The 461,373-nt window shown below is 31.3% G+C and carries 391 protein-coding genes, 7 tRNA genes, 1 pseudogene and 1 riboswitch (2 of these 400 cut by a window edge); of the genes and pseudogenes, 336 read left to right on the top strand and 63 right to left on the bottom strand.

What is annotated here, in order from left to right; genetic code table 11:
- The 47 genes from rpoC to HYG85_RS08340 form a co-directional block, all read left to right on the top strand.
- Nucleotides 1–1,373: the 3' portion of a DNA-directed RNA polymerase subunit beta' gene (rpoC, locus tag HYG85_RS08570; RefSeq protein WP_212693113.1), read on the top strand. Its footprint begins 2,188 nt before the window's first position; 1,373 of the gene's 3,561 nt are visible here — the last part of the coding sequence; its start codon lies off the left edge, out of view; the stop codon is at nt 1,371–1,373.
- Nucleotides 1,374–1,516: 143 nt separating this feature from the next.
- Nucleotides 1,517–1,756 (top strand): ribosomal L7Ae/L30e/S12e/Gadd45 family protein, encoded by a 240-nt coding sequence (locus HYG85_RS08565; protein ID WP_330619256.1) that lies wholly within the window; start codon nt 1,517–1,519, stop codon nt 1,754–1,756.
- A 41-nt stretch (nt 1,757–1,797) separates the two neighbouring features.
- Nucleotides 1,798–2,211 carry a 30S ribosomal protein S12 gene (gene rpsL, locus HYG85_RS08560; protein ID WP_113672545.1) on the top strand — a complete coding sequence of 138 codons (414 nt, stop codon included), beginning with the start codon at nt 1,798–1,800 and terminating at the stop codon, nt 2,209–2,211.
- A gap of 211 nt (nt 2,212–2,422) precedes the next feature.
- Nucleotides 2,423–2,893 carry a 30S ribosomal protein S7 gene (gene rpsG, locus HYG85_RS08555; protein WP_193774455.1) on the top strand — a complete coding sequence of 157 codons (471 nt, stop codon included), beginning with the start codon at nt 2,423–2,425 and terminating at the stop codon, nt 2,891–2,893.
- Between the two features lie 186 nt (nt 2,894–3,079).
- Nucleotides 3,080–5,167 carry an elongation factor G gene (gene fusA, locus HYG85_RS08550; RefSeq protein ID WP_212693112.1) on the top strand — a complete coding sequence of 696 codons (2,088 nt, stop codon included), beginning with the start codon at nt 3,080–3,082 and terminating at the stop codon, nt 5,165–5,167.
- A 156-nt stretch (nt 5,168–5,323) separates the two neighbouring features.
- Nucleotides 5,324–6,514, top strand: coding sequence for an elongation factor Tu (gene tuf / locus HYG85_RS08545; protein WP_212693111.1), 1,191 nt, complete (start codon nt 5,324–5,326; stop codon nt 6,512–6,514).
- 479 nt (nt 6,515–6,993) lie between these two features.
- Nucleotides 6,994–7,938 (top strand): AraC family transcriptional regulator, encoded by a 945-nt coding sequence (locus tag HYG85_RS08540; RefSeq protein WP_212693110.1) that lies wholly within the window; start codon nt 6,994–6,996, stop codon nt 7,936–7,938.
- Nucleotides 7,939–8,337: 399 nt separating this feature from the next.
- Entirely contained in the window at nt 8,338–8,649 is a 312-nt protein-coding gene (rpsJ, locus tag HYG85_RS08535) for a 30S ribosomal protein S10 (RefSeq protein ID WP_113672540.1), read from the top strand.
- A 109-nt stretch (nt 8,650–8,758) separates the two neighbouring features.
- On the top strand, nt 8,759–9,388 hold the full coding sequence (gene rplC, locus HYG85_RS08530; RefSeq protein WP_212693109.1) for a 50S ribosomal protein L3: 630 nt from the start codon (nt 8,759–8,761) through the stop codon (nt 9,386–9,388).
- A 26-nt stretch (nt 9,389–9,414) separates the two neighbouring features.
- Entirely contained in the window at nt 9,415–10,035 is a 621-nt protein-coding gene (gene rplD / locus HYG85_RS08525) for a 50S ribosomal protein L4 (RefSeq protein ID WP_113672538.1), read from the top strand.
- Nucleotides 10,035–10,334, top strand: a complete 300-nt coding sequence (gene rplW, locus HYG85_RS08520) for a 50S ribosomal protein L23 (RefSeq protein WP_113672537.1) — start codon at nt 10,035–10,037, stop codon at nt 10,332–10,334. The genes rplD and rplW overlap by 1 nt, the downstream gene beginning before the upstream one ends.
- A gap of 96 nt (nt 10,335–10,430) precedes the next feature.
- Nucleotides 10,431–11,267, top strand: coding sequence for a 50S ribosomal protein L2 (rplB, locus tag HYG85_RS08515; RefSeq protein ID WP_113672536.1), 837 nt, complete (start codon nt 10,431–10,433; stop codon nt 11,265–11,267).
- Between the two features lie 26 nt (nt 11,268–11,293).
- Nucleotides 11,294–11,575, top strand: a complete 282-nt coding sequence (gene rpsS, locus HYG85_RS08510) for a 30S ribosomal protein S19 (protein WP_113672535.1) — start codon at nt 11,294–11,296, stop codon at nt 11,573–11,575.
- A 36-nt stretch (nt 11,576–11,611) separates the two neighbouring features.
- The gene (gene rplV, locus HYG85_RS08505; protein ID WP_113672534.1) at nt 11,612–11,998 is read left to right on the top strand and encodes a 50S ribosomal protein L22; all 387 of its coding nucleotides are present in this window, start codon (nt 11,612–11,614) and stop codon (nt 11,996–11,998) included.
- Between the two features lie 15 nt (nt 11,999–12,013).
- Nucleotides 12,014–12,673 (top strand): 30S ribosomal protein S3, encoded by a 660-nt coding sequence (gene rpsC / locus HYG85_RS08500; protein ID WP_113672533.1) that lies wholly within the window; start codon nt 12,014–12,016, stop codon nt 12,671–12,673.
- Complete coding sequence (gene rplP, locus HYG85_RS08495; protein ID WP_113672532.1) at nt 12,673–13,113, top strand: 50S ribosomal protein L16; 441 nt, start codon at nt 12,673–12,675, stop codon at nt 13,111–13,113. The genes rpsC and rplP overlap by 1 nt, the downstream gene beginning before the upstream one ends.
- Nucleotides 13,100–13,309: a 50S ribosomal protein L29 gene (rpmC, locus tag HYG85_RS08490; protein ID WP_113672531.1), complete on the top strand. Its 210-nt coding sequence runs from the start codon at nt 13,100–13,102 to the stop codon at nt 13,307–13,309. Before rplP ends, rpmC begins: the two co-directional genes overlap by 14 nt.
- A gap of 20 nt (nt 13,310–13,329) precedes the next feature.
- Nucleotides 13,330–13,587: a 30S ribosomal protein S17 gene (gene rpsQ, locus HYG85_RS08485; protein WP_113672530.1), complete on the top strand. Its 258-nt coding sequence runs from the start codon at nt 13,330–13,332 to the stop codon at nt 13,585–13,587.
- A gap of 31 nt (nt 13,588–13,618) precedes the next feature.
- Nucleotides 13,619–13,987: a 50S ribosomal protein L14 gene (gene rplN / locus HYG85_RS08480; RefSeq protein ID WP_113672529.1), complete on the top strand. Its 369-nt coding sequence runs from the start codon at nt 13,619–13,621 to the stop codon at nt 13,985–13,987.
- A gap of 13 nt (nt 13,988–14,000) precedes the next feature.
- On the top strand, nt 14,001–14,336 hold the full coding sequence (rplX, locus tag HYG85_RS08475) for a 50S ribosomal protein L24 (RefSeq protein ID WP_113672528.1): 336 nt from the start codon (nt 14,001–14,003) through the stop codon (nt 14,334–14,336).
- Nucleotides 14,337–14,359: 23 nt separating this feature from the next.
- On the top strand, nt 14,360–14,899 hold the full coding sequence (gene rplE / locus HYG85_RS08470; protein ID WP_113672527.1) for a 50S ribosomal protein L5: 540 nt from the start codon (nt 14,360–14,362) through the stop codon (nt 14,897–14,899).
- 19 nt (nt 14,900–14,918) lie between these two features.
- Nucleotides 14,919–15,104 (top strand): type Z 30S ribosomal protein S14, encoded by a 186-nt coding sequence (locus HYG85_RS08465; RefSeq protein WP_113672526.1) that lies wholly within the window; start codon nt 14,919–14,921, stop codon nt 15,102–15,104.
- A gap of 30 nt (nt 15,105–15,134) precedes the next feature.
- The gene (gene rpsH / locus HYG85_RS08460) at nt 15,135–15,536 is read left to right on the top strand and encodes a 30S ribosomal protein S8 (RefSeq protein WP_212693108.1); all 402 of its coding nucleotides are present in this window, start codon (nt 15,135–15,137) and stop codon (nt 15,534–15,536) included.
- Nucleotides 15,537–15,632: 96 nt separating this feature from the next.
- Nucleotides 15,633–16,166 carry a 50S ribosomal protein L6 gene (rplF, locus tag HYG85_RS08455; RefSeq protein ID WP_113672524.1) on the top strand — a complete coding sequence of 178 codons (534 nt, stop codon included), beginning with the start codon at nt 15,633–15,635 and terminating at the stop codon, nt 16,164–16,166.
- A 24-nt stretch (nt 16,167–16,190) separates the two neighbouring features.
- Nucleotides 16,191–16,559 carry a 50S ribosomal protein L18 gene (rplR, locus tag HYG85_RS08450; RefSeq protein WP_113672523.1) on the top strand — a complete coding sequence of 123 codons (369 nt, stop codon included), beginning with the start codon at nt 16,191–16,193 and terminating at the stop codon, nt 16,557–16,559.
- 16 nt (nt 16,560–16,575) lie between these two features.
- Nucleotides 16,576–17,085: a 30S ribosomal protein S5 gene (rpsE, locus tag HYG85_RS08445; protein WP_113672522.1), complete on the top strand. Its 510-nt coding sequence runs from the start codon at nt 16,576–16,578 to the stop codon at nt 17,083–17,085.
- A gap of 12 nt (nt 17,086–17,097) precedes the next feature.
- A complete protein-coding gene (rpmD, locus tag HYG85_RS08440) occupies nt 17,098–17,280 on the top strand; it encodes a 50S ribosomal protein L30 (RefSeq protein WP_113672521.1) in 183 nt (60 codons plus the stop codon).
- Nucleotides 17,281–17,312: 32 nt separating this feature from the next.
- Complete coding sequence (rplO, locus tag HYG85_RS08435) at nt 17,313–17,753, top strand: 50S ribosomal protein L15 (RefSeq protein WP_113672520.1); 441 nt, start codon at nt 17,313–17,315, stop codon at nt 17,751–17,753.
- Entirely contained in the window at nt 17,754–19,025 is a 1,272-nt protein-coding gene (gene secY, locus HYG85_RS08430) for a preprotein translocase subunit SecY (protein WP_212693107.1), read from the top strand.
- A 98-nt stretch (nt 19,026–19,123) separates the two neighbouring features.
- The gene (locus HYG85_RS08425; RefSeq protein WP_212693106.1) at nt 19,124–19,768 is read left to right on the top strand and encodes an adenylate kinase; all 645 of its coding nucleotides are present in this window, start codon (nt 19,124–19,126) and stop codon (nt 19,766–19,768) included.
- A gap of 4 nt (nt 19,769–19,772) precedes the next feature.
- On the top strand, nt 19,773–20,522 hold the full coding sequence (gene map, locus HYG85_RS08420; RefSeq protein ID WP_212693105.1) for a type I methionyl aminopeptidase: 750 nt from the start codon (nt 19,773–19,775) through the stop codon (nt 20,520–20,522).
- Between the two features lie 17 nt (nt 20,523–20,539).
- Nucleotides 20,540–20,815 carry a KOW domain-containing RNA-binding protein gene (locus HYG85_RS08415; RefSeq protein WP_212693104.1) on the top strand — a complete coding sequence of 92 codons (276 nt, stop codon included), beginning with the start codon at nt 20,540–20,542 and terminating at the stop codon, nt 20,813–20,815.
- 21 nt (nt 20,816–20,836) lie between these two features.
- The gene (infA, locus tag HYG85_RS08410; RefSeq protein ID WP_113672515.1) at nt 20,837–21,055 is read left to right on the top strand and encodes a translation initiation factor IF-1; all 219 of its coding nucleotides are present in this window, start codon (nt 20,837–20,839) and stop codon (nt 21,053–21,055) included.
- Between the two features lie 178 nt (nt 21,056–21,233).
- Nucleotides 21,234–21,347, top strand: coding sequence for a 50S ribosomal protein L36 (gene rpmJ / locus HYG85_RS08405; RefSeq protein ID WP_113672514.1), 114 nt, complete (start codon nt 21,234–21,236; stop codon nt 21,345–21,347).
- 516 nt (nt 21,348–21,863) lie between these two features.
- Nucleotides 21,864–22,232 (top strand): 30S ribosomal protein S13, encoded by a 369-nt coding sequence (gene rpsM, locus HYG85_RS08400; protein ID WP_113672513.1) that lies wholly within the window; start codon nt 21,864–21,866, stop codon nt 22,230–22,232.
- 21 nt (nt 22,233–22,253) lie between these two features.
- On the top strand, nt 22,254–22,649 hold the full coding sequence (gene rpsK / locus HYG85_RS08395; RefSeq protein WP_113672512.1) for a 30S ribosomal protein S11: 396 nt from the start codon (nt 22,254–22,256) through the stop codon (nt 22,647–22,649).
- A gap of 28 nt (nt 22,650–22,677) precedes the next feature.
- Nucleotides 22,678–23,304: a 30S ribosomal protein S4 gene (rpsD, locus tag HYG85_RS08390; RefSeq protein ID WP_113672511.1), complete on the top strand. Its 627-nt coding sequence runs from the start codon at nt 22,678–22,680 to the stop codon at nt 23,302–23,304.
- 204 nt (nt 23,305–23,508) lie between these two features.
- On the top strand, nt 23,509–24,468 hold the full coding sequence (locus HYG85_RS08385; RefSeq protein ID WP_113672510.1) for a DNA-directed RNA polymerase subunit alpha: 960 nt from the start codon (nt 23,509–23,511) through the stop codon (nt 24,466–24,468).
- A gap of 54 nt (nt 24,469–24,522) precedes the next feature.
- Complete coding sequence (locus HYG85_RS08380) at nt 24,523–25,059, top strand: bL17 family ribosomal protein (RefSeq protein WP_212693103.1); 537 nt, start codon at nt 24,523–24,525, stop codon at nt 25,057–25,059.
- Between the two features lie 361 nt (nt 25,060–25,420).
- Nucleotides 25,421–26,272, top strand: a complete 852-nt coding sequence (locus HYG85_RS08375; protein WP_212693102.1) for an energy-coupling factor transporter ATPase — start codon at nt 25,421–25,423, stop codon at nt 26,270–26,272.
- A complete protein-coding gene (locus tag HYG85_RS08370) occupies nt 26,257–27,117 on the top strand; it encodes an energy-coupling factor transporter ATPase (RefSeq protein ID WP_212693101.1) in 861 nt (286 codons plus the stop codon). Before HYG85_RS08375 ends, HYG85_RS08370 begins: the two co-directional genes overlap by 16 nt.
- Complete coding sequence (locus HYG85_RS08365; RefSeq protein ID WP_113672506.1) at nt 27,114–27,905, top strand: energy-coupling factor transporter transmembrane component T family protein; 792 nt, start codon at nt 27,114–27,116, stop codon at nt 27,903–27,905. The genes HYG85_RS08370 and HYG85_RS08365 overlap by 4 nt, the downstream gene beginning before the upstream one ends.
- A 47-nt stretch (nt 27,906–27,952) precedes the next feature.
- Complete coding sequence (truA, locus tag HYG85_RS08360; RefSeq protein ID WP_212693100.1) at nt 27,953–28,690, top strand: tRNA pseudouridine(38-40) synthase TruA; 738 nt, start codon at nt 27,953–27,955, stop codon at nt 28,688–28,690.
- Nucleotides 28,691–28,712: 22 nt separating this feature from the next.
- Nucleotides 28,713–29,858, top strand: coding sequence for a YibE/F family protein (locus tag HYG85_RS08355; RefSeq protein WP_212693099.1), 1,146 nt, complete (start codon nt 28,713–28,715; stop codon nt 29,856–29,858).
- A 222-nt stretch (nt 29,859–30,080) separates the two neighbouring features.
- Nucleotides 30,081–30,515: a 50S ribosomal protein L13 gene (gene rplM / locus HYG85_RS08350; RefSeq protein ID WP_113672503.1), complete on the top strand. Its 435-nt coding sequence runs from the start codon at nt 30,081–30,083 to the stop codon at nt 30,513–30,515.
- A 27-nt stretch (nt 30,516–30,542) separates the two neighbouring features.
- On the top strand, nt 30,543–30,935 hold the full coding sequence (gene rpsI, locus HYG85_RS08345) for a 30S ribosomal protein S9 (RefSeq protein ID WP_113672502.1): 393 nt from the start codon (nt 30,543–30,545) through the stop codon (nt 30,933–30,935).
- A gap of 218 nt (nt 30,936–31,153) precedes the next feature.
- Complete coding sequence (locus HYG85_RS08340) at nt 31,154–34,075, top strand: hypothetical protein (RefSeq protein WP_212693098.1); 2,922 nt, start codon at nt 31,154–31,156, stop codon at nt 34,073–34,075.
- Between the two features lie 100 nt (nt 34,076–34,175).
- On the opposite strand, the gene HYG85_RS08335 is transcribed toward HYG85_RS08340, so the two are convergent.
- Entirely contained in the window at nt 34,176–34,730 is a 555-nt protein-coding gene (locus tag HYG85_RS08335) for a cupin domain-containing protein (RefSeq protein ID WP_212693097.1), read from the bottom strand.
- Between the two features lie 232 nt (nt 34,731–34,962).
- Between HYG85_RS08335 and HYG85_RS08330 the strand changes: the two genes are divergently transcribed.
- The 4 genes from HYG85_RS08330 (at nt 34,963) to HYG85_RS08315 (ending at nt 40,927) form a co-directional block, all read left to right on the top strand.
- Entirely contained in the window at nt 34,963–36,561 is a 1,599-nt protein-coding gene (locus HYG85_RS08330; RefSeq protein WP_212693096.1) for a hypothetical protein, read from the top strand.
- Between the two features lie 339 nt (nt 36,562–36,900).
- Entirely contained in the window at nt 36,901–38,058 is a 1,158-nt protein-coding gene (locus HYG85_RS08325; protein WP_212693095.1) for an ROK family protein, read from the top strand.
- A 107-nt stretch (nt 38,059–38,165) separates the two neighbouring features.
- Nucleotides 38,166–39,104: an ROK family protein gene (locus HYG85_RS08320; RefSeq protein WP_212693094.1), complete on the top strand. Its 939-nt coding sequence runs from the start codon at nt 38,166–38,168 to the stop codon at nt 39,102–39,104.
- Between the two features lie 71 nt (nt 39,105–39,175).
- The gene (locus tag HYG85_RS08315) at nt 39,176–40,927 is read left to right on the top strand and encodes a class I mannose-6-phosphate isomerase (RefSeq protein ID WP_212693093.1); all 1,752 of its coding nucleotides are present in this window, start codon (nt 39,176–39,178) and stop codon (nt 40,925–40,927) included.
- A gap of 144 nt (nt 40,928–41,071) precedes the next feature.
- Here HYG85_RS08315 and HYG85_RS08310 read toward each other — a convergent pair whose 3' ends face one another.
- Together HYG85_RS08310 and HYG85_RS08305 are read right to left on the bottom strand one after the other, a co-directional pair.
- The gene (locus tag HYG85_RS08310) at nt 41,072–42,787 is read right to left on the bottom strand and encodes a sensor histidine kinase (RefSeq protein ID WP_212693092.1); all 1,716 of its coding nucleotides are present in this window, start codon (nt 42,785–42,787) and stop codon (nt 41,072–41,074) included.
- A gap of 15 nt (nt 42,788–42,802) precedes the next feature.
- Nucleotides 42,803–44,335 (bottom strand): response regulator transcription factor, encoded by a 1,533-nt coding sequence (locus tag HYG85_RS08305; RefSeq protein WP_212693091.1) that lies wholly within the window; start codon nt 44,333–44,335, stop codon nt 42,803–42,805.
- A gap of 260 nt (nt 44,336–44,595) precedes the next feature.
- Between HYG85_RS08305 and HYG85_RS08300 the strand changes: the two genes are divergently transcribed.
- From HYG85_RS08300 to HYG85_RS08205, 20 genes are all read left to right on the top strand, one after another.
- On the top strand, nt 44,596–46,293 hold the full coding sequence (locus tag HYG85_RS08300) for a type 2 periplasmic-binding domain-containing protein (RefSeq protein ID WP_212693090.1): 1,698 nt from the start codon (nt 44,596–44,598) through the stop codon (nt 46,291–46,293).
- Between the two features lie 93 nt (nt 46,294–46,386).
- Nucleotides 46,387–47,298, top strand: a complete 912-nt coding sequence (locus HYG85_RS08295) for an ABC transporter permease (protein WP_212693089.1) — start codon at nt 46,387–46,389, stop codon at nt 47,296–47,298.
- Nucleotides 47,299–47,310: 12 nt separating this feature from the next.
- Nucleotides 47,311–48,204 carry a carbohydrate ABC transporter permease gene (locus HYG85_RS08290; protein WP_212693088.1) on the top strand — a complete coding sequence of 298 codons (894 nt, stop codon included), beginning with the start codon at nt 47,311–47,313 and terminating at the stop codon, nt 48,202–48,204.
- A gap of 173 nt (nt 48,205–48,377) precedes the next feature.
- Entirely contained in the window at nt 48,378–50,009 is a 1,632-nt protein-coding gene (locus tag HYG85_RS08285; RefSeq protein WP_212693087.1) for a glycoside hydrolase family 13 protein, read from the top strand.
- Between the two features lie 536 nt (nt 50,010–50,545).
- Nucleotides 50,546–51,826, top strand: a complete 1,281-nt coding sequence (locus tag HYG85_RS08280) for an L-cysteine desulfidase family protein (RefSeq protein ID WP_113672488.1) — start codon at nt 50,546–50,548, stop codon at nt 51,824–51,826.
- Between the two features lie 94 nt (nt 51,827–51,920).
- On the top strand, nt 51,921–53,030 hold the full coding sequence (locus HYG85_RS08275) for an ABC transporter substrate-binding protein (RefSeq protein WP_113672487.1): 1,110 nt from the start codon (nt 51,921–51,923) through the stop codon (nt 53,028–53,030).
- Between the two features lie 67 nt (nt 53,031–53,097).
- On the top strand, nt 53,098–53,973 hold the full coding sequence (locus HYG85_RS08270; protein ID WP_212693086.1) for a branched-chain amino acid ABC transporter permease: 876 nt from the start codon (nt 53,098–53,100) through the stop codon (nt 53,971–53,973).
- 3 nt (nt 53,974–53,976) lie between these two features.
- Nucleotides 53,977–55,032: a branched-chain amino acid ABC transporter permease gene (locus HYG85_RS08265; protein ID WP_113672485.1), complete on the top strand. Its 1,056-nt coding sequence runs from the start codon at nt 53,977–53,979 to the stop codon at nt 55,030–55,032.
- A 1-nt stretch (nt 55,033) separates the two neighbouring features.
- Complete coding sequence (locus tag HYG85_RS08260; protein WP_113672484.1) at nt 55,034–55,795, top strand: ABC transporter ATP-binding protein; 762 nt, start codon at nt 55,034–55,036, stop codon at nt 55,793–55,795.
- Between the two features lie 2 nt (nt 55,796–55,797).
- Nucleotides 55,798–56,505: an ABC transporter ATP-binding protein gene (locus tag HYG85_RS08255; RefSeq protein WP_113672483.1), complete on the top strand. Its 708-nt coding sequence runs from the start codon at nt 55,798–55,800 to the stop codon at nt 56,503–56,505.
- Nucleotides 56,506–56,554: 49 nt separating this feature from the next.
- On the top strand, nt 56,555–57,025 hold the full coding sequence (locus tag HYG85_RS08250; protein WP_193774453.1) for an L-2-amino-thiazoline-4-carboxylic acid hydrolase: 471 nt from the start codon (nt 56,555–56,557) through the stop codon (nt 57,023–57,025).
- Nucleotides 57,026–57,039: 14 nt separating this feature from the next.
- Entirely contained in the window at nt 57,040–58,023 is a 984-nt protein-coding gene (gene dhaK, locus HYG85_RS08245; protein ID WP_212693085.1) for a dihydroxyacetone kinase subunit DhaK, read from the top strand.
- A gap of 8 nt (nt 58,024–58,031) precedes the next feature.
- The gene (dhaL, locus tag HYG85_RS08240) at nt 58,032–58,670 is read left to right on the top strand and encodes a dihydroxyacetone kinase subunit DhaL (RefSeq protein ID WP_113672480.1); all 639 of its coding nucleotides are present in this window, start codon (nt 58,032–58,034) and stop codon (nt 58,668–58,670) included.
- A gap of 192 nt (nt 58,671–58,862) precedes the next feature.
- A complete protein-coding gene (locus tag HYG85_RS08235) occupies nt 58,863–60,581 on the top strand; it encodes a sigma 54-interacting transcriptional regulator (RefSeq protein ID WP_212693084.1) in 1,719 nt (572 codons plus the stop codon).
- Between the two features lie 652 nt (nt 60,582–61,233).
- Nucleotides 61,234–63,399: a methyl-accepting chemotaxis protein gene (locus HYG85_RS08230; RefSeq protein ID WP_212693083.1), complete on the top strand. Its 2,166-nt coding sequence runs from the start codon at nt 61,234–61,236 to the stop codon at nt 63,397–63,399.
- Between the two features lie 204 nt (nt 63,400–63,603).
- A complete protein-coding gene (locus HYG85_RS08225) occupies nt 63,604–67,065 on the top strand; it encodes a DNA polymerase III subunit alpha (protein WP_212693723.1) in 3,462 nt (1,153 codons plus the stop codon).
- Between the two features lie 58 nt (nt 67,066–67,123).
- Nucleotides 67,124–68,101 (top strand): 6-phosphofructokinase, encoded by a 978-nt coding sequence (gene pfkA / locus HYG85_RS08220; RefSeq protein WP_113672477.1) that lies wholly within the window; start codon nt 67,124–67,126, stop codon nt 68,099–68,101.
- 192 nt (nt 68,102–68,293) lie between these two features.
- Nucleotides 68,294–68,641: a hypothetical protein gene (locus HYG85_RS08215; RefSeq protein WP_113672476.1), complete on the top strand. Its 348-nt coding sequence runs from the start codon at nt 68,294–68,296 to the stop codon at nt 68,639–68,641.
- 172 nt (nt 68,642–68,813) lie between these two features.
- Nucleotides 68,814–69,392, top strand: coding sequence for a hypothetical protein (locus HYG85_RS08210; protein ID WP_212693082.1), 579 nt, complete (start codon nt 68,814–68,816; stop codon nt 69,390–69,392).
- 388 nt (nt 69,393–69,780) lie between these two features.
- Complete coding sequence (locus HYG85_RS08205) at nt 69,781–70,827, top strand: glycoside hydrolase family 15 protein (protein ID WP_212693081.1); 1,047 nt, start codon at nt 69,781–69,783, stop codon at nt 70,825–70,827.
- 20 nt (nt 70,828–70,847) lie between these two features.
- On the opposite strand, the gene HYG85_RS08200 is transcribed toward HYG85_RS08205, so the two are convergent.
- Entirely contained in the window at nt 70,848–71,735 is an 888-nt protein-coding gene (locus HYG85_RS08200) for an AraC family transcriptional regulator (protein ID WP_113672473.1), read from the bottom strand.
- A gap of 503 nt (nt 71,736–72,238) precedes the next feature.
- Here HYG85_RS08200 and HYG85_RS08195 point away from each other — a divergent pair.
- The 12 genes from HYG85_RS08195 to HYG85_RS08140 all read left to right on the top strand — a co-directional run bounded on the left by HYG85_RS08195 (nt 72,239) and on the right by HYG85_RS08140 (nt 89,820).
- Nucleotides 72,239–73,840: an ABC transporter substrate-binding protein gene (locus HYG85_RS08195; protein ID WP_212693080.1), complete on the top strand. Its 1,602-nt coding sequence runs from the start codon at nt 72,239–72,241 to the stop codon at nt 73,838–73,840.
- 193 nt (nt 73,841–74,033) lie between these two features.
- Nucleotides 74,034–77,018: an extracellular solute-binding protein gene (locus HYG85_RS08190; RefSeq protein ID WP_212693079.1), complete on the top strand. Its 2,985-nt coding sequence runs from the start codon at nt 74,034–74,036 to the stop codon at nt 77,016–77,018.
- On the top strand, nt 77,008–77,934 hold the full coding sequence (locus HYG85_RS08185) for a carbohydrate ABC transporter permease (RefSeq protein WP_113672469.1): 927 nt from the start codon (nt 77,008–77,010) through the stop codon (nt 77,932–77,934). The genes HYG85_RS08190 and HYG85_RS08185 overlap by 11 nt, the downstream gene beginning before the upstream one ends.
- Before the next feature lie 27 nt (nt 77,935–77,961).
- Complete coding sequence (locus HYG85_RS08180; RefSeq protein ID WP_212693078.1) at nt 77,962–78,837, top strand: carbohydrate ABC transporter permease; 876 nt, start codon at nt 77,962–77,964, stop codon at nt 78,835–78,837.
- On the top strand, nt 78,834–80,849 hold the full coding sequence (locus tag HYG85_RS08175) for a YIP1 family protein (RefSeq protein ID WP_212693077.1): 2,016 nt from the start codon (nt 78,834–78,836) through the stop codon (nt 80,847–80,849). Before HYG85_RS08180 ends, HYG85_RS08175 begins: the two co-directional genes overlap by 4 nt.
- On the top strand, nt 80,846–83,113 hold the full coding sequence (locus HYG85_RS08170) for a DUF5696 domain-containing protein (protein ID WP_212693076.1): 2,268 nt from the start codon (nt 80,846–80,848) through the stop codon (nt 83,111–83,113). The genes HYG85_RS08175 and HYG85_RS08170 overlap by 4 nt, the downstream gene beginning before the upstream one ends.
- On the top strand, nt 83,110–84,006 hold the full coding sequence (locus HYG85_RS08165; protein WP_212693075.1) for a carbohydrate ABC transporter permease: 897 nt from the start codon (nt 83,110–83,112) through the stop codon (nt 84,004–84,006). Before HYG85_RS08170 ends, HYG85_RS08165 begins: the two co-directional genes overlap by 4 nt.
- Complete coding sequence (locus HYG85_RS08160) at nt 84,006–84,959, top strand: carbohydrate ABC transporter permease (protein WP_212693074.1); 954 nt, start codon at nt 84,006–84,008, stop codon at nt 84,957–84,959. The genes HYG85_RS08165 and HYG85_RS08160 overlap by 1 nt, the downstream gene beginning before the upstream one ends.
- 543 nt (nt 84,960–85,502) lie before the next feature.
- Nucleotides 85,503–86,501, top strand: coding sequence for a LacI family DNA-binding transcriptional regulator (locus tag HYG85_RS08155; protein ID WP_212693073.1), 999 nt, complete (start codon nt 85,503–85,505; stop codon nt 86,499–86,501).
- A 92-nt stretch (nt 86,502–86,593) separates the two neighbouring features.
- Nucleotides 86,594–87,676 (top strand): Gfo/Idh/MocA family protein, encoded by a 1,083-nt coding sequence (locus HYG85_RS08150; protein ID WP_330619252.1) that lies wholly within the window; start codon nt 86,594–86,596, stop codon nt 87,674–87,676.
- A gap of 35 nt (nt 87,677–87,711) precedes the next feature.
- Entirely contained in the window at nt 87,712–88,677 is a 966-nt protein-coding gene (locus HYG85_RS08145; protein ID WP_113672461.1) for a sugar phosphate isomerase/epimerase family protein, read from the top strand.
- A 123-nt stretch (nt 88,678–88,800) separates the two neighbouring features.
- Nucleotides 88,801–89,820 (top strand): Gfo/Idh/MocA family protein, encoded by a 1,020-nt coding sequence (locus HYG85_RS08140; protein ID WP_244971299.1) that lies wholly within the window; start codon nt 88,801–88,803, stop codon nt 89,818–89,820.
- A gap of 187 nt (nt 89,821–90,007) precedes the next feature.
- Here HYG85_RS08140 and HYG85_RS08135 read toward each other — a convergent pair whose 3' ends face one another.
- From HYG85_RS08135 to HYG85_RS08125, 3 genes are read right to left on the bottom strand one after another with little or no spacing between them, the layout of a single operon-like run.
- Nucleotides 90,008–90,772: a hypothetical protein gene (locus HYG85_RS08135; RefSeq protein WP_212693070.1), complete on the bottom strand. Its 765-nt coding sequence runs from the start codon at nt 90,770–90,772 to the stop codon at nt 90,008–90,010.
- Nucleotides 90,772–91,461 (bottom strand): ABC transporter ATP-binding protein, encoded by a 690-nt coding sequence (locus HYG85_RS08130; protein WP_113672458.1) that lies wholly within the window; start codon nt 91,459–91,461, stop codon nt 90,772–90,774. The genes HYG85_RS08135 and HYG85_RS08130 overlap by 1 nt, the downstream gene beginning before the upstream one ends.
- Nucleotides 91,462–91,821, bottom strand: a complete 360-nt coding sequence (locus HYG85_RS08125) for a GntR family transcriptional regulator (RefSeq protein ID WP_113672457.1) — start codon at nt 91,819–91,821, stop codon at nt 91,462–91,464.
- A 359-nt stretch (nt 91,822–92,180) separates the two neighbouring features.
- On the opposite strand from HYG85_RS08125, the gene HYG85_RS08120 reads away from it, so the two are divergent.
- A complete protein-coding gene (locus tag HYG85_RS08120) occupies nt 92,181–92,813 on the top strand; it encodes a CBS domain-containing protein (protein WP_113672456.1) in 633 nt (210 codons plus the stop codon).
- Nucleotides 92,814–92,880: 67 nt separating this feature from the next.
- On the opposite strand, the gene HYG85_RS08115 is transcribed toward HYG85_RS08120, so the two are convergent.
- Nucleotides 92,881–94,074, bottom strand: a complete 1,194-nt coding sequence (locus HYG85_RS08115) for an FprA family A-type flavoprotein (RefSeq protein ID WP_212693069.1) — start codon at nt 94,072–94,074, stop codon at nt 92,881–92,883.
- A gap of 379 nt (nt 94,075–94,453) precedes the next feature.
- Here HYG85_RS08115 and HYG85_RS08110 point away from each other — a divergent pair, with 379 nt between their 5' ends.
- The 5 genes from HYG85_RS08110 to HYG85_RS08090 all read left to right on the top strand — a co-directional run bounded on the left by HYG85_RS08110 (nt 94,454) and on the right by HYG85_RS08090 (nt 98,540).
- Complete coding sequence (locus HYG85_RS08110) at nt 94,454–95,836, top strand: TrkH family potassium uptake protein (RefSeq protein WP_113672454.1); 1,383 nt, start codon at nt 94,454–94,456, stop codon at nt 95,834–95,836.
- Between the two features lie 55 nt (nt 95,837–95,891).
- Nucleotides 95,892–96,554, top strand: a complete 663-nt coding sequence (locus HYG85_RS08105; RefSeq protein ID WP_113672453.1) for a potassium channel family protein — start codon at nt 95,892–95,894, stop codon at nt 96,552–96,554.
- Nucleotides 96,555–96,565: 11 nt separating this feature from the next.
- The gene (locus HYG85_RS08100) at nt 96,566–97,351 is read left to right on the top strand and encodes a TrmH family RNA methyltransferase (RefSeq protein ID WP_212693068.1); all 786 of its coding nucleotides are present in this window, start codon (nt 96,566–96,568) and stop codon (nt 97,349–97,351) included.
- 135 nt (nt 97,352–97,486) lie between these two features.
- Nucleotides 97,487–98,092 carry a DUF3793 family protein gene (locus HYG85_RS08095; protein WP_212693067.1) on the top strand — a complete coding sequence of 202 codons (606 nt, stop codon included), beginning with the start codon at nt 97,487–97,489 and terminating at the stop codon, nt 98,090–98,092.
- 16 nt (nt 98,093–98,108) lie between these two features.
- Complete coding sequence (locus tag HYG85_RS08090; RefSeq protein ID WP_212693066.1) at nt 98,109–98,540, top strand: flavodoxin; 432 nt, start codon at nt 98,109–98,111, stop codon at nt 98,538–98,540.
- Between the two features lie 292 nt (nt 98,541–98,832).
- Here the strand turns inward: HYG85_RS08090 and HYG85_RS08085 are convergent, their stop codons facing one another.
- Entirely contained in the window at nt 98,833–99,759 is a 927-nt protein-coding gene (locus HYG85_RS08085; protein ID WP_212693065.1) for a tetratricopeptide repeat protein, read from the bottom strand.
- A 472-nt stretch (nt 99,760–100,231) separates the two neighbouring features.
- On the opposite strand from HYG85_RS08085, the gene HYG85_RS08080 reads away from it, so the two are divergent.
- The 9 genes from HYG85_RS08080 to HYG85_RS08040 all read left to right on the top strand — a co-directional run bounded on the left by HYG85_RS08080 (nt 100,232) and on the right by HYG85_RS08040 (nt 109,511).
- On the top strand, nt 100,232–100,666 hold the full coding sequence (locus HYG85_RS08080; RefSeq protein ID WP_212693064.1) for an NfeD family protein: 435 nt from the start codon (nt 100,232–100,234) through the stop codon (nt 100,664–100,666).
- Between the two features lie 32 nt (nt 100,667–100,698).
- On the top strand, nt 100,699–101,628 hold the full coding sequence (locus HYG85_RS08075; protein ID WP_212693063.1) for an SPFH domain-containing protein: 930 nt from the start codon (nt 100,699–100,701) through the stop codon (nt 101,626–101,628).
- 152 nt (nt 101,629–101,780) lie between these two features.
- On the top strand, nt 101,781–103,616 hold the full coding sequence (locus tag HYG85_RS08070; RefSeq protein WP_212693062.1) for an LTA synthase family protein: 1,836 nt from the start codon (nt 101,781–101,783) through the stop codon (nt 103,614–103,616).
- 126 nt (nt 103,617–103,742) lie between these two features.
- Nucleotides 103,743–104,879: an MGDG synthase family glycosyltransferase gene (locus tag HYG85_RS08065; RefSeq protein ID WP_212693061.1), complete on the top strand. Its 1,137-nt coding sequence runs from the start codon at nt 103,743–103,745 to the stop codon at nt 104,877–104,879.
- The gene (locus HYG85_RS08060; protein ID WP_212693060.1) at nt 104,869–105,993 is read left to right on the top strand and encodes an MGDG synthase family glycosyltransferase; all 1,125 of its coding nucleotides are present in this window, start codon (nt 104,869–104,871) and stop codon (nt 105,991–105,993) included. Before HYG85_RS08065 ends, HYG85_RS08060 begins: the two co-directional genes overlap by 11 nt.
- A gap of 37 nt (nt 105,994–106,030) precedes the next feature.
- The gene (locus HYG85_RS08055) at nt 106,031–106,732 is read left to right on the top strand and encodes a polysaccharide deacetylase family protein (RefSeq protein WP_212693059.1); all 702 of its coding nucleotides are present in this window, start codon (nt 106,031–106,033) and stop codon (nt 106,730–106,732) included.
- A 32-nt stretch (nt 106,733–106,764) separates the two neighbouring features.
- On the top strand, nt 106,765–107,289 hold the full coding sequence (locus tag HYG85_RS08050) for a YkoP family protein (RefSeq protein WP_212693058.1): 525 nt from the start codon (nt 106,765–106,767) through the stop codon (nt 107,287–107,289).
- Nucleotides 107,290–107,291: 2 nt separating this feature from the next.
- Nucleotides 107,292–108,317: a lysylphosphatidylglycerol synthase transmembrane domain-containing protein gene (locus tag HYG85_RS08045; protein WP_212693057.1), complete on the top strand. Its 1,026-nt coding sequence runs from the start codon at nt 107,292–107,294 to the stop codon at nt 108,315–108,317.
- 12 nt (nt 108,318–108,329) lie between these two features.
- Nucleotides 108,330–109,511 carry a patatin-like phospholipase family protein gene (locus tag HYG85_RS08040; RefSeq protein ID WP_212693056.1) on the top strand — a complete coding sequence of 394 codons (1,182 nt, stop codon included), beginning with the start codon at nt 108,330–108,332 and terminating at the stop codon, nt 109,509–109,511.
- On the opposite strand, the gene HYG85_RS08035 is transcribed toward HYG85_RS08040, so the two are convergent.
- On the bottom strand, nt 109,506–111,329 hold the full coding sequence (locus HYG85_RS08035; protein ID WP_212693055.1) for a sensor domain-containing diguanylate cyclase/phosphohydrolase: 1,824 nt from the start codon (nt 111,327–111,329) through the stop codon (nt 109,506–109,508). The genes HYG85_RS08040 and HYG85_RS08035 overlap by 6 nt on opposite strands.
- A 303-nt stretch (nt 111,330–111,632) precedes the next feature.
- Between HYG85_RS08035 and HYG85_RS08030 the strand changes: the two genes are divergently transcribed.
- Complete coding sequence (locus tag HYG85_RS08030) at nt 111,633–113,750, top strand: RNA degradosome polyphosphate kinase (protein ID WP_212693054.1); 2,118 nt, start codon at nt 111,633–111,635, stop codon at nt 113,748–113,750.
- Between the two features lie 274 nt (nt 113,751–114,024).
- Here the strand turns inward: HYG85_RS08030 and HYG85_RS08025 are convergent, their stop codons facing one another.
- Nucleotides 114,025–115,590, bottom strand: coding sequence for a putative ABC exporter domain-containing protein (locus HYG85_RS08025; protein ID WP_212693053.1), 1,566 nt, complete (start codon nt 115,588–115,590; stop codon nt 114,025–114,027).
- A gap of 2 nt (nt 115,591–115,592) precedes the next feature.
- Entirely contained in the window at nt 115,593–116,288 is a 696-nt protein-coding gene (locus tag HYG85_RS08020) for an ABC transporter ATP-binding protein (protein ID WP_212693052.1), read from the bottom strand.
- A 338-nt stretch (nt 116,289–116,626) separates the two neighbouring features.
- Here HYG85_RS08020 and HYG85_RS08015 point away from each other — a divergent pair, with 338 nt between their 5' ends.
- Together HYG85_RS08015 and HYG85_RS08010 are read left to right on the top strand one after the other, a co-directional pair.
- Entirely contained in the window at nt 116,627–118,003 is a 1,377-nt protein-coding gene (locus tag HYG85_RS08015) for an MATE family efflux transporter (RefSeq protein ID WP_212693051.1), read from the top strand.
- 14 nt (nt 118,004–118,017) lie between these two features.
- Nucleotides 118,018–118,617: a TetR/AcrR family transcriptional regulator gene (locus HYG85_RS08010; protein WP_212693050.1), complete on the top strand. Its 600-nt coding sequence runs from the start codon at nt 118,018–118,020 to the stop codon at nt 118,615–118,617.
- Between the two features lie 191 nt (nt 118,618–118,808).
- Here HYG85_RS08010 and HYG85_RS08005 read toward each other — a convergent pair whose 3' ends face one another.
- Entirely contained in the window at nt 118,809–119,654 is an 846-nt protein-coding gene (locus tag HYG85_RS08005) for a hypothetical protein (protein ID WP_212693049.1), read from the bottom strand.
- Nucleotides 119,655–120,077: 423 nt separating this feature from the next.
- Between HYG85_RS08005 and HYG85_RS08000 the strand changes: the two genes are divergently transcribed.
- The 10 genes from HYG85_RS08000 to HYG85_RS07955 all read left to right on the top strand — a co-directional run bounded on the left by HYG85_RS08000 (nt 120,078) and on the right by HYG85_RS07955 (nt 127,606).
- Complete coding sequence (locus tag HYG85_RS08000) at nt 120,078–120,260, top strand: ribbon-helix-helix protein, CopG family (RefSeq protein ID WP_212693048.1); 183 nt, start codon at nt 120,078–120,080, stop codon at nt 120,258–120,260.
- Nucleotides 120,261–120,397: 137 nt separating this feature from the next.
- Nucleotides 120,398–120,679, top strand: a complete 282-nt coding sequence (locus HYG85_RS07995; protein WP_212693047.1) for a DUF6809 family protein — start codon at nt 120,398–120,400, stop codon at nt 120,677–120,679.
- Between the two features lie 234 nt (nt 120,680–120,913).
- Nucleotides 120,914–121,849: an ornithine carbamoyltransferase gene (gene argF, locus HYG85_RS07990; protein ID WP_212693046.1), complete on the top strand. Its 936-nt coding sequence runs from the start codon at nt 120,914–120,916 to the stop codon at nt 121,847–121,849.
- 452 nt (nt 121,850–122,301) lie between these two features.
- The gene (locus HYG85_RS07985) at nt 122,302–123,282 is read left to right on the top strand and encodes a biotin--[acetyl-CoA-carboxylase] ligase (protein WP_212693045.1); all 981 of its coding nucleotides are present in this window, start codon (nt 122,302–122,304) and stop codon (nt 123,280–123,282) included.
- Nucleotides 123,283–123,310: 28 nt separating this feature from the next.
- A complete protein-coding gene (locus HYG85_RS07980) occupies nt 123,311–123,637 on the top strand; it encodes a DUF6145 family protein (RefSeq protein ID WP_113672428.1) in 327 nt (108 codons plus the stop codon).
- 32 nt (nt 123,638–123,669) lie between these two features.
- Nucleotides 123,670–123,975 carry a Dabb family protein gene (locus HYG85_RS07975; RefSeq protein WP_212693044.1) on the top strand — a complete coding sequence of 102 codons (306 nt, stop codon included), beginning with the start codon at nt 123,670–123,672 and terminating at the stop codon, nt 123,973–123,975.
- Nucleotides 123,976–124,160: 185 nt separating this feature from the next.
- Nucleotides 124,161–124,748 (top strand): ECF transporter S component, encoded by a 588-nt coding sequence (locus HYG85_RS07970; protein ID WP_212693043.1) that lies wholly within the window; start codon nt 124,161–124,163, stop codon nt 124,746–124,748.
- A 91-nt stretch (nt 124,749–124,839) separates the two neighbouring features.
- A complete protein-coding gene (locus HYG85_RS07965) occupies nt 124,840–125,610 on the top strand; it encodes a type III pantothenate kinase (protein ID WP_212693042.1) in 771 nt (256 codons plus the stop codon).
- An 8-nt stretch (nt 125,611–125,618) separates the two neighbouring features.
- Nucleotides 125,619–126,590, top strand: a complete 972-nt coding sequence (gene dusB, locus HYG85_RS07960) for a tRNA dihydrouridine synthase DusB (RefSeq protein WP_212693041.1) — start codon at nt 125,619–125,621, stop codon at nt 126,588–126,590.
- A 71-nt stretch (nt 126,591–126,661) separates the two neighbouring features.
- Nucleotides 126,662–127,606, top strand: coding sequence for a hypothetical protein (locus tag HYG85_RS07955; protein ID WP_212693040.1), 945 nt, complete (start codon nt 126,662–126,664; stop codon nt 127,604–127,606).
- Between the two features lie 281 nt (nt 127,607–127,887).
- Here the strand turns inward: HYG85_RS07955 and HYG85_RS07950 are convergent, their stop codons facing one another.
- Complete coding sequence (locus HYG85_RS07950; RefSeq protein WP_212690122.1) at nt 127,888–129,297, bottom strand: ISNCY family transposase; 1,410 nt, start codon at nt 129,295–129,297, stop codon at nt 127,888–127,890.
- Nucleotides 129,298–129,731: 434 nt separating this feature from the next.
- Here HYG85_RS07950 and greA point away from each other — a divergent pair, with 434 nt between their 5' ends.
- The 16 genes from greA (at nt 129,732) to HYG85_RS07870 (ending at nt 162,685) form a co-directional block, all read left to right on the top strand.
- Nucleotides 129,732–130,208, top strand: a complete 477-nt coding sequence (gene greA, locus HYG85_RS07945) for a transcription elongation factor GreA (RefSeq protein WP_212693039.1) — start codon at nt 129,732–129,734, stop codon at nt 130,206–130,208.
- A 73-nt stretch (nt 130,209–130,281) separates the two neighbouring features.
- Entirely contained in the window at nt 130,282–131,778 is a 1,497-nt protein-coding gene (lysS, locus tag HYG85_RS07940) for a lysine--tRNA ligase (RefSeq protein WP_212693038.1), read from the top strand.
- Between the two features lie 388 nt (nt 131,779–132,166).
- Complete coding sequence (locus HYG85_RS07935; RefSeq protein WP_212693037.1) at nt 132,167–133,411, top strand: putative glycoside hydrolase; 1,245 nt, start codon at nt 132,167–132,169, stop codon at nt 133,409–133,411.
- A gap of 41 nt (nt 133,412–133,452) precedes the next feature.
- Entirely contained in the window at nt 133,453–133,830 is a 378-nt protein-coding gene (locus HYG85_RS07930) for a hypothetical protein (RefSeq protein WP_212693036.1), read from the top strand.
- Between the two features lie 32 nt (nt 133,831–133,862).
- The gene (locus tag HYG85_RS07925) at nt 133,863–134,804 is read left to right on the top strand and encodes a hypothetical protein (RefSeq protein ID WP_212693035.1); all 942 of its coding nucleotides are present in this window, start codon (nt 133,863–133,865) and stop codon (nt 134,802–134,804) included.
- A 350-nt stretch (nt 134,805–135,154) separates the two neighbouring features.
- Nucleotides 135,155–136,021, top strand: coding sequence for a diadenylate cyclase CdaA (gene cdaA / locus HYG85_RS07920; protein WP_242986410.1), 867 nt, complete (start codon nt 135,155–135,157; stop codon nt 136,019–136,021).
- Complete coding sequence (locus tag HYG85_RS07915) at nt 136,014–137,321, top strand: CdaR family protein (RefSeq protein WP_212693034.1); 1,308 nt, start codon at nt 136,014–136,016, stop codon at nt 137,319–137,321. Before cdaA ends, HYG85_RS07915 begins: the two co-directional genes overlap by 8 nt.
- Nucleotides 137,322–137,675: 354 nt before the next feature.
- Nucleotides 137,676–139,028 carry a phosphoglucosamine mutase gene (gene glmM, locus HYG85_RS07910; protein ID WP_212693033.1) on the top strand — a complete coding sequence of 451 codons (1,353 nt, stop codon included), beginning with the start codon at nt 137,676–137,678 and terminating at the stop codon, nt 139,026–139,028.
- Nucleotides 139,029–139,040: 12 nt separating this feature from the next.
- The gene (gene glmS, locus HYG85_RS07905; protein WP_212693032.1) at nt 139,041–140,873 is read left to right on the top strand and encodes a glutamine--fructose-6-phosphate transaminase (isomerizing); all 1,833 of its coding nucleotides are present in this window, start codon (nt 139,041–139,043) and stop codon (nt 140,871–140,873) included.
- Nucleotides 140,874–141,474: 601 nt separating this feature from the next.
- Nucleotides 141,475–143,769: a sensor histidine kinase gene (locus HYG85_RS07900; protein ID WP_212693031.1), complete on the top strand. Its 2,295-nt coding sequence runs from the start codon at nt 141,475–141,477 to the stop codon at nt 143,767–143,769.
- Nucleotides 143,766–144,410, top strand: coding sequence for a hypothetical protein (locus tag HYG85_RS07895; protein WP_212693030.1), 645 nt, complete (start codon nt 143,766–143,768; stop codon nt 144,408–144,410). Before HYG85_RS07900 ends, HYG85_RS07895 begins: the two co-directional genes overlap by 4 nt.
- A gap of 4 nt (nt 144,411–144,414) precedes the next feature.
- Nucleotides 144,415–145,026 carry an HNH endonuclease gene (locus HYG85_RS07890; RefSeq protein WP_212693029.1) on the top strand — a complete coding sequence of 204 codons (612 nt, stop codon included), beginning with the start codon at nt 144,415–144,417 and terminating at the stop codon, nt 145,024–145,026.
- A complete protein-coding gene (locus tag HYG85_RS07885) occupies nt 145,023–146,588 on the top strand; it encodes an Eco57I restriction-modification methylase domain-containing protein (protein WP_212693028.1) in 1,566 nt (521 codons plus the stop codon). Before HYG85_RS07890 ends, HYG85_RS07885 begins: the two co-directional genes overlap by 4 nt.
- 546 nt (nt 146,589–147,134) lie before the next feature.
- Complete coding sequence (locus tag HYG85_RS07880) at nt 147,135–155,021, top strand: non-ribosomal peptide synthetase (protein ID WP_212693027.1); 7,887 nt, start codon at nt 147,135–147,137, stop codon at nt 155,019–155,021.
- Between the two features lie 92 nt (nt 155,022–155,113).
- Nucleotides 155,114–160,702 carry a non-ribosomal peptide synthetase gene (locus HYG85_RS07875; RefSeq protein ID WP_212693026.1) on the top strand — a complete coding sequence of 1,863 codons (5,589 nt, stop codon included), beginning with the start codon at nt 155,114–155,116 and terminating at the stop codon, nt 160,700–160,702.
- A 366-nt stretch (nt 160,703–161,068) separates the two neighbouring features.
- Entirely contained in the window at nt 161,069–162,685 is a 1,617-nt protein-coding gene (locus HYG85_RS07870) for a hypothetical protein (protein WP_212693025.1), read from the top strand.
- Between the two features lie 100 nt (nt 162,686–162,785).
- Here the strand turns inward: HYG85_RS07870 and HYG85_RS07865 are convergent, their stop codons facing one another.
- Entirely contained in the window at nt 162,786–163,214 is a 429-nt protein-coding gene (locus tag HYG85_RS07865) for a hypothetical protein (protein WP_212693024.1), read from the bottom strand.
- A gap of 337 nt (nt 163,215–163,551) precedes the next feature.
- Between HYG85_RS07865 and HYG85_RS07860 the strand changes: the two genes are divergently transcribed.
- The 7 genes from HYG85_RS07860 (at nt 163,552) to HYG85_RS07830 (ending at nt 169,277) form a co-directional block, all read left to right on the top strand.
- Nucleotides 163,552–164,538: a hypothetical protein gene (locus tag HYG85_RS07860; RefSeq protein ID WP_212693023.1), complete on the top strand. Its 987-nt coding sequence runs from the start codon at nt 163,552–163,554 to the stop codon at nt 164,536–164,538.
- Nucleotides 164,459–165,679 carry a hypothetical protein gene (locus tag HYG85_RS07855; RefSeq protein ID WP_212693022.1) on the top strand — a complete coding sequence of 407 codons (1,221 nt, stop codon included), beginning with the start codon at nt 164,459–164,461 and terminating at the stop codon, nt 165,677–165,679. Before HYG85_RS07860 ends, HYG85_RS07855 begins: the two co-directional genes overlap by 80 nt.
- Nucleotides 165,680–165,688: 9 nt before the next feature.
- A complete protein-coding gene (locus HYG85_RS07850; RefSeq protein WP_212693021.1) occupies nt 165,689–166,069 on the top strand; it encodes a hypothetical protein in 381 nt (126 codons plus the stop codon).
- 100 nt (nt 166,070–166,169) lie between these two features.
- Nucleotides 166,170–166,442, top strand: a complete 273-nt coding sequence (locus HYG85_RS07845) for a hypothetical protein (protein WP_212693020.1) — start codon at nt 166,170–166,172, stop codon at nt 166,440–166,442.
- A 7-nt stretch (nt 166,443–166,449) separates the two neighbouring features.
- Complete coding sequence (locus tag HYG85_RS07840; protein WP_212693019.1) at nt 166,450–166,698, top strand: hypothetical protein; 249 nt, start codon at nt 166,450–166,452, stop codon at nt 166,696–166,698.
- Nucleotides 166,699–167,008: 310 nt separating this feature from the next.
- On the top strand, nt 167,009–167,488 hold the full coding sequence (locus HYG85_RS07835) for a helix-turn-helix domain-containing protein (protein ID WP_193774444.1): 480 nt from the start codon (nt 167,009–167,011) through the stop codon (nt 167,486–167,488).
- Nucleotides 167,489–167,693: 205 nt separating this feature from the next.
- A complete protein-coding gene (locus HYG85_RS07830; RefSeq protein WP_212693018.1) occupies nt 167,694–169,277 on the top strand; it encodes an MFS transporter in 1,584 nt (527 codons plus the stop codon).
- Nucleotides 169,278–169,471: 194 nt separating this feature from the next.
- Here the strand turns inward: HYG85_RS07830 and HYG85_RS07825 are convergent, their stop codons facing one another.
- Nucleotides 169,472–170,872 carry an MATE family efflux transporter gene (locus HYG85_RS07825; protein WP_212693017.1) on the bottom strand — a complete coding sequence of 467 codons (1,401 nt, stop codon included), beginning with the start codon at nt 170,870–170,872 and terminating at the stop codon, nt 169,472–169,474.
- Nucleotides 170,873–171,312: 440 nt separating this feature from the next.
- Between HYG85_RS07825 and HYG85_RS07820 the strand changes: the two genes are divergently transcribed.
- From HYG85_RS07820 to HYG85_RS07805, 4 genes are all read left to right on the top strand, one after another.
- Nucleotides 171,313–172,632: an erythromycin esterase family protein gene (locus HYG85_RS07820; protein ID WP_212693016.1), complete on the top strand. Its 1,320-nt coding sequence runs from the start codon at nt 171,313–171,315 to the stop codon at nt 172,630–172,632.
- A gap of 214 nt (nt 172,633–172,846) precedes the next feature.
- Nucleotides 172,847–174,049, top strand: a complete 1,203-nt coding sequence (locus HYG85_RS07815) for a hypothetical protein (RefSeq protein ID WP_212693015.1) — start codon at nt 172,847–172,849, stop codon at nt 174,047–174,049.
- Nucleotides 174,050–174,067: 18 nt separating this feature from the next.
- On the top strand, nt 174,068–174,517 hold the full coding sequence (locus HYG85_RS07810; RefSeq protein ID WP_212693014.1) for a hypothetical protein: 450 nt from the start codon (nt 174,068–174,070) through the stop codon (nt 174,515–174,517).
- 173 nt (nt 174,518–174,690) lie between these two features.
- Nucleotides 174,691–175,173: a hypothetical protein gene (locus HYG85_RS07805; RefSeq protein ID WP_212693013.1), complete on the top strand. Its 483-nt coding sequence runs from the start codon at nt 174,691–174,693 to the stop codon at nt 175,171–175,173.
- Nucleotides 175,174–175,281: 108 nt separating this feature from the next.
- On the opposite strand, the gene HYG85_RS07800 is transcribed toward HYG85_RS07805, so the two are convergent.
- The gene (locus tag HYG85_RS07800) at nt 175,282–175,977 is read right to left on the bottom strand and encodes a response regulator transcription factor (protein WP_212693012.1); all 696 of its coding nucleotides are present in this window, start codon (nt 175,975–175,977) and stop codon (nt 175,282–175,284) included.
- Nucleotides 175,978–176,243: 266 nt separating this feature from the next.
- Here HYG85_RS07800 and HYG85_RS07795 point away from each other — a divergent pair, with 266 nt between their 5' ends.
- The 9 genes from HYG85_RS07795 (at nt 176,244) to HYG85_RS07755 (ending at nt 190,178) form a co-directional block, all read left to right on the top strand.
- The gene (locus tag HYG85_RS07795) at nt 176,244–177,908 is read left to right on the top strand and encodes an ATP-binding protein (protein WP_212693011.1); all 1,665 of its coding nucleotides are present in this window, start codon (nt 176,244–176,246) and stop codon (nt 177,906–177,908) included.
- A 217-nt stretch (nt 177,909–178,125) separates the two neighbouring features.
- Nucleotides 178,126–181,458, top strand: coding sequence for an Ig-like domain-containing protein (locus HYG85_RS07790; RefSeq protein ID WP_212693010.1), 3,333 nt, complete (start codon nt 178,126–178,128; stop codon nt 181,456–181,458).
- Between the two features lie 195 nt (nt 181,459–181,653).
- Nucleotides 181,654–182,664 carry a LacI family DNA-binding transcriptional regulator gene (locus HYG85_RS07785; protein ID WP_212693009.1) on the top strand — a complete coding sequence of 337 codons (1,011 nt, stop codon included), beginning with the start codon at nt 181,654–181,656 and terminating at the stop codon, nt 182,662–182,664.
- A 136-nt stretch (nt 182,665–182,800) separates the two neighbouring features.
- Nucleotides 182,801–184,144: a glycosyltransferase family 4 protein gene (locus HYG85_RS07780; RefSeq protein ID WP_212693008.1), complete on the top strand. Its 1,344-nt coding sequence runs from the start codon at nt 182,801–182,803 to the stop codon at nt 184,142–184,144.
- A 127-nt stretch (nt 184,145–184,271) separates the two neighbouring features.
- Nucleotides 184,272–185,597, top strand: coding sequence for an extracellular solute-binding protein (locus HYG85_RS07775; RefSeq protein WP_212693007.1), 1,326 nt, complete (start codon nt 184,272–184,274; stop codon nt 185,595–185,597).
- Between the two features lie 29 nt (nt 185,598–185,626).
- The gene (locus HYG85_RS07770; protein ID WP_212693006.1) at nt 185,627–186,535 is read left to right on the top strand and encodes a carbohydrate ABC transporter permease; all 909 of its coding nucleotides are present in this window, start codon (nt 185,627–185,629) and stop codon (nt 186,533–186,535) included.
- A gap of 1 nt (nt 186,536) precedes the next feature.
- Entirely contained in the window at nt 186,537–187,358 is an 822-nt protein-coding gene (locus tag HYG85_RS07765) for a carbohydrate ABC transporter permease (RefSeq protein ID WP_212693005.1), read from the top strand.
- A gap of 26 nt (nt 187,359–187,384) precedes the next feature.
- Complete coding sequence (locus HYG85_RS07760) at nt 187,385–189,046, top strand: alpha-amylase family glycosyl hydrolase (RefSeq protein WP_212693004.1); 1,662 nt, start codon at nt 187,385–187,387, stop codon at nt 189,044–189,046.
- A 64-nt stretch (nt 189,047–189,110) separates the two neighbouring features.
- The gene (locus HYG85_RS07755) at nt 189,111–190,178 is read left to right on the top strand and encodes a glycoside hydrolase family 130 protein (protein WP_212693003.1); all 1,068 of its coding nucleotides are present in this window, start codon (nt 189,111–189,113) and stop codon (nt 190,176–190,178) included.
- On the opposite strand, the gene HYG85_RS24755 is transcribed toward HYG85_RS07755, so the two are convergent.
- From HYG85_RS24755 to HYG85_RS07745, 3 genes are all read right to left on the bottom strand, one after another.
- Entirely contained in the window at nt 190,117–190,317 is a 201-nt protein-coding gene (locus HYG85_RS24755; protein ID WP_408647987.1) for a TIGR03943 family putative permease subunit, read from the bottom strand. The genes HYG85_RS07755 and HYG85_RS24755 overlap by 62 nt on opposite strands.
- Nucleotides 190,318–190,400: 83 nt before the next feature.
- On the bottom strand, nt 190,401–190,565 hold the full coding sequence (locus HYG85_RS07750; protein WP_212693002.1) for a hypothetical protein: 165 nt from the start codon (nt 190,563–190,565) through the stop codon (nt 190,401–190,403).
- A 126-nt stretch (nt 190,566–190,691) separates the two neighbouring features.
- Nucleotides 190,692–190,982: a hypothetical protein gene (locus HYG85_RS07745; RefSeq protein ID WP_113672389.1), complete on the bottom strand. Its 291-nt coding sequence runs from the start codon at nt 190,980–190,982 to the stop codon at nt 190,692–190,694.
- Between the two features lie 138 nt (nt 190,983–191,120).
- Here HYG85_RS07745 and HYG85_RS07740 point away from each other — a divergent pair, with 138 nt between their 5' ends.
- On the top strand, nt 191,121–191,354 hold the full coding sequence (locus HYG85_RS07740) for a helix-turn-helix domain-containing protein (protein ID WP_212693001.1): 234 nt from the start codon (nt 191,121–191,123) through the stop codon (nt 191,352–191,354).
- A 62-nt stretch (nt 191,355–191,416) separates the two neighbouring features.
- Nucleotides 191,417–191,866 (top strand): GNAT family N-acetyltransferase, encoded by a 450-nt coding sequence (locus HYG85_RS07735; protein ID WP_212693000.1) that lies wholly within the window; start codon nt 191,417–191,419, stop codon nt 191,864–191,866.
- Here the strand turns inward: HYG85_RS07735 and HYG85_RS07730 are convergent, their stop codons facing one another.
- Nucleotides 191,867–192,427, bottom strand: coding sequence for a hypothetical protein (locus HYG85_RS07730; protein ID WP_212692999.1), 561 nt, complete (start codon nt 192,425–192,427; stop codon nt 191,867–191,869). It lies immediately after the preceding gene.
- A gap of 286 nt (nt 192,428–192,713) precedes the next feature.
- On the opposite strand from HYG85_RS07730, the gene HYG85_RS07725 reads away from it, so the two are divergent.
- Both HYG85_RS07725 and HYG85_RS07720 read left to right on the top strand, forming a co-directional pair.
- A complete protein-coding gene (locus HYG85_RS07725) occupies nt 192,714–193,193 on the top strand; it encodes a DUF6530 family protein (RefSeq protein WP_212692998.1) in 480 nt (159 codons plus the stop codon).
- 83 nt (nt 193,194–193,276) lie between these two features.
- A complete protein-coding gene (locus HYG85_RS07720) occupies nt 193,277–193,717 on the top strand; it encodes a GNAT family N-acetyltransferase (RefSeq protein WP_212692997.1) in 441 nt (146 codons plus the stop codon).
- Between the two features lie 211 nt (nt 193,718–193,928).
- Here the strand turns inward: HYG85_RS07720 and HYG85_RS07715 are convergent, their stop codons facing one another.
- Entirely contained in the window at nt 193,929–194,660 is a 732-nt protein-coding gene (locus tag HYG85_RS07715; RefSeq protein WP_212692996.1) for a leucine-rich repeat domain-containing protein, read from the bottom strand.
- A gap of 408 nt (nt 194,661–195,068) precedes the next feature.
- On the opposite strand from HYG85_RS07715, the gene HYG85_RS07710 reads away from it, so the two are divergent.
- The 6 genes from HYG85_RS07710 (at nt 195,069) to HYG85_RS07685 (ending at nt 198,485) form a co-directional block, all read left to right on the top strand.
- Complete coding sequence (locus HYG85_RS07710) at nt 195,069–196,040, top strand: hypothetical protein (RefSeq protein ID WP_212692995.1); 972 nt, start codon at nt 195,069–195,071, stop codon at nt 196,038–196,040.
- A 22-nt stretch (nt 196,041–196,062) separates the two neighbouring features.
- Nucleotides 196,063–196,356 carry a hypothetical protein gene (locus HYG85_RS07705; protein WP_212692994.1) on the top strand — a complete coding sequence of 98 codons (294 nt, stop codon included), beginning with the start codon at nt 196,063–196,065 and terminating at the stop codon, nt 196,354–196,356.
- A 193-nt stretch (nt 196,357–196,549) separates the two neighbouring features.
- Nucleotides 196,550–196,744, top strand: coding sequence for a hypothetical protein (locus HYG85_RS07700; RefSeq protein WP_212692993.1), 195 nt, complete (start codon nt 196,550–196,552; stop codon nt 196,742–196,744).
- Nucleotides 196,745–196,836: 92 nt separating this feature from the next.
- Nucleotides 196,837–197,241, top strand: coding sequence for an Imm7 family immunity protein (locus HYG85_RS07695; RefSeq protein WP_212692992.1), 405 nt, complete (start codon nt 196,837–196,839; stop codon nt 197,239–197,241).
- A 138-nt stretch (nt 197,242–197,379) separates the two neighbouring features.
- On the top strand, nt 197,380–197,853 hold the full coding sequence (locus HYG85_RS07690) for a hypothetical protein (protein WP_212692991.1): 474 nt from the start codon (nt 197,380–197,382) through the stop codon (nt 197,851–197,853).
- 23 nt (nt 197,854–197,876) lie between these two features.
- Nucleotides 197,877–198,485, top strand: a complete 609-nt coding sequence (locus tag HYG85_RS07685; RefSeq protein ID WP_212692990.1) for a hypothetical protein — start codon at nt 197,877–197,879, stop codon at nt 198,483–198,485.
- A 76-nt stretch (nt 198,486–198,561) separates the two neighbouring features.
- On the opposite strand, the gene HYG85_RS07680 is transcribed toward HYG85_RS07685, so the two are convergent.
- From HYG85_RS07680 to HYG85_RS07655, 6 genes are all read right to left on the bottom strand, one after another.
- A complete protein-coding gene (locus HYG85_RS07680; RefSeq protein WP_212692989.1) occupies nt 198,562–200,538 on the bottom strand; it encodes an ABC transporter permease in 1,977 nt (658 codons plus the stop codon).
- Entirely contained in the window at nt 200,528–201,295 is a 768-nt protein-coding gene (locus HYG85_RS07675; RefSeq protein WP_212692988.1) for an ABC transporter ATP-binding protein, read from the bottom strand. The genes HYG85_RS07680 and HYG85_RS07675 overlap by 11 nt, the downstream gene beginning before the upstream one ends.
- 154 nt (nt 201,296–201,449) lie before the next feature.
- A complete protein-coding gene (locus tag HYG85_RS07670; protein WP_212692987.1) occupies nt 201,450–202,463 on the bottom strand; it encodes a sensor histidine kinase in 1,014 nt (337 codons plus the stop codon).
- Complete coding sequence (locus HYG85_RS07665) at nt 202,460–203,125, bottom strand: response regulator transcription factor (RefSeq protein ID WP_212692986.1); 666 nt, start codon at nt 203,123–203,125, stop codon at nt 202,460–202,462. The genes HYG85_RS07670 and HYG85_RS07665 overlap by 4 nt, the downstream gene beginning before the upstream one ends.
- A 224-nt stretch (nt 203,126–203,349) precedes the next feature.
- Complete coding sequence (locus HYG85_RS07660; RefSeq protein ID WP_212692985.1) at nt 203,350–203,748, bottom strand: hypothetical protein; 399 nt, start codon at nt 203,746–203,748, stop codon at nt 203,350–203,352.
- A 21-nt stretch (nt 203,749–203,769) separates the two neighbouring features.
- Nucleotides 203,770–204,507 carry a TraX family protein gene (locus tag HYG85_RS07655; protein WP_244971298.1) on the bottom strand — a complete coding sequence of 246 codons (738 nt, stop codon included), beginning with the start codon at nt 204,505–204,507 and terminating at the stop codon, nt 203,770–203,772.
- Nucleotides 204,508–204,841: 334 nt separating this feature from the next.
- Between HYG85_RS07655 and HYG85_RS07650 the strand changes: the two genes are divergently transcribed.
- Both HYG85_RS07650 and HYG85_RS07645 read left to right on the top strand, forming a co-directional pair.
- The gene (locus HYG85_RS07650; RefSeq protein ID WP_212692983.1) at nt 204,842–205,321 is read left to right on the top strand and encodes a permease; all 480 of its coding nucleotides are present in this window, start codon (nt 204,842–204,844) and stop codon (nt 205,319–205,321) included.
- Between the two features lie 2 nt (nt 205,322–205,323).
- Nucleotides 205,324–205,854, top strand: a complete 531-nt coding sequence (locus HYG85_RS07645; protein ID WP_113672374.1) for a permease — start codon at nt 205,324–205,326, stop codon at nt 205,852–205,854.
- 9 nt (nt 205,855–205,863) lie between these two features.
- Here the strand turns inward: HYG85_RS07645 and HYG85_RS07640 are convergent, their stop codons facing one another.
- The gene (locus tag HYG85_RS07640; protein ID WP_212692982.1) at nt 205,864–207,240 is read right to left on the bottom strand and encodes a hypothetical protein; all 1,377 of its coding nucleotides are present in this window, start codon (nt 207,238–207,240) and stop codon (nt 205,864–205,866) included.
- A gap of 562 nt (nt 207,241–207,802) precedes the next feature.
- On the opposite strand from HYG85_RS07640, the gene HYG85_RS07635 reads away from it, so the two are divergent.
- The 12 genes from HYG85_RS07635 (at nt 207,803) to HYG85_RS07580 (ending at nt 228,937) form a co-directional block, all read left to right on the top strand.
- Nucleotides 207,803–208,570 (top strand): alpha/beta fold hydrolase, encoded by a 768-nt coding sequence (locus HYG85_RS07635; protein WP_212692981.1) that lies wholly within the window; start codon nt 207,803–207,805, stop codon nt 208,568–208,570.
- A gap of 329 nt (nt 208,571–208,899) precedes the next feature.
- Nucleotides 208,900–211,899 carry a hypothetical protein gene (locus HYG85_RS07630; protein ID WP_212692980.1) on the top strand — a complete coding sequence of 1,000 codons (3,000 nt, stop codon included), beginning with the start codon at nt 208,900–208,902 and terminating at the stop codon, nt 211,897–211,899.
- Nucleotides 211,900–211,946: 47 nt separating this feature from the next.
- Nucleotides 211,947–212,441, top strand: coding sequence for a GNAT family N-acetyltransferase (locus tag HYG85_RS07625; RefSeq protein ID WP_212692979.1), 495 nt, complete (start codon nt 211,947–211,949; stop codon nt 212,439–212,441).
- Between the two features lie 411 nt (nt 212,442–212,852).
- On the top strand, nt 212,853–213,509 hold the full coding sequence (locus tag HYG85_RS07620; protein WP_212692978.1) for a hypothetical protein: 657 nt from the start codon (nt 212,853–212,855) through the stop codon (nt 213,507–213,509).
- Between the two features lie 118 nt (nt 213,510–213,627).
- A riboswitch (glycine riboswitch) is annotated at nt 213,628–213,721 on the top strand.
- A 156-nt stretch (nt 213,722–213,877) separates the two neighbouring features.
- On the top strand, nt 213,878–215,236 hold the full coding sequence (locus tag HYG85_RS07615; protein ID WP_212692976.1) for an alanine/glycine:cation symporter family protein: 1,359 nt from the start codon (nt 213,878–213,880) through the stop codon (nt 215,234–215,236).
- A gap of 364 nt (nt 215,237–215,600) precedes the next feature.
- Nucleotides 215,601–218,213, top strand: coding sequence for a glycosyl hydrolase family 18 protein (locus HYG85_RS24575; RefSeq protein ID WP_212692975.1), 2,613 nt, complete (start codon nt 215,601–215,603; stop codon nt 218,211–218,213).
- Between the two features lie 154 nt (nt 218,214–218,367).
- Complete coding sequence (locus tag HYG85_RS07605; protein ID WP_212692974.1) at nt 218,368–220,164, top strand: sensor histidine kinase; 1,797 nt, start codon at nt 218,368–218,370, stop codon at nt 220,162–220,164.
- Nucleotides 220,157–221,731: a response regulator gene (locus HYG85_RS07600; protein WP_212692973.1), complete on the top strand. Its 1,575-nt coding sequence runs from the start codon at nt 220,157–220,159 to the stop codon at nt 221,729–221,731. The genes HYG85_RS07605 and HYG85_RS07600 overlap by 8 nt, the downstream gene beginning before the upstream one ends.
- A gap of 216 nt (nt 221,732–221,947) precedes the next feature.
- Entirely contained in the window at nt 221,948–223,273 is a 1,326-nt protein-coding gene (locus tag HYG85_RS07595; protein ID WP_212692972.1) for an ABC transporter substrate-binding protein, read from the top strand.
- A gap of 140 nt (nt 223,274–223,413) precedes the next feature.
- Complete coding sequence (locus HYG85_RS07590) at nt 223,414–224,286, top strand: carbohydrate ABC transporter permease (protein ID WP_113672364.1); 873 nt, start codon at nt 223,414–223,416, stop codon at nt 224,284–224,286.
- A gap of 5 nt (nt 224,287–224,291) precedes the next feature.
- Entirely contained in the window at nt 224,292–225,140 is an 849-nt protein-coding gene (locus HYG85_RS07585; RefSeq protein WP_212692971.1) for a carbohydrate ABC transporter permease, read from the top strand.
- A 38-nt stretch (nt 225,141–225,178) separates the two neighbouring features.
- Complete coding sequence (locus tag HYG85_RS07580) at nt 225,179–228,937, top strand: endo-alpha-N-acetylgalactosaminidase family protein (protein WP_212692970.1); 3,759 nt, start codon at nt 225,179–225,181, stop codon at nt 228,935–228,937.
- A gap of 49 nt (nt 228,938–228,986) precedes the next feature.
- On the opposite strand, the gene HYG85_RS07575 is transcribed toward HYG85_RS07580, so the two are convergent.
- Both HYG85_RS07575 and HYG85_RS07570 read right to left on the bottom strand, forming a co-directional pair.
- Complete coding sequence (locus HYG85_RS07575) at nt 228,987–230,096, bottom strand: slipin family protein (protein WP_212692969.1); 1,110 nt, start codon at nt 230,094–230,096, stop codon at nt 228,987–228,989.
- A gap of 514 nt (nt 230,097–230,610) precedes the next feature.
- Entirely contained in the window at nt 230,611–231,846 is a 1,236-nt protein-coding gene (locus HYG85_RS07570; protein ID WP_212693722.1) for an RtcB family protein, read from the bottom strand.
- A gap of 192 nt (nt 231,847–232,038) precedes the next feature.
- Between HYG85_RS07570 and HYG85_RS07565 the strand changes: the two genes are divergently transcribed.
- The gene (locus tag HYG85_RS07565; RefSeq protein WP_212692968.1) at nt 232,039–233,292 is read left to right on the top strand and encodes a helix-turn-helix transcriptional regulator; all 1,254 of its coding nucleotides are present in this window, start codon (nt 232,039–232,041) and stop codon (nt 233,290–233,292) included.
- 3 nt (nt 233,293–233,295) lie between these two features.
- Entirely contained in the window at nt 233,296–234,273 is a 978-nt protein-coding gene (locus tag HYG85_RS07560) for a WYL domain-containing protein (protein WP_212692967.1), read from the top strand.
- A gap of 43 nt (nt 234,274–234,316) precedes the next feature.
- Here the strand turns inward: HYG85_RS07560 and HYG85_RS07555 are convergent, their stop codons facing one another.
- Together HYG85_RS07555 and HYG85_RS07550 are read right to left on the bottom strand one after the other, a co-directional pair.
- Complete coding sequence (locus HYG85_RS07555; protein WP_212692966.1) at nt 234,317–234,625, bottom strand: type II toxin-antitoxin system RelE/ParE family toxin; 309 nt, start codon at nt 234,623–234,625, stop codon at nt 234,317–234,319.
- Nucleotides 234,619–234,798, bottom strand: a complete 180-nt coding sequence (locus tag HYG85_RS07550) for a hypothetical protein (RefSeq protein ID WP_113672357.1) — start codon at nt 234,796–234,798, stop codon at nt 234,619–234,621. Before HYG85_RS07550 ends, HYG85_RS07555 begins: the two co-directional genes overlap by 7 nt.
- A 192-nt stretch (nt 234,799–234,990) precedes the next feature.
- On the opposite strand from HYG85_RS07550, the gene HYG85_RS07545 reads away from it, so the two are divergent.
- From HYG85_RS07545 to HYG85_RS07515, 7 genes are all read left to right on the top strand, one after another.
- Nucleotides 234,991–236,511: a helix-turn-helix domain-containing protein gene (locus tag HYG85_RS07545; protein WP_212692965.1), complete on the top strand. Its 1,521-nt coding sequence runs from the start codon at nt 234,991–234,993 to the stop codon at nt 236,509–236,511.
- A gap of 372 nt (nt 236,512–236,883) precedes the next feature.
- Entirely contained in the window at nt 236,884–237,951 is a 1,068-nt protein-coding gene (locus HYG85_RS07540) for a LytTR family transcriptional regulator DNA-binding domain-containing protein (protein WP_212692964.1), read from the top strand.
- A gap of 166 nt (nt 237,952–238,117) precedes the next feature.
- Nucleotides 238,118–238,963: an ABC transporter ATP-binding protein gene (locus tag HYG85_RS07535; protein WP_212692963.1), complete on the top strand. Its 846-nt coding sequence runs from the start codon at nt 238,118–238,120 to the stop codon at nt 238,961–238,963.
- Nucleotides 238,963–239,679: an ABC transporter permease gene (locus HYG85_RS07530; RefSeq protein WP_212692962.1), complete on the top strand. Its 717-nt coding sequence runs from the start codon at nt 238,963–238,965 to the stop codon at nt 239,677–239,679. The genes HYG85_RS07535 and HYG85_RS07530 overlap by 1 nt, the downstream gene beginning before the upstream one ends.
- Before the next feature lie 65 nt (nt 239,680–239,744).
- Nucleotides 239,745–240,974 (top strand): NAD(P)/FAD-dependent oxidoreductase, encoded by a 1,230-nt coding sequence (locus HYG85_RS07525; protein WP_212692961.1) that lies wholly within the window; start codon nt 239,745–239,747, stop codon nt 240,972–240,974.
- A gap of 531 nt (nt 240,975–241,505) precedes the next feature.
- A complete protein-coding gene (locus HYG85_RS07520; RefSeq protein WP_212692960.1) occupies nt 241,506–241,691 on the top strand; it encodes a hypothetical protein in 186 nt (61 codons plus the stop codon).
- A 50-nt stretch (nt 241,692–241,741) separates the two neighbouring features.
- Nucleotides 241,742–242,236, top strand: coding sequence for a hypothetical protein (locus HYG85_RS07515; RefSeq protein ID WP_212692959.1), 495 nt, complete (start codon nt 241,742–241,744; stop codon nt 242,234–242,236).
- A gap of 14 nt (nt 242,237–242,250) precedes the next feature.
- On the opposite strand, the gene HYG85_RS07510 is transcribed toward HYG85_RS07515, so the two are convergent.
- The 3 genes from HYG85_RS07510 to HYG85_RS07500 form a co-directional block, all read right to left on the bottom strand.
- The gene (locus tag HYG85_RS07510; RefSeq protein ID WP_212692958.1) at nt 242,251–243,372 is read right to left on the bottom strand and encodes a uroporphyrinogen decarboxylase family protein; all 1,122 of its coding nucleotides are present in this window, start codon (nt 243,370–243,372) and stop codon (nt 242,251–242,253) included.
- A gap of 125 nt (nt 243,373–243,497) precedes the next feature.
- A complete protein-coding gene (locus HYG85_RS07505) occupies nt 243,498–244,331 on the bottom strand; it encodes an AraC family transcriptional regulator (RefSeq protein ID WP_212692957.1) in 834 nt (277 codons plus the stop codon).
- Between the two features lie 21 nt (nt 244,332–244,352).
- Nucleotides 244,353–245,180: an AraC family transcriptional regulator gene (locus tag HYG85_RS07500; RefSeq protein WP_212692956.1), complete on the bottom strand. Its 828-nt coding sequence runs from the start codon at nt 245,178–245,180 to the stop codon at nt 244,353–244,355.
- Between the two features lie 179 nt (nt 245,181–245,359).
- Here HYG85_RS07500 and HYG85_RS07495 point away from each other — a divergent pair, with 179 nt between their 5' ends.
- From HYG85_RS07495 to HYG85_RS07315, 37 genes are all read left to right on the top strand, one after another.
- Nucleotides 245,360–246,391, top strand: coding sequence for a uroporphyrinogen decarboxylase family protein (locus HYG85_RS07495; RefSeq protein WP_212692955.1), 1,032 nt, complete (start codon nt 245,360–245,362; stop codon nt 246,389–246,391).
- Nucleotides 246,392–246,596: 205 nt separating this feature from the next.
- On the top strand, nt 246,597–248,411 hold the full coding sequence (locus HYG85_RS07490; RefSeq protein ID WP_212692954.1) for a heme NO-binding domain-containing protein: 1,815 nt from the start codon (nt 246,597–246,599) through the stop codon (nt 248,409–248,411).
- Between the two features lie 194 nt (nt 248,412–248,605).
- Complete coding sequence (locus HYG85_RS07485; protein ID WP_212692953.1) at nt 248,606–251,404, top strand: hypothetical protein; 2,799 nt, start codon at nt 248,606–248,608, stop codon at nt 251,402–251,404.
- A 268-nt stretch (nt 251,405–251,672) separates the two neighbouring features.
- Nucleotides 251,673–256,580: an Ig-like domain-containing alpha-2-macroglobulin family protein gene (locus HYG85_RS07480; RefSeq protein WP_212692952.1), complete on the top strand. Its 4,908-nt coding sequence runs from the start codon at nt 251,673–251,675 to the stop codon at nt 256,578–256,580.
- A gap of 59 nt (nt 256,581–256,639) precedes the next feature.
- Nucleotides 256,640–257,581 (top strand): AmmeMemoRadiSam system protein B, encoded by a 942-nt coding sequence (gene amrB / locus HYG85_RS07475; RefSeq protein ID WP_212692951.1) that lies wholly within the window; start codon nt 256,640–256,642, stop codon nt 257,579–257,581.
- Nucleotides 257,582–257,760: 179 nt separating this feature from the next.
- The gene (tnpA, locus tag HYG85_RS07470) at nt 257,761–258,228 is read left to right on the top strand and encodes an IS200/IS605 family transposase (RefSeq protein WP_212691167.1); all 468 of its coding nucleotides are present in this window, start codon (nt 257,761–257,763) and stop codon (nt 258,226–258,228) included.
- Between the two features lie 263 nt (nt 258,229–258,491).
- Nucleotides 258,492–259,256: an ABC transporter ATP-binding protein gene (locus HYG85_RS07465; protein ID WP_212692950.1), complete on the top strand. Its 765-nt coding sequence runs from the start codon at nt 258,492–258,494 to the stop codon at nt 259,254–259,256.
- Nucleotides 259,243–261,132, top strand: coding sequence for an ABC transporter permease (locus HYG85_RS07460; RefSeq protein WP_212692949.1), 1,890 nt, complete (start codon nt 259,243–259,245; stop codon nt 261,130–261,132). Before HYG85_RS07465 ends, HYG85_RS07460 begins: the two co-directional genes overlap by 14 nt.
- A 292-nt stretch (nt 261,133–261,424) precedes the next feature.
- Nucleotides 261,425–262,138, top strand: coding sequence for a lysophospholipid acyltransferase family protein (locus HYG85_RS07455; protein ID WP_212692948.1), 714 nt, complete (start codon nt 261,425–261,427; stop codon nt 262,136–262,138).
- 145 nt (nt 262,139–262,283) lie between these two features.
- Nucleotides 262,284–263,648 (top strand): aldehyde dehydrogenase, encoded by a 1,365-nt coding sequence (locus tag HYG85_RS07450; RefSeq protein WP_330619245.1) that lies wholly within the window; start codon nt 262,284–262,286, stop codon nt 263,646–263,648.
- A gap of 111 nt (nt 263,649–263,759) precedes the next feature.
- Nucleotides 263,760–264,353, top strand: coding sequence for a TetR/AcrR family transcriptional regulator (locus tag HYG85_RS07445; RefSeq protein WP_212692946.1), 594 nt, complete (start codon nt 263,760–263,762; stop codon nt 264,351–264,353).
- 9 nt (nt 264,354–264,362) lie between these two features.
- Entirely contained in the window at nt 264,363–265,067 is a 705-nt protein-coding gene (locus HYG85_RS07440; protein ID WP_212692945.1) for an alpha/beta fold hydrolase, read from the top strand.
- Nucleotides 265,068–265,165: 98 nt separating this feature from the next.
- Nucleotides 265,166–266,200 (top strand): LacI family DNA-binding transcriptional regulator, encoded by a 1,035-nt coding sequence (locus HYG85_RS07435; RefSeq protein WP_113672336.1) that lies wholly within the window; start codon nt 265,166–265,168, stop codon nt 266,198–266,200.
- Between the two features lie 48 nt (nt 266,201–266,248).
- Complete coding sequence (rbsK, locus tag HYG85_RS07430) at nt 266,249–267,181, top strand: ribokinase (RefSeq protein ID WP_212692944.1); 933 nt, start codon at nt 266,249–266,251, stop codon at nt 267,179–267,181.
- A 16-nt stretch (nt 267,182–267,197) separates the two neighbouring features.
- A complete protein-coding gene (gene rbsD, locus HYG85_RS07425; RefSeq protein ID WP_212692943.1) occupies nt 267,198–267,596 on the top strand; it encodes a D-ribose pyranase in 399 nt (132 codons plus the stop codon).
- Between the two features lie 60 nt (nt 267,597–267,656).
- Nucleotides 267,657–269,165: a sugar ABC transporter ATP-binding protein gene (locus HYG85_RS07420; RefSeq protein ID WP_212692942.1), complete on the top strand. Its 1,509-nt coding sequence runs from the start codon at nt 267,657–267,659 to the stop codon at nt 269,163–269,165.
- Between the two features lies 1 nt (nt 269,166).
- Nucleotides 269,167–270,126, top strand: coding sequence for an ABC transporter permease (locus HYG85_RS07415; RefSeq protein ID WP_330619243.1), 960 nt, complete (start codon nt 269,167–269,169; stop codon nt 270,124–270,126).
- 24 nt (nt 270,127–270,150) lie between these two features.
- Nucleotides 270,151–271,122 (top strand): substrate-binding domain-containing protein, encoded by a 972-nt coding sequence (locus tag HYG85_RS07410; protein WP_113672332.1) that lies wholly within the window; start codon nt 270,151–270,153, stop codon nt 271,120–271,122.
- Nucleotides 271,123–271,182: 60 nt separating this feature from the next.
- The gene (gene deoC / locus HYG85_RS07405) at nt 271,183–271,830 is read left to right on the top strand and encodes a deoxyribose-phosphate aldolase (protein WP_212692941.1); all 648 of its coding nucleotides are present in this window, start codon (nt 271,183–271,185) and stop codon (nt 271,828–271,830) included.
- 201 nt (nt 271,831–272,031) lie between these two features.
- Nucleotides 272,032–273,822 carry a sensor histidine kinase gene (locus tag HYG85_RS07400; protein WP_212692940.1) on the top strand — a complete coding sequence of 597 codons (1,791 nt, stop codon included), beginning with the start codon at nt 272,032–272,034 and terminating at the stop codon, nt 273,820–273,822.
- Between the two features lie 15 nt (nt 273,823–273,837).
- Entirely contained in the window at nt 273,838–274,656 is an 819-nt protein-coding gene (locus tag HYG85_RS07395) for a response regulator transcription factor (RefSeq protein ID WP_113672329.1), read from the top strand.
- A gap of 216 nt (nt 274,657–274,872) precedes the next feature.
- Nucleotides 274,873–276,207, top strand: coding sequence for an ABC transporter substrate-binding protein (locus HYG85_RS07390; protein ID WP_212692939.1), 1,335 nt, complete (start codon nt 274,873–274,875; stop codon nt 276,205–276,207).
- A 240-nt stretch (nt 276,208–276,447) separates the two neighbouring features.
- On the top strand, nt 276,448–277,323 hold the full coding sequence (locus HYG85_RS07385; protein WP_212692938.1) for a carbohydrate ABC transporter permease: 876 nt from the start codon (nt 276,448–276,450) through the stop codon (nt 277,321–277,323).
- A gap of 34 nt (nt 277,324–277,357) precedes the next feature.
- On the top strand, nt 277,358–278,215 hold the full coding sequence (locus HYG85_RS07380; protein WP_244971296.1) for a carbohydrate ABC transporter permease: 858 nt from the start codon (nt 277,358–277,360) through the stop codon (nt 278,213–278,215).
- A 68-nt stretch (nt 278,216–278,283) separates the two neighbouring features.
- Nucleotides 278,284–279,702, top strand: coding sequence for a phosphoglucomutase/phosphomannomutase family protein (locus HYG85_RS07375; protein ID WP_212692937.1), 1,419 nt, complete (start codon nt 278,284–278,286; stop codon nt 279,700–279,702).
- A gap of 23 nt (nt 279,703–279,725) precedes the next feature.
- Nucleotides 279,726–281,336, top strand: coding sequence for a glycoside hydrolase family 3 protein (locus tag HYG85_RS07370; RefSeq protein ID WP_212692936.1), 1,611 nt, complete (start codon nt 279,726–279,728; stop codon nt 281,334–281,336).
- Nucleotides 281,337–281,386: 50 nt separating this feature from the next.
- Nucleotides 281,387–283,999, top strand: coding sequence for a GH36-type glycosyl hydrolase domain-containing protein (locus HYG85_RS07365; protein ID WP_212692935.1), 2,613 nt, complete (start codon nt 281,387–281,389; stop codon nt 283,997–283,999).
- Between the two features lie 213 nt (nt 284,000–284,212).
- Nucleotides 284,213–285,640, top strand: a complete 1,428-nt coding sequence (locus HYG85_RS07360) for a hypothetical protein (protein ID WP_212692934.1) — start codon at nt 284,213–284,215, stop codon at nt 285,638–285,640.
- A gap of 16 nt (nt 285,641–285,656) precedes the next feature.
- Nucleotides 285,657–286,310: a hypothetical protein gene (locus tag HYG85_RS07355; RefSeq protein WP_212692933.1), complete on the top strand. Its 654-nt coding sequence runs from the start codon at nt 285,657–285,659 to the stop codon at nt 286,308–286,310.
- 65 nt (nt 286,311–286,375) lie between these two features.
- Nucleotides 286,376–286,795: a hypothetical protein gene (locus tag HYG85_RS07350; protein ID WP_212692932.1), complete on the top strand. Its 420-nt coding sequence runs from the start codon at nt 286,376–286,378 to the stop codon at nt 286,793–286,795.
- Nucleotides 286,796–286,876: 81 nt separating this feature from the next.
- Complete coding sequence (locus HYG85_RS07345) at nt 286,877–287,251, top strand: ribosomal maturation YjgA family protein (protein WP_212692931.1); 375 nt, start codon at nt 286,877–286,879, stop codon at nt 287,249–287,251.
- 63 nt (nt 287,252–287,314) lie between these two features.
- Nucleotides 287,315–287,878, top strand: a complete 564-nt coding sequence (locus HYG85_RS07340) for a hypothetical protein (RefSeq protein ID WP_212692930.1) — start codon at nt 287,315–287,317, stop codon at nt 287,876–287,878.
- A 142-nt stretch (nt 287,879–288,020) separates the two neighbouring features.
- The gene (locus tag HYG85_RS07335; RefSeq protein ID WP_212692929.1) at nt 288,021–288,434 is read left to right on the top strand and encodes a hypothetical protein; all 414 of its coding nucleotides are present in this window, start codon (nt 288,021–288,023) and stop codon (nt 288,432–288,434) included.
- Between the two features lie 313 nt (nt 288,435–288,747).
- Nucleotides 288,748–289,122: a ribosomal maturation YjgA family protein gene (locus HYG85_RS07330; protein ID WP_212692928.1), complete on the top strand. Its 375-nt coding sequence runs from the start codon at nt 288,748–288,750 to the stop codon at nt 289,120–289,122.
- Between the two features lie 62 nt (nt 289,123–289,184).
- Complete coding sequence (locus HYG85_RS07325) at nt 289,185–289,355, top strand: hypothetical protein (RefSeq protein WP_212692927.1); 171 nt, start codon at nt 289,185–289,187, stop codon at nt 289,353–289,355.
- Nucleotides 289,356–289,855: 500 nt separating this feature from the next.
- Nucleotides 289,856–290,071 carry a hypothetical protein gene (locus HYG85_RS07320; RefSeq protein ID WP_212692926.1) on the top strand — a complete coding sequence of 72 codons (216 nt, stop codon included), beginning with the start codon at nt 289,856–289,858 and terminating at the stop codon, nt 290,069–290,071.
- Entirely contained in the window at nt 290,061–290,255 is a 195-nt protein-coding gene (locus HYG85_RS07315) for a helix-turn-helix transcriptional regulator (protein ID WP_212692925.1), read from the top strand. The genes HYG85_RS07320 and HYG85_RS07315 overlap by 11 nt, the downstream gene beginning before the upstream one ends.
- Nucleotides 290,256–290,754: 499 nt before the next feature.
- Here the strand turns inward: HYG85_RS07315 and HYG85_RS07310 are convergent, their stop codons facing one another.
- Together HYG85_RS07310 and HYG85_RS07305 are read right to left on the bottom strand one after the other, a co-directional pair.
- Nucleotides 290,755–291,537 carry a class I SAM-dependent methyltransferase gene (locus tag HYG85_RS07310; protein WP_212692924.1) on the bottom strand — a complete coding sequence of 261 codons (783 nt, stop codon included), beginning with the start codon at nt 291,535–291,537 and terminating at the stop codon, nt 290,755–290,757.
- Between the two features lie 410 nt (nt 291,538–291,947).
- Entirely contained in the window at nt 291,948–293,324 is a 1,377-nt protein-coding gene (locus HYG85_RS07305; protein WP_212692923.1) for a reverse transcriptase domain-containing protein, read from the bottom strand.
- A 233-nt stretch (nt 293,325–293,557) separates the two neighbouring features.
- Here HYG85_RS07305 and HYG85_RS07300 point away from each other — a divergent pair, with 233 nt between their 5' ends.
- Nucleotides 293,558–294,172 carry a hypothetical protein gene (locus HYG85_RS07300; RefSeq protein ID WP_212692922.1) on the top strand — a complete coding sequence of 205 codons (615 nt, stop codon included), beginning with the start codon at nt 293,558–293,560 and terminating at the stop codon, nt 294,170–294,172.
- Between the two features lie 2 nt (nt 294,173–294,174).
- Nucleotides 294,175–294,759 carry an SLATT domain-containing protein gene (locus tag HYG85_RS07295; RefSeq protein WP_212692921.1) on the top strand — a complete coding sequence of 195 codons (585 nt, stop codon included), beginning with the start codon at nt 294,175–294,177 and terminating at the stop codon, nt 294,757–294,759.
- 617 nt (nt 294,760–295,376) lie between these two features.
- On the opposite strand, the gene HYG85_RS07290 is transcribed toward HYG85_RS07295, so the two are convergent.
- The gene (locus HYG85_RS07290; RefSeq protein ID WP_212692920.1) at nt 295,377–296,522 is read right to left on the bottom strand and encodes an ROK family transcriptional regulator; all 1,146 of its coding nucleotides are present in this window, start codon (nt 296,520–296,522) and stop codon (nt 295,377–295,379) included.
- A gap of 257 nt (nt 296,523–296,779) precedes the next feature.
- Between HYG85_RS07290 and HYG85_RS07285 the strand changes: the two genes are divergently transcribed.
- The 13 genes from HYG85_RS07285 (at nt 296,780) to HYG85_RS07225 (ending at nt 314,111) form a co-directional block, all read left to right on the top strand.
- Nucleotides 296,780–297,571, top strand: coding sequence for a hypothetical protein (locus tag HYG85_RS07285; RefSeq protein WP_212692919.1), 792 nt, complete (start codon nt 296,780–296,782; stop codon nt 297,569–297,571).
- On the top strand, nt 297,559–299,043 hold the full coding sequence (locus tag HYG85_RS07280) for a sodium:solute symporter family protein (protein ID WP_212692918.1): 1,485 nt from the start codon (nt 297,559–297,561) through the stop codon (nt 299,041–299,043). The genes HYG85_RS07285 and HYG85_RS07280 overlap by 13 nt, the downstream gene beginning before the upstream one ends.
- 69 nt (nt 299,044–299,112) lie before the next feature.
- Nucleotides 299,113–300,339 (top strand): AGE family epimerase/isomerase, encoded by a 1,227-nt coding sequence (locus HYG85_RS07275; protein WP_212692917.1) that lies wholly within the window; start codon nt 299,113–299,115, stop codon nt 300,337–300,339.
- 2 nt (nt 300,340–300,341) lie between these two features.
- Nucleotides 300,342–301,598 (top strand): neutral/alkaline non-lysosomal ceramidase N-terminal domain-containing protein, encoded by a 1,257-nt coding sequence (locus HYG85_RS07270; protein ID WP_212692916.1) that lies wholly within the window; start codon nt 300,342–300,344, stop codon nt 301,596–301,598.
- 3 nt (nt 301,599–301,601) lie between these two features.
- Complete coding sequence (locus tag HYG85_RS07265) at nt 301,602–302,354, top strand: sugar isomerase domain-containing protein (protein WP_212692915.1); 753 nt, start codon at nt 301,602–301,604, stop codon at nt 302,352–302,354.
- A complete protein-coding gene (nagA, locus tag HYG85_RS07260) occupies nt 302,355–303,539 on the top strand; it encodes an N-acetylglucosamine-6-phosphate deacetylase (RefSeq protein WP_212692914.1) in 1,185 nt (394 codons plus the stop codon).
- 14 nt (nt 303,540–303,553) lie between these two features.
- Nucleotides 303,554–304,306 carry a 6-phosphogluconolactonase gene (locus HYG85_RS07255; RefSeq protein WP_212692913.1) on the top strand — a complete coding sequence of 251 codons (753 nt, stop codon included), beginning with the start codon at nt 303,554–303,556 and terminating at the stop codon, nt 304,304–304,306.
- Between the two features lie 351 nt (nt 304,307–304,657).
- On the top strand, nt 304,658–304,849 hold the full coding sequence (locus HYG85_RS07250; RefSeq protein WP_193774429.1) for an elgicin/penisin family lantibiotic: 192 nt from the start codon (nt 304,658–304,660) through the stop codon (nt 304,847–304,849).
- An 83-nt stretch (nt 304,850–304,932) separates the two neighbouring features.
- Nucleotides 304,933–308,076 (top strand): lantibiotic dehydratase, encoded by a 3,144-nt coding sequence (locus HYG85_RS07245; RefSeq protein ID WP_212692912.1) that lies wholly within the window; start codon nt 304,933–304,935, stop codon nt 308,074–308,076.
- Nucleotides 308,077–308,081: 5 nt separating this feature from the next.
- On the top strand, nt 308,082–309,944 hold the full coding sequence (locus HYG85_RS07240) for an ABC transporter ATP-binding protein (protein ID WP_212692911.1): 1,863 nt from the start codon (nt 308,082–308,084) through the stop codon (nt 309,942–309,944).
- The gene (locus HYG85_RS07235; protein ID WP_212692910.1) at nt 309,919–311,256 is read left to right on the top strand and encodes a lanthionine synthetase C family protein; all 1,338 of its coding nucleotides are present in this window, start codon (nt 309,919–309,921) and stop codon (nt 311,254–311,256) included. The genes HYG85_RS07240 and HYG85_RS07235 overlap by 26 nt, the downstream gene beginning before the upstream one ends.
- Nucleotides 311,257–311,389: 133 nt before the next feature.
- Nucleotides 311,390–312,865: an alkaline phosphatase gene (locus HYG85_RS07230; protein WP_212692909.1), complete on the top strand. Its 1,476-nt coding sequence runs from the start codon at nt 311,390–311,392 to the stop codon at nt 312,863–312,865.
- 115 nt (nt 312,866–312,980) lie between these two features.
- Nucleotides 312,981–314,111, top strand: coding sequence for a YibE/F family protein (locus tag HYG85_RS07225; protein WP_212692908.1), 1,131 nt, complete (start codon nt 312,981–312,983; stop codon nt 314,109–314,111).
- Between the two features lie 50 nt (nt 314,112–314,161).
- Here HYG85_RS07225 and HYG85_RS07220 read toward each other — a convergent pair whose 3' ends face one another.
- Entirely contained in the window at nt 314,162–315,949 is a 1,788-nt protein-coding gene (locus HYG85_RS07220) for an aminopeptidase P family protein (protein WP_244971295.1), read from the bottom strand.
- Nucleotides 315,950–316,180: 231 nt separating this feature from the next.
- On the opposite strand from HYG85_RS07220, the gene HYG85_RS07215 reads away from it, so the two are divergent.
- Nucleotides 316,181–316,474: a hypothetical protein gene (locus HYG85_RS07215; protein ID WP_212692907.1), complete on the top strand. Its 294-nt coding sequence runs from the start codon at nt 316,181–316,183 to the stop codon at nt 316,472–316,474.
- Between the two features lie 72 nt (nt 316,475–316,546).
- Here the strand turns inward: HYG85_RS07215 and hcp are convergent, their stop codons facing one another.
- Nucleotides 316,547–318,193 carry a hydroxylamine reductase gene (gene hcp, locus HYG85_RS07210; RefSeq protein WP_212692906.1) on the bottom strand — a complete coding sequence of 549 codons (1,647 nt, stop codon included), beginning with the start codon at nt 318,191–318,193 and terminating at the stop codon, nt 316,547–316,549.
- A 251-nt stretch (nt 318,194–318,444) separates the two neighbouring features.
- On the opposite strand from hcp, the gene HYG85_RS07205 reads away from it, so the two are divergent.
- From HYG85_RS07205 to HYG85_RS07185, 5 genes are all read left to right on the top strand, one after another.
- Nucleotides 318,445–319,107 carry an SGNH/GDSL hydrolase family protein gene (locus HYG85_RS07205; protein ID WP_212692905.1) on the top strand — a complete coding sequence of 221 codons (663 nt, stop codon included), beginning with the start codon at nt 318,445–318,447 and terminating at the stop codon, nt 319,105–319,107.
- Nucleotides 319,108–319,170: 63 nt separating this feature from the next.
- Nucleotides 319,171–321,258 carry a sigma-54 interaction domain-containing protein gene (locus tag HYG85_RS07200; protein ID WP_212693718.1) on the top strand — a complete coding sequence of 696 codons (2,088 nt, stop codon included), beginning with the start codon at nt 319,171–319,173 and terminating at the stop codon, nt 321,256–321,258.
- Nucleotides 321,259–321,631: 373 nt separating this feature from the next.
- Nucleotides 321,632–322,807 (top strand): MalY/PatB family protein, encoded by a 1,176-nt coding sequence (locus HYG85_RS07195; RefSeq protein ID WP_212692904.1) that lies wholly within the window; start codon nt 321,632–321,634, stop codon nt 322,805–322,807.
- A gap of 94 nt (nt 322,808–322,901) precedes the next feature.
- Entirely contained in the window at nt 322,902–324,134 is a 1,233-nt protein-coding gene (locus HYG85_RS07190) for a dicarboxylate/amino acid:cation symporter (protein WP_113672296.1), read from the top strand.
- 146 nt (nt 324,135–324,280) lie between these two features.
- Nucleotides 324,281–324,649 carry a RidA family protein gene (locus HYG85_RS07185; RefSeq protein ID WP_212692903.1) on the top strand — a complete coding sequence of 123 codons (369 nt, stop codon included), beginning with the start codon at nt 324,281–324,283 and terminating at the stop codon, nt 324,647–324,649.
- 1 nt (nt 324,650) lies between these two features.
- Here HYG85_RS07185 and rpoN read toward each other — a convergent pair whose 3' ends face one another.
- Nucleotides 324,651–326,018 (bottom strand): RNA polymerase factor sigma-54, encoded by a 1,368-nt coding sequence (rpoN, locus tag HYG85_RS07180; protein ID WP_212692902.1) that lies wholly within the window; start codon nt 326,016–326,018, stop codon nt 324,651–324,653.
- Nucleotides 326,019–326,159: 141 nt separating this feature from the next.
- Between rpoN and HYG85_RS07175 the strand changes: the two genes are divergently transcribed.
- From HYG85_RS07175 to HYG85_RS07160, 4 genes are all read left to right on the top strand, one after another.
- Nucleotides 326,160–327,431 (top strand): L-cysteine desulfidase family protein, encoded by a 1,272-nt coding sequence (locus tag HYG85_RS07175; protein ID WP_212692901.1) that lies wholly within the window; start codon nt 326,160–326,162, stop codon nt 327,429–327,431.
- Between the two features lie 90 nt (nt 327,432–327,521).
- Complete coding sequence (locus HYG85_RS07170) at nt 327,522–328,838, top strand: L-cysteine desulfidase family protein (protein WP_212692900.1); 1,317 nt, start codon at nt 327,522–327,524, stop codon at nt 328,836–328,838.
- A 19-nt stretch (nt 328,839–328,857) separates the two neighbouring features.
- Nucleotides 328,858–329,346, top strand: coding sequence for a GNAT family N-acetyltransferase (locus tag HYG85_RS07165; protein ID WP_212692899.1), 489 nt, complete (start codon nt 328,858–328,860; stop codon nt 329,344–329,346).
- A gap of 565 nt (nt 329,347–329,911) precedes the next feature.
- Entirely contained in the window at nt 329,912–331,702 is a 1,791-nt protein-coding gene (locus HYG85_RS07160; RefSeq protein ID WP_212692898.1) for an L-fucose isomerase, read from the top strand.
- On the opposite strand, the gene HYG85_RS07155 is transcribed toward HYG85_RS07160, so the two are convergent.
- Complete coding sequence (locus HYG85_RS07155; protein ID WP_212692897.1) at nt 331,703–332,548, bottom strand: helix-turn-helix transcriptional regulator; 846 nt, start codon at nt 332,546–332,548, stop codon at nt 331,703–331,705.
- 177 nt (nt 332,549–332,725) lie between these two features.
- On the opposite strand from HYG85_RS07155, the gene HYG85_RS07150 reads away from it, so the two are divergent.
- The 14 genes and pseudogenes from HYG85_RS07150 (at nt 332,726) to HYG85_RS07085 (ending at nt 347,912) form a co-directional block, all read left to right on the top strand.
- Entirely contained in the window at nt 332,726–333,844 is a 1,119-nt protein-coding gene (locus HYG85_RS07150; RefSeq protein ID WP_212692896.1) for a uroporphyrinogen decarboxylase/cobalamine-independent methonine synthase family protein, read from the top strand.
- A 405-nt stretch (nt 333,845–334,249) separates the two neighbouring features.
- Nucleotides 334,250–335,752: a group II intron reverse transcriptase/maturase gene (gene ltrA, locus HYG85_RS07145; protein ID WP_244971266.1), complete on the top strand. Its 1,503-nt coding sequence runs from the start codon at nt 334,250–334,252 to the stop codon at nt 335,750–335,752.
- A gap of 267 nt (nt 335,753–336,019) precedes the next feature.
- Nucleotides 336,020–336,553 (top strand): RNA polymerase sigma factor, encoded by a 534-nt coding sequence (locus tag HYG85_RS07140; RefSeq protein WP_212692895.1) that lies wholly within the window; start codon nt 336,020–336,022, stop codon nt 336,551–336,553.
- Entirely contained in the window at nt 336,543–337,307 is a 765-nt protein-coding gene (locus tag HYG85_RS07135; protein WP_212692894.1) for a hypothetical protein, read from the top strand. Before HYG85_RS07140 ends, HYG85_RS07135 begins: the two co-directional genes overlap by 11 nt.
- 11 nt (nt 337,308–337,318) lie before the next feature.
- Nucleotides 337,319–338,221, top strand: a complete 903-nt coding sequence (locus HYG85_RS07130; RefSeq protein WP_212692893.1) for an ABC transporter ATP-binding protein — start codon at nt 337,319–337,321, stop codon at nt 338,219–338,221.
- A complete protein-coding gene (locus tag HYG85_RS07125) occupies nt 338,221–339,477 on the top strand; it encodes an ABC transporter permease (protein WP_212692892.1) in 1,257 nt (418 codons plus the stop codon). The genes HYG85_RS07130 and HYG85_RS07125 overlap by 1 nt, the downstream gene beginning before the upstream one ends.
- Before the next feature lie 145 nt (nt 339,478–339,622).
- Nucleotides 339,623–340,100, top strand: a pseudogene (gene msrA, locus HYG85_RS07120) (peptide-methionine (S)-S-oxide reductase MsrA).
- 218 nt (nt 340,101–340,318) lie between these two features.
- Nucleotides 340,319–341,758, top strand: a complete 1,440-nt coding sequence (locus tag HYG85_RS07115) for a hypothetical protein (protein ID WP_212692891.1) — start codon at nt 340,319–340,321, stop codon at nt 341,756–341,758.
- An 18-nt stretch (nt 341,759–341,776) separates the two neighbouring features.
- Complete coding sequence (locus HYG85_RS07110) at nt 341,777–342,955, top strand: glycoside hydrolase family 88 protein (protein WP_212692890.1); 1,179 nt, start codon at nt 341,777–341,779, stop codon at nt 342,953–342,955.
- Between the two features lie 111 nt (nt 342,956–343,066).
- Nucleotides 343,067–343,894, top strand: coding sequence for an AraC family transcriptional regulator (locus HYG85_RS07105; protein WP_212692889.1), 828 nt, complete (start codon nt 343,067–343,069; stop codon nt 343,892–343,894).
- A 223-nt stretch (nt 343,895–344,117) separates the two neighbouring features.
- Nucleotides 344,118–345,083 (top strand): ABC transporter substrate-binding protein, encoded by a 966-nt coding sequence (locus HYG85_RS07100; RefSeq protein WP_212692888.1) that lies wholly within the window; start codon nt 344,118–344,120, stop codon nt 345,081–345,083.
- A gap of 110 nt (nt 345,084–345,193) precedes the next feature.
- Nucleotides 345,194–346,045 (top strand): ABC transporter permease, encoded by an 852-nt coding sequence (locus tag HYG85_RS07095; RefSeq protein WP_212692887.1) that lies wholly within the window; start codon nt 345,194–345,196, stop codon nt 346,043–346,045.
- 5 nt (nt 346,046–346,050) lie between these two features.
- Nucleotides 346,051–347,223 (top strand): quaternary amine ABC transporter ATP-binding protein, encoded by a 1,173-nt coding sequence (locus HYG85_RS07090; RefSeq protein ID WP_212692886.1) that lies wholly within the window; start codon nt 346,051–346,053, stop codon nt 347,221–347,223.
- Between the two features lie 65 nt (nt 347,224–347,288).
- Nucleotides 347,289–347,912 carry a TrkA C-terminal domain-containing protein gene (locus HYG85_RS07085; RefSeq protein WP_212692885.1) on the top strand — a complete coding sequence of 208 codons (624 nt, stop codon included), beginning with the start codon at nt 347,289–347,291 and terminating at the stop codon, nt 347,910–347,912.
- A 116-nt stretch (nt 347,913–348,028) separates the two neighbouring features.
- Here the strand turns inward: HYG85_RS07085 and HYG85_RS07080 are convergent, their stop codons facing one another.
- The gene (locus tag HYG85_RS07080) at nt 348,029–350,137 is read right to left on the bottom strand and encodes a DUF5703 domain-containing protein (RefSeq protein ID WP_212692884.1); all 2,109 of its coding nucleotides are present in this window, start codon (nt 350,135–350,137) and stop codon (nt 348,029–348,031) included.
- 208 nt (nt 350,138–350,345) lie between these two features.
- On the opposite strand from HYG85_RS07080, the gene HYG85_RS07075 reads away from it, so the two are divergent.
- Nucleotides 350,346–353,942 carry a carbohydrate-binding protein gene (locus HYG85_RS07075; protein WP_212692883.1) on the top strand — a complete coding sequence of 1,199 codons (3,597 nt, stop codon included), beginning with the start codon at nt 350,346–350,348 and terminating at the stop codon, nt 353,940–353,942.
- Nucleotides 353,943–354,516: 574 nt separating this feature from the next.
- On the opposite strand, the gene HYG85_RS07070 is transcribed toward HYG85_RS07075, so the two are convergent.
- Nucleotides 354,517–355,845: an IS4 family transposase gene (locus tag HYG85_RS07070; protein WP_212691219.1), complete on the bottom strand. Its 1,329-nt coding sequence runs from the start codon at nt 355,843–355,845 to the stop codon at nt 354,517–354,519.
- Between the two features lie 746 nt (nt 355,846–356,591).
- On the opposite strand from HYG85_RS07070, the gene HYG85_RS07065 reads away from it, so the two are divergent.
- From HYG85_RS07065 to HYG85_RS06995, 15 genes are all read left to right on the top strand, one after another.
- Nucleotides 356,592–358,133, top strand: a complete 1,542-nt coding sequence (locus HYG85_RS07065) for a response regulator transcription factor (RefSeq protein WP_212692882.1) — start codon at nt 356,592–356,594, stop codon at nt 358,131–358,133.
- Nucleotides 358,134–358,148: 15 nt separating this feature from the next.
- A complete protein-coding gene (locus tag HYG85_RS07060) occupies nt 358,149–359,951 on the top strand; it encodes a sensor histidine kinase (RefSeq protein WP_212692881.1) in 1,803 nt (600 codons plus the stop codon).
- A gap of 253 nt (nt 359,952–360,204) precedes the next feature.
- Nucleotides 360,205–361,128, top strand: a complete 924-nt coding sequence (locus HYG85_RS07055) for an ABC transporter permease (RefSeq protein ID WP_212692880.1) — start codon at nt 360,205–360,207, stop codon at nt 361,126–361,128.
- A gap of 28 nt (nt 361,129–361,156) precedes the next feature.
- Nucleotides 361,157–362,056 (top strand): carbohydrate ABC transporter permease, encoded by a 900-nt coding sequence (locus tag HYG85_RS07050; protein WP_212692879.1) that lies wholly within the window; start codon nt 361,157–361,159, stop codon nt 362,054–362,056.
- Nucleotides 362,057–362,136: 80 nt separating this feature from the next.
- Entirely contained in the window at nt 362,137–363,699 is a 1,563-nt protein-coding gene (locus tag HYG85_RS07045; RefSeq protein ID WP_212692878.1) for an ABC transporter substrate-binding protein, read from the top strand.
- A 158-nt stretch (nt 363,700–363,857) separates the two neighbouring features.
- Nucleotides 363,858–366,107, top strand: coding sequence for a heparinase II/III family protein (locus HYG85_RS07040; RefSeq protein ID WP_212692877.1), 2,250 nt, complete (start codon nt 363,858–363,860; stop codon nt 366,105–366,107).
- 39 nt (nt 366,108–366,146) lie between these two features.
- On the top strand, nt 366,147–369,179 hold the full coding sequence (locus HYG85_RS07035; RefSeq protein ID WP_212692876.1) for a glycosyl hydrolase 2 galactose-binding domain-containing protein: 3,033 nt from the start codon (nt 366,147–366,149) through the stop codon (nt 369,177–369,179).
- Between the two features lie 447 nt (nt 369,180–369,626).
- Complete coding sequence (locus HYG85_RS07030; RefSeq protein ID WP_212692875.1) at nt 369,627–370,634, top strand: LacI family DNA-binding transcriptional regulator; 1,008 nt, start codon at nt 369,627–369,629, stop codon at nt 370,632–370,634.
- 63 nt (nt 370,635–370,697) lie between these two features.
- A complete protein-coding gene (locus HYG85_RS07025; RefSeq protein ID WP_212692874.1) occupies nt 370,698–372,368 on the top strand; it encodes a ribulokinase in 1,671 nt (556 codons plus the stop codon).
- Between the two features lie 153 nt (nt 372,369–372,521).
- Nucleotides 372,522–374,243, top strand: a complete 1,722-nt coding sequence (locus HYG85_RS07020; RefSeq protein WP_330619238.1) for an ATP-dependent metallopeptidase FtsH/Yme1/Tma family protein — start codon at nt 372,522–372,524, stop codon at nt 374,241–374,243.
- A gap of 197 nt (nt 374,244–374,440) precedes the next feature.
- Nucleotides 374,441–375,529 (top strand): AraC family transcriptional regulator, encoded by a 1,089-nt coding sequence (locus HYG85_RS07015; RefSeq protein ID WP_212692872.1) that lies wholly within the window; start codon nt 374,441–374,443, stop codon nt 375,527–375,529.
- Nucleotides 375,530–375,621: 92 nt separating this feature from the next.
- Nucleotides 375,622–376,278 carry a Pr6Pr family membrane protein gene (locus tag HYG85_RS07010; RefSeq protein ID WP_212692871.1) on the top strand — a complete coding sequence of 219 codons (657 nt, stop codon included), beginning with the start codon at nt 375,622–375,624 and terminating at the stop codon, nt 376,276–376,278.
- A 369-nt stretch (nt 376,279–376,647) separates the two neighbouring features.
- Entirely contained in the window at nt 376,648–376,989 is a 342-nt protein-coding gene (locus HYG85_RS07005) for a PadR family transcriptional regulator (RefSeq protein ID WP_212692870.1), read from the top strand.
- A complete protein-coding gene (locus HYG85_RS07000) occupies nt 376,976–377,602 on the top strand; it encodes a DUF2812 domain-containing protein (RefSeq protein WP_212692869.1) in 627 nt (208 codons plus the stop codon). The genes HYG85_RS07005 and HYG85_RS07000 overlap by 14 nt, the downstream gene beginning before the upstream one ends.
- 105 nt (nt 377,603–377,707) lie before the next feature.
- Nucleotides 377,708–380,053, top strand: coding sequence for an S-layer homology domain-containing protein (locus tag HYG85_RS06995; protein WP_212692868.1), 2,346 nt, complete (start codon nt 377,708–377,710; stop codon nt 380,051–380,053).
- A 78-nt stretch (nt 380,054–380,131) separates the two neighbouring features.
- Here HYG85_RS06995 and HYG85_RS06990 read toward each other — a convergent pair whose 3' ends face one another.
- Nucleotides 380,132–381,034: an AraC family transcriptional regulator gene (locus HYG85_RS06990; protein WP_212692867.1), complete on the bottom strand. Its 903-nt coding sequence runs from the start codon at nt 381,032–381,034 to the stop codon at nt 380,132–380,134.
- A 216-nt stretch (nt 381,035–381,250) separates the two neighbouring features.
- Here HYG85_RS06990 and HYG85_RS06985 point away from each other — a divergent pair, with 216 nt between their 5' ends.
- From HYG85_RS06985 to HYG85_RS06975, 3 genes are all read left to right on the top strand, one after another.
- A complete protein-coding gene (locus tag HYG85_RS06985) occupies nt 381,251–382,999 on the top strand; it encodes a glycoside hydrolase family 35 protein (protein ID WP_212692866.1) in 1,749 nt (582 codons plus the stop codon).
- 425 nt (nt 383,000–383,424) lie between these two features.
- Nucleotides 383,425–383,973, top strand: a complete 549-nt coding sequence (locus tag HYG85_RS06980; RefSeq protein WP_212692865.1) for an RNA polymerase sigma factor — start codon at nt 383,425–383,427, stop codon at nt 383,971–383,973.
- Nucleotides 383,933–384,652: a hypothetical protein gene (locus HYG85_RS06975; protein ID WP_212692864.1), complete on the top strand. Its 720-nt coding sequence runs from the start codon at nt 383,933–383,935 to the stop codon at nt 384,650–384,652. The genes HYG85_RS06980 and HYG85_RS06975 overlap by 41 nt, the downstream gene beginning before the upstream one ends.
- A gap of 46 nt (nt 384,653–384,698) precedes the next feature.
- Here the strand turns inward: HYG85_RS06975 and HYG85_RS06970 are convergent, their stop codons facing one another.
- The 3 genes from HYG85_RS06970 to HYG85_RS06960 form a co-directional block, all read right to left on the bottom strand.
- Entirely contained in the window at nt 384,699–385,157 is a 459-nt protein-coding gene (locus tag HYG85_RS06970; RefSeq protein WP_212692863.1) for a hypothetical protein, read from the bottom strand.
- Nucleotides 385,158–385,616: 459 nt separating this feature from the next.
- On the bottom strand, nt 385,617–387,134 hold the full coding sequence (locus HYG85_RS06965) for a glycoside-pentoside-hexuronide (GPH):cation symporter (protein WP_212692862.1): 1,518 nt from the start codon (nt 387,132–387,134) through the stop codon (nt 385,617–385,619).
- A 366-nt stretch (nt 387,135–387,500) separates the two neighbouring features.
- The gene (locus HYG85_RS06960; RefSeq protein WP_212692861.1) at nt 387,501–388,694 is read right to left on the bottom strand and encodes a CapA family protein; all 1,194 of its coding nucleotides are present in this window, start codon (nt 388,692–388,694) and stop codon (nt 387,501–387,503) included.
- A 366-nt stretch (nt 388,695–389,060) separates the two neighbouring features.
- On the opposite strand from HYG85_RS06960, the gene HYG85_RS06955 reads away from it, so the two are divergent.
- From HYG85_RS06955 to HYG85_RS06855, 21 genes are all read left to right on the top strand, one after another.
- Nucleotides 389,061–392,243: a collagenase gene (locus HYG85_RS06955; protein WP_212692860.1), complete on the top strand. Its 3,183-nt coding sequence runs from the start codon at nt 389,061–389,063 to the stop codon at nt 392,241–392,243.
- 152 nt (nt 392,244–392,395) lie between these two features.
- A complete protein-coding gene (tlp, locus tag HYG85_RS06950; RefSeq protein WP_212692859.1) occupies nt 392,396–392,623 on the top strand; it encodes a small acid-soluble spore protein Tlp in 228 nt (75 codons plus the stop codon).
- 152 nt (nt 392,624–392,775) lie between these two features.
- The gene (locus tag HYG85_RS06945) at nt 392,776–393,549 is read left to right on the top strand and encodes a DeoR/GlpR family DNA-binding transcription regulator (protein ID WP_113672254.1); all 774 of its coding nucleotides are present in this window, start codon (nt 392,776–392,778) and stop codon (nt 393,547–393,549) included.
- Nucleotides 393,550–393,753: 204 nt separating this feature from the next.
- Nucleotides 393,754–394,539: a class II aldolase/adducin family protein gene (locus HYG85_RS06940; protein WP_212692858.1), complete on the top strand. Its 786-nt coding sequence runs from the start codon at nt 393,754–393,756 to the stop codon at nt 394,537–394,539.
- 25 nt (nt 394,540–394,564) lie between these two features.
- Nucleotides 394,565–396,229, top strand: a complete 1,665-nt coding sequence (locus HYG85_RS06935; protein ID WP_212692857.1) for a propanediol/glycerol family dehydratase large subunit — start codon at nt 394,565–394,567, stop codon at nt 396,227–396,229.
- A 13-nt stretch (nt 396,230–396,242) separates the two neighbouring features.
- Nucleotides 396,243–396,890, top strand: a complete 648-nt coding sequence (locus tag HYG85_RS06930; protein WP_244971294.1) for a propanediol/glycerol family dehydratase medium subunit — start codon at nt 396,243–396,245, stop codon at nt 396,888–396,890.
- 22 nt (nt 396,891–396,912) lie between these two features.
- Nucleotides 396,913–397,314, top strand: a complete 402-nt coding sequence (locus HYG85_RS06925; protein ID WP_212692855.1) for a diol dehydratase small subunit — start codon at nt 396,913–396,915, stop codon at nt 397,312–397,314.
- A 166-nt stretch (nt 397,315–397,480) separates the two neighbouring features.
- Nucleotides 397,481–399,304, top strand: coding sequence for a diol dehydratase reactivase subunit alpha (locus HYG85_RS06920; RefSeq protein ID WP_212692854.1), 1,824 nt, complete (start codon nt 397,481–397,483; stop codon nt 399,302–399,304).
- Between the two features lie 110 nt (nt 399,305–399,414).
- Entirely contained in the window at nt 399,415–399,747 is a 333-nt protein-coding gene (locus HYG85_RS06915) for a glycerol dehydratase reactivase beta/small subunit family protein (protein WP_212692853.1), read from the top strand.
- Nucleotides 399,748–399,786: 39 nt separating this feature from the next.
- A complete protein-coding gene (locus HYG85_RS06910) occupies nt 399,787–400,758 on the top strand; it encodes a cob(I)yrinic acid a,c-diamide adenosyltransferase (RefSeq protein ID WP_212692852.1) in 972 nt (323 codons plus the stop codon).
- Nucleotides 400,759–400,800: 42 nt separating this feature from the next.
- Nucleotides 400,801–402,207: an aldehyde dehydrogenase family protein gene (locus tag HYG85_RS06905; RefSeq protein ID WP_276515026.1), complete on the top strand. Its 1,407-nt coding sequence runs from the start codon at nt 400,801–400,803 to the stop codon at nt 402,205–402,207.
- Between the two features lie 28 nt (nt 402,208–402,235).
- Complete coding sequence (locus HYG85_RS06900) at nt 402,236–403,447, top strand: zinc-dependent alcohol dehydrogenase (RefSeq protein ID WP_212692851.1); 1,212 nt, start codon at nt 402,236–402,238, stop codon at nt 403,445–403,447.
- Between the two features lie 33 nt (nt 403,448–403,480).
- Entirely contained in the window at nt 403,481–403,792 is a 312-nt protein-coding gene (locus HYG85_RS06895; protein ID WP_113672247.1) for a BMC domain-containing protein, read from the top strand.
- A gap of 68 nt (nt 403,793–403,860) precedes the next feature.
- Nucleotides 403,861–404,139: a BMC domain-containing protein gene (locus tag HYG85_RS06890; RefSeq protein WP_113672246.1), complete on the top strand. Its 279-nt coding sequence runs from the start codon at nt 403,861–403,863 to the stop codon at nt 404,137–404,139.
- Nucleotides 404,140–404,290: 151 nt separating this feature from the next.
- Nucleotides 404,291–404,590: a BMC domain-containing protein gene (locus HYG85_RS06885; RefSeq protein WP_330619236.1), complete on the top strand. Its 300-nt coding sequence runs from the start codon at nt 404,291–404,293 to the stop codon at nt 404,588–404,590.
- A 223-nt stretch (nt 404,591–404,813) separates the two neighbouring features.
- Nucleotides 404,814–405,092: a BMC domain-containing protein gene (locus HYG85_RS06880; protein ID WP_113674441.1), complete on the top strand. Its 279-nt coding sequence runs from the start codon at nt 404,814–404,816 to the stop codon at nt 405,090–405,092.
- Nucleotides 405,093–405,192: 100 nt separating this feature from the next.
- Nucleotides 405,193–405,822: a phosphate propanoyltransferase gene (gene pduL, locus HYG85_RS06875; protein WP_113672244.1), complete on the top strand. Its 630-nt coding sequence runs from the start codon at nt 405,193–405,195 to the stop codon at nt 405,820–405,822.
- A 237-nt stretch (nt 405,823–406,059) separates the two neighbouring features.
- Nucleotides 406,060–406,329 (top strand): EutN/CcmL family microcompartment protein, encoded by a 270-nt coding sequence (locus HYG85_RS06870; RefSeq protein WP_113672243.1) that lies wholly within the window; start codon nt 406,060–406,062, stop codon nt 406,327–406,329.
- A gap of 10 nt (nt 406,330–406,339) precedes the next feature.
- Nucleotides 406,340–406,888, top strand: coding sequence for a BMC domain-containing protein (locus tag HYG85_RS06865; RefSeq protein ID WP_212692850.1), 549 nt, complete (start codon nt 406,340–406,342; stop codon nt 406,886–406,888).
- 648 nt (nt 406,889–407,536) lie between these two features.
- A complete protein-coding gene (locus HYG85_RS06860) occupies nt 407,537–408,421 on the top strand; it encodes a hypothetical protein (protein WP_212692849.1) in 885 nt (294 codons plus the stop codon).
- 186 nt (nt 408,422–408,607) lie between these two features.
- Nucleotides 408,608–409,921, top strand: a complete 1,314-nt coding sequence (locus HYG85_RS06855; RefSeq protein ID WP_212691541.1) for an IS4 family transposase — start codon at nt 408,608–408,610, stop codon at nt 409,919–409,921.
- A gap of 219 nt (nt 409,922–410,140) precedes the next feature.
- Here HYG85_RS06855 and HYG85_RS06850 read toward each other — a convergent pair whose 3' ends face one another.
- Nucleotides 410,141–410,788 carry a M23 family metallopeptidase gene (locus HYG85_RS06850; RefSeq protein ID WP_212692848.1) on the bottom strand — a complete coding sequence of 216 codons (648 nt, stop codon included), beginning with the start codon at nt 410,786–410,788 and terminating at the stop codon, nt 410,141–410,143.
- A 706-nt stretch (nt 410,789–411,494) separates the two neighbouring features.
- Here HYG85_RS06850 and HYG85_RS06845 point away from each other — a divergent pair.
- Both HYG85_RS06845 and glnA read left to right on the top strand, forming a co-directional pair.
- On the top strand, nt 411,495–411,857 hold the full coding sequence (locus HYG85_RS06845; protein WP_212692847.1) for a hypothetical protein: 363 nt from the start codon (nt 411,495–411,497) through the stop codon (nt 411,855–411,857).
- Between the two features lie 349 nt (nt 411,858–412,206).
- Nucleotides 412,207–413,637, top strand: coding sequence for a type I glutamate--ammonia ligase (gene glnA, locus HYG85_RS06840; protein WP_212692846.1), 1,431 nt, complete (start codon nt 412,207–412,209; stop codon nt 413,635–413,637).
- A 138-nt stretch (nt 413,638–413,775) separates the two neighbouring features.
- Here glnA and HYG85_RS24750 read toward each other — a convergent pair whose 3' ends face one another.
- Nucleotides 413,776–414,255: a PspC domain-containing protein gene (locus tag HYG85_RS24750; RefSeq protein ID WP_212692845.1), complete on the bottom strand. Its 480-nt coding sequence runs from the start codon at nt 414,253–414,255 to the stop codon at nt 413,776–413,778.
- Nucleotides 414,256–414,491: 236 nt separating this feature from the next.
- Here HYG85_RS24750 and HYG85_RS06830 point away from each other — a divergent pair, with 236 nt between their 5' ends.
- A complete protein-coding gene (locus HYG85_RS06830) occupies nt 414,492–415,199 on the top strand; it encodes a PrsW family glutamic-type intramembrane protease (protein ID WP_212692844.1) in 708 nt (235 codons plus the stop codon).
- Nucleotides 415,200–415,234: 35 nt separating this feature from the next.
- On the opposite strand, the gene HYG85_RS06825 is transcribed toward HYG85_RS06830, so the two are convergent.
- Entirely contained in the window at nt 415,235–416,281 is a 1,047-nt protein-coding gene (locus tag HYG85_RS06825; protein ID WP_212692843.1) for an aldose epimerase family protein, read from the bottom strand.
- Nucleotides 416,282–416,494: 213 nt separating this feature from the next.
- Here HYG85_RS06825 and HYG85_RS06820 point away from each other — a divergent pair, with 213 nt between their 5' ends.
- Together HYG85_RS06820 and HYG85_RS06815 are read left to right on the top strand one after the other, a co-directional pair.
- A complete protein-coding gene (locus HYG85_RS06820; protein ID WP_212692842.1) occupies nt 416,495–417,253 on the top strand; it encodes a peptidylprolyl isomerase in 759 nt (252 codons plus the stop codon).
- Between the two features lie 71 nt (nt 417,254–417,324).
- Nucleotides 417,325–418,518 (top strand): ROK family protein, encoded by a 1,194-nt coding sequence (locus HYG85_RS06815; RefSeq protein ID WP_113672235.1) that lies wholly within the window; start codon nt 417,325–417,327, stop codon nt 418,516–418,518.
- A 94-nt stretch (nt 418,519–418,612) separates the two neighbouring features.
- Here the strand turns inward: HYG85_RS06815 and HYG85_RS06810 are convergent, their stop codons facing one another.
- Nucleotides 418,613–418,927 carry a DUF202 domain-containing protein gene (locus HYG85_RS06810; protein ID WP_113672234.1) on the bottom strand — a complete coding sequence of 105 codons (315 nt, stop codon included), beginning with the start codon at nt 418,925–418,927 and terminating at the stop codon, nt 418,613–418,615.
- A gap of 776 nt (nt 418,928–419,703) precedes the next feature.
- Here HYG85_RS06810 and yfcE point away from each other — a divergent pair.
- Nucleotides 419,704–420,249, top strand: coding sequence for a phosphodiesterase (gene yfcE / locus HYG85_RS06805; RefSeq protein WP_212692841.1), 546 nt, complete (start codon nt 419,704–419,706; stop codon nt 420,247–420,249).
- Nucleotides 420,250–420,370: 121 nt separating this feature from the next.
- Here yfcE and HYG85_RS06800 read toward each other — a convergent pair whose 3' ends face one another.
- Complete coding sequence (locus HYG85_RS06800; protein ID WP_212692840.1) at nt 420,371–421,204, bottom strand: DUF1189 domain-containing protein; 834 nt, start codon at nt 421,202–421,204, stop codon at nt 420,371–420,373.
- Nucleotides 421,205–421,480: 276 nt separating this feature from the next.
- Here HYG85_RS06800 and HYG85_RS06795 point away from each other — a divergent pair, with 276 nt between their 5' ends.
- The 18 genes from HYG85_RS06795 to HYG85_RS06710 all read left to right on the top strand — a co-directional run bounded on the left by HYG85_RS06795 (nt 421,481) and on the right by HYG85_RS06710 (nt 434,101).
- A complete protein-coding gene (locus HYG85_RS06795) occupies nt 421,481–422,641 on the top strand; it encodes a THUMP domain-containing class I SAM-dependent RNA methyltransferase (RefSeq protein WP_113672231.1) in 1,161 nt (386 codons plus the stop codon).
- A gap of 35 nt (nt 422,642–422,676) precedes the next feature.
- Entirely contained in the window at nt 422,677–424,461 is a 1,785-nt protein-coding gene (locus HYG85_RS06790) for a lectin like domain-containing protein (RefSeq protein ID WP_244971328.1), read from the top strand.
- Between the two features lie 44 nt (nt 424,462–424,505).
- Nucleotides 424,506–425,495 (top strand): DHH family phosphoesterase, encoded by a 990-nt coding sequence (locus tag HYG85_RS06785; protein ID WP_212692838.1) that lies wholly within the window; start codon nt 424,506–424,508, stop codon nt 425,493–425,495.
- Nucleotides 425,496–425,581: 86 nt separating this feature from the next.
- A complete protein-coding gene (locus tag HYG85_RS06780) occupies nt 425,582–426,505 on the top strand; it encodes an alpha/beta hydrolase (protein WP_212692837.1) in 924 nt (307 codons plus the stop codon).
- A 515-nt stretch (nt 426,506–427,020) separates the two neighbouring features.
- Complete coding sequence (locus HYG85_RS06775) at nt 427,021–427,395, top strand: NusG domain II-containing protein (protein ID WP_212692836.1); 375 nt, start codon at nt 427,021–427,023, stop codon at nt 427,393–427,395.
- On the top strand, nt 427,379–427,912 hold the full coding sequence (locus tag HYG85_RS06770) for a Gx transporter family protein (protein ID WP_212692835.1): 534 nt from the start codon (nt 427,379–427,381) through the stop codon (nt 427,910–427,912). Before HYG85_RS06775 ends, HYG85_RS06770 begins: the two co-directional genes overlap by 17 nt.
- A gap of 315 nt (nt 427,913–428,227) precedes the next feature.
- Nucleotides 428,228–430,603 (top strand): N-acetylmuramoyl-L-alanine amidase, encoded by a 2,376-nt coding sequence (locus HYG85_RS06765; RefSeq protein ID WP_212692834.1) that lies wholly within the window; start codon nt 428,228–428,230, stop codon nt 430,601–430,603.
- Nucleotides 430,604–430,757: 154 nt separating this feature from the next.
- Entirely contained in the window at nt 430,758–431,252 is a 495-nt protein-coding gene (locus tag HYG85_RS06760; RefSeq protein ID WP_212692833.1) for a GerMN domain-containing protein, read from the top strand.
- Complete coding sequence (gene rph, locus HYG85_RS06755) at nt 431,239–431,958, top strand: ribonuclease PH (protein WP_212692832.1); 720 nt, start codon at nt 431,239–431,241, stop codon at nt 431,956–431,958. The genes HYG85_RS06760 and rph overlap by 14 nt, the downstream gene beginning before the upstream one ends.
- Before the next feature lie 208 nt (nt 431,959–432,166).
- Complete coding sequence (locus tag HYG85_RS06750; protein ID WP_212692831.1) at nt 432,167–432,775, top strand: XTP/dITP diphosphatase; 609 nt, start codon at nt 432,167–432,169, stop codon at nt 432,773–432,775.
- Nucleotides 432,776–432,824: 49 nt separating this feature from the next.
- Nucleotides 432,825–433,322, top strand: coding sequence for a metallophosphoesterase family protein (locus HYG85_RS06745; protein ID WP_113672221.1), 498 nt, complete (start codon nt 432,825–432,827; stop codon nt 433,320–433,322).
- Between the two features lie 66 nt (nt 433,323–433,388).
- A tRNA-Pro gene (locus HYG85_RS06740) sits at nt 433,389–433,463 on the top strand.
- Between the two features lie 8 nt (nt 433,464–433,471).
- Nucleotides 433,472–433,542: transfer RNA gene (locus tag HYG85_RS06735), tRNA-Gly, on the top strand.
- A gap of 43 nt (nt 433,543–433,585) precedes the next feature.
- Nucleotides 433,586–433,659: transfer RNA gene (locus HYG85_RS06730), tRNA-Arg, on the top strand.
- A gap of 33 nt (nt 433,660–433,692) precedes the next feature.
- Nucleotides 433,693–433,766, top strand: a tRNA-His gene (locus tag HYG85_RS06725).
- Between the two features lie 12 nt (nt 433,767–433,778).
- Nucleotides 433,779–433,850 (top strand) — tRNA-Gln (locus tag HYG85_RS06720).
- A gap of 4 nt (nt 433,851–433,854) precedes the next feature.
- Nucleotides 433,855–433,928, top strand: a tRNA-Lys gene (locus tag HYG85_RS06715).
- A 91-nt stretch (nt 433,929–434,019) separates the two neighbouring features.
- Nucleotides 434,020–434,101, top strand: a tRNA-Leu gene (locus HYG85_RS06710).
- 117 nt (nt 434,102–434,218) lie between these two features.
- Here the strand turns inward: HYG85_RS06710 and HYG85_RS06705 are convergent.
- Nucleotides 434,219–434,692, bottom strand: coding sequence for a CYTH domain-containing protein (locus HYG85_RS06705; RefSeq protein ID WP_212692830.1), 474 nt, complete (start codon nt 434,690–434,692; stop codon nt 434,219–434,221).
- A 90-nt stretch (nt 434,693–434,782) separates the two neighbouring features.
- Nucleotides 434,783–435,199 (bottom strand): DUF3899 domain-containing protein, encoded by a 417-nt coding sequence (locus tag HYG85_RS06700; protein WP_212692829.1) that lies wholly within the window; start codon nt 435,197–435,199, stop codon nt 434,783–434,785.
- A 425-nt stretch (nt 435,200–435,624) separates the two neighbouring features.
- Between HYG85_RS06700 and HYG85_RS06695 the strand changes: the two genes are divergently transcribed.
- The 5 genes from HYG85_RS06695 to HYG85_RS06675 all read left to right on the top strand — a co-directional run bounded on the left by HYG85_RS06695 (nt 435,625) and on the right by HYG85_RS06675 (nt 442,100).
- Nucleotides 435,625–437,604 (top strand): peptide ABC transporter substrate-binding protein, encoded by a 1,980-nt coding sequence (locus HYG85_RS06695; protein ID WP_212692828.1) that lies wholly within the window; start codon nt 435,625–435,627, stop codon nt 437,602–437,604.
- Nucleotides 437,605–437,714: 110 nt separating this feature from the next.
- Nucleotides 437,715–438,677 (top strand): ABC transporter permease, encoded by a 963-nt coding sequence (locus HYG85_RS06690; RefSeq protein WP_212692827.1) that lies wholly within the window; start codon nt 437,715–437,717, stop codon nt 438,675–438,677.
- A 1-nt stretch (nt 438,678) separates the two neighbouring features.
- Nucleotides 438,679–440,109: an ABC transporter permease gene (locus HYG85_RS06685; protein WP_212692826.1), complete on the top strand. Its 1,431-nt coding sequence runs from the start codon at nt 438,679–438,681 to the stop codon at nt 440,107–440,109.
- Between the two features lie 14 nt (nt 440,110–440,123).
- Nucleotides 440,124–441,161, top strand: coding sequence for an ABC transporter ATP-binding protein (locus tag HYG85_RS06680; RefSeq protein WP_212692825.1), 1,038 nt, complete (start codon nt 440,124–440,126; stop codon nt 441,159–441,161).
- Complete coding sequence (locus HYG85_RS06675) at nt 441,162–442,100, top strand: ABC transporter ATP-binding protein (protein WP_113672214.1); 939 nt, start codon at nt 441,162–441,164, stop codon at nt 442,098–442,100.
- A gap of 157 nt (nt 442,101–442,257) precedes the next feature.
- Here HYG85_RS06675 and HYG85_RS06670 read toward each other — a convergent pair whose 3' ends face one another.
- The gene (locus HYG85_RS06670) at nt 442,258–442,659 is read right to left on the bottom strand and encodes a hypothetical protein (RefSeq protein ID WP_113672213.1); all 402 of its coding nucleotides are present in this window, start codon (nt 442,657–442,659) and stop codon (nt 442,258–442,260) included.
- A gap of 207 nt (nt 442,660–442,866) precedes the next feature.
- Between HYG85_RS06670 and HYG85_RS06665 the strand changes: the two genes are divergently transcribed.
- From HYG85_RS06665 to yihA, 6 genes are all read left to right on the top strand, one after another.
- Complete coding sequence (locus HYG85_RS06665) at nt 442,867–443,061, top strand: alpha/beta-type small acid-soluble spore protein (protein WP_113672212.1); 195 nt, start codon at nt 442,867–442,869, stop codon at nt 443,059–443,061.
- 376 nt (nt 443,062–443,437) lie between these two features.
- Nucleotides 443,438–444,724 (top strand): trigger factor, encoded by a 1,287-nt coding sequence (gene tig / locus HYG85_RS06660; RefSeq protein WP_212692824.1) that lies wholly within the window; start codon nt 443,438–443,440, stop codon nt 444,722–444,724.
- A 49-nt stretch (nt 444,725–444,773) separates the two neighbouring features.
- Nucleotides 444,774–445,355 carry an ATP-dependent Clp endopeptidase proteolytic subunit ClpP gene (gene clpP / locus HYG85_RS06655; RefSeq protein WP_113672210.1) on the top strand — a complete coding sequence of 194 codons (582 nt, stop codon included), beginning with the start codon at nt 444,774–444,776 and terminating at the stop codon, nt 445,353–445,355.
- An 18-nt stretch (nt 445,356–445,373) separates the two neighbouring features.
- The gene (clpX, locus tag HYG85_RS06650) at nt 445,374–446,678 is read left to right on the top strand and encodes an ATP-dependent Clp protease ATP-binding subunit ClpX (RefSeq protein ID WP_212692823.1); all 1,305 of its coding nucleotides are present in this window, start codon (nt 445,374–445,376) and stop codon (nt 446,676–446,678) included.
- Between the two features lie 104 nt (nt 446,679–446,782).
- Entirely contained in the window at nt 446,783–449,107 is a 2,325-nt protein-coding gene (gene lon, locus HYG85_RS06645) for an endopeptidase La (RefSeq protein ID WP_212692822.1), read from the top strand.
- 16 nt (nt 449,108–449,123) lie between these two features.
- The gene (gene yihA, locus HYG85_RS06640; protein ID WP_113672207.1) at nt 449,124–449,717 is read left to right on the top strand and encodes a ribosome biogenesis GTP-binding protein YihA/YsxC; all 594 of its coding nucleotides are present in this window, start codon (nt 449,124–449,126) and stop codon (nt 449,715–449,717) included.
- 174 nt (nt 449,718–449,891) lie between these two features.
- Here yihA and HYG85_RS06635 read toward each other — a convergent pair whose 3' ends face one another.
- The 5 genes from HYG85_RS06635 to HYG85_RS06615 form a co-directional block, all read right to left on the bottom strand.
- Entirely contained in the window at nt 449,892–450,419 is a 528-nt protein-coding gene (locus HYG85_RS06635; protein WP_113672206.1) for a DUF4364 family protein, read from the bottom strand.
- Nucleotides 450,420–450,578: 159 nt separating this feature from the next.
- Nucleotides 450,579–451,520 carry a TIGR01212 family radical SAM protein gene (locus tag HYG85_RS06630; protein ID WP_244971293.1) on the bottom strand — a complete coding sequence of 314 codons (942 nt, stop codon included), beginning with the start codon at nt 451,518–451,520 and terminating at the stop codon, nt 450,579–450,581.
- Nucleotides 451,489–451,941 (bottom strand): hypothetical protein, encoded by a 453-nt coding sequence (locus HYG85_RS06625; protein ID WP_113672205.1) that lies wholly within the window; start codon nt 451,939–451,941, stop codon nt 451,489–451,491. The genes HYG85_RS06630 and HYG85_RS06625 overlap by 32 nt, the downstream gene beginning before the upstream one ends.
- 183 nt (nt 451,942–452,124) lie before the next feature.
- Nucleotides 452,125–452,772, bottom strand: coding sequence for an SdpI family protein (locus tag HYG85_RS06620; protein WP_212692821.1), 648 nt, complete (start codon nt 452,770–452,772; stop codon nt 452,125–452,127).
- Nucleotides 452,759–453,037, bottom strand: coding sequence for an autorepressor SdpR family transcription factor (locus HYG85_RS06615; RefSeq protein WP_212692820.1), 279 nt, complete (start codon nt 453,035–453,037; stop codon nt 452,759–452,761). The genes HYG85_RS06620 and HYG85_RS06615 overlap by 14 nt, the downstream gene beginning before the upstream one ends.
- Nucleotides 453,038–453,330: 293 nt before the next feature.
- Between HYG85_RS06615 and glpK the strand changes: the two genes are divergently transcribed.
- Nucleotides 453,331–454,824 (top strand): glycerol kinase GlpK, encoded by a 1,494-nt coding sequence (gene glpK / locus HYG85_RS06610; RefSeq protein WP_212692819.1) that lies wholly within the window; start codon nt 453,331–453,333, stop codon nt 454,822–454,824.
- 428 nt (nt 454,825–455,252) lie between these two features.
- Here glpK and HYG85_RS06605 read toward each other — a convergent pair whose 3' ends face one another.
- Nucleotides 455,253–456,326 (bottom strand): HD-GYP domain-containing protein, encoded by a 1,074-nt coding sequence (locus HYG85_RS06605; RefSeq protein WP_212692818.1) that lies wholly within the window; start codon nt 456,324–456,326, stop codon nt 455,253–455,255.
- A gap of 205 nt (nt 456,327–456,531) precedes the next feature.
- Between HYG85_RS06605 and HYG85_RS06600 the strand changes: the two genes are divergently transcribed.
- From HYG85_RS06600 to HYG85_RS06585, 4 genes are all read left to right on the top strand, one after another.
- Complete coding sequence (locus HYG85_RS06600) at nt 456,532–456,801, top strand: hypothetical protein (RefSeq protein WP_212692817.1); 270 nt, start codon at nt 456,532–456,534, stop codon at nt 456,799–456,801.
- Between the two features lie 266 nt (nt 456,802–457,067).
- Nucleotides 457,068–458,720 carry a SulP family inorganic anion transporter gene (locus HYG85_RS06595; RefSeq protein ID WP_212692816.1) on the top strand — a complete coding sequence of 551 codons (1,653 nt, stop codon included), beginning with the start codon at nt 457,068–457,070 and terminating at the stop codon, nt 458,718–458,720.
- A 141-nt stretch (nt 458,721–458,861) separates the two neighbouring features.
- Nucleotides 458,862–460,037 carry a class I SAM-dependent methyltransferase gene (locus HYG85_RS06590; RefSeq protein WP_212692815.1) on the top strand — a complete coding sequence of 392 codons (1,176 nt, stop codon included), beginning with the start codon at nt 458,862–458,864 and terminating at the stop codon, nt 460,035–460,037.
- Between the two features lie 313 nt (nt 460,038–460,350).
- Nucleotides 460,351–461,373, top strand: partial view of a methyl-accepting chemotaxis protein gene (locus HYG85_RS06585; protein ID WP_212692814.1) — the start only. It continues 1,092 nt past the right edge of the window; 1,023 of the gene's 2,115 nt are visible here — the first part of the coding sequence; it begins with the start codon at nt 460,351–460,353; the stop codon falls past the right edge of the window.

Here is a 461,373-nt window from a genome sequence, read left to right as displayed (position 1 = left end):
GACTTATGGCGGATACATCTGGTAAGACTATCGAATTACCAATCAAATCTAACTTCCGTGAAGGACTAGACGTTCTTGAATACTTTATTTCCGCTCACGGTGCTAGAAAAGGACTTGCTGATACTGCGCTTCGTACTGCCGATTCAGGATATTTAACAAGAAGACTTGTAGATGTTTCTCAAGACTTAATCATTAGAGAACATGATTGCTGTGATAAAGACAATGCTCCAGGTATGTGGATAACAGCATTCAAAGATGGTAATGAAGTAATTGAAAGTCTACAAGAAAGAATCACTGGCAGATGGTCTGTTGATGAAATAAAACATCCAGAAACTGGTGAGATTATAGTTGAACAAGATACTCTTATTACACCATTAAAAGCAAAAGCTGTTGTGGATGCAGGTATTGATAAAGTTCATATAAGAACTGTTCTTACTTGTAGATCAGAAATAGGAGTTTGTGCAAAATGCTATGGTTCTAATATGGCAACTGGATTACCTGTTCAAGTAGGGGAGTCTGTTGGTATTATTGCAGCACAATCAATCGGAGAACCAGGTACACAGCTTACAATGCGTACTTTCCATACAGGTGGTATTGCTGGAGACGATATAACACAAGGTCTTCCTCGTGTAGAGGAACTCTTTGAGGCTAGAAAACCAAAAGGATTAGCTATAATTGCTGAATTTGGTGGATTAGCTAGAATAAATGATACACGTAAAAAACGTGAAGTAGTAATCACAAACGAAGAAACTGGCGAAAGCAAAGCTTATCTAATACCATATGGTTCAAGAATCAAGGTAATGGATGGGGATGTAATTGAAGCCGGTGACGAGTTGACAGAAGGTAGTGTTAACCCACATGATATCTTGAAAATCAAAGGTAGCAGAAGTGTTCAAGACTACATGCTTCAAGAAGTTCAGCGTGTTTATAGACTTCAAGGTGTGGAAATTAACGATAAGCATATAGAGGTTATTGTTAGACAGATGTTAAAGAAAATAAGAATAGAAAATAGTGGTGATAGTGATTTCTTACCAGGAAGCCTAGTTGATAGGTTAGAGTTTGAAAAGATCAATGAAGAACTTGCTAGCAATGGTTTGGAATCAGCAGAAGGAACTCAAGTTATGCTCGGTATAACAAAAGCATCCTTGGCAACTAATTCATTCTTGTCAGCAGCATCTTTCCAAGAGACTACAAAAGTCTTGACAGAAGCTGCAATAAAAGGTAAATCAGATCCTCTAATCGGATTAAAAGAAAACGTAATCATCGGTAAACTTATTCCAGCTGGTACAGGTATGGAACGATACCGAAATGTTGGAATTGAAAAATACGTTGAAGATGAACCATTAATTGACGACGTTCTCTTTGAAGAATAGAGATAAAAATGCAAAAAACACCCTGGATTTTTATAAAATCTAGGGTGTTTTATTAAAATCCTTGACATTTATAAAAAATAGTGTTAAAATTCAGCAGTGTGCATTGTAATAATTTTTTTTAGTGACCGAAAGGGATGATCTATGTGCACCGATTAAAAACTAATTCCAAAGTAATTGGGATGAAACAGACTCTCAAAGCTCTTGAAAATGAAGAAGTAGAAGTACTTTATGTTGCAAAAGATGCACAGGATGAAGTAACTACCAGACACATTGAATTAGCAGCGAGTCAACAAATCCCTGTAGTTTATATTGATACTATGGAGGAATTAGGTTCAGTTTGCGATGTAGAAGTTAAAACAGCAACCGCAGCACTAATTAAATAAGATGTTAGGGCATCTTAAAGAAATTACAGGAGGTGAAATAGATGCCTACTATTAACCAATTAGTAAGAAAAGGTAGAGCAGTATCAACTAAGAAATCAACAGCACCTGCTCTTCAAAAAGGCTATAACTCTTTACACAAGAGAACTACTGATGTATCATCACCACAAAAAAGAGGTGTTTGTACTGCAGTAAAAACAGCCACTCCAAAAAAACCAAACTCAGCTCTTCGTAAGATTGCAAGGGTTCGTTTAACTAATGGTATCGAAGTAACAGGCTATATTCCTGGTGAGGGACATAACCTACAAGAACATAGCGTTGTTCTACTAAGAGGTGGAAGGGTAAAAGACTTACCTGGTACACGTTATCATATTGTTAGAGGTACACTTGACACAGCTGGTGTAGCTGACCGTAAACAATCACGTTCAAAATACGGAGCTAAGAGACCAAAAAAATAATTCTTTAGTAGTGTTTACTAGAATTAAATAATTAGTGAATATCATATGAAGCCTGACTTCAGTAATTTGCTAATTAGTGCTAGGTAAAATTGGAATATTACCTGTAGGTTGCAGGATTATATATATATTACGATATACCGAGCACGTAACATGAATATCAATTATATTCATGAGTACCGAAGAATTAATTATTATTAAGGAGGGAAGAGCCGTGCCACGTAAAGGACATATCCAAAAAAGAGAAGTATTAGCTGATCCAATGTACAGTGATAAAGTGGTAACTAAACTTATCAATAACATTATGTTAGATGGTAAAAAAGGAGCTGCGCAAAAAATTGTATATGGAGCATTTGAAAAGGTAGCTGAAAAAACTGGAAAAGATGCAGTAGAAGTTTTTAAAGAAGCTATGAATAACATTATGCCTGTTCTTGAAGTTAAAGCTAGACGTGTTGGTGGATCTACTTACCAAGTTCCTATGGAAGTTAGACCAGAGAGAAGACAAGCCTTAGGACTTCGTTGGTTAACTATTTATACACGTAAGCGTGGAGAAAGAACTATGGTAGATCGTTTAGCTGCTGAGATAATGGACGCAGCAAACAATACTGGTGCTTCAGTTAAGAAGAGAGAAGATACTCATAAAATGGCAGAAGCAAACAAAGCATTTGCACACTACAGATTCTAATAGTAGTTGCAACCATATACATTACTCAAACATTATTTTTGAAGTTAATGTATATAATTTCACAAAATTACTAATAATGCATATGATAATGTGTTGTTAAACAAATATATGCGGAAGCTTATGTTTCCGCATAATAATCAATAAATTGTAGCTAAGTAACTTTAGATTACCAAAGGAGGAATAACTTTGGCTGGAAGACAATTCCCACTAGAAAGAACTAGAAACATTGGGATTATGGCTCATATTGATGCAGGTAAAACAACACTAACAGAACGTATCTTATTCTATACAGGAAGAACTCACAAGATTGGGGAAACTCATGAAGGTGCAGCTCAAATGGACTGGATGGAGCAAGAACAGGAAAGAGGAATAACAATTACTTCCGCAGCTACAACTTGTCAATGGCTGAATCATAGGATTAACATTATTGATACACCGGGGCACGTTGACTTTACAGTAGAAGTAGAACGTTCTCTTCGTGTTTTAGATGGTTCTGTAGGTGTATTTTGTGCAAAAGGTGGAGTAGAGCCACAATCTGAGACTGTTTGGCGTCAAGCAGATAAATATAGAGTACCTAGAATGGCATTTGTTAATAAGATGGACATTATGGGTGCAGACTTTTATAATGCAGTAGATATGATGAGAGATAGACTTGGTGCTAATGCAGTACCAATTCAATTACCAATCGGAGCAGAAGATGACTTTGTAGGTCTTATAGATTTAATGAAAATGAAAGCATTTATTTATAAAGATGACCTTGGTCAAGATATCTCCGAAGAAGACATCCCAGCAGATTTAGCAGATCAAGCAGAAGAATATAGAGAAGCTATGGTTGAAGCGATCGCTGAAACAGATGAAGAATTAATGGAAAAATATCTTGAAGGAGAAGAGCTTACAGAAAAAGAATTGAAGAAAGCTCTAAGAAAAGCAGTAATAAACGTTGAGATTATTCCTGTTTTATGTGGTACAGCATATAGAAACAAAGGTGCACAAAAATTATTGGATGCAGTTGTTGAATATATGCCAGCTCCTATAGATGTACCTGCTATTCAAGGTATCGACCCAGATACAGAAGAAGAAGTAGAAAGACCATCTTCAGACGAAGAGCCTTTCTCAGCATTAGCATTTAAGATAATGGCAGACCCATTTGTTGGTAAATTAGCATTCTTTAGAGTTTATTCAGGAACAACTAATTCAGGTTCTTATGTATATAACTCAACTAAGAATAAGAAAGAACGTATGGGACGTATTCTTCAAATGCATGCTAACAAGAGAGAAGAAATTGATAAAGTTTACTCAGGAGATATCGCAGCAGCAGTTGGATTAAAAGTTACTTCAACTGGAGATACTTTATGTGATGATAAACATCCTGTAATACTTGAATCAATGATATTCCCTGAGCCAGTTATCCACGTTGCTATAGAGCCTAAAACTAAAGCTGGTCAAGAAAAAATGGGTATTGCCCTTGCAAAACTTGCAGAAGAAGATCCAACATTCAAAACACGTACTGATCACGATACAGGACAAACAATTATTTCTGGTATGGGTGAACTTCACCTTGAAATCATTGTTGACCGTCTACTTAGAGAATTCAAAGTAGAAGCTAACGTAGGTCAACCACAAGTTGCATACAAAGAGACTATTACTAAAGAAGTTGAAGTAGAAGGTAAATTTGTACGTCAATCAGGTGGACGTGGACAATACGGACATTGTAAAGTTAGATTCTCACCAATGGACGTTAATAGCGAAGAAACTTACGAATTTGTTAATTCTATAGTTGGTGGTTCTATTCCAAAAGAATATATCCCAGCAGTAGATAATGGAATTCAAGAGGCAATGAGTAGTGGTTTATTAGCAGGATATCCTGTACTTGGTATTAAAGCGGTTTGTTATGATGGATCATATCATGATGTTGACTCATCTGAGATGGCTTTCAAAATTGCTGGATCAATGGCATTCAAAGAAGCTATGAAAAAAGGTGGAGCAACTCTTTGTGAACCAATCATGAGAGTTGACGTTTCAGTACCAGAAGATTACATGGGTGATGTTATTGGTGACATCAACTCACGTAGAGGACGTATTGAAGGTATGGAACCACGTAATGGTGTTCAACAAATCCACGGATTTGTACCATTATCAGAAATGTTTGGTTATGCAACTGACTTACGTTCAAAAACTCAAGGTAGAGGAACTTATGTAATGCAATTTGATCATTTTGAGCCACTACCAAAATCAATTCAAGAAAAGATTATTGCAGGTAGAGCAACTAATTAATTGTTGTTTTATACAATAATAATATTGTAATATTAAATAACAATAAAAAACTTGCAAAATTTATTTTAATAAAATATAATTGAAAAAGAGACCAATTCAGAAATGAATGGACAAATTAGGGGATTTGCCCTAGATATAAAAGGAGGAAGATTTTAAATGGCTAAAGCTAAATATGAAAGAACCAAACCACACGTTAATATTGGTACTATTGGACACGTTGACCATGGTAAAACAACATTAACAGCTGCAATTACAAAAACTTTACACGAAAGATTAGGAACTGGAGAAGCAGTTGCTTTTGATAATATCGATAAGGCTCCAGAAGAAAGAGAACGTGGTATTACTATCTCAACAGCACACGTTGAGTATGAAACAGAAGGAAGACACTACGCACACGTAGACTGCCCAGGACATGCTGACTACGTTAAGAACATGATCACTGGTGCTGCTCAAATGGACGGTGCTATCTTAGTTGTTTCAGCTGCAGATGGTCCAATGCCTCAAACTCGTGAGCATATCCTTTTATCAGGCCAAGTTGGTGTTCAATACATCGTTGTATTCATGAACAAATGTGATATGGTTGATGATGAAGAATTATTAGAATTAGTTGAAATGGAAATCAGAGAATTATTATCTGAATATGATTTCCCAGGTGATGATATTCCTATCGTTATGGGTTCTGCTTTAAAAGCATTAGAAGATCCATCATCAGAGTGGGGAGACAAAATCTTAGACTTAATGAAAGAAGTAGATGCTTATATTCCATCTCCAGAAAGAGATATTGACAAGCCTTTCTTAATGCCTATAGAGGACGTATTCTCAATCACTGGTCGTGGTACTGTTGCAACTGGTAGAGTTGAGCGTGGAGTACTTCACGTATCTGACGAAATTGAAATCGTTGGAATCGGAGAATCAAGAAAAGTTGTTTGTACAGGAGTAGAAATGTTCCGTAAATTATTAGACGAAGCTCAAGCTGGTGATAACATCGGTGCATTACTTCGTGGTGTTCAAAGAACAGAAATTGAAAGAGGTCAAGTATTAGCTAAGCCTGGTTCAATTACTCCTCATACTAAGTTCAAAGCTCAAGTATATGTTCTTAAAAAAGAAGAGGGTGGACGTCATACTCCATTTTTCTCAAACTATAGACCACAGTTCTATTTCAGAACTACTGATATCACTGGTGTAATCAACCTTCCAGAAGGTGTAGAAATGTGTATGCCTGGTGACAACGTAGAAATGGAAATCGAACTTATTGCTCCAATCGCTATGGAAAAAGGTTTACGTTTCGCTATCCGTGAGGGTGGAAGAACTGTAGGTGCTGGATCAGTAGCAGAAATTATTGAATAATATAAGTTGATTATTTAATATAGGGAAAGCAGTGCTTGAATGCACTGCTTTTTTGTTTTGGAAAATTACCTATCTTTAGGGGTATTTTTTGGTGTATATTGAGAAGTTTATTTGTAGGGTATTTTGACTTCAGTAGAGGGGGTATTAGTAATAGGTTTAACTTGCCTTACCCTGAGAAGCGGTCGGTCTGCGTTAAACCTATTACTAATACCCCTATGTTTTGGGCTAGTGGTTACAGGACATGGGGACGTTTTGGTTGTCATATTAATGGGTATGACATAGGAATATAATTTGTGCGATTTATTAGAAAGTAATTGTTATTTATGATAAGGATATACTAAGAGTATTATGTGAAAAGATTTGTAATAATATATCTATGATCTAGTAAAAAATATTGAGAATAGGGCATTTATCATCAAGAAAGAGTTATGGAGGGATGATATAATATAATCAATAAATCTAAGGAGGAGAGATAAATAATGTATGAGTATAAGGAAATGCAAGGAGTTATTGATTATATTGAAGAGCATTTGGATGAGGATATGTGTGTTGATATGTTGGCGGAGATGGGGATGTTGTCGAAGTTCTATTTTCAGAGATTGTTTTATAAGCTGGTTGGTGTTACAGTAATGGAGTATGTTAGGTTGAGAAGAGTGGCTAGGGCTTCGGAGGATATCAAAGATGGTAGAAAGATTACGGATATCGCTTTTGAGAATGGTTTTAATAGTTTGGAGACTTTTACGAGGGCATTCAAATCGGTGTATAGCATGACGCCTAGCGAATATAAGAAGAAGGAGATACCCCTTGCTCATTTTTATAAGCCTGATTTATCTCTGAAATATAGAGCTGTGGATATAGGAGTTCCTTTGGTAGCTTCAGGTGTGGTGATAGAATTTGGTGTTAAGGAAATAAAGGAAGATGTTAAATTAGTGGGGATTGTTGAAGAATGTGAAATGGGGGTAGCAGGACAGGATACTCCTGGGGTAGCTTGGAATAAGTATGTTGAGGTAAAGAGTCAAATACCTGATCAAAGTGATGTGAAGGTGGAGTGTGGAATATCTTTTCCATCTGAGAAACAAGGGAAATTTAATTATTTGGCATCAGTACAGGTTGATAGATTTGATAGTAATGATGATAGGTTACATCAATATGTTGTACCAAAGGGTTTGTATGTAGTATGTACTTTTTCGGCTGAGAATTTCTTTGAATTGACTAATGCTGCTTTGGATAAAGCTATGGCTTATCTTCTACAGACGTGGTTGCCTAATAGTGATTATGATATGATAAGTGATTTTGCTGTAGAGTATTATGATTATAGGTGTTTGAAAGATCATCCTATACCACAGCAGGTACAGAGTGCTCCAGTTGACATTATTAAGAATCCGCCTGAAATGGATATAATGGTAATGGTGAAAAGAAAATAATATGAGTTTGTGAAAAGACAGTGCCTACGGGTACTGTTTTTTGGTAAAAATAATAATATATTCCTATAAAACTGACTCTTTTTTACATTTATGTAGTTGTTTACAAAAAGAAAGAAAAAACATAAAAAAATATTGAAAAACCCTTGCATTATGGTGCTTCTTAGTGTATACTAATAAATGCTGTGACAAAGATAGCTTAGAAGTGTGAGGTTGCCGCATAAGCGGGTAATTCACATGGAGCGAATGTCATGTTCAAGAAACTGGCGGCAAGGTCACTGTACAATATAAAGTCAAAGCGATGTAGGCTTGATTTGAGGTGTGTAGGATATATGATACACACGGAGCGATGTACAGTCACCACTTGTCGTACTAGAGTACGAAAAGGAGGCGACTTTTTTTATGGCAAGTCAAAAAATGAGAATTAGCTTAAAAGCATACGATCATCAATTAATCGATCAATCTTCAAAGAAAATTATTGAAACAGCTAAGAAAACTGGTGCTAAGGTGAGCGGACCAATTCCACTACCTACTAAGAAAGAAGTAGTAACTATTCTTAGAGCTGTACACAAGTACAAAGATTCCAGAGAACAATTCGAACAAAGAACTCATAAAAGATTAATTGACATTCTTATGCCAACAGCTAAGACAGTAGATGCTTTAATGAGACTTGAACTACCTGCAGGGGTAGATATCAAAGTAGATGTTAAATAATTATACGATAGTATAATATCCCTTAGAGGTTTATATATAGACTATAAACCATCTAGGATGATTACACTTATGTGTAATCCGCTGTAGATTATTAGGAGGTGCAAAGGAAATGAAAAAAGCTATTATAGCAAAAAAAGTTGGTATGACTCAAATATTTGAAGAAAGTGGAGAGTTAGTACCTGTAACAGTATTAGAAGCTGGACCATGTGTGGTAACTCAAGTAAAAACACTTGAAAACGATGGTTACAAATCTGTACAAGTTGGATTTGGTGAGAGAAAAGAAAAACACACTAATAAGCCAATGAAAGGTCATTTTGACAAAGCAGGCGTTAGCTTCAAAAAGCATATAAAAGAGTTTAGACTTGATAATGCAGAGGAATTTGAAGTAGGAAACGAAATCAAAGCTGATACATTCGAAATTGGTGACAAAGTTGATGTATCTGGTGTATCAAAAGGTAAAGGATTCCAAGGATCAATTAAGAGACATAACCAATCAAGAGGACCAATGGGTCACGGTTCTAAGTCTCATAGAGTATCTGGATCTATGGGTGGTGCTTCTTCACCTTCAAGAGTATTCAAAGGTAAAAAATTACCTGGACATATGGGTAGTGAGAATGTAACTGTTCAAAACTTAGAAGTAGTAAGAGTAGATGTTGAAAACAATTTACTTTTAATAAAAGGTGCTGTACCAGGACCTAAAAAATCAATAGTAACAATAGTAAATAGCGTAAAAGCTTAGTTAATACGTAGGAAGGAGGAACGATCATGGCAAAAGTTTCTGTTTACAACATGGAAGGTAAACAAGTTGAAGAAATAGAACTTAATGACAATATATTTGGTGTAGAAATAAATGAACACTTAATGCATATGTCAGTTGTAGGACAGCTTGCAAATAAACGCCAAGGCACACAAAGTGCAAAAACTCGTTCAGAAGTAAGAGGTGGCGGAGCTAAGCCTTGGAGACAAAAAGGAACAGGTAGAGCGAGACAAGGATCAATTCGTGCACCACATTGGACAGGTGGTGGAGTTGTATTTGCTCCAAAGCCAAGAGATTATTCAATCAAATTAAACAAAAAAGAAAAAAGAGCGGCATTAAAATCAGCATTAACTGCAAAAGTAAATGATAATAAACTTATTGTTGTTGATGAATTAAAACTTGATGAAGTCAAAACTAAAAAGATGAGTGAAGTTTTAGCTAACTTAAAAGTACAAAAAGCATTAGTAGTTTTAAATGATAATGACAAAAATGTTGTATTATCAACTCGTAATATCAGAGGTGTAAAAACAGCATTAACTAATACAATTAATGTATACGACATTCTAAAATATGATACTTTTGTGGTAACTAAAGATGCGGTTGCTACAATTCAGGAGGTGTATGCATAATGGCTGATTTAAAATATTATGACATAATATTAAAACCTGTTGTTACTGAAAAAAGTATGGAAGTTATGGCTGACAGAAAATACACTTTCTTAGTTCATCCAGAAGCAACAAAAACTCAAGTAAAAGAAGCAGTAGAAAAAATGTTCGAAGGAACAAAAGTTGAAAAAGTCAATACTATGAATAATATTGGTAAAGTAAAAAGAAGAGGTATGACTTTTGGTAAAACTGCTAAGACAAAGAAGGCTATTGTTAAGTTAACAGAAGGTAGCAAAGAAATAGATTTCTTTGAAGGTATGTAATAAACAATATAATTAAAGTATAAACGACTAGTAGTAGATAGTTAGAAGATACACACGGTAGCGTGTGTCAATATACTTTTGAAAGGAGTGCAATTCATGGGTATTAAAAAATATAACCCTTATACACCTTCCAGAAGACATATGACAGGATCTACTTTTGAGGAGATTACTAAAAAAACTCCTGAGAAATCATTAGTAGTAAGTCTAAAAAAACATTCTGGACGTAATAATCAAGGTAAGATTACAGTAAGACACCGTGGTGGCGGGTCTAAGATTAAATATAGAATGATAGATTTCAAAAGAAATAAAGATGGTGTTCCAGGTAAAGTAGTAGCTATTGAATATGATCCAAACCGTTCAGCAAATATTGCATTAGTACAATATGTGGATGGAGAAAAAAGATATATTCTTTCACCAAACGGCTTAAAAGTGGGACACAAAGTAATGAGTGGATCAGAAGCTGAAATCAGAGTTGGTAATGCATTACAACTTAAAGATATTCCAGTAGGTTCTAGCATTCACAATATCGAGTTAAAACCAGGTAAAGGTGGACAATTAGTTCGTTCAGCTGGTAATGTAGCTCAACTTATGGCAAAAGAAGGTAAATTTGCAACACTTAGATTACCATCTGGAGAAATGAGATTAGTTCCAATCCTTTGTAAAGCTACAATAGGTCAAGTTGGAAATATCGATCATGAACTTATTACAGTTGGTAAAGCTGGACGTAAACGTCATATGGGTATCCGCCCTACAGTTCGTGGTTCTGTTATGAACCCTAATGACCATCCACATGGTGGTGGAGAAGGTAGAGCACCAGTTGGTCGTCCAAGTCCAATGACACCTTGGGGTAAACCAGCACTTGGTTACAAAACAAGAAAGAAAAATAAGCATTCTAATAAATATATCATAAGAAAACGTTCAAGTAATAAATAATAACCACTAAAAGGAGGTTTGAATTAATGGCTCGTTCACTTAAAAAAGGACCTTTCGCAGATGAGCACTTACTAAAAAAAGTAAGAGTATTAAATGAAAAAGGCGATAAACAAGTTATTAAAACATGGTCAAGACGTTCCACTATTTTCCCTGAAATGCTAGGTCATACTATTGCAGTTCATGATGGAAGAAGACATGTACCTGTTTATATAAGCGAAGATATGGTAGGACATAAATTAGGAGAATTCGTGCTAACAAGAACTTATAGAGGCCACGGAAAAGACGAAAAGAAATCAAAAGTACGTTAATTCGGTAAATGCAGTATGGAAGGAGGCTAATTTATAATGGCTAAAGGGCATAGAAGTCAGATAAAAAGAGAAAGAAATGCTAACAAAGATACTAGACCTAAAGCAAAGGTATCCTATGCTAGAGTTTCACCAACAAAAGCTAAAATTGTACTTGATACAATTAAAGGAAAAGATGTAGGTGCAGCCGTAGGTATATTAAATTACACACCTAGAAACGGTGCTAGAATCATAGAGAAAGTTTTAAAATCAGCTATAGCTAATGCTGAGAATAATAATGGATTAGATCCAGCTAACTTATACATTGAAGAAGCTTTTGCTAACAAAGGACCTACAATGAAAAGAATAAGACCAAGAGCACAAGGTAGAGCGTATAGAATAGAGAAGAAATCTAGTCATATCACAATCATTCTTAACGAAAGATAGATAAGGAGGGAAAGAATGGGACAAAAAGTCAACCCACATGGATTAAGAGTCGGAATTATTAAAGACTGGGATGCAAAGTGGTACGCAGAAAAGGATTTTGCAGACCTTTTAATAGAAGACAACAAATTAAGAACATATATTAAAAAAAGATTGTATTCAGCTGGTGTATCTAGAATAGAAATTGAAAGAGCATCAGAAAGAGTTAAAATTAACATTCACACAGCTAAACCTGGTATTGTTATTGGTAAAGGCGGTTCATCAATTGAAAAATTAAGAACTGAGTTACAAAAAATGACTGCTAGTAAAGTAATCGTGAATATCGTTGAAGTAAAAAGACCAGAAAAAAATGCTCAATTAGTTGCTGAAAACATTGCACTTCAACTTGAAAACCGTGTATCTTTCCGTAGAGCTATGAAACAATCAATGGGAAGAACAATGAAGGCAGGAGCAAAAGGTATTAAAGCTATCTGTTCAGGACGTTTAGGTGGAGCAGAAATGGCTCGTACAGAATCATATAATGAGGGAACAATTCCTCTACAGACACTTCGTGCAGATATAGATTATGGATTTGCTGAAGCAAATACTATATATGGAAAAATCGGTGTAAAAATATATATTTATAATGGCGAAGTTCTTCCTGGTCAAGTTACTAAGAGAGAAGGGAGAGGGAAGTAATGTTAATTCCAAAGAGAGTTAAACGCCGTAAACAATTTCGTGGTAACATGAAAGGTAAAGCGTTAAGAGGAAACAAAATCAATTACGGTGAATATGGTATTGTTGCATTAGAGCCTTGCTGGATAAAATCCAATCAGATAGAAGCTGCCCGTGTTGCTATGACTCGTTACATCAAACGTGGTGGTAAAGTTTGGATTAAAATTTTCCCTGATAAACCAGTTACAGCAAAACCTGCTGAAACAAGAATGGGTAAAGGAAAAGGATCACCTGAGTACTGGGTAGCAGTAGTAAAGCCAGGCCGTGTAATGTTTGAAATTGCTGGAGTAGAAGAAGAAGTAGCTAGAGAAGCATTAAGACTTGCTATGCACAAGTTGCCATGTAAATGTAAAGTTTATTCTCGTGCAGAGCTAGAAGGCGGTGATAATTGTGAAGTCAACTAAATACATTGAAGATTTAAGAAATAAATCTGCTGCAGAACTTAATGAAGATTTAGTTACTGCAAAAAAAGAATTATTTAACCTAAGATTTCAAAATGCGACTAACCAATTAGATAATACAGGTAGAATTAAAGAGGTTAGAAAAAATATAGCTAGAATTCAAACAATTATAACTGAGCAATTAAAGGTTGCTAAGTAACCTTGGAAGGAGGAATTCAAGTGGCTGAAAGAAATCTACGTAAAGTTCGTATAGGTAGAGTAGTTAGTGATAAAATGGATAAAACAGTTGTTGTAGCTGTTGAAAATAATGTAAAGCATCCATTATACGGAAAAGTTGTAAAAAGAACTTACAAATTAAAAGCCCATGATGAAAAAAATGAGTGTGGCATTGGCGATAGAGTACGTGTTATGGAAACAAGACCATTATCAAAAGATAAAAGATGGAGATTAGTAGAAATAGTAGAAAAAGCAAAATAAGCTTTGTATTTGCTGAAAGGAGGTTCATCTAATGATCCAACAAGAATCCAGACTTAAAGTTGCAGATAATACAGGTGCTAAAGAAATCCTTTGCATCAGAGTATTAGGCGGATCAACTAGGAGATATGCAAACATTGGAGATGTTATAGTTGCTACTGTTAAAGATGCAACACCAGGTGGCGTTGTAAAAAAAGGTGAAGTAGTAAAAGCTGTAGTAGTTAGAACTAAAAAAGGTGCACGTCGTAAAGACGGTTCTTATATCAAATTTGACCAAAACGCAGCGGTTATAATCAAAGATGATAAGACACCAAAAGGAACTCGTATTTTTGGACCTGTTGCTAGAGAGTTAAGAGAGAAAAAATACATGAAAATCCTATCATTAGCACCAGAAGTATTATAGGGAGGTGTAATAAGTGTATAAAACAAGACTTAAATCAGGTGATACTGTTAAAGTTATTTCTGGAAAAGACAAAGGTAAAGAAGGAAAGATTTTAACTGTAGATAGAAAAAATGGAAAAGTAATTGTTGAAGGCGTTAACATGGTTACAAAACATACAAAACCAAGCGCTGCTAATCAACAAGGTGGAATCGTTCACCAAGAATCAGCATTAAACGCTTCAAAAGTAATGTATGTTCATAAAGGAAAACCTACAAGATTAGGTGTTAAAGTAGTAAAAGAAGACAGAAATGGACGTACTAAGAATGTTAGATATAGAATAGCTAAATCAACAGGTGAAGTTATAGATTAATAGTAGAGAGGAGGCTAACTAGCTTGAGTAGAATAAAAGAGGTTTACAATAATGAAATTGTAGATGCTATGATGAAGAAATTTAACTATAAAAATAAAATGGCTGTACCAAAAATTGAAAAAATAGTTATTAATATGGGCGTCGGAGAAGCTAAAGAGAATCGTAAGATTCTAGATTCTGCTGTTAGTGATTTAACAATAATCGCTGGACAAAAGCCTATAATAACAAAAGCAAAGAAATCTGTTGCAGCTTTCAAAGTTAGAGAAGGTATGCCAATAGGATGTAAAGTTACACTTAGAGGTAGCAGAATGTATGATTTTGCTGATCGTCTAATTAACTTAGCCCTACCAAGAGTTAGAGACTTTAGAGGTGTTAATCCTAACGCATTTGATGGTAGAGGTAACTACGCTTTAGGTATTAAAGAGCAATTAATCTTTCCTGAGATCGAATATGATAAAGTTGATAAAGTTAGAGGTATGGATATTATCTTCGTTACTACAGCTAAGACTGATGAAGAAGCTCGTGAATTATTAACATTATTCGGAATGCCTTTTAAAAAATAATAAGGAGGGAATCGATTAAATGGCAAAAACATCAATGAAAATTAAACAACAACTTAAGCCAAAGTTTTCATCAAGAGCTTATAACCGTTGTAGAATATGTGGAAGACCTCACGGATATTTAAGAAAATATGGAATATGTAGAATCTGTTTCCGTGAATTAGCGTATAAAGGACAAATCCCAGGTGTTAAAAAAGCTAGTTGGTAAGATTTAGTAATAGGAAGGAGGCCACAAATTATGACAATGAGCGATCCAATTGCAGATATGTTAACAAGAATCCGTAACGGAAATACTGCTAAACATGATTTTGTAGATGTACCTGCTTCAAAAATGAAGCAAGCTGTTGCTGACATTTTGGTAAATGAAGGGTACGTTAAAGGATATAAATTAATAGAAGATGGTTTAATCAAAACTATCCGTGTAGAAATGAAATATGGTAAAGATAAAAATGAAAAGGTAATAGCTGGAATCAAGAAAATATCTAAACCTGGACTTAGAGTATATGCAGGTAAAGATGAATTACCAAAAGTATTAGGTGGACTTGGAACTGCTATCATCTCAACTAATAAAGGTATCATAACTGATAAAGAAGCTAGAAAACAAAATGTTGGTGGAGAAGTAATTGCTTTTATATGGTAATTACTACTCTCTTTAAAGAATTAGACATAAAAAATAAAATATAATGGATGAAGCTTTGCAATATCGCAAAGGTATTTAATCCGAGGAGGTGCAAGCATGTCACGTATTGGTAGATTACCTGTAGAAATCCCAGCAGGAGTAGAAGTTAATGTAACAGAAAGTAACTTTATAACTGTTAAAGGAGCAAAAGGTACTTTAGAGCAACAATTACCAAAAGAAATGTTAATTTCTAAAGAGGAAAACCAAGTGGTAGTAAATAGACCAAATGATTTAAAGAAAATGAAATCATTACATGGTTTAACTAGAACTCTTGTAGCGAACATGATTGAAGGAGTAACTAAAGGTTACGAAAAGAAATTAGAAATCAATGGTGTTGGATATAGAGCACAAAAGCAAGGCAAAAAATTAGTATTATCTTTAGGATATTCACATCCAGTAGAAATGGAAGATCCAGAAGGTCTTGAAGCAGTTGTAGAAGGACAAAATGTTATTATCGTAAAAGGAATTGACAAAGCAAGAGTAGGTCAATACGCAGCGGAAATAAGATTTAAGAGACCACCTGAGCCATACAAAGGCAAAGGAATTAAGTACGCTGATGAAATAATCAGACGTAAAGAAACTGGTAAATAGTAAAAAAGTAAAGGGGTGAAATCCATGATAAAGAAAACATCACGAACTAAAGTACGTGTTAAGAAGCATAGAAGAATACGTAATAATATAATTGGTACTTCTGAAAGACCTCGTTTAGTGGTTTTTAGAAGTGACAAACATATGTATGCGCAAGTTATCGATGACCTAAGTGGTCATACTTTAGCAGCTGCTTCTACAGTTGAAAAAGACATTAAAAGTGGTTTAGAAAAAACTAATAATGTTGCTGCAGCGGTTCTTGTTGGAGAAACTGTTGCTAAAAGAGCTGTAGAAAAAGGTGTTACAGAAGTAATTTTCGATAGAGGCGGATACATTTATCAAGGTAAAGTAAAAGCATTGGCAGACTCAGCTAGAGAAGCTGGGTTAAAATTCTAAGTAAGGAGGTAGAAGCATGAAGCGTACAATGATTGATGCTAGTAAGCTAGATCTAAAAGAAAAAGTAGTATCAATAAGACGTGTTACTAAGGTAGTAAAGGGAGGACGTAACTTCCGTTTTGCAGCTTTAGTAGTAGTCGGAGATGAGAATGGGCATGTAGGCGCAGGTGTAGGTAAAGCAACTGAAATTCCTGATGCTATTCGTAAAGGTATCGACGACGCTAAAAAAAGACTTATTGAAGTTCCTATAGATGAAAATGGTAGTATTCCACATGATTACATCGGTAAATTCGGAAGTGCTTCCGTTTTAATGAAAAGAGCACCAGAAGGAACAGGTGTTATAGCTGGTGGTCCTGCTCGTGCCGTACTTGAACTTGCAGGAATCAAAAATATCAGAACAAAATCATTAGGTTCAAATAACAAGAATAATGTAGTAACAGCTACTGTTGCAGGGCTTGATGGACTTAAAACTCCTGAAGAAGTAGCAAAACTTCGTGGAAAATCAATTGAAGAGCTTTTAGGATAGGAGGGAACCAAGATGGCAGATAAATTAAAAATTACTTTAGTTAAATCCACAATTGGAGCCATTCCTAAACATAGAAAAACAGTAGAAGCTTTAGGACTAACAAAACTTCATAAAACTGTTGAACAAAAAGATAATAAAGCAATTAGAGGTATGGTCCATTCTATACAACATTTAGTAAAAGTAGAAGAAATTTAATCGGGTTAAAATAAGCAAGGAGGTGTAACAGCATGAATTTGACAGAATTAAAACCAGCAAAAGGATCAAGAAAATCTAATTATAGAAAAGGAAGAGGACATGCTTCTGGAAATGGTAAAACTGCAGGAAGAGGACAAAACGGACAAAAGTCTCGTTCCGGTGGTGGCGTAAGACCTGGATTTGAAGGGGGCCAAATGCCATTATATAGAAGACTTCCAAAAAGAGGTTTTACTTGTAGAAATTCAAAAGAAATCGTTGGAATTAATGTTGATGTCTTAAATAGATTCGAAGCAGGTGCTACAGTATCTGTTGAAACTCTAATAGAACAAGGCGTTGTTAAAAATCCTAGAGATGGTGTTAAGATTTTAGGAAACGGCGATTTAACTAAGAAGCTTACAGTAAAAGCTAATGCATTTAGTAAATCAGCAGTAGAAAAAATCGAAGCCGCTGGCGGGAAAGCAGAGGTGGTTTAGATGTTTAGAACACTTCGTGATGCATTTAAAATACCTGATTTAAGAAAAAAGATAATTTACACAATGTTAATGTTTTTTGCTATACGTATAGGAGCACATATCAGAATACCATTAATTAATCCTGCAGTTGTTCAAAATATGTTCGGTAATGCAGATGAGGCTGGATTACTTGGTATGTTTGATGCATTCTCAGGTGGTGCGTTCAAGGATATGACATTGTTTGCTATGGGTATTACTCCATACATTACATCCTCCATCATTATGAACCTTCTAACAATTGCTATTCCAAAACTTGAGGAAATGCAAAAAGAAGGAGAAGAAGGACGTAAGAAAATTGCTAAAATCACTAGATACGGTACTATAGTATTAGCACTACTACAATCAGTTGCAATCTCAATTGGTCTTGGTAGAAGCTTATTCTATGATTATAATATATTCTCAGTAATTATTGCTGTAACCGCAATGACTGCTGGTACTGCATTCTTAATGTGGGTTGGAGAGCAAATAACAGTAAAAGGTGTTGGAAATGGTATTTCTTTAATTATCTTTATAAACATAATATCAAGATTACCATTTGGAACAAAGAAATTATACGAACTTGCTACAGCAGGTAACAAATTAATTCCTGTAATTGTCTTATTAATCATATATGTATTAATGGTTACATTTGTAGTATTAATACAATTAGGCGAAAGAAGAATTCCAGTACAATACGCCAAGAGAATGCAGGGAAGAAAAGTATATGGTGGTCAATCTACACATATTCCATTAAAAGTAAATATGGCAGGAGTAATCCCAGTTATCTTTGCTTCATCCTTATTACAGTTCCCAGGAACAATAACTCAGTTCTTTGGTGAGCCAAGTGGATGGTGGGGTTCTGTTATTAACTTCTTGAAGATTACTAATATATCAGGAGCACTTATTTACTTTGTATTCATTTTATTCTTTGCATATTTCTATACTTCAATCATATTCAATCCAATTGAAGTTGCAAATAATATGAAGAAGAATGGTGGATTTGTTCCAGGTATTAGACCAGGAAAACCTACTGTAGACTATTTATCAAATGTTCTTAATAAAATTGTATTAATTGGAGCTTTAGCACTAGCACTTATTGCTTTACTTCCAGTTATACTTTCAAATATATTTGACATGAATGTTACATTTGGTGGTACTTCACTTATTATCGTTGTAGGTGTTGCCCTTGAGACAATTAAACAAATTGAATCCCAAATGGTTATGAGACACTATAAAGGATTTTTAAATGCATAATACAAGATTAAGAATGAAGCCAGAAATCATATTCTATCTTCATTCTAAATCTTAAATTGCTATAATCCTAATACAAGATATACTTTGGAGGTTATAAAATGAGATTAATTATGTTAGGTGCGCCTGGTGCCGGTAAAGGAACACAGGCAAAAAGGGTAGCAGCGAAATATAATATCCCGCACATTTCAACAGGTGATATATTTAGAGATAATATAAAAAACAAGACTGATCTTGGAATAAAAGCCAAGGAATATATGGATAAAGGTTTATTAGTTCCAGATGAGTTGGTTGTAGATATAGTTGCTGATAGACTATTACAAGAGGATTGTAAAGAAGGATTTATCTTAGATGGTTTTCCAAGAACAATACCTCAAGCTGAGAGTTTAGACAAAGCACTTATGTCTATGGAAACAAAAATTAATTATGCAATTAATATTCATGTACCTGATGAAAATATTGTAAGAAGAATGTCTGGTAGAAGGGCATGTCTAAATTGCGGTGCAACTTATCATATAAAGTATAATCCACCAAAAAAGGAAGATATTTGTGATAACTGTACAAGAGAACTGATACTTAGAGATGATGATAAAGAAGAGACAGTACTCAAGAGATTAGAAATTTATCACAAACAAACTAGTCCGTTAATAGAATATTATGGAGAAAAAGATATCTTGATAACTGTTGATGGAACAGTTGACATTGATGATGTCACTAAGAGTATTGTTGAGATATTAGGAGCGTAAAGTTATGTCAATAACAATTAAAACCAACGAAGAAATAGCAATCATGAGAGAAGCAGGCAAAATAGTTGCTGATACTCATGAATTACTAGAATCAATGATAAAACCAGGAATATCTACATTTGACCTGGATAAGGCAGCAGAAGAATTCATTAGAAGTAAAAACGCCATTCCATCTTTTAAAGATTACAATGGATATCCAGCTAATATCTGTGCTTCAATTAATGAAGAAGTTGTGCATGGTATTCCTAGCACTAAAAGAATTTTAAAAGAAGGCGATATAATAAGTATTGATATTGGTGCTTACTATAACGGATTTCATGGCGATGCTGCTAGAACACATGGTGTTGGTGAGATAAGTGAAGAAGCAAGAAACCTGATTGATGTTACGAAGCAATGCTTTTTTGAAGGATTGAAAGTCATCAAGGAAGGTAATCATTTACACCAGATTTCATCTGCTATACAAAACTATGTTGAAGAAAGAGGCTATTCAGTTGTAAGAGACTTAGTTGGACATGGTGTTGGACGTAAACTACATGAAGAACCTCAAGTTCCAAATTATAAAATAATTGGTAGAGGTCCTAAGCTTCTAAAGAATATGGTAATTGCAGTAGAACCGATGATTAATATTGGAAGGTATGAAGTTAGATGGTTAGATGATGATTGGACTGTTGTAACAATGGATGGATCATTATCCGCTCACTACGAGAACACCATCTGCATAACTGAAGATGGTTATGAACTTCTTACCATTTAAGGCTGAGGTGTTATACTATGAACGAATTACAATATGGTCAAGTAGTAAAATCGAAGGCCGGTAGAGATAAAGACAAAATATTTGTCATAATAAATATAGAAGGCGAATATGCTTATTTAGCAGACGGTAATTTAAGACGAATTGAAAAGCCTAAGCAGAAGAAACTAAAGCATATACAACCGACAAATCATGTAATACATGAGATAAAAGAGAAGTTAATTCGAGATAAAAAAGTAACAAATGTAGAAGTAAGAAGAAATTTAGCTGTTTACAAAGTTAACGACCAAAGTTAAATGGTGGAGGAGGTTGATATAATGTCAAAGAAGGATGTAATAGAAGTAGAAGGAACAGTATTAGAGAAATTACCTAATGCTATGTTTCAAGTTGAGCTTGAGAATGGACATAAAATCTTAGCTCATATCAGTGGTAAATTAAGGATGAACTATATAAGAATCTTGCCTGGTGACAAAGTAACGGTTGAACTTTCTCCATATGATTTAACTAAGGGAAGAATTATTTGGAGAGACAAATAATAAAGGTATTTATATAAATATCCTGAGTAACTTTAGTAATAAGCAAAAGAACAATTGAACTTGTTTGATATAAGTTGAATAAAACCTATAATAAGGTCAACAATTTAACAGAACACAGCTATCTTAAACTTTGAAATGTACCCAAACAAAACTCAATTGTTTAGGAAGGAGCAAAAAGATGAAAGTAAGAGCGTCCGTAAAACCTATGTGTGAAAAATGCAAGATAATTAAAAGAAAAGGTCGAGTTCGCGTTATCTGTGAGAACCCAAAACACAAACAAAAACAAGGTTGATCAGTATAATTAAACCAGATTTTCTTTATTGAGATTCTAAAAACGGTGATACGTTTATGGAATAGAAAGTGACTACGTCACTAAAAGATTTGAAATTATAAAATTATACATCTTGGTTAAAGTATGACAGTAATGTATAATATATATAACTTTTGTTAAAAATCTAAAAAAGTATTGCATATAATATTAAGATAGTATATAATTACTAATTGTGATATTATGCACAAAATTAGGGTTGAAAATATAAAATACCCTAATGATTAATTATGAATTACATTTTTGAGATTGTCATAATGATAATTTTAAAAAGTAAGATATAAGCGGCTGAGTAATGACTCACCAGGATGTGTTGTTCTAGTAAGTTATTGCACAAAATTAAAAAAATGACAATTAAATGATTCTCACTAAATCATTTAATATTGTGAAGCAAATATGTTGGGATAATATTATCTAATATTTCACCGCATTAGATTATTATTCATTCCTTATCTTAAAAAACGGAGGTGTGAAGTACACATGGCTCGTATTGCTGGTGTTGATTTACCAAGAGAAAAGCGTGTAGAAATTGGTCTAACATATATTTATGGTATTGGTAGAGCAAGCTCTAATCGTATATTAAAAGAAGCAGGTATTAATCCGGATACAAGAGTAAGAGACTTGACAGACGACGAATCAGCTAAGATTCGTGAGATTATAGATAATTCTCAGTTGGTTGAAGGGGATCTTAGAAGAGAAAGAGCATTAAACATCAAACGTTTAATGGAAATAGGATGTTATCGTGGTATTCGTCATAGAAGAGGTCTTCCTGTTAGAGGACAAAAGACTAAAACGAATGCTAGAACAAGAAAAGGACCAAAAAGAACAGTAGCTAATAAGAAAAAATAACCCATAAGGGAGGTTTGATTAATGGCAAAGAAAGTGTCCAAAAGAGGGACCAAAAAGCGTGTGAAAAAGCATATCGAACGTGGACAAGCGCATATCAAATCAACATTTAATAATACAATTGTTACGTTAACAGATACTCAAGGAAATGCAATTTCATGGGCAAGTGCTGGAGGACTTGGATTTAGAGGTTCAAGAAAATCTACACCATATGCTGCTCAAATGGCAGCTGACACTGCTGCAAAAGCAGCAATGATACATGGTTTAAAAATAGTTGAAGTAATGGTTAAAGGACCAGGTTCAGGAAGAGAAGCTGCTATTAGAGCACTTCAAGCTGCTGGACTTGAGGTTACAAGTATAAAAGACGTGACACCAGTACCACATAATGGTTGTCGTCCACCAAAACGTAGAAGAGTATAATTCAATCGGCTAGGAGGTGTAATAAAAAATGGCAAGATATAGAGGTGCAGTATGCAGACTTTGCCGTAGAGAAGGTGAAAAACTATTCTTAAAAGGTGAAAGATGTTATACAGGAAAATGTGCTATAGATCGTAGACCTTATGCTCCAGGAGATCACGGTAAAAGACGTACTAAGATTTCTGAGTATGGTGTACAGTTAAGACAAAAACAGAAAGCAAAAAGAATCTATGGTGTTTTAGAAACACAATTTAGAAATTACTTTGCAGATGCTGATAAAAGAAAAGGTATTACAGGTGAAAACTTACTTATAATCCTTGAAACTAGATTAGATAATGTTGTATATAGAGCTGGTCTTGGTCGTTCAAGAACTGAAGCAAGACAAGTGGTTAGACATAATCATATTACAGTAAATGGTAAAAAAGTTAACATCCCATCATACCAAGTTAAACCAGGAGATGTTATCGAAGTTAAAGAAAAATCATTAAGCATCCAAAGATTTAAGGATATTGTAGAAACTACAAGTTCAAGAATTGTCCCAGAATGGATAGATGCTGATATAGAAAACAAGACAGTGAAAGTTGTTTCTGTTCCAACTAGAGAACAAATCGATACTAATATCGAAGAAACACTAATTGTCGAGTTATATTCAAAGTAATAATATATAGGTATATAGAATCTATATTAGTAATTTATTTAACTTATAAGTCAAGTAAAATGTGTGCACAAAAATTGACTTGATGTTTACTACCCTCAGAGCATGGACATAGCGCTCCTTGCGCTTCAAGTCTACATAGGAAAAAGGTATTTATAAAAAACTATAGATCCTATGGTAAAATAAAGGAAAAAGGAGGGTCATTGAATGTTTGATTTTGAAAAACCAAAAATAGATATCGTTGAAATAACTGAGGATAACAGATATGGTCGTTTTGTTATAGAACCTTTAGAAAGAGGTTACGGAACTACTTTAGGTAATTCACTTCGTAGAATTATGTTATCATCACTACCTGGTGCTTCTATAAGTAGCGTTAAGATTGAAGGGGTATTGCATGAATTTTCCTCAATACCAGGTGTTAAAGAAGATGTTACTGAAGTTATTATGAATCTTAAGCACTTAGCTATTAAAAATAATAGTGATAGTCCAGAGCCAAAAGTGGCATATATAGAGTTTGAAGGTGAAGGTGTCGTAACAGCTGCGGATATTCAAGCTGATCCTGATATCGAAGTCATAAACCCTGATTTACCAATTGCTACACTTAGCGGTGGAGCTGACAGTAAATTATTCATGGAACTAACTATTACAAAAGGTAGAGGTTACATTAGTGCTGACAAAAACAAATCAGAAGATCAACCTATAGGTGTTATTCCAGTTGACTCTATATATACACCAGTAGAGAGAGTTAACCTTATAGTAGAAAATACTCGTGTTGGTCAAATTACTGATTATGATAAATTAACTTTAGAAGTTTGGACAAACGGAACATTATCTCCTGATGAATCTGTTAGTTTAGCAGCTAAAGTACTTAGCGAACATCTTAATCTTTTTATCGACCTATCAGAGAACGCTAAGAATGCTGAAGTAATGGTTGAAAAAGAAGATGATGAAAAAGAGAAAGTTCTAGAAATGAGTATTGATGAATTAGAACTATCTGTACGTTCATACAACTGCTTGAAGAGAGCAGGTATCAATACTGTTGAAGAACTTACCAATAGAACATCTGAAGATATGATGAAAGTACGTAATCTTGGTCGTAAATCTTTAGAAGAAGTATTGGCGAAATTAAAAGAATTAGGATTATCTCTGAAACCTAGTGATGAGTAATACTAATTAAGTCTTATAGATTATAACATCTGGAAAAAAGGAGGTTAAGCAGAAATGGCAGGATATAGAAAGCTTGGCAGAACTTCTTCACAAAGAAAAGCATTACTAAGAAACCAAGTAACTAATTTGATCTATCATGGACAAATTAAAACTACAGTTAGTAAAGCAAAAGAAGTTCGTAAAATTGCTGAAAAGTTAATAGCATTATCCGTAAAGGAAAAAGATAATTATGAAACAGTAACTGTAACTCAAAAAGTACCTAAGAAAACTGCTGATGGAAAAAGAGTGAAGACAGTAGTAGATGGTAAAAAAGTTACTGAATTTGAAAATATCGAAAAAACTATTAAAAAAGATAGCGCTACTAGATTACATGCACGTAGACAAATGCTTAAGGTTTTATACCCAGTAAAAGAAGTGCCTGTAAAGAATGCTGGTAAAAAAGCAAATACTAAACAAGTTAACTTAGTAGATAAGTTATTTGATGAGATTGCTCCAAAGTATTCTGATAGAAATGGTGGATATACAAGAATTATTAAAATAGGACCTCGTAGAGGTGACGGTGCAGAAGAAGTAATTATTGAATTAGTGTAATTTTGCATTAGTAATAATATAGGGATTAAGGCATATATGCACTTAATCCCTTATTTGCAATTAAATATAAATTAATGAATTATATTGAGTTTTAAGGTACGGTAATATATACTATTATAAGTATTCAATTTCTATATTATTATATATCAACAATACTGAGTATTAATTGAGATATATAAGTTGAATTAATAATTGCTATAGAGCCAGTATTTAGTTCTATACAATTTATAAGATAAGGGAAGTATATTGAATTTTTTAATATAGGTAGATAGTTATTGAGGTTCAATATATAGAGGAAATTAATGTTTATAATAGTCTATATTACTTGACAATGATAATATAGCAACAGGTGGTGTGATAAATGGAAATGATCAAATCTAAAGGTTTGGTATATGAATATCATACCCATAATGATATGGGTGAAATAGAAGAATTAAACAGAGCTCTTGACCATGTGGATATAAATATCAATAAAGGAGAATTCATAGCCATATTAGGGCATAATGGTTCTGGGAAATCTACTATGGCTAAGCATTTAAATGCACTTTTAACCCCTTCAGAGGGTACTCTATGGGTAAAAGGTATGGATACAAAAAAAGAAGACGATATATGGAATATAAGGCAGACAGCAGGAATGGTGTTTCAGAACCCTGATAATCAGATAATTGCTACTGTAGTAGAAGAGGATGTTGCCTTTGGACCAGAAAATCTAGGAATAGAGCCAGAGGAAATAAGAAAAAGAGTAGATAATGCATTAGATACTGTAGGCATGCAAGCATATAGTACCCATTCACCTAATAAACTATCAGGTGGACAAAAGCAGAGAATAGCTATTGCAGGAGTTTTAGCTATGAAACCTGAATGTATTATATTAGATGAACCTACAGCAATGTTAGACCCTTCTGGACGTAAAGAGGTAATTGAAACGGTTCAGGAATTAAACAAACGTGAAAATATAACAATTATTCTTATTACACATTACATGGAAGAGGCTATAGAAGCAGATAGAGTATATGTAATGGATGAAGGTAAGATAGCATTACAAGGAACTCCAGATGAAGTTTTTACACAGGTAGAGCAGATGAAGACATTGGGACTTGATGTTCCACAAGTAACAGAACTGACTTATATGCTCAAAAAAAATAATATTAATATACCGGCAAATATACTTAATGTAAAGGAAATGGTTGATGCACTATGTCAATTAAAATAGATAACTTAACATATGTTTATAGTCAGAATACACCTTTTGAAAAAAAAGCTATTGATAATGTATCTCTAGAAATAAAAGATGGCGAATTTGTAGGTCTTATCGGACATACAGGTTCTGGTAAATCTACATTAATTCAACATTTCAATGGATTATTAAAACCTGCTAGTGGAAATGTATATGTTAATAATATAGATATACATAGTAAAGAAAAGCCTTTGCGAGAAATAAGACAAAAAGTAGGACTAGTATTCCAATATCCAGAACATCAATTATTTGAAATGAGTGTATATAAAGATGTGGCTTTTGGACCTACTAACATGAGGCTAGAACAAGATGAAATTGATAAAAGAGTTAAAGAAGCAATAGGTATTGTAGGATTAGGAGAAGAAACCTATGAGAAATCACCTTTTGAATTATCAGGTGGTCAAAAAAGAAGAGTGGCCATAGCTGGTGTTCTAGCCATGAAACCAGATGTACTAATTCTAGATGAACCAACTGCAGGTCTTGACCCTAGAGGTAGAGATGAGATACTTGATGAAATATCCAAGTTACATGAAGAACTAGGTATAACAGTCATCCTAGTTTCACATAGTATGGAAGATGTAGGAAAATACGTAGAACGTATTATCGTAATGGATGAAGGCAAAGTAAGATATGATGATATACCAAAAAAAGTATTTAATCATATTGAAGAATTGGAAAAAATGGGACTTGGTGTTCCACAAGTAACCTACTTGATGCAAGAACTTAAGAACAAAGGGTTTCTTGTAACCAATGAAGTAACTACAATACAAGAAGCATATGATGAGATTATGAATGCTATTAGTAAGGATGTGAAAATATGATTCGAGACATAACCATTGGTCAATACTATCCTGCTAATTCATATATACACAAATTAGACCCAAGAATGAAATTATTAGGAACTCTTGCTTTCATTATTTCCTTATTCATTGCTAATAATGTTTGGGGATATATTGTGGCATTTGTATATCTAGGAGCAGTGATAATAATATCAAAAGTACCTCTAAGATTTATGCTAAAAGGGTTAAAAGCAATATTCATAATAATTATTTTGACAGTTGTATTGAATTTGTTTTTTACTCCTGGAGAAGAAAAGCTTTTTAATATAGGAAGTGTTGTAGTATATAAGGAAGGACTGTATTTTGCAGCTTTAATGGCAATTAGACTTATATTTCTAATAATCGGTTCTTCAATACTTACCCTTACTACTTCACCAATACAGCTTACAGATGGTATAGAGTACTCATTGAATCCACTAAAAAAAATAAAGGTACCAGCTCATGAAATAGCTATGATGATGACTATAGCATTAAGGTTCATACCTATCCTACTAGAAGAGACTGATAAAATAATGAAGGCTCAGATGGCTAGAGGAGCTGATTTTGAATCAGGTGGTATTGTAAAGAGAGCTAAAAGCCTTATTCCCTTGCTTGTACCATTGTTCATATCTGCGTTTAGAAGAGCAGATGACCTAGCATTAGCCATGGAAGCTAGATGTTATAGGGGTGGAGAAGGACGAACAAGGATGAAACAATTAAAGTATACCAAATACGATTTAGTTGCATTTATTGTATTGGTAGTTTATATTACCATACTTATCATTCTTTAATTAGTAGGGTAATTATATTAAATGTATATTTTGAAGGGTGAAAATAAATGGGCAATATTATGCTAGTAGTAGCTTACGACGGAACAAAATATTGTGGATGGCAGGTTCAAAAAAATGCAATCACCATTGAACAAAAGATTTATGAAGCTTGTCAGAAATTGTTTTCCCGGGAAATAAAAATAGTCGGTGCAAGCAGAACCGACACAGGTGTTCATGCATTAGGTCAAATTGTTGTATTAAAAGTAGAAACATCAATACCTATAAATAAAATACCTTATGCAATAAATGCTTATTTACCCGAGGATATAGTAATAAGAGATGCAAAATTGGTTACTAGTAGTTTCCATCCAAGATATAATGCAAAAAATAAAACATATGAGTATAAAATATACAACTCTAGATTTCCATTGCCCCAATATAATAGGTATGCTCATTTTTATCATAAATCTTTAGATATAGATAAGATGAAAAAAGCAGCCAGGTATTTTATAGGTGAACATGATTTCAAAGCTTTTTGTTCAACGGGAAGTAGCGTTAAAACTACTGTGAGAGAAATCTATAAATGTGAGGTTACCGTTGAGGATAAAATGATTGTCATCAGTATTAATGGAAATGGCTTTTTATACAATATGGTTAGAATTATTGCAGGAACATTAATAGATGTAGGAAGAGGAAAGATTGAGCCCGATTATATTATAGATATTATAGACTCAAAAGATAGAAGTAAAGCAGGGGCTACTGCTCCAGCAAAAGGATTAACTCTAATAAAGATTAACTATGATTAGATCATGAAAGGAGGAAGTTACTGTGAAACAAAAATTATTATTTGTAATAGCAACGATACTCTGTTTTGGATTATTTACAAGTAGTGTACGAGCAACTGACTCAACCGAGGAATATGATGAGGAAGTATATAAAGAAGAAGTAATACCCGGTAAAGTTATTGCAATTATAAAAGATGAATATGAAACCTTAGAGACATCAGGCGGAGATTACATACAAAAAGTACAAGTATTGAAGGTAAAACTTACTAAAGGTAAAGAAAAAGGTAAGTTAATAGAAGTATACAATACTGTAGACGGCATAATGGCTAATAGTTTTGATGCAAAAGTTGGAGACGAGCTGTATGTTGGTATTGAACGTGATGAAGAAGGAAATATACTGCAAGGTCATATAACCAATGTTAAGAGGGACAAGTATCTAATTTATCTAGTTATAGCATTTATATTATTGACCATTATCGTGGGTGGAATAAAAGGTGTTAAGACACTATTTACATTAGGTATTACTATTATAGGTGTTTATTATATGCTGAGAGGTATAATAAACGGTCAGAATCCAGTTGTTACATCTATAATGGTATCTATTGTAGTAACGATTATAACTATGTTTATTATTGGTGGGTTTAATAAAAAAGCTATAGCGGCTATAGCAGGAACCTTATCAGGTGTCATAATAGCAGGAACAATATCACTTGTAATTGGATATTATGCTAATTTATCTGGACTTGAGACATCAGAGTCACAGATGCTCTTGTACTCTACAGAATCAATGCATCTTGATTTTAAAGGAATATTGTTTGCTAGTATTCTACTAGGTACATTAGGTGCGGTAATGGATGTTTGTATGTCCATATCTTCATCAATAAAAGAGTTAAAAGATAACAATCCTTTAATGACAGTGGGACAACTATTCAAATCAGGCATGAATATAGGTAAAGACGTAATGGGTACTATGTCTAATACCCTTATTTTAGCTTATGCAGGTACATCAATGTGTTTAATGTTGTTATTTATGGTAAATGACATGACCTTAGTAGATATCGTTAATATGGAATTAATCTCCACAGAAATAGTTAGAGCTTTAGCTGGTACAATAGGCCTTATAATATCTATACCGATAACAGCAATAGTAGCAGCGCTTATGGCTAAAGGGGATTATAATAAAGTGTAAACCCAATAAAAATGATGTTTTATCCACAATTTCCAATATTAACATATACGAATTGTGGATAAATATAAAAAAACACATAAAAATGTGGATAATTTCTTCAAAGTACTTGACACACTAGGTTGGATGTACTATAATATTGAATCGTGAGATTGTAAATTAAAATCCATTAGCCCCGGATTTTGATAATACATGAGAAATGGAACTGAATAAGGAGGGAACTCGATGAAAACCTTTATGCCAAAAGCAGAAGCAGTTGAGAGAAAATGGTATATAGTAGATGCTGAAGGTCAAACTTTAGGACGTTTATCATCTGAAATAGCAAGAGTACTTATTGGAAAAAACAAGCCTATCTATACACCACATGTTGATACTGGTGATAACGTAGTAGTTATCAATGCAGATAAAGTTGTTTTAACAGGGAAGAAATTAGACCAAAAATTATACAGATATCATACTGGACATCCAGGTGGTTTAAAAGAAATAAAATACAAAGATATGATGAAAAATAAACCTGAAGAAGTAGTTATGCATGCAGTAAAAGGTATGCTTCCAAAGAACAAACTTGGAAGAAAAATGCTTAAAAAACTACGTGTATACAGAGGTTCAGAACATAAACATGAAGCTCAAAAACCAGAAGTATTAGAAATCAAAAACTAATGATTCGTACTGAAAGGAGGAATACAAGTGGCACAATTAAAATATTATGGCACAGGTCGTAGAAAGCATAGTGTTGCTAGAGTATATTTAGTACCTGGAACAGGTAAAATTACAATTAATAAAAGAGATATAGATAATTACTGTGGACTTGAAACTTTAAAAGTTACAGTACGCCAACCATTAGAATTAACTCATACAACAGATAAATTTGATGTTATCGTTAATGTTCATGGTGGTGGATTCACTGGACAAGCTGGTGCTATCCGTCACGGAATCTCAAGAGCTTTATTAAAAGCTGATGATGAATTCCGTCCAGCACTTAAAAAAGCAGGTTTCTTAACAAGAGACCCAAGAATGAAAGAAAGAAAGAAATATGGATTAAAGGCTGCAAGACGTGCACCTCAATTTTCCAAGAGATAATATTTCAAAACTTACAATCCCTCAAACACTTGTGTTTGGGGGATTTTTAAGTAATTGAAAACAAGTATTATTAATTTTAATTTCAGTAAATCTAATTTAGATGGTATGATAGACAAATATGATAAAATAGAGTAATATTAATATTGTGGGTATCGGGAAAAGATAAATCTGATATACTAATTTTTCATAAAAATAGTAATTTCAAGGGGTATATATCTATGAAAAGATTGTTGATGATAATATTGTCGATTTCATTCCTAGTTGGTTGTTCTACTGCAACTACGAATAATTCTGATAATATAGCCAAAAAAGATAATGAGTTTGCTGAAGACTTATCTGTAGGAAATACTAATATAAATAATATGGAAAATATAGAATTGAAACAAGAATATAGTAAAACTATAGATGCAAAAACGATATCAACTTATAGCGAAGGTGAAAGTGATGGATATTCTTTTATAGATAAAGAAAATGAAATATATTTAATTGATGGTTATGAAGTAATAACTAAAAGCGAAAGTGTTATTGCAACGTCTAATGTTAAGTTTAGAAAAAAACCTGATATCAATGCAAAAAGCATAAAACATTCATTATATGATGAAGAGCATGGAACAGTTGATTTTTTTATAAAGGATACTTGTCTCAATGTAATTGGACATACAAAAGATAAATTCCAAGTAAATGGAAAGGAAAATTATTGGTATTATATTTCTGAAAGAGGACCATATGATGAGACATATGAAGGATGGGCATTTGGTGAATATTTAGAACCAATTCAAAAATATGAAGGAATCTATGTTAGAACCGAATTAGAGCAAGTACCTATACGATGCTCTTTAGATAAAACAAGTGGTGAAATTGGACAGTTAGAAAAAAATAAGGAATATAAAATAATAGATATTATAAAAGATGATGAGGGTGACGTCTGGTATCATATTACTATAAATGATGAACAAGAAGGATGGGTAAATAAGCAAGGATGTGCGCTTATTATTTATGACGATAATGGATTTAAAGATGTGATTGATGATCCGATCTATAGATTTATGAATGATTGGATTTACTTTTCAAGTGAAAATTCAATCTATAGAAAAGCTTGTGGAAGGATGGAATACGAAGTTATATACCATACTGTAAGTTCTGAAAAATCTATTGACTATAAAGTTATTAATGAATGGTTTATTCTAGCATTTCCAATCATAAATAATAATAATAATATAATATTATGCAATAAAAATACTAGGAAAAACACTGTAATAGCAGATGATGCAACCTCCATAAAAATAACTGATACTCATTTAAACTACATATGTAATTACGATTATGATTCAGTGAACATTTCAATAGAGATAAATGACTTAATAAATGGACAAATGATGGAACAATATCCGTTTAAAGAAGCATCAATATTTTTATATGATGATTGGGCTATATATGACAATAATATTATGTATAAAAACACATTAGAATATTGCGATGAATTTTATTATTATAGATATCCTGAATATATAGAGCCTAATATTTACATTGATTCTGGATATTTTGTAAATAGCTTTATGAATTTAAAGAAAATTGGTGAAGAAAAGGAAATAATAAGTAGTATAAAAGATGATGTCTATCAATATGACTATTCAGATAAGTTAATTGCTTATGTAGATGAAGACCAGCGATATGTATATGTTATTTGCAGAGAAGATGGTCATAAAAAACGTATTACAGACTTTAAGGTAAGTGAAGTAAGAGTTTTTAATGGCGATGAAATATATTATAAAGTACCAGAATCTGATATTTTATATTGCTATAAAAAATCTAAGCACAGCCAAGTGATGGATAAGTGTGTAAAAACATATGAAATTATTGGAGATTATATATATTTTGTAGATACTACTGATAGATTTTATAGAATGAAATTTGGTAGCAATAAAGTAGTATTGCTATCAGAAACACAAGTAGGTCAAATAATTGAACTTAATAATGAGATATATTACTATTTAAAATATGATAGATATAATGTCATATATAAAATAACAAATGATATTTCAGAAGGTGAATACATACGCCTCATTAGTGAAATGGACTTTATGTTTAGTGGAAAAGGAAATATTTATTATCATAATTCAAAAACTTTCACCAACCTTTTATCAATAAAACCAATTACAGGACAATTACCAGGAAAAGTGATTCATGATGATGAAAGATGTGGGATATTTACCTCTTATACAGGATGGGATGAAAGAGTATATGTTTATAACAAGGATAATAATAACATTACTCCCATATTCGATAATATTCATTATACTGGACCAAAAGTTTGTGGTAACTGGGTTTATGGAATAGAATGTTCAGATATGTCTTTATATAGAAGTAATATGGAAACTAAAGAAAAACAAAAAATTTGTAATAATGTACCCAATGATTTTATTTTTCATGTAGTGGATAATAAAAGGATGATTACTCTTATAGATGATACCAATAAATTAAAAACATATAATATTTTTACTAAAGAAGAACAATTAATTTCTATTGATTGTGCTGAAATACTATGGGAATACAATAATGAATTCTATTATATGACTATAGATAACAGATTGATGAAAGTTAGTTTGAATGATATAAATATAAAGGAACAATTGGCTGATAATGTAAAATTAGGTCAAATGTATAATGTGGAAAACACATCACCTTTTTGTATGTTGGTTGACTTAGAAGCTGAGAATTTAAATGATTATATATTATATATAAATACAAATGATGAGTTGATAAAACTTGACATAATTAATGGTAATAAAATTAAGATTGCAGATAATTGTTATGAAATACTTCAAGATATTAGTTACCATTTTAATTATGAACATATCTATTATATTGATAAAGAAATGTGTCTACATAGAAGTAGTGAAAATGTAAACGAGAAAATATCAACAAAAAGCATAATCCCTTCAAAAGATAGATATGAAGTATTTGATAAATATATTGTGTATATGATGCCTACTAGTAAAGAAAATTGTGTAGAGTATATTAAGTATGATGCAGTAACTGGGGAAAGTGAATTTCTTGGCAAGACTACTCGGCTAGTAACATCAATTGTGGTTAAAGATAATGAACTGTATTATAATTATCATCATGGAGGTTCTTGGTAAAAATAAAGGTCATATAGTTAAAATATCCTAATATAAAGTCCCTCCAACATTTAGGTTTGAGGGACTTAACTAATTTTTGGATATTTTTAAGAGGATATACCTAACTATGATTTTCGTCAGCTTCTGCATCTTCCTTAGTTTCATGAACCGTACCGAATGGATGCTCAGGTGGTGCATAGATAGCATATAACTTAAGAGGTTCATCGCCAGTGTTGATTACATTGTGCCATTTACCCGCAGGTATCATAATGGCATAATCATCATAAACTCTTTTTTGAAAATCCAATTTATCTTTACTGTCTCCCATTCTAACAAGTCCTTCACCTTGTTCAATACGTATGAATTGATCCCCGTCTGGGTGAACTTCTAAACCTATATCATCCCCAACATCAATACTCATCAAAGTTACTTGTAAGTTGTCGCCTGTCCATAAAGCTGTACGATAAGTTTCATTTTGTCTAGTAGCCTCTTCAATATCAACTACATATGGTTCTGGTCCATAATCTCTCAACTCGATAAATCCTAATTCTGAAGCATATATTGGACTATCATCCCAATAAGGATATGGATACTTATCATAAAACATATCATATGGATCGTAGATTGGTATATCAACACAGTAAGGACATGGATATTCTTTATAATAATGATACATAGTACTTATCCTTTTACATAGATTTAATATATAATATGCCTTAATAAGGTAGAAGGTACTTCAATATGCTGAAAATCATAACCACATAAAATAAAAATGACTACATTTGTAATAATTTTGTTGTTTTTTCCAATTACATCATTTATACTAGAAATACAGTAAAAAATTTTAAATCAAATTAACAAGATAAGCCAGTAATAAAATTTCTGGTGCAACGTAATAGGAGGAAAATATGAAAAAAATATCATGCTTATTATTAATATTTAATTTAATGCTAGTTCTAATTGGTTGTTCAGCAAAAGAACAAGTGAAATCAGAGGAAGAAACCCTTCAGGTATCACAACAATCTTCAAAAGATGAAAATAAAGATAATGTAGAACAGACTGATAAAAAACAAGATATTAATGATAAAGAAGAAGCAAGTAAAAAAGAAAACAATAATGAAAAAGAGAAAGACCAAAATATAACAAAAGAGAATGATACAGATACATCAAATGAATCAACAGAATCAACAAAAAATGATGAAAAATCAATACAGAAACAAGTAGATGAAAAGCTTAAGGATTTTGATGCTATAAAAAAATATTTACTAGATGATGAAACCTTCGGTTTGGCTTATTGTGAAATGCAAGGTGAGAATTTTAATTATGATAATTATGTTTTACATCATATAGATTTTACTGGTGACAATGAACTTGACACCATTATAGTTACGTATACTGATGAAGATGATTATAGAACAGTTGTTTTTGTTACTTTGGAAAATAACGAGTACAAGTATTTTTTAACTGATCTAAGAGCTACTAAAGACAGTAAATTCTCCTATGAGGATGGGTTCGTAATAGAAGAACAAAATGGATATAGTAAACTCGCTGTCAATTTTTCAATTGAAGATATAAATTTTATCAAAGTAACTTATGGTGGCTTTAGTAATGAGATAATAGAATCAAATTATGATCTTAACCCTGACATGAAATACAAAGTGATAAATACAGTAAATAAAATAGATGGTTACAAAAAATATGACACTGATTACATAAAATACTTTTATGATGAAACGGGGAAAGAGCATTTGGTAGCACATACTAGATATCATTACGATTTTGATGAAGAAAATAATGAGCATAAATCTACAGAAGAAATAATCGCAGATAACGATTTATCAAAGATTATGGCAGATAATTTTATTGTAGGCAATGATGCTTCACTAAAAACTTTTGAAAAGGTCATTGAAGAAGCAGGTGATATAAAAGGTTCTATAGACTACTATATAGAAAATAGACAGAAATTCGAGAGGAGTGCTAGAGTCAATTACATTAATGATACAATTCACTATATAAGCAGATTTACTGAAAATTACGATATTATGGCAGATGATGAAACTATATCTGATGAAAAAATTGTAAAGGTTAGTTTATGGGGTGATAATCCTGTACCAGCTAACGCTGAAAGTATATTTAAGATTATAAAATGTTTTTGCATAGAAGATGGTGAAAACATGGATTATAATTTTACCTTGCAAAATGGATATTATAAGATAATATGTGTAGATGATAGTTATAGTAATAAATTAAGAATGCTGAGATTTGATAAAGCCATATTAGATGGAGAAGATGTAGGTTATATATCAAGGCAAGATGAATATGTGGATATTATATTTGACACTAAAGAAAATGTTTTTGCAAAAGCTGATAATATTGTATATCCTACTATATTAATTAAGAACTTTTCACAGTTGAATGAATTGAAACATAAGAGTATTTGGAAAGCGAATGTAGTGATTATACCTGAAGAGGTTATTTTTCTTGAATATGCTGATGAAGACATTTAATGAAAAAAATGTTGATCTATATATGTCAAATAAACCTTTGAATGTTTTAATTTTATACTAAACAAATAAATTATATTTACCAAATGAACCTCAAATTATAGCAAATTAGAGGTTCATTTTAATATTCGAATTAATTAATGTCTTTAAGATATAAATAGAAACTGGTCATAATGAGAAGAGGTTTTTATTCACTAATTAAATTATAGATACTTAGTAAATAATATTTAAAAAGTTATTGACTCATATAGAAATCAATATTATAATATGATTATTAAAAGAAAATACAAAGGATTAATGTATAAAGAAATTTATACTAATTATATTATAAGGAGCTATTATATGGCTGGTTTAAATCATAAAGATATGAATAGTAATAATAAATACGTCCTCTTGAAAGACATAATAACAAAAGGTCCTATTTCAAGAATAGAACTTAGTAAGACAACTGGATTAAGTAAAATGACAGTTACTGCAATTGTAAATGAATATATTAAAAAAAATATAATATGGGAATGTAGTGAAGCAAAATCTACTGGAGGTAGAAAACGAACTAATCTAGATGTCTCCAATGATTCATTGTTGACAATGGGTATCTACATAGGTCGTGATTTTTTACAAGTTGGTATTATTAATCTAAAAGGGCAGATATTACAGACAGAAAATATATCTCTGAAAGAAATTAAGAGTAATGAAATGTTGATAGATAGTATTTTCATGTTAAGTGATAAGCTCATTCAAAGTCGATACAAAGATAACATATGGGGAATTGGTGTATCCTGTGCAGGACCTTTATTGGTAAGTGATGGTATTATCCTGAATCCTCCTGATTTCAATAATGTTCATGAATTGAATATAGTTGAAATTCTAAAGGATAGATACAATCTTCCAGTATATCTGCAGAATGATATGTGCGTAGCTGCACTAGCTGAAGTATATTTTGGTGAAAATCGTGAAATTGATAACTTTATCTATATTGGAATCTCTTCTGGTATAGGGGGAGGTGTAATAATTAATAAAAAATTATTTACCGGTTCCTCTGGATTAGCAGGTATCATTGGACACAGTATTGTAGAAATGAATGGAATTCCTTGTGAATGTGGACAAAGAGGTTGTCTTGAAAAATATAGTAGTACTAGGGCTGTGACTAAATGGGTCAAAGAACAAGGAGGTGGAGACTTATCTTGGATTGAGTTATTAAATAAAGCCGCTAAAGAGGATAAGATTTGTTTGAAAGCTATAGAGAGAATGGCTGATTATCTAGGAGTCGCAATCTGTAATATGCAAAGTGCCTATGATACAGACTGCTTTATTATTGGTGGTGACTTGAATTCATATCAAGACATGGTTATAGACAGATTAAAGGATAAAATGCAGGAATCATCCTTTTTTAATGAGAGAAAGAATAAGGTACAATTAAAACCTTCAACTTTCATGGCAAGTGCTTCTTTTATTGGTACAGTAGCTTTGGTTATGGAAAATAATCTAACCAATTATTAATACACACCTATAAAAAGCAAGAAAGATGATATGTGTTGATATAAAAAGGTACGTATTACATTTAATGATGATGGACATAAATATAACTAACTGAAAGGCTGATATAGATGAAAATAGGAATAGATTTGGGTGGAACAACCATGTCAGCAGGCATTGTAGATGAGAAAAACATAATCATTGATAGAAATCAAACCGATACAAATAGCTCAGATTCCCCAGAAAAAGTTATACAGAGAATGGCAAATCTAGTAAATGAACTGATTGAAAAAACTGATATCAAAAATATTACTCATATAGGGATAGGATGTCCAGGAATGTTGGATAGACAGAATGGTATAGTACTATATTCCAATAATATTGGATGGGAAAATATACATCTTATTGATGCTATGAAAAAATACTTTCATATACCAGTATACCTGGAAAATGATGCAAATTGTGCTGCTTTAGGAGAATATATAGCTGGAGCAGGAAAAAAATATTCATCTATGGTAATGGTCACTTTGGGTACTGGAATTGGTGGAGGAATAATTATTGACGATACATTATATCGTGGTAAAAATGGTAACTCAAGTATTTTAGGGCATTTAATGTTGGTTGATAATGGTGAATTATGTACTTGTGGACGAAAAGGGTGCTGGGAAGCATATGGTTCTGTTAGTGCTTTGATTCGTATGGCTAATGAAAAGGCTGACGAATACCCTGATTCTGAATTAGAAAAGCAAAGGAAATCCTCTGGCAGATTAGATGGTAGGAATATATTTGACGTAATACATAATGGTGACAAAGCTGCTAATGAAGTTCTTGTTAAGTATATAAGTAATGTTGCTCAAGGAATCGTTGACATTGTCAACATATTAGATCCAGAAGGAATTGTCATAGGAGGAGGTATCAGTAAGCAAGGAGAATTTATACTAGAACCTATCCGAAAAATCGTTAAGGAGAATATATATTGTAAATCAATGGAATTACCTAAAATCACTGCATCAGGATTGGGAAATAATGCAGGAATTATTGGAGCGGCTTGTTTAGACCAATTTGTATAGATAAAGCTGATTTTATAAAAAAGAAGACTAACTGTTGCTTAGCATACAAGGAAGATAATATGGAGGTAAAAATGTACAAATCAAATTATGACAAAAGACCAGTAGTCCAGGTTAAGGGATATGAAGACGAAATTTTTACTGGCTACGAAGAAATATCCCAGGAAATATTAAGAAAAATTTCTACTGATGGAAAAAGCAAGACGGTTGTAACTATTGAATGTTATCCTGGTGTGAACAAAGAAGAAGTATTAACAGCTTTTATAAAGAAACTAAATCCAGAGTTATTAATTGATGCTGATGATTATAGTTTTGATGGAAATACAATCACTAATATGATTCAGCGTGAACTAACAGATGATAGGGTTTTCGGAGTTCTAAGCTGTAGAACCATGGACGAGTTTTTTGATGAAACACTAGTTGATAAAGCGAGGCAAAAGATAGAAAGAATCAAAACAGGGGTTGTACTTGTATACGGTACAGGAGCTTCTATAATAGATACAGGAGATATCTTAGTATATGCTGATCTGGCAAGATGGGAAATACAATTACGCTATCGTAGAAAAGAAATAGCCAATTGGAAGATGGATAATTACGACGAGGATTTATTAAAGAAATATAAAAGAGGATTCTTCGTAGAGTGGAGAGTGGCAGATAGATTAAAGAAAAAACTGTATAAGGATGTAGATTATATACTAGATACAAATAAATCCAACTCTCCTAAAATGATAACTAAAAAGGCATTTACAGCAGGTTTGGAAGAAACTGTTAATGGTCCTTTTAGAGTTGTTCCATACTTTGACAAAGGGGTATGGGGTGGACAATGGATGAAAGAAGTTTGCGACTTAGATAAGAGTTCTGAAAACTTTGCATGGTGTTTTGACTGTGTACCAGAAGAGAATAGCCTGTACTTAAAATATGGCGATACAATTGTTGAGACACCTTCAATCAATGTTGTATTTTTCTATCCACATCAATTATTAGGAGAAAAAGTTCATTCAAGATTTGGTACAGAATTTCCTATAAGAGTTGATATGCTTGATACAATGGGAGGACAGAATCTGAGCCTTCAAGTACATCCATTAACTGAATACATACAAGAAAAGTTTGGTATGCACTATACTCAGGATGAGAGTTACTATATGCTTGATGCCAAGGAAAATGCCAATGTATATCTAGGAGTACAGAAAAATGTGGACAAGGAAGCGCTCATTAATGACCTAAAAGAAGCTGAAAAAGGCAATATAACATTCCCTGATGAAAAATATGTAAATAAATTTGGTGCCAAAAAACATGATCATTTCTTAATACCAGCAGGAACAATTCATTGCTCAGGTAATGATTGTATGGTCTTGGAGATTAGTGCTACTCCTTATATATTTACATTCAAATTATGGGACTGGGAAAGATTGGGACTTGATGGAAAACCTCGTCCAGTGCATATTAATCATGGAGAACAAGTAATTCAGTGGGACAGAGATACTGATTGGGTTAAAAACAATCTTATTAACAGAGTTGAGCCAGTTGATGAGGGTAATGGATGGAGACAAGAACGTACAGGACTTCACGAAAGAGAATTCATTGAAACCAGGAGATATTGGTTTAGTGAAAAAGTATCACTTAATACTGAAGGTGGAGTGAATGTATTGAATCTAGTAGAAGGAAGAGAAGCTATAGTAGAAAGTCCTGAAAATAGATTCCAGCCATTCGTTGTACATTATGCTGAAACATTCATAGTTCCTGCTAGTGTTGGTGCTTATACCATAAAACCATATGGAGAAAGTGAAGGTAAGGAATTAGGAATAATGAAAATATATGTAAGATAAATAGTAGCTTCAAAAGATGATGTTAAATTAATATAAAAATAAGTAAAATGTCCTTATCCTTTTATAATAAGTCAATCAACTAAATTTAAAGGAGGCATTTTACTTATAATAAATTTGTTATTGTTAAAACATTCAACGATTATATTAACACGATATATTTTTAGGAATAGTAAGGCATACTATTGTTCCTTTTCCAAGTTTACTCTCATAAGATAAACCATATTCTTTACCGTAATAAAGCTGAACACGGTGATGAACATTCTGAATACCATATCCTTTTGTTTTTGTAGTTAAGATTGATTCTAGAACATGAGTGGTAATACCACAACCATTATCTGTAATAGTAAACACTAGATTATTGTTGGATTGCTTACCAATAATGGTTAATAAACCACGTCCTACACTTTCTTTGTGATCTATCCCATGGACAATGGCATTTTCTACAAGGGGCTGTAAAAGTAAATTTAACATGGTATAGTTAAGAATATCATCATCAATATCATAAGACACATCAAATGTATAACTATGCATCATCAATTGAATTTGGATATAGCTTGTCACGTTTTTAAATTCGTCTTTTACTAGAGTTGTATTTTTACCTTTATTTAATGTAGTACGATAAAAAGATGAAAGAAATTGAGCCATATGGCTTATATCTTCATGACCTGCCAATATTGCTTTACTATTAATAAGAGAGAGACTATTATAGAAAAAGTGAGGACTGATCTGTGCCTGCAAGGCTTTCATTTCATATTCTTGCTGAAGAATTTTACTTTTGTATACTTCATCAATCATATATTTTATGCGATTTACCATATATCCAAAACGTTGAATCAAAATACCGATTTCATCAGTTGACTTTTGAGTGACAGTTACGGATAAATTACCGGATTCAATTTGCTCCATGTTGTCTGTAAGCTCTTCTAATGGACGTACTATTACTTTTGAAAGTGAATAACTAGCAAATAGCAAGAAAAGTATACATGTAATGATGATGAAGAATATGGTAATAGTTATTTGACTTGCAGCAGCAGAAACAGTACTAATAGGTCGATATAGATAAACAGTCCAATTAGAAGTTGGTAGATATTTGACCTCAAAGACGTAATCTTTATCTAAGTTGCCTTCATTTAATTTTGATAATAATTGATAGTGAGACATACTATAAACAGCTTCTTTATCAGAAAAATTTTCATATTCATAAACTGGGTTACCATCATCATCTATAATAATAATACCATAGGAATTATCAAAAAGAGTGGATAAGGGAGCAAAAGTTTCGGGATAGTTAATATTCATTTTAATAATGTTAGTATACTGTCTAGTAGAATTTAATAGCTGACATACTAGATCTAATCGATGCTTATCAGAAGAAACAATAAAGTGAGGTACAGTTGTATCTAATATAGGATTAAACCAATTTGAATCTTCAATATCTGATAAAGGACGTAATATATTTCCATGAGGATTAATATTATTATTGCTATAGACGGTAATTGCTTCTATTTCATTATGAAGAGAACGTACAGTTGAAAATAAGGGATCAATAACTTCTTTATAAGCTAAATACATCTCAAAATTATTGTTGTAGTTAGAATTAAGTGCAATTGTTAAATTATTGTCCCATATAATATAACTCATGACGTCAAAATAAGATGTTGTCATATGCTCTAAAGAATTATGTGCTTGACTTAGAGATTCTACCAATACTTCCTTTTCACGATTAATTAGTAAATTACGAATTTGGAGATAAGAAAAACTACCAAGCATAATAATGGGTACTAGGCTAACGACTAAACAGGTCAGAGTAATTTTATTTCTGAATTTAAGATTTTTAAACCATATTACAAATTTATACATTTTTTCCTCCATAGTTTATATGTGTTTTTGCCGATATTTTTCGGGAGTTACACCAAAGTTTTCTTGAAAGCTCTTACAAAAATATGAAACATTGGAATATCCTACTGTTTTGCAGATATCGGTTATTTTTATATTTGTATTTATGAGTAGCTCTTTAGCTTTATCCATTCTTAGATTTTTAATGTACCTATTAATACCATAGCCTATTTCTTGAATAAATAAGGTGCTCAAATATCTTGGGGTTAGAAAAACCTTATCAGCCAAAACATTAAGATTTAAGTTTTCACCATAATGTGTATGAATATATTGCTTTACAAGATGAATAGCATGTTTCGGAGATAGCTGTTCCGTTTCAAACTTCTCAATGACTTTATCTAAAATATCATATAAAAATTCTTGAATTTCTTCAAAACTGTGACTGGAATAAATGTTTGTTATATTTTTAGTGAATTCTCTTTCTTCGTATTCAGGAAGTTCTTTATAAAGTATCTGTAACAAATTAGAACAAAGAAAACGGATATATATGTGTGACAAAGACTGCTTATTTCGGTATTTTTGGAACATTGTATCTATATCTTGTTTAAGACTGTAGATATCTTTTAATTGTATATCTTTTTGTATGGCTTGAAGCAAATAATTATCTTGCTCACTATTATGTTCGTTATTGATAAAAGAAGTCTCTATAGAATAAACATAAGTATGGGAAAAAAAGAAGCGATTTTCCAAATAACCTTCTGCTTCCTCATAAGCTTTTGAGATATCATTGGGCTGGGTGAATTCATTACTAATCGAAATGAAACACTTTCTTTTATATATAGTAGAAATATAATTTTGTATTTTAATCGCTAATTCTCTATAGTATATGTGTGGCTTATTCTTGCTCTTGAATAAAAGGAGACTTTGAAAAGGGTTCAAATTAATAAAATCAAAGTGCATATCAATAATTCTATGTATTTTATCGTTATAAGAATGAAAATCTTCACTCTGTAAATTATCAAATAATGGTTCATCAAATTCTAGAAGAAATAACCTAGAATAATCCATTAGATATGAAAGATTAATAGTGGGATATTCTTTTTTTAGAGTTTCCAAACATGTTTTATTAATTAAACGGTATAAAATATGATTTTTTAGGTAAAGATCATGTTTTTTTTTGTCAGCTATTTCTTTTTGTAATTGTTCTGTTCTTTGCAGAACCAATGACATGGTTTTTTGAAATTCACAAGGGTTTATAGGTTTCAAAATATAATCAACAGCTCTTAACGATAATGCCTTTTTGATATATTCAAAATCGTCATGTCCGCTAAAAAAAATAATCTGGATATTAGGGAGAAGTTCCTTTGCGCTAGAAGCTAATTTTATACCATCCATAAAAGGCATTTTAACATCAGTGAATAGAATATCAGAAGGACAATCTTTTAATTTTGCTAATGCTTCTTTTCCGTTAGATGCTTCTAGAATATTCAAATCAAAATTATATCTATCTAAAAGAAATCGGATGACTTGACGTTCATCACTTTCGTCATCAACAATTAATATACGATACATAATGAACCTCCTTCATAATTTGCTATAAATTATAGCATTTATAATATGGTTTTGCAATGTGTGGTACGGTATAGCTAAATGTTCAAGAAAAAGTGTTATAAATCAGGATTTTCTTGCGTTTACTCAATATGATGAGGGTGTTATACTAAAAACAACTTAAATTAACCGGCCGCTGATTAAGTTTGAGATGAATTCAAATAATGAAGATTAAAATTAAAAAATAATATGAAATCGATTATTCAAATAATTGGGAGGTAATTATGAATAATAATTCTATTGTAAAACGGATCACAGTTTTAATGTTAATAAGCATAATGAGCTTTTCGTTAGTAGCATGTAATGATAAAGATTCTTCAAAAGTTAAAGAAAGTACTCAAATAGTAGAAAATGCTCATGGTAAGTATACTGAAGAAATTACTTATACTTTAGGACGTCTAACAGTACAAAACTCTAAATTACCTGAAGGTGATACATATGAGAATAATGCATATACCCGCTTTGTAAAAGAAAAGCTGAATGCAGTATGTGTAGATGCATTTGAAGCAAATGGCGAAGATTATGATAGACAGGTATCTTTAGCAATTAGCTCAGGAGATTTACCTGATATGATGCGTGTGGGAGATAAAAATATATTGGATGAATTAGTTGAAAATGATTTGATAGCTGATTTAACAGAAGTTTATGATAATTATGGAAGCGATTATCTAAAATCTATATATGATTCTTATGATGGTAGAGCTTTAGATACTGCAATGTATGATGGCAAACTAATGGCTTTACCAGGAACCAATGTTGATAGTGCGCCTTCAGAGGTATGGATTAGACAAGATTGGCTAGATAAACTAGATATCATAATAGATGAAGATGGAAATGGATGTATTACAATAGAAGAATTAGAGATGGTAGCCAAAACATTTAGAGAAAAAGACCCAGGGAATAGTGGTAATCCAGTAGGTATTCCTTTAGCTTATTGGTTGAATTCAAATGATTATGGCGGTTCTAATCACTGCATGACAGGTATCGCTAATGCTTTTGGAGCTTACCCGAAATTATGGCTTCAAGATGAAGGTGGAAATATTTATTATGGTTCTACTACCAAGGAAACAAAAGAAGCTTTGGGTGTAGTAAAAAAATGGTATCAAGAAGGAATTCTTGATCCTCAATTCGGTACGAGAACATGGGATGATATTACTGCTCTTCTCATAAACGGACAAAGTGGAATTGTTTTCGGTGCTTGGCATATTCCTGACTGGTTACTTAATAATATAAGAGCTATGGATAATAATGCTGTATTTTCTGCCTACGTGATTGAAGATGAAAATGGTAAGGCTAATGTATTCCATAATAATGCATCTAATGGCTTTATTGTCGTAAGAAAGGGGTATGAATATCCTGAATTAGCAATTAAGATTGCTAATATATTCTATGATGAATTTGCAAACAGCAAGACTCTCGCAACAGATGCTCCTGAGGTAGCGAAATATCACGTAGATGCAGTTGATGGTGCTGCTAGACCATTTAATATTGAGATTAATAAATATACATCATTACTTGATGATTACTCCGATATTAGAAGAGGTGTTAATGGTGAAATTCCAGTCGAGGAAGCACGTACTGTAGAATCGAGAGTTATTATTGGGAACGTAACTAAATATTTAAAGGATTACGAAAACTCCAATGTAACTGATTGGGCAAAATATCATTCTCGAATGAAAGGTGTTGCTCTAATTGAAAAGTTAACAAATGAAGGAACCTTCAATTGGGTTAACCCAGTATTTTGGGGAACAACAGACACAATGAAAACTAATTGGGCGAATCTAGAAAAATTAGAAGAAGAAATGTTTATTAAAATTATAATTGGAGCTGCACCATTAGATGATTTTGATACCTTTGTAAATGATTGGAACAAACAAGGTGGTGCTCAAATTATTAAAGAAATTCAAGAAACATTAAAGTAAAAATAAACAAGAAAAAGGGGACTGTTTAAGCAGTCCCTTATATTTCATAAAAGATGAATTGATTTAATTGATCTTGGATAAAAGGAGGTCTCTATGAAGACATTAATTAAAAATGTTAAAATAGCAAAATCAGGAGCCATGTATCATACAATGATGATTCCTGGTATAATTTTTTTGCTGATTTTTAGTTATATACCCATGTTTGGAATTATTATGGCATTTCAGGATTATGTTCCTGCAAAGGGGATTTTCTGTTCTAATTTTGTTGGGTTAAAACATTTTATGTATATGATATCTTTACCTGATATTGCTCAGATAGTTAAAAATACTTTGATTATTGCAGTTGGGAAAATTCTTATAGGAACTTTTATGGCAATTGCTTTTTCAATTTTACTTAATGAAATTAGCAAGAAGTTCTTAAAGAAAACAGTTCAAACCATTGTTTATATGCCTCATTTTTTATCTTGGGTTGTGCTGGCAGCTGTTGTTGTAAATATGTTTAATCTTGATGGGACTATTAATCAAATATTAGTTTCATTTGGACTTGATAAAATTAATTTTATGGGAAGTAATAGGTGGTTTAGACCATTAATTGTTGGTACAGATGTTTGGAAAGAGTTCGGTTATAACTCTGTTGTATATTTAGCAGCGATTACAGCTATTGATCCAGGGCTTCACGAAGCAGCTGCTATAGATGGTGCAAGCTGGTGGAGAAGGGTTATAAATATTACCATACCTGGAATGTTACCTATTATTTTACTAATGGCTGCAATGAGTCTTACTAGTATTTTAAGTGCTGGTTTTGACCAAATCTATAATCTGTATACACCAATGGTATATGAGACAGGAGATGTTTTGGATACCTATGTCTACCGTATTGGTCTAGTAGGACGTCAGTATAGCTTTGCTACTGCGGTTGGATTATTTAAATCTGTTATTGGTATGATTCTAATGCTAACTGCTAATGGATTAGCTAAGAAGTATACTGATAGGAAGATATTTTAGGAGGTAAAATTGATGATACAAAATAGAAGTATTAAGGCTCGAATGAGAACTTTACTAATATATTTTATTGTTATTAGTTTGGCATTATTATGTTTGCTTCCATTATGGAATATTGTTGCGATCTCTTTTAGCAGTAGTGCAGCTGTTTCAGCAAATAGGGTAGGTTTAATACCTGTACAATTTACAACCGCTGCATATCAAAAAATTATGGACGATGTCCAGTTTTGGAGATCTTTTGGTATATCTGTAATTCGAGTTATAATTGCATTAGGTTTGAACATATTGTTAATAGTTTTAATGGCATACCCGCTTTCTAAAACAAAAAGGGAGTTTCGTGGAAGAAATATCTATATAGGTTTATTAATCTTTGCTATGCTTTTTAATGGTGGGATGATTCCTACCTATTTAGTAGTAAAAAAACTGGGACTTTTAAATTCCATATGGTCTTTGATCCTTCCTGGTGCAGTACCTATTTTTAGTGTAATTTTGGTTATGAATTTTTTTATTGGTATTCCAAAATCATTAGAGGAAGCAGCAATCATTGATGGAGCAAAACCACTTCAGGTATTATTTAGAGTATATATTCCTTGTGCAGTTCCATCCATTGCAACAGTTGCTTTGTTTAGTATTGTGGGATCATGGAATGATTTTTACAGTGGATTGATTTACATAACAAAAATAAAGAATTATCCACTTATGACCTATATTCAATCTTTAAGCGTTAGTATTGAAGAATTGTTAAGAGCTGGAAAGAGTGCAACTGCATTGAGTAACGTTATGGAAGTATCCAACCAGAATTTAAATGCAGCCAAAATTGTAGTAGCTGTAATACCATTATTGATGATTTATCCTATATTACAAAGATATCTAATTACGGGAATTGTCATGGGTTCAGTAAAGGAGTAAGGTAAAGAATTAATGTATCTTTAAGGATAGGCTTGGAGCTAGGGAAGGTCTTAAGATGAAAAAAAGATATATAAGATAATTAGTACGTTTACTGTAAGACTTATGAATATATTGACAATAGGTATTTAGAAATGTAAAATAAATTATCATATACAATAGAAAGGATGGGAAAAATGCAAAACAATAACCAGCAGCCATGGTGGAAAAACTCAGTAGTATATCAAATATATCCTCGCAGTTTTCAGGATAGTAATGGTGATGGAATAGGAGATCTACAAGGAATTATCGACAGATTAGACTATTTGGAAGAGCTTGGGATTGACGCTATTTGGCTGTCACCAGTTTGTAAATCGCCTCAAGATGATAATGGCTATGATATTTCCGATTATATGGACATAGACCCGATGTTTGGAAGTATAAAAGACATGGAGAATCTTATTGCTAGAGCTAATGAGCATAATATAAAGATAATATTGGATTTGGTGTTAAACCACTCTTCTGACGAGCATTCATGGTTTGTGGAAGCAAAGAAGAGTAAAGATAATAGATACCATGACTATTATGTATGGAGAGATGGAGTAAAAGGAGAGCTTCCAAATGATATGAAAGCTTGTTTTGGAGGTTCTTGTTGGGAATGGGTTGAAGATTTAGGTCAATATTATTTTCATCTATTCTCTGTAAAACAACCTGACTTGAATTGGGATAATCCAAAAGTTAGAGAAGAAATCTATAATATGATCAATTGGTGGATGGACAAAGGAGTAGGAGGGTTCCGTTTAGATGTTATTGATCAGATAGCAAAAGAACCTGATCTCAAGATTACTAATAATGGACCTAAACTACATGACTATATTAGGGAAATGAGTAGAGAAACTTTCCAAAAAGGTGATCTCATCACAGTAGGAGAAGCATGGGGATCAACACCTTCTCTTGCGAAATTATATAGTAATCCAGACAATAGTGAATTCTCTATGGTTTTCCAATTTGAACATATTGGTTTAGACCAAGAAGAAGGCAAAGAAAAATGGGATTTAGCCCCTCTAGACTTTATAAAATTGAAAAAAGTTTTATCTAAATGGCAGGTTGCATTACATGGTTATGGATGGAATAGTTTATTCTGGAATAATCATGACTTACCAAGAATTGTATCCCGTTGGGGAAATGATAAAGAGTATAGAGTAGAATCCGCTAAGATGCTGGCAACAGTTCTTCATTGTATGCAGGGAACACCTTACATATATCAAGGTGAAGAGTTAGGTATGACCAATGTTAAGTATCAGGTTGACGAATATCGTGATATAGAAACCTTGAATATATACGAAGAACGTACTCAAAAAGGTTATGCAAAAGAAGAAATAATGAAATCAATCTATGCTAAGGGTAGAGATAATGCTAGAACACCAATGCAATGGGATAGTACAGATAACGCAGGTTTTACAAAAGGGGAACCTTGGTTGAAAGTAAATCCTAATTATACTGAGATCAATGCAGAACTAGCATTAAAAGATGATAACTCAATATTTAATTATTATAAAAAATTGATTGCACTTCGTAAACAATATCCTGTAATTATTGATGGTAAGTTTGAATTACTTCTAGAAGAAGACCCTAATATCTTCGCTTATACAAGAACACTTGAAGATACTGAATTATTGGTTATTTGTAATTTTTACGGTGAAACTATTGGATGTACGATTCCTGAACAATACAAAAAAGACAAGGAATTAATACTTTGTAACTATAAACAATCAGTTAGTGAAGAAGTATTACAACCATATGAAGCAAGAATTTATCTAATGAAATAAGGTTATAAGCAATATATGTGCTACTACTAGACATATTTGGTTTATCGCTAAACGTATTTTTTCGTAAAAGGTATAAAAAACGTATTAGAGATAATCTGTTATATATGGTGGCTTATTGGATATGCCATCATAATTCTTATGCTAGCTTCATACTCATTTATTAAGAAAATGAAGAATATCTAGAATATATATTAAGCATCATCAGATTTAATCTGGTGGTGTTTTTTAGTGCTCTAATATATCTAGCATCAGTTGGTTTAATACTTATAAAGAAATATCTTACTAGTCATAATCCCATATCTAAATGTGTCTTATAAACGTATCAAAATGATACAATGATATTTAAAGAATATCTCTGTGCATAAATGCCAAAAGTTGGATATCACTTAAAATATAAATAAAATGCATAAAAATATTAAAAAAATCATAAAATTTATGTTGACAAATGTCAAATAAGTGTGTATTATAAGTACATGAAACAAAAACGAGACTATAGTATCAAAATGATACACAAAGGATTGGAGGGTGCAAGATAGGTGAATTTAGATAAAGTAATATATGAAGGCTATATCGATATCCTAAAACAGGAACTTGTTCCAGCGTTAGGATGTACAGAGCCAATTGCTATAGCTTATGCAGCAGCTAAATCACGAGAAGTACTTGGGAATTTCCCAGATAAAGTTATTATAAAATGTAGTGGTAATATAATAAAAAACGCAAAATCTGTTATAGTTCCTAATACTGGTAACTTGAAAGGTATCAAAGCAAGTGTCTATGCAGGACTTATAGTAGGAGATTCCAGTAAAGAAATGCAGTTATTAAATAATCTAACAGATTCGGACATAGAAAAGATAAAAGATTTAATGAATACAGATATGTGCGAAATCGAAATGATTAAGAACGATGCTAACCTACACATTATTGTAGAAGCCAAGTTCAAAGATGAATACTCATTGGTGGAGATTGTACATACACACGTGAATATCACTAAGATCGAGAAAAATGGAGAAGTATTATTTGAAAAGTCATTTACCAAGGAGAATTTCAACGAATCATTATCAGATAGAAATATTTTGAATGTAAAAGATATCTATGAATTCGCTAATTCAGTGAATCTAGAAGATGTAAAAGAATTTTTGGATAATCAAGTTGAGTATAATCTAGCAATAGCTAATGAAGGACTAAAAAGTAATTATGGTATCAATCTAGGAAATATGCTTATGGAATGTTTTGGAGACAACATAATTACTAAAGTCAGAGCATATGCAGCTGCTGGATCAGAAGCTAGAATGAGTGGATGCAGTTTACCAGTTGTAACCAATTCTGGTAGTGGAAATCAAGGAATGGCAACATCTTTACCTGTTATCATCTATGCACAGGAAAAAGGATATGACAAAGAAAAAATGTACAGGGCGTTAGTATTAGCCAATCTAATTACAATTCATCAAAAAACCAATTTAGGAAGACTCTCAGCATATTGTGGAGCAGTGAATGCAGCTTGTGGTAGTGGAGCTGGTTTGACTTATCTAGAAGATGGAAGCTTAGAACAAATCGAAAAAACAATAACTAACACTCTAGCAAATGTTTCTGGTATTGTATGCGATGGAGCAAAAGCATCATGTGCAGCAAAGATTGCATCTAGTCTGGATGCAGCGATAATGGCTCATTTCCTTGCCATGAAAGGCAATGCTTATGAGGCTGAAACAGGGATTGTAAAAGAAACAGTGGAAAACACTATTTCTGCTATGGGTAGACTTGGGCGTGAAGGTATGAAAGAAACAGACGTGGAAATCCTCAAAATAATGCTTAATAAATAATACCTTGGTGTTTACCCAGTCTGATTTTCATATGAATATATGAAAAGAGGAAGTACTTAAGTAACTTTATAAATAATAAAAGGAGGAAATATTTATGAAATTAAAAGTATCTGTTTTATTAGTTATAATTCTTATTATGGGTTTATTTACAGGTTGTAAAGGTTCAGACAAGGTTAAGATTGCAGTTGTTGGTCCATTAACTGGTGACTTTGCAGAATATGGTACAGGATTTAAGAACGCAGTACAACTTCAAGTTGATGAATGGAACAAAAAAGGTGGAGTTCTTGGAAAAGAAGTTGAATTAGTTGTATACGATGACAAAAACAATGGTGAAGAAGCTGCTACAATTGCAGAAAAAATAGTTTCTGACAAATCTATAAAAGCAGTTGTTGGTCATTTTGCGAGTGGTGTATGTATGGCTGCATCTCCTAAATATCAAGAAGCAGGTATTGTAGAGATATCGCCATCAGCGTCACATCCTGATTATACAAAAGAAGGAGAATTCATCTTTAGAAATAATACTGTCATCAACGTTGAGGCAAAACAAGCAGTTGATTTAGCAGTTGAAACTATAGGTAAAAAGAAAGTGGGAATCTTGGCAGTTAAGACAGACTGGGGTATAAAAACTGCAGAAATCACAAAATCTCTTGTAGAAGAAGCAGGAGGAGAAGTAGTTGACTATCAAGAAGTTGTTGATGGAACAATTGATTATAGTCCTAACATCTCTAAATTAAATGATGCTGGTGCAGAAGTAATAATCGTAGCTGCAATGTATAATGCTCTTGCTCCATTCGCATCTCAATACAAAGCTATTAATCCTGATATTGAATTCGTAGGCTTCTCTAATGCTTATAGTCAGCAATTGATTGACCTTGCAAAAGAAAGTGCTGAAAATATTCACTTCCCAACTATTTTCTTCCACGGAAGTACTGACGAGACTGTTTCCAATTTTGTTAATTCTTACAAAGACAAATATGGTTCAATGCCAAGTAGTTTAACAGCTCAAGCATATGACAGTGCAGGAATGATCTTAACATCAATCGAAAGTGCTGGAAAAGCAGACAGAAAAGCTATAAAAGAAGAATTAGCTAAGATTAATTACCCAGGTGTTACTGGAGAAACAAAATTTGATTCTATCGGTGATGCAATGAAAGTATTTACTAAAGTTAAAGTTGAAGATGGTAAATTTGTAGAAGTTAAATAATTATAGATAATATCATGATTTATGGAAATGATTGATTTAAGCTTCATAGAAACAAGGAGGTGTAAACTTGATATTACAAGAATTGGCCAATGGGTTAACTTTAGGTATGGTTTATGCATTAATTGCAGTAGGATATTCTTTGGTATTTGGTATTTTGAGACTTGTAAACTTTTCACACGGTTCAGTTTATGCATTTGGAGCACATATTACCATGGTTTTTGTAGGGTATAGATTTGGAATTATACCAGCTTTATTAATAAGTATTGTAGCAACAGGATTATTAGGGATAACTATTGATAAAGTAGCATTAGCTCCACTTCGTGCCAAAAAATCAAAGGGTATTGCAGCACTAATTACAACAATCGGTATTTCTTATATAATACAGAACCTGTTGATGACTATATTTGGTAGCCAAACAAAGTTTTTCCCGAAACTATTTGATTATGGAACTATAAACATATTTGGAGTTAAGATTGGTACTACTCAAATATTCATTTTCTTAGTATCCGTTATATTGCTTGGATTACTGACTTACATTATCAAGGGTACAAAAATAGGTCTAGGAATGAGAGCGGTAGAACAAAATCAAAAAGCTGCTAGTTTAATGGGAATAAACGTAAACTTTATAGTAACATTTACATTTTTCCTTGGTGGTGCTTCAGCTGCCATAGCTGGAACATTGATTAGTGGTTATTATCAAATGGTTTACCCTGGTATGGGATATCTTGCAGGATTGAAAGCATTCTCTGCCGCGGTATTAGGTGGTATTGGAATATTGCATGGTTCTATTTTAGGTGGTTTGGTAATAGGAGTTTCAGAAAGTTTTGCTGCAACATATATAGGTGGTGGCTATAGAGATGCCACAGCTTTTATAATACTAATTATTGTACTGCTAATTAAGCCAACAGGTTTATTTGGCAAGAAAGGTATTACAAAGGTGTAGATTATGGGAAAAATAAAATTTTATGAAAAACTCACAAATTATATGGTAGATCTAAAAGAATTTACTGATCGCAATAAAAAGATAGTTTATCCAATTATTGCTGTATTATTAGCGGTGCTTCCTTTTATAATCAGTTCTCAGTATATTCTTAGAATAGTAATAATGATAGGAGTATATAGTATTTTATCATTATCGCTGGGTCTGGTTACAGGTTATACAGGACAGATTTCATTAGGACATGCATCATTTTATGCTATTGGTGCTTATGCATCAGCTTTACTTAGTGTCAACTATGGTCTTAACTTCTTTATAACTGCTCCTATAGCTGCTTTATTGGCTGCAGTATGTGGACTTCTGTTGGGACTACCTACATTCAGACTGTCAGGAACATATTTGGCTATTACCACATTAGGATTCATGGAAGTTGTAAGAATGGTATTGCTGAACTGGCAAAGTGTAACAAATGGACCATTGGGTGTTACAAGAATACCTAAACCATCATTTTTTGGAATAGAATTATCTACTTCAAATGGAGGTTTGTATTATTTAATCCTTGTGTTTGTCATAATAACAACATTTTGTATAGTTGGTATCGTTCGTTCTAGAATGGGTCGAGCATTAATGGCTATAAGAGAAGATGAAATGGCTGCTACAATGATGGGAATAAAAACAACCTATTATAAAGCTATCGCTTTTGTACTATCATCATTTTTCTCAGGTCTTGCAGGAGCGTTTTATGCTCACATGATAAGGTATATAGACCCTAATACATTCACTTTTGATACTTCCATCATGATACTAAGTATAGTTATTCTAGGTGGTATGGGTACTATTGGCGGAATGTTCTTAGGCTCAATGTTGTTGGTTACATTCCCAGAAGTACTTCGATTCTTACAAGAATATAGATTTGTAATGTATGGTGTCATTCTAGTACTTATGATGAGATTCCGTCCACAAGGTATCCTTGGAGGACAGAGAAAGACTAAGTATAAGCTTCCCAAAGGGGTTGTACTTGACATACCTAAAAAAGTTATTTCTACAGGGAAGGGTGGTATGTGATATGGCACTCATGGAAGTGAAAAATATATCTAAACATTTTGGTGGTTTGATAGCTGTTAATAAAGTTAATTTTGAAGTAAATAAAGGTGAGATAATTAGTATAATCGGACCTAATGGTGCCGGCAAAACTACACTTTTCAATTTGCTTACAGGAGTTAATCAGTTGACAGAAGGAGAAATCATATTTGAAGGCAAACCTATCCATAACAAAAAACCTCAAGAAATAGTCAAGGCTGGATTAGCAAGAACATTTCAGAATATCAGATTGTTTGGAGATATGAGGGTTATTGAAAATGTTTTGATAGGAATGCATATAAACACAAAATACAGTTTTCTGGATCTACTTTTCAGAACAAAAAAATATAGAGAAGTAGAAAAAGAAAAACATCAAAAAGCAATAGAAATCTTGGATTCAATCGGATTAAAAGATAAGGTGCACCATTATGCCAGTAATCTGCCTTATGGTGAACAGAGAAAACTGGAGATAGCAAGAGCTATATCCACTAATGCTAAAATACTGCTTCTAGATGAGCCGGCAGCAGGTATGAATCCTCAGGAATCAGAAGAATTGTTGAATTTTATCAAGAGTCTAAGAGATAAAGGTTACACCATAATACTAATCGAACATGATATGAATGTTGTTATGAATATCTCTGATAGAATCTATGTTATTGATTATGGTAAAAAGATTGCTGAAGGTCTGCCAGCTGATATAGCTAATAATAAACGCGTTATAGAGGCATATCTGGGAAGGAGTGAATAACAGTGCTGGAAGTAAAAGGTATAAATACACATTATGGTAATATTCACGCTTTAAAAGGTATTGACCTTGAAGTTAAACAAGGAGAGATTGTAACTCTCATAGGAAGTAATGGAGCTGGTAAAAGTACAACAATGGCCACAATAACTGGCTTGCTAAAAGCTACTTCTGGAGAGGTTTGGTTCAAGGGAGAAAACATTACTAATATAGCACCATCTGAAATAGTTAAAAAAGGAATTAGTCTTTCTCCCGAAGGACGTGAGGTTTTTCCAGCATTATCAGTAGAAGAAAATTTGAAACTAGGAGCATTCACTCGTACTAACAAAAAAGAGATAAATGATTCCTATGATAGAGTATATGACCTGTTTCCAAGACTTCTTGAAAGAAAGAAACAGATAGCTGGAACATTGTCAGGTGGAGAACAACAGATGTTAGCAATCGGAAGAGCACTGATGTCCATGCCCCAACTTCTAATACTGGATGAGCCTTCACTTGGACTGGCACCTAATTTGGTACTAATGATATTTGATCTAATAGAATCAATAAATAAACAAGGTGTTACAGTTTTACTAGTTGAGCAAAATGCTAATATGGCATTATCAATTGCTGATAGAGGTTATGTCTTAGAAACAGGAAAAGTTACTATGACAGACGATGCACAGATTCTATGTAACAATGAAGCAGTACGAAAAGCATATCTTGGTAGCGTTTAAAATTTAATAATATATCAAAAATCTAAAAAGAAAAATGGAGGAATTAAAAATGAGTGAAAAAAAATATACACAACAGGAATTAACAGATGCATTTAGAAGTGCTATTGAGGACAGAGCAAAATGGTTTTATCTTTTATCAAAATATACAGATGAAGGATTTGATAAAATAGCTGAAAAGGCAATAACTGAATTTGGAATCGCTAAGGGTGAAGCTATAGGCGAATGTAAGACTCCTGCTGATTTTGCAAAAGCTATTTTGACAGGACACCCAAGAGAAGCTTTCGCAATGGAACCAGTTAAGATTGATGAAGAAGAGAGTATTATCAAGTTCCATCATTGTGCACTTGTTGAAGCTTGGAAAAAGCTTGGATGTTCAAAAGAAGAAGTAGCACATTTATGTGACCTTGCATGTTATGGTGATTATGGTATGGTAGGAGTTTTCCCAGAGTTGAATCTTGAATTTAAACAACTACTTTCTAGATGTGAAGATTGCTGTGAAATGGTAATTACTAAAAAATAGGAGGCTAGGTGCTGATGAAAAAGATTATAAACAATCCTGACGAAGTCGTAAGTGAAATGCTTCAAGGTTTGGTAAAAGCTAATCCTCAGCTTCAATATTCCAAAGATTTGGAAGTAGTATCTAAGATAGATAAAGAAAACAAAGTAGGTCTTGTATCAGGTGGCGGAAGTGGACATGAACCTGCACATGCAGGTTATGTAGGAAAAGGAATGCTTGATGCTGCTGTAGCTGGAAATGTTTTTGCATCTCCATCACCAGACAGGATATTAAAAGGAATACAAGAAGCAGATACAGGTGAAGGTGTTTTACTTATAATCAAAAACTACTCAGGAGATATTATGAATTTCTCTATGGCAAAAGATTTGGCTGAGATGGAAGACATAAAAGTTGAGATGGTTGTAGTAAAAGATGATGTTGCAGTAAAAGACAGTACTTATTCAACTGGGCGCAGAGGTATTGCAGGTACAGTATTCGTTCATAAGCTTGCTGGAGCCAAAGCGGCAGCAGGTGGAAGCCTTGATGAAGTGAAAAAAGTTGCAGAGAAGACTATTGCTAATATACGTAGTATGGGTATGGCTATGACTTCATGTATCCTTCCTGGTGTAGGTGTACCTGGATTCTCATTAGGTGATAATGAAATAGAGATTGGTATGGGAATACATGGTGAACCTGGAGTTGAAAGAACAACTGTGAAAACTGCTGCTGAGCTTGCTGAAATTCTATGTAATAGGATTCTTGAAGATTATGATTATAGTGACAGTGAAGTTGCTGTGATGGTTAACGGTCTTGGAGCTACACCTTTAATGGAACTATATATCCTTAATAACGAAGTTGAAAAAATCCTATCCGAGAAAAATATAAAGATACACAAAGCTTTAGTAGGTAATTATATGACAGCACTTGAGATGTCAGGTTGCTCAATAACATTATTAAAACTTGACGACGAATTAATGAATTTGCTGGACGCTCCTTGTGATACCCCAGCTTTGAAAGTTTAGGTGATAATATGAATATTAAAATAACTTCTAAAGAATATGTTGAATATATTGAGTTGGTAACCAAAAAAATAGAAGAAAACAAAGACTATATAACTAAGCTTGATTCCATAACAGGTGACGGAGACCATTGGGTTAATATTAACATGGGTTTTCAGAAGCTGGTTGAGAATAAGGAATTATTATTATCATTAAAGCTTGGTGATATGTTCAAAAAAATCGGCATGTTGATTATGAGTACTGTTGGAGGTTCATCAGGAGTTTTATATGGTAGTGCGTTTATAGGTGCTGCAAAAACTATTGGTGATAAAGAAGAAATGGACATCAATCTATTATGTGATGTTTTAGAAGCTGAACTTAATGCAATCATGGAGAGAGGTAATGCAAAACCAAACTTCAAGACTATGATTGACAGTATGTATCCAGCAGTTAACGCATTGAAAGATGCTCTTGATAAGAAACTAGACGATTATGATGCTTTACAGGCAATGAAGCAGGGTGCTATTGATGGAATGAATAGTACAAAAGATATGGAAGCGGTTAGAGGACGTGCTTGCTACCAGCCTAACAAAGGGGTTGGACATCTGGATCCAGGAGCTGTTACCATGTGTTATCAGCTTGAAGTATTAGTTGACTATTTGTGTAAATAAGTAGTATAATGTTACTAAAATATAGCAAATTATGGTTTATTATAGGGTAGTTTCTACCCTATTTTTTCCTTATAAGAAACTCCATTTTTTAAGAATATAAAATGAACTTTTAATATGTATAAAGAAAACTTAACTAATGGACAAATTGCTTTGCTGAATGAGGCGTAGCCTCTTTTCTTAGGAGGTATTTTTATGTATCTTGTTGAATTAAAAGAAATAGCTTCCAAATTTGCTGAAACTATATCTAAGATTCTTAATATCGATGTAATTATCATTGATGATAAATATAATATGATTGGTAATACGTTCTATTATACCGATGAACCAACACCTATAAGTAGATATTCTATGTTAGGTGAGGTTATGCATACTGGTAAAGTAGTTGCAGTTAGCGATAAATCTACTTATAAACATTGTAAGAACTGTCCGGATTTGAAGAAGTGTGCTATATCTGGTCTTGTCAGTGTACCTATTTTCTTTGAAAATAAAGTAGTCGGTGCCATTGCATTGTTGGTACCTGTTAATAAGACTAGTCCTGTTTTTGAAAATCTGCAAAACTCTATAGAATTTCTTGAAAGAATGTCGGACCTGCTTAGTTCAAAACTTTATAGTACAGATAACTATAATAAACTTAATGTTATAAAAAAAGAGCGGGAAATCATCATTAATATGATAGAAGATGCCTTGGTTCTTATCAATAACAAAAAAGAGGTTGTTCATTATAACCAACAATTTGAAAAATATTTCAAGATAGAAAAAGACATCACAGGTGATAACATTGAACAAATAATTGATCATCAACTAATTCATGAGATGATGATGTTCAGAGAAGATTTCTCATACAAAGTATTTTCCTATGATAAAGGAAACAACAGTTTTTATGGATTTATATCCAGTAGGAATATCATAATTAATGGTATTGATCATGGAATGCTTTTAACATTTAAGAGTATTGGAAAAGTATATAACGCTCTCAATGAAATAATGGATAATAAAGTTAACATATCATTTGATACCCTATTAGGTAATGATCCTGTTTTTGTAGATCAAATCAATAAGGCAAAACAGTTGTCTGTAACATCTGAAAATATATTGATATGTGGTAAACCAGGCTTAGGTAAATCTGTTTTATCAAGGGCTATCCATAATTTTTCTGATAGGTCTAATCAGTATTTTTTATATGTGGATTGTGAAAACATCCCTTATGAACTTTTGGAACATGAGATTTTTGGCAGTGAGAACGAAACTACAGTTCTTAACCCGAGTATAGGTAAGCTTAGAATGGCACATAAAGGTACTATATTCTTTAAAAATATCTCTGAAATGCCTTTGTATCTACAAAAAAGATTAGTTGAAGTAATAAAGACCAAGCAAATAAAATTAGGAACATACAAAGGATTTAACCTAGATATCAGAATGATTTTTGATACAAGTCATGATTTGGATTCACTTGTAAAACAAGGAAGTTTTGATGAAGAACTTTATTATAGGATTTCAAAAAATACTATAACTATACCATCACTTGAAGAACGTAAAGGTGATATAAAAATCATAGTTGATAATACTTTGCATAAACTTAAAAACAAGTATATGAAGACAAATCTACTGATACAAGAAGAAGTATTGGATATGATGTATAATTATAGTTGGCCCAATAATGTTCGTGAAATCGAAAAGGTAATGGAGAGAATCATTTGTAACAGTGATTCTGATGTAATAACACCAGAAGATGTGAAACACTTGAATTTTGCAAGCGGAAGCAATAAAGAAATAATGAATGTAGAAGATATGGAAAAAGAACTAATTATAAAAATGATGAAAAAATATAAATCCAAAAACCAAGTAGCAGAAGCTATGGGTATAGGAAGAGCAACACTATATAGAAAACTGAAAAAATATGAGCTTAATTAATTTTTATAACTAAAGATAAAATGGGCTGTTTCATAATATATTACAAGCGTAAGCTGAATGAATGTATTATGAGATAGTCCTTTTTTGTATTATAAGAAAAGTTTCTACTGAAGATGTGACGTAGTCGCTATTTTGCATAAAAAAATACGATAGTACTAAGGGGAACTATCGCAAAATACTGTTTATTAAACTACTAAAGTATTGTATTATTATACAATAAAAATAACTGTTTGTCAAATTTTGTTGTAGATAATATAATTATGACAATTTATGCAGTAAAAAGTATATTAATAAATTATTATAATAATAAAAATGTCATATTATAGTGTAGGTATTGTAATTTATGATAGTAGGACTAAGGACTTAAATTATATTTCTGTTATAAATATAAATTTTTATAAATTTAACTTATTAGTCAAAAAAATAAATTATTTATAGTAAATATTACTATAACTACTTAATGATTATCCAATTTCTATAGCAGTTGTTAATTAATATTTGAATATAAATTATACAATATGTTACAAAAATAGATGAAATATACTTAAAAATAACAATATAATTGCATTATATAGTATATGATAGTATAATATTCATAGATGAAAAATATGGAAATTTAACAAATGACAAACTAGATGGGATGGGTGATTTTGTGAAACTTAAGAGAAATAATAAAATAAAATTCTCTAAAAAAGCTAAACGGACTAAGGCGGTAACTAATAAATCTATCAATAAGAAAATTAAAAATAAAAAAGTAAAGAAAAAAGAAAAAGTGAAAAGCATTAAAAACTATAATAAGGCAATAAAAGAACGTTTTCCATTGAAGTTGAAGTTAACCATTTCACATACTCTTGCAGCAATACTACCTATATTGATAATATCATTGTTCTTATTAAATATAGTCAAATCTACAATGACTGAACAAGTAGAGAACAATAATACAAAATTAATGAATAGCATAAATGAAAATATCAATATGAAATTAAAGGAAATAGAGAACACCTCAATGGTTATCATGAGTGATGATTCTCTTGTAAAAACAGTATCAAAAAGTAAAGATGACTATGAAAATCTGTTTGATATGTTAAAAGAAAGAGATTCATTAATCAATGAAAAACTATTCTCTATACAATATTCAAATACGAGCATTCAAAACATTATAATTGTAAAAAAAGATGAAACAATAGAATGTAGAGCTACTCATGGAAAGATCTCAGAAGGTTTCTTTGATAGCGACATTTATAAAACGGTTAGTGAAGCCAGAGGCAGAGCGGTATGGCTAAGCAATGTCTACGATAATCCGGAAAGCATTTATCTAATGAGGAAATTGACTAGGATATCAACTGCACATGAAATTGGTGTATTGATAATTGAAGTAAAGAAATCATATCTAACAGAAGTCTTTGAAAATCTTGAGGATAAGACAGATGAATTCATAATTGATGAGAACGGAGTTATTGTATATAATGCTGATCCAGAAAGATTAAAGCAACAATTAGAAATATACGGGGAAATTGAGAGTAGGATTGAAGAAGAAGATGATGCAGAAATAGTTACAGGTAATATTACAATAGAAGGTCAAATGACTTCCTTTGTAAGATGTAGCAACAATTGGTTTTATGTTGAACAAATATCTAAAAAAGATTTCTTAGGAGTAATAGATAGAATCAAGACTAATATCTTATTATTAGGTTTGGTGATTAGTGTTATAGCTATTATACTATCCAGCATAGTATCACTCAACATTAGCTATCCTATCAAATACATCAGAAATAAAATGAAATTAGTAGAAGATGGTGACCTTACAGCAGTATCTAACATAAAAGGTAAATACGATATGGGGCAGTTATCTCATAGTTATAACATGATGCTGCAAAGTACTAAGAACCTCATAAACAACAATAGAGATCTGACCAAGGTAGTATCCGATAATTCTAATCAGGTTGCAGAAATAGCAAGACATTCTGCTGCTGGTTCAAGAGAAGTTACTATTGCTGTTGAATCTGTTTCACAAGGTGCAATGGAACAAGCAAGAGACGCAGAAAATGCAGCAAATGTTGTTAAGAAGTTTATTGACAAATTCAATGAAACAGAAGATTACTTCAACAAAGTTGTTGAGGCTACAGAGGATACAAAAGAAATAAGTGTACAAGCTACAGATATAATCAAAGAGTTGAATGATAGTACGGTAGATGCAACAGAGTTATCCAACAACTTTAAAAAAGATATTTTAAGCTTAGTTGATAAATTCAAAGAGATACTAAAGATAATTGGACTCATAGATGGAATCAGTGAACAATCCAATCTGCTTGCACTTAATGCAGCTATTGAAGCAGCAAGGGCAGGAGAAGCAGGAAAAGGATTTGCAGTTGTTGCTGATGAAGTTAGAAAGCTTGCTGTACAATCAAAAGATGCTGCAAAAGATATATCATTGATAGTAGGTAAAGTACATACAGCTACTAGCGAAACAGCAAAAATGATAGAAGAAGGCGGAAATATTTTTGTAAGACAGCAGGAAGCAGTTAATAAAACAGATGATGCATTTGGTATTATCGTCAAGAATATGGATCAAATAAAGAATAAAGTTGATCAAGTATTTGAAATGTTAGCAGGTTTTGATGAAATTCAAGATGAGGCAATAACTTCCATAACTAGTATAGCATCTATAGCTCAGGAGTCGGCAGCAGCCATAGAAGAAGTATTAGCTACTGGAGAAGAGCAAACATCTTCAGCAGAACAGCTAGTTAATATGTCAGGTGAATTGGCTAAGGTTATTGAAGAAATGAATAATAGTCTAGATGAATTCAAGATAGATTAGCAAATATGGAGCCTATGGCTCCTTTTTTGTATCATAATATTGTCCCTTTCCACATTATATGATAAAATTAGTAAACAAGAAATATTTATGAATATTATACATATGAGACTAACAAGACTATTGATTGTAGATTAACCATGAACATAGATTATTAATGTATTTAGAGTAGTTAGGGCGTGATTTTATATGGCTGTACAAGATAAAATGAATTTTACACATCTCCATGTCCATACAGAGTATAGCTTACTGGACGGTTCTAGTAAGATACAAGAACTTGTAGCTAGAACAAAAGAATTAGGTATGGATAGTATAGCTATAACGGACCATGGTGTAATGTATGGTGTTATAGATTTTTACAGAGCTGCCAAAAATGAAGGCATCAAGCCCATTATTGGTTGTGAAGTATATGTAGCTGCTAGAAAAAGAACAGATAAAGACTCTCATCTTGATTCTACTTTTTATCATCTTGTTCTACTAGCGGAAAACCAAACAGGATACAAGAATCTGATGAAGCTGGTATCAAAAGCTTTTGTAGAGGGCTTTTATTATAAACCAAGAATAGACCTTGAAATACTTGAAAAGTATAGTGAAGGAATAATAGGAACAAGTGCCTGCCTAGGTGGACATGTGCAGTCAGCTATATTGAATGTGTCTTATGATAAAGCTAAAGAGGTAGCACTAAGATATAATGAGATACTAGGAGAAGGAAATTTTTACTTGGAATTGCAGGACCATGGGTACAAAGAGCAAAAACAAGTTAACCAAGAACTGATTAGACTTAGTAAAGAAACAGGAATACCTCTTATTGCCAGTAATGATGTTCATTACACCTTCAAAGAAGATAGTAAAGCACATGATATATTATTATGTATCCAAACCAACAAAAAAGTTAATGACGAAGATAGAATGAGATACAAAGGCGGACAATTCTATTTGAAGTCTCCAGAAGAAATGTATGAGCTCTTTCCTTATGCCAAGGAAGCTCTTCAAAATACATATGAGATAGCAAAAAGATGTAATGTGGAATTTGAATTCGGCAACACCAAATTACCAAAATTTGATGTACCAACAGATTACGATGCAAAATCCTATCTAAGAAAACTTTGTCAAGACGGTCTCATAGCAAGATATAAAGAACCTACCAAGGAATTACAGGAAAGGCTGGATTATGAACTTTCAGTAATTGAACAAATGGGTTACGTTGATTATTTCTTGATAGTATGGGATTTCATAAGATATGCAAAAGATAATGGAATCATGGTAGGACCTGGTAGAGGATCAGCAGCTGGAAGTATAGTATCATACAGTTTAAGAATTACAGACATCGATCCTATCAAGTATAATCTTATTTTTGAAAGATTCCTCAATCCAGAACGTGTCAGCATGCCTGATATTGATATTGACTTTTGTTATGAAAGAAGGCAAGAGGTAATTGATTATGTTGTAGAAAAATATGGAGAAGAGAAAGTAGCTCAGATTATTACATTTGGTACAATGGCAGCTAGAGCGGTTATAAGAGATGTAGGTAGAGCACTTGACCTTCCATATGCACAAGTTGATAAAGTAGCTAAGATGATTCCATCAGAACTGGGAATCAATATTAAGAGAGCGCTAAAAATCAATAGTGAACTAAGTGATCTATATGAAGAAGATGAAGAAACCAAATACTTGATTGATATGTCTATGAGATTAGAAGGGTTGCCAAGACATAGTTCAACACATGCAGCTGGTGTAGTTATATGTCAAGAACCTGTTATGGAATACGTGCCTCTTAATGCTAATGATGGTGCTATTACAACCCAATTCACTATGACAACTCTAGAAGAATTAGGACTTCTAAAAATGGATTTCTTGGGACTCAGGACATTAACAGTAATCCAGAATGCCTTTAAACAGATAGCTTACAGAGGAATTGATATAACTGTAGAAGATATAGATTATAATGACAAAGAAGTCTATGAACTTATAGGTTCAGGAAAAACAGAAGGTATCTTCCAATTGGAAAGTGCCGGAATGAAAAGCTTTATGAAAGAGCTAAGACCTGAGAGTCTAGAAGATATTATAGCTGGAATCTCTCTATATAGACCAGGTCCAATGGATTTTATACCAAAATACATAAAAGGTAAACATAATCCTGAAAAAATAGAATATACTTGTGCTGAGCTTGAACCTATCTTACAGCCTACATATGGTTGTATAGTATATCAAGAACAAGTTATGCAGATTGTTAGAGACTTAGCAGGATATACATTAGGCAGAAGTGACTTGGTTCGTAGAGCTATGTCTAAGAAAAAAGCCAAAGTCATGGAAAAAGAACGACAGAACTTTATCTATGGTAATGAAAAAGAAAATGTAAAAGGCTGTATCAATAACGGTATTCCTGAAAAAGTTGCAAATACAATTTATGATGAAATGATTGACTTTGCAAAATACGCCTTTAATAAATCCCATGCAGCAGCTTACGCAGTAGTAGCTTATCAAACAGCATGGTTAAAAAAATATTATCCTGTTGAATTTATGGCGGCATTACTAACCTCTGTTATGTATAATTCAGCCAAAGTATCTGAATATATTGGAACCTGCAGGAATATGGGAATCCAGTTGCTTCCACCAGATGTTAATGAAGGATATGCAGACTTCTCAGTATCAGATGGCAAAATCAGATATGGACTTGCAGCCATTAAGAATGTGGGGAAATCTGCTATAAAATCTCTAGTAGCTGAAAGAAAAGAAAATGGTGACTACATTAGTATAACTAATTTCTGCGAAAGATTAGCAGGCAATGATCTCAACAAAAGGATGATTGAGAGTTCAATAAAAGCTGGTGCCTTTGATTCATTAAAAGGAACAAGGAAACAATATATGCATTCATATAAAGCAATAATGGATGGCATAATCCAAACTAAGAAGAGAAGCATTGAAGGTCAAATCAATCTATTCGATTTTGCTACAGATGAAGAAACAGGTAAGAATCAATTCGAAGAGCAATTACCTGATGTCGGAGAGTTTCCAGAAGAAGCATTACTAGCTAATGAAAAAGAAGTATTGGGAATATATCTTAGTGGTCATCCATTAGAAAAATACAAAGAAGAAATCAATAGCTTGACCAATGTACGCAGTAGTGATTTTGTTTATTCAGAAGATGAAGAAGTAATCAGCAAGTTATATGATGGACAAGAAGTAGTCATCGGTGGTATGATTACAGCCAAGACAGTAAAATCAACAAGAAATAATAAAATGATGGCATTCATAACTCTAGAAGATCTTTATGGAATGGTTGAAATCATAATATTCCCTAATGATTATGAGAAGAATAAGAACATAATAAATGAAGATGCCAAGATATTTGTAAAAGGTAGAGTAAGTATAGTTGATGAACAAGACTCAAAGATTATACTTCAAAGGATAATACCTTTTGAAAATATAAAAAACAATCTATATATCAAGGTGAAAGATTTTAACACCTACAAAGAATTATACGATCAGATTGTTAAACCTATATCTGAATACAAAGGTGAAGATAAAGTAATTATATATCTAGAGAAAGAAAAAACTATTAAAAAATTACAAAATAACTATAATGTGAATATAAATAACGAATTATTGACAAAATTAAAATTGATTTTAGGACAAGAATGTGTTAAGGTAAAGAGAATATTAAATTAGAAAACTAATAAAAAAATTAAATTAAAACTTTAAATACATGTGACATGGAGGTAAATATATGGCTAAACAAATTAACACAATTGGAGTACTTACTAGTGGTGGAGATGCACCAGGAATGAATGCAACAATAAGAGCCGTTGTAAGGACTGCACTATCAAAAGGTAAAAAAGTTGTAGGTATAAAAAGAGGTTATAATGGATTAATTTCTGGAGATATCCACGAAATGGGTTCAAAAGATGTATCAGACATCATTCAAAGAGGTGGAACAATACTTCATACAGCACGTTGTCTTGAATTTATCAAACCTGAAGGACAAAAACGTGGAGCAGAGATGTGTAAAGTATTCGGTATTGATGGATTAGTAGTCATTGGTGGAGACGGTTCCTTCAAAGGAGCTGAAAAACTAGCAGGACTTGGAATCAATACTATCGGTGTACCAGGAACAATTGACTTGGATATCGCATGTACAGATTATACAATTGGTTTTGATACAGCTGTTAACACAGCTATGGAAGCAATAGACAAAGTAAGAGACACATCTACTTCCCATGAAAGATGTTCAGTTGTTGAAGTTATGGGTAGAGATGCTGGATATATTGCATTATGGTGTGGAATCACTAATGGTGCAGAAGCAGTATTATTACCAGAAAAGAAAAACATGTCCCAAGAAGAATTAATCAGAATGATAATAGAAAACAGAAACAAAGGTAAGAGACATAACTTAATCATTAACGCTGAAGGATCTTCCGAAGACTCAGTTAAATTAGCTAAAAAAATCGAAGAAGTAACAGGAATATCTACAAGAGCAACTATCCTAGGTCACCTACAAAGAGGAGGAAGTCCTAGCGCTGTAGACAGAATGCATGCATCAATGATGGGTTCAATAGCAGTTGACTTACTCTGTGAAGGCAAAAGCAACAGAGTAGTAGCTTACAAAGAAGGTCAATACCTAGATTACGATATCAACGAAGCATTAGCAATGCAAAAATCAATCAGCGAAAAAAGATATGATTTAAGTAAGATTCTATCAATATAATATATAGAAACATCAGAGCGGAGAAATTATTTCTTCGCTTTTTAAATTGGATTAATGGATACCATCTGATACAATGACATTGGGTAAATATGAACCAAGTATTTTAACTTAGATATGAAATGGGAATGGTAATATCTACAGAACAGAACGAACATGATTACATTTTTTTAGAAAAGATAGGTGATTATTGGTATGCATCAAAATGATATTAAACGAATGAGAATGGAAATAGCTAGAACAATTAAAGAAGTATTTGGGAACAGGATTAAAAGTCTAGAAATATATGATATTGTAGAAGTACCTTCACACTGGGCTTTTAAAATCAAATTTATAGTATATGACTACTTTGTTGTTCTTTTCAATTATGAACTTGATATAATTGGATTTTCTATAGAACTTGGTTCTGGAAAATATGTCAGTTTATCACAGGAAAAACATTGTTATTCTAATACTGATATGGCTACTTTCATTAATGAAATCAAAGAAGAGTTGGAGCTGCGTATTCCAGATAAATACCTAATTGCTCGTGGTTGGATGTAATTAAAAGATTACAAATATATGACTCTAAACTATTAAAACTTGAAGTTTAATACATTTTTTGTGCAGAATAAAATATATCTATCATTACTTATAAGTAGCTCTTATAGTAGCAGACATATTATAGAGATCGCTTCGTTAATATATTATATTAAGAAAGGATATTTTAAATATCATGAATAGTATTAGAGTTAAGAAGGTATGTTTTTTTATAAATATATTTATAATTTTGGTGCTCATATTCGGTTATCATAATCAATATTCAAGAGCAAATAAAATATTTATATTTTCTGAGACCGCTAATAGTAATACATTTACTGCTGTAGGAATGAGTATAAGTAATATTTATGGAAATCTTGAGAGAAATGTTTTTAAAGACAATGCATCTGAGAGCGATGTTAATGAAGCGTTACTAGTTATACAAAGGGATATAAAACAGATTGAAGTATTATCAAGAAGCTTCGTACGTTCTGGTGTTGAAAAATATGAAAATGATTCCACTATACTTGGTAGATTATCATTAGGTTTATCAAATTATTTTCAAGATATTAATAGAATTGTAAGCTATAGTACAGAAAAAAAAGAGCAATTATTGTTAAATCTTAATGACTTGCAAAATAAGATAAAAGAATTAAATGCAAACAACGAATACTCTACTGAAGAAAGATTACATATCTTCATTACCTATATTAAGGAATATAATGGATGGGAAAAGAGACTTAGAAGCGAAATTTTTGAGATGATGTTTTATTGATGTAAATGCTATATGAAGCATTTGGATAAGTAATAGCTATGAGATTTAATTAAAGATTATTGTAAGAGATAATGATAGAATAAGTTGTTTGGAGTGTATCCAAACAGCTTATTATTATGGATAAATATAGTAATCTTAGCTACTTTAAGTCACTCAGCCACCAGCATAATTATCAATACAAAGGTGGCAATAACAGGAAACCGATATCGTAATAGTACAAATAATATCACTCACATCCATTTTATATAGATAAGTATATATGTATAATAATAAATACATCATTACAATACAAATGTAACATAACAAAACATCCAATTTGACATGATTTTATGATAAAATGTTATACAGAAGATAAATAAACATTGCCCTGATAGTGAGGAGAAACATTATGAATCTGATACAAAAAAGTGTTGAAGTAATAAAAAATAATCAACTTAATTCTGGAATCATTATTGGCAGTCACAAAGCCGGCGCATATAATTGCTGTTTTTTAAAAGACAATAGTTTCAGTGTATATGCCCTGGAGCTTATGGGAGAATATACTGTAGCAGAAAAATACTATGATTGGTCCAGTAAAAAAATAATAGAATTACAATATAAAATCATCAATGCCATAAAAAGGCAGAATAACAATGAAAAACTGTTGAACAGCGATTACTTACATTCTATCTATAATGCCAATGGAATAGAGGATGAACAAAGATCCAACTTTCAACTTGACGGTTATGGAGTATGGCTATGGGGGATATGCCAACATATAAAAAGAACTAATCAGAATAAAGATATTTATATTAAGAGCATCAAGCTTATCGCAGGATACTTACAATGCTTCTGGCAATCACCATGTTTCGGTTGCTGGGAAGAAAAGGATGACAGGATTCACACATCTACACTTGCATGTATATATGGTGGATTGTACGAAGCAAATAGTATCATTACTGAAATAGATTATGAAGAGATTGCAAAAGAAATAAAGTCTTATATTCTGAAAAATTGCGTTATAGATGGTAGACTTTCAAAATATGCCTTCTATGATGATATGGATTCAAGTCTAATATTTTTAGCATTACCATTTCAGGTTTTTGAACTAACTGATGATATAATGATTAAAACTGTAGAAGAGATAGAAAAAAATTTATTAGAAGACGGTGGACTGCATCGTTACACAACGGATTCATATTACGGTGGAGGAAGATGGATAAACCTCACATGTTGGTTAGCTTGGTATTATAGAAAAACAGGAAATATCAATAAAGGGGATAGATTACTGGAATGGGTAGAAAAATGCAGTAATAGTAATGGAGAGTTTCCTGAACAAGTAATTGATAAGGTACTTAACTTTGATTATATAGAAAGATGGAGAGAGCTCTTTGGAGACATAGTTTGTCCATCACTCTGGTCACATGCAATGTATATAATTGCAAAAGTTGATTAAAATTCAGCTTTGCATTTACACTAAACTCTATATTTTGAAGGGGGAACACCCACATATTTTTTAAATAACCTGCTAAAATAGTAAGGGTCTTCAACACCAACCAGATACCCGATTTCCGATACTTTTAGAGAAGTTGAAGCAATTAATTCCTTTGCTTTATTTATTCTGATAATATTCAAATAGTTGAGTATGGAATATCCTGTAATCTTCTGGAATGCTCTATTGAGATAATCATAATTAAGTTCAAACATTTCTTCAATATCACTACTCGTCATCTTTTTCTGATACTCATTATTAATATAATCAATGATATTTTGTACAGTATGATAAACCCTAGGTAAGGGTTTTTCTTGTTCATTGATGATTGTCGTTAGATATTCTCGGCATACTTTAATTAGTATCTCATGTAATTTACAAGAAGTATATATTTTATAATCTTCCATTTTTTTATAATAATCAGTAATACCGTCTTTGATAGTATGGAATAAATTCATTAAAAGCAACTTATTGGAGATATTGAATTGCTTACAAAAAAAAGAAATCGACTCTGTTGGAATATCTTCAGATAAAGGATTGCTTTCTAAGGTAAGGCGACGTTTAAGAATCATGTCATCAATATGCTTTTTATTGGTTGTTGTCAAATCAGAATGCTTGAAATGGATATAATAATAACTGCAAGTAGCTTTTTTATAACCTTTATGTAATTTATTAGGTTCTAACAGGAAAAAGTCACCTTTCCCAAGTATGTATTTTTTGGAGTTCTCCTCAATATACATGGTTCCGCTTTCCATTATGTATAAAACATATTCATTGAGTTGTCGGGCAAAATGACTCCAAGGTTCAACATAGTTCACGTACCCAATATAACGAACTCTAGGAATTATATCTAAATTAATTTGGAATTGCAAATTATCACATCCTATTATTTACATCAACCTATAGTTGAATTGATTGACAAGATAACACAATTCTAAAAATAAAGAGTTAAACAATATATAGACTCAGTATAATTAGAAGTATCAGTAGTTATTATATACTAGATTAAAATAACTTTCAATAAATTGGATATTTTTAGTATTTTAGTTATATTAGATGTAAGTCTGTAATAATGTTTTTATCTGATTCAGTTTTTACAAACAAAAAAAATCTATATTATCGGTTTTACACAAAAAAAGTCGGGATTATACATTCATAATTATTCATAATAGAGATATAATTTGAAGTGTAGTGCAAACGGTTTCGCATAAATGAACAATAGCATAATTATTATAAACCTCTCACTATATAATTTCTATAAAAGCATTCAAAGAATTATACTATCCAACTAATGAAAAAATATATTGAACTAATGATTATTAAAGAAAATTATTCAATATAGTAAGCTATTAAAAATAATAGGGAGGAATTATTAATGAAAAAAGTTATTAGTATTCTATTAGCATTAACAATGTTAGTATCTATCACTGGCTGTACAGGGAAGAAAGAGGAAGTAGACAAAAAAACAAATGGCGAAATTAGTTCAGATGATACTACAAACCAAGAAGATGAGACCTCAGAAGATATATCATCAAAGTATGAAGGACTAGTAAATATTGATGAAGACAGCAATGGAGTTCTTGATTGGCAGGAAAAAGAGATTGACCTTGTATTCGCAATGAAATTCTACGGTACAGAAGATGATCAAAATACTATGTTTTTGAATATAAAAAAATTCATGGAAAAATATCCAAATATAAAAGTAACCAGAGATGCACAGTTCAAGGAACAAATTGATGATTTTGAAGAATTGGAAATACTGACAGCAAGATCAGTTGAAGGAACACTGCCTGATATATTCTACTCACCAATGTCCGCAGAAGTATATGATAGAGAATTAGTTCTTGATTTAACACCATATGTTGAATCTGACAAAGAAGCTGATATGATATCAGAAAATGCAAAAGAATTCATGAAATCCTATGATGGCAAGATTATATATGGTCTGCCTTTTCAATCTGTTGGTAGAATTCCAGTACTTAACCTAAAACTACTAAGAGAAAATAACATCACAATCCCAGGTTATGACTGGACGTACGAAGACTACGAAAAACTACGTGAGGAAGTTGCCAAGCTAACACCTAACAATCCAATATTCCCAGGAATAATAGATTTCTCTGAGATTGGTCCTCATTACTTTGACAGTATCCCAAACGGATGGAAAGGTTACAATGCTGAGACAGGAAAGTTTGATTTCGCTAGCAGTAAAAGGTTCGGAGAATGGTTTGAACTAGTAGCAAAAGAAGGAAAAGAAGGATTACACTTCTATGATTTGACAGAAGAAGAAAGAACAGCAAAATGTGGAAACTTTGGATGGCCATGGGGTGATGGTTTTGAAGCAGTAGGTAATGTATGGCTATATGCTCTTCATGGAGATGTAAATACTCTAATAAAAGAAAGAGAATTAGAGATTGACATCTATCCAATGCCAAAAGCTCCAGAAGGTGGAACAACCTCAATACAGGCTTATTACGATACATTAAGTCTATCAAGAAATTTGGAAGATGATCCAGTAAAAGCAGAAGCTGCATTCCAACTGTTGAAATGGCTTAGTTATGGAGAAGAAGGATTAAAAGCAAAATGGGCATTAATAGATGAATATACTGGGTTGCCAGAAGATGCACCACTTAGGGCAGAAGATAAACTAATGGATTTTATACAAGGATGGCCAGTGACTACCAATCCAGAAGTGCTCAAGTATCATCCACTTGTTAAAGGCTTCCCAGAAGATAGTCAGTTAGCTATTTATAATTTTGAAGCATTCAAAGATGAAGATTTCCAACAGATATTATCTAATCCAGTACCTTATCCAAGAAACATACCTGCTGTAGCAAGAGCTTACGCACAGCTTAATATCTGGGATATTAAAAATCAGATCAAGGATCAAGGTGTAAGATATAGTGATATCGCCGAAGAGTGGGATGAATTAATGAATACATACCTTGATGATTACCTTAGAGAATATAAGAATAAGTAATTGAATCAACTTTCCTAATACTAAAACAAGTACCATACTTGATTTAAGATGGAAAAGTTGAATATTGATTAAAATAATACTGAGGGGCTGTCTTATAATACATTTTAACGTCAATATCAAGGAAAATAGACTAGGTTTAGATTCAAAAATGTATTACACAGTCCCTTCAGTAAACTGTTAGGTGAGAAAAACTATGAAAAAATGGATATTATTGGTTTGTAGTATTTTAGTGGTAACAGGTATTATTACCTTGAATATGCAGAAAGATGGACCAGCTTGTGACGTTCTAGCATCTATTGATTACACAAAAAGTATTGAAGCTGTTGAAGAATATACCAATACTTATACAGGTGAGACTAATTATTACAACATAATCAATGAATGGACCAAGAATAAAATAACTGAATCAGATGAGAGATTTATTATTGACAGTGAGAATACTGAAGGTGGTATTCTATATGATAATAACTTTGGTTACAAGTCTAATGTAAGATACTTGCATCCTGGGGATGACATCACTTTTCAAATAGAAACCGAGAAGGAAAGTCTTTATGAAATCTGGTTGGATTATTATATCATGGACAAAACATATCTAAGACCAGAGATTCAAGTAACTATCAATGATGAAGAACAATTCAATGAAGCTAACAAAATAGAATTACCTATGAATTGGCAGGTAGGTAAGTTAAATGATGAAGAAAAATTTGATCGATATGGTGACGAGTTGATGCCGAAATCAGTTAAGAAGATGATATGGGAAAATAAACCTTTACAAGACCCTAATCATTTTTTTATACAGCCTTTGAAATTCAGATTCAATAAAGGTGTTAATAAGGTAAAACTAACAGTAAATGAGGGATATCTCTTAATAGGTAAAATAAGCATAAAGAATACTCATGAGACTATACCTACATATGAACAATATCTAAAAAAGATTAAAGAAGAAAAACAATCCATACAAAAGATGGTCGTTATTGAGGCTGAAGACATATTCATGAAAAGTCGACAGAGCATTAGAACCAAGTATGTACGAAATCCTAGTATAACACCCTATGCTTATAAAAACAGAGTGCTTAATGTACTTGATGGATACTCATTTGGAGATAGTGGTGATAAGGTAATCTATAAATTCAATATAACAGAAACAGGTTATTATAACGTGGCTGTAAAATATTCTCAAGATACCAATAACGGGTTATCAACCCATAGAAGAATCACCATCGATGATAAAGTTCCATTTAGTGAGCTATCTTATTATGATTTCAGCTATTCCAGTGGTTGGAAAAATGAAACTCTTGCTGATGAAAAAGGAATACCATTTGATATTTTTCTTGAAAAAGGTGAGCACACTTTAGAATTATCTATTGATAACACCAAGGTAAGAGATATCTACCATGAATTAATGAATACACTTGATAGTATTGAAGCTGTTGCAAAAGATATCAAGAAACTAACAGGCGGATTAGTGGATAAAGAAAGAAAATGGAAGATAAATAAATATATGCCTGGTATAAGAACCTATCTACATGGTATATATAACAAGATAAAAATTCAAAAAGCAGCCTTAATCGAATATACAGGTAATAGTGATTTGCCTATCATATCTGAAATAGATATTGCAATGAATCTAATAAAGGATTTCATTGTAGACCCAGAGGATTTACCCCATTATATGTCTAAATTCAATGATGGTGAGTCATCTGCTTATGGACGAATCAATGCTGTATTACCTACATTAGTATACAATCCAATGCATCTTGATAAGATATATATTTATAATGATGAACAATTACCAAGTGCAGAATCAGGATTTATTACTAATACAAAAGAGAATACAAAATCATTCGTTTACTCATTCTTAGATCCAAAATATAACCAATCTGACAAGGTTGATGACAGAACTATAGAAATATGGGTAAACAAATCCAGACTATATGTTGAAATCATGCAAAGGATGATTGATGAGAAGTTCACACCAGAAACAGGAATAAAGGTTAACCTATCCTTACTGCCAGATGAAAACAAAATCATATTATCTAATGCGGCAGAGAACACACCAGACGCTGCCATAGGAATATCACATTCCAAGCCTTTTGAATTTGCACTTCGTGGTATAGTGGAGAATCTTAGAGATTACGAAGGCTTCTATGACCTAGCAGAAGAATTTGATAAATGTGCTTTTATACCTTTTATATATGATAAAGGTGTTTATGCCATACCAGAGACTCAAGATGTCAAACTGTTATTTTATCGTAAAGACATATTGGACTTCTTAGGAGTTAAACCACCAAAGACATGGCAAGATGTTACAGGGCTTGTACCTATACTGAAAAAATATGATATGAATTTCTATACACCACTTGGTTCAGATTCTTCATATAAGGGATTAGATACAACAACCCCATTTATATATGAATTCGGCGGAAGGCTTTATGATGATACGGGAAGCAAAACAATAATCAATGATAAAAAGTCATATGAGGCTTTTGAATTTATGACTGATTTGTTTACAGTATATAACGTACCTATAACAACATCCAACTTTTTTCAGAAGTTCCGTAATGGCAAAACTCCTGTTGGGATAGGTGATGCCAATACATACATTCAGCTGAAATATGCCGCACCAGAATTATCTGGACAATGGGGTATATTACCAATACCAGGTGTGAAAAATGCAGAAGGTGTCATTGAACGTTGGGACCCTACATATGGAACTTCAAGCATTGTGTTCAAAAACAGTACAAAGAAACAATTGAGCTGGAAATTCATAAAATGGTGGTCAAGTGCTGATATACAAAGAGATTTCTCCTATGCCATTCAATCTACATTAGGAGATAAATTCTTATATATGACTGCGAATATAGAAGGGTTCAAAAAAAGTGCATGGCCTTCTGACTCCAAGAAAGTGATACTTGAACAATGGAAATGGATTCAAACAACAGGTAAGGTGCCTGGAGATTATATGCTGGAAAGAGAGTTAAGCAATGCATGGAACAAAGTAGTCTTTGATGGAGAAAATCCGAGAATTGCATTAGATGAAGCTGTAGCAACAATAAATCGGGAACTAGAGAGAAAACTGAAGGAATTTGGATATATTGTAGATGGAAAGCTTGTCAAAGAATATGTTGTACCAGATATACATAATGTAGAGAAGTGGGTGAGACAGAATGAAGAGTAATAATAAGGAATTGATGTCTTTTAAGAAGAGATTAGGAAATGTAAAAGAGTCACCTTATATTTTTATATTACCATATGCAGTGTTATTCATTATGCTGATTGTATTACCCGTATTGGTTGCGATAGGATTATCTTTTACTTATTTTAATACAATAGAGATACCAAAATTCATAGGGTTCAAGAACTATGTAGACCTGTTGACTGGCGATTCTGTATTTCTTCAGCATGGAGTATCCAATACAATAATGTATTCCTTGATTGTTGGACCTGTAGGTTATATGCTAGCTTTTTTCTTGGCATGGATGCTTTCCCAAGTACCTCATAGGGTAAGAACGATCTATACGGTTATCATCTATTCACCATCCATAACAGGTCCTATAATGATGTCCGTTGTATGGAAAGTCATCTTCAGTGGTGACCAAACAGGTTATCTCAACTATTGGTTGATGAGATTGCAGATAATAAATGAGCCAGTGCAATGGCTCCAGTCTCCTGAACATCTTATGCCCATAATGATCTTTATAGGATTATGGGGAAGCATGGGAGTAGGATTCCTTGCAATGTTAGCAGGTCTTTTGAATATTGATAAGACTTTATATGAAGCGGCTTATATTGATGGTATTCGTAATAGATGGCAGGAAGTATTCTATATCACAATACCTTCCATGAAACCACAAATGCTATTTGGTGCTGTTATGGCGATTATTGGTACATTCAATGCATCTGGACTGGCGGCAACATTAAGCGGAGGAACACCACCCCCTCAATATGCAGGCTGGATGATTGTTGACCATGCCAATGATTTTGGGTTTATCCGTTATGAGATGGGATATGCATCCGCTATAACTGTAGTACTATTGTTAATCGTTATTATCTTCAACAAAATCAGTTACAAACTGTTTGGAGAAGATAAATAGAACTAAAATAAACTGTGAGGTGAAAAAATGGCGAATATAGGAATGAAATTCAATCCCCAAAAGTTCCATCGTAATCAAATACGTTTTCATATAATCTTAATTATATTATCAATCTTTATGGCGTTGCCTATTGTATTTATTATTAATAATGCTTTTAAACCTTTTACAGAACTATTTGCATACCCACCTAGATTCTTTGTAAAAAAGCCGACTCTGGAGAATTTCAGGCTACTATTTAATTTTTCTGCTGAATCAGGTATACCAGCATCAAGATACCTATTCAATAGTATCATTGTGACAGTAAGTGTTATTCTATTAACACTTTTGATTAGTTCCTGTGCAGCATTTGCGTTGTCGAAATTAGAGTTCAAAGGAAAGGTGACATTCAATAAAATCAATACTTTGGCTCTAATGTTTGTGCCTGTAGCAGTAGCTATACCAAGATTCTTGATTATCGTCAACATAGGAATATTCAATACATACTTGGCACATATCATACCATTATTAGCTATGCCCATAGGTATCTTTTTATTGAAACAGTTCATAGACCAGCTGCCAGATGAATTATTGGAAGCAGCTAAGATTGATGGAGCAGGGAAATGGAAGATATACTTTCGAATAGTTCTTCCTCTAATCAAACCGCCTCTTGTAACAGTGGCAATTCTGACTTTTCAAGCCAGTTGGGCTAACGTAGAGGGGTCCAATATTTTTGTTGATCGTGAAGCATTGAGAACATTACCATTTTATATGAACACCTTAGTATCCGGGTCGGGAAATATTGTAGCAGGAGCAGGAATGTCAGCTGTCGCGGCACTCATAATGTTCGTACCTAACCTGGTACTATTTATAATTCTACAGAATAAGGTCATGGATTCCATGGCACATACGGGGATAAAAAATTGAGAAATCTTAAAAATATATTTTTAATGTTAATAATGGTAATGTTCTTCAATGTTCTAACAGTAAATGCTGAAGCTCCATATAATACGTATACCAGTGATAAGGACGGTTACATAAACAGAACACAAACAGCGTATACACCAATGAATAAAATTACTACAATCAATAATGAAAAACTGAAAACGCCTGAACATGTATTTGTTGATAAAGAGGATTATATCTATATAACAGACAGCGGACACAACAAAATCTTTATTCTTAATAAAGATTATAAGTTCTACAAAGAATTGGCAAGTGATAAATTTGGAGCTGTAAAAAGTACATTTGTAACAGAAGATAAGATATATGTAGTAGACAGTTACAATAGCACAATATTTGTATTTGATAAAAATAGCCTAGAATTACTACAGGAAATAGGAGAACCTGATTCACCTATATTCAAGGAAGGATACAAATTCAGACCTACCAATATAGCAGTAGATATTAGAGGCAATATATATGTTAGAAGTACAGGTTCCATTCATGGTTTGATGATGTTAAATCGTGAAGGGGAATTCTTAACTTTTTTTGGTGCCAATCCACTTAAGGTACCTATAGTTGATAAGATAAGGTCATATTTCTTGACTGAAAAGCAAGAAGAGAAATTGGAAAAAGTATTTCCGGATGTACCAACCAATCTTGCTATTGATGGAAAAGGATTCATCTATACTGTTACTTCCTCAATAAAATCTAATCCGGTAAAAAAATTCAATATATCAGGTACCAATTATTTTCCTAATGACATGGTAGGTATCTATTCGATGGAGAGTGTTTGGGTTGGACAGTATAACAATGTTTTCACTGTAAGTTCAGAAGGATGGGTATTCGAATACGATTCAACAGGAAACCTGTTATTCTTATACGGTGGAAAAGATTTTAGTTCCAGTCGTCTAGGATTGCTTAATCGCCCAATAAGTATTGCCACCAACTCTATGGATGATGTAATAATCATTGACCAAGGTACAAAACTTATTCAGACCTATAGAGCTACAGAATTCACTAATGCAGTCCATAAAGCAATGCTTGAATATCAAGAGGGTAATTATGAAGAGAGCGAGGATTTATGGTCATATACTCTCAAATATAATTCAATATTCGATAATGCTCATGTTGGACTTGGTGATGCATACCTTCGAAATGATAGATATGAATTGGCTTATGATGAATATTATGATGCTAGATACAACAGCGGAATCTCAAAAGCATTCTGGGAAATTCGTCAAGTTTGGCTTGAAAACAATCTAAACATAGTATTAATAATATTACTGATTCTTTTGGTAATCAGATTTATATTAAAACTGCTGAATAAAAAAACAAACTTTTCTACTAAGATCAGTAAAAAAGCGGGTATTGTAAAAAAAGTCAAGATTATTGATGATATGGCTTTTGTATTTGAATTCCTTAAACATCCCTTAGATGGATTCTATAAAATAAAGATGGAAAAGAGAGTTTCAAAAGTATCCTCAACAATAATCTATCTATTAGTTATTGCAAGCTATATTGCCCACAAAAAATGGACCAATGTATTATTTGTATCTGACGGAAGATATTTTATTGGATATAAACTGTTCGTTATCATTTTTGTAGCTGTGTTATGGATTGTTTCTAATTATTTGATTTGCAGTATTAATGATGGAGAGGGAAGTATCAGCAATGTCTATAATGCCACTGCTTATGCTTTAACCCCAATCATCGTAATAATGCCTTTTGTAATAGCAATCAGTAATGTATTGACCCTTGAACAGGCAGTATTCTATAGGCTTCCTATTGATTTGATAATCATATGGGTACTATTCTTGATGTTTTTCATGATAAAGGATATACATAACTTTGAAGTAGGAGAAACCTGTTTAGTTATTTTGAGAAGTATATTCACTATGCTGATTATCGCACTATTTTTATTCGTACTTTATTCATTAGGAAACCAAATTTATAGTTTCCTACATGAAATCATAAGAGAGGTGATTACTCGATGAAAAACAAAAAGATAAAACACATCTTTGCTTATTTGGTTATAGGAGTACTTCTACTATTAGCAGTAAAAAAATGTTTCGAGAAAGCACCTGACAGGATCAGCATGGAAACATATAATTATACTGACGTCATAGTGAATGATGAAGAAGTCATGAAACAGGTAGATGAATATGATTCTACTATACCTGATACTTTCAAGAGAGTTGCCGAGAATGATCAACTAGAGTTATTTCTAGATAAAGAAAGTATAGCTATAGCAGTGAGAAACAAGGTAAATGGTTATACATGGTATTCATATGATGTTGACATGAACATGGAAGAAAAAAAATTAAGTAAAGAAATGACTAATTATATGAAATCAGGTATATCCGTCATAACTTATGATAAATTCACACCTGGTAGGAGAACCGTTCTTGATGAGGACGTAAATAAAACATACCAAAAAAGAGAAAACGGATTCACAGTAACCATTGATTTTATACAGCCAAAGATTAAGTTTGATTTCATCGTTGAGATTAAGGGTGGAGATTTGATAACTTCAATTCCTAGAGAAAGTATAGAGGAATATAACGATAAGCTGTGGACACCTGGCAATGATGATGTATCTATAAATGAAATAGTAGTATATCCTTTCCTAGGTTCAACTACAGAAAAAGAGGATGGCTATATAGTTATACCAGATGGTTCAGGTGCTATCATCAGATTAGACGAAACACCTAAGTATGCAACAGGATATGTAGCACCTGTATACGGAAAAGATTTGGGTTATGCTAATACACTTAGTTTCGGTTCAGAATCATTTTCAGTCAAACCTCTAGAAAGTGTTGTATTGCCCATATATGGCATAATTCATGATGAAAATGATACTGGTGTTCTGGTTATCGCAGAAAGTGGAGCAAGTTATGCGACCTATAATTATGTATCAAAGAATGTATCAACTAAGTATTATCAATCCTATTTCACATATAACTATAGAACAACTTATTCTCAGTTCCAAAGCAGAATTGATGAAGAACAGCATGTTCTAGGCTTTCAGGAAGAACCTAATAAATTTGACTTAGTACAACGTTATGTTTTCCTTAATGGAGATAAGGCAGATTATGTCGGTGTAGCAAAAGAATATAGGGATTTCCTGACAAAACAATATGGATTTACTAAGAAAGAGAAGAACAAAAAAGATAAAATCCCTCTAAAAATTGATTTCATCAACAACGAAGTAGAGATGGGGACATTCAATCTAGAAAATGTAAAAGCCACCTCCTATAATCAAGCCAAAGATATAGTCAAATCTTTCATTGATAAAGGAGACACTAATCTGAATGTTACCTTCAAGACCTACTTACTTGATAAACAAGCATACAGATTCCAAGTATTCAAAGAATTAGGAGGAAAAAAAGATTTTAAATCAGTACTTAACTATTTCAAAGACAATGATGTGAAATTCAACTATTACATGAACTATGCCAGAACCAATCATAAAAAGACTAAATTTACCGCCAGTAAAATGAGCAGACAAGACCTTAGTGTGAGAAATGATAAATCACAAGTATACAACTACCTTAACGATCCAAAATACTTTATGGATTTTGCAAAAAGTGATATGAATAATCTAAGAAAATATCATATTGATTCCTTAGCATTTGATGGTTTTACTGGAAGCTTGTTTACACATTATGATAAAGGAACCATCGGTTATAGTAATGAAGGTATGAAATATATAAAAAACCTGATGACCTATTTTAATGACAATAACATAGAAACCAATATATATAGAGGGGATGCTTATCTTTACCCATACATGACAGATTATTATGAAACACCTATATGTTCATCTAATCTCATGTTCATAGATAGAACAATACCTTTGGTATCCCTTGTGGCAAGCGGAAATATGGATATGTACTCACCCTACATGAATTTCTCATCCAACGATGATGAAGCTATTCTAAAGTTAATAGAGTATGGTGTATATCCAGCTTTCATACTAACAGGTGAGCCTACATATAGCATCAAATACTCTAATTCATCCAATGTATACGTATCACAGAACAAGTATCTTGAAGAGAGAATAGATAACTATTATGACAAAGTTAATGATGCACTAAATCATGTCATAGGAAGTGAACTGATTAATCATACGTATATTGATGATAATGTTGTTATGACAGAATACGCAAATGGTAAAAAAATCATTATCAACTATAATGACTCAGATTATATCTATAAGGATATAACCATTAAGGGAAAAGGATTCGTGGTCATATGAAAAGAGAAAAAAAGATTATTGGAAAAAGAAAATTGAATATGCGTCAAAAGCGGGGCTTGACAGGGCTTTGCTTCATAAGTCCATGGATTGTAGGTTTTCTTGCTTTTGTTGCATATCCCTTATATAAAACCATTTTCATGAGCTTTAATAATGTCTATTATGGTAACAAGACAGGTTGGGAATACGAATGGATAGGCTTAGAAAATTTCAGGCGTATACTTCTAGAGGATATTGATTTTGTCATAGAGGCTCAAGACTTTTTCTTGACCACATTACTGTATGTACCAGTCATCATAGCCTTATCAATTATTATTGCTATGCTTCTTAATCAAAAAGTAAAAGGAACTGCTTTCTTCAGATTATTGTTCTTCTTACCAATCATCATCTTGAACGGTGAGTTGATGAAAAACATGAGCGAATATGGTGGAATGTCAATAAATCTCAACGAAATGATAGTGGACGGTATTTCAATGATTGTCCCTAACAAAAGCATTACTATGGGTATCATACTGATCTTCAATATGATAATACAATTACTCTGGTACAGCGCTGTACCTATTCTCATTTTTCTTGCAGCCCTCCAGAAGATTGATAGGAGCGTATATGAAGCATCAGCCATTGACGGGGCATCCTCATGGAGTACATTCTGGAAGATTACTTTACCTAACATCTATCCACTTGTTAGTGTAGTTGTCATCTTCATTGTTGTATTCCTCGCCAACTTTGAAACCAATCCTATCAATAAAATAATAATGGAATCAAAATATGATGGTTCCAGAAGAGAAGGTTATGCATCAGCACTATCCATATTATACTCATTCCTTCAAGTAATTTTGATAAGTATTCTATACTTTATCACCAAAAGCAGAAAAAACAGCAAGGAGGTATCTTAATGTATAACAAAATAGAAGCTAACTATAATAAAACAAAAAAATTCCTATTCGGTATGAAAAACAATGACGGCTTCATCTACAAACTATGCGTATATTTCATACTTATAGTATTCGGCTTTGTATTTCTATACCCCCTTATATACATGCTATCAATAAGCTTGATGTCCAATCTTGATTTAGTTGATAACACAGTTAAATGGATACCCTCAAAACTATATACCTTCAATTACAAAATGACCTGGAAAGCACTTAATCTACCTTACTCCTACTTAACAACAACTATGCTAGCAGGACTATCAATGCTATGTGTAGCCGTTTCCTCAGGCATAGTCGGATACGGTCTAGCAAGGTTCAATTTCAAAGGTAAGAAGCTAGTACTAGTATTGATGCTATTTACATTCATCGTACCCAAAACTCTATTCTTCATACCTAGATTCCAGATATATTCGGCACTTGGACTAAAAGGCAATCTTGGAGCCATATTAGTTCCAGCATTGACTGGACAGGGAGAGCAGGCAGCCCTCTTCATACTGATTTTTTATCAGTTCTTCAAAATGATACCAAAATCCTTAGAAGAAGCAGCCTTCATCGATGGAGCAGGACCATTCAGAACCTTCATAAAAATAGCAGTCCCCATGGCAGGTCCAGCACTAATAATCGTATGCGTATACAGTTTCTCACTATACTGGAACGAAACATTCTTAACATCTCTCTATCTTGATGGTAAGATAAAAACAGTACCTATGCTACTAGGTAACTTACAAAATAATTTCGGGCAAGTAGTCTCACAGAGCGTTAAAGGAGACTTCAGCAGAAACCCAAACCTAAACTTCACAGAAGCCAAAATATTCGCAGGAACCATCCTATCAATAATCCCCCTTGCAGCCTTTTACCTAATTATACAAAGATGGTTCGTAGAAAGCATCGACAAAACCGGCATCACAGGAGAATGATGTCTATACAAAACATCATACATATTATTATCTCAACTTTCCCACCTTTAATTTAATACAAGTAAATTAAGGGTTATAGGTTTGGTTTACAGAATAAAAAGATAGAAGAAACACCTATATTTTTATTCTGTAAAGCCTTTTAATTAGCTTACCTGTATAATATATTGAAGTGGGAAAGTTGAGTTAATATCTTCCACTCAATTAAGAGTGCCCAAATACACTAAAAACCATATATAGTGATAATAACGACCTTTTACGGCTTGTTGTCATACCCTATAAACAGATAAAAACAACAAACGTAATGAGAGTTATTATCACTATATATGGTTCTACTCATAACCGTTGTCTTTTTTTCAACACTCTCTATTCATAATATTCCAATTAAACATATAATAATTTTTTTTATAACAAAATACATATTGACATTTGTAGCGAATTGTTGTAAATTAAATGTAACGGATTACATAAGACTTTACATAAGCTTACAACATATAAAACACATAATATATGTAAACAATTACAATGATTATTAGGAGGTTAGATATGCCAACTATACAAGAGGTGGCTAAAAAAGCAGGAGTATCTGTGGCTACAGTTTCTAGAGTATTGAATGATAATGGACCAGTCTCATCCAATACCAGAAAAAAAGTTCAAGGAGTAATTGACGAACTCAACTACCAACCTAATCTATTAGGAAGAAACCTAAGAAGATCAGAGACTAGAATGATATTAGTATTACTACAAAACATTTCCAACCCATTTTATTCCAAGATAGTAAAAGGGATGGAAGATACAGCTCATGAAAACGGATATAATGTATTGATCTGTAACACTAATACAGATATAGATCTGGAAAGCATATATTTGGATTTCCTTAAAAACAAGCTGGTAGATGGAGTCATCTTCACTTGTACTGCCATGGTTACCGAAGAATTCAATAAATTAGCTAAATACTATCCTGTTGTATTATGTAATGAATATAATAAGGACATAAAAGCTCCTATTGTAACTATTGATAATGAAATTGCAGGTTATGAAGCAACATCCCATCTTATAAAGTTGGGACACAAAAAGATTGGAATGATATCCGTTAATAATGTAGGCTCATCATATGATAGAATGAAAGGCTATATGAGAGCTATTGAAGAAGCAGGTTTAGAAGTTAATGAAGATTACATTGTTTATCATACATTTTCATATAAAGGTGGAATGAGAGGAATCAAACAACTATTTGAATTAGATGAGCCACCTACAGCTGTATTTTGTATATCAGACTTAATAGCAGTGGGAGCCATCAAAGAATTGAAGAGCAAGGGACTCAGAGTTCCTAATGATGTAGCTATTGTAGGATTTGACAACAATAGTATTGCACCTATGTATGATCCATCCATCACAACTATTGCTCAGCCTAGATATGATATTGGTAAAAAAACAATGGAAATCATGTTACAAAGGATTAAAGGTAATGAAAATAATAATCATATAGTAAAACTAGAGCATGATCTTATTATTCGAGAATCAACTTTACCATCAGTTGATTAATAAGTCTATGAAGATAATACAACACTAACCATGCTATAAAAATAATATTAATATAAAATATATTACAAACAATTTAATTAGGAGGAATAATGATGAGTGACAAATTAAAAGCAGGAATCATAGGGTGTGGAGGTATAGCTAATGGAAAGCATATGCCAAGTATCAAAAAAGTAGATCAAATTGAAATGGTTGCTTTTTGTGACATTATTGAAGAAAGAGCAGTAGAAGCAAGCAAAAAATTTGGAACTGAAAATGCAAAACACTATACAGACTATAAGAAAATGTTATCAGATAATAATTTAGACGTTGTATATGTTTGTACTCCTAATAGAGAACATAGTTTCATTACAATCGATGCTCTTGAAGCAGGATGTCATGTTATGTGTGAAAAACCAATGGCTAAGACAGTAAAAGAAGCAGAAGAAATGTTGGAAGCTGCTAAGAGAACAGGTAAAAAATTAACAATAGGTTATCAAAATAGATTTAGAGCAGATTCACAGTACCTAAAGAAATCTTGTGAAAGAGGAGATCTTGGAGATGTGTATTTCGCTAAAGCTCACGCTATAAGAAGAAGGGCAGTACCAACCTGGGGAGTATTCCTTAACGAAGAAGAACAAGGTGGAGGACCATTGATTGATATTGGAACACATGCTCTAGACTTAACATTATGGTGCATGGACAACTACAAGCCAAAAAGAGTTGTAGGTACTACATATAAGAAATTAGGAGACCAAAAAGATACAGGTAATGCTTGGGGAGACTGGAAACAAGATGAATTCACAGTAGAAGATTCTGCTTTTGGATTTGTTACTATGGAAAATGGTGCAACCATAATATTAGAATCAAGCTGGGCATTGAATACTCTTGAGACAGGCGAAGCTAAGACAACTCTTTGTGGAACAAAAGCAGGAGCTGACATGAAAGACGGACTTAGAATCAATGGAGCTGATCTTGGTAAATTATATGTGAAAAAACCAGGACTTAGCGCTGATGGAGTTGATTTCTATGAAGGTGACAGCAATAATCCAGCTGAAGTGGAAGCACAAAGTTTTGTTGACTGTATAATCAATGATACAGAACCAGTAGTAAAACCGGAGCAAGCTTTAGTAGTTACTAAGATATTAGAAGCAATCTATAAATCAGCAGAATTAGGAAAAGAAATTGTATTAGATTAATGATAATTATATAGATACGAAAGGAGTACATAAATATGAAATTAGGAGTTTTTACACCATTACTAAACAACCAGCCTCTAGATGAAGCACTTAGTTATTTAAACAAATTAGGTGTGACTATGGTAGAGATCGGAGCAGGAGGATATCCAGGAACATCACATGCTAATCCTGATATATTGCTTAATGACGATGCGAAATTAGAAGAATTCAAGAATACTATCAAAAAATATAATATGGAAATAAGTGCACTCAGCTGTCACGGAAATCCAGTACACCCTAATAAAGAAATAGCTGCCAAATTCCACGATGATTTTGAAAAGACTATATTATTAGCTGAAAAACTTGGACTAAAACAAATTAATACTTTCTCAGGTTGTCCAGGTGGTTCAAAAGAAGATAAGACACCTAACTGGGTAACATGTCCTTGGCCAGAAGATTTTACAGAAGTTCTAGACTATCAATGGAATGAAGTATTGATACCATACTGGAAGAAGGCTGTAGCTTTCGCTAAAGAGCATGGTGTCACTATGATAGCACTTGAAATGCACCCAGGATTCTGTGTATACAATCCATACACATTATTAAAACTTCGTAATGCAGTTGGAGAAGAGATTGGAGCTAACTTTGACCCTAGTCATCTATTCTGGCAAGGAATCAATCCAGTAGCGGCAATCAGGGAATTAAAAGATTGTATCTTCCATTTCCATGCAAAGGATACTAAGATAGATGCAATCAATTGTGGTGTAAATGGTGTTCTTGATACAAGACACTATTCAGATGAAATCAATCGTTCTTGGATTTTTAGATCAGTTGGATATGGTACTGATTATGCTACATGGAAAGATATAATCAGCGCACTTAGAATGGTTGGATATGACTATGCAATTAGTATAGAGCATGAAGATTCATTAATGTCAGTAAATGAAGGTTTGACAAAAGCTGTAACATTCTTAAAAGAAGTCATGACTTTTGAAAGCACAGGTGGTATGTGGTGGGCATAATTTCATAATTATGTTTCATTAACATGTAGCACTTGATTAATATGATAAAATAGTTTATAGTGTGATAAAAAGCAACAAAAAATTCAATAAAATAATTTATATTAATGATGGAGATGAATGATAATGTTTAGAGTTGGGATTGTAGGATGTGGAAATATTTTTCCAATGCATGCATATCCTGTTAGTGAACTTAGCTGTACAGAACTAGTTGCAGTATGTGACAACAAAGAAGATAGAGCTAAGGAAAAAGCGCAGGAATTAGGTTGTAAATATTATACAGACTATAAAGAAATGATTGATAAAGAAAATTTAGATGTTGTACATATTTGTACACCACACTATATGCATCCATTAATTGCTATCTATGCAGCAGAAAAGAAGGTAAGTGTATTAACTGAAAAACCAATGTCAATTAAACTAGAAGACGCTGAGAAGATGATTAATGCTGCAGAAGATAATAATGTAACTCTTGGTGTAATCTTCCAAAATAGATATAATAAAGGCTCACAGCTTGTTAAAAAGACTTTGGAATCAGGTGAATTAGGTAAGATAATCACTGGAAAACTATCTGTTACTTGGGATAGATCAGATGAATATTATAGTAACAGTGATTGGAAAGGAACTTGGGACAAAGAAGGTGGCGGAGTTATTATTGACCAAGCTATTCACACTATGGATTTGATGCGTTGGTTCATAGACAGCGAAATTGAATATGTAGATGCCAATATAAGCAATAGAGCTCACGAGATTATTGAAGTTGAAGATTCAGCTGAAGGTGTTATAAAATATAAGAATGGTGTACATACAGGATTTTACGCTATTAATTATTATGGTTATGACGCACCTGTGGAGATAGAGATTTACTGTGAAAATGGTATTGCAAGCATGGTGGCAGATAAGGCAACTATTAAATTCAATGATGGTAGAACTTTAATAGCAGATCAAGACCCTAATGAAGTATTCAATTATGGTAATGTAAAAAGCTATTGGGGCGTAAGCCACGTAAAACAGATCAAGAATTACTATGATAGTCTTGCTAATGGTACTAAACCAGAGATAACAGGTGAGGAAGCATATAAGACTCAGAAAATGATTTGTGCAATCTATGATGGTGGAAAAGAGCAAAAAAGAATAATGTTTTAATTCAAAACAGACAACGGTTGTATATTGAAACCATATATAGTGATAATACACTCTCGTTATTATCACTTTATATGGTTTTCTCTACATTAACCACTCTTAAGCCTGTTAAAAAAATGTGAGTTAGTCTATAAAATCTATTATTAAGTATTAAGATGATAAAATTCTTTCAACAAAATCATTTTGGTTATTATAAATCTACACCTTTGGATAATAATGTAGATGATGATACATACATTATTACACTTACTACTGAACTATATATCAATGAGGTAGTGGTATAATTCATTGTCATGTTTTTCCCTACAGTTATACCATTATCAACATTTCCAACTATTTTATATTGTACATAAGTAATTATTGTTTGTAGAATCAAGAAGAATATAAAACTGAAAAATCCTCCTAGTTTAACATTGGATAATAATGTTTTTCTTATTGTTATAGCTAGATAAATAGTTAAGATAAAAGCAAACCAGCCAATAACAAATGATACAATACCTAGTACAATTTCACCTGGTGAAGGTAAAGCTGAGAAACTCTCGAAGAAATCCATTATCATTCGTGCATTGCTACCTGGATCATTCAAATATTTATTATATACTATATTATAATTAAGTGCCATAAATCCAATATACATAGCTAGTCCGATAGTAGCTTCCAACATACTAATTAATAATTTAGAACCAATTATCTGATAGGAATTGGTTGGAGTCAAAAACAACATATATCCGGGCTTTTTATATAGATCCGATGAGTACATATTGATACTGTCTATAAGTAAGAATATCAGACCTCCAAAACCAAGTAAAAATATTAAGATTACAGTGAATACAAGGGCTATTCCGCCTTTATAAATAGTAAAAAGTATTGCTAATTCAATTAAACCGAACATAACTAAGGCTATAACAATTAATTTTGCTTTCTTAAGTGCTTCATATTTCATTAATCTAAGCATTATGCGTATACCTCCTTATAAAGATCTACAATAGATTTACCTCTTTCTTCTCTAACGGTTTCAGCATCTCCCATGAGTACTAATTCACCATTTTTGATGAAGATAACTTGGTCTAATATTTTTTCCATTTCATCAACTAGATGACTGGAAACAATAATTGTATTATCATCATTAGCACATTTAACTATGGTATTCAATATTTTTTCCCTAGCAACTAGATCAATACCATTCAGTGGTTCATCCAACATAATCAATTTAGAATCTCTTGAAAGAGTTACAGCAATTTTCATCTTTGAAGCCATTCCAGAAGATAAGGAAGATACTTTCATATCCATTTCAAGATCCATATAAGCAATTAATTCCTTGTATCTTTCCATATTGAAGTCTTTATAGAAATCCTTATAAAATTCACCTACAGTTTTAATTTTCATATATGGATATATAAAATTCTCAGTAGACATATAAGCAGTCAATTCCTTGGATTTTACACCTACATTATTTCCTTCAACCATTATTTCGCCAGAAGATGGATTCAACAAACCTGCTACCATTTTCATGAATGTAGTTTTACCACTACCGTTAGGACCTAAAAAACCATATATTTTACCTTGCTCTACAGTTAATGAAATGTTTTTAACTGCTTTCTTTGACAGATAACCTTTTGATAGATTCTTAATTTCAAGTAACATCTATTTTTCCTCGCTTTCTTTTTTGATTATTGATATTAGCATTTCGTTGGTATAACCCAGCTCTGTCATACCTTTCACGAAATCATTAATAAGATCTTTTGCCATATCATCTCGTATTTGTTCTATTTTGGATTCTGATTCTGTAACAAAAGTTCCTAAACCTCTCTTGGTAAAAGTAATTTCTTCCCTTTCCATCTCTTTATATATTCTTCCAGAAGTATTAGGATTGATGCTATATTTTATTGCTAACTCTCTTGTTGAGGGGAGTTTTTCTCCAGGTGATAGTTTCCCAGTAATAATGTCTTTTTTCAGCTCATTAATTATTTGCATATATATAGGAATACTATTATTAAAATTCACTTATCCACCTCCATAAAAAAACTTCATGTAATAACTAGTGCACTAGGTACATAGTACACTATTAAATTATATTTGTCAACACTTTATTTTTTATTTCTTAGTAACATATACATATACTATTTTGCAGTAGCCAAGTCAGAACAAAATACTTTTTCTGACCTACTTACAAAAAAATTGACATAATAATATTATTCTTTTTTAATAAAGAAAAAAAGAAATATATCTTATAAAAAAAGGTTTATAATAGATAACAAAGAATACTATAGTATATAGAAAAAAATATTTGCTTTGGGTTCTATATAATATTTTAATAGCTAATATAAACATTAGTCTAGCTATTAATAAAAAGAGGTGATCATATGAATATCGGTACAATTATTAAAAAAGCAGAAGAGCTGAATACTATCTCAATTGATGATACTTTAGGAAAAGGACTTAAGATAATTGAAGAGAATGACCTGCTTTCTCTACCTGTAGTAGAAGGAAAAAAATTCATAGGTATACTATCAAGACAGTATGTATATGAAACTTATTTTAAGGAAGACGGTGGAGATAAGAAGGAATTCCTAGAAAGAAAAGTAAAAGAATTTATGAAAACAAAAGTTCCATCCGTTGATGATCTTAAGATGTTGGTTGAAGAAGCTGCAGCTATGTTTTTTGCTAATAATAAATTAAGATTTATACCTGTTGTTAATGAAGATGAAGAATTATTAGGAATAATAACTAAAAAAGCTATATTGGAAAGGTTTAGATTCATATACGGTATGAATGAACCTAGACTAGTTATTTACATATATGACTTTAAAGGAAAACTTGCTAAGATAACTGATATCATTGCAAAAGCTGGGGGCAATATTAGAAATATCGTTCAAGCTGATACAGAAGTCTTAGGTTTACAAGAAATAACACTAAGGGTGAAAGCTAACGATATACGTAAGGTTGTTAAAAGTTTGAACAGCCATGGATTCGAGGTAAGAGAATTCAGAGAATAACTGAATAGATAATAATTTAACAAATGATAATAGGGGACTGTATAAGATACAGTCCCCTTAATACTTTCTAACCTATAACAGCTTCACCGAATTTTTTACCAAATTCATAAGCATCATTTAATTGCTCATCAGAAGGATTGAATTTTATTTTTAGACCTTCTACAGGCATTTTGAAACGAAGTTGTTTGAAACGACCTTCTATATTGGAAACAGCTTCACCGCTCCAGCCGTATGAACCAAATGCTCCAGCTAATTTTCCTTTATGGATTATTGGATTAAGGGAAGTAAGGATATCCCATATTGGTGGTAAAGCATCTGATACAATTGTAGGAGAACCAAGTAATAATCCATTTGCAAGATTGATTTCATTCATGACTTCATCTTTTTTGGTCTCTACAAGGTCATATACTAATACATCAAGACCATCTACAGTCTTAACACCTTCCGCAACTTTTTCTGCAATTTTCTCTGTATATCCATAAGCTGATACATAAGCTATGACAACACTTGGTTTTTCTCTTTTTTCTTCAGTTGCCCAAGTTTTATATAGTTCCAGATATTTATCAAGGTCTTTCCTAAGGATTGGACCATGACCTGGACATATGATATCAATATCTATATTACTTATTTTCTTAAGAGCTTGTAGTACATAAGGTTTGAAAGGACCTATGATAACATCAAAATAATATTTGTAACTGTCTATGAAGTCCCCTTCTATTTTATCGTTGAATAATTTTTCATCACAGTAATGACATCCAAAAGAGTCACAGGTAATCAAAGTTTTTTCTTCTTTTATATAAGAATACATCGTATCTGGCCAGTGAAGAAATGGTGCCATGATAAATTCTACAGTCCTGTCGCCTAATTCAAGAGTAGAGCCCTCTTTTGTAATAATTGATTTGAAAGATTTGTTAGTAATCTCTTTCAAGAATTTTATAGCCATTGCTGTTCCTACTATAGTAACATCAGGATTCATATCCAAAATCTTAGCAATAGAACCCACATGGTCTGGTTCAGTATGATTAACGACAATATAATCTATTTCATCTATTGATGAAACTTCATTGAGCCTTTCTAAGAATTCATCAAAAAACTTCACTTTCACAGTTTCAAATAAGGCTGTTTTTTCGGAGCCTTTTACCAAATATGAATTATATGTAGTACCATACTCTGTATACATTACTACGTCAAATAAACGTATATCATAATCAAGTGCTCCAACCCAGTAAATTCCCTTGTTTATTTCTTTAGCTTTATTCATAAATAATCTCCTTTCATCTACGGAAGACGAGACATAGTCTCTTATCATATAGTATTTTTATTTTTGCAGAAGTTATACTTTTATTTTATAAGTTTAATAAAGTTACTTTTATGTTTACTAATAGTTAGTTGATAATTAATATTACTTAGTAGTAGATTAACACAGCTTCGTATCAAAGTCAATATGAGTTAAACATTAATATAAATATTTGATATAATTATTTTTTTGCGTATAATACTTAAAAAAATACAATAAAAGTATAATTAATCATGGTAATAGCTCAAAAATTATCTTTGTGCATAATGAATATTATGTTATAATGAATTAATTAAGAACGCTTTACGTGTCTTATCTTAATAACATAGCGGAGGATAAACTAATGAATGAGAAGGGAATAAGTAAATTTAGAATTGATTTAAAACCTACACAAATACTTGTACTCGGGTTTTTATTTCTAATAATAGTCGGCGCAATATTATTGAATCTACCTATAGCTACTAATGATGGGAATAGCATTGGATTTATAGATGCTCTATTTACATCAACTTCTGCTGTATGCGTAACAGGACTGGTTGTTGTCAATACTTTGGAATATTGGAGTATGTTTGGTAAAATTGTCATTATAATATTAATTCAAATCGGTGGACTTGGATTTATGACTTTTGCTACTACGTTCTTTATAATAATGGGAAGAAAGATTAGGCTGAAAGAGAGACTTATCATACAAGAAGCATTAAACCAATATTCACTATCTGGTATGGTAAGGCTGACTAAGAATGTATTATTAGGTACTCTATTAATAGAAGGAATCGGAGCTGTACTATTATCAATAAGATTTGTTCCCAAGGATGGGGCATATGGTATATTTAAAGCTATCTTCCATTCTATATCAGCATTTTGTAATGCAGGTTTTGATATTGTAGGTGATAGTAGTTTAAGTCCTTTTATTGGTGATATTATAATCAATATAACCATAATGTTACTAATAATATTAGGTGGACTTGGATTCACTGTATGGATTGACATACTTAGAGTTCTAAAACAGAAATTCGAGAATAAATGGAACTTAAAAAGTACATTTAGAAAATTTACATTACACACTAAGATAGTATTGGTTTTAACATTTTCATTAATAGTAATAGGATTTGTATTTTTCTTCATATTAGAAACAACTAATCCTGACACTCTAGGTAATCTATCAATGAAAAATAAAATACTAGGTTCACTGTTCCAAGCAGTTACACCAAGAACAGCTGGATTCAACACTATGCCACTAGCAGATATGACTCATGGTTCCAAATTCATGACTATCATATTAATGTTTATAGGTGGTTCACCAGCAGGTACTGCAGGTGGTGTAAAAACAGTAACAATGGGTGTTATAATATTGACAGTCATATCAGGTATAAGAGGAAAAGAGAGAACAGAGGCTTTTGAGAGAACTATACCTGAAGATATAATAAAAAGAGCATTAGCTGTAATTACTATAGGTATAACTGTTGTTATTACAGTAACTATGATATTATCTGTAACTGAAACAGGAAGCTTTATGGACATATTGTTTGAATCTGTATCAGCTTTTGCAACAGTTGGATTGACACTAGGATTAACAGGAAGTTTGACAACTATTGGAAAGATTGTTATCTGTATTACTATGTTCATTGGTAGACTTGGACCACTTACAATGGCAGTAGCTCTTTCAATGAGAGCTAGATCAAAAGCTAGTATGAAAAAACCAGATGAAAAAGTAATGGTTGGATAAATAATTATATAGATGTTTAAGCTTGGTATATATATTGAAAGGAAGGTAAATATTAATGGCTAAGAAAAGGGATTTTGTAGTATTTGGATTAGGGAAATTTGGACAAAGTGTTGCACAGACACTTAGTATGAATGGTTGCGATGTTCTGGCAATTGATAAAAATGAAGAAATTATTCAAGATATAGCATCTACAGTAACACACGCTGTACAGGCGGATGTTACAGACCAAGATGCATTAAGTGCTTTGGGAGTAAGAAATTTTGATGCAGCCATAATTGCTATATCAAATGATATGCAGTCAAGTATTATGGCAACAATATTAGTAAAAGAATTAGGAGTTCCATATGTACTTGCAAAAGCACAAAATGAAATTCATAAGAAAGTTCTTGAAAAAGTAGGAGCAGACAAAGTTGTTTTCCCAGAAAGAGAAATAGGTGTTAGAATAGCTAATAATCTAATCTCAGAAAACTTTGTTGATTATATTGAGTTATCAGAAGACTATAGTATAGTTGAGGTTTCCATATTAGACGAATGGATAGGTAAGAGCTTGAAAGAGTTAGATATGAGAGCAAAATATGGTATGAATGTTATGGCTATCAGACAGGGCGCTAATATCAGTATTACACCAGGTCCGGATGTAACACTAAAAGATGGTGATGTATTAGTTGTAATTGGAAGTAATAAAGACCTCAAGAAGATAAATATAATAAAACATTAGGAATGAAATATATGATTACTAGTATGCAGAATACTAAAGTGAAAAAGATAATACAGTTACTTAATAAGTCCAAAACAAGGAAAAAAGAAGGTTTATTCATTGTTGAAGGCAAAAAAATAATTAGTGAAATAGATAAGAGCCGTATTAGTGAAATTTTTGTTACTGAAACATACTATGAGAACCAACGTACTTATGTAGATGGATTAATTCAAGAAAATATTAGAATCGAGATAGTCAGTGATTCTATAATGAAACATATATCTGGATCAGTTACACCTCAAGGTATACTTGGCATTATTAAGATAGTTCCTATGGAACTAAATATTTTAATGGATAAAAAGCCTCTGATAATAATATTAGAGAATATACAAGATCCAGGCAATCTTGGAACTATTATTAGGACAGCTGATGCAGTTGGAGCAAGTGGTATAATAATATCAAAAGGTTCTGTGGATGTTTATAACCCAAAGGTTGTTAGAGCAACCATGGGTTCAATATTCAGAGTTCCTATCATATCAGAAAGTAATTTGAGAGAAGATATCAATATACTTAGAGAAAAAGGTATTGAGATTCTAGCGTCTCATTTACAAGGGAGTAGTAATATATATGACTGCGATTTAACACATGGTGTGGGTATATTGATTGGTAATGAAGGGAATGGACTGTCAAAAGACATAACCGAACTTGCTCATAAAAATATCAAGATTCCAATGATAGGAAGGTCTGAATCCTTGAATGCAGGAGTGGCTACCAGCATAATAGCATATGAAGTATTGAGACAAAGAAAATACATGTAGATAGCAGTTACCATAGATTTTAATATAGTTAGAAAAAGAAGTTGTAAAGAATTTAAAATATCTCTTCACAACTTCTTATTTTTATGTTATCATGTTATTGATAATGAATGTCATTATCATGATGGAGGTGTTTTTATGAGAACTTGTAAAAATAACAAAGAATGTATACTTAATCATGTGTGCAACGATTATGAAAAGAGATTATTGAAAACCATAAGTCCAGTAATAAAAGGAATAAAGCCAGCTGAAATAATAAGCCTACCGAAAAGTGAAGAAAATGTTAGGGGCAAATTGAAACTATTAACTACCATGTATAACAATTGCAGTAAAATAAAAGGTGAAATCATTAATTACTCTAGTAAGAGCATAAAAATCTTTATTTACAATGAATATGCTCTACAAAAAATATTGCATAAAAAGAATATTAGAAATTTTTTAGCAACGTGTGGGTATAGTCCTAGTTATTCCTTAGAAGATTGCTTAGAAAAACTGTTCAGTAGAATAAGCATGGGTAAGATACCTGATGAAATAGGAATATTTTTAGGTTATCCATTAAAAGATGTAATGGGATTCATGGGAGTCGTTAATTTGCCATTGACAAAAGTTAATTATTGGAGGATTTATGGTGATGCCAATATATCAGATAGACTATATGATAATATTCAAAAAGTAAAACATCATACAGAAAAATTACTGGTACATAAAACACCTCAACAAGTTTTTGAATTACTAATAAGTTAATATGGAGGTAAATAAAATGGATAAAGCATTAATTATTTATTGGAGTGGTACAGGAAATACAGAGGCAATGGCTAATGGTATTGCAAAAGGTATAGAAGCAGAGGGAAAAGAAGTACAAATCGTTTCTGTTGATGCGGCTAACAAGGATATGGTGAAAGAAGCAACACATATAGCTCTTGGATGCTCAGCTATGGGAGCAGAGGTATTGGAAGAAGATGAAATGGAACCTTTTGTTGAAAGTATAGAAGATATTGATTGGTCAAATAAAAAATTAGCCCTATTCGGTTCTTATGACTGGGGAGACGGGGAATGGATGAGAAACTGGCAGGAAAGAATGGAATCATGTGGTGCTACTTTAGTCAAGGATGGTCTTGCAGTTAATCTAGAACCTGAGGGAGAAGAATTAGAGAAGTGTATAGATTTAGGTAAAGCGCTTGTAACTGCTTAATTCTATATAGTATAAAAGGAGCAATTATTGCATTAATAGATGTAATAATTGCTCCTTTTTTAAATTTTGAATGAAAATGTAAACAGTTAAAATTGAATCAACGAGCGTAGGTAGTATAGGGGAATATGAAGCAGTGAGCCATGGACGGCGAACTCAGCAATTCACCTGACAGCCCTACTGGACTGTCAGAAATAATAATGGACTCGATGTCCATTATTATTTATCAAACATGGACGTTTAATTTGCTGACGGAATATCCCCCTATACTACCTCTGCGACTGTTAGCCTATATTTAGCTATATTTCTCCAATTTTCTCTCAACATCCTCACGTGTAACAGTGTTAAGAGCATTAATATTACAAGAAGCAGTTTTCTTGTAATATTTCCTTGCTTCTTCTATATCATTTTTCTTTTCAAAAATCAATCCCATATAATAGTTGCTATCAGCCATATTAGGATTAATCTCTAATGCAGATTTTAGATTTTTGATTGCTTCACCGTAATCATTCAATTCATAATATATCTGTCCAAGATTATCAAGTGCAGGAGCATGGGTAGCATTCAACATCAAAGCTTTTTTACTGTTTTCAATAGCTTTGTCATAATCTTTCTTAAGCAAATACAAGTATCCTAGAGTAGTATAATCCTGAGCATATACATATGAATTAGTTTTTATTACATATTCGTCAGTTAGCTCGTTTTCTTCATCTAGTGATTCTTCTAATTCTTTTGGTTCATCGTCTGTGTCAGTTGCTTTTTCAAAATCTTTGAATACTTTTTCATACATATTTATAGCTTCATCAATATTGCCTAGTTTCCAATGACATATGGCAATATTACATTTTATAATTTTGTCTGCAAGAAACTGAGGTTTTAGGCTTAGAGCCTTTTTAAAAATTTCAATTGCCTCATTGATATTATCTTTTTTTAGAAGGACTAGTCCATAAGAAGTTATGATACTAATATTATTGGTATGTAGTTTATATGCCAACCTATAATATTTATATGCCTTATCATCATTCTTGAAGGCTGATTGAACCAATATTCCTATAAAACCTATTGAAGTTCCTAAGAACAGAACAATTGTTAAAAGTATAAAACCTGCATAAAAGAGTAATAATGTACTTAATGACATATGTTTTATAACCATAACAAAGATGTAACAAACTATAAAATAAACTATTGCAACAAATTTCCATTTCTTTCCTAAAAATTCCATGTTTTTTCATCTCCTATACATAGCTATTTATAAATGATACTACATTAATATAAGGTTTTCAATATGAATAATAGTAATTTTTTTAACTTTTCATTGGAAAAAACGGTATCTCCTGTTTAATGTGAAGTAAAAAGTTATTTGATTATCATTACTATGTAAAAATAAATAAATATAAACAAAAACATAATTATAAATTAAACAATTTTTAATTAAATATTAATCTATATATATTAAAATTATCATTATCATATAAATTAACCTCAAAATTTATCAAAAAGTTAAGTTTTAACTTATAAAAACTATATCTATGATAATAATTTAATCAAGTAGTAGCACAAAAATAATAAAGTTGCATTATGTAAGTTTTTTTTGTAAAATATAATAAGGTAGAATCATAATAAATAGCATAAATATATTAACATAAGATTATGATATAACATATCAACTCTTTATTAAAAGGAGGAAGTAAGATATGCCAGAACCATATTTAATTTGGCTTGGAGTATTAATCATATGTATAATACTTGAAGCGGCTACTCTCGGATTAACAACAATCTGGTTTGCATTTGGAGCTTTGGCTTCGCTATTAGTATCTTTATTTGGAGCAGGAATTATTATTCAAGTAGTAGTTTTTATAATTGTTTCCTTGTGCTTATTGTATTTTACAAGACCAATAGCATTGAAAGTACTCAAAATTGGTCATGCGAAAACAAACTATGAATCAATAATAGGCAAAGTGGGAATAGTTATAGAAGATATTGATAACCTTTCTGCAAAAGGTCAAGTAAAAGTTGACGGACAAATATGGAGCTGCCGTTCTTTACATGGTAGTTCAATAGAAAAAGGTATGAAAGTAAAAGTCGCCGAAGTAAAAGGTGTAAAATTGATTGTTGAAAAAGTAAAATAACATTTTGTATAAATTATGAGGAGGAATACAATATGGAATATGTAGGAATTGGAATTATTGCTATCGTAGTTATTTTAATAATAACTAGTATCAAGGTGGTACCACAAGCACATGCTTATGTAATTGAAAGACTTGGTGCATTCCAGACGTCTTGGTCAGTGGGATTACATATCAAAATACCACTAATCGATAAAGTAGCAAGAAGAGTATCATTAAAAGAACAAGTTTTAGACTTTCCACCACAACCAGTTATTACCAAAGATAACGTTACTATGAGAATAGATACAGTCGTATACTACCAAATAACTGATCCAAAGGCTTATGCATATGGAATAGTTAATCCATTATCAGCAATTGAAAACTTGACAGCAACTACACTAAGAAATATAATTGGTGATCTGGAACTTGATGAAACATTAACATCTAGAGAGCTTATCAATACAAAAATGAGAAGTATTCTTGACGAAGCAACAGACCCATGGGGAATAAAAGTCAATCGTGTTGAACTTAAAAATATTATACCACCTGCTGAGATTCAAGATGCTATGGAGCGTCAGATGAAAGCAGAAAGAGGTAGAAGAGAAGCGATCCTTAGAGCTGAAGGTGAGAAAAAATCAGCTATCCTAGTGGCAGAAGGTAAAAAAGAATCAGCAATACTAGAAGCAGAAGCACAAAAAGCAGCAGCTATCCTTAGAGCTGAAGCTAAGAAAGAAGCAGCTATAAGAGAAGCAGAAGGTGAAGCTGAAGCTATCTTAAAAGTTCAAACAGCTACTGCAGAAGGTATTAAGAAGATTAATGAATCCAAGCCTTCAAGCCAAGTAATATCTATTAAGAGCCTAGAAGCTTTTGCTAAAGCAGCTGATGGAAAAGCAACTAAGATAATTATTCCATCAGAGATACAAGGTTTAGCAGGGTTAGCTAAATCAGTTGTGGAAATCGCAAAAGATGATAAAGTTGACTAAGATATATACTATTTAACTTAGTGGATGCATTGAATTATGCCAATTTGATAAAAGTTAAATAATATAATGGGCTAGCTTATTAGATGTTCTATATTATAGTTAGCCCATTAAATGTATAATTTTAGTGTGTCAAATAAGGGAGAAATATTGAAATGAAAGAATTAAAAAAAGTATCGTATAAAGATTTTATTATGTTAGCTATACTGTTAGCTAAAATTACATGTTTTTATTTATTAATAGGATTTACAAAATCAAGTATTATCATAGGAAGCATAACATTTTTATTTTTTGTAGTAATTTTTGTATCATATTTATTTAGCAATAGTAAGCACTGTAATAGATCATTTTTAATTGTATATTCTTTGCTTACATTATTAATGTTTGCAGATTGTTTGTATTACAGCTATTTCAATCAATTACCATCAGTTAATCAAGTAGCACAGATGAATAATCTGATTGTTGTTGATGAAAGTATCAAATTTACTACACCACCTATAAGTATTCTATTATTCATTGATATACCTATATACTATATTTACTTCAAGAAGAAGAGAGCACAGATAACAGGTGATGATACTATAAAATTCAAACCTTACAAGAAAGTATTAACATCACTATTATTAGGTTTGTTATTATTGATGTCATGGAATCCGATGAATGCAGATGCTATAAAAGCAGTTAGTAATACTGAATTTTTGACATATCATATAAATGATATCTACACAAAAGTATTTGGCTACAAAGATAATCAAATCAAGTCAAATGAAAACGTTGAAAAAGTGATTGATGAACTACAGAACAATAGACCTTTAGATAAAAAATATCTTGGGGTAGCAAAAGATAAGAACTTAATTGTTATTCAAGTTGAATCATTACAGGATTTCCCTATCAATGCTTATTATGAAGGGCAGGAGCTTACACCTAACCTTAACAAACTGATTAAAGGGGATTCATTATACTTTGAAAATTACTATCAGAATATTGGAAGAGGAAATACATCAGATGCAGAGTTTTCAACTCAGAATTCTATCTATCCAGTAATTGATGGAGAATGCTATAGATTATACCAGGATAATACATTTTATGGTTTGCCTTGGATCATGAGAGAAAATGGTTACAGTACAAAAGTATTTCATGGCTATGAAGGAAGTTTCTGGAATAGAGAAGCTGCATATCCAAATCAAGGATTTGAGGATTATGTAAGTCTTGAGGATATGGAACTTGATGAAAAGATTGGATTTGGTTTATCAGATGTGAGTATGTTTGAACAAGCAACAGAACGTATAGAGAAAATGGAAAAACCATTCTATTCTTTCTTGATAACATTATCATGTCACCATCCTTATATACTTCCTGACAAATACAATACTATACAGTTGAATTCAGAAGATGAAGGCACAGTATTCGGTAACTATCTACAAGGAGTACATTATTCAGATATGGCTATTGGTAAATTTATCGAAATATTAAAAGAAAAAGGATTGTATGACGATACAATCATAGCTATATATGGTGACCATCATGGACTTAACTGTAAGGATGCAAGCAACTACGAATGTATGACTAGATATTTAGGTAAAGAATATGACTATAATGAGATGCTTAATATACCTTTAATAATTAATATACCAGGTTCTGGTATTAATGAGACCATATCTACTGTAGGAGGGCAGGTTGATTTCTTACCTACCATAACTAACCTACTGGGAGTACCTATAAAAAATAAATACATACTAGGACAAGATTTGGTCAATGCTAAAAAAGGATATGTTGCATCCGTGACATATATGTTAAGAGGATCTTTTATAACAGATGATGTTATATTTGAAATGTCAAGAGAATCACTATTCAGTACTAGTACAGCAAAAGATTTAGAGACGAATGAGGTAATTGAGGATAACACTTATTTAGAAGATTACTATAATAGAGCATTACAATTATTAGATACATCCAAGTATATACTTGAAAATAATCTAATAACAAGATAATAATGATTTGCAAGATATGTAAAATGGTCTTGATAGTAAAAAACTTATAAGCATCTAAATTATAAGTAAAAAGCGGATCTAATTATTAGACGGACTTTTAGCTTTAATTAATTTAGGGGGATAATTATGAAAAAAACAATAGTAATAGTATCAGCATCAACAGGTTATGGACATAATCAGGTAGCTGGTGCATTAAAATTAGAGTTTGAAGAAAAAGGATATAAGGCTGTTATTGTAGAGCCGTTAAAGGAAGTAAGTAAATCATTGGATATGTTAGTATCAGATGGTTACAAGATACTTGCGACTTTAATGCCTAAAATGTATGGAACAATATACAAGATCAGCAATAATGAAACTATGAACAAACCTGTTGCTAAGATATTCATAAAAGCATTAACAGATAAAATTGAAGAAATAGTTAATTTTGAAAATGCGAGTATGATAATAAGTACACACCCTTTATTGGTAGATGTAATCTCTTCACTAAAAGGTGATGGTATTATCGATATACCATTTTTATCCATAGTAACTGATTTTCTTCCACATCAAAGCTATATAAGTGATAATGTAGATGCTTATCTAGTAGGCAGCAGTTATACTAAAAACGGTATAGTAGCTAGAGGAATATCTCCAGATAAAGTTTATTGCTACGGTATACCTATCAAGAGAATCTTTAGAGAAGATGTTGTTACAGAAAAAAAAGAGGACATATTTACTATCCTATTGATGGGTGGAAGTATGGGAGTAAGTTCTATCAAGAAGGCACTCAAGAATCTGCTTAATATCGAGGATAAGCTTAAGATTATTGTTGTCTGTGGTAATAACGACACCCTAAAAAATTCTATTGATGAAAAATATAGTGAGTATATTCCTAATAAGTATATAGAGATACTTGGATTCACTGATAAGATACCTGAACTTATGGAGTTGTCAGATGTAATTATAACCAAGCCAGGTGGTCTTACAGTAACAGAGGCTCTTACTAAGAATATACCAATGATAATACCTTATTTCATTCCAGGACAGGAAGAAGAGAACGCAGAGGTTCTTGTTAATGCTGGAGCAGCGATAAAGGTAGATAGTGTGAAGGAATTAGACGAAGTCGTAGGAGTTTTAATGAATGACCCTAGTAAGATAAAATGGCTGAAACAAAATATGAAAGAGATGTCAAAGGATCATTCCATAGAAAAAACCATTAACCTATGCCTTGAATTAATGGAAGAATATAAACCCTTTACGGAGATAATAAAAGATGCAAACTAAGTGTGATATTCTAATCCTTACTGCTGATTTTGGAAGTGGACATAAATCTGTTTCAAATGCAATAAAAAGTTATATAAATGATGTAGATAGTAATGTGAATATTGAAATCGTTGATATGTACAAGATTATCAGACCGAAACTATATAAGTACATCTATAAATTTTTTGGGATATTGATCAAGTACGGTACACCTATCTATAACTTTGATTATTACAAAAAAAATAATAACGATAAATTTGGTAAGTTGCACTCTTGCTATAAATCTAGTTCAAGAAGATTAGCTAGATATCTGGAAGATGTGCAACCTTCCATTATTATATCAACTTTTCCTACATGTTCTGCTTATGTGACAAAACATAAGAAAGACAATAACGTTAGCATACCATTGATAACATGCATAACTGATATCGTAAAAGGTTCAGAATGGCTTCATAAAGGAAATGATATGTATTTGGTTGCTACAGATACTGTGAATAAGAGTATAGTTAAAAGAGGTATAAGCAAGGATTCTGTGATAACAACAGGAATTCCTATTAGAAGAGAGTTCTTAGAGGATAAAAATCTGCCAGAACTTAGACAAGAATACAATGTATCCCAGAAGGATTTTGTAGTGCTGATGATGGGCGGAGGATTAGGACTTATACCCAAAGAAGTATCATTCTATGAATGGATAGCTGCCAATAAGCGAATAAAACTATATATCATCACTGGTAATAACAAAGACCTATATAACAAAATAAGCAAGTATAATGAATATAGTAACATAAATATCCTGAAATACACTGATAAAGTAGCTGATATAATGGCTGTAACTGACTTGTTGATAACCAAACCAGGAGGCATTACTTTATTTGAAGCAATAGCAAGTAATCTGCCCTTCATCATTTATAAACCTGTTTTGGGACAAGAACTAGAGAATTGCCGTTATATAGAGGAAAAAGAATTAGGATATGTTGTTCAAAGTGAAAAAGAACTAATAGATAAGATTAGTCTAGTCATGAAACACGAAGATATTAGAAGTAAAATGATAAAGAGTATAAAAGAAGAGCAAAAGAACATTGACATGAAGTCTCTGGCAGATAATATTATGTCTGTTTATAATCTGAACAAGTAGAGATTAACCATCATTCAGTAAGGTAAGGTGATTTACTATGATAGCATTATACATTTTATTGGTATTATTGCTTGTATTCATGTTTTACATGGTTATACCTAATTACATTGCAAGAAATAAATCAAAAGAAGTAATAAAAACTATTAATAAGAGTAATGGAAAAACTATAGCATTGACATTTGATGATGGACCAGACCCACTGTATACAAACAGATTACTAGATATACTTAAACAGAATAATATAAAAGCAACGTTTTTCTTAGTAGCTGATAAAGCAGACCAAAATAAAGATATAGTAAAACGAATGGTAGAAGAAGGTCATGGAATAGGGATGCATACTCTATATCATAAATCAGCTTGGTTGAGTTTGCCACATGAAACAATTAATGAATTTAAAAAAGGCTTAGCCATATTTGATAGACTTGGACTAGATATTACATATTACAGACCTCCATGGGGAACATTTAATGCATTGACTTTAAAAAATGCATTAAAGAATAATTTGAAAATAATACTATGGACTGTGGAAGCTTTTGACTGGAGAAAAAACAATTCTTCGTCTAATATAGAAAGAATCCTACTAAGTAGGATAAAAGATAAGGATATCATTGTTCTACATGATAGTGGAGGTGCCAAAGGTGCTCCAAATAACACCCTTGGTGCATTAGAATCTACCATACCAAAATTGTTGAATTCAGGATTTGATTTCATAACAATTGATGAAATGATTAAAGGTTAAGTTGGTTATAATAAACTATATAGGAGAACGCTATGAAAAAATTATTGAAAAAGTTTTTTACTTTCATGAATAAAAGATATATAAAAACCCATAATCTGATTTTTATACCTGGTTCAAAATATAACTATGTCTATATTGATATATTAGAATATAAAGGGAAAGATGTAAGTTTATCTGATGGTACAGTCATCAAAAAAGGTGATACAGTAGCTGAGATCCACATTAATAATGATACTATCAAAGAGGTTCCAGTTACAAAAGTCATAAGAGTATTTCAATCGGAAGTAGTAGCTATGGCGAATGTACTAAAAAATAATGAAGATTATAAAAACGTAAAGGCAGTATTTGGAAGAACTGTATTATATCCTCTAACTAAGAGATTAGGTTTTGATGTGTTTGAAATGAAAAGAGGCTATATGAAAAAATTTATCAAAATATGGGATAATCTAATAAGAGTTTTATTTTCTTCAAAGGAAAAGGAAAATGGAAAATTCAGAGAACCAAGAGAAGTATGGATGTCTAGAGAGGCTATCATTAAGAATCTGGGAGAAAAATAATTATGAAGAAAAAGATAATAGGGATTATTATAGTAGTTGTTTTTACTGTAATAACAGTATATTTACTAGCAAATAGTAAAGAAATTGCTGAGTTTCCTGAACTAGTAAAAAGGTTAGAAATAAAATTTTTGTATATAGCAATATCATTGATGCTACTATATTTAGTAATTAATTCAACAATAATCTATATAATAGGCAAAGAAATAAGTAGAGAAATAACATTTATGAAATCAGTATATCTATCATTTGTGGGACAATACTATAGTCTGATTACACCATTTGCAGCTGGTGGACAACCTGCTCAAATAATAGCCATGAAGACTAGATATAATATCCCTATTTCTGTGGGTACAACAATTACAGTTAAGAAATTTTTGATATTTCAAGTTGTAGTTTCACTATATGCAATTAGTATGTTTTTTACTAAGATTCATTTCATAATGAATAAGTACAGCGGTCTAATAGTTTTTATAGTTATAGGTCTTAGTATCAACCTTATTGGTGGAGTACTAATTATTTTATTATCCTATTCTAAGACTGTAGTTGTTAAGATACTTGATTTTGTTATATTGATCGCAAAAAAACTTCATCTAGGGAAACGTATCAAGAGAGATTCAATAATTGAACACATTGATGACTATGTAAAGAATATAGAAGAGATAAAGAATAATAAGAAAACCATGCTTACCTTGATAGTTATGACTTTCATACAATTGACTATATATTTTTCCATAACCTATTTTATATATCTATCATTAGGATCAACAGGTGCTAATTATATTGATATATTGGGTATACAAACTATTGTATATGTAGTAGTCAGTTTTATACCAACTCCAGGTGGAGCTGGTGCATCAGAAGGAAGTTTTTATTTGCTGTTCAAAGTATTTTTCTCAAGAGACGTGTTATTATACGCTATGGCACTTTGGAGGATTATTACTTATTACGGAAATATGATTTTCAGTGGTTTGATTCTGCTGTTGGTTAGAATATTTGGATACTTCAAGAAGAAAAAGAAATATGCTTAGAGGGTGAATATTATGGACCTAAGAATAGACATGAGTAAAGAATACGGAGTCGTACTTGAAGGTGGAGGAGCCAAAGGTGCTTATCAGATTGGTGTCTTAAGAGCTCTCAAAGAATTAGATGTCAATATAAAAGCGGTTGTAGGTACATCTGTAGGAGCTCTCAATGGTGTGTTAGTGGCACAAGATAACCTGGACAAAGCAGTTGAGCTTTGGCAGAATATCAGATACTCTCAAGTTATAAATGTTGAAGATGATATTCTGGAAAGAATAACAAAACTAGATTTCAAGGACTTGGATTTCAAGAAAATATTTAATAAAATCATCCAAGTAATAATGGATAGGGGAGTTGATGTAACTCCTTTGAAAAAAATGATTGCAGAAGTGGTTGACGAAGAAAAAGTCAGGAATTCAGATATAGAATTTGGTTTAGTCACCATTTCTTTATCAGATAGAAAACCACTGGAATTATTTATAGAAGATATTGAAGAAGGAAGATTAAACGATTTTCTGTTAGCAAGTTCATACTTACCTGTATTCAAAAATGAAAAACTCCATGGTACAAGATATCTTGACGGAGGTTTCTATAATAATTCGCCAATGAGTATGCTGGTGGATAAAGGATACAAAAATCTCATCGTCATCAAGATAAAAGGAATAGGATTTGATAAAAAATCAAACATGGAAGATATTAATGTCTTTGAGATAGCTCCGTCCGAGAATCTAGGGGGGATATTGGAATTTGATACCAACAAAGCGAATTATAATCTTAATCTTGGTTATTATGACGCTATAAGAAGGGTTAAAGGATTAAGAGGAAGGCATTACTATATAGATACGGACAAAGAAGAAGAATACTTCATAAGCACGCTTATACAAATGGACAATGAGAATAAAGCTAAGTATTGCAAAGTTAATAATCTAAAGAACAAATCAGTAAACCGTGCAATTCTAGAAGATGTAATACCTAGATTAGCCAAGAAATTAGGTATTAGGGAAAAATGGGATTACTGTGATTTTATCATAGAATTACTTGAGTATTTTGGTAAAAAATTAAAGGTTGAAAGATTCAGGATATATACTTTTGAACAGTTCTTCACATTGATAAAGAACAGACTGAGAAGAACAAGATTAGAGATAGAAGAGGATGAAAGAATGTTTAAAAACTTATTAGAGGAGTTAGCTCTAATATCATGAGTCTAACTCCTCTTCAATGATTTCAATGAATTTATCAACTATAAAAGGATCGAATTGTTTTCCTGCACATCGTTTTAATTCTTCTACAGCAGCTTTTCTGGAGATTGCATCTTTATAAGGCTTATTGGTAATCATGGCTGTGTAACTTTCAACGATGGAGAATATACGGCATTCCAAAGGTATGCTGTTGCCCTTGATATTAAGGGGATATCCCTCACCATTCCACCACTCATGATGCTTTAATATTAAATCAGCGATATGAAAAAGGTTAGGTATTGATAATGATATCTTATATCCCACTTCGCTATGTCTTTTGATGATATTCAATTCCTCTGCTGTCAAAGGTTCTGTTTTATATAAAATATTGTTAGGTATACTCACTTGACCTAGGTCATGGAAGTTAACAAATAATTTGAGATTGTCAAGGTTATGTTCTGGATAATTTACGGCTTTGGCAAGTTTTACAACGTTATCCAGTAGGAACTGCTTGGTATCTTCATTCTTATATTCCTTGCTGGATAAAGATTTTATTAGTCCTTGGACAATATTATTTCTGTTTTTTATCCCCTGTAACAATTTTTCATGATACATATTATTGTCAGCTGCAATAAATATGGTTTCCATATCTGTATCAACTGTTTCCCTTAGACTATAACCAATTGAAAAACTAAGAGGTAATTTAGGATTGGACAAGTTATAGCTCTCTAATCGTTCAAGCAAAGTTGTTTTGTATTTTTCAAGCAAGGATTTACTGCAATTAGGAAAGAATATAGCAAATTCATCTCCTCCAATTCTACAGGCTTCTTCATAGCTGCTAAGAGGGGATTGAATTATATTTGCCGACTCTTTTATTATAGTATCACCGAATGAATGACCAAGGGTATCATTAACTAGTTTTAGACTGTTGAGGTCACATATAACCAAACCCATGGGTAAGAACGCAGGATCATTGTAATATTCTAATTTATTCTCAAAATAAGCTCTATTGAATAGACCTGTCAAAGGGTCATAAATGTTAAGATACTCCAGTTTATTTTCTATGGATATTTTTTCGGATATATCTCTGGCAAGGCACATCACATGGTCGTCAATATCTGGATAGAGTCTAATGATGAAATAATAATTGTTCTCATTAATAAGGATATTTGTTTTAAAAGAACTAGGATTCTTAGTTTGTAAAACTTTATCTGAAGTGGCTTTTATTTGTTTAGCAGTATCAATAGGAAATACTTCAAATATATTTTGATTGATTACTTTATGAGGATCGATATTGATTTCTTTGGTCAATCCACAATTAAAGTATGTAACATCACCTTTTTTATTAAGCCTTATTAATACATCGGGAGTATTATTGACAAGTATATCGTATTTGAGTTTTGAAACTTCTAATTCTTGTTGGAGATTTTTGACATGGGTTATATTTTTGAGAGTTATCATTAAGTAATTATTATCAGAAAGAGTTTTTAGTTTTACATTATATGTAGAGATTTTGTTATTAGAATATGTAAAATGATAATCACAATCATCAATTTTCTTGATAGAAGTTATGTTCTTATGTTGAAACAGCAATGACACATCTTTGATATTATAATCTTCCTTATGCAAGTTGAGTGCCCGCATAGCTTCCTTATTCATGAACAGCAGATAATTTGAGCTATTTACAATTAGAACTCCGTAATCTATTTGCTGAATCGTTTCTACTAACAGAGGATTATCAAAAAAACTGTCCTCAGATTTCTTATAGGGTTTTTCCCTATTCAATTTTTGGGTGTGAGATAATATAAAAGATATAAATTCATTTATATTTGCGGTATTCATAATAAAGTCCCCTTAAGATATATATTATAGATAAAATATTTTTTAACCCATAAAAAATATTATAAATTCATTATATCATATAATAAAGAAAAATAAATATAAATTACAGAACTTACAAAGGAAAATAATATGGTATAATGAATAACAAATAATATCCAATAACAATAAAATATAATAGATAAGTTCAATCTATATAGATATTTAATTAATCAATTGGAGATAATATCTGTATTGATGTATAAATATTTATTTCGTGAGAAGGTATAATTATTAAATATATATTTTGAAAGGGATGTAAGTAGTATGGTAGAAAATACATTTGATAATCCTTTATATTTTGAAAATAGAGAACTAAGTTGGTTGGAATTCAACCAAAGAGTACTGGATGAGGCTAAAAACTCAGATAATCCACTATTTGAGAGGTTAAAGTTCATGTCTATAGTCAGTTCTAATCTAGATGAGTTCATAATGGTTAGATTGGCTTCTTTGAAGGAGCAATTGAATGTGGGAATCAATAAACCTGATATAGCTGGGCTTACACAAAAACAACAGATCAAAAAGATTTCTTTAAGGACACATAAATTGGTTGATGAGCAATACAGTCATTATAAAAGATCTATTGTTCCTCTATTGAAAACAAAAGGTATAAATCTTATACATACAAAAGATTTAAACGAAAAACAGAAGAACTATCTTGAAGAATATTTCACAGAGGTTATATATCCAGTACTTACACCCCTGGCAGTTGATTCCAGCAGACCGTTTCCATTGATTCTTAATAAGAGTTTAAATTTGGCTATTTTAATAAAAAGAAATGCAGAAGAGGTATTTGCTACTGTTCAGGTACCGGCTGTGTTGTCAAGATTCATAGAAATACCTAATAATGGTAATAAGCATACTGATTTCATTCTATTAGAAGATGTAATGAAATTATTTATGCAGCGATTGTTTGTAGGGTTTAAGGTAATATGCACTTATCCCTATAGAATAACAAGAAATGCTGACTTGACTATAGACGAAGAGGATACACAAGATTTATTGATAGAAATCGAAAAATCAGTAAAGAAAAGAAAATGGGGAGAAGCCATAAGATTAGAAGTAGCTTATGACATGGATGAAAGACTGGTCAATATCTTGAAGGAATCCCTATCAATCAATAATAAGGATATATATTATATTAATGGTCCATTAGACCTGACATTCTTAATGAAATTATATGATTTGAAAGGATTCGACCATCTAAAATATGATAGGTATAATCCAAGTACTCCTTTGGATTTATTGGGAGAAGAAGATATATTTCAGGTCATAAGAAAAAGAGATGTATTTCTACATCACCCCTATGAATCTTTTACACCAGTAGTTTCGTTGGTTAAAAGAGCTGCTAGAGATGATAAGGTATTGGCGATAAAACAAACTCTTTATAGAGTAAGTGGAGAGTCTCCAATAATTAAAGCATTAGCTGAAGCGGCAGAATCTGGTAAGCAGGTAACTGTATTGGTTGAGTTGAAAGCTAGGTTTGATGAAGAGAATAATATTCAATGGGCGAGAAGATTAGAAAAATCAGGATGCCATGTTATATATGGATTGGTTGGTTTGAAGACTCATTGTAAGATTACTCTTATTGTAAGGATGGAAGAGGATGGAATAAGAAGATATGTACATCTTGGTACAGGTAATTACAATGATATCACTGCTAAGTTATATACAGACATGGGAATACTGACCTGTAATGAAAAGATAGGTGCGGATACTTCTGCTGTTTTTAATACACTTTCTGGATATTCTGAACCTCCAAAGCTTAATAAATTGACTATGGCACCTATTGGGCTTAGGAAAAAATTTATGATGCTTATTGAAAGGGAAGAGAGTAATGCTATATTAGGTAAAAAGGCTAAGATTATAGTTAAGATGAATTCTATATGTGACCCAGGTATCATGAAAGCTCTATACAAAGCTTCTTCTGCTGGAGTAGAGATTGAATTGATAGTCAGGGGGATTTGTGGAATTATTCCTTGTATAGAGGGTGTTAGTGATAATATTACTGTTAGAAGTATAGTTGGTAGATATTTGGAGCATAGCAGAATATTTTATTTTTATAATGATAAGGACGAAGAAATTTATTTATCCAGTGCGGATTGGATGCCTAGGAATCTTAATAGAAGAGTGGAATTGATGTTTCCTATAGAGGATCAGAGGATCAAGCAGAGGATTATTGATATTCTTAAGATTATGTTGAAGGATAATGTTAAGGCTAAGACCAAGAATAGAGAGGGAGAATATCTTAAGATTAATAAGAAGGGTAAGAAGGTTATTAATTCACAGGAGTATTTTTCAAGGTTTGCGCAGAATATTATGAAAGAGTATACTGTGGAGAAGGAGCATGATATATTTATTCCTATAAAGAAGAATCATAAATAAATTTAAAGAAATAAGTGTTGTAGTTGTTGGACAACGGTAATAAGAGAAGAACATATATATTGATAATCACTCCCGTTACATTTGTTGCTTTATCTGGTTGGAAGGAAGGGCAACAAGCTGTAAAAGTCGTTTTTATCAATATATATGTTTCTTTCGTCTTTTGGCGCTCTTGGGTTATCTAATGTAGCTATTTGCGTTGGGTTCAATATATGACCGTTGTCTATAACTCACTTAATACTTTGCAGACAGTAAAAAAGGACTTATACGTCCTTTTTTAGAGTTCGGAGATTTCAAATATTTTTCTGCCTGATAGGAGAAGAAGGAAGGATAAAGTTATGTTGTAGGCTATCATTATTAGGTAATTGAAGTATGTTGCATATGGGCTTCCTTTTAGGACTATGAATTCAATGATAGACCCTCCTGCTATACCTGGTACAATGAAGACTAGGACTATTAGTATTTTCATAATTAATCTAAATACTTTACTATGTGCTGAGCCAAATAGTCTTCGGGCTAGGACGTCATTATAAACGAATAATGCACCGAATGTAGTGTAGGTTATGGCACTTAGTAATATAGTTATTATGTCGGCTTTGAACATGAATCCTGATATTGCGAATAATATTAGTCCGTCTACAAAGTTTTTAAGATGGTTGGCTAGTGTTCCAAAGAATATTTTTTCTATTGAACCTGCGGGTATTAAATATATATAGTGCATTTTCATTTCTTCCATCCATTTACCTTGCATAGAGTAGATTAATAGCATATATACGCTGAAGTATAGGACGGTCCTTAAGCTTGAATGTTCCATAAAAAACTTGGAGGCGATACCAAAAGCAACTATTCCTAGGGTTTCTTTGCTGATAAAGAAGAAACCACTTTTTCTATATTCCATCATATGTTTGTAAAAGATTGCTTTTGCTCCTCCAGAACCAAAGTTACCTTTTACTTTTTTTACTTTGTCGGTTTTGATTTCTCTGACTGATTTACCTGATCTCTTAGCTGCTAGTTGTTTTTCTTTTCTTAGAGTGGCGCCAAGAACATCTTCGTAATAATCTGTATTAAGATTATATAGCAATAGCATTAGTATCACTATGGTTATTACTATGAAGATAAGGTTCATATAGAAGGTACCATCTAGTTCTTTCGTTGAATAGGATAATACTATTTTGAACCAACCTACTACAGGGATTGAGTTGAAGACCTTACTTTCAAACACATTATTAGCAGCAGTCAACAAGTCTTTTACATTGACTAAAGTTATCGTAAACCATGAGATGAAAGCAATATAAATACCGTTGATTATTCGTTTGGCTAATACTCTATAGCTGCCTTTTTTGGAAGTGATGGAATAGAGTATCAGTGATATCAATGACATACAAAAGAATAAAACTGCAACAGATACAATTAATACGATGATACCTACATTGGATATTGGATAATGATTTTTCAAGTTAGGTATTTGGAATACCAAGAAAAATATTATCAATAGGGTTGTAAACATTTCCTTTATAAATCCGTATATCAAGACTTTTTTTCTGGAAATTGGAGCAGTAAATACGAAATTCACATCTGATTGCCTGAAAAAGCTATTTCCTTTTTCTATACCTTGGTTAAGTTGAAAATATGTTATTATCAGAACACTTCCAGCAGCAATCAGTTCAAAGGAGATTTTTGGGATTGTTGAAGTATTCTCTGCAGGCATTATAAAGCTAATAACAAAAAATCCTCCTATAACGAGTATCAGAAATATATAAAATATCAAGTATGAAGGCTTTCTTACTATTTCTTTTACTCTATTTACAAAACTTCTTTTCATGATATAAAATAATGGTTTCATAATTATGCCTCCGTAACATCAAAGAATATTTCTTCAAGAGTTTCATTATTAGCAGCTATCTCTTTTCGTGTTCTTGATAGAACGATTTGTCCATTTTTCATGATTAATGCCTTGTCCCATACTTCTTCCACACTATCAATGATATGTGTACTGATTAATACACTTCGATTCATTTTTTTAAGTTTTAAGAAAGTTTCTTTTAATTCTTTTATGGCTTTTGGGTCGAGACCAATCATAGGTTCGTCGAACAGGATGACTTTGGGGTCTAATAGTAGGGAACAGCAGATACTAACTTTTTGTTTCATTCCTTTTGATAAACTAGCACCTAATTTATCTTTTTTATCCCATAAATCAAAAGTCATTAGTAGTTCTTTTGCCTTTTCTTCGTAATCTTTCAATTTGTATGCTGTAGCAATAAATTTGATGTGCTCATATATGGTCAACATGTCATATACAGCAGGGGCTTCTGGTACATATCCAAAAACTCTTTTTGCTTCTACAGTTTTATTATTCATGTTATTGATTGTTATATCTCCTTTATATCTGAGAAGACCTGCAATAGATTTGATAGTCGTACTTTTACCAGCACCATTAGGTCCTAATAATACTGCTATCTCACCATCATTTACACTAAAACTGATGTCATCTACAGCTTTAACTTTATCAAATTGTTTAGTTAAATTTTTTACCTCTAACATTATAATTCACCTCTTATATTTTTTCTTTATACTTTTGCCGACACCTATAAAAATTAAGGATAATATTAAAATTCTATCTCCAATTCATACATTTATTCAACTATTCAAAAGTAGTGATAGTTGAAATACCCTAAAAGCTTATTAATAAATAGCTAATTCTACAACTGTATATATGTAATATAAACAGAATACACACTTATTAAAGAAAAGTCAAGAGAAAAAATAAAAATTTTACTTGACTTTTAATGAACATGTTCATATAATAATATTATAAGTTAAATGAACAGGTTCATAATAAAATTTAACATACATTTTAGATTGAAAGGACAGATGAAATTATGGAGCAATTAGATGATAGAAGTAAATTGTTAGGGCAGGAGAAAGTATCAAAAGTAATTACAAAATTAGCTATACCAGCCATAATTGGTATGTTGGTAAATGCAGTATATAATTTTGTTGATACAATGTTTGTAAGTTGGATAGGAACCAATGCAATGTCAGCGGCTCAAGTAGGTTTTCCTGTATTTATGGTTTTAGTAGCATTTGGGCAATTGTTTGGTATTGGAGGTTCTTCATATACTTCACGATTATTAGGAGAAAATAATAAAAAAGAAGCAAGTAAAACTATTACGGTTGTTTATATAACAACCATAATAACAGGAGTTATTCTAGGGATATGTGGTCTAGTGTTCTTAGAGCCTTTGGTTAATATGTTCGGAGCCAATAGCGATAATATTAGTTATACTTTGGCTTACACATCAATTTTATTTATTGGTGCACCTTTTATTCTTGGAAATATGGCACTCAACAATCTATTAAGGGCAGAGGGTAGTGCGATAATTTCAATGTTTGGTCTTATGCTTGGAGCCATACTTAATATTATATTAGATCCAATATTTATATTTGCATTTGATATGGGTATTGCAGGTGCTGCTTTGGCAACAATAATTGCTCAAGCAATCACAACTGTATTTTTACTTAGCTATTATATAAGGAAGAAAAGTTTGATACCAATGAAGTTAAGTATGTTTAAACCCTCTAAAAAGATATATAATCAAATATTAACGATTGGTTTACCTACATTGATAAGACAGTTACTTGCTAGTTTTTCCATAGGTTTAATGAATAAAGCTGCAACTGGATATGGTACAGAAGCAGTAGCTGCTATAGGTATTGTGTCAAAAGTATTTATGCTAGGGTTCTATGCTTTACTAGGATATACACAAGGATTTTTACCTGTAGCTGGATATAATTATGGAGCTAAAAAGTATCAAAGGGTATTGGATTCAACGAAAGTAAGCACGAAAGTAAGTACAATATATTGTATAATTGTTTTTGCAGTATTCATGATTTTTGCTGAGCCTATTGTAATGATTTTTAGACCAGAAGCTGAAGTTGCTAGGATAGCTGTTAAAGGATTAAGGATTTGGTCCATTTCGTTACCACTATTAGGGTATTCAATGGTTATCAATATGTTATTCCAAGCTATTGGTAAAGCAAAAGAAGCAGCTATTTTATCTATTTCAAGGCAGGGAATCATGTTGATACCATTAATTCTCATATTACCTTCATTATTTAGTTTGAATGGAGTTTTACTTGCACAACCTGTGGCTGATGTACTAACCTTTATTTTAACAGGAATTCTTGGTATAATTGTTAATAAAGAAATATATCAATTACGAGATGGAAGCAATGGGCTGCCTAATGTAGCTTGAAGGGGATGGAATCAGTGCCAAAAATAATTAAAGATCTAAGAGAGAAAATAATTAAAACTGCAATTACAATTTTTAATGAGCAAGGGTTTGATGCTATAGATATAAGAAAAATAGCTAAGGAGTGTAATGTTGCAGTAGGAACGCTTTATAATTATTTTCCTAACAAGAAAGAAGTTGTGTATGAAGTTTTTAACGAACTCTGGTATGAGTCAATGAATAAATTGGAAGCGTTGATTGATTCATCTGAGGGGAATGAGGATTTATTTGTTGATTATATATTGAGTTTATATAAGGAAATGGAAAAGAAAAAAGGAATAGGATTGTATTTATTCAGGATGGAGATAATTGAATCCAAGGATGAAAAGGTGGAGGATGGTAATTTTCTAGCTCATTCCAAGTTTCATGAGAGGCATGCTAAGCAGATAGGAAAATTGTTGATAAAAAGCTATGGGCTTGGTGATGCTGGGGATAATAATAGGGAGTTGGATAACTTGATAAATACGGTGGCTACTTTGATTATAACTAATAAAGGTGCAGATGTTGAATATGTTATGTTTATCAGGGATATGGTTAGTAGTTATGTAAGGGATTATAGGGATAGGTTGTGTAAATAGGTTGAGTCACCTTGCTGTTCAGAGTAAAGGGGTTTAGCCGTTCATGGTACAATGGCAATAAGTTAAGAATTCACATAGAGTTTCTACATAGTTAGTTATGTAGAACTCTATTTTTTATACATTTTTTTAGATGATAGTTAAGAATACTTGACAATCAGCCAAAGTTTGTGGAAAAGCTTCTAAAATGTAAACTATATATTATTATCTTTAATATCAACAGATAAAAATTTATACTCACCATCTACTAACTTTATTACAAAAGTTACCTTATATGAAATAATTGGATTTTCCTGTATCTCATTAGTTAAGATACATTTACATGTTACTATTTCATCATCAACAAGAACTTCTTCAATTGTTATAGCGTAATGAAACGATCCTGTAAACGATTCATAAGTATATATTTGGCTGTTTTCATCATATTCTTTTATTTGTGAGTGGTCTATTTTTGTATTAAACTTGCTTAATATATATTCGTCAACAATTTCTGATGGTACAGTAAGTATCCATTTGTCTTTATTAAAATACTGATGAAGTTCTGACCTTACAGTCCAAAATAAACTATCAACTATATAAGTATCATCAACTACAGTTAGTCCCGCAAAATGTGAGGATTTTATCCTTTTTTCTGATATAAGCTTATCAACTAATTCGACAGGAATGATATAATTATCTGATTCTGAATCATAATAGTCCTCAAACAACTTCCAATATTCAAAAGGCTCTATTGGATATGTACCTGCACTCCTTATGTATTGAAAAGCTCTTTCATAGTCTATTAAATCATCCTGATTTAAAGACATATCAAAATCAAAAACAAGAAAATAACTTGTTACAATTTCTTTAAGAAGAGTATTATCTATTTCATGTATATTATCCTTTATTACAGGATATAAAGAATCTGATTCTTGTTCTGAATTGCTAGTTAAAAGATTATCTGCTTTTTTATTTTTATCAGCTTTATCTTGTATTTGAGTAAATTTCATACAACCCGAAAGGCATAAGATAATTAATAATGGTAAAAGCAATTTTTTCATAAATTAATCACTCCTATAAATAAACTTTTAAAATTTTAAAAAATAGGCTACTGTAGTTAGCCTCTAATATAGAATAACATAACAAGATAATTTTTCAATATATTTTAGAATTATTAGATATCTATGGTTATTAATAATGTAGAAAATTATAATATTTAGCAAAATTAATATTAAAACTTACCTATTGGTTATCAGTAAAATTAGTTTAATATATGTCAAAAAGCTTAAATTAATGATATTGTACTATGGCACACTTACTATCTTACTACTAAGTATAAGTTAAAATATCAGAAAGATACTAATTAATAGTCTGATGAGTTATTAACTTAACGCATCAATTCTAATATTTTTATGATAAATACTTGACTTTTTGTTGTAACAAATATACAATATTATTGTGCTAACAAAAAGTGAGGTGAAATAATGGCATCCAAGAAAATGGGTCGACCGCTTTCTGATAATCCTAAGAATATAAGACTACAGTTAAGAGTGGATAAAGAAACTATGGATATGCTTGATGAATGTGCCAAAGAGCTTAATAGTAACCGCTCTGATGTAGTTCGTAAGGGTATTAAGAAAGTTGCTGATGACCTCAAGGCAAAATAAAAGAAGCAGTGCCAAAACTCTAAAATGAACACTGCTTCTAACTTGCCTCCACAATAAACAGAGGTAAATATATTATACATCTGTTTGTTGTGGAATTCAATGTAATCTATGATATTTATAATATTAAGGAGGCATATATGGAATCAATAATAGAACAACTATTTAATGGAGAAATTGATTCGTATGAAAATTTCTGTCAAACAGATGAGTACATAAAAGCTACCTCAGAAGTTATTAAAGTAGAAGGTGAATTTCAAGATCTAATAAACCAAGAGCAAAGAGAAGTTTACGAAAGATTACTGGACATAAAATCTGAAAGTTCTGTAATTGAATCTAAAATTCATTTTGTTTATGGTTTCAAGATAGGATTCAAGTTAGCTTTTGAATTATATGGTGAAAATCAAAACAACCAAATATAAGTGGTAACTTACTATATTGCTATGAAAAAAAACTGCCAGTTTTGAAAGTAGATATAGCAAGGACTGATTTTAACGACTACATAGATGAATGTATGAAAGAGCCTGAATTCATTTTAGATAAGCTTAACCGACTGCAATAATGTAGTCGGTTTTTTAATACTTGACAAAATGGATTAATATTTATAGAATAATAATTAATAAATATGAATAAATATACATAAAGGAGAGATGGCTATGACAGTTAACCTAAAAGGAAAAAGCTTATTAACTTTGAAGGATTTTAACAAAGTTGAAATTGAATATTTATTAAATCTAGCAGGAGATTTGAAGCAAAAGAAGAGAATGGGTATTATTGGAGAAGGTTTAAAAGGGAAAAATATAGCTTTAATATTCGAAAAGCCTTCTACAAGAACAAGATGTGCTTTTACTGTAGCTTGTACAGATGAAGGAGGGCATCCTGAGTATCTAGGTAAGAACGATATACAATTAGGTTATAAAGAATCTGTTGAAGATACTGCAAGAGTGTTAGGAAGATTATTTGATGGAATAGAGTTCAGAGGTTTTTCACAAGAACATGTAGAAAAATTAGCCAAGTACAGCGGTGTTCCAGTATGGAATGGATTGACTGATGATTACCATCCAACTCAGATATTAGCCGATTTATTGACTATAAAAGAGAAATTTGGAAAGCTGGAAGGACTTAATTTTGTCTATGTAGGTGATGGACGTAACAATATGGCTAACAGTCTAATGATTGGATGCAGCAAGATGGGAATGAATTTCACATTAATCGCTCCTAAACAGTTATGGCCTGTAGACCAGTTAATAGATGAATGCAAAGCCTTTGCAAAAGAATCAGGAAGTATAATAAACATATCAGACGATACCGAGGAAGTAGCACAAGCAGATATAATATATACAGACGTATGGTGCTCAATGGGCGAAGAGACCAAAGCCGCCGAAAGAATCAAATTATTAAAACCATATCAAGTAAATAAAGAATTGCTAACTAAAACCAATAAAAACGACACAATATGCATGCATTGCCTACCAGCAGTAAAAGGCAACGAAATAACAGAAGAAGTATTCGAACAGTACTCACAAGTAATATTTGACGAAGCTGAAAATAGAATGCACACTATAAAAGCTGTGATGGTCGGAACAATATAGGTATTAATAAGACAGTGGTATATTCACTGTCTTTTTCTTAATGCTTTTACAATTGTAAATAAAATCTACAATAACCAATAGTTATACTAATCAGAAGAAAAAATGTTTTGTGATTATACATACGGAAATTTCAAAGCAAAATAGTATATGTATATGTGGAGTAGTGAGGCAGGACGCCGAACCCAGCATTTAATCTGACAGCCCTACTGGACTGTCAGGAATGATAATGGACTCGATGTCCATTATTATTCGTTGAGCTCAGGACGAGCAAGTTGCTGGCGTAACATATACATATACTATTTTGCAAAAGCCAAGTCCGAACAAAACATTTTTTCTGACTTACCTGCAATTTAATTCTAACATTAAACGAAACTTAAAAATTCATTACAATTGACACTATTTATTTCATTCTGATATAATACATAAAAAAGAATGTAAGTAGGGAATACACTATGAAAGAGAAAATAATACAATTACTGAATGAAGCTGATGACTACATTTCAGGTGAAGAAATAAGCAAACAACTAGGGGTCTCCAGAACGGCTATATGGAAAGTTATTAATCGTTTAAAAGAAGAAGGTTATGAAATCGAATCCGTTACGAGAAAAGGCTATAGACTTCTATCATCTCCTGATATATTGAACAGCGAAGAATTACATTATAATCTTAATACAGAAATTATCGGTAATAAAATAATTAATTTTGATAAACTGGACTCTACCAATCAACAAGCTAAAAAATTAGCCTTAGAAGGTGCAAGCAACGGAACGGTCGTTATTGCTGAAGAACAAACAGCAGGTAAGGGTAGAAGAGGTAAGATGTGGGTTTCTCCACCTGGTACAGGCATATGGATGTCTGCTATATTAAGACCTAGTGTGATGCCAGAGAATGCTTCAATGTTGACGTTGGTAGCAGGACTAGCAGTATGCAAGGCTGTAAGAGAGATAACCAACTTAGAAGCGTCAATCAAATGGCCTAATGACATTGTTGTGAACGGTAAAAAAATATGCGGATTACTAACAGAAATGAACTCGGAAATAGACTTTATCAATTTTGTGGTAGTAGGAATAGGAATAAATGTGAATATAGAAAAATTCCCACCAGAATTAGATAATATTGCAACTTCATTGATGATAGAAGGAAATCAATCCTATCAAAGAAAAAAACTTGTTAAAAGGACTCTAGAGATTTTTGAAGACTACTATAAAAAATACCTTGCAACAGAAGACTTAACTAAAATCATTGAGGAATATAATGAACATTGTATAAATATAGGCAGAAAAGTAAGAGTTACAGGAAGAAAACAGGATATAACTGGTAATGTGAAATGTGTCACCAATAAAGGTGAACTCATAGTAACAGACCAGCAAGGAGAAGATATAGTAGTAACTTCAGGAGAAGTTTCTGTAAGAGGAATATATGGATACGTATAGAATATGATAATGAAAGGATTTGATATATATGTTTGATGAAAGAGTAATATTATGTGTTTCCAATGCTTATAATAAAAAGTATTATTTGAACGAAGACTTTGAACAGCTTCCACAACAGATAAAGGATGAACTTAAAATCTTATCTGTTTTATATACAGAAGATGTTGGTGGAATTCTGACTATAGGATTTGAAGAAAGTGGTGACTTGTTCTTAGAAGTAGAAGCCAATGAGAATGATTTATTATTTGATGAAATCGGCAGTGGTCTTAAGATCAAGCAAATGCAAACTGACAAGCAGGAATTATGGGAATCCTTAGAAATGTTTTTCAGAGTATTTTATCTAGGAGAAGAATAAAATTAAATAATATAGAAGAGGAGAAAACAATTATGATCCGTCACGTGGTAATGTTCAAATATCAAGAAGAAGCAGAAGGCAATGATAAGAAATATAATCTAAACAAGACAAAAGAGTTGTTAGAAAAATTACAAGGTAAAGTAGAAGAAATAAAATATCTTCATGTAGGATTGAACGATGATGAAGCTGATAATAGTAATTATGATTTGGTTCTTACTGTAGATGTAGAATCAATATCAGACCTTAATGCATATCAGATCAATCCAGACCATGCTTTAGTAGGTAAGTTCATCAAAAAAGTTGCAATGGCTAGAGCTTGTGTTGATTATAGAGTATAGATTGATGAATTTTTGTGGATTAATATAGTTGTTATTTGATGAAATTATGTTATAATATGACTGGTATTTTTCATTAGACTATACATCAAACTAAGTGTAATTATCAAGTTATAGATAGACTATGAGAAAACTAAATATAAAGAATGTCTTGTATCCTTAGGGAATGAGAACAGGAGGTTGGAACAATGAAAAAAAGAGTAAGTACTAGGAAACTTGTATTAGCTTCGGTAATGGTGGCTATAACTATTATTCTAGCATATACACCACTTGGATTGATTCCTTTACCACCAATTAACCCAACGATATTACATATACCTACAATAATAATAGCTATTGTTGAAGGACCTATCATGGGTGTTGTAGTCGGTTTGGGATTCGGTGTAGCGACTTTGATTAAAGCATTTACTATGCCAGCATCACCATTAGACCCATTATTCATGAATCCACTTATTTCAGTATTGCCAAGAATATTGATAGGGATTACAACTTATTATTCATATGCATTGATTAAACACCTGCTAGGTAAAACTAAAAAATCAGAATCAATAGCTGTTGGTTTTGGTGCTGTAATTGGTAGTTTTACTAACACTATAGGTGTACTTGGTATGATATTCATAGTATACTCTGACTTTATAAAAGACAAATTGGGCGTAGAGGCAAAAACGTTAATATACTCTGTTGCTACTACAAGCGGTGTAGGAGAAGCTGTTCTAGCCGCCGCAGTATCCATAGGAGTAGTTTATTCCCTCAAAAAGGCTTTTTATAGAAAATAAATATTCTAATAGTGGTGATAGCCTATCTAAGGTGATTACCACTATTATTTAATCAAAAAAATAGTAATAGATTATTAAAGGAAGTGATTGAATGTTATTAGTTATAGATATTGGCAATACTAACATAGTGTTAGGAGCTTATGAAGAAGATAAACTAGTGGCAAATTGGAGAATGACAACAAAAACACCTAGAACATCAGATGAATATGGGCTATTCATGTATAATTTATTTTTACATAAGGGAATAGATGTGAATGAAGTAAAAGATGTAATCATTGCTTCTGTAGTTCCTAATATCATGTATTCACTGGTTAATGGTATAATAAAATATTTTAAAACTACTCCTATAATAGTTGGACCTGGGGTAAAAACAGGTATCAATATAAGAACAGACAATCCAAAAGAAGTTGGAGCAGATAGAATTGTCAATATAGTAAGTGCTTATTATACTTATGGAGGACCTGCCATAGTTATTGATTTTGGAACTGCAACTACTTACGATATAGTTACGGAAGATGGAATATTCAATGCAGCCATAACATCACCAGGGCTTAAGATAAGCGCTAATGCTCTATGGCAAAAGGCAGCTAAACTACCAGAAATAGAGATCAAGAAACCTAAGACTATCCTTGCAAAGAATACCATCACTAGTATGCAGGCAGGATTGGTTTATGGTTATATAGGACAAGTTGAATATATTGTCAAGAAGGTAAAAGAAGAGATGAACTTACCTGATATGAAAGTAGTTGCAACAGGCGGACTTGCCAAAGTCATCTACAAAGAAACAAATGCTATAGACGTATATGACCCAATGTTAACATTGAAGGGACTTAAAATAATACACGATAAAAATAAAAACTGAGTGATGCTATGAAAATGAAAATTGGAAATATAGAGCTTGAGAACAATGTAATATTAGCACCTATGGCAGGTGTAACCGACTTACCATACAGACTATTATGCAAAGAACAAGGATGCGGATTGGTATACACAGAAATGGTAAGCGCAAAAGCTATATACTATAATAATAAGAATACAAAACTATTAATGCAGATAGATGAAAGAGAGCGACCAGTAGCAGTACAGCTTTTTGGATCAGAACCAGACCTTATGGCTGAAATGGCAAAAAGAATTACTGAAGAAAATCCTCTTATAGACATAATTGATATTAATATGGGATGTCCAGTGCCAAAAATAGTTAATAATAATGAAGGTTCAGCGCTCATGAAAAATCCTAAGTTAATTGGAGAAATAGTGAAGAAGGTTTCTACAGCCATAGATAAACCATTGACAATCAAGATTAGAAAAGGTTTTGATGAAAGTAATATCAATGCTGTTGAAGTAGCTAAGATAGCTGAAGAAAACGGAGCTGCTGCTATTGGAGTACATGGAAGAACCAGAGAACAATATTATAGTGGAAAAGCTGATTGGGATATAATAAGACAAGTTAAAGATGCAGTAACAATACCGGTATTAGGCAATGGAGATGTTTTTGCACCAGAAGATGCTAAGAGGTTATTAGAAGAAACTGGTTGTGACGGTATACTTATTGGAAGAGGAGCACAAGGTAACCCTTGGATATTCAGTAGGATAATCCATTACCTAGAAACCGGAGAGGTACTACCTAATCCTACGTTAGATGAAATTATAGATACCATCAACAGGCACTTAGAAATGCTGTCAGAATATAAAGGCAGCTACACAGCTGTTAGGGAAATGAGAAAGCATATTTCCTGGTATACAAAAGGATTACCTGGTTCTGCCCATATAAGAAGAGAAATCAATAGTACCCAATCTATGGAGGAACTAAAAGAAAAAATAGAAGAAATTAAATTTATCTGATTGAAAAAAACATGTATAAAAACCCCATTATGTTAATAAGTTATACTAAAACATAATTTGAAGTGAGTTATATGTATAAAAAATATGCAATCATAAGTTGTAACAAAGAAACTGGAGACATTAATTTTCGTAACCCATTCATTAGATTCTTTCCCAAGAAAATGGTAAGGAATTATATAATAAAAAAGTTGCCACTTAATATAACAGAAATTGATTATTTGGGTAATTTGGGACTAGACATAAAATTACCTATTACAGAAGAGGAATTGATTGAAGAAGAGTACACAAAAGCAATCATTGATGAATTCAACAGAAGGCATTTAATCTATAATATCAATACCTTAGTCATATCAAAAGAGCTTAAGGACTATAGAGATTACTTTGAATCAATTGTAGGTAGTGAAAAAGCTGTTCAGTTTTTGTACATTGATAAAGTAATAAAAAAAATAATAAATTTGAGTAATAAAGAATTAAAAGATATGAATTTTGTTATAATAGATGGAGATAATAGTAAAACAAGATTTATTATTGATAATATATATCAAGGTATCAATTCATTGACTATAGTAACTTCAAAGCCAGAGATATTTGAAGAAAGAGTTGATGAAATATATGATGAAACAGGTCTAGCTGTTGGGATAACCAATTATAATGTGAATCAAGAAATATCAAGTGATATAGTTATTAATTGCAATGGTGACAAGAATAAGATATTCTACTCCTTTGATGAAGGTTCATATATCATTGATTTTGTATCAGATGATGACAAGGTCAAAGATATATTAATAAAAAGAAATGATATCAATGTAATAACAGGTGTTGATATATATGTTGATGATCATTTGATGAGCAAGGAATTGCTGCATGGTATTTTACTTAACCAGAACAGATTGTTAAGAAGCATGTTCTTGTATGGCTATAAAACAAATATGTTTGAAAGACTGGATAAGATCAAGAGCAAATATCATGTGAGAATTGGCAATATATATCAGAGGGGGGAAGAATTGCAGTCTTAGGCTTATCAGAACTATTTTTATATGTCAAGCATTTTTGAAAATGTCCCGAAATTTTCAAAATATAAGCACCGATTTTTAGGTGCTTTAATAACTTCCGCATTTATTCCACGGTTCTATTTACAACGAGCCTCTAATGGCATGTTTTGATGCATCAGAGGCATCCCCTAACCTGTTTTGTGGCATAGCAAGTAAAGCATGGGATGCCTTGTAAAGAAAGCATAACATGCCATTTTCTCATTATAAATAGACTTTCGCGGCATAAAAGCTATTTTTATGGAATTTTATTTAGCAATGGTCAAAGCTTGGGAGTACATTGCAGACTCAAAGGATTGTTCATAATAGTGTTTTTGCTTTTTAACAAACTTTGTAAAAGTACTCTTTTTCCACGGATGAGACATTGGTGGAATATATCTTTTGCGAGGTTTTTCAGTGCTTTGGGGGTAATGGAAATTTCTTGATGTATATTCATGTTCTGGTATCTCGTCTAGAGTGTATACTTTTTCTCCTATGCTTGTAAATAGTTGTCCATCAAAAGATTTAATAACTAGAGCCAGTGTACCTTTATGGTAATAAACAGGGTAGCCATTAGAATCTATAGGTTTATAATACTTTTTGTTTAATCTGATACAGTGACCATTATCAATCTTACGATTTACAAGAACTGCAAGAGTAAGATTAATTTTTTCATTATCGGGTTGTTTTTCAAAAACAGATTTGATATTATTAAGAGGCAGAGCAAATTTAGCATTATATTTTTGTATGTAGGAGTCCAAAAATATATTTGCTTGTTCTATGGTTGTTGCGCCTGCTAATCTTAATTCGATTGGTAGGCGTGATTGTAATGTTTGGAACATTCGTTCTACGCGACCTTTGGCTTGTGGATTGCTGGTTGTTCTGATTTCGACCCCTAACTGTTTACAAGCATAACCAAACTGAGTAAAAGTATCCTTTTCAAGAGAAGGAGATTTTTTTTGCCTATATTCAAAGACAGTACGTCTATCAGTATAAAACATATAGGGAATACCATGATTATTTAAAATCTGATGAAAAACATTATAGTAGCCTTTCAACGTTTCTTGTCTATCAAAATATGCTCCAACAACAGTTCCTGTAGCATCATCAACAGCAATATGTAGATGAGTTTTTTTATCCCCAAACCAAAAGTGTACAGAAGCATCCATTTGAATCATCTCACCTAAAAAAGCACAGCGTGGTCTACGAGGATGAGCATCTTCAAGAGCAACTATGTTTTCTGTAATTTTAGCAACCTCTTTCTTTGATTTAGTAGCATTTCTTTGTTTTTTCAACTTAAGACGCATTCTCTTTTTAGTAACACGTCTAGCTTTAGGTGAAAGCATCCCTTCAGACATAAGAATGTTTTGTACAGTACTTACAGAAACCTTGATTTTTTCATGCTCTTCTAGCAACTCACAATAATGAGTGAAGTTTGTGTTATAATATTTTGTTCGATAAAGATTTAAGATATTTTCTTTGATATTGTCTTCTATTGTATGTGATGGTTTACGACCACGATTACCATGGATAAAGAAAATCTTTCCTTGATCTAAATAACCTTTGATTAAACGATTTATATTTCGTCTAGTACAGCCTAGTTTCAGAGCTGCATTGTCCTTGTTCCCTTTAGTTTCAACTAATCTTTTAATAATTTCATATTTATATTGTTCTGTCATGTTTAAGTCTACCTTTCTAATGATAATCACCTCTGCCTATAAAATACATGAGGTTTTATTATATACCATAATTAAAAAAAATAGGACATAATCAATTGTGGTACACTAAGACATTATCATAAATCAATCATACTTAGGCTTATCAGAACTATTTTTATATTGACAACTTGTTATTATTAAGTTATAATACCTTGAATATGAATAATATAACATTACAAAAATTATAAATACGGTATTGGGGAGTCATTAGGATTGTATGTTGTATTAATAATTTGATATATAACGTTTAATTAATTAATTTATTAACATATATTAATTAAATGTTTTATCTTGATAAACAAGGTAATCATATTGAACTAGACATATAAAGATAGTTCGTATATTACTAGTTTTTATTATTATATAAAATATATTAAGAGGAAGGGTGTAGCAAGATGCCTGACAAAAAAGTAATACTAACATATAATGGATTAAGGGAATTAGAAGATGAATTACAGAATCTGAAAGTTGTAAGAAGAAAAGATGTAGCAGAAAAGATAAAAGAAGCTAGAGCACAAGGCGATTTATCTGAAAATGCAGAATACGATGCGGCAAAAGAAGAACAAGGCGAAATTGAATCTAGAATAGTAGAACTTGAAAAAATACTTAAAAATGCTGAAGTAATCGACGAAGAAGAAATATCATTAGATACCATTAGTGTAGGTTGTAAAGTGAAGATATATGACCTAGAATTTGAAGAAGAAATTGATTATGCAATCGTAGGTTCAACAGAAGCAGATCCATTAAATTATAAAATATCTAATGAATCACCAGTCGGAAGTGCCTTAATCGGTTCTAAGATAGATGATTTAGTAGAAGCTGAAACTCCTAATGGAGTTGTAAAACTAAAAGTGTTAGACATTCATAGATAAAATATAAACATGGATATAATAAAAATCATATAAACAAAAGAGTAATAATAATATACAAGAGGAGGACTTGTAAGTGTCAGATAACAATAGTAACAACCAAGGCAAAGAACAGGACCTTAATGAACTCCTACAAATTAGAAGAGATAAACTAGCTGGGTTACAAGAAAAAGGAAAAAATCCTTTTGAACTCACTAAATTTAGTGTGGATTGTCATAGTAATGAAATTATCGATGGTTTTGAGGAGTTAGAAGGCAAAGAAGTTACAATTGCAGGTAGAATCATGACTAAACGTGTTATGGGAAAAGCTTCTTTCTGTCACATAGCTGATAGAAATGGACAAATTCAATCATACGTTAGAAAAGATGCAATTGGTGAAGAAGAATATGCCGAATTCAAACATTATGACTTAGGTGATATTGTTGGTATAAAAGGTGAAGTATTCAGAACTCAAAAAGGTGAAATATCAATAAAAGCTCATGAGGTAACTTTACTATCTAAGAGTTTACAGATTTTACCAGAGAAATATCATGGATTAAAGGACACTGATACAAGATATCGTCAAAGATATCTAGATTTAATCGTTAATCCAGAAGTAAAGGATACTTTCATAGCTAGATCCAAGATCATAAAAGAAATCAGGAACGTACTTGATAATAGAGGATACTTAGAAGTAGAAACACCAGTACTCAATACAATATCTGGTGGAGCATCTGCAAGACCTTTCATAACACATCATAATGCTCTTGATATGGAATTATACATGAGAATCGCTCTTGAATTACCTTTGAAGAGATTGATTGTAGGTGGATTCGAAAGAGTATATGAAATAGGTAGAGTATTTAGAAATGAAGGATTGTCAGTAAGACATAACCCTGAATTTACATTACTTGAATTATATGAAGCATATACAGACTATCATGGTATGATGGATTTAACCGAAGAACTTATTCGTACAGTAGCTAATAGAGTATTAGGAACTACTACTGTTACATATGATGAGGTAGAAATCGATCTTGGTAAACCATTTGCAAGACTATCAATGTTAGATGCAGTTAAACAATATGCTAATGTTGATTTTGATGAAATAGAAACAGATGAACAAGCAAAAGAATTAGCTAAAAAGCATCATATAGAATTTGAAAAACACCATAAAAAAGGTGATATCCTCAATCTTTTCTTTGAGGAATATGTTGAAGAACATCTTGTTCAACCAACATTCATAATTGATCACCCAGTAGAAATCTCACCTCTTGCTAAGAGAAAGCCTGAGAAACCAGATTATACTGAGAGATTCGAATTATTTATCACAAAAAGAGAATTCGCTAATGCCTTCTCTGAGTTGAATGATCCAATCGATCAAAGACAAAGATTCGAGAGACAAGAAGAACTTCGTGCAGCTGGAGATGAAGAAGCCAGCATGATCGACGAAGACTTCCTTACTGCATTAGAATATGGAATGCCTCCAACAGGAGGACTTGGAATAGGTATTGACAGATTGGTTATGTTATTGACTGATTCATATTCAATCAGAGACGTACTATTATTCCCAACAATGAAACCAAAAGAGTAGATATATTAAAAAAAACCTCTATTATGAGGTTTTTTTATTGTCCTATAATATACATGATTAGTTTACATACCTAATCATGTTATGGTATACTGTATAAGTTATTTACATAGGCTTTGTATTAATAATATGGTGATAGAAGTTATAAATTACGTATTGCTTATAAGAATCAGAAGAATAAAATCATTTTTTATATCAATATTTGGAATAAGTTAGCAATAAATATGATTAAGAAATCTAATGAGTGTTATAATATAAATAAAGTAATTTATCTAATAAAAAAGTGTCGAAAATAACTTTTTTATGTGCTATAATCTAAATAATACTATATTCATGACTGAGATATTTAACTGAGGAAAATAAAAATCAATTGAAAAGAGGGAATGAATGAATGGCTTATCGTAAGAGACAACGTAATACAAGAAAATATTGGTTCTTGATTTTATTAATAGTGTTGATAATTTGTGCTCCATTTGTATATAAATACTTAACTAATAAAGATGGTGATGGAAATAACTTTATCAGTAGTATTATTAAACCAGATGAACCAACAGTAGAAACACTGGAAGTTGGATTCAACGATTATCTAGAAAGTCCTGGTGTCAGCTATAATTTGTATAGTGAAGCTCCAAAAGTTAAGGGGCTATATGTAAACGCATCTGCAGTTAGCAGTAAGGAAAGATTCAATACCTTAATAGATATAGCTAATACTACAGAGGTAAATGCGTTTGTTATAGATGTTAAAAATGATTCAGGTAGAATTACGTTTGATATGGATAATCCACAATCAGATGAAATTAATGCAGAAGTAAAATATATGAGAGACATTAATGTTGTCATGGATAGACTATATGAAAATGATATCTATCCAATAGCACGTATTGTAGCATTTAAAGACCCTTGGTCATCAAAAAAAATAACTGACCTTGCTATTAAGAATAAAGACGGTAGTCTTTGGATGTATGATAAAGTATCATGGCTTAATCCTTATAATAAAGATACTTGGGATTATGTCCTTAATGTTGCTAAAAAAGCCGCAGAAGTTGGATTCAAAGAAATTCAATTCGACTATATAAGATTTGAAGCTACAAGAAGTTTGAATAACGCAGATTTTGGTGAGGATGCTGAAAACAAAACAAGAATGGAAGTTATTTCAGAGTTTGTTGAATACGCCATGAAAGAATTAGAACCATATAATGTCAAAGTATCAGCTGATGTATTTGGTACTATTATTACAAGTAAAGTAGATGCAAAAGCTATAGGACAGGATTACTTAGCTATGGCAGAAAAATTAGATGTAATCTGCCCAATGGTATATCCTTCACACTATGGAAAAGGTTTCTTTGGAATACCTAGAGATAAACATTCAGACTTATATCCATATGAGACAATACTAGGTTCAATGACAGCATCAAATGAAAAATATAAAGAATTAAATGGCAAGAAAGCAGCTATAGTAAGACCTTGGCTTCAAGCATTTACAGCATCTTATCTAAGAAAACCAAATTATAAGTCCTATGGTCCAGAAGAAATACGTGCTCAGATACAAGGAACATATGATGCAGGTCTTGAGGAATGGATTTTATGGCATGCTGGTTCAAAATATAATAAAGATGCATTATTAAAAGCGCAATAATGCTTCATGACAGCTACTTTATTGAAACGGGGTGAGTACTTGTGAATAAAGAGAAAGTAAAGATTATGACTAATCTTGCTATATATGAAAAAAATGTAGGAAAAGAAGACTTCACTGTAAATGGACATTTTAAGTCAAATTATATATCCTACAATAACTTTAAAACACGATTAGGCGTTGCCATAGCAATGTGTATTATATTCGGCGGGGACTTGATGAGAAGAGTTACTAGAGATCTCAATAGTTTAGGAGATATAAATTATATTAGTATAGGTATTAAGTATCTTGTAATATTAGTTGTTGTACTAGCAATTTATACAATCATTTCAACAATCATTTATAGAAAAAGATATAAAAGCGCTGAAATAAGGATTGCAAAATATAAAAAACTACTTAGTAAGCTGGATGCTTATAAGTAGTGTAGATTTTATTCAAGGAGGAAATTTTAGTTATGACTAAGCTTTATGAGATAAGGGAAGTGCTCATAACACTGTACAAGAGATATGAAAGATTTATAGTGCCTATAACTAAGTTTTTAGTGGCATTAATGGTATTTGTTAAATTAAATGGGTTTTTGAATTTTGCCAAGGTACTTAATAATCCGGTAGTGAATATATTACTAGCGGCAGTAGCTAGTTTTATACCTGGCAATTGGTTAGTACTCTTAATGATATTTATAATTAGTACTCATTTATTCTATGTTTCAATTGAAGCTTTAGCAATAATATTCGTAATGATGATAATAATATACTTGATGTATATTAGGATATTCCCTAAAATGGGTTATTTCATAGTAGCAGTTCCATTGCTATTTTCACTGGGAATACCATATGTAGTACCTATTTTTGCAGGATTATTTGTTGGTCCAATAGCAATCGTACCTGTTTGCATTGGTGTTGGTGTCTACTTTTTTTCAGGCCACATGCCAACTATTTTATCAATAAAAGCAGCAGATTTAACAGATTTACCAGATTCACTTATGAGTATGTATAAAACAATTACAGATTCACTACTTAACGACAAAGCTATGATGTTAACAATTATAATATTTATTGCAGTTATCTTAATTACATATTTTGTAAGCCGTTTAGAAATAGATTATGTATGGTACATTGCCATTGTCGCAGGTAGTATCACTAACTTGTTAGGATTTATTATTGGAAATATTATATTAAAAACAGATATCAGTATAATAGGAGTTATTTTAGGTTCTATACTATCAATAGTATTTGTTGCCGCATGTCAATTCCTGAAAGTATGTTTACACTATACAAGAGCTGAGAAAGTACAGTTTGAAGATGATGATTATATCTATTATGTGAAAGCAATACCTAAGATCAAGATTGGAAAACAGATTAAGAAAGTAAAGCGTATAAATAATATAACAAAATAATATGAAATCTATTGATTAATAATGAATTAACATGACGAAGTGGTCTTATGACTCTTCGTTTTTTTCTAAAATTATAACATTTACAGAAAATCAAGTTATGGAATATATTTTTGTAAAAATTTTATAAAAATCTATTTTTATAAAGTATAAATAATGATATAATAAGTTACATATAAGTTAATCTTTTGTAACTAGAAGGGGTATCAATTATATACGCCCATTGACCTTATAATATTAAAATAATTTAATGAATTTGTTTATTAATAAAAGTATAATAATAAGGTATAGGTTAATATTGGTAGAATGAATAGTCTAAGATTGATAGAAGTATGGTTAAAGAGGGTGTAATATTGGAAGATTTGAATAACTTTTGGCAGAATTTAAAAATGATACGATTCGATTTACCTATAATAGGCGTAAAAGATGTAATTGAAATAGCTTTGATTGCATTTGTCATATATCAACTTTTAAAATGGGTTAGAGGTACTAGAGCCTGGACACTTTTTAAAGGTTTATTAATAATATCTATTATTGCATTCATATCAATGATACTGGAACTTAACACTATAACTTTTATATTTGTCAAAACCATTAATACTGGAATCATAGCCTTGCTGATCGTATTTCAACCAGAACTTAGAAGTGCATTGGAACAGCTTGGCCGAAGAAATTTTTTCTCTACTATCTTAATATTTGAAGAACAGAAAGACAAAAAAGAGAAGATTTCAATAAAAGCAATAGAAGAAATTGTAACGGCAACAGAAGAAATGGCAAAATTCAAAACAGGAGCATTAATAGTCGTAGAGAGAGAAGTAAAACTTGGTGAATATGAACGAACTGGAATACCGTTGAATGCAACAATAACAAGTCAATTGCTTATAAATATATTTGAACACAATACTCCACTTCATGATGGAGCAATTATAATAAGAAATAATAAGATAGTTGCCGCAACCTGCTATTTACCACTATCAGATAATATGAGCCTCAGTAAAGAGTTAGGGACAAGGCATAGAGCAGCAGTTGGTATAACTGAAGTTTCTGACTGTATAGTTATCATAGTTTCAGAAGAAACAGGAAATGTATCGATGGCATTAGGTGGTAATATAATTAGAAATGTAGATAGTGATTATTTGAAAAATAAATTAGTCTATCAAAAGAAGACAGCTGACATAAAGAAATTTAAAATTTGGAAAGGTAGACAAAGAAATGGGTAATGTATTTACAAGAAACGTAGGATGGAAAATTGCATCAATTGTAATAGCCTTCTTTGTTTGGTTTGCTATTATAAGGGTAGAAGATCCATATATAACCAAGGATTTTAAACACATACCTGTAAAAGTTCTTAATGAAGAGGTAATCACGTCCAAAAACCAATATATCAATTTTATAGAAGGTCAATATGTTGATGTTACCCTAGGAGGGAAACGTACAATAATTGAACGTTTCAATAAAGATGATATAATAGCTACCGTTGATATGCAATACTTATCATTTACTGATTCATTAGTTATTGATATAAAGCCTATTGAAGGAATTACAGTTGTTAAGAAAAGTCCTAACGATATGAGAATATCAAGAGAAAATGTTAAATCAGAAAGTAGAAAGATAACCTATGAATTTGAGGGTAATCCTAAGGAATCATATATTCATCTAGATCCTATCATTACTCCAAATACTGTTGAAATAGAAGGGCCAGAATCTAAGATGGCTCAAGTACACGAAGTTAGAGTAACCCTTGGTATTGATGGTGCCACTAATGACGTTACATCCGTTGGTAAAATAAGATTATTGGACAAAGAAGGTAACGAAGTCAGTGACATAGATAAGAGTATAGAAGAAGTTAGTTACCAAGTTCCTATCAGGAAATTGAAAGAAGTCAGTGTTCTTGTTAAGACCACAGGTAGTTTGCCTTCTGGATACAAATTGACTGGAAGTGAAGTTATTCCTAAGAAGGTAACTCTTATTGGAACAGAATCGGCTATTGATAAAATTAGTAATCTAGTATTGGAAGTACCACTTAATAATGTTACTTCTGATGTTGACAAAGAAATTAGCCTAGCTACAGTATTACCAGTTGGAGTATCAAGATATCAAAACACCAACATGGTTACGGTTAAATTGAATGTAGACAAAGTTCAAGAAAAAGAGGTAACGATATTAACTCATGATATAAGTATAGAAAGATTACCAGAGAATCTGAATATATCTATAGTTAATACAGAAGATATTAAGGTAACATTTCGAGGAATACTAGAAGACTTGAGTAGAATTACAGTATACAGTCTCAATCCTACGATAAATCTTAATAACTTGGAGGAAGGGCGACATGAAGTCACTCTTAATCTTACATACCCAAGAAGTGTTGAACTTGTTACTGAAATTCCAAAAGTCGTAATAGAATTAACTAAACAAGATCAAGGTGATGTGACTGAAAATATACAGGATAATGCAGGTGACATAGGAGAAGATACTGAAAGCAATGAACCTGTAGATGATACACCAGTTAACAATTAAATATTTATATATGGGGCTGTCTAATAATACATTTTTATGGCTATAAGCTTATTAAGATGTATTATTGGACAGTCCCTTTTCTATGGATGGAGGAAAGTTTTTATATAGAGCCAAGTAACAAAAATAATGATTATTACATATTACTATAATATATACCACTTTATAAAGTGGTATATACCAGACCCAAAACAAAAAGCTATTTATTGCATAATTTATTGAAGGCAAATATAGGTAGTGATATAATTGTAAAAGTGTAAAAGGTAAAATACTACTAATATTTTCCTAATTAAATTTTGTAATCAGATGAACTAATGAATAGATAAAAACATATATAATATGAAAGGAAATATAATAATGGGTAAATTATTCGGAACCGACGGTGTGAGAGGAATTGCAAACAAAGAACTTACTATAGAGATGGCGTACAAATTAGGGCAGGCAGGAGCTTACGTACTTACCAAAGAGAAAAAACATAAGCCAACTATATTAATAGGAAGAGATACACGTATATCAGGAGAAATGCTAGAAGCAGCGCTTATCTCAGGTATATGTTCAGTTGGAGCCAACGCAGTAAGTATAGGCGTAGTACCTACACCAGCGGTAGCATATTTAACAAGATTATATAATGCAGATGCAGGAGTAGTCATATCCGCTTCTCATAATCCTGTAGAGTACAATGGAATAAAATTCTTCAATAGTAAAGGATACAAATTATCAGATGCGCTAGAAGATGAAATAGAAGATATCATGCTGAATAACAGTGAAAAATTAGAACTTCCTACAGGAACTAAGATAGGAAGAGTAAAGCATAAGAGAGAAAGCATAACAGACTACATCGATTATGCTAAGAGTGTAATAGACATTGACTTAGAAGGAATCAAGATAGTTATTGATTGTGCTAATGGTGCATCATATGTATCTGCACCAGAAACACTAAGACAACTAGGCGCAGAAGTATTCATCATTCATAATGAGCCTGATGGAACTAACATAAACAAGAAATGTGGTTCAACTCATATGGAAGACTTACAACATTTTGTAAAACAAGTAGGTGCTGATATAGGTCTTGCATTTGATGGTGATGCTGACAGATGTCTTGCAGTAGACGAACTAGGAAATATGGTAGATGGTGATAGAATTATGGCTATCTGTGGTCTATACATGAAAGACAAAGGATTATTGAAAAAAGATACCGTTGTTGCAACTGTAATGAGTAACCTAGGATTATTTATTATGGGAAAAGAAAAGAACATACATATAGAGCAAACACAAGTTGGCGATAGATACGTATTAGAAAAGATGATAGAACAAGGCTACAATCTAGGTGGAGAACAGTCAGGACATATCATATTCTTAGAAGAAAATACAACAGGTGACGGACTTCTAACAGCTATTCATCTATTAGAAGCACTCAAGCACTCAGATAAAAAATTATCCGAATTAGCTAATGTCATGGAAGTATTACCACAAGTACTAGTAAATGCAAAAGTAAGCAATGGTAATAAATACAGTTATTTAGAAGATGAAGTAATAAAAAGTGAAATAGAGAAACTAGAAGCAAAATTTGATGGTGAAGGAAGAGTATTGATAAGACCTTCTGGTACTGAACCATTAGTTAGAGTAATGATTGAAGGAAAAGACAAAGAGGTATTAGCTGATGAAGCAGAAGCATTAGCTAGCTTAATAGAGCGTAGACTCAATAAATAGGAGGTATATATTTTGTGCGGAATAGTTGGTTATATTGGAGATAAAGAAGCTGCCCCCATCCTGATTGATGGGTTGAAAAGCTTAGAATATAGAGGATACGACTCAGCAGGTGTATCCATTTACGATCATAAAATTAAATGTGTCAAGACAAAAGGAAGATTAATCAATCTGGAAGAGAGATTGAACAATAACATGTTACATGGTAACTTAGGTATAGGTCATACCCGTTGGGCTACTCATGGTGAACCTTCAGACATTAATTCACATCCACATATGAATAGCACCAATACTATATCATTGGTTCATAACGGGATTATAGAAAATTACATGACAATAAAAGAAAAACTAGAATCAAAAGGACAAAAGTTTGTATCAGAAACAGATACTGAAGTAGCAGTACAGTTGATAGATTATTATTATAGCAAAAACCATAATCTTTTAGATGCTGTTCTAAAAGCTATGGATAAGATAGAAGGTTCTTATGCATTTGGTGTCATCTGCAATGACGAACCAGATAAAATAATTGCAGTCAGAAAAGATAGTCCTTTGATTATTGGAATAGGTAAAGGTGAGAACTATATAGCATCTGATATTCCTGCCATTCTAGAACATACAAGAGACGTATATTTGTTAGAAGACAAGGAAATCGCTATTGTAACTAAAGATAATGTGAAGATAATAGATACAGATAAAAACGAAGTAACAAGAGAGATATACAATGTCACATGGGATTTAAAAGCCGCTAGAAAAGAAGGCTTTGACCATTTCATGTTAAAAGAGATATTTGAACAGCCAAGAGTAGTAAAAGACACTTTGACTCCAAGACTACCTCTTGACGTTAATGATATAGTCCTAGATGACATCAACATGTCAAAAGAGGTTCTTGAGAAAATTAACAAGATCTATATAGTTGCCTGTGGAACAGCTTCCTATACAGGCTTAGTAGGAAAATATCTAATTGAAAGAGTAGCTAGAATACCAGTAGTAGCAGAAGTAGCATCAGAATTTCGTTATAGAGAACCAATACTGGATGAAAACACCTTGATGATCGTTGTTTCACAATCAGGCGAAACAGCTGATACACTTGCGGCGCTTAGACTTGCTAAGAAAGCAGGGGCATATGTTATTGGTATAGTTAATGCAGTTGGTTCAACAATATCTAGGGATGCTGACGATGTATTATATACCCTCGCAGGACCAGAAATCGCTGTAGCATCTACAAAAGCATATTCAGCTCAGTTATGTGCCATGTATCTACTATCAATCAAGATAGCTATGGAACTTGGAAAGATATCTAAAGATGAATTCCTAGAGTTAAGAGAAGAGTTATATGCGCTACCTGATAAAGTGGGTAAGGTATTAGAACAGGCAGATAAAATCAAAGAATTAGCTAATAAATATATTAATTCCAAGAACGTATTCTACATTGGTAGAGGTCTTGATTATGCTGTGTCAATGGAAGGTGCATTGAAGTTAAAAGAGATAGCTTACCTTCATGCAGAGCCTTATGCTGCTGGCGAGTTGAAGCATGGTCCAATCGCACTTATAGAGAATAATTCATTACTAGTTGGACTAACAGGTCATGAAGAGCTTTTTGAAAAGACAGTAAGTAATATAAAAGAAGTAAAAGCCAGAGGAGCTAAGGTATTAGCAATTGCGCTAGAAGGCAATGACGAGATTGGTAAGATTGCAGATGATGTAATATATGTTCCAAGAACCCATTGGATGTTTACATCACTACTTGAAAATATTCCACAACAGATATTTGCTTATTATATTTCTGTGGGGCTTGGGCATGATGTTGATAAGCCTAGGAATTTGGCTAAGAGTGTTACGGTGGAGTAGGAATTGGAAAGAGGTTATTGTTAATTAGTGTTGTGGCTAAATAAAAAAATTTCTTGTAATAAAAAAGGTTGTTTTATATTGGAATTAATATGGTATAATAAATCATATTAATTCCTTTTTGATTCTTAATAATATTAATACATAAAAATCGTAGTAAAATGATGTAATGACAAAAATAAAAAATATTTTTCTAATACAAAGAATAAAAAATAGCTTTAAAAAAGAAAGAGATAATATGAGTTTAAATCTTATAAAATGCCACCAATAGAAGTTTAAAGGTAGCCATGTTATAGAGAAGATTTGTTTGAAATAAAAATCAAAGTCTATACTAGTTATTCTGAAAATTAAGGGATGAGATAGTACTGTATAATTGTAAATAAATAATAGAATATCCGGTAGATTTTTATGGAAAAATGTTATATAAAGGTTATTGCTATATAGATATAGATTGTTTATGAATAAATTAAATATGAAGATATTAAAATTTTATTGGAGGTAGTTGATTTAAAAAATAAATTTCTATGTGTTTCACTGTTGGGATAATAGGTAAGCATATGTTATAATATATATAATTCTTTAATAGGAAATGAGTGATGGTCGGATGGCAAAAATTCCATTTAATGTTAGTGCAAGAACAGCACGTTTGATAGGAAGAGAAAATGTATCAAATTTAGGTGGTGCTTTAACAGAATTAATAAAGAACACATATGATGCAGATGCAAGTGTATGTATTCTATACTATGAGAAGACAACCAATTCATTAGTAATAGCAGATAATGGAATTGGTATGACAGAAAAGATAGTTATAGATAATTGGATGACCATAGGTAATTCGACTAAAACAACTAACTTTAAAACAATATCAGGTCGTATTAAAACTGGAGAAAAAGGGATTGGTAGATTTGCTTTAGATAGAATCTCAAGTAACTGCATTATGCATACTATAAGTGAAGATTCAAATTTTCAATGGACTTTAAATTGGGATGATTTTGGAGAAAATGCATTAATTACTGAAACTTATGCAGAGCTAAATTCATCTAATGAGAGTCTTTGTTCATTTTTGAAATTTGTAAAAAATTCGAATGTTATAAAATTAGTAAATAGAGAGTTGAAAAATACTGGTACATGTTTTAGATTAACTGGTTTAAGAGACGAGTGGAATTCTGGGATAATAGTTCATATTAGAAATACTTTGTCAAAACTATTACCACCAGATAATAGAAACGGATTTAAACTATATTTTTTTGAAGAATCATCTACAATGAAAGAATCTATAATTAAATCTGCTTTCTTGGACACATACGACTATAAAATAAATTTTGAACTATATAATAATAATCAATGTACAGTAACAATCAATAGAAATGAATTTGACTTTGGTAATAAATTTGAGAAGATAATGAATGATGCTTTTTTTACTAATGAGGATAGAAATTATTTTAAAGGAAAGCCAATTATTATTAATACTAATCTTAAAAAGCTTTTGCCAGGGGCGGATAATATAGATAACTTAGGTGAAATTAGTGGTGATATATATTTCTATAAATTAAGGTATCAAGAAAAATATGCAGATAGATATTTCTATAAAGAATTTACATCAAGAAAAGCTAATTTTAAAGAAATTAGTGGTATAAAAATATATAGGGATAACTTTATTGTTAGACCATATGGGTTTTATGATACTTCTGGTTATGATTGGTTAAATTTATCAACTCGTAAGGCAGAATCTCCGGCTGCAATATCTCATAAAAGTGGTTCTTGGCGAGTTCAAGCAAATCAGATGTGTGGGCAGGTATTTATTTCAAGATTGAATCGTGCTTTACCAGATAAGTCTAGTCGTGAAGGAATAGTAGAAACTTCAGAGTTTATATTGTTTAGAGAATTTATTACAAAAATTATTAGTTACTTTGAATATGATAGACAATATGTTATAAGAAAACTTGACACATACCAAAAGAAAGTTGCCGAAGGGGAAAAAGCACTTGAATTAGCAAAATTAGCTTTAGAAAAATTAGAACGAAAAGATGCAAATAATGATACTCGGAATAATGAAAAAAATAATGAGTATAACAATAATTATAGTGAGCAAAAAGATGAAAAGGAAACCTATAATAATTTCAAAAAAGCTATTGAGTATCAGGAAGAACGTATTGAGAGTTTAGAAACTGAGATGGGTTTACTAAGAACACTGGCTACAACTGGGGTGGTAGTTAATACTTATATTCATGAAATAAAAGCATTAACTACAAAAATGAATATGGGAATTAAAGAAGCTTACGAATTACTTCAAGAGGATAATAATCAAGATGGTGCAATAAAAGAACTAAAAAAATTAAGAAAGCTAAGGAAAGACTTTACATCTTGGTTTAAGGTTACTTTAGATTCTGTAAAGAAGGATAAAAGAAAAAGGAAGAAGATAAATCTTTACGAACTGATTGAGAATACAATTCTTATGTGGAGAGATGCTCAAAAAGATATTATTGAATATAAAGTAATAAAACAAGCAGAAGTTACACTAAGGTGTTTTGCATTTGACTTTGAAAGCATAATAAATAATTTGGTAACAAATAGTTTCTCTGCATTTAAAATTGCGGGGATTCAAGCTCCCAAAATAAAAATAAGTTTAGGGTATAATAGTGAGTATAACTACATAAAATATGAAGATAACGGACCTGGATTAAGTGAAGCATTCAAGGAAAATCCTGATGAAATATTAGAACAAAATGTTACTGATAGACGTAATGGTAATAATGAGTTAATTGGGACTGGAATGGGTCTGTGGATTGTAAAGAATATTATACAAGAATATAATGGATATATTGACTTATCAAGTAATTCTACTCTAAAAGAAGGATTTCAAATTATCTTATACTTTAAAGGAGGTCAGAAAAATTGAGTTTATTAATTGGATATTTAGATGATGAATACGATTATGAAAGTAATATAAAAAGAAACTTAAAGAAGCATGATATTGAATTAGTAACGTTAAAAGATATTGATGATGTACAAGCAGTAAGTGATTTAGTTAATGTAATAATGGATAGGGGGTTGCAATGTCTCTTTGTAGACTATGATTTATTAAAATTAAAATCAAAAATCTATGGTACTCATGTTATAAAAGATATTAATGATATTATTCCTTCATTTCCTTGTTTTTTATTGACTCATTATGCAGAAAGTGGTATTTCTGAAAAAGTTGTACCGTCAACATTTATACAGGATAAGGAGATTTTTCAAGAAGATTATGATTCAGAGGAGTTTGTTGCATTTATTGATAAAATAAAAAATAGTATAGAGTGTTTTACTAAAAGATTAGAAATTGATTTAGAGGATTATAAAAAATTATTTGTTAAAAGAAAAAAAGAAGATCTAATTGCAGATGAAGAATTAAAATTTCATACGCTTTATAAAGTGTTAAAGGCCTATCAATATGTTGATGAGTTACCAGATTATTTTTTATATAAAGAAACTGAAAAAAAATTAGATTCAATGCTTGAGTTATTAGATGATTTAAAGAATTCTTTGGATAAAAGGTGATAATATGAGAGTACATGGAGATAAAATTTTAAGGAGGAGGGCAAAATACAGAAAAAAGAAAAGGTATACATCTTACAAGAAAGAATTAGTCGAAGATTTTCAAAATATGTGCGGTTATTGTGGTAAAGATTTTAATTACATGAGATGTGAACATCAAATTGACCATTTAATTCCTGTAGATGCATGTAAGAAATTTAAGCAAGAAAATATGATAAGTGAATATAGTAATTTGGTTTATTCATGTAGAGTATGTAACAGAAACAAATGGAATGATTGGCCACTTGATAATATAAATGACATTCATGATGGCCAAAAAGGTTACATTGATCCTGCAACAGAAGAATATGATACTCATTTAAAAAGGAATAGCAATGGTGAAATAATTCCTTTAACCAGTTTAGGGAACTATATGTATGATATATTTAAATTTGAATATAGATTAACTTCATTAATTTGGAAAGCTACATGTATTAAAAAGGAGATAGAGATTTTAAAAAAGAAAATTGATAAATTAGAAGGCGAGGAACGGACAGAATATCTAGAAAAATTCTATCTTTTTCAGACACAATTTGATAATATGACTAATATTTTAAAAGAAAAAAGGGAATTAATATGAATAATAAAGATACAGGATCTTTTTATACTCCTAGAAAACTTATGGAGTTTATGACCACATACATAGATGATAAAATTAATCATAATAAAGCTTTAGAACCTTCAGCTGGAGATGGTATTTTCCTAGATTATTTATCGTCAAGTTTTATGAAGACAGATGTAATTGAATTATATAAAGATAAAATTGATTATCTATTAGACTTGAATTTACAAAATATTGAATGTCATCATAGTGATTATTTAGATTATAAACAAAATGCACCATATGATTTAATTATTGGTAATCCACCTTATATTAATAAGAAGAGTATCCCAAAATCACAAAATGAAAAGGGAATTAAACTTGCAAAAAAATGGGGATTAACAGAAAAGATATGTAAAAATATGTGGGTTTATTTTATACTTAAATCTGTAGAATTAGTAAAAAAAGATGGTAGTATTTTTTTTGTTTTACCTTATGAATTTTTACAAGTAAATTATGCTATGCCTTTAAGAAATTGGCTAGAAGAGCATTTTAAATATATTAATATTATTATTTTTAATGAAAAAGCTTTTAATGATATAGATCAGGAAATCTGTTTGGTATTATTATCTAATACCAATAAATTTAGGAATAAAGGAATAGAACCTTATATTTCTTTGGAAATTTATAATAAAATTTCAACAAATGAAATACCTGTACATCAAGGCATTATTGAACGTAATAAACCTATTAATAAATGGTCTAATTCAATATTAAATGACAATGAACTTGATTTTTTAAAAGATGTTTGCCAAAGGTTTTCAAAAGGAAGTGAACTATTTACTTCTAAACCTGGAATCGTAACTGGAGCAAATAGTTATTTCTTATTGACGAAAGAGGAAGTTTATAAATATGGATTTTATAAGAATAAAAGAAAAATTATTTCTAAAAGTTCTGAAGTAAGTAATAAATTAATATTTAGTTTAGAAGATCACATAGATATTATTAATAATAATAAAAAAGCTTATGTTTTAAACTTATCAAAAACAAAGCGTAAAGAATTTTCATATAAAATGAATAAATATATAAAAAGTGGACAACAAAATAAAGTCAATAATAGATATAAGTGTTCATTGAGAAAAAGATGGTACGATATAAGATTAGGAGAAATAGGTGAATTGATTTTTTTTAAAAGGTATCATTTATATCCAAGAATGATTATTAATGAAGCAAATTGTTATACTACAGATATAGGTTATAACATATTCGGTAAAGAAGGAATTGATTTAAGGAAATTGGCATTTTGCTTTTATAATTCATTAACGATGACTATGTGTGAATATAATGGTAGATTTTATGGTGGAGGTGTGTGTGAATTAACACCATCAGAATTTAGAAATTTACCTTTTCCACAGGGAGATGTAAGTATAGAAGATATTAAATATTTGGATTATTTAATAAGAAAAGGAAGGTCAATTGAAGAAATAACAGAATTTGTTGATTCTAAAATTTTAACTTCCATTTTAAGTGAAGAAGAAAGACGATACCTTATAAATATAAAAAGTAAATTGTTAGAAAGAAGATTAAAGAATATAACTTAATAGCTGATTTTATTTTCTAATTACCTAATTTACTCAATCATCAGTTAATGAAGTTTGTGTAATTTTTTTTCTAGCTAAGATATTATGTGAGTTTAAGCAAACAATAAAATTAACATCTAAAGAAGTTGATATGATAATTCATATTGACTTTTTTTTAATGCAACAAAACTAATTCACTTATTAAATAGATTACTTGAAATTATAAACAACTTATTTAGTTTAACGTTAAATTAATATGTATATCCTTAAAACAGCTATTAAATATTAAGAATAAACATAAATATTGGTTTAATTATCAAAATAGATAAACTATATAGAAAGTACAAAATAATTATAATAAAGTAAATTATTATAAAATATTTAGGCATTTTTCCACATGTATTATTGATATATATTACATATTATGATAATATGTTGTAGTTGCAACTAATAATGCAATCTTTACAACAAATACAACAATTTATAAAAGCTAATCTGTTACTAAAATGAGTGATTACAATATCTACCTGGATATTTAAGATCTCCAATAAAAAAAGGGGGAAAACTATGCCTAAAAATCAAAGTACAGATGTTTTAAAAGAAGAAAATCTATATCCACTTACATCATATCAAAGAGATATTTGGATTCAACAATGCTTGTATCCAAATAGACAGTTATATAATATTGGAGCCTATTTTGTTATAGAAGGAAGCGTAGAATATGAGATATTTCAAAAAGCTATTAATATCCTAATCGAAGAAAATGACGCTTTACGTATAAATATAATAAAAAAAGACGGTCAATATTATCAGAAAATTCATCCTCAATTAAATTATCATGTTGATTTCCATGACTTTTCAAAAGAAAATAATCCTATAAAAGAATGTTTGGAATGGATTGAAAATGAAACCATCAAACCATTTGACTTATATAATAATTTTCTATTCAAATATAGTCTTATAAAGGTAAATGAAAATTTATTTTACTGGTATATGCTGAAACACCATGTAATTACAGATGGATGGGGATGTTCTCTTGCAATGGGTAAGATGGTTAACATATATAATCGTCTTATAAACGAAGATGATACTAAGGAAGAAATATTAGTACAAAGAATAGGTGAACAGAAAAGCAATTCGTATGTCAACTTTATCATGGATAACATAAATTATATGGAATCTGATACATATAAGAAAAATGCTGATTTTTGGAATGATTATTACAAAGAAGTACCAGAACTTCTTATGAAGAGAAATGCTGCAAAAATGCAGGGAACAATTACAAGTGCTAGAAAAACACTAATAGTAAAATGGGATATCTATGAAAAGATTATGAAATATACTAAGGAAAAGGGTTGTTCAACATTCCATTACATGCTAGGTATTTTATATTTATGTTTCAGCAAGATATATGACAAAAATGAGTTCATTGTAGGAGTACCTATTCTTAATAGAAAAAATGCGGTACAAAAAAATACCTTAGGGCTTTTTGTTAATTTAATACCTCTAAGGATTAATTGTGATGAAAGCGAGAGCTTTGATATTGTTTTAAATAAAATAAAATTAGAACTATTACGGTGTTACAGGCATAAAAAATTTCCTTTAGGAGAAATTCTGAAATTGGCAAAAAAAGATTCAGAAACCAAGGGAAACATATTTGACGTCACCTTATCCTTTGAAAAGTTTGATTTTGATAAACGATTTGCAGGACATAGAACAGTCACTTGTCCTCTAGTAAATAAGAGTGAAGAAAATGCATTAGCTATATTTATAAGAGAGTATGCTGATGGACAAGATGTAGAAATAGATTTTGACTATAGATTTGATGTATTTGATAAAAACTTCCCTATAGAAAAAGTTATGTCATACTTTAAGGTCTTATTAGAAGATGTAGTGAACAATACTTGTGATGCAATAGCTCACTATGAAATATTGAATGATGAAGAAAAGAAAAAAATACTATATGATTTTAATGATACAAAAACTGATTATTCAAGACAAAAAACAATGCATGAACTTTTTGAAGAACAAGTAGAAAAAACACCTAATAATCTAGCGGCTGTTTTTGAAGGAAAAGATATAACATATAGAGAGTTAAATGAAAGAGCGAACCAATTAGCAGTCTTTCTAAAAGAAAAGGGAGTAGAGGCAGGCACGCCAGTAGCCATAATTGTAGAACGTTCCATGGAAATGATTGTAGGAGTAATGGGAATACTTAAGTCCGGTGGAGCCTATGTGCCTATAGACCCTAATTTCCCACTAACAAGAATAGGGACAATAATTAAAAATAGTAATATCTCTTGTATAGTAACACAATGTGAGCAAATAGAGTTAATACAAGAGTTACAAAAAGAAAATGATGATATACAAAATGTAATCTGTATTGATACCCAAGAAGATATAAATTTCAATGATGATAAGATTGTAACAGCTAGTGTACTTATTGGTCTTCCAACAAAAAACTTAGGTAAAATGAGTACTCCACAGGATATAGCTTACATAATATATACTTCTGGTTCAACAGGAACACCAAAAGGAGTAGTTGAAAAACATCAACCAGCAATAAATTTGATTGAATGGGTAAACAACAAATTCAGTATAAATGAAAAAGATCAAATATTATTTATTACTTCTTTATGTTTTGACCTATCAGTATATGATATATTTGGAATTCTAGCGTCAGGAGGTTCCATAAGAATTGCATCTGGGGATGAAGTTAAGGACGCACAGAAATTACTTGATATCATCCTAGAAGAACCAATTACTTTCTGGGATTCTGCTCCAGCGGCATTACAACAGCTTGTACCATTAATCAGTGAAGATAAGGAACTTGTTAAGAACGGCAGATTTAGATTGATTTTCCAAAGCGGTGACTGGATTCCTGTAACTCTTCCAGACATAATGAGAAAAGTGTTCCCAGGCGTTGATGTAATCAGCCTTGGTGGAGCAACAGAAGCGACAATATGGTCAAACTACTATGAAATAGAAAAAGTTGACCCTGATTGGATAAGCATACCTTATGGAAAGCCTATTCAGAATGCTAAATATTATATATTGGATTCCAATTTGAACTCTTGTCCAATGGGAGTAGCAGGAGATTTGTATATCGGAGGGGAATGCCTTGCAACAGGATATGCAAATGACATAAAACAAACAAATGAAAGATTCATACCAAATCCTTTTGTACAAGAAAGTAATGAAAAAATGTACAAGACAGGGGATTTAGCTAGATGGATGCATGATGGTAATATGGAGTTCTTAGGCAGGAAAGACCATCAAGTCAAAATAAGAGGCTATAGAATAGAAATAGGAGAAATAGAATATCAATTACTTCAGCATGAGTCGATTAAGGAGACTTTGGTTCTTGCCAAAAGGGACGAAAGTAAAAGTGATAGTAAAAACAAATATCTATGTGCATATATAGTAGCAGATAAAGAGATGACTGTAGCAGAATTGAGACAATATCTATCAGATTTGTTACCAGCCTATATGATTCCTTCTTATTTCATACAGATTGATGGAATGCCATTAACAAGTAACGGAAAGATAGACAGAAAGGCTCTTCCATTACCAGGAGAAAGCATAAATACAGGAGAGGTCTATAAAGAACCTACAAATGAAACCCAAGAGAAGTTAGTATCCATATGGAGAAACGTTTTAGGAATAAATAAGATAGGAATAAATGACAATTTCTTTAATATTGGAGGAGATTCATTAAACGCTGTAAGAATCATATCAGAAATACAAAAAGAGTTGAATGTTGAAATAACACTACGAGATATGTTTGATTACAGTAATATAAAAACATTAGCGAAACAAATCCAGCAAAAAAACAAAACAGAATATATAGCATTAACTGCTACAGAAGAAAAAGATTATTATGAACTGTCCTCTGCACAAAAAAGATTATTTGTCATAAAACAATTCAAGGATAACAGCATGAATTATAACATGCCTTCTGTAACTATCATTGAAGGAAAACTTGATATAGAAAAATTTGAAAATGTGTTTAAACAGCTGATAAAAAGGCACGAAGCACTAAGAACTTCATTTGAGATTATAGATGGAATTCCTATGCAGAAGATTCACGAAGAAATTGATTTCAAGATGGAGTTTATTGAAAAAGATGAAGAAGAGCTTGAAAATATAATTAAAGAGTTCTTAAGACCATTTGTGTTGAATAAGCCTCCACTTCTAAGGGTTACTCTAGTGAAATTAAAAGAAGAGAGATATGCTATGCTTCTTGACATTCATCATATAGTGTCAGATGGAGTTACAATGGAAATTATCCTAAAAGAAATAGGAGAACTATACAAAGGTGAAAAATTAGATGAGCTTACATTACAATATAAAGATTTTTCAGAATGGCAAAATAAGTTTTTAACAACAGATCTTGCGAAAAAGCAAGAAGAATATTGGTTAAAAGAATTGGCAGGGGAGATACCAGTACTTAATATGCCAACAGATTATCAAAGACCATCTGAACAAAGCTTTGAAGGAGATAAAATAAACTTCAGATTAGATAAGAAAGTGACAGCACAATTAAAAGAAATAGCAGCTAAAACAGGCTCAACATTGTACATGACAATCGTTGCTGCATATAATGTACTGCTGTCAAAATACACAGGACAAGAGGATATAATTATAGGTTCACCTGTAGTAGGCAGAACTCATGAGTCATTCCAAAATATAGTTGGAATGTTCGTTAATACCATAGCACTACGAAATTTCCCTAAGCCAGATAAGGATTTCATAGCATTCTTAACAGAAGTAAAACAGAAATTCTTAGAAGCATATGAAAACCAAGATTACCAATTTGAAGAGTTAGTAGTTCGCCTTGATCTAGAAAAAGATTTTAGTAGAAATCCTTTGTTTGATACTATGGTAGCTTGGCAGAATGTAGATATACGTGATGCTGATATATCTGGTCTAAGTTTTGTTCCATATGATTTTAACTCTAAGATAGCAAAGTTTGATTTAACGCTACTTGTGTACGAGAGTAAAGAAGGATTGGAATGTACTTTTGAATATTGTACCAAGTTATATAAAAAGGAAACTATAGAAAAGTTCGCAGCAAGTTTTGGTAGAATATTAACACAGATAGTTGAAGATTCTACAACTTCAATTAAGCAAATAGATATTATTGATGAATCTGAAAAGAAAAAGGTTCTATATGATTTCAACGATACAAAAGCTGATTATTCAAGACATAAGACAATGCATCAACTATTTGAAGAACAAGTAGAAAAAACACCTTATAATCTAGCGGCTGTTTTTGAAGGAAAAGAAATAACATATAGAGAGTTAAATGAAAGAGCCAACCAATTAGCAGTTTTTCTTAAGAAAAAAGGAGTAGAAGCAGGTATACCAGTAGCGATAATCGTAGAGCGTTCCATGGAAATGATTATAGGAGTAATGGGAATACTTAAGTCTGGTGGAGCTTATGTGCCTATAGACCCTAATTTCCCACTAACAAGAATAGGGACAATAATTAAAAATAGCAATATCTCTTGTATAGTAACACAATGTGAGCAAATAGAGTTAATAAAAGAGTTACAAAAAGAAAATGATGAAATACAAAATGTAATCTGTATTGATACCCAAGAAGATGTGAATTTTGAAGATGATAAGATTGTTACACCTAGCGAACTTATAGGTCTTCCAACAGAGAACTTAGGTAGAATGAGTACTCCACAGGATATAGCTTACATAATATATACTTCTGGTTCAACAGGAACACCAAAAGGAGTAGTTGAAAAACATCAACCAGCAATAAATTTGATTGAATGGGTAAACAATAAATTCAGTATAAATGAAAAAGATCAAATATTATTTATTACCTCTTTATGTTTTGACTTATCAGTATACGATATATTTGGAATTCTAGCGTCAGGAGGTTCCATAAGGATTGCATCCAAGAACGAAGTTAAGGATGCACAAAAATTGCTTGATATCATCCTAGAAGAACCAATTACTTTCTGGGATTCTGCTCCAGCAGCATTACAACAGCTTGTACCATTAATCAGTGAAGATAAGGAACTTGTTAAGAACTACAGATTTAGGTTGATTTTCCAGAGCGGAGACTGGATTCCTGTAACTCTTCCAGACATAATGAGAAAAGCATTTCCGGGAGTTGATGTAATCAGTCTTGGTGGAGCAACAGAAGCGACAATATGGTCTAATTATTATGAAATAGAAAAAGTTGACCCTGATTGGATAAGCATACCTTATGGAAAGCCTATTCAAAATGCTAAATATTATATATTGGATTCCAATTTGAACCCTTGTCCAATGGGAGTAGCAGGAGATTTGTATATCGGAGGGGAATGCCTTGCAACAGGATATGCAAATGACCTAAAACAAACAAATGAAAGATTCATACCAAATCCTTTTGTACAAGAAAGTAATGAAAAAATGTACAAGACAGGGGACATAGCTAGATGGATGCACGATGGTAACATGGAGTTTTTAGGACGAAAAGACCAACAAGTGAAAATAAGAGGCTATAGGATAGAAATAGGAGAAATAGAATATCAATTACTTCAACATAGTTCCATAAAAGAAGTATATGTCATGGCAAGAGATGGTGAAGGTAAAAATAAATATCTATGTGCATATATAGTGGCAGAAAAGGATTTGACTGTAGCTAAGCTAAGAAAATATTTAGGAGATTTATTACCAGCATATATGATTCCTTCATATTTTATACAGATTCCTAAGATGCCAATAACAAGTAATGGAAAGTTGGACAGAAAAGCACTTCCTATGCCAGATGGAAGTATTAATATTGGTAACACTTATGAAGAACCTAATAATGAAATCCAAGAAAAGTTATCTACTATATGGAGTGAGGTTTTAGGCATAAGCAAGATAGGAATTGGTGATAACTTCTTTGATCTTGGAGGAGATTCTATAAAAGCCATACAGATAGTATCTCGTATGAACACAATAAACCTGAAAATAGAAATAAAAGATTTACTCAAAAATCCTACGATAAAAGAATTATCTAGAAAGGTGAGAGTATCTGATAGACAAATAGAACAAGGAGCTGTTACAGGGCAAGTACCTTTAACACCAATACAAAAATGGTTTTTGCAGCAGAATACAGAAGAGATAAATCATTTTAATCAAGCTGTCATGTTGTATAAAAAAGATGGCTTCCAATCAGATGTTGTCAAAAAAGTATTTAAGAAGATAACTGAACATCATGATGCTTTGAGAATGAGATATTGTAGTGATGATAATGAAATATCACAGTATTGTAAGCCTATAGAAGATGCTGAGATAACTATCATGGAAAAAGATCTCAGATATAATCTAAACTATGAACAAGTGATAAAAGAAGAAGCTGATAGAATACATAGGAGTTTAGATTTGAATGAAGGACCACTCTTTGGATTGGCAATTTTTAAAACATATAAAGGAGATTATCTGCTAATTGTTATCCACCATATGGTAGTAGATGGAATATCATGGAGGATACTATTGGAAGATTTAGCTCTAGGATATGAACAAGTATTATCCAATAAAGAAATACAGTTCACTAGAAAAACAGATTCGTATAAGGAATGGGCAAATAAGCTTCAAGTCTATGCAAATAGCAATAAGGCGTTAAAAGAAATTAGTTATTGGCAGACAATAGAAGATGCACCTGTTGAATCTTTACCTAAAGATAGAATCATAGATAAAAATATGGCAGCTGATAGTAAAACAGTTCATGCATCCATATCAGAAGCTAAAACAGAACAGTTACTTAAGGATGTAAACAAAGCATATAACACTGAAATAAACGATATTTTGATAACTGCTTTATGCTTAACTGTGAAAAACTGGACAGACAAAGATAATGTACTTATTCAGTTGGAAGGTCACGGACGAGAAGAAATCATAGAAGATATAGATATCACAAGAACAGTAGGATGGTTCACATCAATGTACCCTGTAATATTTGATATGGCAAAATCAGAAGACATATCCTATCAAATAAAAAATATAAAAGAGACTTTGAGGAATGTACCTAATAAAGGAGTAGGATATGGAATACTAAAATACTTAACTGAGTCCAAATTGCATAAAGAAATCCAGTTCACTAAAAAAGCAGAAATATGCTTCAACTATTTAGGACAGTTTGATATTCAAGATGAAACACAAGTATTCAGTATTTCATCCTTATCAACAGGACAAGCTATAAGCCATAAACTAGAAAAGGAACATGCCATTGAGATAAATGGAAAAGTGTCAGAAGGTAAGTTGATGTTAGATATCAGCTATAATCAAAAGGAATACAATGAAGATACTATCAAAACTTTTGCAGATAATTATATAAAAAATCTAGAAGATATATTAGTCCATTGCCTAGATAAAGATACTGTAGAATTAACTCCAAGTGATTTTGGTGATGATGATACACTTTCTATTGAAGAGCTTGAGAATATAAATAGTTTGTTCGATTGATTAAGTTGGAATGAATGAGGTACGTTAAAGGGGCTGTGTATTATCCCACAGTCCCTCTTGAATATTTTATGGAAAGAAAGGAGATGTATTAATTGAGAAAAAATAGTAAGATTCAAAAGATATATTCATTGACTCCAATGCAGGAGGGTATGCTGTTTCATGCTATGAATGGAACAAGTTCAAGTGTGTATTTTGAACAAATACTCTTTCATCTGGAGGGTCAACTTGATATAGAGATATTGCAAGAAAGCTTTAATATATTACTTGAAAGATATGAAATTCTAAGAACAGCTATTGTATACGATAAGATTGATAAGCCAAAACAGGTTGTACTAGCAAAAAGAGCTTCAGATATATTATTTAAGGATATATCAGATTTAGATGAAAAAGATAGAGTAGATTATATAGAGGAATTTAAAAAAGATGATATCAAAAGAGGTTTTGACTTAACAAAAGATACCCTCATAAGGATGTCTGTAATAAAAAAAGATGGCAATTCTTACGGATTGGTGCTAAGCTTTCATCATATTATAATGGATGGTTGGTGTCTAGCAATTGTCATCAAGGAATTATTTGAAATATATGTAGCCTTAAAAGAAAAACAGGAATTGGATAATAAAGAGATTCATCCATATAGTGACTATATACAATGGTTCTATAAACAAAACAAAGAGGATGCCATTGAATATTGGGACAAGTATCTTGAAGGTATTGAAACAGAATCTATAGTTCCTAATTTTACAAGTAATGTTACTGAAGAGAAATATGTACTAAAAGAACATATATTCGAAATAGAAGAAGGAATAACAGAGAAATTAAGACTTATTGCAAAAGACAATAAGGTAACAGAAAATACTGTTTTCCAGTCTTTGTGGGGAGTCATGCTTCAAAAGTATAATAATACCAATGATATTGTATTTGGTTCTGTAGTATCTGGCAGACCGCCTGAAATAACTGGAATAGAAGAAATGGTAGGACTTTTTGTAAACACAATTCCAGTTCGAATAAACTGTGATCAAGAAATGAACTTCCAAGAATTAATCAGGAAAATCCATGAAGAAGCGACCTCTTCAACTAGATACCATTACGTTCCAATATCAGAGATACAATCTAACTCATATTTGGGGAATAACCTCATTAACCATTTAGTTGGTTTTGAAAATTATCCTTTACAAGATGATATCAATGGTTTCTTTGGTAGAGATGATTTATTAGGATTCAGGATTAATGATATTGATATATATGAACAGATTAATTATGACTTTAATATAATTGTAGTTCCAGGAAACAAAATGAAAATTCGTCTCAGTTACAATGAGGCTGTTTATTCAAAAGAAGCTGTAATTAATATAGAAAAACATATGAATCAAGTTATGAATGAAGTCACTGGAAATCCTAGAATTAAAATAAAAGACATAAAGATTATAACAGAAGAGGAAAAGCAAAAAGTATTATATGACTTTAACGACACAAAAAGATTATATCCCTTGGATAAAGCAATCCATGATTTATTTATGGAACAAGCTAAAAAAACTCCAGATAGAACTGCTGTTGTATGTGAAGGAATTGAATATACATATCGAGAGTTAGATCAAAAGTCAAATAGATTGGCTAATTATATTAGAGAAAAAGAGGATAGAGCTTCTGATTTTCTAATAGGTATTTTAATGGATAGCAGTGAAAAAATGCTTATTGCAATACTAGGTATATTAAAAGCTGGTGGCGCCTACGTTCCAATTGACCCAGAGTATCCAGAGGAAAGAATAAAATATATAATCAACGATGCTAAAATAGAGATGATGCTATCTACTACAGACCATATAAGAGTATTGAACAGACTTCAATGGGAGTGTAAAACATTCAGCACATATCTATGTTTAGACGAAGAAAATGTTTATGAAGCCGACGAGAAGGAAAAGAATCAATTGATGAATACACTTCTTTGGCAGCAGGTTGCAGATGATGCAGTTGATGACATTGAAGCTGGTGGATGGAAAAATAGTTACACCGGTGAAGACTTATCAAAAGAAGAAATGGATGAGTACTCAAGTAACATTTTTAAAAAGCTTAAGCCTTATCTTCATAAAGATGTAAAAGTACTGGAGATAGGTTGTGCATCAGGTCTAAGTATGTATAGAATTGCTCCCTTAGTAAGTATGTATTATGGTACAGACCTCTCGAATAGTATTATAGAGAAAAACAAGAAAAAGGTAGAAAAAGAACAGATTACAAATATTAAGTTAGCTTGTCTCCAAGCAGGTGAAATAGATAAGCTTGATGACAACAACTTTGATATAGTGATTATAAACAGCGTAATTCAATGTTTTCATGGACATAACTACCTAAGAAAAGTTATAAATAAGGTGGTGGACAAGCTAGGAGAAAAGGGTCTTCTATTTATTGGTGATGTAATGGACCAAGATTCAAAAGAAGAACTGATAAAATCACTAATGGACTTTAAGAACAATCATTCTGAGTCAAATTATAGAACAAAAACAGATTTTTCCAACGAACTGTTTGTTTCAAGAAGCTTTTTTGAAGATATAGTCACAGATATTAAGGGTATAAAAAGTGTGAAATTCACTGATAAGATAGGTGCAATCCAGAATGAATTAACTAAATATAGATATGATGCCTTGTTTGAGATTGATAAAAAAGAAGAAAGGGAGCAGGAGATTCCAAAACATAGATATCAATTAAGTAGCACTATCCTAGAAAAATATAGTGAACAGTATACTGAATCTAAAGCAAAAGCTAATGATTTAGCATATGTAATTTACACATCAGGTTCAACTGGTCAACCAAAAGGTGTAATGATAGAGCATAGCTCTCTAGTCAATTTATGTTTTTGGCATAATGAAAACTTTGGAGTAAATGCTAATGATAGAAGTACGAAATACGCAGGAGTAGGCTTTGACGCTTCTGTATGGGAAATATTCCCTTATCTTATAGCTGGTGCAACAATATACATAATTGAAAATGACATGAAATTGGATATCAAAAAGATAGAAGAATTCTATAATGATAATGATATTACTATAAGCTTTTTACCAACCCAAATCTGTGAGCAATTCGTGGAAGAATGTAATTTCAAAAGTCTAAGAAAAATTCTGGCTGGGGGAGATAAATTAAAGAAATATTACCCTAAAGGATATGATTTAATCAACAACTATGGACCTACAGAAAATACCGTAGTTACAACAAGTTTTGCAGTAAATGAAGAATATAAAAATATCCCCATAGGAAAAACTGTATCAAATACAGAAATATATATTCTGGATAAAGATAAAAATCTACAGCCAGTAGGGATACCAGGGGAACTATGTATTTCAGGACGAGGATTAGCAAGAGGATATGTCAATAATCTATCCCTAACACAAGAGAAATTTATAAAAAATCCATTTACAGATGGGGAAAGAATGTACAAATCTGGTGATTTGGCAAGATGGTTACCAGATGGAAATATAGAGTTCTTAGGAAGAATAGATAGTCAAGTGAAGATTAGAGGGTTCAGAATAGAATTAGGTGAGATAGAGAATCAGATTTTAAAATATGAAAATGTAAAAGAAGTAGTATCAGCAGTAAAGGAATCGGGAAAAGAAGATAAAAGCATTTATGCATATATAGTCTCTGATAAAAAATTACAAATTCAAGATTTGAAGGAGTTTCTATCAAAAACATTGCCGGCTTATATGATACCAGCTTATTTTGTACAACTTGAAAATATGCCACTAAATGCCAATGGGAAAATAGATAAAAAAGCTCTGTTAAAATTATCTGACAAGGTAAATGAAGATACAATTTTGGAAGAAGCTCGTAATGAATTGGAAGAAGAACTTGTTAAGATATGGAAAGAAATATTAGGGATAAGCAGTATTGGAATTAATGAAGACTTTTTTGAACTAGGAGGAGACTCATTAAAAGCAATAAGATTAGTGTTGAAATGTGAACAGATAGGACTTAGCCTAAAAATAAATGATTTATTTAGATATCCAAGCATCAAAAAAATATCAGAGCATTTAGGTATTGTTGATAAGGAAGACACTCTAATTAATTCTACCCATGAAGCTTCAAAAGCGATAACATGTAAATTTGAAGTTGAAAATAAATTCATTAAGTATGAAGTTGAAGGAAAAGAGTATTATGTTTTATTCTTGGATGATAAAGTATCAATAGAATTGAAAGAGGTTACTAGATTTATAAAAGAGAAATTCCATATAAGTATATATCCACATTTTATTAAATCTATACCTAAAATACAATTAGCTGAAAAAACTTCCATGCAAATGGATACAATACAGTTTTCAGAAAATCTTACTCTAATGAATGGACTTTTAAAAGATACAAGTGAAGAACTAATGGGGAATGTAGAAAAGGAAGAACTTAATTTCAGTAATTCTGTAATTAAACAGGATGTAGTAAGGAAGTACGGAATCTGTCCTTGTCAAAAGTTTCATTTGAAATATAATGAGAAGTCAGGAACTATATTGAAAATTGAACGTTACTTAGATATTGAACTTCTACAAGAAGCAATGCTGTATTTAATATCAAAACAAGGATTATTGAGAAGTATATTAGTACAAGAGGAACAGGAATATTACTGGCAGGAACATAATGTTCCAGATAGGATTAAAGTTCCTTATATAGATTTATCAGAGTATAATCTGAAGTTCAAGGAAGAATTCCTTAAAATTAACATAAGACAATATTTCACCAGAGGATATGAAAAAGAAAATTCACTTTTATATAAGATGTTATTAGTAAAAGAAAATCTAAAAGAATACCTTTTAGTACTGCCTTTTTCACATGTTATATTTGATGCTATGAGTAGTGAGATTCTATCAAGAAAACTATTAGAATACTATGATGCTCTTGAAAAAGGCGAGGAAATATCAGATGAAGAAGTTGAAAGTTATGAAAGCTATGTGGAACAAATAAAAAATGTGGGACATTGGATTACAGAAGACGATGTAATAGATATTTTTGAGTTAGATGAATTTGAAAAATATACATCAAGAATGAAGTGTTCATCTTTAGAACATAATGAAGCAAGAGTAACAGCTTTTAATTATGATATAAGTTTAAAAGAGATAGAAACAACTAATTACTCAATTGAGCCATCAAAAATGTCATTGGATCTTATAAGTAATGTGTGTCAAAAATATTTTGGAGTTCCTAAAGTTCCAATGTATATGATTGGTTATGGAAGAAAGTATGAAGACAAAACATATTTCAATACCATTGGAGAATTTATAGATTTAGTTCCAATATTAGTAACTAATGATAGAAAATCAATGGAACAAGCTCAAGATAAATTAAATAAATCATCCAAATATGGAATCAATTTTTTTAATTTATTATATGGAAATGAAATATCACAGGATTATAAAAAGATACAGCACCTTATGCAAAAGCATAATCTGGAAGATTCCATAATTTATAATTTTCAAGGTAAGTTTGAGAAAGATGAAGATCAATTTATTAACGAATTAGTGCTAGAAAATAACAATAACAAGATGCTTGGATTTGTTCCTAGGATGCAGTTTAATGCAAAATGTTATAAGGATATGCTTAGGATAACAGTATTTTCAAGTTCACCTAGTGAGGAAGAGAAGATTAAGGAATTACTTAATACAGAATTAGAACATATTCTAGAAAGTAGAATTAGGGAGATATCTTAGATCCAAATAATATAATGAATTATTGAGATTAAGCCTGAAAGGGGAGATAAATATACTTTCAGGCTTTTTTTAATATAAAATTTATAGTCAGTAAATTAATATTATATAATATTTAACTTAAATGGATATATTTTTAGAATATTCTATACTGAAAAATTGTATATATGATATAATAAATAAGATAAATAATTATTTAGGCTAAAACAAATCATATGCTCAATTATAATAAACATCATTAGAAAACAATACTCTTCTCTAGAATCCACTAAATAAATTCCATATTTTTTATAATTACATATTATTTACTAATTACAATAGGGACTCCATGTACAAATAAATTGTTTTTTTATGAGAGGAGAGAAGAGTATGAGAAAATATATTAGTATCCTTGGAGTGATAATAATATTTATGACGGTATGTGTAGGCTGTCAAAACAACCAATCAGTTACTGAAACTTCACAAGAAATTGAGTATTCTCTGGAGAAATTTGATAGAGACGAAATATGCAATAGACGCTTAAATATGTATTATGGTGTTTCGGATAAGGTTGGAATAGGTATTTCCAAATCTTTGTATACTGAAGAATTAGCTGAGGAAATAGAAAAAACATTAAATGAAGATATAAAAATTATAGAAGACAAATTTCTTGAACTTTCCAGTGAGGGAATTGATGTCTATATAATTGATACCCCCTTAGTTAACAAAGGTTATTCTGATTACACAGGTGGTAATAGAATTTATTGTACAGTTGATGATATAAGAAACAAAAATTATCAAACTTCTTTAGTCAGAGCATCATATAATCTAACAGAACCTGCATTGATTCATGGATTAACAGAGTATATTTTTGGTGAAACAACAGACACGGATAGATTATGCAGTTATTATAATGAGATAGACGACATATCCATACTTGGTTTATCTGGTTCTAGGTTCTATGATCTTTGGAATAGTAAAGATGAAATTGAAATAGCAGTGGATACAGCATCTGCTCTTGTGTCTTATATAGATCAATCTTATAGCAAAGAAGTTATAATGACTAGATTTTACGATTCAAGTATAAAAACAGAGTGGTTAAAATCTATAGGTGTAAACAAATCATATGAGAATAAAAATGAAATTAAGCAAGGCTATTACACTTATACTAGTAATAAGGAATATCCTTTGATTATTAAATCGCCAGAAGTAACTTACTATATGGTGCCTATGGAGTATTTGGAAAATGCATCAGACATTGAGTTATTTCTATGCAAAGATAAGAAAGGAAGGGAATGTATCTATCAATACTTGGAAGAGAATGTACCTAATTACTTAAAAGATATTAACAAAGATAAAGATTTGGAATATCTTTTTACTCAGAGTAAGGATGCATTTTCACAAGTTTTACCAGATGGTAAAATAATTTTGACTATTCCTCCATTCCATCTTCATGAATATGCACATACCATTGCTTTAACATCATCTCATGATACGAAACAATGGATGCGAGAAGGTATAGCGGAATATCTTAGATACATTATTTCTCCTAATGACTATGAGATGGAATTAATGATTTCTGATATGGAAGAATTGAATTTAATAGAATCACCTGACCTAAAAGAGATGTGGAAAGATATTTGGAAATATTATAAGATATATGGAGGGAATAATAAATTAGATATTGATAATAGAAAACTATATGTAGATGCTCTTGCTTATGGTTCTTTTGATAGTGAAATAGTTTTTGAACGTAGTAGTTTTAGACCTATATCCCAGATGTATAATATTGCTGACCAGGTAGATTCATTAGGAAATGAACTTAATTATAAGCAAGCTTGTTCTTTCACTTCTTATTTAATTGAAGAATATTCTCTTAAAAGTTATTTTGACTGTTATTACATTCATGATGATACAGATAAAAGTTTTATGGAAGCCTTCGGTGTGTCATATGAGGAAGCTAAAAATGATTGGCTTGCTTACTTAGAACGTAATCCTAAGGATTAGACCAATATTTAATAGAAGTCTTAACAGGAGATAGTTAAATTAGTATTAGATAATAAAAATATCCTAATGGTTGATTGCCGTTAGGATATTTTCATATATATCAGTAGGTTTCCAATGAAAAATCATTATTTATCAATATTTCTTCGAGGGTTTTAATGATATCATGATTGATTTTATAATACTGATTTTCAAAGTAGGTAGTAGAATTTTTACTATTACTCATGTCATTAGAGTAAAAATACATACTATACTTTTTAATAGAACCGTCATATAAATCCATACGCAAATTATATAAGACTTTATCAACATCCAGGGTAAATATTAATAAAGAATATTTTCCCAATGATTTCTTGAGTTTTATAAAATCATCATTGTTAAGTGTTAAAGGATCTTGACCTTTTTCAGCTTCATTTACGATTACGATTCTATCAATATTAGAATAGTTGAGGTATTTAATAGGTTTTATCAAATAAATTATTATGATGATAAATAGTATAAATATGAGTAAATAAGTGCTTTTTTTAAACATGTATATTCTCCAATTTACAATTCTTATTATGTAACTCTTTTAAGAAACTACATAGATTTAGTATTAACACAATATGAATTATTTAACTATACAATTTTAACAATATAAAAGGATATTTTTTGTGGAATATTACTATTCATTGCATTTTATCCCATGAAACGTGCTTTTCGTCAGGATTTGTTGAAAAATGATATTAATTTGTTGTATTATCTTTCATATATAAATTGCTTATTTGAATTATATGTATTTAATAAAAATATTTTTTGATAAGTTAACTAATGTAATTACATAATCACTGGAAAAGAATTAGGTTTCTGATAAAATAAGGATGAGGAATATGAATAATATTACAATACGAACTACTGATTTAAAAAGTAAGACCTCTTCAATATCATATGTTTGCAGTAAGATACAAGATATACAAGATGATTTCATGAATGTTACAGGTAATATTGATTATGATGTAAAATGTAGGCAATCTGTCAGTGGAATGATTAATACGTGTTTAAAACAATTTAATGATATTATTTATAACATGGATTCATATATAAAGCTAATGAATGATTCAGCCGATTCTTATAATAATATAGAAAATGTGCTGCTTTCATTAGCTTGTCAATTAGAAGATGAACATCACATACCAATGATAGAACCACAATCATTGACGGATGAGAGAAATTTACGTACAAGTCAAATGTGCGATAATTCAGGAGGGTCTTCAAGCATAGCCTTCAAATACGAAGATGAAGACATTATTGCTTTAAAAAAGGGTATGCAAGATATTTTTAAAGACAATGATTATGTTAATGATATTAATTTTGAAAACATATTTGGGGAAATAGATAGTGATATAGATTATGATTTTGAAGAGAATGTTGAATATTTTTTACGTAATTGCGAAGCTTATCTATATTCTAATAGAATAAATATGGAAACAACTTATAAATCATTACCTGATGAGTACAAGCTTATGGTGTTAATGCATTGGGTAGAATTAATGAAAACTGATACCCATATTGATGTATCTAACGTTTTACCAGATGAATATTTTGAGAATGTACCTTCATTGCCTTTTACTGATAGAAAACTTGATAATATAACGTCAGAGAATAAATATGAAAGCGAAGATGCATATAACTATTTTAAGAAATATTATTATCCTATACAAGCTTTATATCAATTCCAAAAAGGTGATTTTGAGCAGTTAAAAAGAACAGCTTTTATGGAATGGGCAAGATTGGCGTATGGTTCCATCCGTATTCACTCATCCAGAACAATTAGGGTTTTTTATAACATTTGTAGTAAGTCTTCCGTTTTCATCTAAAAATAGAGAACTTATGAAACTTATGATAAAGCAGACTTATGATGAATGGAAAGCTGAATATGATAATGCTGATGCTGGTGATAAAGGATTTATGATTGGTCAGTTGATTGGTGAAGCCATTACCTTTGCTGTAGAAGCAGGTGGGTTTGTAAAAGGAATTAAGGGCTTAACTCAATTTGTTAAAAATGGTGGATTTAGAAAGGCAGTTAAACAAGTTGTTAAAATGGGTAGCAGTGTTAAGAAACTGTTGAAAATGAAACCTGCTGAGTTTATAAAATCCGTCAAGAAAATATTTAAAAGAAAAGACCATTATGAAGTGCTATTAAATAATGATGAATTGGTTAAAGTTCCTTATGATGATTTAACTGTTATGCAGAAAAGTAAGTTTGATGGCTTTGTTGATTCACATATGCAGAATGATGTAGTGCCTGATAGGGTTTATGGTGAAGATGGTATTGGGATTGTAAGTGGTGAGGGCACTATTAATGGCAAGCTTAATAAAAAAACTTTAAGTAACTATGATAGTTATATGAATGATGATTTAATATCCACTCTAGATGATATCGGATTAAGCATTGATGAATTTAATGAGCTACGTATGGTATCTGCAGATAAGTTAACCTCATCACAGAGAAGAACAATAAAATCGATTCGTGATGCAATATCTACACCTACTAATGATACAATTATGCAAAAAGTTATTCCGCAGAGGGATATAAATGCATATCTTAATGGCGATTATACACAGGTAGGTGGTTATATTACAAAAGCTCAAGATGTTAAGCAATTAAATAATTATGACGATATATTTCAATCATTAAGACTTGATTATGAAGGGACTCAGTTTAAGCCTGTATCAGATGATAGTATAGGAATAATCAGATTTAAAACACCAGAAGCATCAAAGATTGAAATACCCTATGGAAAATCAATGGATGGTGTAATTACTGATGAATTTCCATTTACAGGTAATGGATTTACAGCAGCAACTAATGGACAAGTAATTCCTGAATATAAGTGTCAAAAATATCTTGATATATATGATGGAGCAGAATTATATAGCATGGCTAAAGATGGAACAGAAAGCTTATTAGGAATATATGATAGTAATTTAGGTAGATTTATTAAAATTGGGAAATAGGTGATTAATATGAGAAATGGATTGTATGGTTCATACAAAGGAAAATTATATGAAGCAAGAGTTAAAGATAGTAAAACTTATATTTTGTGTTCGTACAATAAAGAAGATATAATAAATGGCTTTTCTTTATATAAAGATATAGTTTATGTTAAAACTGTCTCAAAAGATGATGTTGAATACATATATAGAATAACAACATTTGCAGAATATAATTATATAAAAGTACAAGTTATAAAAGAAACTAATGATAAAATACTAATTAGTAAGATGGATGGAGATTGTAATTTACTTTTAAAAATTGGAATGGAAAAAGTTGATAAAGGTATTTATCAAAAATGGGTTTCAAAAGATTCAGTTTCAAAGATATACGAAGAAAAAGAACTATTATAAAGGTTAATAAATATTAAAACTAAGTCCTTATATGAATAAGAGTATTATCTTGTTTCAAAGCATGGATATACGGATTATATCAAGAGAGTAGATTATTGGTATGCAATTAAATAAAACTGAAAATATGGCATTTGGAATTAGTAAAATATTGAAAAAGAAATTTGGTGATAGAATTAGTCCTACACAAATTTATGATGTAGTAGATGATAACTCACATAGAGCTTTTAAAATGAAATTCATAGCATATGACTATTTTGTTATACTTTTTAATTATGAGATTGATATAATTGGGTGCTTAATTGAACAAGGAAAAGAAAATTATATTCCATTGGTTAAAGGTAAAAACTGTTATTCAAACTTAGAATTAGAATAAAAATATATTGATGATTGGAAAATCCAATTACAAGTGGACTAATCTAAAAGAGTTTAATATTGGTAATGATATAAAAAAAGGCGATTACATATACCTGAAAGTAGTAAGAAGCGGTTCAAGAATTACTGTATATGTGAATGATAAATATATTGGAGAGATAACAGACAGTTCATATACTAATGGCGGAGGTATGGGATTCTGTTCATGGAATGCCAAATGTAACTATTATAATCTATATGCATATCCAAACAATTAATTCAGCTATCAATTAATATTTTAAAATATGTTGTTTCATTCCCTTATTTTATGGAGTAAGATTTTTATATCTTGCTCTATTTTTATACTATCAAATACATAATATATTTATTTCCTTATTAAAAAGGTAATACATTAACAAAGGAAAATCTTTTCACGCCAAAACCATAGACAAACCCATACGCAATTTGTATAATTAACTTAGTATAAAAGATAATCACTATCCAATATTACGATACGAATATTTTAATATTGGATTAGGTTAATTAAAAGTATAAAGAATAAGGCAAATGTGGGAAAGGAACAAAAAAATGAAAAAAGGAAATATCTATCGAGAAGCAAGAGAAAAATTCAATGACAACAATCCATGTCCTCTCAACAGAGAAGAAGCAGCTGATAGATTACATGTCAGCGCTGCAACCCTAGGAAGATATGAAACAGGTGAAAATGCACCAAGTCCGGAAATCGTATACGCAATGAGTAAAGTATATGAGAATCCAGTACTAAGACGCAAACATTGTTCTGAATGTTGTCTCATTGGTAAAGAGGATCATCCATACTCAGCTCCAAAAACACTATTTGAATCTGGTTATGGATTAATAAATGCCAATAGGGTACTGGAATCATTCAAAAATGAACTATTTGAAGTTTTGGCTGATGGAATAGTTGATAAGAACGAGATTATCAGACTAAGACAGATAATACCTCAGATCAAAAATATTCAAAAATTACTTAGCGATATAGAAATAGAAATAGAGAAACGTTCACTAAGATATGATATAGACGAGTAAAAGACAATTAAATATGGTAAATTATATGAATGCTACATTAATCTAATATATATATCAAATATGAGTCAGTTTATTAGATGAATGTAACATTTTTGTTATTGAGACTTTTTCTATGTGATTCTATAATAATAGTATAAACGATATTAATATCACAATAAAATATTTTATGTGTATTTATACTATAAAGCTTTAGGAGGCATACATCATGAAACATACAATAATAGGAGTAGTCTTAGGAGCTATAATCAGCTTTCTGCTTGGAATATTAATACTACCAGTTATGAGCTTAAAATTTGTAGGGGCAATATTATTAATTATAGTTTTTGCTGCAATAATCACAGTAGTTGGTTACATTGGAGTATATGATAAAAAGAGCAGTAAATTACCAGTTATAATAGGTTCAGCAATTTTCTTGCTTTCAGTTGGATACCTAATAATTGGTGGAATCGCATCTTCAGCAATATTTAACGCTGGTACAAAACAGAAAATGTTAGATGTTGAAGAAGTTGTATTTGACGAAACAGTCCCTAACGTAGATATGGAAAACCTCATAATATGGGACGAATCAGATGCAATAAGGTTTGGTGAAAAGTTAATTACAGAAAAAGATCCTTCACTTGGCTCAATGTACTCAATATCAGAAGAATACGGGACACTTTCTGTAATAGAGGGTAAACCATTTTGGTTATTCCCACTTGAACACTCAAGCTTTTTTAAATACATCAAGAACAAATCAATACCAGGTTATATTAAGGTAAATGCAACAACAGGTAAGGCAGAATTTGTTGATACAGAATTCAGTGTTGCACCATCAGCATTTTTTAGCAATGATCTTAAGAGGGTAGTATATTCAAAATACAAAAATTACGGTCTGACTGATTATTCATTCGAGGAAGACACAGAAGGAAATCCAAAATGGGTTATAACAGCTTACACACATAAAACTGGATTTTCTACTAAAGATGTCAAAGGTGTAGTAATAGTGGACCCAGTAACAAAAGATGTTGAATTTTATAAAAAAGGTGAGCAACCTGAATGGGTAGATAGAGTTACTTCAGCTAAGATATTCTATGAACAACTGACTTATTGGGGGAAATATATCAACGGTTGGTGGAATCCTTCAGATACAGGAAAACTGAAGAATACAGAAAGTATTGGATATGTTTTCAAAGATGGCAATGTATATTTCTATACAGGAATTACGTCTTATGGAGGAGATGAAGCCACAACGGGATTCTTAATATATAATCCTCGAACTAGTGAAGCAAACTATAATAGAATATCAGGGTCAACAGAACAAAAAGCAATGGGCTTGATGGAAGAATTGGTTCAAAATGCTGGTTATACAGCGAAATATCCATATTTGATTAACATCAATGGCGAACCAACATATCTATCAACACTAAAAGGGAATAGTGGAAATGTAGTCGGATATGCATTATGCTCAGTGAAAAATTATAGAGCAGTCGCATGGGGTAAGACACTCAGAGAAGCCCAGACAGAATACAATAGAATATTGATTACAGAGGGGAACAATACTAATGCACTAAGTGATCAATTTGATTCATTTGACCATAGTTCTGGAATAGTTTCAAGGGTTGGAGTATTCAAAGAAGGATATTTCCTAATTAAGATAGAAGGAAATGATACTCTATTCGTTGTATCAGCTGACCAATATCCATTGGTAGCACTTACTGAAAAAGGTGACCAAGTAGTTATAACTTATATCCAGACAGAAGAAACAAACAAGATTGATGCTATAGAATTCAAGAACAGTTCAATAAAATAATTAATGAAGATAGGGCTATAAATAACATTAATAAAGAGAGGCAATTATGTATAATATTGATATGCTATTCAATGATACCATCTACCTTACGATTCATGTAATTGGTTTTCTCTTAGTAACGAAGGGTTAAAAAAATAGATAACCACTTAGTTTTATTACTAAGCTGGTTATCTATTTTATTCATTAAATATATCTTAAGCCGCTATACTGACTTTGTCATTGGTAGTATCTTTTACCATATTTCTGATCCATTTGAAGGACCTGAATCTCTTAACCATAAAAATACCCTTGATGATTTCTTCAATAGCTGTAAAACCAACAACAACATGAACTGGTAGATGCAGTATGGAAGCAGCTATAAAAGCTAGAGGTATACCAATAAACCAAAGAGTAATCCCTTGCAGAATAGAACCATAAGTAGCATCTCCGCCACCTCTTAAAATACCCACTATCATAACCATATTGAAGACTTTTATTGTCATGATGGCTGAATATACATAGAGTATGTAAGTGGAAGATAGCTTCACTTCATCAGAAACATTGAAGAATGAAACTATAGGTTTCGCTAATCCAAATAGTACTATTCCAAGAATAAGTGCTATCAATATAGATATTTTAGCAATTTTTTTAGAAGATTCTTTTGCTACATCTTCTCTATTAGCACCAATCTCATTACCAACAACAACTACAGCTGCATAAGAAAGACCGAATGCAAATATCATGAATAAGTTCATTATAGTAGAGCATATCTGCATTGAAGCTGTTGCACGTTTTCCTATATGAGAATAGATAGCCATATAAGTCACATTACCAAAACCCCAGCATGCTTCGTTTAGAACTATTGGCAAAGTAACATTAGTTAATGTAGCAGATAACTTACTAGATAAACCTTTTAGGTCACTTAATCTAATATTTAATATTCTATCCTTAAAATAAACAACAAATAGGATAAGACTACATTCACATATTCTTGCAATAAGAGTAGCTATGGCAGCCCCTTGAGTTTTAAGTTCAGGCATTCCAAAATTACCAAAAATAAGAGCATAGTTAAGCACACCATTGACAGTAAGCCCTAATAAGCTGGCAAACATAGGTAACTTAGTATTTCCTATACTTCTAAGTGCGGAAGCAAAAACAAAGGATATACCAGTGAAAACATAGCTGATAACAGTTATAGTAAGATATTGACTACCAACTGTAACAACAGATGCATCATTATTAAATAATGCTATAATTTTACCTGGAACCATAAGACCAAGAATTAAAAATATTGATATTACCATTAAGCTTATAATCAGTGATTTACTTAGAACCTTTTTAATGTTCTTTTTATCATTATTACCCCATAATTGTGCAATCAGGACTCCACCGCCACCAGCGATTCCTAGAATGAATAAGGTGAACAGAAAATAATATTGGTTAGCTATACCTACAGAAGCTAACTCAGTTTCACCTACTTTTCCTATCATCATAGTATCAAGCATGTTAAGTGAAGATGTTATCAAGCTTTGTAGTACTATGGGTAGAGTAAGTACAAATAGATTCTTATAAAAACTTTTATCTTTTTTATAGTCTTTAATTATATTTATTGACATATAAAGACTCCTTTCATTATGTATATTAGCGGCTATAAAATTCCCCAAAAAAAAAGAACTGCCACTTTGGAGTTTTTTTGAAGTGGAGGTTCAACACTTTGATATATAAGTATATCCAGGTATTTAATTGAGTATAGTCTTATAAATTCCTGTATAATTATAAGGTATATAGACATAATTTGTCAATAATAAATTTTTAGTTAATTATTTGATTTTATTATTGTAAAAGCTTAATATCTAATTTATAATATGCTATAATTACTCAATGTAATACACTAAAGAAATGAAATATAGATTACAAAAATGTAAGGTTGATATTGTATATGTAAGTTATTCCAATGGAATATGAACTTTTTTTTATATATAATGTACTAAGAAATTGATTAGTAATAAAGATTTCTAATGGATAAATGGATTTGTATGATAGGAGGAATATAAATATGTTAAAAAAGGGAATGAGTGTACTATTAACAATAGTAATCACTCTTAGTATAGCGGCATGTGGTAAAGTTGAAACAACTGAAGAATGGTATGATAAGAATGTAGATGAAATTAAATCTCTTGATTCAGAAGATTACAGTGATTTGGAGTTCTTGAGACCTCTGTTAAAAGATAAAAGGGTAGTTTCCCTAGGAGAAAATTTTCATAGTGTGGGAGATTACAGAACAATAAAAACCAGATTAATAAAATATTTACATGAAGAACTTGGATATGATGCAATAGGATTTGAATCAGGACTAGGCGAATGTGAAATGGTTATGAACAGTAAAAATCTAACAGCAAAACAAATGATGGAATATAGTATCTTACCAGTATGGCATTCACAAGAAACCCTAGATTTATTTAATTACATAAAAGAACAGAAAGAAACTGACAGTCCTCTTGATCTATTTGGTTTTGATATGCAATTCACTAGTATGTATTTCGTTGAGTATATGGCACAGTGGTTAGAGAAGGTTGATGAAAAGGTAGCAGAAGATTATTATAATATGGAAGTAGAATTTTTCCAGAGTTATTATACACTAATTAATAAGTATGGTTTTGATACAGGACATAGAGAAAAATATCAAAAGATTATTGATAAATACACATCAGATTATGATAAAGTGATTGAGTACATAAAAGACAATAGAAGTACATTAGAAGCTATATATCGCAAAAATGATATGTTGGTAGATAGCGCACTTCGTACCCTTGAAAACAGAATGAATATTGTTAGAATGAGTATGGTAGATAATGTTGAAGGATACGAAATAAGAGATGTCATAATGGCAGATAACGTAAAGTGGTATATGAAAGCTAATCCAGATAAAAAAATTATCTTATGGGCGCATAATGACCATATTGCAAAAAATACATCACAGATGCTTGCATTGGAGAATGATGAATGGGTTAATAGTTTTGTGAGTATGGGAGAACTATTAAGTAAAGAGTTAGGAAACGATATGTATGTAATAGGATTCTACATGCAAGGAGGTAAGGCATCAGCTATAACAACACAAGAGCCTTTTAATATACCATCAGTCCCAAAGGACAGCTTAGAAGAAATAATAAGTAGAAGTGGATACAAAACCTCTTTTGTTGATCTATCCCAGCATAAGAATAAAAATAAGTTCAATAAATGGATGTTCACTAATCAATATGCAAGCGAGGACGGTTTGACTGCAGAGATTATAAGGTCTAATGTATCACAATTTATACCGAAACAACAATATGATGGAATAATCCTGTTAGATCAGGTATCACCACCAAAGAAATAAATGAAAATAATAGATTCTCATAACGATTCTATGAGATAAAATTTACATATATAAGATAATATATTGAATAAAGTATTGAGCAAGATCTGGTGTATTAAAACTGGATCTTGTTTTATTTTATGCATTTCATCCCATAAATCATACCGTTCGTCAGATTTCATTGACATTTAATTCTGAAAAAACTATAATAATAGGTAAAAAAAGGGGCTTGATTATGGCATATACAAAATATAACTTGTATGATTTATCTAGTAAAAGCGGCGATATAGAAAATATAGCTTCTAGAATAAATAAAATACTAAATAATTTTACAACTATTAAAAGTTCTATTGATGCAGATATATTGTATAGAGATAATATACATAGTGAACTAAATAATTTGCAGGGGAGTACGAAAGAACTGGTAGATAATACTTATGGAATAAATAAAGTGCTACAAAATGCTATAGATGAATATAGCAGTTGTGAAAAGCAATTAAATAATCTGTTGAATACATTATCAGATACTAGTGGCAAAGATAAAAATCCATTTGCTGATAATAATGATGCAGTTGCTTCTAATCCTAACAAAAAATGGGATAAGGAATTGTTTAAGAAATATAATAGCAGTATAACTCATTTGGTTGATATTTGTAACAAAAATAATAGTTGTACTAATATCAAGAAAGATAGTAAATATACTAATGATAATATTGAATGTTTTAAAGATAGTAGTACAGTTAGTATAGAAGAAACTATTGAAAGAGAAGCTATACTTAATACTAGAAAAAGAATCGATGAAATTTTATTAGAATATAAGTCAAATCTTAAATCTATGTGGGATAGACCAGGTATTAGTCATACATTACTAGAAGGTTCTTATGGTCAAATATATTATAATATACTAGTAAATCAAAGAGAGGGTTTAAGATGTTTAGAATTAACTCTTGATATGGCTGATTTTATCTACGCAGGTGCAACATCGTATGGAACAGCATTAGAAGCTACAGGAGGAAATATATATTTTGCGGTACCTCTTAGTTTTGTAATTTATGCTGCTAGTACTAATGAAAATATGCCTGGTGAAAAGCCAAGTAATATTGATGACGCATTTGGTTGGACAGATGCAAGGAAAAAAGGAATTTATGCAACTACTAGAAAACTAGAATATATATTAAAGTCAGATTATAGGTACTTTATGGATTTGTATGGATATAAGAAAGTAATGATTAAGGAATTGGAGTATATAAAAAAACAGATAATAAATGATGATTATGAGATATATGAAAATGATAAAGATAATAAACATTATAAAGATATTCAAATTAAATACCTTGATAAATTAATAAATATGAATAAAAATGAAAAAATATATAAAAAGAAATTAGAAAATGATTTGAAGATCATAGAGCAATATGTTGAGAGTGGAAGATTATAAATATAAGGAGAAAAATTAATGAATAAATTTAAAAAGTATTTTATAGTTTATATACTATTAATATTATCTATAGTAATATCAGGCTGTGGTAATAAAAAAGACAATAAATATGATGAATTTATGAATGGTTTTTATGATGATTATTTTCAAATAGTCGAAAAGTTAGATGAAGCTAATCCTAAAGATGTTGTAAAGTTGATGGTATGTGAAGATATATTAGAAAAATTGAGTAGTCTAAAAGAATTATTAGATGGTATAAAAGACGAAGTTCCAGAAGATAAAGAAAATAATTATAAAAAGCTAAGTGAATGGTATGAAGAATTAGTAATATTGAGCGATAAAAAATATGAAGATTGGTGGGGAGTTACAGTAGAGGAAAGGATAACAGTACATAATATTTTGCTCGATACTTCTATAAGACTTTCTAAATGGAATGACAAGGATAGTGGTGTAATATGGGATAAATAACTAAAATTATGATGATTTTCTTAAAGAAATGCAAAGATAAAATTTTTATATAATAATACTATATAAAACGAGTACAATAAAGATTGAGAATTTAATCAATAAAATTATAAGGATAAGAATGGATCAATAAAAAAATGACTATCACATTGGAAAGACAAGGAGAATAGAATAATATGGGACAAATAACTAAAAAAAATACTTATAAATACATACTAACATATATAACAACTATGGTAGTTATATATATACTTAATATCTTAAACATAAAAATTATTAAACAACTTCCACTTGAGTGCAATAGAGAAAAGATTATGATGTTATCAGCAATAATATGGTTTATCATAATATCAATAATTTATATACTATCATACGTAATATTAAACAAAATTACAAACTACAGAAATAATCCATTTTTATATTTTCTGCCATATTTCGTTATCAATATATTATTAGCAATACTATATTATGCTTGCATCAAGTTACTAATCGACAATTATATAACATATTATATTGATAACTGGTTTTGCTGGACAAACGTTGTTGCAAATTTCATACCATCTGCATATGGTATGAATGTATTATTATATCAAACAATAGTCTATAATATATGGATATTACTACTAGCATCTATAGCTAAAATTATCAAAACCAAGTAATTCAAAAAAATATTAATGTGCTGTATTTCATTTATATATAGAAGAATATAGATATAATAAAAATAACCTATCATCATAAAAAGATGATAGGTTAAGTTATAAATAAAGTCATTCTGCTATAAATTTATATCCCAATTTCTTAATAGTTTCAATATATTTATCATCAGAATTATCTTCCAATTTCTTCCTTAACTTACTAACATGGACCATAACAGTTCTTGTATCACCGATACTATCGCTTTCCCATACATGTTCATATATCTGGGAACAGCTGAGAACATTATTTGAGTTATTGACCATAAATAGGAGAATATTAAATTCTATTGGTGACAAATAAATCTTAGCATTATTTTTAAATACTATATGATTATTTATATCAATTGTTAAATTATTAATATGTATTACATTATTTTTAGGTTTATTAATAAATTTATTATAATTCATTCTTCTTAGATTAGCCTTAATACGAGCTAAAAGTTCATTTAGATTAAAAGGCTTTCTAATATAATCATCCCCACCTATATCGAGAGCTTTAAGTATATAATCTTCATCATCAATACAGCTAATGAAAATGATGGGACAGTATATATTCTGTCTTATCTGTTCACACAATTTAGTTCCTTCATAATCTGGAAGTACGATATCAAGTATAATCAAATCAAATTTACTGTTTTTCACTTTTTCTAAAGCAGCAGTGCTGCTGTTGGCAGTATCTACAATGTATCCATTATTTCTTAGGTAGATACATATAATTTCTAATATATCCTCGTCATCATCAACAACAAGTATTCTAGAATCATTCATTGAATCACCCAATTACTATTTATTTGCTACAACAATTAATTTATAATCTACATGAAATTATAAGAATATTAAATAATAAGTATCAATGCTATGTAATTTAATATGTAAAATATCAGTATAAAATAAAATATGAAACAAAAACATAAAGTAAAATTTTAATTTGATGAAATATATTTACATATATGTTATTATTTAGTATATCTAAATTTACTTAATATTTCAACTTAAATATTTCATTTCAAGGATTACCGAAGGAGCTTTAAGCAATGAGGAAATTAAAAATTGTAATCGTTCTAGCATTGATATCAATAATACTATCCATAGCTACATTTAACCAACCTAAAAAACATGAAGATATATTTATTAATAGCAACAACATAGAAGGCAAACAAAACCTAAGAAAAGATATATTTACCCAAAAAGAGTTGGAGTGGATAGAATATAATAAGAACAAAATATTTAAAGTAGGATTAGCCATAGATTATGCTCCCATAGAATATATTGACAAAAAGGGCAATCCAAAGGGGTTAGGTACTGAAATACTTCGAAAAGTAAATGAGATTACAGGTCTTAAGTTCAGATTATACGACAACATAGAAAATGAGACCTGGGATGATATGTTAAACAACATATATAGTGGAAAAATAGATATACTATCAACTGTGTCCAATACAGAAAAGAGAAGTAAGGGAATTCTATTTTCAAAACCATACATAGAAACAACACTTGTTATCTTAGGTCACAAAGATAATCTAATAGTATGTAACGATCTGAAAGCACTTACTGATAAAAAGCTCGTATGTATGAAAGGTTATTTTTTAGCCGATGACTTATTACTAGATAATCCTGATACAAACATTACATTAGTAAAAAATACAGAAGAAGCTATAAAATATGTAAATAATAAAAAAGCCGATTATACAATCTGTGAAATTCCTCTATATACATATTATAAAGAAAAAGATATCTATAGAAACATAAGAATCATCGGAGAAATCAAGGAAAAAAATCCAATAATGGTGGGTGTAAGAAAAGGATTAGAGCCTTTAGTAGATATAGTGAATAAAACTATAGAGAATATAAATCAAAATGAGATATATGAAAAAGCTCTAGTAATTCCTAATGAAAGTAACAGTGAAAAAAAACTAATTATAATTATTATCATCCTTGTAATCATATTATCGGTAGTAATAAAATATCTACACGATACATTTAAGAAATTGGTAAAAGCCAAAAAAGAAACCGAGAAAGCAAATAAAGAAATAACTAGATTCATGACTAACATATCCCATGACTTAAGAACTCCAATAACAGTTATATTAGGATATACACAAGCTATAATTGATGGACATGTAAAAGATTCAAAAGATAAAGATAAATATATTGAAAGAATCTATCAGAGAACAAAATATCTTAATGAACTTATTGAAGATTTCTTTCTAGTTGCAAGGTTAGAAGACAATAAAATTACTATATTCAAAGAACCTGTAGACATTAATAAACTAATAACGAGTATAGTATTGGAAATGGAATTAAGTTTTAATAATAAAGATATAGATTTAGTTCTGGAATTAGATGAAAATATAACTGAACCTATAGAGATAGATAAATTAAAGATGTATAGAGCAATCGAAAATCTTATTAATAATGCTATAAAATATACTAATCAAAATGGAACAATAAAAATAAAAACAAAGCTATGTGATAACAGCCAAGTAGAGATATCAATCCAAGACAATGGAATAGGAATAAAAGAAGAGGATATACCATACCTCTTTGATAGATATTTCAAAGGTAAGAATAGAGGTAAAAATAAAGAATCATTTGGACTTGGGTTATATATAACCAAAGAAGTCATTAATAAACATGATGGGCGTATTTGGGTTGAAAGTAAATTAAATGAAGGAAGCGTATTTTATATATTAATCTAGGAATGGGGATATCCCATTTGTAGATTATTTTTTTGTCTTAATAAAGGCAAGATAATTGTTTTGGTTGACATAACTTGTGGAATCTTTAAGATTATTTTAGATAGAATAGGCTGTAATCGTGGTAAAATATAGGAACAAAATGTATTATTATAAAACATTTTGTAACAAAAGCAAATATAGATTTAGCAAGATATGTTTAATGAGAGGAGTTTTATTTATGAGTAGTAATAAAAAATTACTTACTTTGATATTAATGGCAGCAATGGTGTTAATAGCATTACCGAATAGAGTATTTGCAGAAGAAGTATCAGTCATAGTTCAGTCAAAAGGTAATGATCTAAAGGTAACTACAAACAAGGAGGATGATTCATTAATTGAGTCAGGAGATTTCATATTATATAAGGGAATTACAACAGTAAAAGAATTAAAGGAACATCTTATCAAAGACCCCAATGCCAATTGGTGTGTTAAGAATGAGGGTACTGATGTTTTAACAGATGAGGACGTTCTTAGCTATAAACAAGTAGTAGATGATAAATATTATTATAGACTAATGGTCTATGTTGATGGCGGAGATTATAACAATTATTTGATTAAAGTAGAAGAACCAATATCCCTAGAACTTGAATCTGAAAAATGTGATGGTAATAATTACTTAGATGTAAATAAGTTTTTAGATATGAAAAAAGGTGAATACTATTATGCAATTAAATCAGAATCTATTTGGGGTAGGGAAATTACGCCTATAACGTCAGTAAAAGAATTAAAAGATATGATTAAGAAAAAAGATGAAAGAGCTGTGTGGGCTTTTAAGAATAAGAATAACCAAGAAAAACAAGATGATGATTTATTGCAAAATAATGATATAGTTTCTGTAACCGGAACAAAAGATCAAGAGAGGGATTACATTGTAGAATTAACCCAAAAGAATCTCATATATTCTATAGTATATGATATTAATTATGATACAAAGAAGATAATTTCAGATACTAAAAAAATAACAGAAAAAACTACTGTAGAACAATTTAGATCAGGCATAATTAGTGTAGATGGTTGTACTTATGATATATGGCGTAATGATATTAAATTGACTAATGATGAATATTTAGCTGATGGTGATATCTTAAAAGCAGAAGGTGAATTACCTCATCCTATATTTAAGGATTTAGAAGATGTTAATGAGGAATACACTATAACTGTCTTAGATGTCAACACAATCAGTTTCAATACTAATGGTGGAACAGGTACAGCACCACAAAGTATCTCGGTAATTGATGGAGAAAGTTCAACAACCTTACCAGATGGTACAACAATCACTGCACCATCAGGAATGATATTTTCAGGTTGGAACACTCAAGAAGATGGAAAGGGCATAGATTATTCAGCAGGTGATATAATTAATACAGTAACAGATGATATCTCATTATATGCAAAATGGGTATCAGATACAGTGCCACCATCAATAATAAGCTTAAGTCCAACAACTGGAGCAGATAACATGGGACTTGATGATAATCTACAAATCACTTTTGATGAAAATGTAGTAGCAGGAGCAGGAGATATCAAAATATACAAGAAATGTAATGATAGCTGCATCGAATCTATAGATGTAACGAGTGAACAAATATCAGGTACTGGAACAAAAACAATAACAATAAATCCTAATACAACCCTTAAGGGAGGAACACAGTATTACATAAAAATAGATGGTACATGCTTCAAAGACGAAAACAATAATAATTATCCAGGAATAGCAGATAAGGAAACTTGGAAATTTACAACAGCTGGTGAAATTGACATAACCCCACCAGCCATAAGCAGCACAATCCCATCAAATGGTGCCAATAACATATCATTAAACAATAACCTAGAGATCACTTTTGATGAAAAAGTGACAGTAGGTACAGGAAACATCAAAATATATAAATCTAAAGATGACAGCCTATTAGAATCAATAGATGTAACAGGGAAAAAGGTAACAGGCAATGGAACCAATAAAATAAATATAGCAATAGATTCAACTTATGGTGAAGGAACAGAATATTATATACTAATAGATGGAACATGCTTTGCAGATGAGAATTCAAATACATATGCTGGAATAAGTGACAAATCAAGTTGGAAATTTACTACTATAAAAAATTCACATCCAGGTGGTGGAGATACTTCACCAAGCGGAGACACTTCCACTGGAGATAGTTCTAGTAATAGTGATACATCAACATCAACAACAAAACCAACTAACAAAGGTATTATAGTCATCGTTAATGGTCAAAAACAGACAGCAGGAACAGAAAAAATAAAAGTTGAGAATGGACAAAAAAGTGTTGATCTTATAGTAGATGGAGATATGGTTGATAAAAAAATACAACAAGTTATCAAAGAACAAAAGAAACTAAAACCAGAACAACAAAAAGAAATTGATAATATTGTAGAAGTACCAGTCTCAACCCAAAATGCAGATTCAATAAGTACCACATTAACAGGAGACATAATTAAAAAAATGGAGCAGGATGAATTCAAGCTTTCAATCAATACAGAAGACGTAGACTATATAATTCCTGCAAAAGAAGTATCTGTAGAAGAAGTAGCAGATACATTAGGAGTATCTGAAGAAAATCTAGGAAAAATTGAAATAGAAGTTAAAATTCAAAAAATGGACAAGACTATCAGTAAGCAAATTACTGAACATGCAAAAGAAAACAATCAAGAGATAGTTTTCCCACCAGTTGAGTTCAAAGTCATTGCAAAATCAGTATCAACAAAAGATAAAAAAGAAATCACAATCTCTAGATTCAATCAATATGTAGAAAGAATAATGGAAATACCAAAAGGGATTGATCCAAGCAAAATTACAACTGGAATAGTATACAATGAAGATGGAACATTTTCACATATACCAACAATAGTATTCAGTAAGGGTGGTAAATACTATGCAAAATTACAATCACTTACAAACTCAAGTTATTCAGTTATATGGAATGAAATTACTGTTGCATCAGTAGAGAATCATTGGTCTAAAAATCAGGTTAACGATATGGCATCTAGACTAATAATTAAAGATCCAGAGAATTTCCAACCAGATGCAGAAATCACAAGAGGCGAATTTGCTGAATATATAACAAAAGCACTTGGATTATACAGGACAAATGTAGCCAAAGATAATTTATTTAAAGATGTAGATTCAACAAATGAACTAGCAGATGCTATAACAACAGCCGTTGAGTATGATATTATAAAAGGTTATCCTGATGGTACATTCAGACCGGATGCCAAGATCACAAGGGAAGAAGCCATGACTATGTATGCTACAGCAATGGATATTGTTGGACTAAAAGAAATAGATAGTAATAGAATAGAAAAATACAAAGATAATCAAGAAGTATCCCAATGGGCTTATGAATCAGTCAACAAAACATTAAGCGCTGGTGTGTTCAATAGCAGAACACAAAATAATGATACTATTGCACCACAAGAACCATTTACATATGCAGAAGCGGCTACAGCTATTAGGAATTTATTGGTTAAGAGTGAATTAATTAATAAATAGTAATTAATAAATAATATTAATATATATCACAAGAGTAGGGTAATTTAAGACCTTTTTGGTAAAAGTATATAATACCAAAAAGGTCTATTTTATACTTTGATTGAAAAAGCTTATTAAAAATATCCTTGACAGATAATCAATTACATATTAATATATAAAATATAGATGACAACGAAAGACAAAAGGGGTTTTTTCATGAAAATGTTATCAATGAAAGATATTGCGAACCTAAGTGGTGTATCTCTTAAAACAGTGTCGAGAGTATTAAATAATAGCGATAACGTAAAAGATAGTACTAGGCAAAAAGTTATGAAGATAGTAGAAGAACACGGCTATCAAAAAAATATAATAGCCAAAAGCTTGAAAGAAAGAAAAACCAATACTATCATCGTACTTATAGATAGACATAAAGGTGACTACTGGGGTATATGGCATACAATCATGCTTAATACCATTATGAAAAAAGGTAAAAAACTTGGATATAAAGTTATAATATCACCATCAAGTGCAATGAATTCCTTAAAAGAAGATACAGACGGTTTTCCTCTTATTACAAGTGGATTGGCTGATGGAGCAATTATATTTGACAATGTAAGAAAAGATGTAAGAATAGCTTTTCTAAATAAACATAACATTCCATATGTAGTTGTAGGAAGGAATGTAGATAATAACCAAAGTAAATGGGTAGATCTGGATAACAAGAGTGCAGGTTATGTGGGTGGTGAATATCTAATAGAAAGAGATTACCATTCAATATGCTTTTTACTTGGAGAAGAAGAATACATTGTTAATCAAGAACGAGCTAAAGGTTTTAAAGAAGCTGCTTTAAAATACAACATAAAAGATGTTAATACCGTATATGGAATAAACACTATGAAAAAAGCCTATGAGGTAGTTAATAAGCAGCTCAATGAAAATAAAAAATACAGAGCTTATTATGTTTCAGGAGATGAAAGAGCTCTTGGAGTATACAGGGCTATATTAGAAAAAGGATATAAAATACCAGATGATATAGCTGTACTTGGAATAGATAATATCCCTATATGTGATTATCTGTATCCTAGTTTATCTTCCATCAATCAACCAGTTAACGAGTTTTGTGAACATATATTGAATATGTTGATAAAACAAATAAATGGTGAAGAAATACTAACTTCCAATAAGATAGTTTTACCATATGAATTAATTATAAGAGAATCAACCTAAAAGATTTAAAAAATATGTTATTTTAAAACTAATCCATAGTAACATATTTTTTTATAAGAAAATGACAACGTATGACATTAATTAAATTTATTAATCAAACAAAATATTCAATTTAGATAAGAGAGGAAAAATAGACATGAAATTTGGGCTGTTACATTTCAGAACGGGAGAAACAGATGGAGTTTCCCTTGAAATGGATAAATGGAGACTAATACTAGAAAAATTAGGGCATGAAGTAATATATATAGCTGGAAGCGGTAAAAAAGATGATGAAGGCTTAAGAATAATAGATTACTTACATTATAAAAACCCTATTAACAATAAAATAGTAGACATAGTATATAAAGGAATCAATCATAAAGAGACAGAACAAGATATTAAGAATCTAATAAATGATTATGCTGATGATATAAGAAACAGCTTAGTTAAGTTAATAAAAGAAGAACAATTGGACTACTTGGTTCCAAATAATGTTTTATCACTTGGATGGAATCTATCAGCAGGTATTGGTGTTGCAAAAGCCATAAGAGAAACAGGAGTAAAAGTTATAGCTCATCATCATGATTTCCATTGGGAAAGAGAATTATACTCTAATCCAAAATACGAATTTGTAAAAGATATATTACAACAATATTTCCCTTACCAATCAGAAAATATCAAACACGTTGTAATAAATAGCATTGCAAAAAGACAATTAAAACAAAGATACAATATTGACTCAACTATAGTGCCTAATGTATTCAATTATAATGGTACAAGTTGGAATAACGATTCATATAATCAAGATATGAAAAAAAATGTTGGCATTACTGATAACCAAATTGTATTTTTACAAGCTACCAGAGTAGTAGAACGCAAAGGAATAGAACTAGCAATAGATGTAATAGCTAAGATTAATGAGTATAAAAGCAGATTAATAGGTAAAACACTATTAAATAGAAAAGTAATTAATGAAGATACAGAATTCGTTATGGTACTAGCAGGTTTGAATGAAAGTAAACAATACTATGACAAGCTTATACAAAAAGCAGAAAATCAAAAAGTTAAAATCATTGATATTAATGATAGAGTTGACCATGTAAGAAATACGAAAGATGGTAAGAAAACTTATTCACTATGGGATGCATATGTAATATCTGATTTTATAACTTATCCAAGTATATTAGAAGGTTTTGGAAATCAGTTTTTAGAAGCAGTATATGCCAGAAAACCACTACTAGTATATGAATATCCAGTATTTGATGAGTATCTGAAAACTTTTGATTTTGACTACGTATCACTTTCCAATGACTATCAACTAACAGAAAATGGATTAGTTTCAGTATCAGATGAAATAATTGAAAAGTGTGCAGATGAAACGATAGAAATACTCACAGATGAATGTTTATATAAACAACAAGTGGACAAGAATTATGAAACATGCAAAGAACATTTTTCATATGAGACCTTAGAGCTCATACTATGTAATATTATTAAGTGAATTGACTTTACGTTTATAATGACTCTAATCAAAGATATGGAAGGATAATTCCTTTTACATATAATAGAGATTGATTCTCTATAAAAAACCAAAAATAAAATTCAACTAAAATATGGGAGGTAAAAACATGAAAAAATTATTATCTATTTTACTTGTAACAGTACTTACACTTGGTGTATTTACAGGGTGTGGAAACAAAGAAGAAAAAACAGTTGATACAAATGATAAAGTATCAGAAGAGACAACTAATGAACCAATAGAATTAAGATATCAAATAGTATGGGATATAAACTCAGGAAGAGGAAAAAATATTCAATCAGTTGTAGATATGTTTAATGAAAGTAATGAAAATATAAAGGTGTCATTAATAACAGGTGACTCTGACGAAAAAAAATTAATAACTAGTTTATTAAGTGATGATACAGCAGAATTAATTCAACTTAGCGTTAAGAGTGTTAAAACAATAGGAAAAGAAGGTTTACTAAGAGATTTGACAGAGTATAAAAATGATTATAGCGAACTCTTCTATGATGAACTATTAAATTTCTTCCAATATGAAGATAAGCTATTCGCTGCTCCATGGATTGGACATACAATTGAATTAGTATATAACAAAGATTTATTTGAAGCAGCAGGTTTAACACAAGCTCCAAGTACTTGGGATGAAGTACTTGAATACAGCAAAATCATTGAAGAAAAAACAGATGCAAAAGGCTTAGGAATTGCAGGTATGCAAAATAATGATGCCATCTGGATGTCAACTCCGATAATAAAATCTTATGGTGGAGAATTCATAACTGAAGAAGATGGAAAACAAGTTATGGCTATAAACAATGACGAAGGAATAAAAGGATTAGAAATATATCAGCAAATAGCTAAAAACTATGATGGTGCCGCTGAAAAAAATGGTGGAAACGTAATGGAAGATTTCAGAAATCAAAAAATAGCTATGGAATTCCAAGGACCTTGGGGTGTAACAGATATATGGAAAAACAATAATCCATTTGAAGTAAATGCAGCATTGATACCAGCAGGACCAGCAGGAAGATTCGTTGATGGTGGACCTTATGGAATAGCAATACCAGCATCTACATCAGACGAGAAAGCAGGAGCAGCAATCCAGTTCATTAATTACTTACAATCAACAGAAGCACAAGCTAAGATAATGGAAGGCGAATATGATGAGAAAACAGATAACTACTATCCATATCGTGTTCCTATGAGAAAAGACATGAAAGACTCAGAGTATTTCGTGGAACATCCTGAATTACTAGTATTTATTGAAGGATTAGAGCATGTAATAGATTCATTCCCATCACCAGAATTCAATCAAATAGCTAATGAAGTAATAACAGTTGAACTTAACAAGTTAGCTTCTGGTGAAACTACTCCTGATCAAGCAGCAAAAACAATGGAAGAAAAAGGTAACGAAATATTAAAAAACATACAATAGACTAAAAGCTTGAAAGGAAGAGAAGGTAAATGAAATTAAAAGCAAAACATAAGAGCGCAGGGTGGGGGTATATCCTTCTCTTTCCTGCCTTGCTTATAATGATACTATTTAATTTTTATCCAGTAATATGGTCCTTTTTAGTAAGTTTCAATAAAGTAAAGACCATAGAAATAAAAAATGCAGGATTATTTGATATACCTGGTATTTTCAATGGAATCAATAATTATATTAGTGTATTGAAAAATGACCTATTTGTAAAATCACTATTTAATACAGGTTATTTTGCCATTATATTTATTCCATTAACACTAATATTTTCATTATTACTTGCACAATTTCTCAACAAGAAATTAAAAGGTGTCAACTTTTTTAGAACGGTTCTTTTCATACCATATATAATATCTGTAATAAGTTCCAGTTTAATATTTTTAGCTTTGTTCAATACTGAAGCAGGATTTGTTAATGCTGTTATAAGTATGTTCGGAGGAGAAGGACCCAATTGGTTATCCAATAAGTGGCTGGCAATGCCTGTAATAGCTATTATGAGCATTTGGAGAAGAGTTGGGTATTTCATGTTGATGTATCTGGCAGGACTTCAAAACATACCAAAATCTTTATATGAGGCGGCAGAAATCGATGGAGCCACATCTTTCCAAAGGTTCAGATATGTCATAGTACCACTGCTAACCAAGATAACACTTGTTATATTGATACTATTGCTTAGAGATGTATTGACAGTATTCCAAGAAGTCTATGTTATGACAGGTGGTGGACCTGGTAACTCAACTGTTACAGTTCCTTTCTTGATATATAATGAAGCATTTAACTATTTACGATATGGTAGTGCAGCAGCAATGAGTTATATTCTATTCATTATAGCTGTAATAATAGCTTTTGTTCAGAATAAAATTGTTAAGAGAAATGGAGGAACGGAATAATATGAAAAAAATAAAAAAATATCTAGACCCTATTATTATGGTTGTATTATTAATAATATTTATTATTCCACTATATTGGTTGATTATTGGAAGTCTAAAGACTAATATGGAATTCAATCAGATTCCTCCAACATTTTGGCCTGAAAAATTTGAATTCAGCAATTATGCCCTAGCATGGAAACAGCTGGGATTCAAGACAGCTTTTCTAAACAGTGTATATGTAACAGTAATCTGTACTGTGCTAAATGTTTTTATCGGTACTCTAGCAGGATATGTTCTGTCTAAGAAAAAGATATTCGGAAGAAAAACAATACTTGCTTTAATAGTAGGGACGTTGATTGTTCCTCCAGCAGTATTATTACTACCCCTATATTTCATCATTACAAAAATGGGCATGTATGATAGTTTAACAGGGTTGATTATACCCTTTGCAGCTAATGCTTACACCATATATTTTATGAAGCAGTATATAGATGATATACCAAATGAACTTATAGAAGCCGCACGTATTGATGGTATAGGCGAAATGGGATTGATAACCAAGATAGTATTTCCATTGATAACTCCAGCTCTTGTTACAGTTAGTTTAATTAATTTTGTAGGAAACTGGAATTCATTCACTATGCCTTTGGTTTTACTTAGAAGTGATACGAAATTTACCCTTCCACTTAAACAGGCTTTACTATCCAATGCAACAGACGTAAATCAATGGCCGTTAATTCTTGCGGCAACAGTTTTATCAATAATACCAGTTCTTATAGTATTTATAGGAACACAAAAATTCTTTGTAAAAGGAATTATGGAAGGTGCAGTCAAAGGCTAGAATTTAATAAAATAGTGAGGTTGAACATGAATAATATAAGAGCTAGAATAAAAAAACTATATAGAGAAGATTACGAATTAGTATATGAAGAAGTTGCGAGACTAATAGAAGAAGAAAAAATAGCAGGTGACAAAAAATTTGTAGATGAAAAAGATATCATGCTGATAACATATGGTGATTCCATAAAAAAAGAGGGCGAAGCTCCATTAACTACTTTATTGCAATTTGTATCTGATGAAGCTACAGATACAGTTTCAGCCATTCATTTATTACCTATGTTTCCTTTTACATCAGATGACGGATTTTCCGTTGTAGATTACTATGAGATCAATAAGGAATTAGGTGATTGGTCTGATATAAATAAGTTGGCAGTAAAATTTGATTTAATGTTTGATGCAGTAATCAATCATATTTCACAATCCTCAGAGTGGTTCAAGAAATTCTTAGCTTGTGAAGAGAAATATAAAAATTATTTTATTGATGCAGACCCATCCTTGGACTATTCTTCAGTAACCAGACCAAGAGCCTTGCCATTACTTACACCTTTTGAAACAAGAGAAGGTAAAAAATATTTATGGACAACATTTAGCGAAGACCAGATAGACCTTAATTATAAAAGCAAAGACCTATTACTTGAAATTCTAAGAATACTAATATGTTACGCCAAAAGAGGAGCAAGATATATTAGACTGGATGCCATTGGTTTTGCTTGGAAGAAGCTGGGTACAACATGTATGCATTTAGAAGAAACACATGAACTAATAAAACTATTCAGAGATGTTATTGATGAATGTGTTCCAGGAACAATGATTATTACAGAAACAAACGTACCACATGTTGATAATATAAGTTATTTTGGAAATGGTTATGATGAAGCATCTATGGTATATCAATTTCCATTACCACCACTTACATTATTCTCATTTATCACTTCAGACGCAACGAAACTGATAAATTGGTTAAGTACAGTTGAAAATGTAAGTAATAAAACTACCTATTTCAATTTCTTAGCATCTCATGATGGAATAGGAATGAGACCTGTAGAAGACATCCTCAATGATGAAGAAAAACAATTGATGGTTGATAATACTATAAAAAAAGGTGGACGTATCGGCTATAAAGCTAACGGAGATGGAACAAAAAGTCCATATGAACTAAATATCAATTATAGGGATGCAATAATAAATAAAGACGAAGATGATGAAACAAAAGTAAATAAGTTCTTAGCATCACAAGCAATACTTCTATCAATAGCAGGTATGCCTGGGATATATATACACTCTTTACTAGGATCAGGAAATTGGACAGAGGGAATGGAACAATCTGGTATCAATAGAAGAATAAATAGGGAGCAACTTGATTATAATACAATAATTGATAACTTGAAAACTGACTATGTAAAATGTAATATATTTGACGGGTACAAAAAACTAATCAAAACAAGAAAAAATAATTCTGCTTTTCATCCTTTAGCAAAACAAGAGGTTGTGAAGAAGGATAAACGATTATTCAACATAATAAGATATAATGAAGAGACAAAAGAAAAAATAGAAGTAATTATTAATGTAAGCAACGAAACTATTTGCATAGACCTAGATAATGAAGGAATTGATATACTTACTGGTAATAAAATATCAAAGAGCTGTCAAGTAAAACCATATGAGGTTTTATGGATTAAGGTACAATAAGATTAATTAACCGTATACATTAATATTTATGCCTAACTCACAGTAAAAGGAGTGTAATTTAAGCTTGAAACTTAGAAGAGACCCTAATAACCCAATTTTAGAACGAGATACTATAGTAGGTTATGATACTCTATTCAATCCTGGGATATGTGATGTTGATGATAAAGTATATCTAATTGCGAGAGCAGCCAGAGATGATAGAAGATTAGCTGCCAAGACAGATAGAGCATATATCTATACTAATCAGATAAGTGACCACATCATTTTTGTTAGTGAAGATAATGGTAAAACATTTGAATTTACTGGGCGTAAAATGACTGGAAGTTCATCAACGTGGATTGATGGGTATACTGATGAAATATCTGTTCCTACATATTTTGGTCCATTTGGTACAGAAGATTTGCGTTTATGCAAAATAGGTAATAAATATGTTGGTGTGGTTCACGTTATGACCCATACCCCATATACAGGAGATCACAAAGCAGGCGGTAGAGTAGGCTTGGTTATTACTGAAGATTTTAGACATTATAAGAGATACTTGATTGGTCCTTTACGTGAAGAAGGAGACCGAGATGGATGGATTATGGAACATAACGGAAAAATAGCTTATTTTTCAAGAATTAAACCTGATGCCGCAGGTAACAGAAAAATAGAATATCCTTCAATCCAAGTTGTTCATTTTGACAGTCTTCAAGATTTGATAACTGCATCTCCAAGTTTTTGGCACGATTATCTAGAAAATGTGGATAAGTATACTATCATATCTCCAACATACGAATGGGAGGGACAACAAATCGGTGGCGGTCCAATCCTAGAACATAAAGAGGGATATATAATGTTCTATCATGGTGTACAGAAAGGTAAAATGTATAGCACTGGTGCAGCATTACTGGACAAGGAAACACTAAAATGTATTAAGAAAACGAAAGAACCCATTTTATATCCAGAAGAATGGTATGAAACTGGAGAATACGGTGGAGATTCTAAAAATGTTACATTCGTCAATGGTGCAAGATATGTCAAGGATAATCAGATAGAGATTTATTATGGTGCAGCAGATTCCCATATAGCTAAAGCTTATGTGGATGATGTTGATGAATTTGTAAAAAATATGCCTGTATTTTCATTATAATAATAAAAAACTGGTAAATGACATAAAAACATATTGGAACCATATCTGTAGCACAGCAGACCATTAAAAGTCGTGCTGGTACGAACTCATTATCTTTAAATTCTTTATTATCCTTGAAAACTAATCCTATAACTTCTATCTTAGTTCTTTGTATGTATTAAAAATTAAAAGACTCTCTCAATACTTAGAGAGTGCCTTTTAATTTTATCTGTCAGTAATTCATTAGTTATTATGAGATAACTTTGATCGCTTTGTATATTTCTTTTCTGTAGAACCTATATGTTCACCATCCACAATTCCAATATCATCCCCATCTTTTGGAAATATTTTTCTTATTTCACTGTTAGATTTATCGCGGGTTTTCAAAAGATTTTTATTATTGTTCATACGTATACCTCCGCTTTACACATATTTATATAATCATTCATATTTTATCCAGATCAGTTAAATATATATTGGAAAGTATAGTTAAAACATTTAAAAGGAAAAAAAGTGTACTATAATAAAAGTCATTCAAATTATTTTTAAATCTTTCAATAGATCAACACAATCATAAAATCCATACTTATAAATATCACAAAAAAGTATACTATTAATACAGTTATTAAGACTTAAATAATCATCAATAATTGCTTTATCTTCTTCATCCATTCTATCAACTAAATCTGAAAAAGCTTTATCGTACTTATGTCTATCTAATGTCTGTTGTTTTATTTCAGCATTAGTAGATAAGCTTTGTTTGAGTTTATCATCTATAATTTCAAGTAGTAATTCATTAATATGTTTTGAGTAGTTATCTAGCATAATTATACCTCCAAATAATTTATCATAATTATTTTTATTTATACATATAATACTTATAAAATTATTTTAAGACATTTTGTCTTAAAAGTCAATAAGCCAAAATGTCTTAGTATAAAATGTTTTTGAGGTGATGAATTAATGTACGATAGAATTAAGAATTTGAGAGAAGATAATGATTATACTCAAAAACAAATTGCTGAAATATTGAACTGTACACAAACAGGTTACGGAAAATATGAATTAGGTCAAAGAGATATACCAACCCATATATTAATTAAGCTTGCTATACATTATGGTACAAGTATTGATTATCTATTAGGTATAACAGATGAAAAAACGCCATACCTTCGTTCTAAACATATACGTAGTTAAAGATAAATATTGAATCTATAATAATAGATATCTATTAAGACAAAGAATAGAAAGGAGAGCACATGAACAATCAATATTTAATAGACTTTGCAGATTACAAAGATATAGATGAATGGATGAACATGGTTGATATAGTAAAAGACGATTTTCCAGGCTTGGATATGGATGACTATAGAAAAGGTATGGAAAAAACTATAGAACGGAAAACAGGAATACTAGCTAGACATGATGATAAAATAGTAGGGTTGCTTATAATAAGCAGGAAAAATTCAGAAATTTGTTTTTTAGCGGTACATCCAGACTATAGGAAAAAAGGTATAGCATCAAAACTATTACAGTTTTCCTTTAAAGAATTCAAACCAAAAACGGATATAAAAGTTACTACATATAGAGAAGGCGATCCAAAAGGAACAGCCCCTCGTAAATTATATAAAAGATTAGGATTTATAGAAGATGAATTACTGATAGAATTTGATTATCCTACTCAGAGGTTTATAAAACCATCTATGTAATTATTTAAAATCTAAAATTTTATTGATATTAGTTTCTCTTAATATAGGTTCAGACTCAGGTGATAATGTATAGATATCTATAGTATAGAATTTATCATTCTCAGTCACATCATATCCTAGATTAGGAGAAATAGTATCAAGTTTAAATTCATTAACTTTATCTTTTAAGACATCATAGATTTTATGTGTTTCATTTAGAATCATAGATTGTTCTTCACTTGAACTAGTATTTACAGGCTCAATTTCTATGCTGAATTCATCCCATAATAATATTGAATAACTATTTTCTGTAGAAGATGACTGTCCTTCTTTTATTAGAGTCCAAAACTTCCTTTTGTCATTGGATAATAAAAGATAATTAAAATTACCATCATAATCATATACTTTAATTATTTTTTCTTTGCTATTAGACGTTTGATTTACAGTCTTATAAGTTTCAAACGTAGTTATGTTATATCCATTTTTAACAAGGATAATGTAAAATGACAAAGGTTTAGCCAAAAAATATATACTGATTAGTATAATTATGATAATGGATATTTTTTTAACATTTCTATTCAAAATAATCACCATAAGCCTTTCTATTACAAAAATCTTATTAACTCTATAATTTTACTTTTTTCCTTTCATAATAATAGATACAAGTAAAATCTACCTAATAAATATTTTAACACATATATTAGTTAACTAACATAATATTTCATTATTTTAAAGGTTGTAATATTAATATAAGCCTTTTTATTCTCTAATGATAACCTTGACAAATCTAATAGAATAATATACCATTAAATTGGATTTAGTAATTTACTAAATTACTAAATTACTAATTGTTAAAGGGGGTCATAATATGAAAATACCTACAAAATTAAAACATAAACCTGTAATAGTTTCTGAAAACTATGAAAATGTTGATGGTAGATACGCCTATGATACTGATGCTAAGGGGCTTTCATTAGGACTGGCACAGTGGAATGATAGAGGAAATGTGGAGATATCAGCTAAAGTTTGGAGACATACAGGTGAAAAATGGTCAAGACAATCTGAAGAATTACCACTACATCGTGTGCTAGACTTATCAATTCTTATTTGCAGAACCATGGGACATTTCAAAGAAGCGTATCGCTATGATGATCTATACAATCAAGATAAACCTATTATTGACAGAGTAGGATTACAAGGTGATGCAATGAACGTAGAAGTATGTATAGATAATGAAAAAATAAATGAAGATATTAAACTTTTTAATCAAATTCTAAGTGATGATGGGGAACTCATAGCTGAAAGATTAAAAGTATTATCAGGTATGTTAAAGGAATTAGGTTATTAGTTATATAGTAATATTTATTCTTCATTTATGAGGTAAGAAAATAAACTAATATAATAATTAAAAATAGAAATATGGAGGGTATTATGAATATACTATTTAAAGAAATAAATAACGATAATTGGGAAGAGTGCTTTAATTTAAAGGTTTTTAAGGAGCAAGAAGAATTTGTAGCACCTAATTCATACTCATTGTTAGAAGCTCATTATGGAAAAAATTTATTTCCATTAGCAATATATGATGACGATATAATGGTTGGGTTTATCATGTATGAGATTGATGAAGAAGATGATAACAGTATGGCTATGTGCAGATTAATGATTGACCAAAAACATCAGAAAAAAGGATATGGAAGAGCATCAGTACTAAAACTTCTGGATTTTATAAGAGAAAAATATGGCAAGATGCCTTTCTACACTAGCTTTGAACCAGAAAATAAAGTAGCTGAAAAACTATATGAAAGTGTAGGATTCAAGAAAACAGGTGAAGTTCTATACGAAGAACTTGTTGCTAAGATTGATTTATAAGTAGTTCTTAGATACTTCCTATATAGCTTACATATTTTTTAGAGATCAAAATTTAATTATATTTAATTTTATGCTCTATAGTTTGTATTTTACAAGCTATAGAGCATATATTTTAGTGTAATTCATACATGAATTATGATTCAAATATGTGTACCTACATGTTTAGAGATTGTAATAAATATTGTTTAGATATACTTTATCAATTATATATTTATTGAATAATATTTTCAATGTTAGTGTACTTCATCTCTAAGTTCTTTAGTTTCTTCAAATATTCTATTGGTATAGGGTCTTTAATGTTTTGATTCTCAGAAAGAATCAGCTCTTCTAAATTACTTAGATTGCTAATACTATTTATATAATGTATGTCATTTCCACCTATAAAAAGTGATTTTAGTGTCTTTAAATTTTCAATACCATCTATAGAGGATAAATCATTTAAGTTTAAATCCAATAATGTGAGATTAGGTAAATTTGTTAATTCACAAATATTGTATATATTATTATCAGATAACACTAAATCTTCTAAGGTAATAATGTTTGATATATTTTGTATATCACTAATATTATTTCCCGATAAATCAAGTATACGTAATTTAGGTAAATTCAATTTAGGAATATTATCTATTTTGTTATTGCTTAGATCTAGTGAATCTATGTTCAAATTGTTAATATACTTAATTTCCTTGATTTGATTATTGGATAAACAAAGATGGTTTATGTTTTTAAGATTTTGTACGCCATCTAAGTTTTTAATATTACAATTTGATAAATCTAACGTGGCAACATCATATAAATTTGCTCTATTTAGCTTACCGATATTTTGTTTTAATGCTTCTCTTAAGTTAGAATCTTCTATTGAAATTTCAGCATACCAATAATAGGAGAAAAAAGCAATTAATAATATTAAGGGTAAGATAATGGCTGTTAATTTTTTTTTCATAAAAAACCTCCTCGAATTCATGTTTCATCATATTTATAGTATATCAATATCTTATATTCATCATTGTTTTACATAATTAATTCATAATTCATGTTTTAAAATTGTATATTATTTGAATATTTTATCTTAGTTCTTAAATTATATACCAAATAAATGTTAGATTCAATATCATAAAAAATTCTACTGCGAATTCTAATCCTTATTTACTAACAACTCAAGAAAAAACATACTAGAAATATGTCTTGGAATTATGCATTTTATCCCATGAATCATGTCGTTCGTCAGGATTTGTAGAAATATAATTTTTAATTATGTATTATTAAATTAATCTTTTTGTGTATATGTTTAACTTTTTTATATGAATGTTATTAAAGGTAATTTATTTATGCAGGTCAAAGGAGGTGAAACATGTCAAAAATATCTTCAGATATTAGAGAACTAGAAGAGCAAGTAGACAAGTTAAAAGGCTCGGCAGAAAGAGTAAATAATATTTATAGTCAATTTAACTCATTAAAAAATAGTATTGACAATGTAATTCGTCAAAGACATAATATTAATTATCAACTAGATACAGCTAGCAAAGGAATTAAGTCTTTAGGGGAAAGACTGGATGAATCGGGAATATATATCAATAGTGCTATAAACAGTTATCTATACGCCGAACGAAGATTGGAAAGTCTTGTGGAACAATCTAACAACATATTTGACGAGCCTACAAGAAAAGTTTACATAGAAGATTCTAAACGCGTATTTTCCAAATCAAGCTATATGACTGAAAATATACCTTATCATGATATGATGGATATCATTAAGCAAATTGATGAACAGATGGAAATATCAAATAATCAATTAAATGAGTGGTCTAGTGCCAAGTACATAGCTGATGCAAAAATCAAAGAACTATTTAAAAAGCTAAAAGAATTAGATACAGGAGAAATTACCGTAGAAGTAGCAGAAGGCGGTTATGAAGAAACTGGTGTATGGGAGCATTACAAGAAATATATTAAGAAGAATGAACTCTTGTACAAAGAAAAAGCAGGAAAAAATATAACCCCCTACGATATCTATGAATTTACTAGATTATCAGCTATGGCGGATTTGATTGATATATATGGAGATAATGATTCCATAACTAAGAATGAACACTTAATACAATCAAAAATATCAAAAAGTTTAGGAGTAAATGTACAAATACAAGAAAACAATGATATACTATTTACAGATAAAAATGTAGTATGGAAATATGTTGGACAAGACACATATGAGGCCAACCGTAGTTTAGTACATGGTGGTTATGGTGCTAGAAGTGTAGAGGCATTAAAAAAACAAGGAGCACATGAATCAGAAAATTCTTGGTGGAAATATTATCTTGATAAATAAAAAAAGTAAGTAGGTGCAGAAAATGAATAAAGTATATAAATCATGGTTGAATGAAAGTTTAAAGATTTCTCAATTAATTAATGGGGAAAAAATAGTATTTACCTGCCCAAATTGTAATAGTCATGAAGTAGACTATCAATATATTGGAGATTCAAAAACAGGAATTGGGTATCTATTGTTTTGGTGTAATAAATGTTTGAAAGGAATACATATTTCAAGAGTTATAATTCCACCTAAAGCAAAATTTATCAGTTTCGACATATCTGATGAAGAATTACTGAGAAAGGTTCCTAATTTTGAACAGGTATTACCATAAGACCTATTTCTTTTATATTTAATTAATACAATGTGTAACCGGAGAGATATCTGTTGGACCTATGGTTTTGGAGAAGGAGAATCATTGGATATAAATAATCAATTATTAAAAGTGAAGGGTCAAAATCACATAAGTGTTTCGGTTCTATAAGATAAAAAAATATGGGTTTATTGAAATTTCTAGTGATGATTATATGGTCAGATATACTCGTGAAAATATAGAAATACAACTTGAACTTAATAGGCTTAATCCAAATGATAAGCCGTATTTTGAAACTTTTACATTATATGATTTTAAAAGAGGTTTGAGTAAGATAACACAAATTAAATTAGTTGTTGCTTTAGATTTAGCAACAAAAGATATTGAGTATCATAATGAACAAAGTTAAATCGATAAAGCCTTCAATCTTATTATTATAATGTTGGATAAGAATTTATAAATAAAAATGGAATTATAAGTAAACTAAATGAGGTGATACTTATGTATGAATTTCACGGTTGGGCTGTAATAAGAGAAACTCCACAAGTTATAGACGAAGAAAATGTCGATGATATAGCTAAGATGATTGAAGAGTATATAGATAATCTTAACTGGGAAAGTGGGATTTTAAAAATATTTGCAGTAAATGGTGAATATCAATTTATAGTATCGGGTGTAAGTAATCATAAAACCCAAGAATCAGAAGAATTATTAGGAGTGTATAAATATATTGCCAAGATAGCCCCAGGTTCATATGGTCTATTATACGTTAAAGATGATGAAGACACAAAGGGGTTAGATAATGAATTTATTGTATATACTTTAGTTCGAGGTAATCTATCTATACAAAAAGATACGTTTATATCTCCATTTATTCCTATAGTAGAAGATGAATGTACTGATTAAAACCTGTTAGAATTTTAGATAACCTACATAAATGATAACTGATTAGTATTAGTTTGACTATGATTAGGATAATGTTTTATGTAGGAGTATCAACACCTTTTTGGACATGATTAATAAAAAAAGATGAGTGAGGTAAATATGGATTTAATACTTGATATATTAATGAAGAAAGAAGATTTTAAAAAGCTTAATATAGTAGAATTATTTAATGAATGGGGTGGTAAGAAGATACCTCATGAACCCAGAAAATTTGAGTTCAACTCAAAATTGGTTTTTCATTTAAATACGGATATGGATTATTACAAAAACATTATCAAACAAGATATTGATGTTGAAGGATTAGTATCTATAACATTAGAAGATAATACACTTTCGGAGTTAGAAACTATGGTAAATCAGAGGAAAGAACTTGTATTAGAAAGTGATTTAGTACTGTTTTTAAGTAAACTGTATGATTCTCTTGAACTTTTTTATATCGTAAAATTGGTGGATGAAGAAAGAATAGATAAAAAGTATATAATCAATGATACTAAGAAAGCTATAGATGTTTTTCTGAAAAGTCTTGATTGGAGTTCGCCTCTAGGTGTCATGATTACAAAGAATACCCTATAAGGAAAGCGTAATGAGGTAAATTTATGTTACAAAAAATACTAAGCTATTTAAATAAAAAAAGTAAAGACTATAATTACTGCTGTGATATATTAGGTAATTACATTTATAATATTCAATCAGATGTTATTACAAGATTAAAAAAAGTGAATGATAAATATGTTTTAATGACAAGTGAAAGAGGAAAAGATACAATAAAATTTATGTCCAACGACCAAGATGAAGCATTGCTTATGACTCTTTTACTTCTTGAAAAAACCAGATATTCTAACAAGAGAAGTGAATTATCATGTAATGATATTAATGATGTTATGGTTATTATGGAACATGCAAAAAATAGCTTTGAATTTGCTTCACCAGAATTAAATGTTTGCAAAGATAATAATTTTTCTGTTGTAAATATCGATAATAATTATCTCGTTATATTTAAAGCTGACAACAAAAAATACATAGTATTTAACACTCAATCAGATGAATTATGGGCATATCAAGTAGCATTTAATTATAGCCTAGAACTTGATAATTACTACTACATTAATAAGGAATTAGTGGAGAATCATATAATAACAGATGAATTAGGAAAAGAATATTTATATAGATTCCTAGAACTCAATAAATACGAAATTCTAAGCTAAAATAAACTACCTATATGATAACCAGACTAATATTAATTACTCTGTATCATATAGGTTCTTTATTATCAATAATATTTTAGATTATTCTATTACCCTTAATAACATTCTTACTCCCAATATAAGTTGCCATAAAATAAGCACCATACACAATCACAAGAAATATTGCAGCCATTAAAATATTAGCTAATATATTTACTTTACCATAAGCAACTATAAGTTGATTTACTGCTATAAGTCCAACAACTGAATGAACAATAGCCAGTGATAAAGGAAGTAAAAAATAAATTAATATCTGAGTAAATAAAGTATGATTCAACATTCTCTCATCTGCTCCTAATTTCTTAAGAAGCTCATATCTTTCTTTGTTATCACTAGATTGTGACAATTGCTGAATGGATAGTATTGCAGCACATGTTACTAAAAATACAAAACCTAAGTAGATTGCAAGAAAAGCAGAGACGGTCTTACCAGTTATAACTTCCGTATATAGTTCATCTTTAGTAAAATGCAAATACCTTTTTGATGATTTATCAAATTCTGCCATAAAAGATTTTTGTGCATTTACATTTTTGAAGTCAGCATTCAATATAGCCTCACTTTTTTTCATATCTTTAATATATTTATCATTTATAATCATTACAGGTGAAGGAAACATACTATCCCTAGTATACAACTGAAGCTTGATTATATTTTTGTATGGATAGAATTTGTTGTTGTTTAAAGTAATTGCTTTGTTGTTTTCTATAACTAAATTAAAATTATCATTCAAAGTTTCCCACAAGTTAATTATTGCATACTCATTCTCAGATAATGATAACTCTTTACCACCTTGTATTCTGGCACTTCTATTATAATCACTTAGGCAAATAAACTTAATTGGATTCCTTAAAAAGTACATAGAAGAATCTAATTTTTCATCTATCACAATATCTTTATAATGTAATTGTGGTATGTTATAAAAGAATATTTGATTAGTTACAGATGTATAATTAGAAAAATGTGTATGTTCTTCTAAAACTTTACTTATGTCAGTTAATCCTTCATCCCCATAACCATAATCATAGAAAGAAATATCATAAGGTGTTTTATCTGAGATATCTCTTGAAAAAGCTTTTGACATACTTACACCGGATGAAAGGGTACCAATAGTAAGTAGTAGAGCAATACATACTATGGTCATAGATACCACATTAGTATTTATCATACTGGCTATTTGGCGAACTACAAACACATTCAGATTCTTAAGATACACTTTTTTGAATTTGATAATTATTTTTATCAATAAACCAGATATTGATAGAAAAAATAAAAGTGTACCAATTGTACCAAATACCAATGAACCATAGAACGCAGGTGAAATATCAGCAATACCATTTGTCAATATTAAGTAATAAGCAATAGCAAGTGAGATTAGGGACAATATAAATAAAAAAATTGATACTGTTTTATTTCTGACTTTCATTTCTTGGTTCTTTTTATTACCGTATAATAGATCAAGCAGTTTGCATTTAGATATTGTAAAAGTATTGAATAATGTAACTACAAGAAATATTATTGAAAAAAATAATATACTCTTAAGTGCAGCGGTAGGGGAGAAAACAAATTTGAAAGAAGTCATATTTACCTCGAACAACTTAGCGGTAAAAACAGACATAATCTGTGAACCAAAAATTCCAACTACCAGTCCAACAAAAAGACCAACGATAGCTAATACCATTGTTTCTAATATAAGTATTATTGATATTTGATGTTTTTCCATTCCTAGAGTCAAGTAGACTCCAAGTTCTTTCTTACGTCTTTTGATAAGAAAGCCATTAGCATATACAATTAAAAAGCCTAATACTATAGATACAAAAACAGATACATAATTAAGTATTTCTTTAAGAAATTTCATAGCGTTATGTTCTCTTTGAGTCAATTCCATAATTTCTTTTTGAGCATCAATAGCATTAAACATATAAAATACGCATACACCAAAAACTAAGGTCAAGAAATAGATACCATAGTCTTTTATACTCTTTGAAGCATTTTTATAAGAAAGTTTAATATACATCGGTATTATCACCTCCGAGAAGAGATATAACCTCAATAATTCTATCAAAAAATTCTTTTCTTGTATCATTGCCTTTTATGAGTTCATTGAATAGTTTACCATCCTTAATGAATAGGATTCTATTACAATAGCTTGCTGCAAATGCATCATGTGTAACCATGAGAATAGTTGCATTAAGTTCTGAATTCAATTTATCAAAACTCTCTAACAGCATTTTTGAAGATTTACTGTCAAGGGCTCCTGTAGGTTCATCTGCTAGAATCATAGAAGGATTCGTTATAATTGCTCTAGCACTGGCTACTCTTTGCTTTTGACCACCAGATAATTGATAAGGATATTTGTTTAGTATATCTGTAATATTCAACTTATGTGAGATATCTTTTATCATTCCATCAATCTTTTTGGAATCTACTTTTAGTATAGTAAGTGCAATAGCTATATTTTCATATGCTGTAAGTGTATCAAGCAGATTGAAGTCTTGGAATATGAATCCTAGATTTTCACGTCTGAATCTAGACAATTGCTTTGATCTTAGTGTAGTAATATCTTTATCTTCAATTAATATCTTGCCTGAAGTTACCATATCAATAGTTGATATACAATTGAGTAATGTAGTCTTACCACTACCAGATGCCCCCATTATTCCGATATATTCACCTTCTTGTACATCAAAGCTTATATTATTTATAGCCCTAGTAACATTGCCCTTGTTACCATAGTATTTTTCTATATTTTTAACCTGCAAAATTGTTTTCATCAGAAAACCTCCTATTAAAATATAAAATATAACCAATTTGTCATACACTATATTTTTGATAAGTAAAATATATCATCTATCTATAATTATTACCTTAGATTACACTTACATGAATCTTACAATTATGTCACAAAACTAAAAAGGAGTCATAGACCTATGACTCAAATAGAATTGTTTTATCTTTTGGAAATATTATTTTAACTGTAGTTCCTATATCAAGCTGAGAGGAGATAGCGAATCCAAGACCCATCTTAGTACATAGATTTTTACATAGATATAGACCTATACCTGTTGATTTTGCATATTTTCTTCCATTCTCGCCTGTGAACCCTTTATCAAATACTTTTTGGATATCTTTTTCCGGTATGCCTATCCCATTATCCGATAATAATAATTCAAGATTATTATTGTTTTCAATAGCAGAGAATGTAATGATTAGATTGTCCTTTTTGTATTTTATACTATTGGATAATACTTGTCCCAGAATGAAATCAAGCCATTTAGTATCACAAAATACAATTTTATCTAGATTCTCCAACTTCATATCTGCTTTACATCTGATTAGCTGTTTTGCTTGGCTTTTAATTAATTTTTTGATTGTTTCTTCTAGGTTGAGTCTACGAATAACATAATCTTTCTCTAGAGCTGTGCTTCTTGCATAGTATAGGGCTTGCTCTACAAAATTGTTGATTTTACTAATTTCATCGGAAATACTCTTAGTAACCTGATTTTTAGTATTTTCACATATCAGATCAATACAAAAAATAGGAGTCTTTATTTCATGAATCCATGTTTCAATATATTCTTTATATTCATTTTGGGATATTTTATACTTTGCTATTTCATCATTCATTGATTTCACAGCTTGATAGATGACATCATGAAGTATTATGCCTTCTTCAAAATTGGGTTTTTCTATCAATTCATGGATATAATATTTTTTATCTAGGTTCTCTAGAACCTTATCAAGCTTACTATAAAAATTTCTTTTGGGTATATATTCTATCATAAGAATTACTATATCTGTTATAAGGATCAGCATAGCAATAAAAAGAATTACATAAAAATTTACGTGAAATATTGAAAGTAGGAGACTGATGAAAGCGATTAATAATAGGTGAAATATAAGGAACCATATTTTGTTTTTCAAGAAAGTTGTAAGTTTCATATAATATATCCTTGTCCTCTCTTTGTTTCAATGAAATTCCTTAATCCAATAGTTTCAAGTTTTTTTCTTAGTCTATTGACATTAACAGTAAGAGTATTGTCATCAACAAATTCATCTGACTGCCAAAGTTCATTCATAATATCATCCCTCGATACAATGGTTTCTTTATTCCTTATTAGCAGTGAAAGTATTCTCATTTCATTTTTGGTAAGCTCAATCTTATTATCTTGATGACTAGCAGTACTATTGGAAATATTTAGGGACAAATTCTTATGAATCAGAATCTGACTATTATTATTCATGGTTGTTCTTTTCAAAACCGTAGAAATATGTGCTAGTAAAATCTGCGTATTATAAGGTTTTGTTATAAAATCATCAGCACCAAGGTTAAGAGCCATCAATTCATCCATATCAGTGTTTCTACTTGTAACTATGATGATGGGAATATTTGATTGCTTTCTTATCTCTCTACATATATGAAATCCATCATAATAAGGAAGATTAATGTCTAAAAGTATCAAATCAGCATTTGCAGTTAATGAGTATTCAATGATATTCTTGAAATCTTCATTATAAATACATTCATAACCATAGGACACCAATAACTTAGAAAGTTCTTTTCTTAGTTTATTATCATCTTCAATAATCAATATCTTATACATGTAATCTTGCTCCTTATATGTTCTTATATAAAAGTAGTCTACTAATTAATATGTATAAATAATCTATATAGTCTAATGTTAATATAATAATTATTTATATTAATGTCAAGAGTATATATATCTGTAACTAACATAACAGCAGCAGACTTATATCTTAGCCCGCTACTGTCATGATAATTATAATGAAATTAATTTGTATAATATAATAACTCCCCAGTTAATATTTAATCATCCAATTCAGCATATACAATTTCATCATCTTCCAAAGTTTTTATTCCAAATTTCTCAGTTTTCTTATTTTCTATATCATAGATTAAATAAAACTCTATTACATCCTCAGGTTTATCCTTGAAACACCCAATAAAGTGAACTTTTTTTACATTATCTAAATTTATGACAGATGTGAAACTATCTTCCGTTACTGCTTGAGAGAGTGATATATCAAAATTATCACAATCTATTTCCTTGTTGAAATAATCTTTTGCATTATCCTGTACAACAGTGATCAAATCTTTTTTCAATTGCTTTACATCATCATTTTCCAATGCACTGCACCCAGATAATCCAATAGTTAAACCAGCTAAGATAACAAAACTAAATATTATTTTTATAAACCTATTCATTACTAATCACTTCTATTTATATTATTTTACAAAATATGCAATTGTAGCTATAATCCATAGATGAGCAGGATAAAATACGTAAAAGAAATACTTTGTAAATTTGTTTTTGGGACCTCTTTCACCATTGTACATATACAAGAATGGTATAACAGTTATGAATAACCAATCACAGTTATGGAGCATCATATTAATAGTTAGTTCCACTGTTTCATATGGTGTATACGAGAAGATTAACAATATTACAAAAAATACTAAATAACTAATATTTCTAAGACTTGTATTTTTTCTAGTATAATAAGTTATCAACATGAATGGTATCATAGGTATACCACCCTCAGAAATCATAATACCACCAACAAAGATAGCGATACTTAAAATTACTCTAACTAATTTTACTAGAGTAGTACTATTCTTGAAGTTATATAATACATTCAACATCAAAACACCAATAGCGAGGGTAAGGAAAATATTATTATATACAATAATTTCTTTGGAACTATATAGGTAAGCTATAAGTTTATTACCTAAAAACATAATACCTGCCCATGTAGCTAATCTAATGTTATATTTAACTTTACTTCTTGTATACATAAAACCTTCCACCGCAGTATAAGCAAACCATACTCCCACACACCTAGTTATTATATGAAATATAGAAGCCATATCTCCAGATATCAGGTTAGGAATATGATCAATGTGATCAAGTACCATAATAATTGCCATGAACATTTTTATCTGAAATCCATTAAATTTTTTCACATCTATTCTCCTCATTACTCAATAATTTTTATACATCATCTATATAGATTGTAATAGCTATATCTTTTATGAACCATAGATTTATCTTATATTAACCTTACATTTTTGTAACTTATGTATTTCATAAAACTTTTTTATTTCTGACTTACCTGCAATATCAATGTAATTAAAATAATTTTATTGATAGGCAAGTCCAGAATTTTTTAGTATACTATAAGAGATACATAGCTTATTACAGATGAGCATACAATGACAATACTAAATAGAGTGTAGAAAATTATAGTTGATAAGAAGTAATATAGAAACTATTAAGAATATAAAGGAGTCCCTAACCATGAGTAGTTATATAATGTACCTAGTAGCTGTTACTTTACTAATTATATCCTATTATAAAGACAAGAAAAAAACCAAAAAGGCGTTAAAAAAAGCCTGGAAATCATTCAATAATATCCTTCCTCAGTTTCTAGGAGTAATACTGTTTGTCGGTATATTACTCTCTATATTTGATGCTGAGTTCATCTCCAAGATAATAGGAGCTAGATCAGGCTGGATAGGGGTCATTGCCTCAGCTGTTGTCGGAGCAATAACATTAATCCCAGGATTCGTTGCATTTCCAACTGCTGCAATGTTACTTGAAAGTGGAGCAGGATATATGCAAATAGGTGCATTCATATCAGCACTAATGATGGTAGGCGTAATCACTGCACCCGTTGAGATTAAGTACTTTGGTAAAAAACTTACCATAATAAGAAATGTACTAGCCTTTGTATTTTGTTTTATCGTCGCATATATCATTGGAAAGGTGGTGGCTTGATTATGAAAACTCTAAAAAGATATACCTTTGCACTAATCATCATAGCCACAATAATATTACTATTAATATTTAATAGAGAGATAGGATTAAAAGCCATAAAAATTACAGGAAGTAATCTAAAAGAAATGATTCTCGTCATACCACCTGTTTTTGTACTGTTAGGATTATTGGACGTATGGGTTCCAAAAGAGACCATGATGAAATACATGGGAGATAAATCAGGTATTAAGGGAATAGTTCTATCAATAATACTAGGTTCAGCAGCAGCAGGACCACTGTATGGTGCGTTTCCTATAGCAGCTGTATTCATGAAAAAAGGAGTAAAATTCAGTAATGTATTGATATTCATAGGGGCTTGGTCAACCACCAAAATACCTATGTTCCTATTTGAAATGTCAGCTCTAGGAGCAAGATTTGCTGTAACAAGATTACTGATAGATATTCCTGGAATTATTATAATTGCATTTATTCTAAATGGACTAATCAATAAAGATGAAGTAAAAAAAATATATGAAAATGCCAGCTCAATGTAATGGTTCATACTATTTTTTATCAATATATAATCTATCCATATCAATCTCTTGAAAATCAGGAGTGGATAGTTGCAAGAGGTATGAGGAATGCCCTTTTAATTCCTTGATATCTATTGTCATTATAGAAAAACCTAATCTATTAGGTATTCCAATAATAACTATTCGATTACTCTTCTTATAGACTACTTGAGGAGTGAAATTAAATAGCAAAATACCTCTTTTATTCTTATCAATAGATATAACGGGTTTGATACTTAGATTATGCAGAAAATCAGCGTGTTTATTGATATCAGAGGGTATAGGAAATAGTATATGCATATTTTCGCATATCTTTGTAGGAACGTAAGCCCAGCCTTTTTCATAATTATCTTTCCAGATAGGGTCATATATAGGTCTTACATATTTAGGGTTTTCATATATAATATTCAATTCAATATTTTTCCCTGTTTTTATAACAGATTCCAAATCATTAAGCTTAGTAATATCTTTATCTAATGGCTCTCTGCAATCTTGTTTGGTAATAACTAAATTATCTTCTACGGGAATAAAATTAGATAATTCTTTTTTGATAAGAGCATTTTCTTCTTGTAGTTGTTCCAGTGTCATTGTTTGACTGGAAGATAAAAATGTTCTTTTGACAGTATTTTCTTCAATAATTTTCTTAAGATAATCGAACTTTATGGCATCACCATAGATCAGGTCAATCTCATAACCTTGTGGAGTTGCTAGTTGGAAAAGAAAATCTTTTGTATTTGAATTATCGGATAGCAGGTTGTCTTGAACAATAGAAATAACCTGTGCACCTTTTCGTTCTGGTCTACCTATAAAGATGACTTGATTTTCATACTGCCTAATGTTGTCTACATCAAAATTATAGATTAGAAAATTTATGTTTCTATGAAAATCTATACTTACGGAGTTGAATGCCAGGTCACCAATAAAATCAAAATTACTGCTTCCTCCAACGGGATAAATGAATATCTTGTGGTGAGCATTAGTAATCTTATCTGGAAGGTATAACCAATTTCTGAAATAGAAGTCTTTCCAACTTGAATCATAAGTAGGTCTCATATATTCAGTATCATTATAAATCACATTAAAATCAATGTTTTTGCCTTTATCTATAACATCTGGTAATGTGTATATCTGAAAAGAAGGTATCTTATCATAATATCCTCTATAAGGTTTTTCATATAATACATTTTGTTCTTCTGGGAATATTCTTTCAAGAGCTCCTTTCAATCTGTCATTTTCTCTCTGAAGCTCAATGGTATCATTATCATTAAGAATCAGGGTAACAGGAACATAGTCATCATTCTTTAAGTTTTGAATGATTAATATACAGATGAATAAACAGAGTATTATTGTTGAGGAAAATAATACCAAGCTACTCTTTTTTATTGATACTAACTTTATCTTTTTCAGTTTAGGTAACCTCCAATATATTTATTAATAGATTTTTATGTAATAAGTATTAGATATTATAAATATATTGAGAAAATATACAGCTTAGAAGTGGTAAAAGGGTAAAATTAGGTTTGACTTTACTAATTGTTTCTATTACAATATAAAAAAAGAAAGAGGTTGTTAAAATGAGGAATATTCTTAACTAGACGATGAAATTAATATAAAAAGCAGGGAATGACATTTTGTTCTATAGAAATGTTTATTTTGGTATGCTTTTTTAGAATCTAAGTTAAGAATATGTTGATTAACATCCTTTTGATATATCAGATTGTGATTATATCTGTACTTGAATGTACAGATTTATTTGTGTTATAGGAAAGTCATAAAGGCGTTGCCGCTTTTGTACTTTCAATGAAGAAGGCTGTAGATAGTTAATTATTCTATCTACAGCTTTTTTTATATCCAAAATTGGGGGTGATAAAAATGAGAATAAAATAATACACCTATTATTACATATAAAAATTAAAGGAGAGATTTAACAATGCCATATTTTAATTACAATAACAAAAGAGTACACTATATTGATGAAGGGAAAGGAAAAGCTATTGTGTTACTAGCTGGAAATACAGCTTCATCGGCTGTCTATAAAGGAGAGATAGAGTTTTACTCTAAGGAGTTCAGAGTTATATGTCCTGATTATATAGGATATGGAAAGTCAGATAGAGTAGAGAAGTTTTCATATGATTTTTGGTGGGTGAATGCCAAGATGACCTGTGAATTAATGAAATCATTAGGAATAAAAGAATGGATAGCAATCGGTTCTAGTGGTGGAGGTATTATAGCTATCAATATGTCAATAATTGAGCCACATATGACCAAAGGTGTAATAGCAGATAGTATTTCTGATGAATACGTTTCTTCTGAATTAGCAGAAAGAGTATATAAAGAAAGAAAAGAAAAATCAAAAGAACAATGCATGTTTTGGAAATATGCTCAAGGAGAAGATTGGGAGCAGATAGTTGAATTAGATACCAAAATGATATATGAAGCATCAAAAAAAGGAGAAAGTATTTTTAAAGGCAAGTTAGAAGATATAAAATGCCCAGTACTTATTATTGGCAGTTTAGTAGATGAAGCAATACCAAGTATTGAAAAGGCAGCTAGCAATATATCATCAAAGATATTGACATCCAAAGTTATATTATATCCAAAAGGTAATCATCCTTTTATGTGGAGCTGTTCCCATATATTTCGTAAAGAATCAATTAACTTTATTAATGAAATAAGCTCTATTATATCATGCTATTAAAAAAGCTAGAGAGAATCAAGCAAAAGTACTGGAGATAGGAACTGGTAATTCAAGCATTGCACAATTGGCACTATATCAAAAATGTGGATTTCATATAGACAGTATTGATAAGGGGTTTTTCAGAAAACATTACAATGAAAAAATATATGAAAATGGTATAGAATGTATTGATATGTTAAGATTGAGCATGGAAATATAATAGATAAATAATATTTAGGTAATAAATATTTAAAGAAATTAGTAATCTTTTTTAATAGTTTTATGGTATTATCTTTATCATAAGTTGAAAATTATGGTAATGAATATAACAAATGACAAGGAGAAATATTATGAATCGAAATACTAAGGTAATTATTCTTTTAATAGTAGCCATGAGTATAGTTCTAGCAGGCTGTAAAGGAAAAACTGATGATACTCAAGTGACTGATATTAATAGTGATAGAAAATTGACTGATAATGCTGAATCAAAAGAGGCTAATACTGATAAATCAACCAATGATAAAAATGGGTCAAGTGAAAACTCGGATGAAGATGAAAAAACCAAAGAAAAAGATAGTCAATCATTAGAAGAAAATGACGGCGATGGGGTTTATGATAAGTATAGCAAATATCTACTATTCATCAACGAAAATGATGATAACACTCTATATTTATTAAATAAAGAGACTAAGGAATGTAAACAGATATTTGATCGTAGTATAGATAATTCTTATTCTAATGAGTTAATGAAACTTCAAAAAAAGAATTACTTCATGTCAAACAACAAAATGTACTCATTGGATGGAGAATCATTCAAAACATCTTTAGTAAAATATATTGAATATCCAGTAGAGTTTGCAGGGGATAAGATTCTATATTGTAAAGATGGTAATGTGTATATACAAAATATTGATGATGATAAAGAAATACTTTTACTTGAAAATAAGTATAATCTGAATGTACTTCATGAAGATAATATTACATATATTCAGGTTGATGATTCAGAAGAATATTATATTAGAAATATTTATAAATATAATGTGGAAACCGAAGAATTAGATGAGATATACAAATTATCATTACATGATTGTAATCATAATGATGGGATACGAATAACTAAGAATAAAAATCTATACTTACAAGCTGATTCTAAGATTAAGAAATATGATTATAAAACTGATACTATAATTGATTTGCAAAAAGAAACTTATAATAGTGAGAAAGTAACTGAGGATAGTTTATATGTATATTCTCCTGCTTATTCATTTAATTCAATCTATGTGATTAATGGTAACAATTATATGAAAGCAGCTGATTTTCAAAATTCCATTCCGCCAAAAGGAGTAGCAATAGATAATCATATCTATTTATTAACTACTAAAGGACATATACTAAGTTTAGATAAGAAGACAACAGATATAAGGGATATACTTCATTGGAATAAAGAGTCAGTAAATGATAGGTATGATCAAGAGAAAATATTTAAACTAAAAGATGACAAGATGTATTATGAAGATTACTTGATGGATTTTTATACTGCAGAGGAAAAAGATATATATAAAGCTAATATAGTAGATTATTACTATATGGGTAATAAGGAACACAAATCAGAGTGTAATAATTCATATATGATAAAAGATAAAAAAACTTATTTAGGATCAGATATCAATGAGATAAAAAATAATATAAAAGAAGAATATAAGGAATTTGCGTTTTCTTCAGAAATATTGGCTTATACAAGAGAAAAGGATAATCATTTAGTTATCATTGATAGAAAATTTGGGGATACATTAATTACTACTGATTTTCCAGTCATCAATATTAAAGCTTACGGTAAAGAAGTGTATTATGCTAGATACGATGACAAATTTGGCTTTTATCGTTATTCAAAAGATAAGCATGAAATAATTGACAAAAAAATGGTTTTAGACTATGCAGTTACAAACAAAAATATTTATTATAGTACTGATTATCCAATAAGATTTTACTGTAAGGATAAATCTACTAATAAAATTACGTCTACAAATGATAGTGTACAATTAATGATGAGTGAATCAGATACATTGTATTTTGTTGAAAACCAATTATTATATAAAATAAAAGATAATAAGAATAAAAAAGAACTAATCAGTGTTATACCAAATGGAGGAATGGTTTCCCACTTATTTATGCATAATAATCAAATTTACTCTGGTGATAGTGGAAGCATGTGCACTAGAATATTTAAATTTGACAAAGAATATAAGAAGCCTGATGAGATATTATACGAAGATGATAATGCTCTAATATATGTTGTAGAAAACTCCTTATATACATATGATAGGATTAATAGAATAATTAAAAGCAATGTGGACTTTTTTTATACATCAGACAGTACACTTACAATTACTGATGATGCAGTCTATATAAGTAATGATGATAGCATAGTTTATAGAATTACCTTGAATACACTAGAGGTCAAAGAGTTCTATAAATCAATATTTGGTATGGGTGGAGAAGGAGACCCGCTAGATATGTATATAGTTAATGATAAGTATTGTGTAATAGGCAATAATAATGAAGCCTCATCTCATGAAGGTATTACTGTCGTTGATATAGATACAATGAATAGAAAAAATATTAAAACTGGGAATTTGATATATGCGTTGAATAATAAGGCGTATTACATGGATGAGGATAATAGCCTTAAGGCTATTGATTTAACTAATGGATTGAATATTACCCCTAATACTATACTAAGTTCTGTTTCAGGGTATACAGCTACTTATAATGACGATATCATTTTTGAAAACAGAAACGAACTGATTATGGTTGATAATATAAATGATAATACAAAATTAATATGTAATGATTTTAATTATTCTATAGGAACAAAAAAAGGTCAGCTATATTACAATAACATTGACGGAGAGTTAGTAAGAGTGAATCTATCATCATTGAAAAAAGAAGTGATAGGGGACAATTTTTATGATATAGTCAGCATATCAGATATTAATGGGCAAACAGTTGTATTATACATGGATAATGATAGTAATTTAATCAGAGTAGATGATGACAAGACTATATTAACCAGTAACATGTATGTTTCATATAAAACAACTAATGATACCCTAGTATTCACAAAAGAAGGACAAGATGGGAACCAAATAAAAGATATTGTCTACTTTTATGAAATAGATACAGATAAAATGTATGAAATAAAGTTAGATAAAAATAAGACTGATAATGGTGAGCTGAATTATTTTATTGATGATGAAAAAATAACTATAAAGATTGATAATAAAGAAGAGTGGTCTAGTAAAATTGATAACATAAATTGGTCAATTAAAAAAGAAATTTATTTAGATTAAGAGGTATTAGTTTCTATCTACAAAATACTTAAGGAGAACTGATTGAAATGAAAGATTTTGATGTAATATGGAATATATATTGTGAATCATTCCCAGAGAATGAACGTAGAAGTCTGAAACAGCAGATGGATATAATGAAAGAGGATGAATACAATTTGTATCCTGTAAAAGATAATAATATAATTGTAGGATTTTATACAACTTGGGATTTAAGCGATTTCGTATATATTGAACATTTAGCCTTTGACAAAAATAGTAGAGGTAAAGGTCATGGCAGTAAGACTATAAAGAAAATAATAGATGATAGTAATAAGATAATATTAGAAGTTGAAGAGCCAAATACACAAGAAGCCAAGAAAAGAATAGACTTCTATACACGACTAGGATTCAAACTTAATAACTATAACTATGTTCAACCAGCCTATGATAAGAATAAAGAAAGCGTACCTCTACTTATAATGTCATATCCCTCACAGATTAGTGATACCGAGTTTAATAGTATAAAAGACGAATTATATAAAAAAGTTTATAAAGTAGATTAATATCCTAATAAGTATTATTCAATAATTGAAATTACTTCTTCAATTGGTTTTCTAACAGGACTTTTAATTGGTAACTTTGGAACTCCTATTGGAACTATAGCAGCAAGAGAAAAAAGTTGAGTTGCTTATATTATATATTAAAATATTAAAAAATATACTATGTATACGATAAGAAAAATGTCACATTAAAATTATTAGTCTTTTTAAGAAATGGCAATTAATTATTAAGTATTTTTTCAAAACATCTAATAATTATACGCATTTTATTAAAAATATAATAATAAATAGCTGATTGCAAAATATGTTGAAATAATTGAACAAAACAAAATTAAGTGATATAATAAATATAAAATATATAATTGATATTCATATATTAATTTAATATTATGAAATTTATTGGAGGGTGTTAAAATGAAAGGCAGATTAAAAAGTACATTAATTTACGCTTTATTTTTTGGAGGAATTTGGGGTATAACAGAAGCTACACTTGGTTATCTATTGAATCTTAGTACTATTGGTATCAGTGGTTGTATTATGTTTCCTATAGGTTATTGCATTCTACGCAAAGCTTATAAGAAGAGTAATAATCTTTCGGTGATCTTTTATTCAAGTTTAATAGCAGGTATTATTAAATTAGTCAATTTATTCATGCCTATCTCACATCCTGTAAAAGTTATTAATCCAGCATTCGCTATAGTTCTAGAAGGCTTGAGTGTAATGGCTTTAGTAACATGGAGTGTTAAGAAAAACAAGGAAATTGGATTTTCTAGTGCATTATTAGCAGGTTTTTCTTGGAGAATCATATACTTTTTAGATGCAGTGATTCTATTCAATATTGGTATTCCATCTAGAATGATTAGTAAAGGTCCACAGGAATATCTATTGAAATTCTTATTAATCAATAACTTGGTTAATGCCTTTATCATAATGTTAATTGCAAAAGCAGAAAAAAGAGGTAAGATATTAAATGTTTCAGAACGTGCTGTAAGACCTGTTGTAGCTGTATGTTCACTTGTATTAGCTGTAGGTGTTCAATTATTGATGACCTATATAAAAACTATAGCATAGTACATATTTTATGATTGTTAAAAATTTTATATTTACAAAATGAGAAATGCTGTTATAATATGTATGTAAAAGTAAATATGTTCGGATGAAGATTGCGGAAGAATTATCGACCGCTTTTGGACGAACCTCTGGAGAGACTCTTAATGAGCACCGAAGGGGAAAACTAATCAATGATTAGTGAAACTCTCAGGTAAAAGGACAGAGGATATATTCACTATAGAATATATTTTGTAACCAGAGGTCAAATCATATGATTTGGCTTTTCTTATTAATAAGCCATGGAATCATACCATTGGCTTTTTTTATTGCAAAAAGATACTATATTTTTCAGTATCAAGACATAAATTAATAAAGACGGAGGATTTTGGATGGATACAATGATTGAAATATTTAAGAGAATTGATAGTGTGGTTTGGGGACCTCCATTACTTATACTATTAGTTGGAACAGGACTATATCTAACAATTAGACTTGGAATAATACAGGTTTTTAAGCTGCCTCTAGCACTTAAATATCTGTTTGGAAAAGATAAAAACAATAAAGCTGATGGAGATGTATCCAGTTTTGCTGCCTTATGTACTGCTTTAGCAGCTACCATAGGTACTGGTAATATTGTCGGAGTTGCAACAGCTATAAAAGCAGGAGGTCCAGGAGCACTTTTCTGGATGTGGATTGCCGCATTTTTTGGTATGGCGACTAAATACGCTGAATCCTTGTTAGCAGTAAAATACAGGGTGGTAGATGAGAATGGTCAGATGTCTGGCGGACCAATGTATTATATAGAAAAAGGATTAGGGAATAAATTTCTTGCCAAACTTTTTGCTATATTCGGTATTGGTGTTGCATTCTTTGGTATAGGGACATTCACGCAGATAAATTCTATAACAACGGCTGTAAAGATTACATTTAATGTTCCTATAGAAGTGACAGCAGTTGTATTGACATTGTTAGTAACTTTCGTGACAATAGGTGGAATAAAAAGTATTTCAGGTGTGTGTGAATTCATTGTTCCTGTTATGGCTGTTCTATACATAATTGCTTCTCTTACAATAATTATATTTAATATAAATTTAGTACCAAGTGCAGTTTCATTGATTATAAATAGTGCTTTTACACCTATGGCGGCGGCAGGTGGATTCTTAGGTGCAACTGTTATGAAAGCTATTCAGAACGGGATATCAAGAGGAGTATTCTCCAATGAGTCAGGACTTGGGTCTGCTCCTATAGCAGCTGCAGCAGCTAAGACTGATTCATGTGTAAAACAAGGTCTTATATCTATGACAGGTACTTTTTTTGATACTATAATAATATGTACCATGACAGGTATATCATTGGTAATGACAGGGGCATTCAAATCAGAGTTCGCAGGAGCTGAGATGACTAACTTGGCATTCAAACAGGGATTACCTATTGCTGGTGGAGAATTCATTGTAACTATTGGACTTATCTTTTTTGCATTTACAACAATACTAGGATGGAATTATTACGGTGAAAGATGTACAGAATATCTATTCGGCGTAAAAGGTATCGTACCATACAAATTAATATTTATAGGATTAGTAGGAGTAGGTGCCTTCTTAAAACTAGACTTGATATGGGTTATAGCTGATATAGTTAATGGATTGATGGCAATACCAAACCTTATTGGAATCATTGGTCTAAGTGGAGTCATTTCATTTGAGACTAAACAGTATTTTAGAGCTCTAAAGGAAGAAAAATATAGATAGCTTGAATTAAATATAGAGTAATAAATTTGAAAAAAGCTTAGGATTTTATTAATCCATAAGCTTTTTAAATTGTTTGATAATGGACAATATTGTGCAATAAAGAACAAGATTATCTTCTAGTATCTAAAGTTAACGTATGATATTATCTTAGTAGAATAAGAGTATTCAATAAACTCATCTTTTTATATCCTCCATAAAATCAATAAAATAATATACATTCTCCTTTTATTTTTTTGTTAGAATAGATTAATACATTAATATATTAATCTATTAAATATAATCATAGAGCAATAAGTTAACTAGAACTGACTAGATTGACACCTATAAGAGACAAAAGAAATAAAAAATAGGAGGAAGAATTAGCATGAAAAAATTTTACAATCTTATGACTCTAATTATTGCAGTTCTATTACTTTTTACAACTATTACATGTACTAGTACGCAGGCACAACAGATCGACGAATGGCAGGCTGGAGTAAGTTATAGTGTTGGGGACTTAGTAACTTATAATGGTACAGTTTATGAATGCAGACAGAATCATACTTCATTAGTAGGATGGGAGCCACCTAATGTTCAATCACTTTGGTTGGCAACCACAACACCAGGTCCAGGTCCAGGACCAGGACCTGGGCCAAATCCAAACCCGGGTCCGGGTCCATCAGATCTGGAAAGAGTAGTTGTTGGATATTGGCATAATTTTGATAATGGTTCGGGGGTTATAAGGCTTAAGGATGTAACTACAGATTTTAATGTAGTTAATGTAGCTTTTGCAGAACCAGCAGGTGATACATATACAATGGCGTTTTCACCTTTTAATGCAACAGATGCAGAATTCAAATCAGATATTCAAGAATTGAAGGCTAGAGGTACTAAGGTATTAATCTCCATAGGAGGAAGTAACGGAACAGTTGAGCTGCTTGATAACACAGCTAAACAAACATTTATATCTACTATGATTAATATCATTGAGACTTATGGCTTTGATGGTATGGATATCGATCTTGAGGGCAGTTCACTATCATTAGATGTTGGAGATACAGATTTTACTAATCCAACAACAACTAAGGTAGTTAACTTGATTGATGCAATAACAGCAATACGCAATCATTTTGGTAATGATTTTGTTCTGACTATGGCACCTGAAACAGTTTATGTCCAAGGTGGTTATAGTACATATGGAGGTTCTTGGGGAGCATATTTACCTGTTATCTATGCACTTAGAAGTGAGCTTGATTATATTCATGTACAGCATTATAATTCTGGTTCTATGGTGGGACTTGATGGTATGTCTTATACACAAGGAACTGCTGATTTTCAAGTAGCCATGGCAGAGATGTTATTGAATGGATTTCCTGTAGGTAATAATCCTAATAACGTTTTCCCAGCTCTACGGGAAGATCAGATAGCTATAGGTATACCTGCGTGCAGTAATGCGGCAGGGGGTGGCTATATTAATAATACTGAAATGAAAAAAGCCCTTGACTATATTGTAAAAGGTCAATCGTTCAATGGACAGTATCAGTTGCAAAAAGCAGAGGGATATCCTGACTTAAGAGGAATTATGACATGGTCAATCAATTGGGATGCTTATAATAATTATAATTTCTCGACATTCTATTCTAATTATTTTGGTGCTCTTGGAATCATTAATCCAACACCAACACCTCCACCAGCAGGTAAAAGGATAGTTGCCTATTATCCTGAATGGGGAGCTTATGCAGGACATAATCAATATGCACCATCTGATATCCCATGGGATAAAGTGACTCATATAAATTATGCATTTGCAGATATTAAAAATGGGGAGATAGCGTGTTTTGATGAATGGGCAGCCAAGGGTATTGCTTTTGGAGAACCTTGGGATTCACCTTATAAAGGATGTTTAGGTCAGTTCAAGAAATTGAAACAGCAACATCCTAATACTAATATCCTTATTTCAGTAGGAGGATGGTCAAGATCAGCAGAATTTCATAATGTTGCCGCTACACAGGCTTCAAGAGAAAAATTCGCTCTTAGTGTAGTAGACTTTTTAAGAGAATGGAACTTTGACGGTGTAGACATTGATTGGGAATATCCAACCTTCTACAGAGCAGGAGATACAGTTGATAATCCTAATGATCTAGGTACACCTTATGCGACTCCAGATGAGAAGCAGACCTTTACTTTGTTGCTACAACAGCTTAGGACCACTCTTGACCAAGCAGGTGCTGCTGATGGAAAATATTATTATGTAACTACTGCTGTAGGTTGCGGCAAAGATAAAATAGATCAGACAGAGCCTAATCTATACGCACAATATGTAGATTTTATCAATGTCATGACTTATGATATGCATGGTGCTTGGGAAGGTATAACAGGTCATCAGTCACCAATGTATTTTGATACTAATGCAGAAAATGCCTACAGGTCCTATTTCCAAACATTATATACTGACCCTGCAGAAGTAGAAGCCAATGTTGAATTAGCTAAGAAATACACAGTACATGAAGCAATGGAGTATCTAAAAACTTTTGGTATACCAGCTGATAAACTAGTTCTAGGCTCACCATTCTATTCAAGAGGATGGGCAAAAGTACAGAACAATGGACCAATAAGCACTTTGCCAGGATTGTATGCAACTTGTTCCGGTACTAATCATACAGGTACTTATGGGGCACATGGTATTTGGGATGGAGGAAGATACGCTGGTAATAATCCATACTATGATATAATAAGCAAAGAACAAGACAACTCTTTCCAAAAATATCGTGACCCAGTTTCAAAAGTTCCATATCTCTATAGTGAGTCAAAAGGAGAAATGTACACTTATGAGGATGCTATCTCCTTACAAGAAAAAATTGATTACGTAATTAATAATAACTACGGAGGTATTATATTCTGGGAACTAACAGGTGACTATGTTCCAGCTACTGGCACTAATAAAGGTGGAACGGGTGAATTGGTTAATCTACTTTATAATGGTTTACTAGGACCATAGAATATTGATAATTAATGGATGGTATCAAAATTGGTACCATTCTTTTTTTGTTTTGTTTGGTAAGTCTGTTGATGATTTTCTCCTTGACGTAAGCATTTTATTTTATGATATAATATAGTCTAAAGTATTACGTTTTAATACTAGGGGGATAATTATGGGAAAAAAAGCAGCTAAGAGACAGAGTATTACTACCAAGTATTTTTTGAATTTCATTATATTGATTATTATACCTGTATTATTAATAAGTTTCCTACTGAATATGGCGTATAAAAATATTTTTGTAAACCACTATTCGGAGATGGTCATGCAAACTATGGAACAGATGTCTATAAGAATACAGGACGAATTGAACAATATTTCCTTAAAAAGTGCTATGATAGGAAATGATTCAGAAATAATCAATCTAGTATCTAAGATGAATAAATCAGAAGCTGAGGGTTATCAGCGTTTAGACCTATCTAATCAAGTCAATTCTAAAATAAATTCACTGTTGAATTGCTCTGATGATATATATTCAGTCATTTTCTTTTATAAAGACGGTGGACATTACTATTTCAAAAGCCCTTTAATTCAAGACGATAAAACTTTGAGAAAAGAAGCTTGGTATAGGGAAACTATCGAGAACAAAGGTAGAATCATAATGCCAGAAAAAACAAAAGAACTAATCAGCACTGGGCTTAGCCAAAAACAATTATATTTTTCCATGAGTCCAGATATCTTAGGTGAACAGAATGAAGTTGAAGTGGTTTGCTTTGTTTTTATGCCCAAAAGTATAGATTCTATATATGCTAAGTATCAAAATCAAAGAATGGGGACAGGATTACTAATAAATAAAGATAATGATATCATTGTATCATCAGATAATAAAATCACAAAAGAAGATATTGAGAAATGTGGTCTCTTTGATAAAAATTATAAAAAGAGCAGTTATAATGATGTAGTGTTGAATAATAAGAAAAACATGATATATACTTATTTAACTAATAACGATAAATGGTTACTAGTCAATATAATTGATTATAATATGCTGACCAGTGAAATGAATCAGGTAATGATGTACTTTGTTTTAATCTATATAGTCATAATTATTCTATTCATTATTTTTGCAGCCTTTTTTATCAAAGACATAGTTACTCCAATTAAACAATTAATCAGTAAGATGAAAAGTGTTCAAAAGGGGAATTTTGATGAAAAGATTGTTGTAGAAGGTAGTTCGGAGATAGTTGAGATGGGTGAATCCTTCAATAATATGGTATCTGAGATAAATCAATTGATTATTGAAAGGGACCTCCAGGAAAAAGAAAAGAGCAAGGAAGAGATGAAAGCACTTCAGGCTCAGATTCAACCTCATTTCATATATAATACATTATCATCAATAAGACTCATGGCAATGGTGGCAAAAGTAGATGGTATAAAAAATATGACAGATGCCTTTATGAAGCTCCTTTCTGCCATATTTAAGCATAATGATTCCTTGATCAAGGTAAGAACGGAAATAGAATATCTTAATAATTATCTGTACATAATGAAAGTTCGATTTGATGAACTATTCACAGTTGAATATGACATCAGTGAAGAAATAGAATCTTTATATATGATTAAACTTACCCTACAACCTCTAATAGAAAATGCTATTCATCATGGAATCAGTAAAGTAGATAGAAAAGGTATAATAAAAGTTAGAGGTTATCTACAGGAAGAGTTCTTAATCTTTGAGATAGAAGATAATGGAGTAGGTATTGAAAAAGAAAGAATACATGACATAATCCATAGTCAAAAAAGTGAAGACAGAAAAAGTTTTAACCATATAGGTGTAAACAACGTGATGCGGAGAATAAAATTGAATCATGGGGAAGGCTATGGCATTACGATTGATAGTGAATATATGAAATACACAAAAGTTGCATTGATACTTCCAATAATACACGAAGGAGGAAAAAGTGATGTATAAAATTTTGCTTGTAGAGGATGAACCTATTTTCAGATTTGCTTTGAAAACCTTGATAGAATGGGAAAAGTACAACATTGATATGAGTTTGGAAGCAGCCAATGGAAAAAAAGCGTTGGATATTATTAGAGATAACATGGATATAGATGTCATCATAACAGACATTAATATGCCTGTTATGGATGGACTAAAACTCATAGAAGAAATAAATGAAATGTCTATAAATCCAGCAATCATAGTACTTAGTGCTTACGATGATTTCCATTTGGTTAGACAAGCTTTCAAGTACGGTGTAACTGATTATATACTCAAGAGGGAAATGGAACCTGAGCAAGTATTAGAATTAGTGCTGAATGTAATCAATAAGCATAATAAGGTTAAAAAAAGTCACAGCCAGGTCAAGAAAGACAAAAACAAGTTTCTTAAGAGCTTTTTATCTGACAGAGAAAATAATGATATAGAACAGGAGTTATATGATTATTCGATTAGGTTGGATAGCAGCAACTTGACTGTATTCTGTATTCTTGTTGACAACTTTAGGCAGATTGAAACTAGATATAAAGATAGTATCAAGGATTTTGAAAGAAGTGTGGTAAGGGCAATAGACCAAGTACTGAATAGACTAGAATTCGGAGAAGTACTTCCAATGTCCTCAGACGAATACATTATCATTCTATCAAATAAATCAAACAGCATGTCTAAGATAAATAATCAAATCAATGAAATTCTGGAAGGTATTAGGCATGTGCTTTTCAATGGAGTCAATATCAAGACTAGTATTGGAATAAGTGACATAAAAAGCGGATATGACCAGATACCATTTTCTTATACACAAGCAAAGAGAAATGCACAGTTAAGGTTCTTATTGGGAAAAGGAAAGAACATATTTCCAAAAGATTCTATATATGTAAAAGAAAGTAATAGACATAGTATTATTGGTGAAGAAAAAGAATTATTGAAAGCATTGGATAAGCTTAATAAAGAAGCTGCTTTTCAAGAATTAGAACGGATATATGGGATTATTAGTACATTCAGGATAAAGAAGATAAATGATATCCTTGCACCTTATATGGAATTGTTTTTCCTGATTTCCCAGTATATTAATGATATTGATACAGATTACAGCCTTCCTAATGAAAAGGTTGATTTTTATGAGCATATAAAAGCATATGAAACAGTTGATGAAGTAAATACATGGATAAAAAGTTTAGTAGAAGATATAATCAATTATCTACAAGAGGGTAGATATCTAGGAATAAGTTCATCCAGTAAAAAAGCAAAACAATTCATTGAAAACCACTATATGGAGAAGATTACATTCAAGAATGTATGTGAGCATGTTCACCTCAGTGAAGCATATTTCAGTAAAATATTCGCTAAAGACTTAAAGCTTACCTTTACAGAATATTTAACGAAAAAAAGAATAGAAGAAGCCAAGACATTATTATCAGATACAGATATGAAGATATATGAGATCTGTTATTCAGTAGGATATGCTAATGTTGAACACTTCAGCAGAACCTTCAAGAAAATAGTTGGTATGAGTCCAAAACAGTATAAAAAATCATAATTACATAATTAAGCACAAAAAAACATCAAGAAAAACAATAAATATCATGAAATCTATAAAAAGTTGTTAGCGTATAAAAAGATTTGTTGATAATTGCATAAAAGATATCATGAATAGCCTAGTATAAATCATTAAAAATGACCAATTAATATTGTAAGATATATATGAAATTACATATAGAGTAATTACTTATATAAACTCAAGGAGGGAATGAAAATGAAATCATTCAAAAGGCTAAGTGTTTTATTATGTATAACTTTATTGATAAGTATCATTGGGGTAGGATGCCAAAAAAAAGAAGATAACAATGGGGGTAAAGAAGTTTCTAATGATGTTCAAAAAGAAAACAACGAGGAAACCAATAAAAAACCTGTAACTCTGACTTTTGTACTATGGAATGAAGTTGGTTATGAATATCTTACAGGAATAAACAGCATTAGTGAGGCTTATAAAAAAGACCATCCTAATGTAACTATCAAAGTAGAGCAGATACAACCAACAGAATATGATAATACAATGAAAATAAGAAATTCAGCTAATCAATTACCAGATGTATTTTTGGTAAGAGCAAGTAACCTGTTAACCTATAAAGAGATAATGGTACCATTGAATGAGCTTGAAGCTACTAAAAGTAATAACGTAGCTCTTGATTATGCGTTAGATGGTAACGTTATAGGAATTCCACAAGGAGCATTCAATGAATTTGTTTACTATAGAAAAGACATTTTTGAAAAATATGACCTAGAAATTCCTAAAACTTGGGATGAATTCATAAGTACTGCCAATACAATCAAGGAGAAAGGTGAATATATTCCACTATTACTTGGTGGAAAGGATTCATGGACTACATACCCATTCAATGAATTTATGCCGCTATTACAAGCTAATGATGGGAAATATTGGAGTGATATGGCTTCAAAAGATGAACCATTCACCAAGGGTGAACCTTTCTATGAATCATACCTTAAGATAAAAGCACTTTATGATGCAAAAGTATGTGGAAACGACCCACTTGGATATGGTTGGGATCAACAAAAAGCTATGTTCCTAGCTGGTGAAGGAGCAATGTTAGCAGCTGGTCAATGGTTTGCTCAAGAATATGACACTATGGGTGGCAACAAAGATGAAGATCTTGGTATATTCGTTCTTCCTGTACGTGAATCAAAAGACGAACCATTAAATGTTATTACAACTGCTGAAGGTTTCATGGGTACTCCAAAGACAAGTAAGAACATTGAAGAAGCAAAAGAATTCATTAACTGGTTCTATATGAGTGATTACTATAAAGAATATGTGGATTACACACAACAATTATCTACTATGAAAGATGTAAGTGCAGACATACCTTTCTTCAACCAAGCTTTTGAAGGTGTTGATCTTGAATATGTAGTATATGATGCAGGAAATGAAGAATACAAGAAAATAGCTGACACCATAAGTTTTGATGTAAAAGGTATGGGTCAGGATATGTTGGCTGGAATAGATTTTGAAAAGATGATGAGTGACATGAACAAGAAGTGGAAAGATGCAAGAAATAAATAAGCTGCATATAACCTAGAGGGATTCTTTATTTTAATTATAATAACTAAGCTTTGAAAGAATTAATATCAACTTTCTTTCAAAGCTTTATTTGAAAAAACAATAATAGCTTTTTACCTTATATAGAGGGGATGGACAGTGTAATGTTAACTAATAGAAACAGACAAAAAAATATAATAATTGTAAGTTTCCTAGTTATTCCTACTATCCTATTGGCAGTGTTTGTCATATTTCCTTTGTTCAAACTTTTTCATCTGAGTTTTACGGATTGGGATGGTATGAGCAAGACAATTGGATATGTTGGAGTCAATAACTATGTAGATGTTGTTAAAGATAGTGATGTATGGGTTAGTTTAAGGAATAATGGTACTTATTTTGTGATTCATCTACTATTTATTCCTATTGAAATGTTTATTGCATTTCTATTAGATAAAAGAGTAAGATTCTCAAAAGGGTTCAAAGGAATAGTTTTCCTGCCATATATAATTAATGGTGTTGCAGTGGCATATATGTTTTCATTTCTTTACAGTTCTCAAGGGGGAGTTTTAAATTCAATCTTAGAATTATTTGGAGTCGCTCCTGTATCATGGATCAGTAATATGAAAACAGTCAATTTCTCACTGGCTGCGGTATCCATTTGGCGATTCTGTGGTATACACGTTATATTATTTTTAGCAGGTATTCAATCTATTCAGGGAGAGATGTTGGAGGCTGCTAAGGTTGATGGAGCTAATTCATTCCAATTGTTCACTAAGATAGTGATACCTAACATTAGAACAGTAATTGAGATTATACTATTCTTGAATGTAAGAGGTGCACTAATGATATTTGATATTCCGTTTGTAATGACAAGTGGGGGACCAGGAAAATCAAGTACAACTTTTACTCTGTATACAATACAGCAAGCATTCACTTACAGCCATTTCGGTAAAGCATCGGCTATGGCAGTTGTTTTACTGGTGATGATAGTTATATTGAGTGTTATACAGAAAAAGGTAATATCAGAGAAGAGGTGAATTGGATGAAAAGGAAAAATAAATATAAATTTAAAAGAAACTTAGTTGAAGTGTTGAAAATAATGTTTTTCTTAGGAATAACTATAGTTGTATTTCTTCCTATTATGGTTACTGTTTTTGCTTCTTTCAAAACTCAATTTCAGATTGGTTCAGAATTTCCTTTGAAACCTCCTACACAATTTTTCTTGGATAATTTCAAGTTTGTATTTGAGAAAGGGAATGTACTTACAGGACTTAAGAATTCACTTATCCTAGTAACTGTTTCAGTAGTGGTAAATGCAGTATTATCAACTATGATTGCTTATATATTAAGCCGTTTTGATTTTAAGCTCAAAAAAATGTACTTTTTAATATTTTTGATGGGTATGCTTGTACCAAGTTTCGTTACAGAGATAGCAAGGTTTGGAGTAATATCCAAAGTAGGCTTGTATAATACTCTGTTAGCACCAATAGTAATATATATTGGAACGGATTTGATGCAGATATACATCTATATGCAGTTCATGAATCAAATACCTATGAGTATTGATGAGAGTGCTATGATTGATGGAGCTTCATATTTCACCATATATAGGAAAGTCATATTTCCAATGGTTATTCCAGCAACTGCCACTTTGGGGATACTCAAGGCAGTTGAAGTAATGAATGATATGTATATTCCTTATTTGTATATGCCATCAGAAAGCAAACGTACATTGACAACCATGTTAATGAGTTTTGCAAGTCAGAGAAGCGGAGCATGGCCTCAATTAAGTGCCGCAGTAATAATAGTAATGATACCAACGGTTACTTTATATATTGTTTTCCAGAAATACATATTTGATGGTATTGTCGCTGGAGCAGTAAAAGAATAGGGAGTTAATATAAATCTATTTCAAGGAGGAGAAGGTATATGAAAAGAAAAAGAATAAGAGGAACAAAGGTATTGGTACTATCTTTTGTACTCATGTTTTTACAGGTTTTTGGAGTTTTTATGCCCGTATCAGCTAAAGAGGTTACCAATGGGGAAGAACAACAAGAACTCACTGCATCTGGGGTTGCAGATACCATGGATAGTAATATGACAACTATCAGTTCTAATCAAATGACTGTCATTATAGATAAGAATTTCCCAAGAGTGGAAAAATATCAAATGGCTTCAGGAGAAGTAATGTATGGTCAAGAGAGTTCGTTGGATAGCATCAAAATAAATGGAGTGAATTACAAACCTCAAGTTGATTTTTTGAAATTAAATGATAATCAAGCTGAATATACACTTAACATCACTGATATAGATGTGGTTATAACAATCAGGATGGAAGTAGTAGATAATAAACTACTTTTTGATGTTATTGGTATTTTGGAAAATGGAAATACCTTAGTAAAGAATATTGAAATACCTAATCACAGCTTATTAGCAGCACATAGCAATCAAGAAGGTGCAGCTTTTGCAGGGACACGCATGTATAATGCAGTAAGTGGCAGTGGTGACGTTTTTACATCTGTAGAGAACACTGTAGCTGTAGATAATCAACCGCTTAACTATATGTATGCAATTATTAATACTAACCAGTTAGCAGGAACTATATGGACTAATGCATTACCTGATTATAGCAGTGATAGAGATAATGAACGAATCAAGAAGCAGACTGTAGGAAAAACAGGTTATTACAGTACAGGAATCTGGAGTGCTTCTTGGTTATACAGACCAGACAAAATTGATGAAGTAGAGCCATTACCAAGTGTAAAAGTGATTATTACTGGTAATGCCAATGATGATGACTGTGTTGATTGGCAGGATGGAGCAGTTGTATTTCGTGAAATAATGAACAATCCAAAGTTCAGTGAAAAAGTACCAGATTTATTGATACACAGGATACCATTTAATTTTGCAAGTCAAGCAACCAATCCATTCCTAAAAACTCTAGACGAAACAAAAAGACTATATCTGGCTACTGATGGACTTGGACAGTTTGTAGAGCTTAAGGGCTATCAATCAGAAGGACATGATTCAGCACATCCAGATTATGCAGGACATATTGGTATTCGCCAAGGTGGAGCTTGTGATATGAATACATTGATTGATGAAGGACATAAGTATAATGGATTTTTCGGTGTTCATATTTCTGCAACAGGTGCTCACCCTGAGGCTTATGCATTTGACAATGAATTAGTTAACATAAATAAACCAGGTTGGGATTGGCTGGATCCATCATATGATTTTGATAAACCAACAATGAGAAGAGAAGCTACTACCAATAACAGATTGAATAGATTTAGAGCGTTGAAAGAAGAAGTGCCAAACCTTGACTTTATTTACGCTGATGCTTGGTTTGAGAATGGATGGAATGGAAGAAGGCTAGCTAGAGAGATTAATTCACTAGGATGGGCTATGACTACCGAATTTCCTAATACATTAGAAGAAGATTCTATCTGGTATCATTGGGCTGTAGATTATAATTACGGCGGACAGGATATGAAAGGCTTCAACAGTAAAATAGCCAGATTCATACGTAATCACCAAAAAGATACGTGGATTGCACGTAATGAGCTTCTTGGTGGATCAGAAGTAACTGACTACGAAGGATGGCAGGGAAGCAAGAATTTTGACAATGCTATAAAAGTTGTATTCGAGGTTAATATGCCAACGAAATATCTACAGCATTTTCCTATAATAGAATGGGAATCAGATACTATCAATTTTACAGACAATGTAAGTGTAAGTAATAAGACAGGATCAAAAATCATTACAAAAGACGGTATCAAGGTTCTTGAAGGAAGTAAATATCTATTACCATGGGACCCATCTACAGAAGAAAAATTATATCACTATAATAAAAATGGTGGTACCAGTACATGGAAACTGCCTTTAAGCTATGAAGGGCTTGATACAGTCAAGTTATACAAACTGACTGACCAAGGTAGAGAATTCATTGAGGATATTCAAGTTATTCAGGGACAAATAACTATTAATGCAAATCCAGCTACACCATATGTAGTGTATAAGCAAGATGCACAAGTACATGAAGCTGTTGATTTTGGGCAAGGAACACTTATTAAAGACCCTGGATTCAATAATGGTAATTTAGATGATTATACAGTAACTGGAGAAGGAGTGTCAGTGAAACGTAATGATTCCTCACAATATGAATTAGTAATTGAAAATGGTAGTGGTGCAACTATAAGCCAAGAAATTACTGGTTTATCAGAGGGAACATATGCGGCTTCAGTATATGTAGAAGTAAAAGGCAATAGACGTGCATCTATTTGTGTGATGACCAGTGATGGAAATGATGTTTCCAACTACACAGATAATTCCATAGCTAATAACTATATCTTGGCTGATTCAAAGAACAATACCAAAATGCAGAGAATGAGAGTATTGTTTGACGTTCCATCAGGTAGTGACTCAGCTACTATATATCTAAAAACAGAAGCAGGTACAGCTACAGTCATATTTGATGATTTACGTGTTGTTAAGACAAAAAGAGTTGCTAAAGGAGAAGATGTGTATTTTGCAGAGGATTTTGAGAATATAGTTCAAGGGATATATCCATTTGTTAAAGGTTCTGCTGGTGGCGTCAATGACCCAAGAACCCATCTATCTGAACTTCATGCTCCATATACTCAAAAAGGCTGGAACCAAAAAGAGATAGATGATGTAATTAACGGTAACTGGTCACTGAAAGCACACAAGGAATCAGCAGGACTTGTTTATCAGACTATACCTCAAAATCTAAGATTTGCTGAAGGTCAATGTTATGAAGTGACTTTTGTATATGAAACTAATGCTGATGGTGCTTACGAATTTGTTATTGGAGACGGGGAGACACAAATATATACTAAGCCTATAAAATTTGCTGATGAACCTACACAATTTACAAAATCATTCCAAGCATCTAATTCAGGAGATAGCTTTATAGGTATAAAATGTGTTAATGGAAATTCAAGTGATTTTGTCCTTGATGATCTTGTTATAAAAGAAATTGAATATCTGCCATCTGAGCCAACTGAGATAACTCCAGTGGACTTAAGTAAAGTATCACAATCCAATATGACTGCCACAGCAACAAGTCAAGAGACTTGGGACCCTGCCTCAAATGCTATTGATGGGGACAAAGGAACTCTATGGCATACAAAATGGGATTTATCAGATTCACTACCTCAATCAATTACACTAAACCTTAACGATACTTATAGGATTAATAAGGTAGAGATGCAACCAAGGACTAGTCAATATAACGGAATAATATCCAAGTACAGACTTTATGTATCTAATGATGGAATTGATTATAGAAAAATAGGAGAAGGAAATTGGGATGTTAATTATGATGCAAAAACAATTAATTTCAATGAAACAGAAGCTAAGTATGTAAAACTTGAAGCCATTGAAGGTTATGGTGGATGGGCAAGTGTTGCTGAACTATATGTATACAGGAATGAAGTTTCCATAGTAGAAACTGCACCTATAGAAGTAGCAACTAGAGTAGGCTATGCACCAACACTTCCAGTGGAATTACCTACTAGATTAAGTGATGATTCTATCATGGATTTACCTATAGCATGGGACGGTATTGATAGAGATAACTATATGAAGGAAGGAACTTTCATTGTAGAAGGTCATGTCAATGGAAGTGAAATCATAGTTACTGCTACAATAACAGTAAAATAATATATCAATTATATTAAAATAAGAGCAGGGGGCTAGCCCCCTGCGATTTTTAAAAGAGTTCATTCAATCTTTCTAAAACATTACCTCCACCATTAAGTGAAATGCTGCCAACTCTTTCACATATTTTTTCAATATGCTCCAGTTCCTTGAGTTTGTAGAGAGTCTTATTCTCATCCATCAGTTTTGCAGTGTTCAATAAGCTTCTTGTGGATGCTATTTCCTCTCTTCTTGTTATAACATTGGCTTGAGCTTTTTTCTCAGCTATTAGAACAGTATTAAGTATATCTTTTATTTCACCTGGCAGAATTACATCTTTTATGCCTGCATATATGAATTCAATACCCATTTCGGATTCTTTTTCTTTTAATCTTGAAAGTACATAATCAGCAACTTCTTGTTTCATTTTCAATAGGTCATCCAGTTTTATTGCGCCTAAATACTCACGTAATATAAGCTGTATCAATATATATATTTGATTTACATAATGTTTTATATCAAGAGTGACTTTTAGAACATCTGTAACCTTGTATTGACAGAAGAAGTTTAGTCTAAGAGTCACTTTATCAGCTGTCATGATTTCTTGTCCAGTCATATCTAATTGTGATTGTCTCATATCTATTTTATCTGCCGTAACATCAACATATTTCGTCCAATAAAAATATCTTCCAGCATCAAGAATCTTGACGAAATTATTGTTATAGAAAAGTACGGCTTTTTCATATGGTTGTACATGTATCTCAACATATTTGTCTCTTAGTCTAGGATGAAAGATATTCTTACTATTGAAGATGTTTTTTTCTATGTATTCATCTATTTCAGGTTTAGTCATATCTATTATCTTGAAATCATTTTTCTTATGTATATTCCAAAAGGCATATTTACCTGTTTCATATATGTCTGATAATTTTCCATCTATGTAATGTAAAACTAATTGGTTGTCTTTAACATCTATAATATCTAGTTCACTTAATAACTTATCATCATCTGCTAATATATCTAGATCGAACTTTACGTTAAAACGTTGTTTAGTTACATCTAAAATAACAACTTTATATGTTAGAAAGGATAGAAATGAATATTTTCCTGGTTCAAGGGATTTGATATAATCTCCATTCTGGAATAAAAGTCCTCTTTCAGTTTTTTTGATATAATATTTCATCTTAAAATCTCCTTTCAGATATTTCTTGGTTAATAAGTCCGATTCCTGCAAATCAAGTGCGGGATTACTGTTAAGTAAAGACTATAGTATATCGGGGATATAATGAGGTACATGATGTTAGACTAAGATGAATTTCATTATACCTTGGATATATTCTAATCCAAACGGTATCCCAGTGATCTCAAAGCACTTGATTTGTTGCAATTGAAAACCGTTATAAATAATCTCAATAATCAAGATTCTTATATTAGTTCTCTTGTGCAGGGGAATCAGATTAAATAGGTAATATATTTGGGCAACTAAAAAGGTTGCATAATCTTGGGGATTTGAACCCCGAACATTTTTGATGTTCTGACCATTTAGTGCTCTAACTTGAGCATAATTGAGGTACTTAACCTCTTTTATCCGTATTACTTCGGCATACCTTAAGAGAACTCTTAGGCACCGCAAGACATTAAAAGTCTTAGCATAGAAGAAAATACAATTTATAATTAAGGAAGAAGACTTCCAATAATTAACCTTTTACTACACCAATAGTTTTAAGCTTTTTAATTGGTTCTATCAAATCAAGTTCATTATTAATTACAGTATCTATATCTTTATAAGCGAACTTTGATTCTTCAGGTATATCTTTCTTGGATCTTTTACCAATTATTACTTCGCTTGCTTTCAAGTCGTTGATTACTTCGTCAACGCCAAAAGTTTCCATTGCTTTCTTTCTGGACATCAATCGTCCAGCACCATGAGAACAAGAATGAAAGCTTTCAGGATTACCTTTGCCTTTTACAATATAACTATATGAGCCCATTGCACCTGGAATAATGCCAAGTTCATCTTCTCTTGCACGTATGGCACCTTTTCTATGTACCCATACATTCCTACCATAATGATGTTCAATGGCAGCATAGTTATGATGACAGTTAATCAAATCAGTATAATCAGTATTGAAATCACAATGTTTCTTAACCCATTTGTTTACTATATTAATGACATTATCAAGCATCTGACTTCTGTTTTCACTAGCAAAACCTAAAGCTAGATTCATCCAATTGATATAATCTTGACCTTCTTTGGTATTTACAGGCAGAAATGCTAATCTATATTCATCAGGTACAGAAGAGAACCATCTAGTGTTCAATTCTCTTGCTAACTTATGGTAATAATTACATATCTTATAACCAAAATGACGACTGCCAGAATGAAGCATTATACATACCAATCCTTGTTCATCCTCTTGTAGTTCAATAAAATGATTACCACCACCAAGAGTACCTATTTGATAATATCCAGCTTCAATCTCTGGAATCAGCTCTTTTGCATCTTGATATATATCAAGGTTCTTAATAGCATCATCTAATGTCTTACATTCTTGTCTACTGTTATGATGGGAAAAACCAACAGGTATATTTCTAAGAATATCACCGATGATACCTTGAAGTAATGTACCATTAGGTGTTTTGGTATCTTTTAATAATCTTACAGGGATATTAGTTTGTATAAAAGCCATACCGCAACCAATATCAACTCCCACAGCATTAGGTATTATCACATTATCAGCGGCTATTACTCCACCTATGGGCATTCCTTTTCCAGTATGCGTATCAGGCATTAGGCAAACCCATTTATGTAAAAAAGGCAGATTAGATAAATTCGTAGCTTGTGCCAAACATTCATCTTCAATTTTGCTTCTATCTTCAACCCATATTTTTATAGGTATTCTATTTTTTTCTTTCTCATAAATTACAAACATTTTTTTCACGTCCTTATCAATTATGTATATCTCATCCTCATGAACCATATGTTACCACCCAGCTGAGTATTTATCATTAAAAAAAAGTTGCGAACTTAAAATTGACATGACTTTTCTGTAATGATACTATTTTATAGGACAGAAGTTTATTACTATGCAGATAGTGATTTCATAAGAATGAAGGTGATATATATGGCTGGGTTCAACGAGTTAATAAAGAATTATGAAAAGATAAGAGATTATCTAAGGGATTTTCACATTTATGGTTATAAATGTCGTAATGACTTTGGTTCAAGAAGTGGCAGAAGTTATGATAATGAGAGAAGAAGGATAGAAAATTATTTATCAGGTTATATTGGACATGATAATTCAGTTAGAGGTAAAAAATTATTTATAACAGCTGATACAGTTGACCTAGAAGAAAACCCTCTTTTTATAACTTGGATGACAAAGACATTTACTAAGAATGATATAATGTTGCATTTTATTATATTGGATATTTTAAGTATAGATGAAGGTTTGACATTAAATGAAATTACGGATATTATAGTTAACGATTATTTAAGTATATTTGAAGATATCAAGATACCCGATAATATGACTATTAGAAATAAGCTGAAAGAGCTTACAGGAATAGGGTTTTTACATAGTATTAAAAAAGGCAGGACATTACAATACCATATTAATAGACAAGGAATTGATTCATTATCAAAAGATACTATTGATAAACTACTTCACATCTGTGGTTATTATCAAAATGTATTTCCAGTTGGAGTTCTAGGGAATTTTATTCGTCAGAGAGTAGATAATTCTATTGTAAACAAACCTCTATTTTCATTTCGTCATATTTATTTAGCTCATACACTAGATGATGAAATTTTACTTAATATCCTAATGGCTATTAGAGAACATAGAAATATTGAGTTCGTAAGTACCTATAGAAGAAATAGCAATATAAAGGTAAAGGTCCTACCGTTAAAAATATTAGATAATGTCAGTAGCGGTAGAAGGTATCTAGCTGCTTATAACAATAAATATAAGCGTTATGGAACATACAGAATCGATAATATAAAAGAAGTAGTAATTGAAGATATAGATGATAGCTATGATTCACATGTAGAAAATCTATCTGAGCGTTCAGAAAAAAGCTGGGGTGTTACTATATTCAATGGGAAAAAACTTGAAAAATTAGAGGTAACATTGATTATAGCTGATGATGAAGGATACATATTAAAAAGACTTCATAGAGAAGGTAGACATGGTACTATCGAGAAGATAAGTGAAAATACATATCTCTATTCAATTGAAGTCAACGATGTCAATGAAATGGTGCCTTGGCTAAGAACATTAATAGGAAGAATGATATCTTTTAGATGTTCTAATGAAATTGTAGAAAAAAGATTCTTAAGAGATATTGATGCCATGTATGAAATGTATGGGGGTTAGGGAATGAGTCTGTTTAGTGAAGTATACGGAAAATATTATAGATTGATAAGTGAAATATTGAATAAAGCTCAGGATAAAACCGTTTCAGTGGAGTATATTTACGATTTGATAAGGAACCAAGGTTTTGGAGATACTTTACTGACTCTAGCTCCTAGAATTATAAACGATGATGAAGATAGTTATAACTTGTTAAGCAAGAATGAAGAGGGTTACCAATCTATACTAGATAAGGAACCATCAGTTTTATTGACAACACTGGAGTTAAGATGGATAAAAACTTTATTGATGGATAAGAGAATACAGTTGTTTTTAGATGAAGAAGAATTAGATGTATTAAAGGAACAATTAGCAGATGTAGAAGAATTGTTTGACCAAGATACAATAATCTACATAGGTCAAGCAAAAGATGGAGACCCTTATGATAATATTGATTACATTAATAATTTTAGAAAGTTATTATATGCAGTTAATAATAAGAAATGTCTTAACATAACTTACTTGAATGCAGAAGGTGTAAGAAGAAGTGCAAGTTACGCAGGATACAGAATAGAATACTCACCAAAAGATGATAAATTTCGTCTGAACGCAGTTTTAATCAATAGAGGCAAGATAGTATATCATAGCAAGATCAATGTGGCAAGGATAGTAAAAGCAGAGATTATCGAACCAGCCAAGTATCCATCGGGTATATCTGAGTACATATCCAATCACAAAATGCCAGAACCAATAGAAATCATTTTAAACAATGAAAGAAATGGCTTTGAACGAGTATTCGTCCATCTTTCCAACTATGAAAGAAATTCAGAATATGACGAAGAAACAAATACATGCAGAGTTAAAATATATTATTATGACTTTGACGAATCAGAATTATTAATACAACTGTTATCATACGGACCAATCCTAAAAGTGGTAGGACCAGAAGGATTTAAACAGAAAGTAGTAGATAGGATTAATAGGCAGAAAAGATTATTTAATTAAATTATATTTAAAAATAGAAAAGTAGTTTTTCATATTATAAAAACTACTTTTCTATAGTATCAGTATCATCATTTAACTTCAAATTTCTTTTGGTATGAACTATAGCTAATATTTCAACATTATTATTTGAAACTATTTGATATATCATACGATAAGAATATACATATATTTCTCTGATTAAAGGATTATTAAATTCATTTACTTCTTTCCCAATAGATGGAAAATTGTTCAGATTATCTGACTTATAAATGATATCATTAATTACTTTTTTAGCATAAAATTCTGAGTTGGTAGAAATATAATTATAAATCTGTCGCAAGTCAAGTTTAGCTGAATTGGACCATTTTACCATGTTTCTATTTCCTCTCTAAGTTCGTCATTTGTTATAAAATTGCCATTTTTAATATCTTCTTGCCCTTTTTTTACTTTATCTAATACATATAATTTATACATGATATCATCTATAGATACATCATCTGGGAGTTTTGTAATAATATTTATAACTTCTTTTTTTATGGTATTCATATTTTCACCTCCATTATGATTATTTTTATTATACACTAATTTTAATAATTTTACTATTCATAAAATGTAGTAGTTATTAAGGTAAATTAATTATTAATATAATATATAAGGTCAAAAATGTCGAGTATTACTATATATTTAATGATATAATAAATTTACTTCCGGAAGAATTAATATAGAGGAGATAAAAATATGGATTATTCTTTTTTTATATGGTCAATAGCAACATACATTGAAGCAAGACTCAAAGAGGAGATAGATTACTCTCGTCTAGAGAGGACTATAGGGTTTTCATACCGTCATATAAGAGAAACGTTCAAAGAATGTACAAATATATCCTTATCCAGGTATATTCTTACGAGACGAATTGCTAACGCAGCATTTGAAATCATTCATACCAACAAAAGCCTTCTAGATATATCTGGTGAATATACTTTCAATAATTATGATACTTTTACCAGAGCCTTCAAAAGATATACTAAAAAAACTCCATCTGAATTCAGAACAAAAGGCTGTAAGGTAGGAAGATACAGATTTCTCATGGGTATGTTTGCTCCTGTCATATTAGAAGAGAATGAAGATATACTTTTATCGAATTCAATTCTGGAGGTTGAAAATATAATGAAGAATCGTGAAAAGACTGACAATAGTTGTATATTATTTGGGGTTCCAAAGGTAGCCTATTCATTCGAAGAATGCACACCTTTTCCTACAGCATTAAAAGCATGTCTTAACTATATGGGGCAAGAAATAGACTATTATTATATAATGGCTACATCGGGAGCGGCATTTCGATTAAGATGGAATATCAATTGTTGGGATGGCGGAAATGTAGACATCATGAATATATATCAAGATAAATATGAAGCTTTCAAAAGAGCATTTAAGGCAGCTGGCAGAACCTATAAAATACTTAAAAGAGAAAAAGCAAGTAAAGAAGACTTTATTGAATTTATAAAATCTGAAATAGATGAGGGTAGACCTGTTATCGCCCTAGGTATCATAGGACCACCAGAAGCTTGTCTTATAACAGGCTACCAAAACAACGGTGAAACATTACTAGGATGGAACTGTTTCCAAGAAAACAGGGAATTCAGAAAAGATATAAAGATTCACGAATCAGGATATTTCATATGTAATACTTGGTGGGAAAATCCAGCCACAATAGCAGTCATGGCTGTTGGTGAAGAACAAAACCAACCAATGGATGCAAAAGATATAATAGAAGATGCTATCAAAATAATGACCACAGAAAAGATATGCTATGATAGTACTGACAGCAATATAAAAATTGAGTATGCAGGAGGTCAATCTGCTTACGATGCATGGGCTAATGCTATATCAGACGAAAAAGAATTTCCTAAGGATGCTATATTACCATTATTGTTTGAACGTATAATGTGTCAAGGTGATGCACAAGTAATGGTTGGTGAAGGAAGATCATATGCGGCTTGTTATATAAGCTGGGTGGGCAACAACAATGAAATTATAGCTGATGAATGCCAACAGGCAGCAAAACTGTTTAAAGAAGAAGCACAATGCGCCTTCAAAATGAACGAAGTCAAAGGCGGCTTCATGCAAGACGAACAAGCAACAAGAACATTCGCCAAGCCAGACGTAAGAAAACAAATAGTACCTTTAATTAATAAAGCTAAAGAATACGATGCAAAAGCTTGTACAATATTAAAACAGATATTAACTAAAATCAAGTAAAATATTATGTCAACTAAAAAATCCTAATTTATCACTTATCATGCGGTAAATTAGGATTTTTTTACATAGCCAAGAGTAATTCCATATAGAAGAAAAAGTGTTTTGTGATAACATTGAAGATTACTTATTAGTAAAATAGTATGTGTATATGTGGAGTAATGAGGCATGGACGCCGAATCCAGCAATTTGCTCAGGACGAGCAATTTGCTGGCGTAACATATACACATACTATTTTGCGAAAACCAAGTCCGAACAAAACATTTTTTCTGACTTATCTGCAATATATTATTACCGCAGTTTTCTTTGATTTTCTTTCAATTTACATATATAATAAGTGGTGGTTTATCCTAAACAAGGAGGAATTAAATACATATGAATATATTAAAATTCGAAGGAGTATCCAAAGAAGATAAAAATACAACATTGATTGATGATATATATTTTACATTAGATAAAGGACAAAGCATCGCTATTAAATGTACAGAAGAAATAGCATTGACTATTATGGATATGATTCTAGGAAATATGATTCCATCAAAAGGTAGTATTTTATTAGAAGATATGACACCAAAAGAATATATAAAAACCAATAAACAAAATATAGCAGTAATATATAAAGAAGAAGGATTCTATGAAAGACTGAATATCATAGATTATCTAAAGTTTTTTCATGGATTATATGATTCTGATACTGATTTAGAGGATGTAATGGCTAGATTTGCTTTGTTGGACATTGCTAAAAACAAAATAGGTTCTCTTACTTACTCTGAAAAAAAACGAGTAAGTTTTGCAAGAGCTTTTATTAGTATGCCCAATATATTATTGATTCAAGAACCTACCCTTAATCTTGACCGACAGAGTAATCGTATCATTAGAGAAAATATAATCCATATGAAATCATTAGGAATAACCATATTAGCTTTTTCTATAGCTCTGGAAGATACCATTCTATTAGATGGAGATTCTTATACATTGAATGAGAATGGATTGAAACCTATAGAAAGCGAAATTGACAATGGAAAAGATAATCAAAAAGAAGTACCAGATGAAATACAAAAAGAAACAGAAAGCAAAGAAACAAACGAAATAGAATTACCTAATATAAAAATAGATAAAATACCAACTAAGATAGATGATAAGATAATATTATTTAATCCTATGGAGATTAATTATATAGAAACTCTTGATGGATGTTGTTATATAAATGTAGGAACAGAAAAATTTCAATGTTCATTGACACTTAGCAATTTGGAAGAAAGATTAAAACATATAGGATTTTTTAGATGTCATAGATCATACTTGGTTAATCTTCAGAGAGTAAGAGAAGTCATCACGTGGACAAGAAATAGTTACAGTCTCATATTGGATGATAAGAATAAAAGTTCCATACCATTGTCAAAAGGAAGAATGGAAGAATTGAAGCAGATACTTAATCTATAATTAGATCCATTCAGAGAATTATATACTCCACTCAGCCTTTAACATTGAAATTTTAACCTGAAAAATGCATATTTCAGCAATAATATTACTCCTTTCACAGCATATTTATAGTGCTAAGCCCAGTAATCTGGCATAATGTGCTTAGTTACAGAAAGGAGCAATATTGATGGAAAAAATTATAGAAATGAATAACATTGAGAAACATTTTAAACAAAACAGGGTATTAAAAGGAATTAATTTTTCGGTAGAACAAGGTGAAATTTTTGGATTTCTTGGTCCAAGTGGAGCAGGAAAAACTACTACTATAAAAATATTAACAGCTCAGCTGATACCATCTAGTGGAGAAGTAAGATTGTTTGGTAATAATATCAAATCAATAAAAAACAATATATTTCAACAAATAGGTATCCTGTCAGATAACAGTGGAGTATATGAAAGACTTTCAGTACAAGATAACCTTAAGATATTTGCAGATTTATATAATGTAGATAAAAAACAAGTTGACATAATATTGGAGAGAGTTGACTTGTTAAAAGATAAAAAGAAAGTAGTGAAAAAGTTATCCAGAGGGATGAAACAAAGACTTATGCTGGCAAGAACATTCATACATAAACCAAAACTACTTTTTTTAGATGAGCCAACATCAGCACTTGACCCAGGAACTGCTAATGAGATACATAAATTACTTCTTGAACTGAATAAAGAGGGGACAACAATATTCTTGACAACCCATAGAATGGAAGAAGCAGATAAATTATGTAATCGTGTAGCCTTTTTGAATAATGGAGAGATAGTTGAGGTAGGTAATCCAGAAAAATTGAAATTACGATATGCCAAGGAATCTATAGAAGTGTTATTAAAAGGTAATAGTGAAAAAGTTACTGTTAGAAAAGATACAGATGGATTAGATAAGATAAGAAGATGGATGTCAGAAGATAGATTGCTGACTATTCATTCAAATGAACCTAATCTAGAAGAGATATTTTTAAGTTTGACAGGGAGGGAATTATAATGGGATTTTCCATGAAAAGAATTAATACATTAGTTTTAAAAGAAATAAAAGATTTGCTTAGGAATGTAAATGTATTTGTAGTTAGTCTGATACCTTTGGTAGGTGCAATATTTTTTAGCATGATGGGACCGAAAGAAGAGGTTAGGATGCAAGTATTATTAATAATATTCATCATGAATTCTGCATTGATTACACCAATGACAATGGCAATGCTAATAGCTGAAGAAAAAGAGAAGAATACCTTAAGAACCCTTATGCTTTCAACAGTATCACCAGTAGAATTTCTAGTTGGAAAAGCAATTGTTACTTGGCTCCTTGTAGGTATTACTAATATAGGTATATTCCTTATTATTCAAGCACCTAATAAATTTTTACCAATGTATATTGTAATAGCCTTTTTAATATCAACTATCATGATATTGATAGGTGCAATAATTGGAATTCTTTCCAAAAATGTTATGTCATCAGGAACCAATAGTATGCCGGTTATCCTATTATTCTATTTTATTCCTACTCTAGGTGTAGCCAATAAGACATTATTACATATAGCAAAACTATTACCTACATATCATTCTCAATCATTGATGGACAAGATGTTAAATAACGAAAACATATTTTCTGTAGGTCAACAGAATATCTTAGTGCTATTAGTTTGGATTATAATATCTTTTGCAGGTTTCATCATGATATATAAACGAAAAAGGATTGATGGGTAGGTATAATTAAAAAACATTATGAAGATAATAGAGTTAGAAAAAGTATATTTTGTGGAGATGAGACTATGAAATTAGTAGCAGGTGACATGATTTGGACTAATCTAACTAAAGTACCTAATAAATACCCATATCTAAGTGAAAATATTGAATGTGATGCTCTTATAATCGGTGGTGGAGTAACAGCAGCAATTATTGCTTACTATCTGACTAAAGAAGGTATAAATACGGTTTTAGTGGATAAGAACATCATAGGTTATGGAAGTACAAGAGCATCAACAGCCATATTACAATATGAAGTTGATACTGACCTATGGGGATTATCACATATGATTGGTGAAAAACAGGCTGTAGAATGTTTTAAACTCAGTGAAAAAGCAGTTTTTGATATAAGAGATATTGTTAGCACATTAGAAGATAATTGTGACTTCCAGTTGAAGGAATGCTTATATTATACATCCAATGCCTCACATATTGCCCCATTAAAACAAGAATTTGATATTAGAAAGAAATACGGATTTGACGTTGAGTTTTTAGACAAGAATAGTGCAAAAGATATGTTTTCTTTTTCCCTTGAAGCAGGAGTATATTCAAAATCAGGAGGGGCATTGATTAATCCATACAAATTTACTAATGCACTAATAAAAGAAGCAGTAAAAAATGGACTTACTATATATGAGAACACAGAAATCAATAAGATAAATTGCCAAGATGACCATGTATTATTAGGGACTCCAAACGATTTTAGCATAAGAGCAAAGAAAGTCATTATGGCAGCAGGATATGAAAGCAAGAAGTATATAAAAGAAGATGTAGTAAGTTTGACAAGAACATTCAACCTTGTTACAAAACCAATAAAAGAATTTCATGGGTGGCATAATACCTGCATATTCAGAGATGATAATGATCCTTATATATATCTGAGGACTACAGCTGATAATAGAATCATAATAGGCGGAGAAGATGAAAAAGTAGGTAAAGAGAGTAGTAAGATGTCAAACCTAACTAATGAAGATACGGTTTCTATTAAGAAATATGATATCCTCCTAGAAAAACTCAAAGCATTTTTCCCAGATATAAAAGATATTGAGGTTGAATATAAATTCAGTGGTCTATTTGGTGTAACTAAAGATGGTTTGCCATATATAGGAGAATATCCTCAGATGCCTAATACCTATTTTGCTTTAGCATATGGTTCTAATGGTATTGTCAACGGTATTCTTTGTGGACAGTTGATAAAAGATTTATACCTTAACAATAAAAGACCAGAATTAGATTTATTCAAATTTGGAAGGTAATAAAATATAATTATTTGAAATAATTTCTAATATATATTAGAAGCTAAATGGTCATTATAATATTATCGAGTATATAATGGTTGAGCTAAGAATTGAATATGCTTTATATAGGTATATTCAATTCAACTGAAGATAGTATATAGGTACAAGCTTATATACTGTCGGAAGGAAGGTTTTATGTGGTTAACAATAGTTTTATTATAGTCGAATTTATTTGATTGTAATGAGGCTAGGTATAATCATATAGTGCCGAGCAATAATCATATATAGTGCTTATATTGGTTATATATAGCCGAGAGGTTATATATTGCTGGTATAGTATTATATATGGTTGAACGAACCATCAACTTGGGTAATGAACTGTTGGATTATGGTCCCATATCATAGTCTGGCAAGCAGTTATCTTAGCTGGTGCAAGGTAAATCATTATATACTCGATTCATTATTGCTTCTAACACTAAAAACATAATTGATTAGATTATCATATTTTTGGCGAGAATATAGGAAACAAGCTAATAGAAGGTGAAATAAATGTTTCTTATATACGATAAAAAGACCAGAGAAGCTGTAAGATGTCATGGCCCTAATAGTGGTTTTATAGATAATGATGATAGAGAGCTTAAGAAGGACTTGCATCTTAGAAGTAACGAAGAGTATATAAAATTGAATAAGACATGTATAGATGAGATAAGGAGCAAAGCCTTTGATAATCTATAGTTCTAATCCCTTTTGTTTCTTAATATATTATAAGGACAAGGGGGATTTTTATGTTTATATTAAATATTATTAGTGGTGAACTGATAAATAAGATGTATGGAGAAATCAATGTCATATATGATGCGATCAAATTCATATACAGTTCATTTTTTGTTATAATAAGTCTACTGGTTGCTCTTTTTTCTATTATCTCTTATACTACCATAAAAAAATATTTGCGTAATTTTATAGAAAAAGAGCGGACTAAACTAATGTCAAATATGCTGGAAGACATAGCTGATACCAAACAGGTAATAGGAAAAGAATATCTTGGTGACCATAAATTCATAGATGGTGTTTACATATTTCCAGTTCTAAGTCATAAAATCAGTTTTACACCTAATCTCATCAACAAAATAATACTGACCCCTCTTGAAGGAGACAAGGTTCTAGAATATAAATCATGGGTAAAAAAAGGACAGCTATATATAAAATTTGATAATTTTGATGCCGATAAAGACAAAGGAGTAAATTGGGTGATATTATATAATGATTATTATAAATAAAAAAGTATGGCATTTTAGAATGCCATACGGTCCCAACCTTTATTTTTACCATCCAATGGTGGTAAGCCTAGAATTTCCCTACCAGTATTAACGTAATATATATAATTTTCAAGGGGAGTACCGTTAGGTATACGATGATCTAAACCAAATACCACTCCTCCTTGCTGCATAAGTGGCTGCATTTTGTATTCTAATTCTTTTCTGATAGCTTCTTTGCTTTGTCTTAATACATGTTTGTCAATACCGCCTTTGAAGGCAAGTCTGTTGCCATATTTTTTCCTCAACTGAACAATATCCATACCTGCGGCAGGTTCAGCTGGATACATTACAGTAACACCACAATCCAGAAAAGCGTCAATAACAGCTTCCATATTACCATCGCTGTCTTGGCTGAAGATTCTAGTCCCTTTATTAGATAGCATATCCCAGATTTTTCTATAATAAGGTTTAATGAATTCTGTGATGATATTAGGTCCAATTAGTGAGCCTGATTTTCCCGCCATATCTTCGTGTATAGATAGATTATCAATGGTTACATGTTCGCTCACTCTATCCAATACTTGATAAGAAGTGTTACAAATAGTATCAAGAATATCTTTCATAAGTTCCGGCTGAGTGTAATAGCCTACACATAGTTCTTCTTCGCCCATGAGTTCTCTAGCTTCGTCAAATCCGCCAGGTATTTCAGCTCTTATTAGAATTCCTTGTTTCTGAGCCTTTTTAGCCGCTTCTACAGCATTCCAGTCTATTCTATCTTCACTGAATTCATACATAGGCTTTATTTTTAACCAGCTATCCATGTCTTTTACAGGGTAGTCAAGTGGCAATGGAATAGTAGCTTTGCCTTTACACAACTTGGTTGTTCTGCCCAAGGTATCTGTTTGGATAATATGTTCGCTGGTTTCTTCTATAATCTTAGGAGTCAAATTACTTATACGAAAAGTATTACCACCACAACTAATTTTTGGTACATAATCCCAATCAAAACCAATCATATCAATTTGATCTTGAGTTGCTCCTTGTTTATGCCATTCATCTTCCAATCCTATCAGAGGACCAAACAGTTCTACAAACATTTGACGTTTTACATCCCCAAAAGTCAATAATTCAATATATTCTTCTCTTGTCCATCTCATAAAAAAAGCCTCCACATATACTAGATATTTATGTTCCATATTTGCTTATAGTATATTAGAAAAACCTTAAGATATCCATAGATAAAACAATTGCAGCATGGATTATTGTAATATAAATTCTGGGATTATTTTAAGAGTCCTTGTCTATATTGTGAGGGACTGCAACCTTCATATTGTTTGAAAACACGAGTGAAATAAAACTCATCATTAAAACCTGTTTGTACAGCAATAGTCTTTACATGTAAACTTGTAGTAACCAGCAGGTCTTTACTATGTTCAATTCTGACTTGATTAATATACTCTACAGGTGTTTTGTTGGTAATACTTTTGAACATCTTAGTAAAATGACCACGACTAAGTTTTATCATAGAGCATAACTGGGATATACTGATTGATTCTGTGTAGTGTTCATTAATATAATTAAGGGCTTTTTCAACCCTTGATATGTTTGCATAATTTTTGGGAGGATTATTAAGGTCATACAGTGCTTCATAAACAAATTCTTGAAATAGAATCTTGAGTTTCCACTTATAACTTTCGCGTTTTTCTATAAAGGTTTTATATAATGATTCAAGTGCTTGCTGGGCTTTCAGAGAATGTTGTAGTTGGCTTACAGGTTCCAGTGGCAATCTATAAGATTCTGTATCCATTGTCCAATTACCATCATTATAATTAGTAAGAGCAAAAGAAAAATGCACAGCCAAAAAGTGCATTGGAGGGTCTAGACATGTTCTGCCTGAATGCACAAGATCAGGATAAAAATAGAAAAGCATACCTGGGCGTACAGGATACTCTATACCCTCAACTGAAAAGCTTCCCTTACCCTCAAGGATTAGAACTAATTCATGGTCCTGTATTGTTCTAGTAGGTACACTCCAACCTTCGAATCCTGTCCTATCAATGACAGTACGAATATTTGGCACGATATTTTCAAGATTGTTATTATCTATAGCTTTCATATATAATCTCCTATCCTTTATCTAGCAAAAATGTAGAGGTTTCTTAGCATATTCACGAGGTGCTATTCCAGTTGCTTTTTTGAATACTTTACTGAAATAGAAAGGGTCATTGTATCCTACTAAAACAGAAGTCTCACTAACACTATAACCTATACCAAGGTACTCTTTGGCTTTTTCAATCCTTACCTTAGTTAAATAATCTATAGGTGTATATCCTGTATGTTTTTTGAACAGGCTTCCAAAATATTTTGGATTAAGGTCAATTAATGAGGCTAGATAGCCAAGAGTTATTTGGCTTTTATAATTCTTACGTATATAAACTATGACATCCTTAATCTTTTTAATAGTATTGTCAATATTATCTTCTAGGAGTGATTGAGTATATAATTCATAGAGGATATTAAGAAAGATACTACGACATTTCAGTAGATTATTATTTCCTCCTTCTTCCCATACGGTCGAAAGGTCCTCAAAATATTTATTCAAAATCCCTTTGGAGGGGATGTTGGATTTATTATTAAAGGGTAATTGTTCAATATTATTGGTTATCCATTTACCACCTGAGAACATAGCTTCTAATACATGAAAATTTATACCATAACAATGCATTGGGTTGCTTTGACTTGTGCTATAGCCGTAGGTTTCTCCAGGCGAGTGATAAATCAACATTCCAGATGATAATTTATATTCTTTACCCTTAGAATAAGAAATACCCTCTCCACTTACAACGAATAATAGATTATGAAAATTTCTAGTTGCAATGGGAACAGACCAGTTCTTATTACAGTATCTGTTGGCTATATGTAAAAAATCAGGTATCAGATGATTAAGATTATTAATACTGTTCATTATATATTCCTGCCTTTTTTTATGGATATATTACATTTATTATAAACCATGTTCTATAACTATACAATATAACATTTGATTACATATGAATATATTACATGTTTTATATCTATTATACATGGTGCTTCTTAGAAAAATAGGTTACCATAAGGTAAAATAAAATGAAAAGGGGTTATATAATGAATAGTAAACAGATTATAAAAGATGTCATAGAATTTAATTCACCCAAGAGAATAGGTATGGATTTCAATAAACCTCATCAAGATGATATAGCATGCATATCGGTAACCAAATTGATTAATCCTCTATATGAACATCAAAAGGAATGGGGATATTATGAGGATGCCCTCAGAGAAGTACCTGATTTTCAAGGAGAGGTAAGAAGAGATCCATATGGTAATATTTACGGACGATTAGAGGAAAAAACTAAGGGAGAATGTATTAAGGGAGCTTTGCAGGAAGGTTGGGAATATCTAGATACCTATGAACTACCCAAATATAATGAGGCTTATGAAGAGGAAGTAAAAAGCATAATCAGCAAAAACGAAGATAAATATCTGTTGGGTACATTATCTGTAGCAGTTTTTTCTACCATTAGAGATTTAAGAAAAATAGATAATCTGCTGATGGACGTCATTCTAGAGAAAGATAATGTAATAAAAGTATTAAAAAAGATAGAAAAATTACTTCTTGAGCTTATTGATAAAGCAGGGTCATTAGGTTTTGATGGTGTCATTGTCTATGATGATTGGGGAACCCAAACGGCATTACTTATTAATCCAGTATTATGGAGAGAACTATTCAAACCTATTTATGCCAGAATTGTAAAAGACGCTCATTATAAAGGACTACATTTCTTTGTTCATTCATGTGGATATGTATACGATATCATTGAAGATTTTATAGAAATTGGTGTTGACGTTTTACAATTTGATCAACCTGAACTAGTAGGCATCAATAAATTATCTGACAAATTTGGTGGAAGAGTAACTTTCTGGTCACCTGTGGATATTCAAAAAGTTATGGCTACTGGAGATAAGGAATACATACAAAGGAGTGCAGAAAAAATGATGACTGAATTTGGAAGTTATGGTGGAGGATTTATTGCTAAGGATTATCCCACTTGGGAAGATATAGATGTCAAAGAAGAATGGGCTCAATGGGCTAGAGATGTATTTTTGGGTAAAAGCAAATTGGATGATATAGATTAAGATTATTAACTAATTAGTAATTTCAGTAACCTTTTATATTAGTATATGATATAAATTAGTTAAAAAGTAAAATAATATATGCCATATAAAAATAAAATTAAGATTATATTGTAATTTGTCAAAATCTGTTATAAAATTAACTATATGGAAATTTTTACAAGCAACTTTGAATATCAAATAACTATAGTGTAAGAGGTGAAAATGAGTGAAAGGAACAGTCGTATCAACATGGATCAAAACCTGTAGAAAACAATATTCAGAAAATATAATTAACGAAGCTTTAGAAAATCTAGGATGGAAAGCTAACCAAACGTTTTCACCATTGGAGGATGTGGAAGACACAAGGGTGTTTAAACTTTTTTCTACTATAGCTTCAAAAGTTAATGTTAGTGAAGATAAGTTATGGAAATCAATAGGGAAGGATAATATTAGAACTTTCCAGCAGGATTATCCAGGATTTTTCCATCATGATAATCTATATCATTTTCTAAAATCAATGGATGATGTACATAGTGTTGTCATGAAAAGAATAAAAGGTGCAAAACCACCAAAATTACAGTTTAAGGCTATATCCAGGAGAGAAGTTATTTTTACTTATAATTCTCATAGAGGTATGTTTGATTATTTTATGGGATTAGTCGAAGGTGCAGCAGAATACTTTAATGAACAAATAGAAATTAAGCAGCTTGAAAAGAATGAAAATCAACTAAAATTGAAATTGACTTTCCAAGAAGATATACAATACAAGAAATCATATATAATGAATAAAATTTTATCCTTTGGATTTATAAAAGACGTACATCTAAAGATTTCAATATTGACAGCTATACTAAGTGGACTATTTCTACAATTGGTCTTAGTATTCTTTAATGTACGTGATTCACATATTTTAACTACTGTCAGTATAATAGCAATCAGTCTTTTCTCGGTTTATTTATCATCCAAGATACTGTATAGACCATATAAAGAGATTATAAAGGAAGTTAAGAACTTCAGTAATAAAGATTATACTGTACTGACTAGAATAGAGACAAAAGACCAATTTGAAGAGATTTTCAATGAAATCAATACTTACAAAACTAATATAAGAAGAGATTTTGTTGGTTTCAAAGGATTAGTAGATGAAATGAACACATTCACCAACAGTATTTCAAAGTTTGCTGAGAAAATGGGCAATACTTCAGATGAAATATCAGATGTAGTTGAACAGTTGGCAACAGCGGCAGTAAGCCAAGCTGAAGAAACAGAACATTCCATATATACTTTGAATGATAATGTTGACCAAATCAATAATATCGCTGGTGAAGAACAAAACAATAAAACTGAATTAGAAGGTTCTGTGGACCAAATAGACAATAGCTTCAAAGAGGTAGAATCCACAGCTACAGAGATCAATATGTTATTAGACCGTTTCAAACAAGTACAAGATAATGGATTAAGGTTAAAAAGCAAAGCTGAACAGATTACAGAAATCGTTTCAATCGTATCAGCAATATCTGGTCAAACTAATCTTCTTGCACTTAATGCATCAATAGAAGCTGCTAGAGCTGGTGAAGCTGGCAAAGGTTTTGCAGTAGTAGCTGATGAGGTAAGAAACCTTTCAGAAGAGACTAATGACGCAGTTGAAAAGATAAAGAATAATCTTAGTGAGTTTGTTAGTGAAATAGAGAAACTAGTAGAAGATGTTGCTTCTCAGTATAATGTATTGGTTAAGGAGAATTCAAGTCTAGGTCAAGCCGTTGAAGCTTCCAGTGTAGCTAATGTCAATATCAATACGGTTGCAGATAAAATGATAGATACATCAAAAAGACTAGAAAATGAAGCCAACTCAATGTCAAAAGTGTTCCAAAACATAGAGTCATTAGCAGCTATTGCAGAAGAAAACTCAGCTTCAGCAGAAGAAGTTAGTGCTAATGTAACAGATTATACAGTACATATAAAAGGTATTACAGATAGTATAAGCACTTTCAAGGAAATGACATTAGATTTTAAGGATGAGATATCACAGTATAGAATATAAAATTAAATAAGTTATATGATAAAATCCCACTGGTAATAGGCATAAAAAATCCAGTGGGATTATTTTGTTAATAATTATTTAAAAAAATATATAACATAATTTTAATAACTTACTGTTATTATATATTTTGACAAAATGATTTTGAGCTGATACATAATATAATTTTAGTAAGGCGAAAGGAATGTACTAAAAGTATGAAAAAATTTAATGCAACTATAATAATAATTACTTTTCTAGCTATATTTATTACAGGTTGTTCCACTAAGGATGAACCAACTTCTACTACAGAAGAATCAGGAACAATGTCAGGTAAGCAAGATGAAGAAGATATTAATGATGCAGATTCAAAAGAACAGCCTGAGCAGGAAGCTGACATAATAAGAATAAGCGACCAAGAGTTAAGTATTGATGCTAAAAACTTTACTGAGGATGATTTTAGTATCACCAATGAATCACCTGAACAAATAATTTTTCCTAATGTAATTCTACCTGATGATTTCACAATAGAAGATGTTGTCATTAAGAAACATGGTGGTATTGATTGGAATTATTCCAGTTATGTTTGTTCTTTTCAATTATTGATAGGGAATAAAAAACAAGCTCTGTTTTCGTTTGGTAATGATTATGCTAGTGAAGATGATGAGAGCATTTTAATCAATAGTAAATACAGTTTACAGTCAGGTTATCTAGGATGGGATGACCATATTGTATTATTATCCTATGACAAAGAGCTAGGGGAAATATGTTTTGATTGTACTGATTATTTTAATAAATCAATGATTGACTATAAATTTAAGAATTACAGTGATGCAAGTAACTTTAAGCTGATATCAGCAGGTATAACATCATTTTATTTGATCTATGATAAAGAAGATAAGAAATTCATTGATACATATTCATATGGTAAAGATGGAATAACTTTTGTTAAAAAACAACGATTCAAAGACGATGTAGTTGATATGTATACAAGTGATAACACAATATTTGTTGAGTATAAAAATGAAGATAACCGTTATGTAGCTATATGCAATAAATCTTTTGCTTTATTAGACGTAATTCAATTGGATATAAAAACAGAGATTGATTCAATTAAATATATTCTTGAAAGAAATGAAAAATGTGAGTTGAAATTATATGCTAAAAAAGATGATAAATTATACGAGGCTGATATATCTATAGATAATAATTACCCACAGTTATATTCCTATACAGTACTGATAAACCAAGACCCTAGTTATAATAAAAAGTATGAACACCATTATATTATCAATGAAGGATATTGGATCTTTGATAATGGTAAGATTGTTGAAGAAGAAAAATTATTAGATGGTAATTATAACGGGACCAATTATTTCTTATTAAAAAATGGTGATATAGTAAAAAGTAATTCTGAGTATGATGTATGTTATATATTAGAAAAACCATATAATGGTGTTACCAGATTTATGAATATTGATGATTACTATGTTGGATTAAATGGAAGTGATGAGATATGTTATATTGATGAAGAATATAAAAGTAGAGTTGTTGATAATAATTTCCTAGGTGAAAAAATGTCCTTCGACAATATAATATTTGACTCAGTTAATGAAAATATAACTTACATTAATGCAGAAGAAAAAGCTATATATACTATAAATAAAGAGGGCAAAAGAAAACTTGACACAATCATTCCAGATGAGATTTGGGAAGCTGCTTATGAAGAACAGTATAACAACTATTTAAAGATGGGGTATGATGAAAAAGGAATAGGAATTATCGGATATCAGATCTTATATTATTATGATCGTACTGATAAAGAGTGGAATACCATAAAAACAGAACAAGAGATTAGATACAACCCTGATAATGGATATACATATAGTGATGTGGATAGTTCATATATACTTGATACAGATAAACATATTTTTAAGCCTTATTATATAAATAAATCAGAAATATATAACAATATGGTTGTTGACGATATGTTATATGTCAATATATATTCTGAATATGTAGAGGAAGATGTTATGGAAGATACTAACCACAAAGTCTTAGATTCAGAATATGTACCACTAGAGACACCTAGTGGAAATTATCGTTTAAGTGATTATAAGATGGCAGATAACCACAAAGTTTTTAAAGAATATGAAACCAACTCCCTATATAGTCTTGAAAAGGATAAATGGAATAAAATTATTTCTGAGCCAGTAAGACTATATAGTATTACAGATAAAGGTGTTTTATATACAGGTTTTGAAGATAGAGCATATTTATATTATTACGATTTCAATAGTGGGTCGACCATAACACTATATGATGATTCTTATGTAAGTGACTTGGAATTAATAGGCGATCATGGGTATTTTAGACCAGTTGATGAGGACGTATTGAACAGGATTAATCTTGAAAACAAAATGACTGAATCATTAAAAGTTGAGAATTCAAGATTGCACTTCGAAGCGTCCAATAGCTATATAGCTATTGATGAAAAAGGAAATAATAACATAAATATTATTGACCTGAACAAATTTGAGATAATTGATACTATTGAAGGTTCAGATTTCAAATGGAGTGATGACTATTTATTCTATGATTGTAGTGGATATTTAGTTAAATATGACCCTTCAAGAAAAGAAAGCATAATAATGGCGAACATCACTTATCCATATATACTGGCAATACATAAAGATAATATTTACTTCTTAATCTGTTATGATGGTCCAGCACCATTAGAAATAATGTCTGTAGATAAAATCTATGAGCTTGATAAAAGTGATACAGAAGTAGACTATTATTTATTGTACAATGGTACTGATTATGGTGCTCATCTATTAATATATGATAATAACAAGAAGAGACTAAAAGCTTTGGAAGATGCAGAGACGGTTACTTATGAAGTAAATGAAAATGTCATAAGATACAAAGGTGACTCTTATGAAACTAAGGGTAAATGGCAAGAAATAATTGTGGAAGAGGGAGCAAATGTAAAAGTTATAGTTCCACAGTATTAATCAAAATTAAAGAAAGTATTATAAATTATTAGCTTTTACTTAACAATTTGGGATAAGTAAAAGCTAATTGTTAATATTTAGTAATAGTAATGTAAAATAATTAATAACATATTTTTAATAAATTATTGCTATTATATATTATATGAGTTGAATTACATAATTCTATTCAAACTATAAAATCAAGGGGAATATATTGAACTTATTAAAATGGGTGTAAGTTTTATGTAATAATGAGTATAACTTAAATAGTTATAGTAAGGAGTTTGTTATGAAAAAAATTAATATTGTAGGTAAACTGAAAAATATGACCAAAAAGCAAAAAATGATAGCTGTAATAATGTGTATAGTTATTTTGGCTGGTATTACAACAAGTGCAGTTTTGTTGTCTGCTAATAGTAACGACAAAAGCAAAGATTTAGCAGACGATAAAAATAAAGTAGAAGAAGTGGTTGATATAGGGAAAGATGATACCCAAGACATACCAGAAAATACTGATATTCTAGTAGAGTCCATGTCCAATACGCCATATGGCATTGATACAAAACCAAAAATAAAAGTAACTTCCAAAACTCCTATGAGAGAAGATGCCATAAAGAAAAATTTGAGTTTCAGTCCTCATAGAAGTTACGATATTGAGAAGGTAAATGATAAGGAATATATTTTATCGGTGAATTCTCCTTTTGATAACAATGAGCTTGTAAAAGTAACTTATAATACTAAGGAAGAGAAATTAGGATGGGCTTTCCAAACAGTTAAAAAATTTGGTGTATCTACAACTCACCCAGCTAATGAAGGTTATAGTGTTCCAACTAATACAGGTATAGAAATACAATTCACCAAAGATATAGGCGAACATAACTTCGACCAATATTTTAATATTAAGCCATCTGTTGAAGGTGAATTCAAATATGAAAAAGATAAAATAATATTCGTTCCAAAGAATAAATTAAAAGAAAGAAAAGAATATGAAGTAACCATCAAAAAAGGATATAGTGACGGTGCTGAGACTATAGACGAAGATTATACGTTCACCTTCAAGACAGATGGACATAATTTTAATGATAAGTATATTAACCTATATGGTACTACTGAGTCTATTACATATATGAAACCGAATGAACCACAAATGCTTACATGTTATGCTAATGGCAATGATGAAGAAAAGAAGATAAGTCTTAGTATATACAAATATAAGGACAAAAAGGATTTTGTAAAAGGTTATTATGATAGAAATGATATTGATATAGATAAATATGCCTCCAGTCTGACTGCAACTGAGAATTATACATATGAGGTGACTGCCAATGATTTTGGATATGAGGATGTTATTGAACTGCAACATCTAGATGAAGGTTATTATTTCTTAAAAGCCAAGTATTATGATTCAGTGGATTATATGTTCATTCAAGTATCTCCATACAACGCATATACAGCAGTTGATAATGATAAGGTAATGGTATGGATGGTGAATGGAACAACTAGTGAGTTAGTAAAAGATGCAAATATAGTAATTGATGATAAGAATATAGGTAAAACCGATGAGAATGGTTTTGCATTTTTGGATAAAAAACAAGAGTACAGTGAAAATGTGCTTATGGAACTACAGGCAGGTAATGATAATCCATTGATGATTCCATTGGTAATAGACGATCATTCCAAGAATCCTAACTGCATTTATTGGTCTTACATATATTTTGATAGAGGGATATATCTACCTACTGATGAGATAAATGTATTTGGTTTTGTACAAAACAGAGAAGGCAAGAGTATAAAAAATGTCAGGGTAGAATTGTTGAACGATAATAATACCCTTATGGAAGCAAAAGAAGTAAAATTAAGCAACATAGGTACTTATGAAACGAAATTCAATATTGATAATTATCTTGATAGTTATCTAAAAGTAAGGGTAATAGTAGATGGTGAATACGAGATTGAAAATGAGTATATAGATATTGCCAGATTCGAGAAACCTACTTACAAACTGGATACTTCCCTTGATAAAGAATTCATAATGATGGACGATACAGTCAACTACTCAGCTGATGTTACATTCTATGAAGGAACGCCAGCTGCTGATTCACATATCTCTATAGAAACAAGTAGATTCAGTTTGTTTGGTAAAGAAACGAGTTGCAGTAAAGAATATATTTGTGATGAAAAGGGACATAAAGAAGTGGAGTTAACACCTTATCTTAATACAACTAAATGGAAACCTAGATTTATCAACATACGAACAAGGTTTGATGACTTGGATAGGAATTATATAAGAGATGTGTCCAGTGTTATTCTCTTTCCAAGAGATATAATGATAGAGACAGAGGATAAAAAAATATCTGATGAAGAAGTTAAAATATCAGTTAACGTAAATAATATTGATACAAGTAATTTTAATGGACAATTATATGATTATGATTCATATAGGGGAGAGGGCATTGCCTCTAAAGATGTAGAAATAGAAATAGAAGAAACCTATTATGAAAGGATTTATCAAGGCAAAGAATACGATTATATCAATAAAAGAAGCTATGACAGTTATACATATGAAAGACATGATAACATATTAGGTACTATAGAGGGAATAACAGACGAGAATGGTGTATTAACTTTCAACTTTGATGAAATAAAGGAAAATAGAGGATATAGATTCTATATACGAACCAAAGACAGCAAGGGTAGGTTGATTGAACAGATTCACTATTATTCAGAAGCCTATTATGTTAATGATAACCAAAACTACTTGCAGAGATATTCATTGCATATGAACAAAGATTTATTCAAGAAGAATGACAATATGGAACTAGCTATTAAACAAGGGAATGAAAATATATCAGAAAGAGAGAATGACAAATCTTTATTCTTTGTATGTAAAGAAGGAATAATTGATTATATAATCAGTGATGATACAAAAGTGGATATTAAATACTTACAAAAATATATTCCAAATGCTACCATATATGCTGTATATTTTGATGGCAAATCATTACATAATGATTATAGTATGAAAAGATGGTTCGGATATGACTATGAAGACGAAAAGCTTAATGTAAATATTGAGACAGACAAGAATGATTATAAACCAGGAGATAAGGTAAAATTAACAGTCAAGGTAACAGATAAGGATGATAAACCAGTTACAGCTGATGTAAATATAAGTGTAGTTGATGAAGCATTCTTTGCAATCTGTGAAGATTCTACATGGGTGTTATCTGATCTCTATAGAAGTGTATTTTCATCAGGATTAACAAGTCAATTCCTAGCAGCTTACAATATATATAATAATTTTGGTGGAGCTGAATGTGGTGGCGAAGGTGATTCGGAAATAATAAGAAGCAAATTCAAGAACACAGCAGATTTCGGCATCATCAAAACAGATGAAAACGGGATATGTACCAAGGAATTTGAATTACCAGATAACTTGACTAGCTGGAGAATTACATGTACAGCCATAAATGACAAATTAAAGGCAGGTAAAGAGAAATATAATATAAATGCAAAATTGCCATTCTTCATCTCATCACTTGTATATGATAGTTATATGAAAGGTGATTATATCAACGCTACCATAAAAACAGGTGGTGCTAAGCTTAAAAAAGAAGATTCAGTAGAATTTACTGCCAAGATAGAACAAGAAGACGGTAAAGTAGTAGAGGTCACAGAAACAGGAAAAGGCCATGAGTATGTTAACATTCCTATTGGTAAACTTCCAAAAGGTAAGCATAAGATAACTATTATAGCTAAAACTGGTAATTATAAAGATGGTGAACAATATGATATCGAAATAAAAGATTCTCTTCATTATTTTGATGTTATAAAACAAGAAGACCTAAAAGAAGATATGGAAATAATAAGTAATGACCAATATGTCAATCTTATATTCCTTAACAAAGATTTATGCGAATATTACCTTGGTTTACTGGATGTATATTATTCAAACTATAACGATAGAAGTGAGTATATAATATCATCTAATATAGCAGGAAAAGAGCTGAATAAGAAATTTGAGACAGATTTTAAATTAGATGAACCAAGATGTGAAGAATTCGTATCTTATAATGGATTATATAGAGATTTTTCATATGGAAACAATAGTGCAGAGATAACAGCCAATCTAATATCAGTAGGCTTTGTAGAAGATAGAGAGAAACAGGTAAACGGACTACTACAAGCAGCCAGAGATGAATATAGGCCTGTAAAAGAAAACATAGCGGCTCTATGGGGATTATCCTTGTTGGATGAACCAGTGTTACTAGAGACAAATGCAATGTATACTAAAATAAATGGCACAAGTGAAACACTAAGTTTTGAAAAGATGTATATGATGTTGACTTTTATTGAAAATGGAGAGTTACAAAAAGCAAAAGAAATATATAATGATATAAAGGATAATTATGTTAAACAAAAACATGAGATGCTATATATAGATGATGCTGATACAGGTAATAAATTTACTGCTATGATGATGATGGCAGCTATTAAATTAAACAACTTGGAAGATGCAAAAGGTATGTATGCTCACCTACAACATACAGGTGAATATAAATATCCTACAATAACAGAAAAACTCTATTATCTGCAAAACATGAAACCAAAAGAGGATAAAGCATCTTTTAAATATGAATTAGATGGCAAAGAAGAAACTGTATCATTAGGAATAAATAGATATCATTCATTGGATTTAACTAAAGAACAAGCAGGAAGTATCAAGTTCTCAGAGATTGATGGCAATGTTAGGGTTATAAAAGATTTTATTGGAACAGTAAAGGATATTGAGAAGACCGACAAATACAATATAGAAAGATGGTATTCTTCAGATGGTTCAGGAGAAGACATAAAACAAGGGGAGATTGTAACAGTCCATATAAAAGTCAATGTTCTTGATAACCGTTTATCAACATTTGTATTAGACGATATTTTACCTACCGCACTAACTTTCATAGGTAAAGAGAAGACGAATTCCGATAAACTAGGTGTATGGGCAGATAATGAAGCAAGAAGAACTAAATTACATGTATATGTTGGTTGGAATTATAGGATGTCTGATGAATACAGCTTCGAGATCACTTACAAAACAAAAGCAGTTCTAGCAGGTGAATATATTGCAGAACCAATCATAATCAGAGATTATATGAATGATGAAATAACTTGCAGCAAAGAAAACGTTGTGAAAATAAAATAGCAAATAATATATGGGGCTGTCACAATAACAGCTCCATAGTTATAACAAGGAATGAGATAATGAAACGATTAATAATTAGTATTATAGTATTTATCATGATAATGACTCTATCATCTTGTAATAAAGAAAAATCAGATAATATTGTTGTTGACGATGCTGTAAGTACTGAAACTGAAATAATTATACCAAGGGAAGAAGTGAATGAGGTTAGACCACCTTTACTGGACAGTTGCAAATTTATAGATGAAAGATCATTTATCAAATCCATAAATGAAAGTACACTAATAAGTGAAGAGGACAATATTATAGCTGGGATAATACCACATCATGATGTAGCCAGTAAATATGTGGCTTCATTATATATGACTATAGCTAACAAAAAACAACCAGAAGTCATTATATTGATAGGACCCAATCATCCTGGTGAAGGACCAAGATTCCAGATAGGTAATTATGATTTCAACACTAGAGCAGGAGTTGTAAAAAGCGATTCTGATATAATAAATAACTTAGCAAATTATCCTGACATTAATTATGCCATAGAAGAAGTTTTTAAAAATGAGCATTCTGTAGGGTTGCATATGAATTACATAAAACAGTATTTCAATAAAGCCAAGGTCGTTCCTATCACAATAGGCGAAACTAGAAACGATGAGGGCATATTAGATGTAGCTAAAGCAATAACAACAGAAATAAAAGATAAAGAATTTATTATCATAGCTTCAATAGATTTTTCACATTATCTTACATTGGAAGAAGCTAATGAAAAAGATGAAATAACCAGAAAAATCATTGAAGAATCAGATGTAGATAGAATGATTGGTTTGAGTAATGATCACATAGATTCACCTTCTTCCTATGCATTACTAATTGAAATTCTAAATGAACTTGGAATAGACTATACTTGTAAGATTAATGGACATGATAATTCAGCTAATATAATAGGAGATAAAAAAATTCAAGAAACTACCAGTTATTTTTCAGTTAGTTATATTAAGTAAGTTGATTCAGATACCCTGCTTTACTACTAAGGCAGGGCTTTTTTGTATTAATGAATACCACAGGCTATGCCTGTGGTTCTAAAAAGCTTATAGCTATGAGTAGAAAAAAATAACCTCCAATGCTAAGATAGAAGCAGGTTTGCCGACCGCATCTATAATAGACAAAGGAGGAAGTCCAAATGGACAACAAAAGTTTAGCACATACCAAATGGAATTGCAAATATCATATAGTATTTGCACCAAAATACAGACGTCAAATAATTTATGGAAAGATAAAAAAAGATATTGGGCAGATAATTCGTAAATTATGTGAGTATAAAGGCGTAGAAATAATAGAAGCAAATGCATGTAAAGATCACATACATATGTTAGTAAGTGTACCACCTAAATTAAGTGTATCACAGTTTGTAGGATATCTAAAAGGAAAAAGTTCGCTGATGATATTTGACAGACATGCTAATTTAAAATATAAATATGGGAATAGAAAATTTTGGTGTAAAGGATATTTTGTAGATACAGTAGGAAGGAACAAGAAGGCAATAGAACAGTATATAAGAAATCAATTACAAGAAGATATAGCCTCAGATCAATTAAGTCTGAAGGAATATATTGACCCGTTTACGGGTAAGCCGATAATAAAAGGCTAATGAAAACACCTTTAGGTGTAACTTGAGAATAGATGCAGTTGGCAGACTATTCAATGAGTCTTGAGACTCAGCTAGTAATATACCCTTATAGGGTAAGTGCAAACCACCCGTTTTACGGGTGGTGGTGATTATTTATAATATTTTAAAATTACAAAAATGTAAGGTTAGTAAGTATAATGTAAGTCAATGGAATGGTTGTTAGTTCCTCCAAGGGGTAAAATACAGTTAAAGACAGAGTCAGATATGTATTAGGAGGAATTGTGATGGCAAATGTAATTGAAACAAAAGGAATAAAAAAAATATACAAAGCCAAAGGCATAGAAACTTATGCTGTAAATGGTGTGGATATAACAATTGAAGAAGGTGAGTTCTTTGGAATAATGGGTCCTTCAGGAAGTGGTAAAACAACTTTATTAAATCTTATGTCAACTATTGATTCACCAACAGAAGGACAAATCAATTTTAAAGGCATGGACTTGGCTACAATGAAGGGAAAGAAGTTAGCAGAATTTCGTAGAAAGAATATTGGATTCTTGTTCCAGGATTTCAATCTGCTTAATAACTTAAGTATAATGGACAATATTGCTCTACCACTAGTATTGGCAGGAGTCAAAACAGTGACTGTCAAAAAGAAAATTAACGAGTTAGCTTCATTTTTCGGGCTGTCAGAGCATTTATATAAATATCCATATCAACTATCAGGTGGACAGAAACAAAGAGTAGCAGCAACAAGAGCTTTGATTACAAAACCTGCTGTAATTCTAGCTGACGAACCAACAGGCGCACTAGACTCAAAATCTGCTTCAGAACTATTGGAAAATCTTAGAAAGACCAATGAAAAATTTGGTTCAACTATAGTAATGGTTACTCACGATGCCTTTACAGCTAGTTATTGTGATAGAATAATTTTTATACAAGACGGTAAAATATTGACTCAGTTAAAAAAAGATGGAAACAGGAAAAATTTATATAAAAGAATTTTGGATCAGTTAGCTAGCATGGGAGGTATTAACCATGAATGCGATTAGTATTGCTTATAAAAATATGAAAAGTAATCTTGGTCTATATAAGCTTCATTTTCTTGCGCTGGTTTTCTCTGTAATGGCATATTATCAATTCAGTGCCATGAGATATAATCCAGAAGTGCTGACTGTATCTGAACAAGAGATGGTATCAACTCTAGGTCATGTAACAGCTATTATGCTTATAGTATTTCTCTTATATTTTTCATGGTTCTCAAGTTCTTTTTTTCTACAACAGAGGAAAAAGGAGATTGGATTATATACTCTAATGGGAGTAAGCAACTATAAGGTAGCTTTAATCTATGCCATGGAAAACCTGATAATGAGTACTTTGGCTATTATTACGGGATGTCTTATAGGTGCTGCTTTTGGTAAACTGTTCATGATGATCTTAGCAAGATATTGCAATATGGGAGTAGACATCAAGTTTTTTATATCAGGTAAAGCAATCCTAGAAACAGCAATCATTTTTGGGGTTATAAGTTTGTTCTTCTCAATAAAAGGATACATTAATATCATCAGAAGCAGTCTTTTATCCCTTATAAACGCAATGAAAAAAGAAGAAGCAATTCCAAAAGCAAGTATAATAACAGGAATATTATCACTAGTAGTAATTGGAGCTGGATATTACTGTACTAGATTAGCCATGGGACTGAATTTTTTACTTTTTACCCTCATAACTACTATACTTGTTATAATAGGAACTTATATGCTATTCAGAAGTACCACAACTATTATTCTAAAAAGATTGATAAAGAATAAAAATATACTATACCGTAAAACCAACATAATGACTATATCCAATCTATGCTATCGTATAAGAAGAAACTATAAGGTATACGCAACTATAGCAATACTTCTTACTAGTACCATTACAGCATTTGGAACAGTAACATCACTTAACTATACCAATAATAGTATAAAAGATATTGATTATCCGTTTTCATTTACTGTATTAGCTGATACTGAGCAAAGAAAAGATGAAATAAATAGGGTACTACAAGATGAACAAGTTGATAGGGCATTTGATAACCATTTTGAAATATTAAAAGTGGATAATGCAAAAACAAAAGATTATAATTATCGTGGTGCTACAATTGTACGATACGAGGATTATAAAAAAGTTATTGATAATGTTGGATATAAATTTGATAAAGGGATATTCGCAGATAAACCTCTAAATGACTTTGAAGGTATGTTCAATGAGAATTCCCATACCTTATTTAGCTTGTTCAAAGTGAATGAAGTAGAGATAAACGGCCAGAAAATAGATATAAAAAAAATGTTTAGAGCACCACTATATGGAACAGGAATACCTGTTGATGCTATTATTGTTAATGACAATACCTATAAAGCTTTTGAAAGTATAGGCGAAAAATATTATTTCAGTGGCTATAAACTAAAAGATGAAACCATACTAACTAATGAACTGGAAGATAAGGTATCTGCACTCTCAGAAGAAGGATACACTTTCTTTAAAAATGGTAAACATGATTCACAAACCAAAAATAATGTAATAAAAATTGTATACATCCTTGGAGCCTTCCTGGCATTAGTATTCATCATGGCTACAGGTAGTATCATCTACTTCAAAATAATAACCGAAGCAATGGAAGACAAAGATAAATACACCACCTTAAGTAAAATAGGAATGGAAGAATCAACAATCACAAAAATAATACGTACCCAAGTAGGAATGGCATTCATCCTCCCATTATTAGTATCCATAGTCCACACAATAGTTGCTATCAAAGTACTTGAAAACCTAATAGGAATACTACTCAACATACCTATCCTCATAAGTATAGGAGTAGTGTCCTTAATATTCTTCATGTACTACCTACTAACTGTAAAACATTATAGGAAATTAATAAAACAATAAGACTTTATTAGCCAATAGTTTGCTAATTTAGAAGAAAAAGTGTTTTGTGATTATACTAACGCTCACTAGGCAGCAAAATAGTATATGTATATGTGAAGTAGTGAGGCAGGATGCCGAACCCAGCTTTTTGCTCAGGACGAGCAAGTAGCTGGCGAAACATATACATATACTATTTTGCAAAAGCCAAGTCAGAACAAAATACTTTTTCTGACTTATCTGTTATAACAAAACATGTAGTTTCACGCTTTAAAGTATGATATAATTAATTCTGCTGACTAAAAGGAGGAACTACATGATACGTACAATTTTTTGGTTCATAGCTTTTTGGATATATCAAGTATATAGTTTGTTCAACCGCTTTAGATACTGGTATCTAGGAAAAATGGGAAATGAAGAAAAACAATTAGAGGTATTACAAAAAACAACGACCAAATGGGCTAAAAACATGGTTAGATTTACAGGCAGTAAGGTAATAGTCAAAGGTGTAGAAAATATACCAGACAGAAATGTCCTGTTCGTATCTAATCATCAAGGTAATTTTGATATACCATTATTGATGGGATATATTCCTAGACTAAAAGGCTTTGTAGCAAAAGTAGAGCTTGAAAAAATGCCTATAGTAAGTGGATGGATGAAAAAATTAGGTTGTCTTTTTCTGGATAGAAGTAATCCAAGACAATCACTAAAAGTAATTCTAAAAGGTATTGAAGATTTAAAAAATGGACACACATTGGTAATCTTTCCAGAAGGAACACGAAGTAAAAGCAATGTTATGGGTGAATTCAAAAAAGGTAGTTTAAAACTTGCTATAAAATCAGGAGTACCCATAGTACCTATTACTATCAATGGTTCATACAAATTACTGGAAGAGAAAAAAAGAATAAGAAAATCCAATGTAAAAATAATAGTTCATCCACCAATATATATGGATGACCTGTCAAAAGAAGACAAAGACAATTTAATCACCAATGTCTATAATATAGTACAATCTGGATTAGATAAATAAAATAATATAAGAATTTTTTGAAGCAAGTATTTTCTATAACGATAATACTTGCTTTGTGTTTACTGGTATTCTATGCTATAATTATATTATTGTGGATATATTTTCCTAATTTTTTTATAATTATTTTAAAATGGGGTGGTTATTTTTGAGAGAGTTAGTTGAAAAGCAAAGAAATTATTTTTTAACTCATGAAACAAAAGATTTAGCTTTCCGTAAGAAACAATTGAAACTATTGAGAGAAGCTATACAAAAATATGAAACCAGACTCTTTGACGGCTTGAATAAAGACTTCAGAAAATCAAAATTTGAGACTTATGAGACAGAAATAGGTATGGCCCTGGAAGAAATAAGATATACCATAAAACATCTGAGTAGATGGGCAAAACCTAAGAAAAGACCAACACCATTAGCGCATTTTAAATCAACTAGCAGAATATATTCAGAACCATATGGAGTAGTATTAGTAATGTCTCCATGGAATTATCCATTTCTATTGACTATATCTCCAGTTATAGGAGCTATGGCAGCAGGTAACTGTGTAGTAGTAAAAACATCTAGGTATGTACCTCATACATCTTCAGTAATAAAGGAAATGATTGAAGAATACTTTGATCCAAAGTACATAACTGTTGTTGAAGGAGGACGTGATGTAAATACTGCATTGTTAGCGGAGAAATTCGATTACATATTCTTTACTGGAAGTCCTACTGTAGGAAAAATAGTTATGGAAGCTGGAGCTAAGAACTTGACACCAGTAACATTGGAATTAGGTGGAAAGAGTCCTTGTATAGTAGATGAAACAGCCAATATCAAGATAGCCGCAAAAAGAATTATTTGGGGTAAATTGGTGAATGCAGGTCAAACCTGTGTTGCACCAGATTATATATTAGCCCACAAAAGTGTTAAAAATCAACTCGTTGAAGAATTAAAAAAAGTTATAACTAGTTACTATGGTGAAAACATCTATGAATCACCTGATTTCCCTAGAATAGTTAATGAAAAACATTATAATAGAGTATCAGGTCTGATAAATAAGGATAAAGTTGTTTTTGGTGGTGAAACAGTTGAAAAAGATAATTATGTATCACCTACAATAATGGATAATGTAATATGGGATGATGATGTAATGAAAGAAGAAATCTTTGGACCATTAATCCCAGTACTTGAATTTGATAAAATAAAAGATGTAATAGCATTATTGAATGATAAACCAAAACCATTAGCACTATACTATTTCTCAACCAATAAATCTAATATAAATGAAGTACTCAAAAAAGTTTCATATGGTGGAGGATGTGTTAATGATACATTGGTACATCTTGCTAATATAAATATGCCGTTCGGAGGAGTAGGAAACAGTGGAATGGGTGGCTATCATGGAATAGATAGTTTCAGAACATTTAGTCACCATAAGAGTGTCCTCACAAAAGCAATGTGGATAGACATACCAGCCAGGTATCCTCCTTACAATGAAAAAGATCTGAAGACTATAAGAAAATTATTGAAGTAATGAATTAATATAAACTAAAACAAGTATTGTCCATAATGGATAAGGCTTGTTTTTTTTATGTCGGTATGATATTATTTTGTTAGAGACCGCATGGTCTCTGAGGAGGTAAATATGAAAGAACTATTTTTTAAAATCAGTGAAGATAAAAGAGATGCTATCATATTAAATTCAATATACGAGTTCTCTAATTATTATTATCATGAGGCATCTCTTAATAGGATTATTAAAGCATCAAATATATCTAAAGGAGGCTTGTTCAAATATATTGATTCAAAGGAAGATTTGTATTTACATATTCTTGAGAAAGAATTGAAACGATTGATAAATTATCAATTAGAAAATACAAATTTAGAGACTACTGATTTTTTTGTTAGAATAAAGGAACTATCAATTCAAAGTATTGATTTCTATAAAGAGAATAAAGCAACTTATAAGTTCATACTCCACGCTTTGACTGATACCACAGCACCTGTTTACGATAAAGTAGTTAATATCAAAGGTGAGATCGTAAGTCAATTACAAGATGAAATGTTAAAGAATATTGACTTTGATTGTTACAAAATTCCTAAGTCCGAAATTCTAATCATGTATAAATTCATATCAGATGGTGTTAATCAATCAATTAATAATGACACTTGTATAGAAGATATAATACGAATGTTAGAACTGATTTTAGATGCATTAAAATACGGAATTGTAAAGTGAGGTTATATTATGAAATATGAAGTTACGAATCAAACTAAAAAAAAGACAATAATATTTTTAAATGGTGGTGGTGTAGGTCCATGGATGTGGGAAGCTCAATTAAATAATCTACCACAATATAAAATGATAACATTTGATTATAAAGGTCATGGAGAAAATGGTAACAAAGATTTTGTTAGCATGTCAGATGTTATAGATGATTTAAGATTCATAATCCAAAATGAAGTGAAAAATGAACCTGTTTACTTAATAGGTCATAGCCTAGGAGCTCAAATAGCTTTAAAAGCTTTTAATGAATTACCAATTGATAAAGCTATTATTATTAGTGCTTTAAATAAGCCGATGAAAAAGATATTACCATTTATTAAGCCGTTAGTAAAATGCAGTATACCCTTTGTCAGATATAAGTGGTATGCCAAATTAAATGCTAAACAACTTAATATAAAAAATGATTTGTTTGAGGATTATTATAATACATCAAAAGTAATGAATTACAAATCCCTAAAAAATATTTTCAGTGAAAACATGTCATTCCAAAATACCAATCAATTAGATGACAGAACTCTTGTAGTGGTAGGAGAGAAAGAGAAAAAAATAATGTTAGAGTCTGCAAAAAGCTTAAGTCAAAATCCTATTATCATCAAGGATGCAGCACATGATATACCATATAATCATTATTATACCATCAATAAAATCATTGAAAGCTTCTTATAGTGAAAAGAATTATTTAGTAGAAAAAGCTTGACAGATATAAAATATGATAATATAATGAAAAAAAGAAAGTGTAAGCGATTACATTAACAAGAGGGGTGATGATTATAGCACCGATAACAATTAGCGATATAGCTAAAAAATCGAAAGTATCAGTAGCTACAGTGTCCAGGGTGCTTAATGATTCTGATAAAGTTAAAGAACAGACCAAAGAAAAAGTTCTAAAAGCGATAAAAGAATTGAATTATGCACCCAGTGATATTGCAAGAAGTTTATCTAGGAACATAACCAATACAATAGGTGTGGTTGTGCCAGATATCAATAACCCATTCTTCGGACAAGTTATAAAAGGAATCAGTTCCGTAACTGACAAGAATGATTTATATATGCTTTTATGCGATACTGATGAAAATGAACAGAAGGAAATGAAATTCATTGAAATGCTTAAACGTCAAAGGATAAGAGGATTGATAATTACTCCAACAGCTGATAACGATAAATTCAATGCTAAGTATTTGAGTATATTAGAAAATCTTAACGTTCCTGTAGTTTTGCTTGATAGAGATGTTAAGTATTCCAAGTTTGATGGTGTATTTCTAGATAGTATTTCAGGAACTTACGATGCTATTGAGTGTTTTATCAAAGAAGGACATAGGAAAATAGCTATCATTTCAGGACCATTGAGTTCTAAGCCAGGTAGAGATAGATTAAGAGGATATAAAAAAGCATTGACAATGAATGGAATTGAAATAGATGATAGATATATATTCTATGGAGATTTTAGGCTGGAAAGCGGTTATGAATTGACTCAAGAAATCTTAAAGATGGAAGATCCTCCTACAGCTATTTTTGTATCCAACAACATGATGAACCTAGGATGCATAAAAGCATTGACTGAGGCTAATGTTAGGATTCCAGAAGATATGGCATTAATAGGATTTGACGAAATAGAATTATTGAATATCATGAATATGGATATAAGTGTTGTATCTCGACCTACTGCACAAATGGGTGAAGTTGCAATGGAGATTTTATTAGATAGATTGAATGAACAAAAGGTTGATAATCAAGATACTAAGAGGATTATATTATTACCAACATTAATACTAAGAGGTTCAGAAAAAAACACAAAATAATTTTTTTTAAATCAAAATGTAAGCGGTACCACTAAAAGGAGGAGTTTTATGAGACATGACATTGTTATACTAGGCAGCTTTGTTGTTGATTTAATGGGAAGAGCAGACCACTTACCAAAGCCAGGAGAAACTGTGAAAGGCTCAATGTTCAAGTTAGGACCTGGAGGGAAAGGTTCCAATCAAGGAGTAGCAGCCAATAGGGCAGGAGCAAATGTAACAATGATTACAAAAATAGGTGATGACCTATTTGGAAAAGTTGCAACTGATTTTTTTGAAGAAGAAGGTATGGACACAAGTTATGTGTTTGAGGATAAGGAAATAGAAACAGGAACAGCATTAATATTAGTAGACGAGAATACTAGTCAAAACAGTATTTTGGTTACATCAGGGGCATGTGGCAATATCAAAGATGAAGAAATATTGAAATGTGAAGATAAGATAAAAGGTGCAAAAGTATTCTTAACCCAGCTGGAGACTAATTTAGAAGCTGTAGAGTCAGCAGTGGATATAGCTAAGAAAAACAACATAACAACTGTTCTTAATCCTGCACCTATCCAACCTATATCAGATGAACTACTATCAAAGATTGATATTATCACACCTAATGAAGTAGAAGCATCAATACTGACAGGTGTAGAGATCACAGATATGGATGATGCAAAGAAAGCAGCAGATGTTTTTATTGAAAAAGGTGTAAATAATGTAATTATCACTATGGGAAGTCAAGGAGTATATGTAAGATGCAATGGAGAAGAAAGAATAATCCCAAGATATGAAGTAGATGCAATTGATACAACAGGAGCAGGAGATGCTTTTAATGGCGGATTCGTAACAGCATTAGGAGAAGATAAAGGAATCTTTGAAGCTGCTGAATTCGGAAATGCTGTAGGAGCTTTATCAGTTACAAAAATAGGTACTGCACCTGCAATGCCAACAAGAGATGCTATTAACAATTTTATAATAAACAATACAAGGAACTAAACAAGGAGGACATAAAATGTTAAAAGGTGGAATTCTCAATCCTCAGATGGCTAATCTATTAGCAGAACTGGGGCACAAAGATACAATTGTAGTAAGTGATGCTGGATTACCTATGCCGCTAGAAGTAGAAAGAGTAGACTTAGCATGGAAACCTAATGAACCAAGATATCTGGATGTTTTAAAAGAAGTGTTAAAATCTCTAGTTGTGGAGAAAATAATATTGGCAGAAGAGTTAAAAACTGTTAGCCCAGATATGCATAAAGAAATTATTGACTTATTTCCAGAAGACATGGAAATAGAGTATGTGCCACATGTTATGTTCAAAGAAAAAACAAAACAGGCAAGAGGGATAATAAGAACTGGTGAATTTACTCCATATCCAAGCATTATATTAGTAAGTGGTTGTGCTTACTAAATTGTAAAAATGAGGAGAATGTAAGGGGTTACATAAATATATATGAGAAAGGGGCAGAAGATGGCTGATAAGAAACTAATTCTAGAGTTAGAGAATATCACTAAGATATTTCCAGGTGTAAAAGCCTTAGATAATGTTAAATTAGAGATATATGAAGGAGAAGTACATGCTTTATGTGGAGAAAATGGAGCTGGTAAATCTACTCTGATGAAAATAATATCTGGTGCTCAGGAATATACTTCTGGTAACATGCGTTATCAAGGTAAAAACGTAAAATTTTCTTCTACTAAAGAAGCACAAGAATTAGGTATATCCATGATTTACCAAGAATTCAATCTTATACCTCATCTAACTGTAGCTGAAAATATTTTTCTTGGAAGGTATCCTGTAAGTAAAAGAGGCATTATTGATTGGAAAAAGATGAATCAAGATGCCATAGATCTGATTGCAAAAGTAGGAATGAACATAAGTCCTAAAAAACTTGTGAAAGATTTATCTGTAGCAGAAGCCCAGATGATAGAGATATCCAAATGTCTATCAATAAATTCAAAAGTAATCATAATGGACGAGCCAACGGCTGCATTGACAGATGAAGAGATAGAATGCTTATTTGATATAATTGAAAATCTCAAAAAGGAGAACATAGCAATTATCTATATCTCCCATAGAATGAATGAGATATTCCGTATAACTGACAGAGTCACCATTTTTAGAGATGGAAAATTCATAAATAGTATGTTGACAAAAGATACTGACCATGATGAGATAGTTCGCTTGATGGTTGGTAGCGATTTAACCAATCTATATCCTAAGAGGGATTATGTAAGGTCAAAAGAAGTGGTATTTGAAGCAAAAAATATTGTATATAAAAATAGTATCAAAGATGTTTCATTCAAATTGTACAAAGGTGAAATCTTAGGAATAGCTGGATTATTAGGATCAGGTAATATATTACTATCAAAACTTCTAGCAGGATACTATGGAGACTATGATGGTGAAGTCTTGATAAAAGGTAAAAAAGCCAAGATAAAAAATCCTGCACAAGCTCTTTCAAAAGGAATATTTGTTGTATCAGATGACAGAAAGAATGAAGGATTGGTCTTAGTTAGAAATGTAAAAGAAAACATTTCACTAGCTTCATTAAAATCTATAATGTCAAATGGACTCCTATCTGACAAAAAAGATATGGAAATGTCCAAAAAAGAGATTGATAAATTGAATATAAAAGTTTCTTCACCACATCAGATAGTAGGTAATCTAAGCGGGGGTAATCAGCAAAAAGTAGTATTTGGAAAGATGCTTGAAACCAACCCAGAGATAATATTCTTGAATGAACCTACAAGAGGTATTGACATTGGAGCAAAAGCAGAAATATATAATATAATGCATGAACTTACTAAACAAGGAATCAGCATCGTTTTGATTACATCCGATCTGCCTGAATTAATAGGAATGAGTGACAGAGGATTGGTTATGCGAGAAGGTGAAGTAGCAGCTTCCATTAGTAAGGATAAATTAACACAAGAAAATGTATTATCATATGCAGCTGGAGCAGGAGGGGTTGAATAAAATGAATATGAAAAAATTAGGATTGAAGTTATTAACGAAATATAGAACGGTATCAGTATTGGTCTTGATATTAATAATTGCAACATGTTTATCTAATTCATTTCTGACATTTAATAACTTGTTGAATGTAATAAGACAAGTTTCTATCATTGCAATTATTGCATCAGGTATGACTTTTGTAATACTGACAGGTGGTATTGATTTATCCGTAGGTTCCATAGTGGCAATATCTGGAGCATTATCAGCTTATACGTTGTTAAATACTAACAGTGTAGTATTAGCTATTATTGTTGCCTTGATAGTAGGAAGTATATGTGGAGCATTTAACGGAATCATAATAACTAAAGGTAATTTACCTCCATTTATTGCAACATTGGCGGTTATGACTTTTGTGAGAGGATTCGTATTAGTATTCACTAATGGTTCTCCTATAGCGGCAAGAATGAAAGCTTACAATTTTATAGGTAAGGGTTATCTATTCGGTATACCTTTTCCAATTATTATATTAATAGTTGTATTTGCAATTGGGTTTTTTATACTTAAATATACTGCTTTTGGAAGAAGTGTATTCAGTATAGGTGGTAACAGAGAAGCCACTAGATTATCTGGTATCAATGTCAAAAGAGTAGAAACACTGGTATATACAATAAGTGGTTTATTGGCAGGTCTAACTGGACTAATATTAACAGCTAGGTTAGGTTCTGCACAGCCAACAGCTGGTAAAGGCTATGAACTGGATGCGATAGCAGCAGTAATCTTGGGTGGAACTAGTCTTTCAGGTGGACAAGGAGCAATTATTCCTACTGTATTTGGAGCATTGATCTTAGGGGTACTTGATAACATATTGGTATTGATTGATGTGAATCCATTTGCATCAGACATAGTTAAAGGATTTGTTATTTTGCTGGCTGTTCTTGCAGACAGTAAATTTAAATCAGTTTCATCAAAACTAGATGAATAATAAAACTTTAAGGAGGATATTAAAATGAAAAAATTTTTAGTAGGTATTTTAGTTTTAACTCTTATGTTTTCGGTAGTAGGTTGTGGACAAAAAGCAAATGATACTAGTAAAGAGGATGACAATTCAAAAGATGGTGGAACAAAACAAATCAAGATTGGTTTATCAATGAATACCTTGAACAATCCATTCTTTGTAGACGTTTCAAATGGTGCTAAAAAAGGTGCAAAAGATAACGACGTTGAATTATTCGTTACAGATGCTCAGAATCAGCCAAGTAAACAACAAACTGATGTAGAGAATCTATTACAAAAAGATTTGGATTTACTAATCATAGATCCATGTGATAGTGATGCTATAGTAGCTGCAATTGAAACAGCTAATGAAAAAGATGTACCTGTAATAACAATTGACAGAGCTGCAAAAGGCGGAGAAGTTGTTGCACATATGGGATTCAATGCAATTCATTCAGGAAATATTGCTGGAGAATACTTAGTTGATGTACTTAATGGAAAAGGTAAAATAGTTGAGATTATGGGTATTATGGGTACTAACGTTGCTCAAGACAGAAGTAAAGGTTTCAATGAAATAGTTGATAAGACAGAAGGTTTTGAAGTTGTTGCTACTCAAAGTGCTAATTTCGATAGAGCTGAAGCAATGAAGGTTATGGAAAACATTCTACAAGCAAATGCTGAGATTGACGGAGTATACGCAGCTAATGATGAAATGGCTCTAGGTGCACTAGAAGCTATTGAAGCAGCTGGAAGATTAGATGAAATAGTTTTAATTGGTTGTGACGCTATCGATCCATCATTAGAAGCTATCAGAGGAGACAAACTAGAAGCAACAATCGCTGAACCACCTTTCTTCTTAGGAAAGAATGCAGTATTAATGGGATTAGATTATATAAATGGTAAAGAAATAGAGAAAAATATCATATTAGATTCAACATTAGTAACTAAAGATAATGTTGATGATATAGTAACTAAAGAAGAATAATAATCAAAGATTAAAAGTACTTAGGTATATTAATCAATCTAGTACTAAAAGGAGATTACAATGAATTTATCAAAATATATAGATCATACAATATTAAAACCAAATGCCAGTGAAGAAGATGTAAAAAGAATATGTGATGAAGCCGAAAAATACAATTTTGCTTCTGTATGTATTAATCCATCTTACGTAAAATATGTAGCAGAATCATTAAAAGAAACAGATGTCATGACTTGTACAGTAATAGGTTTCCCTCTAGGAGCAACTCCAAAAGAAGTAAAAGCCTTTGAAACTGTTAATGCCATAGAAAATGGTGCAGATGAAGTAGATATGGTTATTAACATAGGGTACTTGAAAAGCAAGAAATACAAAGAAGTAGAGGAAGACATTGAAGCTGTAGTCAATGCAGCTAAAGGAAAAGCTCATGTAAAAGTTATCATTGAGACTTGTCTTCTAACAGATGATGAGAAGATAAAAGCTTGTGAATTATCTGTAAAGGCTGGAGCTGATTTTGTTAAGACTTCCACTGGATTCAGCACTGGCGGTGCTACACTTGAAGATGTGAGATTGATGAAAGAAACTGTAGGCGATAAAGCTAAAGTAAAAGCATCAGGTGGAGTAAGAGATTATGAAACTGCTGTAGCCATGATTGAAGCAGGAGCTGACAGAATCGGTACAAGTTCTGGAGTAGCATTTGTAAGTGAAAAGTAAATAAAGTCAACAAATAAATTAGCTATGAAAAGCTGGTAGGATTCTACATCTTATCAGCTTTTTTCTATTTTTATGCAGATTTTTGTCAGATTTATTATGTTATTTACTTGATTTTTTATAATGGTTGTTATTATAATAAAGTAAGATATAAGCTGAAAAATTTATAATATTATGCATAAATGTTATGTGAGGAGAATATTAGTGAAAAATATTGCAGATGGTTTCCACAATATATCCATTAAGAGAAAAATAATAATACTTGGTCTGATTATGATATTATATCCAATCATACTTGTCATTATATTCGGTATGTATAACAATGAGAAAATAATAAAAGACCGTTTTGTAAGTTATGTTGAGAATGATGTCATGAATGCTAAGGTGAGAATGTCCAATGACCTTGATTTCATGGAAGAGATATTTCAAGAAGTTCTTTATAATATTGATGCATATGATTTATTTAGGTCAAAACCAAAAGATATCAATATTAACAACACCATGCTTGAATACAAATTTCAAAAGGACATGAACAAATATCTGAAATCCACTATATTCGCTAAACAGGAGTTTGATCTAGTAACTATGCAATTTGTAAGCGATAATAGTGTGTATTATGCAGCAAAAGAAAAAGGACTTGTTAATATAGGTAAAATTCCAAAAGAAGAATTTAAAAAAGTCACTGAAGACAATAATCAAGTATTATATTATTTTGATAAAGAAGATAATGGACAGTATATATATCTAGTCCGCTCAATATATGATATAAATAGTTTTGACAAAATTGGTATAATGTCCTTCAGGATTGATAATAATTATCTCCAAGAGATATTGAGTCATACATATAGAGAGCCTGCAGAGTCCACTTATCTATACACTTATGAGGGTGACAGAATCGTGTATGCAGGCAGGAATTATAATAATCAGATTATAGAAAGCAAGAAATTATACCTTAATGAAAAAGGAACATACACTCATACGATCAACGGAAACAACTATTATGTAATTGTTGAAACCATAGACGATGTAAATCTAAAGATAATTAGTGTGATAACTACAGACATGTTGATATCAGATACCAGAAAAGTATTTGATCTGATTATAATTCTGTGTATCATCAGCATGCCTATATACATCATAATAGCAAACATGATATATAGCGAAATAATATCGCCCTTCAATTTGTTGGTGTCCAAGATGAAAGATATAGAAAAAGGAGAATTGAATACAAGTATAGATATAATAAGGAAAAACGAAATAGGGTATCTCTATAACTCGTTCAACAGTATGGCTAAGAGATTAAAGTATCTAGTTGAATGTGTCTATGAAGAAGAGATAGCAAGGAAAAACGCAGAAATATCAGCCTTGCAATCACAGATTAACCCTCATTTTCTATACAACACTCTAGAGACAATAAACTGGAAAGCACAATTGTCGGGAGAACAGGATATAGCAGAAATGGTACAAGCATTATCCAAGCTCATGGATGCCAATATGAACCGTAATGGAGAAAAATTCTCAACTATAGAACAAGAAATACAATATATGGACAGCTTTCTATTCTTAATACAAAAAAGATTCGGTAAAAAAATTGAATACGATAAAATTATAGACCAGAATATTTTAAAAGAAAAATTACCAAAACTAATTATTCAACCTATAGTTGAAAATGCCATCAAACACGGAATTGAGCCTGTAGGTAGAGGTAAAATATTAATAGGAATATCTGAAAAAGATGAAAAATTGATAATAGAAGTGGAAGATAATGGGGCAGGTATAGAAGTACCCAAGTTAAAATCTATCAATGTCGAGCTAAGTGATAATAAATATATTGCAGAAGAACAAGACAATTCCAAGAGTATCGGGCTTAAGAATGTTTACAGGAGATTGTTGCTTATATATGGAAAAGAAGCAGAGATTTCCATATTAAGTACATATACAAAAGGTACAAAAGTTACACTTAAGGTTCCAAAAACAGTGCTGACCAAGAATTAGAAGGAGGAGTTTTTAATGTATAAAATATTACTTATCGACGATGAAGAAATAATAATTGAAGGATTAAAAAAACTTGTTCCATGGGAAGAAATTGAATGTGAAGTTGTTGGCGTAGCAGAAGATGGTGAAGAGGGACTGGAATTAGCCCATGAGCTGAAACCGGATATTATAATATCTGATATCCAAATGCCGAAACTATCTGGGCTGGAAATGATTAAGAGAATAAAAGAAAAGAGCAAAGATACAAAATTTATTATATTAACTGGATATAGGGAGTTCGAGTATGCAAGAGAAGCAGTAACTCTAGGAGTTACTCAATTCCTGTTGAAACCAACTAACCTAGAAGATATAAAAAATGCAATATTGGAGGCAATCAATATTTTAGATGATGAAAGAACAAAAGTAAAAGATATTGAGAACCTTAGAAAAAAACTTTATAAATTTAATGCCTTAAGTGATGTTGAAGAAGATGAAAATGATAACGAAGATGATAAAGTCAGATTCCTAACAGGACAGGCTATAAAATATATCAAAGAAAATTTTAGTAGTAAACTGGATCTCCAAACAGTAGCAGATCATCTATACATAAGTTCTTGGTATCTATGTAAAATATTAAAAAAAGAAGTTGGTAACAGCTTCATAGAATTATTGAATGAAGTTAGGATACAAGAAGCTAAAAATCTATTGACAACAACTAATTATAAGGTCTATGAAATAACTGAGATGGTAGGATATTCAGATACCCCATACTTTTCTAAGACCTTTAAAAAACATGTTGGAATAACTCCAAATCAATATCGGAATAAGAAGTGGGATAATAAACAAAAAGGATGATTCATTGCCATGTTTACAGTACTTTACATAAAGGTATGCAATAAAAGTGCATGCTTTTTTTCTATGTTGTCGAACTCATATTGTCTATAATTGTAATACTAAACAAAATTGTACAATAAAGTGCAAGATTGACTTCTAGGAATTGTCTAAAGTGCATGATATTATATTAATGTAATAAATACAAACAAATAATAACTATTAGGGAGGAGTTACATTATGAAAGCAAGTTCTAAAGTTATGGCGTTATTAATTTCAATTTCATTATTATGTGTACTAGTTGTAGGTTGCGGTGAGAAGAAACCAACTGACTCAAATCAAACAACAGTAGAGGATAACAACAAAGACCAAGATAATAATGATAATAAAGAAGCAAAAAAAGTAGAATTAAGAATTGCAACTATGTTCGGTGGAACTGACCCATCAACAGAAACATTTGAACAATCTCTAAAAGATTTTATGGAATTACATCCAAACATAAAAATCAAAAACGAGTCAATGACATCTGTTGGAGATGAATATAGAACAAAAGTAAAAACAGATTTTTCATCAGGTAATGAAGCAGATATTACTTTCTTCTATACTGGTGCAGATGTAAAAGGAATCATCAATAGTAAAAAAGTTATGCCATATGATGAGATATGGAAAGATTTCCCTGAAGTAGGTAAAGACATTACTGATGGAATTAAAAATTCCATTCGTGAAGCAGATGGAAATGTATATGCATTACCTCTAACAGGGTTCTATGAAGGACTTTTTGTAAACAAAGCATTATTTGATAAATACGGACTAGACTTACCAACAAACTGGGAGAAATTCCAAAAAGCTGTTGAAGTATTCAAAGAAAATGACATAGTTCCATTTGCTGGTCCAATAGCTCAATCACATTATATGATAGAACATTTTGTATTATCACAAGCTGGTGCTGAAGGTCATATGGACGTATTAGAAAATGGTGCTCCTGAGGATTGGGTAAAAGCATTCAATAATATCAAGGACTTGTATGAAAAAAAAGCTTTTGCAAAAGATTCATTAGTAATGGACATTGAAATGGCTCAGAACTTGTTTAAACAAGAAAAATCTGCAATGATTCTTGAAGGTTCATGGTTCATAGGAGGCTGTGAGGACGAATTAAAAGATAAAATGGCTATAATTCCAATGCCAGCCGCTAGTGATAAGATGGATCCAACATCTATTATTGCTGGATTCTCAACTGGATATTATGTAAGCAGAAGTTCTTATGAAGATAAAAACAAACAACAAGCAGTTATTGATCTAGTATCTTACTTGACTTCAGCTGATAGAATTAAAGCAATTGCCGGTGCAAATGGTGGTTCACCATCAGCTAACGTACAAGTAGAAGGTTTACATCCATTATACATAGAAGGTCACAAGATGGTAGCTAATGCAAAAACATTAAATATGCCTATTGATTCTAGACTATCACCAGAAGCATTCAATGTAATTGTAAAAGATGGTATACCTTTCATAGTTGAAGGACAAAAGACTCCTGAAGAAGTATTACAAGCTGTAAAAGAAACTAACGAAAGATAATAATTATTTAGATTTAATAAGATAACATAACCAATAAGAATTTTTTATAAAGGGGCTGTATTATAATACATTTCAAGTTTAATCCCAGTAAGTTAAACATAGTCTATCTTACAATGATAACCATAGAAAATGTATTATGATGCAGCCTTGATAAAAATATATAGAAAATTTTGAAAGTAATTAATGTGGCAATAAATTATCGGAATATATTAGACATAAATTAGTTAGGAGGATGCATTAATGAGAGGTAACAAGAGGAGTAGAAATATAATAATAGTATTATTTTTATTACCTGCATTAATATTTTTAGTTGTATTCATGTTTTACCCATTCATCATGAACTTTATAAACAGCTTCTACAAATCAGATGGATTCCTAGAATCTACGTTCATCGGGTTAGACAACTATAGAAGATTATTAAAAGATGACACTATAAAAATAGCTGTTAAAAATACTTATGAAATCATGTTATATGTATGTGTATTTGAAGTTGGAATAGCTATCATTTTAGCTTGTATGGTGGATAGTATAACAAAAGGGCAAAAATTCTTTAGGACAGTTTACTTTTTCCCAATTGTAATATCTGCTACAGCAATAGGTATGATGTTTAAATTAGTCTATTCATATGATGTAGGATTACTTAATTCCATAATGGAAGCATTAGGACAAGAAAGAAGAAATTGGATTACAGTAAAATCGGCAGTTAAGATGGTTTCCATTCCAATAGTATGGCAGTACATAGGATTTTATTTCATAATTATTCTTACAGCAATCAAACAGATTCCAAAAGAACTATATGAATCGGCACATTTAGATGGTATAAATGGGTTTACAAAAACCATTTATATTACATTACCTCTTATCAGGAATGTAATTATTACGTGTCTTATTCTTGCCATAAACGGAGTTCTAAAAGTATTTGACATGGTTCTTGTAATCACTGAAGGAGGTCCATTAAATAAATCACAGATATTAGGTTTATACATGTATAAGAAAGCTTTTGCAGATAATACTTTCGGATATGCTGCAACTATATCAGTACTAATCGTAGTTTTAGGATTATTGACTATTTTTATAGTTAATAAGATATTTAAAAAAGATACAATAACATATTAGTTTACATAAATTATTAAGAAAGGAAGTAGTATATATGAGCAAGAAGAAAGTTATAGGCATGAAGAAGAAAAAATTCGGCATTGGTACGCTCCTTATCTATATATTCTTATCTTTGTTTGCCATAACCACTATTTATCCCATGATATGGGTTGTGCAGAATGCTTTCAAAACTTCAAATGATATAATGAGCAGCTCATTCACAATGCCAACAAGTCTGTTATGGGATAACTTCAAGACAGCTATTGTAAGAATGAATATTTTCAAAGGATATGCAAATAGCTTGATAATCTCGGGTTCAGTTGTTTTATTTGCAGTATTTTTTGGTTCATTGGCATCGTTTATTCTGGCAAGATTTGAATTCAAGGGACGTAAAATTATAAAAACATTAGTTATCGGAAGCTTATTGATACCTATATTCGCTACTATTTTACCAGTTTTTAGAATGTTATTAAGCTGGAAACTCATTGATACTCATAGAGGAGTTATTTTACCACAGATCGCTAACAATCTGCCTTTTACCATTATGCTGTTAACAAGTTTTATGGAAACTATTCCTAAGGAACTTGAAGAAGCAGGGGTAGTAGAAGGAGCTAACGCTTGGCAGGTATTCTCAAGAATTATTATGCCAATCACAAAACCAGCTATAGCAACTACAGCAACATTTGCTTTTCTATGGTCTTATAATGATTTGTTTACTTCATTGATTATAATAAGGTCAAAAGCTAAATTCCCTATAAATAGATTATTAACAGAGATAAGTAGTCAGTATGGTACGGATTACGGGTTACTATGTGCGGTAATAGTACTTATTATAGTTCCAGTATTAACAGTTTATATGTTAGCTCAAAATCAGATTGTGGAAGGTATGACAGCAGGTGCAGTCAAAGGTTAAAAATAGTGATTGGGGGTAGATAGTTAACAATCATATAATAAAAAATACAGAAAAAGGAGAGTTATATTATGGTTCACTTTGGAACTGGCGGCTGGAGAGCTATTATTGGAGATGAATTCATTAAAAGCAATATAGTAAAAGTAGGGCAGGCTATATCTAATATCATAAAGGATGAGTGTATAAATAAAAGTATTGTAATAGGCTTTGATAGAAGATTCATATCTGATATATCAGCCAAGTGGCTTGCAGAAGTTTTTGCTGGAAATGGTATCAAAGTATACTTTATAGATAAAATAGCACCTACACCTATGGTTATGTACAGTGTGAAAACTCTAGACTTAGATTATGGTGTGGCAGTAACAGCTAGTCATAATCCTGCAGAATATAATGGAATAAAGATATTTACAAAAGGCGGCAGGGACGCCACAGTAGAAGTAACTAACGTAATTGAAGAAACAGCTAATAAAATTGAGGATTACAGGGTTAGAGCTATTGCTTTTGAAAAAGGATTGGAAACTGGAATGATACAAAAGATTAATCCACTTAATGAATACGTAGATACCATACTAAACAAATTAGATCTGAAAGCTATAAGAAATAAGAATCTAAAGATTTTATTAGACCCTATGTTCGGGGTATCTAAGACAGCATTACAGCTTATATTAGTTACAGCACGTTGTGAAGTGGATGTAATACATGATAGACATGATACCATGTTCGGAGGCAGATTACCTTCACCAAGTGCCGTCACATTAAAAAGATTACGAGAAATGGTAGTAGATAAAAAATATGATTTGGGTATAGGAACTGATGGGGATGCAGATAGATTAGGTATTATAGATGAAAATGGGAATTTTATACATCCGAATAAGATAATGTCATTATTATATTATTATTTATTGAAATACAAAGGCTGGAAAGGTCCAGTTGTCAGGAATGTTGCTACGACACATCTATTAGATGAAATAGCAAAAAAATACGGTGAAGATTGTTATGAGGTACCAGTGGGATTCAAACATGTTAGTTCCAAGATGGAAGAAACAGACGCTGTAATCGGTGGTGAGAGCAGTGGTGGCTTAACAATAAGAGGACATATAAAAGGAAAAGACGGTGTATTTGCAGCAGGTTTACTTGTAGAAATGATAAGCGTGACAGGTAAAAGGTTAGCCAGAATGTTAGATGAGCTTGACAATGAGTTTGGTAAATTTGAGATGGTTGAATTTGACTGCAAATTCGCTAACGAAGACAAAGAGAAGTTAGTGGATATATTATATAGACAAAAAAAGCTTCCAGAGTTTAATTATGAGATAGAGAAAGTAAGCTATCTAGATGGAGTAAAAGTATATTTCAAAAATGGTGGTTGGATAATTGCCAGATTTTCAGGAACAGAACCATTGATACGTATATTCGGAGAAATGGATGATGAAGGAAAAGCTAATGAAATAGTGGATGATATGGTGGAGTTTTTGGGAGTTAATGATAGATAAAAAAGAAATTAGAGGTGAGAAATTTGATTAATGTAGACAAGATACTTGCTGAAATGACTCTAAAAGAAAAGATTGCACAGATGTATTTACAGTACTACCAAGGTTATGATGATTTACCAGAAAATCTGAAAGAGCTTAACAGGAAAAATCTACTTGGGGGAGTAATATTCTTTTCAGGAAACAATGTTAGAGATATAGACCAGTTACATAATATGACCAAGAAGATTCAATCTTATGCTAAAGAAAACAAATATAACTTACCATTTTTATTAACTATAGACCAAGAAGGCGGACAATTAACAGCAATCTTCAATGGTACTACAATTTTCCCTGGTAACATGAGCATGGGATTCGCCAATGATGAAAATTTAGCCTATCTACAAGGAAAACATGTAGGAAAAGAGTTGAAATATGCAGGAATAAATATATGCTATGCTCCTGTACTTGACGTTGATTATGATGTGAAAAATGGTGTTCCAGTAGTAGATAATAGAAGATTCTCTACAGAACCACAAGTTGTAGCTGATATGGGTTCATCATTCATAAAAGGACTTGAAGATGAAGGAATTCTAGCTTGTGGCAAACATTTCCCAGGTATGAGAATCACTAAAGTGGATACTCACTTTCAAGTAGATAGAAGTCCATATGATAAAGAAAGATTGAAAAACGTAGAAATATTACCTTTTAGAAAAGCCATTGAAAAAGGTGTAAGTTGTATAATGACACATCATGGTATATTTGAAGCACTAGACCATGAATATCCAGCCTCATTATCTAAAAAAATATTAACATATCTGAGAGAAGATCTTGGGTTCCAGGGATTAATAGTTAGTGATGATTTGATAATGAAAGCTGTACTTAATGAATACGGTGAAAAAGAATCAATTAAACTAGCCATAAATGCTGGCATAGATTTAATTATATCAACATGTGCCAGTGAATGGTTTGTAGATTATGTTTATGATTGCGTCATCAATGGTGAAATAGAACAATCAAAAATAGAGGAATCTGTGAAAAGAATTCTTGAGTATAAGAAAAAAGCAAATGTAGGTGAAATACCAGATAAAAAAGAATACGACAGTAACTATGGAAAAGAACTATCAGCCAAGATAGCAGCAAAAGGATTAATACTATATAAGGGGAACCAAGAAGAACTGCCAATAAGGATAGATAAAAAAGATAAAATAGGCATAATATTAGGTAATCCAGCTAGACTTGTGATGTCAGATGCCACTAACCTATACGATATATCATTAAAGGATATCATCAAGAAAAAAGGTTATCACAGGAATATAAAAGAGGCAATAATGCCTTGGCATCCTACAGATGAAGAAATCATATCACTAGCCGATGTAGGAATCATATCCGATGTATTGATATTTACCACAGTCAATGCTTATCGTTTTGATAGACAGATTGAAGTATTAAAGGAATTTAGAAAATTTTGTCCGACCAAAAAGGTTATATCCATTGCTACTAGAAGTCCAATGGATGCAAAAATCTTAGCTGAATACTCAGATTATGTAATTATAACAGGCGGTTTGACTCCAAGTATCTTAGAAGGTGTTTCTAACGCAATATTTGGAAAAGAAAAGTTTGAATATAATAAGGCTAAGGAATTCTTTTGTAGGTAAATAACAAATAACATTAGGTACGAGAAAAAAATAAAAGGACGAGGAGAACAATGAAAGATATTACTAGGATCGTTAAAGATTTTTCAAATGAATATCATAATATAAAAGATAGTAAATCAGGATATACCATCAATAAAATGCCTGGTAATACGTATTTTATTGATGATAGTAATATACTGGTTATGCCTAGAGATGATGGAGAATGCAGATATCCATACGGGCAGAAAGGTTTTAATTTCTGGGCTTATTCTTCTGGATACATGCATTGTAATGAGGGATTATTCTCACCATTCATCAGGGCATCCGAGGGTGCAGAACCTAAAATAGCTTTTTTTGCAGGTATTAAAGATGATGAGAGATACAGAGTCATACCTTTATTATCAGTACCAGTCATTGAGGAAGCTGAACATTTAGGGGTAGAAAGATATACAATATTCACTAAGGGCGCAACATATTACATAACAGAATATGACAATATACTATTTGCAGTCAGAGTTTTCGTTGACGAGAATAATCAAGTATATTTTACTATAACAGCCCATAACGAAAATGAAGATAAAAGAGAAATTTTTATTTCATCTTATCTAAATCCATTTTTGAAGAATGCTATTGTTGAAAACTCTACTGATAGATGGTTCAGACAGGTTACATATATAGATGTAAAAGACGTAAATAAATTAGGAAGTTTCGTTGTAGAGACTTACGAAGAACTGGACAGATCATCTATGAAGGCTAATTACGGTGTTATAAATAGATATCTTAAGCTGGATGAGAATTCAGAACTCATAAAATCTGAAATAACAACTTCCAGGTATAAGTATGTTGGTGGTACAAGAAAAAGTCTTCATACACCATCTGCACTATATAATGGTACTTTTGGTGAACATCAGCCTATCTGTACTTTTACAGAAACAGCTATAGCTGGGGATTTGATGAGATTAAAATTGAAAGATAATGCTAGAATAGATTTAACTCTAGGTTATTGTTTTTCTGATGATAAAAAGAATAAGTTATTAAAGGAATATACAACTTGTAATAATATAGATAATCTGTTACAGGAAATTGAACAAGAAGAAAAGGATAGACAATCAAGACTTGATTTAACATTTGGGAGAGAAATTAATGAATCTCAAGTTAAACCTTATGTACTGAATTCATTTTTTGAACATCTAAAAAAACAAGTTGAATTTTGTTCAGTTATCAAGGGATATATTCAATTATCAAGCTTTTCCCTAATAGGTATAAGAGATGTATTCCAAGCTATTGAAGGTTTATTATATTGGCAGCCTGAGGTTGCTAGAGATAAAATGCTGGAGGCACTTAATTTCATTGCACCTAATGGAAGATGCCCAAGACAATACTCTCTTCCTAAGAGAGAAGGAGAACCACCAGCAATGGATTTAAGACCTTTCATTGACCAAGGAGTTTGGGTTATAAGTACAATATCAAGTTATCTGAAATTCACAGGTGATTTTGAGTTCTTGGATGAAATATGTGGTTATTACGATATCATTGATGATAAAATCCATAGTGTACAAAAAAGCCATAAGCAAAGTACTGTATTACAACATTTATTTGATATCATGGATTACTTGTTGGTCAACAGGGATCATGAAAATACAAAATGCGTGTGTGCTCTATATGGTGATTGGAATGATGCACTTGATGGTCTAGGTGTAAGTAAAGATAAAAGTAAGGAATATGGAACAGGTGTATCAGTCATGGCAACCTTACAAGTTTATCAAAACCTTAACGAGATGATAGAGCTTCTAGAATTATTAGATGCGAATAAATATCAAGATATAATAAAACAATATAAACAGGCAAGATTAGAGATTGAGCAAGGATTAAAAGAACATGCTGTCATTTCTAAAGACAATATGAAAAAGATTGTTCATGGTTGGGGCGATGAAAAAAGCTATTATGTAGGCAGTTTCAATGACCCTGATGGTGTTGAGAGAGATGGACTTACCTCTAATGCTTTTTGGGCGATTTCTGGTTTGTATGACCAAGATACAAGTATAGAAAGTACCATTATTAGAGCTTTTGCAAGACTTGATTCCAAATATGGGTTAAAGACCTTTGAACCTCATTTTGAGAGAGGTGTTAAAGGAGTAGGTAGGATACCTAATCTCCCAGCAGGGACAGCGGAAAATGGTGCTCCATATATCCATGCTTCAATGTTCGGTATAATGGCACTATTTAAAATGGGATGCAGTGAGTTAGCATGGGAACAATTAAATAAATCTATGCCAATAACCCATGATAAGATTTCTTGCTCACCTTATATAATGCCTAATTCATATGGTTATAATGAAGAAAAATGCATTGACGGGGAATCAATGCATGATTGGCAGACAGGAAGCTCCAATGTACTGTTGAAGATATTTTTAAAATATATATTTGGATTTCAGCCTGAATATAAAGGGATATGGATTCAACCATGCAAGAATATACCTTTTAAAAGTTTTGATTTCAGTATTATGATGGGTGAAACTGAAGTAATAATAAAATATGAGAACAAGGGTTATGATAAGAGGGAATTTTACATAGATGAGAATAGAAAACAGGGGACTTATGACAGTATAATGAAACTAGATAAACTTTGGTTAGATAAATCTTTACTGGTTAAAGATAAAATTATTGTTAGGGTAACAGATTAATATTAGTAGACTCTTTAGTGTAGAGCGGTGAAATAACAAGAGATTGTTGGTTTCACCGCTTTATTTTATGGAGGTATTACTTGGAAATATATTAAGAATAACGAATAATATGTAATAAAAATGCATTTTATCCCATAAATCGTGTCGTTCGTCAGGATTTGTTGAAAAATAGTTGTAAAAAGATATAATAATAAATGAAGAAAGGAGCTAGTTATGGGACAAACAAAATACAATTTAAATGCTTTATCTGAAAAAGAAAATGACTTAATAGAAGTAAATAAAAGAATAGACTATATTTTTAATAGATTCAAAATTATTAAGAATTCTGTTGACACTGATATTATAAGAAGAGATAATATTAGTAATCAATTTAATAGTTTGGTAAGTGATTTTCAAAATCTTATTGAAAATACTTACAATTCAAGTAGGATTATTAATAGAGCAATAACTGAATATAGTGATGGTGAACAACAGATACATAATCTTCTTAATGGATTATTAGGTATAAATAATAATTCATGTGAAACAGAGATGAATAAAATAAAACATAAGGAAGTAAGTATGAGTGGGGGCAGTATTTTACAAAACTGGTTTGAAAAATTATATGATCAATTTATAAGTAAAGTAACTCATATAAAGAAGTTTTTTGAGGATAATGGAGTTTGTGTAAATAATAAAGATTACTCAAAGACAGTAGTTGAAGATAGAGATGCGTTGAAAAGTGGTGTATTGGGTGATTTAGAGATAAATACATACAGCAAATTAGAGTCAGAGAGAATTTTTAGGAAGGCATTTGAAAAAGAATCAAATAATCCTAAAAATTATGGAAATGGATTTATTACAATAAGCGGTAAAAAAATTCCGATTTTCATTCCATCAGTATATTCAAATGGTTCGAATGCTAATTTTAATAATGAAGGTTGGAATAATAATCTAACTAAGACTATAACTGATTTAGAACTTGATTGGATAAATGCAATTGGACATTTCGGTGACACTCTTGAAGAAGATACAGGAATACCTTATAAAGAAGTTGGTAGAAAACAGATTATGGATTATGGAAATTTTAATGGTGGAGGAAAAGTACAAGGTGCTCTTTTGGCATTAGAAATTGTTAATACAGCTATAAATAATGCTACAAAAAATGTACTTTCAATTACTGTACAAGAAAAAGATGGACAACAAAGAGCTATTATTCAATTTGGTAGTTATAATAATACTTTAATGAAAAAAGCAGGCATAACATACGATAAACTGGCTTTTGGTTATTGGGCAGAACCTGGCCATAATACAGCTGTAAAAGGACTAAATGATTATTTAACATCACGTGGATATGGCGAATATGTGGAAGGAGAAAGGCATACTAATGTTCGATTAACAGTTGACAGTAGTCATGCTAATGATCCATATGTAGGTTACATTGGAGTTAATGATAAGGGACAATTAACTATGACTGCTAAATTATATAAAGATGATAATGCTCAGATAGTAAGTGAAAAAACTATTCTGTATCAGTATTATTATGGAGAATATGATGTAAAATATGATATGTATAATGATCTAAGAGAATCAGGAACAGGTGTAATAAAGAATAGTAAAATATTAAAAGATGCAAATAAACAATATATATTTAGTAATTAGATGGAGGTCATATAAAGTGAAGAATCAAAATGATGATAAAAATATTGAAGATATTAATGAATGGATGGAACATCAATATGACCCAGGACACTATTTAGGGGGAAATGTTCCCCCAGCCTATAAAAATCCAGCCAATAAAAAAGCACTCGGTCTATTGCTATTAATAATGGGTCTTGGTGTAGGAATAATATATACTATAATATTTATTAAGTCATTAGGTGAAATGGACGAAAAAAAAGGTTTCATTGTATTTTCAATCTTCGCTTATAGTATTTTTATCTTACAGATAATTGGTGGTATAAGAACTTTATCCAAAGCATACTCTAAAGAACATTTCAAAAGGATAAAGAAGAGAGTCATTCTTAGTAGTGCTTTAATAATTATTATGATTGGTATAGGTACATGGTCGAAAGAACAATTTAAACTTATAAAAACATTTGAAGTTACAAATACTAATTCCTTTGATATTGAAGAAGTACAGTTAAAAAAATATGTGTACCTTAAAGATAAACAAATAAAACTTGAATGTAACGAAGATAATTATGGTGTACTTTGGGAATATAAGGTGGTTCCAAATGAAAATACTAAATATATTATAACGTATCAATATTACTCATTTAATCATAAAAAGGGAACAGTATTAAAAATAGATAAAATAAAAAATGAATAAGGAATTATTAATAGATGTGCCTACGGATAGGGAACATCTACCAGTTATGTCATAAGGGAGGCATTATGAATGTTTTTGATGAATTACAAAAAGAATTAGAAAAAACTAATATAACAGAATTTGAACTTCTAAACTTATCAATTGATGGAGTGCTAACTATTATAGGGAGTTTTGATTCTAGCTACAATCATGACATAGAAATCTATATAAAGAATCCAAGTTATATCTCGTTACCTAAATATTTTGAGTATCCAACTTTTAGACGAGCTACTGAACAGGAAAAACAAGATTTGAAAAGAGAAAGATTTTTGTCTAATGATATAGATGGTACTGTTATATGTGTAGAATTAGATAAAGGTTTTGATAAATTTTTTGAAAAACACTACATCATAGCAGAGGATTTTTCATATAAATTTGGTGTAGTATATCATTATAAACGTGAAAATCTTAAAGAAGGTGAACGAATCGCCGAATGGATTAAATAATTCTGGAGATAAAGAAATTGTGACACAGTTACTATTTTCCTTATAACGAAATATTTGACTAATAATAGAAAGAGATATGAAATGAAGAGAAAATATTATTTATTAACTTTTTTGATTCTATTAATAACAGAATTTTTTATTGCTATATATATACATGATATGTTTATTAGACCATATATTGGAGATGTTTTAATAGTTATTTTAATGTATACCTTTATAAGAGGTATACATCAAAAGAAGATAAAGTTTTTACCTATATATCTTTTGCTTGTTGCAATAGTTGTAGAAATAGCTCAATATTTTAACCTAGCAGAAAATTTTGAAGATAACATCTTAATGTCAACTATTATTGGAAGAACATTTGATATAAAAGACATTTATTGCTACTTAGTAGGAACTGTTATCATTCTTATGTGGGAAAAAATAGAAATATATAAGGTTATTAGCAACGCTTAGGGAATTCAATTTAACTCATAAAGACTTGAATATGTATTCAGTAACAAAAGGAGATTATATAAAGTGAAAGATCAAAATTTCAATAAAAATCTAGATAATAAAAAAGCGCAGGGTTTATTGCTATTAATAATGGGTCTTGGTGTAGGAATAATATATACTATAATATTTATTAAGGCATTAAGTGAAATGAATGAAAAAATAGGTTTGATTTCATTTTCAATCTTTGCTTATTCTATTTTTGTTTTACAGATTATTGGTGGTATAAGAACTTTATCTAAAACATATACAGTGAAACAAAAAGAAAAAATTAAAAAGTGGATATTTTTCAGCACTATAATAATTATTGTTGTAGTTAGTATAAGTATGTGGATTATATCTCAATTTAAATCAACTGTAAGTATAGAAATTACTAGTATTAATCAATTTAAAATTAGACAAATTAAATTTAAAGATTATATATATCTAGAAGATAAAGAACTTAATTGTGATAAAGAAAGCAGTAATATATTAAGATGTTATAAAGCAGTACCTAAAGATAACGTAAAATACATAATAACATATCAATATTATGAATTTAATCCTAAAAAAGGAAAAGTTATAAAAGTTGAGGAGATAAGAAAGGAATAATAAATGTTACCCAGTTCACATGTTACATAAAAGCAGAATACATAGAAACAAGAAATGACTATTTCTAGTCTTTCTTTTTAATCTGAGTTATATTATTAATTTGTCCTCACATTACATTTTTGTTAAGGAGGATTATTAAAAAGTGAGAAAAATAATTAAAATTATACCCATAACAATATTGGTTTTAATAACTATATCTATTATAATACAATCTAAAAGTAATCATATCAGTATTTATAAACAATATACTGATGAATATATTAAGATTATCACTAATATTACTAATGAAACAAAAGGTTTATCAATAGAAGAGGCTATACAAGTTATACGAAATGAAAAAAATAAAAATGCTATAAATGATTTGAAAAAAATTGTAGATAAATGCGAATTAGAATTTAATAATAGTTCGAGAAATATAACCTTTTACCATAATTCTATCAAGAAACAATATGATGAATTAAACATGTTATTTATTGATAATACAGACATGAAAAAATTACAAGATATTTTAACTAGTTTTAGAATAGATAAATTTTATAAAGAGAATGTAAAGTAGCTAATGATTAACAACATATTTTTGTTGAGTAATGTAAAAAATAAAGACAAATCATTTCACCATAAATATTATATCGAGCTTTAAAGAAATTAAAGAATATCTTAATAAAGAACATGTAATAATGGGTATCTATACGATTGGTCATTATCTATTACAACGCTTGTTATACTTGGGTGACAAAAATAAAATAGATAAATATAGCTATCTTGGTGATTTTGATAATTACACCGAACAGTAAGAAACTAAAAAAGGGCTTGAGAATCAAGCCTTTTATCATAATGAACAATTGACTAATAATAGAAAGAGATATGAAATGAAGAGAAAATATTATTTATTAACTTTTTTAATTCTTTTAATAACAGAATTTTTTATTGCTATATATATACATGATATGTTTATTAGACCATATATTGGAGATGTTTTAATAGTTATTTTAATGTATACCTTTATAAGAGGTATACATCAAAAGAAGATAAAGTTTTTACCTATATATCTTTTGCTTGTTGCAATAGTTGTAGAAATAGCCCAATATTTTAACCTAGCAGTAAATTTTCAAGGTAACATCTTAATGTCAACTATTATTGGAAGAACATTTGATATAAAAGACATATATTGCTACTTAGTAGGAACTGTTATCATTCTTATGTGGGAAAAAATAGAATTATATAAGGTTATTAGCAACGCTTAGGGAATTCAATTTAACTGATAAAAACCTTATCAAACAATATTTAAATAAAGGATGATGATTCTATGCTTATATATATAGTCTTTTTATCTACTTATGAAACATCTAGAATCTGGTATTTAATTATAACTCTATCTATAGGATTTGGTGTTATTCTATTTGCTAAATTAAGAGAATGGTTACTATCATATAAAGAAATAAGCTCAGATGACATAAATGATGATAAAAACGAGTAACATTTTAATAAACTGTTTGTAACTTTGATAATTACAGCCACTTAAAATTTTATGGAAATCTAGAAGAAGAATTTATTTACCTTGATAAATTATAATAGTAGATTAATAACAAAAGATTGCCCAAGGTAATATAAAAGATCCATTAAGCTTGAATTTATATGCATACTGTCATAACAATTCTAAGTATCACATATACCCAATGATTAGGACGCTATTTTTGCTTTTATGTCTTAAGTACTTCTAAGATTATTAATCTTTGAAATCATCATTTATAAAAGTTATGAGTTAAACCAAACTATAGATTATTCATATAGTACATACAATAAAATGTAAAAAGTATTTGACATTTTCCTTAAGTTAGTGTTAAAATCAAAATGTAAAAAGTCTTTTACATTTTAGAGGTGTTTTTATGAAAATATTTTTGGGTACTTTATTATGTTCTATAGCAATTTTAGCAGTAGGTAAGTTACTTATTATAATTTAAATAGGGAAGTGATTTTATGAGAAAAATGGATGAAATGGAGATAAGTATTAGCTTGAAGGCAATAAAATGGGCTTGGGCGTATACATGTTTATTTTTGGCAATGTGGGTTATCTATAATTACATTCAGACAAGAACATTTGGATTAGCATTTTTTCTTTTGATAACACAAAATCTTGTTTTAATTGCAATTCAGTCTTTTTTTAAATGGAAACTCGTAAAAGATGAAAAATAATATAAGAGAATTACGAAAAAAACTTGGAGTTAGGCAGGAAGATATAGCAATTGCTCTTGGAGTTACAAGGCAAACTATCAATGCGATTGAAAATGAAAAGTATAACCCTACGCTGGAATTAGCCATGAAACTTGCTAAACTACTAAACACTACAGTGGAACAATTATTTATTCTTAAGAGTTAAAAAGAAAGACGACTTATAATGAGGTCGTCTTTTTTTTACGATTTTGTCATAACTGATTGTCCCATATTTGCTACGCACTTTCTTTATAATTGTCTTTATACTGTATTAATTATATCATGTATTTTTCTATATTTGCACAAATTATTCCATATAACTACACATAAAAAGAGAGTCTCTTAGCTCCCGCGTAAACTCGAATACTATCCCTACCTTATTAGATATCGTTGAGAAGTGGTATAATTGTTTGCATATTATTATACTTGTTTAGGAGCCGCATTTATGTGAGCGTTTTTTTAAAAGATTAATATACATTCTTACTTTATAATTTATTTGTCTTTCTATGTATTTAAAGTAATTTACCGTTATATCTGTATGTGACCTATAAGAGAAGTAAGTGACATATAAAGCCAAATACATTTATATCCACTAACTCTTAATCTATAATATATTAAATACAATAGTTAAATTTGTTAATTTGGAAAATATTCATAATAGAATGTTAAGGTTTTCTTGCAAGCTCCAAATCAATGGTATCAAAAATCGTAATTAACCCACCTAATTCATCTATCGCTTTCTTAATTTCAGCAAAAAATTCTTTTCGTTTCTCTTCTTGAATTGCAATATGGTCGGAGTAAGTTCCTAAAAGTGAAATATACTCATCTGAAGTAAAGGTTCTTGTCCTATAATACATCTTATAATCAATATCAATAAATCCATATTTTTTAGCAATATCAGCACGATTTTTTGCGTTATCTTCACTATATTCCTTTTCGCCTAATGTCCTAGGCATATAAACATCATATACTTTTTTTAGAGCTTCATGCATCTCAGGTATACTTTTGTCTTTATAAGGGTGATTGGCAAATCTTGCAAATACGCCTCCGCTTTTTAGCAGATTAAATGCCTTTCTATAACCTATTTCTTCAGGTATCCAGTGGAAAGCTGAGGCGGAATAAATTAAATCAAGTGAATTATCTTCACACGTAAAATCCTCAAATTTAGCATTTACAACGTCAAATTTTCTATAACAGTTGAATTTCTGCTTTGCATATAGTGATAATTCATCACCAAATTCTACTGCAGTTAAGAAGCAGCCTGTTTCAAGAATGGGAAGTGTAGCTTGTCCTGTTCCGATTCCTATTTCAACTACTTTACTTGATGAGTTTATTTCTTTATACGCAAAGATATCATCATATAACTCATCCACATAAGTAGGACGCCATTTGTCATATTCCTTGTAAACTGTGTTAAAAGTCCATTCAAGTCCTTTGATAATCGGCATAGTGTACCCTCCTTTTTAATCATAATTTCTATATGCTCTATAATAAATAAATAATTCCCGCTATAATATAGTTTATCTAATTGGTAAATTTCTTACATTTTTTTGCACGTAAACTAATTACTTCGTATGTATTTTTTATAATTATTAACTGGAACATATTTTTTGGCAATTAATAAATAATAACAGATATTTTTTGAAATTACAATTAACGTTAGGATTTGAAATATGTTCGTTTCCAAAGATATAAGAGGATTAAATATATCTTCTAACTGAGGTCTAGCTCTTAAAAAGGTACATTATATATAATTGAAAATGGAGAAATAGTTCAAGGAAGGAATGAGGGACAGTTCAACTGTCCCTTTTATTTTATTACTTACATTAGACTTAACTGGTAGAAATTACTATAAGTATTAACCATAAATACCTTGGAGATCTTGTTCCAATTCTCTAATTGATTTAAAAATGAACTTGTCAAATTCATAGTTAATTTGATTATGTGACCAAGTGTCAATTTTACGCTTGCATACACTAGATAGAATATTACATTTCTTTTCTATACTGTAGTTATCAATGTTTGGGATATATTTGGAATTTGTTAGTGAAGAGTTATTATGTTTAATCTCGTAGTAAGTCTTTGAAAATTTTTTCCCTATATATTTATTATTCCCACTAAGTAAAAACTTTCCGAGCTTAAAGCGTTTTATTAAGTTAACAATTAACCAGTCAAGTTTGTAAAACACTTCATCCTTATCACATAATTTATAATACTTTACCCACCCATATTGAATATTATTTCTTACACATCCAGTTATTTTTAAATTAAGTTTCCACTTTAAATATTCTTTGTTTCCTTTAATATGTTTTTCTTTAGAATTTATATAATCATGAAATATCTTTTCAAGGGATTTTTCGAACTTTTTTATACTCATATCTTTTATACTTATGCAACTATTATAATAGATGCGATATCCTAAAAATTCTATGAATGTATTTTTGAATATCTCATTATATGTACATTTCTTAGCATTAATCTTTAATGCATAAGTACGATTATTTGTTAGCTCATTTATCATCTTTTGTCTAATTGCTTTACTTTTATTTTTATGGCAAAAAACTATTATGTCATCTACATATCTAAAATAGGAGTATTGTGTGTGATTATAGTGTTTATCATCAAAATCCATAAGATATATGTTGGCTAAAAGATTGGATATTGATACACCTTGGGGGATGCCGATATCATTAATAAGGTCAAACTCTTTTTTTGAAGATGCTTCAATATTAACAGTTTGAGTTGTAATAGCTAAATCAATAATATTATGTAACTTATTACTTTTAGTATTATTTCTTAATTTATGCATCAAAATATTATGATTAATCATACCATAAAAATTACTTATGTCTAGTGTAAAGCAATAATCATAATTTTTAATATCAATAGCTATTTTTTTTATTATATTACTAACCGAGTCATTTCTGATAATATTTTTATACGTATCATCTAGTATTTGTCGTATAATATTCAATACTATTTTATCACGAATTGTTGGAATAGATATAATACGAGGTTTATTGTACTCATCTTTAATTGCTAGTATTTGCTTGTATTTAGTGAATTTATATGAATTATTGTTTATTTTTCTATATATTATATCAAAATAGGCTTGCTTATTTTTCTCAAACTTTCTTCTAGATATTCTATCTATACCTGTGGTTAGCCTACCTTTTTTTATTTCTTCATATGATTTATTTATATTCTTTTTTGTGAAATATGTATTAAAATTCATTTTAAATACCTCGATCTAAAGAAGTATGGGAAAGTAGGTGTAATAAACACTATATATAATACTTTATAATTAATACAAAGGCTCTAAAACTATAGAAATATAAAATTGTATGTACATTTATTCGTCTTAGACAAACTCTTCTTTTTGAAGAACTTTCCCATTTGTAAATTTTACCATAAATCTTTTAAAATATAAAGTAATATTGTATAATTATCTAAGGAGGTAGAACGATTATGAATTTAAAAAAATGTGCAAAATGCGGTCAATACAAACATATATCTGATTTTCATAAAAATAAACGTAATAAAGATGGTCTCCATTCATATTGTAAACAATGTAATGCACAAAAAGCAAAAAGTTATAATAAAACAGAAAAAGGACTACAAAATGTTAAAAAAGCCCAAATGAAACAATATGAAAGTGGATATTTTAAATTTGGAAAGGGAGCCATAAGTAATATGTCAAATAGTGCACAGAAAAGAGGTATAACATTTAATCTAGATGAAAAAACTTTGGCGAATTGGTGGAAAAATAATGGTGATACTTGTTATTACTGTGGTATTAATAAAATTACATATAACAAGATAAGAGAGTATATTATAAACTATACAGGTAATGATTGGGAAATATATAGATTTAAGAAGTTCTTTTCTAAGGGTAATCAGGCACAGATATCTGATTTTACCATTGATAGAGTTGATAATAGTGTAGGATACCAGATAGATAATATAGTAAAATCATGTTGGTTTTGTAATAGTCTTAAGTCAGATTTCTTTAATGAAAAAGAAATGAAAACTATAGGTAAATTAGTAATTTCCAATATACTTACCAAGATAAAGGAAGGTTAATTATGGATAAAAATATATATGATGATTTGGAAAATAGAATATATTTAACAAGAGCTGCAAGAATCTGTGCAGCAGAAAGATGTAAATCATGGAGTCATTTTCTGAATGTGTTAACCATTTGGTACTCCATAAGTATAATAGTGTTTTCAATATTAAATATGATAAATACTACAAAGCCTGAATACATATCAGTATCTCTATTAGCTTTTTCAGTTATTGCTTTTGGTGTACCAGTTATTTCAAATAAATTAAATTATGAAGAACGTTTTAAAAAACATAAGCATTGCTATATAATATTATATAATTTATATCTAGAATTAGCATATAAACAAAACAAAACCCCTCAAGTATTAAATGATATACAAAAAAGATATATTGAACTATTACAACAATATGAAAATCATAATAATTTTGATTATATTAAATCCATATGGAATAACAAACAGCAAAAGATAAAATTATGTAGCAAAATTAAATTCGTACTGTATAGTGGGTTTGTTATTGTAATAAAAGGAATCTTACTTGTTCTTCCAATAGTTATTCCTTGTATTTTTGAGATTATTATGAGTGCATTAAAAATCATTTAGTTCTATATCAAGAATATAAAAACAACGTTTATTTAAAGTAATAATGAACAAAAAGGGACAGTTGAACTGTCCTCATGTCAAGGGTAAAGAGATAAAAAAGATTCATCCGCAAAGCATCAAAACCAACTTCATAGGACATTATAAATGAATTAATATATATATACTGGTAAATTTACCAATAATAATAAATCAATGTGTTTTAAACAGCTAGCTAATTGAAAACACGTTGGTTTTTCTATTGAGTTATTCAGCTTATAAATCCAATTTGACTTATTGTTTCTTCCAGTTAATAAAAGGTAGGAGAAATATTAGGATATGCTAATTTTGACTGATATCTCTAAGTTAATCATTATTACTACTAATACTTAGAGTATTTCTGAAATGTCACTACTTCCATATAAAGTATGACCTTTAATGTATGAAATTTTCAACCAACACAATTATTATACCACCAATTCCTTGGGTTATTTCTACATTTTGAAACATATATATAACCTACATTTTTTAAGAAATAACTTAATTAAAATGGAGTATATATAAGATATATTATCTTATTATATCTTATATTAAAAACGTGGTAAATATTTCTTAACCACTAACACAACCACAATAAACTATCACTTATTACCATTCTTAATATAAAATTCTATATCAAAAAAATCCCTAAGAAGTAAATAAGCACCTCCTATTGCTCCAGATCTATTATTAGAAAAAATAATCAAACGTTCATAATCAGATACTTTTGAATTCAACTTCTGTTTGAAAATCTCTATAAAATTAGGAATGGAATCAATAATTTCACTTGATAAAATCATATATTTAGGATTGAAAATATTTATAACATTATTGGTTGCAATGGCAAGATATTTATAAAAATCATTTACCACCTCAAGTACGTCAATATCATTTTGACTATACAAATATTTAAAATCATTTATGGTTATAGCCTTATTCTTTTTAGTAGACAATCTTTTCAAAATTTCAATAGTACTAATATAACTCTCAAGACATCCCTTATTACCACATGGACATGGAATACCATCTGGTTCAACAATAATATGTCCGATTTCACCAGCGTAACCATGATAACCTAAATATATCTGATTATCTTCCACAATCCCTAGACCAACTCCAGTTCCCATTGTAATCAAAGTTAGGTCACTATTGTCTAAATGAACACTATTATAATAGGCACGAGCATTAGCTTCGTTGTTCAGATTTATTAGACAAGAGTAATGTTTTGATAAATCTTCTAAAAGATTCCTGGATCGCCAAGAGTCATAATCAAAATACTTTATCACATTATCTTTTGATACGGTACCTCTAAAATTTATAGATATTCCTATTATGGGTTGCTCTTTTGGCATTTCCTTGATTAATGAATTAATTGTTTCTAATATTATATTAAAAGAAGAAGAATATTCTTTGTTTGTTTCAGAACAAGTATCGGAGATCATATTAACATGTAGATCAAGAAGAGTACCACTTATGTATGTGGGAGTAATCTCCAAGCTAATGATATATCCTCCATTTCTATTAATGTCATATAAAATGGCTTTTCTGCCTCCAGTTGATGCTGCGATACTGGATTCTGCGATTAAGTTCTTTTTAAGCAATTCCTCTGAAATCGAAGAAACAGTTGCTTTAGATATATTTAATTTTGCAGCTATATCAGTTCGTGATATAGGACCATATTGCAAAAGAGTTTTTATTACTTTTCGTCTATATAAAGGTCGGAGTGTTCGATTTGATAAGCCTTTCATTAATTCACCTCTTACTGTAAAAATATAGAATACACCTACTATTATAAGAAAAAAAACATTTTTAAGCAAATCAAATAATGGATATTTATAAAAAAACTTAATTCAGGTATTGAATTAAGTTGAAATATAGTGTATTATGATAATATAATTATTTTTCTTAAAGGTTATACATATTGTTGGATATAGATATTGATAGTTAACTTATAAACACTTTGTTCAAGTGTTGTATAAAGTCAAATATTGAAAGGTTGATTATGATGAACAAGCATAGTGTATTATATCTTATCATCTTAATACCATTTATCATTAGTGCAGCTATCTTATCATTTTTATTAAGAGAGCAAAATATAATTTATATTTTTATGACAATACTATTTGTTGTAGTTGGCATAGTTTTAGTATTGAAGTTTAGTAATATGCCAATGAAATTAAAGAAATATGAATTAGGAAAAGAAATAGAGATTTCCCAATTAGGTATTAATGATAAAAATATAAAAGTTTATCAATCAAAGACACTTGATGAAGTTGATTTTATGATTCATCCAAAAGATGTTGTTCTGAATATATTTGATAAAAATACTTATATTGTCATAAGTCAAGCATTTTATGCAAATAATAAAAAGTCAATAATAGAGATGCTTATTAGATCTGAGGTTAAAAGAGTCAGAGAAAATTATTATTTGAAATCAATGATGATTTTGTTATGGCCTACATTTATTGTAGTAAATTTGTTTTTGTTATCTATTCATATAAATATTGAATTGGTACATATTGTTAGTTCTAACTTGAAAATGTGGTTAATACCTACAATGATTGTGCTTTCTGTCATTGGCAATATTAAGTGGTTTAATAACTATGTATCAAGGGTTGAAGAAAAATTAGATAACGAATTACTATCAATGTATTCCTATTCTGAGGTTACCGATTATATTGATGTTACTGAAAAATATATAGGAGGTGTAAACGAGGATAAAGTCGGTATCTATGAAGGTGTAGTTAGAGCACGAAAAAAAAATCTTGAAAAGGGGAAAAACATATGCAAACTTTAGATTATGTAGCAGTAATAGGTTTCTTTGTGGTCATGCTAGGAATTGGATTCTACTCGCTTAAAAGTGTTAAAAACTCAGAAGATTTCTTTGTTGGGGGAGGTAAAATACCATGGTGGTTATCAGGTATTTCTCATCATGTATCAGGTTATAGTGGGGTAGTATTTGTAGCTTATGCAGGAGTAGCATACCAATATGGATTGTCCTTATATTTTTGGTGGGGTGTAAATATAGCTCTTGCTGTAATTATTGGTTCCAAATTATTCATACCTCGTTGGCCAAAACTAAGACGTGCATTAGGGATTCAATCACCAACTGAATATCTAAAACTCCGTTATAATAAAGCATCACAGCTAATTATTGCAATTGCTGGAGTTATAGTAAAATTATTTGATGTAGGTGCAAAATGGGCAGCCATGGGTCTTTTATTAAATGGTTTCACAGGGCTTCCTGTATGGACAGGCATTATCATATCAAGTGTTGTATCACTTATTTATATTGCAGTAGGTGGCTTGATTGCTGACTTGTGGACTGACTTTGCACAATTTGTTGTTCAAATTGTTGCGGGACTTGTATTGTTTGTTTCAACTATTATACATTTAGGTGGAATTGATTCAATATTCAATATTTGGAAACAGTTGCCCGCAGAGAATTCAAGAATGTTTGTCGAAGGTACAGGTTCGTATTCATTCGTATGGTCAATACTATTCTTTTTCGTTATTCTATTAAGTTATAGTGGTGGTACTTGGAATCTAGCAACCCGTTTTATTTCTGTAAAAGATGATGTAGCTGCTAAAAAAGCAGGACGTCTATCAGCAATATTATACTTAATATGGCCGTTGATCCTATTCTTCCCAATGTGGGCTGGACCAGTAATAATGCCGGGGTTAGAAGATCCTGCTGCACAGTTATATCCAGGATTGACTAAGATGTTCCTACCTCAAGGGCTTGTTGGATTAGTACTTGCTTCAATGTTTGCTAATACACTTTCAATGTGTACTTCAGATGCAAATACTATTTCAGCGGTTCTTACTAGAGACATATTACCAGAAATAAGTGATAAGTTTAAAAACTTAACAGGTAAAAGATCATTATACTATGCACGTATTACTACCATTGCATTTACAGCTTTAACTATCATTTTTGCTCTTTATAGAGATGTCTTTGGAGATGTAATTGGACTTGTACTCAAGTGGTTCGCTGCTCTACTTGGACCAACTGCGATTCCGTTGTTACTTGGTTTGATGCCACAATTCAAAAAAGCAGATGGAAAGGCAGCAGTCAGCTCAATAATTGGGGGATTGGCAGTATTTGCGTTTACTAACTTAGGATTAGTAACTATTCATCCAACTATTAACTTGATTGCACCATTAGCAGTATCCTTTATCATATATTGCTTGTTTGCATTTGTCATCAACAAAGACAAAGAAGTTAAACCAGAAGTTGAAGAACTTATGAAATCTCTATCCGAGTAATCATAATATATATTAGTGAATATGAGAAGGAACAATTCTCATATTCATTAATTTCAAGGTGGTGTTAATATGAGAGAAACAGGTTATTATAAAGAACAGATAGAAAAAGATTTTTGGCCATATTGGGAGAAATATATAGATACTACTTACGGTGGTGTATTGAATTGCATAAATAATTATGGTGACAAAATAATTAATGAAAAAAAGTATTCATGGTCTCAAGGAAGATTTTTATGGATATTAAGTTCACTTTATGAACTATCAATAAAAGGTATATTGGATATTGACAAAAATAGATTGAAAAATTATATGGATGGAAATTTAAGATTCATTCTTGATAATTGTCTCCTTGAGGATTATAGTACTGTATTCTTACTAGAAAGAGATGGTACAAGAATAAAAGATAAAAAAACAGGTAGATATGATACAAGCATATACTCAGACTGTTTTATCATTATTGGAATCTGTAAATATGTTCAAAATATAGAGGATGAATCTTTAGTTAAAACAATATTGAATATCTTGAATAACACAACTAATAAGATATCAAGTAAACACTTCTATACAGAACCATATCCTATTCCAGAAGGATATGAAACTCATGCTGTTAACATGATAATGGTGAATACATTATATGAAGTGATACAAACACTTGATAAATATAGTATGAAGTATGATAAATATGTGGAGCAGGCTAATAATATGATAAATACTATATTGTATAAGTTGTGTGAAGATGGATTGATAAGAGAATTTGTATATAAAAAGGGGTCAAAGAATAAGAGACTGTTAGATCGTCATGTTACTCCAGGTCATGCCCTTGAAAGTATGTGGTTCATTATTGAATATCTTGAAAAATATCAGGATATCAGGAAACACATAGATACAATTGGAGATATTTCAATAAAATCATTTGATATAGGATGGGATGAAGAATTCGGAGGACTCTTAAGATTTGTAGATAGAGAGGGAGGAGTTCCCAAAGGAGAATCACAGGAAACTTCATTCGAGAATCTGATAATGGATACACATGATATGAAAATATGGTGGCCCCAATCAGAAGCATTAGTCATATTCCATAAATTATATCAATTAACTGGAAATGAAAAATATCTCGAAAGATATAATAAGATTAAGGATTATGTATTTAGAATTTTTCCAAATGAAGAAATTGGAGAATGGATTCAAATCAGACTTAGAGATGGGTCTCCACTAGAAAAAGTTGTAGCTTTGCCTGTAAAAGACCCATTTCATATTATGAGAGCCTTCATTAAGATTATTGAGAGTGAGGAATGATAATGCAGTTAGGGGTATCAAAAATTAGTATTACACCGTCAAAAAAAATAAGACTTGCAGGTTATGCAAATCGTCTTGAGCCGTTTATTGATGTTATACATGATATTTATACAGTAGTTTATTACTTTAGGACAAGCGATGAAGATAAAGTAATTATTTATGGTGATTTGCTTTGGTGGGGCAGTGACTTCATAGATACAATGAATAAGCGAATAAGTCAAAGATTTAATCTAAGTTATGAAAATATAGTTTTTACTGCATCACATAATCACTCAGGACCAGGTACAAGTGAAAATTTTACAGAATTATTGGAAGAAGTAGACAGTGAATATTTGATGGAATTACAAGAAAAAGTGTTAACTGCTATTAATGAATCCCAAAAAAATATGCAGGAAGTAAACTTAAAGAAAGCGGAATATTGTCTTGATATCAATGTATATAGAAGAGTAGATATTGATAATGAAATCAAGATGATGCCTAATCTTGAAGTGAAAGTAGATAAAACAGTTACGTTGTTAAAATTCGTGAACCAAGAAGATAACCCAGTTGGTTTTATTGTACATTATCCTTGTCATGCTAATGTTGCTAATATTAATTATATAAATGGTGATTACCCAGGAGTATTGATGAAATTACTAGATAATCATTACAATACAACAAGCATGTTCCTGCAAGGGTGTACAGGAGATATTCGACCAAAGATTATAGTAGGAAATGAATTTTTCTCAGGAGATATTGAAAGGGTTGAGCAGTTAGCCAATCAGTTCTATGACTCAATTATTACTCAAGAAGAAAGACTGAAATATGAAAACCTTGAATTAGATGAATTAACTATAAAAAAACATATGTTAAATCTTAACATAAATCCATACTTGAATGACCGAGAACTAGAAAAAGAGCTTACTAGTGAAGATGAGCTGAAACGTCAATGGTCAAAAGCTATTATTAAGAAGAAAAACAGAAATTATGAAACGCTAGTTATTACAGAAATCTGTTTTGGTAAAGAACTTACGATTCTTGGATATAATGGAGAAATGTCTGGAGAGTATTCAAGGTTTGCCAAGAAAATTACTGACAAAGACGTATTATCCATAGGTTATACCAATGGAATGATAGGCTATATTCCGACTTCAATACAATTGAAAGAAGGTGGATATGAACCAGAAGGTTCAACTTGGTACTTTGCTTTGAGTGGTCAGCTAGAATGTAAAAATGAGGAAGAAATAAAGGTAGAAATAAGAAAAATATTGGAGGATTGAGTTATGAGTGTAATGAATCAATATCATGAACATGTTTTTGGAATTATCAATCGTATTCATAATGAGGAAAAAGACAGAATTTTAAAAGTTGCTCAGGTTATAGCAGAACACATAAAAAAAGATAAGTTAGTCTATGTTTGGGGACCTGGTGGACATTCTAACCTAGCTACAATGGAGATTTTCTTTCGAGCTGGGGGATTAATGCATATTAATGCTATATTGGATGGGGGAACCATGCTTAATCATGGGGCACTTCGTTCAATGCAAATCGAAAGACTGCCTGGTTATGGAAAAGTTGTCATCAATGATTATGGAATAGGAGAAGGAGACTTAGTAATTATAGTTAATGCATATGGAATTAATGCTGCAACAATTGAGGCAGCGTTAGAATCCAAAGAAAATGGTGCTACGACAATAGGTATCTGTTCATTTGAGCATGCTGAAAGTACACCACAAGATCATATTGCTCGTCATCCATCAAAGAAGAATCTCCATGAAATAGTTGATTATGCTATTGATAGTAAAATACAAGTTGGAGATGCAGTAATAAAATTAGATAATTTCGAACAAAAGATAGGTGCATTAAGTACCTTTGCAAATGCATATGTGATGAATTGTATAGTGATTGAAGCAATTGACATGTTAGTGAAACAAGGAATCAAACCTCCAGTATGGATGAGTGGAAATGCTGATGGCGGAGATGAATGGAATAATCAATTCCTTGGAAAATTCAAAGATAAAATTAAGGTGTTGTAGATGAAAACAATATTAATAAAAAATGGGAATATAATAGAAAAAGACGGTATTAAAAAAGGTTCTGTACTAATTAAAGATAAAAAAATTGAACAAATATTTTATACAGAAGATTTCAATTGTAATTATGACATGGTAATAGATGCAAAAGAACAATATATATCTCCTGGATTCATAGATATACATACCCACGGTGGTGGAGGGCATGATTTTATGGATAACACTGAAGAAGCTATATATAAGGCTGTTTATGCACATATGGTACATGGAACAACTAGCATTGTTCCAACTACCTTGACCAATACTAAAGAGAACCTAAACACTTTCATGAACATCTTTAATAACATTGATCTAAACAAAAAAGGTTATCCAAATATTCTTGGATTACATCTTGAAGGTCCTTATTTTTCTTATGGACAACGTGGAGCTCAAGATCCAAGATATCTAAGGAATCCAGAACCAGAAGAGTATAATAAGATTCTTTCATTAACTGATCGAATCATTAGATGGTCTTTAGCACCAGAGCTTGAAGGAGCACTTGAATTTGCACAAGTATTAAAAGAAAAGAAAATCAATTGTTCTATAGCTCATACTGAGGCAACATGTGAAGAGGTTAAGAAGGCTTATGAAAATGGGTATATATGTCTTGTTCATTTCTATAGTGGTATGAATAGTGTTATTAGGAAAAATGCATATAGAGTAGCAGGAGCTGTCGAAGCAGGTTATTTACTTGATGATATCTATGTAGAAGTTATTGCTGACGGAAGCCATTTACCTAAAGAACTATTAGAATTAATATACAAGATCAAGAGAAAAGATAGAATATGTTTAGTAACAGATTCAATGAGAGCCGCAGGAATGCCTGATGGTTTATATACCTTAGGCGGTAAAGATTCAGGATATGAAGTAGTTGTAGAAGATAATGTGGCAAAATTGACAGATCGAAGTGCTTTTGCTGGAAGTGTAGCAACCTCAGATATTCTTCTGAAAACAATGTATTATAACACAAGTGCATCATTGGACGAAGTAGTAAACATGTTGACAATAAATCCTGCAACATTACTAAATATTGAAGATCAAAAAGGTTCAATAGAAATAGGTAAAGATGCTGATATTATTATTTTTGATGATAAGCAAGAAATTTCGTTAGTGATGGTTATGGGAGATATAAATATAAATAAAATATAACGAGGGAGACAATAATGAAATTTCAAAAAGATAAACTAGTGGTTGAAGTCTACGGAAATAGAGAGTTAATGGGAAAAGCCGCAGGGAAAGATATTGCTGATTCAATCAAAAACCTACTAAAAAAACAAGAAGAGGTTAACATTATTTTTGCTGCTGCTCCATCCCAAACAGACGTATTCAAGTATCTAAAAGAAGCAGATGATGTAGATTGGAGAAGAGTAAATGCAATGCATATGGATGAATATCATACCTTGAATAATAACCATAGTGCAAAGTTCGCTAATTTTCTAGAGCGAGAATTATTTTCCAACATCAATTTGAAAAATATATATTATCTAAAAGAACGAGATGAAACAAAAGAAGAAATAATTGCTAAATATCAAAAAATACTAAAAAACAATAAAATAGATATAGTTATTTGTGGAGCAGGAGAAAATGGACATATCGCTTTTAATGACCCACATGTAGCCAATTTCCAGGATAAAGAATTGATAAAAGAGATTACACTTGATGAAGCATGCCGTATTCAACAAGTGAATGATGGATGCTTTTCCTCACTGGATGAAGTACCAAAACAAGCTATAACATTGACTATTCCAGCATTAATGAGTGCTAATCAAATATTTTGCATAGTCCCTGGAAAACTGAAGCATCAAGCAATCAATAAATTGCTTAAGGGAGAAATTACAGAAGAGGTTCCAGTATCAATTATTAGAACTCATAATCAAGCAAAACTATATTTAGATCAAGATTCTTATATAGGATAAATTTAAATTAAAACATGTAATTAGTATTAAATTATTATATGTATCCCTGTCTATCTGGCAGGGATATTTTTATTGCCTTACATTAACTGCAAAATTCAAAAAATTAGCTATATATAAAAATCATACCTGAAATTAACCAATAATATTTATAAAATCTGACTTTGAAAAAGATAATGGGTTATTTTGTCAAAATAACAAGAAAATAAAAAAAATTAATAATTGACTTTTAATATCATACTATGTATAATATTTGTGCATGCATTTTTAAGGGATAATTACAAGGTGAGTACATAATCTCATTAATCTTGTGTCCTTATGTAAGGAACTTTACAAATGAAAGGGGGATTGACGATGGCAAAAAATCCATTTGATTTAGAAGTTAAAGTTGATAAAATTAATGGTGCAGAATTAGACGGTCTTTATACGTCTACTTGTTACACATCATCTTGTTATACATCTACTTGCTATACATCTACTTGTTATTCATCTGACTGCTATACTGGTCAAAATATGTGTGGATACACTCATACTTCAAGTTGTTAATGTATAGAGTAAAGTAATATTAAACATCAAAAAACATCTTAGTGATGTTTTTTGATGTTTATATGGAATGAAAGGAGATAATAATGAGTAATCAGAGTATATTCAAATGTCTTGATTTTTTTATATTACGAACGCCTATACTATCTACAAATGTATTTGAAAATAAGTTAACATCCTTTAATGCACCTATTTTAGATGAATTATGGGAATTTACACAAGATCCCTTAATCAGAGAAGCAATAGCTGTTTCGAGTATATCACTTCTGGATGCTCTAACTAACCTTTCACCAGATAGTCCATCCCGTAAAAGAGAACAAGTTGCCAGAGCTTTTTTACGTTATTTGATAAGAATGTCTACTAGACCAACACCTTTTGGTTTATTTTCTGGAGTGGCGTATGGAGAGTACGGAGATTATTACAAAGTTGCATTAAGGAGTACTGAGTATCATGAAAAGCGTACTCGTCCTGATATGGACTGGTTATTCAAGATAATAGCACAAATGGAGAATGACCCTAACCTAATCAAGCAACTAATAGTAATGGCAAATACTATGGCTTATAAAGTGGGTAATAGAACATACCTTCCATACTTAACGAATTTAGGTCAGGCTAAGGGGAAAGGCAATGAAATGGAACGTACATCAGTACGGACTACAAGCGCTGTCAAACAAGCCCTTAACTTATCAGAGAAACCTATGACCTACAAAGAATTAGTTAATAAGTTAAATGTTGAATATCCAGATACGCCACGCGAGCAAATAAACCAATTTGTTTATCAGTTATTTAAACAAGAGCTGTTAATTTCCAATTTACGTCCACCTCTAATAGAGGCAAATCCATTAAATTACCTATTACAACGTATAGAAGATATAAAAGGGATAGATAAATTAAAAGCTCAGTTACAAGAAATATCCTTCATGATAGATATGTATGATAGAACCCTATTAGGAGAAGGCGAAGAATTATATCGAAACATAATTAAGAAGATGAAAAAAATAGCCGAAAGTAAAAATTATCTACAGGTTGATCTTAAGATTCAAAAGGATGAAGTAGTCTTACCCATTTCTATTAAAGAAGAAGTGGAAAAAGCAGCAGAAGTACTGTGGAAAATCAGTGATAATGAATACGGATTATCACACTTCTTGGAATACAGAAATGATTTCATAAAAAAATATGGATCATCAAGAGAGGTTCCATTATTAGAGTTATTGGATGAAGAGATAGGATTAGGTTCACCAGCTACATATGAATATCCACCTTCCAAAAGAAACCCAAAGGAAAATAGAACTGAGTTTCAGCAACGGAAGAAGTATTTGTTATCACAATGGTTAACTATGACCTTATTAAAGGGAGAACAAGAAATTGTTCTAGATGATGAGAAAATAGAAGAATTAGCAGGAGAAGAGGTTGACAGCCGCTATGCCCCTCGCTCTTTTGAACTCTTTTTTTCATTGGCTGCTGATTCAAAAGAAAGTGTAGAAGCAGGAGATTATACTCTTATAAGTGGAGCAACAGCCCTTTCCTATGGTGCAGGAAGGTCAATTGGGAGATTTACTGACATTATGGGTTCTGAGTTTCAAGATGAGCTAAAAAAATTTGGGAAATCAGAACAAGAGATGTGTTCAGATGGAATATTAGCCGAATTGGTTTACTTACCCATAGATGGCAGAGCAGCTAATGTAGTATTAACCTATGATAATCGTAACTACGAGATTGTTATGGGGACAACATCTTCTAAGAAACCAGAGAATATTATTCCTTTATCAGATTTGGTGGTTGGCATAGATAAGAGAGGATTCTATCTTAGGTCATTAAAACTTGGTAAAGAGGTTATAACTGTAGTTAATCATATGTTCAATGGATCTAATTCACCTAATGTCTATAGATTCCTTAGAGAATTGTCTATGGAGAGGCAGAGGAATATTGAAAATTTACATTGGGGAGAATTTAATTCATTGCCATTTTTGCCTCGTATAAAATATGGACGTTGTATTTTATCCCCTGCTAGATGGATTATTAATAAGGAAACATTCCCTATTGAAGATAATATGAATAAAGAAGAATGGATAGAAAAATTTGATACATACAAAAAAGAATTGCGACTTCCAAGGTATGTCTACTTGACTCAAACAGATAATAGATTATTGTTGGATTTGAATGAGAGTGAGCATATTGACGAAATACGGAGAGAATTCGCTAAGCTTGGGTTTGGGCAAGGAATTATTTTAACTGAATTGGGGCATGAATTAGGAGCCCTTCCTAAAAGTCAAGAGGGTAGTTATTATACAGAATTTGTTTTTCCAATCATTAGAAATCCTGCAATAAAAAATAGGGAATCAATACCTAAAAGGCAGTATAAACCAATTGACCTTGCTGAACGTTTTAAGCTCCCAGGAAGTGAATGGATGTATGTTAAATGGTATGGAGCCTGGAATCGTATAGAGGAATTTTTGGGAGGTCGATTAAGAGAATTCTGTTATAAAGCAGAGCAGAATGGTTGGATTGGGTCTAGTTTCTATATGAGATATGCTGACCCTGATGGACATATAAGGTTACGTTTTTTTGGTGAACCTAAGAAATTACAAAGTGAGTTTTTACCACAACTCAATATTTTTGCCAATAATTGTTTGAAGGAAGGTATGCTTTCACGTATGGTTATTGATACATATGACCCTGAAATTGAACGATATGGTGGTCGGGAATTAATAAACATCGCAGAGCAGTGGTTTTGCATAGACAGCAAAATTGTAATGGATTGGATAAAATTAAATGAACAAGGTATTTTACCTATAGAAAAAGATTTATTGGCAGTTATAAGTATTATTGATATCATGGAGCAATTTGGATTGACTTTTGAAGAACAACTTGCTTTCTTGGATAAGATTGTTAACTATAAAAATTATCTTGATCTATTTAGGTCAAAGAGGTCACTGTATATGAAATTAGGCGATACAAGAGATGGATTTGCAGAGCTTAGGAGACATGAAGCAGGACAATTCTTATTACCAGCATTGCAGGCAAGAAGTAATACATTGAATTATTATGGAGAACAATTATCTAAGAAAGAGCTTAGTGGAGATTATTATGTTAAATCCATTGATGCAATGCATAGTATAATCCATCTTCATATAAACAGATTATACGGTATTGATAGAGGTGATGAAACGAGAGTACTTACTTTGGTACGTCATACGCTACACAATTTAGTATACATTCGCAGGAGGTGAACATAATGGCGGTAGATAGAGAGGATTCAAGTGTAATGTCTATAGCTAATATATTAAAATCGTTTAGGTATTGGCCTCGTATCATGGGGCTGTTATGGGCTACAGATGCAAAAAGTTTGATTGCAATAATGATTTTGAATCTATTTCATGGTATTTCACCAATCATTGTTTTGATATTGACCAAAGACTTGATTAACTCCATTACTTATTCATGGACCGAAGGCTTTAATGTAATCCTTAAGGCATTTGCCATACTAGTTGCATTTACACTGTTAAGTCAGTTGCTGAATCTGATTCAGAGTTATATAGAGAGCTTATTCAAAGTCCTTTTGATGAATAGAATAAATAAGCTAATAATGGAAAAATCAGTATCATTATCATTGAAGGATTTTGAGAACTCGGAAGTTCAAGATGCTTTGAAGCTTGCTCAAAATGAAGCAGGTCATCGTCCATATCAGATTATGCAGCAGATGATGTCATTAATAAGCGGTATTGTAACACTTATCTCTGCGGCAGGAATGCTGATAATTTTCAGATGGTGGATGGCTTTTATATTGCTTATTATACCATTTACATCATTTTATTCTTTTCTTCGTATAGGACAGCAAGAGTTTCTAGTACAGTATAATCGTATACCTAAGATGAGGAAGGCGTGGTATTATTCTTATCTAATGACAAACGATAAGAACTTCAAAGAAGTGAAACTGTATCAACTAGGGAAATATCTTCAAAGATGTTACAATGGTCTATTCAAAAGCTTCTATAAAGAAGATAAGAAAATTGCCAAAAAAAGGTTGAGTACAGGAATTATATTTCAAGTTATTAACGTTATTGCTAACGTATTAATGATGGTAGTTGTACTTAGGTCTGCATTTCTTAGGGAGATAGAAATCGGAACTGTAGTGGCATTGACTCAGACTATAACTATGACACAGAGTAACTCACAAGCACTTATATCTGGGATACTTTCATTATGTCAACATAACCTTTTTCTAAAACAGCTATTTATATTCTTGGACTTGAAAGTCAGTAAGAATGATAAAGGTAAACGTACTGATATAATGGAAATTGAGACCGTTGAGTTTAAAAATGTATCTTTCATGTATCCAGATACTAATAGATATGCTCTTAATAATGTAAGTTTCAAGTTGAAGCGTGGAGAAACAATGGCAATCGTTGGACGAAACGGTTCAGGTAAAACTACACTCATGAAGATATTAACTGGATTATATGATGATTTCAAAGGTGACATCCTTATTAATGGAATATCCATACGTTCATTTAATCAAGAAGCATTACGCAATCATATGGCTGTAGTTTGTCAGGACTTTGTTCAGTATGAACTTAATATGAGGCACAACATAGGATTTGGTAATGTCAATAGACTTGAACGTGATGACGAATTGTTAGAATCAGCAAGAAGAGCTGGAATAGATGATTTGGTAGATCAGTTACCACATGGATTGGATACCCAGATTGGAAGGTTGTTCGATCAGGGTAGTCAATTATCTGGAGGACAATGGCAGAGGGTTGCGATTGCCCGTGCATTTATGCGTAAGGCTGATTTGTATATACTTGATGAACCTAGTTCCATGTTAGACCCAGAATCTGAACTCCAAGTGTTTGAGAAATTCAGAGAACTGATTCACCAGCATATAGGTATATTCATTTCACATCGATATACCTCAATAAAGTATGCAGACCATATAATCATGATGGATCAGGGAGAGGTTGTTGAACAAGGAAGCCATATTGAATTGATGAAAAAAGACAGTATGTATGCTTATCTATATAAAATGCAGCTATCTGCATATAGTGATAATGATAAGGAGGAAGTACAATATGAAATGGTCTCAGGTGACAGATGAAGAAATTCGTAATAAGATACAACGGATTGTTGATGATGGAGCACATAGATTAGTTAATCCAGAGCAGATTCAAAAGGATATGCTTGAATTAATTAACATACGTAAAGAATCTGGAAAAGATTACATACCTTGGTCACCTATTGATTTAGCTAGAGGGTATAGTGGTTTTTGTGTGATGTTTGGAGCTTTGGATAGGGCGTATCCCCAAGGGGGATGGGATAGTATTGGACATCCCTACTTACAAAAGATACAGAGAGTAATCATGAAAGAGGGGATCAGAGAATTTAGTCTTTGGACTGGTATTGGTGGTGTAATAATAGCAGCAAGAGCATTATCACGAGATGGAACCAGATATGAGACCTTCATAAAAGAATTGAATTCATTTTTCATAAAGTCATTTCCTAGTATGATGCAGTATATGGAATCAAGACTAAAACAAGGTATTTCTCTAAAAGAGTTTGATGTTATTCAAGGGTTGAGCGGTATTGGGCGCTATGTACTTTGTTTCATAGAGGAAAAAGAGATGAGACTGGCAATGGAACAGATTCTTGAATATCTGGTGAAGTTATGTGCAGATAAAGAGCATAAAGGATTAGTTGTACCTGGCTGGTATGTATCGTCTGATAGATGTACTGGATATGATAGTAAAGAATATCCCAATGGTCACTTCAACTGTGGAATGTCACATGGTATACCTGGTGTTCTTGCTTTGATGTCCATAGCTTTGATGAAGGGAGTAGAAGTATCTGGTCAGCGTGAAGCTATACATAAGATTGCTAACTGGATTATAAAGTGGAAAGAAAATGATGAATATGGACCACTTTGGCCAGCTAGAATCTCATGGGAAGAGAATAAGAAAGGTAAATCAAGAAATGTTGTTCCAAGAGAAGCTTGGTGCTATGGAGGTCCTGGAATTGCACGTGCACTTTGGTTAAGCGGCATTGCAGTTAACAACGAAGAATGGAAGAGTGTGGCACTAGAAACATTCAGAGGGACTGCCATGAGACCAAAGAGTAAATGGAATATAGAATCTGATACATTTTGTCACGGGAGAGCAGGATTACTTCAAATGGTACAGAGAATGTACTCTGAAAGTGGAGATAAAATTATTGGAGAATTACGGGATAAGTTATTAGAACAAGTACTGAATTTATGGAATCCAGAAGAGCTTTATGGATATCAGGAAAAAGAATCTTCAGATAAGCAGGATATAGCTGGATTACTAGATGGAGCAGCTGGAGTATTTACAGTATTAATAGGATTGATACAGGAACAGGATACAGATTGGGATTTAATATTTTTGATAAGGTGATAATTTTAGATGAAGATGAGGCATAGCCTCTTTTTTTATACCATAATTTTACATTCATTTAACAACTATATAATAATAACTTTATACTGATAAGTTACATTAATATAGTAAATAAACCAAGGAGGCAGAATTAATGAAAAAGAAAATTATAGGTATTGCTTTAATGACTATGATGATATTATCATTATCCCTACAATCAAATGACATATTAAAAGCAGTAAATAGCACTGTATTAGCTAACACAAGCGTGAAAACACCAAAGTACATATTTTATTTTATTGGAGACGGAATGGGTACTTCTCAAAGACAGATATCAGAGTACTATCTACAAGAGATATCAGGGGATAAAGACAAGAAACTTGTAATGAATACATTTCCTCATTCAGCCATAAACACAACACATTCCCTTAATACATTAATAACTGATTCAGCAGCTGCAGGTACAGCACTTGCTACTGGTCATAAAACTAATAACGGGGTAATATCAAAAGATGTTGAGGGAAATAACTTAAAAACTCTTATAGAGAGTGCAGAAGAAAAAGGCATGGCAACTGGATTAGCATCAACAACACGTATAACTCATGCAACACCTGCTGTTTTTGCATCACATAATGAGAGCAGAGGTAACGAAAATGACATAGCAGTTGATTTTTTGGATAGTGGAGTTGATTATATTGTTGGTGGTGGAGTAAGACATTTCTTACCTATGGACTTTACAGATAATCAAACAGATGCATTCGGTGGAAAAATCTATTCAAAACGTAAAGATGACAAAAATGTACTAGCAGATTTCAGAAATGAAGGATACACAGTAAGATACGGAGTAAAAGGAGCAGAAGAGTTTAGGAATGATGTATTTAAAAAAGGTGATAAATACCTTAATCTATTCACAGCTTCACATTTACCATACACAATAGATGATGAAAATAATGATAAATATCATGTACCAACATTAGCAGAGATTACTAGCAAAGGTATAGACTTATTATCAAAAGATGAAGATGGATTCTTCTTTATGATTGAAGGTGGACGTATTGACCATGCCTGTCACCCAAATGACCCATCAGGAACTATTATGGATACGCTTGCTTTTGATAAAGCAGTAGAGGAAGCATATGAATTCTATAAAAAACATCCACAAGACACGTTGATTATCGTTGTTGGCGACCATGAGACAGGTGGTCTTGGAATGGGCGTTAATACTGATTATTTCTTGAATCTTCAAGAGCTTGAAAAAGCAATAATGTCAATAGAAGAATTTCAAGGCAGTTATACTGGTGATAGAAAAGAATATTACAATTTGATTGGTGAGAAATTTGGTTTGACTGAGTTATCAGATGAAGAAAAAGCTATTATTGATAAAGGAATGGACATGGTAGATAAAGAGATAATTGATCCTGGCAATGCTTATAAATACGATGAAGCAGCAATGGCAGTAACACATGTATTATCAGAGCGAGCTGGTATTTATTGGACATCTTATGCACATACAGCAACTCAAATACCTATGTCAGCTATTGGTGTGGGAGCAGAGAATTATAATGGTTTTATGGATAATACAACCATAGCTGAAATTACTGCAAAAATAGCAGGATTAGAATTAAATTAACCTAATCTAAATACTACACAGTATTTCTTACATTAAGGGGCTGAATAATGACAAGAGCATTATTAACAGTTCCTTAATTTATATAGTTTCAGAGAGACATAAAGGAGTTATAATAATGAATAAAAAAATTAGAGTATCATTTATATACGGTATATTATGCATAATTATATTTCTGCTTTTCATCCAATCCAATAAATCCTCAGACAAGTATAATAAGAATGTTAGAGAAATAAAAGCCAAAGTTATTGAAGTAGATGATAGTAATGTTGTAAAAGCAGGTGTTTCAGCAATTGGGTTTCAAGAATTGAAGGTTATTGCAGGGAATAGTAACTATAAAGGTGAGACCATAGATGTAGAAAATCAGCTTGTAGGTAAACTGGATTATGATAACTATTATAAGATTGGTGACATAATCATTATTGCAGTCAAGACGGAAAATGATAAAATCATTGATGCAAAAGCTGTGGATCTATATAGACAGAATTATCTAGGATTCATCTTTTTGGTATTTGTGATTTTACTAATTATATATGCTAGAAGTATTGGAGTTAAAGCCTTACTTTCATTTATATGTACTATGTTCATATTATGGAAATTTTTGATACCTAATCTATTACAAGGAAAAAATCCATTGATAATAGCCTTTATAACTCTTTTCGCTTTATCTGCCATTATATTATTCACAGTAGCAGGATTCAATAAAAAGGGTATATCAGCATTCTTAGGTACTTTATCAGGTTTGTTGATAACTCTAGTACTGACTATGGTAGTTGGGGATAAATTAGGATTAATGGGAATGACATCTCCATATGCAGAAACAATTGTATTCAGTGGATATTTTGACCTTAATATGAAATATATTTTTTATGTAGCCATTATAATAGGGTCTTCAGGAGCTGCAATGGATATAGCGATGGATGTATCTTCAGCCTGCCAGGAGATAAAAAACAAAAAAAAGAATATTACCCAAAGAGAACTTATAAAATCAGGATTCAATGTAGGCAGAGACGTAATAGGTACAATGACAACCACATTACTTCTTGCATACTCTGGGGGTTACCTAACATTACTTATGCTATTTCAGATAAGGGATTCAAGCTTTACAAGAATCATAAACATGAAAATAATATCAGCAGAGATAATGAGAACACTGATCGGAAGTATTGGGTTAGTAATAGTAGCACCAATAACAGCAATTATCGCAGGTATTTTAATGGGGACAAAGGTAATAAAAAAACTAGACTAAAGCTAGGCTTTAGTCTAGTGGATAAGGTTGTTGTAATCATACCATATATATTATATACTCTTTGTCTGAGATTGAAGCCATAAGCACTCATCTTCGTTAAGATGAGGAGAAAGCTTATTATACACTTCCTGGTGGTAGTTGTTTAGCCAATCTTTTTCATCACAGGTAAGTATTGTAACATCAATACCTTTTAAGTCTATAGGACAATAGGATATTGTGTCAAATGCCATAAAACGGCCATCAGAATTATTCATTACTTCTTTGACTAGTATAGAGTTTTCTATACGTATACCATGTTTATTTTCTTTGTAGATACCAGGCTCGTTAGTAAGATACATTCCTTCTTCAATAACTACATCACTAGATCCTTTACGGATTCTAGCAGGTCCTTCGTGTACACCTAATAAGAAACCTACTGAATGACCAGTTCCACACTTGTAATCCATATATTCTTGCCAAATAGGCTGTCTTGCTATAACATCAAGATTAGAACCAGTAGAACCATGTAAGAATACTAGACGTGCAAGAGCAATATGTGCCTTCACAACTAGAGTATAATCATGTCGTTCTTCTTCTGTTATATCACCCAAAACAATGGTACGGGTTATATCAGTAGTACCATCATGATATTGTCCACCGGAATCAAGTAAGAAAAATCCTTTTGGTTTTAATGTCTTGGTAGTTGCCACATCAGGTTTATAATGCATCATTGCCGCATTTTCTTGATAAGCTGGGATTGTTGCAAAACTATCTTCTATATATAGAGGATTTTCTTTTCTGAAACTTGCTAATTTCTCTGCTGCAGTAATTTCTGTTATATCTCCACTTGGAACAGCTTTTTCTAACCAATACAAGAATTTTACTAGTGCAACACCATCTTTTATTTCACATTCCTTCAAATTCATGATTTCAGTATCATTAAGTTTAGCTTTTACAATAGCTGTAGGTTCAAGTGTCTCTACAATACGGCTTGAAGAATCAATCATTGACTTTAGACCGTAATTTAACTTAGTAGGGTCATAGGTAACTGTTAAATCCTTAGTATATATTTTTATATCATCAAATATATCCTCATAAGCTTTTATGACAATATTTTGTTCTTCCAGTATTGCTCGAACATCTTCAGGAACTTTATCAAGTTGTATATATAGAATAGCTTCGGTCAAAGTTATTATTCCATAAGCATATGGGATAGGGGTGTATATGATATCATTACCTCTAATATTAAATAGCCAAGCAATATCATTGAGAGAGCTGATCAAATATATTTCTGAATCTTTCTTTTTCATTTCATTTCGTATTGAATCAATTTTTTCAGCAGCTGTTGAACCTGTATATTTTATATCATGATAAAAAACTTTGTCAGTAGGTAGAGCTGGTCTGTTCTTCCATATATTTGATATAAGGTCTATATTGCCTACAAGCTCTATTTTATCATTATTTATTACATTTTTAAGCATTTTCATGTCATTCACTGAGAATAAACGCTGGTCGAATCCTATTTTTTCACCAGCCTTAATGTTATCTTTCAACCATTCCTGATATGTAGGTACACCTGGTTCAAGCATTTTATATAGAACAACTTCACTATCACTGAGTTGTTTTTCAGCCTGAATAAAATATCTGCCATCAGTCCATAGACAACTTTCTGACATAGTAATGATAACTGTTCCTACTGAACCGGTAAATCCTGATATGTAAGCTCTGCTCTTGTAGTATTCAGCTACGTATTCGCTTTGATGGGGGTCAGCACTGGGGATAATATAGGCAGATAAGCCTTCCTTCTTCATTTCTTGACGTAATAATTCTATACGTTCATTTACTGTAATTTCAGCCATTTTCATACATCCTTTCATAACTTTTTATAACGTAGAGATAATCGTTACTGGTATTGTATCAAATTATACTTTTTAATAAAAGCCTATAACATAAATAATATCATTTAATTAAATTATAAAACAAAAAACTTATTTAACAATAGTTATTGTATGTTTTAGTATATATGTTAGGCTCTTTCACTTTAGTAATGTCAAATGCATATAATAGTAAAAAAAGCAGAAGGATAATATATGTTTAACGAAGAAATTGAAGCTACCAGATTCGGCAGAGGCAGACGTCCTTACCGATACAGATACCCTAGGTATTATCCATATTCATACAGGAGATATCCCTACTATTATAGAAGAAACCCCTATTATGTAAGATATCCATATTATAGAAGACCTTATTACTATGGAAGACCTTACTATTATGGAAGACCTTACTATTATGGAAGACCTTATTACAGACCATATAGAGGAAGAGGCAGAGGCAGACTATATGGCATGGAAGAAGATAATTATTCAGATATCATATATGTATAGAAGGATAATAAAATATAAAAGCACAGAGAAATCTGTGCTTTTATATTTGGAGCAATATGAACTTGTCTTATCTTAACCAAGAATGGTTTGTAAATCATGGTCTGGTGTTGAGATAGACTGTAGATTGAATTTATCAACCAATACTTGAAGAATATTTGGAGTTATGAAAGCAGGTAATGTAGGTCCAAGATAAATATCTTTCAAACCAAGGTATAACATTGTGAGTAATACCACAACCGCTTTTTGTTCATACCATGTTATAATATAGGACAATGGAAGATCATTCACATCACATTCAAATGCTTCTGATAAAGCTAAAGCAATCTTAATAGCTGAATAAGCATCATTACATTGACCTACATCCAGTATCCTTGGGAATGGACCTATAGAACCAAGGTCTAATTTGTTGAATCTATATTTACCACATGCAAGAGTTAATATAATAGTATCTTTTGGTGTCTTTTCAGCAAATTCTGTATAATAATTTCTTCCAGGTCTAGCTCCATCGCAGCCACCAATCAAGAAGAAATGCCTTATTTTACCCTCTTTGACAGCATTAACAATTGTATCTGCATTACTTAGGACAGCGTTTCTGGCAAATCCCATAGGTATTCTTTTTTCTGGTTCATCTGCAGTGAAGCCTTCTAATTTTAAAGCTTTTTCTATAACAGGTGTAAAATCCTTATGACCATCAACAGTAGGTATGTGGGTTACATCAGGCCAGCCAACAATACTTGAAGTGAATAACCTGTCTTTATAACTTTTTCTAGGTTTCATTAAGCAATTACTTGTCATTAATATTGCACCAGGCAAATTATCAAACTCTTTTTGTTGATCTTGCCAAGCACCACCAAAATTTCCTATTAGATGTTTGTATTTCTTTAATCCTGGATAAGCATTACAAGGAAGCATTTCTCCATGGGTATATATATTGATACCTTTACCTTCAGTTTGTTCAAGTAAATCTCCTAAGTCATTTAGATCATGACCTGACACTACAATAAAAGGTCCTTTTTTCTTGGTTATGAGCATTTCAGTGGGTTCTGGATCACCAAAAGCACCAGTATTTGCTGCATCTAGCAGCTCCATACATTTGAAATTGGTCTTGCCAAGTTCCATGTTAAGGTTGAAATAATCTTCAACGGTTAAATCTCTATCAAGGGTAGAACTAAGAGCCTTAAACATGAAATTAGCTATTTCAGCATCATATTTTCCAAGTACGTATGCATGATGAAAATAAGCTCCCATACCTTTTATCCCATATATTAACAACTCTCTTAAAGAACGAATATCCATATCTAAGTCTTCGTCGTCCATAACACCTAAGTTTTTCATATTGGGAATACTGAGAATCTCTTCTTTTGTTTCAGGAGCAATATAATCTGCTCCTTCAGGTGCATCAGAAGTTGAAGCTTTATTCATTAAGTCTTTTTTGTAGTAATTGGTTTTTTTGATATATTCAACGAATCTTTCTGGTGCAAAGTTAACATTGGTAAGTGTTGCGAATACACACTCCGTACAAAACTCTCCTAATTCTCTAGGTATAACCTGTCCATCTTCAATTAATTTTGTTGCATAGTAACCTAAGCCTTTTAATAGGAAAATTAGAACGTCCTGCATTTTAGCTACATTCGGGTCTTTGGTGCAAATGCCCATTTTAGTACAACCTTTACCCCCTGCTGTTTGTTCGCATTGATAACAAAACATAGCATTGTCCATATATACATCCTCCTAAATATTGTTTTTATGGTTTCTTCATATTTATCTTGGGCTAATCATAAGAAGAATATTCTACAATTGGAAGAATATTAATTTTAATTATGGATGTAAACAATAAATAATAGATTTCTAAATAAATATCTAAGTGTAATAATTGAATATGTAGGATATTAAATATAATATAATCATGTTATAATGAGGCTAATATTTATTAGATGGAAAAAAACGAATAAATGAAAGGAGTAATATATATGATAAATAATGTCAAAGATGATTCATTAATCTTATTTCAAGGAGACAGTGTTACTGATTGTGGAAGGACAAGTAATGAATATTTAGAACTTGGTTTTGGTTATGCTAATATGGTTGCATCATGGTTAACAGCATTACATCCAGAAAAACAATTACGATTTCTTAATAGAGGAATAAGCGGTAATAGAGTATCAGACCTTAAAAAAAGGTGGCAAGAAGATTGCATCGACCTAAGACCAGAAGTAGTTTCCATATTGATAGGTATCAATGATTGCTGGCGTAGATATGATAGTAATGACCCTACTTCAGTTGATAGCTTTGAAATTACATATAGACAGATTCTTACGAATATAAAACAAAAATTAGAAGCTAAGATTATCATTATGGAACCTTTCTTATTACCTGTAATTGAAGAATCAGAAGGCTGGTCTGCTGGGCAGGATAAATGGAGAGAAGACTTAGACCCTAAAATCCATGTAGTAAGATCTCTAGCAAGAGAGTTCAATGCTGAATTTATTCCTCTAGATGGTATATTTGCAAGAGCAGCAACAATCCAGCCTATGGAGAAATGGACTTTGGATGGAGTTCATCCTACACAAGCAGGACATGCATTAATAGCAAGACAATGGTTGAAGGCTTTTGGAGTTGTTGAAAAAATGTGATCAAATAATTGATTATTGATTTTTGAGTCTATACAAATATGAAGGGAATAGATATTCATGTTTATGAAAAAACAAATTTCGGTAGTAGTCTTGGATCCATTGGCTGGTGCGTCATATGCAGAAGAAGTAGAAAGTTTGTTCGGTGAATATGCCGAAATTGTTGTATATAGTGTGCGTGACGGATCCGCTATAGGAAAGTTGCCAAGAGCTGATTTATTTGCCATTTCAACTGATGCTTATGGCTCTACAGAAGAAGTTGATCGCCATGTGCCGGTAGATAGCGAAGTGATGTCAATTGAAGTTACTTTCCTATGGAAAACATTGGAACAATTATGGAAAATTCCAGAAGGTACATCTGTGTTGTTGGTAAACGTAACTGAGACTATGGCTCGTGAAGCAATTACTCAACTGAATGCGCTTGGAGTGAACCATTTACGGTTTATTCCATTTTATCCTGGAGCCATATTAGATGAGAAGGTTGACATTGCATTGACACCTGGAGAATCACGTTATGTGCCTGATGAAGTTAAAATGGTTATAGATTGTGATCACCGTCCATGTTCATATGGGATGATGATTGAGATGGCGCTTCGACTGAATCTGGAGAATTTATTGGAAACAGAGCCTTTTTTGAATTATGCTAAAATTGTTGCTTCAAATCACTATAGTTTCGATTTGATGTATGCGAAATCTCGAAGTAGAGAAAGCCAGTTTCATGTTCTTATGGAAATATTGAATGAAGGATTAATAGGAGTAAATGAAAAAGGGGAAATACTTGCTTGTAACAAAAAAGCATGTGAAATTGCTAAGGTGTCAGAGGAATTCGTACTTTGGAAAAGAGGAGAAGATGTATTTCCCTACATTCCGTTTTATCAAGCATTAAAAAATAAGGAAGAAATTCCTGAATCAGTAACCAAATTGTATGGTTCAAATATTTCTATCGCTGTTATCCCGGTTATGAGAAAAAATGAATGTATTGGTGCGTTTGCTACCCTTCAACGATTCAATGAGCAAGAATCACGGCAAAATGAATTGAGAAAGCAGTTGCTGCAAAAAGGGCATTATGCCAAATACACATTTGATGACGTAATTGGTGTGGCAGAACCTATTAAGCGTGTAAAAGAAATACTAAAAAGAATGGCTATTACAGAGAGTCCTATTTTGATTGTGGGAGAAACAGGGACCGGTAAAGAATTGTTGGCCCATGCGGTTCATCAAGCATCTAAGCGTTCAAATGGTCCGTTTATACCTATAAATGTTGCAGCAATGCCTGAGAATTTGTTGGAGAGTGAGTTGTTTGGTTATGAAGAAGGAGCGTTTACAGGAGCAAAAAAAGGAGGACGTCTTGGCTTATTTGAATTTGCTCATCAAGGAACTCTTTTTTTAGATGAAGTTGAGGGTATGAGTCTTGCAATGCAAGTTAAGTTGCTTAGAGTTTTACAAGAAGGAGAGGTTATGAGGGTTGGTGGTAGTCGAATTGTGAGAGTTGATGTACGTATTGTAGCTGCGACCAATGAACTTCTAGAGGAAAACGTTAAAAATGGAAGTTTTAGAAAAGATTTATATTACAGACTGAATGCGTTGACAGTTTTGGTGCCTCCACTTAGAGAACGTGGTACTGACATTTTGCTGCTTCTTGATAATTTTAAAACTGTGTTTGATGCAACTTTTGAGTTGTCAGAAGAAGTGAAGAATTTTCTACAACACTATTCTTGGCCTGGTAATGTTAGGGAGCTTCAAAATGCAGTAGAGTATTTTAACTATCTGGGAAAACAGATGGTGGAGGTTGAGGATTTACCACCGACTATGTTTAAAATGAAAAATATGATTTGTGAAAAAAAAGAAAAAATAATAAATAGCAATAATGACCAATTAGATAAGATAATTCCTAATCAAAAGTCAACTTCCTTGTTTGAGTTTGTATTGGAGCAATTGTATGAAGCAAGTGAAAGGGATGAATATATTGGTCGTGAAAAAATTCTGCAAATGGCGAAAAAACAACATTTGGTTATTTCTCAAAAACAGGTTAGAGAAATACTGATACAGTTAGCAGATCTTGGTTTTGTAATTATTGGTCGAGGTAGAGGTGGGAGTAGGATAACGGTTAAAGGTAGAGAGTATTGGCAAGAACAAAATAATAAAGGGGTATAAAAAAAGATGAGGGTGTGGAACTTAAAGAGTGAAGCATCCTCATTTTTTTATAATTGGAGTATATTGCTGATAGGAAATGGTTAAAAACAATTAAAACATAACCAATTAATAGGATATAACCATTTTAACCAATTATGTAACAACTCAAATTAATAAATGATACGTTATTATTTGCAAATAAAACAATTAAAGTCAACTTATTATATGATAAGAAAGAAATGGGTAAGATTGAATATATATTGAAAGGTTATATATATTAATTTATTGATTAATCCAGGGCACTATTTGGTATTCCTAAAAATTTGGCACGGTATTTGCACTATATATAAATGTAAGAGATAAGAGGGTATCAAAGAAAGGAGGATATTTATTTATGAAGTACAATTTTGATGAAGTAATTGACCGTAGCAACAACCGATCATCTAAATATGATGAACGTTTCAAGAAATTTGGAACGTCGGATGTAATTCCTCTCTGGGTAGCAGACATGGATTTTCAAACAGCTCAACCGATTATTAACGCTTGCATGAAAAAAGCGATGGAAGGAATATGGGGCTACACTTCACGGCCAGAAAGTTATTTTGAAGCAGTAAAAGAGTGGGAAATGAAGAAGTATAATTGGGAACCTGATACATCCCTAATGAGTTGGAGTCTAGGTGTTGTTCCTGCGATGTCAGCAATTATTAAGATTTTTAGTAATGAGGGAGATAAGCTTATGATTCAGACTCCAGTGTATTCCGAGTTTTATGATATTACTGAAGCATTGAATCGTATAGTTGTAGAAAATCAGTTAGTAGAAAAGAATGGAAAATGGGTTATTGATTTTGAGGATTTTGAAGAGAAAGTTAAGGATTGTAAGATTTTCATGCTTTGTAGTCCTCATAATCCATTGGGAATTGTTTGGAAACCGGAAGAACTTAGAAGAATGGCTGAAATCTGTATTGCTAATGATGTGTTGGTGATATCTGATGAAATTCATTCTGATCTGATTTTTCATGAAAAGAAACATACTCGTACTGCTACAATTTCTAAAGAGATAGCAGACAACATTGTTACATGTGTGTCTGTAACCAAGACGTTTAATCTAGCTGGATTACAGGCATCTACCACCATTTTTCCTAATCTGGAAATGAAGCAAGCATTTGACGATTTCTGGGGGAATATGGATATTCATAGGAACAATGCGTTTAGTTCAGTAGCAATGGAAGCAGCGTATAGAGAGGGAGAGGAGTGGTTGGAACAAGCTTTACAATATATTTCTAATAATTTTGATTTTATTGTGGAGTATTGTGCAGCTTACATACCTAAGGTCAAACCAAATTTACCAGATGCTACTTATCTGGTATGGCTGGATTGTCGTGAACTTGGAATGAACAATGAGGAGCTTCGAAGTTTTATGATCGACAAAGCAAAAATCGGTTTGAATGAAGGGTATACTTTTGGACGTAGTCTGTCAGGTTTCATGCGTCTAAACGCTGCTTGTCCAAGAAAAACATTGGTAACAGCACTAAAACAGCTTAAAGATGCAGTTGACACCTTAGAAAATTAGTAACCTAGAAATGTAAAGATGGGATGAAAATTAGTATAAAAAACTTTGGGGTTAAAAAATCAGCAATTACTTTAATGAAACGGAGGAAAAAGATATGAACAAGAAAGAAGTCTGGAAAAGCTATCGTTTTCCGCTGATTCTATTGGCGGGTATTGTTACAGGAGCTATTATTGGTGCGGTTATGGGGAAAAAGGCAACAGTTCTTGCACCACTTGGGGATATTTTTATTAATCTTATGTTTACAATCGTTGTCCCAATGGTATTTGTGTCCATCACAAGTGCAGTGGGTAGTATGTTGAATATGAAACGATTAGGTAAGATTCTTGGAAGCTTGGTGTTAATTTTTATTACAACTGGATTAATTGCTTCAGTGTTGGTATTGGTTACAGTAAATATTTTCCCACCTGCTGCTAATACAACCATTTCAATGGGTACTGCAGAGATGGGAGAAGCTACTAGCATCGGTTCCATGATTGTTAAGTCAGTGACTGTTAATGATTTTACTGGTCTTCTTAGTAGGAAAAATATGTTGCCGATTATTGTATTTGCCATAATGACTGGTTTGGCAGTAGCCGCAACAGGTGGAGAAGAAAGCCCCGTAGGTAAACTTTTAAATAATCTTAATAAAGTTATTATGAAGATGGTTAGTATGATTATGAAGTTAGCTCCAATTGGTCTTGGTGCATATTTTGCTAATCTGGTAGGTGAGTTTGGACCTCAACTTATTGGGGACTATGGACGTGTGGTGTTAGTCTATTATCCATTATGTCTTATATATGCAGTAGTATTCTTTCCACTTTATGCGTACCTTGCAGGAGGAAAACTTGGGGTGAAAAGGATGCTGAAAAATATAATAAATCCCGCAATAACAGCTTTTGGTACACAGAGTTCTGTGGCAACTCTTCCAGTAAATATGGAAGCCTGTAAGAAAATTGGAGTTTCGGAAGATATCAGTAATATTGTGCTTCCTATGGGAGCAACCATGCATATGGATGGATCTGTACTTTCATCAATTACAAAGATAGCTTTTCTATTTGGAATATTCCAGATTCCATATACTGGAGTAGGTACTTATGCAATGTCCATCGTTGTAGCAATTTTGAGTGCGTTTGTCCTATCGGGTGCGCCTGGAGGCGGTCTTGTAGGAGAGATGCTGATTGTTAGTTTGTTTGGATTTCCTGCAGAAGCCTTTCCACTTATTGCTACCATTGGATTTTTAGTTGATCCACCAGCCACCTGTCTCAATGCTTCAGGTGACACCATTGCATCAATGATGGTTACTCGTGTGGTCGAAGGGAAAAATTGGTTGACCAAAAAGGCTAGCTAAGATGTATTAAAAATAATAATTAGTACTAGTCTTAATTGATATTATTATTATGTAAATGAGGCGGGGAAGTATTGTCAGAGAACTTGCCCGTCTTATAACAAAAAGAGAAATATATTGGATATTTAGGATTAAAGGAGGATTTTAATATGAAAGTAATAAACACAGAAATGGCACCTGGTGCAATTGGTCCCTATTCTCAAGCATTTGAGGTGAATGGGGTTATTTATACATCCGGTCAGATTCCAGTAGACCCAAAGGATGGCATGGTTCCAGAAGGGATAACAGCACAAGCAGAGCAAAGTTGTAAAAATGTAAAAGCAATATTAGAATCAGCTGACAGTAAAATGGAAAAAGTGTTCAAGACTACTTGCTTTCTGTCAGATATGGACGATTTTGCTGCCTTCAATGAAGTTTATGCCAACTATTTTTTATCAAAGCCAGCTCGTAGTTGTGTAGCAGTCAAGACGCTTCCAAAAGGAGTTTTGTGTGAAATTGAAGCTATTGCATTAAAATAACTTAATAGATTTTTCGACCGGTGGTTCCAGGTATTGATAGTTCTTTGCGATATTTAGTAATAGTTCTGCGTGATATTTGGAACCCTTGTTGGGAAAGTAATTCGGCTAAGATTCGGTCACTATAAGGCTTTGATTTATCTTCTTGTTCAATTAGTGTACACAGAGCCTGTTTAACATCCAAAGTTGTGACAAGCGAAGTAGTTGAATCAGATTTGGTGACAGAAGCTGCCCTTACGAAAAAATGATTCAATTGAAAAGTTCCCCAGGAACATCTTAAATATTTTTGGTTACATGCTCGACTTATAGTTGATACATGGATACCAAGAATATCGGCTACATCTGATTGTTTCAAAGGTTTCAAATAGCTGGGACCATTATGGAAAAACTCCTGCTGCATGTTTAACAACGTCTTGATGATGGAGGTAAGTGTAGAATAACGCTGTTGGATACATTGCTCAAGAAGTTTGGCTTGTTGGATTTTCTTTTGAAGATAGTCGTGCACCTCGTTATTTTCACTTTCCTCATAGAGTTTGATATAGTAGTCATTAAATATGATTTTAGGAATGATGGAATCATTTAACTGAATTTCAAACCCGTTTTCGGTGTTGATGACTGTAACATCAGGCGTGATGTATAATGTTTTTTCAGATGAGGAAAAAAGAGCGCCTGGCCATGGATTTAAGTTTTGAATTATGTTAAAGTAATTCTTAACAGTACTTAGGGGAAGTCCTGTATTTCGTGTAATGGCAGCAAGTTGGTTTTTTATTATAAGATTCAAGTTGGAATGAATAAAAGTTTGAAAATCAGAAGTTAGAATTCCTTGGCGACTTAATTGCAGGCATAAACACTCTTCAAGATTTCGTGCACCAATACCAGCAGGATTCAAGCTTTGAACCAAGGTCAGCATTTCTTCTGCTTGATCTATGGAAATGGAATATTGTTTAGTAAGTAATTCGAGAGAGTCTATAAAGTAACCTTTTTCATCTAGGCTATCAAGGATATAACGAAGGGGAATTTCCCAGTTATTCGGCCAGAAACGGGTAAGTAGTTGACTCCATAGATAATTTTGTAAAGTCTCTTGATTTTCTTGAGTTTCAACCCAGTTTACAGTATCGTTATTGCTGGATTCAAAATTCCTTCTGTGATAACGATCAGGTTCATCGTGTGAACTAATACGTTGATTGATTTCCAAAACTGCGGGATCATCGTTATTTTGATATGCAGGCATAATATCAAGTATGGGATTATCTAAAGTTTGCTCGTATAGATAGTGTTCTAAGTCCGTATAGGGCATTTGAAGAATCTCGGAAGATAAAATTGTTTTATATGAAGTTATTTGTTTTTGCTCAATATTGAGTCCAAAATCCATCAGTTGTATTGTCCTTTCAAATGAAATCATTATAACTAATGTTTAGTATAACATAACAAATATTAATTTTAAAGATATAAAAAGTCCAGCTAATATCCATAGCTTTTTGCTATGATTATATTATACTAGAGGAGGAAGAATATGCACATATTATCTCAGTTAATCAAAGAAGATATGAGACCGGCACTAGGCGTCACAGAGCCTGGAGCAATTGCATTAGCAGTATCTACAGCGAGATGTCTGATAAAGGGTGATGTAGAGAAAGTTTTTTTGAAATTGAATAGTGGAATGTATAAAAATGCCTTTACATGTGGTATTCCAGGTAGTAATGAGGTCGGTAATTATCATGCTGCAGCATTGGGAGCAGTAGCTGCTGATCCAAAAAAGGGTCTGGAATGTTTAGAAGGCATCAAGGAGACGGAAGCGAAAAAAGCTAAGCAGCTTGTTGAACAAGGGAAAATTGTTGTAGATATGAGTGAGATATCCAGTCGAATTTTCATAGAAGCAAAAGTTATCGGTGAAGATTCCCAGGCAACAGTTACAATAAGGGATACTCACACAAATATTGTTAAAATCACAGAAAATGGAAAAGTTATATATAAAAAAAAGCAACCGGTGGTGAATCAAGAGGAAGATGGTCACCTGATTCATAAATACACATTAGAGCAACTTTATGACTATGCAAATACAGTATCTCTGGATGAAATTCAATTCATCAAAGAGGCTTATGACTTGAATTGGGATCTATTGATGGAAGGTATTAATAGCAATAGAACTACATTTGCACGTTATCTGCTTGAAGCAAATGGAGGAGAAATTATCTCAGATGATGAACAAAAGACAGCTTCACTGTTTTGTAACGCTGCTATTGAGGCTCGTGTGATTGGGCTTTCCAAACCAGCAATGAGCATTACTGGGTCAGGGGCACATGGAATAATTGCCACAATGCCATTGTTTGCCTCGTATAGAGTAAATAAATATTCTGAAGAAGCATTGTTAAGGGCAACTGCATTGAGTTATCTGATTTGTATGTATATCAAAGAATACTCTGGAAAGTTGTCAGCTTTTTGTGGCTGTGCCATTGCAGCAGGAACAGGTATGGCATGTGGTCTTGTCAATCTGAGAGGTGGCGACAAGGAAAATATGGTAATGACGATTAATAACATGGCAAGCAGTATAACTGGTATGATTTGTGACGGTGGAAATCAGGGTTGTACCATGAAAGGAGTAGTTGCAGTGGATGCAGCATATTCTTCAGTGAATATGGCGATGAATGGTGTATATATTTATAATGCACATGGAATTAATGGAGCCACACCAGAAGAAACCATGAAAAATATGGGGATGATTGCTTCACCAGGTATGGTAGCTACTGAAAAAACCATTGTAGAGATCCTTGAAGATAAAAAATGAAATAGGACTTGCCATTATTATTGTAATGAGCTTGATATGTTTGAAAAGATTACATAACAATTTGCATAATGACAGAAGTGGAGTGATAATATGAATAAAGAGGATAGAAGATATGCAGCTTATGTACAGATTTTGAGGGAAGAACTAGTTCCAGCTATGGGTTGTACAGAACCTATTGCAATTGCATATGCTGGCGCAAAGGCTAGAGAAGTTTTAGGTAATCTGCCAGATCGGGTAGACATTGGAGTCAGTGACAATATTGTAAAGAATGTCAAGAGTGTAGTGGTTCCAAATACAAACGGCATGAAAGGTATTGAGGCCTCTGTTGTGTCAGGTATTGTAGCAGGTAGGGCAGAAAAAATACTTGAAGTTATTTCAGAAGTGTCTGAAAAGCAAAAAGAGGATATGAAGAAGTTTAAAAAGGATGTGCCGGTTAATGTATCAGTGCTTGATAATGAAATAGTATTTGATATTATTGTAATCCTTTATTATAGAGACGAATCAGTTAAGGTAAGAATCAGTGACTACCATACTAATATCGTGTATGTAGAAAAAAACGGAGAAGTTCTTGTGGATTTGGAGAATGCGGATCAAGAGACCGTCAAAGATGAATGCCTAGAAGAGAATGGGCTTATGGATAAGAGACTTTTGAATGTAAAGGACATAATTGACTTCGCTGACTCCTGTGAAATAGATGATGTAAGGAAAGTACTGGATATGCAGATTTATTACAATACCCAAATCTCTGAAGAAGGGATACTTGGAGATTATGGTGCGAATATTGGGTCTACTTATTTTAGATATTATGGCAATGATGTAAGAAATAGAGCAATTGCAAAGGCAGCAGCAGGTTCAGATGCACGTATGAGTGGTTGTGAGTTACCGGTTATCATTAATTCTGGAAGTGGAAATCAGGGGATAACAGTATCTATTCCAGTTATAGAATATGCAAAGGAATTGTCGGTATCAAAGGAGACACTATATCGAGCACTTGTGATTTCGAATCTCATTGCAGTACATCTAAAAACAGGTATTGGAAGACTGTCTGCGTATTGTGGTGCTGTCAGTGCAGGTTGTGCGGCAGGATGTGGTATTGCCTACCTGCAAGGAGGTGGCTATGATGAAATAGCACATACATTGGTTAATTCTCTTGCTATAGTTTCCGGAATCATTTGTGATGGAGCAAAACCTTCTTGTGCTGGGAAAATTGCTTCAAGTGTTGAAGCTGGTATCGTAGGATACCATATGTATAAAAACGGTCAGGAATTCAAGAGTGGTGATGGTATTGTAACCAAAGGGGTAGAAGCTACCATTAAGAATGTTGGTCGTCTGGGGCGTGAAGGAATGCGTCAGACAGATAAAGAAATAGTAAAAATGATGTTGGAAGGAAAAGCTGAGTGCTTATAAAAATGAAAGGTTGTGCAGTATGATGGATAAGATTAGGCAAGTCCGAAAAGAGGATTTGTATGCCATAATTGAAATTGAGGCAATTTGTTTTCCAGCGGCAGAGGCTGCAGATAAGAAGTCGATTGCCAGCAGAATAGATACATTTCCAGAAAGTTTTTTTGTTGCAGAGAAGGATGGCAGGATTGTAGGATTCATTAATGGAGCTGTCACAAATGATAGAACAATTCGAGACGAAATGTTTGAAGATGCTGGATTGCATATTAACGATGGAGCGTATCAGAGCATATTTGGGCTTGATGTAATACCGGAATATCAGCATCAGGGAATTGCAGGAAGATTGATGAGACATTTGATAAATGATGCAATGATAAAAGGTCGTAAAGGACTGATATTGACATGTAAAGAACATTTGATTGGATTTTACGAGCAATTTGGATTCTCCAGTTTAGGGTTATCTGAGTCTGTACATGGAGGAGCAGTTTGGTACGATATGATACTGTTTATTTAAATTAGTTAATTTTGCTTAATTATTTATTAATATGTCAAAAGAACATTAAGTGAAATATGAAAAGTATTAAATCATATGTAATGATAATAAGTCAGCTACACTTATTGATTTTATCTGATTTTGAAGTAAAAGCAACTAGCTGTAAAAATCTTTTTTATCATTATATATGATTTTTTTATGTATTCTATGGTTATTTATTAGTGTGTTAAAAACTTAAGGAATTGCAAGTGTCGATATTATTTTTAAATTAATGTAAATTATTTCTAATATAAATAATATAATTAGTTGAATAAATGACTTGATAAAATAATAAAAAGATTATATAATAAAAGAAAACGATTACTATATATTGAGTAATTGATTTCTTTTATTTTTATATTAACTAGTGTATGACATATATTTATGTGTCATATAATGGAGCAAAGTATATACAAAAGATGTATATTCTTATATTTTTTGTATTTATAGTAAACGATTACTATGTTTGTTTCATATTAATTACAATCTGTATACAATCCCTTTATAAAAGGGGTTAAGGTTAATAAATTTTAAGGAGGAATATTTTATGACAGGTACAAATAGGTTACAAGGCAGAATGCCAAAGGTAGGAATTAGACCAACAATTGATGGTAGACGTAACGGGGTTAGAGAATCCCTTGAAGATCAAACAATGGATATGGCAAAAAGCGTTAAAGAGTTTTTAGAAACGAATCTTCGCCATCCTAACGGTTTACCAGTAGAGTGTGTTATCGCTGATACAACTATAGGTGGGGTAGCTGAATCAGCAAAATGTGCTGATAAATTTGCAGCAGAAGGAGTTGGAGTATCTATCACTGTAACTCGTTGCTGGTGTTATGGAACTGAGACACTTGATATGGACCCATCAACACCAAAAGCTGTCTGGGGATTTAACGGAACTGAACGTCCAGGAGCAGTATATCTTGCAGCAGCCTTAGCAGGTTATGACCAAATCGGTATTCCAGCATTTGGAATCTATGGAAAAGACGTTCAAGATGCAGAAGATACAACAATACCAGAAGATGTAAAAGAAAAATTATTACAATTTACAAAAGCAGGATTAGCTGTTGCTAACATGAAAGGCAAATCATATTTATCTCTTGGAAGTGTTTCAATGGGAATCGCAGGTTCTGTAGTTAATCCAGCATTCTTCAAAGATTATCTTGGTATGAGAAACGAATATGTTGATATGTCTGAATTCATTAGACGTATGGATAATAAGATATATGATCCAGTTGAATACGAAAAAGCTATCAAATGGGTAAAAGAAAATTGTGTTGAAGGTGAAGACCGCAACGACAAAGAATTGATACATACTAGAGAGCAAAAAGACCAAGAATGGGAAACTGTTGTTAAGATGACTCTTATCGCAAAAGATTTAATGGTTGGTAATCCTCGTCTAGCAGAGTTAGGTTATATTGAAGAATCATGTGGACATAATGCAATAGCTGGTGGTTTCCAAGGTCAAAGACAATGGACAGATTTCATGCCTAATGGTGACTTCATGGAAACAATCCTTAATTCATCCTTTGATTGGAACGGTATCAGAGAAGCATTTGTATTCGCTACAGAAAATGATTGCTTGAATGCTGTACCAATGTTATTTGGACATCTGCTTACTGGAACAGCACAGATATTCTCAGATGTAAGAACTTATTGGAGTCCTGATTCTGTGAAACGTGTAACAGGAAAAGAATTATCTGGAAAAGCAGCTGATGGAATTATCCACTTAATCAATTCAGGTTCTACTACTCTTGATGCAACAGGACAACAATCAAGAGATGGAAAACCAGCAATGAAACCATTCTGGGAAATTACTGAAGAAGAAACTAAAAAATGCTTGGATGTCACTACTTGGGGACCAGCAAGCTTAGGATACTTCAGAGGCGGCGGATATTCTTCAACATTCAAAACAGATGGTGAAATGCCTGTAACAATGGCAAGAGTTAATATGATAAAAGGTCTTGGACCAGTTCTACAAATAGCAGAAGGTTATACTATTGACCTTGATAAAGACATTCATGATGTACTTAACATGAGAACTGACCCAACTTGGCCAACAACTTGGTTTGCACCAAACTTAACAGGCAAAGGTGCTTTCAAAGATGTATATTCTGTAATGAACAATTGGGGAGCTAACCACGGAGCTATAAGTTATGGACATATCGGTGGTGACCTTATCACACTGGCATCTATGTTGAGAATACCTGTAGCTATGCACAATGTACCAGAAGAAAGAATCTTCAGACCTAAAACTTGGGGTGCATTCGGACTCGACGATCTACAAGGTGCAGACTACAGAGCATGTAATAACTTTGGACCAGTTTACGGTAAATAATCAAGACCATATTTGTCTATACTTCAGAGGGGTTATCCCCTCTATTTTTTTGAAATACTTTATGAAGTGGCTGACACTCTCAAAGCCTACTGACAAACTTATCTCGTGGATTCTCTTATCTGAATGAATCAACAAAACTTTTGCTTCTGATAATTTCTGAAGTAATATATACTCGTAGGGACTATAGCCTGTCACATTCTTGAATTTTCTTATCAAATAAGATTTACTTACTCCAACAAACTTACATAAATCCTCTAACTGAATATTCTTACTAAGGTTCATCTTAATATAAGATATCACTTCATCAATAATATCCTCTTTGACAGTATCATATCCTTCTCGTATGCCTGTCATTATAATACTACTCATTATATTAACTATATGCTTAGAAAACAGCATATCCATATTTCTATCTTGACTATCAAAAAGACTAAGTACAGCAAAAATCATATTCCTTATACTATGGTCTCTATCTTCAAAAACAGGTCCCATCCTATGTAATATCTCCTGCACATAAGCTTTACTTTGACACCCATTAAAATGAATCCAAACCATATTCCAGAGATTCTGTTCATCTGAATAATATATCTGATGTTCTGAACAATCTATTATAAATCCTGTATTCTCAGTCAACTTATAATGCTTGTTCCTATAATCCAGATATCCAATCCCTTTTATTGTCAACAATAATAACATTGTATTATGATTATTACGATCTGTTCTATAATCAGGAGAACAATTGAACTGTCCACCAGATTGTAGTTCATAAAATATAGAAGAAGCTCTCCTACTAATATAATGATGCTTAGACCAAGAGGTGTTCTTTAAACCATATAAACTTTCCATCTTCAAGACTCTCCTTCTTTATATTCCATATTTTTAAATGTATCAATTTATTAATAATAACAATAGGTTCAATATTATTATATTTTTATATCATTTAGTATCATGAAATACCCCTTGGTATATATTATAATGCATATTATAGATGATTGTAAACTAGTTATTGTAGGAGGGAATATTATGCAATTAAAGCCTATAAAGGATAAATGGAAAGGAACTATGACCGACAGAGAAAGATTCAATAATCAAATGCACTACAAACCAGTGGACAGATGTTTTAACATGGAATTCGGTTATTGGGATGAAAACTTTGAACAATGGAAACTATTCAAAGACAATAATATCACCAGCAACGAACAAGCAGACATCTTTTTCAACTTCGACAAATTTGCTTGTATCAATGGAAATACATGGATGAGTCCTGCCTTTGAATGTAAAATCATTGAAGAAAGAGAAGCAACCAATATATTAATTAATGGAGATGGACTACTGGCAGAAATACCAAAAGACGCTCACGATACCATACCTCATTACATTAAAGCAACTATTGTAACCCCCGAAGACTGGAAAAAGTGTAAAGAAGAGAGATTTCGAAGAGATGACCCAAAAAGAATCATTGATATAGAATCACTAATAAAAGAACACCCTAATGATAGAGATTATCCTCTAGGAGTCAATTGCGGCTCCATGATCGGCAAAATACGAGATATGTTAACTTTTGAAGGATTAGCCTACGCTTGCTACGATTATCCAGACATGGTTGAAGATATGGTAGAAACATGTTGTCTACTAGTAGAAGATTTTCTTGATCAAGTATTACCACACTTTGATTTTGACTTTGCATCTGGCTGGGAAGATATCTGCTTCAAAAACGGACCAATAGTATCAGTACCATTCTTTCGAGATATAGTAATGCCAAGATATAAAAGGATAAAGAAAAAATTAATGAAATATGGAATAGACCTCTGGTACACCGATTGCGACGGAGACGTTAGACCGATCCTCCCATACTTACTAGAAGGAGGGATTAATTGTCTATTCCCCTTTGAAGTTAACGGCTGTTCACACCCAGGAGAATTACTGGACCAATACGAAGGACAACTACGAATAATGGGCGGATTCGATAAAATGCAACTAGGCGCAGGAAAAGAAGCTATCAAAGCATATATGGAAACCCTAGTCCCATATGTTGAAAAAGGTGGCTACATACCATTTTGCGACCATAGATGTCCACCTAACGTTAAAGAAGAAGATTACTTATATTATCTAGAACTAAAAGAAAAAATGTTCGGCTTATAAAACTCTATTAATAAAAATATAGTTCACTTTCAAATAGCAGTAGATAGATGAATACACATCTATCTACTGCTATTTAAGTGCGCCCAGCATGGGCGCAATCTTAAGGGTTAAAGTCCCTAGCATGTCCTAGTAGTGGAAAGTGCATAGCCTAAGACAAGGGTGTCGTGAGTGATTGCGAATCTGAAGGAAGTCTGAGGGCAAATCTCTGGTCTGACGAACAGAAATCACATAAAAGGCATCTTTTGTGGATAAGACTGCTTAACAAGTCGAAGTCCAATAACTACTCAAAAACAAAAGATGTAAATGTGGCAGATAGATGGAGAGGAAGATTGCGCTCTTACCTGGGGAGATCTGATAGATAAGTTGTGGAAATGAATGTTGAAATAACAACCCATACAGTGATGTATGGCTGAACTATCAGAAGTCAGCAGAGGTCATAGTACTAAGTCATGCTATAGAATGACTAGGAAGGACCGAACGATAGGAGGTTTTGAAGAATTGAAAGAAACAGAGAAATACGTTAAAAGCAGACAACTTCATAAAGAAGACTATTCTCTAGAGAGTAAAGTGGAACTGGATGGTAAAGAGAAAGTGCATAGTATTTCACTGACGTCTGATAGGAAGCAAAACGACGAAAATGTATATACTAGTGCGTTATTAGAAAGAATTCTTGACAAAGACAACATGAACGAAGCCTTTAAAAGAGTCAAGAAAAATAAAGGAAGCCATGGAATTGATAAATTAACAGTAGATGAACTTCTAACTTATTTACAAGAACATGGTGCTGACTTGAAGGAATCGATACTAGAGGGGAAGTATATTCCCCAACCTGTTAGAAGGGTAGAAATACCAAAAGACAATGGGAAGAAAAGGCAATTAGGCATACCAACAGTAGTAGACCGAGTTATCCAACAAGCAATAGCCCAAGTGTTAAGTCCAATATTTGAAGAAATATTTTCAGAATATAGCTATGGATTTAGACCTAATAGAGGCTGTCATGATGCTTTGAAACAATGTAAAACATATATTAATGATGGTTATAGATATGCAATAGATTTAGATTTAGAGGCATATTTTGACACAGTTAACCATGATAAGTTAATAGGATTAATCTATAAACAAGTCAAGGATGTTAGAGTTATAAGTTTGATAAGGAAATATCTACAAGCAGGTGTTATGAAAGATGGTGTCATCAGTAAACCACCAAAAGGTGTGCCTCAGGGCGGAAATTTATCGCCATTATTGAGTAATATCATGCTAAATGAGTTAGATGTGGAATTAGAAACAAGAGGTTTGCGATTCGTAAGATATGCAGATGACTGTAATATTTATGTGAAAAGTTTGAAAGCAGCACATCGTGTCATGGCAAGTATCACAAAGTTTATTGAAGGAAGACTCAAGTTGAAAGTGAATCAAGAAAAAAGTAAAGTTGGTAGACCATGGAAACTGAAATTTTTAGGCTATTCATTCTACTGCGTAAAAGGTGGAGTGGATTTTAGAGTACATGAAAAGTCAATACGAAAGTTGAAGGAGAAAATAAAGTATCTGACAGGCAGAAGTAGAATAGGAAATATAAAAGCAACCTATATAAAAATTAAACAAGTGATAGTAGGTTGGATTAACTATTTTAAACTGGCAAAAATGAAAGATAAAATGCGACAATTGGACGAATGGTTAAGAAGTAGACTTCGCATGTGCTATTGGAAACAATGGAAGAAAATCAAAACCAAGTATAAGAATCTTAGAAAACTAGGTATTGATGAAGGAAAAGCATGGGAGTTTGCAAATACAAGAAAAGGTTATTGGCGAACAGCCCATAGCCCAATCTTATCAAAAACCATAACTAATGCAAAGCTAAAGAAATCAGGATTAGTGTCTTTAACTGAAATATATGCACAAGTATGTTAATTCTTATTGAACCGCCAAGTACCGAACGGTATGCTTGGTGGTGTGAGAGGTCGGTCATTCAATTAATGAATGACCCCCTACTCAATTATATTAATACCCTAAGTTATACTAGCCTAGTTTGGCGAAGTGAACCATTGATAATGAGAAGAGAGTATGATAGCCTAAAATCAATGTAAATCATTTTAACAGAAAATAAATTATAAAAAATAAAAATTCTTTCACACATTTTGATAGTCTATACCGTTATAAAGAGTAGGAGGTGATTATGTGCTCCAAAAAAAGCTGATGAAATTAGCCCAAGAGCAAGATGCAAATGCACTAACTCAAATTATTGAAGAACATTATGATATGATATATCGCTATTGCTATAAAAAAGTTGGAGATAGTTTCGTTGCCCAGGATATTACGCAAGATACTTTTTTGCGATTTGTAAGTAATATTGATACCTATTCAAATTGTGGTAAGTTGAAAGCGTACTTATATACAATAGCTAGAAATTTATGTAATGACTGGTATAGACAAAAAAAACCAGTTCTATTAGACGAAAAAACTGAAATCCTAGACTTTTCAACTATGAATAGTTTAAATAAAGTGATAGACAACATCAGCTTAAAACAAATGATCAGTAAATTACCTTCTGCACAACAAGAGGTGATAATTCTACGATATGGGGAGGATTTGAAGCTACGAGAGATAGCGGACATAACAGGAACCACAATTTTTGCTATTCAATATAGATTAAAGGCAGCATTATCAAAATTAAAAAAATTAGAGAAGGAGGGTTATTCACTTGAAAAATAATATTGAAACACGCTTACGGGAAGTTTATAGAGATGTACCACCGGCTCCAAGGGCTGATGGAATGTCAAATACAATAATTCAAGGGAATAAAATACTTCAAGCAACAGAAAGTCAAGTATCGTTTCTGCAATTTTTCTTTAGACAATTTGGTTTTATAAGAAAGAAAGTATGGTTTTATCAAATTGGTATTTTATTGATATGTTGTATTGGTTTGTTTTTCCTATATGACAGTTCAGAAATTATTGCTATATTATCTGCTGCTTCGCCTTTGATTGTATTATCCAGCATATCGGAAATATCCCGTTCATATGTATATGAAACAATGGAAATTGAGATATCAACTCGATTTTCTTTTAAGCAGTTGATGATTACAAGAATTTGCATAATAGGGCTAATGGATATATTATTCCTGACGATTCTTATGGTAATATCAGGATTGCAATTATCCATAGGAATATTCTCGGTGATAATTTATATTTGTGTACCGTTTTTATTAACATGTTTTGCCTGTTTATGGGTATTGAATCATTTTAAACAAAAGGATTGCAATTATTATTGCGTGGCACTTGGTTTATTTATTTCATTTGCCTTAGGAATGATCTCATATAGGTATCCGTCAATATATGAGGTATCTGCAATCTGGTGCTGGGTAATTTTGTTTATTATTGCTTTCATAGGTGTAATGTTAGAAGTGTTTAAAATGATAAAAAACTGCAAAAACAAAATGAATGAGCATTATTTATGCAACATATAGGAGGAAATTCAATGGAATTAACACTTGATAGACTTACCAAACAATTTGGTAACAAGATAGCTATAGAACGATTATCTACAACATTAAAACCAGGTATATATGGACTTTTAGGAGCCAATGGGGCTGGGAAAACAACGCTAATGCGTATGATATGCGGTGTTTTAACTCCCACATCAGGTGAAGTTTTACTTGATGGCAACAGCATAGATGACATGGGTGAAAGCTATAGAAATTTGCTCGGGTATCTTCCACAGGATTTTGGGTATTACCCAGATTTTACTGGGAAAGAATTCATGCATTATATTGCTGCATTAAAAGGAATTAATAAACGAAAAGCAAAAATACGAACAAAAGAATTACTAGAATTTGTTGGATTGACTGATGTGGCTAGTAAAAAAATACGTACATTTTCAGGGGGAATGAAACAACGTTTAGGAATTGCTCAAGCAGTACTGAATAATCCTAAGATATTGATATTGGATGAACCTACAGCTGGTCTTGATCCAAAAGAGCGTGTGCGTTTTCGTAACTTGATCTCTAATTTTTCCAAAGATAAGATTATTATTTTATCGACTCATATTGTATCGGATGTTGAGTACATAGCTGATAAAATATTAATGATAAAAAAAGGTACATTGCTTATGACTGGAGCAGTTGACGAGCTTATAGCCATTGCAAATGGAAATGTATGGAGTTGTATCGTTCCACAAAATCAAGTAGAACAATATGAAAGTCAATATTGCGTTGGTAATTTACATCATAATGGTAAAAATGTAGAGTTGCGTATCATTGCAGAAAATAAGCCCGTAAGTGGAGCAAAACCAGTAGAAGCAACTTTAGAAGATTTATACCTTTATTATTTTCAAGACCAACAAAGTGGTAAGAGCCCAGAAAAGAAAGCAGGTGGAAAATAATGATAATGCTATTTAAGTTTGAATTGAAGAAAATATTTCGACGCAAATCATCTTTCGGTGCTTTGATTGGTGTACTCCTATATGTTTTACTATTAGCGATTGTGTTTGTATCTGAAAACTCTTATGTTGACCAAAATGGTAATGAGGTAAATGGATTATCTGCTATTAACTTAAAAAAAGAGCAAATGCTAGTTTGGGAAGGCAGCTTGACAACGGATAAATTGGATTCAGTTCTTACTAACTATCAAACAATATGTAATAATAAAGAGAACTATGTTTCAGATGGTAATGGTGGCTCTTGCATCAGCGATGAAGCTTATGGAAAGTATCTTCAAAAGGACCAAGAAGTTGCTGATCTCATTCGCAGAGTATTCTCCGGTGCTAATAACTATGATTACTATATTCTATCCAGTCTATCCAGTGAGGATATGAGTAGATTTTATGAGCAAAGATATGATTTAGTCAATGATATCTTGAACATGAATTATTCCTATGGAAAATATTCAGATGCAGAAAAAGAATATTTTTTGCAATTGAACAGAAAAATAGATACTCCTTATCATTTTGCCTATACGGATGGTTGGTTTGACATACTTTCCAAAGGTCTAGGAATATTAATGTTGGTAATTGCTTTTGCAGTATGTGTATGTATTTCTCCGATATTTGCTTCCGAATATAAGAGCGGCGCTGCTTCTATTATTTTATCTTCACGATACGGAAAAGGAAAAGTTATTACAGCAAAAATACTTGCATCCACCTTTTTTACCACAATTGTATATTTTGGTGGAATATTGATTTTTACATTGTTGATGCTATGTTGCTATGGAAGTACGGGATGGAATGCTAACCTGCAGATTATTTCACTAATCGCCCCTTATCCTCTGACAATATTTCAAGTCTATCTATATGGATTAATTATTGGTTATGTGATAAACCTTGCTGTAATTGCATTAGTAATGTTACTGTCTTCGCGTATGAAAACATCTTATGCTGTTATTATTGTTAGTGCATTGTGTCTTTTTGTTCCTCTTTTTATACCAAACAGCAAAACCAACTTGTTAATAAGGCAAATCACATCCCTCTTACCAGCAAATGCCATGAACACCTTCCTTGTTTTCAGCGTATATGATGTTTACAATTTTTTTGGAAGACTTGTTTCACTTCCTGTGGTTATTGTGGTTACATCAATTCTCACTATAATAATTACCTTACCATTTACCTATAGAGGATTCAAGAAATATCAAGTTGCAAAATAAAGTTCCCTTATCATCTTATTGACGGAATAATAATTAACCGATACAATAATAATAAAAGTGATGGACGTATTAAAAGTTAGTTATATACTCAATTATTTTATAATAACTTGTATAATAATTATTATTTTCGAGAAAGGATATTATTATGAAGACAATTGTATTTGCAGGTGGTTGTTTCTGGGGAGTTGAAGCGTATTTTAATCTACTGGATGGTGTGACATTTACAAAAGTCGGTTATGCCAATGGTAATGTAGTAAGTCCAACTTATGAACAAGTCTGTACTTCTACAACAGGACATTATGAAGCTGTATATGTTGAGTATGATAATAGGTCTTGATAAGTTGTTGGGAGCTTATTGGGAGATTGTAGAACCTACTGTTAAGGATAGGCAAGGACCAGATATTGGTTCACAATATGGTACTGGAATTTTTTATACCGATGAAGATGATAAAAAGATTATAGAGGAATCTAAAACAAGGGAACAGGAAAAATATGATTTACCTATCGTTACTGTAATTGAACCCTTAAAAAATTTCTTCAACGCAGAACAATATCATCAAAAATACCTTGATAAAAATCCTAATGGATATTGTCATATTCCATTAAATAAATATAAAGATTAATCAACAATAGTAAAAATGTGTTAGTCTTAATTCATCAATTTCTAAAATATCATAAGAATAAAATTAAAATAAATAGGATAATATTTTTTAAGTTTATAATGAACCCTAAATGTCAATTATTTAGGGTTTTATTTTGTTTACCCTGATTCTATAATTTAGTTAATTAGTAAATACTAAAATAACATAATTAGAAACGAACTAATCAGAGGTGATTAAAAATGGTTGAAAATAGCAATATACAGGTAGGTTCTCTTGGTAATTGGATAAAATCTTGGGTACAAGAAAGTGGAGCGATTTATGGTTTTCATAATCATTCAGTATGGGGAAGTAATCCATATAGATTACAAGACTTTACTTCAGGTCATAGTACCTTTGCATCTCCTTTCTTAGCAGGCTTATCTTACGCACTTTCAAAAAAGATGAATGATGAGGGAAAAGCTTTATTAGACAGACTTATCCAATATCAAGCTACATCATTCCAAGAAAATAATCAGTACAAACACGTTGGATTTCAAGTAGGAGAAACTCTACAAAGTGGATTAATACATAATGCTGTAGCCAATATCTCCTTGGGCTTAACTGCTTTTAATGGAAAATCCTATCTAAGCGAAGAAAAATTAGAATTAATAAAAAAAGCAATATTAAAAAATCTGCTTGGAACATATGGATGGGGTGGAGGAAGACCTTCACAAGACAGTTGTTGCAATCAAGATTATGCAAGGATCTGGAGTAAATTGATATTCCAAAAAACTTTTAATGACAAACGTTACGAAAAAGAAATACCAGAAGATATTGATTTCATGATAAAGAATTTCCATAGAACAGGTTTCCCAGATGAGGAAAGCGTGGCTACTTATAGAAATATTTGTTTCGAACAAAATGATGTTGTTGAACCAGCAGAATATTATGGATTAATGATATGTCCTCTAATAGAAGCCTATGAACAATATGGAGAAAAGAGATTTCTAGACCAAGCTATAGCCATATGTAATCAGATTATTAGGTCATCTTGGGTAGATGATAATGGAAAAAGAAGATTCCATAAAATGTGGTTCAAAGTAAATGGTGAGTGGGCAAAATTAGATGACCCTATGTTAATTGCTGGTATGGGTATGAACCTGTTAGGAATGAAAAAATGTCTGCAGTATCATGACAGCAAGGATTTAAGAGATTTCATTAATGAATGTAAAGAGACTTATTCCTTCTATCAAACCAAAAGAGGGTATTTTGTATCAGCCACTGGATGGAAAGCAGAAGCAGATATTGCACCTTGTACAGCTTGGCATGCTCATGATTTCATGTATCTAGTCGAAGAATTAGATTCTATTGACGACAGCTTTTGGATGGAATTCAATCAATCATATAATAAGACCTCTGCACTATTAGGTGATAATTGTATATGGATTGAAGATAATACTCATTGGGCAATTAAAGATTACTATTCTAACGGATTGTATACGGTTTTAGGAAGAAAGGACAGCAATAAATTCGGAGTTGACATGGGGTGGATTCCAGGAAATAGAAGTCTAGATAATAAATATACATTTACAGATGCACCAGTATTTGTAAAAACTAGTAAAGAAATATTAGTTATTAATGATTCTGAAAGAGAATTAGATATAGATTCCATAATTAATTTACCCATAAGGGGAAAATAATAAAAAAGGAGTAGAGCCATGACACAAGAGAAATTAATCCAATTAAAAAAGCTATGTATAGACAAAACAACAAACAATATGAACATAATCAAGAATGATTTAAGAGAATATTCAGCAAGTGAAGACGGAAATTACTTTAAAGAAATGTCTCTAGATAATAAATCTTTAGATTTATCACATATATTTGTATGGACACCTTCTTTTTACACTGGAATGGCTTGTTTAGCTTATCAAGTTACTGATAGACCAGAATATCTAAAATGGCTAAATGGTTTTTATGATGAATATCATGATAAAGTATTTAATACACCTATGGATACAATGCATGACCTAGGCTTCTTATATACTCCATATTCTGTTGCATTATATAAATTAACAGGAGATGTCAATCACAAAAAAGTAGCCATAAAAGCAGCAGAAGAACTGGCTAAGAGGTTCATGGTAAAAGGTAATTATATCAGGGCTTGGGGAAGAGTTGATGATAAAATACCTGAATATGTATCAGAAGAACTCTCAAAAAACCATTTTTTCACAGAAAGTAAAGGGTTAGCCATAATTGACAGTATGATGAATATACCATTATTATATTGGGCGACAGAAGTTACTGGCAATATGTATTTTGCTAATATTGCTAATGCTCATGCTGATATGACGCTAAAATATTTTATTAGGGATGACTATTCAGTTTATCATGCATATAGATTTGATGAGAAAACAGGAGAACCAATCGGCGGAACTAACTATTGCGGTTATTCTGATGAATCCTATTGGGCAAGAGGTGCAACATGGGCAATATATGGTTTTGCCATAGCTTATGGTTATACACATAATGAGAAATATCTTGAGGCTTCCAAAAAGCTTGCAGAGAAATATATAGAGAACATAAAAGAAACAATTGTACCTGTATGGGATTTTAGATTACCAGAAGGGGAAAAACAGGCTAAGGATACATCAGCAGCAGCAGTAGCAGCTTGTGCTTTTATAGAACTAGCAAAATATGACGATAATGAAGAATTATTGGAATGGGCAGATAAAATTATTAATAAGCTTTCTGAGGAAGAATATATGAACCAAGATACTGATTGCAGCGGTATCTTAAAACAATCAAATGGTAGAGAATTATATTGGATCTGTGGAGATTACTATTTTATGGAAGCAGTGTGCAAAAGGCTTAATAATGTGGAGATGTTTTGGTAATTAGAGTTGGTGGTAGAGTATGATTATATAGAGAAGATTAGAGCTGTCTCATAACATTTATGATACAGCCTAATTTTTATTCAAGAACAAAGAATGGTTAGGTGATAATAGATGATAACTAAAAAAACATTAGCTAGAGAAATTCTTTCCAAGTTAGTTGTTGAGGTAATTCATGCAGAATATTATCAATGTACAAGTATTTGGGGATATACTAATCAAATTAATAATTGTAATAAATTATATTTAATCATGGATGGAGAAGGATATGGCAAAATTAATGATATTGAGTTTCATGTTTATCCTGGGCAATTAATTTTGATACCTTCCAATAGCTCTCATTCCTTTCATAGTTATCATGGTAAGGATATAACTAAATACTTTTGCCACTTTAAAGCTAAAACTGGAGATTTAGAACTATTTGAATTCTTGAAAAGTCCATATTTATTAACAGTATCTGATAACAAAAGTCTTATAGAATTATTTGAGCAGTTAATTTCAAATTTCACAAGCGATGATTATATGGGAGTATTACGAGAAAACTCCGTATTATTACAAATGATTCTATTCTATCTTGAACATATTCCAAATGATGAAATTGAGATTGTAGAGACTAAATCTACAGAAATATTATCCAGTGTAATTAATTATATAACCAATAACCTATCCAAAAACATTAATATAATTGATTTAGCCGAATTAGTTTATTTACACCCTAATTATTTTATAAGATATTTCAAAAAACATATGGGAACTTCACCAAAGAATTATATTAATAAGCTGAAATTAGAGAAAGCAAAAGAATTACTATTAACTACAAAATTGAGTATTGTAGATATATCCAAAGAAATTGGTTATTCTGATTCATGTTATTTCTCTAAGTATTTTAAAAAGATCACAGGTTTTACACCAACTGAATTTCGAGATATCAAGAATATCTAAAAATATAAAAGTTAACATAAAGATCAATCTATCCATAACTTCACTGCGTAGATCTTTGAGAGGTTTCTCATATAATCAATTATACTAAGACATTATCATAAATCAATCATAATAGAATGTTAAAAAAATAATGCACTTGCAAAAGTGACAACTTATGTGTATAATAAGAATGTCATTAGAAACAACTTATTAGTAAAAATAAATTGTCACATAGGAGGATTATATGAAAAAGAAATTAATTATGATTATAATGAGTGTTTTATTAATCATATCACTTACAGCATGTGCTACAAAAGAAAAAATAGTGATTGGAGAAGGAGATTGGGATAGTAATACTTTTCATGACCAAATAGTTAAAATTATTATAGAAGAAGGTTATGGTGTTGAAGTTGATATCGTAGCTGCAGATACATCGGTGATGGTGTCAGGATTAAAAACAAAAGATATTGATGCAGTTCTAGAACTATGGTCAGATAATGTGCTTACATATAAAGATGATATTGCAAATAAAGAGTATGTTGAGCTAGCAGTTAATTATGATGATAACATGCAAGGCTTATACGTACCAACATATTTGGTTGAAGGGGAAGACGCTTTAGCTCCTGATTTGAAATCAGTAAAAGACCTTAATAAATACGCTGATCTATTTCCAGATCCAGAAGAATCAGGAAAAGGTATTATTTACGGTGGACCAGAAGGATGGTCAGCAACGTTAATGCTTCATAATAAAATGAAAGTTTACGGATTAAGCGATAACTTTAATTTTAAGACAATTGATTCAAATGCTACCCTATCAGCGACCCTAGCTGGTGCATATGAAAAAGGGGAACCATGGGTAGGATATAATTGGGAACCAACTTGGATAATGGGTCTATATGATATGACTTTACTAGCAGATAGCAGCTATAACGCTGATGATTTTGAAAAAGGTATTGGCGCATTTCCAGCTGTTCGTGTAACGGTATGTGCTAATAATGAATTCCAGGAAAAATATCCAGAATTAGCTAAGTTCTTAAGTAAATATACAACATCATCTGAATTGACAAGTCAAGGTCTTGCATATATGCAAACTGAAGGTGTTGAAGCAGATGTTGCGGCTAAATGGTTTCTAAAAGAGAATGAAGAATTGTGGAAAAATATGATAAGTGAAGAAGCTTATAATAAAGTAAAAAAAGCTATAGAAGATTAAAAACAGATATCAATATATTAAAAATAAGATGAATATATAATGAATAAGACATAGAGTGTGGTACCATTTTCTATGTCTTATTATCTATAGCAGATAAGGAGTGAAAAAATTTGTGGAATTTCCCGGAAAATTTAAGCTTTGAGATTAGTAAACCAATTGATGCTGTAGTAAAATGGTTACTAGTCAATTGGGATGGTTTTTTTGATGGAATAAGTAAGTTCGTTTTAGGAGTATTCAATATAGTTGAAGGTACTCTAGGAATAGTACCTTGGTGGCTCATGTTGATTGGATTATTTTATGCAGGATTTAAATTGTATAATGTTAAAACAGCAGTTGTACTAACAGGTATGTTATTTACAATTGGTTTATTCGGGTTATGGGAATTGATGATTTATACTTTGGTTATTGTTATTATAGCGGTTCTAGTTTCGGTTGTTATAGGATTACCTATGGGAATTTTAATGGCTAAATCTGAAGTATGCAAAAGGATAATGATGCCTGTTTTGGATGCTATGCAAACCATGCCGAGTTTTGTATATTTGTTACCAGCAGTCATGTTCTTCGGTCTTGGTAAAGTACCAGCTGTTATTGCAACAACAACATACGCAGTACCTCCTCTTATCAGATTAACATATCTAGGAATATCAACAGTGGATAAAGAGGTTATAGAAGCTGGTAAGTCTTTTGGATCAACTACAAAGCAGATGTTATTGAAGATTGAATTCCCGCAGGCATTATCATCAATTATGACAGGCATCAATCAAACAACAATGATGGCAATGGCTATGGTTGTAATAGCTTCTATGATTGGAGCAGAAGGTATTGGTGCCCAAGTATTGATTTCTATTCGAAGAATGGAAGTTGGTAAAGGTTTTCAAGCCGGGTTAGCCATTGTATTTCTAGCGATAATTCTAGACAGAGTATTGCAAGGTGCTGCCAATAGACTTAAGGAAGCGGAGTGATAAAATTGGGAAAGAATAAAGTAGAAATTAAAAACTTGACTCTTGTTTTTGGTAATAAAAAAGAACGTGCATTGAAGATGTTGGATGAAGGAAAATCAATTCAAGAGATACGTGAAAAGACAGGCTTAGCAGTTGGTGTTAATAATATAAGCCTTGATATAGAAGATGGGGAAATGTTTGTTATCGTAGGATTATCAGGTAGTGGTAAGTCATCACTTATTCGTTGCATGAATATGCTGAATATACCTACAAAAGGTGAATTGGTGATTGATGGTGAGAATATATGTAACTATAACAAAAGTCAATTACAAGAATTAAGAAGAAAAAAGGTAGCTATGGTATTTCAACATTTTGGTTTATTAAGCCATAGAAGTGTTTTGAAAAATGTTGAATATGGACTAGAGGTGCAAGATGTTCCAAAAGAAGAGAGAGCGAAAAAAGCGAAAGAAGCAATAAAACTTGTAGGACTGGAAGGATGGGAAAATTATTTTCCTAGACAATTAAGTGGAGGTATGAAACAGAGAGTTGGTTTAGCTAGAGCATTAACCAATGAACCAGAAATTCTACTGATGGATGAACCATTCAGTGCTCTTGATCCGTTGATTAGAAGAGACATGCAAACAGAACTTCTAAGTATTGAAGATTATATGGATAAAACAATCATTTTTATCACCCATGATATGAACGAAGCCTTTCGGTTGGGTGATAGAGTTGCTTTATTAAAAGATGGTGAATTAGTACAGGTTGGAAAACCTAGGGATTTTTTTGAAAATCCTGCTAATGATTATGTAAGTAGTTTTATTGAAGATGTTGATAAATCAAGAATCCTAAGAGTCAAGACGGTTATGAGAGAACCTATCGTCTTGGCGAAACTAGGGGATAGAACAGACAAAATACTGGAAGACCTTAATAATAAAGACAGAGATTTTTGCTATGTCATTGGAGATAAACAAGAGCTGTTAGGTTACGTTGAAAGTGATACTATTGGCAAGCATCCAGGTCATAAGATTGATTCTTTTGTCGTTGAAGAAGTGGAGAGCATTAACCGTAATGCATTTGTTTTTGAAACATTTTCTAAATTAGACGAAAGCGATATTGATGTTGCAGTAACTGATAAAAGGAACCGTTTACGTGGTGTTATTGATCACCAAGATATTGTTTCAGCATTGACTCACTAAATTTTATTGAAAATATCGACATAATGGAGTATAATTAGTTGATAAAATTGTGAGGAGGTGTATATATGCCAAAAAAAAATTCAACACCAGTTTATATGAAAGTTGCTGTAGATGTAGCATCTAGGATATCTAGAGAAGAAATCCCTAGAGACAAGAAAATTAGTGGTAGATCTACGTTGGCGGGAGAGTATAATGTGTCTCCTGAAACCATTAGAAAAGCAATGCGTTTATTATCAGATATGAACATTGTTGAAGTAAAACATGGTAATGGTATATATGTATCATCTGTTTCTCGTGCTGAAGAATTCATAGAAAGATATAGAATTAGAGCTAGTGTCAACGAATTAAAAGAAGAACTTGTCGAGCTGATGAAAAAACGAGATGACATTGAAGATAAAATAAATAAAACAGTAAACGAAATTGTTGATTATACAAGTAGATTCAAAAACAGTGAACATGTTACAATTTATGAGCATCATCTAAATTATGACTCACGCATATTTGATATGACACTTGATGAACTTGATATGTGGAATAATACAGGAGTTACTGTAGTTGGAATAAAAAGAGATGGTAGAATTATTCTCTCCCCGTCACCAGAAGAAAAACTGCGTATTAAAGATAAGCTATTATTCGTGGGCGAACCAAGTTCTACCATGCGTTTATCTGAATATATTAAGTCATTATAAGGATGATATAATTTTATGATTTAGTTTGTTGTGACTCTATTATCTATATAAGCCTACAAGCATATGGTTTATTATACAATAATAGAGTCTATTATTTTGTAATACTTTATAATAATTTATTTGGGATTGTAAGTTTTTTCAACTACTTTTCCAGATTTAGAATGAAGCTTGAAATAAACAAATTCATCTTTCGGCCAAGCAGGTAATATCTCTGATTGGTCTGTATAGTCTTGTAAAAGCATTTCATTAATTGCAGTAGTCATCACACCAATAGTATCAAAATAGCCACATTCAGGTATATCAGGTCTATGAGGAACTATATTACCAGGTGAGAACATCATCCCACCAGGAAATACAGATGCATATCTGTACTGCTTCAACAACAGCTTAGAGGTTTCATCTGCAAGTCCCAAACGTGCAGCCCAGACAGCAGTCTGTGACCATCCATTAGAAGGTTCTTCATGAATACGATTATTAAATGTAAGCAGAGCAGAAGAATAATCAGGTAAAGATTTACCAAAAAGACCGAAAGGCCAAAGAGCATATAATTCAGGGTCTTCATAGTTTCTCTTATTAAGATGATGAACGTTTTCGGCAGGCATCAGTGCATTACCTGTTTCTGGTTTTCTCCAAGTACCATCATATCCTTGATAATTATATTTTTTAACAATCTTATTGAACCAGTTTGCACCTCTAGGTAGTTCAGGTAATAACTCAAGATAGTTTTTCCATCTATTAATTGTCGAGTTGTCATATCCATGCTTAATAGCTGTATTAATCAGTTTAGGAATAACTGCTCTTAATCCTGCAATTTGATCACTAGGATTATCTGCTTCCCACCACGTTTCTAGAGCAGCAGATTTTTCCAAGAACAATTTTCCATCCCTAATAGGAAAATGAGTAAAGAAGAAAAGTATTATTTCATCAGCTACTGGTAACATTTTATTAGTAACAAAAGAGCTGTCTTGTGTATAGCGGTAATATTCAAGCATCATCATTAATAACTCTAACGAGCCTGTAAAATAATTTTTGATATAATTATTTACAACTCCTTTACCATTTCTACTATCTCCAATTCGGCTTCCACCCCAAGAATGCATGGTTTCCAGATATATAGCTCCTTTATGCCCATATAATGAAAGTGTTCTTTCCTTGGCATATTCCAAAGCATTTATGTACATATCAAAAAAGGGCATGATATAGTCTAAATCACCACATTTGAATAAAGGCCAGTATTGAAGTCGTGTATTTTGGAACCAATAAGCTCCTCCCCAGTGTCTTCGGTCATAATCATATAGGAAAATTGAACCATTAAATTTTGGGGGCAATTGACCTGCCATGGATGATGCAGTAAAGTAACGGTTTAAGTGCCAAATTGCTCTGACAGGCTGTAGCTTTGAATCTTTTTTCAGTTCAAATTCACTTCTAGCCCAGAAATTTTTCCACCAGTTGAAATGAGAATTTCTAAACTTATCTAAGGAAATAGTTGAAGCCCTATCTATCTTATTTTTCAAAGTCTTGACTAAAGTATCTTTTGAATACTTGCCCGAATCTGCGGCAATCAATATTCTTGCTTTCCTTGACATAACTCTTTTCATAGGTAAATTATTTGAATCAGCTTTATCTACCCATACTGCTGTACCATAAGACAAATCTTTCAATGGGTCTGATAAATTGTTATTCATCACACCAGATTGGAAGTTGATTTCATTAAAAGAAGAGCAGATGTTGGTTTCTGTATAAAACATCATATTATCTATAAAAGTTTGTGAAACACCTTGCCTCCAAAATAGAGGACATATACTTACTTCACCATGATTATTTCTCATATCTTCTATATAGATAGAGATAACATCCAATTCTTGATGAGCTATGAATTCGGCTTTCACTATTCCATCAGGTGTATCAGCACATATAGTCACCATACCCTTTTCTAATGATAATATTTGTTTGTAGTTCTTTGCATCAACAAATGGCTTACCATCTATCTCTAGGTTGACCCTAAGTAGAGCAGGAAGATTACCATCACTATCAAAGCTCCCGCCATGGTTTATCTGTAAGCATATTCCTTCATCAGGTACAAAAACTACAGCTCCAGTTTTACCGGTACCGATAGGCATACATTGCCAGCTTTCTTTTGGACGTTTATTATATATAATCTTTTTATTCTCATGCCAATAGCCCTTGAAATCCTCAGTTCCAAAATAATTTTTAGTATCCAACATATCACCTCGTTTATTATTATATGTTCAAGTTAATTCTAACAAAACTATGAAAATAATAAATGTAGATAATAGCCTTTATTATGTATATAATTAACTTTCTGAATATCCAGATATTAGTTTTCGACATAATAAAGTTAGTTTCGTACATTTAGATACCATTGTCCAAGTGTTAATATTAAATTATAAAACTTAGAAGGAGATGAGATATGTGGTAAGAAAAACAAGAATTGTATCTATATGTTTGGGGATAATCTGTACAGTCTGTTTATTAGTTGGAACGGGACTTCATTACAATGTTGCATATGCATCAGGCAACATCTATTATGTTGCTGAAACAGGTGATGATGCTAACTCTGGAACGTTAGCTTCACCTTTTAGGACTATACAAAAAGCAGCTGATAATATGACAGCAGGAGACAAGTGTTATATCAGAGAAGGTGTGTATAGAGAAACAGTAATTCCTGCAAATTCTGGTTCACCAGATAATCCAATTACATTTGAGGCATATAATAATGAAAAAGTTGTGGTTAGCGGTGGTGATACCATTACCAATTGGACAATGCATTCAGGTTCTATCTATAAAGGAGATATGGATTGGGACCTTGGAGGACAAAATATTGTTGCAGTAGATGGTAATCTTTCAAATGAAGCTAGATGGCCTAATGCAGGTAGTGATTTACATACAAAATCTGTATTAGCAACTGTTGATTCTGCAACCAATGACCCTTTGAATAAGTACACTATAACCGATTCTGAACTTTCATCCTTTCCAGCTGATTATTGGAATGGAGGATTAATATGGTGTCTAAATGGACCAGAGTACTATGCTTCAGCCAGTACAATTAGTGATTTTGGTTCTTCAACTCTTCATTTTGAACCATGGGCAAGAACTAATTCATGGTATTACAGTAAGAGAGGTAATAAATATTATATAACCAGACATTTGAACGCACTTGATACAGCTAATGAATGGTATGTAGATGGAGCAAATGAAAAATTATATATATGGGTACCAGGTGGAGATAACCCTTCTAATCATGTAGTTGAAGCAAAAAAAAGGACATACACTTTTGACCTTAGAAATCGTTCATATATTAATATCAAAGGGATAGATACTATTTTAGGTTCAATAACTACTGTTGGAGCTGATAATTGTACTATATCTGATGGTGTTTTCAAGTATATTGACCAGAATCTAGATACTGGAAAAGATGCTGATACATTGACAAAAGGAATAGAATTGGGCGGTACCAATAATGTTATCAGAGATTCTGAGATTGCACATACTTTTGGAAGAGGTATCAAGGTTTCTGGAACAGACAATAAGGTTATCAACTGCTATATCCACGATGTTTCCTCAGAAGCCAGTAATGCTGGCGGTATTGATGTTTACGGAAGAAGACACCTGATAAGTCATAATACTGTTTATAGACTGGGAAGAGGTAGTATGAGAGGAAGTATACAAGACAGTATTATACAATATAATGATTTTTCATATGCTAATATGCTGACTGAAGATTCAGGAGTATTAGCTCTTGGCAGCATGGATTATCAAAATACCCAGATTCACCATAATTACGTTCATGATAATGCTGCCAATTTTTCGGACGGAGGACTCTACGCAGATTGTGATACTAGAAACCTAATAATGTATCGTAATGTTGTATGGAACAATTCTTCTGTAGGATTATTATTAAATACTCCTAATAATTTTGTTCTAGCATACAATAATTCATTCTATAACAGTGGAAGAGAATCCTCATGGGGGCAAAGCACACTATATGGAAATGACATGTATGGAGATAAGCTGTTCAACAATATCTTCAGAAATGATATATCTCCAAGAAGTGGTTGCATAGTAAAAAATAATATAGTTAATAGAGACCCTGATTTTATAAATCCATCAAATGGTAATCTTCAAATTGCTTCTGACTCAATTGCAATTGATGCAGGTATGGTACTTCCCAATATTACTGACAACTACATAGGTGACGCTCCTGACGCAGGTGCATATGAGTATGGAGATAATTGGACAGCAGGTCATGACTTTGATAATCCACCATATCCAGTATATCAAAAAGTAGATGTTCCTTTTATGAACAAGGTACTTAACGGAGGTTTTGAATATTATGATTTATCATCATGGACTAAGACAGGCAATCTTGGTGCAAGAATAACTACAAGTTGTAATTGGGACTATCACTCAGCCAATTCTATGTCTAGAGGTCAAATCACTTCTGCTGTACTTGGAGGCGGTGATGGTATTAAACAAGTGGTAACAGGACTAAAACCTTCAACAACATATGTTTTCTCAGCATGGGCTAAGATTAATGGTTATCACAAAAAAGTAACTGAATATGATACTTCCTCTAACTCAAGTCATTGGAATTATGTAGACGGAGAACATGCATATTACAGGGATGTACAATACGTAGGACCTGTCAGGGACAATGATTATGTTTCATTCAATAATATTGATTTTGGTCAAAGTAAATATGATACATTTGCTATTGGTAGAAATAAAACTGTTAACACTGGCTCTATAGAAGTCAGACTTGACAGTGTAACAGGAACACTGATAGGAACCCTTGATTTAGATACCTACAGTGCAACTTGGGCATTCAAAAGTGCACCTATCAGCTCTGTCACAGGTGTTCATGACCTATATCTAGTATTCAAAAACAGTGGATCAGCTGATATAGGACTAATAGATAGCTTTAAACTCTATAATTCAAACATGATAGACGATGTACAACTAGGCGTTAAAAATTATGGTGGCAGCGAACTTTACACAACAATAGATTCAACTTCTTGGGGTACTGTAGAAAATAAATTCCAATTTACTACAGGAACCGATAATACAACTGCTACAATCTATGCAAATAAGCCAGATGGAGATTATTATGCATATGTAGACGATTTTGGAGTTATTGAGGAGTTACCTGAAAATGTATATGATTCAGAACTTATATCCAACCTTAATGTCAATGATACAGACAATGCCATAAATTGGTCAGAAAAAGGAAATCTGCAACCAGGTTCAATACAATTTGGTGATAGAGGATACACTGTCTCCACTGTACCAGACTGCGTACTAGGTTCCGATAGGGTAATGACAGCCATAGAATCCTCTGCATACACAGGCAATCCACTGGTAACATTTACAGTAGAATCAGATGTTGAAGTCTACGTAGGGTATCCAGACGAAGCACCAACCCCTTCATGGTTATCTACATGGACGAACACAGGAGAAGACATAACCAATAATTACTCAAAAACATTCAGTCTCTACAAAAAAACATACACCAACGGTTCAACAGTATCCCTAGACGCTCACGGAAGTAACCTGTGGATGTATATGATAATGGTAAAAGACATAGCTGTACCAACCCCTAAAATAACAAACTTAAGTGTAAAAGATACTCAAAACGCATCCAATTGGTCAATTATGTCTAACCTGCAATCAGGAGATGAACAATTCGGTGACAGAACATATATAATCTCATCACTACCATCTACAATCGAAGGAAGTGATTGGATTAAAACAGCCATAGAATCCTACACATACACAGGCAATCCATTAGTAACATTCACAGTAAATACAGATTCTCAAGTATATATAGGATATCCAGATGAAGCACCAACTCCCGCATGGCTATCCACTTGGACTGATACAACGGAAAACATAACTAACAATCACTCAAAAACATTCAGTCTTTACAAAAAAACATATGCTTCTGGCTCAACAGTATCTCTAGACGCCCACGGCAGCAACCTATGGATGTATATGATAATTGTAAAATAACAAAATCATCTCAGATTAAGTATTGAGATAAAAACAGACAACGGTCGTATATTGAAATCATATATAGTGATAATAACTCTCGTTACGTTTGTTGCTTCTATCTGTTTATAAGGTATGGCAACAAGCCGTAAAAATCGTTATTATCACTATATATGATTTGCTCTGTATTTACCACTCTTAAGTTAGTTAAAAGATGTGACTTTAGCCTATAAGATCTAAACTGTTTGTTACAAAGTTATTGCATCTGCGATGATTTCCTAGAAATCATCTTTCTTTTTCTCTTATGCAAAAGTATTATTCTTATGCATAAATAATAAATACATACTCATAAGAAGTACAAAAAAGTATGATTTAAATACCGAGCATAGATAGTATAGGGGAATATGGAGCAGTGAGCCATGGACCAATGTCATTAAGTTAAGCCTTTGACAGATATAAAAATTCATCTATTGATGCTTTCATGGTTGCCAATAGATGAGTTTTACTTTTACCTCTTGTTAAGATTTTATTTTTGGCATTATTAATAAACAGAGATATCTCTGCTTTAGAAAATACATTTGAGTATTTTGTTTCCTTATGCTATTCTATATAAGAAGCTAACTACAGTAGCCTGCTTTTTGACTTTTCGAGGGTCTTTTCTACCAGGTCTAACTGGCAAAATATTTTTTGCAATTAGTGCTTCAATATCGGGGGGCTCATGCCCCTTATATTTAATGAAATGTCTACAAATTGCTATCGCAATAGTATAATTCACTTGATACATATGTTTAGTAGTACCTTTGGTCTTCTTTATAACAGTGTTTAATGTAATTAGTTCACAAAAATTATACATTATAAGTCTAGCATATATTTCTTGTACTATAAATTCCACTTTTTTGGAGTGAAGATTAATAAGACCGATAGTGTATTTCAACTCTCTAAAAGCAGTCTCTATTCCCCATCTCATATGATATATCTCTTTTAATTTTTCAATTGGAAAGTCATTCCTATTTAGATTAGTAATTAATATCTCATAGGTATCTTCTGAAATAGGAAATCTTACAATTCTAAACTCTATAGGATATGTATCTTTTGAATTTACTGGTAGAAAATCGAATCGATTTCCTTTTCTAATACACTTATATTTGTCTGGATTGGTCCTGATTTCTTTAGTATGTCTTCTTGTGACTAATATACGATAATCAACATCAAAGCAATCTTCATGTGGAAGCTTCAGGCTGGATGTTATTCCATTGCCAGTTATATCTTTTACTCTAAATAGACAGTTCAAGTTCTTCTGTTTTATATACTCAAAAACATGATAACCCTCATATCCTCTGTCAGCGATGATAATAGTATTGTCAGATATGTCTTCCATACGATCAATCATCTGTAGCAATGCCTTTCTTTCATTTTGTCTTCGTCCAGGATAAATCTCAACGTCAACAAAAATTTTATTACAAATATCATAAAGAGCATTAATCTGTAAGTGATTAAAACCTTTCGCATTAGCCCGATTTGGAAAATGAGTTTCAGTGTCATCAGGATTATAGAAAATACTTAAGTTAGAACCATCAACGGCAAGAAGTCTATATCCATTAAAAGTTCTAGAAAAGTTCATAGCCTTTTTAGTAAAATCATGGAAAAGATAATTGAAAGCATCAGGTAAAATCTTATGGCGTTGTTGTACAAATGCAGAAGCAGTAGGTGTATTAATACCAAAGGAAAAATAATTCATAATTTCAAGCTTCAAATTTTGACCACCCATAGTTAGAAGAATTTCTACCATTGTCCTAAAATCAAGTTTTCTAATACGAGTAAAATCTTTCTCAGGATTTTGAAGAAATAAAGATGAAATAGTATCAAGTTCAGAGATACTGTCATATAGATGATTTTTAATTGTATTAGCATAAGTATTATTCATAGCTAAACCTCCTTTAAATAATTCATTTAAGAGGCTTCGCCACAAATTTTCGGGTAAATGTCAAGCATTTTTTAAAAGATTAATATAAAATCGTATAAAAAAAGAGCTCTGCATTATTAATATACAGAAACTCTATTTTCTTAACTTAATGACATTGAGCCATGGACGGCGAACTCAGCTGTAATCTGACAGCCCTACTGGACTGTCAGAAATAATAATGGACTCGATGTCCATTATTATTTTATTAAACATGGACGTTTAATCTGCTGACGGAATATTCCCCTATACTATCTATGCGACCGTTATCTACATAATTCAATCACCCCAAAATCTATCAAGTTAAGATAATGACTCCATGTTAATATTAGATACCTTAATAACAATATAAAGTTAATTTATTGAACTTAATAAAAGATATTATCCTTGTACGAATATTTCAATCACTATAAAATTATTAGTATAAGTAAAATATGTAACCATAAATAACGTATAGAAGGAGAAAAATGTCAATGTATAAGACAAATAGTGTAATATTAACTATTAATTTATTTGTCAATATTATTTTGGCAAATTCAATAATCTATTACAAATACCACTTCACTTAATACATTTCTTTAATTAGTATTATATAGAATCGATATTTTATTATTAAGCAAAAACTGATTTTACATTAAAATAATAAGATGATATAATAAAAAATCAGTAATCATTAATTAGATATGGGCTAAACTAAAGGAGTTGGTAAAGTGTACGATCTTATTATTGTCGATGACGAAGAAATAATAAGGAACGGTCTAAAAAGATTTATTGATTGGGATAGTTTGAACATAAAAGTAGTTGAGCTGTTTGAAGATGGTAAGGAAGCAATAGATTACTTGATAAATAATGATGTTGATATTGTTTTGACTGACATCAAGATGGCTGATAAAACTGGACTGGATATTGCAAAATATCTATACGATTGTAAACCTTATATAAAAACAGTTTTGATTAGTGGATATAAAGAATTTGAATACGCCAAAAAAGCTATAGAATTAAATGTGGAAAATTATGTATTGAAACCAACTAATTTTCAACAAGTGAACGATGTATTCAAAGAAGTTGTACAAAAATTAGATAAAGAAAGAAAATTTCAAAAGCAATTGCCTCTGTTAAAAACACAATTCATAAATGATTTAATATATGGTGCAGTCAAAAAAGAACAAGATATTGTAAATAGAGCAAGATTAGTTGATTTTGCAGATAAAATATATCATGAGTGTGCATATCTTGAATTCAGTATCATCAATAACCAAGCCTTTCTAGATAACAATTGGAATTATGGTAAAGAAAGACTAAACACAGCAATCAATAATTTTTTCGTTTCCAAAAAGAATAAAATAATATATTGTCCCCTTTTCTCAGAAGATGATAATTTTGTTATATTCGCTTATTCAAAAGAAAAAGATGAAAATAATTTCTTGGAAATACTCAATATAGAAGTAGAAAATATTTGTAAATCAATAAAAGGCTTTATGGATTTGAATCTTGAAATAAGTCATATTGATAACTTTGAAACCTTCTTTGAATTAGCTGAATTCAATAAAAAGGTGCATATTAATGAAGAATTAGGTGACGGAAGTAATAATCTTAATATCAATGTAGTTGAATACAAAAAAATAGTTCAAAAATACAAATTATTTTTTAGTAAAATAAATGAAGGTAATATTAGCGAATTAGAGAGTCTTAATCAAACTTTATTTGAACAACTATCCAATCAATCCATACAATTCTCTCAAAAAGTCATAATAGATTTATTTGCTAATCTCTCAAACAAATTTAGTCAATTAGAATTAGATATTATTAAAATAACTAACGGCAAAGTCAATTATAATTATATATTGAAAATAAACAGTATAAAAGAACTGCAGCAGTACTGCTTAGAGATTTTTACTGATTTAGTTAATTTTATAGCTAAGAACAAGGATCAATCAGCTGAAAAAGTTATTGAAAAGGCTATAGCCTATATAGATGAGAAATTCTATCTGGACATATCATTAGAAGATGTAGCCAACCATGTATTTCTTAACTCTGTTTATTTTTGCAGGTATTTCAAACAAAAAACAGGTGAAACATTTACAGATTACCTTACCAAAGTAAGAATGGAAGAAGCAATAAAACTAATAAATAAAGCTAAGTACAAGACATACGAAATTAGTAATATGGTAGGGTATAAAAGTAGTAAATATTTTTCAAGAGTATTTAAACAATATACAGGATTATCTCCTAGTGAATACGGGAAAATGTAGAAAGCAAGTGATGATATGATGAAAAAGAAAAACATGTGGAAGTATATAAAATCCTATAAATTCCAATCAATACTTATTAAAAATTTTCTGCTGATTTTCTTGATTGTATTTATTCCCGTTATAATCATAACTATATCTGTTCAATCCAAATACAATAATGCAGTAGAAGATGAAATAAAAACTGCCAATTATAATGCTGCTATAAAAACTCAAGCAACTATTGATAGGGCTATGCAGGATACAACAAGGTTAGCTACTCATTTATCAATATCTTCAGTGTATGATTTGTTTTTTATATCCAATAAAACGTTTGCAGATTATTATAATATCATTGATATCATTTACGATAGAACTAGAGAGTATATAAGTTTAGATGATTATGTACATAGTGTATATCTGCAATCAGATAGTCTAGGTATTTTGTATGATTCTATTGATAATGCCATAAAACAGGTTGGATTAGAGAATTCCACATTACAAGAAGAGGATTGGTATATAAAAGATAAAGCTGACAATAACAAAATCAATAGGTATTTTGCTTGGAGAGAAACAAGAGATGGTCAAATTACTGGTAATTATGTATCAGTCATTCATTATGTGAGAAAAAAAAGAACTAAGATATTAGGTTCTGTAACTATTAACTTGAAAGTAAATCATTTGGCAAAAATGGCTGACATGATATATTCTGAAAATGATGTAAAAACCATAGTTATTGATAATGAAACCAAAAAAGTTATTATAAGTAAGAATACCGATGATTTTTTAAAAAATATTAGTGATATTGATGTATTCAAATCAATTGATTATTCCAAGATAGATAAATCAGAAATATTATCTGTAGATAATGAACAATATATTATCACTAATGTAAAATCACATTATGGTAATTGGACATACTTATCAGTCCTTCCATTAACAAGTTATAGTAATGATGTAAATAGAATATATGAGTATGTGAAGAATATCCTGATAGCTTACATGATTATAAGTCTCATATTAAGTTATTTGCTGACAATGAAAACTTATGAACCTGTCAGTACCGTTATGAGGATAATCGATAATCCTCAAATGTGGGATAGGGAAAAGCATAGAAATAAAAATGAGGTAAAATATATATCTGATAATATATTCAAGATCATAATATCTAATACGGAATTAGAGGAAGAATTAAGAAATAAGATTACATTACTGGATAAAGCACAAAATAAAGCTTTGCAATCCCAGATGAATCCACACTTTTTATTCAACACTCTAGAAGCGATAAATTGGACAGCAATTGAATTGCTGGATGGTTATAATGAAGCCTCTGATATGATTTCCAATCTATCTGAAGTATTAAGGTACTCTCTGGATGGAGAACAGTTCAGTTCTGTAAAAGATGAAGTGAAATATTGTAAGATATATATTAATATCATGAAAAAAAGATATAAAAATAAACTTGAAGTCAAATGGAACATCCAAGAAGAAGTATATGATAACAGGATAATGAAACTAACCCTACAGCCAATCATCGAAAATGCAATATATCATGGAATAAAACCTAAGCGTGACAAAGGGCTGATAGAAATAAGTTGTAATAGCATGAATGACAAGCTGGAAATAACTATAAAAGATGATGGTGTAGGAATGACCAAGGAAGAAGAAATTGAGTTGAACACAAAAATCAACGATAAATACCTATTGAGAAATCAAGGAATAGGTATGTACAATGTAAATCAACGTATAAAATTATTGTATGGAGATGAGTATGGAATTAAGGTTATCAGTTTAAAAGGTATTGGTACAAGTATTATAATAGATCTTCCATATGAAAAATAGCAAATAAAGGGTTGTCAGATAATAAAATATATTATCTTGATAGCCCATTGTTTTCTTTATTATTACACCTGAATTTAACAGGTCTTGTAAAATTGTATACCCAAGTAAAAATAGTGAACCACACTATGTTTTTATTGGTAAAAATGCATACCTGTTAATTAATTATTTAGAATTTAAAACATTTATCTATGATGTTATTATTAATATATCGAAGCGGCACAATTAATAATAGACAGAAAAGAAGGTGAGATTAATGAAGAAAATGAAGAAAACATCAAAGAATTCAACTAAGAAAAATCTAGAGTTATTAGTATTAACTTTACCTGCTATAATAGCTTATTTTATCTTTAACTATATTCCAATGTTCGGAGCGATAATAGCTTTTAAAGATTATAAAGCACCAAAAGGTATTTTAGGAAGTGCGTGGAATGGATTAGAAAATTTTAAATTCTTTTTTACCTCACAGGATGCATGGAGAATTACAAGAAATACCGTTGGATATGCATTGATATTTATTGTAGTTAATCTTGTGGCAGGAGTTTTTGTAGCATTATTACTATATGAAGTAAGAAGTAGAAGAGCACTGAAATTCTATCAGACTTCAATGATGTTGCCAAGATTTTTGTCTTGGGTAATTGTAGGATATATAACATATACGCTTTTAAGTCCTACGATGGGTATCTTTAACCAAATAATTGAAATGTTTGGAGGACAACCCGTTGATTGGTATTCAAAAGTATCGGCTTGGCCATGGATATTGATATTAACTAATACATGGAAAGTAATAGGACTAAACAGTATTATGTATTATGCAGCATTGATGGGTATTGATAAAGCATACTTTGAAGCTGCAGAGATTGATGGAGCTAATAGATTCCAACAGATTATTCATATTTCATTACCTAGTATTAAACCACTTATGATCGTGCTGACATTATTAGCCTTTGGTAATATATTCAGAGGAGATTTCGGTTTGTTCTACGTTATTCCTAGAGATGTAGGAGTATTATATCCAGCGACAGACATAATTGATACTTATGTATATCGTGGTCTAAGAACTGGTAACCTAGGAATTACTGCTGCTGTAGGACTTTTCCAATCACTAGTAGGATTTGTAATGATTGTTACTATGAACGGAATAGTGAGAAAGGTAGAACCTGATTCAGCATTATTTTAATTATCGTAAGGGAAATGGAGTGAATAATATGTCTGTAGTGAAAAAGAAAAGGATAACTTATAGAACTTGGATAAATCTATATTTTATAATTATGTCCATTACGTTTATTTTACCTTTCTTATTAATAGTTTCAGCATCTTTAACTAATGAAGATATATTGGCTAAAGAAGGATTTAAGATAATCCCGCCTTTTATAGATTGGACAGGATACAAATATGTATTTAGTAATGTTAGTGAAATTTTAAGAGCATATGCAGTAACAACTTTTCAAGCTTTTTTTGGAACTTTTTTATCTGTTTTAGTTATGACTCTATGTGCATACCCATTATCAAGGAAAGATTTCAAATTCCGTAAACCAATTACATTCTTTGTGTTTTTCACAATGTTGTTTAACGGTGGATTGATTCCAACGTATTTATTGAACTATAAATATTTACATCTTGGAAATACCATATGGATATACATATTACCAACACTATGTTCAGCGTTTTATATAATTATTTTTAGAACATTCTTCCAAGGATTACCTATTTCATTGGTTGAATCAGCAAAGCTTGATGGAGCTAGTGAAATAAGAATATTCTTCCAAATAATATTACCACTGTCAAAACCAGTATTGGCAACAGTAGCGTTACTAACACTTTTAACAAAATGGAATGATTGGTATACAAGTTTGATTTATATTACTGATTCAAACTTATATACGCTACAATTCTTATTGAAGAGAATACTTCAAGAAGTTGAGTTCCTAAGGTATATGGCAAATAATACGCCGCCAGGTATAGACCTGAGTTATCTCGAAGATATGCCAGTTGAAACATTGAAATTTGCAATGTGTATTATAGCGGCTGGACCAATGTTATTGGTATTCCCATTCTTCCAAAAGTATTTTGCGAAAGGGTTAACAGTAGGGTCAGTTAAAGGTTAAATAGTTAGTTATAGGTTAATCCTATGATTATAGATTAGTAATAGTTTTAAAACAGATCAGAAATAGAAAGGGGAATTTACATGAAAAATTTTAAAAAAGGTATTAGCGTTTTACTAGCAGTTGTATTTATCCTTAGTATCACATTGATGGGTTGTAAAAGCAGTGATACAAAAACAGATAGCGGTTCAAAAGATAGTGGTACAACAGCTAAAAAAGATGAAGATGTAAAGGTATTAAAGATATTCCTAGGTGGAGACGAAAAAGAGAAACAAGAAGAAGTCTTTGCAGCAGCAAATGAAATGTTAAAAACTAAGTTACCAGGTGTTCAAATGGATATCGAAGTTATTCCTTATGGTAACTGGACTGAAAGATGGAAACTTCTAACAGCAGCAGGAGATCAAATGGATATAGCATGGATCGGCTGGATGTTAAACTTTGATACAATATCAAGAGAAGAGATGTTAACACCATTAGAAGATTTAATTGATAAGAATTGTCCTGAAATCAAAGATGTAATACCACAATTTGTTTTTGATAAAGCAACTGTTGATGGACATGTTTATGCAGTTCCAAACTACCAACAAATGGTTGAAATGAGAAGAGGTATTAGACTATATAAACATTTAGCTGATGAATATGTTGATGTAGCTGCATTAGAAGAACAATTCACAAAAGATTTAACTTTTGACCAAGATGATTGGGATGCATTAGAAGTATACTTCAAAAAAGCTAAAGAGAATGGTACTTTACAAAAAGGACCATCACCATCTATCAGCTGGTTATGTAGAAATGGATACGAAGCGATAGCTAATCAAAATACACCTGCATATGTTAAAATAGGTGATGAATCTTGTACAGTAGTAAACAAATTCAAAACTCCTCAATATAAAGCTATGATACATACTATGGCAGATTGGTATGAAAAAGGTTATATCAGAGAAGACGTACTAGCAGTAGAATCATTTGATAAACCACGTGCTGACGAATTTGTAAAAGATGGTAATATTTCATGGGTACATGAAACTCTTAAAGATCAAGACAAAAAAGATACTAAGAGAGCAAAAGATGCAGGTAATGATGTAGAAATTACTGTAGTTCCAACTACAGATTTCCAATATCTAGCTCCATATGGAACAGCTACTAACCTTGCAATACCATTTACAGCAAAATATCCAGATGAAGCAATTAAATTAATTAACTTACTTAACACTGATAAAGAATTCTATAATCTAATGGTTTACGGATTAGAAGGTAAGAACTATGAGAAGATTGATGAAAACACAATTAAAATAACTGATAAGGATTCTTATGGTTTAGCAAACTGGGCAACAGGAAATACATTACTTGGTTATGAGATTGAAGGCGGAGTTAAAGGTTGGTCAACTTATCTTGATGAAATGCATAGAGAAGCTAAACAATCATATCTAATGGGCTTCAAAGTAGATACTGAACCATACTCAACTACTTTACAACAATTAGATACAATAATCAAAGAATACCAAAATGCATTAGAGTTCGGTGCTCTAGGTTCTAATGTAGATGAGAAATACGAAGAATTCTTAGATAAATTAGATAAAGCTGGAATCGATAAAGTAATCGAAGGATTCCAAAAACAAATTGATGAATTCTTAGCATCAAAATAATAATCAAGTTGAACTTCTAAATTATATAAAAAATACAAATGATGAAAATAGGCTTTAGAATATACCTTTTGGTTTTCTAAAGCCATTTTCAAAATGATATAAATAACATAATGATAACCACTAATAAGCACTTAATCATTTATATGGAGGTATCAAAAATGAAACCCGTTCAAGTCAATATTGCGGAGGCAATAATTGAAGCATTCTGGGCTCCAGAACTAAGAAATTTCCAAGAATGGAAGATTGAAGATACAAAAACACAAGGTCTTGAATTTCAGGAAACATGGAGTGCAGAAGCCTTTAGTTGGATACAAAGACCATTAAACGGACCATCACTAAAAATATCAAAAGAATATAGTGTAGACTGTACTAAATTTGATAAATTGATTTTAGCAATTAATTCACCATCTAAATCAAGGGTTAAAATTATTGCTGATACAGATAATGGTATAATAGAACAATTATCAGACAAGTTCACAGATTTCTCAGAAGAAATTCAGCTTAATCTAGGTGATAGCAAGAAAATAAATAAAATAATAATTGAGATCTATTCCAACGAAGATGGTTATCAAGCAGGACATTTCAAGTGGATAATGCTCCAGAACTCAGATTTATTAAAGGAATATCTAGAGCAATACAATAATTATGATAGCGAGTGGACAGGATATCTTAAGGATGAAAACTACGATCCTGAATTTAAACCAACTTATAATCTTATTGTTGATGAAGAAGAATTGAAGAAATTAAGAAATTATCATATGGTTCATGAAAAACTTACAGGTAAATCGATGTATGCTGATTATGTGGAAGAATTGAAACATGAGATTCCAGAAAATATGATACATGATTATGTAATATTTTGGACTGACCAAAGATTCGCAAGAACAAGAGATTATATGAAGAGGTTAACACTAAAAGGACCTTTATTGGCTTCTGCCGGGTTAATACTGAAGGATAAATCATTGTTGAGATTAGCGGCTAGATATGCAATGTCATTAGCCATGTGTACTAATTGGAATGATTCTTTTATTACAGAATTCAAAGCTGGTTATTGGGAGCATAGAGCTTTCGTAAAAGCAGTAATTTGTTACGAGATAAGTATGGTTCTTGATTTAGCTGGTGAAATGTTTACTGATCTAGGGAGAGATTTGATACTTAGAAGATTAGGTGAAGAGGCTATTGGTGGTATTAACTATATAACCTGGAAACATGATTATATATTTGACAATAACCAATTAGTATGGTTTACATATGGTAGAATGTTAGCTTATGCAGTATTAGAACAGCACTTCAACCATGTCAAACCTTATACAGATATAGCATATAAAGAGCTTGTGGAAAATATAGATAATATAATTTTTGAAGACGGTGCTTATGGAGAAGGACCAAATTATTATAACTGCATAGGTGACAATGCCAACTTTGCTACATATATCTATGCTAAGCTTAGAGGATTGGAATTTAAAGATATCGTTCCAGAAAAGATCATGAAAACTGCTGATTTTGTAGAATGTCTCCAATCAACAGTTCCATCGCAGGACGTAATACCAGTTTGTGATGGAGAACCAAGATTCAAAAAACCAACACTAGCATACATGGCTTATTTACTTCCTAACAGTCATTGGTCTACTATTCTGCATAAATCTCTTAATAGAGAGGAAAAAATACCTAGTGATATACTTGCATTTAAATTCATTAGGGAATTCGAGAAGAAAGATATAATAAACAGAAGCTTTATATCTTTACCAGAAATGGGAAGCGTATCATCACTGAGGAAGCTTGATGACCAATGGTTGAAAATATTTGTGTTTGGTAATAAGGCTAATGTGGACCATGCTCATGAAGATAAAGGAAGTTTTGTAATCGAGTTTTGCAATGAGACATTTGCCATGGACCCAGGTAGTGGTAGTTATTCCAGTGAAGTATCTAATTTAGTTAAACAAGCATATAGACACAATACTTCAGTACCATATGGTAATCTAGAAAAAAGACCTCAGCCAGAAAGACCTAATACAAAAGACATTAAGGTCATAGCTAATGGTGATGAACGAAGTTTTAATGGTAAAGTTGACTTAAGTTATACATGGAGAGAATTCTTCAATGAGTATACTCGTGAATATATATCACCAACACCAGATGAATTGATAATCAAAGAAAAGTATGATTTGAAAAAAGGAGAGGGTATTGACTTTGGATGGAGTACCCAACTAGATGTAAAAGTAGAAGAAAAGCAAGTAGTAATAAGCGGGGATAAAGGTGAGGCAGTAATAACTATACCAGAGGATGTAAGTGTAGAAATTACAGAACTAAGACTTTTCGACGAAAATAGTATTCAAAAAAGAATATCATTCAAGAAATCCTGCAAAAAAGGAGAACTAGTAATTAAAGTTATATTTAGAGTATACTAATAACATAATAATTAAGAAGATACATAGGAGGCATTTACTATGGCAAAAGTTGATGGATTCGCCAGGATTGCGTTAAATGGGATAGATAACAACAAAGAAGAATTAGAAGAAATAAAACCAGCAGGATTTGTAAAGGAATACTTTAAGAGTAGTGAAGATATGGTAAGTCCTATAATAGAAAAAAGTTATCAAGAAAAACTTGATGACTTCAGTAAAGGGATTGAAGAACTAAAACAAAGATATTTACCTTTCTTAGAAGACTATACGCCAAAACTTCAAATGGAAAGAGAACAATTTGAACTTAATGATTTTCAATTTCGTTATGAGGATGATGAAGATAAAAGAGATTTTACCAGAGTCCTAAATGGTGAAGGAGAATTCCAACAGGTAACTATACCTGACTACAAAGGTCCTATCGGTAAATGGACTGGATACTATAGAAAAGAATTCCAATGTGATTATGACACCAATACAGATGAAAGAATATATATTAGATTTTTAGGAGTAGATTATATTGCTAATGTATATCTCAATGGAAAATTCATTGGAAATCATGAAGGTTTCTTTGCACCTTTTGAGTTTGATGTAACAGATTATATTTACACAGATAAAAACAATACCCTAGTAGTAGAAGTTCAAAATGATGCACCAACCCTTGGTATAGACCTTGGCGATGGTAAAATAGATGGAGATAAGATCTATGCTGCAACTGGATATGGTTGGGATGATAGTGAAAAAGGATGGCATCATTGCCCACCAGGAGCTGGAATATGTCATAAGATCATTATTGAAAAAAGAAATAAGTATTTTATTAATGATATCTTTGTAAGACCAGATATTGATAAAAGTAAGGCTGAAGTATGGGTAGAAATATATAATACAGATTTTGCTAATGTAGAATTGAATCTAAAGATGTCCATTTACTCTAAGAACTTCAAAGGCTACGCAGACGAAAACATTGAATTTGAAATAGAGAAATGCGGACCTTATGTAAACTATTATAGAACAATAGTAGATATCAAGGATATGAAGATATGGGAATCTGAAACCCCTTATCTATACAAGGTAAGAATGGATTTATTTAAAGATGATAAATTGGTAGACCAAAAAGCTAGACATTTCGGTATGAGAAAATTTCATATGGATGAGACTGAAGCTGTTAAAGGAACTCTATACCTTAATAATGAAAAAGTAATCCTTAGAGGTGCCAACACAATGGGACATATGCAGCAATGTGTTTATAACGGGGATTTTGACTTATTGATCAAGGATATTTTAATAGCCAAGTATTGTAATATGAATTACTATAGATTGACTCAACGTCCTGTACAAGAAGAAATATACGATTATTGCGATTGCCTAGGAATGATGCTGCAAACAGACCTGCCATTTTTCGGATGGATAAGAAGAAATAAATTCTGTGAAGCCATCAAACAATCAGAAGAAATGGAAAGATTAATAAGAAGCCATCCTTCTAATATAATGGTTACATATATTAATGAGCCTTTCCCAGCATCATGGGGATTCAAAGGACATAGAAGCCTACTTAGAAATGAAATGGAAGAATTCTTTGAGGCGGCAAGCAAAGCTATTAGATTGAATAACCCTGATAGAGTAATAAAAAATGTAGAAGGAGACTATGACCCTCCTACAAGAACAGGATTATCAGACTTCCATTGTTATAACATGTGGTACACTAACCATGCATTACCTATAGGCAAGTTACATAAAGGATATCTACCAGCAATAAAAAAAGGTTGGAAAACAGGATGCGGTGAATACGGTACCGAAGGATTAGATCCTTTGGAGATTATGCTTGAAGACTATCCAAAAGACTGGATTCCTGATAATATTAATGACCAGTGGACTCCACAAGATGTTGTCAATTCACAATCATATACTATGCATGGAGATTGGTTTGAAGAACAAGACAATATAGTTGATTGGATAAAAGAAAGTCAGAAACACCAGGCACTTGCAACAAAACTTATGAATGATGCTTTTAGGAGAAGAAGTGATGTTCTTATATCAACAGCTGTACACTTATTAATAGATGCATGGCCATCAGGATGGATGAAAACACTTGTTGATTACAGAAGAAAGCCAAAACCAGCATATTTTACTTTCAAAGAAACTCTAGAACCTGTAAGAGTTAATCTTAGAAGTGATAAGTTCACAGTTTATACTGGAGAAGAGATAGAAATTGAATGCTTCACATTAAATGATACACCAAAGAAGATGGATGGCAAAATTATTATTACAATCAGAACAGATGAAGAAGAGATATGTTCATTTGAAAAAGAATTGACAATACAAGATTCCACTTCCATCTACTGTGGAAGCATAAAATTCGTAATACCTGAAATAAGCAATGAAAAAGAAGTTGTTCATATAGACTCTGTATTGATTAACAACAAAAATGAAGTTATAAACCAAGAAAGACTTGATCTAGTTGCAATGAACAGAGATAATACAAACGCAAAAGTCACTACCATTGGCTTTGATAAATCAATCGAGGAAGGACTTAACAAATTAAATCTTGAATCTGATAATGTTGCTAATAACAAATTTATTGTAATTGATAAAAATGATTTCGATAAGCAATATGAAAATATCATGAACAATGTAAAAAATGGTGGAAAAGCGTTGATTTCACTAAACGATATAAAAGAATGTAACATTGAAGGACAAAAATATGGTATCAAGATTCTAGGTGAAAAAGGAGCAGACTCCCAAACAGGAAAAGGACTTTTCTTTGTAGCAAGAAATGAAAATCATCGCTTTACAAAAGACAATAAAGATAAAGATTATTCATTCATGTACGATAAGAAAACCGATAGTTTCGATTTCATCACCGAAGATGGTATAGTGGGTGAAGTAGATGAACATATACTATTTACTTACAAGACGCCTGAATTCGGAATCAATCTAAAAGGACCAAAAGAAAAAGTAGGAATATTAAGCGAGAAAAAAATAGGCAAAGGAACCCTATATTTCTCAACCATAAAAATAGATAGATTACTAGGAGAGAATCCGTATCTAGATAAATTAATAAAAAGGATTATGAAGTAATTATCTAATAAAGATAACTATAATTCTTACTATTATATTAAAGCAAGTCAGAAAAATATCTGACTTGCTTTTTCACGCTTATATAAATATATAATCTTGTCAAATATAAAATAGCCCATATTTATGAAAATTAGAAGAAAAAGTATTTTGGATTATATTGAAGGGGACTTTAAGCAAAATAGTATATGTATATGTGAAGTAGTGAGGCAGGACGCCGAACCCAGCTTTTTGCTCATGGACGAGCAAGTAGCTGGCGAAACATATACATATACTATTTTGCAAAAACCACGTCAGAACAAAACAGTTTTTCTGACCGACTTACTTATAATTAATTGGAAAAAACAGTGAAATACAAAAAAAACTTGATGAAAATAAAATAATTTTATATAATATAGTAAACGATTACTATAGATTTGAAAATATAGAAGAAAATGATGGGATGATAGTATGGTCACTATAAAACAAGTAGCAGAAAAAGCAAATGTATCGACAGCAACAGTATCTAGAGTCATTAATGGAAACTATCCAGTTAGTGAAAAAGTAAAAAATAAGGTTATAGAAACTATAAAAGAATTAGGATATAGACCTAATTCAATAGCAAGAAGCCTTAAATGCAATAAAACCTATATGGTAGGAATGGTTGTACCAGATATCTCTAATAATTATTTCATGGATATCGCAAGAGGTGTAGAAAGTGTTATCAGCCCTCTAGGATATAGTCTTATCTTTTGCAGCACTGATGAAAATACAGACAAAGAACTAAGACTCTTGAACGCATTAAATGATAAAAGAGTAGATTACGTCCTGTTGGCATCAAGTACACAAGAAGACCATAAATTACAAAAATTCATTAACCAAGGTATGAACATAATTATGATAGATACAAGCCTGGAGAATCTTCAGACGGATAGTGTCGTAGAAGACAATTATAATGCCACATATAAATTGATTTCATATGTTATAGACCAAGGGCATAAGAGAATAGGTGCAGTAAACGGACTGCTAAGTGTTAGTACAGCAAAAGAACGTTATAATGGCTTCTGCAAGGCATTAGAAGACCATGACATATCTTTAGAACAATCATATATAGTAAATGGTGCTTACAACAGAAAGAAATCATACGAAGAAGTAAAATTAATGATTCAAAGAAATATGAATAAGCTGCCAACTGTACTATTCGCCGCCAATAATGATATGGCAGAAGGTGCAATGATAGCTTTAAAAGAAATGAATCTAAAAATACCTGATGATATATCACTAGTTTCATTTGGAGATATCAATCTAGCAGAATTGATTGAACCTAGATTGACTATTATATCTCAGAATGCTGTATTGATCGGTCAGAAGGCTGGAGAATTAATGCTGAAAAAAGTTTCTGGTAATAGTGAAAATAATATTACCAAAGTCACAATACCATCAGAAATCATCATAAGAAATTCCGTAAAATCAATTTGAAATTATATTTAATAATTATATAAATTATTTATTAATATAAAAAAATATTAGGAGGCTAACTAGATGGAAAAAAAATATTGTCTAGGAATTGATTACGGTACACAATCATGTAGAGCGTTATTGGTTGAAGTGGATACAGGTAATGAAATTGGGGACTATGAACAGTCTTATCCTCACGCAGTTATGGAAGAGGTATTACCAGATAATATAACTAAATTACCACCTGACTGGGCACTTCAACACCCAGAGGATTATTTATATTGTCTATCAACAGTTACAAAAGGGGTTTTGGAGAAATACAATGTAAATACAGAAGATGTAATTGGTGTAGGTGTTGATTTTACAGCGTGTACTATAATACCTGTTGACAAAAATATGGAACCCTTATGTTTTGATGAGAAGTATAAGAGTAATCCCCATGCATATGTTAAGTTATGGAAACATCATGCTGCCCAAAAATATGCTGACAAGATTAATGAAGTAGCAAAAAAAAGAGGAGAGACTTTTCCAAAGTTATACGGTGGTAAAATTTCATCTGAATGGCTTATTCCAAAAGTTATGCAAATCATTGATGAAGCTCCAGAAATCTATGAAGCAACGGACCAATTTATCGAAGCAGGAGATTGGGTAGTATATAAGTTAACTGGAGAGGTTAAAAGAAGTAGCTGTTTTGCAGGATATAAGGGGTTATGGCATAAGCGTAATGGTTATCCAACAAAAGAATTTCTAGGTGCAATAGATGAAAAATACAGAAATATGGTTGAAGATAAAATAAGTACAGATATTTACCCTCTTGGGGATAAAGCAGGTGAGATTAACCAAGTAGGTATGAATCTTACTGGATTAAAACAAGGAACAGCTGTTGCAGTAGCTATTATAGATGCACATGCGGCAGTACCAGCAGCGGGTATATGTGAAAAAAGTAAAATGCTGATGATTATGGGAACTTCCACCTGTCATATGTTGCTTAATAAAGATGAGATTATTGTACCTGGTATTGCAGGGCTTGTAGAAGATGGAATATTACCTGATTTTATAGGTTATGAAGCTGGTCAGGCATGTGTAGGTGATCATTTTGGCTGGTTTGTAAAGAATTGTATATCTGAAAAGTACATCAATGAATGTAAGGAGAAAGATATTAACATTCATACATTATTAACTGAAAAAGCTTCCAAATTAAGAGTTGGAGAAAGCGGATTAATAGCACTTGATTGGTGGAACGGTAATCGTTCGGTATTGGTTGATGCTGATTTGACAGGTTTAATTATGGGATGTACATTAACTACAAAACCAGAAGAAATATATAGGGCGCTTATTGAAGCAACGGCTTTCGGAACTAAGATGATAATTGATACATTCAAGGAATATGGTGTAGAAATAAAAGAATTATATGCGGCAGGGGGTATAGCCCAGAAGAACTCTTTGATGATGCAGATATATTCAGATGTAACTAACATGGATATTCATATATGTGATTCCAACCAAGCCGTAGCTCTAGGTTCAGCAATGTTTGGTGCAGTGGCAGCAGGTAGAGATAAAGGTGGTTACGATACAATTATAGAAGCAGTAGATAAGATGTCAAAAGTAAAAGAAGAATATTATAAGCCTATAAGAGAAAACAATGAAATTTATGAAAAATTATTTAATGAATATAAATTACTTCATGACTACTTTGGCAGAGGTGGAAATGACGTTATGAAGAGATTAAAAGATATTAAGTTATCCTACAAATAAATACTTGGTTAGCCTTGGATAAGTTTACATAATTTTATCGTGCTATTTGAGTGTTATATCCAACAATATACAGTATTTCTAAATACTTATAGTGGATTATTATACTTGTAACATGTATAATTATTATATTATGTTAACTTAGGGGTGAATGAAGTGAAAAATAAGAAGTTGGTTATTATAGTGATTAGCGTTCTTATATTGATAGCATCTGTTACAACGTTTTTATTAACTAAAAAAGAATATGAAGAAATGACATATAATGAGTTTGTTAACTATGTTGAACAAAGTTCCGTTGGGGAAGTAACTATAATTGATGATAACACGTTGTATGTTAAGTTGAAAGATAATGACAAAACAGTATATAAAGTTCCAAATCCCTTGAAGGATGGCTTCAAAGAATATCTGTTATTACAGGATATTAAAGTAGGAGCTGGAAGTAGTTCTGGGCTTGAAAAAACTTTTCAGACTGTTGGTGTTGGATTGCTTCTTATTGGAGTATTATGGTATATCAGAAAAGGTTCAGGCAATAACAAACAAGTCATAGTTGATGCCAATAAGAATAAGATAAATAATAACAATGTAGTCAATTTCAGCAATGTGGCTGGAAATGAAGAAGCAAAAGATTTAGTAGGAGATATTATTGATTTTATTAAGACACCTGAAAAATACTCTTCAATGGGAGCTAGAATGCCTAGAGGTGTATTATTATATGGTCCACCAGGAACAGGTAAAACCCTTATGGCTAAAGCTGTTGCTGGAGAGGCAGACGTACCTTATTATGCAGTAAGTGGTTCTGATTTTATACAGATGTATGTAGGGGTTGGTGCCAGCAGGATAAGACAATTATTCAAAAAAGCCAAAAAAAGCGAAAAAGCAGTTATTTTTATAGACGAGATTGATGCAATCGGTAAGACAAGAGCAGGTAAAGCTTCAGCAAGCAATGATGAAAGAGATCAAACATTGAATGCTCTCCTTACGGAGATGTCAGGTTTTAATGATAACGAGGGAATAGTGGTAATTGCTGCAACTAACCGTATTGATACACTTGACCCTGCATTACTTAGACCTGGTAGATTCGATAGACAGATTGAGATAGGGTTGCCAGACTATAATGCTAGAAGAGCTATAATATCTTTACATGCCAAGAATAAGCCAATTCATGATACAGTAGATATTGATAGTATAGCTAAGGATACAGTATATTTTAGTGGTGCCATGTTAGAAAATCTCATGAATGAGGCTGCTATAATTACAGCAAACAGTAATGAAAAAGCTATAAGAAAACAACATATAGACAAAGCTTTCTATACAGTTATAGCTGGTGCAGAGAAAAAGGATAGAAGTAATATTACTGATAAAGACAGACAGATAACTGCATATCATGAAGCAGGACATGCACTCATGACAAAGTTATTATTACCAGATAACATTATATCAAAAGTTACTATAATACCAAGTACCAGAGGTGCTGGTGGATTCAGTATGAGTATACCAAAAGATAAGATGTATCAGAGTAAAAAAGAAATTATTAGTAATATAAAAGTTTTGCTTGCAGGTAGAGTTGCTGAAGAAATCATTTTCGGAGAAGATGGTGTAACAACTGGTGCAAGTAACGATATTGAAAAAGCATCCAATCTTATAAAAGACTATATTGTAAAATATGGTATGGATGACAAGTTCGGATTATTCAATTTTGAATCAGCGAATGTTAATGATACAGCAATAATAGATCAATGTAGAGAAGAAATCAAAAAAGCGTATATAAGTGCAAAAGATACATTAGAAAAAAACAAAGAATATCTTAGTAGAATTGCAAGTATGCTTATTGAAAAAGAAACTATTGATAATAATGATATAGACGAGATTTGTGCATAGATTACGCAAGTATGAAATATTGCAAGATAATATTAAGTGAATTATGTAATCAGCAATGATATAGTCAATTAGTCATATGAATTTTCATATGGCTTTTTTTGTATTGATTTTTTGTATCTTGATGTTTTAAGACCTGTTTAATTTTAGTATAATAAATCTATGACAAAAGTTAAAACATATATAAGAAGAGGTGTGACATGAGCGTAAAAAGGATTTTAATAATATGTAATCTATTAAAGCAAGTTTTTGGAGTGGATATTGTTTATATAGAAGGGAATAAATGTTTTACCCTTAATGGTAACGAGGCAAATATTGAACAGGATATATATGATGTCAGTAAGATGGAATATGGTATGAATGAATATTATATTGATAATATAGATGATAAAAACTATTTGTATGTTAATGATGGGAGTGGTATAAAATTAGTTGTTGGACCGTTTCTGATAAGTAGTATAAATGATAGTGGAGAAAATGAAAATACTAAAATATTGAGTATTAGTGAAATTGATAATATTGCGGTGACAAGTATATCATTATTGAAAAACCAACAAATCGAGCAGATAAAATGTGTCAAGCATATAGATGACAAAGAAAAGCTTACAAGGATTAAGCCAGAGATAATACCATATTCAGAAGTGATAAATATGGTTTTTGAAATAGAGAAAGAATTATCTCATGCAGTACAGGAAGGGCGTACGTTTGAGGCTATAACACATATGGAAAAGCTCATGTCATTCAAATTAAATAAAGGATTAGACACCTTGGACCATTTTAAAAGATATGCTATGATTTTTAGTTCTAATCTTAGAAAAACTATTATTGCAGGAGGAGTTACACCAATAGAGGCTATAGGGATTAGTGATACATTTGTAAAAGATATCTCTGGTATATCCAGTATAGTTGAATTGAAGAAAAGAATCTATTTATTGGTAGAAGATTATTGTAAAGCTGTCGAGAGTTCAGGGTTTCCTGATTGCAGTAAGATAATAAAGGATATATGCCAATATGTAAAAGTACATTATGGAGAGAGTATCAGTACTAAGACCTTAGCGGACTTGTTCCATATTAATTCTTCACATCTTTCAAGACAATTCAAGAAGGAAGTGAAAATGACGGTAACAGAATATATACAGCATGTAAGAATAGAAGAAGCAAAGTTTCTTATAAAATTAGGTAAATATACTATGACTGAAATAGCGGGGTTAGTGGGTTTTAATGATTCTCAGTATTTTAGTAATGTTTTTAAGAAGGTAGAAGGGATAACTCCAAGAGATTTTAGTTGAACATGCAATAATTCTACAAGTTATGCATAAATATTAAAAGTATCTATTGAAATATTATAATATAATATCACTAAATGAAGAGGAGTGATATTATGAAGAAGATTGATAAGTTACTTATATATCGTATAGTTTTTGCGGTAATAGGTTGGATTGGATTATTTGGACATTTTATATTCAAGGTCATGAATAGAGGTGCTGGAACAAGTGTAGGTGGAGCTTTATTGGATTCGGTAAGTCATTATACTATTCAGACTAATATTTTAGTTTTGGTGTGGTTTACTATTGCTATTGTTGCTAGGTTGACTAATAGGGATTTTAAGATATTGAGTTCTTTTTATAAAGGTGCAATAACTTTGTATATATCTTTTACATTTGTTATTTATGCTGTATTATTGAGTGGATTGTGGGCGCCAGAGGGAATAGAGGCTTTGTTGGCTTTTATTAGTCATTATATTACGCCTGTGGCTTTTATGATAGATTGGGTGTTTTATGAATTTAAGGGACATAAGGAAGATAGGTATGAGTGGAGGAATGTTGTAAAGTGGTTGGTGTATCCTTTGGTTTATTTGGGGTATTTATTGATTTATGGGGGGATGACTGGAAGGTATTTTTATCCTTTTTTATATGTGCCTAAGATTGGTTGGGATGGATTAGTGGTTTCTGTTGTTGTTTTGTGTGGGTGTTATATTGTAGCTGGGGGAGTTTATATTGCAGTAGGTAGGGTTATTGGTAAAAGGGTGGATAAATGATTAAATAAAAAGTTTAGTGGACAACAAAGATGTGTTGAAACCATATATAATGATAATCACTCTCGTTACATTTGTTGCTTTTATCTGATTTGGAAGGAATGGCAACAAGCTGTAAAAATCGTTCTTATCATTATATATGGTTTATCTTATGGTTTGGCGCTCTGGAGTTTGGGTGTTTGAAGATATCTGACATTGGTTAGTGGTTGGGTATTTTTTCTATACCTAATATTCCTAAGGGAATTTATAGTGTTTTTTATAAAAAATGTTGACATATACAGTTCAACTGTATATAATTAGTTTGTACAGTTTAACTGTATAGTTTGGATATATAGTTTTGCTGTATAATAAGATATGGGAGTTTGATGATGGATGAAAAAGAATAAGGAGCTTCCTCTTACGGAGACGGTTTATTATATACTTTTGGCATTGAATGAGCCGGCTCATGGATATTTGATTATGCAAAAGGTGGAAGAGTTAAGTGATGGGCAAGTTAGATTAGCGGCTGGGACTTTGTATGGAGCCATTGAGAATTTATTGAAGTTAGGATTTATTATGCCTGTAAAGAGTGAGGATAAGAGAAGAAAGGTATATTTAATTACTGATAAGGGTAGAGAGATATTGCTTCTTGATTATAAGAGGATGCAGCATATTATAAAGATAACGGAAAGAAGTCTTGGGATGGGAGGTAGTGATACTGATGAAGAAATTTAAGATATTCGTGAATTTTGATAAGGAAGAAAAATGGTTGAATGAAATGGCTAGGAATGGATGGCAGTTGAAGGGGAAATCAACAAGATACAGATTTTGTAAAGGAGAGCCAGAGGATACGGTTATTAAGGTTGATTATAGAGTTTTTAATAAGAGGGATGCTTATGAAGATTATTTGATGTTGTTTAAAGATAGTGGTTGGGAACATATTTGTGGAAATCGTTCTTGTGGAGCTCAATATTTTAAGAGAATTGATGAAAGTAGTGATTCTGATATATTTTCTGATCTTTCATCAAAAGCTGGTAGATATAAAAGGTTATCTAATGTATGGATGTCTTTAGCAATGTGCTATTTGACTATTTTTATATCATTTTGCTTATCGAATACTATTGATATAAATGCACTTCTACACCCAAAGTTATTATATTATACACCAGGATTATGGGAGAGGTCGGGAGCAGCTTTTTGGAAAGCATTTCTTATTGAGACACCTATTGTACTATTAAGAGGTTTTATATGGTATTTAATTCCTGTTTTCTTTATAGCATTTGTTATTTTTGCATTATTATCGGAGAAAGAGTATAGAAAAATGAAAAAGGTTACTATAGCAAAATAAAATGTGAAAAATATTATAGTAAGAGTGGAACTTTTTACCAAGGACTTTCGTCTAACTAGGGATGGAAAAATTACGTAGTTATTTAAAATGTTAAGGAGGATATTTATGAGAAAAGTGTTGAAGAGAGTTATGGCAACCGTATTATGCATTTTAACGTTGTCACAAGGAATTTATGCTAATGAATTAGTTGCTGTGAAAGAAAAAGAAACGGATAGCAGCATATTGAAAGTGGATGAAATTGCAGAAATAGTAAAGAAAGAATTAAAAATAGGTAAAGAGTTTGAAGTAGAAGATTCAAGTTTGTCTACTGATGATTATTATCTTAAAAAAGTATGGAACTTAATATTTGAATCAGATGATAAGAATATTCAGGTTAGAGCTGATGCTGAAACAGGCAAAATCATCGAGTTTGAACATTGGGGTAGAAACGATGGTGAAGTTTTAAAATATACTAAGGACCAAGTCAAAAAAACAGCTGAAAAGTATATTGATGATAATTATGCTGATATAAAGAAGGAACTAGTTGAGATAGATGAAGATAAGTTCAATAGATATATTTCTTATTATGGAAGAGATAATTATGTATTTATTTATGCTAGAAAAATGAACAATGAAATATTCAAAGATAATTATATATCAATCTCAGTATCTGGAATAACTGGTGAAATCACTGGATTCAAGTTTGTTTGGGATGATAGTAAATACACTAAGAAAAATGGTGAGATCTCTGAAAAAGAGGCAAGAGCTATTTTTGAAAAAGAAGATGCACTGAAATTAAAATATATAAAAGTAAACAAAGAAGATGATAAAAATACTATATTAACTCTAAAACCTGTTTATTATTATGAGATGATGAATTCTGGTCTTCTTGATTCAGTATCAAAAAAATTCTACAATGTTGAAGACATATACTCATATAATGGAGATGAGATAGTTTATAATGGAGCAACAAAGAGCGAAAAGCAAGCTGATGGTCTAGATATGGGTAGAGAAATGATACCTGAAGAAGGTGCAATCTCTAGAGAACAAGCTCAAAAGACTATCTTAGAGAAAATATCAAAAATAACAGATACCAAGAATCTTGATATTAAACGTAGTAACTATCAAGGTTGGTATAATGGAATAAACGGTAAATTCTGGAATATGACTTTACAGAACGATGAAGATAACTTATATGTAAATGTAACATTAGATGCAGATTCTGGTAAGATATTAAGAATAAATTATAATAAACATTCTTACAGGAATGATGACTCAATCAATAGATTGAAATTAGAGTTAGCTTCTGGAGAATTGACAAAAGAAGATTTTGAAATGAAAGCAAAACTCATGTTAGCTGCAGGTGAAATAACAAAAGAGCAATATGACAATAGGTCAAAAGATATTGAAGAGAATGCTAAAATAGATACTGATGCTCTAAATAAAAAAGCGCAAAGTATTATGAGTGATATGTTCCCTAATATAGATAAGAAGGAATATTCTATTGATATAGAACCATCACAAGATGAAAAAGTAAAGGCATATGTAAAAGGTACAAGAGTAATTAATGATATTGAATATAGTAGAAATGGTTTTTCTATGGAATTTGATGTAGAGACTAAGGAAGTTGTAAGATTCTCATTTGACTGGTTCTACAATATAGAAGTTGAAGAACCAAAAACTATTATTGCTAAAGATAAAGCAAGTAAGATATTTTATGACCAAGTTGGTTTTGAGAAAGAGTTAATACAATTAAAAGATAAGGACAAAGAAGAAAAAGAAAATGTTTTATTACCATTAAAAGATTTAGCCCTAGTCTATAAATTGAAGCCATACAGATTCTCATATATTGATGTTGAAAATGGTAAATTATTAGATTATAGCGGAGAAGAATACAAAGATAATGATGAGGTGGAGTATTTTACAGATATAAAAGGTAATAAATATGAACAATCAATAAAACTTATGAACAAGATGGGATTCATAAGAGAAACTAACGATAAATTTTCACCTAATGCAACATTAACTAAAAAAGATGCAATCAAATGGATTGTTCTAACACTATCAAGACAATATGAGTATATACCAAGTGCTAAACGAAATTACTTTGGTAATGATGAAATCAGCTTCAAAGATATAGATGAAGATGATGAATATTATAGATATGTAGTTGATGCTGTAAGAATGAATATTATTGAAGATGGTAAGTACTTCAATAAAAATCATAAAGTAACTTTAATGGAAATGACAAAATGGATTATCAATGGTATGGGACAGAAAGATTTAGCTGAGTATACAGATATTTTTGCTAAAGAAGAAGGTGTAGCAAATGATGATCAAGGTTATATTGGATTAGCTAAATATTACAAACTAATTGAAAACACTGCTAATATCAAAAAAACTAAATCAAAAGCAGAGACAATTGATATTCTATATGATTTTATTGCTAATCTAGAAGAAAGTAATAAATAATTTTATGAGGGGAGTTAACTTAGGTTCATAAGACCTAAGGAAACTAAATATATAAAAAGAGAATAGACTTCATTTGGTCTATTCTCTTATATTATTTTTACGAAAGCTTATGGGGGAATATCCCGTAAGTTTTTTCATTTGTTTACTAAAGTAGTATTGGTCATTATATCCAATGACTTCTGATATCTCTTTAATGGTTAGGCTGCTAAATATGAGAAGTTGTTTAGCTTTCTTTATACGATACATATTAAGATATGTAATAATGCTTTTACCTGTATTGGACTTGAATATCTTGCTTATATAATCTTTACTTAGACCAATATAATTAGAGATTTCCTCAAGAGTCAATTTTTCATAATAATGGTGTTTGATATACTCAAGAATCAGGTTAGTAATATCTTTTTGAGTATTGATGGGTGGTTCCACATCTGGGCATATTTGTTCTAGGATACACTTGAAAAGTTGCAGCAAATAGATCTTGCAATCAAATTGCCAGTAAAAATGTTTTGACTTATAAGAATCGATTATTGACATATACAAGTGCTTTATTTTTTCAGGATTCTTGACTACTAGATAATCTGGGAACTCCAAACCATTGGATAATATGATATTAGGTCTGATTAAATAATCATCTGGCAGGCGATCGCTAAATAACAAATGACTTTTTTCAGTAAGATATTTATTAATGTGCTGATCTCCATCAAAATAGATGAAGTCAAAATGAATCCAATATATTTCAGGAGTTTGTTTTTTATCAAACCATAATCTAGTAGGGGTATTAGGTTTTACCAATACGAGGGTGCCTTTTTTTATATGTTTGTAATTACCTTTGATAGTCATATAGGCTTCGCCTTTATTACAGTAAAACATCTCATAATCGTAGATTTTACGCTCATGATCTGGCCAATTATCTTTTTGGAAACCAGCTTGTCGCACAAGTGGATTTATGTCATTCAAATCAACAATTATAGTCTTATCCATACCTATCACCTTTCTTATGAGATATCCTATTATTATAGCATAATCAATCTAGATATTTAAGAGAATTACAAGATTAGTCATAAAAATTAGAGTTACCTGTTTTTACCTTTTGAAGAACAACGGAATAGTACAAAAAATAATTGGATTATCTATTTTATAATTTCTACAAGACATTATAATGAGTATTAATAACTTATAAATTCAAGGAGTGGTTGTATGGCTATATTTGAAATAAAAAACAAAGAGTTTCATTATAATGGGGAACCTATAAGAATCATATCAGGAGCGATTCATTATTTTAGAACAGTGCCTGAATATTGGGAAGATCGATTGAAGAAGTTGAAGGCTTGTGGATTCAATACGGTTGAGACATATGTGGCTTGGAATATTCATGAACCAAAAGAAGGAGAATTCAATTTTGAAGGTATAGCAGATATAACAAGATTTGTAAAAACAGCTGAAGAATTAGGGCTAATGGTAATAATTCGTCCAGGACCTTATATCTGTGCAGAATGGGAATTAGGTGGGTTGCCTAGTTGGTTATTAAAATATACTGACATAGAATTAAGATGCTATAACAGAACATATCTTGATAAAGTGGATTCTTTTTATAACAAACTTCTACCATTATTGAAACCATTGTTATGCACTAATGGTGGTCCAATAATAGCTTTTCAGATAGAAAATGAATATGGAAGTTACGGTAACGATAAAAAATATTTGAATTATCTAAGAGAAGGTCTGATAAATAGAGGTATTGATGTAATGCTGTTCACCTCAGATGGACCTACGGATATAATGCTTCAAGGAGGAACATTGCCTGAAATCTATAAGACTGCAAATTTTGGTTCTCGTCCAGAAGAAGCTTTTGATAAGCTGAAAGAATATGAGAAAAAAGGTCCAATGATGTGTATGGAATTCTGGAATGGCTGGTTTGACCATTGGGGTAGTGAACATCATACAAGAGAGCCACAAGATGTAGCTAAAGATCTTGATTCAATGCTAGGGATGAATGGAAATGTCAATTTCTATATGTTCCATGGTGGAACTAATTTTGGATTCTATAATGGTGCTAATTATGACAAGGGAAAACTATTACCAACTACAACAAGTTACGATTATGATGCTCTGTTGACTGAAGCAGGAGATATGACAGAAAAATATTATGCTGTTAAAAATACCATAGCTTCTTATTTTAATATCCCTGATGATTTAGAAGTTGAAAACACTAAGAAGATAGCTTATGGAAAAGTAAAGATGGAGGAGCAAGCTGAGTTATTTGAACACTTGAATATATTATCTAACCCTGTTGAGAATGCAGCTCCATTACCAATGGAAAAACTGGATCAAAATTATGGTTTCACATTATATAGAACAAAAGTGACTGGTCCAAAAGGTAATGTAAAACTAACAATCAATAAATGCAATGATAGAGGTATCATTTATCTGGATGGGAAGTTCCAAGGTATCATTGATAGAACTGAGCAAGGTGATAAAAAGCTGGATATTATCATTGATAAAGAGGAAATGGTATTAGATATACTTGTAGAAAATCTGGGAAGAGTAAACTATGGTACTCTTCTAGGTGAATACAATGGTATAACTGAAAATGTACTCCTTGATTACCAACAGCAATTTGGTTGGGTCATGTATCCAATAGAGCTTAATAATATTGATGGTATACAGTATAGTAATATTAAAGAACAAACTACTCCATGTTTTTATAGAGGTTCATTTAATATAGATGAGATAGCGGATACTTTCATATTAATGGATAAATGGAAAAAGGGTGTAGTCTACATTAATGGATTCAACTTAGGCAGATATTGGGAAAAAGCACCACAGAGAACATTATATGTACCAGGACCATTACTAAGAATGGGTAAGAATGAAGTTGTAATATTTGAATTGCATGGACATGATGGTGATGATGTAACATTGACTGATAGACCAAAATTTGATTAGTTTTAACTAGTTTATAGTGTATTTTCTTAAGTATAAAAGATTACTTTGTTTCGTATGGACAAAGTAATCTTTTTATTAACTGATTTGATTATATCTATTGAGAATATTGATAATTATTGGTATAATAAAGTTGGTGCTGTAAAATAAAAAAGGTAATAAGTACTAAATTAATTGCTGAAAATAGGTATAATTCACTAAAGGAATCTATTGCAACGTTGTTTGGTGATTAAATTTTATATAGTTTAAGTATTAAAAATATAAAATAATTAATAATTTCATAGAAAAAGTTTGAATTATATTTTAAGTATAAAAGGATATGTAGATTAAGACAGTACTTGACAAATCATGGTAACTAATGAGAAAATAGCTATACATAGTCTTTAATTGATAGGATAACGTAATATTTACTACAAGGGAGTGGCACTATGTACAAGATGGATAACTGTAACGATGATTTGTATCAATACTTGTTTGATAAATATTATAGACTTGTTTATACAACTGCATATAGAATCGTAAAGAATAAGGAAGACTGTGAGGAAATAACTCAAGACGCTTTTAGCATTGGCTTTAAGAATATGAACAAAATTAAGAATTTTGACCATTTTAGAAATTATATATTAAAAGCTGCTTATAATCTAGCAATTACAAGAGCTAAGAAAAACACTGCTCGTAACAATCTATTTCCTACAACCATCAATGAGGAAATTAGTAGCGATAAAGATACTATAGGAGAGGCTTTTGAAGATATTTACGTAGAACAAATCATGGACAAGTTACCTCATGTTGACAGAGAGGTAATGTTGTTAAGCATTCAGGGGTATAAAGTTAGGGAAATTGCTCAACTATTAAGCATATCTGTACCAAATGCAAAAGTCAAATTGCATAGGACAAGAAAATTACTAATGCAGAATATGAAGGGGGAGTTAATTTATGAGAAACAACAACAACAGCAACAAAAACAAAGCGTATAGTGAATTAGATGAAAAATTAAAGATTCATCTAGAAAACAGTATGAATGATGTACATATTGATGAGGATGCAAAAAATAAAATCTGGAATAATCTAAGTAAGGAAATACATGAAGAACAATTAAAAAAGAAATTTAGGGTTAGAAGAACTTATAAAGCTGTAGTTACAGCTTGTATAGTGATAGTAGCATTGGTCTCAGTTGATTTATCTAGTAACGCAAGTTTATTCAAAAGGTTACTAACTAGTGTAAGTGGTAATACAATCCAATTCCATTCAAGGGATTCTAAACCTTATGAAGAAAACAGAGATCCAGAGTTGGATGCTAAGGTAGCGGAGATTAATGAGAAGAACGGTAGTGAATTTATTTCACCTGTATTACCTGACAATTATACTCTTCATAACGTAAATGATACTGTGAATTTGTTAGTAATAACTTTGGTAGACAATAATAACAATCAAATATTAATTAAACAGAAAGATGCAAGATTGAGTGAAACAGGTACAATAGCCAATTATAATTCACTTCAATTTAATAAAAAAACCGTTAATAAAAATGGTATTGAGTATACTATGCTAAACAGTGATAATTTAAATATAGGTATTTTTGTTAAGGGAGATATTGAATTCGAAATAATTGGAATGGATTATTCTATAGTTTTTGAAACTGCATTATCTTTATAATATTCTAGAAAGGGATGAATTTAATTCACCCCTTTTTAATTTTATATTATTTAGCTGTAACTTCAGGTGAGGTAATTATTTTAACATAAGTTTCACCATCAACTTCGGCATAATGATAAGTTTTTACTCTGTATTTAGCTCCAACTGTTTGAGATGAATAAGTAGGATACTTACTAATACTACTAGTATTATATGAAGTATAAGAATAAGTTTTTATTGTTGACCAAGAACCATTTTTATTTTCTTGTAAGTTAATTTGTAACTCTAATTTATCACATGTTTGATTAGAAAATGTATTGCTATCAATTACTAGATAACCACTTGAAGAACTTATACTATCAGTACAATAAGATAATGGGTCATCTACGGAATCTAATGTAGCTCTAAGTAATGTATTACCAATTCTTGATTCTTCCACTATCATGCGATCCCCTTGTGCATTAACTCCTACTGATAATACTGATGTTAATAAAACCGTTAATAATAATAATTTAATCTTTCTCATTTGTAATCATTCCTTTTCTTATTTTTATTTTATTTTTTTTTATCATAAAAACGTCTACATTTATATAAGGGCAAAAAGTCCTAAAAGGTTACAAAAATATTTAAAAAAATTCTTTTTCTATGTAATTAGTAAATTGTATGCTACAAATAAAAGAGTCGATTATTGTTGAATCTATGCCTGTTTTCAAGTAATAAGAAATGATTTATAAAAGTTTAAGTTTAATAATTGATAATTTTTGTATTAATTTTCCTATATATACATATAGGGTATATTATAAATCAATTAATACTATAAATCAACAATGATTATATAATAATTGTAATATTGTCACAATATTATATTGTTGTTATTTTGAGAAAGAGGTATAACATGTATGGAATTAATATAATCAAGAATTAATATATGTGTTAATAGGAGTCTGAATAGGAAACAGGTAATAGTACCTATTTCTAAAATCTGTCATGAAATTTTTTTGTTCATTGACTCTAATATTGATTTATTATCAAAATGGTTAGGATCTTTCTTTCTTAATTCAAGTTCATCTAATATCATTGAATAAACATTTTCAGTGATAAAATATTTTTTAGTGATGATATAATAAACGATAATTGCCATTATCAATGGAACAATAGCAATTCCTATACGTAAAATCAATAGCATATTATCAGTGGCAGTAGCAATTATAGCATTAGCTTCTTGACTTCTCATACTTTCTGAAATTCCCACTGATGACTCAAGATCTGAAATCTTTCTTGAAAGACCATAAATACCACTTGATATTAAAACAATGGTTACAATAGCTTGCTGAACAGCTCCAGAAATCTTTGCAGTCAAAGGTCTTAATGAAAATGATACCGATTCATTTCTCTCACCAGTTAAGTATTCATCATATTCTATAGTATTTGAAAATTGAACTAAGATAACTAAATAGATTAATCCGTATCCACCAAAAATAAGTACTCCACCAATACAAAAAGTTATAATACTATGAGGAAGAATAGGAATGTAACCTGTCAAGAAAAATACTATATATCCAATGATACTTAACCTAAAAGCATATTTTACAATTTGCATCCGATTGAATTTTTTAGTCAGTATAGGGTAAAGAGCTGTAGAAATCAAAGAGATAAGAGCATAGACTGCAATAAAGATAGTCATGTTCTTGCCATCATATCCAAATTCAAAGTAGAACATATTTATTCCAAGAGCATTAATAATTGATTGCAATAAATAATGAAAGAATAGGGCAATAGTTATCCATAATAATTGATCATTGCTTTTAATCATCTTGAACATCTTAGAAAAGGATACTTTTGGTTTATCATTCAATACTCTTTCGGGTTTTTCTTTTACAAATAATACACAAATGATTTGACATACAATGAATAGAAGACCAACAAAGATAGCAATATTTCTATAAGCTGTAACCATATTTCCAGTAGTTAGGATAGGAACCAATCCACCAACAAAAAAAGCACCAACGTTTGCAAAGAGTGCAACTAGAGTTGTAAGCTGGTCTCTAGTTCTTGGCTGACTTGATAAAGAGGGTAACATGGACCAGTAGGCAATATCATTCATGGTGAATGTCATGCCCCATAGTAAATAAGCGATTCCGAAGAAACATACAAAACCCCAACCCTCAGGTCTAATCATGAATAGAGACATTATAATGAATCCATTAATTATAGCTCCTATAAATATCCAAGGTTTGAATTTTCCCCACTTCGTATGAGTATTTTCTATTATCATACCCATTAGTGGGTCATTGACACCGTCCCATATCCTGCATAGAACGATTATGATTGTCAGAGCACTAAATTGGGCAACACTAAGCCCCATAGTAAACTGTATGTAGGTTAATAAAAATAATGAGACTAAATTAAAAGCTGCATCCCGTCCAATACCTGTTGAAGAAAACACCCATTTTGAAACACTATCAACATCACAAACATAATTTGCTGTACCTAGATTTTTCATAGTATTCCCCCAAGAAATTTATTTTTTAACCTATGATTAATTACAAAAAGCAAAAGTTGACTCCTTTCAAATGGTATATTTTGTGTGTTAATTCAATGATTTTTACCTTTTGTTGATTAATCTACCTATACAAAAATTATAGCAGATAACAATGTTTTGTCAAATTGTGCATATAACCCATTTTAGTTAAATAATTTAATTCAATAACTAATATTAATTAAGATATTATGCAATATGTACCTTAGTAATGAAATAAAAAAATATGTATTAATATTACAAAGATTAGATAATAATTATTTATATTACTAGTTCTTTGTTTTGTTATTAATACATATTTATAAAAAGGTATAAATGACAGTTGTGTTATTATTCTTCTATCTCTAGTGATTTTATACCATATTCTAATTTATCACTTAAGCTTATTAATTTATCCCTGATACGTAATCCTTCATCACCAGCTTGAACAATTGGTTGATAATTATTATATTTTGTATCGCCAGATAATCTAAAGGGTACTATAGAAAGTCTGATATCTATTATTTCTTTATCATCCAAATCTATTTGTTGTCTTAATAATATTGTATCAACGTCTTTATGTTTTGCGTCGTATAATATTTCATTTCCACCAAAAACAAAATTTCCAAGACTATAGGCTATATATTTACCATTGTATAACTCAATTCCTTGTAAAATGTGAGGGTGATGACCTATGACCATATCAGCTCCACAGTCAATTGCAAAATGTCCTAATTTTTTTTGATACTCTGTAGGCATATTATTGTACTCGATTCCCCAATGGAAAGAACATACAATTACATCAGCACCATCCTGATTGGCTTTCAATATATCTTTTTTTACCTTATCAAATATATCTTCTGGCTCATCCTTGACCATATGTCCTATGAAGGCTATTTTGATGCTATCAATATTTTTAATATGGACATATTCATTTCCAGATACTCCTATACCTGCATCATTCATATTCTTGATCGTATCAGCATAGCCTTCTTCTAAATAATCATAGCTATGGTTGTTTGCTATATTTACAACCTCAATACTAGATGAGGTTAGAAAATTAGTATATTCTTTTGGTCCTTTGAATCTCCATTTTTTATTAGCAAGTTTTGTTGCATCTGTTAATGTTCCTTCAAAATTGATTAATGTTATATCATCTGATTTAATCCATTTAAAAGCATTTTTGAAAGGATATTCATAATCGTTATTATTAGCAGCTAGTACATCTTCAAATGATTTTCCTTTTGTAACTTCCGGAAAACTACCTAGAGTACAATCTCCTATAGTAGTAATGGTTATTGTTTTTCTATGGTGATTTATTATATCTGAATCCAATTCATCATCAGTACTAGACTTATCATCATTTTCCGCTTTATCAGTTGTTTCTGTGTCAGTACTTGTAGTATTGGCATTATCATCACTTGTTTCCTTATCAATAATGGGATTATCCTCTTCAGATTTTAGATTACTGCATCCTCCAATCATAAGTATAAAACAGCTGATAGCTAAAATAGTAACCATGAAATTTTTTATTGTTTTTATCATATGTGCACCCACCTATTTATTTATTTTCGTAGTCTCAATGTTTAAAAATTATAGTATTTTAATAATATTATAAGCTTTTACCTTAATAAATTCAATTGGTCTTTATTTTATAATTTTAGTCTATATATGTGAATTTATTACTATAAGGTAATAACTCAACTTTCCCAGTATAATTCGTAATCAAATCCTTGATATACTAGATTGTGAAGAGATAAGTTAGTTGAAATTATATAATGTATATAGATATTTGAATAGGACAAATGGTAAGATTTATTAATTATATGGCATGATATTATTATCCTATTTTTTTTAATATGTAGTTGAGTGTATAATAATACTCTAAATTATGAAAATGGAGGAAAAAGAATGAATTATGTCAACAAAAGGGTAGTTGTGTTATTTTTAGCAATATTTATGTTAATATATCCAATGAAGGGTGTATATGCATCAAATAACGAAAATACAGCAACAAAAGAAAATGAAGACAAGTATTATATGTCCTATTTAAACACATTGAGCCACAAAGAACTTATTGAGGTATTGGAGACAATTAAATGGAGTGATATGCCTGAATTATTCGAGTTCAATGAAGATATCCATGAATTCTATAAAGATAAAGAACGTGTACAAGCTGTTATTGATGCACTTAAAGAAAAAGGTGCTTCTTATACAGCTTCAGATATGAAGGGTATCAGAACATTAGTAGAGGTACTGAGATCAGGAACATATGTTGCATATTATAATGCTAAAGATGACTTGAAGTATCTGAATGAAGAGGATTTTGACAATGATTGTATATCTGCTATGCTAGCAATACAAGCAAATGAAAATTTTGGTTTAGGTACTAGTGTACAGAATGAAATTATAGTAGCATTAGGAAAGCTGATATCAAACACATCATGTAATACAGAGCTTGTTAATAATTCAGTTAAGGTAATAGATCAGTATAATAACAATGTAAAAGATTACATGAATGACCGTTCAAAAACTACAGCATTGCATGAGCTTATGAATGGTATTTTGAAAGCTATTAAGAGAGATGTTAGATTAGAAAGAGATATCAAGAAAACTGAATGGTATGGGAATATTGACGATTACATTAATTCCTTTAAGAAAATTGCTTTACTGGAGGATATAGATGAGAATAGTACTTGGTTAGTTAATAACTGTATTTACCAAATAGCTGAGTATGGTAGATTTCATAGTGATTCCAGGGTAAATTTGAAGATTCTAACTGATGCAATGAATATTTATCCAGATTTAAGTGAACCGTATTTAGTTGCAGCGAAAGGTATATCAAATAATTATGGAAGTAAAGATTACAACGATAAAACTGTAGATTATAATAAGGTCAAAGAAGATGGTATAGATCATTATCTGCCAAATACGTATACATTTGATGATGGTAAGATGATTATAAAAGCAGGAGATAAAGTTACTGAGGAAAAAATAAAAAGACTTTATTGGGCTTCAAAGGAAGTCAAGGCTCAATTCTTCAGGGTATCGGGAAGCGATGAAGCTCTTGAACCTGGGAATGCTGATGATATTTTGACGATAGTAATATATAATAGTCCTAGAGAATATAAGGTGAATTGGGATCTGTATGGATATAGTACTGATAATGGTGGTATCTATATTGAAAACATAGGAACATTTTTCACATATGAAAGAACACCTCAAGAGAGCATTTATAGCTTAGAGGAGCTTTTCCGTCATGAATTCACACATTATCTACAAGCACGTTATATTGTACCTGGTTTATTCAACCAGACTGAAATGCATAAAAAAGACAGATTGACTTGGTTTAGTGAAGGTGGAGCAGAATTTTTTGCTGGTTCAACTCGTACTTCCAGTGTACTTCCAAGGAAGTCAATGATAAGGGGATTGCCTCAAGAGCCATCTGGAAGATATTCAGTATCCAAAACTCTTCATTCAAGATATGGATCATTTGAATTTTACAGCTATGCATTTATGTTTGATAGCTATATATACGGTAATAGCTTTGAAACCTTTGTCAATTTGAATGAATATATTAAAAATAGTGACGTAGAGGGATATGATAAGTATATTGAGTCATTGAGTAATAATGATGAATTAAATAATAATTATCAAGAATACATGCAGGAGTTAACTGACAGTTACGATGACTTGACTACACCATTAGTATCTGATGATTATTTGAATGAATATGAATATAAAGATATTGAGAGTATACAAAAGGATATCAAGGACTCAACTGGCTTAATTGATATCAAGGTAGAAGAAAATTCTTCACAGTTTTTTGATTCATTCACAGTAAAAGGTTCATTTATAGGGGATAAATCAATTGATGAATGTAATGATTGGCAAGCAATGGATAAAAAAGCCAATGATATGCTAAATCAAATAGCAGAAAATAATAATTGGGAAGGATACAAGACACTTACATGTTATTTTACAAACTATAGAGTTAATTCATCTAATAATGTGGAATATGATATAGTATTTTATGGCAAACAAGGAGATAAGGATTTTATTCCTAATATATTACCAATAGCTGTATTTGAATGCCCTGACAGAATTGTAGAGGATACAATAATTGATTTTGACAGTACTTCTTCCTTAGATGCGGATGGTAAAATAGTAGCTTACGAGTGGGATTTCGGAGATGGAGAAACAAGTGAAGAAGTTAATCCATCACATAAATATAAAATACCTGGACAATATACTGTAACCTTAAAGATAATGGATGATAGAAGAGGTAAAGCTTCTATAATTAAAAAAATTGAAGTTCAGGAATTGAAAAATGGGGAAATAGAAGAAACTGAGTATAATAACATTCCAGAGAATGCTACTGAGATTTCAGCTTCATATGTAAAGATGAATGGTAAATTAGGTGATAGAGATTTAATAGATGTATTTTATTTTGATGCAGCAGAAAGTGGAGAAATAGATATTGTATTCAATAATTCAAGTAAGGATAAGCTGTTTTGGGTGTTGTCTCATGAATCAAATAAAGATTCAAGAATAGGTTGTGGTACGATTTATGAATCAGCTTTAGAGAATGTGAACATAGAAAAATCAGGACGCTACAACTTGACAATCTATAAGTCAACAAGAGATGATTCACTATATAACTTCAAGATTAAAGGAAGTATTTTAGCTGATAAGGAAGATAAAAAAGACAACTTCATGGAGATTGAAGAAAATAACACTTATGATACTGCAAATGAGATAAGTAACCTAGATACAACAATAGAAGCTTCAATGGGCGGAAGAGATAATCAGGACATATTCTCTATTGATGTTAAACAAGCTGGTACTATATCTTTTGATGTAGTTAATAAAGGAGACAAACCTATTAATTGGGTGTTATTCAAAGAAGGAAATTTTGAAGAATATATCTATGGTGAAAAAATATTTGATGAAGGGTCAAAAGAAATATATATTGATGAGCCAGATAAATATTATATTCACGTGTATAAAGTGACTGATGAAATTGGTGACTATACAGTAAAAATAAAAACTGATGATGCCTCTGAATCTGTATCTGAAAATATGGGATACTAATTGTTAAAAATACTTTTTTCATATCTCATATAATTAATTGGAGAAAACAGTTTTCTTGAATATTATAAAAAGGTTAATGAAATAATAAAAATGAGGTATGTAAGAGATTATCATCCATACATATCAATAAAATAGATGAAGGAGACATTAAAATGGAACATAAACAAGATGACAGAAGAGATAATGTAGATAGAATTCAATATAATATTGATAAAACGGTTCAAAATATTCATTTGGCCAATGAAATGATTGAAGAGACAGATGACGAGAAAATGAAGAAAACACTAGAAGAGAAAAACAATAGAAGAGAAGAATCATTGAACAGTATGAGAAATGAAATAGAGGATGAAGCAAGAGATAAGAAAGATGGATATAGATAAAAATTGTTAGATGACCCCCTCGTGGGGTCTTTTTTTCTTAGGAAAGTTGCTTGAATTTTACATAATAAAAATTTGTTCTTGCTATTATTATTATTAATGTTATAATAAAAAAGAAAAAACAACAATAAAAAAGGGTGGGAATAGGTGGTTTTATGTTAGCAATTGATAGAAGAAAAACAATATTAGAGATAATTAATAAAGAAGAAAGCGTAAAAGTATTAGATCTCAGCAAACAATTTAATGTTACTCTTGAGACAATACGAAGAGATCTTGAAAAACTAGAAAATGAAGGCTACATAACAAGAAGTTATGGTGGAGCTGTACTTAATAAAAGCACTAATGAAGACATATCCATTAACATAAGAGAAGCAACTAACAAAGAAGACAAAAACCTAATAGGAAAAGCAGTGGCTGATTTAATTCAAGATGGAGATACCATTATGATGGATTCCAGTACAACTGCTTTATACGTTGCAAAATACCTAAAAGGAAAAAAAATTACCATAATAACTAATGCATTGAAAATACCAATGGTTTTAGCAGGTGATTCCAACATTCAAGTCATTTCAACAGGTGGAACACTAAAAAGTACTTCCTTATCGTTTGTAGGACACTGGGCAGAATCAGCCATTGAGAAATACTATGTGAATAAAACAATAATCAGCTGTAAAGCAATTAACATTGAACATGGAATCATGGAACCCCATCAATTGGAAACAGAAGTAAAGAAAAAGATGATAAAAACTTCTGAACAGGTGATATTGGCTGTTGATAGCAGTAAATTTGATAAAAAATCATTTATCAAAGCTTATAATCTGGATAAATTAGATATTATTGTCACTGACAAAGAATTATCCAATAAATGGGTTGAGACTTTACATGATAATAAGGTAGATGTAATAAAAGTAGGTGAAGGGATAGCGTAATAATCACTTATCTACTTCAAATATAACAAAACAAATAAAAACCAACAAGAAAACAGTGCAAATATACAAATTTTGTGCTGTTTTTTTGTTGCAAAGATACTTGACTAATGTTGGTTGTTCTGTTATTATTATATTAAACAAAGATAATAAAAGAAAAACAAACAAGAACAAAGAAGTTTTGAATATATTATTAGGAGGATTAATATGATAGGTGAATACGATGTAAAGAAACAAATATGTGAAATTGGTAGGAGAATCTATGATAGAGGTATGGTTGCAGCTAATGACGGTAATATTAGTGTAAAAATATCTGACAATGAATTTTTATGTACACCAACTGGAGTAAGCAAAGGTTTTATGACTCCAGATATGATTTGTAAAGTAGATATCAACGGAAATGTTTTACAAGCAAACAAAGGATTAAAGCCATCATCAGAAATAAAGATGCACTTAAGAGTATATAAGCAAAGACCAGATGTAAAATCTGTTGTTCATGCTCATCCAATCTATGCAACAAGTTTTGCTATAGCTGGTATACCACTTACTCAACCAATCATGCCAGAAGCGGTTATATCATTAGGTTGTGTACCAATCGCTGAATATGGAACACCTTCAACTGATGAAATTCCAGATGCAGTTGAAAAATACTTGGAAAATTATGATGCAGTATTATTAGAGAATCATGGTGCGTTAAGTTATGGAGATAGTCTAATGACTGCTTATTTCAAAATGGAATCATTAGAGTTCTATGCTCAATTACTATATACATCAAAGCAACTTGGTGGACCACAAGAATTATCAGATTCACAAGTTCAAACATTATATGATCTAAGAAGCAAGTTCAATTTATCAGGAAGACATCCTGCTAATCTTTGTAAAGCAGATGGAAGCAGCTGTAGTGCAGCTAAAGACAATGCACAAGTAAGTGATAACGATGTAAGTGCAATCGTTGCTGAAGTAACTAAGAGAGTTATCGAGCAATTAAAATAATATTTCTCTTGAGGAGAGATTAAGTATGAAGCGTTCAAAAAGATTTGAAATACTTGACAAAAGACCTATTAATCAAGACGGATATATCAATGAATGGCCAGAAAAAGGATTTATTGCTATGAATAGTCCTCTTGACCCAAAACCATCTGTTGAGGTTAGAAGTAATACTATAACCAGGATGGATGGAAAATCAAGAGAAGAATTCGACTTCATTGACCAGTTTATTGCAGACTACGCAATTGATATAGAGCTGACAGAAGAAATGATGGCAATGGATTCCTTGGATATAGCTAGGAAATTAGTTGATATACATATAAAAAGGGAAGAAATCATAAAAATCATCTCAGGTTTAACTCCTGCCAAGATCTGTGAAGTAGTTGGACATCTTAATGTAGTAGAGATGATGATGGCAATGCAGAAGATGAGAGCAAGAAAGTTACCTGCAAACCAAGCGCATATAACCAATCTCAAAGATAATCCTGTACAGATAGCGGCTGATGCGGCAGAAGGAGCACTTAGAGGATTCGCAGAAGAAGAGACAACAGTAGCAGTAGCCAGATATGCACCTTTTAATGCAATAGCATTATTGATTGGTGCCCAAGTAGGCAGGAAAGGTGTACTGACCCAATGTGCTGTTGAAGAGGCTATCGAACTTGATCTTGGGATAAGAGGATTAACTACTTATGCTGAAACCATATCGGTATACGGAACAGAATCCGTATTTATTGATGGTGATGATACTCCTTATTCAAAAGCGTTTTTAGCATCCGCTTATGCATCAAGAGGATTGAAAATGAGATTTACCTCTGGTACTGGTTCAGAAGTGTTGATGGGTAATGCAGAAAGCAAATCAATGCTTTATCTTGAAACAAGATGTATTCTAGTTACAAAAGGTGCTGGTGTTCAAGGATTACAAAACGGTTCTGTTAGTTGTATTGGTATTCCAGCGTCTGTACCATCAGGAATTAGGGCTGTACTTGCTGAGAACTTGATTGCTGCAATGCTTGATTTAGAAGTAGCTTCTTCTAATGACCAAAGTTTTACTCACTCTGACCAAAGAAGAACAGCAAGAACAATGATGCAATTCCTACCTGGAACTGATTTTATATTCTCAGGTTATAGTGGAACACCTAATTACGATAATATGTTTGCTGGTTCCAATTTCGATGCAGAGGATTTTGATGATTATAATGTACTTCAAAGAGATCTGAAAATTGATGGTGGACTTAGACCAGTAAAAGAAGAAGATGTTGTTGATACAAGAAGAAAAGCTGCAAAAGCTTTACAAGGTGTGTTTAGGGAGCTGAATCTTCCTAACATCAGTGATGAAGAAGTGGAAGCGGCGGCTTATGCTCATGGTAGTAAAGATATGCCTGAGAGAGACATATTAGCTGACCTTGCCGCTATTGATGATATGATGAACAAAGGTATAACAGGACTAGATATTGTTAAAGCACTGCATAACGCCTCATATATAGATGTAGCCGACAGCTTATTAAATATGTTGAAACAGAGGATAACAGGTGATTACTTACACACCTCTGCAATATTGGATGATGAATTCAATGTTATAAGTGCTGTCAATATGGAAAATGATTATATGGGTCCTGGTACTGGATATAGAGTATCAGGTAAAAGATGGCAAGAAATAAAGGATATTCCACATATTATTAATCTTGATGATCTATAAAGGTGGTGAAATAGTGGAATTAACTAATGAGCTTATTGAACAGATTACCAGATTAGTTGTAAAAGAACTTAACAAAAAAGCGCCTATAATAAATAAAGATGATTCAGATAACAAGCAATATGATTCTATTTTTCGGGATATACAGAAATCAAAGCGTGGAATGAATAGAAAAGAAGTGGTAATAGGTATTGGACCCGCTTTTGGAAATGTAATAAAGAAGACCATCAATGACTTGGAACATGTAAAAGTCATTAAGGAAATAATGGCTGGGATTGAAGAAGAAGGAATGTTACCTAGAGTAATTAGAGTTAATAAGACTTCAGATGTAGCTTTCATAGGTAAAGAGGCAGCTAATATGTCTGGATCAGGAGTATCAATAGGTATTCAATCAAAAGGAACAGCCATAATACACCAAAGAGACCTATATCCCCTTACTAATTTAGAATTATTCCCACAAGCACCACTTTTAACTTTGGATATATATAGGCAGATAGGAAAAAATGCTGCAAGATATGCAAAAGGAGTACAGGTCAAACCTATTGAAAGTAAGAATGATTTTACTGTACGTGCAAAGTATCAGGTAAAAGCGGCATTAATGCATACTAGAGAAACTGAATTTGTAGTAACTGCTAAAAACTCAGTGGATATTGGGTTGATCTAAAAGTTCTGTGATGGGGAAAGGAATGAAAGTCATGGTAAAATACCCCTTGCCTAAGGATAAAGTAAGAAGTTATACAGGTAAAAAATTGGATAGTATCAATATGGAAAGTGTTCTAGATGGGACTGTTACACCAGAAGATATAAAGATATCTAAAGAAACCTTGAAGATGCAAGGTGAAATAGCTTATAGTTCCGGGAAAAAACAACTTCAGCAGAACTTCAATAGAGCCAGTGAGCTGACTAAGGTTGAGGATGAGTTGATACTTGAAATATATGATAAGTTAAGACCTAATAGGGCTACGAAAAATGAATTGTTAGACTATGCAAATACTCTGGAAAATAAATATTCGGCTGTGATGTGTGCTGATTTTATTAGGGATGCGGTTAAGGTTTATGAGCGTAGAGGGATATTGAAAAAAGGTTAGATGGATTCATGGATAAGGGTCAGGGTAAAGTGTTACAATCACTTGCCTTACTCTGGGAAGCAATCGGTCTGCGTGATTGTAACACTTTACCCTTCGTCGGTATTGCAAGAAGAAGCTTTATGAGAAATATATTAACATTAATAACATTAATGAATAGGTGATTTTGATGAAGTATATTGCGGGGGTTGATATTGGTAATTCAACTACTGAAGTGTGTATTGGTTTGATAAATGATAGAGGGATGCTTAAGTTCTTAGCTAGTGCTAATGTAGAGACTACAGGTACTAAGGGCACTCCTAGTAATGTGGAGGGAATTAAGAATGCTTTGGTTATAGCTATGGATAGGGTGCATAAAAAGATGGGTGACCTGTCAGTTATAAGAATTAATGAAGCGGCTCCAGTTATCGGCGATACTGCTATGGAAACAATTACAGAAACAATTATCACAGAGTCAACTATGATAGGTCATAATCCTGATACACCAGCAGGTGCAGGGATAGGAACAGGGTATATTTATCCTGTGGAAGAGATTGATAAGTTGCCACATAATAGGTCATATATATGTTTGATATCAAATGATATGGGGTATGAGCAGGCGGCTGAGAAGATAAATAGATTGATGGAAGTTTATGAAATAAGTGCAGTTGTAGTTCAGGAAGATGAAGCGGTACTTATTTATAATAGATTGAATAAGAAGATTCCAATAGTGGATGAAGTAAAGTACATTGATAAGATTGAGATAGGTATGAAAGCCGCTGTGGAGGTGGCACCTGAGGGACATACCATTACTAGTTTATCCAATCCTTATGGTATAGCTTCAATATTTCAGTTAAGTGCTGAAGAAACGAGACATGTTGTTCCTATTGCCAAGAGCTTTGTTGGAAGCAGGTCAGCTATTTTTATTAGAACACCGAAAGGGTCTGTAAAGGAGCAATCTATAAAAGCTGGTGAGTTGACTATACATGGTGAGGAATCAGAAGAAAAAGTCAAAGTGGATTTAGGTGCTGATGAGATAATGAAGTCTTGTAATAAGGCGGCACCAATTGTTGATATAGATGGAGAATCAGGTACTAATATAGGAATTATGATAGATGGAATCAAGAAGAATATGCATGAGTTAACAGGTCAAGAAGGTACTGTTAAGATACAGGATATTCTAGCGGTGGATACGTTGATTCCAGTAGATGTCAAAGGTGCTTTGGCTGGAGAAGTTTCTATGGAAAATGCTGTAGGGATTGCGGCTATGGTTAAGACAGAACATCTGCCTATGGAAAAGATAGCTCGTAGATTACAGGATGAAACAGGTGTATACGTTAAGATAGCTGGTGTTGAAGCTGTTATGGCATCATTAGGTGCATGGACTACTCCCGGTACTGAATTACCTTTAGCTATTCTTGATCTTGGCGGAGGTTCAACAGATGCAGCTATATTAGATGAAAATGGACTAGTAAAATCTGTGCATCTTGCAGGAGCAGGACAGTTGATTACTCTATTGATTAATACTGAATTAGGACTTAATGATCTGGCTTTATGTGAACATATTAAAAGGAATCCTCTTGCAAAAGTAGAGAGTTTATTTCATATAAGGATGGAAAACAAGGAAATCAAGTTTTTTGATAAACCATTGTCTCCAAAGTTGTTTGGAAAAGTAGTGGTAATGGATGAAGAAAAGATGATTCCTATAAATAGTAGTATAACCATGGAAAAGATTGTGGATATCAGAAAATCAATAAAGAAAAAAGTATTTGTACAGAATGCAGTACGTGCATTGACTCAGATAGCACCTGATAATCAAATTAGAAATATACCTAATATAGTTTTGGTTGGAGGAAGTGCATTGGATTTTGAGATACCTGATCTGATTCTTAATGAATTATCCAAATATAAGATTGTTTCAGGTAGAGGAAATATCAGAAATTGCGAAGGACCAAGAAATGCAGTGGCTACAGGGTTGTTGATGTCCTATAAAGGTCAGGGTAAAGTGTTATAATCACTTGCCTTACTCTGAGAAGCGATCGGTCTGCGTGATTATAACACTTTACCCTTCGGTCATATGTGGCTGTAGTGTGGTGGATATTATTTTGATTATAAGGTGATTTGATGGAGCATAGAAGACCAGAGATACATGTGTGTTATTCTAGACAAAATAAAGAGTATGTAAAAGATATATTGGCTGGTATAGAAGAAGAGGGATTGTTTAGTTATTCCTATGAAACCAAGGACTGTGATGCTATAACAAGTGCTTATGAGGCTTCGGAAAGTTCGTTGTTGGGTGTTGGGATAAGTGTTGTGAATAGTCATATAGTTTTGCATGTTAGTAATCTTAAGGTGGGAGAGCCCCTTTTGAAGATTGATATAGCTGATAGGTCTAGCTTTAGAGTATTTGGTAATAATGCGGCTAGATATGTAAAAGGGATGCCTTTTAAATTATAGATTTTGATACTTTTTATTTTGTGATGAAAGGAAAATAGTATGAAAAACAGTAATCATGTGTTTACAAAAAGTGGAGACGGTGGATATACAAGATTATATGATGGTACATCTGTGGATAAAGATAATATATTCATAGATACCAATGGTAATTTTGATGAACTAATGTCCTATATTGGTCTTGTAAAAGCTGGTTTTGATGATGCAAATATAATTGAGCAGATAGAAAAGATACAGAATAGACTTATTTCTTTGATGGGTATTATAGCTGGACTAGAAGATAGAGAAGCTGGATTAGCAGAAGAGCTTTATTTATTAGAAAAATGGATTGTTGAATATGAGGGTAGATATCCTAAGCAAAAGAAATTCATTCTACCAGGAAAGACTGGATTATCGGCTCAGATTGATGTTGCAAGGACAATTTGCAGACGTGCTGAGAGAGGTTTGGTCAAGTCTTATAGAGAGAGACCCTTGGATAAAGATTATCTCAAATATGTTAACAGGTTGTCAGATTATCTATATGTGTTAGCAAGATATCAGGAGTTTAATCAAGTGATTATGGAAAAAGTTAAGGATGTACTAGGTAGCAATTCAAGTAAAGTAAAAGTGTCAGAAAAAGGTATTAATCTAGAACAGGCTAAAGAGCTTATAGAGAGAGTACAAGGCAGGGCTAAAGAGATAGGGTTGAATGTTGTTATAGCTGTAGTTAATAAAGAAGGTAATCCTATTGCAGTAAATGTGATGGATGATGCATATATAGCAAGTTATGATATTGCCCTTAATAAAGCTTTTACTTCTGTAAGTTTGAAGATGAGTACACAGGAACTTAGTAAGTTAGCACAGCCAAATGGTCCTTTATATGGTATACAAGATACTAATAATGGCAGGATTGTAATATTTGGTGGAGGAACTTTGCTGTTACATGATGGTGAGATCATTGGTGGTCTTGGTGTTAGTGGAGGAAGTGCTTTGGAAGATACCATGCTTGCTGATTATGGAGCGTCAGTAATATAAGACATTATAAGATACTTAAAATAAGGAAGGAGTGTGGATTAAGTGGTAAACAACGTTGATATTGAGTCTATTGTCAAGAGCGTTATTGCTAATATGAGTAACACGGGTACCACACAGGAGAGCAGCAATTCTTCATATGGTATTTTTGAGAATATGGAAGATGCTATCAATGCTAGTATCAAGACTCAAAGAAAAGTTAGACAATTACCTCTTGAATTTAGAGAAAAGATTATAGCGAACATAAGAAAGAAGACCATCCAGAATGCTGAGACAATGGCTGAGATGGGTGTAAAAGAAACTGGAATGGGTCGTGTGGGCGACAAAATATTAAAGCACAAATTAGTTGCTGAAAAAACACCTGGAACAGAGGATATCAAAACTGTTGCTTGGTCAGGAGATAGAGGACTTACTTTGGTTGAACAAGGACCATTTGGTGTTATAGGAGCAATTACTCCATCTACTAATTCAAGTGAAACTGTTATATGTAATACCATAGGAATGCTTTCAGGTGGTAATACAGTAGTGTTCAATCCACATCCAGGAGCCATAGGAGTTTCGAATTATGCTGTGGAACTAGTTAATAAAGCATCTGTAGAAGTTGGGGGACCTAATTATATAGCATGTTCCGTTAAGAAACCAACTCTTCAAAGTGCAGATACAATGTTTAAGCATAAGAGTATTGGACTTCTAGTTGCAACAGGAGGACCTGGAGTAGTGACAGCAGTTTTATCATCTGGTAAGAGAGCTATTGGAGCTGGAGCAGGTAATCCACCAGTAGTTGTTGATGAAACAGCTGATATTAAAAAAGCGGCTTATGACATATTTAACGGAGCAACTTTTGATAATAACTTACCATGTATAGCAGAAAAAGAAGTCGTAGTAGTGGAAGAGGTTGCAGATGAGTTGATTTATTACATGGAAGAAGCTGGAAGCTATAAGATTGAAGGCGATGAAATTGATAGATTGACTAATACAGTATTAATTGATAAAAACGGTAAGACTGTTCTTAATAGAAAGTATGTTGGAAAAGATGCTAGATATATACTAGATGCCATTGGAATTACAGTAGATGAAAATATCAAGTGTATCATATTTGAAGCAGATGAAAATCACCCATTGGTAATAGAAGAGCTTATGATGCCAATACTTGGAATTGTAAGAGTAATTGACGTAGATAAAGCTATTGATTTAGCAGTTGAGTTAGAACATGGTAATAGACATTCGGCTCATATGCATTCTAAGAATGTTGATAACCTAACCAAATATGGAAAATTGATTGATACAGCAATTTTTGTGAAAAATGCTCCTTCATATGCAGCATTAGGATTTGGTGGAGAAGGATATTGTACATTTACAATAGCAAGTAGAACAGGTGAAGGACTTACGTCAGCAAGTTCATTTACCAAGATAAGAAGATGCGTAATGGCAGAGAGTTTATGTATTAGATAAAAAATATCAAGAGAGGAGTTATTAGAAGATGGAAATAAATAATATTGATATTGAATCCATTGTAAAACAGGTAATAAGTGAAGTGGCTTGTAATGATAAAGGAACAAAAGTAGAAACTGTAGCAACTAATTCAGTTATACCAAAAACAGCCAAAGTAGCTATGTTGAAAAGTAAGAAAAACATTGAAGTACAAGAATTTGAAATACCTGAGATCAGTGATGATGAAATGCTTATCAGAGTTGAAGGTTGTGGTATCTGTGGTACTGATGTACATGAATACAAGAATGACCCATTCTCATTGATACCAGTTGTTCTAGGACATGAGGGAACTGGTGAAATAGTTAAGATAGGTAGAAATATTAACAGAGATACTGTAGGTAATCCTATAGGAATTGGGGATAAGATTGTGACCTGTACAATTCCTTGTGGAGAATGCGATAATTGCCTTACAATGCCTGATAGAGACAACTTATGTGAGAATTCAGGTATCTACGGACTTATTCCTGATGATGATAAGAAATTCAATGGATGGTTTGGCGAATACTTGATTATAAGAAATGGTTCTACATATTTTAAAGTAAATGATATGGATTTGAAAACAAGAATGCTTATTGAACCAGCAGCAGTTGCAGTTCATGCAGTAGAAAGAGCTAAGACAACAGGATTGCTTTCTTTCAATAGTAAAGTGCTTATTCAAGGTTGTGGACCTATCGGTTTGATGGTAATGGCTGTCATCCGTACTATGGGTGTTGAAAACATAATAGCAGTTGATGGAGATACTAAACGTCTTGATATGGCAAAAAGATTAGGTGCAAAACACACAGTTAATTTCAGACACTATAAAGATAGTGAACAATTGAAACTAAGAATAAAAGAGATTACTGGAATGGGTGCAGATTTTGCTTTCCAATGTACTGGTGTACCACAAGCGGCAGCTAACATATGGAGCTTTGTTAAACGTGGTGGAGGTTTATGTGAAGTTGGATTCTTCGTAGACAACGGTAACTGTTCAATCAACCCTCACTTTGATATATGTAACAAAGAAATCACTGCAGTAGGTTCATGGGTATATAAAGTATCAGATTATCCAATTACTCTAGATTTCTTGAGAAGAGCAAAAGGTATTGATTTACCTATTACTGACCTTATTACACATGAATATCCACTTGATAAACTTAATGAAGCAATGGATACCAATATGAAACAAGCTGGAATAAAGATAGCTTATGTCAATAAGTAAGATGACTCTTAGTAATATGAAAGGAATGTTTCTATGAATCAAGCAGTAGGACTTATAGAAGTTTTTGGATTAGTTGCAGGTTTTGTAGCAGCTGACGCAGCATGCAAAGCTGGTAATGTTACTATACAGTCATTTGATAAGAATAAACCTCTAAATGCTGATAAATTACCTGTTCCATTATTGGTATGTTTGAAAATCCGTGGTGGAATCGATGATGTAAAAGCAGCATTGGAAGCTGCTGAAATAGCAGCCAATAATCTTACTGGTGTATATTCAAAACATATGATAGCTAGACCAACTGAGGAAACAGAAAAAATGTTAGGACTTAATTGTTTAAAAGGTTAGATAGATTCAATGAGTAAACAAGAATATTAATCATAGAAAATAATAAATCAAAAAACAAGGAGGAAATTATTATGCAAGAAGCATTAGGTATGGTAGAAACAAGAGGATTGGTAGCAGCTATTGAAGCGGCTGACGCAATGGTAAAGGCAGCAGATGTTGTTTTAATAGGAACTGAGAAGATTGGTTCAGGACTTGTAAGTGTTATGGTAAGAGGAGATGTAGGAGCAGTTAAGGCAGCTACAGAAGTTGGTTCTTCTGCAGCATCAAGATTAGGTGAATTAGTGGCAGTTCATGTAATACCAAGACCACATACAGACATTGAAAAAATACTACCAAGTATTAATTAATATTGATTGATAACCCAGTCAAATATATTGGACTTGAGGGACCAACAAATTGGTTATGGTGTCAAAAGAATAATTTTAACTATATAGGGTAAGATTGCTTTTGACACTATGACATTAATTCGAGTTTGATATATAGAAAGGAAGAAAAATAGTGAAGGCTTTAGGCTTAGTTGAAATATCAGGATTAGTGCCTGCAATAAATGCATTAGATGGTATGTTGAAAACTGCTGATGTAGAATTTGTGACATGGGAAAAGAAATTAGGTGGAAGGCTTGTAACTATTATTGTGACAGGAACAGTCTCATCTGTCTCAGAAGCTGTTGACTATGTGGCAAATATGAGAGATATCAAGTTGGCAGCTCATGCAGTTATTCCCAGTCCTCATGAAGAATTGGATAAATTGATTGAAATGAGTACTGAGAAATATAAATACTTGAATGGTGGTGAATAAGCCAGAAGTTATGGAAAATGAAGAGAAAGTATTAGATAAAACAGTCGTTGTAGAAGAGGAAGAGTTAGTAGACAAACCTGAAGAAAAGAAAGAAAAGAAACCAGAAGAAAAGAAAACAAAGAATACTCGTAAGACTAGAAATACTAAGAAAAAAGCAGTTACAAAAGAAACTGAAAAACAAGAAATAAAATCTAAGAATATTATTAAAACCAATAAGGAGGAAATTAGAATGGAAGCTTTAGGAATGATAGAAACAAGAGGTTTAGTAGCAGCAATCGAGGCAGCAGATGCAATGGTGAAAGCAGCTAATGTTACATTAATAGGAACTGAAAAAATCGGTTCAGGACTTGTAAGTGTTATGGTAAGAGGAGATGTAGGAGCAGTAAAGGCTGCAACTGAAACTGGTTCAGAGGCTGCATCAAGATTAGGAGAATTAGTAGCAGTTCATGTAATACCAAGACCACATGGTGATGTAAGCAAAATTTTACCAAGCATAAAATAGTCTAGGTATAATTTTAATATCTGACAGAACTTGAATGATAGACTTGAGTATACAGTAAAACTTTCATAGGTTTTAAGAAAGTGAAAGGAATTGATGTAGCGTGGATCAATCAGCATTAGTTGATTTAATATCAAAAAAAGTGTTAGAACAAATTAACCAGACAAAAGGTGGTATTCCAGTAGGTGTGTCCGCTAGACATGTGCATCTAAGTAGAGAAGATGTTGATAGACTATTTGGAAAAGGTTATGAGCTTACACCTATCAAAGAGTTGATGGGCGGTCAATATGCAGCAAAAGAGACAGTAACGATTGTTGGAACGAAACTTAGACCTATTGAGAATGTTAGAGTACTTGGACCTATCCGTCCAAAGACTCAGGTTGAAGTATCTAAAACTGATGCTGTGAGACTTGGACTCAATCCTCCTGTAAAACCTTCTGGTGAACTTGATAATGCGGCACCAATTACCATAGTTGGACCTAAGGGTGCCATATCATTAGATAATGCCTGTATTATAGCGATGAGACATATACATATGTCACCTAAGGACGCTATAGATTATGGTGTAAAAGATAAACAAATTGTAAAAGTGAGAGTATCCAGTGACAGAGGTGGTATGTTGACTAACGTATTAGTTCGTGTTCATGATACATACACATTACAGATGCATATCGATACTGACGAGGCAAATGCTCTTAGTATCAAGTGTAATGATAGTGTTGAAATTGTATAAATAATATAATTTTCTAAGGAAATGACAGTGTACAATGTTATTTCCTTAGAAAAAAATGAGTCAGGGGTATAGTGTTATAATCACTTGCCTTACTCTGGGAAGCGATCGGTCTGCGTGATTATAACACTATACCCCTTCTTTTGTGGAAGACGGTAGTGAGTGTAGTTGTAGCTGGCGGATTCATGATATATATATGATTTAGAGTATGATAAATAGTCATAAGTAGGTGAATAGAAAATGATAGTTGGTAAGGTAATAGGTACATTGGTTTCAACTAGAAAATTGGATAATTTGGTTGGAAGCAAATTTCTGATTATTGAGAGTGCATCTAATATGGGGACAGACAAGAGAATAGTTGCAGTAGATCAAGTTGGTGCAGGTATCGGTGATTATGTTCTAGTGGCGTTGGGAAGTGCTGCAAGGATAGGGGCTACAAGAGAGGCATCTATTGATGCGGCAGTTGTTGGAATAATTGATGATGAAAATGATATATTATTGAAGTACTGAGGTGGTAATAATGGATTATGCTCTAGGTATGGTTGAATTTAAGAATATCGCCATGGGTATAACTGTAACGGATTTGATGGTAAAAGCTGCAAATGTTAGTATTGTTAAGTCGTTGATAGCATGTCCCGGAAAGTATATGGTAATTATACGTGGTAAATTAAGTGCAGTGAATGCGGCTATTGACAAGAGTAAAGAGTATGAAGAACTTGTGACAGATTATTTTATATTAGGTAATCCTCATGAGAGTATTTTTAATTCATTTGATGGTAAATACGAAATCAATAAAGATGAAGCAATGGGTATTATAGAAACTTCTAATGTGCCATGCCTTATTGAAGCTGCCGATATTATTGCTAAGACAGCAAGGTGTTACATATTGAAGATAAAGATGGCAAGAGAACTTGGCGGAAAAGCATTGGTATTATTTGCAGGTGAAGTAGCTGCTGTTGAAGCATCTTCAAAAGCTGCAATAAGATATGTAACTGAAAAAGACAAATTGATTAGTCATTCTATAATAGCAAGCCCTGATCCTATGATATGGGATGCTATCATTAAATAATATATATAGGTATGCAGGTCACTGGATTAGTTCAGTGGCTTTTTTTATTTGGTAGACTCACAAATACGTTTATGTTAAGATGCATCTTTAGCTATAAAATAATGGACTCACTCGTGAAAAAGGTCGTGCTGACCGTTTTAAATGTTACAAAAATATTCATTTTTGAAGTATAGGGTAATAAAGTAACATATAAAAAACTAGATTATATCAATGTTGTAGCGTTTTTTTGCGAGTTCATATAGTTTTGACTATATGAACTCACTTAAGTTGCATATAATTATATTTTTAAAATAAAATTAAATTAAGGTTGAAGTTATAAAATTAATTTGATATGATTTTTATTAGAGATAATAACAATGCAAAAAGGCGAGTATATCATGTTTAAGAATACAATTTAGCATTAGGGATATATTTATATCAAATTACATAAAAATGAAAATAGGTTAGTGTCAGCAAAATGCTAATTTTTAACGTTAAGCAATTTTGTGATGCTATCTTATATTGTCTTAGATTAAGTTTTGTTAAAATGCTGGTGATACCTTTTCTATTATCTAATATATTTATTTGAAAAAATGTGTTACTATTATGAGAAGAAAATGTATTTTCTGAAATGAAAATATAAAAAGATTTATTTGGAGGGACTAATTTATGAAAAAATTACTTTTACCATTATTAATTGTCTTATGTCTTTCGGGTTGTATGAAAAATACTCAAAAACAAGATGAATATAACGAAGATGAACTATTAGACGATTCAATTAATACAAGTACAGAAAAAACATCAGACAATTTAAAGAACCCAAGTATAGATCAAAAATCAGACTCAGCATATCCTATAATAAAAGACAATATACCTGAGCTAAATGATGCTATTTTAGAGATGATAATCTCTAATTATCTACTAACTTTTAGTAATGATTTTTCTTTTACACAAGATGATTATATTAATTTTAAAAAAGCATTTAATTACATTATAACTGGAGGTACATACCCTCTACAACCCTTTAGAGGAAAAGAACTTATAGCGCCGTATTATGATAGAGAATCACATAAATACATTCTGCCTATAGAAAAAATGAATAAGCTGATTTTAGAGAAAAAAGTAGATGCATCTTACTTTACTAAACTTCCTATTGTTAATGATACCTATATAGCTGGCTCCTCTTTTACTTCTATAAGACCAGAGCTTTATTCCTACTTCAATGAAGAGACATCTAGTATTACAGTTCCAGCAAAAATTATTGATGACTATATATTAAGTAAATTTAATACCATAATAGATCACTCAATAATAGAAGAATATGATGCAAACAGCGACACCTATACCTATACTCCATTCGTTGGGGGGCTTTATTCATCCCAAGAAATCGATGAGGTGGTCTTTCAGGATGAAATAGCACACATTACATTTACATTAAATGAAGAACCCGACGAAGAATTGCCTGCTACCCTTTATGATGGCACTTTTATAATAGAACTTGCAGATGGAGAGTATAAGTTTTTAGCTGGTGCTCTTATAAAGAAAAATGATTAATTATATTTTTAAAAAAAAGAGGCCTTTTAACGGCAATGTCATTTAGTTAAGGAATTTAAGGAGAGTTTTATACTTGAAATAGTATAAGGCTCTCTTTTTTTCTGTAAAATTTTATAAAACCCTTGACAAATTACTAAAAAAATGTGGCGAAGCCCCTTAAATATATGATTTTAAGGAGGTTTCGCTATGAATAACTTTGCTACAGACGTTAAAGATACTTTAATTAAGCTGATTCATGATATATCAAATGTTTCTTTTCTATTTTGTAAAAATTCAAATACAGATTTTACAAGAAATAGAAAATTAAATTTTGAGACTATGATTCATATGATGCTTACTATGGAAGGTGGCTCTCTATCCAAAGAAATGCTTGAATACTTTAATTTTTCCACAGATACAGCTACGGTTTCTGCCTTTAATCAACAGCGAAAAAAGATAATGCCTGCTGCTTTTGAATTCCTTTTTCATGAATTTAACGCTCTTTATTTAGGCACTAAGAAATATGAAGGATACAATCTCATTGCATGTGATGGATCAGATATTAACATTTCTAGAAATCCAAGTGATATAGATACCTACTTTCACTCAAAATCATTCGGTAAAGGGTTTAACCAACTCCATTTAAATGCATTCTATAATATCCTTGAAAGGCGATATACAGATGCTTTAATACAACCAGCCAGAAAGGAAAATGAATACCGTGCTATGGCAACTATGATAGATCGCTCAAATATTAATGACAAAACAATTATCATGGCTGATAGAGGTTATGAAAGTTACAATATTTTTGCACATGCTGAGAAAAAAGGTTGGAATTACTTAATCAGAGTTAAAGATAAAAATAGTAGCGGCATTGTTTCAGGTTTTAAGATTCCAGAAGAAGGCGAATTCGATATAACCATCAGTACAATTCTAACAAGAAAACAAACAAGACAGGTGAAAGAGAATAAAAATACTTATAAATTTCTTCCAAATAACTCAACTTTTGACTACTTAGACTTACATACCAAAAAGTTTTATCCTATGACATTGAGAATAGTGAGGGTAAAATTGGCTGAAGACAGTTATGAATGCTTAATTACCAATCTTAGCAAAGAACAGTTTCCACCCAAAAAATTGAAGGAGCTATATCATTTACGTTGGGGGATAGAAACGTCTTTTAGAGAACTAAAATATGCCATTGGACTTACTAACTTTCATGCTAAAAAGGTGGCTTATATCATCCAAGAAATATTTGCACGCATGATAATGTATAACTTTTGTGAGTTGATTACAACAAATGTAATTATAACCCAAAAAGACACAAAACATTTATATCAAGTAAATTACACAATGGCAATTCATATATGCAGATATTTTTTCAAAATCTTAAAGGATAAGAAGCCACCTGATGTTAGCAAACTCATACAAAAATATATTCTACCTATTAGATTGGAACGAAGCGACCCTCGCAAAGTCAAAGTCCAAAGCTCAATAAGTTTTTTGTACAGAGTTGCTTAATATAAAAATAATATACTATTTTTTGGCAGATGACAATCTGTTTTTTTGTCATGCAAAAAAAGCACCTAAAGAACCACTTTGGCTCTTAGATACTTTTTGGGTACTGATTCTTTTTAAATACAATGCCTTAACTAAATGACATTGCTTTTAACGGAGCCTCTTTTCTTATACCTATGCTTAATCGATTATACCATTAATTTATTATTCCATCGCTAACTATTAATAAAATTTCCTTGGATCCACAACGTGTGAGGCACGTGGGCTATAAGGCATTACTCTATATTCCAGATGCAAATGAGCACCATAACTGTGTCCTGTATTCCCCATTTTGCCTATTACTTGCTCCTTAGATACAGTGTTTCCTTTAGATACCTTTACAGAACCATAAAGCATATGACAATAATAAGTGTAATAATTTTTTCCATTAATTAATGATTTAATTTTTACATAGTTACCGAAACCCTTAGAATGATCGACTCCTTTTACACTTGTCACAACGTCTACTACTTTTCCAGCAAATGATGCTTTTATTGGATCTCCTTCTGCTGCACCTTCATTGCTAGCAATATCTGTCCCCCCATGAAAACCACCACTTTGATAATTTGGGAAATCCGTTGGAGATCTGAATTTTGTACCTACTGGCATAATCCCTATTTCTCTAGGTGGTTTAGTAGCCGTAAGATTGTTAGCATAAACCCAAGCTTTCTTTCTGCCGTGGATAGTACTATATTCAATATACGCATATCCATTTACTTTTTGATTAAGATATTCAACTTCTTCGGTTGCATCAATACTACCTATTTTTTCAGTGGCTTGAGACGTAGAATATGTATCAGCGTCTCTTAAAGCCCATCTTAAGTTTGACATATTTTTTCCTTCTTTCTTAATTTAATATTATATATATATAAATCGCGATTTTATATAATACAGCCATTTGTTTGGCTTGGATATATCATAACATTATCCAACACGACATTAACACTACATAAAATAAAAAATTTTAAGAACTTTAGATTATTTATTATTTTTAAGGGTAGCACCAGTAAAATGAGAAGTTGTTTACTCCTTAGCGTGAACACTAGTAATCTTAAATAAATGGAGAAAAAATGATAAAGAATAATCCTTAACAGTATGCCATAAGGAAATTTTAAAAATTTCATAAGCAAAAATAAGAATACGATGAGAATGAGTATAAGCCATCGCCATCTAACAATCATAGATGGTGATGGCTATTTTATATATAGGCAAAACCTTATTTTCTAACCAGTTCATATTCTTTTTACTATATGAACTCTTTAAAGGTAAAGTTGAAAGGAAATTAAAAAGATAACCATATGGAAAATATGAAGATATAGAAATTGGATTTGTTATAATGGTATATTAAAATATATAATGGTAAACTTACTTTAATAAACAAATATAAACAAAATAATTAATAAAGAAAATATAGTAAAAATATAATTCAACAATCTAAAATAAATATAATTATATGTATATATAATTATTATAATGTGTTATTATTATATCAGAAAATTAAAAAAAGGAGAGAACAGAAGATGAAAATAAAAAAATATTGACAATTACAGCTGTATCTGCAACATTAATGCTTTCCAGTGTTAGTGCTTTTGCGGCTGAAGATTCTACAAGTGTGGAATTGGGAGGTGGAACTTGTGTACTTAAAGTGACTTGTGATGAGACTACTTGTACTGCTAATGTAACATGTAGTCAAGAAATGGATAAAATAAGAGTAGCAATTAAAGGTACTAGGAAAAATGGTGGGTCTAAAAAAGAAGACTCTGATCTTAAAAAAGATACTGATGAAGAAGAAGTAACTGTAGAAACTGATGCTGAACACAGATTTATTAAAGGTAAAGGTTGGGGACAAGTTTGGTACGACGGTAACTACAAAAATCTAGATGTAGAAATTGATGTTTAATAAGTAAAATTTAATATAACTACTATATTTAATAATATTCCAATATGGAGCCTTAAATGGCTCCATTCTTATATTGCAAAAAAAGTAGAAAGTATTTTATTCATTTAAATCACCAACAACAATAACTTTTACAATACTTTCGGTTTTGCTTAATGATAAGATTTTACTTATTGTGCCTTTTCTGACTGACTTGTAATTAAGTTACATTATAATAAAGTTTTCCCACTAAAAAATTAATTAAATTAGGAATATTTGAATTAATAATTATATAAACTATTTAATGTTGTAATAACATATAATATGATTTAAAATGCAGTTACCAAAACTTATTGATTTAGGGGGATGCTATATGTTTAAAAATTTAAACGAACTAAAAAATTATTGCAGAGAAAATGATATTAAAGTAATCGACTTTAAAGTTATTGATTTAGCAGGAAAATGGCATCATCTAACCATTCCAACAACAAGATTTACTAAAAAAACTCTTGAAGATGGTATTGGTTTTGATGGCTCAAGCTATGGTTTTCTAACAGTTGAAAAATCGGATATGGTATTTATTCCAGATTTAAGCAGTGCATTTGTAGATCCTTTTAATGAAGTACCTGCATTAACCATGATAGGTAACATCTATTCCATAGGAGATAAGATAGAAAGGTTTGAAGGAGATCCAAGATATGTTGCCGAAAAAACAGAAAAATATATGACAGAAACAGGTATTGCAGACAAGACTTTATATGGACCTGAATTTGAATTTTATATTCTAGACCATATATCATATAAAACCACTCCTAACCATATGGAAGTTTATCTGGATTCTGAACAAGCAGATTGGAATATGGGGAATAAAGGCACTAAAAATCTAGGATTCAAAGTTGGTCATCATAATGGTTACCACGTGGATATTCCTAATGACGTTAGCTACAATCTTAGAAATAAGATGGTATTGACTCTTGAAGAATTAGGTGTACCAGTGAAATATCATCATACAGAAGTAGGTGGACCTGGTCAATTAGAAATAGAATTGAGCTTTAGTGGTTTGCTGGAAATGGCTGACCGAACTATGTTAACTAAATATGTATTGAAAAATGAAGCAATCAGAAATGGTAAAACAGTAACTTTTATGCCTAAGCCAATATTTGGTGAAGCAGGAAATGGTATGCACGTTCATTTTCAATTGTTCAAAGACTCCAAACCTATTTTCTATGATGAAAATGGATATTCTGGTTTAAGTGATACAGCATTATATGCAATAGGTGGAATACTAAAACATTCACCAGCGCTAATGGCATTCACCAATCCAAGTACTAACTCATACAAACGACTTGTACCTGGATATGAGGCACCTGTTAGTATTTGTTTTGCTACTGCTAATAGAAGTTCTGTTATTAGAATACCAGGATATGCTAAAAAACCTGATGCTAAGCGTTTTGAATTCAGACCATCAGATGCGACATGTAATCCATACATAGCTTACTCAGCTCTAATGATGGCAATGCTGGATGGAATAATGAATAAGATTGATCCTACTGAAGAAGGTTATGGTCCATACGACATTAACATCTTTAACCTTCCAGAAGAAGAAAAAGCTAAGATAAAAGGATTACCAAAATCTCTTGAAGAAGCAGCAGATGAACTGGAAAAAGACTATGAATTCTTATTAAAAGGTGGGGTATTCACAGAAGGTATTATCAGAGACCAGTTGAAACGTATTAGATGTGATGCATCAAAAGTAAATATTATGCCTAATCCAATCGAGTTTGAAATGTATTTTGATTTATAGGTATGAAAAAGATTAGTGATAAATAACTTATTGCTAATCTTTTATTTAGTACTATGATGTCATTAAATATATGATTAACAATATTAATGGGGCTGTTTGATAAAACGTTGTTACGTTAATATCAAATAGCCCCATGTATCAATTTCTATCTTTTGTAAGGATCAGGAATCCAACTCCAATAATTGCGATTGGCCATACTAAGTCAAAACTAAACCAGTCAAATATTTTTTCTAATATTGATATACCACCAATAATAACTAATATTATTCCAAGAATTGTTCTACCATTGCTATTGGAGAGATTATTTCTTTTTTCCGGAGTGTTATGGTCATAAGTATTACTATTATACGTAGTATTATTATCATAAGAATTACTATCATAATAAGTGTTACTATCATGAGTGTTACTATCGTAAGTGTTATGAGCATATTCTATAGGTTCGACTGGAATGACAATTGAACAGATTATGTATATCAATACACCAGAACCCCACGTAAAAAGTGTTATAAGAAATAGAATTCTAACAATAGTTGGGTCTATATTAAAATATTTTGCTATACCTGAGCAAACACCACAAATCATTTGGTTATCTCTTGAGCGATAAATTCTTTTATCCATAGTCATACATCCCTTCTAATATTTTTAGTATTTGAAGTAATAAATAATATTATTAATATGAAACAGATAAGTTGTACATATTAATATATATAATTTATATTATATTGTGTTTTATTATATTACATTTTATAATATAACACAATAAGATTAATATAAGATTAAGTTTGGATTAATAATAATGAATATGAATTGTTTTTTACAGGATATAAAAGTTTTATTGATAACGGAGGAATAACATGGATATTGATTTGTATGTTGTAGCTATTACACCAGGTATTGCACTAGCATTAGGAATATATTTGACGGATAGATACGATAAAGAACCATTGCATCTATTGATTAAGATATTTATTTTTGGTGGTATAAGCATTTTACCTGCTATACTTATAGAAAGGATATTAGCATATTTCAATATATTTACTGGATTATTAGGGATTGCCTATGTAGCTTTTATAGTTGCTGGTTTTACTGAAGAATTTGTTAAAAGAGTGGTAGTAAAGAGTTTTGCATATAATCATAGAGCTTTCAATGAAAAACTTGATGGTATTGTTTATGCAGTTTTTGCATCGCTGGGATTCGCTACTGTAGAAAATGTACTTTATGTAGTTTTTAGATATTCTAATGTATCTACGATAGGTTTGCAGAGAGCTATTTTTTCAGTTCCTGCCCATATGCTGTTTGCCATAACCATGGGATATTATCTATCATTGGCTAAGTTTGGTGAGAGTGAAAGACAAAGAAAATACTATCTAAGATTATCTTTGTGGATTCCAGTATTATTGCATGGATTATATGACTATATCTTAATGTCAAAAAGCAGTAATCTATTTATAATTTTTATTCCTTTTGTTATATTTTTATGGAGTTATAATCTTAGGAAATTGAATAGGTATTATAAAGAATCTAAAGCAATGTATATGAATAATAATGATGAATTTGATTAGGGGCTGTTGAGACAGCCCCTTATACTTAATCTGTATTATTTGATTTTGAAACTATATTTTGTATACGCCTTATATGTATCTTCAGGACTTAAGATATTAGAGTCAAAACAATCTTGGTTAATGGCATCTGGATAATATTGTGTTTCCAAACATAATGCTATATGTTTTTTTGTAACCATATTAGAAGCTAATTTCATACCTGCCTCCATTTGATTACAAGCATAAAAGACTACAGCTTTCTGGTCTGTGACAACTTCCATATAACGTCCGCTTTTTTCATCATACATAGCTGCTGAGATATTGCCATCATCATTAAGCATGAAAGGATGGTCATAGCCACCAGCATTTTTCAACTGTACTTCATCATTTTTAATATCACTACCAACTAATTTCATTTCTCTAAAGTCGAAAGCAGTTCCATCAACATCAGCCACACCAATAGGAATGATTTCAGTATCGACAAGACCATATTTATCAGCATTAATATGTAAATATTGCTCTAATACATCTCTCTTTCCATTACCTGATAAATTGAAGTAAGAATGATTAGTCATATTAATGATTGTCTTTTTATCTGTCTTACCACTATAGTATATTTCTAACTCGTTATCATTATTAAAAGTATAAGTGACATTTACATCAAGAGTACCAGGGAACCCTTCTTCTCCATCTTCACTTATATAATTAAGATATAGAGAGACACTATCTTTTTTTACAATCCCTGTAACGTTCCATATAACTTTATCAAATCCTTTTAAACCACCATGTAGAGTGTTTCCATTATTATTTGCAGCTAAGTTGTAAGTAGTACCATCTATCTCAAATGAAGCATTTGAGATTCTTCCAGCTACTCGTCCTACAAGGCTACCAAAAAAAGGTGACTTTTCTTCATATTCTTTGAATGTATCAAAACCAAGGACTACATTTTCAATGTTACCATCTTTATCAGGCACCATTATATTATTAATGATTCCACCATAATTAAGAATACTTACACTACAATCATTATCATTGTATAATGTGTATTTGGTTACTTCTTCTCCGGATTTTGTAAAACCAAAATTAGTAGATTTAATTTCCATAGTTATTCACTCCTTTAGTATAGATTATACAATAAGTTATTTAGTCTTTCAATTTTAAATCACACCTAAGTTAATAAGATAGTAAAATAGTATAGGTATATGTTAAGTATTATTATTTGTATTGCAAATTTGGTATATATATAATATTATTATATAGACATGAATTTTTATGGAAATACAGCATTTTCAAATAAGATAATAGAGGAGATTACAATGGATAATAATGTATTAGCTAAAGTTGAAGGTATAGAAATTACAAAAGAGCATTTAATGAATATTATGCGTTCTTTACCACAACAACAAATGATGGAAGTAAGTACAGTAGAGGGAAGAAAAAGACTACTAGATGAACTTGTTGCTGCTGAGCTTTTTTATTTAGAAGCTTCTGCTAACAAATTAGACGAAGAAGAAGAATTCAAAAAAATCTTAGAAGAAGCAACTCACAGTCTTTTACAAAGATTCGCTATCCAGAAATTACTAGAAAAAGTTACAGTAAGCGAAGAGGACATGAAAGCTTATTATGACAGTAATAGAAAGTCTTTTGTTTCTTCAGAAGAAGTAAGAGCTAAACACATTCTTGTAAAAGAAGAAGAAGAGGCTAATAGAATAAGAAAAGAAATCGAAGAAGGAAAAGCTTTTGATGAAGCAGCTAAAGAATATTCAACTTGTCCTTCAAAAGATAAAGGTGGAGATTTAGGATTCTTCGGTAAAGGAAGAATGGTTCCAGAATTCGATAAAGCAGCCTTTGAATTAAAAGTTGGAGAATTAAGTGATGTAGTAAAAACTCAATTCGGATATCATTTAATTATTGTTGAAGAGAAAAAAGAAGCTGCAATCAAGACTTTTGAACAAGTACAAGAACAAATCAAACAAACTCTTTTAAGAAACGAACAAACTAAGGTATACACAGATAAGTTCAATGCATTGAAAGAGCAGTATAATGTTGAAATCAATGAAGATGGATTAAAATAATTAGAAGTTGAAAGGGTTGTCTTAATACATTTATGGAAGATGGACAGCCCTTTTTTTAAGGATGTGAACATATGGAATTCTATGAATATGTTGAAAATCTAACAGAGGACAACAAGAAAGTTTTTAACATCATTTTACGTTTTGGACCTCTTACTAAAAAAAAGATTATAAAATATACCAATATGAAACTTACTACTCTTAATAGATCTATGACTACATTAATGAATTCTAAATTTATTGTTCAGATAGGTGAGCAGGAGTCAACTGGAGGAAGAAAGCCAACATTATTTGATGTCAACCCATTTGAATATTATTTTGTTGGAATTGATATTTCAAGAACTTACTCAAAAGTTATCATAACAAATCTCAAGAGAGAAATTCTATTTGATGAACAATTTCAGATGAAGCAGGATATGACACCTGATAGAACTGTTAGAAGTATAAAAGAGGTGTTTAACAAAGGATTAAACCGATTAGGAATCATAAAAGAAAAAATAGTTGGTGGAGGTCTCGGTACTATAGGTCCATTGGACTCTAATCTGGGCATTATATTCAAGCCAAATAACTTTTATGCAAAAGGTTGGAATAATGTACCTATCAAGGACATGCTTGAAGACGCTCTGGATATGGAGATAATTATTGAAAATGGTGCTAATACAGCTGTCTATGCTGAGTATTTAGCTGGTTCATTAATCGAATATTCCAATATTGTCTATGTAAACTGTGGTATAGGTATAAGGATGGGAGTTATTGCAAATGGTAGAATAATTCCTACTATCAATAATGCCAATGATGCTTTTGGACATATGGTAGTCAACTATGACGGAGAACCTTGTTATTGTGGCAAAACAGGATGTGTAGAATGCTATGCATCAATTTTATCCATTGTTAAAAAATATGTCAGCCTTGTGAAATTGGGAAGAGCTACGACTATCAATAAAAACACAAACAGCATTACTTTCAACGATATAATCAAAGCAGCTGAATCAGGTGAGTATCTAGCTAATGAAGTGTTTGAATTTGCAGCTAAAATATTGGGGATTGGTTTAGCTAATTATGTTACTATTGTCAATCCTAGTAAAGTTATCCTAAGTGGACCTATCATAAATTTATCTGATATATTTTATAATTTTTTACTTAAGTATATAGAAAGGCATATTTCAGGAAATCAAAGCAATATTGTATTTGTCAAGGGTGGCGATTATAAAGAGAATGCAATAGCGCTAGGAGCTGCCCAATTATTTATCAAGAACAAGTTAATATGAAATTTGAATATAATAAAAACGAGCTTTGAATTTAAGCTCGTTATATACACTTATACATAAGTTCTACTAGCATATGAAATAGAAACGTTGCTATTTAATTTATATCGTAATTCGCTATGTTTTTTATTTTCTTTAGATCCCTATTTCTCCTTATATACTTAATTAAACCTACTATTCCGATTATAGTTCCAAATGGTACCAATATCATTCCAATAATTTCTATTACGAGATTATCAGTAAATTTAATAAAGGAAGCACCAGCTACGATTAGACTAAGAGCAGTTCTTATGTATGCTAATAGTGTTCTCTGATTTGCTAGGAAGGTTCTGTCAGTGGCAAGTAAATCTCTCAATATCAAAGATTCCTTTTTGAAAGAATAAACTTCATCTTCATGAGCTCTATATTGCATTATAATATTCACCTCTTTACATTATATTCTATATGAAAATAACTTTAGACCAAAATGGTTAAAATAAAACATAAAATTTAACTATATCTAATAATAGTCGATTATATTTTTATATTCCTCTCTATACTATAGAGTTATGTTGGTTTTTTTAGTGTTTTTGGGAGTTGAAGTATTGATATCAAGTATAGTGGAATAGAATAATTTCCATATTGGTTATATCTTTTGTATTATACTATAAATATATTATAACACTTTTGACCAAAATAGCAAGAAGTTTTATAGGATTTTTTACTGGGTATTATATCATTAGTGTAATAAATATATAGAATAAATCTATAATATATAAGAAATATAAAAGTATTTGTAAAAAAATAGCAGAAAAGGACACATAAAAGACAAATTAAATACATACTAATTACACTTATCTTATATATAATTCTAATTGACGACATAATAATAGACATAATGCTAGACATAATGTTTGACTTAATGAGACATTAAAATCGACATAATATTATACAGAAGCGCAAAGGCGCACAAAAATATAATAGAGAATCCCCTCTCATTATAACCCAGAGTAAAGAGAATCATTTAATGATTCTCTTTCTTGTTGTAAGAAAGTTTTTCTATTTAACCTCATAATATTGCTTATATCCTTTTTAGCTAAATGTTGTACTATTTAACTAATATAGCTAAATTCAGTTAAATCAATTATTGACCTTACTTTATATTTATGGAATAATATTTACTATGAATAATTAAGGAAGGTGATATACTTGAAGTTAATGTTTATATCAGATATACATGGATCTTCTTATTATGCTGCAAAAGCAATTGAAAAATATAAAGAAGAAGGTGCTGATTATATAGTTTTACTTGGTGATATCTTGTATCATGGACCAAGAAATTCACTACCAAAGGAATATGAACCAAAAAAAGTTATACAGATACTTAATGATTTAAAAGACAAGATTATTTGTGTAAGAGGAAATTGTGATGCAGAAGTAGACCAAATGGTTCTTGAATTTCCTATTATGAGTGATTACAATATCATATTTCATAATAACAAAAGAATTTTTGCTACTCATGGACATTTGTTTAATGAATCCAACATGCCACCAATAGAAGATGGCGATATAATAATTCATGGACATACTCATATACCTGTTGCTAAGGAATTAGATAATAAATATATACTTAATCCAGGTTCCATTTCTTTGCCAAAGGAAAATAATCCAAATAGCTATGGTATTATTGAAGGAAAAGAATTTCTCATAAAAGATTTTGAAGGAAATATAATTAAATCAATTGTATTAGAATAATCTAGACTTAGTCATTAAAAGACCAGTATCCCATTATAATGTTTTGCAACTAACATGAACAGTTTAATTGCTAGATTATAAGAGATACTGGTCTAATTATTTTAGTTAGAATAAGCTGGAATTAATAATTATCATATTTATTACTATTATCAATAAGAGTATCGCTGTTATCATCTTTTGATATATTCTTTAATGCCATAACAACAATAATAGTCGAAATTCCGTAATATATGATTAATTTAAATCCAAGTGCTACTGCCAATCCAAAGCAATTTATCAAGAGCATTATAAGTGCTGGTAAAGTCAAAGCATATATACCGATTTTATATACTTCATTATAGCTTAGGTTTGTTTTTAATACTGAGTTTGCAATAAGTCCAATGATACTTACCATTAAGCTTTCAAATAATTTTAATAGAACAGTTCCAGCAATTATCAAGAAGACAATAATTCCAATCGCAAGTCCTCTAAAACTATTTAATATCTCTAAAACTGAATTTTTATCAATATTGAAGTCTCTCAAATCCTTGAATTCTAATGGCATAGGAGGGCTTCCAGCTTGGTTGATGATAATTCGTTCAGGAGTAACTAAATATCCCATAGAATAACCCACTAAATCATTCAAAGTATACTTATCTGTCATATCAACGATAAATATAAAGTCATGATCTTTAGTCAATACTAAAGGTTCATTCATATCAATATTAAGGATACCATTACGAACAGTTATCTCAGGCATATCATCTGATTGTAATAATTCTATAGTATTGTCAATAGAAGTATTAGTCTTAACAGAAACAACTATGCTTAACGTAATTCCAATGAATAATGCTAAGAGTATAAGATAACCAAAAGATTTACCTAATCTTTCATGTCTTATACTATTGTAAACACGAAAATCAGTAAAACTTTTTATGAATTTCACAAAGATATTAGGGCTTTTTATATTTTCCATATTATATCCCCCTTCATCATAAATTTTTTAATACATATTCTGGGAATGGAATTAATTACCTAATTCTCTTGTATGTTAACATAAATTTTTTTCAAGTTCAAGATTCTATAGGCATTAGCTGTAATATTTTTTCGGAAAATTGAGTAAGTTAAAGATATGTAACAAAGATTTAATGTGTAAGATTATTGTAGAATAGATTTATTTAAAGTATAATGTAGGAGTAAATACTAATGAAGATAACTTCTAATATACACTAATTGATAAAGGAGCAAAACGATGTCATATATTGAATTAACAACACCTTGTATTTTTGGGGTCGAGTCTATTTTAAAAAAGGAAATTATAAAATTAGGTTATGAAATTAAGAGAGTAGAAGATGGAAGAATAACCTATATAGCAGATGAACTGGGTGTTTGTAGATCAAATATTTGGCTAAGGACAGCAGAGAGAGTAATGATTAATGTAGGAGAATTCACTGCTACTAGTTTTGAAGAATTATTTGATAAAACAAAAGATTTACCTTGGGAAAGATGGATACCACAAGATGGCAAGTTTTGGGTTAAAAAGGCTTCTTCCATTAAATCCAAGCTTTTTAGTCCATCAGATATTCAATCAATAATTAAAAAAGCAATAGTTGAAAGATTGAAAAAAACATACCATGTCAATTGGTTTAATGAAGATGGTGAACACTATCCTATTAGAGTTTTCATAAAAAAAGATAGAGTATCCATATGTTTAGATACAAGTGGTGAAGCTTTGCACAAAAGAGGATATAGAACATTTACTAGTAAAGCACCTATCAGTGAGACTTTGGCAGCTGCTATAATTCAATTATCACCATGGAACAAAGATAGAATCTTGGTTGACCCATTTTGTGGTAGTGGAACTATCCCTATCGAGGCTGCAATGATAGCTATGAATATGGCTCCAGGACTTGACAGAGAATTTACAGCTGAAAAATGGAAAAACATTATTCCGGTAAAATCATGGTTCAAGGCAGTAGATGAGGCCAATGATGTTATAGATACAACATGTGAATTAAACATTGCCGGTTATGACATAGATTATAAAGTTTTAAAACTTGCAAGAGAAAATGTGAGAAATGCTGGTGTTGAAGATAAGATTCATTTTCAAGAAAGGGATATGAGGAAAACCAGCAATAATAAGAAATATGGATTTATTATCACTAATCCACCTTATGGTGAGAGACTTGGAGATAAGGAAACCGTAATAGAATTGTACAAAGATATGAAGATTACTTTTGATAAGAATCTTGAGGATTGGTCTTATTTCATTATCACTTCATTTGATGAATTTGAGAGATATTTTGGAAAGAATGCTGATAAAAAAAGGAAGTTGTACACTGGAATGATGAAAGCAAATCTTTATCAATATTTTGGAAGTAAACCTCCTAAAAGAGTGAATCCTATCAATTAAAATACATTATAGAAAAGAGGTTATATATATTGAAGATGAAAAAAAACATAAAAATGCTTTTTATATATGTATTTACAGTTGTCTTTATTGTGCCTACTTCTATTTGTGCTATCGATGCACCACAGGTTTCAGTTATTTTAGATAATGAGTATATAGTATATGACGAATATTATGGAATACCATATATTGATGATAATAACAGAACAATGGTACCACTAAGGCTTACATTAGAGTCATTTGGAGCTGAGGTAGAGTGGGTAGGAGAGTTGAATTTAGTAGTTATAAAACATGAGGATATAGTAGTTAATGTTCCAATAGGTGAAAAGTTTATATATAAAAACGAAGAAAAAATTGAAAATGATACATATGCTGTAAATAAGAAGAGCAGGATTTATCTACCTATAAGAATTGTTATGGAAGCTTTTGGATGTGAAGTATTGTGGGATGGTGATAATAGAGTAGTTATCATCAATTCTGATCATGGTCCTTATAAAGATAAAGCTAATGCTAGGTTTGATCTAAGAGAGGAAGGAAATGTAACTTCTGTCAAGGACCAAAAAGAGCTTGGTACATGTTGGGCATTTGCGGCACTTGGCTCCATTGAATCAAGTTTACTAAAGCAAACTGGAGAAATATATGATTTTTCTGAAGATAATGTGAGTTTGAAACACGGTTATAACTTGACTCAAGACCAAGGTGGAGATTTTATGCTTGCATTAGCATATTTCGCTAGATGGTCAGGTCCTATAATGGAAAGTGATGATGTATATGGAGACGGAATCTCATCACAAGATGTAAAAAGTGTTAAACACCTGCAAGAAGCTTACTTTATACCAGCCGATAATTTTGAAACCATAAAAGATACTGTTAAGAATTACGGAGGCGTTCATACATCTATCTATTGGGAATATAGAGATGTAGAAAATGAAAAGTATTACAACAAAAATACTTATTCCTTGAACTATAATGGCAAAGAAGAAACTAACCATGATGTAGTTATTGTTGGATGGGATGACGAATATCCTAAGGAGAATTTTATAATACAACCAGACGAGGATGGTGCTTTCATCTGTAAAAACAGTTTTGGTACTGATTTTGGTGAAGAAGGATATTTTTATATTTCTTATTATGACGCTTATATAGGTAAGCAAAATATGGTATATAGTAAAATAGAAGATAATGATAATTATGATAAAATATATCAAGCAGATTGGCTTGGATTAGTAGGGAAATTAGGATTCAATACAGACACAGGGTATTTTTCTAATGTTTATGAAACAGGTAATCAACAAGAAGAGTTAAAAGCTGTTAGCTTCTATACTACTGGCATTAACTCTAAATATGAAGTATACCTTGTAGAAAACTTTACAGGTAAGGATGACTTGAAAAATATGATTTTCCTTGAAAGTGGATTCAGGGAATATAGTGGTTATTATACTATCAATCTAAAACAGCCTATAACACTTGATAAGAATAAGAAATTTGCAGTCATTGTCAAGATGACTACTCCTGGAACGAAATTTCCTATAGCTGCTGAATTTGACAGGGATGTCAAATGGCTTGGCAAAGTAGATTTAAGTGATGGTGAAGGCTATATAAGTTATGATGGAGAGATCTGGGAGGATACTGAGGAAGTATTACAGAGTAATGTATGCTTGAAAGCATTTACAGACATAGTGGTTGACCAATTAGTTAAAGATACAGCTGAGGAATCAGAAAGTCAACCAGTTGAGCAATCCGATACAGAAAATGTATCTAATCCAGATGAAGCTACAGATGGAATTGAGTCTTCTAATGATAACCAGCCAACAGAAGTGTAGTAAGGATGTTGGTAAGTAATTAGAGTGCTTGTATGGAGGCAATAATGAAAGATAAATTAAAAGAATTATTGAAACAACTAAAAAACGCTGGAAAGGTATATATACAACCTCACAATATTCCTGACCCAGATTCTATAGCAAGCAGTTTAGGGATTAAGTTTTTACTGGATAAGTACGGAATCAAGTCAAAGATTATTCATGTACAGACAATTGAAAAAGCAAATTCAAAAAAGATGGTTGAACTGTTCAATATAAAGATGACAGTCAAAAATGAGATGAAGTACAATAAAGATGATTTTGTTATATTGGTTGATACACAGTTAGGTAATTCTAATGTAACTAATCTCATTAAGCAGAATGTAATGGTAATCGATCATCATGAGATTGTTAATGATACTGATACTTATCTTTTTAAAGATATCAGGTCAGATATTGGTGCATGTTCATCAATAGTAGCAGAATATTTTTATGTCAATGATATTCCTTTGACTGTTAACGTAGCTACTGCACTATTGTATGGAATAATGATGGATACTGATAATCTGTCTAGACGTGTTAATGATCTTGATATAGAAATGTTTTATTTCTTATATAATCAAGCAGAGATTAGTATGATAAAATCACTGAAATTAAATCAGATTGTAAAATCTGATTTAATTGCGTATGCAAAAGCATTAAATAATGTAGAAATATATGGTTATTTGGGCTTTGTCCATATAGAAGATTGTAATGATTCTCTTCTCGGGACTATCAGTGATATGGTTAATACAATAGAGGGTGTATCCGTTGTTGTGGCATATGCCAAGAGAGCGGATGGAGTAAAATTTTCTATTCGTAGTGAAAGCACCAAAATCAAGGCTAACAAGTTAATGCGATTCATTATGGCTCATAGAGGTGTTGGCGGAGGACATGATGAGATGGCTGGAGGTTTCATGCCTGCTGATAAGATGGATTTTTTGAATAATAAACGACTAGATACATTCATTAGACATAGAGCTATCAATTATGTAGAAAAGGAAGATAGTGATTTATAAAAAAATAATACGTTTACTTTTACTAGCTATTAATGATATTATATTAATATGTTATTGTTTTAATATTATATCTTTGAGGTGATCTTATGAGAGAGAATACATTTAAAATTGACGGATTAGATGGACATAAGATTTTTGTAGCTAGTTGGATGCCAGAAAACAATGAAAAAATTAATGGTGTTGTTCAGATAAATCATGGAATGGCAGAACATTGTTTAAGGTATAGAGATTTTGCCAAGTTCCTTACGGATAATGGTTATGGTGTATATGCTCATGACCATAGAGGGCATGGACAGAGTCTGGATGTAGAAGAAGATATAGGCTTTTTCAATGACAAGGAAGGTTGGAATAATGTTATAGATGAAGCATATAAGGTAACAGAGCATATAAAAAGAGAAAATAAGAATACTGATATTTTTGTGTTAGGTCATAGTATGGGGTCTCTTATAACACGTGGTTACATACAGAAGTATGGTAATGAGGTTAAAGGGGCTGTTATAAGTGGAACAAGTGCTACAAAGGGTTTCTTGGGAGTGGCAGGAATCGGAGTAGCAAGATTGATTTGCTTAACAAAAGGGAACAGGCATAAAAGTAAGTTGCTTACAGACCTTAGCTTTGGTAGTTTTAATAAGAAATTTGCGCCTAATAAGACAGAATATGACTGGCTAAGCAGGGATGAACAACAAGTTAAGAAATATGTAGATGATGAGAAATGCGGTTTTATGTGTACTTCAAGATTTTATGTGGATCTATTAAAAGGGCTATCAAATATTTCTAAGAAACGTAATATTCTTAAAACGCCAAAAAACCTACCTATATTATTTATTTCTGGTGATAATGATCCTGTTGGTGATATGGGAAAGGGAATTAAAAAGATTACGGATACATATAAATCATTGGGATATAATGTGAAGGTTATATTATATGAAGGTGGAAGACATGAAATAATTAATGAAACTAATAATTCGGTAGTTTATGATGATATAGTTGGTTTTATTAATAGCTTGTAATAATAGATTTAACTTATAGAATGTTTGTTAAATATATGTTAGACGGTTAATATAGTATATTTAAAAGTTGGAAGTATATTAGAGGCTATATAATGTGGTAATGAATTTAAATTACCTTGTTATATGGCTTTTTTTGGTTATAGTGTATGTAAGTCAGAAAAAGTGTTTTGTTCTGACGTGGCTTTTGCAAAATAGTATATGTATATGTTACGCCAGCGAATTACTCGTCCTGAGTAAACTGCTGGGTTCGGCGTCCTGCCTCACTACTCCACATATACATATACTATTTTGCTTATAGTCCCCTTCAATGAAAACACAAAACACTTTTTCTTCTAAAAAGCATCATTAATGGCTATGATAGATATTCTTTATAAGAAATGAAGAAACTAAGAAGAGTTTGTTTTGATTGATATATGCTAATATGATACAATAAATTAATATATTTATACTTGATATAGTAATTAATAATTATAGAATTATATATATTATTATTAAAACTGAAAGGAACATTATTAATGAAGAGAAATGACGTGAAAATTATTATTGGAGTACTAATAGTAGCTGGAGTATTTTATCTTTTTAATCAATATAGAATCAGTAAGATGGATGTAAATAAGTTGTATGTGGAGATAAAAGTTGAAGGGGAATTGTATGAACGAGTTCAGTTGAGTGATGAGAAAGAGATTAAGATTGAAAGAGAAGATAGTTATAATATTATAAAGGTGCATGATAATGGTGTGGAGATGCTTGAAGCTAATTGCCCAGATCATGTCTGTGTCAGAACGGGTTTTATTAATAAAGTTGGTAGTACCATTGTTTGCCTTCCTCATAAGGTTTATGTGGAAATTGTTGGAGATGTGGAGGATGGATTAGATGCTATATCAGAGTAAAATCAAAAATCTTAGTAAAGTGCAGAAAATGGTATTCATTTCTATGTTAATAGCTTTTGCTTTGGTATTAGGATATCTTGAGAGAACATTTGTACCAGTAGTGCCTTTTCCAGGAGTAAAATTAGGGTTGGCTAATATTATTACTTTGACAAGTCTATATTTTTTGTGTTTCAAAGAAGCTTTTCTATTAGTAGTTCTAAGGGTGACTTTAAATAGTTTTTTTACGGGTTCATTTATAACAATATGGTATAGCTTATCAGGAGGTATACTTAGCTTGATAGTGATGTTTTTACTTATACATTATAGTAAAGATAAAGTAAGTATTGCTGGTATAAGCATTATTGGAGCGGTATCTCATAATATCGGACAACTCATAGTGGTAGCTATAACTACTGAAAGCATTAATGTAGCAGCAGCGTATTTCCCTATTCTAGCTGTTTCTGGTATTATTACGGGTATACTTATTGGTTTTACAGTTAATTACTTGTTACCATACATAAATCGAATATTTAAGTGATATCATATTCTAAGTTATGACATATTTCCCAGGAAATTAGTAGATAAAAAAATAATGGAAAGCAATTTGTCGAGTTTATTATCTATGTAAAGATAGTAGTAAGCTTATTTGTTATGTTTATTTATATTCCCAAGATGCATATTTACAATAACAGGGTTATTACGAAAATATTACATAAAAACCCAAAATATTACGATTGTATTACATAATGCAATAGTATCTTTTTTAATATAGTTTTTTTTGTTATAATTTTGTAGAACTTAGATATTTACTAAATGATGGGAAGTTAATAAGCAAAAAACAAGGGGGAGAGTCATGATACGGAAAATCATCACAACTGTATTAACAATTACGATAATGTTAAATCTATTTTCAGTTAATGCAAGTGCAGAAACCACTAATAACGGAAAATTTTTTATTAAATATGATGGACAAATTTATAAGTATAAAAATAGATTTGTAAAACTTGTAGTTGATGGAAAAGTTATTGAAACTGGGGAAATGCCTGCTATCGTAATAACAGAAGATGTAAACGGTGAGAAAGTAGGAAGAACATTAGTACCAGTAAGGGAAGTATGTGAATCGGAACAAATAGGAGCTAAAGTAGATTGGAACGGACCAAAGCAAGAAGCTTACATATCTTATGAAGATAAGTTTATTGTACTTAAAATTAACGAAAAGAAAGCCATAGTTAATAATAAAGAGGTTATGTTGGATGTACCAGCCAAGCTGATACAAAATGTAAATACTAAGAAATGGAAAACCATGGTACCTATTAGATTCATTGTAGAGACTTTTGGATATGAAGTTAACTGGAATGGAAAAGAATATAGTGCTGAAATGACCAAAAAAAGTAACCAACAAGGTCAAGATGATACAGATGAACAATCAGGGGAAGATGACCAGTCAGAAAATGATCAGTCAGAAAATGACCAAACTGATGTAGAGGATAATAAGGATAATGAAACAGGTGAAGATTCTGAGTCTAGTGAAGACCAGAACTCAAATAATGATAACGATAATGAAGATGAATTATTAGATAGTTTGGAATCTGGTGGAGCTAAGAATGAATTACCAACTGCGTTGAAAAATAATCCTGTAGTATGGATGGTTGACGATGATGTGCTATCAAAAATAAATGATAGATATACAGAAACAACTATCGCCAGAAAATTATGCCCAACTACAAAGGTCAAATCTATAGAGTATGAAAGTGACAAAGTTAATAAAAAATTTGTTATAGAAGCGTCAAGCCCCATTACAGATGTTAAGAAATCTTATTGGAAAAACAGATTAATCATTGATGTAGATAATTCAAAATGGGATATGGACAAATATGAAAAGACATTTGATGATAATCCTATAATAACAGGAGTTCGCTCCAGTCAATTTGCAGATACGATAACAAGAATCGTATTTGATTTAAAAGGTGAAGGATATAAATTCAATGTTTATCTATCAGAAGATAGGAAAAAAATAAATATTGAAGTTCAAAATAATTCAATCTATGGTATACACCTTGGGCAAAATGACAAAGGTGACTATATTAAGATTTTAGGAGTTAAAGCTCCTGATGTAAAACCATTCAGATTAAGTAATCCTGATAGAATAGTTTTTGATTTACCTAATACAGAATCTCTTCTTAGTACTAGATCTTCAACAGCAGAAGGGCAATATGTAAAAGAAATCAGGACTGCGCAATTTGATGAGACAACAACTAGAATTGTAATCGAGACAGATGGACAAGCAGATTATACAATATCAGAAGAAAGTGGCTCCGCTACTATTATTCAGCTAATTGAACCATCTTATGATAATATAAAATATATTAATTATGACAATCCTACTATAGTACTTCAAAAGGATGGTAAAGAAATTAATTTATCAAATATTAAATGTACAGATGACTACACAAATAGAAAATACATAATTCAGTTACCTGGTGATTATAGAGAGTTATTTGGTAGCGGTACAATAAGAATTAATGACGGTATTATTAACTCAGTTGATATTACAAATGATAAAGGTAATACAGTATTAACTATTGATGAGAATAGCGTATATGACTATAGAATAACTGAGGATAAAGATAATATATATATTAAAGCATTCAAGCCAAAAGAATTATATTCCAAGGTTATAGTGATAGACCCAGGACATGGAGGAAAAGACCCTGGTGCATCAGATAATGGATTAGTGGAAAAAGAGCTAAACTTTGATATTGTCTTATACTTAAAAGAATATCTAGACAAAGAAAAAGATATCAAAGTATATTATACAAGACTTGATGATTCATACCCTACATTAGGTGATAGGACTGATTTAGCTAATGATGTAGACGCAGACTTTTTCATTAGTGTACATAACAACTGGTATACTTCAAGTGCTCATGGAACAGAAGTATATTATTTAGCACCATCAAGTAAGCCGGGTATGACATCAATAAAACTTGCAGAAATATTCCAAAAAGCAATTGTAAGTGCGGTAGGAACGAAAGATAGAGGTATCAAATCAGGTAATCTATTTGTACTTAGAAATACTGATATGCCTGCTGTTTTAATAGAAGTAGCCTTCTTATCCAATCCTACTGATGTTGCAAAATTGAAAAGTGAAACTTTTAAGAAGAATACAGCTAATGCAATATACAAAGCAATACTAGAAGCTTTCAAAAAATATCCAACTGGAAGATAGACATTTATCTAGGGAACAATTACATGATTGTTCCCTACAAATATATTCTACTTACAATAAGATCCACAATATTACAAAAAAACACTGTTGTAGCTTTCACTAATTAGGTATAAAATATAATTACCAAATATTTACAAATAAGAGGGGGAAGATTATGTATAGTGTTATAAATGCTTTTGTAGTATCATTGATAACTATGGGTTTGGTTATTAATACGGTTTCTATGAAGAGTAATATATTTTATTATGAATTTGAAAAACAAGATGAAGGAATATTGACTAGTGAGGAAATTGATTTAAAAAATAATAAAAATGTAGAAGAAAACATAAGATATACATTACAATACTTGTTTGACAATAATGAAGGTCATTATTCATTTATACCAGAGGAAGTGAAAATCACTAATATTTTGTTTATTAATGGTTCGCTAGAAATTGAGGTATCAGAAGATATACTTAATTATGGTGGTACTGCTAGGGAAATCTCTATGGTGGATCAGATTCTAGCAACAGTCTTTTCTATTAATGATATAGAAGAATTTTCACTTTTTATAGAGGGTGACCGAGAAGTTCTTAATGAAGGAACAAGTATAAAAGAATATACAAGAGATGAATGGGAAGAAAGGATGAATACAATTGAGCAGAATTGATGGAAGACAAAAGGATGAGCTTAGAGAAGTTAAGATTACAAAGGATTTTATTAAATATCCTGAGGGTTCAGTATTAATAGAAATGGGAGAAACAAAAGTAATATGTAATGCTTCGGTAGAAGATAGAGTTCCTCCTTTTAAAAAGGATTCGGGAGAAGGTTGGGTGACTGCTGAGTATTCTATGTTGCCTAGAGCTACTCTTGATAGAAATACCAGAGATATCAGCAGATTAAAAAAGAATAACCGTTCAGTAGAGATTCAGAGATTGATTGGTAGAGCGCTTAGGTCTGTAGTAGATTATAAGGCTCTTGGAGAAAGAACAATAACTTTGGATTGTGATGTTATTCAAGCTGATGGTGGGACAAGGACTGCTTCTATAACAGGTGCTTTTGTAGCGCTAGTGTTAGCCTGTAAAAAGCTTTTGAATGATGGACTGATAGATAAGATGCCTATTTCTTCTTATGTGGCTGCTATCAGCGTTGGAATAGTTGATGATGAGGAATTATTGGATTTATGTTATGCAGAGGACAGTCATGCGAAAGTTGATATGAATGTTGTTATAACTGATAAAGGAGAATTTATTGAAGTGCAGGGTACAGGTGAAGAATCTCCTTTTACTAGGGAACAGTTGAATAAGTTATTGGATTTGGGTGAAAAAGGAGTAGAGGAGCTTATTAAGTTGCAAAAAGAGGTATTGGAGGATTAATTATTAGTTGGCTAACGTGTGGGTAGAGGAGTGTGTAATAGTTGATTTTTACTTGCCTTACCTTGAGGAGCAGACGGTCTGCGTAAAAATCAACTATTACACAGCTCTAGTGGCTACGGTGGTAGAATAGATATATTCTATAATATTATTAATTAGATTTTACTGGTGATTTAATAGATTATTACTGAAGATAAGAGGAGACGTGTTGATGAAGGAAAAGATTATTTTTGCTACTAAGAATAGGGGAAAGATAAAAGAGATAAATATGATTATGGAGGATACTAATTATGAGGTTATATCTATGGAGGATGCAGGAATAGATATAGATATAGTTGAGGATGGTTCTACTTTCTTGGAGAATGCAATTATCAAGGCTAAAGAAGTTATGAAGATTGCTGATTGTATTGTTATGGCTGATGATTCGGGACTTGAGGTAGATTATCTTGATAAGGCTCCTGGTATTTATTCTGCTAGATTTGGTGGAGAGGATACTTCTTATAGGATTAAGAATAAGATGATTATTGATAAGTTGGAAGGTGTAGAGGAGAAAGATAGGACTGCAAGGTTTGTGTGTGCTATTGCCGCGGTATTTCCTGATGGTGAAGTTTTAACTACTAGAGGTACTGTAGAAGGGATTATTATCCATGAAGAGAGAGGGAGTAATGGATTTGGTTATGATCCTATTTTTTATGTACCAGAATATTCATGTACAACAGCTGAAATGGATAATGAATCAAAAAACAAGATAAGTCATAGGGGTAAGGCTTTAAGAAGTATGAAGGCTAAGATGGAAAGCCATAGAAACGGCTGTAAGTAGTTGTATTTAATATGAAGAAATAGTTAGAGTCATAAAACGGAGAGAATATATGAAGATACTTGTAATTAGTGATACACATGGAAATTTGAGAAATGTAATAAAAGTAATTAAAGATACAAAAGATATAGATAGAATAATTCATTTGGGTGATTATGAGAGAGATGTTGAAGAACTAGAGATAATTTCTAATGTACCTATAGATTTTGTGCCTGGTAATTGTGATTTTAATTCTTATGCACCTAGAGAAAAAATACTTGATTTTTATGGCTTGAAAATATTTATTACTCATGGACATTACTATGATGTTAAATGGGAGTATGATACTATATTAAAGGCTGCTAAACAGAAAAAGGTAGATCTTGTGCTATTTGGACATACACATGTATCATTAGTAGAGAATATAGATGATATTACAATTATTAATCCTGGCAGTATTTCATTGCCAAGAGATGGTAAAGGTTGTAGTTTCGGTATATTAGAGATAGAAAATAACGGTAAATTCCATATTACAATAAAAAAAATGGAAAAAAAACAAAAAAACTATTGACATTTGTTTGAAGCGTGTGTATAATAACTCTTGCGTTCGAAAAAGGACAGCAAATATCATAAGCAACGGGGTGTGGCTCAGCTTGGCTAGAGCGCTTGATTTGGGTTCAAGAGGCCGCAGGTTCGAATCCTGTCACCCCGATACCTTATGCGGGTGTAGTTCAATGGTAGAACACCAGCCTTCCAAGCTGGATACGTGGGTTCGATTCCCATCACCCGCTTTGTAATTAGAAATGATTACAGACAAGGCATTGAACTTGTGATGTGCCTGTAGCTCAGTAGGATAGAGCAGTGGCCTTCTAAGCCACGTGTCCGGGGTTCGAATCCCTGCAGGCACGCTAGGCAATTAAATATAAGTTGCTAAATATATGGTGGGTATAGCTCAGTTGGTTAGAGCGCAAGATTGTGGCTCTTGAGGCCGTGGGTTCGAATCCCATTACTCACCCTATAATATTAATGGGTAGTCGCCAAGCGGTAAGGCACTAGACTTTGACTCTAGTATGCGTAGGTTCGAATCCTGCCTACCCAGTTTTGGGCTACTAGCTCAGTTGGCTAGAGCACTGGACTCTTAATCCAGGTGTCCTGGGTTCGAATCCCAGGTGGCTCATGGCTTACAAAAAAAGTAAGAAAAAAATAAAAAAATTACTTGACATAATTAAATAATTGTTATATTATTGTATAGGTAATTTACACAATGCGCGGATGTGGCGGAATTGGCAGACGCACTAGACTTAGGATCTAGCGCCTAACGGCGTGGGGGTTCGACTCCCTTCATCCGCATTGATAAAAGCACTTGGTATCCAAGTGCTTTTTGCTTGTATGCATATATATCATATTAATATAAATATATATGCAATGAACATGAGTATAAAATTTTTCTTCATTAATTAAATATGATTATAATTGAGTATCCAAAAAACGAATGTTTTCTTCTTTGCATAAGTTACTATTATGAAATCTAGTATCAAATGTTACTTCTTTCACAAACCAACTAGGCGGGATAAAACTGTTTGCTGACTCTTCGCTATCAAATTCCACTTCTGCCATGATTAATCCTTCTAATTTATCATTAAAAATGTCAAGTTCTACAGTCAATGATTTATCAAGAGGAATATAATATCTTTTTTTACTTATTATATTATGATCTACTTTGGATTTTAAAGTATTATATTGCTCCATTGAGATTTTATCTTCAAATTCTTGTCTTATCATTAAACCAGAGGATTTATAGGTTACATAGTAAGATTCATCAGTTTTTCTAATTCTGATGACAGGATTGGTACAGATGTAACCTTGTTCTATATTAATATGTGGGTATTTTGTTATTTTGTCTAAGGGTAGGTTAATGAGATACTTTTTTTCTATTTCCATGAAGCTAATCTGATCCTTTCTATTTAAAATGGTATTCTATCAATTATTAAGATATATAATAGTTTTTGTGCATTTATAATTTATTACATGCTATAAGCCTATAAATAGTATATAGATTATCAACATTATAATACTGCAATAGAAAAATGTAGTGGTTGAACTATGCTTCTTTGGTGCGTAGAGATATTTTTCTTTTAAAAACTCTTTTATTTCCTGTTTAGATTTTAATGCGTATTCTTGCTGTAGACGATATTTGTATTTTTTTGAAACGGATGCTCTATAATGTTTAGTAGAGTATTTAAAAACATTGAAAGTGCCTTGATCATCAATGAATACGATTCCGGTAATAATAAAGATAAGTAGATTAACCAAAAATAGTTTCTCTAAAAAAATATGAAATAGAGTTATTGAATGGGTTGTTAATCTTTTATCAAAAACGGCAAGTAATAAGCTGGCAATAATAGCAATCAATATATAAATAATAATTTTTTTAACATTTTTTTTCATAATAGTCCTCCGTTGATTAAACTTATAATTTCTATTTATATGTTATTTATGTTACTCAATAAGAATATAAATATTATATCATAATATATTTATTTTCAACATACATAGATTTTAATTTCATCATTATTCAGCATACACGATTCGATATTATAATTTATTATTATTTTAGAAAGAACAAAAATAGCTATAAACCTACAAAATATCGCATGTAATTTAATGCAAAAACGCTATGATATGGCAAAGTATTAGCATATTAACCTATTATCAAAACCTTTACAAAGGATAAAATATGATATATAATTATTTAAGTATAATCTTGTTTTACTGGTCACAGAGTAACGCAAAATTATCAAAACCCGACTAAAAGGATACATAAAAAAATAATATCTAGGGTGGGATAACAACAATTTTAAAGGAGGATTTTTATGAAGAAATTATTAGCTTTACTACTAGTGTTGACAATGACATTTTCACTAGCAGCATGTGGCAACAAAGATAAGGATAAAACGACGCCAAGTGACGACGATAAGACAGTAACTGACAATGGAGATCAAGATAAAGATCAAGATGGAGACAAAGATACTTCAGAAGATAAAAAAGTACTTAATTTGATTTCAACTTCTAACATTCCATCATTAATTACATGGCAAGCAACTGATACTGTATCTTTTCAAGTATTAGGAAATGTAATTAGTGGTCTATATGTATTAGGTACTGATGGTACAGCTAAACCAGAAATGGCTGAATCATATGATGTTTCAGAAGATGGACTTACATATACTTTCCATTTACGTAAAGGTGTTCAATGGGCTGATATAAATGGAGAACCTTATGGAGAAGTAACTGCAAACGATTTTGTATTCGCTTGGAAAAAGTTATTAGATCCAGCAGAAGCATGTCAATATGCTAATATGCTTGCGACAGCTTCAATCAAGAACGGTAAAGAAGCTTTCTTGCTACAAAATAAAATAGTTAACTTTGAAAGAGAAGAAAAGAATTTAAAAGCTCTTAAAGTTGATGCTTATAAAGATACTGAAAACGCAACTGCTCAAGAGCAATTTGATGAAGCTAAGAAAGAATTAGAAGCAAAATTAGCAGAAGAAAAGAAATTCTTTGAAGAAAACTATGGTTCTTTAGATGAAGCAAAAGCTGAGCTTGCTGAATTAGCTAAAAACTTAGCTGTAACAGCTGAAGATGATTATACTCTAAAAGTTGAATTATCTAATCCAGTTCCATATTTCATTGACTTAATGTGTTTCGCTTCATTCTTCCCAGCAAGCGAAAAATATTATAATGAAACTGGAAAAGAAAAATATGGTAAATCAGTAGACGCTCTTTTATATAATGGAGCATTCATTTTCAAAGAGTGGAAAACATCTGAAAGACATTACTTAGAAAAAAATCCTATATATTGGGATGTTGCTAATGTTGAATTAGATGCATTGGATTTCCGTGTAATTGAAGGAATTAATAACGATACACGAGTTCAAATGTATTTAGATGGTGAACTAGATACTACAACATTATCTGGTGAGAATGTTGAAAGATATGGTAATAGACCAGATGCAGTTGAACTTCCAGAAACAGTTATATTCTATGCAGAAGTTAATGTTAACAATGGTGCATTAACTCCAACTAAAAAAGTATTAAGAGATGTTAGAGCAAGAAAAGCATTAAATATGGCTTTTGATAAAACATATATTACAGACGTTATATTCAAAAATGGTTCATTACCAGCAGATTTCTTTGTTCCAAAAGATTTTGTATCTAGTAAAGAACATGATGGTAAAGATTTCCGTCAAGTAGCAGAAGATTTATATGGTGGCGGAGAAGGATATAATAAATATAATCCAGAAAAAGCAAAAGAAATATGGACACAAGTTTTAGATGAACTTAAAGTTGACAAAGTAAATATTGAATGTATTATCTTTGATGGTGATGAAAGTAAACAAGTAGGAACACATATCAAAGATGAAATAGAAAAGAATTTACCAAATACAACAGTAGAATTACTAGTACTTCCATTCTCAGAGAAGCTTAGAAGAACTACAGAAGGTGACTTCTCTATGAACTGGGGAGGATGGGGTCCTGACTATCCAGACCCAATGACTTTCATGGACATGTGGATTACTGGAGGAGAATATAACAGAGGTAAATATTCTAATCCAACTTATGATGAAGGTATTGATGCATGTAGATCTGGTGAGTTAACTGCTCCTTCTAAAACAAAAGATCGTTTTGAAAAATTGGTAGAATTAGAAAAAATATTACTTGAAGATGAACAAGTAATTATTCCAATCTATCAACGTAGTGGTTTAGGTCTTAGAAATCCTAAAATTAAAGATTTAGTATTACAAAAATTTGGTGCAGACTATATTTATAAATGGGTTAAAATAGCAGAATAAGACACTATAATTAACTAAATATATTATAAAATTTTGGCAGGTGATCCTGCCAAAATTTGTGTTATATATTATTTTAGTTCGTTAAAGTATTAATTGATTGGAGGTTAATTATGATTCGCTATGTCATTGAAAGAATCGCTTTAATAGTCTTAACTTTATTTATTGTATTAACGATAAATTTCTTTTTATTAAGACTTATGCCTGGTACCCCATTTGATAATCCTAAGATAACGGAAGTTCAACAACAACTTATGAAGGAAAAATATGGGCTTGATGATCCAGCGTATGTACAATATTTTAGATATTTAAAACAAGTAGTATTTGAACGTGATTTAGGAAATTCATTTAAATTGCAAGACCAGCCAGTTCTAAAATTAATAACTATGAAATTACCTCATACTGTAAAAATTGGAACAATAGCTCTAATTTTTGGTGTTATTGTTGGGATTTTTCTTGGTTCTATTGCTGCAATATATAAGAACTCCATTTGGGATAATTTAGTTACAATTTTAGCTGTTATAGGGGTATCGATTCCAAGTTTTGTAATGGCAGCATTTTTACAATATTTTCTATGTGCAAAATTAGGATGGTTTCCATATATATATAAACCAGTAGATGTTATGCGTAATGTATCTTTTTGGGATTCAATCTATTCATCTATATTACCAGCGTTTTCATTAGGCTTATTTGTTATCTCGTCAACAATGAGATATATGCGTTCTGAATTAGTAGAAGTTTTAAGCAGCGATTACATACTACTTGCTCGAGCAAAAGGCTTAAGTAAACCAAAAGTAATATTCAGACATGCGCTTAGAAATGCTTTAATACCAGTAGTAACTATTTTAGGACCTATGGCTGTTAGTATATTGACTGGTTCAGTTGTTGTAGAACAATTCTTTGGTGTTCCTGGATTAGGGAAATTAATGGTAAATGCATCTTTTACTAATGATTATTTTTTAATATTAGGTGTTAACTTAGTATATAGCTTTTTATTAGTAACAGTAATTCTGATAGTCGATTTATTATATGGTGTTATAGATCCAAGAATCAGACTAAAAGGAGGTGGAGTATAGGATGGCATTATCAAAAGAGAAATTTAAGTTAGCTGAACATGATTTTACTAATGTAGATAAAATGAATACTGAAAGTGTTTCATTTTGGAAAGATGCTAGAAGAAGAATTAAAAAGAATAAAGGCGCTATGATAGGATTCTATTCAATAATAATATTGATTATACTTGCAATTTTTGGTCCTATAAGCCCTATAAATCAAAAAAATACAGATGGAACAGTATTTGAATATGATTCTGCCCCAATACTTCTTAATGAGAAAGGGGAAGAGATTTCCAAAAAGGATATATCTTATGTACCTCCTAGAATTCCTGGCTTAGAAAAATTAGGTATATTTGATGGTCATTCTAATATCGTTGTGGCTACTTTTGATTTAATTGTAGGTGAATTACCTAAGACTGATGAATTTGATGAATTAAAAAAACCCATGAATCGTAAAAAATTAATAGAGAAATTAAATATTCCGTACCATCCTTTCAATATTAATTTTGAAAAAATATATGAAAATGATGAAGGGGTTATTACAGCTAAGATCAAGGTAGTATCCACAGACGAAGTACTTGAGTTACCTTACGAAGACTTAATAAGCGAATATTCAAGATATAAACCTGGTACCTTTAAATTATTAAGTTCAACAATTGATGAATATGGTGTTGAAATGCTTAAGATAAATGCTGATTTCTATGCTATCCAAGGCATTAAGAATCTATACTTTTGGTTTGGAACTGATAAATTGGCTCTAGACCAATGGACTAGATTATGGATTGGTGTTAGGGTATCATTAATTATAGCATTAGCTTCATTGATAGTTGATTTTACATTAGGTATTTTATATGGAACTATAGCTGGATTTTATGGTGGAACTAAAGTGGATACAATCATGATGCGTATTACCGAAATATTAGGTAGTATTCCTAGCTTAGTTTTAATGATTATATTTTTGAGTATAAGTGGTACGATAGGAGATTTTATTGATGGTATTTTGCCCGGTCATCAAGGAACAACCACAATCAGATTAATAATACTTATATTAGCAATGAGTTTAACTGGTTGGATTGGTGTTGCAAGGGTTGTAAGATCTCAAATTCTAAAATTAAGAGAACAAGAATTTATATTAGCATCTAGAACTTTAGGAGCATCTAAGAGAAGATTAATGAGAAAACATCTTTTCCCTAATATTATAGGTCAAATATTAGTTATGGCTACATTTTCTATTCCTGGAGCTATATTCTATGAGGCATTTTTAACATTTATTGGGTTAGGATTACCTATACCAATGTCATCACTTGGTATATTAGTTAATGAGGGATATCACTCTTTCAAAACAATACCAAGTATGCTGTTGATACCAGCAACAGTAATGTCAATATTAATGTTAGCTATTAATTTATTAGCTAACGGATTAAGAGATGCACTAGATCCACGTATGAGATAGAAGGGAGAAAGAAGATGAATAAAGAAAAAATATTAGAAGTCAAAGATTTAGAAATCTCTTTCAGAACTCATGCTGGGGATGTGCAGGCTGTAAGAGGAATCTCTTTTGACTTATTCAAAGGTGAAACATTAGCCATAGTAGGAGAATCGGGCTCAGGTAAATCAGTAACAGTTAAAGGTGTAATGGGATTATTAGCAGATAATGGATACTATAAAAATGGTCATATCTTATTTGAAGGTCATGATGTTACTAAAATGAAAGAGGCACAGCTCCATTCTGTAAGAGGGAATAAAATGGCTATGATTTTTCAAGATCCAATGACATCTTTGGATCCAACCATGACAATTGGTAAACAAATTATGGAAGTTATAAGACTTCACCAAAAAGTTTCTAAGAAAGAAGCTTTTGAAAAAGCTGTAAAATTAATTGATATGGTAGGAATTCCAGAGCCAAGATCTAGAATGAAACAATACCCTCATCAATTTTCAGGTGGAATGAGACAGAGAATAGTTATAGCTATTGCATTAGCTTGTGAGCCTACTATCCTAATAGCAGATGAACCTACTACTGCACTTGATGTTACTATTCAAGCTCAGATTTTAGATTTAGTTAAAGATCTACAACAAAAGATTGGTGCTTCAGTTATATTCATAACTCACGATTTAGGTGTAGTAGCAAATGTCGCTGATCGTGTTGCAGTTATGTATGCTGGTAAAATGGTTGAGGTCGGAACAAGTGATGAAGTATTCTATGATCCAAGACATCCATATACATGGGGGTTAATAGGTTCAATGCCTGATCTTGAAACAGAAGGTGAATTATATGCTATACCAGGTACACCTCCTAACTTGATTAAGCCACCTGTAGGTGATGCATTTGCAATAAGAAATAAATTTGCTATGGATGTAGATTTTGAAGAACAGCCACCAATGTTTGAAATATCAAAAACTCATAAAGCTGCTACTTGGCTGTTACATGAGAACGCCCCTGAAGTAACACCACCAGATGTTATTATTAAACGTAGAGAGCGTTTGAAAGAGGTGAATAGCTAAATGAGTGAAAAGGAAGTATTAGTTGAATTACAAAATTTAAAACAGTATTTTAAGCTTGGTAGAAAAAGTGTTGTTAAAGCTGTTGATGATATTTCATTTAAGATCTATAAAGGTGAAACATTTGGATTAGTTGGAGAATCTGGATCAGGTAAGTCTACAACAGGTAGAACTATGATTAGATTATATAATCCAACAAGTGGAAAGATTTTCATGGAAGGTGACAGAATTGACGGTAAGGTTCCTAAAAAAGTAGTTGCCAATGTTAATAGAAACATGCAAATGATTTTCCAAGACCCAATGGCATGTCTTAACCCACGTATGAAGGTTGAGGACATTATTGCTGAAGGTATAGATATTCATAAATTAGCTAAAAACAAAGAAGAGAGACACCAAAAAATTGTAGAAATGTTAAATATAGTTGGACTCAATGAACAACATGCTGACCGTTATCCTCATGAATTCTCAGGTGGTCAAAGACAAAGAATAGGTATAGCTAGAGCTATGGCTGTTGAACCAAAGTTCATAATAGCTGATGAACCTATATCTGCACTTGACGTTTCAATTCAAGCACAAGTTGTAAACTTGATGAATGAATTAAAACAAAAAAGAGGATTAACATATTTGTTTATTGCCCATGACTTATCAATGGTTAAATATATCAGTGATAGAATAGCAGTTATGTATAAAGGTAAAATAATGGAGCTTACAACAAGTAAACAATTATTTGAGAAACCTTTACATCCATATACAAGATCATTGTTATCAGCTATTCCACTACCAGACCCTATTACTGAGAGAACTAGAAGACGTCATGCTTATGTTCCAGAAAAAGAGCATGATTACTCAGCTCACCAACCAGAATGGATTGAGGTTGACCCAGGTCACTTCATTTATGGTAATGAAAAAGAAATAGAAAAGTGGGACGCACTGTATAGATAGAACAAAAATAAGACTACATAGATATTTGACTATGTAGTCTTATTTTACGTCTTGCTATAATAAATTTTTTATAATATAAGATAAAAGTCAATAAACTAAAAAAATTATATTTTAATTAGGAAAATATATATCCTATTAAAATATAATTTTTTTTATTCTAAACATATATGTACGAAAATAATTTATTAATATTTTTGGTTGTAATATTTTCAATACTTGCTTCTTCAGCAGCTTGTATAACACTCTCATAAGGCAATTGATAAATATATGAAATATCCAAAGGACTATAAGAATTAGGGACTTTTTGTTTTACTTCTCTAGAAAACAATTTGCATATGTCGCTACTTCCATAAAACATAATCATAATAAAAGAATGTTTTGTTATACTATCAATATCATTATTTCTCATAATTTTTTTTATCTCATGATTTGAGATATCTAATAGTTCAGAGACAACATCCATATCAATAACATCCTTTTCCTCAGTTTTTAAAAATAAGTCTATTTTTTGTAGTTTAGGAGAAAGATGATTGTTATAATAATCAAGATATGTAGCCATTTAAAAACCTCCTGGAAAAATTACTAAAACACTTTTTTTGCAAAAGTGTAAATACTATAGTAAGTAATTATTATAAAATTTTATCTAAGTAGATTATAACTTATTATGCATACAAAATCATATGTAATAAATGGTTTTTTACTGGTTACAAATACCATAGTAAAAAAATGATTATGGTTAATACTATGATTACGGAGGTGATTTTAAATGGCATACAACAAGCAAGCAACAGATGCACTTAACAAATTTAAGTATGAAATAGCTAACGAGCTTAACGTTAACTTGAAACAAGGTTATAATGGAGATTTAACTTCTGCACAAGCTGGTTCAGTAGGTGGAGAAATGGTTAAGAGAATGATCGAAAAACAAGAGCAATCAATGTCATCAGGTGGTTCTTATTAATCACTTAACAACGATAATTAAATCATATTAAAATCCTAGAGATTGTATTTCTGGGATTTTTTTATTTCGAAAAATATGTATAAAAACTTCTAGAAAAAACCATACTTAATTAATGTGACAGATTAATCTAACATTAATGAATCTTTACAGCAGCATTTATGGTAAAAGTCTTAATTAGTAAATTAAGATAATAGTAAAAATGTGTAGATTTATCAGAATCACTATGGTATAATATACAAATGGTTAAATAGGAATAGCTATGCCCTTTTATATAGAATGATAATAATATGAGAAAAGCACACTTCATCTTCAAAGATAATAAAAAAGGGAAGAAATGACTTTCCTACTATATAAATTAAGGAGGAACAATTTTAAAATGAACGTAAATGTAGAAACACTAGAGAAAAGCATGGTTAAACTAACCATTGAAGTCGATGCAGATCGCTTTGAAGAAGGCATGAAGCATGCATATAATAAGAATAAGAGTAAGATTACTGTTCCAGGATTCAGAAAAGGTAAAGTACCTAGACAATTAATTGAAAAGACTTATGGAGCAGAAATTTTTTATGAGGATGCTGTCAACTACATAATTCCAGAAGCATATGATAAAGCTATAGAAGAGAATAAATTAGAGGTTGTTTCAAGACCAGAAGTTGACGTACAACAAGTAGAAAAAGGAAAATCAATGATTTTTACTGCCGAAGTTGCTGTTAAACCTGAAGTGACTTTAGGAGAATATAAAAATATAGAAGTTGAAAAGAGTAATATAGAAGTAACTGATGAAGATATTACAGGTGAAATTGAAAAAGTAAGAGACAAGAATTCAAGATTAGTTGATGTAACTGATAGAGCTGTTCAAGACAACGATCAAGTTATGATTGATTTTGAAGGTTTTGTAGATGGAGAAGCATTTGAAGGTGGCAAAGCTGAAAATTATTCATTAACTATAGGTTCACATTCTTTCATTGATACATTTGAAGAACAATTAATTGGAAAGACTATTGGTGAAGATATAGAAGTTAATGTTACTTTCCCAGAAGATTATCAACAAGAAGATTTACAAGGAAAAGAAGCATTATTCAAAGTTAAAGTTAATGAAATCAAATTCAAAGAATTACCAGAAGTAGATGACGAATTCGCAAAAGACGTATCCGAATTTGACACTCTTGATGAATATAAAGAAGACATTAAGGCAAAACTCTTAGAGCAAAAAGAAAATACAGCTAAAAGTAAAAAACAAGAAGATGTCTTAGAAAAAGTTATAGAAACTGCTACAATGGAAATAGCAGATCCTATGATTGACTTACAAGCAGAAAATATGACTAATGATTTTGCTACAAGACTTCAATATCAAGGTTTATCACTAGAGCAATATTTTGGATTCACAGGTCAGAACATGGCAACATTAAAAGAAACTATGAAGACTGATGCTGAAAAGAGAATCAAATCTAGATTAGTATTAGAAGCTATCGCTAAAGCTGAAAATATTGAAGTTTCAGAAGACGAATTAAAAGAAGAACTACAAAAAATGGCAGAAGCATACAATATGGAATATGACAAAATAGCAGAGACTATTGGTGAAGAAGAAAAAGAATCTATTCAAGATGATATCAAAAATCGTAAAGCACTTGATTTTATTGCTGAGCAAGCTAAAGAAGTGTAATAATAAGTATATCATTTGCGTAAGATAAAAGGTAGAGGAGGTAAATAATATGAGTTTAGTACCTTACGTCATAGAGCAAACCAGCAGAGGAGAAAGATCATATGATATTTTTTCCAGACTCTTAAAAGAAAGAATCATTTTCTTAGGAGAGGAAGTTACTGATGCAGCTGCAAGTGTAATTGTGGCACAGTTATTATTTCTAGAAGCTGAAGACCCAGAAAAAGACATTCATTTATATATAAATAGTCCAGGAGGATCAATTACTGCAGGAATGGCTATATATGATACTATGCAATACATTAAACCAGATGTATCAACAATATGTATTGGTATGGCTGCTAGTATGGGATCATTTTTACTTGCTGGTGGAGCGAAAGGGAAAAGATATGCTTTACCTAACGCAGAAATAATGATACATCAACCACTTGGAGGAATCCAAGGGCAAGCTGTTGATATCAAGATACATGCAGATAGAATAATCGAGATTAGAGAGAAACTTAATAAAATTTTAAGTGAAAAGACTGGTCAGCCATTAGAGGTTATAGAGAAAGATACTGATAGAGATAACTTCTTAACAGCTGAAGCTGCTAAAGAATATGGTCTTATTGACAAAGTGTTTGAAAAAAGATAGCCGAAAGTAGGTGAAGCAGTGGCTAATAAATATGAAGACAAGAAACAACTTAGATGTTCATTCTGTCACAAAGCTCAAGATCAAGTAAGAAAGCTTATCGCAGGACCTAACGTCTATATTTGTGACGAATGTATTGAATTATGTGCAGAAATCATAGAAGAAGAATTCCAAGATTACAAAGAAGCACAAGATCTTGAAAATATACCGAAGCCTCTTGAGATAAAGACATTTCTAGATGATTATGTTATTGGTCAAGAAGATGCTAAGAAAACATTAGCAGTTGCTGTGTATAATCATTATAAAAGAATAAGAAGTGATTTTAAGAATGAGGATGTAGAACTTAAAAAGAGTAATATACTCATGGTTGGACCTACGGGTTCAGGTAAAACATACATGGCTCAAACATTAGCTAAAATGTTAGGCGTACCTTTTGCAATTGCAGATGCTACTTCTTTAACTGAAGCAGGTTATGTTGGCGAAGATGTTGAAAACATATTACTACGTCTTATTCAGGCAGCAGATTTTGACATTGAAAAGGCTGAACAAGGTATTATATATATTGATGAGATTGACAAGATAGCTAGAAAATCCGATAATCCATCTATAACAAGAGATGTAAGTGGTGAGGGTGTTCAACAGGCACTATTAAAGATTTTAGAAGGTACTATTGCTTCTGTTCCTCCACAAGGTGGAAGAAAGCATCCACATCAGGAATTTATTCAAATAGATACAACTAATATTCTATTTATTTGTGCTGGTGCATTTGATGGTTTAGAAAAAACAATTCAAAAACGTATTGGCGAAAAATCCATGGGATTTGGGGCAACAGTAGAGAGTATCAAGAATCAGCAAATAGGTCATGTGTTAAAAGAACTATTACCACAGGACTTGATTAAATTTGGACTTATACCAGAATTTGTAGGTCGTATACCTGTTAATGTTACACTTAATAACTTAACAGAAGAAGCTCTAGTTGATATACTTGTAAAACCTAAAAATTCTCTAGTTAAACAATATAAAACATTATTTGATATGGATAGTGTGGAGTTAGAATTTGATGATGATGCCCTGATATCAATAGCAAAAAAATCTCTTGATAGAAAAACAGGGGCAAGAGGGCTTAGAGCAATAATAGAAGAAATCATGACTGATGTAATGTTTGAGATACCTTCAAATGATAAGATTGAGAAATGTGTCATTACAAAAGATGTAATTGAGGGTGATGAAAAACCGAAATTAGTCATTAATGAAAATATACAGTCACTAAAAAAGCCCGTAGCTAAAAAGAGAACAAAACGCAAAAATGAAAATGAAACTGCTTAGGACCTGTTTCCTAACATAAATACCCCCTGCCTAGTAGGGGGATTTTTATTAAAACTAAGAATTTCATGTGATAAAAATACTTTAAGGAGTGAGGTTACATAAATATGGAAGAAACGACAATAAAACTTCCTTTATTAGCCCTTAGAGGCATTAATGTATTACCTGATATGATTATACATTTTGATGTGAACAGAAAAAAATCAGTTAATGCTTTGGAAGAAGCTATGACCAATGAACAGTTAGTTTTTCTAGTAGCTCAAAAGGATGCAAAGGAAGAAGAACCATTAGTAGACAATTTATATAAGTTTGGGACCATTTCTAAGATCAAGCAATTGATCAAGCTGCCAGGAAATATAATAAGAGTATTAGTAGAAGGATTGGACCGTGGAGAAATCAAGAATATTATTTCAGAAGAACCTTTTATAATGACTGAAGTGGAAAAAATAGATAAAACAAAAACTGAAATTAGTGAAGAAGAAAAAGAAGCTCTTCTTAGAATAACATTTGAATGTCTAGAAGAATATTCAAAAGTGAACCCACAGTATTCTATAGAGACCATAAAAAATATGTTGGGAATAAGGAATATTGGTAAGTTGGCAGACAGTATTGCTTCCAATATAAATATTTCACTTGAAGATAAGCAGAAAATACTAGGAGAGATTAATCCAGCTCAAAGGTTGAAGATGACTATATCAATTCTAAAGAGTGAAATAAAACTAAGTAAAATAAAAAAAGATATCCAAATCCAAGTAAAACAAAAAATAGATAAAAATCAAAAAGAGTACTACTTAAGAGAACAACTCAAAGTGATACAAAATGAACTCGGCGATAAATATGGTCTGGGTGAAGAAGTAGAAAAATATAAAGAACAGCTAAAAAAACTGAAAGCCCCTAAAGAAGTAAAAGAAAAGGTAGAAAAAGAAATCGATAGAATGAAAAAAATACCTAATGGTTCTTCAGAAGGTGTAGTTGTGAGAAATTATATTGAATGTTTGCTGGAATTACCTTGGAATAAAAAAACAAAAGAATCAAAGAATATTACTAAAGCTGAAGATATATTAAATAAGGATCATTACGGACTTGAAAAAGTAAAAGAAAGAATACTTGAACATCTAGCGGTCAGAAAGTTATCAGCTAAAACAGATAGCCCTATCTTATGTTTGGTAGGACCACCTGGTACAGGGAAAACGTCCATAGCCAAGTCAATAGCAAAAGCTTTGAATAGAAATTATGTCAGAATATCACTAGGTGGAGTAAGAGATGAAGCCGAAATACGTGGACATAGAAAAACATATATAGGGGCAATGCCAGGACGTATCGTTAATGGATTAAAACAATCAGGTTCAAGTAACGCATTGATGTTATTTGATGAAATTGATAAGATGAGCTCTGATTTTAGAGGAGATCCATCATCTGCATTATTAGAAGTGCTTGACTCAGAACAAAATAATAAGTTTAGAGACCATTATATACAATTACCAGTTGATTTGTCAGATGTATTGTTTATAGCGACAGCAAACTCTGTACAAACTATACCTAGACCACTATTAGACAGGTTAGAACTAATTGAAGTCACAAGTTACACAGCGAATGAAAAGATGCATATAGCAGTTAGACATCTTATTATGAAACAAATGGAGAAACATGGTCTAAAAGAAGGTCAATTATCAATAAGTAAAAATGCACTAAAAACTCTTATAAGCAGCTATACAAAAGAAGCTGGAGTCAGAAACTTAGAACGAAGAATCGGCGAAATATGTAGAAAAGCTGCCAAAGAAGTATTGGTTAACAATAAGCCATCAATAAAAATTACAGAGCAAAATATTGAAAAGTATCTGGGAATTCCATTATATACTTTTGATAGGATAGCTGACAAATCTCAAGTAGGTGTTGTTAGAGGCCTAGCTTGGACCGCTGTTGGTGGAGATACCCTTTCAATAGAAGTTAATACTATGAAAGGTACAGGTAAGTTTGAATTGACTGGTCAACTAGGAGATGTAATGAAGGAATCTGCTAGGGCAGGAATCAGTTACATTAGATCCAAGACAAAAGAATTAGAGATTAATGAAGATTTTTATAAAAACATTGATATCCATATTCATATTCCAGAAGGAGCTGTACCAAAAGATGGACCTTCAGCAGGTATTACAATGGCAACTGCTATGATATCAGCTCTTACTAACAAACCTGTTAAAAATGATGTTGCTATGACAGGAGAAATAACCCTTAGGGGACGTGTACTACCTATCGGTGGTCTAAAAGAAAAACTCTTAGCAGCCAAAAGAGCAGGTATTAAAAAAGTCTTAATACCAAAAGATAATATGAAAAATATGTCTGAAGTGGATAAAGAAATTACAAAAGGACTAGAAGTCATTTATGTGACCAGCATGAATGAAGTTATTGATGAAGCCATTATAAATACTAATTAAAGAGGCAGGAGATAATATGAACGTAAATAATGTAAACCTAGAAGTTGTATCAGGAAATACTTCTCAATTTCCTGATACAGGTCTACTGGAAATTGCTTTCGCTGGAAAATCAAACGTAGGAAAATCCTCACTTATTAATGCATTAATAAACAGAAAATCCTACGCAAGAACATCCTCACAACCTGGAAAAACACAAACTATCAATTTCTACAACATTGAAGATAAACTCTACTTCGTAGATTTACCAGGATACGGTTATGCAAAAGTTTCCAAAACCGAACGTGAACGCTGGGGAAAATTCATAGAAAGCTACCTTTATGAAAGACAACAATTAAAACAAATCCTATTGCTAGTAGATATAAGACACGAACCAGGCAACAACGACAAAATGCTATACGACTGGATAGTATATAACGGCTTCGACCCAATTGTAGTAGCAACTAAACTGGACAAAATAAAAAGAAGCCAAATAGATAAACACGTAAGCATCATAAGAAAATCCCTAGGTATCACAGACCGTAAAAAAATAGTCCCATTTTCCGCAACCACAAAACAAGGAAAAGACACCCTTTGGGAAATAATTGATGATATCATAGAGAATAACATTTGACAAACTTAAAAACATACTAATATGATTTTTTACATGTAATAAACTAACATATGAGTTATTCACATTTAACCCTCGGCAAAGGCAAACAAAAGCGGTATATAGATAGTTTTTCGCTAACCGTTCAGGCAAGAAAAACTATCTATATACCGCTACGCTTTATTGCGTTAGCCCCATCTAAGACTTCAACAACTCCTCCAATATCTTCCCATAAATCATATGAGGATTTTCCTTCCAATTATCACATATCTTAAGAGCATGTTCCTTAGACACAACATTGATCTTAATTTCCATAAGCAGATCTTTTTTCTCTTTTGCAATACAATTAACAGTATAATCCCCGTTTCTCTTAGGATAATATTCTGCTGTTATCTCAAACTCATCTTTTAACTCTAACTTTTTATCTTTCAGATAGTTAAGTATCTCAGTACAAATACTTTCAGGTATCCTGTTTTCAAAATATTCCAATGTTTTTTTGCCATTTTCGGTAATAGAGTATCTAGTAGAATGATTTATTACTTTAGTAGCCAATAAATTAGTTTCAACTAGTTCCGAAAAATACTGCTGTAAGGAAAAATAATTCATATATTCATGAGCTAACAAAAATTCTGAAATCTGAGTATATGACATAGGCATGTCTAATTTCTCAATCATATAAAGAATTATTAACTTATTTACACTTAATTCATGATTAGAACCCTTCATATAAACCTCCTTAAAAACCGATCTAATATGTATTTATCTAAATATATAATATTGCATAACCACAACATATAGTGGTCGGTATATATTTAAACACTTTATATATTAACAACTATTGTATATTAAAAAAAGAAAATAAACAAGTGGGTATTTAATATTATATTAGAGCAGAGGTGTTTTTTTACCTTGCCAAGTGTTTCTGTTTTTGAATTCTTTTAATATAGTGTTTAAAACTACTTTTTTATTACCGCTCCAAAGAGGTTCAATCAATAGATTTTTAGGTCCATCGCCTGTAATTCTATGAATTACAATTTCAGGTGGAATAATTTCTATACAAGAAATTAGTAAATCAATATATTCATCCATTGATAATATCTTGAAACCTTGCTCATAGTAATAATCTGCTAGATCAGTATTTTTTAGTACATGTAATAATTGAAGTTTTATACCACTGATATTCTTGTCACATATATATTTTACTGACTGAAGAACATCTTCTTTTGTCTCATTAGGTAGTCCTAATATCAGATGAACAACTACGTCAAGACCAGCCTCTGTGAGTCTTGTCACAGCACTATCAAAACAATCCAGTTCATATCCACGTCTTATAAAAGATGCAGAAGAGGTATGAATTGATTGTAATCCCAGTTCAACCCATACCTTCTTGGTTTTATTAATGGTGGCTAATAGTTTTATAACTTCATTATCAAGGCAATCAGGTCTTGTTGCTACAGACAGACCAATTATATCAGGGTGGGATATTGCTTCCCTAAAAAGTGCCTTTAAACGATTGATAGGGGCATAAGTATTAGTGTATGCTTGAAAGTAAGCAATATATTTATTCCCTGTTTTTTTTGATGACAATCTTTTCTTACCTTGTTCAATCTGGTCATATATTGATAATGATGCTGAAGAAGCAAAATCTCCAGAACCGCCTTCACTGCAGAAAATACAGCCTTTAGTACCAATCTTACCATCTCTATTAGGACAAGTGAAACCGCCATCTATTGCAATTTTATATATCTTCTCACCGTATAATTCTCTTAAATAGTAATTTAATGAATAATAGGGTTTATCTCCCCAAATACTCATATTCTTTTTCATTCCTTTCGAGTTTCTCTTTCGTATTCCTGATTTTTTTACATAACTGTACTAATTTTTTCCATTCCTCTTCGGTTGATATATTCTTTACCATATCAATGAACTCTAATTTGATATTGAATAGAACATTCTGTTTAACTATAGCTTCATCTCCATATTTGACATTCAGAATTTCTGAGATTACATTTATAGTATCATCTGAAAGACTGCATGGCAAGTATAGGTAAATACTATTTAATATTTTTTCAATTGCATCATATTGTTTTTCAAAAGGATTTCCTTCGTTGTTTTCAATATAATAATTAAGAGAATTAATATCAAAAAATATGACGTTCTCAATTTCAGAGTAATCATAGTTTATTAATATATCCCGAAATTCATTGAGTTTGATTTCTAGTTCTGTTTCGCTTATTATGTCAGTCATTTGATTCATCCTTTTATTTTTTTCTATATAAATAATATATGCTAAGAAAGATGAAATAAACAAACAAAATAACCCACTTGAATAGGATTGTTGATATTAAAAAGAAAAAGGTTATTAGAACCTTTTTCCTTAGGATTTGTAGAATAAAAATATTATTTTTGTTTAATTTTCAAAAAAAAATTTTTATTTATTTTTTTGAGATTTACTCATTTTTCTAAAAAGCAAGTAAGAATAAACATATAATGAAATAACCAAAATAGCTGAGACAGTTAAACCCATATATAATATTAAAGGGTTTTGAATAATCCCCATCAGCATAATGATAATCCCTAAAATCATAAAAACATATCCACCAAAGAAATGTGTTTTTTTCCAATTGGTTTCATCAGCAAGAGTCCAAGGTGTCTTGATACCAACAAAATAATTATGTCTGAACTGTGGCATATAATTACCAATTATAATAAAGAGAATTCCTACTAGAATTGGTATAAATAGACCTACGTTCATCTCTACACCAAAAGAAGCTATAATAGTTATCCAATTGATGATAATCAAAAATAATATAGTATAAAATGAAAAAATTCTATATGCTTTTGAATGCTTTTTATAATTTTCTCTTTTAGGATCGATTTTTGGTAGGGTATTCATTAGTATATAAATAGCTAATGGCACAGCACCAAGAATGATAGCCATATATTTTGGACCTGTATTGTCTACTTTTCCATCAATACCCCAATGTATAGGAATTGTATCAGGTAAATAAAAATAGGCTATAACAGTTCCTATTAATGATATAATACTTAGAATGAGTGCTAGTTTAGGCTTTTTCATTATTATCATCCTTTCCGGTAAAATCATAGATCCACTTTATCATAGATTGAAATGATGTGGTATTCAAGGAATATATTATATTTTGCCCCCTACGTTCTGTAAAAACCAACTTTGAATTTTTTAAAATATTTAAATGATGGCTGATAGAGGGTTTGCTAATGTTGAAACAATCAGCGATATCACCAGCGGTCATATCCTTGTCATATAATAATTCCAATATTTTTCTTCTTGTGGGATCAGATAATGCTTTAAATACTTCGTTCATCAAATCACTCCTGCATGTCATAAGTCACTGCATTTTTTGTTTGTATTTAGATAAATATCTAAATGCATATATTATTAATATATTATACTATATAAAAGTTGTCAAGAAACTAACTTTATTTAATTGGTCTATGAAAATATTTGTTGATATAGTATAATATTTAATAAGGAGATGTACTTGATTTGTACAATTTAATTTATAGCTAGTTATAGTTGTTATATTTTTTAATGATAATGACTAAATTAAGCATCCCCGTGACATAGTTGCTGCAAATATATGAGGAGGTTTTTATTATGGAGAAGAAATATGTAATGTCACTTGACCAAGGAACTACTAGTTGTAGAGCAATTTTATTTAATAAAAAAGGAGATATTGTAGAAACTGCTCAAAAAGAATTTAAACAAATATATCCAAAACCAGGCTGGGTTGAGCATGATGCAATGGAGATTTGGGGTACTCAGAGCGGTGTTATGAGAGAGGTATTGGAAACAGCTGGTGTAAGTGTTAATGAAGTAGCATCAATAGGGATAACCAATCAAAGAGAAACTACAGTTGTATGGGATAAGAATACAGGTAAGCCAGTATATAATGCTATAGTATGGCAATCAAGACAGACAGCAGATATATGTGAAGATTTAAAAGCAAGAGGGTTAGAAGATTATATTAGAGAAAATACAGGACTTATAATAGATGCATATTTTTCCGCAACCAAAGTTAAATGGATTTTAGATAATGTGGAAGGTGCAAGAGAAAGAGCTAAAAATGGTGAATTACTATTTGGAACTATGGATACTTGGTTGATCTGGAATATGACAAGAGGAGAAGTTCACGTTACAGAGTACTCTAATGCGTCTAGGACCATGTTATTCAATATACGTAAACTTCAATGGGACCAGAAAATATTAGATGAATTGGATATACCAATTTCAATGATGCCAGAAGTTAAACCTTCAAGTTGTATATACGGATATACCCATGAAAAAACATTAGGCGGAGCTAGAATACCTATTGCAGGAGCAGCAGGAGATCAACAGGCAGCTCTATTCGGACAAGGCTGTTATGAACCGGGAATGGTAAAGAATACATATGGTACAGGAAGTTTTATATTAATGAATACAGGTGACAAACTTATTAGCTCCAAGAACGGACTTTTAACTACAATTGCTTGGGGAGTAGATGGGAAAGTAGAATATGCCCTTGAAGGTAGTATATTTATTGCAGGTGCTTCCATACAGTGGTTAAGAGATGAAATGAGATTGATATTCTCTTCAGATGAGAGTGAATATTTTGCTATGAAAGAAAAAGATTCTGCAGGTGTATATGTAGTACCAGCATTTGCAGGTTTAGGGGCACCTTACTGGGATATGTATGCAAGAGGTGCAATAGTAGGATTGACCAGAGGAACAAATAGAAATCATATAATAAGAGCTACATTAGAATCAATAGGATATCAATCTAAGGATGTCATCAATGCAATGGTTGAGGATTCAGGTATCAACTTGGAGAGATTAAAGGTAGATGGTGGCGCTTCAGCTAATAATTTCCTATTACAATTTCAAGCGGATATATTAGGTGTAGTTGTAGATAGACCAAAAGTTATTGAAACTACTGCCCTAGGTGCGGCTTATCTAGCTGGACTTGCAGTTGGATTCTGGAAGAAGGATGAACTAAATAGGGATACTGACATAGATAGGTCATTCCAGCCTTTGATGGATAATGAAACTAGAGAAGTTAAATATAAAGGATGGAAAAAAGCAGTTACCAGAGCTATGCAATGGGAAGAATAGGTAATATTACAAAAATATTACTGAAATAAAAATTTGATTAAATAAATATAAAAATAGTATTAAGAATATTATAAAGTTGTATTTTTTATGTAATATATGAAAAAACTGGTATATATTCAAGATGATGATAGTATTAAAAATTAAGGTATTACCTTAATTCATAAGGTTTTAAACAATAAAATAACCACATGTCTCCATGTGGTTATTTTGATGAGGGGAGTATAAATAATTAATAAGGGGTTATATAGTGTATATGATATGTATCGTTCCTTAAAAAAGAAGGGTAAACAACACAATCATATATTCACATTATAGTATATATTTTATATAATTTCAACAAAAAAATTAAATTTTTATTAAAAAAATAATAAAAAAATGTTTTAAAGGTGTAATTCATATAAAAAATGGCGTATTTTAAAGGTTTTACCTTACATAATTTCCTCTATATCTAAATCTGTTTCATCTTGCATATCGATTATCGCAATGCCAACATCCACAATAGGCTTTGAAGGAGTTGTCCTATGAATGAAAATTATTCTTCCCACTTCTCCATTAGATAATCTTACGGTTCTATGTAAATAATTATAAGCAATATTTTCTAGAAATACAAAGAGATACTTGGTATCAAGCAATCCATAGGATTCTCGTTCAAACAATCTTATAACTTTGAATGGAGAAGTTTTCTTGTGATATGAACGAACTGATGTCATGGCATCATAGATATCTGCTATAGCTATTATCTTAGCGTAATCATGGATCTGTGAATCTTTCAAGTGAAGAGGATATCCAGAGCCATCTATCTTTTCATGATGCATAAGTATTCCCAGTTTTATTTCTTCTGGAAGGTCAAGATTTTTTACAAGATTGAATCCTATTTCTGGATGTTTTTCTATAATTGCAAATTCATCATCAGTTAGTTTGCCAGGTTTATTAATTATTTTTGAATCAATTGATAATTTGCCTATATCATGCAATAGTCCTGCAACAGTAAGGTTTTCAATATCTTGTTTATCTAGGTGTAACCATTGACCGAATATATTACACAGCATTGATACATTCAATGAATGGGAATATGTGTATTCATCTACACTTCTTAGATGATTAAGGTAATTGAAAAGTTCACTCTTGGTTTTGAGAGCTTTTATCAGATCATTACTAAGCCTGAAAAGGTCTCTGATGTTAACATTTCCACCATTACCTATGTCATCTAATTGTTTTGTCAACTTTTTCTTATTGGTATCATAACTATCTTTGAATTTCAGAAATTTTTTGGTGAATTCCTTATCGTCATTATTATTACTATAGTTATATTTTATTAGATCTATGTATTCCTTTATATCTATGCTTAGTATTTGATATAAATTCAATTTGAAGATGTGATTTTGGGTTATGATAGTATTGGATGGAATCAATATCAGACCATTGGATGTAAGTACATCATTGGCGAGTTCCATACCTATTTCCAAATCATGAATGCTTATTCTGTTTATCTTATATTCCATATCAATAAACCTCTTTTCAAATATATTCCAGTTTATTTTTTTAATATTATACCAAAATTTGCTAATTATGAAAATAATTTTTTATACCTAGTTTTATATTTTTTTAGTATAAAATAAGTAAAATAATACTTTTTTTATATGCATAAAATAATTTTTATAACAAATAATATAACTGTAAGATGTAAATTTAAAAGGAGGTCATTAAATGGCTAAGAGAAATAAATCAAAAAACAACATGAATAACGAAAACATGGATAATAACATGTATAACATGGAAAACAACATGGAAAACAACATGTATAATGAAAACAGTAATAACTGTATGAGAAACGACAACATGGACAATAATAATATGTATAACAACAATATGGACAACATGGACAATAACAACATGAACAATATGGATAATAACAATATGAACAACAGCATGTACGATAATAACATGAAAGACCAAAAAAATAAGTACAGCAAATAATATTTCTACTCCTTGGTATAGCTACTGGTAAAAATATCAGTAGCTTTCTACTGTAAAACATCTTATCAAAATTAATCCTATGAAGCTTTAAGGCTTTTGGGATTAATTTTTTTATGTAAAATTAGATTATTTAGAAAAGTGGTATTTTAGTTTTCAATAGAAATTATATTGCATTTGTATTAGATAAGGACTAAAATGCTATGGGAACTTATATTGGATATAAATAAAGTAAAAAATGTAAAATGTAGGAAAAGAGGAAGAACTATATGTCAAAATTAAAACCCAAATTATTTAGCACAATGACACATTATTCAAAACAACAACTTTTAAGCGATGTTACAGCTGGTATTATTGTAGCTATAATTGCTTTGCCCCTATCAATAGCATTAGCAATTGCTTCTGGTGTATCCCCAGAAAAAGGTATTCATACTGCAATCATTGCAGGCTTTCTTATATCTTTTTTAGGAGGAAGTAGAGTACAGATTGGTGGACCTACTGGGGCATTTATGGTTGTTGTTTATACAATTGTAGCTAAACATGGGATTGAAGGATTAATTATTGCCACAATGATGGCTGGCTTTATTATGATAATTATGGGTTTATTGAAACTAGGAAGTGTTATTAAATTTATTCCATATCCAATAACAACAGGTTTTACTAGTGGTATAGCTCTAGTTATTTTTTCATCTCAAATGAAGGATTTTTTTGGATTAAGCATTAGCGAAGTGCCTGCTGATTTTATTGGAAAGTGGAAAACTTATTTCTCTGCAATGGATACTGCTAATTTATGGAGTATTATAGTAGGGGTTATAGCTTTATTAATTATCATTTTATGGCCTAAGATAAACAGAAAAATACCTGGAACATTGATTGCCTTAATAGTTACAACGGTTATGGTAATGGTATTCAAATTAGATGTAGCTACTATTGGGTCAAGATTTGGTGAATTATCTTCTGCCTTACCTTTACCGCATATACCTAATATCAGTATGGATAAAATAAGTACTCTACTAGGACCAGCTGTTACAATTGCATTTTTAGGATCAATAGAATCATTGTTATCAGCAGTAGTTTCAGATGGTATGATTGGAAGTAAACATCGTTCTAATATGGAATTAGTTGCTCAGGGAATTGCAAATATGGCTTCTGGTTTATTTGGTGGAATTCCTGCTACAGGTGCTATTGCAAGAACTGTAGCGAATATTAAAAACGGTGGGAGGACACCAATTGCAGGGATGGTTCATTCTATTACATTACTATTGATAATGGTTATGTTTATGCCTTTAGCCAAGTTGATACCATTATCTTCGTTAGCTGCTGTACTGATAATGGTTGCTTATAATATGTGTGGATGGAGAGAATTCAAAGAATTGCTAAAATCACCCAAGAGTGATGTTTTAGTATTGCTAATTACATTTTTTATAACAGTTCTAATTGATTTAGTTAAGGCAATAGAAATAGGTATTGTACTAGCATCCTTGTTATTTATGAAACGTATGGCAGATGTAACAAATGTAAAAGAGACAGTCATGGATGCATCAGAAGAAAATGATGATGACTTTAATTTTGAAGAAGAAAGTAAGAAATTCAAGTTAGCAGATGGTATACAAGTTTATGAAATAAATGGTCCATTTTTCTTTGGAGCTGCTGATAAGTTCATGGAAGTAATAAATGGGATTGGTAATCCTACGAAAGTAATTATTTTGAGAATGCGTAATGTACCAGTAATGGATGCAACAGCATTACATGCGTTTAAACAATTCATAGATATATGTAAAAGAAATAAGACTAAGATATTGATATCTGGAATTAATGAACAACCTAAAAATTCATTAATCAAAGCTTCTATTTATGAGACAATCGGAGAAGAATGTTTTTTCAAGAGTGTAGAGGAAGCTTTTACATATGCTAACAGTTAATTGGAAATTGATTTAATTTAACATCTTATCATATGATTTTATATGTAATTAAAGCGATTTTAATTAGAAGTAGTTTTTTCCTATTAATTTCTTTTGATATATATTATAATATGGAAGTAAATACTAGTAGGAGAGATAAAAATGGAAAATGTACATGCTTTGATTGAGAGCATTATCAAGACTAATAACATAAATAATATTATACTAAGCAGAGTAAGAAAAAAAGATGATACTAATTATAATAAAGTCAATGTAAAACCTGTAATCATCAAAGGAAACCTATTATATCAATTTGCTTATCATTATACTAAGAAAGTAACTCATAACAATCTAGACCATGATGATACAATTAATGAACTTAAAAATCTTATGGGAAATTATTTTAAGCAAGGTAATTTCTATACCTTAGAAGCTGATTATCAAGTATTGGTCAGTAAAAAAGGAAAGGCTAACATAATAAAAAAACCACCAACAAAGGAAAAGGTGGATTTAGATCATAATAGAACTAAAAATTATATTTTATCTGAGAATGAGCCTTATGATTTTTTAATCAAGCTTGGAGTAATGAATAAAGATGGTAAGGTATTAGCTAACAGATATGACAAATTCAAGCAGCTAAATAGATTCCTTGAAATGGTTTCAGATTGCATAGAACATCTAGATAAAAGCAAGACCATAAATATTATAGATTTTGGATGTGGAAAATCGTATCTGACTTTTGCTCTTTATCATTATCTAGTTGAACAACTGAAATTGGATATAAATATTATTGGGCTTGATTTGAAAAAGGATGTTATAGAATTTTGTAATAAAATAGCTGTTGAGCTTAATTATAATAAATTGAAATTTGTTCATGGTGATATAAAAGGTTATAAAGAAATTGACAAAGTTGATATGGTAGTAACCCTTCACGCTTGTGATACAGCTACTGATGATGCTCTAGTAAAAGCGGTAAATTGGGGAGCGGATGTTATCTTGTCAGTCCCCTGCTGTCAACATGAACTTCTAAGACAGATTCATAATAATACAATGAAGCCAATGGAGAAACATGGAATCATCAAAGAAAAATTATCAAGCCTTATAACGGATAGTGTAAGAGGGAACATACTTGAGATTATGGGTTATTCTGTACAGATGTTAGAATTCATTGATATGGAACACACTCCTAAGAATATACTTATTAGAGCGTTCAAAAAAGGAAGTTATAATAAAGAATGTATAGACGAATATAAGGAGTTTAAAAAATTTTGGAATATACAACCCTATATAGAAAAAGCAATGGGAGATAAATTATTGTCATTATTAAATAAATGTTAGTATTTAAATTAAGAGCTTATTAGTAAAAATCTAGCAAATAATTAACCAAAGTAATACCATAATATGGTAATACTTTGGTTTTTTTATATACAAAAATACTTAAATATGTATAAAAAGTCAACAATAATCAGTAAAAAAAGTAAAAAAATGTAAAGAAAAAAAGGATAAAACATAAATATGTAGAATTATATTATAAATGGAAAATATAAGTAAAAGGGGGAAATATTGTATCTATTTAATCCATTTAATATAGAAACTTATAGAGAGAATGATACAAAAAAATACAAAATTTAATTTGTTAGGAGTTTTTATTATGAAATCAATTAAAAGTAAAATGGTTATTAGTATTTCATTAAGTATTGTAATTATAATGGTTGCAATTATTTCAATGGTTGGGATAAAGACAAGTAATCAATCTTTGGATAATGCATATGAAACTACTAAGCTAAAGGGTAATCTAGTTGCAAAGCAAGTAGAAGAAGAGTTAGAAGAAGCAATGAACATAGTAAGAACTTTGGCAAATAGTTTAGAAGGAACTAAAAAGACTGGAGCTATAGTTAATAGAGATAACGTAAATATTATGCTGAAAAGTGTTATAGCTGAGAATCCGGATTTTTCTGGAATATGGACCATATGGGAACCAAATTCTCTAGACAATAAAGATGAAGAGTATAAAAATACTAAAGGACATGACCAAACAGGAAGATTCGTTCCATATTGGTATTGGAGTGGAAATCAAGTAGTGAATAAGCCTTGTGAAGACTATGATTTAACAAGCAATGATGACTATTACTCACTAGCTAAGAATTCTGATTCCGAGATAATACTTGAACCATATGAATATCTAATAGATGGTGAAAAAATATTAATGACTTCTCTTGTAGTTCCAATTCATTATAATAGTAAGATAATAGGGGCTGTCGGAGTAGATGTTACACTGGATAAATTGCAGGCATTGAGTGAAGATGTTGACTTGTATGATTCAGGGTATGAAGTAATTTTATCTAATACAGGTATATATGTTGCACATCCAAAAACAGATTTAGTTGGAGTTAACAGATTTGATAATGCTGATCATCAAAATGATGGTACAAAAGAAAAATTTGAATTAGGTGAATTCTTTACTATAACAGGAGAGTCAATCTTTAATAATAAAGAAAGCCTAAAACAATTTGTCCCAATTCATATTGGTGAAACAAAAACACCTTGGTTCATAGAAACTGTTGTTCCAATAAACGAAATAACAGCAGAATCAGATTTGTTGGTAAAAACACTTATAGGTATAGGCGTTATAGGTTTACTAATCTTATTGATAATAACTTATATAATAGCGCAA

The sequence above is a fragment of the Vallitalea guaymasensis genome (assembly GCF_018141425.1).
In the GTDB taxonomy this organism is placed as follows: Bacteria; Bacillota; Clostridia; order Lachnospirales; family Vallitaleaceae; genus Vallitalea; species Vallitalea guaymasensis.
This window is presented reverse-complemented; position numbering and strand designations above follow the sequence as displayed.

Excerpts from the sequence above, each read along its gene's own strand:
- rpsL (WP_113672545.1), top strand. The coding sequence starts at position 1,798 with ATGCCTACTATTAACCAATTAGTAAGAAAAGGTAGAGCAGTATCAACT.
- tuf (WP_212693111.1), top strand. The coding sequence starts at position 5,324 with ATGGCTAAAGCTAAATATGAAAGAACCAAACCACACGTTAATATTGGT.
- HYG85_RS08540 (WP_212693110.1), top strand. The coding sequence starts at position 6,994 with ATGTATGAGTATAAGGAAATGCAAGGAGTTATTGATTATATTGAAGAG.
- rpsJ (WP_113672540.1), top strand. The coding sequence starts at position 8,338 with ATGGCAAGTCAAAAAATGAGAATTAGCTTAAAAGCATACGATCATCAA.
- rplC (WP_212693109.1), top strand. The coding sequence starts at position 8,759 with ATGAAAAAAGCTATTATAGCAAAAAAAGTTGGTATGACTCAAATATTT.
- rplD (WP_113672538.1), top strand. The coding sequence starts at position 9,415 with ATGGCAAAAGTTTCTGTTTACAACATGGAAGGTAAACAAGTTGAAGAA.
- rplW (WP_113672537.1), top strand. The coding sequence starts at position 10,035 with ATGGCTGATTTAAAATATTATGACATAATATTAAAACCTGTTGTTACT.
- rplB (WP_113672536.1), top strand. The coding sequence starts at position 10,431 with ATGGGTATTAAAAAATATAACCCTTATACACCTTCCAGAAGACATATG.
- rpsS (WP_113672535.1), top strand. The coding sequence starts at position 11,294 with ATGGCTCGTTCACTTAAAAAAGGACCTTTCGCAGATGAGCACTTACTA.
- rplV (WP_113672534.1), top strand. The coding sequence starts at position 11,612 with ATGGCTAAAGGGCATAGAAGTCAGATAAAAAGAGAAAGAAATGCTAAC.
- rpsC (WP_113672533.1), top strand. The coding sequence starts at position 12,014 with ATGGGACAAAAAGTCAACCCACATGGATTAAGAGTCGGAATTATTAAA.
- rplP (WP_113672532.1), top strand. The coding sequence starts at position 12,673 with ATGTTAATTCCAAAGAGAGTTAAACGCCGTAAACAATTTCGTGGTAAC.
- rplN (WP_113672529.1), top strand. The coding sequence starts at position 13,619 with ATGATCCAACAAGAATCCAGACTTAAAGTTGCAGATAATACAGGTGCT.
- HYG85_RS08465 (WP_113672526.1), top strand. The coding sequence starts at position 14,919 with ATGGCAAAAACATCAATGAAAATTAAACAACAACTTAAGCCAAAGTTT.
- rpsH (WP_212693108.1), top strand. The coding sequence starts at position 15,135 with ATGACAATGAGCGATCCAATTGCAGATATGTTAACAAGAATCCGTAAC.
- rplF (WP_113672524.1), top strand. The coding sequence starts at position 15,633 with ATGTCACGTATTGGTAGATTACCTGTAGAAATCCCAGCAGGAGTAGAA.
- rplR (WP_113672523.1), top strand. The coding sequence starts at position 16,191 with ATGATAAAGAAAACATCACGAACTAAAGTACGTGTTAAGAAGCATAGA.
- rpsE (WP_113672522.1), top strand. The coding sequence starts at position 16,576 with ATGAAGCGTACAATGATTGATGCTAGTAAGCTAGATCTAAAAGAAAAA.
- rpmD (WP_113672521.1), top strand. The coding sequence starts at position 17,098 with ATGGCAGATAAATTAAAAATTACTTTAGTTAAATCCACAATTGGAGCC.
- rplO (WP_113672520.1), top strand. The coding sequence starts at position 17,313 with ATGAATTTGACAGAATTAAAACCAGCAAAAGGATCAAGAAAATCTAAT.
- secY (WP_212693107.1), top strand. The coding sequence starts at position 17,754 with ATGTTTAGAACACTTCGTGATGCATTTAAAATACCTGATTTAAGAAAA.
- HYG85_RS08425 (WP_212693106.1), top strand. The coding sequence starts at position 19,124 with ATGAGATTAATTATGTTAGGTGCGCCTGGTGCCGGTAAAGGAACACAG.
- map (WP_212693105.1), top strand. The coding sequence starts at position 19,773 with ATGTCAATAACAATTAAAACCAACGAAGAAATAGCAATCATGAGAGAA.
- HYG85_RS08415 (WP_212693104.1), top strand. The coding sequence starts at position 20,540 with ATGAACGAATTACAATATGGTCAAGTAGTAAAATCGAAGGCCGGTAGA.
- infA (WP_113672515.1), top strand. The coding sequence starts at position 20,837 with ATGTCAAAGAAGGATGTAATAGAAGTAGAAGGAACAGTATTAGAGAAA.
- rpmJ (WP_113672514.1), top strand. The coding sequence starts at position 21,234 with ATGAAAGTAAGAGCGTCCGTAAAACCTATGTGTGAAAAATGCAAGATA.
- rpsM (WP_113672513.1), top strand. The coding sequence starts at position 21,864 with ATGGCTCGTATTGCTGGTGTTGATTTACCAAGAGAAAAGCGTGTAGAA.
- rpsK (WP_113672512.1), top strand. The coding sequence starts at position 22,254 with ATGGCAAAGAAAGTGTCCAAAAGAGGGACCAAAAAGCGTGTGAAAAAG.
- rpsD (WP_113672511.1), top strand. The coding sequence starts at position 22,678 with ATGGCAAGATATAGAGGTGCAGTATGCAGACTTTGCCGTAGAGAAGGT.
- HYG85_RS08385 (WP_113672510.1), top strand. The coding sequence starts at position 23,509 with ATGTTTGATTTTGAAAAACCAAAAATAGATATCGTTGAAATAACTGAG.
- HYG85_RS08380 (WP_212693103.1), top strand. The coding sequence starts at position 24,523 with ATGGCAGGATATAGAAAGCTTGGCAGAACTTCTTCACAAAGAAAAGCA.
- HYG85_RS08375 (WP_212693102.1), top strand. The coding sequence starts at position 25,421 with ATGGAAATGATCAAATCTAAAGGTTTGGTATATGAATATCATACCCAT.
- HYG85_RS08370 (WP_212693101.1), top strand. The coding sequence starts at position 26,257 with ATGTCAATTAAAATAGATAACTTAACATATGTTTATAGTCAGAATACA.
- HYG85_RS08365 (WP_113672506.1), top strand. The coding sequence starts at position 27,114 with ATGATTCGAGACATAACCATTGGTCAATACTATCCTGCTAATTCATAT.
- truA (WP_212693100.1), top strand. The coding sequence starts at position 27,953 with ATGGGCAATATTATGCTAGTAGTAGCTTACGACGGAACAAAATATTGT.
- rplM (WP_113672503.1), top strand. The coding sequence starts at position 30,081 with ATGAAAACCTTTATGCCAAAAGCAGAAGCAGTTGAGAGAAAATGGTAT.
- HYG85_RS08340 (WP_212693098.1), top strand. The coding sequence starts at position 31,154 with ATGAAAAGATTGTTGATGATAATATTGTCGATTTCATTCCTAGTTGGT.
- HYG85_RS08335 (WP_212693097.1), bottom strand. The coding sequence starts at position 34,730 with ATGTATCATTATTATAAAGAATATCCATGTCCTTACTGTGTTGATATA.
- HYG85_RS08330 (WP_212693096.1), top strand. The coding sequence starts at position 34,963 with ATGAAAAAAATATCATGCTTATTATTAATATTTAATTTAATGCTAGTT.
- HYG85_RS08325 (WP_212693095.1), top strand. The coding sequence starts at position 36,901 with ATGGCTGGTTTAAATCATAAAGATATGAATAGTAATAATAAATACGTC.
- HYG85_RS08320 (WP_212693094.1), top strand. The coding sequence starts at position 38,166 with ATGAAAATAGGAATAGATTTGGGTGGAACAACCATGTCAGCAGGCATT.
- HYG85_RS08315 (WP_212693093.1), top strand. The coding sequence starts at position 39,176 with ATGTACAAATCAAATTATGACAAAAGACCAGTAGTCCAGGTTAAGGGA.
- HYG85_RS08310 (WP_212693092.1), bottom strand. The coding sequence starts at position 42,787 with ATGTATAAATTTGTAATATGGTTTAAAAATCTTAAATTCAGAAATAAA.
- HYG85_RS08305 (WP_212693091.1), bottom strand. The coding sequence starts at position 44,335 with ATGTATCGTATATTAATTGTTGATGACGAAAGTGATGAACGTCAAGTC.
- HYG85_RS08300 (WP_212693090.1), top strand. The coding sequence starts at position 44,596 with ATGAATAATAATTCTATTGTAAAACGGATCACAGTTTTAATGTTAATA.
- HYG85_RS08295 (WP_212693089.1), top strand. The coding sequence starts at position 46,387 with ATGAAGACATTAATTAAAAATGTTAAAATAGCAAAATCAGGAGCCATG.
- HYG85_RS08290 (WP_212693088.1), top strand. The coding sequence starts at position 47,311 with ATGATACAAAATAGAAGTATTAAGGCTCGAATGAGAACTTTACTAATA.
- HYG85_RS08285 (WP_212693087.1), top strand. The coding sequence starts at position 48,378 with ATGCAAAACAATAACCAGCAGCCATGGTGGAAAAACTCAGTAGTATAT.
- HYG85_RS08275 (WP_113672487.1), top strand. The coding sequence starts at position 51,921 with ATGAAATTAAAAGTATCTGTTTTATTAGTTATAATTCTTATTATGGGT.
- HYG85_RS08265 (WP_113672485.1), top strand. The coding sequence starts at position 53,977 with ATGGGAAAAATAAAATTTTATGAAAAACTCACAAATTATATGGTAGAT.
- HYG85_RS08260 (WP_113672484.1), top strand. The coding sequence starts at position 55,034 with ATGGCACTCATGGAAGTGAAAAATATATCTAAACATTTTGGTGGTTTG.
- HYG85_RS08250 (WP_193774453.1), top strand. The coding sequence starts at position 56,555 with ATGAGTGAAAAAAAATATACACAACAGGAATTAACAGATGCATTTAGA.
- dhaK (WP_212693085.1), top strand. The coding sequence starts at position 57,040 with ATGAAAAAGATTATAAACAATCCTGACGAAGTCGTAAGTGAAATGCTT.
- dhaL (WP_113672480.1), top strand. The coding sequence starts at position 58,032 with ATGAATATTAAAATAACTTCTAAAGAATATGTTGAATATATTGAGTTG.
- HYG85_RS08235 (WP_212693084.1), top strand. The coding sequence starts at position 58,863 with ATGTATCTTGTTGAATTAAAAGAAATAGCTTCCAAATTTGCTGAAACT.
- HYG85_RS08225 (WP_212693723.1), top strand. The coding sequence starts at position 63,604 with ATGAATTTTACACATCTCCATGTCCATACAGAGTATAGCTTACTGGAC.
- pfkA (WP_113672477.1), top strand. The coding sequence starts at position 67,124 with ATGGCTAAACAAATTAACACAATTGGAGTACTTACTAGTGGTGGAGAT.
- HYG85_RS08215 (WP_113672476.1), top strand. The coding sequence starts at position 68,294 with ATGCATCAAAATGATATTAAACGAATGAGAATGGAAATAGCTAGAACA.
- HYG85_RS08210 (WP_212693082.1), top strand. The coding sequence starts at position 68,814 with ATGAATAGTATTAGAGTTAAGAAGGTATGTTTTTTTATAAATATATTT.
- HYG85_RS08205 (WP_212693081.1), top strand. The coding sequence starts at position 69,781 with ATGAATCTGATACAAAAAAGTGTTGAAGTAATAAAAAATAATCAACTT.
- HYG85_RS08195 (WP_212693080.1), top strand. The coding sequence starts at position 72,239 with ATGAAAAAAGTTATTAGTATTCTATTAGCATTAACAATGTTAGTATCT.
- HYG85_RS08190 (WP_212693079.1), top strand. The coding sequence starts at position 74,034 with ATGAAAAAATGGATATTATTGGTTTGTAGTATTTTAGTGGTAACAGGT.
- HYG85_RS08185 (WP_113672469.1), top strand. The coding sequence starts at position 77,008 with ATGAAGAGTAATAATAAGGAATTGATGTCTTTTAAGAAGAGATTAGGA.
- HYG85_RS08180 (WP_212693078.1), top strand. The coding sequence starts at position 77,962 with ATGGCGAATATAGGAATGAAATTCAATCCCCAAAAGTTCCATCGTAAT.
- HYG85_RS08170 (WP_212693076.1), top strand. The coding sequence starts at position 80,846 with ATGAAAAACAAAAAGATAAAACACATCTTTGCTTATTTGGTTATAGGA.
- HYG85_RS08165 (WP_212693075.1), top strand. The coding sequence starts at position 83,110 with ATGAAAAGAGAAAAAAAGATTATTGGAAAAAGAAAATTGAATATGCGT.
- HYG85_RS08160 (WP_212693074.1), top strand. The coding sequence starts at position 84,006 with ATGTATAACAAAATAGAAGCTAACTATAATAAAACAAAAAAATTCCTA.
- HYG85_RS08155 (WP_212693073.1), top strand. The coding sequence starts at position 85,503 with ATGCCAACTATACAAGAGGTGGCTAAAAAAGCAGGAGTATCTGTGGCT.
- HYG85_RS08150 (WP_330619252.1), top strand. The coding sequence starts at position 86,594 with ATGAGTGACAAATTAAAAGCAGGAATCATAGGGTGTGGAGGTATAGCT.
- HYG85_RS08145 (WP_113672461.1), top strand. The coding sequence starts at position 87,712 with ATGAAATTAGGAGTTTTTACACCATTACTAAACAACCAGCCTCTAGAT.
- HYG85_RS08140 (WP_244971299.1), top strand. The coding sequence starts at position 88,801 with ATGTTTAGAGTTGGGATTGTAGGATGTGGAAATATTTTTCCAATGCAT.
- HYG85_RS08135 (WP_212693070.1), bottom strand. The coding sequence starts at position 90,772 with ATGCTTAGATTAATGAAATATGAAGCACTTAAGAAAGCAAAATTAATT.
- HYG85_RS08130 (WP_113672458.1), bottom strand. The coding sequence starts at position 91,461 with ATGTTACTTGAAATTAAGAATCTATCAAAAGGTTATCTGTCAAAGAAA.
- HYG85_RS08120 (WP_113672456.1), top strand. The coding sequence starts at position 92,181 with ATGAATATCGGTACAATTATTAAAAAAGCAGAAGAGCTGAATACTATC.
- HYG85_RS08115 (WP_212693069.1), bottom strand. The coding sequence starts at position 94,074 with ATGAATAAAGCTAAAGAAATAAACAAGGGAATTTACTGGGTTGGAGCA.
- HYG85_RS08110 (WP_113672454.1), top strand. The coding sequence starts at position 94,454 with ATGAATGAGAAGGGAATAAGTAAATTTAGAATTGATTTAAAACCTACA.
- HYG85_RS08105 (WP_113672453.1), top strand. The coding sequence starts at position 95,892 with ATGGCTAAGAAAAGGGATTTTGTAGTATTTGGATTAGGGAAATTTGGA.
- HYG85_RS08100 (WP_212693068.1), top strand. The coding sequence starts at position 96,566 with ATGATTACTAGTATGCAGAATACTAAAGTGAAAAAGATAATACAGTTA.
- HYG85_RS08095 (WP_212693067.1), top strand. The coding sequence starts at position 97,487 with ATGAGAACTTGTAAAAATAACAAAGAATGTATACTTAATCATGTGTGC.
- HYG85_RS08090 (WP_212693066.1), top strand. The coding sequence starts at position 98,109 with ATGGATAAAGCATTAATTATTTATTGGAGTGGTACAGGAAATACAGAG.
- HYG85_RS08085 (WP_212693065.1), bottom strand. The coding sequence starts at position 99,759 with ATGGAATTTTTAGGAAAGAAATGGAAATTTGTTGCAATAGTTTATTTT.
- HYG85_RS08080 (WP_212693064.1), top strand. The coding sequence starts at position 100,232 with ATGCCAGAACCATATTTAATTTGGCTTGGAGTATTAATCATATGTATA.
- HYG85_RS08075 (WP_212693063.1), top strand. The coding sequence starts at position 100,699 with ATGGAATATGTAGGAATTGGAATTATTGCTATCGTAGTTATTTTAATA.
- HYG85_RS08070 (WP_212693062.1), top strand. The coding sequence starts at position 101,781 with ATGAAAGAATTAAAAAAAGTATCGTATAAAGATTTTATTATGTTAGCT.
- HYG85_RS08065 (WP_212693061.1), top strand. The coding sequence starts at position 103,743 with ATGAAAAAAACAATAGTAATAGTATCAGCATCAACAGGTTATGGACAT.
- HYG85_RS08060 (WP_212693060.1), top strand. The coding sequence starts at position 104,869 with ATGCAAACTAAGTGTGATATTCTAATCCTTACTGCTGATTTTGGAAGT.
- HYG85_RS08055 (WP_212693059.1), top strand. The coding sequence starts at position 106,031 with ATGATAGCATTATACATTTTATTGGTATTATTGCTTGTATTCATGTTT.
- HYG85_RS08050 (WP_212693058.1), top strand. The coding sequence starts at position 106,765 with ATGAAAAAATTATTGAAAAAGTTTTTTACTTTCATGAATAAAAGATAT.
- HYG85_RS08045 (WP_212693057.1), top strand. The coding sequence starts at position 107,292 with ATGAAGAAAAAGATAATAGGGATTATTATAGTAGTTGTTTTTACTGTA.
- HYG85_RS08040 (WP_212693056.1), top strand. The coding sequence starts at position 108,330 with ATGGACCTAAGAATAGACATGAGTAAAGAATACGGAGTCGTACTTGAA.
- HYG85_RS08035 (WP_212693055.1), bottom strand. The coding sequence starts at position 111,329 with ATGAATACCGCAAATATAAATGAATTTATATCTTTTATATTATCTCAC.
- HYG85_RS08030 (WP_212693054.1), top strand. The coding sequence starts at position 111,633 with ATGGTAGAAAATACATTTGATAATCCTTTATATTTTGAAAATAGAGAA.
- HYG85_RS08025 (WP_212693053.1), bottom strand. The coding sequence starts at position 115,590 with ATGAAACCATTATTTTATATCATGAAAAGAAGTTTTGTAAATAGAGTA.
- HYG85_RS08020 (WP_212693052.1), bottom strand. The coding sequence starts at position 116,288 with ATGTTAGAGGTAAAAAATTTAACTAAACAATTTGATAAAGTTAAAGCT.
- HYG85_RS08015 (WP_212693051.1), top strand. The coding sequence starts at position 116,627 with ATGGAGCAATTAGATGATAGAAGTAAATTGTTAGGGCAGGAGAAAGTA.
- HYG85_RS08005 (WP_212693049.1), bottom strand. The coding sequence starts at position 119,654 with ATGAAAAAATTGCTTTTACCATTATTAATTATCTTATGCCTTTCGGGT.
- HYG85_RS08000 (WP_212693048.1), top strand. The coding sequence starts at position 120,078 with ATGGCATCCAAGAAAATGGGTCGACCGCTTTCTGATAATCCTAAGAAT.
- HYG85_RS07995 (WP_212693047.1), top strand. The coding sequence starts at position 120,398 with ATGGAATCAATAATAGAACAACTATTTAATGGAGAAATTGATTCGTAT.
- argF (WP_212693046.1), top strand. The coding sequence starts at position 120,914 with ATGACAGTTAACCTAAAAGGAAAAAGCTTATTAACTTTGAAGGATTTT.
- HYG85_RS07985 (WP_212693045.1), top strand. The coding sequence starts at position 122,302 with ATGAAAGAGAAAATAATACAATTACTGAATGAAGCTGATGACTACATT.
- HYG85_RS07980 (WP_113672428.1), top strand. The coding sequence starts at position 123,311 with ATGTTTGATGAAAGAGTAATATTATGTGTTTCCAATGCTTATAATAAA.
- HYG85_RS07975 (WP_212693044.1), top strand. The coding sequence starts at position 123,670 with ATGATCCGTCACGTGGTAATGTTCAAATATCAAGAAGAAGCAGAAGGC.
- HYG85_RS07970 (WP_212693043.1), top strand. The coding sequence starts at position 124,161 with ATGAAAAAAAGAGTAAGTACTAGGAAACTTGTATTAGCTTCGGTAATG.
- HYG85_RS07965 (WP_212693042.1), top strand. The coding sequence starts at position 124,840 with ATGTTATTAGTTATAGATATTGGCAATACTAACATAGTGTTAGGAGCT.
- dusB (WP_212693041.1), top strand. The coding sequence starts at position 125,619 with ATGAAAATGAAAATTGGAAATATAGAGCTTGAGAACAATGTAATATTA.
- HYG85_RS07955 (WP_212693040.1), top strand. The coding sequence starts at position 126,662 with ATGTATAAAAAATATGCAATCATAAGTTGTAACAAAGAAACTGGAGAC.
- HYG85_RS07950 (WP_212690122.1), bottom strand. The coding sequence starts at position 129,297 with ATGACAGAACAATATAAATATGAAATTATTAAAAGATTAGTTGAAACT.
- greA (WP_212693039.1), top strand. The coding sequence starts at position 129,732 with ATGCCTGACAAAAAAGTAATACTAACATATAATGGATTAAGGGAATTA.
- HYG85_RS07935 (WP_212693037.1), top strand. The coding sequence starts at position 132,167 with ATGGCTTATCGTAAGAGACAACGTAATACAAGAAAATATTGGTTCTTG.
- HYG85_RS07925 (WP_212693035.1), top strand. The coding sequence starts at position 133,863 with ATGACTAAGCTTTATGAGATAAGGGAAGTGCTCATAACACTGTACAAG.
- HYG85_RS07915 (WP_212693034.1), top strand. The coding sequence starts at position 136,014 with ATGGGTAATGTATTTACAAGAAACGTAGGATGGAAAATTGCATCAATT.
- glmM (WP_212693033.1), top strand. The coding sequence starts at position 137,676 with ATGGGTAAATTATTCGGAACCGACGGTGTGAGAGGAATTGCAAACAAA.
- HYG85_RS07900 (WP_212693031.1), top strand. The coding sequence starts at position 141,475 with ATGGCAAAAATTCCATTTAATGTTAGTGCAAGAACAGCACGTTTGATA.
- HYG85_RS07890 (WP_212693029.1), top strand. The coding sequence starts at position 144,415 with ATGAGAGTACATGGAGATAAAATTTTAAGGAGGAGGGCAAAATACAGA.
- HYG85_RS07885 (WP_212693028.1), top strand. The coding sequence starts at position 145,023 with ATGAATAATAAAGATACAGGATCTTTTTATACTCCTAGAAAACTTATG.
- HYG85_RS07880 (WP_212693027.1), top strand. The coding sequence starts at position 147,135 with ATGCCTAAAAATCAAAGTACAGATGTTTTAAAAGAAGAAAATCTATAT.
- HYG85_RS07870 (WP_212693025.1), top strand. The coding sequence starts at position 161,069 with ATGAGAAAATATATTAGTATCCTTGGAGTGATAATAATATTTATGACG.
- HYG85_RS07865 (WP_212693024.1), bottom strand. The coding sequence starts at position 163,214 with ATGTTTAAAAAAAGCACTTATTTACTCATATTTATACTATTTATCATC.
- HYG85_RS07860 (WP_212693023.1), top strand. The coding sequence starts at position 163,552 with ATGAATAATATTACAATACGAACTACTGATTTAAAAAGTAAGACCTCT.
- HYG85_RS07855 (WP_212693022.1), top strand. The coding sequence starts at position 164,459 with ATGGTTCCATCCGTATTCACTCATCCAGAACAATTAGGGTTTTTTATA.
- HYG85_RS07850 (WP_212693021.1), top strand. The coding sequence starts at position 165,689 with ATGAGAAATGGATTGTATGGTTCATACAAAGGAAAATTATATGAAGCA.
- HYG85_RS07845 (WP_212693020.1), top strand. The coding sequence starts at position 166,170 with ATGCAATTAAATAAAACTGAAAATATGGCATTTGGAATTAGTAAAATA.
- HYG85_RS07835 (WP_193774444.1), top strand. The coding sequence starts at position 167,009 with ATGAAAAAAGGAAATATCTATCGAGAAGCAAGAGAAAAATTCAATGAC.
- HYG85_RS07830 (WP_212693018.1), top strand. The coding sequence starts at position 167,694 with ATGAAACATACAATAATAGGAGTAGTCTTAGGAGCTATAATCAGCTTT.
- HYG85_RS07825 (WP_212693017.1), bottom strand. The coding sequence starts at position 170,872 with ATGTCAATAAATATAATTAAAGACTATAAAAAAGATAAAAGTTTTTAT.
- HYG85_RS07820 (WP_212693016.1), top strand. The coding sequence starts at position 171,313 with ATGTTAAAAAAGGGAATGAGTGTACTATTAACAATAGTAATCACTCTT.
- HYG85_RS07815 (WP_212693015.1), top strand. The coding sequence starts at position 172,847 with ATGGCATATACAAAATATAACTTGTATGATTTATCTAGTAAAAGCGGC.
- HYG85_RS07810 (WP_212693014.1), top strand. The coding sequence starts at position 174,068 with ATGAATAAATTTAAAAAGTATTTTATAGTTTATATACTATTAATATTA.
- HYG85_RS07805 (WP_212693013.1), top strand. The coding sequence starts at position 174,691 with ATGGGACAAATAACTAAAAAAAATACTTATAAATACATACTAACATAT.
- HYG85_RS07800 (WP_212693012.1), bottom strand. The coding sequence starts at position 175,977 with ATGAATGATTCTAGAATACTTGTTGTTGATGATGACGAGGATATATTA.
- HYG85_RS07795 (WP_212693011.1), top strand. The coding sequence starts at position 176,244 with ATGAGGAAATTAAAAATTGTAATCGTTCTAGCATTGATATCAATAATA.
- HYG85_RS07790 (WP_212693010.1), top strand. The coding sequence starts at position 178,126 with ATGAGTAGTAATAAAAAATTACTTACTTTGATATTAATGGCAGCAATG.
- HYG85_RS07785 (WP_212693009.1), top strand. The coding sequence starts at position 181,654 with ATGAAAATGTTATCAATGAAAGATATTGCGAACCTAAGTGGTGTATCT.
- HYG85_RS07780 (WP_212693008.1), top strand. The coding sequence starts at position 182,801 with ATGAAATTTGGGCTGTTACATTTCAGAACGGGAGAAACAGATGGAGTT.
- HYG85_RS07775 (WP_212693007.1), top strand. The coding sequence starts at position 184,272 with ATGAAAAAATTATTATCTATTTTACTTGTAACAGTACTTACACTTGGT.
- HYG85_RS07770 (WP_212693006.1), top strand. The coding sequence starts at position 185,627 with ATGAAATTAAAAGCAAAACATAAGAGCGCAGGGTGGGGGTATATCCTT.
- HYG85_RS07765 (WP_212693005.1), top strand. The coding sequence starts at position 186,537 with ATGAAAAAAATAAAAAAATATCTAGACCCTATTATTATGGTTGTATTA.
- HYG85_RS07760 (WP_212693004.1), top strand. The coding sequence starts at position 187,385 with ATGAATAATATAAGAGCTAGAATAAAAAAACTATATAGAGAAGATTAC.
- HYG85_RS07750 (WP_212693002.1), bottom strand. The coding sequence starts at position 190,565 with ATGAACAATAATAAAAATCTTTTGAAAACCCGCGATAAATCTAACAGT.
- HYG85_RS07745 (WP_113672389.1), bottom strand. The coding sequence starts at position 190,982 with ATGCTAGATAACTACTCAAAACATATTAATGAATTACTACTTGAAATT.
- HYG85_RS07740 (WP_212693001.1), top strand. The coding sequence starts at position 191,121 with ATGTACGATAGAATTAAGAATTTGAGAGAAGATAATGATTATACTCAA.
- HYG85_RS07735 (WP_212693000.1), top strand. The coding sequence starts at position 191,417 with ATGAACAATCAATATTTAATAGACTTTGCAGATTACAAAGATATAGAT.
- HYG85_RS07725 (WP_212692998.1), top strand. The coding sequence starts at position 192,714 with ATGAAAATACCTACAAAATTAAAACATAAACCTGTAATAGTTTCTGAA.
- HYG85_RS07720 (WP_212692997.1), top strand. The coding sequence starts at position 193,277 with ATGAATATACTATTTAAAGAAATAAATAACGATAATTGGGAAGAGTGC.
- HYG85_RS07715 (WP_212692996.1), bottom strand. The coding sequence starts at position 194,660 with ATGAAAAAAAAATTAACAGCCATTATCTTACCCTTAATATTATTAATT.
- HYG85_RS07710 (WP_212692995.1), top strand. The coding sequence starts at position 195,069 with ATGTCAAAAATATCTTCAGATATTAGAGAACTAGAAGAGCAAGTAGAC.
- HYG85_RS07705 (WP_212692994.1), top strand. The coding sequence starts at position 196,063 with ATGAATAAAGTATATAAATCATGGTTGAATGAAAGTTTAAAGATTTCT.
- HYG85_RS07700 (WP_212692993.1), top strand. The coding sequence starts at position 196,550 with ATGGTCAGATATACTCGTGAAAATATAGAAATACAACTTGAACTTAAT.
- HYG85_RS07695 (WP_212692992.1), top strand. The coding sequence starts at position 196,837 with ATGTATGAATTTCACGGTTGGGCTGTAATAAGAGAAACTCCACAAGTT.
- HYG85_RS07690 (WP_212692991.1), top strand. The coding sequence starts at position 197,380 with ATGGATTTAATACTTGATATATTAATGAAGAAAGAAGATTTTAAAAAG.
- HYG85_RS07685 (WP_212692990.1), top strand. The coding sequence starts at position 197,877 with ATGTTACAAAAAATACTAAGCTATTTAAATAAAAAAAGTAAAGACTAT.
- HYG85_RS07680 (WP_212692989.1), bottom strand. The coding sequence starts at position 200,538 with ATGTATATTAAACTTTCTTATAAAAATGCTTCAAAGAGTATAAAAGAC.
- HYG85_RS07675 (WP_212692988.1), bottom strand. The coding sequence starts at position 201,295 with ATGAAAACAATTTTGCAGGTTAAAAATATAGAAAAATACTATGGTAAC.
- HYG85_RS07670 (WP_212692987.1), bottom strand. The coding sequence starts at position 202,463 with ATGAAACTTACAACTTTCTTGAAAAACAAAATATGGTTCCTTATATTT.
- HYG85_RS07665 (WP_212692986.1), bottom strand. The coding sequence starts at position 203,125 with ATGTATAAGATATTGATTATTGAAGATGATAATAAACTAAGAAAAGAA.
- HYG85_RS07660 (WP_212692985.1), bottom strand. The coding sequence starts at position 203,748 with ATGAATAGGTTTATAAAAATAATATTTAGTTTTGTTATCTTAGCTGGT.
- HYG85_RS07650 (WP_212692983.1), top strand. The coding sequence starts at position 204,842 with ATGAGTAGTTATATAATGTACCTAGTAGCTGTTACTTTACTAATTATA.
- HYG85_RS07645 (WP_113672374.1), top strand. The coding sequence starts at position 205,324 with ATGAAAACTCTAAAAAGATATACCTTTGCACTAATCATCATAGCCACA.
- HYG85_RS07635 (WP_212692981.1), top strand. The coding sequence starts at position 207,803 with ATGCCATATTTTAATTACAATAACAAAAGAGTACACTATATTGATGAA.
- HYG85_RS07630 (WP_212692980.1), top strand. The coding sequence starts at position 208,900 with ATGAATCGAAATACTAAGGTAATTATTCTTTTAATAGTAGCCATGAGT.
- HYG85_RS07625 (WP_212692979.1), top strand. The coding sequence starts at position 211,947 with ATGAAAGATTTTGATGTAATATGGAATATATATTGTGAATCATTCCCA.
- HYG85_RS07620 (WP_212692978.1), top strand. The coding sequence starts at position 212,853 with ATGAAAGGCAGATTAAAAAGTACATTAATTTACGCTTTATTTTTTGGA.
- HYG85_RS07615 (WP_212692976.1), top strand. The coding sequence starts at position 213,878 with ATGGATACAATGATTGAAATATTTAAGAGAATTGATAGTGTGGTTTGG.
- HYG85_RS24575 (WP_212692975.1), top strand. The coding sequence starts at position 215,601 with ATGAAAAAATTTTACAATCTTATGACTCTAATTATTGCAGTTCTATTA.
- HYG85_RS07605 (WP_212692974.1), top strand. The coding sequence starts at position 218,368 with ATGGGAAAAAAAGCAGCTAAGAGACAGAGTATTACTACCAAGTATTTT.
- HYG85_RS07600 (WP_212692973.1), top strand. The coding sequence starts at position 220,157 with ATGTATAAAATTTTGCTTGTAGAGGATGAACCTATTTTCAGATTTGCT.
- HYG85_RS07595 (WP_212692972.1), top strand. The coding sequence starts at position 221,948 with ATGAAATCATTCAAAAGGCTAAGTGTTTTATTATGTATAACTTTATTG.
- HYG85_RS07590 (WP_113672364.1), top strand. The coding sequence starts at position 223,414 with ATGTTAACTAATAGAAACAGACAAAAAAATATAATAATTGTAAGTTTC.
- HYG85_RS07585 (WP_212692971.1), top strand. The coding sequence starts at position 224,292 with ATGAAAAGGAAAAATAAATATAAATTTAAAAGAAACTTAGTTGAAGTG.
- HYG85_RS07580 (WP_212692970.1), top strand. The coding sequence starts at position 225,179 with ATGAAAAGAAAAAGAATAAGAGGAACAAAGGTATTGGTACTATCTTTT.
- HYG85_RS07575 (WP_212692969.1), bottom strand. The coding sequence starts at position 230,096 with ATGAAATATTATATCAAAAAAACTGAAAGAGGACTTTTATTCCAGAAT.
- HYG85_RS07570 (WP_212693722.1), bottom strand. The coding sequence starts at position 231,846 with ATGTTTGTAATTTATGAGAAAGAAAAAAATAGAATACCTATAAAAATA.
- HYG85_RS07565 (WP_212692968.1), top strand. The coding sequence starts at position 232,039 with ATGGCTGGGTTCAACGAGTTAATAAAGAATTATGAAAAGATAAGAGAT.
- HYG85_RS07560 (WP_212692967.1), top strand. The coding sequence starts at position 233,296 with ATGAGTCTGTTTAGTGAAGTATACGGAAAATATTATAGATTGATAAGT.
- HYG85_RS07555 (WP_212692966.1), bottom strand. The coding sequence starts at position 234,625 with ATGGTAAAATGGTCCAATTCAGCTAAACTTGACTTGCGACAGATTTAT.
- HYG85_RS07550 (WP_113672357.1), bottom strand. The coding sequence starts at position 234,798 with ATGAATACCATAAAAAAAGAAGTTATAAATATTATTACAAAACTCCCA.
- HYG85_RS07545 (WP_212692965.1), top strand. The coding sequence starts at position 234,991 with ATGGATTATTCTTTTTTTATATGGTCAATAGCAACATACATTGAAGCA.
- HYG85_RS07540 (WP_212692964.1), top strand. The coding sequence starts at position 236,884 with ATGAATATATTAAAATTCGAAGGAGTATCCAAAGAAGATAAAAATACA.
- HYG85_RS07535 (WP_212692963.1), top strand. The coding sequence starts at position 238,118 with ATGGAAAAAATTATAGAAATGAATAACATTGAGAAACATTTTAAACAA.
- HYG85_RS07530 (WP_212692962.1), top strand. The coding sequence starts at position 238,963 with ATGGGATTTTCCATGAAAAGAATTAATACATTAGTTTTAAAAGAAATA.
- HYG85_RS07525 (WP_212692961.1), top strand. The coding sequence starts at position 239,745 with ATGAAATTAGTAGCAGGTGACATGATTTGGACTAATCTAACTAAAGTA.
- HYG85_RS07520 (WP_212692960.1), top strand. The coding sequence starts at position 241,506 with ATGTTTCTTATATACGATAAAAAGACCAGAGAAGCTGTAAGATGTCAT.
- HYG85_RS07515 (WP_212692959.1), top strand. The coding sequence starts at position 241,742 with ATGTTTATATTAAATATTATTAGTGGTGAACTGATAAATAAGATGTAT.
- HYG85_RS07510 (WP_212692958.1), bottom strand. The coding sequence starts at position 243,372 with ATGAGATGGACAAGAGAAGAATATATTGAATTATTGACTTTTGGGGAT.
- HYG85_RS07505 (WP_212692957.1), bottom strand. The coding sequence starts at position 244,331 with ATGAAAGCTATAGATAATAACAATCTTGAAAATATCGTGCCAAATATT.
- HYG85_RS07500 (WP_212692956.1), bottom strand. The coding sequence starts at position 245,180 with ATGAACAGTATTAATAATCTTAATCATCTGATACCTGATTTTTTACAT.
- HYG85_RS07495 (WP_212692955.1), top strand. The coding sequence starts at position 245,360 with ATGAATAGTAAACAGATTATAAAAGATGTCATAGAATTTAATTCACCC.
- HYG85_RS07485 (WP_212692953.1), top strand. The coding sequence starts at position 248,606 with ATGAAAAAATTTAATGCAACTATAATAATAATTACTTTTCTAGCTATA.
- HYG85_RS07480 (WP_212692952.1), top strand. The coding sequence starts at position 251,673 with ATGAAAAAAATTAATATTGTAGGTAAACTGAAAAATATGACCAAAAAG.
- amrB (WP_212692951.1), top strand. The coding sequence starts at position 256,640 with ATGAAACGATTAATAATTAGTATTATAGTATTTATCATGATAATGACT.
- tnpA (WP_212691167.1), top strand. The coding sequence starts at position 257,761 with ATGGACAACAAAAGTTTAGCACATACCAAATGGAATTGCAAATATCAT.
- HYG85_RS07465 (WP_212692950.1), top strand. The coding sequence starts at position 258,492 with ATGGCAAATGTAATTGAAACAAAAGGAATAAAAAAAATATACAAAGCC.
- HYG85_RS07460 (WP_212692949.1), top strand. The coding sequence starts at position 259,243 with ATGAATGCGATTAGTATTGCTTATAAAAATATGAAAAGTAATCTTGGT.
- HYG85_RS07455 (WP_212692948.1), top strand. The coding sequence starts at position 261,425 with ATGATACGTACAATTTTTTGGTTCATAGCTTTTTGGATATATCAAGTA.
- HYG85_RS07445 (WP_212692946.1), top strand. The coding sequence starts at position 263,760 with ATGAAAGAACTATTTTTTAAAATCAGTGAAGATAAAAGAGATGCTATC.
- HYG85_RS07440 (WP_212692945.1), top strand. The coding sequence starts at position 264,363 with ATGAAATATGAAGTTACGAATCAAACTAAAAAAAAGACAATAATATTT.
- HYG85_RS07435 (WP_113672336.1), top strand. The coding sequence starts at position 265,166 with ATGATTATAGCACCGATAACAATTAGCGATATAGCTAAAAAATCGAAA.
- rbsK (WP_212692944.1), top strand. The coding sequence starts at position 266,249 with ATGAGACATGACATTGTTATACTAGGCAGCTTTGTTGTTGATTTAATG.
- rbsD (WP_212692943.1), top strand. The coding sequence starts at position 267,198 with ATGTTAAAAGGTGGAATTCTCAATCCTCAGATGGCTAATCTATTAGCA.
- HYG85_RS07420 (WP_212692942.1), top strand. The coding sequence starts at position 267,657 with ATGGCTGATAAGAAACTAATTCTAGAGTTAGAGAATATCACTAAGATA.
- HYG85_RS07415 (WP_330619243.1), top strand. The coding sequence starts at position 269,167 with ATGAATATGAAAAAATTAGGATTGAAGTTATTAACGAAATATAGAACG.
- HYG85_RS07410 (WP_113672332.1), top strand. The coding sequence starts at position 270,151 with ATGAAAAAATTTTTAGTAGGTATTTTAGTTTTAACTCTTATGTTTTCG.
- deoC (WP_212692941.1), top strand. The coding sequence starts at position 271,183 with ATGAATTTATCAAAATATATAGATCATACAATATTAAAACCAAATGCC.
- HYG85_RS07395 (WP_113672329.1), top strand. The coding sequence starts at position 273,838 with ATGTATAAAATATTACTTATCGACGATGAAGAAATAATAATTGAAGGA.
- HYG85_RS07390 (WP_212692939.1), top strand. The coding sequence starts at position 274,873 with ATGAAAGCAAGTTCTAAAGTTATGGCGTTATTAATTTCAATTTCATTA.
- HYG85_RS07385 (WP_212692938.1), top strand. The coding sequence starts at position 276,448 with ATGAGAGGTAACAAGAGGAGTAGAAATATAATAATAGTATTATTTTTA.
- HYG85_RS07380 (WP_244971296.1), top strand. The coding sequence starts at position 277,358 with ATGAGCAAGAAGAAAGTTATAGGCATGAAGAAGAAAAAATTCGGCATT.
- HYG85_RS07375 (WP_212692937.1), top strand. The coding sequence starts at position 278,284 with ATGGTTCACTTTGGAACTGGCGGCTGGAGAGCTATTATTGGAGATGAA.
- HYG85_RS07365 (WP_212692935.1), top strand. The coding sequence starts at position 281,387 with ATGAAAGATATTACTAGGATCGTTAAAGATTTTTCAAATGAATATCAT.
- HYG85_RS07360 (WP_212692934.1), top strand. The coding sequence starts at position 284,213 with ATGGGACAAACAAAATACAATTTAAATGCTTTATCTGAAAAAGAAAAT.
- HYG85_RS07350 (WP_212692932.1), top strand. The coding sequence starts at position 286,376 with ATGAATGTTTTTGATGAATTACAAAAAGAATTAGAAAAAACTAATATA.
- HYG85_RS07345 (WP_212692931.1), top strand. The coding sequence starts at position 286,877 with ATGAAGAGAAAATATTATTTATTAACTTTTTTGATTCTATTAATAACA.
- HYG85_RS07330 (WP_212692928.1), top strand. The coding sequence starts at position 288,748 with ATGAAGAGAAAATATTATTTATTAACTTTTTTAATTCTTTTAATAACA.
- HYG85_RS07325 (WP_212692927.1), top strand. The coding sequence starts at position 289,185 with ATGCTTATATATATAGTCTTTTTATCTACTTATGAAACATCTAGAATC.
- HYG85_RS07320 (WP_212692926.1), top strand. The coding sequence starts at position 289,856 with ATGAGAAAAATGGATGAAATGGAGATAAGTATTAGCTTGAAGGCAATA.
- HYG85_RS07315 (WP_212692925.1), top strand. The coding sequence starts at position 290,061 with ATGAAAAATAATATAAGAGAATTACGAAAAAAACTTGGAGTTAGGCAG.
- HYG85_RS07310 (WP_212692924.1), bottom strand. The coding sequence starts at position 291,537 with ATGCCGATTATCAAAGGACTTGAATGGACTTTTAACACAGTTTACAAG.
- HYG85_RS07305 (WP_212692923.1), bottom strand. The coding sequence starts at position 293,324 with ATGAATTTTAATACATATTTCACAAAAAAGAATATAAATAAATCATAT.
- HYG85_RS07300 (WP_212692922.1), top strand. The coding sequence starts at position 293,558 with ATGAATTTAAAAAAATGTGCAAAATGCGGTCAATACAAACATATATCT.
- HYG85_RS07295 (WP_212692921.1), top strand. The coding sequence starts at position 294,175 with ATGGATAAAAATATATATGATGATTTGGAAAATAGAATATATTTAACA.
- HYG85_RS07290 (WP_212692920.1), bottom strand. The coding sequence starts at position 296,522 with ATGAAAGGCTTATCAAATCGAACACTCCGACCTTTATATAGACGAAAA.
- HYG85_RS07285 (WP_212692919.1), top strand. The coding sequence starts at position 296,780 with ATGAACAAGCATAGTGTATTATATCTTATCATCTTAATACCATTTATC.
- HYG85_RS07280 (WP_212692918.1), top strand. The coding sequence starts at position 297,559 with ATGCAAACTTTAGATTATGTAGCAGTAATAGGTTTCTTTGTGGTCATG.
- HYG85_RS07275 (WP_212692917.1), top strand. The coding sequence starts at position 299,113 with ATGAGAGAAACAGGTTATTATAAAGAACAGATAGAAAAAGATTTTTGG.
- HYG85_RS07270 (WP_212692916.1), top strand. The coding sequence starts at position 300,342 with ATGCAGTTAGGGGTATCAAAAATTAGTATTACACCGTCAAAAAAAATA.
- HYG85_RS07265 (WP_212692915.1), top strand. The coding sequence starts at position 301,602 with ATGAGTGTAATGAATCAATATCATGAACATGTTTTTGGAATTATCAAT.
- nagA (WP_212692914.1), top strand. The coding sequence starts at position 302,355 with ATGAAAACAATATTAATAAAAAATGGGAATATAATAGAAAAAGACGGT.
- HYG85_RS07255 (WP_212692913.1), top strand. The coding sequence starts at position 303,554 with ATGAAATTTCAAAAAGATAAACTAGTGGTTGAAGTCTACGGAAATAGA.
- HYG85_RS07250 (WP_193774429.1), top strand. The coding sequence starts at position 304,658 with ATGGCAAAAAATCCATTTGATTTAGAAGTTAAAGTTGATAAAATTAAT.
- HYG85_RS07245 (WP_212692912.1), top strand. The coding sequence starts at position 304,933 with ATGAGTAATCAGAGTATATTCAAATGTCTTGATTTTTTTATATTACGA.
- HYG85_RS07240 (WP_212692911.1), top strand. The coding sequence starts at position 308,082 with ATGGCGGTAGATAGAGAGGATTCAAGTGTAATGTCTATAGCTAATATA.
- HYG85_RS07235 (WP_212692910.1), top strand. The coding sequence starts at position 309,919 with ATGAAATGGTCTCAGGTGACAGATGAAGAAATTCGTAATAAGATACAA.
- HYG85_RS07230 (WP_212692909.1), top strand. The coding sequence starts at position 311,390 with ATGAAAAAGAAAATTATAGGTATTGCTTTAATGACTATGATGATATTA.
- HYG85_RS07225 (WP_212692908.1), top strand. The coding sequence starts at position 312,981 with ATGAATAAAAAAATTAGAGTATCATTTATATACGGTATATTATGCATA.
- HYG85_RS07220 (WP_244971295.1), bottom strand. The coding sequence starts at position 315,949 with ATGGCTGAAATTACAGTAAATGAACGTATAGAATTATTACGTCAAGAA.
- HYG85_RS07215 (WP_212692907.1), top strand. The coding sequence starts at position 316,181 with ATGTTTAACGAAGAAATTGAAGCTACCAGATTCGGCAGAGGCAGACGT.
- hcp (WP_212692906.1), bottom strand. The coding sequence starts at position 318,193 with ATGGACAATGCTATGTTTTGTTATCAATGCGAACAAACAGCAGGGGGT.
- HYG85_RS07205 (WP_212692905.1), top strand. The coding sequence starts at position 318,445 with ATGATAAATAATGTCAAAGATGATTCATTAATCTTATTTCAAGGAGAC.
- HYG85_RS07200 (WP_212693718.1), top strand. The coding sequence starts at position 319,171 with ATGAAAAAACAAATTTCGGTAGTAGTCTTGGATCCATTGGCTGGTGCG.
- HYG85_RS07195 (WP_212692904.1), top strand. The coding sequence starts at position 321,632 with ATGAAGTACAATTTTGATGAAGTAATTGACCGTAGCAACAACCGATCA.
- HYG85_RS07190 (WP_113672296.1), top strand. The coding sequence starts at position 322,902 with ATGAACAAGAAAGAAGTCTGGAAAAGCTATCGTTTTCCGCTGATTCTA.
- HYG85_RS07185 (WP_212692903.1), top strand. The coding sequence starts at position 324,281 with ATGAAAGTAATAAACACAGAAATGGCACCTGGTGCAATTGGTCCCTAT.
- rpoN (WP_212692902.1), bottom strand. The coding sequence starts at position 326,018 with ATGGATTTTGGACTCAATATTGAGCAAAAACAAATAACTTCATATAAA.
- HYG85_RS07175 (WP_212692901.1), top strand. The coding sequence starts at position 326,160 with ATGCACATATTATCTCAGTTAATCAAAGAAGATATGAGACCGGCACTA.
- HYG85_RS07170 (WP_212692900.1), top strand. The coding sequence starts at position 327,522 with ATGAATAAAGAGGATAGAAGATATGCAGCTTATGTACAGATTTTGAGG.
- HYG85_RS07165 (WP_212692899.1), top strand. The coding sequence starts at position 328,858 with ATGATGGATAAGATTAGGCAAGTCCGAAAAGAGGATTTGTATGCCATA.
- HYG85_RS07160 (WP_212692898.1), top strand. The coding sequence starts at position 329,912 with ATGACAGGTACAAATAGGTTACAAGGCAGAATGCCAAAGGTAGGAATT.
- HYG85_RS07155 (WP_212692897.1), bottom strand. The coding sequence starts at position 332,548 with ATGGAAAGTTTATATGGTTTAAAGAACACCTCTTGGTCTAAGCATCAT.
- HYG85_RS07150 (WP_212692896.1), top strand. The coding sequence starts at position 332,726 with ATGCAATTAAAGCCTATAAAGGATAAATGGAAAGGAACTATGACCGAC.
- ltrA (WP_244971266.1), top strand. The coding sequence starts at position 334,250 with ATGGCTGAACTATCAGAAGTCAGCAGAGGTCATAGTACTAAGTCATGC.
- HYG85_RS07130 (WP_212692893.1), top strand. The coding sequence starts at position 337,319 with ATGGAATTAACACTTGATAGACTTACCAAACAATTTGGTAACAAGATA.
- HYG85_RS07125 (WP_212692892.1), top strand. The coding sequence starts at position 338,221 with ATGATAATGCTATTTAAGTTTGAATTGAAGAAAATATTTCGACGCAAA.
- HYG85_RS07115 (WP_212692891.1), top strand. The coding sequence starts at position 340,319 with ATGGTTGAAAATAGCAATATACAGGTAGGTTCTCTTGGTAATTGGATA.
- HYG85_RS07110 (WP_212692890.1), top strand. The coding sequence starts at position 341,777 with ATGACACAAGAGAAATTAATCCAATTAAAAAAGCTATGTATAGACAAA.
- HYG85_RS07105 (WP_212692889.1), top strand. The coding sequence starts at position 343,067 with ATGATAACTAAAAAAACATTAGCTAGAGAAATTCTTTCCAAGTTAGTT.
- HYG85_RS07100 (WP_212692888.1), top strand. The coding sequence starts at position 344,118 with ATGAAAAAGAAATTAATTATGATTATAATGAGTGTTTTATTAATCATA.
- HYG85_RS07085 (WP_212692885.1), top strand. The coding sequence starts at position 347,289 with ATGCCAAAAAAAAATTCAACACCAGTTTATATGAAAGTTGCTGTAGAT.
- HYG85_RS07080 (WP_212692884.1), bottom strand. The coding sequence starts at position 350,137 with ATGTTGGATACTAAAAATTATTTTGGAACTGAGGATTTCAAGGGCTAT.
- HYG85_RS07070 (WP_212691219.1), bottom strand. The coding sequence starts at position 355,845 with ATGAATAATACTTATGCTAATACAATTAAAAATCATCTATATGACAGT.
- HYG85_RS07060 (WP_212692881.1), top strand. The coding sequence starts at position 358,149 with ATGATGAAAAAGAAAAACATGTGGAAGTATATAAAATCCTATAAATTC.
- HYG85_RS07055 (WP_212692880.1), top strand. The coding sequence starts at position 360,205 with ATGAAGAAAATGAAGAAAACATCAAAGAATTCAACTAAGAAAAATCTA.
- HYG85_RS07050 (WP_212692879.1), top strand. The coding sequence starts at position 361,157 with ATGTCTGTAGTGAAAAAGAAAAGGATAACTTATAGAACTTGGATAAAT.
- HYG85_RS07045 (WP_212692878.1), top strand. The coding sequence starts at position 362,137 with ATGAAAAATTTTAAAAAAGGTATTAGCGTTTTACTAGCAGTTGTATTT.
- HYG85_RS07040 (WP_212692877.1), top strand. The coding sequence starts at position 363,858 with ATGAAACCCGTTCAAGTCAATATTGCGGAGGCAATAATTGAAGCATTC.
- HYG85_RS07035 (WP_212692876.1), top strand. The coding sequence starts at position 366,147 with ATGGCAAAAGTTGATGGATTCGCCAGGATTGCGTTAAATGGGATAGAT.
- HYG85_RS07030 (WP_212692875.1), top strand. The coding sequence starts at position 369,627 with ATGGTCACTATAAAACAAGTAGCAGAAAAAGCAAATGTATCGACAGCA.
- HYG85_RS07025 (WP_212692874.1), top strand. The coding sequence starts at position 370,698 with ATGGAAAAAAAATATTGTCTAGGAATTGATTACGGTACACAATCATGT.
- HYG85_RS07015 (WP_212692872.1), top strand. The coding sequence starts at position 374,441 with ATGAGCGTAAAAAGGATTTTAATAATATGTAATCTATTAAAGCAAGTT.
- HYG85_RS07010 (WP_212692871.1), top strand. The coding sequence starts at position 375,622 with ATGAAGAAGATTGATAAGTTACTTATATATCGTATAGTTTTTGCGGTA.
- HYG85_RS07005 (WP_212692870.1), top strand. The coding sequence starts at position 376,648 with ATGAAAAAGAATAAGGAGCTTCCTCTTACGGAGACGGTTTATTATATA.
- HYG85_RS07000 (WP_212692869.1), top strand. The coding sequence starts at position 376,976 with ATGAAGAAATTTAAGATATTCGTGAATTTTGATAAGGAAGAAAAATGG.
- HYG85_RS06995 (WP_212692868.1), top strand. The coding sequence starts at position 377,708 with ATGAGAAAAGTGTTGAAGAGAGTTATGGCAACCGTATTATGCATTTTA.
- HYG85_RS06990 (WP_212692867.1), bottom strand. The coding sequence starts at position 381,034 with ATGGATAAGACTATAATTGTTGATTTGAATGACATAAATCCACTTGTG.
- HYG85_RS06985 (WP_212692866.1), top strand. The coding sequence starts at position 381,251 with ATGGCTATATTTGAAATAAAAAACAAAGAGTTTCATTATAATGGGGAA.
- HYG85_RS06980 (WP_212692865.1), top strand. The coding sequence starts at position 383,425 with ATGTACAAGATGGATAACTGTAACGATGATTTGTATCAATACTTGTTT.
- HYG85_RS06975 (WP_212692864.1), top strand. The coding sequence starts at position 383,933 with ATGAGAAACAACAACAACAGCAACAAAAACAAAGCGTATAGTGAATTA.
- HYG85_RS06970 (WP_212692863.1), bottom strand. The coding sequence starts at position 385,157 with ATGAGAAAGATTAAATTATTATTATTAACGGTTTTATTAACATCAGTA.
- HYG85_RS06965 (WP_212692862.1), bottom strand. The coding sequence starts at position 387,134 with ATGAAAAATCTAGGTACAGCAAATTATGTTTGTGATGTTGATAGTGTT.
- HYG85_RS06960 (WP_212692861.1), bottom strand. The coding sequence starts at position 388,694 with ATGATAAAAACAATAAAAAATTTCATGGTTACTATTTTAGCTATCAGC.
- HYG85_RS06955 (WP_212692860.1), top strand. The coding sequence starts at position 389,061 with ATGAATTATGTCAACAAAAGGGTAGTTGTGTTATTTTTAGCAATATTT.
- tlp (WP_212692859.1), top strand. The coding sequence starts at position 392,396 with ATGGAACATAAACAAGATGACAGAAGAGATAATGTAGATAGAATTCAA.
- HYG85_RS06945 (WP_113672254.1), top strand. The coding sequence starts at position 392,776 with ATGTTAGCAATTGATAGAAGAAAAACAATATTAGAGATAATTAATAAA.
- HYG85_RS06940 (WP_212692858.1), top strand. The coding sequence starts at position 393,754 with ATGATAGGTGAATACGATGTAAAGAAACAAATATGTGAAATTGGTAGG.
- HYG85_RS06935 (WP_212692857.1), top strand. The coding sequence starts at position 394,565 with ATGAAGCGTTCAAAAAGATTTGAAATACTTGACAAAAGACCTATTAAT.
- HYG85_RS06925 (WP_212692855.1), top strand. The coding sequence starts at position 396,913 with ATGAAAGTCATGGTAAAATACCCCTTGCCTAAGGATAAAGTAAGAAGT.
- HYG85_RS06920 (WP_212692854.1), top strand. The coding sequence starts at position 397,481 with ATGAAGTATATTGCGGGGGTTGATATTGGTAATTCAACTACTGAAGTG.
- HYG85_RS06915 (WP_212692853.1), top strand. The coding sequence starts at position 399,415 with ATGGAGCATAGAAGACCAGAGATACATGTGTGTTATTCTAGACAAAAT.
- HYG85_RS06910 (WP_212692852.1), top strand. The coding sequence starts at position 399,787 with ATGAAAAACAGTAATCATGTGTTTACAAAAAGTGGAGACGGTGGATAT.
- HYG85_RS06900 (WP_212692851.1), top strand. The coding sequence starts at position 402,236 with ATGGAAATAAATAATATTGATATTGAATCCATTGTAAAACAGGTAATA.
- HYG85_RS06895 (WP_113672247.1), top strand. The coding sequence starts at position 403,481 with ATGAATCAAGCAGTAGGACTTATAGAAGTTTTTGGATTAGTTGCAGGT.
- HYG85_RS06870 (WP_113672243.1), top strand. The coding sequence starts at position 406,060 with ATGATAGTTGGTAAGGTAATAGGTACATTGGTTTCAACTAGAAAATTG.
- HYG85_RS06865 (WP_212692850.1), top strand. The coding sequence starts at position 406,340 with ATGGATTATGCTCTAGGTATGGTTGAATTTAAGAATATCGCCATGGGT.
- HYG85_RS06860 (WP_212692849.1), top strand. The coding sequence starts at position 407,537 with ATGAAAAAATTACTTTTACCATTATTAATTGTCTTATGTCTTTCGGGT.
- HYG85_RS06855 (WP_212691541.1), top strand. The coding sequence starts at position 408,608 with ATGAATAACTTTGCTACAGACGTTAAAGATACTTTAATTAAGCTGATT.
- HYG85_RS06850 (WP_212692848.1), bottom strand. The coding sequence starts at position 410,788 with ATGTCAAACTTAAGATGGGCTTTAAGAGACGCTGATACATATTCTACG.
- glnA (WP_212692846.1), top strand. The coding sequence starts at position 412,207 with ATGTTTAAAAATTTAAACGAACTAAAAAATTATTGCAGAGAAAATGAT.
- HYG85_RS24750 (WP_212692845.1), bottom strand. The coding sequence starts at position 414,255 with ATGGATAAAAGAATTTATCGCTCAAGAGATAACCAAATGATTTGTGGT.
- HYG85_RS06830 (WP_212692844.1), top strand. The coding sequence starts at position 414,492 with ATGGATATTGATTTGTATGTTGTAGCTATTACACCAGGTATTGCACTA.
- HYG85_RS06825 (WP_212692843.1), bottom strand. The coding sequence starts at position 416,281 with ATGGAAATTAAATCTACTAATTTTGGTTTTACAAAATCCGGAGAAGAA.
- HYG85_RS06820 (WP_212692842.1), top strand. The coding sequence starts at position 416,495 with ATGGATAATAATGTATTAGCTAAAGTTGAAGGTATAGAAATTACAAAA.
- HYG85_RS06815 (WP_113672235.1), top strand. The coding sequence starts at position 417,325 with ATGGAATTCTATGAATATGTTGAAAATCTAACAGAGGACAACAAGAAA.
- HYG85_RS06810 (WP_113672234.1), bottom strand. The coding sequence starts at position 418,927 with ATGCAATATAGAGCTCATGAAGATGAAGTTTATTCTTTCAAAAAGGAA.
- HYG85_RS06800 (WP_212692840.1), bottom strand. The coding sequence starts at position 421,204 with ATGGAAAATATAAAAAGCCCTAATATCTTTGTGAAATTCATAAAAAGT.
- HYG85_RS06795 (WP_113672231.1), top strand. The coding sequence starts at position 421,481 with ATGTCATATATTGAATTAACAACACCTTGTATTTTTGGGGTCGAGTCT.
- HYG85_RS06790 (WP_244971328.1), top strand. The coding sequence starts at position 422,677 with ATGAAAAAAAACATAAAAATGCTTTTTATATATGTATTTACAGTTGTC.
- HYG85_RS06785 (WP_212692838.1), top strand. The coding sequence starts at position 424,506 with ATGAAAGATAAATTAAAAGAATTATTGAAACAACTAAAAAACGCTGGA.
- HYG85_RS06780 (WP_212692837.1), top strand. The coding sequence starts at position 425,582 with ATGAGAGAGAATACATTTAAAATTGACGGATTAGATGGACATAAGATT.
- HYG85_RS06775 (WP_212692836.1), top strand. The coding sequence starts at position 427,021 with ATGAAGAGAAATGACGTGAAAATTATTATTGGAGTACTAATAGTAGCT.
- HYG85_RS06770 (WP_212692835.1), top strand. The coding sequence starts at position 427,379 with ATGCTATATCAGAGTAAAATCAAAAATCTTAGTAAAGTGCAGAAAATG.
- HYG85_RS06765 (WP_212692834.1), top strand. The coding sequence starts at position 428,228 with ATGATACGGAAAATCATCACAACTGTATTAACAATTACGATAATGTTA.
- HYG85_RS06760 (WP_212692833.1), top strand. The coding sequence starts at position 430,758 with ATGTATAGTGTTATAAATGCTTTTGTAGTATCATTGATAACTATGGGT.
- HYG85_RS06750 (WP_212692831.1), top strand. The coding sequence starts at position 432,167 with ATGAAGGAAAAGATTATTTTTGCTACTAAGAATAGGGGAAAGATAAAA.
- HYG85_RS06745 (WP_113672221.1), top strand. The coding sequence starts at position 432,825 with ATGAAGATACTTGTAATTAGTGATACACATGGAAATTTGAGAAATGTA.
- HYG85_RS06705 (WP_212692830.1), bottom strand. The coding sequence starts at position 434,692 with ATGGAAATAGAAAAAAAGTATCTCATTAACCTACCCTTAGACAAAATA.
- HYG85_RS06700 (WP_212692829.1), bottom strand. The coding sequence starts at position 435,199 with ATGAAAAAAAATGTTAAAAAAATTATTATTTATATATTGATTGCTATT.
- HYG85_RS06695 (WP_212692828.1), top strand. The coding sequence starts at position 435,625 with ATGAAGAAATTATTAGCTTTACTACTAGTGTTGACAATGACATTTTCA.
- HYG85_RS06690 (WP_212692827.1), top strand. The coding sequence starts at position 437,715 with ATGATTCGCTATGTCATTGAAAGAATCGCTTTAATAGTCTTAACTTTA.
- HYG85_RS06685 (WP_212692826.1), top strand. The coding sequence starts at position 438,679 with ATGGCATTATCAAAAGAGAAATTTAAGTTAGCTGAACATGATTTTACT.
- HYG85_RS06680 (WP_212692825.1), top strand. The coding sequence starts at position 440,124 with ATGAATAAAGAAAAAATATTAGAAGTCAAAGATTTAGAAATCTCTTTC.
- HYG85_RS06675 (WP_113672214.1), top strand. The coding sequence starts at position 441,162 with ATGAGTGAAAAGGAAGTATTAGTTGAATTACAAAATTTAAAACAGTAT.
- HYG85_RS06670 (WP_113672213.1), bottom strand. The coding sequence starts at position 442,659 with ATGGCTACATATCTTGATTATTATAACAATCATCTTTCTCCTAAACTA.
- HYG85_RS06665 (WP_113672212.1), top strand. The coding sequence starts at position 442,867 with ATGGCATACAACAAGCAAGCAACAGATGCACTTAACAAATTTAAGTAT.
- tig (WP_212692824.1), top strand. The coding sequence starts at position 443,438 with ATGAACGTAAATGTAGAAACACTAGAGAAAAGCATGGTTAAACTAACC.
- clpP (WP_113672210.1), top strand. The coding sequence starts at position 444,774 with ATGAGTTTAGTACCTTACGTCATAGAGCAAACCAGCAGAGGAGAAAGA.
- lon (WP_212692822.1), top strand. The coding sequence starts at position 446,783 with ATGGAAGAAACGACAATAAAACTTCCTTTATTAGCCCTTAGAGGCATT.
- yihA (WP_113672207.1), top strand. The coding sequence starts at position 449,124 with ATGAACGTAAATAATGTAAACCTAGAAGTTGTATCAGGAAATACTTCT.
- HYG85_RS06635 (WP_113672206.1), bottom strand. The coding sequence starts at position 450,419 with ATGAAGGGTTCTAATCATGAATTAAGTGTAAATAAGTTAATAATTCTT.
- HYG85_RS06630 (WP_244971293.1), bottom strand. The coding sequence starts at position 451,520 with ATGAAAAAGAATATGAGTATTTGGGGAGATAAACCCTATTATTCATTA.
- HYG85_RS06625 (WP_113672205.1), bottom strand. The coding sequence starts at position 451,941 with ATGACTGACATAATAAGCGAAACAGAACTAGAAATCAAACTCAATGAA.
- HYG85_RS06620 (WP_212692821.1), bottom strand. The coding sequence starts at position 452,772 with ATGAAAAAGCCTAAACTAGCACTCATTCTAAGTATTATATCATTAATA.
- HYG85_RS06615 (WP_212692820.1), bottom strand. The coding sequence starts at position 453,037 with ATGAACGAAGTATTTAAAGCATTATCTGATCCCACAAGAAGAAAAATA.
- glpK (WP_212692819.1), top strand. The coding sequence starts at position 453,331 with ATGGAGAAGAAATATGTAATGTCACTTGACCAAGGAACTACTAGTTGT.
- HYG85_RS06605 (WP_212692818.1), bottom strand. The coding sequence starts at position 456,326 with ATGGAATATAAGATAAACAGAATAAGCATTCATGATTTGGAAATAGGT.
- HYG85_RS06600 (WP_212692817.1), top strand. The coding sequence starts at position 456,532 with ATGGCTAAGAGAAATAAATCAAAAAACAACATGAATAACGAAAACATG.
- HYG85_RS06595 (WP_212692816.1), top strand. The coding sequence starts at position 457,068 with ATGTCAAAATTAAAACCCAAATTATTTAGCACAATGACACATTATTCA.
- HYG85_RS06590 (WP_212692815.1), top strand. The coding sequence starts at position 458,862 with ATGGAAAATGTACATGCTTTGATTGAGAGCATTATCAAGACTAATAAC.